The sequence below is a fragment of the Gordonibacter sp. RACS_AR49 genome, assembly GCF_030418435.1.
GTDB classification, from domain to species: domain Bacteria; phylum Actinomycetota; class Coriobacteriia; order Coriobacteriales; family Eggerthellaceae; genus Gordonibacter; species Gordonibacter urolithinfaciens.
Genome location: NZ_JAIUDM010000001.1, coordinates 516,757 through 978,129, shown reverse-complemented (window position 1 = coordinate 978,129; position 461,373 = coordinate 516,757). Strand labels below are relative to the sequence as shown.

Genomic DNA, 461,373 nt, shown 5'->3' with positions numbered 1-461,373 from the left:
CACGCCGCTCACTTCGTAGCCCATGCGCTCCTCCTAGAAGCCTCGATGATTGATTTTTCGTGTCTTGGTCGACGCCGATGGAATTGGCTCGAAAATTGGCTCGGCAACCTTCTCGGCGCGGCGGAGGCATGGTATCACCCGTTTTTTCGAAAACTTGTGAAATATGGCCGTTTTCCTGCATCATCGTTGCATCTGGGTTTGATTGCATGTATCATACTTAAATCGGCTTTTGCTTGTGGATGGCGTACTTGATGGCGCTACGAATCAGTACGTCGGGGGTTCGAATCCCTCACGGCGCACCATTTCAGCACTTTCATTCCGCAACGACTGGCAGCAGCACGTGCGGTTTTTTTATTGGTCGAGCGAAAGGGACTTTGTTGAAGGTTCGAAAATCGAAACCTCACAGTAAGTAGTCCTCCTTCGATTCCCTTACGTCGGCGGTCGAAGGACGACTGCCTGCGAGCAAACACGTAAGGGAATTCACATGCTCTATCTCTCTCAAATGATGGGAAAGCCCGTCGTCGATGCGACCGGCGAGAAGATCGGCACGATCTCCGACCTGGCCATCTCAACCGGCGAGGTGTTCCCCCGCATCACCAGCCTGGCCTTCCAGGGGCCGGGCAAGGTTCCGTTCATGATCTCGTGGCGCAAGTACGTCGAGGAGTTCGACGAGGACGGCATCAGGCTGTCCGTGCCGGCCCACGACATCCGCTTCAGCTATCTGCAGCCCGAGGAGATCCTGCTGGCGCGCGACCTTCTGAATCGCCAGATCGTGGACACGCAGGGCATGAAGGTCGTGCGCGTGAACGACCTGAAGCTCTCTATCTCGGGCACGCAGCTGCGCCTTTTGGGCGCCGAGGTGGGGGCACGCGGCATCCTGCGCGGCCTGGCGCCGTGGCTCGAGCGCGCCGTGGTGGCCGTGGCGAAGGTATTCGGCAAGCGTATCGACGAGCAGATCATCGCTTGGAACTACATGGACCTGCTCGACCGCGACCTGTCCGAGGTGCAGCTGTCCGTGACGCACAAGCGCCTGGACGAGCTGCATCCCGCCGACGTGGCCGACATCTTGGAGCAGCTTGACCCCCAGCAGCGCGCCAACGTGTTCCAGCACTTGGACGACGCCCAGGCCACCGAGGCCATCTCCGAGATGGAGGACGAGTACCAGGCCGACTTCATCGAGGACTTGGACGACGCCCGTGCCGCCGGCCTGCTGGGCAGCATGGACCCGGACGACGCGGCCGACATCGTGCGCGACCTGTCCTACGAGAAGGCGGAGACGCTGCTGCGTCTGATGGGCGTGGAGGACGCCACCGAGATCCGCCGCCTGCTTGGCTACAAGGACGGCACGGCCGGCGGCATGATGACCACGCAGTTCGTGTCCGTGCACGCCACCGACACCGTCGGCGAGGTCATCGAGGTGCTGCGCGAGCTTCCCGAGGACCACCCTACCGTTCACTACGTCTACGTGCTCGACGAGTACGACGAGTTCGAGGGCGTTCTCAGCCTGCGCACCCTCGTGCTCACCGACGACGCGAGGCCCGTGGGCGACGTCATGTACGAGGACGTGATCTCCGTGCCGCCCGACGAGACGGAAGAGGACGTGGCGGCCGACATCTTCAAGTACGAGCTTCCCGCCATGCCCGTGGTGGACGAGCACAACATGCTGCTGGGCATCGTCACCGTCGACGACGCCTGGGATGCCATCGAAGAGGACGTGAGCGGCGACAAGACGAAGGCCACGGCCCTCAAGGCGGTGGGTATCGTGCTGGCCTCCCTGCTGTTCCTGGGACTGTACACGCTGGTGCTGCTGCAGGTCATCGGCTACGCCGGGAGGTAGGCCATGATGGTGAGGAACCGGGAGGAGCGCGCGGGCCGGGCGCAGCGCGAATGGGGCAGCTTCAAGATGACGAAGGCTGGAGACGAGGGCAAGGCGTCTGCGCGCGCCGTGCCCGCCGATGCCGTGGAGGGGGGCGCCGATCCCGCCCAAATGCCCGCCGAGAAGAAGCCGAGCAAGCTGTGGCTGCTGCTGGCCGCGCTCGGTCCCGGCGTGGTCACGGCCATGGCCGGCAACGACGCAGGCGGCATTTCCACGTACTCCACCGTAGGTGCGAAGTTCGGCTACGCGACGCTCTGGGTCATACCCATCATGTGCGTGCTGCTCATCGTGGTGCAGATGACGGCTGCCCGCATGGGCGCCGTCACGGGCAAGGGCTTCGCAGCGCTCATCCGCGAGCGTTTCGGCATTCGCCTGACCGCGCTGGCCATGCTGGCGCTGCTCGTCGGCAACGTGGCCACCACGTTCTCGGAGTTCGCCGGCATCGCCAGCGGCATGGAGATGTTCGGCGTGTCGAAGTACCTGGCCGTTCCGGTGGCAGCCGTGGCCGTATGGCTCTTGGTGGTGGGCGGCAGCTACAAGCGGGTGGAGAAGGTGTTCCTCGTGCTGTCGCTCGTGTTCGTCACGTACATCGTGGCTGCGTTCATGGCACAGCCTGACTGGGACAATGCGCTGGTCAGCACCGTAGTGCCGCACGTGGTAAGCGACACGAGCTTCGTCTCGCTCGTCATCGCCATGATCGGCACCACCATCGCTCCGTGGATGATGTTCTTCGCCCAGAGCAACGTGGTCGAGAAGGGCGTGGGCGTGAAGGACTTCTTCTCGCAAAAGGTGGACGTGATCGCCGGCACTATCGCCGCGTGCCTCGTGGCGTGGTTCATCATCGTGACCACGGGCGCCGTGCTGTTCCCGCAGGGCATCGAGATAGAATCGGCCGCCGACGCCGCATCGGCCCTGGCGCCGTTCGCGGGACACTACGCCGAGGCGCTGTTCGCCATCGGACTCATAGCCGCATCGTTCTTGGCAGCGTGCGTGCTGCCGCTTACCACGTCGTTCGTGATCTGCGAGGCGTTCGGCTGGGAGGCAGGCGTGTCGTTCAAGTGGAGGGAGGCGCCGCTGTTCAAGAGCATCTTCACGTTCGTGATTGCGTTCTCGGCCATCGTGGTGCTCATCCCGGGAATCGACCTCATGGGGGTCATGCTCACGGCGCAGTTCGTGAACGGCCTCATCTTGCCGGTGCTGCTGGTATTCATGGCCATCATCTCGGCCGATAAGCGCGTGATGGGCGCATACCGCACGCGCCCGGTTTCCCGCGTGCTCATCTGGCTGACCTTGGGCATCGTCACCGTGCTTACGGCAGCGCTGCTGGTCATGCAGATGCTGGGCATCGGCTAGGAGCGCGAGGCCAGGATGGCAATCGGCACTGGGGCCGATGCAGCCTTCCGCAACGGCAAGCTGCACAGGGCGCCTAAGGAGCCCAGGGCAGCGGAATATCGCCGAGCACGCCGGCAGGCGGCATAGACGGCCGACTTACGGGGCGCGTCTTTCAGACGCTAGGCGTTCTCGGCGAGGCGCTTGCCCTCGTCCTCGAGGCGCTCGGCCAGGAAGAGGCGGCGGTTGTCGCCGTTCTTCACGCTTTCGAGCAGCATCTCGATGGTCAGGCTGTCCAGGTAGGCGTCGAAGCTCTCCTCGATAAGCTGGTAGGTCTGCTTCACGCCCTGCACCATGGCTCCGCCCTTGCGGGACGAGCGCTTGGCGCGGGTGGAGGCCTTCGCATCTTCCTCGAGCGCCTTCATGATCTGCAGCACGGTGATATCGGACGGCTCCTTAGCCAGCCGATAGCCGCCGTGCTTGCCCGGCCGCGCCTCGATGAGGCCCGCGTTGCGCAGCAACTGGGCCAGCTGGATGAGATAATCACGCGGTATGGACATGTCCTGCGCGATGTCTTTGGAGGAGCACGTGGTACCCTGTGCGGCCAGGTACAGGATGGCGCGCATGCCATAGTCCGTTGATGCCTTGAATTGCACGATGTCTCCTAACTCGCCGCTGCTTTCGGTAGGCTAAGGTGCCTGCTATAAGCGACTTTCATATATATACGCTAAATGCTCAAACATGTCCCGAATAACACAAAAGACGCCGTAAAACAGCGTCTTTCAAACATGTACGCTCCGAAGACCAGCAGGGCGTTCCGGGACGATTCGAGTGTACCGAATGCAGAACGATTATAGCAAGGTCATTGAGCCGATTGCATAGCAAATCGAATGGAAACGGTTACGTCTACGCAATCTTGACCTGCAGTTATCGACTATCGTTAACTATCTGGGCCATCGAATGCAGCCGTCCATTACCGGCGTTGCCGCGGTGTTATACTGGCGACATGGACGAGAAGAAAAACATGCGCGCAGACGTGCTCGGAAGGCGCGACGCACTGGATGCGCAAACGCGGGCGCACAAGTCCGCGACGATTTGCCGCGCGCTTGAACGATTGGTTGAGGAAGCCTGCGCGCCGGACACCGGCACCGGCAGAACATGCCCTCCCGCCGGTGATTCCGCGGGAGCGAACCAGCAGAGACCGGCACATGAAGTTCGGACATATCGGAACTTCGGCCGCCCGCCATGCATTGCCGTGTACGCCGCCATGCGCAGCGAGGTGGACCTGCAAGCGTTCGTTCACGCCGCCTTCGCGCGCGGGTGGGACGTGTGCTTCCCCTGCATGGTGCGCGCAGGGGCGGATGATCGGGAGCCAAGCCGCATGGCATTCTACCGCGTGCCCCGCGAGCGCCTCGATCAGGCGCGCACGGCATTCCTGGACAGCCCGCTGCGCTGTCTGCCCTGCGCCGCGCTGTCCGACGGAGGCTACGAGGAAGCGGAGCCCGCCGACCTCGATGCAGTGGCGGTGCCGCTCGTAGCTTTCGACGATGCGGGGAATCGGCTTGGCTACGGCGGCGGCAACTACGACCGCCTTCTCCCCCTTCTCCGGGACGACGCGCTGGTCGTGGGCGTGGCCTTCGACGAGCAACGGGTGCCAGCCGTGCCCTGCGAACCGCACGACCGCCCACTTGCCCGCATCGTCCACGCGTAGACGGCGGGGATGCACGAACGGCCGGAATGCCCCCCTCCTGGTTTTTCGTCATTTCGACCGAACCAGTCGGGGCTTCTGAAAAACAGGCCGTGCGCCTCTTCGCGGCGCACGGCCCGGCAAAACAAGCAACGGCAGAGGCGCGCTAGTCCTTCAAAGCCCCGTACCTGGACTTGTTCAGCACCAGCACGGCCGCCACCATGAGCACGGCGCCCACGGCAAGCGAGATCCAAGGATTGCCCGTGAACCCGGCAATGAGATAGCCCACCAGGCAGATCACGGCCACCACCGACGCGTACGGCAGCTGCGTGGCCACGTGGCGCAGGTGGTTGCACTGCGCGCCGGCCGACGACAGGATGGTGGTGTCCGAGATGGGCGACACGTGGTCGCCGTACACCGCGCCGCCCAGCGTGGCGCCGATGGCCACCAGGAACAGCGGGTTGTCGGCGGGGAAGACACCGATCACGATGGGCAGGATGAGCGCGATGGTGCCCCAGGACGTGCCCATGGCGAACCCGATGAACGCGGCCACCACGAAGATCACGGCCGGCAACAGAGCCAGCCCCACGCCGATGCTGTTCAGGAAACCGCTCACGAACTCGCCCGTGCCCAGCAGGTAGCGGCACGTGCCGCCGAGGCTCCACGCCAGCACGAGGATCATGATGGCGCCCACCATGGAGCGCACGCCCTCGGAGATGCCCTCCATGTACCCGGAAAGCGTCATGAGCTTGCGCGGCAGGAACATGATAGCGGCCACCACGAGCGAAACGCACACGCCGATGCACAGGCCGAACACCGGATTCTCGCCCACGGCGGTGGCGAAGTCGACGCCCTTGAAGAACCCTCCCGCGTACAGCATCCCCAAGATGGAGAAGATGATGAGCACCACGATGGGCACGATGAGGTCGAACACGCGGCCCTTCTCGGAGATGGCGATGCCCTTGAACTCCTCCACCGCCGTCTGCGCCGCCTCGTCCAGCTCGTCGCGCTCGGCCACCACCGTCTCCATGTTGAACGGCGGCAGCGTGTCGGCGGCCTCCCGGTCGGAAAGGCCGACGGTCGCCATGGCCTCGAGCGCGCTGTCCTTCGGGGGGATATCCTGCTTGGCGCCCTCGTCTTGGAACTCGGCCTCGGCCACGCGCATGGGGCCGAAGTCCTTCTTGGTGGCGCACATGAAGAACACGAACACGATGGTGAGCAGCGCGTAGAAGTTGTACGGGATGGACTGGACGAACGTGGTAAAGCCTCCCTCGCCCAGGTAGCCGCCCACGGCCACGGCCCACGAAGACACAGGCGCGATGATGCAGATGGGCGCGGCCGTGGAGTCGATGATCCACGCGAGCTTCTCGTGGCTGATCTTGAAGCGGTCGGTCACGGGGCGCATGACCGCGCCCACCGTGAGGCAGTTGAAGTAGTCGTCCACGAAGATGATGATGCCGAGAACCGCCGTGAGGATCTGCGCCATCTTCGCGTTCTTGATATGCGTGGCCACCCACTCGCCGTACGCGCGCGAACCACCCGCTCCGGCAATGACCACCACGAGCGCGCCCAACAACGCAAGGAACAAGAGCAGCGCCCCGTTGCCGGCTATCTGCTCGGCCATCATCTGCGGAACCATGGTGAACGAGTCCACCAGCTGCTCGAACCCGGCGCCGTTGAGGCTGAACTGGTAGATAACCATGCCGGTGAACACGCCGATGGCGAGCGAGGAGTACACCTCCTTCGTGATGAGCGCCAGGGCCAGCGCCAGGATGGGCGGGATGATGGACCACACGCCCGTGCTGATAAGGTCGAAGCCTTCCATATGCGTCCCCTTCAGTCGCATCGGATCCGTCAGCGCCGACGAGTGCGGCGCTCGAGTCATGCGCCCTAGTATACGATATGGAAGCGTCGCGAGCAGCGCGAATACCGCTTTTGCGCCGGCACGGACAGCGGTTGATCGCGGCGCTTGCGGCTTGCGGCCAGGAGGGTGGCCGCAGCTGGGATGCTTAGAGCTGGAGCAGCGCGACGGCGGCGAAGGGAAGCCAGAGCACGAAGATCGCCACGAACGGCCAGCGATGGGCGTTGCTGACGGCCACGAACTCGCGGATGAATGCGGTGGGCCAGAAGTAGCGCGCGGTCTTGCTGCCCACGCCGTCGGCGGCGAGCCCGATCTTGTGCGCGTACTCGGCGGTGCGGAACACGTGGTAATCGCTGGTCACCACGGCTGCGCGGTACGCGCCCGCGCCCGATCGCGCGTCCATGATGGCCTTGGAGTTGCGCAGGTTCTCCATCGTGGTGGTCGAACGGTCCTCCTCGATGATGGCGTCGGCAGGCACGCCGCGCTCCTCGACGAGGTACGTGCGCATGGCCTCCGCTTCCGACACGGCCTCGTCGGCGCCTTGACCGCCCGACCCGATGATGACCGCGCGGCGCCCGTCGGCCTCCCAGAGCTCGACGGCCTTGTCGAGGCGCGCGGCCAGCAGCGGCGTGGGCTTCGTTCCCGACAGGCCCGCGCCGTGCACGACGATGTAGTCGTAGTCGCGGCGCTTCGGCAGTCGACGGTACAGCCATGAATAGAGCAGCAGCGCCGCAAACGTGAACGCCACGTACGAGCCTTCCATCAGCACGAGCAGATACAGCGCCAAAAGCAACGGGGACGCCTGTACAAGCAGGAGAACCGGCCCGCCAACGCAAGCCGTCACGATCCCGAGCGCCAGGAGCCCCGGCAGCAAATGCGACAAGCTGAGCCCCTCGCGCCTCACCACCACGAACGTGTTCGCCGTTAGAAACACGACAAGCGCTACCGTGCCGAAGGGGATAGCGGCGAACCCGATGAGCACGAGCCACGGCAGCTCGAACTGGATGGACAAGCCATAGAGCGCGAACAGGCACAACAGCAGGAAGTACAAGGCGTTGCGGAACTGGCGCGGCTCCTTGCGGTAGTTTTTTATGAACAGGAACCCGAACACCAGCGCGGGAAAGTATATGAGGATCAGCGTGAAGAGCATAGGTGGGCTTCCGACGGGGTACGGGAGGATGAGTGCGGTCATCAGATAGTATAGCGTTCGACGCCCCGCCGTCACCGAATTGTTCCTTTTGGAGCGGCCGGACGCGTGATTCATGCGAGACACGCGTTAACGCGGAGAGCTAAGCAAATGGCGGGCAAATGAGATTCGGGGCGGATTTGGAGCGGAAACGGCCGCAGCGCTCGCGGTCAGAAGCGCTGCGGAAGGCGAATCAACCTCGGAGCGCTCGGCGCAAGGCATCGAGCGCTTCCAGAAAAGCAAATGGCGAGCAAATGAAAAAACGCCGACCACTGCCCGCGACGTCCGCGGGCGCTTCCGCTCCGTGCCCGCCGAACGGATGGTTCTCATGAAGCATCCGTTCGTGCGACAGGCGAATGAGACGGCGCGACCGCGCTCCCAGCCCGAGCATGCCCGCGCTGGGAGCGCGTCTGCCGCCCCTCGCGCGGGGCGGCCGCTCAGCCCTATTCCGCTTCCAGCTCCTGCTCGTACTCGCGGTCGATGGCACCCTCCACGCGCGGCGGGTCCACCTCGAAGTCCACGCGCTTCGTGAACAGGCTCACCACCGGAACGATGACCAGCGACAGCACCATGGCGATGGCGCCGCAATTGATGGGGCTGGCGATGAACGCCGTGCCCACGAACCCGGCGATCATGTTCCCTGTGGTCAGGCCCACACCCACGATGAAGCTGGCCCACACGGCCGGCCGCGAGATGCGCTTGGAGAACAGCCCCCAGAAAAACGGGCCCAAGAACGAACCGGCCAGCGCGCCCCAGCTGATGGACATGAGCTGCGCGATGAACGTGATGGACGAGTTGTACTGCACGAGCGCCAACACCGCCGAGATCACGATGAACACCACCAGCAGCACGCGCATGTACGACAGCTGCTTCTTCTCGCTCATGTTCTTAACGAGGTTGTCCTTGATGAGGTCGAGCGTGAGCGTGGACGACGACGTGAGCACGAGCGACGACAGCGTGGACATGGACGCGCTCAGCACCAGCACGATCACGATACCGATGAGCAGGTCGGGCAGCGTGGACAGCATGGTGGGGATGATGGAGTCGTACACCGGCGTTCCGGCGGCCGTCATCTCCACCTGCCCGCCGTACAGGCGGCCGAACCCGCCCAAGAAGTAGCTGCCGCCGGCCACGATCATGGCGAACACCGTGGAGATGATGGCGCCCTGCTTGATGGCGGGGCCGCTCTTGATGGCGTAGAACTTCTGCACCATCTGCGGCAGGCCCCACGTGCCCAGGCTGGTGAGAATGATGACGCCGATGAGGTCGGGCAGGTTCGGCCCGAAGAAGCTCACGAACGGGCCGGCCATCTCGGACCCCTCGGCTGGAATGAGCGAGAGCGTGGTGATGGCCTCGGTGAAGCCGCCGTTATTCACCAGCACGGCCACGATGACCGCCACGATGCCTAGCAGCATGACGATGCCCTGGATGAAGTCGTTCATGACGGTGGCCATGTAGCCGCCCAGCACCACGTAGATGCAGGTGATAACGGCCATGCCGATGACGCACCACTCGTAGGGCAGCCCGAACGCCATGCCGAATAGACGCGACAGGCCGTTGTAGACGCTCGCCGTGTACGGGATGAGGAACACGAAGATGATGGCCGCGGCCGCGATGCGCAAGCCCTTCGACTGGAAGCGCGCGCCGAAGAACTCGGGCATCGTGGACGCGCCCAGGCGGTGCGTCATCTCGCGTGTGCGCGGGCCGAGCACCCACCAGGCCAGCAAGCTGCCGAGGATGGCGTTGCCGATGCCGATCCACGTGGCGGCGATGCCGTACTTCCAGCCGAACTGACCGGCGTATCCCACGAAGATGACGGCGGAGAAGTAGCTCGTGCCGAACGCGAACGCGGAGAGCCACGGCCCCACGTTGCGGCCGCCCAGAATGAAGCCGTCGACGGTGCCGGTGTGGCGTCGGCAGTAGATGCCCACACCCACCGCCACGCCCACGAAAATGAGCACCATGCATATCTTTTCGATCATTGGTAGTTCCCTATCGTCTCATGCGGGTCGCCCCGCCACGTTCGCTTTACGTTGAGTCCGGGCCGTTGCTCCAGCTTGTTTCACGTGAAACCCTTGCCGCACCATCTTACAATGCGTACAAATGTTTCACGTGTAACTGTGCAGTGGAGAGAAGCCCGCGCAGTGGCGCACATGGCCTTGCCGACAGCGGGCACGTCATGTCGGATTCCGACACGTCGCAGCACCACGGGCAAACCCATGTGCTAGAGGTATCGATAGGAATAATAAGGAAGGGCGCGGTAGGTTCCGTCATCCTGCTGCGCGACCGTGCGCTGCAAGGCAGACGGTGAGAGGCATTCGGAAGCACGCGGAGCGAAGGCGCGGCACACGGCCGCGACGGCCAGCTCGAAACGCCAGCGCTCGTCAACGACTATATGTCCCTTCGCGGAATGCATGCGCATACTTTATCACAGTGGAGCGCTTCAGCGAGCGAAAAAATGAGCAGACCGCCTCGTTTCTCCCGCTAGCGAACGAATGTTTCACGTGAAACATTCGGGGCGCACAGGTTGATCGGGCGGAAGCGCAGCGATCCGCCCATGCGGCCGGAGGCCGCATAACGGGCTCGCAGGTTGAGCAGGGCGCTCGCCAGAGCGCCCTTTCGCGCCGGCAGGCGCGAAAACCACGGGAGAGCCGCCGCCGGCCGCCCGCAGGGCGGCCTTCGCGCCGCAGGCGCGAAAACGGCCGCGCAGGTTGGTTGGCCGGGGCGCAGCGCCCCGGCCATGCGGCCGGAGGCCGCATAACGGCCGCGCAGGTTGGCGTAGTAAGTCAGCGAGGGCGGCTGAGGTGCCCGAGATTCGTGGGATCGCGGAGGCGACGCGTACTTTGGTACGCGAGCTTCTGCGATCCCACGAAGACCGGGTGCCTCAGCCGCCCGCAGCATCGGCTGATTCCGTTTGCCGTAGGCAAACGGAACTAGTACCGGCTGTCGAAGATGCGCTTGGTCTTCTTCTCCGAACGGGGCAGCTCGCCCATGGGGACGCCCTTCGCGTCGGGGGTGCAGCCGCACTTCGCCTTGAAGATAAGCGCCAGCTCCTCCTCGGCGCGGGTCTTCGCCTCGCCGTCGAGCGGGGTCTCGAACAGCACGGTGAGCACGTCCTTGCCGCTGATGTTCTCGATCATCACCTGGTACTCCGAGCTCGTGCCGTCGGTGGCGGCGATAACCTCCTCCACCTGCGCAGGGAAGATGTTGCAGCCCTTCACCTTGAACATGTCGTCGGTGCGGCCGGTGAGCGTATCGATGCGCGGGTGGCGATGTCCGAAGCCGCACGTGCAGTCGCCGGGGATGATGCGCGTGAGGTCGTGCGTGCGGTAGCGGATGAGCGGCGCGCCCTGCTTGCGCAGCGTGGTCAGCACCAGCTCGCCCACCTCGCCGTCGGGCACGGGCAAGCCCGTCGCAGGGTCGACGATCTCCACGTACACGTAATCGTCCCACACGTGCATGCCATGGTGCGCGTCGCACGAGATGCCGATGCCGGGGCCGTACACCTCGGTGAGGCCATAGATGTCGTAGATCTCCACGCCCAGCTCGCCGGCGATGCGGGCGCGCATCTTGTCGCCCCAGCGCTCGGAGCCGATGACGCCCTTGCGCAGGCAGAGCTTGTCGCGGATGCCGCGCTCGGCGATTTCCTCGGCCAGCAGGAGCGCGTAGGAGCTGGTGGCGCAGAGCACGGTGGACTTCAAGTCCTGCATCATGCGCAGCTGTTTCTCGGTGTTGCCGGGGCCCATGGGAATGGCCATGGCGCCCAGGTGCTCGGCGCCCAGCTGGAAGCCGATGCCGGCCGTCCACAGGCCGTAGCCGGGGGTGATCTGGATGCGGTCGGTGTTCGTGATGCCCGCCGTCTCGTAGCAGCGCGCGAACTGGATGGCCCAGTCCGTCACGTCCTGCTGCGTGTAAGGCACGATGACCGGCGTGCCCGTGGTGCCGGACGACGAGTGGATGCGCACGACCTCCTCATCGGGCACGGCCTGCAGGCCCAGCGGGTACACGCGGCGCAGGTCATCTTTCTCGGAGAACGGCAGCTTCTCGAAATCTTCCTGGGATTGCACGTCGGCGAGGTCGATGCCCTCGAACTTCATGGCGTAGAACGGCGAGCGTGCTTTCAGAGTCTTGAACTGCTCCTTGACGAGCGCGAACTGGTCGGTGGTCAGATGCATGGGAGATCCTCGTTTCGTTGGATGGCTGGCGGGGTTGCAGGGGTCGCTTCAAGCTCGCCCACGGCGAGTCTTGAAGCTAGAGCCATCGACCAGCCGAAACCACGGCTGGGAGGAAGACGATGTCGTTCGCGATTACCATGCTTGGTATTCTAGGCGAACGGCCGCGGAAAGCAAAGCCGTTTTTTCGCATGAGGACGAGGCGTCCCTCGCAGCGGTTTGCAAGCACCAGACGAGGCGCATGGAACGCAGCGCCTTCACAGCGCCGCCGCGCTTCGCCCCAGAGCAATCACCGCTACTCTGCCCTACCAGCTGAAGCGCCCCTTGCCGTTTCGCTTGCTGGCGTAGAGCGCCTTGTCGGCGGCGTGGTACAGGTCGTGGAACGACTGGCCGCGCGCGACGGACGCCAGGCCGATGGAGCAGCCCAGCTTCACGCGCCCGTCCGACCGCTCCGTCCAGCGCTCGATGAGCGTGCGCGCCTTCGCCTCGGCCTGCGCGGCCGTGAGCGGGCACTCGGTGAACGCGGCGAACTCGTCACCGCCCATGCGCCCCACGTACGCATCCCGTGCGAACACGTCGGAGAGCACGTCGGCGAACTCCACGATGACGCGATCTCCCTCGGGGTGCCCGAGCGTGTCGTTCACCAACTTGAAGTCGTCCAGGTCGATCATGAAGAACGTGCTGTCCGCGCTGCCGCGCGCCAGGGCCTCGCTCACGTAACCTTCGAAGGCAACGTGGTTGAACAGGCCGGTCATTGAATCCATCTCTGCGCGGCGCTCGAGCGTCTTGGAATATGCGAGCGCGGCGTTCGCCTGCTCCGTCACGGTCTTGGGGTAGTACTCGTCGCGGCGCTGGTCGACGTTGGGTGTCGAATGGTGCAGGTGGGCAAGGAGCCAACGGTCGCCTTCGCGGCGGAACACCATGCTGAAGCGCGTGTCCATCTCCACGAGCAGCGGCTTGGGCTTGCTGGGTTTCTCGCGCACCCACAGCGTGCCGAACACGATGCAGCAACGCTCGTCGAGCGGACGAGCCTCGTAGTAGTCATCGAGTATCTCGAAGGTTATGTCCTGGGCCTCTTCCTGGTCGCGCTCGAGGCCGGCCATGAACGCCGGGAGGCTGGGGTACATCTCGTGCTTGCCCGTGCCGATGAGCGAGAAATCGCTTTGGAAGAGCGAGTCGAAGATGAAATGGACGCCCTCCTCGGTGGGCTCCAAGAGGTAGGCGTGCCAGAGTGCCTTGGTCAGCTCGACGGCCTCGTCAAGCCATGCACGCTCCATCGTCTCGTCCATGTCGTCCCTCGTTCCGGTTCGGATTCGGCATGCCGCCCCTGCTTCACCGTTCAGTATAACAGGGTATCCGCCACCCCCCTGCTCATTTGCATGGGAGGTGGCCGGAAAGTCGCAAGACGAAGGCGCGGCCGAAGGACCTACGCGCCCGCCACCGCGTCGATGGCGGCCAGGTTGAGGTCGACGAAGCGCGGCTTCACGCAGGCGGCAATGGCGCGGCGCAGGTCGTCCAGGTCGAGCGGCAGGCAGCCCGTCTTCAGCGCGCTGGCCAGGAGCAGCGTGTTCAGCACCTTGCGGCTTCCCGCCTGCGCGCACAGCGCCGCGTCGTCCACGGCCACGAGCATGGCGGCACCGGCCAGCTGCTCCTGCAGGCGCGCGACCACGGCAGCCGCGCGGTACGGGGTCTTCGACAGCGCCGCCGTGACGGGCTGGAGCGCCGTCGTGGCCGTGACCAGCGTGCCGCCAGGCGCCAGGAACGGCACCACGCGCGCGGCCTCCGCCGGCTCGAAGGCCACCACGAGGTCGGCCGTGCCGCGTGCCAGCAGCGGCGCCAGCACCTCTTCCCCGCCATCGCCCATGCGCACGTGCGACACCACGTTGCCGCCGCGCTGCGCCATGCCGATGGTCTCGGCCGTGCGCACCTGCCAGCCCTTCTCCTGCGCGGCCTGGGCCAGCACCTTCGCAGCCAGCACCGTGCCCTGGCCGCCCACGCCCGCCAACAGCACGTTACGCATGGGTGCCTCCTTCCGCCGCCGATTCGTCCGAAGCTCCAGGTCCGCCAACGTCAGCGAGGGTTTCCGCAGTGCCCGAGATCGACGGGCTGGCGGAGGCGTGGCGCACCTCGGTACGCGAGCCTTCGTCAGCGCGGCGAGGTCGGGTGCTGCGGGAAGCCGCAGCGTCGACCGCATCCGTCGGCTGGCAAGCCGACGGAACACGAAGCGCGTCGAAGGGGCACACCTGCACGCACAGGCCGCAGCCGTTGCACAGGCTCGCGTCCACGAACGCCTGGCCGCGCTCGCCGCTCTTCGGGCCGCGCGCGTCGCCGTCGAAGCCGATGCCGGGGCAGCCTATCTCGGTGATGCACTTCTTGCAGCCGGTGCATGCATCCGCGTCCACCGCCGCGGGCGCGCCCGGCCTCACCAGCTGAACGCACGGCGATTCGAACAGGATGGCGCTGGGACCCTCGAACGCCAGCGCCTCGGTTGCGGCGGCAACGGAGGCGTCCAGGTCGAGCGGATCGGCATGCACGATGCACTCGAAGCCCACGGCCTGGAGCACGCGCTCGATGGAGACAGGCGCGCGCCTCGGCCCCATGAGCGTGACGCCCGTGCCGGGGTGCGGCTGCGAGCCGGTCATGGCGGTGGTGGCGTTGTCCAGCACGCACACGGTCACGTCGTGGCCGTTGTAGACGGCGTTCACGATGCCCGGCAGGCCGCTGGCGAAGAACGTGGAATCGCCCACGAACGCCACGTGCTTCTTGCCCGGCTCGGCCACGGCGAAGCCCTGCGCCATGGTGATGCCCGCGCCCATGCACAGGCACGTGTCCACGGCGTCGAGCGGCTTGGCGTTGCCCAGTGTGTAGCAGCCGATGTCGCCGCACAGCACGGCCGGGGCCTTCCCCAGCGCGCGCTTCACGGCGTAGAAGCTGCCGCGATGCGGGCAGCCGGCGCACAGCACCGGCGGGCGCACGGGCAGCGGCTCGTCGCAAGCCGCCGCTGCCGAGGCGTCGGGGACGGCGCCCGGCACGCCGAGGAAGCTTGCGATGCGCGCGGCGATGTCATCCACGTCGTTCTCGCCGCGATCGCGCGCGTCTCCGGTCAAGCGTCCGCGCACCTCGAGCGCCGCGTGCGTGCGCCCGGCGAAGCGAAGCAGCTCGTCCTCCAGCACATGGTCGAGCTCCTCCAGAACGAGCACCTGGTCGAGGCCTTCCACGAACCGCGCCGCGGTCTCCTCCGGGAACGGGTACGGCGTGCCCACCTGCCAGAAGCGGTAGGCCGGCAGCTCGACGCCGCGCTCCTCCAGCATGCGCAGCGCCTCGCGCGCATAGGCCGCCGACACCCCGCCCGCCACGATTCCGAGGCGCGGCGCGCCTGTTTCACGTGAAGCATTCGTTTGCGCTATCGGGTTGAACGCGGCCAGCGCGGGCTCGGCATGGAAGTCGTGCGCGATGGCGCGCAGCCGCTCGTTGATCTCGCCGTGCGCCTCGTAGGCGCGTCGAGGGAAGATGATCCACTTGGGATCGCGCTCGAAGCCCTCGGGCGGCACGGGGCGCGCGTCGGTGGCATCGGCCACGTCGAAGAACGTGGACGCGTGGTTGATGCGCGTGGTGGGCCGCACGATGACGGGCGTGCGGTAGCGCTCGGAAAGCTCGAACGCCTCCTTCATCATGGCGAAGCCCTCGTCGGGCGTGGACGGGTCGAGCACGGGTATCTTGGCGAAGGCGGCGAAGCGGCGCGTGTCCTGCTCGGTCTGCGACGAGATGGGGCCCGGGTCGTCGGCCACGAACAGCACGAGGCCGCCCTTCACGCCCACGTAGTTCAGGCTCATGAGCGGGTCGGACGCTACGTTGAGCCCCACCTGCTTGCAGGTGAACAGACAGCGCGCGCCGGCGTAGGAGGCGCCGGCCAGCAGTTCGAGCGCCGACTTCTCGTTGGTGGACCACTCCACATGCACGCCCCGCGCGGCGCCGGACGCGTGGAGCTTCGCCACCGTCTCGATGAGCTCGGAAGAGGGCGTGCCGGGGTAGCCCGCCGCCACGCGCACGCCCGCCTCGAGCGCCGCATGCGCGAACGCCTCGTTTCCCATCAGAAGTTTCTTCGTCATATGCGTCTCGCCTGCTTCGGTACTCGTTGGCCGTTGCCAGGACAGCAACGGAAAGAATGCGCCGCCAACTATCCGTACAAATGTTTCACGTGAAACACTCGTCGTCTCATGCCCGGACTCTCGTGGACCCCATGATAGCAAAACCGGCAGCCTCCATGCGCGCGCGTCCGGGCGAGGCGCGGTCGGCGCAGCCTACGCCTCGGCCATACCTCGCTTGAAGTCGATGATCTTCTGGCGGGCGGTATCGCAGCCGGTGCCGAGGATCTGCACGGCCAGAATGGCCGCATTCTTCGCGCCGTTGATAGCCACGCAGGCCACCGGCACGCCGGAGGGCATCTGCACCATGGACAGCAGCGAGTCGAGGCCGCCCAGATCGCTCGTCTTCATGGGCACGGTGATGACCGGGTTCGGGGTGTACGCCGCCACGACGCCGCCCAAGTGAGCGGCCTTGCCCGCGGCCGCCACGATTACGCGGATGCCGCGCTCGTGCGCCGTCGAGGCCCACTCATGCACCTCGGCCGGCTTGCGGTGCGCGCTGGCCACCTTCACCTCGTAGGTGATGCCGAACTCGTCGAGCTGCTTCATGCACGGCTCCATGGCAGGCATGTCGCTCTCGGATCCCATGATGATGCCGACGACCGGATTGTTGTTCTCGCAGGGCATGTGGCCTCCTTCGCTCGGCGCCGCCTGACGCGGCGGCGCGCGTATTGTTCGATCCTGTTATTGTAGGGGTTTCGGAAAGCGCGCGCCCGCTCATGCGCTGCTTTTCCATCGACCGGCCGCGTCCTGCACGCAGACCGCGGAAGGCAGGCGCGGCGCCCTACCCGACGATCCGCCTGACGACGGCCTCCACTTCGGCCGCCTCGGGGAGCGACGCATCGGGATCGGCCGTGGCGCGGGCCAGCGCGAACTTCGCCGCCTCAAGCGCCTCGGCCACCACGAGACCCGCCTCCTCGGAAGGCGCCAGCTCGTCCGGGCAGGTGCGCCTCTCGGGATGCTGCTCCAGGTAGGTGGTCAAAATGCCGCGGAACTCGGACACGAAGCCGAACGTGCCGTCTAGGAACAGCTTCATAAGCGCCGGCGTCTGGGCCACCAGCCGCGCCCGCATGGCGGCGATCTCGCTCGTCCAGTCCAGATCGCGCACCACCTTGAGGAACAGCGCGAGCGTGGCGTGGTACGGCGTGCCCTCTATGCGGTCGTAGGCAGCATGGACGGCTTCGGCATCGAGGTCGGCGAGCCCCAGCCCCACGATGGCGGCGTCCTTCGTGGGGAAGTAGTTGAAGAACGTGCCTTGCGATACCACAGCCCGCTCGCTGATCATGGCCACGGTCACGTTGTCGTAGCCCAGCTCGTCCACCAGCGAGATAGCCGCGCGCTCGATAGCCGCGCGCGTCTCGCGGCGTTTGCGCTCGCGCAAGCCCTCGGCGCCCGCCTCAACCGCAACGGCGTCCGCAACCGTCGGGCTATCCTCCGGCTCGGCGGGTGATCCAACGGCGTCTGGACTCCCTTCGCCCGGCGCCTTCCGCTTCTCGCCCCTCGGCGCTCTCTTCCGCTCGCCCGACTTCTCCATGCCTGCTCCTCCCCCCCACCGTCCTGCCCGTTAAACTTCTTGCATTATACGGAAGTTTCGCGAGTCATTTCTTTATTTGCCATAATTTTATAGTCGCTATAAAGTTAGGGCTGCTATACTACCCAAGGCATCGGAAAACCGGACCGCGAAAGGGGCGGACAATGAAAATATTCGGCATGGGACTGCCCGAGCTGATCCTGATCCTCGCGGTCGTGCTCGTCATCTTCGGCCCCAAGAACCTGCCCAAGCTGGGCGGCATGCTGGGCCGCACCGTCAAGAAGATCCGCGGCCGGGTGGAAGACGATACCCAGACGGCATAACCTCCCGCCTGGGCGGCGCAGCAAGGGCAAGAAGCCGGCCCGTCTCCCTAACCTGTTCGCAGCCGCTCACCCCGACATACCCCGCACACCTCCATTCCAGCGGTCCCTACCAACTTGATTGCGATTGAGGTTAAGGTACGCGTTTCGGCCTATAACCCCTCGATGGGGCACCGCAGTCGCTTGGAACGACCCGCATGCAAGCGATCCTTGGAGAAGCGATTGGGATTAGGGCCAGGGTACACGTTTTGTCCTATAACCCTATAAACCAGAGCGTGCCCTGCTCGGCACACAAAAAGCGCCCCGAATCTCAGGATTCGGGGCGCTGTCGTTGCAGTGGTGGTCGGAGGGGGACTTGAACCCTCGGCACGCGGATTTTCAGTCCGCTGCTCTACCAACTGAGCTACCCGACCACAGGTACGCGTCCGTGAGGACGTGGAACGATATTGTACCGGTCGCGCGTGCCCGGGTCAAGCGCCCATGAGGCATTTCCTCTCGGATTTTCGCAAGCGGGCTTCCGAGCCGCAACCTAGAGCTGAACCCTTCTTGCCAGTTGTCGTTCTCGTGCGTTAGAACACCCCGTTGGGGTTACAATGACAGCACTTGCAGAAAGAGGGTTAATGGTCGTGGGAATATCCCGAATAGCGCGCTTCTCCGTTGTGGCGAGGATCGTCCTTGCCGCATTGCTCGCCTGCACCCTCATGTCCATCATACCGGCCACCAACGACGGCGCAGCGGGCAAGGCATTCGCGGATACGGCGTCGACGCCGGGCACCCAATCAACCGGTTTCGAGCAACGCGTGGTCAGGGTGGGGTACATGGATATCCCAGGCATGCTCTGCCGCAATGCCGACGGTACGCTCGAAGGCTACACCTACGATTACCTGCAGCGTATCGCACAGTTCACCGGATGGACGTACGAGTTCGTGGAAGCCGAGGGTGAAACCACCAACGACCAGGCAGTCGACCTGATGAACATGCTCGATGACGGCCGAATCGACCTCGAGTGCGGTATGACGTACAGCCCGGCACTCGACGACATGTACGAGTATCCCCGGAACAGCTACGGCACGGCGCACACCTCGCTGTTCGTCCCCAACGAGAACGCCAAAATAACGTCGACCAACCTCTTCACCGAGGGGCCGTTGAGCATTGCTCTTTTGAGCTCCGCGAAGCAGCGGCGCGAAGAGCTCGTCTATTTCTGCGAGAAAAACAACCTTGAGTACACCACCGTAGAATGCTCCGCCAACAACGAGCTGACAGAGAGGACGATATCGGGAGAGGCCGACGCCTTCCTTGGCATCGATATCAGTCCCGTCGAGGGATTCCACGTGGTTGCCACGTTCGCCGGGCGACCGTTCTTCTTCGCAGCGCCGAAGGGCGACCGCACGATCATCGACGAGATCGACCAGACCATCGAGCGCATCAACGAGAGCAATCCCCAGTTGCAGGACTCCCTTTACAAGAAGCACTTCGCCAACAACGGCGCAGGCTACGCGCTGTCGAGCGACGAGGCGGAGTTTGCGCGCAACCACGATACGCTGCGCGTAGGAATCATCGCCGAACGGGCGCCCCTCCAGTCCTTCGACCGTCTGACCGGCGAGCTCGAGGGCGTGTCGCGGGGCATGCTCGACTGCCTGTCGCAAAAGACGGGCCTCTCGTTCGAGGTCGTGCGCATCGAGCGCAGCGACGACATGGCATCTGCCATCCGCGAGGCCGGCGTTGACTTGGTAGCCGGAATAGACGGCAACGACACCGTGGCCTCGACTTTGGGCCTGTCGCTCTCTGCACCGTACATGACCACGAACCTGCTGCTCGTATACAACCGGTTCGTCGATCCCGACGATCTGTCCAATCGGAAGCTGGCCCTTTCCTGGGAACTGGAAAGCGCCCTGCCCGCTAACGACTCCACAACCATATACGGGTCGATGGAGGAATGCTTCAAGGCCGTGAACGACGGCCGGGCTGACTATACGTACGGCACCTCGTACACCACCCCGTACTACACGAACGTGGACGGGCTGAGCAACCTGCTGACCCTGCCCACCTCCACCGAGGCCATCGAAGTGTGCTTCGGCCTTGTGCATCCGGTGGAGCCCGACCTGCTGTCTATCATCAACAAGTCCATTCGCGGCCTCTCCACCGAGGAGCTGGACTCCATCGTATACGAGAACGTGCTCGTCGATTCCGAAGAGCAGGTCGGCGCATTCCTTGCGAGCCACCTGCTGGAGTTCGCCATCGCAGCTATCGCCATACTCGTGGTGGTGATCGTGCTGCTGGTGCTCTACCTGCGTTCGCGCGTGCTTGCCAACCGCCGCGTGCGCGAGGAGAACCTGCGTTTCCAGAAGCTGTACAGCCTGACGAACGAGCTTTTGTTCGAGTACTCGCTTGCCGCGGACACGCTGATCATGTCGAACCCCAAGGGCTCCCGCTCGCGCGTGATCGCCTCCGTGGGCGAGGAGTCGGACGACGGATCGTACCGCATCATCTCCCACGCTCACGCCCTTATCGCCGCCAATGCCGACCCCGAGATGCTCGACGCGCTCACGTCTCCTACCAACTCTTCCGTAGATCTGCCGTACGAGCCCAGACCGGGCGAAAAGCACTGGATTCGCATCGCGTCGCATCTGGTGACGAACGACGAGGGACGGCCTATCTCGGTCATCGGTAAGATCACGAGCGTGGACAACGAGGTGCGCGAGAAGATGGACCTTTCGGATCGCGCGCGACACGACGGCCTCACGGGTTTGCTGAACTGGGCGACGTTCTGCGAGCAGGCCGAGAAGCTGCTGGAATCGGGCACGTGCGGAGCCATGCTGGTCATCGACACAGACGACTTCAAAAGCGTCAACGACACGTACGGGCACCTCACCGGCGATGTTGCGCTTCGCGAAACTGCCGAAGAGCTGCGCGGCGCCTTCCGCCCCCACGACCTTATCGGACGCTTGGGCGGAGACGAGTTCGCCGTATGCATCGACGGCCCTATCGACTACGACCAGCTGGCCGAACGCTGCGCACGTCTCGTAGGCCACGGCGTGACGTTCGACGACCAACACGGCGTCGAGCGCACCATTACGCTGAGCATCGGCGGCGTGGAACTGGCCGGCATCACCATGCCGTACCGCGACGCCTACCAGCAAGCCGACAGCGCCCTCTATCGCGCCAAGGCCGACGGCAAGGACCGCTTCGTGTTGGAGAGACTGAGGGAAAACTAAAAGCGGCCGCCTTGCGACGACCGCTTAGAGATAGCTACGATGCGCTCTTGTCAACCAAGCCGCTCAAATTGGTGGCGCCTTTCGTCGTCTCGTAATAGGTGACGTCGAGCGTGGCGCTCACGCTCTCGATGCTGCCGTCGGCGAGCATCTTGCCGGTCAAGGAGAAGTCGGTGACGTCGCAGCGGTACGTGCCGTTTTGGAGCGACTGCACGATACCGAGCGCCTCGTTGTATCCCGCCACGGTGTACGTGATGGTGACAGGACGCCGCACCAGCTCGCCGTCGAGCTCGGGCTGGCTGAACTTCACATCGTAGGTGCCCACGCCGGACAGAAGCGTGTTCAGCTCGTCGAGCTCGTTGCGGATGTTGTCGTAGGCGGCCACCACGGGCAGCTTCCCCACGTCTCCCAACTCGGCGAGCTCGTTCTCCATGCGCGTGCGCGCCATGGCAAGGGCCGTCTGCGTGTCGACCTGCATCTGGATCTCCTGCAGCTGCAGGTCGTTCTCGGCCTTGGTGTCGGCCACGTTCTTGACGACCAGAAAGTAGTAGCATGCCACCAGGAGCAACGCCACCAATACCAGGATAAGCACTTTCTCGCGCGTGGAGAAGGATCGGTTCAATATGCTACGCCGCGCCATTGCCGGCCCCCTCTCCCGTCTCGGCCCCATCGTCGAGCGCGCCCTTGAGCGTGACCTCGATGGTTGCCGACGTTGCCGCGTTGTCCTTTCCCTGGGCCGTGGACACGGTAACGTGCGAGACGCGGCTATCCGCCTCAAGGCGCTCCACCAGGCGCGAGACCTCGGTCAGATCGGCTCCGAGACACGTCGCCGTCACGGTGTTGCCCACCACCTTGACCGAGGACAGATAGCCCACGGACATGAGGTTCGAACGGATGAGGTCGAGCACGGCGTTGCGGTTCGCCAGGTTCGCCTCCTCCTCCGTGAGGCCGGTCACTACGTAGCGCGCGTACTTCTCGTTGAGGGCCGCGTAGTTCTCGTTTGCGGCCTGGAGCTCGTCGAGCTGCGCTTGGGCGGCAGCCACCTCGGCCGAGCTTTCCATGCCGCTTGCCAACGGATCGATGACCGCGAACTTCGCGAACACGCCGATGAGAACGAGCGTGATGGCGAACAGGCCCACTTGCGTTGCGATGCTGCCGTGGGTTGCCTCTTGCTTGACAAGGTTGATGGTGGTTTTCGTGGGGTACACGACCTTGGCACGGCCGCCGCGCGAAGCGCGGCGGCCGGAGCCAGGGGCGCCCCCTGGCTCCGGCGACTCGGCGCCGTCCTTCTTGTGCCCGAACGGACCGAACGATATTTCCTTGTTGAGATCGACCACGACTCTCACCTGGCCTTCATGGTCGCGCCCACGGCGCCGGGGCATTGGGCGCGCAAATCGTTGTCGCCGCTCGCTTCGGGCATGATGTCGGATATCGACCGCAGGTCTATATCGATATGGCTTGCCACGGCGTTCACCAGCGGCTGCAGCGACGAGCCTCCGCCGCAGCAGTACGCCATCTCCACGTTGGTGTCCGGGTTGTTGAAGCCGTAGAAGTTGAGGGCGCGCCCTATCTCCACGGCGATGGACTCGTAGACGTCGAAGGCCGCCGCGCCCTGTTGCACGCCGTCGTAGTCGGAGAGCTTGTACCCGTTCGCCACATGGACGTCCACACCGCGCTCGGCGGCGATGGCTCGGTCGATGTCGGCCCCGCCGATGTCGATGACGCGCGTGACGTCGTAGGCTCCGTCGGCGAAGAAGTGCAGCTTGGTACCGCTGTGCGCGAAGTCGATGACGCAGCAGTTCGCCAACGCGCGCGGATTCCCGCCCACCAGGTTCTGGAAAGCCGCGGCCGCCGGCGTGGCTATGCGCAGGCGCATGCCGGCGCGACGGAACATCTCCAGGTAGTCGTCCACGGTCTGCTTCGTGGTGGCGGCGGCCAGCAGGTCCATGCCCTCCGGCACGCCCTCGGGATCGAGGTGCGTGGCGAGCACCGCGTAATCGTAGTAGTAGCGATCCTTGCCCTGGGCGATGTAATCACGGAACTCGTAGGGCAGGTTCAGCTCCAGCTCCTTTTCCGTCATGGCCGGAACGGACAGCCGCCGCACAAGGCAATCCGTCGAGGAGAGCACGAGGGCCGCATCCTTCGCAATACCGCCTGTGCGCTTGACGAGCCCCTTGATGAAGTCGGCCATAGCGTCGAAGCTGATGAGCCTGCCTTCGGCCATGAGCCCTTCCGGCAGCGCCTCCACCACGATGTTCTTGATGACGTCGTCATCGCACACCGCGAGCTTCACGCTCGCATTGCCGATATCGACGCCCGTGTAGGTTTTACCCATGCGGAGAAGTCCTTTCGATCCCGCATTTCCCTTTCAAGGACAGTTTATACCATCCCCCCTGCCATTCCCGCGCCATTGCCGGAACAGGCCGCGCGGCCAGCCCTAAAACAGCCCGACGTACCAGGTGAGGACGAGCGGGCCTCCCAGCAGCGTGAGCATGGTGGCCGCCGCGATGGCCGGTCCGAAGGGGATGGCCTTGTCCACCGGCGGCGGGGTGCTCTCCGGGGAGGCGCCCCCGCCTTCGCCCGCGGCGTCCTTGACGGCCTTGCCGCACGGAGCCGAGGGAGCCCCGCGCAAGCGGAAAGCCGCGAACACGAGGCCCAGCACGCAAGCGACAAGCAGGTTCAACAGGGACAGGGCCGCGCCGAGGAACAGCCCCACGGCGAACAGCAGCTTCACGTCGCCGCCGCCGAGCGACGTCTTGCCCGTCACCGCGTCGAACACGAGCGAGAACAGCAGGATGCCGCCACCCACGAGAAGGCCGCCCGCCAGGCCGTCTAGCAGGCCGGCCAGCCAGCCAGCCCCGACCAGCGGGGCGAACAGGCTGCCCACGCCGAAAACCGAGGAGACGGCCTCGGGAGCAGCACCGGCAAGGAGCGAGTCGGCAGCCACCAACGCAGCGGGCTCACGCATTGCTGCGGGAACGAGCGGAAAGCCGATTGCACACGCGAACGACGCCACCATCATGAGCAACCACACGGCCGCTGCCGCGATCACGAAGCCGTTGGGAATGGTGTACGTGTCGAGGTCGACGAGCGAGGCACCCATGAGGATGCATGCGAGCGCTGCGTAGGCGAACCATGGCGCGCCTATGCCGTACACGACGAGAAGCGCGACGAACAGGGCGGCCATCAGCAGCTCCACCATCACGTAGCGCGGGCTCACCCGCTCGCCGCAATGCCGGCAGCGCCCGCGCAGCGCGAGCCACGATATGACTGGGATGAGATCGAGCACTCCGAGTGAATGCCCGCAGCTCGTGCAATGGCTGCGCCCGGCAAGGACGCTCTCGCCGTGAACGAGGCGCCACGCAAGGCAGTTCACGAAGCTGCCAAACACCGCACCGAGCAAAGCGGCGACCCCGATGAGGATCGCCGCTTGCATAGGAGTGAAGATGTTGAGCGGGAGGGACAAGGGCTATTTCTTGCCGCTGTCGTTATTGGGCAAATCAGAAGACACAATATATGCGGTAACTTTGTAACCACCGTTATTGTCCGTCACGGCTGAATCTTTTGGATCCGCAGTAGTGTCTGCAGTTAGAGTCACTTGGCCAACATTGCCTTCTGCGTCTACCGTAGCTTCTGCTTTCCATTGTTTCGCACTCGTAATCGTCGTGTCTTTGCTAGATAGAATCTGCGTAGCAGCAACTGATTTGACTGAACGAATATCAGCATTTTTCACGGCATTATTCGCATTATTTAGCGCACCAGTAAACACAGGCACAGCAATCGCAACCAACACCAGTACGATCGCTACGACGATCAGCAGCTCGGCGAGCGTGAAGCCGCCCTTCTCTTCCCTTACCCTCTTAATCATTTCCTTCACCGTTGTTTCCTTTCTCTCTCCCGGCAGCCTCTCGCCGCCAAGAACAAGCCCCGTTCATGATCGAACGATCATACCACCATTTAGCACACCCCCGGTGGCATAACAGCCTACATGTTCGCGTACATGGTGAAAAGCGGCAGGTACAGCGCGATGACGACGAACCCGGCGAACACGGCCATGAGCACGAGCAGCGTCGGCTCCATGAGCGAGAGCGCGCGGTCGGTCACGCGCTGCGTCTCGTTGTCGTAGAACTCGCCCATCGTCTCCAGCGTCGCCTCCAGCTCGCCGGTCTGCTCGCCTACCGAGCACATCTCTATGAGCGTGCGCGGGAAATACCGGCACTGCTCCATGCACTCTCCCAGCGTGCGGCCTTCCTCAAGCCCCGCCTCCATGCGTCCCACCTCGCGCGACAGCACGTAGTTGCCCAGCACGCGGCCCGTCACGGCCACGGCGCGCGTCATGGGCAAGCCCGCCGCAATGAGCGTGGACATAGTGTTCGCGAACTGCGAGGCGCCGGAGAACTCGCCCACCACGCCCAGCACCGGCATCCTTAGCTTCGCTTTCGCCAGCAGGGTCTTGCCCGCCTCGGTCGTGCTGAACAGCTTCGCCCCCACCGCCGCCAGCACTATCACTATAAGCATGATCAGCCAGTTAGCCGACACCCAGTTCGAGGCATCAATCAAAAATTGAGTGATGGCCGGCATATCGGTGCCCAGCGACGATACCATGCCCGCGATGGCGGGAATCACCATCACCATCATCACGGCCACCACGACCACGGCGATGATGAGCACGAATATCGGGTACGTGAGCGCGCTGGCCACCTTCGCTCCCACCTTCGCGCGCTTGTCGTAGTACTTGTGCAGCCGCTCGAAGCTTTCCGGCAAATGGCCGCTCTCCTCGCCGGCGCGCACGGTCTCCACGAACACGCGCGGCAGCTCGGGCCCCTTGTTCTCGAAGCTGTCGGCCAGACCGTGGCCGCTCGCCACGTCGGTGGCCACCTCGGCCAGCACGCGGTGCAGGTACTTGTCGGTGGTCTGGTCGGCCACCAGGGACACGGCACGGGCGATGGAGAGCCCCGCCTGCAGGATGATGGCGAACTGCGAGCACATGATGGCCAGCTGCTTCGGCTTCGCGCGCGGCTTCGTTATGTCCATGGTCAGGATGTTCTTGCCCTCGCGCACCTGTTTCACGCTCTGCACGATGCGGCACAGGTCGCGCGCCTGCTCCATAGCCTCAATCTCGTCGTAGGCCTCCACGACGCCGCTGACTTTGTCGCCGGTGACGGAAAGGCCGGTGTAGGTGAAGGTGGGCATCAGCGGACGTTCTTTCTCACGTAATCGACATCGTGGGCGGCTTCGAGCGCCGTCTGGGCGTCTATGGCGCGGGCCCGGTACAGGTTCAGCAGCGCGTTGTCCATGGTGACGCTGCCCGCGGCGGCCGAGGTGGCCAGCGAGCTCTGGATCTGCGGCGTCTTCCCCTCGCGGATAAGGTTGCGGATGGCGGGCGTCACCATCATCAGCTCGCACGCCAGCGCACGGCCGCTCCCGTCGCGGCTCGGCAGCAGCTGCTGGGACAGCACCGCCACGAGCGTGGTGGATATCTGCATGCGTATCTGGCGCTGCAAACCCTCGGGGAACACGTCCACCATGCGGTCGATGGAGTCGGCCGCCGACTTCGTGTGCAACGTGGCCAGCACGAAGTGGCCCGTCTCGGCGGCGGTGAGCGCCGTCTGGATGGTGTCCAGGTCGCGCATCTCGCCGATGAGGATGATATCGGGGTCCTCGCGCAGCACGGCGCGCAGGGCGTCGTGGTAGCTGGCCGTGTCCTGTCCTATCTCGCGCTGGGAGATGATGGAGCGGTCGGGCGTGTAGATATACTCGATAGGGTCTTCCATGGTGATGATATTCTCGGCGCGCGTGTGGTTGATGGCGTCGATGAGCGCCGCGAGCGTCGTGGATTTGCCGCTGCCCGTCTCGCCCGTCACCACCACAATGCCGCGCTGGATCTTCGGGAAGTCCATGACCGCCGGGGGCAGGCCCAGCGTCTCGAGCGGCGGGATGACGTCTGACAACAGGCGCAGGGCGGCGCTCACGTGCCCCTGCTGGCGGAACAGGTTCACGCGCACGCGCACGCCGGCGATGGTGTCGGCCCGGTCGAGCTCGCCCGCACGTTCTATGCAGGCGTAATCCTGCCCGGCTAGCTCGCGCGCCAAGCGCTCGCACGCCTCGTGCGTGAGCGGCGCGTCGCCGTCCACGCCCGCATCCACCAAGTGGCCGTTCACGCGGAACTTCACCGGCAGGCCGCACACCAGATGCACGTCGGAAGCGTTCGCCTCGTGCGCATGGTTGATGAGTTGTTCGATGTTCATGGTCGCGCCTTTCTATTCCAGCGCCGTGATGGTCTTACGGGCCTCTTCCACCGTGGTCACGCCGTTCAGCACGAGCTCGCGGCAGCTGTCGGCCATGGTGCGGTACGAACCCGACTGCTCGATGGCGGTCTGCAGCTCCTCGCGCGTGGCGCCGCCCGTGATGCGGGCGCGCAGCGCGCGGTCGAGCACGAGTATCTCGAACACCCCGGTGCGCCCGCGGTATCCGGTGCCGAAGCACATGGGGCAGCCTGTGCCGCGGAAGAACTTCACCGCAGGGTCGTAGCGCATGCCCAGCGCGTCCAGCTCCTCCGGGTCCGGCGCATACTCCTCGCGGCAGTGCGGACACACCAGGCGCACGAGGCGCTGGGAGATGATGCCGCGCACGCCGCTGGCTATGAGGTACGGCTCCACGCCGATGTCGACGAGGCGGTCGATGGTGGACGCCGCGTCGAACGTGTGCACGGTGGAGAGCACCAGGTGGCCGGTGATGGCGGCGCGCATGGCAATCTCGGCCGTCTCGCCGTCGCGGATCTCGCCCACCGCCACGATGTCAGGGTCTTGGCGCAAGATGGCGCGCAGGCCGCTGGCGAACGTCATGCCCGTCTTCTCGTTGATCTGCACCTGGTTCGCGCCATCGATGTTGTACTCCACCGGATCTTCCAGCGTCACCAGGTTCACCGAGTCGTCGTTCAGCTCGCGGATCATGGTGTACATGGTGGAGCTCTTGCCCGAGCCGGTGGGACCCACGATGAGCACCATGCCGTTGTTAGCATGGATGAGGCGGTTGTACTTCTCCAGGTTCGAGCCCGCCAGGCCGATGCCCTTGGGGTCGAAGAGCGACTCGTTCTTGTCCAGCAGGCGGATGACCACCGTTTCGCCGTGGATGGTGGGCAGCGTGTTGATGCGCAGGTCGATGTCCTGCTTCTTCAGGCGGATGTTCGCGCGGCCGTCCTGGGGGACGCGGCGCTCGGACGTGTTCATGCCGCCCATGATCTTCAAACGCGAGATTACGGAAGCCTGCAGCTCCTTCGGCACGGTGAGGATGGTGCGCAGCACGCCGTCAATGCGCATGCGCACATGCAGGTCGGCCTCGCGCGGCTCCAGGTGGATGTCGGACGCGCGCTCGGTAGCGGCTCGCTCGATGATGCTGTTCACCAGGCGCACCGTGGGGGCGGACTGCGCGTCGGCGTCGTCGCCCAGCGTGGAGGTTTGGAAGCTGCCCCCGTCGTCGGTGCCGGCGGCGCGGGCGTCGCGCTTCATCTCCTCGATGGCGCGGGCGGCGCCCTCGTTGCCGTACAGCGTCATGATGGCGCGCATGACCGAGTCGTTCGTGGCCACCATGGGCACAACGCGCTTGCGGGTGGCATTCTTCACCGCCTCGATGGCCATGAAGTTCAGCGGATCGCTCATGGCCAGGTACACGTCCTCGGGCGTGGTGCGCACAGGCACCACGTTGTACTGCCGGGCGACGTTCTTCGACACCACGCGGCTCATCTCGGGATCGAGGTCGATGGCGGAAAGGTCCACGAACTCGATGCCCAGCTGCATCTGCAGCGCCTCGATGAGCTCCGCCTCCGTGATGACGCCCTCGGCGATGAGCTCGTCGCCCAGGCGCCGCTTCGACTCCTTCTGCTGCGCGAGCGCATGCCCCAGCTGCTCATCGGTGATGAGCCCCGCATCGGTCAACACGTCTCCCAAGCGCTTGTATGCCATTGCTACGATCCTATTCTTTTCACGGTCATGGTGGTTTCCGCGTACACGGTGGTTTCGGTTGCGTTTTCTGGAACTATCTGAATGCGAAAAGTCCAGGTCCCCGCAGAGATGTTGTCTTTCGCTTTCCGATAGTATACCAATTCGGAAATCACCGCTTTGAGGCCGTGCTGCGTGGGAGCCAAATTCGAGTAGCCGCTGTTGGCAGCAAGCTCGATGCCGCGCCCAAATTCACTATTGATAAGAGCACACGGTTCATGAAGCGTCGCACTGACAAAGTAGATCTCGTTTCCCCCACTTTGTCGTTCGATATCGTTGTTTCCCTCCACCGACAAAGCATAGGAGAATTCGTCGCTCACCCGTGCCACAGCTTGGAAGAGCATCTGGTCAGCCTGGGTTTGACGCGTGATGTTTGCATAAACGCTCATGGCCGCACCGATGCCGGCGGCAACGATGATGCCCAGCAGCCCGATGAAGATAACGCTGACTAACTGTTCGGCCAGCATAAACCCGCGTGTGTCGCGCAATCTGGCACGCAAGCGAAGGGGGAATCGCCGGTATGAAGACTGATATGTTGCACCGTTGCTCATCTTTAAAGCTTCTATTTTGGCTTCTCTGATTTGGCATATCGAGCGAATTCGATACCGTTCGGCCCGTTCACTTGGTAGAGGCCAATGTAGATAGCGCCGGTTGAGAGGGCGCCTGTATCATTCTGCGCCGGTATGCTGACCGACACGGTAGAACCGCTCGGCGTAGCAGTGGCTAGATTGCTTTCTGCCTGATAGACAGCCGAAAGGGCCCTTTCGTTTCTGGATGCGATGTTGGTCGCCGACATCACCATAGTGGCCAAAAGCGCAGAACCTAGAGCCGCGATAAGGATCGCCGTTAAAGCTTCCACCAACGTATCGCCCGAACGCTCAGTAAGCTTTCGCCATAAGGCTTTTCGCGCTCTCATCGCTTGGCCCCCTCGGCTTTTGTGATAACCGGAGATTCGTATTCGACCGCTTTGAGCTCTCCCTTGATATCGAACGTCGGAATGCTTTGGATATAAACGTGCATATTATAGGGAGAAGATGCCGACATGTCCTCTTCCAAAGAAAGGTCTATTTCAAAATCCAAGTTTCCCGTAACGACTATGCGCCCAAAGACCGTGCCTACCTCGGATTGCTGCACCTTGAGGCTTTCGACTTCAAAGTAAGCGTGGTTCCGATAGGTTTCAGCGATCTTTTCGCCATATGCCTGCCAGAAAACGTAAAAGAAAGGCGCATCGTTCGTTTCGCCTGAAACCGGTGCAAGGCGGAGGAGGTTATCGCTGTCATCATAAACCGCAGTGAGCGGATACTTCAGCTGCGAGCCGATAAAACCTGCAGCCGACCCTACCGTAAACTCTGCCTGTTGCATTTCCCTATGCGTCTGCACAGCCTTCGCCTGCACCGAAGCCGCCGTGAGCACCACCGACCCGATGACGGCGCAGATGAGGAAGAACACCAGCGCAATGACGATGGAGGCGCCGGTTTCGTCTTCTAAGTGCGAATGTACACTCGTGCCGCGGCTCATTTCGGCGTCACCTTTTCCCCGATCGCCGTTTGGATTAGCAGCCCGCTAGGGTTGGTTTTCGAGTACAAATACGCATCAGAAAAACTATTGGAGCTAGCCACGCTGCCGCCATCCTTGAACCCGACGACTCCTCCAACAGCATAGCTTTTCTGGCTCTTCGCAACAAAGCGAACGCTCGTCGCTTTGCATCCGCTCATCTGCTTCTCGGTCTCGCCACTTGAAGAAAAAGAGCCTACCATCCCTCCGGCCAATAAAAAGCTTGAAGATTGGGTGGGTGTGAGACCCTCCATAATCACCTTGTTTACCTCGCAATTGGACAACGACGAATTGGAACACTGACCGACGAGTCCTCCCATGGAATAATTCTTATTACCCCAAGTATCCTCTCGACTTTCAAGCGACAAGGAGAGCCCTGCCACGCTGCAATCGGAGAGAGTTGTATCGCTTGCCAACCCTACAAGCGATCCCATGGCCGAGGACGAGCTTGTCCCCACGTTCGTTACCGAAATGCTCAGATATCTGTCCCCGATCGAATCGTTAACAATCGAGCATTTGCTAATAATACAGTTTCGGGCCTCACCTACCAAGCACCCAAACATTGCATTGACATTTTGCCCATCCCAAACGTCAGTATGCTTAGCAGCAGACGCACCGTGAAGAATGATGTTTTTCAATATGGCTTTTTCTGCATAAGGAAATAATCCCTGCCGATGATTCTGCTCGCTCATCAAGCGATACCAATAGTTTTCTATGCTGCACCCAGCTTCGCCTCCCCCATCGTAAACGCCGGAGAAGGTACTGATAAACTTTCTTTCATATGCATCGGCAGGCGCATCCGCCATATCTATGCTGTGGGTTTGTTTGAAATGACCGCTCGTGTAAACTGCCTGTATCCCACCGTTTGCTTTAATTGCTCCTGGAAATTGCGTTGCGTGGCGCACCTTCCACGGATCGTTTTCGCTTCCAAGAGCGTTAGCGTCGTCGTTCGTTACAGCTATGGCACAAGCGAAGTTTGCATTGAACCAGAAATCGTACTTGTCTTCCTCATCCGCTCCTGTAGCGAACATCTCCACTCGCTGGGTGCTCGATTTGCCGCTACTTGTAATGAGATAGGCATCGTACGCAACTTCGCCAATTGCAACTTCTTGAGCAGTTTTCGACACCGTAATCGCATTGCCGTTGACTTCTAGCTGTTGGTTATCTCCAAGAGTGCCTTGCTCCACGACAGCATAGTATCCCCAAGACGTGAACGTGTTGTCGGTTGGCAGCGGATCCGTCCAAGCGCCTTTTTCACCAAGATACCCGTAGCATGCGGTTACCTTCCCCTCTTTATTAATTTCGAGGTAGGCAAGTCCGAACTTGGGAACAATGCGATACTTGGCAACAAGTTTTGCCCCAGTGTAGCTAAGCGTTTTATCATAGCTCGACAAAAGCGAACCACTCGATAAGATTTCGATTTTACCGGTGCTCGTATCTTCGGTCTGCCATCCTAAAAACTCCCAGTCAACCTTATCGATTGTTTTGTCGTATCCTTGAGCCACCTTCGTTCCTTGATCACCATAGGGCACATATTGGGAGGGTATGTTCAGCTTGGTCTCTATTTCCAGATCGCCATTCTTCGTTTTTTCGTAATAGGAAACCGCGCGGTAGAAACGATAGTCTTCCGTTGTCTTAAGCTCATAATCGGTCGCGTTGGTGGTACTCGTAAAAGTATACGATCCCGGTATGCTTTTATACGGTTGGGCGGTTGCCTGCTTCGTCAGTCCGCCGTGTTCGTTTTTCAGATACATGAACAACGAGGCATTTGTTATCTGCGTGCTTCTCAAATTGAAAGGATCGGCGTTATTCTGTATGTTCTTGAACCCCAAACCCGGAGATATCGAATAATATACGCGAACAGCACCGCGGTCATTGGAAAACACGTTCCCGTTATTGAATCCTGTATCGTTGTCACGTGCAATGGACCATGCAACGTCCGCCGACGAGGCGCCGAATTCCCTCTCGAAATTCTGGCTAACAGACGTGTTTACGGTCTTGTTCACTCCGCGCGCGCTGATCTTGTTGTATTCCTGCCCTTCGCCGACTGTCAAATCCGAAATCAGCGTACCGTTTTCCGCCTTCTTGTCGAAGTATTCGCTCACCTCTGAAGTTCTTGGAGCCGTCCGAAGATAGAGGGACACGCTTCCCTCAGGATCCCTCAAGCTAAGCTTATCCGGCACGTCCCCCCAGTTATTCGCCGATATCTGCATCTTGACAATACGACTGACGTCAATAGCAGGATCGGTTATGCTGTCGAAGGTTGTTCCATCTTCATAACCCCACGAAATGGCATCGTCAAGCGACGAGCAGTTCGAATTGTTAACATTCGCCCACTCCCAATCGCCATTGCGCACGTATCCGACACGCACATACTCTTTGTCGGCATTTTGAGCCCATAGCTCCCAAGGCTGATAGTAGTGGGTTTTGCGACTTCCCGTCATACTAGTGAACGATCCAACCGATCCTTCAAGGACAAAAGTCTGATCGGCTGCTGCTGCGTCATACGCCACATTCATGCCGAGGTACGACTGCCAGCCATTTTGTTTATTAATGCCCTTGAGCGTGACATTGGATTTCGAGTTGGGTAATGAGAAATCCTCTTGGGTGGGAACGCCTTCGATGGTGAGGGACGATCCACCTTCGATCGTCGTCGCTTTCATCTCAGGTTGATTGTAATTCGACTCAGAGAGGTAAGAGGGATTGTTCTCGCCTTCTCCGGTTTCGCCCGCAAGCACCGTCGACCAAGGGGTGCTAATGTACAGCGACAACTTACCGACTTGTTGGGGCCATTCGATATTTGCCGTTGCGGTGGCAGCTACGCATGGGAGATTCGCCGCTTCCACCTTTGCTTCGGCGCGCACAGAATCATGCACTTTAAAATTATCTAGTATCGTGATCAGCTTTTTACCATCTGGAAGAGGGTCGGCCTTCACTGCTCGGACAAGCGCATTCAGGTCAAGCGCGTATGCTTTTCCTTGACTCCCGTCGCGATCCAACCGCTGTAGAACAGGCTGTCCGGAGGCTTCAGAAGTATAGGAACCGGTGACCGTTTTGCCATTTGCATTAGCCGTGACCGTTATTAGCGAGTTTTTTCCAGCATCGTCGTCCATGCCCGCTATCGTAAATGACACTTCGCTGCCATCGTCCAAAGTTTTCGAGAGCGATAGCTCGGTTACCGTCTTCCATGACGTATGATCGACAATATTTTGATCGAGTACGAACAACAGCCCTTGGGCTTTGCCTTCGCTTCCCACCCAGATCACCGGGTTCTGCAAGGCTACGGCGTCAGTGGCGCCGGCGGGGGTGCCCTGGTAGTAACCGATCATGGGGTCGTTTTTCATGCGGGCGGCTTGGTCGGTGGAGCCATGGCTGGCGTAGTAGGTTTGGGCGGCATTCGTGCGGGCGGGGGAACTGCCGAAGAAGCCGGATTTTCCGTCGGTGTAGTAGACAGCCTCCACGCTGGCAGTCGAAGCCTTGAACACAATGACGTAGTCGCCGTTGCGGACGGCATCGTCGATGGAGAGGCTCGGAACGATGCCGTTGCCTCGCGCACCCTGAAGGCTGTCAAGATCGTCTGCCACCATATAGTAGGTGTCGGAATCGGCTGATCCCGTTGCGGCAGGGTACTTCACCTTGCCGTCGGGGCCGTCGATCAGCGCCAACCACGTTCCGGCAGCCTTCTTGGCGGTCATCTGGGTTTGGGCGGCGTTGGCGATGGACTCGGCGGCGTTGTTCAACTCCGCCATGCGCATGTTGTTCTGCGCGTTGACAATAGAGGGAATGGCAATGGCGGCGAGCACCAGAATAATGGCGATGGAGAGCAGGAGCTCTGCGAGCGTGAAGCCCTCGCTATGCTTCTTGCTACCGGTCATCTTTCAGCTCCCTCGTTCTCGCCGCTTGGCATGCCGGGCATAGACGTACTGAAAATACATCTTAACATTTTGCACACGGGGGGTTAACTAAACCGTAGTTTGAAGACTGAATTACACGCCGGTGCCTGGACCGCCTCGCTACCCGAAAATCAGCTCCCTCTCCTCGCCCACCAAGGCGGCTCGCGCTTGGTCGCGGAGGTTGTTCACGCCGATGAAGAACTGGCGCATCATGACCACCATGAGGTAGCGGCCCTTCGGGGTGAGGGTGAGCTCGTCGGACGTGTCGCGGTCGAAGGCTCCGGATGCTTTCATGAAGGCCATCTCCACGGGCAGGCCGGCCTCCACGGTGCAGCCGAAGTCCTTTCGGAACTGGCGCTTGTCCAGGCGCAGGCCGAACAGCTGCATCATGAAGCGGTAGCGCATGCGGTCATGCTTGCTGAAGGTGGTCTTGCCCATGAGCGACATACGGCCCTGCGCGATGGCGGCGTTGTAGTCGTTCACGGAGAACGTGTTCACGAACAGGTTGTCGCCCAGGTACGTGATGCCGCCGCTTCCGATGGCGGGGTACTCCTCGTAGTCCACCACGTACTCGTCGATCATGGCGTCCTCGCCGGCCACGCCGGTTCCGCGCTTGTTGAACGTCCAGGCGCTGCCGTGCTCGAACAGCGGGTCGGGGCCGCCGGCCAAGAGTTCGCTGATGATCTCGTAGTACGTGCGCTCGCGGGCGTAGTCCACGCGCCCCACGGTGCGGGCGAGCTGGCGTGCGACGCTGGGGCTGGCCATAAGCGGGTAGAACGTCGTCTGGCTCGTGCCGCTTTCCACCACGCGCTCGATGTCGTTGATGAGGATGTCCTCGGTCTGCGCGGGAAAGTTGAAGATCATATCCACGTTGAGCGAGGTGAAGTACGGGCTGGCCTCGCCGATTCGCGCGAGAATCTCGGCGCCGCTGCCGTACTTGTCGTAGCGGTCCATCTGCTTGAGCAGGCCGTCGTCGAAGCTCTGCACGCCCACGCTCAAGCGCTGCACGCGGCCCTGCAGCTTGTCCAGGTACGCCGGTATCAGGTGGTTCGGGTTCGTCTCGCTGGAAACCTCCTTGATAGAGAACGTCTCCTTCGCCAGATCGATGGTGTCGCACAGCTCGTCGATCATGATGGTGGGCGTGCCGCCGCCCACGTACAGGCTCTCGAAATCGTAGCCCAGCTCTTTCAGCATCATCATCTCTTTGCGCATGCTGGCGAAGTACGGCCGCGCGCGATCCTCCGCGAACGGAAAGCGGTTGAACGAGCAGTACGGGCACAGCCGCTCGCAGAACGGCACGTGCATGTACAGCATGTACTTCTGCCCCGGCTTCGGCGCGGGAACCCGCACGTCATCGGTGGGCCGGAGCTTCAGGTAGCTTTTCGTGCACTGGCGGACCACCGCCGTGAGCATGCGTTCAGATAGCAATGCGAAGACCTCTTCTCGTTTACTGCGAAAACGCGCGGGCATGCCCCGAAACGCGCCCCTGCGGGACGCCTCGGGGCATGCCCGGAGTGGTTAGTTCCAAGCCTCGCGACCGGCGGCGGCCTTCTTGCCGATGTCGGTACGGTACTGCTTGCCCTCGAAGTTGATGAGACTGCAGGCCTCGTAGGCCTTCTCCCGGGCGTCGTCGAACGAGTCGCCCAGCGCCACCACGTTGAGCACGCGGCCCCCGGCCGTGACCAGCTCGCCGTCGGCGTTGCGGGCCGTGCCGGCATGGAACACCGTCACGCCCTCTATCTCCTCGGCCTCCTCGATGCCGAGGATGACCTTGCCCTTCTCGTAGGCACCGGGATAGCCTTCGCTGGCCAGCACCACGCACACGGCCCACTGTTCGCTCCAGCGCAGCTCGATGTCATCGGGCCGGCCCTCGGCCACGGCCAGCACGATGTCCACGAGGTCGGCCTCCAGGCGCGGCAGCACAACCTGCGTCTCGGGGTCGCCGAAGCGCGCGTTGAACTCCAGCACCTTCGGGCCCTCGGGCGTGAGCATGAAGCCGCCGTACAGCACGCCGCGGTAGTCGCAGGCGAAGTCGGTGGCCGTGGCGGCGGCGGACTTCTCCATGATCTCGTGCATGGCGGCCAGCTCGTCGGCCGTCACGATGGGCACGGGCGAGTACACGCCCATGCCGCCCGTGTTCGGGCCGCGGTCGCCGTCGAAGGCGCGCTTGTGGTCCTGGGCCGTGGCCATGCAATGGGCCTTGCCGCCCGACACAAACGCGAGCAGCGAGCATTCGGGGCCGGTGAGGCACTCCTCGATGACCACGGTAGAGCCGGCCTGGCCGAACGCGCCGTCGAAGCAGGAGCGCACGGCCTCTTCCGCCGTCTCCTTGTCCTCGGCCACGATGACGCCCTTGCCCGCCGCCAGGCCGTCGGCCTTCACCACAACCGGGGCTTCCAGCGCGGACAGGTAGCCCAGCGCTTCCTCGAGATCGTCGAAGCTGCCGTAACGCGCGGTGGGTATACCGTGGGCGTCCATGAAGCGCTTGCTGAACGTCTTACTGCCCTCGAGCTGGGCGCCCTGGGCGTCGGGGCCGAACACGGCGATGCCGGCCTCGCGCAGCTCGTCGGCCACGCCCGCAACGAGCGGCGCCTCGGGGCCGATGACCACGAGCTCCACGTCGTGCTCCTCCACGAACGCGAGCACCGCGCGGCCGTCCTCGACGGCCAGGTCGCCCACGTTGCGGGCGATATCGGCCGTGCCGCCGTTGCCGGGGGCCACGTAGAGCTTGTCCGTGCGCGGGGACTTCGCTAGCGACCACGCGATGGCATGCTCGCGGCCGCCGCCGCCCAACACCAAGATGTTCATTAGCGATCCCACCCTCTCATGATCGTCTGGTCGCGATCGGGGCCCACGGCAATGATGCTGACGGGCACGCCGGTGATCTTCTCCAGGTACTCCACGTAGCGCTGCGCGTTCTCGGGCAGCTCCTCGAAGGTACGGCATTCGGTGATGTCGACGCCCTTCCAACCGGGCAGCTCCTCGTACACGGGCTTCGCGTGGAACAGCACGCTTTGCTGCATGGGGAAGTAGTCGTACACCTTGCCCTCGCACTCGTAGGCCGTGCACACTTTGATGGTGTCGAAGGCCGACAGCACGTCCAGCTTCGTGAGCGCAACGTCGGTGAGGCCGTTGACCTCGGCCGCGTAGCGCGCGATGACCGCATCGAACCAGCCGCAGCGGCGCTTGCGCCCCGTGGTCACCCCGAACTCGTGGCCCACCGCGCACAGCATCTCGCCGACCTCGGCCTCCTCGCCCTCTCCGCCGTCCTCGGGGAAGCGCTGCTCCGTGGGGAACGGGCCCTCGCCCACGCGCGTGATGTAGGCCTTCTGGATGCCCAGCACGCGCTCGATGGCCGTGGGCCCCACGCCCGAGCCCGTAGCGGCGCCGCCGGCGCAGCACGACGAGCTGGTGACGTAGGGGTACGTGCCGTGGTCGATGTCCAAGAGCGTGCCCTGCGCGCCCTCGAAGAGTATCGACTTGCCTTCGCGCAGGCCCTCGTTCAGCAGCTGGGCCGTCTCGGCCATGTAGGGTTTGAGGATGCGCGCGTAGGGCAGGTACTCCTCACAGATCTCGTCGACCGTGTAGGTGTGCAGGCCGTATATCTTCTGCAGCACGGGGTTCTTCTGCGCCAGCGCCGTCTCCAGCTTCAGGCGGAATATCTTCTCGTCCAGCAGGTCCTGGATGCGGATGCCCTTGCGGGCGGCCTTGTCCTGGTAGCACGGGCCGATGCCGCGCTTGGTGGTGCCGATCTTGTTCTCGCCCAGGCGCTTCTCGTCCGCGCCGTCGAAGTCCTTGTGGTAGGGCATGATGACGTGCGCATCGCAGCTGATCTTGAGGTTTTTGCAGGAGATTCCCTCGGCCTCAAGCATGGCCATCTCCTTGATAAGCACGCCGGGATCCACCACCACGCCGTTGCCGATGACCGGCACCGCATGGTCGTACATGACGCCGGAGGGCATGAGGTGCAGCGCGAGCTTCTTGTCGCCGTGGATGACCGTGTGGCCGGCGTTGTTGCCGCCTTGGTAGCGCACGACGAAATCGTATTCGCGTGCGATCAGGTCGGTTATCTTGCCTTTGCCTTCGTCTCCCCACTGGGCGCCGACGAGTACCGTGCTGGGCATATGGTTCGCATCCTTTCGCGCCCGCGCCTGCGCGCCGGGCCGTCAACCTATCCGCAGATTCATGATTATATTACAGTTCCACAACGTTCAGCGCCGGATCGACCGACCGCATGGACTCTACTATTTCTTCATGGCAGGTGAACAGGATCACCTGGCGCGTGCGGGACAGTTCCGCAAGCGCACGGGCGGCACCGATGCGGCGGCGAGCATCGAAGTTCACCAAGATGTCATCGGCCAAGATGGGCACGGAGCGGCCCACGTTGTCGGCCGTCATGAGCAGCGCGATGCGCAGTGCCAGGTAGAGCTGCTGGCACGTGCCCAGCGACAGGTGAACGGGCTCGCGCTCCGTCTTCACCGCATCCATCACCTGCAGCCGGCCCTCGGGCGTCATGACCACCTTGACCCAGCGCCCGTCGGTCATGAGCGAGAGAAGGCGGCTGGCCTGGCGGTACACCTCGGGCTGGCTCTTGGATTCCCATGCGGCGATGGCGGCCTCCAGCATGCGCTTCGCCAAGAGCAGGCGCGCGTAGTCCTGGGCGCTCTCGTCTTGGCGCGTGCGCACCTGCTGGTAGCGCAGTTTCAGCTCGTCGAATCGGTGCGCGTGCTTGGCCTGGGAGAGCTCCTGTTTCAGCTCGCCGTAGCGACGGTTCAGGCTCTCGCTGGTCTCCAATAGGCCGACGCGCTGCCTGGTGCGCTGTTCGATGGCGGCATCCACGTCCTCTACAGAGGCGCCGTCGCGCAAGCCTGCGCGCTCGACGGCCCGGGCGCGTTGGCGCTCGACATCGGCGAGGTTGTCCTCCACGGAGGACAGGCGCGAGGCCAGCGCCTGCTGGCGCTGTTGGAACAGGCCCGTCTCGGCGCGGGCGTCCTTCGCCTCGGCCAGAAGCGAGCGGGCGCTGCGAAGAGAACCCTGCGCAGCCGAGAGGCCGACAGCATCCAGCTGGGACCAGATGCGTGCTGCCAGCTGCTCTTGCGCCGACAGGCATGCCTCGAGCTTCTTCTTGTCCTGCAGCATGACCCACTGGGCATCCTGCTTGCGGGCCTCCAGCGCCTCGGCGGCCTTGTCGGGTCGGAACAGCATGACCAGCGCAGCGGCGGCCAGCATGAGGGCAAACACCACCAGGCCTATGCCGAGCGCGGTGAACGACAGGCTGGTGATCTCGCGGCCGTGCATGAACAGCGGCACGCCGGCCGCCACGAACACAAGGGGCAGCGCGATGGACAGTCCCACCTGCACGCTGCGCTGGCGCCGGCGCCCCTCATGCACCTGATGCACGTCCTCGGTTTCGAGCAGCGCCTCGTAGGCGGCGGTGGACGTTGCGCAGTTCTCCTTGGCCAGGTCCACGCTGTGCGCGCATTTCGCCTGCTCCTCGGCCAGCGCGTCGATGCGGTCGCGCAGGGCGCGCTCGTCGGCGGCGCCCAGGGCCACGAGCGCCGGGTCCGAGGTCTGCTCGCGCACACGGTGCTCGGCGGCCAAGGCGGCCTCGTCCTCGCGCAGGCTGTCGCGCTGACGGCGCAGCTGGTCGCGCTGGGCGTCCAGCTTCTCCAGGCTGGCGCGCTGCGCGGCAAGCTCCTCGATGGATGCGTTGAGCGCGTCCAGGCGCGCCAACAGCTGCGCACGCTGCGGCGCCAGCTCGTGGAACTCCTTGTCCTGGGCCTTGTAGCGCTCCGTTTCGTCCGCGGCGGCGGCCATCTGGGCGCGCAGGTCGTCCTGCTCGGCGGTCAGGCGCGCGATGGAATGCTCGATGCCGGCGGCCTTCGAGGTGTATTCGGCCAGGCGGTCCTGCACCTCGGCGAGCGCGTGGGCGGGGCTCGCGCCCGTGCCGGATCCCGCCGTGAGCAGCTTCGCGGTCATATCGGTGGTGTTGCGCAGGCTGCGCAGCTCGTCGGCCGTGAGCGAGAACATGGTCTGGAACGTCTCGCGGTCGATGTCGTCCACCAGCTCGACCGGACCTTGCAGGCCGTCGGCGTTGCGCACGCGCGAGAGCACGAGCTCGTTTTCGGACTCGGAGACAGACCCGGATGCGAGCACCCCGGGTTCGGATGCCGAGGCGGCCGCGGAGGCGTCAGCATTCTCGCCCTGAAGAGAGTCCCCCTCTTCCGGGCGCGGGGCGAAGAACAGCGAGCCGGCGCGGTCGGCGTTGCGCGGCTTATAGGTATTGCGGACGCCGCGGGCCTCCTCCCACCCGAACAGCACGCCGCCTGCGAACGAGGCCAGCGTGGACTTGCCGGCCTCGTTCTCGCCGAACACCACGTTGAGGTGCGGGGTGAACGGGCCCACCACCTTGTTGGCGAAGGCGCCGAAGCTCGTGATCTTCATGCGCTTGAGGTACGGCGCGCCACCGTGCTCGGCCGTCATTCGTCACCCCGGCTCAGCAGGTCGAGCACCAGGTCCTCGGCGTCGGCCGCCAAATCGTCGATGCGGCGCGTGTAGGCGCTGGGCAGCTGGATGTTCTTGAGCAGGAACTCTTCCTGGATATAGGCTATCTCGTCCTCGCGGTCGGCGCGCAGGGCGTCGGCCACCTGCAGGAACACGGCTGGGAACAGGCCTTCCCGGCGCAGCGCCTCCTTGTCGTACGGACGTAGCGTGGCATCGACGAGCGCGTCGCAGAAAAACGACGGGTAGCCGTCGTTGATGTGCTTGCGCAGGTCTTCCAGCACTCCGGGGCGCGCGAACACCGCGTGCAGCGGCGTGGTGCCCGTGAGCGTGATGCGCACGCACATCTCCTCGCAATGGGCCTTGCCGTTCACGCGGAACAGCTCCCGCATGATCTTGTCGGTGACCTCGGCCACGTTCGCGCAATCGGCCACGTCCACATCCATGCGCTGCCATACCACGCTGGCCGTGGGAACGAACTCGAGCGCGGGGCTCGCGCCTTCCTCCAACGTCACGGCAAAGCAGCCGCGCTCACCCGTCTCCTTGATATCACGGCCCTGGATGCAGCCCGAGAACACGAGGCGCGGGTCGTCGAACGAGGGATGGGCGTATTTCATATGTATATGGCCGAGCGCCCAGTAGTCCATGCCCGACCGCAGGAGGGCGGCGGGGCTCGTGGGCGCCTTCACCGGATCGAGGTCCAATCCCGTGTGCAGCACGCCCACGGCGAAGGGCGCGTGCGCGACGTCGGGCACGGCATCGGCCAGCGCCTGCTCGGCCGCTGCACGCGTCAAGCCGGCAGCGATATCCTCGTCGGACGGCCACGTTTGGTTGTAGTAGCCGCGCCCGCCGATAAGGGCCAGCGTCTCGCCGTCGCGCCGATAGGCCGCGAAACCGGGCTTGTCGGCCGGCAGCATGAGGGTGTTCGGCGGGAACGCGAAGAAGTCGCGGCTCCATGAAGTAAAGGGGTCATGGTTGCCGGTACACAGGTACACGGGGATGCCGGCCTTGTCCAGACGGCGCAGACCCTCGAAGAAGTGCAGGTAATCGCCGTAAGACGCGCGTGCGCTGTCGAAGATATCGCCTGCGATGACCACGAAGTCGACCTTGCGGGCCAGCGCGGCGTCCACCACGCGATCGTATGCTTCGGGGATAGCCGTGAGCAGGCGGTTCGCCCACGTTTCCGAGAGCGCTCTCAGGCCGCGGAACGGCGCGCCGAGATGCAGGTCGGCCGCATGGATGAATGTGATTCGCTTTCGCATGGGCACCAGTGTAGCGCGTACGCGGCTCGCGCGGGCCGGCTAGAAGCCGCCTGCGCGCGAATCGTCGATGAAATCCATGAAGCGCGTGTACTCCGGGTTGAACGCCAGGTCGATATCGCGGGTGGGACCGTTTCGGTGCTTCGCCACGATGAGCTGCGCCGTGCCCAGATCAGGGCGGTCCTCGCTTTCCGCCTCCGTCTCGTCCATGCTTCGGTCGATGAACATGACGATGTCGGCGTCCTGCTCGATGGAGCCGGACTCGCGCAGGTCGGAGAGCATCGGGCGCTTCTTTCCGCGCATCTCCACGGCACGGGACAGCTGCGACAGCGCAATCACGGGCATGTCCATCTCCTTCGCGAGCACCTTCAGGCCTCGCGATATCTCGCCCACCTCCACGGCGCGGTTGCCGTCGCGGCGCGTGGAGGGCGGCTGCATGAGCTGCAGGTAGTCCACGATGATGAGGCCCTTGCCTTCGGTGCGGCGCAACTCGCGGCGCGCCTTGGCGCGCGCTTCGAGGATGGACAGGCCCGGCGAGTCGTCGATGTACAGCTCCAGCTTCGAAAGCGTGTTCGACGCATCGGCGATGGCCCCCCAGTCGCCCTCCGATATGAAGCCCGCGCGGATCTTCGACAAGCTGACGCGCGCCTCGGCGCAGAGGATACGCTGGACCAGCTGGCCCGCGCTCATCTCCAGCGAGAAGAAGGCAACGGCCGCGCCCGACTTGGCGGCGTTCACGGCCAGGTTCAGGGCGAACGACGTCTTGCCCACGCCGGGGCGGGCGGCCAAGATGACCAGGTCGCCGCCGCGGAAGCCGTGGAACAGGTCGTCGGCGTCCTTGAAGCCGGTGGGCACGCCAGCCATATGGTTCTGCTGCTCGGCCAGCTTGGTGATTTCCTCGAACGCCTCGGTGAGCAGGGAATCCATCTTGGAGAACGTGGACGACACGCGCTTCTCGGTCACACCGAACAGCGTCTTCTCAGCGTCCTCCACCACCTCGTCCAGGTTGTCGGGCGCGTCGTAGGCCAGCGCGTTGATGGAGGCGGCGGCGTAGATGAGCTCGCGGAGGATGGCCGTGCGCTTCACGATCTCGGCGTGGTTCTGCCAGTTCGTGAGCGCGAACGTGTTGTCGGCCAAATCGACCAGATAAGGCTTGCCACCCACGGCCTCCAGCTGGCCCGTTGCGTTCAGGTTGTCGGCGAGCGATATCTGGTCGATGGGAATGCGGCGCGTGTTCAACTCGCAGATGGACTCGAAGATAATGCGGTGCGCCGGGCGGTAGAACGACTCGGGCTTGAGCTTCAGAATGAGCTCCTCCACCGCCTCGGCGTTCAGCATGCAGGCCGCCAAGACGGACTTCTCGGCCTCGATGTTCTGCGGCATCGGCTTGTTCTTCGGTGCCGATCCGTCGTTGAAGTCGTTGCTCCTTGTGCTGGCCTGGTACGCTTCCGGCATAGTGGCTCTTCTCGCTCCTTCAGGTGTCCGCTACCTTGTTCCCCGCTATAGTACCGCATACATTACCGCAGATCATATGTATTTTTCTTCTCGAAAAACCATGAGATGCGTTATCCACATGCAACGGAAAACCCCCTTCGCCCGTCAGCGGGGCAAAGGGGGTTTTCCCCCGTTTCCACAAGTTGGGTCCTGTGGAAAAGTATTTATTCCTCGGTAGCCGTCTCGGCAGCCTCGGCGGGAGCCTCGGCCTCCTCGACAACCTCCACGGTCTCCTCGACCTCGACGACCTCGGCCTCGGCCGGCTCATCGACGTTGCCCACCAGCAGCTTCACGGACACCTTGATGTCGCGGTAGATGCCGTAGACCACTTCGTGCTCGCCAGCCGTCTTGATGGCATGGCCGAGCTCGAGGCGGCGCTTGTCCACATCGAGGTCGGTGGCGGCCTTGATGGCGTCGGCGACCATGACGGCGGTGACGGAGCCGAACAGCTGGCCCTCCTCGCCGACCTTCGCCTCGACCTTGACGGTGGCACCCTCGAGGGCGGCCTTCATCTTCTCGGCGTCGGCAATGCGGTTCTCCTCGCGCTTCGCAATGTTGTGCTTGCGCTGCTCGAGCTGCTTGAGGTTCCCCTTCGTCGCCAGGATGGCGAGCTTCTGGGGAAGCAGGTAGTTGTTGGCAAAGCCGGGGGCCACGTCGACGACGTCGCCTTCACCGCCCTTGCCCTTCAATTCTTGAAGCAGGATGACTTTCATGGAACCCTCCTTGCGCCTAGCGGCTGCGACGATCGCCGCGACCGCTGACGGCGGGCACCGCGTACGGCATCAAAGCCATCTCGCGGGCACGCTTGACGGCGTTCGCGATGTCGCGCTGGTGCTGGGTGCAGGCACCCGTCACCCGGCGCGGCTTGATCTTTCCGCGATCGGTAACGTATTTGCGCAGCATTTGCGTGTCTTTGTAGTCGACGTAGTTCGCCTCGTCCTTGCAGAACTGGCAGAACTTGCGACGCGGCTGCTTCGCGTAATCGGACATTTCACAAACCTCTTTCGTTTCGCTTAAAACGGGATGTCTTCATCGTAGACCGAAGAAGAGGCATCGACCACCGGCGCAGCCATGGGGGCTGCGGCCGGAGCCGGGGAATAGCCGCCCGCGTTGCCGCCATACGACTGGTTTCCGCCGTATGAGGACGAATCGCTGTTGCGGCTCGACATGAACTCGAGCTCGTCGACGATCACCTCGATCTTGCTGCGCTTCTGGCCGTCGCGCTCCCACTGGCTCCAGCGGAGCTTGCCCTCGATGGACACCTTCGTGCCCTTGTTGAGGTAGCGCGAGAGGCTCTCGGCACGGGCGCCGAACATGGTGCAGTCGATGAAGTTGGGATAGTCCTCCCACTCGCCCGTCTGCTGGTTCTTGCGGCGGTCGTTCACGGCAACGCCGAAGCCGAGTACCGGCAAACCGCTCGCCGTGGAGCGCAGCTCGGGATCGCGCGTCAGGTTTCCGCTGATGATAACTCGGTTGATGCTCATGATACCTACCTCTTCTTCTCATGCTGGGGCGCCGCGGGCGCCCAATGCCACGTGCTCTTAATCGCGATCGGTACGCTTGACGATCATATGGCGCACAACGGCGTCATTGATGCGAAGAACGCGATCGAGTTCAGCAACGTTAGCGGGATCGGCATGGAAATCGATGAGAGTGTAGTCACCGTCGGTCAGACCGTCGATCTCGTAAGCGAGTTTGCGCTTGCCCCAGTTGTCGACGTTGTCAACCGTACCCTCGCCCTCGGCGATCGTGGTCTCAATACGCTTCATAACAGCGGCACGGGATTCTTCGTCGATAGACGGAGCGACAAAAAACAGCAATTCATAAGCCTTCATCAGCTCACCTCCTTTGGTCTTTAGCGGCTCCGGGGCTGGTGAAGGCAGTTAACCCGGAGCAGGATTAGCTTGCCTATTCTAGCAAAGGGCCTCATGGGCTACAAGGAAAACTTTCTTCCTTACCAGCGCGCACATGCTTTCACCATCATTGCGCGGCGTGCCTCCCGCTTGTCCGCTGAACTTCTCTGCGAGCAGTATAGCAACGCGACCTTGCCGGGCGACCGTAATTCAACCGTCGTGGAGCCGCGTGGAACTGACGCGGATCCGACGCGGATGACGTGCGGACCTTGCGCATCAGCCGCGCGTTCCTTGCGCGGGTAAGGCGCGCATCTGACACGACCGCTTCCGTAATTCGAAAACCCTGGCCATGAGCGTGAGCGGAAGGGTCTTGCGTACACGGGTAACCGCTTCTTTCTTGAAAGGATCCTCAATATTGGAACATGGCCGAATTGAAAACAGAGAGCCGGCTGTGTTCCATGTGGGACACAGCCGGCTCGATTATCCGCCTCTTCGCGGCGCTTCTTTAGCTGCCGCAGATGATCAGCGCCTGCGTAGTTACTCGGTCTCTCCCTCGAGGTCCTCTTCGTCGTCGAGGTACTTCTCGTCGATCTCGTCCTCGTCGTACTGGTCGGCCTCCTTGAGGCCGCTCATGAAGTTCGGCGCCTCGCCGATGTAGGCCGGCTCCTCCTCGAACGCAGGCTCCCCGTCTTCGCTCATCGTGTAAAGGAATCCAACGGCCACGCCCTCGTCCTCGCCGGGAATGCCGCCCTCGGCGATGAGCGCATCCTTCGTCTCGTCATCGACTTCCACGTAGCCGTCATAGCACAGAGCGTACGCCTCGGCGCCGCGGGCGTTCTCCACCGTGTGGCGCGCGAAGGCGAAGCATTCGTCCGCCGACTCGCCCGGATGGTTCTCCAAGAACAGGTTCTCCTTCACCACGAGCGCGGTGAACGGCACCACGTCGGCACCTTGCTTCATCTTCTCCTTCGCCTCTTCCAGCGAGAAGAGCAGTACCTTTTCCAGGATCTCGGGGATCTCGGGTACTTCTACGTCCGAGCTCTCCACTACGCGATCGGCCATAGCCTCGTCCTTTCAACTGGCCGCCGCTGCCTGTCCGCTCTTTTAGGCGGCCCGCATGCGGCCCTCGTTTTTCCGTTGCGGACCAGTGTAGGGCTTCCCAGCGAGCCCTCGCTCGCGGACGGCTAGTTATTCGGCGTATCTTCAGATATTGATACGCGGCCGTTATTCAGGGCGTTTTCCCGCCCCTTGATGTTTCACGTGAAACATCAAGGGCATTCGGCGGTTTCGAACGGTTGGGAAGGCGGCTACTGCAGGATACCGTCGAGCATGAGGTTCACCTTGAGGACGTTCACACGGGCATCGCCGAGAACACCGAACTGGGGCTGCTCGGTGCACTGCTCGATGATGGCGCGGATCTCGGAAGGTGTCTTGCCGGTGTTCTTCGCCAACCGCTCCACCTGGTACTCGGCGGCAGCCGGGGAGATATGGGGGTCGAAGCCGCTGCCGGAGTTCGTGACGAGGTCGCTGGGGATGGGCTCGTCGCCCTTCTCGGGGTGGGCTGCATGGATCTCGTCGATACGGGCCTGCACCGTAGCGGCAAAATCGTCGCTCGCGGGACTCAGGTTCGACGGGCCGTACCACATGACGGGATTGCCCTCGTCGTCGGCAAACGCAGAGACGTTTGCGTTCGTGAGCCGGCCCCACATATGATCCTGATCGTGGAACTCCTGGCCGACAAGCTCGCTGCCGTACTTTGTCCCATCGACTTCGATGATAGAGCCGTTTGCCTGATAAGGGAAGAAGATTTGCGCGACACCTGTGCAAACAGCCGTGTAGACAACACCGCACAGCACTGTTGTGACGAGGAAGAGGAGCGCTGCGCTTCCCCATATTTTCACTTGCTTCATGAGGTGATCCTTTCCAATTCGGTCCGCAGGTCAGTTATTGCTTTTGACCTGCGGAGTATTGAATGCAGAGCTTTTGCCAAACCAAACTGCAGGACGAGAGCTATCCTCACGCCACACCCAAAGCCGTCAACATCATGTCGAGCAGCTTGATGACAACGAACGGCAGGACGATGCCGCCCAGACCGTATACCAACAGGTTGCGGGACAGCAGGCTCTGCGACGACGCCTCGCGGTACTTCACACCGCGCAGCGCCAACGGAATGAGCGCCACGATGATGAGAGCGTTGTAGATGATGGCCGCCATGATAGCCGTGTAGGGGTTCGTGAGGTGCATGATGTTCAGCGCCTCGAGCTGAGGATACAGCGGCACGAACAACGCGGGCACGATGGCGAAGTACTTCGCCAGGTCGTTCGCTATGGAGAACGTGGTCAGGCTGCCGCGTGTCATGAGCAGCTGCTTGCCGATGCGCACGACGTCGATGAGCTTCGTGGGCGAAGAGTCCAGGTCCACCATGTTGCCGGCTTCCTTGGCAGCCTGGGTGCCGCTGTTCATAGCCACGGCCACGTCGGCCTGCGCAAGCGCGGGTGCGTCGTTCGTGCCGTCGCCCGTCATGGCCACCATGTGGCCCTCGGCCTGGTACTGGCGGATGGCGGCCAGCTTCGTCTCGGGCGTGGCCTCGGCGATGAAGTCGTCCACGCCGGCCTCGGCTGCGATGGCGGCGGCCGTCATGGGGTTGTCGCCCGTTATCATGACGGTCTTGATGCCCATGGTGCGCAGATCAGCGAAGTTCTCCTTGATGCCCTGCTTCACGATGTCCTTCAGATGGATAACGCCCAGAATACGATGATCGCGAGCAACGAGCAGCGGAGTGCCGCCTGCACGCGAGACATCCGCAACGACTGCGGCGCACTCGCCGCTGTACGCGCCGCCGCGCGACTCCACATAATCCTTGACGGCATCGGCCGCCCCCTTCCGAATCTCGTGGCCCTCGAAGTCCACGCCGCTCATGCGCGTCTGCGCGGTGAACGGGATGCTGACCATGCCCGAGCCTTCCAGCTCGCGGGCGCGGATGCCGAAGCGCTCCTTCGCCAGCACCACGATGCTGCGGCCCTCGGGCGTCTCGTCGGTGAGGCTGGCCAGCTGCGCCGCGTCGGCCACGTCGTGCTCGGTGGCGCCGTCCACCGGTATGAACTCGGCGGCCTGCCGGTTGCCCAGCGTGATGGTGCCCGTCTTGTCCAGCAAAAGCACGTCCACATCCCCCGCGGCCTCCACGGCGCGGCCGCTCATGGCCAATACGTTCGCCCGGTTCAGGCGGCTCATTCCGGCAATGCCGATAGCCGACAGAAGCGCACCGATGGTGGTGGGCGCCAGGCACACGAACAGCGCCACGAGCGAGGTGATGGTGGTGGGATTCGCGATACCCTCCTGGTTCGCGCTGAAGCCGCTGAACGCGAACAGCGACACCGACACGATCAGGAACACGATGGTCAGCGCCACGAGCAGTATCTCGAGCGCGATCTCGTTCGGGGTCTTCTTGCGGGTAGCCGACTCCACCATGGCGATCATCTGGTCGAGGAAGCTGTGGCCCGCATCGGCCGTCACGCGCACGACCAGCCAGTCGGAAAGCACGGTGGTGCCACCCGTCACGGCGGAGCGGTCGCCGCCGGACTCGCGGATAACCGGAGCCGACTCGCCGGTGATGGCGCTCTCGTCCACCGATGCGGCGCCGATGACGATCTCGCCATCAGCCGGGATCTGCTCGCCAGCCGCCACGTAGAAGAGATCCTTCTTCTTCAGAACCGCCGAGCTCACCTCGTCGGCCTGCAGGCGGAAGAACTCCGCCGGGTCGTCCACGTGATGGCCCTTCGCCACCAGGCCCTCGTTGAGCTTGTGCGCGGGCACGTCGCGCTTGGCGGCGCGCAGCGAGTCGGCCTGGGCCTTGCCGCGGCCCTCGGCGAGCGCCTCCGCGAAGTTCGCGAACAGCACCGTGAGCCACAGCACCGCCGAGATGGCGATGATGAAGCCGGGCTGGGAGTCCGTGATGCCGAACAGCGACAGCACGAACAGGACGAGCGTCAGGATGGCCGATAGGTACACCATGAGCATAACGGGATTCTTCGCCTGCTCGCGAGGGGCAAGCTTCACGAAGGAGTCGCGCACGGCGCGCTTCGCCAAATGGGTCATTTCATTGTTCCTCATAGTTGCCGTTGACATTTCTTTTTTCGCCCGCCTTCCCTAGAGCACCATATGAAGCTGCTCGGCTATCGGGCCCAGCGCCAGCGCCGGGAACATCGACAGAGCGCCAACCAGCAGCACGACAAGGATCAGCAGGAACACGAACATGGCATTGCTCGTGGAGAGCGTGCCTGCACTCACCGCCACCTTCGGCCGCGCGCACAAGCTGCCAGCCAGCACGAGCGTGGCCGCAAGCGGGATGAAGCGGTTCGCCAGCATTTCGAAACCCAACACGACGTTGATCATCGGGGTGTTAGCGTTGAAGCCCGCGAAAGCCGATCCGTTGTTGCCGCCCGCCGATGTGGCGGCATAAAGAACTTCAGAGAATCCATGGGCACCCGCGTTGTTCAGACTATCCACCGTCGCCGGATCGAGGCACATGACCGCAGCGCCTATAAGAAGAACCATAGGCGTGGTGATGCACAGGATCGTTGCCATGCGCATTTCCTTGGGTCCGATCTTCTTACCCAAGTACTCGGGCGTGCGACCCACCATCAACCCCGCGATGAACACGGTAAGGATGACGAAGCCTATCATGCCGTACAAGCCGCAGCCGATACCGCCGCCGATGATCTCGCCCAATCCCATGAGAATGATGGGTACCATGCCGCCGATGGGCGTGTAGCTGTCATGCATGGAGTTGACCGCGCCGTTCGATGCGGCTGTGGTGAATGCGGCCCAGAGAGAGGAGTCGGTCACGCCGAAACGTGCCTCCTTGCCCTCCATGTTACCGCCGGACTGGTCGTACGTGCCCATGTACACCGAGCCGTCGGCCGCAAGCTGCGGCGTACCGGCCTGTTCGAAGAAGGCTATCACTGCCAAGCTCGCCACCAGCACCACGAACATGGCCGCGAAGATAGCCCGACCCTGTCGCCGATCGGCCACGAAGCGACCGAAGCTGAACACGAGCGCGAACGGGATGAGCAGCAGCGAGATACACTGCACCAGGTTCGTGAGCGGCGTGGGGTTTTCCAGGGCGCTCGCCGAGTTCACGCCATTATAGCCTCCGCCGTTCGTTCCGAGCTGCTTGATGGCAACCTGGCTGGCCTGCGGCCCCATGGGCACCACGCCCTCATCGATCACCTGCACGGCTGCCGGATCGTCGGCTTCTACCACATTGCCCTCTGCATCGATACCAACCGGTTCCAGCAGCTGAACTTCCTGATACTCGGATACGTTCTGCGGCGAGCCCTGCCACACGTCCACCACGGTCACGACGAGCGCGAGCGGGATGAGCACGAAAAGCACGGAGCGCGTCACGTCGACGAAGAAGTTGCCCAGGCCAGGGGCGCCTTCGCTCACCAACCCGCGGAACAGCGCGAACAGCACGGCCATGCCCACGGCCGGTGTGACGAAGTTCTGCACGGTCAGGCCGATGGCCTGGGAGAAGTAGCTGAGCGCGCTCTCGCCGCTATAGGCCTGCCAGTTCGTGTTCGTCACGAAGCTGACCGCCGTGTTGAACGCGAGGTCCCACGTGAGGCCGGGGAGCCCCTCGGGATTGCCCGGCAGCACGCCCTGCAACATGAGGATGGCGAACAACCCTGCCAGCGAGAGCGCCGAGAACGCCAGCGCGCTTATCAGGTAGCGTTTCCAGCCCATGACGTCGGCACGGTCGACGCGGATGCACCGGTACACCACGTTCTCCACCGGCACGAGCACACGCGAGAGCACGGCCACCCTCTCGCCGGCCATGACCTTGTTGATATAGCCCGACAGCGGGATGGCGAGCGCCACGAGCAGGGCAAGGTAGATGCCGTATTCCAGCAACTCGTCCATCACCGCTCGTCACCCCCTCGAAGCAGAACGTAGAACAGGTAGAACGCCACGATGACGCTCAACCCTCCAACGACGGCGGTTACGTAGTCCATCGTCTTCCTTCCTTGTTTCCAGGCCGCCGCAGCGGCACCTTTGCAAACTAGGAAAACGATAAGGTTGCGCGGATTAGCGCGCCGTTAAGGAGCGAGGGCGGGTGTTAAGAAGGCGTTAAGGCAGGGCGCGCAGATGGGATGAAAAAAGCGCCCGGAGGCGCTTCATCTGGAAAACTGGCGGAGGAGGAGGGATTCGAACCCTCGTTACCCGGGTTACGGGTAAAACGGTTTTCGAGACCGCCGCATTCAACCACTCTGCCACCCCTCCGCGTGGGGTGCGGGGCTAGGCCCCATATGGAACGCGCCTCGCAGGCGCGGGTGTAAGCTGGCGGAGAGATAGGGATTCGAACCCTAGGTACTCTTTTGGAGCACACACGATTTCCAATCGTGCACCTTCGGCCTCTCGGTCATCTCTCCGCTCGTCCGAAACGTGCATGCTCGCGCTGGGCGCGGACGTGCAGCAGCTACGTAGTATACAACAGCTAATAGGCGCTCACAAGCGAGAAATAAGCATCCTCTTCGGCATTTTTCGCGACAGAGGGAACCGCCGTGCGCTTCACGCGCAGGGGGACGCCGAACAGCGCGCTCATAGTGTCGTCTGAGAGCAGCCGCTCCTTCGGGCCGTCGGCGAACACGGCACCGTCCTTCACGAGGACGAGGCGGACGATCTCGGGGATGACGTCCTCGGGATAGTGCGTCACCAGCACGATGGACTTCCCCGCCTGGGCCAGCGCGCGCATGCTGCGGCGCACGTAGAACATGCCCTCGGGATCGAGGCCGGTGCAGGGCTCGTCGAACACGAGGGCCTCGGGATCGTGCACGAGCGCACGGGCGATGAGAGCGCGGCGCGCCTGGCCGGTAGAGAGCGTCATGGCGTCGCGGGCGGCGAGGTCGGCGACGCCGAGCAGCCCCATGGTGGCGAGCGCCCGGTCGCGGGCGCCATCGGCATCGGCGGCGGCAACGGCCTGCGGGATGCCGAGGGCGCCGAACAGGCCGCCGGCCACGATGTCCACGACCGGCAGGTGCACCGTCATCTGCTCCTGCATGGTAGACGACACCACGCCCAGGCTGCGCTTGACTTCGGCGAGCGTTGCGCGATCACGGCCCTTGAAGAGCACGGGGGGCTCGTCGCGGTGCAGCGGCAGCATCTCGCGCGTGACGAGCTTCACGAACGTCGACTTGCCCGAACCGTTCGGCCCGAGCAGGGCGATGTTCTCGCCGCACGCAAGCTCGAACGCGTCGACCGTCAGGATGGCGCGTCCGGCTCGGCGCACCACAGCGTTGCGCAGCTGGAGGAAGGGAGGCGGGTTGAGGCTCATGTTCGTTTAATCGCTCCTGTTCAGTGGAAGTGTTTCACGTGAAACACTTCCGAAGTGGCCGGGCGCGGTTGTGCGGCAACGCAATCGGAGGGGCGCTTGAAGCGGAAAGGCCGCGGATACCCCAAGAGGAAGACAAAAGCAGGAAAGAGAAACGGCGGACACCCCGCAGGATGCCCGCCGTTCGTAATCGTCTGCGCATCTGCACCGTGCGGTCGTACCGCTAAGCCGCCTCGGCAGGCTGCTGGTTCGCGCTGTCGCCGCCTTCTGCAGGCTGGTCGCCGGCCGCGTTGTCGGCAGAGCCGTCGGCGCTACCCGTCGCATCGCCCCCATCTGCAGCATCGGCCGCGCCGCCGTTGTCGGCGGAGCCGTCCGCCGTGCCCTCGGCACTGCCGTCGGCATTCTCGCCGGCAGCGTTCTGCTCGGCGCCCGTCGACCCCTCGGCCGGCGTGTACTTCGACATGTCGACGGCGTAGGGCAGGCCCTCCGGCATCGGGTTGATCTGGATGTCGGCGTTCTCCTTGTACTCGTTGAACCACTCCTGAACCGCCGTGCTCTGGTTCTGCTGCTTGAGGGATTCCTTCACGCTGTCCAAGAACTCGACGGGAATCTGGTCGAGGCTCGTGAGCTCGACGGTCTCGGTGCCATCCTCGCCGACTACCTTCGGCGCGTTGAACACGTCAGTGCACTTGATGATATGGATGCCGTACTGGCTCGTGACCAAGCCGCTGACCTGATCCTTCTCAAGGCCGCCCAGCGCATCGGTGTACTCGGTCACGAAGCTGTTCAGCTTGTCCCAGCCCACGTCGCCGCCCTTCGCCGCGCTGCCGCCGGTACCTTCCGCGTTGTCCTTGGAGTACTGCTTGGCAGCCTCGGCGAAGTCCAGCTGGCCGCTGTTGATCTGGTCGAGCACGCTTTGGGCCGTGGCCTCGTCGCCGCTGTCGAACAGGATGTGCGAGGAGCGCTTCGCTCCGTCGTAGGCGGAGGCGTACATCTGCGCATACTTCAGCAGGTCCTCCTGGCTGGGCTCCTCGTCGGAGGCGAACGACTCGGTCAGCTTCTTCTGCAAGAGCTGGCTCTCAACGTTCTCGCGGTACTTCTCCTCGGTGAAGCCGGCCTGCTCGAGGGCGGCCTTCCACTTCTCGTCGTCCTCGTAGTTCGACTTCGTCTTGCTCACGATGTCGTCGATCTCGGAGCTCTCGACGCTGATGTTCTTCTCCTTAGCGCCCTGCTTGATGAGTTCCTGCTGAGCGAATGAATCGATCATCTCCTCGCGGACGGACTCGGGCGTCATGGCGTTGTCAGCAAGCCACTGGCCCCAGGTGTCGGTATCGGTCATGCTCATTTGGGAGCGGATGCTCTCGACCATGCCCGTGACTTCGTCCTCGGGAATCTCCGTGCCGTTGACCGTGGCCGCCACGCCGCCGGTATAGGTCTTCGCGCCGGAAGCGGAGGCACCGCCCGCACAGGCCGCCAGGCTCCATACGCACGTGGCTGCCAACCCGGCAACGCACACGGCCTTCATGATGTTAGCAGTCTTCATAGAACCCTTCCCTTGAACATGCCGGCTGCCGCAGCTGCCGTGCATGATGTAAGTTACTGATCAGTATTTTCGCACACGCGGCAATTGCCCCCTTAGCGATGCACAATATGCCCACTTTCGCTTCACGAAGCGTGGACGGGGCCTTATGCGAAGAGGCACCCCCTACGCTGACGTGGAGGTGCCTCTTGTCGAAGCGCATGCGAACCTGCGGAAACCTGCTAGTTCTTGTTGGCCTTCTTGCGCTCGATGGAGTTTAGGATGCGCTTGCGCAGGCGGATACTCTGGGGCGTGACCTCCACCAGCTCGTCATCCTCGATGTACTCCAGCGCCTCTTCCAGCGTGAACGTCTGCGGCGGCGTGAGCTGGATGGCCTTGTCGGCGCCGCTCGAGCGCTGGTTGCCCAGCTGCTTGGACTTCGCGATGTTGACGACCATGTCGCCTTCCTTCGCGCTCTCGCCCACGATCATGCCCTCGTAGCAATCCTCGCCCGGACCGACGAACAGCTTGCCGCGCTCCTGCAGCGTGTCCAGCGCGTAGGCGACCGATTTCTCGGTGGACATGCTGATCATGGAGCCGTTCTTGCGGCCGTTGAAGTCTCCGCGGTAGGCGCCGTACTCGCTGAAGTGGTGGAACATGGTGGCCTCGCCGCGAGTGACGTTCAGCAGGCGCGTGCGCAGGCCCATGGTGCCGCGCGTGGGGATCTTGAACACGAGGTGCGTCTGGTCGCCGCGCTGGAACATGTCGGCCATCTCGCCGCCGGCGCTGCCGAACACCTCGATGGCCTTGCCCGCGTACTCGCTGGGCACGTCGACCGTGGCCTCCTCGATGGGCTCCAGCTTGCGGCCCTGCTCGTCCTTCTTGATGAGCACGCGCGGGCGGCCCACCTGAAACTCGAAGCCCTCGCGGCGCATGGTCTCCATGAGCACGGACAAGTGCAGCACGCCGCGGCCGGCCACTTCTACGCCGGACTTGTCCTCCAGTTCCTCGATGCGCATGGAGATGTTGCTCTCCGCCTCGCGCATGAGGCGCTCCTTCAACTGGCGCGCGCCCACGATGTCGCCCTCGCGGCCGATGAGCGGGCTGGTGGACGCCTCGAACACAACGGCCATCGTGGGCTCCTCCACCTCGATGGGGTCGAGGCGCACCGGGTTCTCGCGGCTCGTGACCATGTCGCCGATGTCGGCGTCCTCCACGCCCACCACGGCCACGATGTCGCCCGCATACACTTCCTGCTGCTTCTTCTTGCCCAGCTCCTCGAACGTGAACACGTCTTTGATGACGGTGTTGTAGCGCGTGTTGTCGTTCTTGATGACCAGCGCCTGCTCGTTCTTGTGGATGGTGCCGCTGAACAGGCGGCCCACGCCGATGCGGCCGACGAAGCTGGAGTGGTCGACCGTGCAGATCTGCAGCGCCACCGGGCCGTTCGGCTCGCAGTCGGGTGCGGGGATCTCCTTGAGGATGGTGTCGAGCAGCGGCAGCATGTCCATGTTGTCGTCGTCAGGGGCGTAACGCGCATAGCCGTTCACGGCGCTGGCGTAGATGATGGGGAAATCCAGCTGCTCGTCGGATGCCTCGAGCTCAACCATGAGGTCGAACACCTCGTCCACCACTTCCTCGGGACGGGCGCCGGGACGGTCGATCTTGTTCACCACGAGCACGATGCGCAGGCCGAGCGACAGCGCATGCTTCAGCACGAAGCGCGTCTGGGGCATGGGACCCTCGAACGCGTCCACGATGAGCAAGGCGCCGTCGGCCATGTTGAGCACGCGCTCCACCTCGCCGCCGAAGTCGGCGTGGCCCGGCGTGTCGATGACGTTGATCTTCACGCCGTTGTAGGTGACGGAGATGTTCTTCGACAGGATGGTGATGCCGCGCTCGCGCTCCTGGTCGTTGCTGTCGAGCACGCGCTCGTCCACCTGCTGGTTCTCGCGGAACACGCCGCTCGTGTACAGCAGCCGGTCCACGAGCGTGGTCTTGCCGTGGTCGACGTGGGCGATGATGGCGATGTTGCGGAGGTTCTCTTGTTTCACGCTGTTCCTTCTTCTCTCGGTATCGGTTGCGCGGCGCGGGGCCGCGGTGGTTCCCTTGCAGGTGCGCCGGGTGCCGGCGCGAGGTAGAAAGGCGGCGGGGCTACTCCAAGTCCTCCAGCTCGCTTTCCAGGCGGCGCTGCTCGGCCTTGAGCTCGTCGATATGCTCGTTGAGCGTGCCGATGGTGCGCTGGGCGCCGACAGCCTGGATGATGCCCCACACCACGGCCGTCACACCTGCCGTGGCCAGGATGAGCAGCGGCCCCGGCTTGCGGAACAGGATGGCCACCACTGCGCCGACACCCGCCATGACCAGCCCGTTGCGGCGCTCGTCGTACACGACGTCGCGCTGGTGCACCAGCTGCGTGCGCGCCGCGGCAATGCCGGCGAGGCGCGCCTCGGCCCGGCCTCCCGGCCCATAGGCGCGCGTTGCGGAAGCGGTGCGGCCGGCCTTCGTGCGCGAACCTTTTCCGCTGGTCAGGTATTCGTATGCCTCTTGGAGGTTCTTGAACTGCTCGGTGGCGCGGTCTTGGAGCTTCTTGTTCGTGGCGAAGCGGTCGGGATGCAGGATCTGCGCCGTTTCCTTGTAAGCCGTCTTGATGTCGGCGAGGGTGGCATCCTCGTCGAGTCCCAAGATGCGCAGTGCTTCCGTCCGGTTCATAACTCCCCGCAGGATCGTGGTGGCGCGCTGCTCGCGCGTTTGTTTGCCGAAGAAGTATAGTACCACGTCGGCATGGGGAGCCGCGGCGCGGCAAGGGGCGTCACAGAATGCACGCGGGACGAAGGCCGCAGCAGGATCAAGCCAGCCGGTCGGCTCGTGCCAAGCCGCGGAGCGCGGCGACGGCAAGAGGAACGAATAGCGCGATCGTTCCCAGCAGAACGGCCAGGTCGGCGGGGCTGCCCGTCACATAGGTTTCCACCAGCTGCCCGCTCGTCGCGAACGACGGCAGCTCTGACAGGGCATTGAACGCCGCATGCGCGCCTGAGACCAACCACAGGTTCCCCGACTGCGCGTACACGCCCGCCATGATGACGCCGAACAAGGCCGCCTGCACCGGTTTGCCCGCAAGCTGGACGAGGAAGACGGCATCGGCCGGCGGAGCAGCGGTTCCCGAAACATGTAGGATGCCGAAAATCGCAGCCGAAGCCGCTGCTGCGACGAGCAGCGGGCGGCAGGTTCCCGCCCTTTCCAGCGACTCCGCAAAGCTGCGGAACAGGACCCCGCGGAACAGCGCCTCCTCGAACACGCCGGTAAGAAGGCAAAGGATCAGGAACAGGGCGATATCCTCAGAACCGGGAGGCTTTATCCCGGCCGCCGCCCCTGCGAGGCCGGCCGTCGCAAGCCCCGCCGCAAGGGCGATGGCCAGCACACCGGCGCACATGAGGAAGGCGCCGCATGCGCTTCTCGGTATGGGACGCCTGATTTTCAGGACCGCCGGATCGAACAGCGCGAGCACCGCGAGGACAGCGGCTCCGGCTGCGGCCGTCTGCGCGGCAACAGCGCCCGGCGAGCTGCCGGGCACGACGTTCAGGCACACGACGGCCAACGTACAGGAGGCGACGACGTACGCAAGGAGGTGGCGGCGGCGTAAGGCAGGAAGGCTCATGGGATGCAGTATAATCGATGCCTTGCACCGTCAGGTGCACGAAACAGCCGCGGAGACGGAGGCAAGCCGATGGCAGGCAGCGAACGAGGGGCAGCATGTGCCGGAACCGGCGGGCTGTCGTCGTTCGCGCTCAAGGCGGTGGCCATCGTCGGCATGACCGCGAACCACGCGGGCTACCTCTTCGCAGACCAGCTTCCGCTCTGGGCGTCATGCGTGCTCATCGGATTGGGCGGCCTCACGTTTCCCACCATGGCCTTCCTGCTGGTCGAGGGATACCGCCGCACGTCCAACGTCAAGCGGTACGCGTTCCGGCTCGGGGTGTTCGCGCTGGTATCCCAGCTTCCCTATGGCCTGTTCCTCGCCGATAACGGCAACGTGCTGTTCACGCTGCTCATAGGCCTGGGCGTGCTGTACGCCGACGAGCATATGCGCAACCGCGGTGCGTTCTGGGCAATAGCCGCAGCGGGGGCGCTGGTCAGCCTGACATGCGACTGGGGCTTTATCGGCGTGGTCGTGATCGTGCTGTTCAAGAAGCTGGGCGCCGGCCCGTGTCCAAAAGGCGGGGCACGACCAGCGGAGGCGCCCACATCGAAGGACTCTCCTGCAAGCGCTGCGACGGACAATGGCGAGAAGGTGTCCGCCGCCGTCTCGGCTGCCGCACCCGACACCCCGCTTGTCGCCGCACCCGACGCGAGTGCAAGCTCCTCCCCTTTCGTCCACGGCGCCGACGACGCCGTGCCCGCCCTGCTGCGCACGCCGCTCGGCGCCGTGGCCGCCCCGGTCCTGTTGGTTGCCATCGCCGACGGCCTTCCCCTACTCGGAGAGCTCGCGAGCTTCGTTATCAGGAGCGGAGACTGGTCACTGCTCCCCTTCGTCCTCTACCCGCTCGTAGGCTGCCCCGCAACCATCCCGCTGCTCTACGCTTATCGCGGCCGCCGCGGGCTTCCCATGAAATGGTTCTTCTACGCCTACTACCCGGCCCATATTGCTGTGCTGGGCGTAGTGCACCTGCTGCTGTTCGGTTGAGGAAAAAAGAAACGGCCTCGCGGCCGTTGGATGATATGGTGGAGCATAGGGGGATCGAACCCCTGACCTACGGCTTGCAAAGCCGTCGCTCTCCCAGCTGAGCTAATGCCCCGTTCTGTTTCGTCTCGCGCCTGCCGCCTCGGAACGAGCCTCGGCAAAGGGAAACGGCACTTTCTTCGGAAAATAATAAACGCTCCACCGGCTAACTCGGCTCACGGTGGAGCGTTTATCGCAAAAAATGGTGGGCCCGAATGGATTTGAACCAGCGACCTCACGCTTATCAGGCGTGCGCTCTAACCAACTGAGCTACGGGCCCGTAAAAAAGTGCCTGGATACTGTAACCCAGAATCAACGGTTTGGTCAAGCGATTTTCAAAAGGAATTTCAAAAGGTTTCCCTGACGACGCTTTCGAGCATCCTTCCCGCAAAGCCGAGAGGAGCGACGGTCGCGCCGTCCGCCCTGCACTGACTATCGAAACATCGCGATCGACACGGAGACCGACGAAGACTCGCGGACAGTTTGCCACAGGCCCGTCACACGAGGAAAACGCCTTCCTCGCGAACCGTCCCGGCCTCAAGGGAGCGGTATAATCGGGATTAAGCGACGTACCGGCGAACCCGAGGCAACGAGGAGCTGCGATGAAACCCGTCAACGTGCAAACCCTGATCGTGTCGGCCGCGCCGGCGCCCTCCATTCTCGTACTGCAGCCGATAGAGGAACCGTCGCAGCCCGGAAAGTACCGCATCGTGCCCATCTGGGTTGGCATGAACGAGGCCACTCAACTGGGGATAGCCCTTGAGAAGGCCCGTTTGACGCGGCCCATGACGCATGACTTGTTCCTCGATGCGCTCACGAACCTCGATGCGCGCGTCGACCACGTGGTCATCAACGACGTGAAGGGCGCCATGTTCTTCGCACGCCTCACGCTCAAACAGCACGACCGCCTGATCGACCTGGATGCGCGCCCGTCCGATGCCATCGCCCTCGCGCTGCGCCAGCAGGCTCCCATCTTCATCGAGGAGGACGTGCTCGAGCGGGCGTCGTTCCCCTATGTGTTCAAGAACGCGCCGGATGCGGAAGACGAGCTCGCCGATTTCCGCACATTCCTGGAAGAGCTGGCCCCGGAGGACTTCGAAGGATAAACCCAGCACCGGCCTGCCGACTGCTGCCCTGAAGGGGCGGGCGGGGGCAGTTCGGCGGCGGGCGGCGGGGCCCGAGAAAGCCCCGCTTACCAGAACGACGAGGCGATGTCGTCGAGAACGGACGCCGTGTTGCTGCCGTCGAACGCTGTGGTCACCACGAACGAGGGGGCGTTCACCCCCACGATCTCGCCCTGCTTCACCCGTGTCGGCGCAAAAGGGCCGAACGTCGGCTCGGTAGGCGGCAGTTCAGGCTTCTCCAGGGCCGCAGACGCACGTGAGCCGCCCTCATCGATGCCGGTCGACGCCGGATGTCGCCGGCGCGAGCCTGCATGTTCCCTTTCGCCCCCTTGGGCAGAGCCGGGCACCCGTCGCTTCCAGCCCCCACGCGCGAACGTGGCGATGAGGAAGCCGGCGCGCAGCCATTCGTCGATGCACATCGCTATCCACATGCCCACGAGGCCCCAGCCCCAGCCGATACCCAACAGCCAGCCGCCGCCCACTGCGAACACCCACGAGAACGCCACGTTCACCGTTACCGGCGTGCGCACGTCGCCGAGCGCGATGAGAGCGCGCACCATCACGATGTTCAGGCTGCGGCCTATTCCCAAGAACACCTCCACCAGCATGATCTGCCGGCCCAGCTCGTGCACGACCGGGTCGGCGGTGAGCAGACCCACCACGGCGTCGAAGTTCCACCACAGCGTGAGCGACACGGCCGTGGTGAGCACGGCCGCGATGAGGTCGGCCATCCATACGCGCCGGCGCACGATGTCGAACTTGCCGGCGCCGAACAGGTAGCCTAGCACGATCTGCGTCGCCTGCGAAAGCGCGATGGAATACAGATAGGCAATGCTCGCCAGCATGGAGCAGTACACTTTCACCGTGACCACCGTCGTACCCAGCACGTTGATGAACGACAGGATGACGATCTGCGCCAGGTCGTAGTTCATCTGCTCGCCCGACGAGGGAATGCCCACGCCCAGCATGTTCTTGAGCGTCTTTTTCGGGAACGGACGCAGCAGCCGCGGCGACGGGCGCACGTCGGTGTGGCGCAGCAACAGGAACACCGCCAACCCCAGGCCCACGACGCGTGCCGCCACGTTGGCGGCTGCGGTGCCCTCCACGCCGAGCGCCAGCACGCCGCCCAGACCGTTCACCAGCACGAGGCCCACGCCAACGTTCACCGCGTTCATGGCCAGGCTGGCACCCATGACGTCGCCCACGCGCGCGAAGCTGCGCAGAAGAGCCGTGATGGCGAAGAACGCACCTTGCAAGATGGTGGTGGAGCCCACGATAAGCAGGAACGAGGAGCCCATGCCCCACAGCGTGGTATCGATGTGCAGCCACCCGAAGAACTGCGGCCAGAACGTGAACAGCACCGCCGTCATGAGCGCGCCCAGGGCCATGTTCACCACGAGCGCGACGGTGGCGATCTCCGATATCGTGCGCTTGGACGAGGCGTTCCCCAGCACGCGCGTGACCAGCACGGTGGACGCCGTTCCCATGGCTGACAACGCGATGGTGATGATGTTGAGTATCTGCAGCGCGTTGCCCACGGCGGCGGCCGGGTCGGTGCCGTGCGGGGCCAGCATCATCTGGTTCACGTTGCCTACCATGATCTGCATGAACAGCTCGATGAACAGCGGGACGGACAGCACGAACACGTCGGCCGACGAGGTCTTCTCGGCCGGCGCCCGGCCGGCGCGGGCCCTCCGCGCCTCTCCGGCGCGCCGCCGTGCGCCCTGCGCGTGCCCCCAGGCTCCCTGTGCGCACCCGCGCGCCCCTTGGGCCAATGCGGTTATGGACATGGGCTTCTCCGCCCCCTTTCATCACGTTGCGCCGCCCCTTCGGCGGACGCGCTTACGATCACAAGGCGTGCAGTATACGGCACGTCAACATCCGTGTTACGGACGGGCATCCCATCCACGAAGTCCGCATTCATGAGTACGAACGTTCGCTAAAAATAAGCGCGTAATGAATTTTTAATTCATGATTTTTTGAGTCATCAAATGTTTCACGTGAAACATTTTGCGTGAAACACCGCAAAAATTGAAATTATTGCAAACATTGAAAGAGTGAACGAGAGTAAATAACGGGGAATAGAAAATCGGATCATCAAAAAAAATTATTTTCCTTATTAGGAGAATGTACTAATAAGGAGAAATACACTTCTCCTTATTTTTCTCCTTCGCCTTTACTTAGCCTTTACCCACCGTTTCCCTTCGGCTCCCCTCGCAACTGCCATTCCAAATCGCCATCCCAAACAACAACGGGCCCTTTCGGGCCCGCTGTCGATGATTCTTATATTTCCCGTTCGGCTTTAAGCCTCGTCGATTTCGTTCTTGGCGAGGTCGCCTTCCTCGGACTCCTCTTCCAGAAGGTCGATCTGCGACTCGTCCTCGGCTCCGGGCTTCTCGCCGGCGGGGCGCTTCTTCTTGGCACGGCTTGAGATGGCCACAGCCGTCACGCGGTCGCCGTCACCCACCTTCATCACGCAGACGCCCTGCGTGGAGCGGCCGAGCTCGGAGATACCGGACACCGGGGTGCGCACGACCACGCCCTCCTCGGACATGATCATGATCTCCTCGTCGGGCGCCACGATCTTCATGGCAGCCAAGAGGCCCTTCTTCTCCGTCATCGTGATGGTGAACACGCCCTGGCCGCCGCGGTGGTGGTCGGGGTAGTCGCTCACCGGGGTGCGCTTGCCGAAGCCCTTCTCGGTGATGACGAACAGCTCGGTACCGGGCTTGGCTATCTCCATGCCCAGCACGCGGGCGATGGGCGGCACGTTCATGCCGCGGACGCCCATGGTGTCGCGACCCATGCCGCGCACCTCGCCCTCGTCCCACTTGATGGCCTTGCCGGCGCTCGACACCATGATGACCTTCTCGCCGGGAGCGACGCGCTTCACCGAGATAAGCTCGTCATTATCCTTCAGGTTGATGGCGATGAGGCCGTCGCGGCGCGTGCGGTCGTACAGCTCCATGGACGTCTTCTTCACCATGCCATGAGACGTGGCGAACATGAGGAACTCGTCGGATGGGAAGTCCTTCGTGGCAATGACGGCGGAGATGGTCTCCCCCTTCGCCAGCGGCAGCAGGTTCACGATGGCCGTGCCGCGCGCATGGCGCGATGCCTCGGGAAGCTCGTACACCTTCAGGCGGTACACCTTGCCGGCCGTGGAGAAGAACAGCATGTAGGCGTGGGTCGACGCCACGAACAGGTGCTCCACGTAGTCGTTGTCCTTCAGGTTCACGCCCTGCATGCCCTTGCCGCCGCGCTTCTGCTGGCGGTACGTGGCCACGGGCAGGCGCTTCACGTAGCCGGCCTTCGTCACCGTCACCACCATGTTCTCGTCGGCGATGAGGTCCTCCACGTCGATGTCCTTGGCGTCGGCCGAGAGCAGCGTCTTGCGCGGCGTGCCGAACTTCTTCTTGATCTCCTGCAGCTCGTCCTTGATGATCTGGCGCACGAGCGTCATGTCGCCCAGGACGCGCCGGTAGTAGTCTATCTTCTCGCGCAGGGCGGCCAGCTCGTCCTCGATCTTGCCGCGCTCCAAGCCGGTCAGGCGGCGCAGCTTCATCTCCAGGATGGCGTCGGTCTGCTTCTTCGACAGGCCAAAGCGCTCGGTGAGGCGGGAGGCCGCCTCGGCGTCGGTCTGCGAGGAGCGGATGATGCTGATGACCTCGTCGATGTTGTCAAGGGCGACCACCAAGCCCTCGAGGATATGCGCGCGCTCCTCGGCCTTCGCCAGCTCGTAGCGCGTCCGGCGCACAATGACGTCTTCCTGGTGCGCGATGTAGTAGTGCAGCATCTCCTTGAGCGAGAGCACGCGCGGCACGCCGTCCACGAGCGACAGCATGATGGCGCCGAAGCCCACCTGCAGCTGCGTGTGCTTGTACAGCTTGTTGAGCACCACCTGTGGAATGGCGTTCTGCTTGAGGTCGATGATGATGTCGATGCCGTGGCGGTCGGCGCCGTCGTGGATGTTCGAGATTTCGGGCAGCTTCTTGTCGCGCACGAGCTCGCCCAGCTTCTCCAGCAGGCGCTGGCGGTTCACCATGTAGGGGATTTCCTTCACGATGATGGAGCTGCGGCCGTTCTTCTTCTCCTCAACCTCGCAGCGGGCGCGCACGGTGAGCGAGCCGCGGCCCGTCTCGTAGGCGTCGATGATGCCCTTCTTGCCCATGATGATGCCGCCCGTGGGGAAGTCGGGGCCCGGCAGGGCCTTCATGAGCTCCTCGGTGGTGACGTCGGGGTTGTCGAGCATGAGGCACGTGGCGTCGATGGTCTCGCGCAGGTTGTGCGGCGGGATGTTCGTGGCCATGCCAACGGCGATGCCCTGCGAGCCGTTCACCAGCAGGTTCGGGAAGCGGGCCGGCAGCACGACGGGCTCTTCCAAGCTCTCGTCGTAGTTCGGCTGGAAATCGACCGTCTCCTTGTCGAGGTCGGAGAGCAACTCCATGGCCGCCTTGTCGAGGCGCGCCTCGGTATAGCGCATGGCGGCCGCGCCGTCGCCGTCGATGGATCCGAAGTTGCCGTGGCCGTCGATCAGGGGCACGCGCATGGAAAACGGCTGCGCGAGGCGCACCATGGTGTCGTACACCGCCAAGTCGCCGTGCGGGTGGTACTTGCCGATGACGTCGCCCACGGTACGGGCCGACTTCATGTGCGGGCGCGAGGGCGTGTAGCCGCTCTCGTTCATGGCATAGAGGATGCGGCGATGGACCGGCTTCAGGCCGTCGCGCACGTCCGGCAGGGCGCGGGCGACGATGACGCTCATGGAGTATTCCAGGAACGACGTCTGCATCTCCTTGCCCAGGTACGCCGTGCGCACGATGGTGCCGTTGCCTCCGTTGGCGCCCTCCACGATCTCGCCATGGGCGCTCGGCAGGTCGTCCTTGATGAGCGCCTTCGCGCGCATCTCGTCGGAGATCACCGAGCCTGGGCCGCGCGGGGCGTCGTCGTCCTCCTCAGCATCCTCGGCATCGGCGAGGGCGCCTTCCAGGTCGTCCTCTTCCCCGTCGCCGTTCGCCGCGTCGAAGTCCTCCTCCGCGCGGTTCAGGAACTCGTCGAAAGAATCGTTGTTGTCTGCCACTTAGATTCTCCTTAAATGTCCAGGAAACGGACGTCGCGGGCGTGCTTCTGGATGAACTCCTTGCGGGGCTCCACCTGGTCGCCCATGAGCTCGCTCACCACGCGCTCGGCCTCGGCGGCGTCGTCGATGTTCACCTGCAGAAGCGTGCGCGTCTCGGGCTCCATGGTGGTCTCCCACAGCTGGTCGGGGTCCATCTCGCCAAGGCCTTTGTAGCGCTGGACGTCGAACTTGTCCGGGTTGTCGTACTCCGCGAGCACCGAGCCGAGCGCGCTCTCGTCGTAGATGTAGCGCTCGATCTTGGGGCTGCGCGAGTTCTTCTTCTTCAGGCCGAAGATGGGCGGCTGCGCGATGTAGATGTAGCCGCGGTTGATGAGCTCCGGCATGTAGCGGTAGAAGAATGTGAGCAGCAGGCAGCGGATGTGCGCGCCGTCCACATCGGCGTCGGTCATGATGATGATGCGGTGGTAGCGCGCCTGGTCGGCGTCGAAGTCGTCGCCGATGTTCGTGCCGATGGCCGTGATGAGCGAGCTGATGGTGTCGCTGGAAAGCGAACGGTGAAGGCCCGCGCGCTCCACGTTGAGGATCTTGCCGCGCAGGGGCAGGATGGCCTGCGTCTTGCGGTCGCGGGCCTGCTTGGCCGAGCCGCCTGCGGAGTCGCCCTCTACGATGAATATCTCGGAGTCGGCCGGGGTCTTGGACGAGCAGTCGGCCAGCTTGCCCGGCAGCGCGAACGAGTCGAGCACGCCCTTGCGGCGCGTCATCTCGCGTGCCTTGCGGGCGGCCTCGCGCGCCTTCAGGGCCTGCGTGGCCTTGTCGATGATGCGCTTGGCCGGCTTCGGGTTCTCCTCCAAATATTCGGCGAGGCCCTGCGTCACGGCGTTCTGCACGAGCGGGCGGATCTCGGTGTTGCCGAGCTTCGTCTTCGTCTGGCCCTCGAACTGCGGATCGTGCAGCTTCACCGAGATGATGGCCGCGCAGCCCTCGCGCGTGTCGTCGCCGGAGAGGTTGGAGTCCTTCTCCTTGAGGATGCCCTTCGCACGGGCGTACTCGTTGATGGTGCGCGTGACGGCCTGCTTGAAGCCGTCGAGATGCGTGCCGCCCTCGTGCGTGTTGATGTTGTTCGCGAAGGCCATGACGGAGTTCGTGGAATAGGACGACGACCACTGCATGGCCACCTCCACCGTGCCGTCATCGTTCTCGGCCTCGAAGTAGATGGGCTTGTTCAGCGTCTCCTTGCCCTCGTTCAGGAACTTCACGAAGTCCACGATGCCGCCGGCATACTGGAACACCTCGGTGCGCGGCTCGGGCGCGAGGTCGGACAGCGTGCTGCCGGGGTTCGCGCGCTCGTCGTGCAGGATGATCTTCAGCCCCTTGTTCAGGAACGCCATCTCGCGGAAACGGCTGGCCAGCGTGTCGTAATCGTACACCGTGGTATCGGTGAAGATGGTGGGGTCGGGCCAGAACGTCACCGTCGTGCCGTTGCCGCGCTTGACCTTGCCCACTTCGCGCAGCTTCTCGGCCGTCTTGCCGTGGTCGAAGGAGATATCGTACTGCACCCCCTCCTTGAACACGCTCACCTCCACGCGCGAGGACAGCGCATTCACCACGGACACGCCCACGCCGTGCAGGCCGCCGGACACCTTGTAGCCCTCGCCGCCGAACTTGCCGCCGGCATGAAGGATGGTGAGGACGACCTCCACCGTGGGGATCTTCTCCTTGGGGTGCTTGTCCACGGGGATGCCGCGGCCGTTGTCGTCGACCGTGATGGAGTTGTCGGGGTGGATCCACACCTCGATGGTGTCGCAGTAGCCGGCGAGCGCCTCGTCGACTGCGTTGTCCACGACCTCGTACACCAGGTGGTGCAGGCCGCGCGGGCCCGTCGAGCCGATGTACATGCCCGGACGCTTGCGGACCGCCTCCAGGCCCTCGAGGACCTGGATGTCGGAACCGTCGTAATGGTCAGGTTTGTTTGCCACTGACATGCTCCTTTTTCAGTGCGTTTTTCGTGAGGACGCGCCGCAGTCCCGCGCGCGACGGGCGCGGACGGCGCAGCCGTCGCGGGGCCGTTTCGACCGAGTCCGCATTGCGGCGGTCGGATGGCGGGACGGCAACTGGAAAATTGTACCATAACCACGGTACGGCACCAACAATTTCAACGCCTTTTAAAGGCTTTGAGAAGCCGTATGAGGGGAGATTGGACGAATGTGTAGTAATTTTGTCGAAACGGTCGTTCAGAACCTTGTAGGAGCAGGCTTCGCATCCCCTGGGACGGGATTGGCCGCAAAAGGCCTCTAACGGCGCGGCGCGGAGGGACGCCCTCCCTTGGCGCTCCCACCGGACGCCCCCGGGCCCCCGCCCACCGTCGGCGACCCCGGGGCGGATGCGGCGGCGTCCGCCGCATCCGCATCGCTGCGCGCGGCGCTCGCCAGCAGGGCGCGGTAGAGGGCACGGCGCACGGTTGGGTCCTCCACTTGGTCGGCGCTCTGATGCACGGCGGCCAGCTGGCCCTCCGTCAGCGCGCGGGCCGTGCGCGCCGGGCGCACGAAGGAGCGGGCGGGCGCGCCGGGGCGGGCGGCCTCCTCGCGGAAGGGATGGCGGTTCTTCATGTCTCGGGTAGAGGGCAGTATCCGCAGCGCCTCCACGTCCTCGCCCTGCTCCTTGAACTTCATCTTCAGCAGCTCCTGGCGGTTGTCCAGCTCGGAGCGCACCATGCTGTCGTCGCAGTACACGGCCAGCACCTTGCCCGCAACGGACCCTTGGGTCTCGCTGCGCGGACGGTCGAAGCGCCGCAAGTTGCCCCCTTGCTCGCCCGACATCACGTACACGCTGTTCGTATGGTCGAGCACGAGATCCGCCGAATCACCGCCGAAAACGGCTCCGACGGCATTCCTCCACAGATCGTTCACCTCCGCGAAGCGCAGCGCCTCGGCGCCGCTGGGGTTCTTCTCCTCCAACGTGGCTTTCAACCGGTCAAGGTCCGCCTTGAGCTTCCTCATCGCCCACCCTCCCCCGTTGACGGGCCGGCCGCCGCAGGGCCGCACCCAGCGTGTCGCCGATCCGCGCCGCGCTCGTCCGCAGCGTCCGCACCAGCCGCGCCCGATGCGCGCGCCTCACCCGGCTCCGCCGCGCCTTCCAGCGGCAGTTCCACCACGCGGGCACGGGAGAGCAGGTCCTCGTCGAAGTAGGCGAGGTTCGCGGTGGTGATGAACGTCTGGATGTCTCCCTCGATGAACGACACGAGCGCGTTGCGACGGCCCTCGTCGAGCTCGCTCATGACGTCGTCCAGCAGCAGCACCGGCTTCTGGCCCAGCATCTCCTGGATAAGCGCGGCTTCGGCCAGCTTGAATGCCAGCACGACGGAGCGCTGCTGGCCCTGGCTACCGTAGAGCGCCACGTTGCGCCCTGCGATGAAGAACTCCACGTGGTCCGCATGCGGGCCCACGAGCGCGCGCCGGCGCGCACGTTCCTCGTCGCGTCGGCGGGTGATCTCGGCCTGAAGCCGCTTGCGCGCCTCGTCGCGCCCGAAGGCGAACGTGGCCGGGAGGTCCGGATCGTGGGGCTCCCACGACGGCACGTAGCCCATCATCAGCGCCTCGCGCCCGCCGGCGATGGCGGCGTAGTAGTCGGCCACGCGAGGCGCCAGCTTCTCCACGAGCGCGGAGCGGTAGCATGCCAGTTGCGCTCCGCACGTCACGAGCGTCTCGTCGATGCTCGTGACGAGCTCGGAGGGTGCGTCGTCTTTCAACAGGCGGTTCTTGTAGCGCACCACCTTCTCGTAGTCCTTCTTTATGACGTAGTGGTTCGCCGAGAGCTGCGAGCCCAGCGCGTCGAGCGCAGCGCGCTTGACCGCAGGCGCCCCCTTCGCCAGCTCCAGATCGTCGGGTGCGAACGTCACGGAGGGCACAAGCCCCTTGAGATCGGCTGTTCGCTTGCCCTTGCCGTTCAGGAGATAGCGCTTCTTCCCCTCGCTCACTTGGAGCGACAGCGCGAGCTCGCGGCTGCCGTCGGTCACGTCCGCGTCAAGACGCGCGAAATCGGCGCCCTGGCGCACTATCTGCTCGAGGGAGGGGCGGCGAAACGACTGCAGCGCCGTGAGGAGCTGGATACCCTCCACCACATTCGTCTTTCCCACGGCATTCGGGCCCACGAGCACCGTCAGCGGCCCCAAGGCTGACAATTCGAAGGTCTCGTAGTTCCTGAAGTTGCGAAACGCTATGCGTTCGATACGCAGGTCCATGGGATGCAGAGGATGCGGATGCGCCTAGGCGATGCGTACCGGCATGACGAGGTACAGGAAGTTCTCCGGCTCGGCTGCCTTGAAGATGCCCGGCTTCAGCGACGACTGTACCTCCAGGAACACCTCGTCGGTTCCCACGGCGGCAAGGCCGTCGAGCAGGTACGCGTAGTTGAAGGCTATCTCCACGTCCTCGCCCTCCCCGGAGCACGCAATGGTCTCCTGCGCCGAGCCCACGTCCTGGGCCACGGACGACAGCTGCGTGGTCTGCGAGGCGATGTTGATGTCGAAGCGCACGGGCGAGGAGGACTGGCCGAGCAGCGACGCGCGTTTCACGCCTGCCACGAGGTGTTCCACGGGCATGCTCACGCGGGTAGTGTGGGAATCGGGCAGCAGCTGGCGGTAGTTCGGGAAGTTTCCCTCTATGCGGCGGTTCACGAACACCGTGTCCTGGTAGGTCACGACGATCTGGTTCTCGGCCAGCGCAAACGAAACGGGCCCGTCGGTCTTCGGCAGCGCGGCGATATCCTGCAGGAATGTGCCTGCGATGACGGCCTGAAACTCCTCGCCCGCGTACTCGGGCAGCTCGGCCTCGGTGATGGCCAGGCGGTACGAGTCGGTGGCCACCATCTTCAGGCGCCCGTCTTCGATGGTGATAAGCACACCGGTGAGGATGGCCCGGCTCTCGTCCTTGGAAACCACCCGGGCCACGCGGCGAACCATGGACGAGAACTGGGCGAACGGGATATCCACGCGCTGGGTCACGTCGACATGCGGAAATCCGGGGAAGTCGTCGGGATTGAGCGCCTTGATGGAGAAAGAGGCCGTGTCGCAGGTGATGACGGCGTTCTCCTCGTCGGCCTCCACGTGCACGGCCGCATCGGGAAGGTTCTTCACGATGTCGGCGAACAGCTTGCCGGGCACGACGGCGCGGCCGGGCTGCTCCACGAGGGCGGCAACCGTGTACTGCACGGACAGCTCGAGGTCCGTGGTTTGCAGCGTGAGGGAGTCGTTGTCCGCCTCGAGGAACACGCCGGAGAGGATGGGAAGCGTCGATCGCGTGGCCACGCCCTTGAGCACCACGCTCAAGGCGTTCTGAAGTTCCGATTGGTTGATGCTGAATTTCAAGGCGTTCCCTTTCTCTCACCTATGCGCGTGCGCAGTTCCACCCAGTATGGCAAACATCACGTCATGTTACGCTGCCATTATAAATTCTCCCGGTTATTTTGCCTCACGGTTTTGTCCGGCTGCGGCGGGTGCGCCGCGATTCTTTTCTCTAAAGGTCTTCCATAATTTATCTGAGTTTTTAATAATGATAACAATAAGGACGGTGGATTTGTGGATAACTTGCATCGTCCCTCTTCAACGTCCCTTTTTATTGCTGTTTCCGACGTGGAGGGCACGTACCCTCCCTCAACATCTTTTATTGCTTTCATTATCTTTCCCAAGCGAACCGGTGGTTTTCACCAAGTTGCCAGTCATCTTTCAGTCATGTTTCCGCCGAACGATCGTTCGCTCTATGCCAGTTCGCGGATCTTGCGGTGCTCGGAAAAACTTCCAATAGCGAAGGCTTCACATGCAACGTCAGTTTTAAGCCTGGATGCCTTCCTGACGAGTTCCCTGTGTTTCACGTGAAACAGCACAGCGGTACCGTCGAACGGAAATGCACGTTCGGTCGAATCGAGCGTGTTTCACGTGAAACACAGGAGGTGCGATCAGGCCCGCCACGGCCCGCCCAATAGGATGTTTCACGTGAAACATCCGGCGGGGTTTACTTCTCTCCTTGTTTTCCCGTCATCTGCTGAAGCTTATATTTCCCGGATGAGCTGCTTCAGGGTTTCCAATTCCTCGCGCAGCTCGCGGCTTTCCTTCATCTTCTCCTCCACGTTCGTCACCGAGTACATGACGGTGGAGTGGTCGCGGTTGAACTTCTTACCGATGTCGTTGAACGGCAGGTCGAGCATCTGCCGCGATAGATAGATGGCGATCTGCCGCGCGTAGATGATGTTGCGCGTGCGCTTCTTTCCCACCAGGTCGGCGTGGCTCACCTTGTAGAACGTCTCCACTTCCTTCTGGATGTCGGCGATGGTCAGCCGCTTCGACGGTCCGCCTGAGAAGTGGTTCTCCAACAGGCTGCGCACATCGTCCAGGCTCAGGTCGGGCTGGTTGAAGAACGTCATCTGGTAGATAACCTTCGTCACGGCGCTCTTCAACTCGCGGATGTTCGAGCTGGAGCTCTCCGCGATATACATCTGTATATCGTCGGGGATGGAGAAGCTGGCTTTTCCCTCGGTGGCTCGGTACTCGTCCGCAAAACTCTTCACGATGCCGAGCTTCGTCTCTATCTCCGGCGGTTGAATATCGAACGTGCCGCCGGAGTTGAAGCGGCTCTTGTAGCGCTCATCGATGTCGATGTTCTTCGGCGCGCGGTCGGCCGAGAGCACCACCTGGCGTCCTTGGCCGGTGAGCTTGTTGAATATCTGGAACACGATATCGAGCGTCTGCTTCTTGCCCTGCAGGTACTGCACGTCGTCGATGAGCAGCACGTCGGCTTCCTCGTAGCGCGTCTTGAAGTTCTTGTAGCTGGATTTCTCCTTGTCGTGCGCGGCACTGGCTTCCATGTAATCAGAGAGCAGCTCGGCAGAGTCCACGTAGATGGTAGAGAGGTTGGGCATGGTCTCATGCACATAGTTCTGGATGGCGCGCAACAAGTGGGTCTTTCCGAGGCCCGACTTGCCATAGATGAACAAGGGGTTCAGGTGCGCCTTGCCCGGCATCTCGGCCACGGCCACGGCCATGGAGTAAGCCATGCGGTTGGAGTCGCCGATGACAAAGTTCTCGAATGTGAGCGTGGACGTGGGCCTATCGGGTCCGCCCGGCTCATCTTCGTCTTGGTAGACGTCGCCCAGGGCATCGTCGCCGCCCGGCTCGTAAGCGTCGGCGATCTGGGAGGCGATGGGCGGTTGTTCGGCCGCCGTCTGCTGGGAGGGGGGTTGGGAGGCCGTAGGCGCCCCTGCCGTGTAGCCGCCGACGCCTGCAGGTGCTCCTTCTGCAGCAGCGGCCGGTGCCCCTGCCGGCGCCATCGTCGCCGACGAAGGCGCGGCCGGCGCCGAGGCAACCATGCCCTGGGCCGCTCCTGCCGCCTCCGCTGCGATATCCACCTCGATGAGCACGGTGAACGCCGTGCGGTACAAATCCATGAGCGCCTGCTTGATGAAGTCGACGTAGTGCCGCTCGATCCATGTCTTGATAAAGTCGTTGTCGGCTGTGAGCATGAGGAAATCCTCGCTCATCGCCTGGGGCTGCAGCCGCGAGAAGAAGGCATTGATCTGCGAAGGGTCTATGTTGTTGTAGCTTTTGACCTGATCGCAAACTGCGCGCCAGACCTGCTCGAGCTTTTCGCTTTCCATGGTTATTCCCCTCTTGAGGAGGTTTTACTTACGGTAGAACGGATGCCGCCCTGTTGCGTCCTGTTACGGCGGATGCCCGTCCCTTCGTGGCGATTATAGCGAATTCGCCACGTGGAAGCCCAGATCGGTCAGAATGCGCTTCTGCCCGGCGGTCTTCTCTATAAGGCCGGCCTCTTCCAGCTTCGAGAGGGTTACGTACGTGCTCGACTGGGGCACTCCGGTGAGCCGGGCTAGGTCGGTGACGCCCAGCGCACCTTCGCTCAAGAAGATGGGCAGGAAGTCGCGCTCGCGCTGTGATAGCGGCGGAAGCGGCGGCATTGCCGGCTGCGGAGCGTATCCCCTCCCGCTAGTGGCAGGTCTTCGCTGTTCATAGGGTGATTCCGGTACGTAGGCCGCCGATTCCTCATTGCTTTTCAGGCTGATGGTGACCACCGCGCCAGTACCGAGGTTATCTTCGATCGAGATGGTGCCGTGCGAGAAGTCCAAGTACTCCTTCACGATGGGAAGGCCCGATCCGACACCGCGGATATAGTGCTTCATCGGCTCGATGGCCGATGTGAAGCCGGGCAGCTGCGCCTTGTCTTTCATCATGATCCCCGGACCCTGGTCGGCGAACCTGATGGTGTTCCCCTCGTCAAGGATGGAGACGATGATCTCGGCGAACCGTGCATGGATGAAGTTTTCCGATACCTCGCGGATGACGGTATAGGGAATCGTGCCGCCCGCCATCTTCGCCTGTTCGTAGATTTTCGAGGCAAGGTGCTCGATGAAGTCCGCCGTGGGTGCCGGCTGGATCTCGGTGATACGCGGCGCGCTGCGGAGATCATCGTACTGAGCTATGCGCGCAACGGTCTGCACATAGGTATAGTCGAACGCACCGGCGTTGCCATCAGCGGGTTCATTGCCTTGGTTTGAATGTTCAATCTGGTCGTTCAATGGTATTCCGTTTTTCAGATTCGATATTCAACATTTTTCAAAGACATTCAACGGCATTGTACCTTTTTTTCATGCGTGAATCTATTCACCTGCGGAATTCATGGATTGAATTTGCTTTCATTCATTATCGAATGAAAATGAAAGCAGTAACGAAGAGGGTTTTTCAGAGTTTTCAACATTTTATTCAGAAAAAGTGGAAAACCATGAACAAGACTGAATGGAGAATTCTGGAAAACGTTGAAAAGCGCCTGAATTGTTGAAATTTTCATTGACTTGCAAGAGGAAAAGGTTTCCCCAGATAGGATTCATCTACCCATGCAAATGGTGTCGATTCGGTGTAAGGAACATTGCGATACGGCAACCTCTGAAAATAATTTGTATGGTGGATCGGTGAGAAATACCAGATCAAAAGCGTGTTCATTAAGAGTGGAATCCAAAATGGCTGATAGGGCCTTTGTAAATTCCTTTTAAACACACCCTTGACAAACGGCTGTCGTTAGAGATTTCCACAAAGGCCGCCGAATGAAATCGCGGTTTTCCCCATTTTCCACAATTTCTCGCTCACTTCGAGCATTAAACCTCATTGGTTTTGTTGGAGAAAAGCAGTGGCAGGTGCTCCACCTTAGGTTTTCCCCTTCGAAGAGTTGTGAAAATGGCATGGAGGTGAACAGGTGTTCTTTCCTTAAGTGGAAAACCTGTTTGGCGGATCTCCGCGCTCCTTGTCTTCAAACGATTCATCCTTCGATTTATTGCCGCTGCTTCGTGGAAATACGCTTGACGTCCCGATAACATGATATATACTTTGGAAGTTGCTCTTGAAAGTATCGAAAGGGAAATGACCATGAAGCGCACGTATCAACCTAACACGCGCAAGCGCGCCAAGTGCCACGGCTTCCGTGCCCGCATGTCGACGAAGGGTGGCCGCGCCGTCCTGTCTGCTCGTCGCGCCAAGGGACGCAAGCGCCTCTGCGTGTAACCAGGGGTTCTGGGTTGGAGACCATAAAATCCAACGCGGAGATATCGTCCCTGTTTACCCACGGCAAGCGTTTGCACACGCCCTACCTCACGTTCATCGTGGTACGCAACGAAAAGCAGCACGACCCATCCGGTCGTGCTGCTTTTATTGCTGGGAAGAAACTGGGCAACGCGGTGTGGAGGAACAGCGCTAAACGACGCATGAGGGCGATATGTCGCGAACTTGGCGGCCCTTGGAGGGGCTACGATGTGATTTTCCTCGCAAAGTCGAACATCGTGCGGGCGTCTTATAGTAAAGTGCTAGCAGCATGTGACGATACGTTGAAGCGAGCCGGGGTGCGATGAGGTTCACGCGATGGGGACGATCTCCGATTTCATAAAACACCTGCCCTGCAAGACCGCGGTGTTTATGATCACGTTCTACCGCGCAGCCATCTCTCCGCTTTTTCCCTCGTGCTGCCGTTTCACGCCAACTTGTTCTGAATACGGGATCATCGCGTTTAGACGCTACGGGTTCTGGAAGGGGCTGAAGCTGACGGTGAAGCGGATTCTACGATGCCGTCCAGGAGGCCCTCACGGATACGATCCCGTCCCTTGATCGAGGGGATCGTGCGGCCTCTTTGGTATATAGGAAGGAAAAAGCTACATGTGGGACGCATTTAAGGATTTGATATTCCAGATCATCCAGTTCTTCTATGATTTCTGCGGGGACTGGGGCATGGCGATTATCATCGTAACGGTCATCTTCCGCGTGCTGATCTCGCCGCTCATGCACAAGCAGACGAAGTCTTCTTTCCAGATGCAGAAGGTCCAGCCTCTGATGAAAGAAATCCAGACGAAGTATGCCGACGACCCGCAGCGGCAGCAGGAGGAGATGCAGAAGCTCTATGCCGAGGTGAAGTTCAATCCCCTGGCGGGCTGCCTGCCCATGCTCCTGCAGATGCCTATCTTCATGGCCCTGTTCCAAGTGCTTTCCGAGATGGGGGCCCGTACCGAAGGCTCTACGTACGAGTTCTATAACTTGGTGCCTAGCCTTGTCGAGCGGCCTTCCGAGGCGTTTGCACAGGGTTTTGGAACATTTGTTCCTTATTTGATCCTTATGGTGGTGTTTGCTGGAGCCACGTTCCTTCCGATGGTTCTGCAGCAGATGAACAACAAGGACAACGCACAGCGCAAGCAGATGGTGATCATGTCCGCGGTCATGAGCGTGTTCATGCTGTGGATCAGCTGGGGCTCTCCGGCTGGTGTTCTGCTGTTCTGGGGTGCTTCCTCGCTCATCGGCCTCGGCCAGCAGCAGATCTCCATGCGCATCATGAAGAAGCGCGACGCGGAGGCTGCCGAGACCATCGAGGTGAAGCCGATCGAGGTCGACGTCACGCGCAAGGTTAAGAAGCCTCGTCCGACGAAGAAGCGCTAGGCTTCGCACCGATTGTTTCACGTGAAACAATGGGGCTCGGAAGATCGGTTTCTCCCCGCCTCATTTGGATTGCCTATTGAAGGAGTCTGCCATGGCTGATGAAATTGTCGAAGAGAAGCAGAGCGCTGGGGAAACTGTGGAGGAGCCGGTTGATCTGACCGACGAGGAGCTCGATCGCATTGCCGACACGGCTATTGCGGCGCTGCAGGATATCCTCAAGTACTTCAACGTCGGCGAAGTGACGATCGACGAGTACGAGGGCGATGAGGGTGAGCTTATTCTCGATATCACAGGTGACGATCTTGCGGTGCTTATCGGTCGCCATGGAAAAACGCTCGACGCCCTGCAATTCCTGGTATCTGCCATCACGGTGCGCACGATAGGGTATCGTTATCCGGTCGTCGTCGATATCGAGGGTTATAAGGGGCGTCAGCGTGAGAAGCTGGAATCCATTGCCCGTTCTTCTGCCAACCGTGCAGCCAGCCAAAACCGTAGCATCAAGCTCCGTCCAATGACGCCTTACGAGCGACGTATCGTTCATATCACTCTTCGAGATGATGACCGCGTGGAAACCGCGTCAGAAGGTGAAGGAAGCGCCCGACACGTTGTGATCCTCCCTCGTTAATTGAAAGCCTCCCATTGGGAGGCTTTTTTATAGGCGATGTTTCACGTGAAACATTCTGCGTGATGGTACACTTGTGGTGAAAACTCGCCTCGTATCGAAGGATTGCCCATGCAGCACGAAGCACTCATCGATCTCTATTTGGAGAAGATCCTTGAAGCGAATGAAAAAACGAATCTCACGCGCATCTCATCGCTCGAAGAAGCGCGCAAACTTCATATAGAAGACTCGCTAGCCGGACTGGAGGAGTTGATGAAGGCTCCTGAAGGCTTGTACGGCGATCTTGGGAGCGGTGGCGGATTTCCCGGTGTTCCTTTGGCACTTGAATCAGGGAGGAAGACCGTTCTCGTAGATTCCGTTCAAAAGAAAATGGCTATTGTCGGTACAGTTCTTTCAGAGCTTGGGATAGCCGAGCAGGTGTCGACCTATGGTGGCCGTATCGAAGACCTGGCTCTCGAGCGCCCTCGCGCGTTCGCAGCGTTGACTGCACGCGCTCTTTCGAAGCTGTCGGTTCTCATGGAATTGGCAAGCCCGTTGCTTATAAGCGGCGGGCTGCTGATCTGTTATAAAGCAAACGTGCAAGACGAAGAATGGGAGCATGCTCTGTCGTTGCAAGAGAAACTTGGTATGCGCCTGTATTCTGACAGAACGCTCATGTTAAGCGATGGCGAAACTTCTCGAAGGATCATAACCTTCAAGAAATCAGGCCGCTCTAAGTTAAAGCTCCCCCGTCATGTCGGTTTTGCCCAAAAGAAGCCTCTTTAACCAAAGGATGTTTCACGTGAAACATTCGAGTGTTCGAGCGACAACAAGCGATGATGTTTCACGTGAAACATCATCGCTTGTTTCGAACTTCTGAAAGAGGGATAGACGAAAGGTCATTCCTTCGGAGTTCGACTTCTCGGTGAATAGTCTCGCACACTCCTTCGAAATGGTCCCAAATATAAGAGTTTTGGAAACGTAATTCCTTGATTCCTTCCATTTCCAAGTAAGTAGTTCGTATCTCGTCGTATTTTCGGTGGACCTCCTCGTAATGTTGGGATCCATCGAGCTCTATGCTTAACCTTACTTTTCTGCAATAGAAATCGACGATGTAAGGACCGACGATAATTTGGTTCGAGAATCGAATGGGATATTCACGGAGGAAGCGAAACCAAAATATCTTTTCCGCTTCGGTCATATTCTTTCTCATGTATCTGGCCCGTTCAGCTAGGCGGGTACGCGCAGCACGGTTCATTGGCACCTTCTTAGGTTGATCGACGTTATCATTCAGATCATAACGCCGCAACCTTGCCGGAGAACCGTATTTCAACCGGCTCCCAGTTGCTTGGACCTTGCAGGAATACAACATGGCAGCCGGCTGAATCTTGCACCTATCAGACAGGGTTCTTGCATGGATCTTGCAAGAACCCTGTCAATCCACCGCTATAGTGTTTCACGTGAAACACAAACAAGGTATACTAGCTTCAATGCTCTTGAAAGGGGGCCTTTTGTGGGACTGTTCGATAGTCTGAAACGTGATAGAAAAGCAGCTGAGACTGTCAAATCAAATGAAGAACCCATCGTTATCGAGAATACGACGTACGAGGACGATATCGTCATAGAGGATATCGAAGTAGTCGAACGTGAAGTTGTTCCCGAGGTGGAAAAGGATATACCCCTTAAGCCTATCAAGTCTTTCAAGGACAAAGCGCCGGTAAAGCATGTGGTGGGCCAGACGAAGGTCATGGCGATCATCAACCAGAAAGGCGGCGTCGGGAAATCAACGACCGCGATTAACTTATCTGCTGCGCTCGGTGAAATGGGCAAGCAGGTGCTCTTGGTAGATCTCGACCCCCAGGGCAACTCTTCGAGCGGACTCGGTATCGAGAAAAGCCGTGTCGAGCATTGCGTTTACGATGTGCTTTTGAATGATGTAGCGGTAGAGGACGTTATCATTCCCGACGTATGCGAAGGTTTGGACGTTATTCCCGCCACTATCAACCTGGCCGGCGCGGAAGTCGAGCTGGTTGCCGAGATGGCTCGTGAGAACCGCCTGCGCGACTCGGTTGGCTCGTTGCGTGGTAAATACGATTATGTTTTCATTGACTGTCCCCCCTCGCTTGGCTTGCTTACCGTAAATGCCCTCGTGGCCGCTGACAAGCTTCTCATACCTATCCAATGCGAGTTCTATGCACTGGAAGGTGTGACAAAACTCCTCGATTCGATGAAACGTGTCAAAACACGCCTTAATCCGTCATTGGATATCTTCGGTGTGTTGTTGACGATGTACGACGGCAGAACCACGCTTTCAAAGCAGGTTGTCGAAGAAGTGCGCAATTATTTCGGCAAAATTGTTTTCGATACGCTCATTCCGCGTACCGTTAAGCTTTCCGAGGCTCCAAGCTTCGGGCAACCGATAACACAGTACGATCCGTCTGGTAAAGGCGCCCAATCGTACGTTGATCTTGCAAAGGAAGTGATAAACCGTGGCTAAATCGACGAAAAGCGGATTGGGACGCGGTCTGAACTCGTTGTTGGGTGGCTCTTACGAGGAAGCTGTTCCTCCGGAGCCGGCAAAACCGGCACCTCGGGTTGTTATCGAGGCAGAGGAGCTTGACGAGCCGATAAAGCGCGCGTTTTCGGCACCGGTATCTGCCGAGGCGCCGGCTCCCCCACTTGTGCCGCAGGACAAAGGCGTATCTGCAGATAATTTCATCAAGGACGAGGACCATGTGACCATTAAGAGTGTGGTGCAGCGCCGAACCGACGAAGTGCCGCTCGAATCAATATCGCCGAATCCCGATCAGCCGCGAACGAACTTCAAGCAAGAGGAAATCGAGGAGCTTGCGACCTCTATCCAAAAAGACGGTCTACTGCAACCTATTCTCGTAAGGCCGGTCGGTTCTCAAAAGTACCAGATCATCGCTGGAGAGCGTCGATGGCAGGCATGTCGTTCGATCGGCATGAAAACCGTTCCTATCCGCATCAAGGAAGCGGATGATGATAAGGCACTCGAGCTGGCTTTGGTGGAGAATATCCAGCGTTCGGATTTGAATCCCATCGAGGAAGCGTACGGTTACCGTCGAATGATGGAGCGACGCAACCTCACGCAGTCGGAAGTCGCCCAGGCAATGTCGAAAGGACGATCGACGGTCGCCAATGCGCTGCGTCTTCTGGAACTGCCAGAAGAGGCCCAGCAATTGCTGTTCGAGGAGAAGATCACGGCAGGTCATGCGCGTGCAATCTTGTCCATCCCTTCGAAGGAGGGAAGACTGAAGCTATCCCAGAAGCTGGTGGAAGAAAAGCTGTCGGTGAGGGAAACGGAGGCAATTGCACGCCTGCTTGCCGGCAAGAAGAGCCCAGAATCGGCCCAAACGCGCCAACCGACGCCGAAATCGTTTAAGACCGTGGCGAAAGCGCTTAGGGATGTCCTGCACACGAACGTCAGGGTGAAAACAGTGCAGGGCAAGAATAAGATCGAGATCGAGTTCAAGGACGAAGAGGAATTAGAGAAGTTGTTCGAGGAATTGATAGCATCGACTTCGTAATGTTTCACATGAAACATTACAGATTAGAAAAAAGAGCGCCCTTCCGAGGCGCTCTTTTTGTGCGATGAGATTGAAATGTTTCACGTGAAACACCTAGAGATGTTTCACAGCATTCTTCAGTTGGCCGCATGCGCCAGCGATGTCGCTTCCACGCGAATGCCGTATGGTCGTCTCTATGCCGCTCTTATTGAGGGACAGGTGCCAGTGGTTCATTGTTTGGATCTTGCTTGGGGAAAACTCTGACTCTTCGATTTCGTTCAAAGGAATAAGGTTGACATGGCAGAGCAATCCCTCGCAAAACTCTATGAGTGCTTTCAGGTCGTTTTCGTTGTCGTTAATGCTGTTCATCATGGCATACTCAAGGGTGATGCGCCTATTCGTACGCTCGATGTATTTGAGGAGCGCCGTTTTAAGCTTGCCTAGCTCATAGTTTGCAACGCCCGGCATGATCTTGTCACGCGTACGCTGAATTGCCGCATGAAGCGACACTGCAAGGGTAAACTGTTCGGGTTCGGTTCCGAGGCGGTCGATACCGGAAAGGATACCGCAGGTGGAAAGCGTGATGTGTCGCGCTCCGATATTGAGGAGTCTCGCGTCGTTGAGAATACGCAGGGCGCTTAGCGTCTGCTCGTAATTGAGGAAGGGCTCCCCTTGTCCCATAGCCACCACATTGGATACACGTTTTCCCATACGCGTCTGCACAATCAAAACCTGCTCGACTATTTCTCCAGCCGAGAGATTGCGGGTGAAGCCCTCTTTGCCCGTAGCGCAGAAGGCACATCCCATGGCACAACCAGCTTGCGTTGAACAGCACACGGTGAGCCTGCCATCGGATGAAGGTATGGCAACTGTCTCTACCCGTGCCCCGTCATGGTAAGAAATTACATACTTTGCTGTTCCATCTTGTGAGGTTTGAGAATCCACGACATTGGAAATGAAAAGGGGATAGTCGATGGAAAGTTGCTCACGCAAAGTTCGAGGAAGGTTCGTCATCTCGTCATAGCTGCTCGCATTATGTAAGTAAAGCCATTCGTAAAGCTGCTTTGCCCGAAAAACCGGTTGATCGAGTTCCTTCATCAGCTGTTGAAGTTCTTCGAGCGAATATGTTTTGATGGGTTTTATCATGGCCGCATTATATCTCATCATAGTTGTTTGAAATGTTTCACGTGAAACATTGCTATACTCAGCAAGCTATTGGTTCTTCAACGAAAGAAGGTTCGTTTCATGGTTGCATGCGTTGACCCCCAGCATTGCCATGTTGCGCTGCTCGTTGGCGGCATCAGCGGTGAACGTGAAGTATCGCTTGCGTCGGGCGAGGGAGCACACCAGGCTTTGACGGAGGCAGGTTTTCGAGTGACGGTACTTGATCCTGCTGACAAAGAGGACCTGAAGAAGCTCATCGATGGCGGATTCGATGTGGTATTCATCTGTCTGCACGGCAAATACGGGGAAGATGGAACGTTGCAGGGAATGCTCGAGATGATTGGACTTCCTTATATTGGTTCGGGCGTGTGGTCAAGTGCCCTTGCCATGGATAAGGTGAAATCAAAGGTCTTTTACCAAGCGGCCGGCATTCCAACACCCCCATCTGTCACATTGCGTTCTGCTAACCCTGCTGACATCGATATGATTGTAGACAGCTTGGGAGAGCACTGCGTGGTGAAACCTGCCACAGAGGGAAGCGCTTTAGGTGTTTTCATAGTCGATGAGCGAAAAGCACTTCAAGAGGCGATTGAGAAAGTTCGCGAGCTTGATAACGAGATCTTGATCGAGCGCTATATAAAAGGCAAAGAACTGACCGTGGCAGTAATCGGCAACGATGATCCGCGAGCTCTTCCGATTATCGAGATCGTTCCAGTAAACGACTTCTATGATTACGAGGCAAAATACAAGCCGGGCGCTTCGCAGCATCTTTGTCCGGCCCCTCTTTCGGAAGAAACGACGAAGCAGATTCAGGATATGGCCGTCAAAGCGCATAAGGCCCTTGATTGTGCTGGCGTATCTCGGTCGGACTTCATTCTGGATGACGAGGGAAAGTGGTGGATACTCGAGACGAATACCATCCCGGGTATGACGGGTACTTCGCTGCTCCCCGACGCGGCCCGCGCTGATGGGATATCGTTTCCCGAACTGTGTACGATGCTGATTGAATTTGCACTTGAGAAAAAATGATCAGTGCGGGTCGGCTGATATAAAGTCAATGTTTCACGTGAAACATTGACTTAGGGAAGAGTCAAAATAAAAATGATCGCCGATTGTTTCACGTGAAACAATCGGCGATTTCTCTAGCAAGCACCAAGGATGTTTCACGTGAAACATCTGGAGAGAGTTAAAATACTCCACATGTTTTCAGCCCGAACAGGGCAAGCGCAACTACAGCAAGTATGAATATCCAACTAACTATATAGCAGCCCTTGTTACCTTTGCGTCCTTGCTCGATAAGCCTCTCCGACATCTTGCGTCGGCCCTTCATGATCACCGTTCCCGGCTTCTTGGTTGGAAGAGGCACCGTTTTCGAAGGTGACCAAGTGCCGTTGCTATCAAGTATCTGTTTGATGCCCTGCTCGCCGAGGTCGACTTCGGGGCGGATTCCTTCCATCAAGCGCTGGGCGACGTTGCCTGCAAATGTCGTGAAAGCCTGCTCGTGCTCCGGTGAGAAGCAGAGAATGGCAACCTCGCCCCAATACTCGCCTGGTTCCGGGCTGTCCGTGAAGGCAACGAAAGAGAGCAGCGCCTTGATCATCCAATTGCGGGCGTGAAGTACGCGGAGCCGTCTCGTTGTATCCGCATCGAGGAAGGCGACGCGGTGTCCGAAACGGTTTACTATCCAGGCTACGGCCGTGCCATCTTCGGTGACGAATTCCACATCGAAAAGGTCGCCGACAAGATTGTCGGCTCCAAGCAGTACCGCAGCGTCCTTTTTGGATGGTGTATCGAAGCGTGCGTAAAATCCAGTGTAGGTGGTTTCCATGGTATCCCCTCGAGCGGTTCAGGTGCAGGATGAAGTGTACCATGAATGTTTCACGTGAAACATTTCTGATGTTGGATGGGCTTTTACCCGGGCAAGGGCGTTTTGGTTTGTACGAACAGTTGAGAGATGGTAGGCTGATCGTTATGGAAAAGCACAGCGAGCAGGCGCATGGTATCCTGCAAACTTTTATAAGCGATGGGACGTCTGCAGCTATCGAGGCGCGTTATGCTTCGCTGCCGGCAATTGCCGCTGAAAGCGATTATGGGGATCTTGATCGCAATATCGTGGTCCTCGACACCGAGACGACCGGTTTCTCGTTCAATCACGACGAGCTGACGCAGATCGCCGCCGCCCGCATGGATCAGGGGAGGATCGTCGACTGGTTCATCACGTTCGTGAACCCGGGGAAGCCTATTCCGGAGGATGTCGCCTATTTGACCGATATCCACGACGAGGATGTGGCGGATGCGCCACATCCATCCGATGCCTTGTCTGATCTGGTAAAATTCGTGGGAGATGCGAAAATAGTCGCGCATAATGCCGAGTTCGACCGCACGTTCACCACCCGCCATCCCAGTGGTTACCCGCTGTTGGAGAACACGTGGATCGATTCGCTCGACCTTGCGCGCATCGCGCTTCCTCGTTTGAAATCGCATCGCCTGCTCGACTTGGTGAAGGCCTTCGGCGCGCCGCTCTCGACGCATCGGGCCGATGCCGATGTCGAGGCCACCTGCTCCATCTTCCGCATCCTCTTGGCGGCTGTCGGGGCGATGCCCGTGCCGCTCGTGCGCGAGATAGCGCGCATGGCGACGCCCGAGCAATGGCCGACCCAGGTCGTGTTCGATTATTTCGCCGGCAAAAGAGGCGATGATGATATCATATGCGCAGGTCAAACGAATGAATTGGGAAAACCAGAATCCGAGGCAGCACGTCAGCGCTTCTCGCTGCGCGTCTTGCGCCGTGAGCGTGTGGCGAAGTTCGACCGCAAGCCGAAGACGGATGCCGATGCCATAGCAGCCGATCCCCTCCGCGATCTGGCATTCCCTTCTGACGAGGAGATCACCGCCGCCTTCGCCGCCGAAGGGTTGGTGGGAGGCCTCTATCGCAACTTCGAGCCGCGTGCCGAGCAACTGGCGATGGCCGAGGCCGTGCGCGCCGCTTTCGCCGCCTCCGAGAACCTCATGGTAGAGGCCGGTACGGGCGTGGGAAAGTCTATGGCCTATTTGGTTCCGGCAGCCTTGACGGCCCGCAAGAACAATATTGCCGTGGGTATTGCGACGAAGACCAATGCCCTGCTCGACCAGCTTGTCTACCATGAGCTGCCGGCGCTGGGCACTGCGCTTGCGGAGGCGGGTATCACCGGTGGAAATGCTCCGTGCGATAATGCTGATGCCCTTGGTGAAATCCCTGAAGGGCTCACCTATGCCGCGCTCAAGGGATTCTCCCATTACCCGTGCCTGCGGAAGATCGACCGCTTGACCGTCGAAGGGCCCGGCACGCGCCTCGTTGCCGGCAAGGAGCAGTCGCAGGCTCCCGCGCTCGCCGCGCTGCTCTCGTACATCGAGCAGACCGAGTACGACGACATGGACGGCCTGAAGATCGATTACCGCCTGCTTCCGCGTTTCGCCATCACCACGACGAGCCACGACTGCCTGCGACGCAAGTGTCCCTATTTCGGCACGTCGTGTTTCGTCCACGGCGCCCGCCGTCGTGCCGAGAGCGCGGATATCGTGGTAACGAACCATAGCCTTCTGTTCTGCGATCTGGCTGCCGACGGGGGATTGCTGCCCCCGATCCGCTACTGGGTGGTCGACGAGGCTCACGGTGCCGAGGCCGAGGCTCGCCGCGCCTTCTCGCTGGCACTTTCGGCCGAGGATATCTTGCGCCTGACCACGCGCTTATCTGCCGACGAGGCGTCGCGCAATGTGTTCCTGCGCGCCGAGCGCCGTGTGATCGCGCCGGAGAAAGGGGAGGGCGCTGTGCTGTTCTACGCCCTCACCAGCAAGGCGCGCGCCGCTGGCAAGGCCTACGGCGAAGCCGCCCGGGAGTTCACCACCCACTTGAAGGACCTGCTGTTCTTCGATGCGAACAAGCGCGGAAAGGCCTACGACTACGTGGAGCTTTGGCTCAACGACGACATCAGGAGCAGCGAGACGTTCTCTTACGTGGCGTCACTCGGCCGCGTGATGGCCGATGCGGCCGAGAAGCTCGTCACCCCGTGCCAGGAACTGGTGGGATACCTGGAGGACGTTGATGGCGCCGCCGACGTGCAGCGCGAGATAGCCTCCCTCGCTATGGAGTTGAAAGACCAGATCAGGGCTGTCGAGCTGATTCTCGTGCAAGCGCCCGATGGCTACGCCTACGCGGCGTCGCTCTGCCGCAAGAACGACAAGGCCACCGACAAGCTGGAGGCCCTGCTGCTCAATGTGGGCGAAGCGATGAACGAGACGCTGTACGCCCGCACCCATTCCGTGGTGTTCGCCAGTGCCACGCTGGCGGTGGACGAGAAATTTGACGCCTTCGAGGCGGCCTTGGGCTTGAACACCGGCGAACTGTCGCACTGCCGCGCTTGCAAGCTGGATTCGAGCTACGACTTCGATGCGCATATGACGGTGTACGTGGCCTCGGACATGCCCGAACCGAACGACCCTGCCTACCTGGAGCGTTTGCAGAGGTTGCTCGTGGACGTGCACCGCGCGCAGCAGGGGTCGATGCTCACGCTGTTCACGAACCGCCGCGAGATGGAACGTTGCTTCGACGTGGTGCAGCCGGCGATCAAGACCGACGACCTGCGCCTCGTGTGTCAGAAGTGGGGCGTGTCGGTCAAAGGCCTGCGGGACGATTTCCTCGCGGACGAGCACTTGTCGCTGTTCGCGCTCAAGAGCTTCTGGGAAGGATTCGACGCACCGGGCGCCACGCTCAAGGGCGTCGTCATTCCGAAGCTGCCGTTCGCGAAGCCCACGGACCCGCTCTCATGCGAGCGTGCTGCACGCGACGACCAGGCATGGAGGCGTTACGTGCTGCCTCAGGCCGTGCTGGAGACGAAGCAGGCGGCCGGCCGCCTCATCCGCAAGGCGGACGATCGCGGCGTGCTCATCCTGGCGGACAAGCGCCTGGTGACGAAGGGCTACGGCAAGGCGTTCCTGAACTCGTTGCCCAGCCGCACCATCAAAGTGTGCACGTGTGCCGAGATCGTGGCGGAGCTCGCAGCGGCCGCTGACGACGAGTCGCCCGCCTGACGGGCGGCGGTTCTCGCGGAGCCGATGCATGGGTAAGCGAAACGACAAACTGGGACGGGCCGCCCACATCAAGCGACATACCGTGGGCACGTCGAACGAGATATCGTTCAGCGTGCTCGACGCCGCTAAAAACGAGCTGGAGGGGGACGTCGGGAAGGACGCCGCCGCGCGCCCTTCCCGGTTCGGTCATGTATCTCTGTTCACCTTGCCGCTACGTCGGAAGAAGAGCATCGCCACCCCCACAAAAGAGCGCGGTCTGCTGCTCTCGAGCGGTGAATTCGCCTCGGCGGAGAACCCGACCCCTGCTTCTTCTTTGGGAACGGTAGACGTCGGCTCTCCCAAATCCGATGTTGGGGGTCCGACTACGGTGCCAACAGGAGCGCCGCGCAAGACGGCCGCTGCCGGCTCCGCGGCGCCGGCAGCAGGAGCCCCTGCCCCCGTCCCCTCGAAGCTAGTTCGTTCTCCCGAGGAAGAGATAGCCCTCCGCAAGGCCCGGCGTCGCCTTCATCGCATGTTGGCGGCTACCCTCGTGGTGGTGGTGGGTCTGTGCCTAGCGGGCGCGGGCGGTTGGTACCTTTACCAGGATCATCAACGGCATTTGCATCAGGTGGCCCAACTCGACGAGGCGCTCGATCTCATCAGGGAGGCTGACGAAACGGTGGTGGCACTGGACGGGATCGTGGCTAATCCGCTCGATGCCGGCTCCCTGGCCCAAGCCGACAGCGTGCTCGCAAAGCTCCCCGCTGCGCTCGCACAGCTTGAGGAGGCCGATGCCGCCGCGCGCCGCGTGTCGGTTGACCTGCGCGAGTCCGAGGACAAGGAGGCGGCGAACCAGACCGTTGCGGCCACAGGTGCGCGTACCGCGCTGATCGAGAGCGGCCGGCAGATCGTCGAGCAGGCGCAGCGGGCGGACGAGGCCGCGCGCGCCGTGAGGGAGGCATGGCAGCGGGTCGTCGAGGCCGATGCCCTCGCCCGCGATGCCGCCGCCTTGGTGGCCGATACTACCGCAGAGCATGTGACGGCCTCCAAGGATAAGACCAATGCGGCCGTCGGAGCCTTCGCAGATGCCCAGACGGCGCTCGAAGCGCTTGACTCCGCGTATGCAGACGTCGATCTGGCGAGCCCGCTCGACTACGTGGCAAAGCGAATCGAGGCCATGGGCTACGCGCTGGCGTCCGATGACGCGTTCCTGGCGAAAAACAAGGAGGAGGCCGTCGCCCAGAACGATGCCTACAACCGTGCGGACGCCGAGGCTGCGACGCTGGCCGCAGGCCTTCCCGACGATGTGGCGCAGCTGGTTTTCGATGCCTACGATCAGGCAACCGGCACGCTTTTCGAGACGTATTCAACGGCTCGTTCACAAGCTGGAGCAGCGGATGCGTTTCTTCGTGATTATTTGGGAACCACCAGCAAATAGCGTATACTAACGGCATATATGCCTAGCAGGATGTCACAAGTTCGTGAGCGAAAGGCAAAGGGTATGCCGGAAATTCTAGACCACGTTGCATATTTGTCGCAGCAAATAGGCCCGCGTCCTGCCGGAACGGAAGAAGAGCAGCAGGCTGCGCTGTACATAACCGAGCAGATGCAGAAGGAAGCTGGCCTGTCGGCCGTCATCGAGGATTTCAGCGGTGCCGGAAGCGCCGATGCCCCCCGCGCGATCTGCTGTGGGGCCACTTTGGTCGTGGCCGTGCTGGCACTGCTCCTTTCCGTCATGGTTATCCCTGCTCTTATCGTGTCCCTGATTGCCTTGTTGCTGTTGGTTGCCGAGGTGCTCGACCGACCGGTGTTGTCAAAAGCATTCGCGCGGGGGGTCAGCCAGAATGTCGTTGCGAAATACGAGCCCGGCTACACGGCCGAGGCAGGCGGCTCGCGGCGCCGCAAGATCATTCTCGTGGCCCGTTATGACAGCGGCAAGGTGCGCTCCGAGTTGAAGCAGCCCTTCCTTTCGGCGCTGCCCGTGCTCCGTTGGGTGAACCTCGGTGCCATGGCGGCCGTCCCGTTGCTGCTTGTTTTGCGCGCGACGCTCTTCATCCATGCTGCCGGCACCACCGAGATAGTGCTCAACGTGCTCATGGCCATCGTGCTCGTATTCGTGGCGCTGCCGGTTCTTGAAGCGCTTGCACACAAGTTTGCGGCCTATAACGAGGCGGCGAACTGCAACGCCTCGGGCGTCTCCGTGCTGCTTGACGTGGCGCGTCGGGTGGGCCGCGGGCGGGTGAGCGAGGCCGAGCTGGCCGCGCGCGCCGAAGGGGCTGCCATCCATGGCGAGGAGGCTGCTCGTGCAGCCGGTCTCGTGCCCGAGGGAGTGGAGATCGTCTATGCGGCCTCCAACGTGAAACCTCCCGAGCTTGCTCCCCAAAGCGAGGCCGCCCGCCTGGCGGCCGCTAAGGCCGCCGTTGCCGCGCTCACGGGCAAGCCGGTAAGCGGTCGCCTGTCCACCGACTTGGCCGAGAATCTTGTCCAGGTGAAGGAGCCCCCGCTGCCGAGTCCGACCGACGTGGACTTCCAGACGCAGCGCGGCGAGACCCGCGAGGCGTTCACCACCATTCCTGCCGAGACGGTGCAGGCGGCGCTTGCGAACGCAGAGGCTGCTGCTTTGAACGGGGCCGAAGCCGCCGCAGCAGCTGCCGCGGGTATCCCGACATCCTTCCCGCCTGCTCCCGCACCGGCTGCCGAGCCCGTTTCCAGCGACGGGGTGCCTGATTGGTTCAAGAAAGCTCAGGAGAAGGCTAAGAAACCCGTCGACAACAAGCAGGTGCACCGCTCACGCTATGCCGATGCCCTTGATGCTGCTCTCGGCGACAACGCGGAAGGTGCCGCCGAGGAGCCTCCGACGCCGCCGTCCGACATGGAGGTGCGCCTTCAGAGTATGCGCGAAGGCATCATGGAGGTCAAAGCACCGCAAGCGAACCGCTCGGATGAATCTCCGGCGGGCGGGCAAACGGAAACCTTCGCGAACACCGTCGCCGTCGCGATGAACGGCGCCGCTCCCGAAACGGTTCCTGCGCAGGCTTCGGCGACCATGCCGGAGGTGCGCTTCGAATCTCATGACGGTACGGATGCCCCTGATACGGGTGCTACGTGCGCTATGCCGCCTATCGATGTGAGCGAGCTGCGCCTTGGCGACGTGCCGCCCATGGGAGATGTGCCCATGCCCTCGTTCCTCGATCCGGCGAAGGCCCAGGCCGAGAAGCTCGAGGAGCGCGGCGAGGTGAACCGCACCGCGAATCGCGTCGACGTGACCGCCGCGCCAATCGGCGACAGCGGCCGCATCGAGCTCCAGTCGGCGCAGGGCGCCCCTTCGGTGCAGCCCGCCGGTGCACCCGTACCTGTGTCCCCTGAAGGCGGCGAAGCTGCTCCTGCTTCGCAACGTCGTCCCATCGTTCTGCCCGACATCGGCGTAGCGGCTGCCAACTTGACGCCCATCACCGAGCTGCCCAAGCAGCGTGCCCCGCTCGCCGAGGCCGAGACCTCCGGCAAGAGCGCGGCTAAGAGCCTCCTCACCATGCTGCCGTCCATCGAGCCCGTATCGGATACCGCCACCTCTGCAGTTGGCGATGCTCCTGCGGTGCCGGCTCCCCAGCGTCCCGACCTGCGCGCAGCGCTTCCCTCGTTGTCCGGTGCCATCGCGCGTCCCGACGAGGCTGCCGTCAGCACAGCCGGTGCATTCGTCCCGGCCGGCGCCACCGGGGCGTTCGCCCCGGTGGGCGATGAGTTGCTCGAGAACGTCGATCCCGACGACATCTACGTGGATGATGCCGACGATTCCGCCTATGAGGGCGAGTACACCGAAACGGGTGCCTTCGCAGGTACCGGTTACGTGGAAATGCCGAAGTCGCGCGCGCATCGCTTCCTCGACAAGCTGCGTTTCCGCAAGCGCAAGGAAGAAGATGAGCCCACGCCTCAAGAATGGCTCGAAGTGGACGAAACGTTCGATGCCCGTACCGCCGGTGCAGCGCGCGGCGGTTGGGAGAGTTTCCGCGAAGAGCAAAGTGCCGCCCCGGACTACTACGAGGAAACGTACGAGGACGATGCCTACGTCGACGACGGGGAAGAGGACTCTTACCTGGCTCCCTTGGTGGGAAAGAGCCCCGAGGACACGTTTGCGGGCGTCACGAGCGCCTCTCCTGCCGCTGGTTTTGCCGATGACGATTTCTCGCTCGACGATGTGGACGAGTACGAGGATGACGCGTTCCGCTCCGATGCCGGTCGACGCTGGAACGGCGGTGGATTCTCGCGCCTGCGCATGGGCCGTGCCAACGACGTGACGCCCGAGGAGCTGAACCCCGAGGACGACCTGCTGGCCGCCCATCCGGACGACCCGGCGACGCCTCCCGAACTTAAGGAGATATACCAGTTCCGCAACCCCGACATCAATACCGAGGTGTGGTTCGTCGCGTTGGGCTCCGAGCTGGCGCAGCACGGCGGCATGCATGCGTTCCTCGCCGAGCACAACCAGGATCTGCGCGGCTCCATCATCATCGATGTCGACGCGTTGGGCGCGGGCGAGCTCTGCATGATCGAGCGCGAAGGAATGTATCGCAAGGCCAAGGCCTCCTCCCGCATGAAACGCTACACGAAGAAGGCATCGCAGGCCACCGGTCTGTCAATTGGCGCCGCGTCTATCATGTGGGAGGACAGTGCGGCTTCGATTGCAATCAAGCAGGGCTTCCAAGCTATGCACCTCGTCGGCATGGACGGTGCGAAACCGGCGTTCTTCGCGCAAGGGGACGATGTTCTCGAGAACATCGACGAGGAGACGTTGAACAACAATGCGGAATTCGTTATGGAGTTGTTGAAGAATATATAAAGGCGCGCCGGCATCCCCGGTGCGCCTGCATCGCGGTACCGTATAATGGCGGCCGTGTGTTGCTCGTAAGATTTCTTGAATCTCGCGCGTTCTCACGCGGGCGTTGCGCCCGATTCAACAAAGAACAGAAAGGTGTTTGGAAGCCATGGCTATTGAAGCGTATTGCGTGAAGTGCAAGGCCAAGAAGATCATGCAGGACCCCGTCGAGAGCACGACGAAGAACGGCAAGCCCATCACGAAGGGCAAATGCCCCGACTGCGGCACCACCATCTGCCGTATCGGCGCCGCGAAGAAGTAGCTCCGGCTCATCCAAATCCTTGGACGTACCACGGCCCCCGCGCTTCTGTTCGGGGGCCGTGGTGTATTCTGACCGGCTCGCGTCCATGGATGTTTCACGTGAAACATTTTCCGTCTGCGTGCTGCTAGTATTTGCGCTATAATCTGTCATCATGCGGGTGTCGCCAAGTGGTAAGGCCCAAGCTTCCCAATGTTTTGGCTGGCACGTTCCGCTCACTTCCCTTGCAAACCATTTTTTAAGTAATCCCACTTCAAAGGGCATTTTTACGCTCCCATTCCTTCAGTGGGAACGGCTTGCGAAACGGAAGAAACACTGGAAAATCCAGTCATCCTCCCGCGCTTTCCAACCGCGTATTCCGCATGGGGACGACCGTTCCCGAAGGAGATACGCGAACGCGCGGACGGTCGGCTGAAGGCCGCAGGGCGACAAGGCCCCGCCCCGACTGCGATTCCGAAACCTCCTGACCTCCCGAGACGCGGCAGCGCCGCAGATGGGAGGAAGAAAGATGACATGCAGGACGATAGCCGTCGCCAACCAGAAGGGAGGGACGGCCAAGACCGCCACGGCGCTGAGCCTAGGGGTCGCGCTCGCCAGGACGGGGAGCCGGGTGCTTCTCGTCGACGCCGATCCCCAGGGAGACCTGACGAAGTCCCTCGGATGGAGGGACCCGGACTCGCTTGAGACGACCCTCGCTACCCACCTTTCCGCCGCGATAGCGGGCTCGGACGACGACCCCGCGGCGGGGATGCTCCGCCACCGCGAGGGCGTCGACCTCATGCCCTCCAACATCGAGCTCGCCGCCATGGAGATGGCGGTGTTCATGGCGATGTCCCGCGAGCGGATGATGGGCGCCTGGCTCGCGCCCATCAAGGCGGACTACGACTACGTCATCGTCGACTGCGCGCCCACCCTGGGGATAATCCCCATCAACGCACTGGCCGCCGCGGACAGCGTCCTCATCCCGGTCTCCGCCGAATACCTCCCGGCGTCCGGCATGACCGGCCTCCTGAAGACCGTGGCGCGGGTCAGGAGGCAGATAAACCCCGGCCTCTCCGTCGAGGGCATCCTCGTCACGCTCTACGACTCCCGCAACAACCTCGCAAGGGAGGTCGAGCGCGCCGTCAGAGGGCAGTACGGGAAGGCGTACCGCGTCTTCGAGACCGTGGTGCCCCGCGCCGTCTCCGCCGCGGAGTCGGCCGCTGCAGGGGAAAGCGTATTCGCGTACGACCCCGATGGCAAGGTTGCCGCGTCGTTCGCCCGCCTCGCGGAGGAGGTGGAGCGCCGTGGCTAGGAGGAGGGCGGCGGTGCCGCTGCCGAGCATCGAGGACCTTTTCACGTCCCAGGAGGCGCGCGACTCCGCCGCCGCGGGCTCCGTGGAGCGCATCCCGCTCGGCCTCATCGACCCGTTCCCGGACCACCCGTTCCGCGTCGCCGACGACGAGGAGATGGAGGCCCTCGCGGAGAGCGTCGCCGCGTGCGGCGTTCTCGTCCCCCTGACCGTGGTGCCCGGCGACGGCGGCAGGTACACGCTCGTGAGCGGCCACCGCCGCAAGCGCGCCGCCGAGCTCGCGGGCCTCGAGGAGGCGCCGTGCATCGTGAGGGAGATGACGGAGGACGAGGCCGTCATCGCCATGGTCGACTCGAACCTGCAGCGCGAGAACGTCCTGCCGAGCGAGCGGGCCTTCGCCTACTCCATGAGGCTCGAGGCGATGAAGCGCCAGGGCGAGCGCACCGACCTGACTTGTGCGCAATCTGCGCACAAGTTCAACGGCCGGAAGTCCCGCGACGTGCTCGCCGAGGAGCTGGGAGTGAGCAAGGACAAGGTGCGGCGCTACATCAGGCTCACGCACCTCGTCCCGGGCCTCCTCGACCTCGTCGACGAGGGCAGGATGCGCATGCTGCCGGCCGTCGAGGCCAGCTACCTGTCCGAGGAGGAGCAGGGCTGGCTGCTCGACTCCATCTCCGAGTACGCCTGCACCCCGTCGCACGCCCAGGCGATCAAGCTGAAGCGCTTCTCGCAGGAGGGCTGCCTCACGCACGCCCTCGTGCGCTCGATCATGGAGGAGGAGAAGCCCAACCAGGTCGAGTCGTTCAGGATCCCCAAGAGAAGCATAGCCCGGTTCTTCCGGCCGTCCGCCACCCGCGAAGAGGTGGAGGCCCGCGTCGTGCGCGCCCTCGAGCTGCTCGAGCAGGCGGAGCGCAGGCGCGCCGCACAGGAGAAGGGAGGGGAGCCGTGGGAAATGTGATTCACAGGGGCAAGGGCTCGTTCACCCATGTCGAGAACACGGTGTTCTTCGACCGGAGCCTCTCCCTCAAGGCCAAGGGGATCTACTGCCAGATCCGCTCGCTCGAGGGCAACCCCGAATGGGTGTTCACCATCCGCGGGTTCGCCTCGCTCGTGAAGGACGGCGTCGACTCAGTGTCGGCCGGCATCAAGGAGCTCGAGTCGGCAGGCTACGTCGTCCGAGCCCGTAGGCGCGGGGAAGCGGGAAGATTCCTCAAGGCCGAGGAGGCCACCTGGATTACGCTCGACGACCCCGCGATGCACGACGACGTCGCCGAGGAGCTGCGTTCCGAGGGGTTCGCGATTCTCTCGGAGTTCACCCGCAAGGAGCGCGCGTCGAAAGGGCGCGGCAGCGCCGAGGAAGGCGGCGTAGCCGAAAAAGCCCAGGTTGTCCCCAGAACGGGAAAATCCGTATCTGGTCCGGCCACATCCGGGAAAGCAACATCCGGAAAACCCAGATCTGGAGAACCCGGCGCTATTAATTACTCATGGGATAAAACCCCTGAATCCAATCAACTACCCCTCTCCTCCTCCCCGCGGGAACCCGGGGACGGAGGGGAAGGCGGCGGCTTCGAGCCCTACAGGAGAGGCGAGTTTCCTAAGGAGTTCGAGAGGCTCTGCGCGATGTCGATAAAGCCCGTCGCCTCCCTCGGGTTCAAGAGGTCCTGCCTCGCAGTTTGGGAGAAGAGGGTCGCCGAGGGATACTTGCCGGGCCAGATCGCGGACGCCTACGCCGCATACGCCGAGAGCTACCGCGGCCGCAACGGCGACGACGGCAGGCTTGCGAAGAACCTGGCGAGGTGGCTCGAGGGCGACGACGGCCTGCCCGTGTGGTCGGACGACCCCATACCCCCCGACGCCCTGGGATGCGACGGGGAGCCCCTCGACATGGAGGGCCTCGCGAAGGCGGACCCGGGGTTCGCGAGGCTCTGGCGCAAGGTCGCCGCGCGGCGCAGCGTAATCCTGTCGCTGCTCTACGACCGCGACCCCGGGGCGTCAAGAGAGGAGTTCGAAGCGGAATGCGAGGCGGACGAGATGCTCGCGAGGCACATGGCGGCGTGCGAGGAGCGCTACGGGCGCTACCTCGCCCTGTGCGGCTCGATGGAGGGCGGCGTGTCCACAGGAGGGAGGGCTGCGTCGTGAGGATCGTCGTGCGCTTCGCCCGATGGCTCTTCAGGGCCGTCTTCAGGTTCATGTAGGAGCCCCGCCGGCCGCTTCCCGTCTGCAGCCCCGGACAGCGCCCGCCTCGCGGATTTTCCGTAGGGACGGGAGGGCTGCGCTTATAATGAGACGGTCACCCTAATTGAATATTCGTACGCCAAATACCGGACAGAGGGGCATCTGCCGTTTTGGGTATTTGGCGTACATTTCCCAACAGGGTGACAACTGAGGTGGATGCCTCTCTCTTCATGCCCCTGAGGCCTTCTTCCCTCGGTGACGAGCGCCTAGGAAAGGACGCCCTATGAAAGGCACCCCATTGAACACCCTACCCAAAGAATCCATCGACGCAATCGTGCGCTCGACTGAGCGCATCGAAGGCGCGGTTTCAATCCTCGCGATGCTCGAGGAGAAGGCGGACGAAGGGCGCGTGACCCCGTCGGAGATAGCCGCCGTGAGGTGCGTGCTCGAGAGCTGCGCGGCGGAGCTGGATGGAGCATGGGCAAGGCATTAGGCCATCGTCCTTGCCGTAAGGCTGCCATCAGAAGCTCTTCTGCAGAACCTAGCCGCCTTTCAACTTGGCAAAAGCTGCGTGTCCTAGATATCGGCAAGATATTCGAGGCTCTGGGATATGGCGCCGAAATAGATTCGTTGGAAGTGCTCCTTGGCCTCAGCCTTGCCAATCTCCGATCCGAGCCTTTTGGCCCAAGCTGCGAGGGCCTTCCTGTCCTCGCTCTCGAGCGAGGCGAGGCGTGATCCCATGAGGTCGTCCGGAGAAAGGACCCTATGCACAAGCTGAATGTCTTTGGGAGGCATCTCCTCCATCGCCCTCACGAAGAGGGAAGCGTCGAGGAAGATGAGCGACAGGATAGGTTCCGACCGATCGTCTGATTTCGAGAAAGTCAGATAGAGCTTCTCCGCGAATTGGTCGGGGGCGTTTCTCAAGACATTGTCGAGAGACTTCGACTCCCGTTCGTGCAGCGTCGTCAAGGCGAGCTCCCTCAGTCTGTCGACCTCCTCCAAAGCCGGAATCTCGTACGCTCCGCTCGGGTCGAAAGGAACCTCCTGCCATTCGACTCGATTCTTTCCGATCGATCTAACTGCAGACTCGGGGTCAAGCTCGATGGAGGACTCCATCGCCTTGACGAGCAGTGCGATTCCCTCGGGAAGGGCGTCAGCAAATTCCCCCGCAATGCCTTTGACGGCACGCAGGGCGTCGGGATAGACGTCGAACGACAAGCCGCGGCCCCCGTCCCCGGGGACGATCCCGGCGACTATAGTCTCCACCATGCCAGGGACATCGGCGTCGCGGAAAGCTGCGTATCTGATGCTGTCGATGCATTCGAGAGCTTTCCGCGCGGCCGGCCCGTCGGGATAAAAGGTCGCAAGGTAGTCTTCCAGGCAGGAACGGACATGCTCGGAATCGACCCCCTCGCACCTCTCGAAAAAGCGGGGAATGAAGTCCAGGGCGGCGTATTTGAGCCGGCGCGACTCGAAGATGCCTCCCCTAAGGACGGAGTCCTCCCGGCTCGACGGCGGCTCAATGCGCTTCCCCTTCGCCGCCCCTGCTGCAAAACCGCAAACCTCCCTGAAGACCGCCCTGGCAGACTCTGGGTCGGCTGGTTCGGCGAAGAACCCGGATTCCTTCATCCCGACCAGCACAGGGCGCATTTTGCTGAGGGACCGGAAGTTCGGCGATCCGCTTCCCCTTATCGCCGAGGCGGCGTCCTCGAACGCGCTCGGGTACATGCCGTCCAGAACATCCCCTAGGACGCGCTTCACGACCGAGTCGACCGAAGGCCTGAACCGGCACTTCCGCCAGACGGTCTTCTCGATGAGGTCGTCGTACTCCCCGGCCGTCCCCTTCGCGCCCTGGCCCTTCTCGTCCTTCGGCTCCACCCTCTTCCTCCACTCGTCCTCGTTGCAGACGAGGACGACCTTCTTCCCGCAGGCGACGACGAGGTGGTCGACCGCCCCGAGCAGCTCCCTGAGGCCCATGCCGCACCTCTCCACGTCGTCTATGACGAGGAGGGCCTCGGGTCCGATGATGAGGTTCACGGCGTTCAGCGGCGCCATCTTGAGGTCGACGCCCGCCCTCTTCTCCAACTCCCTGATCTTCTTCCCGAGGAACGACACGCCCGTGTCCTTGGCGAACTCGACGAGCGAATCCCTCCTGCTCCTCTCCCCGCCGGCCGTGCGCCCTATGGCGTATTTCGAGATGAAGCCAGCCTCGATCGCCCCGCATAGCTCCGCTAAGTCCTTGGCGCCGTAGGCGGACGCCACTACAACGGGATGCCGGTTTTTACCTGCCTCCAGCTTCTCGGTCAGTGCGTGCTCGACGAAGTAGGTTTTCCCGCATCCCCATTCCCCGGTAAGCATGAGGGCGTACGAGTTCTCCTTGTCTTCGAGGTACTCCCTCACGACGCCGATGATGTCGTTCTCGTCCACCTTGGTCGCTCCTTATCCGCCGTCTGCTTTCTTTCTTACCCTTCCGATAGCTGCGCAGGGACCCACTCCAGAACTTCCGGATTCCATTCGAGCCCTTCGACTTGCCGCTTTATTGCCGGATCGACGCACGTCTTGACGACCTCTTCGGCATCCGCGACCCCGAGCCACCGGTCGGAAATCTTAGCCTCGGCCGCCGCCTTCCTGTACGCCCTCTCTCGGGGCCCGCGCCAGGAATCCGGCACCCCGAAGGCGTCGAGCGGGCCGATTCCCCTCACCCCCGCCTCCCTTTCGATGGCCCTCGAGAGGTCGGAGCCCGCCATGCCGTAGCGGGTCACGTGGAGCACGAGGTCGACGAGGTCCTTCACCCGGCTCGATTCCCTTCCGCCGTAGGCCTGCATGGTGGCGCACACCTTGTCCGCCACGGTTCTCTCCACGGGATAGACCAGGTAGTCGAACACGGCAAGGCCCTTCATGTCGAGCCTGTTGGCGGGCGTCACCAGGTCGGCCTTCCCGAGCTCGACGGGGTCGGCGACGAGGTCGACGGCTATCTCCGACTTGCGCCTGGTCCCGTCGAGGACGACCTCGAACCTCGCCCGGCAGCCGTCCCGGTACTCCTGGGTCGCGGCTATCTTGTTCGCCGAGATGAACCTGAACTCCATGCGGTCGCCGAGGTCCTTGGAGGCGAGGCGCTTGAGCTCCCCGAGGGCCTCCTCCAGGTCGTCGCCCCTGTAGAGGAAGTCCGTGTCGGTCGTGTAGCGGGCGTCGACGGTCCTGGCGAGGATCCCCCTGCCGCCCTTGAGCACGAAGGGCTTCCTCTCCTCGCTGAACACCCTCTCCAGCAGCCTGCCGGCGTAGAACCCCTCCACGGCGCGCCCGACGTCTTGCCCGGACTTTCTCGCCGCCGCCTTGACCGCCTGCTCCAGCGCAAGCGCGCTTCGGTACCCCTCGGCCATCATGCCTCCTCACCCATGGAGTCGCTGCCCTCTTCCTGCGCGTCGAAGGGCCCCGCCGCTTTCGCCAGCGCCGAGGCGATACCTTCGGTGGCAGGCTTCGCAAGTGCCGCGGTTGCCGCCGCGAAATCCTTGGCAAACGCCTCCGCTCCGGGAAGGCTCGCGCCCTTGACGACATCGGGGCGCAGGCTCCCGATCGAGTCGAGGAGCGTCCTCTGCATCGTCTCGAGGCTGGACGCGAGCCCGGCGTCTCTCAGGGCATCGAGGAGAAGGGCGCTCGCGTTTCCCGCTGCGGACCGGAACGCCTCGCTCCCGCATATGTCGACGATCGCGCTTCGCAGGGCATCGTTCGCCCTGTCGACCAGCACGTCGGACACGTTGCGCAGGACGAGGTCGGCTGCGAGGGCCGCGCCCCCTTCGGGGAAGCCGTGCCGTGACGCTATCGGGCCGAGGAGCTCCGAGAGCCTCTCGAAGTCGAAGGCGTGGGCGCGGTTCCTGGCGGCGTCGCGCATGAACCCGTCGACGAGGGAGGGGTCCTCGTCGATCCGAAGGAGGTCGAACACGGTCCTTTCGAAGCTCGTCGTCGGCAGCCCGTCGACCATCACGACGTCGGCCTCGTCGAGCGAGCACCCTAGGAATCTCATGTCCTTGCGCGTCGTCTGTTTCCTGGTCGCCGTGATGAAGGTGTAGGGCGACAGATGGAAGTCGCCGGTGCCCAGGGCGGCGGCCGCCGTCTCCGCCGCGACGACGGCGTCGAAGGGCTTTTTGGCGAGGCGCTCGGCCGCCGTCTCCTTGGGGAAGGCCGAGAGCCACGCCGCCTTGAGATCGGCGTGCGCGGGCTCGCTCCCCGCAACGAACCGGTAGACCCCGTAGCACATGGGCTCGGCGCGCATGGAATCGACCATGCGCGAGATCTGGTTGCGCCTGAACCCGAGCGCCTGCGCCTGGGCGGTGGTGAACATCCCCCATTGGGAGGCGGCGAGCTGTTCCAGCTCCGATATGTCAGATTGCTTTACCATGCTCCGATAGTTTACATCAATGTAAACGAACTTAGCATTATGATATCCGACCTAGGGATGGTTTCCGCCGCGGCATCGGGAGCGCGCCGTCTCACCTCTCCGAGGTGGGCGATGCCGCCCCCCCCCCGAAGTCCGCACCCTGCTTCGCCCCGCCGGCCCCCATAGTCCTATTCTGAGCGTCTTCCATCTTGTTAGGATGGCGCAGAATCTTGGGAACTCTCCAATGGGCCAAGGGCTTCAATCATCCTCTCGAGGCGGCGGAGAAGGTCGGGATAGGTGATGATGTCGGCAACATGCGAGTACTGGCGCCGAATGAGATCGAAATCGCGTTGCTCGGTTTCATCGAACTCGCAATTACCCATGAGTAAAATTCCCCGCGGGTTAACGAACCGTATCGCAAGGCCATCGGGAAGAAGGTCAGAATGGTTGCGAGTGAGAGCCGCTTCTCCTTCCCGTCCCCAATTGAGAAGGAGATGGATGTACTTCTCGATCTGCATTATCCCCCCGCTCAGCTCCCGCGCCGGGACCTTGTTGTCTCGGTACGGGGCCCGCATGAGAAGGTTGCGTTTGTCGAAAGCCTTCTTTATCTCGAGCACATCCGCGTTGCCAGAAGCGTCCACGAGTAGAAAATCCACTTCCCGCTTCTTGCCTGTAAGCGTGTCCTTTATTTTTGCTTTTGGGATTACGGCAACGTATTGAGGGAACAGAACGGGCAGTACGCATAGGATCCCTCTCTGCCAGCTTTCCTCAGGAACGGCCTTCCCCTGATTCAAAAGGCTGTGTAGCTGGGTGGCCGCTTCGCGCAATGCCGTAATCCTGCTCGCGTCTATTGTCGGGCTTCCAAGTTTGAAGCACGCTTTCGTTCGCCTACGCTCTAGAGATCGCCTGTATTGTGCCCCGTAGTCTTTTTTCAGGGACAGATAGTCTTGGATATAGCTTTCTATCTGAGCGTCGCCGTAGCGCTTTAGGGTCGCTGTAGTTGGAAAGCCATCCAGCAGCTCCTTGAAGGTCTCCTCCGGAATTGCCCTTTCATCATCACCGCCGATGGCGATGAAAGCCTCCGAGTCGTCGAGCATTGAGGCAATGCGCTCGATGACCGATGTGCGGCGCTCGTATCCAACGCAGAACAGTCTCCAATCAAGCCGAAGATTGGTAGCGAGCAGGATATCTCGTTCGCAATCGAATACGCGCCCGTTGACCCTGAAATAGCCCGGATTCGCTTCGTCGAGTACCGCAAACTTGAATACTAGGGTCTCGGTCAGGCCCTCGCACATCTCATCGACCAAGTCATCTTGAAGAAACGTGAAAACCCTCTTTATAGGTACTCTGGCGTCGTCTTGCGTGGGCGGGCGCTTCTGCTTGAGCTCGTCGGGCAGTGCTCCCGGGGTATATCGTCTGATGACGCCCGAGTCATCGAAGCTGATGCATAGCTTTGCGCAGATGACATCAAAGGAATACTCAGGTTCATAGCGGAAGAGAATCCTCTTATCATCCTTGTCGAACCTGATGGTCATGCACTGCTCCTTTCCGAGCGAGGCTCATTCGATTGAACCGAATGCGTTCTCGGCATTGTCTCGATGCTACCACGCTCGCTCCTCCCGATACGCCTGCGGATTTTGTTTCGCGCGACTTTCGACACCTGCGATATTCACCACGCGCAGGCGCAGCAGAACCCGATTTCGATGACCTGAATTTGGGCAGCGGCGAGTTCCCACCGCGTAACGACAATCCGCCCCGATCCTGACGCGTCGAATCGCTTCGCCATGCTTCGTTAGCTCGCACCAGTGTAAACAGACTTGGTATCGCGATGGTCAATCGAGAGCCAATTTGTGCCGCCATATCGGACACGCCGGCCTTCTCCTTTGGGATGGATGATGCCGTTTCCCGGAATCCGCACCTTCGTCCCGCCCCGCCCCGCACAGCCCCGTCGGACGCCATGCGACCGCAAGGCCCCTGCGGGCGCAAGGGCCGCGGAAAACCTTCCGCCTGCGTCGGAAGCTCGAGCCTCCGGTTTCCCCTTCCCCCCTTGCACCCGGAAGCGCCTTGCGGGCTGAGGCCGCCAACGGGGCTCGGCACAGGGCGGAGCCAGGGAAGCGAAGGAGGTCCCGGATGGGAAACAGGGCGATCATCACCACGCAAGAAAGGAAGGTCGGACTCTACCTGCATTGGAACGGCGGCCGCGACACCGTCGAGCCGCTGCTTCGGTACTGCGAGCTCCAGGGCTACCGCCCGCCCAGCTCCGACAATTACGGGTGGGCCCGCATCTGCCAGGTCGTCGGCAACTTCTTCGGCGGCACGCTGTCGGTCGGCATCGGTCCCTACACCGACGACGCGAGCATGGACCCCGGGGACAACGGCATCTACGTCATCGAGGGCTGGAGGATCGTCGAGCGCCTCACGACGGAGTACGACGAGGGCTGGAAGCCCGCCGGCGTCCGAGACGTGGAGCCGTGCGAGGAGCAGCGCTCCTACGATTTCGACGAGATGCTGCGCTCCTTCGACGAGTCCATGCCGGAGGGCCTGCGCCTCGGTGAGTTCCTCGACTCCGTCGAGGTGCCGGTGGGCGAGCTCGAGATCGGCGACGAGGTGTGGCTGCGCGAGCACGAGAACGGCTGGAGGGCCTACCCCGTGGTCGGCTTCGGGCAGCCTGCCGGCAACGCGATCGCCGTCCGGGTGGAGACGCCCGACGGACGGGTCAGCATCACGTATCCCGACCTGCCCTACGTCGCCCGCTACGACCACGGTGGCGACTTCTCCTGGAACTCCAACAACTACGTACACGGGGAGACCGCCTGCATCAGGCCCCGTCGCGAAACGGCCTAGCGAAGCCCGGCCCGTCGGCTCCTGCCGGCGGGCCTTCCGGACGCATCGGCTCTCTTGCCCGCCTCGAGCATTCGCTTCCGCCCTCTTCCCCGCCGCAGCCCCTCCCCGCCTCGACCCTCCATCCTCGCCGCCGGCCCCCGCGGACGCAAGGGCCGCGAAAACTTTTCGCGCCAAGGTGCGATCGGACCATGCGCGAAAACTCGAGGCCCCTCCGGGGTTTCGCTTGTCTCCCTTGCGCCCGCAGGGGCAGTCGGCGGGAAACGGGTCACGAGGCGGGGCGAAAGGGGCTCCGCCGAACGACGAAGGAGGTCGAAATGAAGGATCTGAAGGAACGCGCAATCAAGGCAACGAAGCTCTTCCTCGAGCGCCGCGGCTACGAGGTCGTCGAAACGGGCTGGAAGTGCCCGGCGGGCGCGATCGACGTGGTGGCGACGGACGACGAGACCCTCGTGCTCGTTGAAGTGTCGGCGAGAACCGCTGCCGAGGGAGGCTTCCCGGAGAGCAGTGGCCCCAAAGACCGCGGGCGCCGCGAGACTGCCGCCATCGCGTACCTGGCGGAGCATGAGGGCGTCGACCGCCCTGTCCGCTTCGACAACGTGAGCCTGGTGGTCCTCAGCGAGGGCAAAGCCTTCCTCCGCCACCACATCAACGCCCTCTCCGACGCGATTCCGGACGTTGCCGGTAACGCGCTTCCCTCAGGGGTCGTCTAAGACCTCCTGGCTCCTCTCGAGAGAGCCTCGGCCGTCAGGCTGGGGCTCTCCATCGTCTCGAGCGTTACCTTATCGCTTTGCGGGTTGGCGTCCTCGAAATCGCTTCACGATGCACGAACGAACGTCTAGTCCGATCACCATGGAATATAATTTCGCTATATACGATTTGCGGCATGGGCGATTGGAGGAGCATTTGGCGATAGCCGATCCATCTGCACCAATCAATAGAGACAATATCCGGGATCTTCCTCGACCGAGCTATATTAAGTGGCTTCTGCGCGAGAAGAAACATGTTCCCGGGATTCCAACCGACTGCTATTTTCTTGATTGGACTATTGACGAAGCCGAACTTGAGGCTTGGGCCCTTCACGTAAGAAGGCATTACGTTCGTGACGACGAACTGCTCGAAGACAGCTCATTTAACGAGATGAGCGTAGAAGACTATCTCTCAACATTATGCATTCCGATGCGCTACGAGCGAGACAAGCGCGGACCGGCGGTCCGAGCTGGCGATTTCGCCGAAATTGTCGTTAGCGACTTGCTGCAGTTCATCGAGGGGTTAAGCGTTCCCCGATACAAACAAATCGAGAGAACCAATCCGAACATATCCGATCCAGGATCGGACGTAGTCGCATACAAAGTCGATGATCCCGGCAACCCGCAAAGAGACGACCTTCTGCTTGTTGTTGAAGTCAAAGCGAAGCTGACGGGTTCGGTGAAACTAGAGGAAGTTATTAAAAACGCCGGCGAGCATTCAAAGAAGGATGAGCCCGGTGAGGATTTTAGGGTCCCGTTTTCATTGAAGGCTATCGGAAAGCGAAGTAGGGCGGCGGGCGATGACCTCACTGCTTTGGAATGCAGGAGGCTTATGAACCTCACGGAGTATCCCCTTACTTTCAAAAGGGGCTCTGCGGTTATGGTTTCGCTGGAAGACGTCACCGCCCTCGAGGGCTATTCCCTTGAGTCCTTAGGGCTTTCGAAAGACGAGAGGCTGATTGTGGTCCACGGAAGCAAACTGATGGAACTAGTGCATAGCGTTTACGACAGGTGCGTGAAATGATATTCGGTAGAAGATCGGAACGAGGGTTGAAATACGCTCGAACCAGGGCAAAGATCGATGAGTTCATGGTGGACTCCGACGAAATGCCGGAATTCGCATTCGACTCTGACACCCTTTGCTTCGAAAGCGTTCTAGCAATTTCCGACGCTTTGGATCTTCTTTCGGAAAAAGGCGAGCTGGATGACGGACCCAAAAGAGATCTGTCCTATACGGCCTCTTTCCTCAATGCCGCCGCAAATGAAAATAGGCACGCTAAAAAAGCCGACAGCTACTGGGCTTTGGCCTGCACGGCATACTTCCTTCTCGGAAACTACGGAAGCTCAAAATTTGCTCTGAGTAGAATAAGCTCGAAGGACGTGTTGGGGCACAACGCACGTCTCTTTTTAAGCATAATAGACTACCTGTTCAACTGCGCAAAAGACGAATCGTTTCCGCTTTCCCTTTTTGTCTCATATATGGAAGGGCGCTTTGAAGACAAGCGGGAAGTGGCTGAAGAGGTGAGACAGAATCTGACCGAGGACAACGCAGCAGATAGCTTTTTTGCCGACGTCGTCAGCACTTGCACAGCCCTCTCCATGGAGTATGCTGCGGCAACTCTTCTTCCTCGTTATTCGGGGATACCCCTAAGTTCCTGGGAGCCGTCTCTAAAATCGAACAAGTTCGGAAAGCTCTTATGGCAAGCGCAACAGCGGATCGGGGAAAAGGGTGCTTTTGCGGGCAAGGATCTCTTCATTCAGCTTCCGACGGGATCCGGGAAAACCAAGAGCATCGAGCTGATTATTCGATCGAGGATTCTTGCGGGAGGCTGCGACACTTCGATTGTCGTTGCTCCGCTAAGGGCCCTTTGCTCCGAAATCTCCAAAGATTTGGAAGACAGCCTGGGTGACGTGGCGTGCGTTCGTCATGCGAGCGACATCTTCGAACTGGACGGTTGGCTTAATCTGGGTGATTCCAAGCCGGAAGTGCTTGTCTTCACCCCGGAAAAGCTGTCATTTGTGCTCCATCATTCCGAATTGAGGGCAACGGATATTGACCTATTCGTATTCGACGAATCGCATCTGATTGACAATGCGTCGCGAGGGCCCTCGTATGAACTGCTATTGGCAGAAATAATAGCGGCAAAGGAAAATGCCCAACTCGTCTTAATTTCCGCAGTGACATCGAATCCGGACAGGTTATCCGAATGGGCGTTCTCCGACCCCTCAAGATGTACCACTGGAGATGGGATCGAGTCCACGGAAAAGACGATAGGGTTTCTCTCCCGTAATACGGGCAGCATAGACTTCTTTCAATACGGAGGTTCTGCAGATCTGAATTATTTCCTCCCTTATCATATATCGGCTCTCACTCTTCCTTCGCCATCGCACGACGGAACGACAACGCAATTCCCCGACTTGAAGGCATCTGCCAAAAGACGGAAATCGGGCGACCTGGCTTTGTTCTACTCAATACGGTTGGCCCACGGGGGGCCGGCCGCCATCTTCATACCTCAACGCAGCAACGTCTGGGCTTTTCATGAACGTATAGCAGAATTAGCCTCCTTCGGCCTTGATTTCTCCCGGATTACCTCGCTTAGCGATCCCGAGGAGTTGGAGAGAATTGCGCGGTTGTTCGCATTGCACTACGGAGAGCATTGCGCCTTCTCGAAAAGCGCATCATCGGGAATACTCCCGCATTTCGGCACTCTCCAAGGCGCGCTCAAGCAGGCCATTGAACACGCTATGAGAACCGGGGCCGTGAGATGCGTCTCATGCACTTCCACGCTGGCGCAGGGCGTCAACCTTCCTATTCGATATCTGCTGGTTACGGACAGGTCAAACGGTTTCGAAAACACCACCGTAAGGGACTTCCAGAATCTTATCGGGAGGACTGCACGCGCCGGAAAATACAGCGAAGGAAGCATCATTGTCTGCGATGTCGATTTGGAGAACCAGCGTGCAAGAAGAGCTTACCGAAGGCTGTTCGAGGCTTCTGCAGTAGAAAAATGCGAGAGCGCGATACTCAGTTTGTTCGAAGATGTGACGTTGTGGGACAGGAAAGTGAAACGAAGGGTGAAAGGCTCGGATATAGCCAACTTCATTTTGGAGCATTTCGACGACGGCGACCTCGAATCGAAGCTCGTCGACGCTCTGGCATCAGCCTTCAGATGCGCGCCTGAGAAAATTAGCAGGAACGTTTCTGAGAAAATCACCTCGCTTGAAGCAGTGGAAAACTACGTTGCCAACATGGCGGATGCAAAAGGCGAGCAAATGTCGGACACTAAAACGATTTGCTCGAACACGTATGCCTATTTCTGCATGGACGATGACAAGCAAGAGCTTCTGATTAAACTCTTTGAAGCAATCTACGACCACTTCGAAGAGCAGAATGGCGAGCAGAGGATTGCGATGGTGGCGAAAACCCAAGCGGGAATTCGTAAGTCGACCGCGCTGCGAAATTGGATAGTTACGGAAGAATGCTCCTCTTTCCTGAAAGGCGGCTGCAGCAACCTTGCGCTGCTCATCGATGCGTTTTTCGATATTGAGCATCCGAATCATCAAAAATGGTTGACTGCTCAAGGGCTTGCCGCTATTGCCCGCATGTGGATAGAGGGCGCGAACATTGAGTCAATCCTCGCACAGGTTGAAAACGATTGCGCCTCGTCGAAGCGAAGCCGTCCGAGCTTAGAATCGATCAGCAAGGTCACCGCAGAAACCGTAAGCTATGATTTGTCCCATTTCGTCTCGCAGGTTAGTGACGCCTCGTCGATTGTTCTCGGAACCAAAGAGCACGAAGAAAACCTTCTTGCACTCCAAAAGCGTTTAAAATACGGCGTGAGCGGGATGGTAGAAGCCCAGCTTTGCGAAGAGCTCTTTGACGACAGACTGGTTGTCAAAGAGATCGCCGCTGTTTTAGGGCCGTCTGCAACGAATAGAAGCGCGGCCTTAAAACTGAATGCCTTGATAAAACGAGCGCAGATCGAACATGTATTGGAGCCCTATCCCAGCTTACTGATGAATCGTTTCCGAACCTGGCTAGCGTAATCTTTCGTTCTTAAGTCTCTTGGATTAAACAAAGCAAAGCAAGAGGCCTATTCCGTGTACACAGTCCCCGGAATAGCTCTTGGCCGCCCCGCCCGGCGCCGGTCCCGAAGCCCTCGGAGGAGGGCCGGGACGCGTCCCCTCCTTCGGAACGGAACGTCCCGAACCGGGGCGACGGGAGCGCAGCCCGCCTGCGGCTCGGCTACGCTCCATGCGGGGGATACCCCGCGCCCCTCGGGCGTCGGCCCGCCCCCGATTCCGAGGTTCGAGGAGGCGAGCCGGAAGATGGAAAGGCACCCGAAGCAGCTTCACGTGCGCATGTCCGACCGGGAGATGGAGTCCGCTAAAGGTCTCGCCCGCGAACTCGGCATGACGGTCTCCGACCTCGTCCGAGTCCTCCTGCAGCTGCCTGCGGAGGAGGTGCGAGGCGGGGCGAGGCTCGTCGTGGTCGACCGCACGACGGCGGCTCGGCTCTCCCGCGAGATGACGCGTTGGGGGCACCACTACAACCAGGCGGTCCACGCGCTCAACGCCATCGCGTACTATCTGAGGGCGAACGACATGGAGACCTCGGAGGTGGTCGAGGAGCTCTCCCGGGCGGAGCGCAAGCTCGCCGAAATGCAGCCCGGAGTCGAGTTGCTGAGGCGGACGGTTGTGGAGCTCTCCGGAAGCGTCCTCGCCGGGCTGGGGAGGTGAGGGGCGTGCCCATGCTCAAGGCGATATCGGGGCACACCTCGACCAGGGGGATCAGGCGGTACCTGACGAAGGAGGGCCGCGCGCTCGCCGAGGACTACATCAACCTCGAACCTTCTGTGCCGGGGAGGCCGTTCGACTGGGCCGAGGCGATGGACAGGACCCGGCGCCTGTACGGCAACAACTCCGCTTGGCGAGGGCGGCGCGCCCGCACCTACAAGCACTACGTCGTCTCCCCGGATCCCAAGGATCGCGTCTCGCTCGACGGGCTGCGCGCCCTCGCGACCGGATGGGCAAGGGAGTGCTTCCCGGACCACGAGGTCGCCATCGTCTACCACGACGACAACGCAGGAGGCATCCCGCACGCCCACGTCGTCGTCAACAACACGAACCTCGAGACGGGCCGCAGGCTCCAGGACCCGGACCCGAAGGCGCTCGCAAGATCCTTGCAGGGGGCGGCCGAGAGCCTAGGCATGTCGCCGCTGGAGGCGGTCCCGCGCTCGGGCGTCGCCGCTCGGGCGGAGCGCCGGCATCCGAGGCCTGCCGCCAGAACGCGCCGCGAAGAATATGTCGGACGCGCCGAAAAGGAGCTCTCCGACCGCGGGGAGTACTCGTGGGTCGCCGACATACGGGCCAGGGTGAGGGTGGCGCGCTCGGTGGCGAGGAGCGAGACGGAGTTCAGGAGCCTCCTCGGATCATTGGGCGTCACGGTGTCGGAGAACTCCCCCCACGCGCCGAGGCGAGACTGGGTGTACGCGTTCGCCGACCGGCCGTCACGCAGGGTGGGCGGAGAGCGGCTGGGGCTGTCCTACAGCCGGGAGAGGCTGGAGCCCGTCCTACGGGCAGGAGGAATCCGCAGGATAGCGGACGCCGGGGAGAGAGCGATAGCCGCAGCCGCCCGAAGCGCCGTAGAGCTGGGGAACCTCGAGGAGCTCAAGACCCTATCCGAGGCCGTGGCGCTCGTCGAATCGTCGAGGGCGATATGCGCCGCCGACCTCGACCGCCTGGCGGAGGACGGCCGAAACGCCGAGCTCGCGGCTTACGCGCGGCGCATCAGGATCCTCCCCGAGAAGCGCCCCGAGCCCCGGCTCGGCGCCGGACCTTCGAAGCCCGGGCGCAGAAGGGCGGCGGGGGGCCGTGAATCTGGCGGGGACGATTCCGTGGCAGCGGCGCGAAGCGCAGAAAGGCAGGAGAGAGGCGAGCAGAGATGATCCTGAAGGCGTACTACTCGGGAGGCCGCATCGACGTCTTCGACACCGACCACCATGTCGATGCCGCGCCGCAGAGGGGAAACCTCCTCGCCAACTACACGCTCGACCTGTCGGACGTCGCAGGAGACGGGCTCTGGCTGCGCTCCTACTATCACGAGGCGGCGGAGGCCTACCGCGAGGAGCCGGGGCCGACGGGCCTTCCCGTTGCCCGAAGGCGCGACGGGTGGAGCTTCCTCATCGCCGACGCCGACGACTTGGATCGCCTCAACCGTCTGACAGTTGATGGGGAGACTATCCTAGCGCGAATCGCCGGCGAACTCGTAGACATCGCCGCCCTTGCATGGGCGTACGACGTCTCGGAGGAATATCCCTCCTTGATTCTCTCCGCCCTTCGGTCCCCCAATCTCGTCTCGCCCGAAGGGGGCAAGGACATGTCAGAGGAGATAGGCGTCCCTCGTTCCGTTATCGAAGCGGCTTCGCGCGAATTCACATCAACAGACTCGAGCCTGACCCCGCACGAATGCCGATTCTAGGCCAATCATTGAGCTCTCCTTGCGCTCCAGCATCGCAAATCCACTATGATTCGAGATGTTCGACCACACGAAACGCTATCTTACGAAAGCAGGCGGCGCATTGGAGGCAATTAGACACATCACTCTGCCGGAACGTCTCAAGGAGCATTTCGGGGAAAACTCGATGTGGGCAGTCCGAAAAGGCATCCCTTTCAAGGTGAAATCCTTCTCCGAGCTCATCAGGGTGACGGCCGAGATTTCTTGCCACAACCCAAGCATCATGACGCTATACCGAGGCCAGCGGAACGATTGGGAGAACGACAAGGGCACCACGCTGTTTCCGTCGCTTTACAGATGGAACGGCGAGAAAGGGCCGGGGCGGGCCGAGATGAACGCCAGGCTGAACAGATTGAATAAAATGACAGTCGCGCTGTTGGAGACAGTCGAACAAGCCATAAAATGCGGCGAGATCGACGAGGCCTCCGTGAACTACCGGCAGCTATTGAGAAGGCCTGGGCTAGCATGGGCGGTACTTCAGCATTACGGCTACTGCCCGACGCCGTACCTCGATGTTACCCAATCGCTCAGGATGGCGTGCATGTTTGCTTTGGACGGCGCCCGGAAGCAGGACAGGCCGTGCGTCTACGTGCTCGGTTTCCCGTTCGTATACGACAAGTTCTTCAGGGACTCGAACGCCGAGCTTTCAGTAACCCGGCTTCTGAGCGCTATGCCCCCTGTTGCTAAAAGGGCGTATTACCAGGAAGGCTACCTAGTGGGGTCCGAGCTCGGCCTAACACGATACACTCCGAAACATGACGTTTCGCAGAGGCTGCTGGCGAAATTCGAGCTCACGGGAAACAGAGCTGAATGGCTTAGGGAGCTAAGCACATTCGCTCGCCAAGACGTCTACTCGGAGGACTTCTTCTCGCAGATAAGATCTCAGGTCGTCAGCAAGGTAGACAAAAGTAACGAGCAGCTCAGCGTTGACCTTCCTGCGCAACCCGAAAGGTTTCCCTCCCTCGGGTAATACGTTGAGACGGCAAAAAGATGGGGCCGTGCAGGGCGGCCCCATCTTGGCTCATTGCCTCCCTTTCTGCCTATCCCTTCTCGTCTCGCTCGCTTTCAGCCCCTACCTTGATGCAGGCGTAGGCGACGAGCGTGCACAGCCCCATGCCCATTCCAACCAGGTGCAGCAGGAAGGCCATCCTATTCGCCTTCCTCTTCGCTTTCGTGCGGCTTCTCGGGGGCGGGCCCGTCCGGACGGCGCGCCATGAGCGCGGCGCCGCCCGCCGTCAGGGCGGCGCCCACGAGGCAGGCAAGGGGGACAAGCGGCAGGGAGTCGCCTGTCTTGGGCAGCTTGCCGGCGGGAGTCGAGGGCTCGTTCGGCGTTTCGCCGGAAGGCTCTTCCGGCGTCTCGGAGGGCGGTTCGACCAGGTTCACGCTCTGGCCTCCGTCGTTGGGGTCCTTGTGCTCCGCGACGACCTCGCCGTCGAGCGTCAGCTCCTCGAACGCCACGACGGTACGCCCCTCGAGGCCCGTCCCATCGAAGCGGAAGACGACCTCGACCGACCCGTCGGCCTCCTCGGGCGTGAAGCGAACCTCGACCGTGAGGGGCGCGCCGTCCTCCTCCACGGGCTTCGCCGCGTCGCGGTCAACCAGCGTGCCTGTCAAGACGTACTCGACCCCGGGCTCGAGGTTCTCGTAGCGCACCTCGTCGACGATGGTCACGTCGTCGTCGGCTTGGGCCTCGTGGTCACCGTCGTCGCCGTCGGTCGCGGTTGTCCCGATTTCGGGAGAAGGCCCCGTGAAGCTCACGGTCTGCCCCTCGTCCTCGAGGTCCTCGTGGGAGGCGACCAAGGTGCCTTCGGAGTCGTAGAGCTTCTCGAAGACGACGGTGCTCCTGCCTTCGAGGGAGCTGGCGTCGAGCTCGAAGGAGACCACGGCGAACCCGCTTTCCCCCTCGGCGACGAAATCCGTCTTCGCCACGATCGCCCCGTCGCCGGTGTCCAGGGGCTCGCCCGTCTCCGGGTTCATGAGGACGCCCTCGACCCTGTAGGCCTTCCCTTTCTCGAGCCCGCTGTAGAAGACCTGGTCGTCGATGCGCGCGGTCCCGTCGGCGGACGCCATGTGGTCCCCGTCGGCGGCGTCGGTCGCCACCGTCCCGATCTCGGGCGCCGCCTCGACGGCCACCGTCTGGTCGGCGTCCAGGATGTCTGCGTGCTCGGCGATGACCTCGCCGTCGAGCAGGACCTCCTCGAACACCACTATGTCGATCCCGGCAAGCCCGGACGCGTCGAACTCGAATTCCACCTTCACCGTGCCCGAGGGGGAGATGGGCGCGAACGTCTTCTCGGCGACGACCTGCTCGCCGTCGACGACGAGGGGCTCTCCCGTTGCCTTGTCGACCAGTCCGCCGCGCGCCGTGAGCTCCTCGAGGGGCATGTTGGCGTACGAAACCTCGTCGACGATGACGGCGTCTCCTGAGGGCGCGATGGAGTGGTCGCCGTCGGCCTTGTCGAGCGCCACCGTGTCGATTCTCGGCTCGGGGACGTCGTCCACTGTCCCCAGGTCTATGTCCATCGGGGTTTCGGTGGTGTCCCGGTTCACGTTGAACGCGTCGGACCAGAGGGCGTACCCCTCGTTCGCCTCGCAGCGCATCTCCTCGATCGTGTACTCGCCGTAGGGAAGCGCGCCGAGGGAGTCGTCGGGCGCGGCCTGCGAGCCGTGCTCGCCCGTTCCGAACCACATGCCGGAGCCTTCGACGATGTCCTCCGAGTCGATGTAGTCCTCGTAAATGAGGGCGTCGTTCGCGTTCACCGACTCCTCGCGGCTGCGCCATTCCGAAGACGTGGACAGCATGCCGTTCCTGTCGGTGACGGCGACGTGGGCCTCGCCGGTGGTGACGTTGGTGATGAGGAACGGGACGAGCCCGAGCTTCTCTCCGTGGACGGTCCCCTTCTTCTGGAGATGCATGTCGTGGCGCACCACCTGGTCGCTCCACAACAGCGCTCCGCCGTCCACGTCCGAGGTCACCACGATGCCGTCGCCGCGGACCTCGAACGTGCGGGGCCCGCCGTCGGTGAGCAGGTAGCTCTCGTTGGTCGCCGTCTCGGCGACGGTGTAGGTGCCGTAGGGCAGCGCGTCGGACGCGGTCTGCGCGGTGTAGGCCTGGGCCTCGGGATTCCACGCCGTCTCGATGACGGCGACGACGCTGCCCGTGGGATAGTAGGTCCCGCCGACCATGACGCCGTGCTCGGACACGTTGGTGATGGTGAACCCGATCCCCTCGAGGGAGGCTCCGAGATACCCGTCGTCGGCCAGGCTCGAGTGGTCGGCTCCGCCTAGGGCCTCGCTCTCCCCGAGCTCGAGGTCGTTCTTCTGCACCTGGACGCCGCCGCGGACGACCTCGTTGAGGATGCCGTCGGCCTCCACGAGCTGGTCGAACTGCCCGTCCTCGCGGATCTCGACCACGTGGCTCACGATCCCCTCGCCCGTGTAGCCCTCGGGCGCTTTCGTCTCGACGACCTCGTAGGTGCCGTAGGGCAGCGCGCGCACGCCGGTGCTGGCGGTCCAGGCGTCGAGGGAGGCGTTGTACTCGGTCGAGAGAACCGCGACGACCCCGTCGGGGTCGACCATCTCGCCGTCCTGCAGCTCTCCGTCCCCGTTCCCGTCGTACCAGACGGCGGCGTCGGAGCGGTTGTAAAGCGTGAACTCGGCGCCTTCGAACGTGGCGTCGCCCTGGGCGTAGTTCCAGAACGTGCCGTCCTCGTGCTCGTAGCGCTCGGCGTCGCCCTTGCCGATGATGAGGCCGCCGCGCTGCACGAGCTCGCCGAACTCGCCTTCGGGCGACACCTCGATGACCGCGTAGCCCGCCTGCGCCATCTCGGCGGTCACCTCGATGCGGTGGACCTCCCGGTCGAGCAGGTATCCGTCGGAGGGGGACACCTCCCTGATCTCCACCTCCCCGAGGGGCAGGCCGTCGAACACGATGGAGCCGCCGGCAGTCGTTCCCTCGACGGTCTCCGTCTCGCCGCCCCGATCGAAAGAGGCCTGGTAGACCGCCCCGTCGAGAGTGGCGTCGCCCTGGGCTGCGGGCGCGCCGGTCTCGGCGTCGACCTTCTTCAGCACTATGCGCGCGGTGATGGGCGGCTCTTCCGACGAGAAGGTGTAGTCGTTGTCGGGGGAGACCTCGTGCACCTCAGAGTCGAGGGCGTATCCGGGGGAGGGGCTCACCTCCTTGGCGTAGAACGTCCCCCTCGTCGCGCCCAGGCTCCCCGACTCGCCGGAGCCGTCGGCGCCGGTCGTGATCGTAGCCACGCGGTTCGCGCCCGCTTCCGCGTCGGCGGCGCTGCGGTAGATGCCGTAGACCGCGCCGGCGAGCGAGTAGTCGGGGTCCTGCTGCGCCCACGACTCCGAGGCCGCCTTGGCGACTTTGACCGTCGTGCTGTACGTGAACGAGAGGATCACCTGCGTCGACGCGCCCGTGTAGAGCATGAAGGGCTCGAAGGACGAGGGCACCTCGCCCGTCCGGGAGGCGATGAGCCTGCCCGTCGCGTCCTCGTTGGAGACGGCGCCGGAGTCGTCGAAGCCCAGGACGTTCCAGGCGACCCAGTCCCGGAACGCCTCGGAGCAGCCGTACATCGCGTAGTTGCCGTCGCTCGAATAGGTGTCCGCCATGAGGATGTGCGCGAGCGCCGTGTACCGGTCGGGGGTCATGGCGCTCCCGTCGACCCAGCTGCCGGGCCAGAGGGACGCGTCGAACCCGGGTGATCCGTACGAGAACCACATGTCGGCGGCGAGCTCGGCGGTGCGTCCGCTCGCAGCGGAGAGGGCCTGCTTGGGATACGATCCCGCCCCCGGGGTCGCCATCGAGGGGTTGCCGCACCATGCGGCCTGCCCGTCGACCTCGAACCAGTTGGTGAAATACGAGTCGTAGCTGATGGTCCTGCCCACGGTCAGGTTCCCCGACTCCGCCGCGTACGCGCGCTGCGCGCCCGCGGCGGGCGCCGTCATGCCGATCACGAGGAGGAGGGCGAGGAGGATCCTCGCCGCCGTGCCCGCCCTCGCCGCTTTGGTTGCTTGTCCCATCTTCTCCTCCTATCTCGCGTCACGGGCGAAAGGGCGCGCGCCGCCCCGCTCCATGCTCTCGGAGGCTCCCTTCGCCTCCGCGGCCCGCTCTGCCAGGCCCCTTCCGTCGCGTGCGTTCTCCTCCGCGTAGCGCTTCCTCGCCTCCGAGAGCGCGTCCTTTATCTGGGAGGGCGTGACCGTCACGGTCTCCTTCTGCCGCCGGCCGTCCTCTCCGAGGATCGGCCTGCCTTCGGCGTCGAGCACCGATCTGCTCAGGCGCACCTCCCGGTCCGCGAGGAGCGGCACGTCCCTCCAGTGCTCCCCGCGGAACCTCGAGGGGTTCACGTAGAGCGGGCTGAACTCGTAGCCGCCGACGTCCCTGCCGTCGATGACGGTGTCGGGGGGCAGGCGGACGACGTTGAACGACCTCTGCTCGCCCGTCCTCCTGTCCGTGTACTGGATTCCCTCGCGGACGAACGCCTCGTGGAGCGAGACGTAGACGTTTTTCTTCTCTGCCATTTCTTCTCCTTTCCGATGCTGTCTTTCGCGGCCGGCGCCTTCCGCCGGCCGCCCTCAGGGCGAGCGGGACGGGGGCTTCACCCCGATCACCCGCCCAGGATGTCGCGCGCCCATGCGCCGCTCTTCACGAGCGAGAGGATCAGGAGCACGCACATCGCCAGGTACTGGAGCGCGTAGGACAGGCCGCCGACGATGGAGTCGACCACCGGAGCGCCGACGCTCGCGGCGTTGAGCCCGCCCAGGACGATGGGGAACGAGACGAGGAGCACGAGGATGATGATCCCGGCGAGGCAGACGGCGGCGAAGTTCTTCAGGTACCCGACGCCCATCTGCCTCGTCTCGTCGAGCGAGACGAGGGCGAGCGGGATGGGGCTGAACGCGGCCATCACGTAGATCTGGATGGCGCGCGCCCAGCTCACGACGAGCGCAACCACGTAGGCGACGATGACCACCAGCCAGCTCACGAGGGCGACGACGAGCATGGCGACCAGCGCCGCGACGTCGTCGTCCGTCGTCGTGATCGACACGGCCTCGAGGTCGAGCTCGGATCCGGTCCCGAAAAGGCCCGTCACGCGGTCTATCGCGAGCTGGACCACCTGGTAGACCGCCTGCATGAGGTCGAAGCTGTTCTGGATCAGGAACAGGAACACGGCGAAGAAGACGAGCATGAACACGACCTCCTTGACCCCGGGCATGCTCGCGTTGCCGTCCATCCGCTGCGACACCTTGATGAGCTGGACGGTGAACACGAACGAGAGCATGCCGCAGCCGATGGGCAGGATCGCCGCCTCCCACACGCCGCGCACGAGGTCGTACATCGTCACGTCGCCCGCGCTCCCGAGCATCTGCGCGAAGTCCGCCGCGAGCACCCCGTCCGTGCCGATCGACCTGAGCATGTCGGTCTGCCCGGCGAATATCCAGTTGCAGGTGTCCCGCAGCACCCCGCACAGCCATGCGTTGATGTCCTCCGCGATCCCCGCGAACGCAGGCGCCGGGAGGGCGAGGGATACGGCGCACGCGAGGACGGTGAGGGAGAACGCGATCGAGAACCCGCGGCTCCCGACGGCCTTCGCGATCGTCTCTCTCATCGTCGCCCCCTAACCTAGGACGGTGAACTCGCCGGACCGGTAGACCGCGGCGACGATCGTCGAGGCGTCGTCGTCCAGATGGAACGTGGCGCTGACGCGCCCGCCGGCTATGTCGACGAAAACCTCCCCGTCGAAGGTGGCGCTCGCGGCGGTGGGCGCGTGCCCGGCGGCCCATTCGGAGATCGCCGCCGCTAGCTCGTCGGTCCTGCCGTCCACCAATGACGGGTAGGGCTCGGCGAGCCCCGTCACCTCGACCGCCCCGCCGGGCGTCGCCGCCAGGACGTACCTCCCGGAAAGGGAGAACCCGTCGCACGCGACCGAGGGGGTCCCGCCGTCCTCGTCCAGGACGATCGTGGCCGACCTGCCCGCGGCGTCCCCGTCCTTCAGCAGCAGGACGTCGAGCCAGCGCTGGGCGCCCGAAGACCCCGACCCCTCCACCTCGAACGCGGTCATCGAGACGGAGGCCCCGTCGGATTCGACGAAGGACCCCTCGCGGAAGGCGAGCGTCTTGCCCGAGCCGTCGGCCGCTGTCCACGCGCTGCCCCGCAGTTCCTCCAGGACGGCGGCAGCCTCGTCGGGCCCCTTCTCGGCTTCGGTCCCCATCTCCGGGCCCTCCTGCTCGGCGGGCTGTTCGACCGAGGCCGCGGGAGGGTCGGCGTCGGCCTGGCCCGCGGTATGCGCGATGGAGCAGCGCACCGCCGTCGTCGCGACGACTATCGCGACCATGCCGATGGCCGCGGCGAGCATCGCCTTGTTCTTCCTCTGCATGGGAGTCCTCCTGTCTCTTGGCTATCTGTAGCGGACGGCGCAGGTGAAGTAGGCGATCCCTGTCGCCCGCCTGCACACGTCCCCCGGCCTGGGCTCGTGGATGTACTCGTCTCCGCCCACGTAGATGGCGACGTGGCCGGGGCGCCAGAGGATGTCCCCCGGCTCCGCCTCCGAGAGGGGGACGCGCTTTCCCGACGCGGCCTGGTCCTCGGAGTATCGGGGTATGTCGATGCCCGCCTGCGCGTAGCACCATTGGGTGAGCCCCGAGCAGTCGAGTCCGACCCCGGGGATCGACCCTCCCCACACGTAAGGCACCCCCAGCTGGCTTTCCGCCGCGGCGACGATCGCGTCGCCGTCGGCGGCGCCCGCCCTGAAGTCCTCCAGGCTCATCCCGTCGAAGCGCCTGAGGCCGTATTCGTCCATCGCCGCCTTGAGCGCCTCGACGTAGCTCGACGAGGTCGCGTACCCCGCGTCCTTCAGCCCCTCGGCCATCCTGTCCGAGTCGCACGAGGCCATGGCCTCCCGGATGAGGGCGTTGCCGACGTAGGGGGGACCGGACAGGAGGACGCGCGAGCGGAACACGATGCAGTCGCGATGGCTCTTGAACGTCGTGAAGTCGGCCATAACGCCCACGACCTGGCCTCCGACCTCCTCGCTCGTCTCCCACGAGCTCTTGCCCGCGACTTCGGGGCACCCGAGGAACGAGGGGGACCACTTGATGCCGAAGAGGTTCTTGTCGCGCTCGGCGAGGGCCGAGAGGCCGTCGCCCTGCCCGCTTTCGCAGATGATCTGCGCGAGGGTGCAGCCCGCCGGGTGCCCGTACTCCTCCTGGCACTCGAGCGCGGCCTCCACCATCTCCACCGTCATGTACGGAGGCAGCCCCTCGAGCGAAGCCTTCGAAGCCGCGTCGCTCCAGAACCCGAAGACCGCGCTCGCTATCTGGGAGACGGCCAGCGCTGCGAGGACGAAGCACAGCACGCCGGACAGGATCCCCGCAAGGGGGCCGGCCGCGGCCGCGGCCGCCGCGGCGGCCTTGCCCCCTCCCCCCTTCGCCGCGGCGCGGGCGGCGAAGGCCCTGCGGGGCTCCCTCCCGACCGCCTGGAGCGCCGCCCTCGGCCTTCCGGGCCGCCGGCGCGCCGCCTTCTCCGCGGCCCGGCCGCGACGCAGGGCTCGCCCTTCCCCGGCCAGGCTCCCTCTCGCCCCTTCTCCGCTTCGGACGGCGCCGGTCTCGCGGGAGGGGGCCGCCGCGCGCGCCTTGCCGGCCACCCTCCACGCGCCCTTCCCGGCACGGACGGCGTCCGGCGCCCCTTCGAGCTCGTCGGATTCCTCCGCCTCCCTTTCGGCGGCTGCGGCGATCGCTTTCTTCAGGTACGCGGTCGCCGTCGGGGCGGGGGCGCGGCGCTGCCTCCCTTCCTCGCGGTCGTCCGCCGGCAGCCCGTTTTCGACCGGCGCCCGCTCGGGCCGCCGCTTCCGCCTTGCGGCCGAAGGCGACGCGGGCCGGCGGGACCTTCCGAGGCCCGTACTGGCCGCCTTGCCCCCGTGCGCCGGGACGGCGAACCTCTCCTCGCCTGACACCAGGCCTGCGCTCACCGCGTCGGTCCTGCCGGACGATGCGACTCCTTCGGCGCCGGCCCCTTCGGCCCTGACGGGAGGGTCCGGCGGGGCGCCGCCCGACGCCGCGGGCTCGAAGCTGCGGGTTTCCCTGGTCACGTCGCGCTCACCCCGCCGTCTTTCCTCCGCCTGCTCTCGGCGCGCCTTCTGAACCCCTCCTCGCGCTTGCGCGCCGCCACCTCGTCGGGCTTCGTGTTGAACAGGTCGTAGAGGGACCCCTTGGGGAAGCTGTCCTTCAGGGGGACGCGCGCGCCGCCCGCGATGAGCAGCCCCTCGCCCGCCCTGACCGACTCGTCTATGTAGGACGCCTCCTGGGCGCTCATGTCGAGCAGATCGGTCCAGGCGCGCCTGTCGAGGGGCGACTGCTTGTGGAGGAGGATGAAGTCGGAGTTGAGGACCATGTTCCGGGCCTCCTCGTGGTCGAGCATGTAGACGCTGTTCTGGGTGATGCCCGTGGCGATGAGGTTGAACTTGCGACCTTCGGCCCAGAAGCGGCTGAAGTACGCGATGATCGAGGGGTGGCCGAACAGGCTCTGCACCTCGTCGATGTAGAGCCAGGTGGTGACGCCGCGATCGAAGTTGCGGTACATCCGGTTGCGCACGCACTCGAGGACCGTGATGATCCCGAAGGCGCGCATGTTCTCGGAGAGGTCCCTGAAGTCGACGTTGGTGATGCGCCGGTCGAACGTCACGTTCGAAGGGCGGTTGAAGAAGGAGAGCGCGCCCTCCACGTAGCGCTCGTAGCGCAGGGCTATGTCCCGGGCCTCCGGCTCGGGCTGCGCCTTCAGGATGCGGTGGAAGTCCCCGAGAAGGGGGATGCGCCCCTCCTCGTCCGCGTCGCGGTATGCCCGCTCGACGCAGCGGCTGATGATGGACTTGTCGGCCTCCGGGAGCCCTTGGTCCCCCTCGGCCATGGTCGCGCTGGACAGCGCCAGGAAGGCGTCTATCTTGAAGGCCATCTGGGCGGAGCGCGACTGATGGGCGACGTCGGAGAGGTCGAACGGGTTGAGATGCGTGTCCGCGTCGGGGGCGAACCGCATGCACTCCCCGCCGTTCGCCTCGACCACGGGAGAGTACTCCCCGGCGGGGTCGAGGACGATGATCTCGTCCTCGGGGTACGCGAGGATGGTGTTCTCTATCTCGCGCTTGACGGAGAACGACTTCCCCGATCCGGGCTTGCCGGCGACGAAGCCCATGGGGCTCGCGAGCCTCTTCCGGTTGCACAGGACGAGGTTCGAAGACTGCTTGTTCTGCCCGTAGTAGCCTCCTCCCTCGTGCGAGAGCTCCTGCGTCGCGAAGGGCATCTGTATGGCCACCTGCGCGGTGGTCATCATCCGGGAAACCTCGACGTGGTTGTGCCCGAGGGGAAGGATGGAGTTCAGGCCCTCGCGCTGGCGGTAGTCGAGGGCGTCCGCCTCGATCGAGTTGCGCCGCGCCGTCGACACGATCTGCATCACCTGCTCGTCGAGCCCCTCCCTCGTCGGCGCGTACGTGTACACGAGCCCCGTGTAGGCGTAGAGCCTCTGGTTCTTGTTCTGGAGATGGTCGAGCAGGTCCTCCGCCTCCTCCTTCGAGTATTTGAGCTCGGAGGGCAGTATCTGGAAGTCGTACCCCTTCTTGACCGCCCCCATCTGCTCGTCGATGATCTCCTTGTCCATCCATGCGATCCGCTTCTTCACGAAGGCGACCGCCTTCGACTTGTCCATGGCCTGGACGTGGAGGGTGATCGCGAGGGGGACCGGCAGGTCGATGATGTCGGCGAGGCAGCGGTCCGACAGCTCGCTGCCGAACCTGCCGAGCACGAGGACCTGGCACCACGTGTCGCCGGATTTGAAGCAGGAGGCGCTGCCTTCGGGCTTGAAGTCGAGGGAGGAGGGGCACACGAAGTCCTTCGTCGTGAGCCCTCCTCTCGCGCCGACCGCGTCCCAGGAGAACAGGTTCGGCTTCCCGGGGCGCAGCAGCCCGTTCAGGACGCCGATGCGCTCGGCTCCCGAGAGGGTTCGGGAGGAGCTTCTCATCTTGGCGAGGGTCTGCTCCGCGTCCCCGCGCATCCGGGCGAGCCTCGGGACCGCCGCGTCGACGGAGGGCGCGCCCACGGCGAAGGTGAGGTAGCGCTCCCTGACCAGGTTGGACACGCCTTCCCGCATCTTGTCGTTGAGTATCCGGTTGTACTCCTCCGCGTACGCCGCAGTCTGCGGGTCGTCGGTCGGGAAGAACCTCTTCGTCCCGATCTCCTCGGCGGGAATGGGGCGGTTGACCACGGTGAGCTGCACGCAGCTGTCGGCGCCGAAGTAGTCGAACAGCTGGCACCATCCGGAGAAGATGGCGCGCTGGCTCTCCTCGCGGGCGGACTGGTAGCTGATGTCCTCGAACGCCATCGTCTGGCTGAAAAGCCCTTCCTCGACCTGCGCGATCCCGTCGGGGTACATCAGGTCGTAGCCTATGGCGGAGTAGACGTCCCGGGCCGCGCGGCGCATCCTCCTCTTCTCCGACATCCGCCCCGTGAGCTCGCGCTCCTGCTCGGCGATGCGGCGCTCGAGGGATTTCCCCCTGGCGGCGCCTTTCCGCCCCCTACTCTTTCCGGCCACGCTTCTCGGCCCCCTTCCTCCTGCTCCTCCTGCGCGCCCTGCGGTCCACCCGCCGGCACGCGATTCCCCCGGCCGCCTCCCAGGGCCTGCTTCCCGTCGAGTACACGAGCACGCCGTCGGACAGCGCATGGCGCGCGAGCATCGCCAGGTACCTCTCCGCCGTGAGGCCCTTCGGGCGCCAGAAGCCCATGAGCCAGAAAGGCATCGATGCCGCCATGACGGGCAGCGTCGCCGCGTCCACCGGCACCCCCAGCGCCAGGTTGAGCGCCGCCGCCGTCGCCACGGAGGACGCGAGCCCCCCGGCGGTGCACGCGAGCGTTCTCGCCGAGAGCTTGCCGACGACCTTCTCCGTGTACTCCCCGATGTCCTTGTGGACCGCCACGCTCAGCATCGGGTCGCCCCTACGCGGGAAGCCAGCTCGTGTCGAGCATGCCGAAGTAGACGGCGGCGGCGATGATGATCGCGCCGCCGGCGATGGTCGATATTGCGCTCGCTATGGATGCGCCGCCCTGCTGCTCGCGGATGGCGAGGCCGAGCGAGACGGCGCCCCATACGATGAGGAAGCCCCCCAGGAAGGTCACGCATCCCGAGACCAGGTTGATGATGTTCGCCAGCATCAGGCATCTCTCCTTTCCATGTATTCCGAGTAGTCGAAGGGCAGGCGGTGCGACGCCCCGGGATGCCCCGGGTACACTTCGCGCCACCTCCGGTGGTCCTCGATGTCGAACTTGCGATCCCTCAGCGGGTTCGCCCCCGCGATGAGGACGATCGCCTCGTCGCGGGGCAGCCTCGCCACCTCGGAGGGCTGCACGAGGTCTCGCTCGAGGGTGCTCCAGTTCCGGGTCGACGAGGCGGACTGGCCGCGGCTCTCGTTCCACGTGACGGTCGACACGGTCTCCTTTCCCACCGACTCGGAGATCTCCTTCGCCGTCTCGTTCGACTTCCCGCCGAGGAACAGCAGGGTGTCGCAGCAGTCGACGATCGTCGCCGCGTTGTCCTTGTAGGCGGCTTTGAGCTGGGAGAGAGACTGGAGCCCGAATGCCATCGAGATGTTGCGGCTGCGCACGACCGCCACCATCCGCTCGACGTCGGGCAGCCGCCCGATGTTGGCGAACTCGTCCATGAGCAGCGTCACCGGCACGGGAAGCGAGCCCCCGTATTCGACGAGGGCGCGCTTACAGAGGATGCTCATCGTCTGCCAGAGCATGATCGAGAACAGGAACGAGTAGAGGGAGGAGGTGTCGGACATGACGGCGAACACCGCCCGTCTCCCTTCGGCGTCGCCGAGCCGGTCGAGCTCCATCTCGTCGCGGCTGACGAGCTCGCGCACCTGGGGTATGGCGAAAGGCTCCATGCGCGTGTTGCAGGAGACCAGGATCGACTTCAGGGTCTTTCCCGCGGCGTCCTTGAACATCTTGTAGTGGAGGAGGGCGAAGTCCGAGTCGACGGGGACGGGCTCGGCGACCTTGACCCACCGGCAGGAGCCTGCCGGGTCGTAGGAGGCCCTCCTCGTCGGGTCGAAGCCCTGGCCGTCGCCGCCGAACGCCGCGACGCAGCGCATCCCGGTCTCCACCTCCTCGAAAAGCAGGTCGAGCGGGCTGCGGTACGATTCGTCCGACTCCTTCGCCTTCGCGAGGGAGAGCAGGGTGACCACCCCCGACAGCGAGCAGTCCTCGGGCGGGCAGCGGTACACCAGGTACCCGATGAGCGCCACGTAGAGGAGCCTCTCGGCGTTCTCCCAGAAGGGGTCTCCTGCGTGCTCGCGGTCTCCGGTCGTGTTCTCTATGAGGCAGGACACGAACTCGAGGATGTCCGCCTCGTCGCGGATGTACGCCAGGGGGTTGTAGTGGAGGGACTTGGAGAAGTCGACCGTGTTGAACGCCAGTATCTTGTATCCCGCGGCTTCGAGCATGTGCCCCATCCGGGGCAGCGTCTCGCCCTTCGGGTCGGTCACGAGGTAGTTCGAGTTCAGCTGCATGATGTTGGGCTCGAAGAACCCCCTCGTCTTCCCGGAGCCGGAGCCGCCCACCACGAGCACGTTCCGGTTGCGCTCGAAGCGTCGGTCGTGGTCGGGCCGGTCCATCGCCATCCCGAAGTGCTTCGTGAGGACGATGTTTCTGTCGGGGTCCTCGAGGTTCATGAATCGTCTGCCCTCGCGGACGGTGCCCCAGCGGGCGCTGCCGTGCTCCTCGCCCTGCCGCTCCGGGTTCCCGTGCGTGAGCGACCACGCCCAGGCGCACCACACGGCGCAGGCGGCCACGAGCCCCGTCGCGAGCGCGGCAGCCTCGAGCGAGAGGGGGCCGTGTCCTAGCAGAAAGGAAGGAAGGCGCTTGGCCGCTTCCGTGAGGTTGGACGCGGGGCTGCCCGGAAGCGAGAGCAGGCATGCGGCGTACGAGTTCCCGAGGAGGAAGGCGGCGATGGAGGCGAGGGCTGCCGCCATGATTCGTGCAGTCGTCATCTCGCCCGCACCTCCTGCATGCGGGGTCCTCGCGTTGCAGCGCGCGTGGTGGCGCCCTCTGCCTCGAGGGCCGACGCCGCCGCGCGGGCCTGCCCAGCGCGCGCCTCGAGCGGACGCTCGTCCCGTGCCCCGGCGGCCTCGCGGGCTTCCCGCTTGGCGAGTTCCGCAGCCGCGCGCTCGCACGCCGCGTCGGTCTCGCGCGAGAGCTCGTCGAACGAGAGCCACACTTCCCTGGCGTCCGCGACGCGGAACAGAAGGTGCTCCCTACCCGTGGCGGGCTCGACGAACCACGCCGAGTCGACGGCGTGCGCCCTGAGCTTCGCCTCGATGATCCCCTTGATGCCGGCATAGTCCTCGATCTCCTGAAACTCGGCCATGTCGAGCTTCGCCCATTCGGCGGGCTTCTCGCGGGCATCGCCTTCCCCCGCGGCTCCGCGCGTCGCGGCCGTGGCGTTCTCGAACGCGCTCCGCATCCGCCTCGCACGGTCGTACATCGCCCTCTCGCCCATGCGCTCCCCGAAGCGCGCGAAGTCCTCTATCATCTTCTCTCCGGCGTCGTCGCCGTAATCGCTCGCCATTCTCGGCCCCTTCCGCATCGGCGGAAGGTCGCGCCTCCCGCTTCCTCAAACAGATTGCTCGCCATGCCTCGGGCATGGCGAAGGCGGTGGGAAGGCCGATGGCGCGAAAATGCAGGGCAGGGCTATGAGTGCCGAGAGGGCGGCGGTCTGGGCGGTATGCCTGGCAGCGCGGTCCATGCGGCACCTCCTCGCTAGAATCGGAAAGGGCCCGCATGGCTCGCCGGCCCGTAGTCCTCCGCCATCCTCCTGCGTGTTTCGGCCAGGTCGCTCGCCTGCTCCTTCGTGAGGAAGCAGGCGAGGCTCATGTCCATGACCGCGCAGAGGCGGACGAACTCGTCGACGTGCATAGAGCGCTGCCCGTTGAGGACGTACCAGAGGCGCTTTCTGTCCACATTGATTCGGCGGGCGAGTTCGGCCACGCTGATGCCGCGGTCCTGTCGCGCCCGCTCTATCCTTGCGACTATGAGATTGGCCTGGTTCAACCGCTTCCCCGCTCTGAAAATTTCTTTCGTGTCTCGGAAAACTCGGATTGCCAATTCTTCCGAATTTCTGTGAACCTTATCAATTGACCTATGCATCGCGGAGAAAAAGGCCTGTTTCGAGGCCTTTTGTCTCCATTCTGGGAATATATCCTGCTCATTTAGGGTTATTCGCGCTGAAAGATTTTGACTAGCTTGGTGTCCTTTATTTCGTAAATAATGTCTGCGACGTTCTCGACCAGCCTCTTATCGTGGGAGACGAACACTATCGTTCCGGCATAGGCGCTCATCATCTGCTCGAGGGCTTCGGCGCTCTTGATGTCCAGGTAATTTCCAGGCTCGTCCATGAGCAAGATGTTGTATCTGCCCAGCAGCATCTTCGCGAGCAGCAGCTTGATGACTTCGCCTCCCGAGAGAACGCCAACGTCCTTTGCCAGGTCACGCGGTCCGATTCCCATAGAGGCGAGGATGCTTCGGATTTCGGTCATGCTGTACTCGCAACCATCCTGCATGAACGAGATCGCAGACTGACGGGCGTCGAACTTGTAGCCTGTTTGCTCGAAGTAACCGATCTCTGCCTTGGGAGAGATGTTGATACCGTCGGCGCGTCGAGCGATTGCCTTCAGCAGGCTGGTCTTTCCTGTACCGTTGCCACCGGTGATGGCCACTTTGGCACCGAGCGGTATCTCGAATTTCGCGTGGTCATAGAGCATGCAGTTGCCGAAGCTCAAGCTGAAATCGTCTGCCGAGATGGGAAATTTACTATGCAGTTCCAGGGCCTTGCTCTGGCGGAACCGCACGGTGCGAATGCTGTCAGGGGCCTCAATCCCTTCGAGCGCTTCGAGGCGCTTCTCCATGTTCTTAGCCGCCTGGTACATCCTCTTCTGTTTGGTGCCGGTTGCTTTCTGATGTCCCAATCGACCTGCATTCTCGTTGCTTTTCTTTGCGCCCTTCTGCTTGGCGTCGACCTGCCGTGCTTTTTTCCGTTGTTTTTCGATGGCGGCTTCAAGGCGCTCGCGCTCGCGCATCGCCTCTTCGTATCGAGCCGCCTGAACTTTGCGTTCTTCTTCTTTCTGTCGCAGATAGTCGGAGTAGTCACCCCAGAATTCGGAAATACCGCCGTCTTTGAGCTCCCAGATCTTGTCCACTACCTGATCGAGAAAATAACGGTCATGGCTCACAATGAGCAGGGCTCCATCAAATGCCTTGAGTTGTCCGACGAGAAGGCTGATGCCGTCTTGGTCGAGGTGGCTCGTAGGCTCATCAGCAAAGATCGCGCTTGCATGCTGGGAGAGCGCAGAGGCAATCTTGGCGCGTGTCTCCTCTCCGCCGCTCATCGTCTCCTGCGCCACTCCGGCGACGTTGAGACGGGAGAGCATCTCACCACTGCCCTGAGCCGCATCAAGGTCGAGTTCATCGAGTTGGCCGATGAGGGCAATGCTGCCGAAACGCCTGACGTCGGCGTCCGCAATGGTAAGATTGCCGCTCAGAATTTTAAGCAGGCTGGTTTTGCCTGCGCCATTGTCTCCCACCAAGCCGATGCGATCGTAGGAGTAGATTTCCAACTCTTCGATATCTAGGATATCGCGGCCGGCATATTCCAAAAAGATGTCTTTAGCTTTGACTATGAGTTCCATAGGTTGAACCGCCTTTTGTGTATTAGCGTTTTACTGGAAACGCAGCCATGCCAAAAAAGATTGCTCACGTCGATTTTTCGCCTTTGCCCAATTGCCGGCGCGAGCGTTTTGACCTTGCGCAAGCCGGCAAATCCGAAAATGATAGTTGGCGACGAATAAGGAGCGCGATGTGGGATGTCAGTGCAATACCTCGTCGTCGCAAGGGCTTGAAGGCTGACGCTTGAACCGATGGCTGCTGCCTCTTTTTTTTCGAATACTTGGGCTATTGAATCTGCCCGGTATCTCTTTTCCCCGCGCTTCGGACGCTCGGAGCAAGCAGCATAGCCATCGCAAGCAGTACCATGGTCGCTCCAGAGCCGACGAACCATAACGGAGCTCCAAGCAGATCCGCAAAAACGGAGGGAGCTGCGAGGCCCATGGGCATGGCCCAAGCCATGATGGTTCCGTAGAGGCCGAAAACGCGGCCTAGGTACTCAGGAGGTATCTGCTCCTGCATAAGGGCAGTCTGGGTTCCCGCGTACAACGGGGAGCATGCGCCCATAAGAAAGCTCACCGGCAGGAAAGCAGCGAACAATGACGGGCCGAGCGATCCGGATACGATTGCGGCAATGCCGAAGCCGGCAATCGCGGCGACCATGGTGAACGACCTATTGCGGAACCCTCCCGTAACCGCCAAGATACCGGACCCAGCCAGCATGCCTGCAGAAAAAAGGATTTCCACCAAAGCGGCATCCCCCGTGCTACCGCCAAAATGCCCCAAGGTCATTATTGGGAACAATGCCGCGAGCGGAGAGAACGCGAAAGCGAAGACGAACCCGCACCAAAGAAGGGCGAACAGCCCCCTGTACCCCCTAATCAGCTTGTAGCCGTCCGAAATCTCAGAGAAGAGCTCTCGAACCTTATTGGAAAAGGACAAGCTGCGGTCGGCTTCGTCGAGGCCCCCTGCGTCTATCTGTGCGGCGAGGACGGCTAAAGAAGCGAAAAGCGCTCCCAGCACGTCGAGGACAATCATAGCGGTAATGCCCGCCACGGGATAAATCACTGCTGCAAGCGCGGCGCCAAGAATGTATCCGCCGGACTGAATCGCCTGAGTCACCCCCGATAGGCGAACGAGATGCTCCGGTGGGGCGAGATGGGGCGTGAGAGATTGGGAGGCTGGCGTGTAGAACGAAGTACCAACTGCACGGAGAAACAAGGCGATGAGAATTAGCCATGCAGGTAAGCTGCCGGCCAACGAGGCAATCGCCAAGGCGGCACCCACCGCGGCAATGAAGAGGTCGGCGCCGATGAGGACACGTTTCAAAGGCAGTCTGTCGACAACGGCGCCCGCAAGGATTCCGAACAAAGCAATCGGCAGAAAGCCTGCCAGCGATGCTAAGGAGAGGAGAGAAGACGACCCTGTCGTGAGGGCGAGATGCCAAATAAGACCCATCTGGAGAATCGAACTCGTCAATGTCGAAACGAGCTCCCCGCCCCATACGAAACAAAGCTTGAATTGCCATGAATGGCACAGCAGAGCAGACCTGCCCCGAGAGGTTTCAAATATCATGGTTATGTCCAATCGTGAAATGGCGTGCAGAAAAACAGCGCGACGCCACAACAGCGCCGCTTTCTAGGCGCTCATCCACGTGCGGAAAAGACCAACCACGACACCCCTCCTTTGTTAATTCGGTCTGGCAAACCATGTAATATTAACGAGGCTTGAGTTTGCCTGTCAAGAATCGACCATCGGTAAGCGCAGTCCTCTCTGGCCATTCGATTCCTTTTGTATCTATGGCTGCATTTACGTTATGTGGTTATTTATTTCGTTAGAATTCCCAAGCAAAACGCTTTTATGCACCATGTCTGTGCAAGCGAGAAAAGCCATTTCTAAACTTCGGTCTACGAAAATGTCGACTTGGCTTTTCATTGAGCCGATACTTCCAACACCGCTGAAAACGAACCAAACGCGTAGCTCTTGCATGTCCGCAACTCGCACCATCAAAGTATGCAAGCATCCTGATGAGCAGGATAGCCTCTGATCGTCTGTATCTCAATTCGGAACAAAAATCCTGAGAAAAGGGGTCTGCGGCGCCGAACGCGAACAATGTGTGTACGCTGTCGAGAAATGAGGCGCGCGCCGAGAAACCGGTGGTCCATACTCCACGCCGCACCCTGGCGCAACGGTGCAGATGGGCCGCCTGCAGGGTTGCGCCATGCTGGAAACGGGTCATCATCCCGATTGGGACCGAAACGAGAGAAGGAGAGCGAAATGAACGACATCCACGGCGAGGTCGGCATAGACGTGGAGCGACTGCGCGCCGCCGACCCGGACGGGCTCTACCTCTTCATGCTGGAGGACTACCCGTACATGATGACCTCCGCCCAGGTCGCGGAGTTCACCTGCGCCACCAGCCAGGAGGTGCGCCGCCTCCTCGCCCGCGGTGAGCTCAAGGGCTGCCGCGTCGGCAAGAAGTGGCTCGTGCCGAAGCTCGCCCTGCTGAACTACCTGTGTAAGGACGAGGGCCGCGAGGGCCTGCAGTCCGCTTGACGAACGACAACCCATGCAGCTGCTTCACTGCGACAAACCATACAACCTCGACGAGGCGGCCGCGAGGCGCGGCACGCCGCGGTGAAAGCGCAAGGATTCGCGCACCACCGCCTACGAGCTCACCATCCGCATCCCCGAGGAGCACCGTCGTCATTTCGGCGGGAAGAAGAAACTCACCCGCGTGGTGTTCGCCCTCAACAAGAAGATCGACCTCAAAGGGCAGGTCCGCGCGTTCGAGGAGGAGAAGAACGCGGTCCTCGACCTCGCGCTCGAGGCACGGGGCGGGGGCTCGCTCGACGCCGCCGCCTGGGCAGCGATGCCCTTCGGGGAGTACGCGGAGCGGTATGTCGAGCGCCGAGTCGGGGTGATCTCCCCCGCGTCGACCGCCAACGAAAGGCGTTACCTGAAGTACGCCAAGGCGACGATAGGGTCGATTCCCCTGAAGGAGCTCGTCGCCGAGGACGTCGAGCGGTGCGTGCTCGCGGTGCCCCGCCTGTCCGAGGAGTGGGCGCTCGAGAAGAGGAGACGCGAGGAGGAGAACAGGGAGAGGCTGCGGCAGGAGGGGAGGCTCAAGAGGAGGGCCCCCTTCTCGCCCGTACGCGTCGCCGGGCCGGCGATGCAGTCCAAGGTGCTCAAGTTCGTGCGCGAGGTCCTCAACGATGCCGTCGATCGCGAGCACGTCGGGCGCAACGTCGCCAAGAAGCGCTTCCTCTCCAAGGGCTTCAGGAAGGGCAGACCTCTCATCGACCCGCTGATGGAGGACGAGGCAGAGGCGTTCCTCGAGGAGGCGTCGTCCCTCCCCCTCGACATGACCAAGGTGGCCGTGCTCATCCTGTTCTCCACGGGCATGCGCCCCGAGGAGATGCTCGCCCAGCGCGTCGGGACCTTCGTCCCCGCAGAGGAGGGGGAAGACGCGCAGATGCGGATCGTGGCGGCCCTGCGCGCGGGAAGGATAGAGAACTACACCAAGTCGGACAGCTCGATGCGCACGGTCCCGCTCGACAGGTACACGGCGTCGGTCGTGGAGGCGTGGATCGAGGAGAAGAGGCGCGCGCTCGACGAGATGGGGCTCGTCCTTAGGAGCTCGACGCCGCTTCTGGGCGAGACAGGCAACCCCTGGAGCTACAACTCGTTCAAGAAGAGATGGAACGCGTTCGTCCGGAAAGCGGGGTTCGCCGGCACGCGGCCCTACGCCCTCCGACACACGTTCGCGACCATCAACCTCGCCCGGGGCGAGAACATCAAGACGGTGTCGGCGCTTCTCGGGCACGCCGACGCGTCCTACACGCTCGACCTGTACGTCGGGTTCATCCCAGCCACCACGAGGGGGCTCGCGGACCGGTACGTCGGCAGGCTCGTCCCGGGACTCGTGAACGGCAGGGAAAAGCATGGACTTGAGGAGGATTTCCGGTGACAAAGCTGCGCGATACGCTATACTGTCATTCGCTTGATTGCGGGCGTGGTTCAATGGTAGAACTTGAGCTTCCCAAGCTGTTGACATGGTGAAGCCCCGCGAAACACGCGAAACGCGTGATCGAGAAACCCCCAGTTCAGAACGTTGTTTTTTGAAACTCGGGAAACTCTTCTCCTCTCTTGGTTCTCCGTGAAACCCCGAATTTTCCAGTACGTTTCCAGTACTTTTCCGAAACGTGCGGCCTGCGCGCGGCAGCGCGGGCCCGTCTGGCCTCCGAATGCGGATTTTCCGCGGAAACGGAGGCAGGCCATGCCATGCAGGATCATCGCGGTGGCCAACCAGAAGGGCGGCACGGGCAAGACGTCCACGACCCTGAGCCTGGGCGTCGCGCTCGCGCGGAGGCAGAAGCGCGTGCTGCTGGTCGACGCCGACCCGCAGGGCGATCTCACCAAGTCGCTCGGGTGGGCGGACCCCGATTCTCTCGACGTCACGCTCGCGAACCACATCCAAGCCGCCATCGACGGGAATGACCCCGATCCCTGGGCGGGGATCCTCCGGCATGCGGAGGGCGTCGACCTCATGCCCGCCAACATCGACCTCGCCGGGATGGAGATGGCGATGTTCATGGCGATGTCGCGCGAGCGGCTGCTGGGGACGTGGGCGTCGTCGTTGAAGGAGGGCTACGACTACCTCTTCGTCGACTGCCCGGCCTCGCTCGGGATCATTCCCGTCAACGCCTTCGCGGCCGCAGACGGCGTGCTCATACCGGTGTCCGCCGAGTTCCTCCCCGCCTCCGCCATGACGGACCTGCTGAAGTCGGTCGAGCGGGTCAGGCGGCAGATCAACCCCTCGCTCGAGGTCGAGGGCATCCTCGTCACGCTCTTCGACGGCCGCAACAACCTCGCGCGCGAGGTCGAGCGCACCGTGCGCGGGCAGTTCGGGGGCACCTACCGGGTGTTCGACACGGTGGTCCCCCGCGCGGTCTCGGCGGCGGAGTCGCCCGCGTCCGGCACGAGCATCTTCTCCTACGACGCGGACGGCAAGGCGGCCGAGGCCTTCGCGCGCCTCGCCGAGGAGGTGCTGCGCCATGGCTAGGAAGAAGATAGCGGCGATAGAGCTGCCCTCGGTGGACAGCCTCTTCACGTCGCAGGAGGAGCGCGAGGCCGAGCGCTCGGAGCGTGTGATCCTCGTCCCCGTGGGCGCGGTGGAGCCCTTCCCGGGCCATCCGTTCCGGGTTTCCGACGACGAGGAGATGGCCCGGCTCGCGGAGAGCGTGGCGGCAAACGGCATCCTCGTGCCCCTCACGGTGAGGCCCCTCGGAGCCGGCTGCTATGGGCTGGTGAGCGGGCACAGGCGCAAGCGGGCGGCGGAGCTCGCCGGGCTCGCCGAGGTGCCGTGCGTGGTGCGCGACCTGGGCGACGACGAGGCGACCATCGCCATGGTCGATTCCAACATGCAGAGGGAGACCGTCCTGCCGAGCGAGCGGGCGTTCGCTTATTCGATGCGACTTGAGGCGATGAAGCGCCAAGGACAGCGCACCGACCTAGCTTGTGCGCAACTTGCGCACAAGTTGGACGGCAGGAGGTCGAGGGACATTCTGGCCGAAGAGCTCGGCGTGAGCAAGGACAAGGTGCAGCGCTTCGTACGCCTCACCTTCCTCGTCCCCGAACTGCTCCGGTTGGTCGACGAGGGGCGCATGAAGATGCTCCCCGCCGTCGAGATCAGCTACCTCTCGCACGGCGAGCAGGAGCAGCTCGTCGACGCCATGGAGGCGCAGGCCTGCACGCCCTCGCACGCCCAGGCGCTCAAGATGAAGCGTTACTCCAAGGAGGGCGCGCTCACACCCGCGCTCGTGCGCTCCGTCATGGAGGAGGAGAAGCCCAACCAGGTCGAGCAGTTCAAGATCCCCAAGAGGAGCATCGCCCGGTTCTTCCGCCCGGCCGCGACCAAGGACGAGATCGAGTCCCGCATCGTCCGTGCGTTGGAGCTCCTGGAGCAGGCCGAGCGCCGTCGCGACGGGACGGGCGGTGCATGATGGGCAACGTCACTCACCGGGGCAAGGGCTCGTTCACCCACGTGGAGAACACGGTGTTCTTCGACCATGCACTGAGCCTCAAGGCCAAGGGAATATACTGCCAGATCCGCTCACTGGAGAACAATCCGGAGTGGGTGTTCACCATCCGGGGGTTTACCACGCTCGTGCGCGACGGCGTGGACGCGGTGACCGCCGGCATCAAGGAGCTCGAGGCGGCCGGCTACATCATCCGGGCGCGCAAGCGCAGCGGCAACGGGCGGTTCGTGACGGCCGAGGAGGCCACGTGGGTGACCCTCGACGACCCCGCGATGCGCGCGGAGGTGGCGGCCGAGCTGAAGGCCGATGGCTTCGCCGTGCTCTCCGAGTTCTCTCGCGAGCCTCCGGCCAACGTGGAGAGCGAGCCGGAGGCCCCGGAGGAAGGCGAGTGCGCCGACGGCCCCGAGAAAGCCCAGATCGTCGCCAGAACGGGAAAATCCGTATCTGGAAAAGCCACATCTGGGAAACCGGCCCCTATAAATTACTCATCGGATAAAGGGCCCCATGACGATAAAAAGCCCCCCTCTTGTCCCCCCGAGGGTGGCGCGCCGGACGGGGGTGCCGGGTTCGTTCCCTACCGCAAAGGCGAGTTCCCCGAGGCGTTCGAGCGCCTGTGCGCCATGTCCATCAAGCCGGTGGCGTCGCTTCGGTTCAAGCGCGACTGCCTCGCCGCCTGGGAGCGCCGGGTGGCCGAGGGCTTCTCGCCCGGGCAGATCGTCGACGCCTACGCCGCCTACGCCAAGAGCTACTGGCTGCGCAACGGCGACGATCCGGCGCTCGCGAAGAACCTCGCCCGCTGGATCGAGGGGGAGGGAGGGCTGAGCGCCTACTCCGACGAGCCCATACCGCCGGATCTGCTCGATGTCGACGGCGGCCCGCTCGACATGGTGGGGCTGGCACAGGCCGACCCCGAGTTCGCGAAGCTCTGGCGGCGGGTGGAGACGAGGCGCGCGGTCGTGCGCTCCCAACTCTACGCCGTCGACCGCGGCACCCCGGAAACGGAGGTCATGAAGGCGTGCGAGAAGGACGCGCACTACGCACGCTACCTCCAAGCCTGCCAGGAGCGCTACGATCGCTACCTCAAGGTGCTCAACCTGTTCCGAGGCCCGAGCGCCGGCTTCGAGGAGACGCGCGAGGCCGTCGTCGCGAAGGGACCGAACCCCTATGGAAGGAGGGTGATGGCATGAGAACGGCATGGAGGTTCGTGAAGTGGCTCTTCCGGGCCGTGTTCCGATTCATGTGAGGAAGGCGGACGGCCGGAGGTGCACTACCCGCCCCCCCCCCTCGTCGCGCCGCCGACCCTGGCCGTCTGGGGAAGGTGTGCATTCCCGCCGCCGGGCCGGACGATGCGTATAATGAACTGGTCACCCTAACTGAATACCTACGCCAAATACCGAGCAGAGGGGCATCTGCCGTTTGGGTATTTGGCGTACATTTCCCACAGGGTGACAACTGAGGTGGATGCCTCTCTTTTCCTTCACAAGGGGCCGTCGCTTCCTCAGTGGAAAGCCCGACGAAAGGAAGCCCCATGGCCGGCATCACGCAGACCACTCTACCCGAAGAAGCCGTGGCCGCAATCGTGCGGTCCTCCGAGAAGCTGGAGGGCGCCGCATCCATCCTCGCCATGCTCGAGGACAAGGCCGACGTCCGCCAGGTGACCGCCTCCGAGCTCTCCGCCGTCCGCTGCATAGTGGAAGCCTGCGCCGCCGACCTGGAGGGCGCGTGGGAAGGGGCCTAGATGACAGAGGTACCGACAATAGACAGCAAGGCAAATAAAGCAACGCCGATTACGCAAAGCAATAGCCCGTTGTTGAACCACCTGTATTTCTTCTGGCAGATTATGGAGCAGATGTATATCTGCGAAATGATCTCTTCCCTCAAGCCCTTCTCACTGCACTCCTTGAGTTTGGAGGAGTACTTTTTAACCGATGAGTTCTTGGCTATAGAGCCGAAATACAACAGGGAATCCGTTATTAGACCTCGGCTTTCGTATTCCTCCGGTTTGAGCCTTGCTCGCAATACGGAGATCAAACAGAACAATCCGGCAACTATCGAAGCACCCGATACCGAAAGCAATGCGAGATACAGAATCGACCAAAGGCCGTTGCTTTGGCTCATGAAGGCTATTGTCCCCACTATGAAGTTCACGTAGTCAAATGCCAAGCCGATCCCAGCTAGCGCAGCAACGCCACCGATCATTATCGAAGCCTTGGTATCGCACGAAACGATCCACTGCGAATTCCGTTCAAGAATCGCGTACAGGTCTTCTTTTTCCAGGCTTCCTTCTCCCTTTTCATACATTATTCCCACTTGCCCATCTTCTTGAGAACGGCAGCTGCCTCCCCAAAGGAATCGTCATCGTCGATCCGACTTTTTACGATATCGCGCAAAGCAATCCAGTGCCCCGACTTTTCAATCATACCCTGCACGAAGTAATAGCTAATCCACGAATCACACCTTGCGTGATGGCAATACATGTCGTAGGCATCTTCGTACTTTTCGAAAAGATAATAAGTCCTGCTCATGTACATCGCAAAATAGTCAGTCACGCTTTCTTCGGAGATGCCGCATTCTGAGGCACACTTGTATGCCCTATCCAGCATCTCCTGCCAAAATCTAAGCCCAGAAGCTTTTATCGCATCGTTTTTGCACCACATCGACGAGAAAAACTTCTTGATCACCTCGTATTCGTTTCGATATTTCTCAGCACGAACGCTCCGCCTTTCCCTCTCGTCGGATTCCTTTGCGCTTGCGGCAGCTTGCTGCTCCTGCTCCGTTGCGGCTTTTGCGGTAGCAAGCTCCGATGACTTGGCAGCGATGTCGTCCACCAGCGTCATCGCCTCGCTCCGCAGTTCTTTCATAATATCCTGGGCAAATGATTCTTTATGCACCTCAATTTCGGCTTTGCACGGAACCAATGCAAAGCCTTCGGGAAGCTCACAGTACGCATTTCTCCAAGCATAGCCACGGAACAATTTGCCGCCCTTCGTACGAGCCGTTTCCTCCCAGTCGCTTTTCTCGGAAAGAACCGAAAGGGTCTCCGCATCGATAAATATCTCACCGGATTGGGCGAGGCTGCAGTACTTGCTGGCGTAGTTCGTCACGCTGCCAGCCCATACGACGCCCATCTCGTTTTCAACGGCGTCATCCGCTTCTCGACCGCGCATCCCTACCTTGGTTATCATGACCTCGCCTGTGCTAACGCCTATGCCGCATCCTATGCGAATGCCGTCAAAGCTGCCGTCCAATGCAGGATTGAGACAATAGTCGATCAGGGTGACCATCTGCCTAGCGGCCGATACGGCCTTTTCCTGCGAGCTCGGCATCACCTCGCCCTCGTCGCCTTCTGCAAAGACGCCCATGATACCGTCACCGGCAAATTGCCTTGTAAAGCCGCCGCTGTATCGTACGCATTGCAAAACGAGTCTCATGAACGCCCGATACACCTTAACCATTGTTTTCGGGTCGGTGTTGTCAGCCAGATCCGTTGATTTCCTTATGTCTACGAACAAAATCGACAGCCTGCCCTTGAAAACCCTATTTGAATCTGAGCAGTCGGCGATTGTCGGAATGGAGTTATCGAACAAAAGCTCCTCGACCGGTTGCTCTACGATTCTCTTTATCGCTTCTTGTGCAGAAGTGATCTCGTCACCGTCGATTGTCTCTTTCAAGCCCATCGCCATCCTAGATAGCATTGTGTTTCGTATTTCATCATTATATATTCGTGTAGGCATCGCTGTCGTGCCATCCAGGTGATCTAAGGGTGCAAAAAGGATGTCGGTCATCAGAGCCTTGAGGAAGCCACCCGCTCGAAAACGAATCAAAGAAGATCACCGCCTTCTATGACGAGTCATTGCCGAGCGTTATAATGCGACAAACTAACGCAGAAAGGAACGTGGTCCCATGAACCTCGGCCACGAGACGGAGCAGGTCGAGTTCAAGAAATCGACCTCAGAGCTCAAGGAGGGCGCGGTGTCCGTCGCCGCCATCCTGAACAAGCACGGGCGGGGCGAGCTGTACTTCGGCGTGAAGCCGAACGGCGACGCGTGCGGCCAAGATGTCGCAGAATCGACGCTCAGGCAGATCAGCCAGACCTTGGGCAATTCGATCGAGCCGCGCATCTACCCCGTCGTGGAGGAGTTCGACGATGGAGAAGGCCATTCTTGCATCCGAGTTTCGTTCGAGGGGGATGACCGGCCCTACGCGTGCAAAGGAGCGTACTGCATCCGCGTGGCCGACGAGGACGTGGCCATGACGGCCGCCCAGATCGAGTCGATGATGACGGAGCGCATCAACCGGAAGTTCCCCTGGGACGAGCGGAGCTCGGGCAGGACGGCGGCTGACGTGAAGGAGGACGTGCTGCGCGCCTACGTCGAGCGCGGCCGCAAGCGCGGACGGATACCGTTCGACTACGCCGACGCGCATGACGCGCTCTCCCGCCTGGGTCTTCTCTGCGACGACGGCACGCTCACCAACGCGGCCGACGCCCTGTTCTGCAAATCGCGCTACGTCCGGTTGAAGATGGGCATCCTGGCCACGCACGCCCGCACCGAGATACTCGATCTGCACCAGGAGAGCGGAACGGTGTTCGAGCTGGTCGACAAGGCGCGCGCCTACATCCTGAACAACACGCGCCGCCGCTTCGTCATCAACGAGAGCGGCCCGCGCGACGAGATACCCGAGCTGCCCACCCTGGCGGTGAAGGAGGCGCTCATGAACGCCTACGCGCACTGCGACTGGACGCTCGGAGGATGCGTGCAGATAGACATATTCAACGACGCCGTGGAGATACTGAGCCTCGGTTGGTTCGTCGAGGGGCAGGATCCCGAGGAGCACCTGTCGGGCGAGAGCGTGTCGTCGCAAGGACGCAACAAGCTCATCGCGCAGGCGATGTACCGCTCAGGCGACATCGAGGCGTACGGCACCGGCATCCCCCGCATGCGCGACCTGTGCGACGAGGCCGGCGTGCGCATCGAGTACGTGAGGGTTCCCGAGGGCACCAAGCTCGTGTTCCACCGCAGCGACGCCTTCGCGGACAGCATGGCCGATAACTGGCCGATAATGGCCGATAACTGGCCGATAATGGCCGATTCCGACAAGCTGCGTCCTTCATTTTCTGCAACGGAAATGAAGGTTTGCGAATATCTTTCCAAGAGAGAATCTGCACGAACAACGGAGATTGCAACCGAGACGGGAATATCGGACAGAACGGTCAGGAGGGTTTTGAAGAGGTTGTCGGAGAGAGGTATCATCATATCCGAGGGAGCGAACAAGAACCGAACCTACCGCCTTCTCGATGATGTGAGGTAGCGTTGCTCGTATCGCTTACTTTGCCGCTGGAACACCGGAGGGGCAAAGAGCCAAAGTTAAGAGCTGTTAAGAGCTGTTAAGAGCACTTTGCAGCTCTTTGTGTCACAACAGCTTTCCATATTTGGGACCCGTCCATACCTTCGCCACGTTGGGGATGCCTCTCCCCGATGCGGACAAGCGCGAACGCCTTCATCATCGCCTTGTGCGCGAGTCGAAGGAGAAGAGGAGAGTCCAATTTAAGGGCAGTTAAGAGCTGCTCTTAACTTCGCAATGGTCGACTGTTGCATATGCTAGGAACCTTTCTGCCGCGCTCTTGATGCTGACGCTTTTGCATGGCCGGATAACATGGGCTTCTTCGACATGCCAAAAGTAAGACGTATTCGCACTATCTTTGGCTTGCACCACAGCATGCCGAGAGCGTTTCTCGGCAGGTTCCGACGTCACGAATATTGCATCATTTTCGTGACATGAGCGTGAGCCTGAGGTAGTCCCCCTCGGGTGCGGAGATCTCGTCGTAGCGGACGTTGGGCTCGCCCATCGCCGCGTAGATGCCCTCCACCCCCACGCCGAGCTCTCGCATCCAGCCCAGCTCCGTGAGCGCCCGGGTAAGCACCGGGTTCCTCGAATAACGCGACCCGCGCATGTTCTCGAGCGTCATCATGCAAGGCAGCCTTCCCGCGCTGGTCACCTCGATCCTTCCTTCCAAGACGCTCAGGCTCGTCGGGTCGCCCCGCATCCCGTAGTCCCGGTGGGCGACCGCGTTCACGAGCCCTTCGAGCCACGCATAGCAGGGATAGCCTCTTCCTCGCTCGCTCCCAGCATCCCACCCCGGCCCGAGCAACTCGGCGACGTACGACCTGACGGCCGGCAGCGCAAGCACGAGGGGCATATCGAACACGCGGTCGAGCCGCTTCCCCTCGCAATGACGACGCCCTCCTCCGGCTCCGAAGCGCGCCTCCACCACGATCTCGCTCCGCGCGATATGCCGACCCGGCTCCGACGCGAGCAGCAGGACGCCGGCGTTCGTGAGCCGGCCCCTCGCGAGGAAGCCGCGCTCGGCCAGAAGCCCTATGCTCGGCTCGGAGCCGACGGTCCGCGCGTAGGCTTCCAGCGCCGAGCCGTCCACGTCCTCGATCGTGGCCGTGCTGTTCATCCTCATGTCGAACGACTCTCCCGACACGTAGACGGCGCTCGCCTTCCTCATGACAGCCCTCGCTTCCCTCGATTGCACCGACCCGACTCTAGCCCTCGGAGCGGTTCCGGGGCAAGCGTGCGACGCGCCTGCGAACGGGCGCCTCTCCGTCGCCTCCCCGACCTCCTTCTCGCCCCGCCCCCGGCGTCCTTGGAGCCCGCATGCTCGGCCGGGAACCGGGAGGCGCGCAAGGGCCGCGAAAACTTTCCGAGAGACGCCGCCCCCTCCCAAGCCCTCCCGGAAACTCTCCGCCCTGGCGGGTTTCGCTTCCTCCCTTGGCGCGCCTCCCGAACCCCGGCCGGAGCACGGGCCGCAAGGCCCGCCCAGAGGGGGCGGGACCGAACCGAGAAGGAGGTCATGAACATGGAGACGACGAAGATCCCGCTCTCCCAGTGCATCGAGAGCAAGCACCAGAACCGCAAGGACCTGGGCGACGTCTCGGGGCTCGCCCGCAGCATCGAGGTGAACGGGCAGATCACGCCGCTCATCGTAGTGGCCGACGGCGAGACTTACCAGCTCGTCGCGGGGCACCGCCGCACGGCGGCCATGAGGAAGCTCGGGCTCGCGGAGGCCGACGCCTACGTGATGGACGGCTGGGACGACGCGCGCATCGCGCAGGTGCTCAACGCCGAGAACAACCATCGCAAGGAGCTCACCGAGGCCGAGCGCGGCCAGGGAGTCCAGACGATGCTCGCGCTGGGGGTGCCGGTGGCCGACGCGGCCGTGAGCGCCGACATCGACGAGGACAAGGCAGAGGCGTACGTGCGAGGCTCCAAGCTCGTCCCGGTGGACGCCGTGAACCTCGACTTCGACGCGGTGGCGCTCATCGGCGAGTACGACGACGTGCTGACCGAAGACGACGTGGTGGCGGTGTTCTCCAAGAAGAGCTACTGGGAGCGCATGGAGGTCTGCCGCAAGGCGCGCGGCCGCGCGAGCGTGGAGGAGCTCTCGGAGAAGCTCGCCACCGAGGGGGTCAAGGTGGTGGAGCGCCGCGACGTCGAGGGCATGCACTGGTGCGACGGCGAATGCGGACATGCGGGGATGGTCGCGGTGGTGAGAGCCAGCTATTACGGCGAGGCAAGTGCCAGCTATTACTGCGACGACGCGGAGCACGTGCACGAGCCGAGCGCCGAGGAAGTCGCGGCCGAGGAAGCCTACATGAAGCGCGCGGCGGTGCTCGATGCCTATCAGGGCCATGTCCTGGAGTTCGTGCAGGCTGCCTTCCCCAAGTTCCCCGGCAAGGGCCATGCGGGCCTGCGGCAGTGGGCGCACGAGATGTTCGAGGCGCGCTACGAGTGCGAGCCGGACGACGCCTGGGCCGGCTTCAAGGAGCCGAGGGGCAAGGCGCTCGATCAGTTCGTGCTGATGCGCACCGTGCCGGAATGCGTGCCGTGCCTTTCGAGCCACATCCTGAAGGAGGGCTACCAGCCATGGGCTTACGACGTGGACGATATCCTCTCGTTCACGTCCTTCCACGACGACGTCCTGGCCGTGGCCGGCTTCGAGGACACGCCCGACGAGCGGGAGCTCATGGAGCGTCTGCGCGAGCTCTTCGCCGATGACGAGGCGGACGAGGACGACGCCGAGGAGGTCTGGCCCGAAGGCATCGGTGACGATGAGCCGCCGTTCGACGCCGACGAGGTGATCGAGCCCGTGGCGATGGCGGCCTAACCGCTCCCGACTGGGGGCCGTCTGACTCGCGGGCGGCCCCCGTCCTCCTCCGCACTCCTCTCGACCCGGCCCCTCCTTCTCCCGGACACCACCTTGGTCGCATGCTGCCCGAGGCCGTGCCGGAGCGCAAGGGACGCGAAAAACCTTCCGCTGGAAAACCACTAAGGCGACCGGAAGCTCAGGCCTGCGGTTTTCGCTTGCCCCCTTGCGCTCCGGCACGGCCCCGGGCGGACGCAGGACCCAAGGAGGCGCCCCGGAAAAGGAGGGGCGCCGCGACGCAACAGGAGGCTGTCATGGGAAACAGTGCCATCATCACCACGCGCGAGCGCAAGTTCGGGCTCTACCTGCACTGGAACGGGGGGCGCGACACCGTGGGCCCGCTGCTCAGGTACTGCGAGCTGCAAGGCTACCGCCCGCCGAGCGAGGACGACTACGGCTGGGCGCGCCTGTGCCAGGTGATGGGCAACTTCTTCGGGGGATCGCTCTCGCTCGGCCTGGGCGGGTACACCACCGACAGGCGCATGGACCCCGGCGACAACGGCATCTACGTCATCGAAGGCTGGAGGATCGTCGACCGCATCCACACGTGCGGCGGCTGCGAGGAGCAGCTCGTGTACGACTTCGACGAGATGCTGCGGGCCTTCGACGAGGCCATGCCGGAACGGTTGCGGCTCGGGGGGTTCCTGGACTCGGTGGAGGTGCCCGCGAGCGAGCTGAAGCTCGGCGACGAGGTGTGGCTGCGCGACGGCGAGGGCGAGAAGTGGGAGGCTTTCCCTGTCGTGGGCTTCGGCCAGCCTGACGGGGCCGGCATCGCCGTGTGGGTCGACATGCCGGACGGCCGGAAGGACGTCACCTACCCGGACATGCCCTACGCGGCCCGGTACGACCACGACGGCGACTTCAGCTGGAACCCCAACAACTACGTGCGCGGCGACGTCGCCCGCATCAAGCCGCGGGAGTGACGTTCTCCCGGCACGCGAACGAGCCCGTCGGCCCCTGCGACCGGCGGGCTCTCTCTTCGCCTTTCTTCTCCTCATGTTCGAGCGACGTTGCAACACGCTTCTGAGTACTTGGCGCAGCCTCCCCGACTCTCGTCGCCCTTCCGTTCCTCAGCCGCCCCTCCCGCCTCCGATCCCGCATCCTCGTCGAGAACCGCACGGGCGCGCAAGGGCCGCGAAAACTTTTCAGGGCCGTCCACCACAAAGCCTGAAAACTCGAAGCCCTCCGGGTTTCGCTTCCTCCCTTGCGCGCCCGTGCGGTTCCCGACGGCATCCGGGACACGAGGCGGGTCGAAGGGACCGGCCGAAACGAACAGGAGGTCTACCATGAAAGAGCTCAAGGTGAGCGCAACGCAAGCAGCAAGCCGCTTCCTTTCCCGCCGGGGTTACGACATCCTAGCGACGAGTTGGAAGAGCAAGGCGGGAACGGCCGATATTGTGGCCAAGGACGGCGAGGCGCTCGTGTTCGTGAAGGTGCGCGCCCGCTCAGGAGCCGAGTCGGGATTCCCCTCCGAGCGCCGAGACGCTGCCGAGCGAACCGAGCGGGAGCTGGTCGCCTTGGCCTACCTGGCCGAGTACGACGTGGTGGACGTACCGGTCCGCTTCGACGACATCGGGATGGTGGCCATCGCGCCAGACCGGGCGATGATCCGCCACCACATCAACTCAATGTGCGAGGAGCTTTCCGACCGAGCCCTCCCGGAGGCCGCCTAGACCTCCTGGCCCCGCGAGGGGCGAGCCCTCCGGCCATGCGGACGGAGGGCTTTGCAATCAAGCGACCACCACCATAGAGAAGGAACTTGCGACTATGAAGAACTCACGGAAGGTTAAACATGCGGGCGCACGCAACAAGGATGCTTTTACACGAGTCGTTGACGATGCGGTCAACGTCCTCTGTTGCGCGTCAAGCGCACTCGACGCGGTCTTGATAATGCTCCAAGGCAAAGACGGCGAGGATGCCGACCGCTGCCGGAGCATCGTTCACCTAGTGGTCGACGCGCTGGGCGAATGCTCGAACGACCTTGAAGACGCCCTAGAATCTTTGCGATAGGGCGCATCGGCCCGTCAGGGCACCATCGCTTTCAAGTGGTTGTGCCCATAGCTGAAGAACCACTCCAAGTTTCCCGCAGCCAAGCAAGAGGCCTGTTCCGTGTACACAACACACGGAACAGCTCTTGGCGGCCGCTCGGGGAGGCCCCCGGCGGGCGGCCCGGGCGAGCCGGGCCGTCGTCATCGCGACGGGGACGGACGTCCCCGTCGCGGCCCTGGGCCCGCACGCCTCGCCTTGCGCTCGGCTATGCTTCTGCGGGGGATCCCCCGCGCCCCTGTGCGTCGGAAGAGCCTCGAAACGCAAACCTCCGAGAGGCGGGCAGCCCGTTGGAAAGGCATCCGAAGCAGCTCCACATCCGCATGTCCGAGGATGAGATGGTCCGCGCCAGGCGCCTGGCCGCTGCGCGCGGGCTGACCCTGTCGGACCTCGTGCGCGCGCTCCTGCAGCTCCCCTCCGATCGCATCGAGGGCGGTGAGCGCCTCGTCGTGGTGGATCGCGCGACCGTCGCGAAGCTCTCCCGCGAGATGACGCGATGGGGCCACCACTACAACCAGGCCGTGCACGCGCTCAATGCCATCGCCTACTACCTGCGCGCCAACGACATGGACGCCGCCGACGTCCTCGAGGAGCTCGAGCGCGCGCGGCTCAAGCTGGAGGCCATGCAGCCGGGCGTGGCGGCGCTGCGCGAAGAGGCGGCGGCGCTTTCGGAATCGGCGCTCGCCTACCTCGGGCGGTGAGCCGCCGTGCCCATGCTCAAGACCATCTCCGGCCACACCTCCGCGCGCGGCATCTTCCGCTACCTCACCAAGAAGAATCGCGCGCTCGCGAGCGACTTCCTCAACATCGACGCCCCTGTCCCCGGTGACGGGGAGCGCCCCTTCGACTGGGCGAGGGCCATGGACTCCACGCGCCGCGCGTTCGGCAACGACCTGCCCTGGCGCGGGAAGCGCGTGCGCACCTACAAGCACTACGTGGTGTCGCCCGACCCGAAGGACGGGATCGCGCTCGAGGCCCTGCGCGACCTGGCAACCGCATGGGCGCGCAAGCACTTCGCCGATTACGAGGCGGCCATCGTCTACCACGACGACAACGAGCACGGCATCCCGCACGCCCACGTGGTGGTGAACAACACGAACCTGGAGACGGGGCGGCGCCTGCAGGACCCCGACCCGAAGGCGCTCGCCTCGTCGCTCCAGAGGATGGCGGAAGAGAGGGGGCTTAGCGCGCTCAAGCCTCCCGAGCCAAAGGGCGTCGTTGCCCGCGCGGAAAGGCACAGCCCGCGCGCCCGGCCCGCGACGCACCGTAGCGAATACGTTCGACGGGCGGAGAGGGAGATCCTCGACCGGGGCGACTACTCCTGGACGGCCGACATCCGCGCCCGCGTGCGCGTCGCCCGCGCCGCAGCGCGCAGCGAGGGAGAGTTCCGGGGCATCCTCGCCGCCCTTGGCGTCACCGTCTCCGACAACTCGCCGAAAACGCCGCGACGCGACTGGATCTACGCGCTCGCGGAGCACCCGACGCGCCGCGTGAGCGGGGAGCGACTCGGGTTGTCCTACGGCCGCGAACGGCTCGAGCCGTTGCTGCGCGAAGGAGGCATGGGCAGGCTTGCCGACGAGGGCGGGCGCAGGGTGGCCGACATTGCGCGGCGCGCGGTCGGGGTGGGGAACCTGGATGAGCTGGGCCTGCTGTCGGAGGCGGTCGCCCTCATCGAGGTCTCGAGGGCGACGACCCTTGCCGACCTCGACGCGTTCGCCGAGCGGAACCCGTCGGCGGGCTCGCATGACGCCGCCGCGATCGCCGGCTACGCGAGGGCGGCGGGCATCCTCCCGGAGCGGAGGCCCGAAGTGCGCCTTCGCAAGCCCGCGAGCGCGAGAGGCGTTCGGGACGGCGCGGCAGGCGTCCGGGGCATCGGAAGGAGCGTGGAGGGCGGCCGGGACGCCCGCTCCGGCCTGCCGCCGGCCCCCAAGCGATCGCAAGGCAGGACGGAGGAGAAGGGCAGATGATCCTCAAGGCGTACTACGAAGGCGGCCGTATCGACGTGTTCGACACCGACCACCTGGTAGACGGCGTCCCCCAGTCCGGGAACCTGCTGACAAACTACACGCTCGACCTCGCCGACGTGAACGGCGAGAGCCTGTGGCTGCGGTCCTACTACTACGAGGCGTCCGCGGCGTACAAAGAGGAGTCCGGCCCGACGGGGTTTCCCGTCGCCCGCAGGCGCGACGGGTGGAGCTTCCTGATCGCCGACGAAAACGACATTCCGAAGCTTAACCGACTGACCGTGGATGGGGAAACGGTGCTCGTACAAATCGCCGGCGAGCTCGTCGACGTGACGGCCCTCTCCAATGTTTACAACATCTTCGAAGAGTACGGTCCCATGTCTTTGGTCGCCTACAGACACATGATAGCAGTAGGAGAGAATTGCGGTTTCGGAGGAGAGCAGAACGCATTCGAGACGATGGGAATGGCTCCGAGCACTTTCGAATTTCTTCAAAAGTCCGAATGTCAAGCTAGTCCAAACGCTCGCGACTGAGAAGAGCGCTGATTCACCGCGCAAGGGGAATAGCCAGCTCGAGCAGAGCGCCTCCTCCGGGGTTGTCGAGCGCGCGAAGGGTCCCTCCATGTGCTTCCGCGATCTCCCGCGCTATCGACAGCCCGAGCCCATGGTGGGCCCGCTCGGTGCGCGACGGATCGGCTTGGAAGAAGCGCTCGAAGATGCGCTCCTTATGCTCGTCGAGGATTCCGGGCCCCTTATCCGAGACGGCGAACACCGCCTGTCCGGAGCGGTCCGCGAGGCTGAACCCCACGGCGGTTCCCCTCGGGGCGAAGTCGAGCGCGTTTTCCAAGACGGCTCGCAGCGCCTGGACGAGCTTCGCCTTGTCGGCATCGACGGCGAGCGCGCGACCGTCTTCGGGAAGCGAGGGCTCGACGGACGTTCCTGAAGATGCGGCTTTGCCCTCGATCTGCTCGAACGCCTCGATGAAGACGTCAGAGGCGTCGCAGCGCGCTCGGCTGAGTGTCCAGCCCGCCGCATCTCCGGAGGCGAGCGCGAGAAGGTCCTCCACGAGGCTCGCCGTGCGACCGCACTCGGCCATGCCCTCGCCTGCGAGCCGCGCAACGCGTTCCGCGTCCTCGGACGCTGCCGCCATGGCCCCCAGATCGAGCGCGATCACGGACAAGGGCGACTTCAACTCGTGCGAGGCGGCGGCCACGAAATCCCGCTGTTGCGCCAGGGCCTCGGACACGGGCCCCGTCGCGCTGCGGACGAGCGGCCCGCGCGTCGCGAGGGCGAAAGCCGCGGCAAGCACCGCGGTGACGGCGAACAGCGCGCCGTCCTCCGGCGAAACGGGCAGCGGCCGGTGGTAGGAGGCCTCGACCGAAAACGGCGTCCCATCGGACGACGTGCCCTGCAGCTGCACCGCGATGTCCCACGGCGCGCGATCCCCTACGCTGGCGAGCGTCGTGCCGTCGCCCTTCGCGATGCGCACCGAGCCGTCGGACAGGGCCTCGTCCTCCATGAACGCGACGACCTCGCCGGCGCCCCGGGAGGACATCTCGTCCAGCGCGACCCGGGCGATGTTCTCGCACGCCGACTCCGCCTCTCCCGTAGCACGGACGTACTGCAGAGCCAGAAACGAGCAGGACACTATGAGGAACACGGCCGCGCAGGCGGCAAGGTAGAACCGCCCGATGCGCCGCTCCAGTTGGCGAACCGCGCCCCCGCCCGAACTCACGACGCCTCCACGAGACGGTATCCGAGCCCCCTGATCGATTCCAGGCGGACCGAGCTTTCCGCTCCCTTGAGCTTGCGCCGCAGGAAGTAGGCGTAGTTGTCGACGTTCGCCGCCTCGACGGGACGGTCGACGCCCCAGACCTTCGCGAGGAGGCGGTCGCGGGAAAGAGGGCTCCCGCCTGCGGCGATCAAGGCCTCCAGCATCGCGGACTCCCGCCCGCTCAAATCGATGGCCCGCTTTCCGGCAACGGCGAGCGTCCTGTTCTCGGGGTCGAGGCAGAGGTCGCCGAACGCGAGGGTCGCCGGGGCGAGGTCGCGCGGTCTCCTTAGCAGCGCACGGGCGCGGGCGAGCAGCTCCTCGACCGCGAACGGCTTGGCCATGTAGTCGTCCGCGCCCACATCCAGCCCTTCGATTCGGTTCTCGACCGACCCGAGGGCCGTGAGCATGATCACGGGAGTGTCCACGCCTTTCTCACGCATGCCTCGAACGATGGCCATGCCGTCGATGACGGGAAGCATCCGATCCACGATGGCCAGATCGTACGCTTGGCCGGCATCAAGAGCGAGCATGAGGCCCACCTCGCCCGAAAGGGCCGTATCGACGGTCCATCCGGCCGCCTGAAAGCCTTCCTTGACGAGCCTCGACACGCTTTCGTTGTCTTCGATGACGAGCGCTTTCATGAAACCTCCTCCGCAGCCGTACCCGTGATCTTTGATACCACCGTACGTATCGAAAAAGCATCGAAATGCGGGGCGTGTTTCAGGGCCGCTTCGATGATCGCTCGACGCCCCGCGCCGTACGCTTGCACGGTCCGCTCGAACGAGAGAAAGGATAGCAGACATGTTGATGAAGGAAACGATGCGCGCGCGCCGATTCGCTGCCGCGGCGTTTGCGGCGATGGCCTTGTCGCTCGCCGGCTGCTCGACACCGTCGGAAGCGCCGGATCCGCCGGCGGATGCTTTTGGGAACGTGAGCGAAGCTCCCCGAGGTTCCGCCATGCTCACGCAGGCCGATGCGGTTGGGCTCGTGGTCGACGTCGACGGGAGCGGCTTCACGCTTCGCCCTGACCAGGGCGATGCCGAGACCGCGATCATAGCCCTGGAGGAAACCGGAGAGGAGCGCTATCTCGAGTATGCCGCCGGGTGTGCGTTCGTCATCGCGCAAGGGGACGTCGCGACCGGCGAGGTGACCGAAGTGCCCGCCACCGCCGAGGTCGTGAAGAAGGATGCGAGCGCTTACGTTTTTCTCGACACTGACGGCCTTGTCAGCAAAGTGGCCATCTTCAGGACCGAGTAGGTGAGGGCATGGGTGCACTGAAGCGAGCGGCGCGCTACTTGGCGCGCAAGCCGGGCAAAGCGGCTCTGCTCGTCGTAGTGGTGTTTGCGACGAGCCTCGCGGTCATGGCGTCGGTAGGGATCATCGAAGGAGCGAGGGACCTTTCCCACGCGATCAAGGAAGGATCGAGGCCGAGCGTCGCGGTGTACCGCGAGGACGGCGAGCTTTTGCCCTTCGTGGTGGCTGGGGATCTGTCGAACAGGGACGACGTTGCTTCGGCGAACAGGACGGGGCAGGTGGACGCGTTCCCTGCCAGCTTCTCGTCAATTGAGGCAGCCGTTCCCGACCCCGGCTGGGACGACGCCGTTCGCATCCATGCGCTCGACGACCTGTCGCAGGGAAGTCCCTTCGAAGACCAGCTTCTCCGCTTGGCGGAGGGCCGGCTCGTCGGGCCCGGGGATGAGGGCTGCGTCCTGCTCCATTCCGATCTGGCCGAAGCAAACGGCATCCGCGTCGGCGACACGGTCCGCTTCCGGACCGCCTTGGGCGCGGAAGCCGAGGCTGAGGTAGTCGGGCTATTCGTCGCCGCTGGCGGCAACGAGGGCGACCAGAGCCTCGCCACCGCGAGGACTCAGTCATTCAATCAGGTGTACGCCGACTGCGCGACGGCGATCTCTTTAGGGATGGAGGGCTTCGACGAGGTGAGGCTTGCCCCTGCAGACCCTGACGGCGCAGGGGCACTTGCGGACGCCGTCGAGGCGGATAGGAACGCGGGCCTCGCGGCGGACGTGCTGTCCTCGGCTTACGAGAAGGTGGCGCCCGCGCTCGACTCGACCGTCGGATCGGCGCTCGCGGTTCTCGCGTTGACGGCTTCGGTGTCGGTGGCGGCCGTGTCGTCCATCCTCGCGCTCTGGGGGCGCAGTAGGGTGCACGAGCGTGCGGTGCTCCTCTCGCTGGGCGCGAGCAGAAAGGACGTGCTCGCCCAAGCGGGCCTCGAAGCCTTCTTCGTCGCCGCGCTCGCCAACGCCGCGTCGTCAGTTGTCGCGGCGTTGGCGTTGCCCCCGCTGCTCGCTGCGGTCCTGCCGCAGCAGGCGGCCCAGCCCGAGGTGCCGCTCGCTGCCGTAGTCGCCGCAGGATGCGGGGCCGTCCTCGCGACAGTTGCGGCATCCGTCGCGGTTGCGGCCGCGACGACCGCCCGCAACCCCGTCGAGCTTTTCACCGAGAGGAGCTGATCGCATGAAGAAGAGCAAGCCGATCGGAACAGCCGGGCGCGCGCTCCGATCGGCGGCGAGGCATCCTGCGCGAAGCGTCCTGCTTGCCGTCATCTCCGCCCTGTCGGCCTGCCTGCTCGTCTCGTCGCTCTCGACGCTCGGCGCGAGCGTCGAAACGCAGGACGCAGGAGCCCAGGCCTCTTCGGGCAACTACCGCATCGAGCTTGACGTGGGCAACCTGCGCAAGCGCTTGAACGAGCTGCCCCCGGAGTTCAACCATGTCGACGAGAGCGGCGGCTACTATACGGAGGTCCCCGACAACGCTTTCCAGAGCGTCCTCCTAGCTGATGTGGAGAAGCTCGCGAAAACAGACGGCGTGACGGGATGGAACGTCGCGGCGGTGCCGACGCCGGCCCTCATACCGGGCCTCGAGCGCATCGAAGACCCGGATCGCGACCAAACGCGCGATTACGGCGGCGTGAACGTCGTCGGAACGAGGGATCAGAGCCGCGAGCAGAACGTCGCTGCGGGCAACATCGAGCTCGTGGACGGCTCCTGGGTGGGGCCCGATGACGCGGAGGCCGTGGCGATCTCGGAGGAACTCGCCGCGCTCAACGGCCTTTCCGTTGGAGATGAGATGACGTTCGTCGACGCGAAGGACCCCGAGGGACGCGAGCCGGCAACGGCGCGCGTGCGCGGCATCTTCCGCATAGTGCGCGACATTCCCAGCACCATGACGGGAGACACGTTCCGTTCGGAGAACACGGTGTTTTCCGACTTGGCGTTCTCCCAGGAAATTGCAGGCCGCGCAGACGACCCGCTGTACGCCTACGCGACGTTCGAAGTGGACGATCCCGCGCGATACGCTGAAGTCGGCGAGCGCCTCAAATCCGCCGACATCGATTGGGATCGCTACCAGCTGGTGGACGACGCGGGAGCAACCGAGCGCATGTCGGGCAACTTCGACGGGCTGGAGCAGACAACCTGGCTGTTCATGGGCGTCGTCGCGGGATGCGGCATCGTTCTCGTGTCTCTGTCGATGGCCTTCTGGGCGAAGACGCGCCGGCGTGAGACGGGAGTGCTCCTCGCCTTGGGCAATTCGCGCGCGAAGGTGGTAGGCCAGGTCGTCATGGAGGCGGTCGCCCTATCGCTCGTCGGCTGCATCGTGGGATGTGCCCTGGCCTGGCCGGTGTCTGAAGTTGTCGCCGGTGCCATCGCCGAGCGGCAGGTGCAGCAGGAGGCGAAGTCTGCACGCGCAAGCGCCGACCAGGTGGCGGGCGGCGCGGACTCGACGGAGGGGAACATGGTTGGGACGTCCGCCTCGCCCGACGCACGGCAGGCGCTCGCGGCATCGGCGGCATGCGTCGCGGTGGTGGCCCTGTCGTCCGCAGCCGCCGTCGCCCCGGCAGTCGCGCGCGGGCCGAAGCGCGCGCTCGAAGAATCGGAATAAGGAGGCATCGACATGACCGAACAACTGCTCCGCCTCGACAACGTGGGCTACGCGTACCGCGGAAAACGCTCGCGCGACGTCCTGGTCGGCATCAACATGGGTTTTCGCGCGGGCACGATGTACGCCGTGACGGGCCCGAGCGGATCGGGGAAGACGACACTGCTCTCGCTGCTCGCGGGCTTGGACGATCCCACGGCCGGCCGCGTCCTCCACCGGGGCCGCGACATCCGCGAAACCGGCCTGCTTGCGTACCGTAGGGACACGATGTCGCTCGTGTTCCAAAGCTACAACCTGATCGATTATCTGACGGTGCGCGAGAACGTGCTTTTGGGAGGGCCGGGCGACCCCGACGAGCTTCTCGAGCGCGTGGGCATCGGCGCGGAGCTTCGGGGGCGCAGCGTGCTCAAGCTCTCAGGTGGCCAGCAGCAGCGCGTGGCCATAGCGCGCGCCCTGGCGGGAACGTCCGAGGTGATCCTCGCCGACGAGCCCACGGGCAACCTCGACGAGGAGACGGAGGCCTCTATTATCGAGGTCCTCAAGCGCTGCGCCCATGAAGACGGCACGTGCGTGATCGTCGTGACGCACAGCAGCAGGGTGTGCGCCGCCGCGGACGAGGTGGTCGATTTGCCGAAGTTCAACCAGGTTGCGAACTGACGACGAAAGTCCAATTACACCGGGAGCATTGGAGCTCCGTGACGGCGCGAATAGCAGCAAGCGTACGTTCGTAATTCTGGATGAGGTACGTCTTGAGCGTGGCATGAGCGTCGCCGAGCTTGCAAGGCGTGTCGGCTTAGACCGCAAGCGTCTGTGGTATGTACTCAATGGCCAGAGGGAGATGAGGGTTGATGAGTTCTTGAAGCTATGTATAGCGCTCAGGATAGACCCCCGCAGCTTCATAACGAAGGACATGGTCGAGGAGATCTCGGCTGCCACGAAGAGCAAGAGAAGATAGTAGCGCCCTCGCGAAATGCAAGGGCGCTACCGGCAGAAGGCGGGCGTTTGATGGCGCGCCGCTAGCCCAATGCTCGTTCGGCATCCGCCCCGACCTTCACGCAGGCGTAGCCGGTGAGGGCGCACGCACCCATGGCGAACCCCGCGGCGAACAGGATGAGGCCCATGCTATCCCTCCTCTCCCTCTTCGACGGGGGCCTCGTCCCTCTCGCCCTTGCGCTGCTTGCGGCAACCCAGCGTGCCGACCGCGACGGCGCAGACGGCCGCTCCGGCAAGGCATGCGAGCGGGATCCACGTCGCCGCGTCGCCGGTCTGGGGCATGCCGGGGCGCGGCGGGTTCCCGGCGGGAGGTTCCTCGCGGGGCGTCTCGACGAGGCGCACGCTCTGGCCGGCATCGTCGATGTTGGCATGGACCGCTACCTCCTCGTCTTCGAGCGCCAGGCTCTCGAAGGCCACGACCGTGTGGCTCGCCAGCAGGGAACCGTCGAAGGAGAATTTCACCTCGACAGAGCCGTTCGGCTCCTCGGGAGTGAACCTCACGACCGTCGTGAGGGGTTGGCCGTCCTTCTCCAAGGGCTTGGCTTCGATCTTGTCGATGAGCGTTCCCGTGAGCACGTACTCGCGGCCCGGCTCTAGGTTCTCGTAGCGCACCTCGTCGACGATAGTCACCTCCTCGTCTGCCACGGCCTCGTGGTCACCGTCGTCGGCGTCGGTCGCCGTGGTGCCTATCTCGGGCTCGGGTGCCCCCAAGCGCACCGTCTGGCCCTTGTCCGCTATGTCGGCGTGCTCGCACACCTTCTTGCCGTTGAAGTACAAAGCCTCGAACGCAACCACGTCGTGCCCTCGCAGTGCGCTGCCGTCGAACTCGAAGGCGACCGTGACGTGCCCGGAGGGCACTTGCGGCGTGAACCCCGCCTCGCCTTCGACGGGCTTTCCGTCTGCCATGACGGGCTCGCCCGTCGCGGCGTCCATGAGAACGCCCTTGACGGTGTAGCTCTCGCCGGGGACGAGGCCGCGGTATACCACCTGGTCCTCGATGCGCACGGTCGAGTCGGCCGAGGCCTCGTGGTCTCCGTCTGTGGCATCCGTGGCGACGGTTCCGATCTCGGGAGCTTCCTCCACCCTCACGGTCTGCCCCTCGTCGTAGGTGTCGGCGTGTGCGGCGACCTCGACGCCCTCGAGCTCGAGGCTCTCGAACACCACGATCTCGCGCCCTGCCAGCGCCGACGCGTCGAAGGCGAACTCCACCTCCACCGTGCCGGAAGGCGCGATGGGCGCCAACTCCCTCTCGGACGTCACGGGCTCGCCGCCCAACTCCAAGGGCTTGCCCGTCGCCTTGTCCATGAGCATGCCGCGCACGGTGTAAGCTTTGCCGGGCACGAGGTTGGCGTAAGACACCTCATCGACGACGGTGGCGGCGCCCTCGGGTGCGAGCGCATGGTCGCCGTCGGCCTTGTCGGTGGCCTCGGTCGCCAGCTTCGGCAGAGGCTGGTCGTCCACGGTGCCCAGGTCGATGTCGAGGCCCGTGGCGGTCGTGTCGCGGCTCACGTTGAAGGTATCGGACCAGAGCGCGTAGCCCTCGTTGGCCTCGCAGCGCAGTTCGTCGATCGTGTACTCCCCGTAAGGAAGCGCGCCCAGGCGGTCGTCGGGCTTTGCCATGGAGGCGTCCTCGCCCAGCCCGAACCAGATTCCCGACTCCTCCACGACGTCCGCCGTGTCGATGCGGTCCTCATGCAGGAGCGCGTCGTTGGCGTTCACGCCGTCCTCGCGGCTGCGCCATTCGGATGAGGTGGAGAGCATGCCGTTGCGGTCGGTCACGGCCACATGCGCCTCGCCGGTGGTGACGTTGGTGATGAGGAAGGGAACGTAGGCGAGCTTGCCGCCGCCGATCGACGCCTTCTTCTGCAAGTGCATGTCGTTGCGCACTGCCTGGTCCCTCCAAAGAAGAGCCTCGCCCTCGCGGTCGGCCTTGACCACCCTGCCGTCCTCGCGCACCTCGAAGGTGCGGGGCTCGCCGTCGGTGAGCAGGTAGCTGTCGTTGGCAGACGTCTCGGCGATGGTGTACGTGCCGTAGGGCAGCGTGTCGGAGGCCGTCTGGGCGGTGTATGCCCGCGCCTCCGGGTTCCAGGCGGTCTCGATCTCGGCGACGACGCTTCCCTTGGGGAAGTACGTGCCGCCCACCATGACGCCGTGCTCGGACGCGTTCACGATGGTGAACCCGATGCCCGCAAGCGAGCTGCCAAAGTAGCCCTCGTCGCCGATGCTCGAATGGCCGTTCCCGCCCAGTGCCTCGCTCGCGCCGAGCTCGCGGTCGTCCTTCTGCACCTGCACGCCGCCGCGAACCACCTCGTTGAGCATCCCATCGCCGTAGACGAGCTGGTCGAACTGCCCGTCTTCGCGAATCTCCACCACATGGCTCACGACGCCCGCGTTCGTGTGGCCCGCGGGCGGGCGGCTTTCAACGACCTCGTAGGTGCCAAAGGGAAGCGCCCGCATGCCGGTCGTCGCCGTCCAGGCGTCGAGGGCGGCGTCGTACTCGGTCGCCACGGTCATGACGGCCTCGCCGGGAGCGAACTCCTCGGCCTCCTGGAACGCGCCGTCGCCGTTTGCGTCGTGCCAGACGGGTGCGGCGGAGCGGTTGTACACGGTGAACTCGGCGCCCTCGAAGGTGGCGTCGCCCTGGGCGTAGTTCCAGAACGTGCCGTCCTCGTGGTCGTAGCGCTCCATATCGCCCTTGCCCACCATGAAGCCGCCGCGCTGCACGTCCTCGCCGAACTCGCCCGCGGGCGCGATCTCGATGACGGGGTCATTGCCGTTCGCCATGTCGGCAGTCACGTGCAGGCGATGCGGTTCACGGTCGAGCAGGTAGCCGCCCGACGGGTCGAGCTCGCGCACCTCGACGTCGCCCAGGGGGATTCCCTCGAACACGACGGTCGTGCCCTGCGTGCGCCCTTGCACGGTTTCCGTGATGCCGCCTCGTTGGTAGCTCGCCTGGTACAGCGCGCCGTCGAGCGTGGCGTCGCCCTGTGCCTGCCCCTTGCCCGTCTCCTCGTCGAACTTCACAAGGACGAGCCTCGCTGTGACGGGCGGCTCAGATGAGGAGAAGGCGTAGCCGTTGGCCGGCGACACCTCGTAGACGTTCGGATCGAGCGTGTACCCCGGGGAAGGCCGCACCTCCTTCGCGTAGAAAGTTTCGCGCGTGGCCCCGAGGCTGCCCGACTCGCCTGCGCCGGTCGCGTCGATGGCGATCTCGGCCATCCGGCCTCGGTCTGCTTCCGCGTCGGCCCGGGTGGAGTAGACCCCGTACACTGCTCCTGCGTACGAATAGTCTAGATCGCCGGCCGCCCAGCTCTCGGAGGCCGCCTTCGCCACCTTGACCGTGGTGCGGTAGGTGAAAGAGAGGATCACCTGGGTGGACGAGCCCGTGTGGAGCATGAAAGGCTCGAACGTGGCGGGGACCTCGCTCGCCCGCGCGACGATTTTGCGCCCGGTCGCGCCGTCGTTCACCAGGCTCCCGTCGCTGCCGAAGCCGATCACGTTTTCGCGCACCCACTCTCTGAAACCCTCCGAACAGCCGAAGAGCGCGTAGTTGCCGTCGCTTGCGTAGGTGTCGGCCATGAGGATGTGCGCGAGCGCCATGTAGCGGTCCGCATTCATGGAGCCGCCGTCGTACCACGAGCTCGGCCACAGCGACGCGTCGAAGCCGGGCGAGCCATAGGAGAACCAGATGTCGGCAGCGAGCTCCGCCGTGCGCCCGCTCGGGGCGGACAGGGGCTGCTTCGCGTAGGAGCCGGCCTCGGGCGTGTACTTCGAGGGGTTGGCGCACCAGGCGGTCTGACCGTCAACCTCGAACCAGGTGGTGTGGTACGAATCGTAGGGGATGTCCGCTCCGACCGAGAGCGCCGCGCCCTGCGCGGCGTCCGCCTTGCCGGGAAGCCCGAGCGCGGGCAGCATCGCCCCCAGGGCGAGCGCTGCTGCGAGAAGGACGCGCACGGCCTTGCCCGCGTTGCTTTTTCCGATAATCGTCGACATTGCGGCCACCTCACCGATTCTCACGTTCTAAAGGGCGATCGCCGCCGTCCTTCTCGATGCTGTCCGCGGCTTCCTTGGCTCCCTCCGCGCGCTCGGTCAGGCTCCGGTTGTCTTTGGCCTGCTCCTCCGCGTAGCGCTTGCGTGCCTCGGAGAGCGCCTCCTTGAGCTGCTCGGGCTTGATGGGAAGCGTTTCCTTCTGGCGCTTGCCGTCCTCTCCAAGGACGGGCTTGCCCTCCGCGTCGAGCACCGACTTCTGCAGGCGCACCTCGCGATCTGCCAGAAGCGGTATGTCGCGCCAATGCTCGCCCCGAAACCGCGATGGGTTCACGAACAGGGGGCTGAACTCGTAGCCGCCCACGTCCTTGCCGTCGACGAGCGTGCCCGAGGGGATGCGGGCGACGTTGAACGACTTCTCCTCCCCGGTTTTCCTGTCGGTGTACTTGATTCCTTCCTTCACGAACGCCTCGTGCAGCGAGATGTAGACGTTCTTCTTCTCCTTCTGTTCCTCGGCCATGAGCCTCCTCCTTCGCATCGTCTTCTATCCTGCGGCCTCGAAGTGGAAGCGGCCGCGCCTTCCCTATGCGGGCGTCAAGGGCCTCGCGCGCTGCAGGCCATACGCATCACCCGCCCATGACGTCGCGCGCCCACGACCCGCTCTTCACGAGCGAGAGGATGAGGAGCACGCACATGGCGAGGTACTGCAGCGCGTAGGAGAGCCCTCCTACGATGGAGTCCACCACCGGCACGCCCGCGCTCGCGGCGTCGAGGCCGCCGAGCACGATGGGAAACGACACCAAGAGCACCAGAATGACGACGCCAGCAAGGCACACGGCTGCGAAGTTCTTCAGGTAGCCGACCCCCATCTGCCGCGTCTCGTCGAGCGACATGAGCGCGAAGGGTATAGGACTGAACGCCGCCATGACGTAGATCTGGATGGCGCGCGCCCAGCTCACAACGAGCGCCACCACGTAGGCGACGATCACCACGAGCCAGCTCGCGAGCGCTACCACCAGCATGGCGAGCAGCGCCGCCACGTCGTCGTCGGTCGTGGTGATGGACACCTCCGCGAGGTCTATCGCGGCCCCGTTTCCGAGCAGGCCCGCCACGCGGTCGATGGCGAGCTTGACCACTTCGTAGACGGCCTGCATGAGGTCGAAGCTGTTCTGTATGAGGAACAGGAACACGGCGAAGAACACGAGCATGAACACGACCTCCTTCACGCCGGGCATGCTCGCGTTGCCGTCCATCTTCTGCGACACTTTGATGAGCTGCACGGTGAACACGAACGAGAGCATCCCGCATCCGATGGGTAGGATCGCCGCCCGCCAAGCTCCGCGCACCAGGTCGTACATCGTGACGGTGCCCGCGCTGCCGAGCATCTGCTCGAAGCCGGCGGACAGCACGCCGTCCGCGCCGATTGAGCGCAGCATGTCCGTCTGGCCCGCGAAGATCCAGTTGCACGTGTCGCGCAGGATGCCGCAGAGCCAGGCGTTGATGTCGCTGGCGATGTCGGCAAACGCGGGGGCGGGCGCGGCGAACAGGAGCGCGCACAGGAGCACCGTCGTTGAGAAGGCGATCGCGAATCCCTCTTCGGCAAGGGCCTTGCGGAAGTTGGTCGACATGCCGACCCCTAGCCCTGGACGCTGAACGCGCCGCCCTCGTAGACCGCCGTGACGATCGTTCGCGCGGCGTCGTCGAGGTGGAAGGTGGCGCTCACGCGTCCCGCGCCGACGTCGAGGTACACCTCGCCGTCGAAGTCGGCTCGCGTCGCCGAGGGGGCGTGCGCGGCGCACCATGCGGAAATTGTGGAGGCCAGTCCTTCGGTCTTCCCGTCGATGAGGCCCTCGTAGGGGCCGAGAGCGCCTGTTACGGCCACGGGTTCTCCGGCCGTCTTGCCTTGGACGTAGCGCTTCTCGACGGCGAAGCCGTCGGAGGCGACCTGAAGGGCTCCGTCATAGCCTTCCAATATGATGGTCGTCGCCAGAGCGGCGGGGCTGCCGTCGCGCACGATCTCCACATCGAGGTAGCGCTGCCCGTCCGCCTCGCCCGCGCCGACTACGTCGAACGCGGCGAGCGCCGCCGACGAGCCGTCTGCTTCGACGAAAGAGCCGGCGCGGAACGCCACGGTCTTCTGCGGATCTCCCGGCGCCTGCCAGACGTTGCCCCGAAGCGCGGCGAGGATGTGCGCCTCGAGATCGGCCGCGCCTTCCCGCCCCTCCTCGCCGGAGGGGGCTTCGGAGCCGCCGGGCTCGGCGGGCTGCTCGGCAGGGGCTTCGCGCGCTTGCTCCCGTTCGGCATCCTCCGCCGCCGTGCGGGCGACCGAGCAGCGCACCGCCGTGCTCGCCACCACGATGGCGAGCATCCCCATCGCCGCGGCGAGCATAACCTTGTTCTTCTTCTGCATGGCCTCTCCTTCTCTCATCGGTAGCGGACGGCGCACGTGAAGTACGTGATTCCGCTTGCGCGCCTGCACACGTCCCCGGTCTGGGGCTCGTGGATGTACTCGTCGCCGCCTGCATAGATGGCGACGTGCCCGGGCCTCCAGAGGATGTCGCCCGGCTCGGCCTCCGACAGCGGCACGCGCCGCCCCGCGCTCGCCTGGTCCTCGGAGTAGCGGGGGATGGATATGCCCGCCTGCGCGTAGCAGTACTGGGTGAGGCCGGAGCAGTCCAGACCCACCCCGGGCGTGCTGCCGCCCCAGACGTAGGGCACGCCGAGCTGACTCACCGCGGCCGCCACGATGGCGTCTCCGTGGACTGCGCCGCTCTTGAAGTCGTCGAGGCTCATGCCGTCGAAGCTTCGCAGGCCGTAGGCGTCCATGGCGGCCTTCAGGGAGTCGACGTATGTGGACGAGGTGGCGTATCCCGCGTCCTTGAGCCCCTCGGCCATCTTGTCCGAGTCGCAGGCGGCGATCGCCTCGCGAACGAGGGCGTTCTCCGCGTAGCGGGGACTCGCGAGCAGCACGCGGCTGCGGAACACGACGCATTCGCGATGCCCCTTGAACACGGTGAAGTCGGCCATGACGCCCACCGTCTCGCCGCCGTACTCCTCGCTCGTCGCCCACGAGTTCTTGCCCGCCACCTCGGGGCAGCCGAAGAACGACGGCGCCCATTTGATGCCGAAGAGGTTCTTGTCGCGCTCCGCGAGGGCCGAGAGACGTTCGCCTTGGCCGCTCTCGCAGATTATTTGGGCGAGCGTGCATCCGGCCGGATGACCGTATTCCTCCTGGCACTCGAGCGCGGCCTCCACCATCTCGTAAGTGATGTAGGGCGGCAGGCCCTCGAGCGACGCCTTCGACGCCTCGTCCGACCAGAACCCGAAGATCGCGCTCGCGATCTGCGCCGCCGCGAGCACGGCGAGCACGAAGCAGAGGACGCCCGCGAGGACGCCGGCCAGCGGACCCGCCGCCGTTGCAGCCGCCGAAGCGAGCGCATTCGCCGCGCCCTTCCGGGCCGCCTCGGCGGCCCCCCGCGTTCCGGACCCTGCCGCGCGCTCCCGCACCGCCCTGGCCTTGAGCCACGTGCGCCTCGACTGGATGCGCCTCGCGTCCGCGCTCTCGCCGGCCTTCTTGCGCGCCTCGCGCCCGGATAGACCGGCCGCCCCGCGAGGAGGCGGTCCGGCGGGCGCCGTCGGGGGCGCTTCGCACTCGGCTCCCCACGCGGCTCGCGGCTCACGGACGGCTCTGCCCTCGGCCTTCCCGGAGGTCCTCGCGACTCGCACCGCCTGGGCCGCGCCCCGCCCCGCGCGGTAAAGGCCCTCCGTCCCCTCGAGCTCGTCGCTCTCGTCGGCCTCCCGAGCGGCCGCGCCTGCGACGGCGGCCCGCATGTTCAGGCGGCCCTGGGCGGCCGTCCTCCCCTCGGCGGCGGGCGGCTCCGCGGCTTCGCCGGCTCCGGCGACCGTCGGCCTCCCTGCCCTTTGCCGGACGCTTCCCGCCTTCGCGTCGGCCTTCTCGGGCGCCGGGCCCGCGCAAGCCCGGCGCCCGCCGCTGCGCACGAGCCCGGCGCCCGCCGCGTCCGTCCGCCCGACGCGGGCGACGTCGGCGGCATCGGCCGCGCCCGTCCTCGCGGCGGTATCCTCCGCGCTCCTGGCAACCGCGGCGCTCTTCTCGCCGGGTTCCGTCATGACTTGCCGCCTCCGCGCCGCCTCGCCTTGGCGGCGAACGCGCTCTCGCGCTTCTTCGCGGCTATCTCCTCCGGCTTGGTGTTGAACAGGTCGTAGAGCGCGCCCTTGGGGAAGTCGTCCTTCAGCGGCACGCGCGCGCCGCCCGCCACGAGCAGGCCCTCGCCGGCGCGCACGGACTCGTCTATGTAGGAGGCCTCCTGCGCGCTCATGTCCAGAAGGTCGGCCCATGCCTTGCGGTCGAGAGGCGACTGCTTGTGCAGCAGGATGAAGTCGGAGTTGAGCACCATGTTGCGCGCCTCGTCGTGCTCCAGCATGTAGACGCTGTTCTGCGTGATGCCGGTGCACACGAGGTTGAACTTGCGGCCCTCCGCCCAGAACTTGGAGAAGTACGCGATGATGGAGGGGTGTCCGAACAGCGACTGCACCTCGTCGATGTAGAGCCAGGTGGTCACGCCCCGCTCGAAGTTGTAGTACATGCGGTTGCGCACGCACTCGAGCACCGCGATGATGCCGAACGCGCGCATGTTCTCCGAGAGGTCCTTGAAGTCGATGCTGGTGACGCGCCTCTCGAAGGAGACGTTCGAGGGGTGGTTGAAGAACGACAGCGCGCCTTTGACGTAGCGCTCGTAGCGAAGCGCTATGTCGCGCGCCTCCGGCTCGGGCTGGCTCGCCAGGATGCGGTGGAAGTCCCCGAGCAGCGGCAGGCGGTCCTCGCCCGCGCACTCGTCGTAGGCGAGCTCCACGCAGCGGCTGATGATGGACTTGTCTGCCTCGGGAAGCCCTTGGGATCCTTCTGCCATGGCTGCCGACGACAGCGCGAGGAAGGCGTCTATTTTGAACGCCGTCTGGCTCGCCGAGGACTGGTGCGCCACGTCGGAGAGGTCGAAGGGATTCAGATGCGTTTCCGAGTCGGGCGCGAAGCGGATGGACTCGCCCCCGTTGGCCTCCACCACCGGCGAGTACTCGCCGGCCGGGTCGAGGATGACGATCTCGTCCTCGGGGTAGGCGAGTATCGTGTTCTCTATCTCGCGTTTCACGGAGAACGACTTGCCGGACCCGGGCTTGCCGGCAACGAACCCCATGGGGCTTGCGAGGCGCTTGCGGTTGCAGAGCACGAGATTGGAGGACTGCTTGTTCTGTCCGTAGTAGCCCCCTCCCTCGTGTGCGAGCTCTTGGGTCGCGAAGGGCATCTGGATGGCGACCTGCGCGGTCGTCATCATGCGGGAGACCTCCACGTGGTTGTGCCCGAGCGGCAGGATCGAGTTCAGGCCCTCGCGCTGGCGGTAGTCCAGCGCGTCCGCCTCGATGGAGTTGCGCCGCGCGGTCGAGACGATCTGCAGCACCTGGTCGTCGAGCTCGGCGCGCGTGGGGGCGTAGGTGTAGGCGAGCCCCGTGTAGACGTAGAGACGCTGGTTCTTGTTCTGCAGGTGGTCGAGTAGATCCTCCGCTTCCGCTTTGGAGTATTTGAGCTCGCTCGGGAGGATCTGGAAGTCGTAGCCCCTCTTCACGGCGCCCATCTGCTCGTCGATGATCTCCTTGTCCATCCAGGCGATGCGCTTCTTCACGAACGCCACGGCTTTTGACTTGTCCATGGCCTGCACGTGGATGGAGACGGCGAGCGGGATGGGCAGGTCGATGACGTCGGCGAGGCAGCGGTCGGTGAGCTCGCTGCCGAAGCGGTTGAGCGAGAGCACCTGGCACCATGCGTCCTCGGATTTGAAGCACGTCGCGCTGCCCTCGGGTTTGAAGTCGAGCGACGAGGGGCAGATGAGGTCCTTCGACGTGAGGCCGCTCCTCGCGCCCACCGCTTCCCAGTCGAACATGAAGGGCTTGCCCGGGCGCAGGAGGCCGTGGACGGCATCCAACCGCTCCTCGCCCGAGAGCACGTGCGACGCGCTCCTCATCTTCGCGAGCGTCTGCTCGGCGTCGCCCCTCATGCGCGCGAGCTTGGGAACGGCGGCGTCCACGCTCGGAGCGCCGACGGAGAACGTGAGGTAGCGCTCGCGCACGAGGTTCGACACGCCCTCGCGCATCTTGTCGTTGAGTATCCGGTTGTATTCCGCCGCGTAGGCCGCCGTGTCCGGGTCGCCCGTGGAGAAGAACTCCTTGCGGCCGATCTCGGATGCGGGGATGGGGCGGTTCACGACCGTGAGCTGCACGCAGCTCTCCGCGCCGAAGTAGTCGAAGAGCTGGCACCAGCCGGAGAAGACGGCCTGCTGGCTCTCCTCGCGCGCCGACTGGTAGCTGATGTCGTCGAAAGAAAGGGTCTGGCTGAAGAGCCCCTTCTCCACCTGGGCCGTGCCGTCCTCGTACATGAGGTCGTAGCCGATGGTCGAGTATACGTCCCGTGCGGCCCGCCGGCGACGGCGCTTCTCGGCCATCTGCCCGGTGAGCTCGCGTTCCTGCTCCGCCATGCGCCGCTCGAGGGATTTAGCCTTCGCCGGGCGGGCGGCGCCCCTGCCCTTCCCGCCCTCCTGCTTATTCGGGTTTCGGGCCACGCCGCTCAGCTCCCTTCCTCTTGGACGCCCGCCGTGCGCGCCTGCCGGCCTTCCGGCATGCGACGGAGCCCGCGACCGAGGCGGGCGCGGAGCCCGTCGCGTAGACGAGCTTGCCGTCCTCCAGCAGGTGATCCGCCAGAAGCGGCAGGAACTTCTCTGCGGGAAGGCCCTTGGGCCGCCAGAACCCCATGAGCCAGAACGGCATGGAGGCCGCCATGACGGGCAGCGTCGCCGCGTCCACGGGCACGCCGAAGGCGAGGTTGGACACGGCTGCCGCCGCGACCGACGAGGCGAGCCCGCCGGCGGTGCAGGCGAGCGTGCGGGCCGAGAGCTTGCCCACCACCTTCTCGGTGTACTCTCCTATGTCCTTGTGCACCGATACGCTTAGCATGGGCGCCTCCTTAGGCCGGGAGCCAGGACGTGTCGAGCATGCCGAAGTACACGGCGGCCGCGATGATGATCGCGCCGCCCGCGATGGTCGAGATGGCGCTCGCTATGGACGCGCCGCCCTGCTGCTCGCGGATGGCGAGGCCGAGCGAGACCGCGCCCCACACGACCAGGAAGCCGCCCAGAAAGGTCACGCATCCCGATACCAGGTTGATGATGTTGGCTAGCATTCTGCGGGCTCTCCTTCTTCTCGTGCGTTCTTGTCCTGCGCACGCATCCTCTTCGCGTACTCCTCGAAATCGAAGGGCCGCTCGTAGGCAGCTCCGGAGTGGCCGGGGTAGACGTCGCGCCACCTCGGATGCCGCGTCACGTCGTACTTCCGGTCGCGCAAAGGGTTCGCGCCCGCGATGAGGACGATCGCTTCGTCGCGGGGCAGCTTCGCCACCTCGGCGGGCTGGATGAGGTCGCGTTCGACGGTGTTCCAGTTGCGGGTCGAAGAGGACTGGGCGCCCCGGCTCTCGTTCCATGTGACGGTGGCCACCGTCTCCTTGCCCACCGACTCGGCTATCTCCTTCACGGTGTCGGTGGACTTGCCGCCGAGAAACAGCGTCGTGTCGCAGCAGTCGACGATGGTGGCCGCGTCGCCCTTGTAAGCGCTTTTGAGCTGGGAGAGGGATTGCAGGCCGAAGGCCATCGAGATGTTGCGGCTGCGCACCACGGCCACCATCTTCTCCACGTCGGGGAGCTTGCCGATGTTGGCGAACTCGTCCATGAGTAACATCACGGGGGTGGGCAGCGCGCCGCCGTAGCGTATGAGCGCCCGCTTGCACAGGATGTTCATGGCCTGCCACGTCATGATGGCGAAGAGGAACGAGTAGAGCGACGAGGTGTCGGACATGATCGCGAACACGGCGCGCTTCTCACCGGCGTCGCCCAGTCGGTCGAGCTCCATCTCGTCGAAGCGCACGAGCTCGCGCACCTGGGGTATCGCGAAGGGCTCCATGCGCGTGTTGCACGAGACGAGGATGGATTTCAAGGTCTTTCCGGCCGCGTCCTTGAACATCTTGTAGTGCAGCAGGCAGAAGTCGGAGTCGATCGCGATGGGATCGGCCACCTTGGCCCAGCGGCCTGCGCCGGGAGAGTACGACATGCGGCGTTCGGGGTCGAACGGCGAGTCGTTTTCCGCCGCCACGTAGCGCAGGCCCGTCTCGACTTCCTCGAACAGGAGGTCAAGCGGGCTTCTGTAGTCCTCGTCGGACTCCTTGGCCTTGGCAAGCGAGAGCAGGGTCACGAGCCCTGAAAGCGACCGATCGGCGGGCGGGCAGTGGCGCACCAGGTAGCCGATGAGGGCGACGTACAGCAGCCGCTCGGCGTTCTCCCAGAAGGGGTCGCCCGCGTGCTCTTTGTCGCCCGCAGTGTTGTCGATGAGGCAGGCGACGAACTCCAGGATGTCCGCCTCGTCCTGCACGTAGGCGAGCGGGTTGTAGTGAAGCGACTTCGAGAAGTCCACCGTGTTGAACGAGAGCACCTTGTAGCCGGCGGCTTCGAGCATGCGCCCGAGCCTCGGCAGCGACTCGCCCTTGGGGTCGGTCACCAGGTAGTTCGCCGACATCTGCATGACGTTGGGCTCGAAGAACCCGCGCGTCTTGCCTGCGCCCGAGCCGCCCACGACCAGCACGTTGCGGTTGCGCTCGTAGCGCCGGTCGTGGTCGGGGCGGCTCATCGCCATGCCGAAGTTCTCGGTGAGGACGATGTTGTTGCCGGGGTCTTTGAGGTCCATGAACCTGCGCCCCTCGCGCACGGTGCCCCAGCGGGCGCTGCCGTGCTCCTCCCCCTGGCGCTGGGCCCGCCCGTGGGTGAGCGACCAGGCCCAGGCGAGCCAGGGTGCGCAGGCGGCCACGAGCCCCGTCGCGAGCGCGGCAGCATCGAGCGAGAGGGGGCCGTGGCCTGCGAGATAGGCAGGAAGGTCGCGGAAGGCGGGCGCCAGGTTCAAGACGGGGCTGCCCGGAAGCGACAGGAGGCAGCCGACGTAGGCGTCCGCCATGACGAAGGCCAGCGCCGAGAGGATCGCCGTTGCGACGATGCGCGCCGGCTTCATTTCGATCGCACCTCTTGGAAGCGCGGTCCTCGTTCCGCGCTGTGCATGGCAGACCTCTCGGCTTCGAGGGCGGCCGATGCCGCGCGAGCGTGGGCGGCGCGCTCCTCGAGCGGGCGGTAGTCCCTCAGCACCGGCACGCCGTACTTCTGCCAGACGGTCTTCGCGTGCGCGGGGCGCGGCTTCGCAGAGGGCGCGCGTTCCGCCTCGGCCGGCTGGTGCGCTTCGATGCAGGAGCCTTCGCGGTCTTCTTCTCGCCCCTCCTTGCGCTGTCTGATCGCCTCGGCAGCCTTCTCCTTGGCCGAGTCGGTCTCCTTCGCCAGCTCGTCGAAGGACTGCCACACCTCGCGGGCGTCGGCGATGCGGAAGAGCAGGTACTCCTTGCCGGTCTGGGGGTCGGGGAACCACGTCGACTCGACGCCGTGGGCACCGAGCTTGTCCTCGATGATGGCCTTGATGCCGTCGTAGTCCTCGATCCCCTGGAACTCCGCCATGTCGAGCTTCGCCCATTCGGGAGACGCCTCCCGCGCAGGCAAGCTGCTGCCGCCGGCTTCGCGCGCCGAGCGCGTCGCGTTCTGGAACGCGCGCTGCATCCGGCTCGCCCGGTCGTACATTGCCCGCTCGCCCATGCGCTCGCCGAAACGGGTGAAGTTGTCCAGCATCTTCTCGCCGGCCTCGTCGCCGTAGTCGCTTGCCATGGCCGCTGCGTCCTTTCGTCGGGCGGGGCGCGCCCCGCCGGTTCCGATCGAGCTTTCCCCTCGTGCGCCGCTCAGCGCCGCGTGAGTCCTCGCGCCATCTCGGGCGGGACGAAGTTCCCCAGGCCGAGGTTGAGGACGACGCAGAGCCGCACGAACTCATCGGCCCTCATCTGGCGCTGGCCGTCGAGGATGTACCACAGCCGCTTGCGGTCGATGGAGGCCCGGCGCGCGAGCTCGGCCACGCTGATGCCGCGCAGCTCCCGCGCCTCCTCCATCCTCACGACCACGAGCTTCGCGTGTTCCATTCCTCTGCCGGCGCTGCCTGCGAGGGCGGCCGGCCCTCCTGTCCGCATAAAGGGTTTCGATTACCTCAAAGCTAACTTATTGGCGGAGGCCCGATGCCGTTTCGTATCAGATCAGGGACATTTGTCCCCGATATGGGAACAGGCGGGGGTGGCAGTCGATCCGCTCCGAACGGCCTCGCCTTCGCCTGGCCGCGCTGCGTTCCCGTTTTCGGGGACGTCTTGCCCTGAAACGATGCCATTTCGTCTGCAAGGCTCTCGAAGGTTTTAGGGTTGCCTCATCCGCGATGCGCACGCGTTGCCGAAACCGGCGAAACGAGCGTCGCGCGCACCTTGAAAACGGGAATGATCGTGCGAAAGCGGAAGCCCGCCGCCGTTTCAACCGTGCGTTTCGGAACACCGCATCGTTGAGCAGGCGGGCCTTGTACCCCATCATTGGCGGCGACGAAGCCATCGCCGCCATCAGCAACGAAAGGAGGCGGCGATGGATGACAAATGCGGCGACATGGAAGTTGACGAAGACCGGCTCGCGGCGGCCGACCCCGAAGGGCTCTACCTGTTCATGCTGGGGGGATACCCCTACATGATGACGCCCGACCAGGTGGCCGCGTTCACCGGCACGACGAGCCAGGAGATACGCAAGCTGCTCGCCCGCGACGAGATGAGGGGATGCCGTATCGGGGTTCGCTGGCTCGTACCGAAGCTGGCTCTTCTCAATTACCTCTACAAAGATCGCCGTGTGGAATGAGGAGGCGATTGTTTTGGGCAGGCTGGCATGCGACAAGCCCTACAACGTGGACGAGGCGCGGAAGAAGAAGGGGTTGCCGCGCCGCAGGCGCAAAGATCCCAGGGCTACCGCCTACGAGCTCACCATCAGAGTGCCGGCAGAGTACCGAGCCTACTTCGACGGCAAGAGGAAGCTCACGCGCACCGTGTTCGCCCTCAACAAGAAGGACGACCTCAAGGCGCAGGTCAAGGCGTTCGAGGACGAGAAGAACGTCGAGCTGGAAGGCAAGCTAGAGGAACGCGGGTGGGTGAGGCAGGAGGTCGAGCCGCGAGGGGGGAAGTTCTGCACGACGCCGCTCGGGGACTACATCGAACGCTACATCGCCATCCGCAGCAACGGCTCGGTCTCGGCGGAAACCATCAGGAACGAGAAGTCGTTCGCGAAGTACGTGAACGCCTCCATCGGAAGCATCCCGATCAACGAGGTTACCTCCGACGACATCGAGGACTGCCTTCTCAAGGTGCCCGAGCTGTCCGAGAAGTGGGCCCTTGAGCGCCAGAAGGCGTGGGAGGAGAACCGCAAGACCGCCGAGTGGGTCAAGAGGCACGGAACTCTCGCCAAGCCGTTCAAGCCCATCAAGGTGGCGGGTCCTGACAAGCAGGCGAAGATCCTCAAATTCCTACGCGAGGTCATGAACTACGCCCTGGAGAAAGAGGACATCGCGAAGAACGTGGCTAAGGCGAAGTTCCTCACACGGGTGTTCAAGAAGAGCAAGCCTCTCATTGATCCGCTCATGGCCGACGATGCCGCGCGCTTCCTCCACGAGGTGGAGCTGCTGGCGGTCGGCTTCTTGAAGTTGAGCCTGCTGCTCCTTCTTAACACCGGGATGCGGCCTGAGGAAATGCTCGCGGTGCGCACAGGCAACATCATCTTCGGCGAGGACGAGACCGTTATCAAGATCACGAGCGTGGTCAGCCGCGACGGTAAGGAGATCATCGACTACCCCAAGTCCGACGCCTCCCGGCGCTCGGTTCCCGTCGACGCCTACACGGCGGACGTCGCGAAGCTGTGGATAGAGCTGAAGTCCAAGCTGATGCGGGAAATGGGCCTCAGGCCGACCATGAACACGCCCCTCTGCTCTCCCGGCATCACGGTCTGGTCATATCAGAACTGGAAGAGGAATTGGGACGAGTTCACTGGGAAGACGGGCTTCGGAGGCGTGCGTCCCTACGCCTTGCGGCACACCTTCGCCACCTTGAACCTCGCCAACGGCGAAAACATCAAGACGGTGTCGGTGTTGATGGGCCATGCGAGCTCTGCCTACACGCTGGACCTCTACGCGGGCTACGTGCCGAACACGGGTCTTGGCATCGGCACGAGGTACATGAATTACCTGAGAAGAGCCGCCTAACATATATATAGATGAATTATTCGCTGAAATTCTTCCAAGAAAGGGCAAGGTAAGGTTATAATTCGTTTTCATGCGGGCGTCGTATAATGGTTATTACCCGAGCTTCCCAAGCTCGAGACGCGGGTTCGATTCCCGTCGCCCGCTCCATAGTTTTTGATCGAAAGTCGCCCGTTACGGCGGCTTTCGTGTTTGATTGGCGAAGAATTGGTCTATTTGAAAACGCCCCGAGTTTTCCAGTATTTCGTCCAGTATTTTTGGTAGAATGAAAATCGGTAAATGTAAGAAGCGAGGTCAGACGGGAAATTTGGCTAGCACTGAACCAAGTAGTGTAGAGGCTTCCCAAGCTTGTATTCGCGGGTTCGAGTCCCGTCACCCGCTCCATCGATACTATGATCCAAGCTTCGGCTTGGATTTTTCGTTTAAAGGCGAGAGGATGCGCTCATGATAGACGCAACGACGCACCGGTTCGACACCTTCGTGTTCGACCTCGACGGCACACTGCTCGACACGCTACCCGACCTCGTGGTCCTCACGAATGCCGTGCTGCGCGAGTGCGGCTTTCCCGAGCGCACGTCCGCCGAGATCCTTAGCTATGTGGGCAACGGCGTGAAGGCGCTCATGTACCAGGCCGTTCCCCAGGATGCCGATGAGGAGGCTGTCGAGGCAGCCATGAGCCGTTGGAAAGAACTCTACCCGCAGTACGGGTATCGCCTGACCAAGGCCTATGCGGGCATTCCCGAGACGGTTGCCGAGCTCAAGCGCCGAGGGGCGCGGCTCGGCGTGCTGTCGAACAAGTTTGACGCGGGCGTCCAGGATGTCGTCGGGGCCTACCTGCCCGGCCTGTTCGCCGTGGCGCGCGGCGAGAGCGCCGATACCCCTCGCAAACCTGATCCGACAGGACTTCTGCGCACCATCGAGGAGCTGGGGTCGACGCCCGAGCGCACCGCCTACGTGGGCGACTCGACGGGCGATATAGCCGTGTCTCGCAACGCTGGCACCTATGCTGTGGCCGTCACGTGGGGTTATCACGATGCTGAACGCCTTCGCGCGGCGTCGGCCGACCTGGTGATCGACGACCCACGAGCGCTGCTCGACCTTTTGGGATAGCCGCCCACTGCCTCGGACTGTTTGGGAGGACTGCCGCTATGGCTAGAAAATCGACGGCGTTTGTCGTGGCGAGCTGGGTGCTCGTGGTGCTCTGCGCCGGCTTCATCTTCTTCATGTCGTCTAATACGGATACCGGTCTGAACGACGATCTGGGATTGTTCTCGCTCGTCTTCCAGGATCTGAAAGCTCTGCAGGCGCAGCTGCTCGGACCCGGGGTGGACGTGGTCTCGTCGATTGCCCACTTCTGCGAGTATGCGGTTTTCGGGGCGTTGCTGGCGAATGCCCTGCGCTGCCATATGCCCCTGCGCCGTGCCTGCCTCGTGGCGGTGGCCTGCGCCAGCCTGTACGGCGTGTCCGACGAGTTTCATCAACTGTTCGTGCCGGGGCGCATGTGCGATCCGATGGATTGGCTCGTAGACACCGCCGGTGCTGCGCTGGGATCGGGGTTGGCCTACCTTCAGCTTAGGAGGAGGGGGCGGGAAGGTGAAAAACGCTTGGGCAAGGAGCCGTTGCCGAAGAGGTGATAGCCGGAGAGGGAATGGTTAGCCAAGGCGCGCGTGGCGTTTTGGCATACTCTGCGTTGGCGGTTCGCCCGGATTGGTGAGCAGCTCTTGCGGTGTGGTTTCCAGGGCATCGGCCAAGCGGAGGATGACGGACAGGCGCGGGTCGGCTGTGCCGTTCTCTATGCGGTTGAGGAAGGGGCGTCCCACGCCCACCATGAGAGCGAACTTCTGCTTTGTGATCTTTGCTTGCTTGCGAAGGCGCGTGACATTGCGCCCGAGGATGACGGAAGTCTCGCTTCTGTTGTCCAAGGCTGCATGCTGTGAGCTCGCGGTCTGTCCGACGTTGTTCGCCATGTGGGAAAGCCTAGCCGCTCTCGCGCCTGGTACCGTAACCGCTGGAATACGATTTGGGGAATTATTGGAAAAGCAGGCATGGCTTGATCCGCTGTGGATCGTTTGTCCCTATAGCATGCCATTTTTATGGCGTTTCGCCCATCGATGATAGAATGTAAAGGTATATTGTGCGGTTTGCGCATACGACCTCGAACGATAGGGTTGAATCGTGAAGGGGCCGGTGCCGGAGGGAAAGCGGTGCCGCGCATGCCCGCCGGCTCTGCGTTTCGCCAAGCGGTTGAGCCAAGGCTGTTGAGGAGAAGTACATGGCGTCACGAAACTCTCGCACCAACCGACCGGCTGCCCGCTCCTCGCGCGCACCGCAGTCAGCACGTGCTGTGCGCTCGGCGAAGGCGGCCCAGTCGGGTCGTATCGCCTCTCGTGGAACCGCCGAGCAGTTTTCTCGCAATCGCGGTGCGCAGCAAGCCAGCTCCTCTGCCTACCGTTCAGCCTACACGCCCGGAAGCCAGGGGCGCAGCGCCAACACCGCCTATTCTCGCCAGTCAGCCGCTAGCCAGTACTCTCGCAACAATCCCCAGTACTCCCGTAACGCGAACCGTCGCATGAGCCGCGGCAAGAAGGTGGCCATCGGCGTTTTGGCTGCCGTTCTCGTAGCTGTCGTGGGTTGCGGCACCGCATTCGCCCTGTACGTCAACTCCATCAACAGCGAGCTGGTCGGCGATATGACTTCCGAGGAGATGCAGGCCATCCAAGACGTGCTTGCTCCGAAGAAGAGCTTCGACGAACCGTTCTACATGATGCTCGTGGGCTCGGACGAGCGTACCGGAAGCGACGAGGCCGGCGCGCGTTCCGACACGAACATTGTCGTGTACGTCGATCCCACGAGAAACCAAGCCAGCATCGTGTCCATTCCGCGCGACACCATGATCGACATCGACAACGTGGGTATCTCGAAGTTCAATGCCGCCTACAACTACGGTGGCGTGTCGTCCACCATCCGCGAGGCCAGCCAGCTGCTCGGGGTGGATATCTCCCACTATGCTGAGGTGAACTTCGAGAACATGGTGCAATTGGTCGACGCGGTGGGTGGCGTTGACGTGGAGGTGACGGAGCGCATCGACGACACGGATGCCGACAACACCACGGACAACCCGTATGGCCAGCGCATCATCATCGAGGAGGGCCTGCAGCATCTCAACGGCGAGCAGGCACTCGTGTTCGCGCGCAGCCGCGCCTTCGTCGACGGGGACTTCACGCGGACGGCCAATCAGCGCAAGCTCATCATGGCTCTGGTGAACAAGGTGCTCGACATGCCCGTCACCGATCTTCCCGGCGTTATTCAGGGTGCGGCGAAGTGCGTGACTACGGACTTGTCCGTTACCGATATCATCTCGCTGGCCGAGCAGTTCAAGGGCAAGGGAGACCTGACGGTGTACTCGGCCATGGCACCCACCGTGTTCATGGACCAGCTGGTGGACGGCCAGTCGTTCGTGCTGAACGATCCCACTGCTACGAAGCAGATGATGGAGACGATAGAGGAGGGGGGCGACCCGAGCAACATCGTGGGCGTCAGCGGCTTGGGTCCCAGGGGCTATACCAGCGGATCAGGATCGTCGGGCTACTCCAGCGCCAGCTCGACAGGTACGGGCAGCTCGGGATATTACGATGAGGAGTCGTATGACGATTACGATCCGTCCTACTAGCCGTGCTGCAACTTGGCTTCCTCGCAAAGCGGGCCGGATGGCGAATAGGGTGACGGTGGCTATTCCGCTTCCCCTGTCGACGCGGGATACGCTGCGCGGCACGAACGCCGATATCGTGCAGCCAAACCTTTTGCAGCGCCCGTTTCCCCATAAGAGAAGCGGGCGCTTTCGTGTAACGGAACGCAAGCACTTGCGCGTCAACCTTGTTTTTTGCCCTGGCCGAGAACATACTATCGAATTCGGGAATGCCCTCGAACACGTGCGCTCGCGTGAAAGCAAGGAATTCTGACCTGATGGCCGAGCCAACCGAAACCAAGCACGAAAATCGGCCGCGCCGCTGGCGTCGGCTTGGGTCGCCGCGCACGTTCGCCGTCCTCGCCGCGTCCATCCTCATCGTGGGCGCTATCATCTACGGCGTGTTCATCGCATACTCGGTCTCGTTGGGCGAGGAGTTCAACAAGATGTCGGCCGAAGGTATGAACGATTTCACCACGGCGCAGAAAATCGAGTCCGAATCGTCCATCGACGAGATTCGCAATACCGTGCTCACTATTCGGACGTTGGCAGAATCACCCGATATCGACCCTGAAGGCGAGGTGTTCACCGATTTTCTGAACTCATGGAACGAACGCGCGTCTTTCGGTGTGACCTACGTATCCATCGCCTCGCTCGAAGAAGGCGTTGTCGAGTCGAATCGGAAGGAGAGCGACCTCGAGATCTTGAGAAGGCTCAAGGCCGGCGAGAGCGTCGTGTCGGACGTGCGCAAGTCTCATCGGCTTAACGGATTCTTTTACAGCATAGCCGAACCGGTGGTAAAGGAGGGCGTGGTCGTCGGCGTGCTTCGCAGTATCGTCGACGCTCATAGTCTCATCGATACGACCCAGATCAAATCGTCGGTTACGCTGCTGGGTTCCGTGCTCATGAAAGGCGATGGCACCATTATCGTCGACTCCGAGAAGTCGGAGCTCTACGACGGGTTGAACCTGTACGAGGTGTTGCGCAACCAAGGGTATGCGGACGCTATCGTGAACAAGATGCAGGAGAACGTGGAGAACGATAGCGATGTGGCCACCCTTGCTATTGGCAAGCGCGATGGCAAGACGACTTTCTTCACTTCCGTACGTCTCAATGAGAACGATTGGACTATCGTGAACTTTACCGAGGAGAATACGATAGCCGAGCATTCCCAGGTCATCCTGCACGACACGGTAGTGGCGGGAACGGTTCTCGTCATCATCAGCACCATAGCCTGTGTCGCGGTTGCCCTGGTCATAGGACGCTTCCGTCGTCGCGCGCTCCGCGGGGCCGAACGCTATGCCGTGCTTGCGGAGTTCTCGGATACGGTATTGTTCGAGTACTCGTATGGCGATGACGTTTTGGAATTGACCCCGAACGCGCGCAGCGTGTTCTCGCTCGACAGCCTACGACGCGAACACTATTTGGAGCGCGGAATCCCGCTGATCGATTTCCACGAAGAGGACGTTTCGCTGGTTGAGGAGATTCTCGAGCACCCCGCACCGTCGGGCGAGGCTCGGCGGGCTACCGTGCGCGCATGCACGCTGACCGGCGAGTACCGCTGGTTTTCCATCAAGTGCCGCTACCTGTACGAAGGGCAGGAGCCCTACGCCGCAGTGGGGAAGATGGTCGACATAACGCAGCAGCGCGCCTTGGAGGAGCAGTTGGTACGCCGATCGCAGATAGACGGTTTGACGAAGGCGCTCAACAAGGTAACGGCCGAAGAGAAGATAACCGCATCGCTTGCCGCGCATGATCGCGGCCTGCTGTTCATGATAGACGTCGACGACTTCAAACAGATCAACGATCGCAACGGGCACCGTGTGGGCGACCAGGTGCTTGCCGCCATCGCCCGCGCTCTGTTCGACGTGTTCCGTTGCGACGATCCGGTTGGGCGTATCGGCGGGGACGAGTTCGTGGCGTTCGTGCGCGATGTCGACGAAGCCGATGTGGTCGACGCCAAACGGCATGCGTTGCGCGATCATGCCGAAGCCATCACGAGGGACTTGGGTGTATCGGTTTCCCTGAGCATCGGGGTGGCGCGCTATCCGCACGACGGTACGAACTATCAGGAGTTGTTCGATGCTGCCGATCATGCGATGTACCGAGAGAAGCAGGAGCGCGACGATAAATAAGCAACAGCCCCCGGTTCGCCTTCGAACCGGGGGCTGTTGGCAATGCAGACGGTGCGAAGAGGGCCGAATTCGCTGTACCGACCAGGCTGCTAAGCTATAGGTGCGGCCGTGGAGTAGCCGTTCGGATTCTGCGACTGCCAGCGCCAGCTGTCGGCGCACATGCGATCGAGGTCGTACTCGGCGATCCAGCCCAGCTCGTCGCGGGCCTTGTCGCAGGCGGCGTAGTTCTCGGCGATGTCGCCTGCGCGCCGCGGCTTCACCTCGTAGGGCAGCTCCTTGCCGCAGGCGCGCTCGAACGCGTGCACGACGTCGAGCACGCTCGAGCCCGTGCCGGTACCCAGGTTGAAGATGCCCACGCCGCGCCGGGTTCCGTCGTCGGCCGGCTCGCCGGCGATGGTGCCGAGCGTGTTGGCCGCACCGGTGCCCACCTTGCCGCCCATCCAGTCGAGGGCCGCCACATGGCCGCGCGCGAGGTCGACCACGTGGATATAGTCGCGCACGCCCGTGCCGTCCGGGGTGGGATAATCGTCGCCGAACACGCCAACGCACGCCAACTTGCCCACGGCAACCTGCGCCACGTAGGGCAGCAAATTGTTCGGGATTCCCTTCGGATCCTCACCGATGAGCCCGCTTTCATGCGCTCCGATGGGGTTGAAGTAGCGCAGCAGCACGACGTTCCACTCGTTGTCTCCAACATACAGGTCGGTGAGCACCTGCTCCAGCATGCTCTTCGTCTGGCCGTAGGGGTTCGTGGCATCGTGTTTCGGGCAGTCCTCGGTGATGGGGATGAACTCGGGCTCGCCGTACACCGTGGCGCTCGACGAGAACACGAGGTTCTTGCATCCATGATCGCGCGCCGCCTCGCACAGCACGAGGGTGCCTGCCACGTTGTTCCAGTAGTATTCGAGCGGCTTCTGCACGCTCTCGCCCACAGCCTTGAAGCCGGCGAAGTGGATGATGGCGTCGATGTCGTTCTCGGTGAATACGCGGTCGAGCGCCTCACGGTCGAGGATGCTGGCCTCGTAGAACGCCAGCCGGTCGTCGTCGATGCCGGTGATGGTGCGGACGCGGTCGAGCGCAACCTCGCTCGAGTTGCTCAGGTCGTCCAAGACGACCACGCGGTACCCCCGGTTCAGCAGCTCGACACACGTATGGCTGCCGATGAATCCGGCACCTCCCGTGACCAGCACGCAGGTATCCGAGGGTCCCTTAGCAAGGCTTCTGTTCGCCATGGTCTTCTCGCTTTCGTTTCCGGCGGCCGCCGTGCCGCGCACGAACTTCTCTCTTACGGCTATTGTACCGGCGATGGCGTACCGCTGGATAATTTCGTCGAAAGCAACACGAGTGGCGAAGAGAAGCCCGGGGATGGCTCCCCGGCGATCGGTAATTTATACAAGGATAAAGATATTCTTGACAAAGTATAATAACGTGGGTAATATAGTTGGCGAGCAAGAGAAAAACTCCTCCACTCTTCTCTCTCCACTCGTCCAGATCGAGGCCGCTCCCCCCGCGGCCTCGATCTGCATTATCGTTCTTGCGCACGAGCAGACCCCCTCTTGGCTTGCGCGTTGTCCTTGGGCCATCATCCTGCCGGTGTTCTATCATTGGATTGCCCTTCAACCCACTTTGACCTGCTTAGCCCCTGATCGGGGCACATTCTCCGGGCGGTGTTTCACGTGAAACACCGCCCGGAGAAGCGGATTCGTGCTAATTATTTCGCTGCTCTGTCGGTGATGATCCTGCATCGTTTTCGCGAGCCTTGGCGATGAGCCTTATAATGAGTGGAAATACGGACGGGCGTGCGCCTGCCCGCAACCGAGGCTTCCCGTGTGGAAAGGACTACCTGTGGCAGACATACACTTCGGCACCGATGGATGGCGCGCCATCATCGGTGAAGATTTCACAGATGACAACCTGGTGCGCGTCGTGGATGCGGCAGCGCGCATCTTCAAGGAGGATGCCGTCTCCGCCGGGCGCCCGGCCGATGCTCCCGGCACCCTCATCGTGGGCCACGATTGCCGCCGGGACGCGCATGCGTATGCCCGCCTTGCGGCCGAGGTCGCGGCGGCGCACGGTTTCCGCACGCTGCTCACGCAGGACTACTGCCCCACGCCGACGCTCTGCTGGTCGGTGGCGCAGGATGCCGATGCCGTGGGCGGCATCATGCTCACCAGCAGCCACAACCCGGCCGAGTACCTGGGCGTGAAGTTGCGCATGGCCGACGGCGGCGCGGCGGGCAAGGAGTTCACCGACCGCGTGGAGGCCGTGCTGCCCGATGCCGCTACTGCGGAGCGCGGCGCCTGCGAAGAGGCCGACCTCATGACCGCCTACCTCGACGCCCTTAAGCAGCGCGTGGACGTAGAGGCCATACGCGACGCCCACCTGCGCGTGGTGGTGGACCCGCTCTACGGCGCCGGTCGCCACTACCTGGCCGACCTGCTGCGCGATCTGGGCGTGGAGGTGTGCGAGATCAACAACGCGGAGGATCCGACCTTCGACGGTCTGCATCCCGAGCCCATTCCGCCTTGGGTCGACCGCTGCATTGCGAAGGTGCCCGAGATGGGCTATGACGCCGGCTTCATCAACGACGGCGATGCCGACCGCATCGGCGCAGTGGACGAGCATGGCACCTTCGTCAACCCGCACCGCATTATCACGCTGCTCGTGTCGCACTTGGCCGAGGACAAGGGCCAGCACGGCCGGGTCGTGTCCACCATCACCGCGTCCGCCATGCTCGCCCGCCAGTGCAAGCGCCTGGGCCTGGAGCTCACCAGCACGCCGGTCGGCTTCAAGTGGATCTACGCCGAGATGGAGAAGGGCGACGTCATGCTGGGCGGCGAGGAGTCCGGCGGCATCGGCATCCCCACGCACGTCATGGAGCGCGATGGCCTGCTCATGGCCCTGCTGCTGGCAGAGACCATGGCGCAGCGCGGCATGAGCCTGGGCCAGCTGGTGGACGACATGTTCCAGAAAGTGGGTAAGCTGGAGTTCGAGCGCCGCGGCCTTTCCATCACCGAGGAGCAGATGGCGCGCTTCCGTGCGAGCGTCGTGCCGGATTACGCGCCCGACGAGGTGTGCGGGAAGAAGGTCGTGGACGTCGACCGTCGCGACGGCGTGAAGTTCTACCTCGAAGGCGACGCCTGGGTTATGATGCGCCCCTCCGGAACCGAGCCGCTCGTGCGCGTGTACGCCGAGGCCGAGACGGTGGACGAGGTGCGCGCGCTGCTCGATGCGGCGGAAGCCGTGGTGAGGGCGTAGCTAGCGCTCACCGTACCGCGGCAGCTTCTTGAGCAGAGCCCAGGCGGCCTGCTTGCTCTGCGCGTCGTCCAGCATATGCTCGAACGACTTGAACGACACGGCGTCTCGCCCGAACAGGCGGCAGGCGCCGTCGAGGGGAACTTCCTGACGATATGCGGCGCCGAGTGCCCGAGCGGCCTCGGCGTCCGCTGCCACAACGACCAGCGGATCTAATCCTTCCAGCAGCAGAAACAGCGCCTGGCCGTCGAGTTCTGCCTCTCCGGCAACCTCGTGATCGGCAGTTCTCTCCTTGTCAGTTCCGCTTTCTTCGGTGCCCGGGGCCTTCCCGGCTGCGCTTTCCGACCGCAGGGCGACGTACGTGCAGCACGCGCGCCCGTATCCGAGCGCCGCGGCCGAGTTCTCGAGCGCGCTCCGCGCTGCGTCGCCGAGCCGGGCCGCGCTCGCCACGCACACGACGCCCGTCCGCGCGCCATCGAGGTAGGGCGAGAACAGCTCCCACATCTCTTCGAGCGCTACCTCGTACATGTTACCATTTGCGGAATTTTTCACACTGTCCCTTGCGGTCGCCGGGCGTTCCACGTATAACGATCATGATAGCAAGAACCGACGGCAACGGCGAGGCGCCCTTCGGCGCGCGCCGCGAAACGATACAGGAGGCAGCCTTATGTGCACCAACGGAGTGAATACCGGACAGCTCGAGCAGATGATCGAGCAGGTCGACGACCACGTGAAGCTGGAGCGCCGCTGGGCGCACACGCTGGGGCATCTGGCGGGCGACGCCGGCTTCGCCACCGTGTCCGAGAAGATGCATGCTGCCCAGGCGTTGCTCGATGACGTGCGTGCGCTGCTCGGCGAGGCGAAGGACGCCCTCGAGGACGACGCCGCAGCAGCCAGCAACGTCACCGTCAACCTGGTCTAGGGCACGTCGATGAGCAACGATCTGATGCGGTTCTCGGTGGCTATGCCCGAGGACCTGCTCGTGCGCTTCGACCGGCTCGTTGCCCGCCGCGGACTGGCCAAGAACCGCAGCGAGGTCGTGCGCGACCTCGTGCGCGATGCGCTGGTGGAAGAGGAATGCTCCACGCCGGGCGCCGAGGTCATGGGCACGCTCACCATCGTGTTCGACCACCATGCCAGCGACCTGCAGGAGAAGCTGCATGCCATCCAGCACGAATACTTCGAGTCCATCGTGTCCTCGATGCACGTGCACCTCGACGAGCACAACTGCCTCGAGGTCATCGTGCTGCGCGGCGAAACGGGGCTCGTGCAGGATATCGCGAACCTCATCTTGGGTACGAAGGGCGTGAAGAACGGGCGCCTCGTAGTTACGACCACAGGACAGTATATATAGGTAGAAGGCCCGTCGGCTCGTTGGCGGTCGAAAGCAGGAGGGTTTCAAGCGCCGCGGAAACCTCCCTTTACGAGCCGGGTCGAAGATGTTTCACTTAAACCTTCGTTTGTATGGACGAATCGAGGCAAGGAGCGTTATGGATAGCACGGTGATGTTGGGACACGGAAGCGGCGGTACGATGATGAAACGCATCATCGACGACGTGTTCTTCGCTGCCTACGCGGGTGACGAGCTGCTGCGCGGCGACGATGCCGCCGTGCTGCCCGCGCCGGCGCCGGGCGAGCGGCTGGCATTCTCCACGGACAGCTTCGTGGTGACGCCTCATTTCTTTCCTGGCGGCGACATCGGTCGGCTCGCCGTGTGCGGCACGGTGAACGATGTGGCCACGAGCGGCGCGACACCCCGCTACCTGAGCGTGGGTTTCGTTCTGGAAGAGGGTTTCCCCATCGACGATCTCAGGCGCATCTGCAACTCCATGGCGGAGTGCGCCCGTGAGGCGGGCGTGGCGCTGGTGACGGGCGATACGAAGGTGGTCAACCGTGGCCATGGCGACGGCGTGTTCATCAACACGAGCGGCGTGGGAACGCTGGCGCCGGACGTGGAACTGGGCGGCGCTCGGTGTCGCCCGGGCGACAAGGTGCTGGTCACTGGAACGCTGGGCGACCACGGCATCACCATCATGAGCTGCCGCGAGTCTCTGTCGTTCTCGGCCGACCTTGAAAGCGATGCCGCCCCGCTCAACCATCTCATCGCCGACGTGCTGGCGGCCGCCCCCCATACGCGCTGCTTCCGCGACCCCACGCGCGGCGGCCTGGCCTCCACGCTGAACGAGCTTGCCGCGCAGTCGGACACCGACATCACCGTGGAGGAGGATGCCGTGCCGGTGAAACCGGCCGTGCTGGGCGCCTGCGAGATGCTGGGCTACGATCCGCTGCAGGTGGCGAACGAGGGCAAGATGGTATGCGTGGTGGCGCCCGACGAGGCCGACGCCGCGCTCGCCGCCATGCGCGCGAACCGCTACGGCGCGGATGCTGCGATCATCGGTGAGGTGGCTGCAGCGCAGCCCGAGCGCGGCCCCAAGGTGTTCCTGCGCACGGCGTTCGGAGGCACGCGCATCCTCGACATGCTCGTAGGCGAGCAGCTGCCCCGGATCTGCTAGAGTCGGCTGGCGGATCCGAGGTCCCGCGGAGAGTATTCTACGCATGCCGAGGGCTCCTGTGCGGAGGCTCCTCGGCATGTGGGCGCCGCTTCCGGGCGGAAGTCCCGCATCCTTCGCGTACCCTTCGTTGTCGCCTGCGCACGCGCAAGCGCGCCATCTTCACGCTGCCCGAGCGCACGCCAAGCATCCATGAAAGAATTCGTACCGTACCCTGAAAAATCGCCGATTTTTCTTGCATTTGCATAGAACCATGGTATCTTGCGGGCAGTAAGTTTTTGGGGAAGTTGCCCGTGTGCTCGCGGGTCTTTTGGACGAGAAGGAGAATGACATGTCTCACCCGGTTATCGATGCCGATGAGTGCATTGGCTGTGGCATCTGCGTCGACGCCTGCCCGCAGGAAGTGCTCGAGGTTGTTGGCGGCAAGGCCGACGTCGTGAACGAGGATGCTTGCATCGCGTGCGGCGACTGCGTCGAGGAGTGCCCCATGGGCGCTATCCCGGAGGTCGTCGAGGACTAACGCCTCGCAAGCGATCCCCGTACCGGATCAACCGGCCCCCGCATCTGTGGAAGCAGATGCGGGGGCTTTTGCTTTTTCGGGATAACCTGCAAAGGTGCTCGGTGGGTGCCCGAAAAACGAAACGAGAATTCCGTCTGCGGCGTGCGCCGCCCAATAAGGACGCGCGCAGTTGCTCGCATAATAGCGCACAAATGTTTCACGTGAAACATTGTCCGACGCTTACCCCTTCCCTGCGCCGCCGCCCTCTGTCTCTCCATTGACCGCACACATTCGATCCTATTGGGGCATCGTGCGGGAAACGAACGAATGCAGGGGCCGTAACGCTCTTGTCCCAGCCGTCTCGTTGCCTTCCGTATGAGTATAGTGTGCATTGTTACAAAACATCAACAGCAACTTATGATATAACTTGACAACGTAAGACTTAGATTATATAGTGCAAAACGTCGAAAGAAGATTGAGCGGCAAAGAGCACCCGTTCGCCGCCCGATGTTCGTACGGCGAATGGGTGCGCGGTTGCGCACCTCTTTGCATAGAAGGCGAACCTCAGAGCACGACCCGGCACGAACCAGCACGACCCAACAAGGTAACAACTCCAACAGAGAGGAACGATAATGGCTAAGATTCTCGGCATCGACCTGGGCACCACGAACTCCGCCATGGCGGTCATGGAGGGCTCGGAGCCCGAAATCCTCGTGAACGCGGAAGGCGACCGCACCACACCGTCCGTCGAGGGCTTCCGCAAGGACGGCGAGCGCGTCGTCGGCAAGGCCGCGAAGAACCAGGCGGTCACCAACCCGGAGAACACCGTGTCCTCCGTGAAGCGCTTCATCGGCCGCTCCTACGACGAGACTCCCGAAGAGCGCAAGACCGTGAGCTACAAGCTGCAGAAGGGCAAGGACGGCCGCGCGGTCGTCGACATCGACGGCAAGGACTACACCCCGGAGGAAATCTCCGCCATGGTGCTCCAGAAGCTTAAGAACGACGCCGAGAAGCAGCTGGGCGCGCCGGTCACGCAGGCCGTCATCACGGTGCCCGCGTACTTCAACGACGCGCAGCGCCAGGCCACGAAGGACGCCGGCAAGATCGCCGGTCTCGAGGTGCTCCGCATCATCAACGAGCCCACGGCCGCGGCGCTGGCCTACGGCTTGGACAAGACGAACAAGGACGAGAAGATCCTCGTGTTCGACCTGGGCGGCGGCACGTTCGACGTGTCCATCCTGGAGCTCGGCGACGGCGTGTTCGAGGTTGCGGCCACCGCAGGCGACAACCACCTGGGCGGCGACGACTGGGACCAGCGCATCATCGACTGGATGGCCGACAAGTTCAAGGCCGAGAACGGCATCGACCTGCGCCAGGACAAGATGGCCCTGCAGCGCCTGAAGGAAGCCGCCGAGAAGGCGAAGATGGAGCTGTCCTCCACCACCCAGGCCAACATCAACCTGCCCTTCATCACGGCCGACGCCTCCGGCCCGAAGCACCTGGACTACACGCTGACGCGCGCCGAGTTCGAGCGCATCACGAAGGACCTGCTCGACCGTGTGAAGAAGCCTGTTGAGCAGGCGCTCAAGGACGCGGGCCTCAAGGCCGGCGACATCGACGAGGTCATCCTCGTGGGCGGTTCCACCCGCATGCCCGCCGTGCAGGACATCGTGAAGAAGCTCACCGGCAAGGAGCCGAACATGTCCGTGAACCCGGACGAGGTCGTGGCCATGGGCGCGGCCGTCCAGGGCGGCGTGCTGGCCGGCGACGTGGAGGGCATCCTGCTGCTCGACGTGACCCCGCTGTCGCTGGGCGTGGAGACGATGGGCGGCGTCATGACGAAGATGATCGACCGCAACACCACCATCCCCACCCGCAAGACGGAGATCTACTCCACGGCGGCCGACAACCAGACGTCCGTCGAGGTGCATGTGCTGCAGGGCGAGCGTCAGATGGCCCACGACAACAAGACGCTCGGCAAGTTCCAGCTGTCCGGCATCCCGGCCGCGCGCCGCGGCGTGCCGCAGATCGAGGTCACGTTCGATATCGACGCCAACGGCATCGTGAACGTGTCGGCGAAGGACCTGGGCACCGGCAAGCAGCAGCAGATCACCATCTCCGGCTCCACCGCGTTGAACGACGACGAGGTCGAGCGCATGGTGAAGGACGCCGAGCTGCACGCCGAGGAGGACAAGAAGCGCAAGGAAGAGGTCGAGGTCCGCAACAACTGCGACGCGCTGGTGAACGCCACCGAGCAGACGCTCGCCGAGGTGGGCGACAAGGCACCGGCCGACGTGAAGTCCGCTGCCGAGGAGGCCATCAACGAGGCCAAGAGCGCGCTCGAGGGCTCCGACCTCGACGCCATCAAGGCCGCGACCGAGAAGATGCAGCAGGCGGGCTACAAGCTGGCCGAGGTCGTGTACTCCACGCAGGGCGCGGATGCCGGCGCGCAGGCTGTTGCGGCCGAGTCCACGCCGGCCGACGACACCATCGAGGCCGACTACGAGGTTGTCGACGAGAACGACGGCAAGGAAGGGAAGTAACCGCCATGGCCAAGCCGAGCACACCCCCGTCCGGGCGCCCGGCGCAGGGCGCTGGCAGGAACATCCCCATCGAGGACACGCGCGGGGCGGCCGGGGATTCCCAGCCCTCCGCGAACCAGGCCGACGCGGTCACCGGCTCTGCTGCCCCCTCCCCAGAGCCCGGTGCCACCGCCGCGTCGTCCGACCCGAAGGGATCGGCCGCCGGCAGCGATGCCGACCGTATCGTCGCAGAGGCCGAGGCGGCCCTGGAAGGCGAGCCTGCAGAGGCCGCGCCCACTGACAGCGAGCAGGTGGCTGCCGCGAAGGCCGAGGCCCAGGAGTGGCAGGACAAGTTCCTGCGGCTGCACGCCGAATGGGACACGTACCGCCGTCGTACGACGGAGCAGCGCGAGGTCGAGAAGGCCCGCGCGACCGAGAAGCTGGTGTCGAGCCTGCTTCCCGTGCTGGACGACTTCGAGCGCACCATCGATTACGCGACGAAGAACGGCGAGCAGGGGCTGCTGGACGGTGTGAGCGCCGTGCACACGAAGATGGTCGACGTGCTGAAGAAGGACGGCGTGGAGGTCATCGACCCGCAGGGCGAGGCATTCGACGCGCTCGAGGCTCAGGCCGTCGCCACGGTGGACGACGCGAACGTGCCCGACGAGACGGTGGCCGAGGTCTATCAGAAAGGTTACAAGATGGGATCGAAAGTCTTGCGACCAGCGATGGTGACCGTGACCAGCGGCGGCCCGAAACGCGAGAAAGCGCCTGACGAGGGCACAAAAGACAAGAAATAGCGGCAGGTGGAAGCGGGCGGATTCAAGGCCCGCTTCTGCTTGATACGAGATAGAACGAAAGGTGGTGGAGCATGGCAGCGACTCCCGACTACTATAAAACGCTCGGCGTTGCGCGCAACGCCACGGCTGACGAGATAAAGAAGGCGTTCCGCAAGCTCGCGCGCAAGCACCACCCCGACACGGGCGGCGACGAGGCGAAGTTCAAGGAGCTCAACGAAGCGTACGAGGTGCTGTCCGACGACAAGAAGCGCAAGTTGTACGACCAGTACGGGACCGCGAACGAGAACCAGATCCCGCATGGCTGGGGCGGTGGCGGCAACGTGAACGTCGAGGACATCTTCGGCGGAGCCGGAGCCGGCGCCGGCGGGTTCGGCAGCTGGGCCGACATCCTTGAGAGCATCCGCCACGGCGACGGCGCCTTCGGAAGCGATTGGGACTTCGGCGACCTGTCCGGCTTCGGCGGCGGCGCGCGCCAGCCACGGCCCCGCAAGGGCCAGGACATGAACGTGACGCTGAACGTGTCGTTCGACGAGGCGTTCAAGGGCGCAGAAAAGCTCGTGACCGTGCGCGTGCCCGGACGGGCCGACAAGGAAACCCTCACGGTGAAGATACCCGCCGGCGCCGTGGATGGCGGCCGCCTGCGCTTCAAGGGCAAGGGCGGTCCCGGCGAGAACGGCGGCGCGGCGGGCGACCTGCTGATCACGACGAAGATCGACGAGCACCCCTACTACTCTCGGAAGGGGGCCGACGTGGAGGTGAACGTGCCCGTGACCGTGGCCGAGGCGGCGCTGGGCGCCAGCGTCGTCGTGCCCGCACCCGACGGCACGAAGGTGCGCGTCCGCGTGCCCGCCGGCACACAGGATGAGACGGTGCTCCACATCAAGGGCAAGGGCGCCCCGCGCGTGAAGGGCGAGGGCACCGGTGACCTGAAGGTGAAGATAGACGTGCAGGTGCCGAAGGCCATGAACGACGGCCAGAAGAAGGCCATGGAGGACTTCCTTGCGGCAACCACGGACGACGTGAGGAGCTGGCAATGACCGACCGTACCGACCGCAACCGCCCGCTCTACATGATAAGCGTGGCCGCCCAGCTTGCCGGCGTGCATCCGCAGACGTTGCGCACCTACGAGCAGAAGGGCCTCGTCACGCCGCAGCGCACGAGCGGCAACACGCGCATGTACTCGCAGGCCGACATCGAGCGGCTGGAGCTCATCAACGAGCTCACCGGCGAGGGCATCAACCTGGCCGGCGTCATCCGCATCCTGGACTTGCAGGGGCGGCTGGACGAGCGCGACAACGAGCTGGACGACCTGCACAAACGCGTGCGCCGATTGGCCGATCGCGTGCACGAGCTGGAAACGCGCGAGAGCGTGAACTCGCTCGTGCGGGCATCCGACATGCCCACGGCGCTGCGGCGCCTTCCCTGACCTTGCATTCTCGGCTTTTGCCATTGGACGAAAGCGAAGGAGGAACGAACCTATGAACATGGGCAACCTGAACAAACTGGCCCTGACCGCCCAGGAGGCGTTGCAGCAGACCATCACCATCGCCTCCGAGAACGAAGCATCCCAAGCAGAGCCCATCCACATGTTGAAGGCCCTGCTCGAATCGAAGGAGAACAACCTTTCGGCCATCATCAAGCGCATCGGCGCCGAGCCGTTCCAGCTGCTGGCCAACGTGGACGACGAGATCCTGCGCATGCCGAAGGTGAGCGCGAGCGGTCCCATGATGATGAGCGGCGTGCCGGGCCCGGCGCTCATGGGGCTCATCGACAGCGCCGTGAAGATAGCCGAGAAGCTGGGCGACAGCTACGCCACGAGCGAACATCTGCTCATCGCGCTGGCCGAGGAAAAGGGCGCCGCCGGTAAGATACTCAACGCCGCCGGCATCACGCGCAAGACCATCGAGGCGGCCTACGAGGAGCTGCGCGGCGACACCCGCGTGACCGACCAGCAGAACAAGGTGCAGTTCGAGGCGCTGGAGCAGTATGGACAGAACCTCACCCAGCAGGCCCGCGAGGGCAAGCTGGACCCGGTCATCGGCCGCGCCGAGGAGATCCGCCGCACCATCCAGGTGCTGTCACGCCGCACGAAGAACAACCCCGTGCTCATCGGCGAGCCCGGCACCGGCAAGACGGCCATCGTGGAGGGCCTGGCCCAGCGCATCGTCGACGGCGACGTGCCCTCCTCGCTGAAGGACCGCGACATCATCGCCCTTGACCTGCCGGCGATGCTGGCCGGCGCTAAATACCGCGGCGAGTTCGAGGACCGCCTGAAGGCCGTGCTGCGCGAGGTGAAGCAGAGCGAGGGGCAGATCATCCTGTTCATCGATGAGCTGCACACCATCGTGGGCGCCGGTTCCACCGGCGACAGCTCCATGGACGCCGGCAACATGCTCAAGCCTGCGCTCGCCCGCGGCGAGCTGCACGCCATCGGCGCCACGACGCTCGACGAGTACCGCAAGTACATCGAGAAGGACGCCGCGCTGGAGCGCCGCTTCCAGCCGGTGTTGGTCACGGAGCCCACGGTGGAGGACACCATTGCCATCCTGCGCGGCCTGAAGGAGAAGTACGAGATTCACCACGGCGTGCGCATCACCGACAGCGCCATCGTGGCCGCGGCCGAGCTCTCGAACCGCTACATCTCCGATCGCTTCCTGCCCGACAAGGCCATCGACCTCATGGACGAGGCCGCCAGCCGTCTGCGCATCGAGATCGACTCCATGCCCGAGGAGGTTGACGCCGCCGACCGCAAGCTCACCCAGATGCAGATCGAGGAGCAGGCGCTCATGAAGGAGACCGACGAGGCCTCCAAGGAGCGCCTGGAGGTGCTGCGCCGCGACATCGCCGCCGCCCAGGAGGACCTCGACAAGCGCAAGGCCGAGTGGCAGAACGAGAAGGATGCCATCGTGAACGTGCAGGAGCTCAAGAGCGAGCTCGAGGGCGCCCAGCTCGAAGAGGAGCGCGCCACGCGCGAGGGCGACTTGGTGAAGGCGTCCGAGATCCGCTATGCCCGCATCCCCGACCTGCAGCGCCGCCTGCACGACGCCGAAGAGGCGTTGAATGTGAAGCAGCAGGACGGCGCCATCTTGAAGGAGGAGGTGTCCGACGACGAGATAGCCGAGGTCGTGTCCACGTGGACGGGCATCCCCGTGCAGAAGATGATGCAGGGCGAGATGGCGAAGCTCGTTGACCTGGAGGAGAAGCTGCACGAGCGCGTGGTGGGCCAGGACGAGGCCGTGTCCTCGGTGGCCGGCGCCATCCGCCGCAACCGCGCCGGGCTCTCCGACCCCGATCGCCCCATCGGCTCCTTCCTGTTCCTGGGACCCACCGGCGTGGGCAAGACGGAGCTGGCGAAGGCGCTGGCCGAGTACCTGTTCGACAGCGAGCGCGCCATGGTGCGCATCGATATGTCCGAGTACATGGAGAAGTTCAGCGTGCAGCGCCTCATCGGCGCGCCTCCGGGCTACGTGGGCTACGACGAGGGCGGCCAGCTGACCGAGGCCGTGCGCCGCAAGCCGTATTCCGTGGTGCTGTTGGACGAGATCGAGAAGGCGCACCCGGACGTGTTCAACATCCTGCTGCAGGTGCTCGACGACGGCCGCCTGACCGACGGCCAGGGCCGCGTGGTGAGCTTCAAGAACGCCATCATCATCATGACGTCGAACGTGGGCTCGCAGTTCATCCGCGAGTTCGCCGAGCACGGCGACGAGAAGGCCATGAAGCAGGCCATCGACGGGGCCCTGCGCGCCACGTTCCGCCCCGAGTTCATCAACCGCATCGACGACGTGGTGGTGTTCAACGCACTGAACATGACGAACATCGAGCCCATCGTGGACCTGCAGCTGGAAGAGGTGCGCGACCGCCTGGCCGACCGCCGCGTCACGCTCGACGTGACCCCTGCGGCCATGGAGCACCTGTCCATCGACGGCTACGACCCCATCTTCGGCGCGCGTCCCCTGAAGCGCCTCATCCAGCGTGAGATCGTGGACCGTATTGCCCAGAAGGTGGTGGAGGGCCAGCTGCGCGACCGCAGCCACGTGCTCATCGACATCGATGCCGACGGCAACTACGAGTGCACCGTCGAGGCCCCGCTGGAGCTCGATGCCACCGCTTTGGACGACCTGCTGTTGGAGAAGTAGCCGTTGTCCGCTTAGGAGCCTCGTGTCCCAGCGGTGAGCGAAAAAGACTTGAAACGACCCGTCCGCCAGCTGCGCGGCGGGTCGTTTTGCGTCTTGCGACGTTTGTGCGGTTTTTCGGGAGCGGTGCGGCCCGGCGCCATCCTTTACCTCGATTTGATCTTCGTGCTGCACGGTTCTGCTACCGTGGTCCCAACGTTTGCAACGATTCTCGCCGCGCCGAGGTGCGGGGCGACCTTCGAAAGGCGGCATTCATGGGCATGTTCTCGTTCAGCAGCAAGAAGAAGCGCAAGTACGGCCAGGGCGGCAGCACCCAGTACCAGCAGAAGGGCTTCCTGTCCGGTCTGGGCTTCGGCTCGTTCAGCAGCTCCGACCGTCGCAAGGCGGCTTACCGCCAACAGGGGTACGGCCAGCATCCGGCGCAGGTGCAGGCGCACCAGCAGCCCGGCCCGATGGGCGGCATGCCGACTGCTGTCGCGTCCATGGCCGCCCCCGCCGCCGGCACGGCTTGCGCGCAGTGCGGCACGGCCATCCCGGCCGGGTCCAAATTCTGCCTCCAGTGCGGTGCGAAGGTGGACCAGGGCGGTTTCTGTGCCTCGTGCGGATCGCAACTGCCGCCGGGCGCGAAGTTCTGCCCCTCCTGCGGTATGCCGCGGTAGCGCCGCGCGCCGGGAGGCCTCCCATGTCCCGCGTGGCCGAGCACCTCGTGGCGCTGCCGTACCGGCGTTTTTGCGGACGCTCGGTGCAGGGCTACCGCATAGGAAGGCTGACGGGCATCGGCGGCTCGGGCGCCGTGTTCGACGCCGTCGGTCCCGGCGGCGCCCCGGCGGCGCTGAAGCTCCTGCGTCCCCTTCGCCCTGCCTACGACCTCGCCTCCGTGTGGCGCGAGGTGGCGCCGCTCTCCCGCGTTGACCATCCAGCCGTGCCGGCGTGGCGCGGCATCGTGCGGGCAGGATGCGCCTACTTCATCGTGCTTGAGCGCATGCCGGGCGACTCGCTCGCCACCTGGCTGTTCGAACGACACCATGCGTTCGGAGCCGTAGAAGTCGCGGGCATGGGCGCGCAACTGGCCGACGCGCTCATCGCCCTCCACGAGGCCGGCGCGGCTCACGGCGACCTGCGCCCGGCAAACATCCTGTACGATGGAGAGCGGGTCTCGCTCGTCGACTTCGGTCTTAGCCGGCTCGTGGAGGAAGGCGCGGAGGCGTTCGCTGCCGCCTGCGCCGCGGACATCGCCGGTTTCGCCGATTTTGTGCTGTACCTGCGGTACTCGTCGTTCGACTCCTCGCGTCAGGGAGGCTCCTGGCGTGACGAGCTGCCGCTTGCTCCTGATCAGCGGTGCTTTCTCGAGGAGGCGTTCGCCGGTGCGGATGCACCGGGCACCGCCCTTTCCGCCTGCGAGGCCCGCGCCCGCTTTCTCGGCGCAATCGCGTCCCGGTGTTTCACGTGAAACACCGGGACGGCTTTCCCGAGTAGACGAACGAGAAGCGCCGCATCAACGTTTAGCGGTGTTGGCACGTGAGGCGTATCGCGCGCGGGGCTTTTGTACTAGAATACCGGCATGCGCACTTCGAAGCAGAGCATACGGCAGGCTATCACCACCCCGCTGATCGGGTTCGGCGTCGTGTTGCTGGCGCTCGCGTGCTTCCTGCTGCTGCTATGGACGCTCATCATCGTGGTGAGGGTTGTGCTGGGATGACGACGGACAACCAGGCTGCACCGTGCGCCGGCCTTCGGAGGGGATAGGCCATGTGGCAGCGGTTCTCCCTCTACGACATACGTGTCATCGGGCACTATCTGGGCGTGCTCGTCCTGTTCTCCACCATTGCGCTGCTCGTGCCGCTGGCCACGGCCATCGCGTGCGGCGAGTGGGAACCGGCCTCGCACTACCTGCTGACCATCGGCATCTCGCTAATCCTGGGCTCGGGCCTGCGCTTCCTGCGCATTGAGCCCGGTCGGCTCGGCCGCCAGCAGGCGCTGGCCGTGACCGGCTTCGCGTGGATCGTACTTGCGTTTGTGGCGAGCATACCGCTGTACCTCTCCGGCCATTTTGCCAGCTACCTCGACGCGTTGTTCGACGGCGTGTCGGGTATCACCACCACGGGCGCCAGCATCATCCTCGATCTCGACCATCTTTCGAATGCCGACAACATGTGGCGTTTCATGATGCACCTTTTAGGAGGATTCGGCCTGATCGTGGTGGCGCTGTCGTTCGGGTTGTTCGGCAAGCGCTCGGGTGCGAGCCTGTACTCGTCGGAGGGGCGCAGCGAGCACGTCGTGCCCAACGTGGTGCAAACGTCGCAGTTCATCGCCAAGATCGGCATGGGGTTCATCATTGTTGCCACGGCTATACTCTCCCTTATGTGCCTGTTCGTCGGTATGGAACCGCTGCGCGCCGTCCTGCAATCGCTCTGGCTGTCCATATCCGGCTTCACGACAAGCGGCTTCGCTCCTATGAGCCAGAGCATCATGTACTACCACTCGTTCCCCATCGAGGTGGTGCTCATGATGCTCATGCTGCTGGGCTCCGTCAACTTCGTGCTGCACTCCGAGATATGGAAAGGCCACGTGGCCGTGTTCTTCCGAGATCTGGAGATACGCACCATGGTACTGTGGCTTGCCGTGATGACGTGCGTGTTCGCGGCCTCGCTGTCCGCCAGCCTGAACTTCTCCGACCTACCGGCCATGCTGAGGCGCGGCGGGTTCATGGTCATCTCGGCATTCTCCACCACCGGCTTTCAGAACATCACCACGAACCAGCTCACCGGCGCGCTGTCGTCGGGCGCGTTCCTCGTGGTGGCCCTGCTCATGGCCGTGGGCGGCAGCGGAGGGTCCACGTCGGGCGGCGTGAAGTTCAGCCGCGTGGGCATCATAGCGAAATCCATCGTGGCCACCATCAAGGAGGCGCTCGCGCCTGACTCCGCGCGTGTGGTGGTGTCGTACAACCACGTGGGCCGTCGCATGGTGACGCCCGAGGTGGTGAAGGAGGCCATGACGGTGTTCACGCTGTACGTGCTCACCTACGTCATCGGCGCGCTCGTGGGCATCTCGCACGGGTACGAGGCCACGCAGGCCATTTTCGAGTCGGTGGCCATGGCATCGAACGGCGGCGTGTCTTCGGGGCTGGCCGCGCCTGGCATGCCGGCCACGCTGGAGGTGTTCTATATCGTGCAGATGTGGGCCGGCCGTCTGGAGTTCGTGACGCTGCTCGCGCTGATCGTGGAGATATTCGTGTCGTTCAAGCCGCGCCGGCGCGCGCCGCAGATACGGACAGGCGAGGTGCTGTGATGCGGGCGACCGACCAGGCAAGGGAGCGCGCCTGCGGGGCGCGGAGCGCCGAAGGCGAGGGGGCTTGCGGTTGCCGTGCGCCTCACGGCCGTGAGGCAGGTTTCTTCTACGGTGAAGCCCTTGGGTGGCTGCGCCGCGCCCTTGCCGCGCTCGTGCTGGCTGGGGCGCTGACGACGACGCTCGTGCCAGGCTCGGCGTTCGCGGACGACGACGAGAACCTGGTGAACCCCCAGCAGCGTCCCGACAGCTCGTTCATCTACGACACCTCCATCGCGGCGCTCGGCAACGCCGATGCATACTACGACAACCAGACCGTGCAGGTGGTGGGCGAGGCCATCGGGGACAGCATCCGCGAGGGCTTTGACAACCGCCACCGGTGGATCACGCTCGCCGCCAACGAGAAGGACTCCACCGCAACGGTGTCGGTGCTGATGACCGTCGAGCAGGCGGCGAAGATAGACACGTTTGGCAAGTACGGCACCACCGGCACGAAGCTGCAGGTGCGCGGTACGTTCCACCTGGTTTGCACCGAGCACGAGGGACTCACCGATCTGCACGCCGACATCGTGACCGTGGTGGATAAGGGCAAGCACCATGAAGACGAGTTCGACGTGAATGCGTTCGTTCCCGGCGCCATTGCCACAGCGTTGGGGCTCGCGCTCATGGGCGTGTTCTACTATCTGCGCGAACGGCAGCGCTAGGGCAAGGAGGGTACGTTTGCAGAAGGGCCAGGTTGTCAAGCTGGATCGCGGGTATCCGCTCGTGCGGACGGACGGGGGGCGGCTCGTGCGCTGCGAGCACGCCATGGCGCTTGTGAAGGGCGAGCAGGTGCGCGCCGTCATCGGCGACTGGGTGGAGGTGACGGTCCCCGCGGGCCACGACAAGGGCATCATCGAGGCCATCCTGCCTCGTACGCGCGCGTTCGTGCGCAAGGACCCCACGGAGCGGGCGCTGCCCCAGGTGCTGGCTGCGAACTTCGACCGCGTGTTCGTGGCGCAGCCGCTCTCCGATATGAATTTCAAGCGGCTCGAACGCGAGCTCGTGCTGGCCTACGAGACGGGCGCCGCCGTGACCGTGGTGCTCACAAAGGCCGACCTCGCCGAAAGCGAGGATGCCGTGCGCACCGTGCGCGACCACGTGCGCGAGCTGGCAGGGCCCGCTGCGGAGACGGTGGTGGTGTCGGCGGCGGAGCCGGCAAGCGTGGAGGCCGTGCGTGCCCTCGTGCCTTCCGGCACGACGGCCGTCTTCATCGGCAAGAGCGGCGTGGGGAAGTCGAGCCTGGTGAACCTGCTGGTTGGTCATGAGGTGCAGGAGACGGCCGAAGTGCGCGAGGGCGACGGCAAAGGCCGCCATACCACGGTGAGCCGCGAGATGATCCCCGTGCCGGGCGGCGGCTTCGTGGTGGACATGCCCGGCGTGAGGGGCTTGGGCCTCTGGGATGCCGATGCGGGCATCGAGGCCGCGTTCGCCGACGTCGAGCAGCTGGCCGAGCAGTGCCGCTTCCGCGACTGCCGCCATCAGGACGAGCCCGGCTGCGCCGTGCGCGCCGCCGTTGACTCGGGCGAGCTAAGCGAGGCCCGCTTCGCCTCCTACCAGGGCCTGCGCCAGGAGACGGCTCAGGTGAAGGAGCGCCGCGAGGAAGCCCGACGCCTGCGCGGCGAGAAAGCCTCCACCAGCGGCAAGCGCCGCCCACCCAAATCCCGCAAGGGAAAGAGGGGCTAGCGCCCGTTGCCGCCTCTGCGAAAGACCCTCCTATATTTTTCTCGGGGCAGCCTGTTCGTCAAAGAAGATCGTGCGGAATGCTCCGACCAGTTGGGAGCCCAGCTTAGATGAGTGCCCCTCTTTATCATCCAAAAACATCGAAGGTCGATGCGGCTTCGCCCGACCGCGTATGACCTGCGAAAACCCGCACAGCCACGCTTCGCACGCACCCGATCCTCTTTATCGTTCTCAATCATCCTGGATGTCGAAGAGCTTGCGTAACCATGGCAGCGGCTTCTTGATCAAGGTTTCTGCTATACTTCGCTGCGGCGGTTCGGCTGTGCGTTGCGCACGGCGGGGGCGCTCCGCGTTTGCATCGTTGGGCCCTGCACTCGCGGTTTACCCGTTGCCCAAAGCCCGCGGCCGATAGGTCGTGTGGAGACAAGGAGAAACCCATGAACAAGGGAAGATCGTCGTACGTCGCCCAGGCGGGCATGATCGCGGCCGTGTACGCCGCCGCCACGCTCGTCGCGTTGCTGCTTTTGCAGGGGTTGGCATGGGGGCCGGTCCAGTTCCGCATATCGGAGGCGGTGTGCGTGCTGGCCGTGCTCACGCCGGCGGCCGTGCCGGGGCTCACGGTGGGCTGCATCGTGGCGAACCTTATCGCGCTGGCCGTGAACGGAACGGGGGCGCTCGGCTTGCTGGACGTGGTGTTCGGCAGCCTGGCCACGTTCCTGGGCGCGCTGTGGTGTTGGAAGATGCGCGAGCGTCCGAAGCTCGCGCTGCTCGGGCCGGTGATCGCGAACGCGGTGATCGTGCCCGCATACCTGCCGCTCTTGCTGCAGGGCTTGGGCTTCTACACCATCCCGTTCACGAGCATCGCGTTGGACGGCGCCTACGTGCCCATGTACCTGTTCGGCTTGGTAGCCACCGGTATCGGCGAGGCGCTGGTCATGTACGTGCTGGGTTTGCCGCTGCTTTCGGCGCTCAAGCGCTTCCGTGTGGTGAAGCAGCCGGCGAAGGCGTCGTAGGCGTACCTCCCCCGATCGTGCCTCTCCGGGCCGCTTTCGCCCTCGGTGCCCGGATGGGCGTATCGGCGGCGCCGGCGGCCGCTCCACAGGCGGCGCGCCTTTCCGAGCATGCACTGGCCGGGATGGTGCGTTCGCGTCCCCCTTCGCAAATTCGGTGTAATCAAAAGGGTGCAGGGCCAAAGCGCGGGCCGCGCGGTACAATAGATCAGTTTTGAGGGCGGTCGAAGGGGACCGTCGGCTCGCCGATTTCAAAGGAAGCGCATGAACCCGGTTATCGTCATACCGACCTTCGTCTCTGCCCGTCGCCGCAAGGAAGGCGGCGGCGTTTTGACCACCTACGACCACGCCACGCCCATCTCGGCCCCGGGCGAGCTGCCGCGCCTGCTGCACTCGCTGCAAAAGGTGCGCGGCATCGGTCAGATCGTGGTGCTGGTGGTGAGCGAGCCGTCCATCGAGAACCAGGCGGCCGAGAAGGTGCAGACGCAGGTATCGCAGTACCCTTCTCTCAACGTGGCCGTGGTGGGAGCGCCCGAGCTCGCGCTCATCCAGCAGCGCATGGAGCAGCTGGGCCTGGGCAAGCTTCAGAAGGAGATCGGCCTGTCCGGCTACGGCGCCATCCGCAACCTGGGTCTCGTGGTGGCGAACACGCTCGGCTTCGACTCGGTGGTCTTCCTGGACGACGACGAGGTGGTGGACGACGCCGATTTCCTGCAGAAAGCCATGTACGGCCTGGGCAAGCTCACGAAGAAGGGCATCCCCATCCTGGCCAAGACGGGCTTCTACTTCAACTCCGAGGGCACGTACCTCTCGAAGAGCCAGGACAAGTGGTACAACCACTTCTGGCAGCAGGGCAAGGCGTTCAACAAGATGATGACGAAGGCCATGCGCGGCCCGCGCCTGTCGCGCTCGAACCACGTGTGCGGCGGCTGCCTGGCGCTGCACAAAGAGGCATTCAAGCGCCTGTCGTTCGACCCGTGGATCGCGCGCGGCGAGGATCTGGATTACATGCTGGACCTGCGCATGTACGGATCGGACATCTGGCTGGACAACCAGTGGAGCCTGCGCCACCTGCCGCCCGAGACCGAGAGCGAGGGCACGCGCTTCCGCCAGGATATCTTCCGCTGGCTCTACGAGTTCCGCAAGATGGAGTACAGCCGCACGCAGATCGACCTCTTGCAGGTGAAGCCCTCCTCGCTCGAGCCGTATCCGGGGCCGTTCCTGGAGCCGGGCATCACGCGACGCATCCGCCTGACGGCGTTTTTGCGCAGCCTGGCGCGTCCCGACAAGAAGGCCTATCGCCGCGCCGCGAAGGCTGCGACGGGAGAGGCCACCACGTACGCGCAGCGCAACTGCTCGAAGTACTTCGAGTTCCAGTTCGTCTGGCCCGAGCTCATGGCGCGCATGGAGAACGACCAGATCCTGCGCACGGCGCTCATCCAGTCGGCCGCGCAACGACAGCTGGGTGTGGACTCCCCGCGCCAAGCGGCGGCAGTGGCTGCTCAGGCGGCCGGCATCGACCCCGGCGTGACGAGCGAGATCCGCCTCAACATCGCCGAGTAGCGCTCGAGCTGCCGGAAGCGCGGCGGGTGCCGGACCATCGCCGGTCGGGCAACTGCCAGAGCGGCTTGCTGCAAGCCGAGCGCGTGCGGCGACCTGCCTGCGCGTAGGTTCAGCAAGCTGCCGCATCCTCCGGGGCCGCCCGTCGGCGACGCGGCGGCAACGCTGGGCAACGCAAGCCTGACGCTTGCGGAATTGACGCGCCTTTGACGTGCGTGCAGCGCCGTTTCCGTTAAACTGGGTCGCGGACATATCGTTGATCGGGGAAGGGACTGGCAGGCGCGCCCATGGACATCTTCACTTCGCTCGTGATACCCGCCCTTGTGGGCATCGGAATCGGTATTCTCTCGGGCATGCTGGGAATCGGCGGCGGCACGGTTCTCGTGCCGATATTCCGCCTGGCGTTCGGCATGAGCCCCATCATGTCCACGGCCACGTCGCTTTTCACCATCATCCCCACCTCCGTTTCGGGAGCCGTGTCGCACGTGCGGCATAAGACGTGCGTGCCGTCCCTCGGCCTGGCGGCCGGTCTGGGCGGTGCCTGCACCTCGCCCATCGGCGTGTGGCTTGCCACCATATCCCCGGCCTGGATGGTCATGCTGGCGGCCGCGCTCATCATCGGCTACTCGGCGGTGAACATGCTGCGTAAGGCGTGGAAGATGAAGCCCGCCCGCCCCGTGGCGCCCGCGCAGGCGGAGCCTGCGGGCGAGACCCCCGTGGAGGCCGCCGTGGAGCAGGCGGGCGACGCCGCGGCGAACGACGACGTGGAGCCGGATGTGTCGGCCGGCGCGTCGGAGATCGCTGCGGACACGGGCAAGTCGTTCCCCAAGCTCTCGCGCAAGCAGCTGGCCATCGGCGCCGCCATCGGCCTGGGCGCCGGCCTGGCGTCCGGGTACGTGGGCGTGGGAGGCGGGTTCATCATGGTGCCGCTCATGCTGTCGCTCGTGGGCATCTCCATGAAGCAGGCGTCGGGCACGTCGCTTATCGCCGTCATGCTGCTGGCCATTCCGGGCACCATCGAGCAGGGGCTGCTCGGCAATATCGACTATATGGCCGGCATCGCGGTGGCTGTGGGCTCCATCCCCGGCGCCGTGGTCGGCGCCCGCCTCGTGCGCCTCGTGCCCGAGCGCACGCTGCGCTTCATTTTCGGCGGCTTCCTCATCGTGGCCGCAGTCGTGCTCGTGCTGAACGAGGTGGGGGTGCTCTGACAAACGGGCGTGCATTGCACGCCGGATGCTGGTAGGATGGTGCCTTCAGACACGACGAGGAGGTTCGCCTTGCAGCAGGTGCAACAGGAAACGACGGAGAAGACCGCCCTGCCCCGTTTCTTCACGCTCGAGATGTTCATGTTCACCGTAGCGGTGCTGTCGGGCCTCGTGCTCATCTGGTCGTCCGTGTCGCCGTACCGCAGCATCGCCGTGCTCATCGTGGCAGGCATCGTGTTCACCCTCTCGCTCGTCATCGTCATCCGGCTGCTCATGGATCCCGATTCCGTGCGCGCGCGCCAGTCCGATGCCATGCTGCGCCTGGCCAGCCAGACGCTCGACTGTATGAAGGAGGGGATGACCAGCGAAGCTGCACAGCGCATCTGCCAGCTGCTGCTGCCCTCGACGGCGGCCATTGCCGTGGCAGTGACCGACAAGGACCATATCCTGGGCTACGCCGGCTACGAGGAGGCCGACAACCCCTCCGGCAGCGTTATCCGCACGCACGCAACCCATGCCACGCTCTCCGATGGGCGCGGTCGTATCTTGTTCACACCGGAGGAGATCGGCTTCCCGTCCGGCTCGTCCACCATCCAGGCCGCCATCATCGTCCCGTTGGTGGTGGGCCGCACGGTGGAGGGCACGCTGAAGTTCTATTACCGCCGAGCTCGTCATATCTCCGAGACGCAGAAGTCCATCGCCGAGGGTTTCGGCCAGCTTTTGTCCACCCAGATGGCGGCTTCGGCGTTGGAGGAGCAGACGAAGCTGGCCACCAGCATGGAGCTGAAGGCGCTGCAGAGCCAGATCAACCCGCATTTCCTGTTCAACACCATCAACACCATCGCCTCGCTCATCCGCACGAACCCCGAGAAGGCGCGCATCCTGTTGCGCGAGTTCGCCGTGTTCTACCGCCGCACGTTGGAAGACTCCACCGACCTCATCTTGTTCGCGCGCGAGATAGAGCAGACGAAACGCTACTTTACGTTCGAGATCGCGCGTTTCGGCGAGGACCGGGTAGCCATGGAAGTGGACATCGAGCCGGACGTCGACGACATGATGGTGCCGCCCTTCCTCATCCAGCCGCTCGTGGAGAACGCCGTGCGCCATGCCATGCCGTCGGAAGGCAAGCTCACCATCAGCGTGACGGGCCAGGTGAAAGGCGACGACGTTATCGTGTGCGTGGCGGACGACGGCGTGGGCATGACCGAGGAAGCGCGCCTGAACATCCTGCACCCCGAATCGTCCACCGGATGCGGCATCGCCGTGAAGAACGTCCATGACCGCATCTGCGGCTACTTCGGCTCCGACACCCACATGGAAGTGGAGAGCGAGCTGGGCGTGGGAACGAAGGTCACGCTCGTGCTGATAGGCGGCGCAAAGCGCGAGTACTGATGCGCGGCGGCGGACGGGCAGGGGCATCCCCCTTTCCCCTTTGGCGATCGCAAGCAAAGATGCGCACCGAAATCTCGTTTTCATGGCAGGATTCTCAACCTTCGTCGACGAGGGGCGGCCGCAAGATCCGCCCGGTTCTGCCATCGCAGTCCAAATTCCTTTCCAGCACCGTGCCATCCTGCTCCACCGTCGCAACGAACGGTTGGGGGGAGTGGGATCGTTCGTTGTTTGTCCCCTTGTCGGCATTTTTCTATAGTGAAAACGTCGAACGACGTTCCTCGCATCTACGCGAGGGGGAAAGGGGACTGCCATGTGCTTCAGACCACCTGATACGACCTCGGGACCGCTAATCTGCCCGGCCTGCGGGAAGAAGATCGTGTCGCCTAACTTCCGACCGGTGACCTGCCCGTTCTGTAAGGAGCCGCTGCCGCCGGCCGACGAGCCTGCGGCGCCTGCCATGCCGGGGCAGAAGATGCCTGCCATGCCGGGCGCGCCCACGGCGCCCAAGCCTTCGGGGCCGCCCTCCGCTCCCCAAACGTAACCGCACGTCGGATGCGCAGAAGCGGCTCTCCCGGCCAACGGGCGTTAACTTGACGCCGCTTCTCAGGAAATTGCCGGTGCGACGACCCTCGGGTAGACTGGGAAGGCTATCCGGGGCCGTCGCGTCTGAGCGCTGCACACATACGTTTCAGGGGAAGACGAGAAGGTGTGGTCGCAATGCATATCGAGTACCTGTACTATTTCAAGGATTTCTCGCGCACGCTATCGATCTCCAAGACGGCCGCCCACTACTTCATGACGCCGCAAGGGCTGAGCCGGGCCTTGCACCAGTTGGAGAAAGACTTCGGCGTCACGCTCATGACCTACCAGAACAACCTGATATCGCTCACGCCTGCCGGCGAGGAGCTCAGCCGCCGCATCGACGCCATCGTGGAGCTGTACGACGAGGCGAAGGGATCGCTCACCGAGTACAAGCTGGCCGACATGGCGCCGTCGAAGGGCCTCGTGCGCATCACGGTGACATCCTGCGTGTCCCAGTACCTCATCTCGCTGCTGAACCTGCAGCGGCCGGGCCAGTTCCCGTTCGAGGTGAAGCTCAACGAGTCGAACCTCTACCGCATTGTGCCGCATATCCTGTCGCGCGACCAGGAGGAGTCGTTCGGCATCATATCGCTGCCCATGACGGAGAAGTACCGCAGCTACGTGGACGAGCTCGTGGAGGACGGAGGCATGGTGTACGAGCCGCTGTTCACGTCGCCGCTCGTGGCGATGGTGTCGTCGTTCTCGCCGTTGGCCCGGCGCGACGCGGTACGACCGCGCGACGTGGACCCTTACCCGGTGGCACGCTACAAGGACACCGTGCTGGGCGATGCGCTCGACGACTACATCCTCGAGGACAACGTGAAGACGGTCACGAACGCAGGAGCCATCATCTTCGTGCAGATCATGGAGCATCAGGCCGTTGGCTTCGCACCGAAGCTGGTCGAGGGCCTGCGCACGCTGCCGGACCGCGTGGTGACCAAGCCCACCGAGGGCTTCTTCAGCACGGAGTTCGGGCTGCTCTCCACGCCGGAGAACCGTTCCCGGGAACACGTGGACGCCGTGATCCGCTACATAAGGAAGACGGTTGCCGAGAAGAACCTGCAGCCGCGTTACCTGGACACCTACGAGCTGGTGTAGCGCGGAAGGGTTGCGCCGAAAGCCCGAAACGCAGGTTCGCCATGGAGGCTGTCCCGTAGGGCAAGGGAAGAGCCTCTGCCCTTGCCACAGCCTGCTGGGCGACCTCTGTTGAGCGGCAAGGGCAGAGCTCCTGCCCTACGGATAGACTTTGCAGGAAATCCTGCCAGAGACCTCGTTTACCGAGGTCATAGCGTTTTATGCTCCGGTACAAGCACCCTGCCAATTCGTTTAACCGTTGCAACGAGCCATTGATCGACCGCCGCCGGGCCGCCGCGTATCTTGGGTGGCACAAGGTTTGACGCGGATTGAGCGGGGAAGGGGGAAGGCGCGCATCCGCTCCGATTCGGCCGCACCGCCAGCGCGGTGAGGCAAAGGGGAGATCCAATTCTTTAAGGAGGTTGATCGTATGGCAGATGCCGTCGCCGCCGGAGGGTCCGCACCGCCCGCGGCCAAGGGGAGCGAGCATGGCGGGCAGGACGGGCGCGTTTCGGTCGCCGATCGCATGAACCGCATTCCGACCTCGCCGCATACGGCGCTTATCATCTTCTTCGTGCTCATGGGCTGGTTCGCCGAGACCATCGACTTGGGCGGTACCAGCTTCCTGATGCCGACCATCCGCGAATACTTCGGCATGGACGCCACGACGGGCGGGTACTACTCGTCCATCTGCTTCCTGGGCATGTTCTTCGGCGCCATCGCCGCCGGCCGCATCGCCGACAAGGTGGGCCGCAAGAAGACCATCGTTGCCTCGATGCTCATCTGGGGCGTTGCTGGGTTCGCGCTCGTGTTCTCGCCCAATGTCTACTACCTGTTCGCCATGCGCTTCGTGCTGGGCCTGGGCTTGGGAGCGCAGTTCCCGGTGGCCTTGAGCTACCTGAGCGAGATCGTGTCGGGCAAGGACCGTCCTAAGTTCATGACGCTCTACCAGCTCATGACGCCGGTCGGGTTCGCCGTGGCGGGCGTGCTCACCGTGCTCATCCTGCCGCACTTCGACTGGCGCGGCGTGTACCTGGCCGAGGCGCTGCCGGCGTTCTTCGTCATCGGCATCATCAAGATCTGCCCCGAGTCGCCTCTGTGGCTGGAGGCGAAGGGACGCTATGAGGAGGCCGATGCCATCTGCGCGAAGTTCGAGCAGGAGGCCATCGCGCGGCACAAGGAGCTGCCGCCCGTCGAGGTCGTCGTGCGCTCCGATGCGAAAATGTCGTTCAAGGACCTGTTCAAGTCAAAGTACCTGAAGGTCACTGTGCTGTGCTTCTTCGTGTGGTTCATCTCCATGTTCAGCGACTACGGCCTGACCACGTGGCTCACCACCATCCTCATCGAGAAGGGCTTCGACGTGGTGCAATCCACCGGGTTCGTGACCATCGGCATATTGGGCGGGATCCCGGCATGGTTCTTCGCCAGCTGGTCGGCCAAGAAGTTCGGACGTAAGAAGACGTTCCTCATCGCAGGCTTGTGCACGTCAATCTTCGGCATCGCCTACGGCGCGTCCACCACGCTCGTCATGCTCATCGTCACGGGCATTCTCTACCAGTTCGGCAAGTACCTGAACGCCATGATGATGGCGCTCTACACGCCCGAGCTGTACGAGACGGCCATCCGCACCACGGGCAACGGCCTGGCAACCTCGTGGGGGCGCATGGGCTCCATCGTCGGTCCCATCGTGCTTGCCGGCGTCATGACCAGCTTCGGGGTGTACGTGACCATGTACATCGCCGCCGCCATGGTCATCATTCCCGGCCTGCTCGTGTTCCTGTTCGGGCCCGAGACGAAGGACAAGAAGTTCTAGCTCGCTTGTCCGGGAAAGCGGACGAGCGTGAAGAGACAAGAGAAACGATACGGAGGTAATCATGGAGAAGAAAGTCAGGACCGTCTGTTTCGACTGCCATTCCAAGTGCGGCGTCATCCTCACGGTCAACGACAACGACGAGATCTTGCGCGTGGAGGGCGATAAGAACAATCCGGTGAACGACGGCATCCTGTGCGTCAAGGCGTTCTCGGCCCAGGAGATCCACGCGCATCCCGACCGCCTCAAGTACCCCCTGAAGCGCGCCGGCAAGCGCGGCGAGGGCAAGTGGGAGCGCATCACGTGGGACGAGGCGCTCGACATCATCGAGAAGAAGATCCGCGAGACCATCGAGGAGTACGGCCCACAGTCGGTCATTATCTCGCAGGGCACGGGCCGCGGCTCGAACCACTTCCTGGACCGCCTGAACAACACGTGGAACGGCGGCGGCAAGGTGTGGCCCACGCACGTGTGCCTGCTGCCGAACCTGGCCCAGACGCACGTGACCTACGGGCGCATGTTCCATCCGCACGAGGCGTGCGACTACCGCAACGCCGGCTCCATCGTCATGTGGGGCACGAACCCCATCCGTTCGCGCCAGTACAGCGGCCTGCGCATCATGGACGCGAAGCGCAACGGCTCGCGCGTCGTGGTGGTGGACCCCGTGTTCCGCGACATCGCCGCGAAAGCCGACCTGTGGGTGCCCGTGCGACCCGGCACCGACGGTGCGCTGGCGCTGGGACTGACGAACCTCATGTTCCAGAGCGGCAAGTTCCTGGCCGCCGAGGAGATGCTCACCACGTGGACGAACGCCCCGTTCCTCGTGGACAACGAGGCCCGCATGATGATGCGCGAGGCCGACCTGGTGGAAGGCGGATCCGACGAGCACTACGTGGTGTGGGACAAGACCGCCGGCGCCCCGGCCATCTGGCGTCCCGAGACCGAGGACTTCGACCGCGCCGACGTGAAGCCCTCGCTCATGGGCGCCTTCGAGGTCACGCTCAAGGACGGCAGCACGAAGACCTGCAAGACCGGCCTCGAGACGTACAAGGACGAAGTGGCCGCTTGGACGCCCGAGAAGGTGTCGGCCGTCACGTGGGCACCGGTGGAGAAGATCTTGGAGATGTTCGACATCATCACGAATCCCACCGACGACAAGCCATCGCTGCTCACCGCCTACCTGGGCGCCTGCATGATGACGTCGAACGCTCTGCAGTCCGGCCGCGCCATCACCATCCTGCAGCTGCTGCTGAACCCGCCGCTGGACGACAAGGGCGGCATCTACTTCAACACGTTCTGGGAGTTCATGCTCGATCCTAAGATCACGGCCTACGACCGCGTGCCTCCGAAGCTGCGCCTGGGTTATGACAAGCATCCCATGTACACCCAAGTGTACGGCAACGCCAACATCCCGAACGACGTGTGGGACGCCATGCTCACCGGCGAGCCTTGGCCCGTGAAGGTCATGATCTCGGTGGCGAACGACCCGCTGGGCTGCTTCGAGAACGCCACGAAGATCCACGAGGCGCTCATGTCCGACGTGCTGGAGCTCAACGTGAACATGGACTACTTCATGACGCCGGGCGCCGAGCTGGCCGATATCGTGCTGCCGGCCGCGCACTGGTCCGAGCGCGTGGGCAACTTCGACGAGGAGCTGTATCCCGAGCCGTGCCCGTTCAATATCCCGCAGAAGGCCGTGAAGGCCCCCGGCGAGGCGTGGGACGACTGGGACTTCATGCGCAATCTGGGCAAGCGCTTCGACCCGGAGCTGTGGCCGTGGGAGAGCTCCGAGGAGATGCAGCTGTGGCGCCTGAACGAGTTCCACCTGATCCCCAACGGCAAGGAGCCTATCACCGACTACGAGGTGGCGGCGAAGCAGGGATACTTCATCGAGTACGGCGGCGAGAGCCGCACGACGCGGCAGCATGAGAAGGGCCTCGTGAAGTTCCAGACGCCCACGATGCGCATCGAGGTGTACTCCGAGCAGATGCCATCCTACGGCTACGACTCGCCGCTGCCCAGCTACCACGAGCCGTTCGAGAGCCCGTACTCCACGCCCGAGCTGTACAAAGAATACGACCTGTGCCTGACCACGGGCGCGCGCGACTACGCCTTCTACCACTCCGCGTGGACGAACATCGCCCACCAGCGCATCCTGGAGCCGTGGCCCTACATCGAGCTTAACGAGGAGGATGCCCGCGAGCGTCAGATCTCCGAGGGAGAATGGCTGTGGGTGGAGAGCCTGCGCGGCAAGATCAAGGCGAAGGCCCGCATCTCCAAGGGCGTCATCAAGGGTGCGGTGAGCATGTGTCGCCCGAACTACAAGCACGCCTGCAAGGAGCTGAACCTGCCCGGCTTCGACTGGGACCAGGCCAACCCGAACGTGCTGACCACGGCGGAAGGCTCCGACCCCGGTTTCGGCGCCGCCCCCATGCGCAGCAGCCTGTGCAAGGTCAGCAAGTTCAGCGAATAGCCTGACTTCATGAGAAAACCGACGATAACGAAGGGAAGAAACCATGGCTAAGAAAATCGGCGTGCTCGTCGAGCTCGACTACTGCGTGGGCTGCTCCGCTTGCCAGCTCGCGTGCCAGGACTACTACCAGCTGCCCGTGACGGAGACGTACATGCGCTGTTTCCTGGGCAAGCCCGACGTGGTGGACGGACGTCACGAGATGTTCATGTCGCCGTACGCCTACCGCTTGGACAAGTGCGCGAACTGCCTCGAGAAGGAAGAGGGCAACGCACCGTGCGCGGCCATCTGCATCTCGAAGGCGCTGCACGTGGGCGAGCTCGAGGAGATGAAGCAGCTGGCCGACCAGACCGACGGGCATTTGGCGCTGTACCGGTAGCGCCATGCTCTCGGCGGTGGCCGACCGCATCCCCCCGCGGGCGGCCACCGTTGCTTTCGTTGCCGGCACGGCGTTGCTGTCGTGCCGGCAACCGTTCGTTCTCGGAGGATGCCAAGGAGATGGTTGATTATGACGTTCGCGTGCACCGATTGCTCGCGTTGCGGCAAGTGCTACGACAAGCATGGCGTGTGCGCCGCATGCGGCGGTGCGATCAACCTGCTTGATGACGCGTGCCCGGCTTGTGGAGAGCCCATCACCGACGTCATGCGCGAGCGTGCCAAGCAGGCGTACCTGGACCAGAAGAAAGCGGAGCACGCGCGCATCTTGGAATTGGCGGCTGCCGCGAAGGCACGGCGGGAGGAGCGCCCCGCACCGGTGTACCCGTGGGACGAGCCGGCGCAGCCGTAGCGTGCGGCGCCCGACGAGGGGAGGGAGGCGGACATGCTGCACGCCGGCGTGGACATAGGCTCGAAGACCGTGAAGCTCGTCGTGCTCGATGACGACAGGGAGCTGCTCTACGACTCGTACGAGCGCCATCTGTCGAACGTGAGGGAGACGCTTGGCTACACGCTTGCGCGGGCGCGGATGCGCTTCCCGGACGAGCGGATGACGATAGGCGTCACGGGGTCGGCAGGCATGCAGTTCGCCGACCTGCTGGACCTGCCGTTCGCCCAGGAGGTCGTCGCCGCGCGCACGGCCGTCGAGCGGCGCATCCCTCAGGTGGATGTGGCTATCGAGATAGGCGGGGAGGACTCGAAGATCCTGTTCCTCACCGGCGGGGAGGAACTGCGCATGAACAGCACCTGCGCAGGAGGCACCGGCGGCTTCATCGACACCATCGCCGGCATGCTGGACATGAACGCGGAGGCGTTGAACTACTGCGCGCACGGCTGTCGCACCGTCCACGCCATCGCCTCGCGCTGCGCCGTGTTCGCGCAGATGGACGTTCGCCCCCTGCTGAACGAGGGTGTGCCGAAGGAGGACATCGCGGGATCCGTGTTCGATGCCGTGGCGGCCCAGTGCATCGCCGGCCTGGCTTGCGGGCGGCCCATTTCCGGAACCGTGGCCCTGCTGGGAGGGCCCCTGCACTTCCTTTCGGCTCTGCGCGAACGGTTCAGGCTGCGCCTGGGGCTGGACGACGCGCACCTGGAAGTGCCGCCCGACGGCCACCTCTTCGTGTCCGAGGGCGCTGCGTTCGAGGCGTGGGACAGCGTGCCGTATGGGCTCGGGGAGCTCATCGGGAGGCTGGAGTCCGTACCCTGGGACCGGGGCGCCACGCTGGAGCGCCTGCCCGCGCTGTTCGCCACGGATGCCGAGCACGATGCGTTCGCGCGGCGCCATGCCGCCCTCGCGGCGCCGCGGGCCGACTTGAGCAGCGCCGAGGGGCGCGTGTTCTTGGGGATAGACTCGGGTTCCGAGGCTATCAAGTACGTGCTGGTGGACGAGCAGGGCTGCGTGCTGCGAACGTACTACGAGCGCTCGGCCGGCAGCGTGGTGGAGGCGGCCCAGGCGATGCTCGTAGACCTGTGGAAGCACCTGCCGCTGCGCCACGACGGCACGCTGGCGGTGGAGGTGGCGCACGCATGCGTGACGGGCTACGGCGAGGAGCTGCTGAAGCGGGCGTTTGCCCTCGACTCGGGCGAGGTGGAGACGGTGGCGCACGTGCGCGCGGCGCGCGAGCTGGTGCCCGACGCCGACTTCATCCTGGATATCGGCGGGCAGGACATCAAGTGCGTGTGGCTGCGCGACGGCGCGGTGGACGACATCGTGCTGAACGAGGCCTGTTCGAGCGGATGCGGTGCGTTGCTCAGCGGCATGGCGTGGTCCATGAACGTGCGCCTCGACCGTTTCCTCGAGGTGGCGGTACATGCGCAGCGCCCCGTCGACCTGGGCACGCGCTGCACCGTGTTCATGACGTCACGGGTGAGGCATGCCCAGAAGGAGGGTGCCGAGCTGGGCGATATCGCGGCTGGGCTGGCGTATTCCGTCGTGCGCAACGCCGTGTACAAGGTTATCAGGGCGCGCGACGCCGCCTCGCTCGGCAGGCGCGTGGTCGTGCAGGGCGGCACGTTCATGAACGATGCCGTGCTGAGGGCGTTCGAGAGCCTGTACGGCGCCGAGGTGGCGCGGCCGGCCCTCGCCGCGCACATGGGCGCGTACGGCGCAGCGCTCATCGCACGCGACCGGGCCGCGTTAGGCGGGCGTTCCGGCCTGCTGTCGCGCGCGAAGGTGGAGCGCCTGGCAAGCAGCAAGCGCACGGAGGTGTGCGGCCGGTGCGGCAACGCCTGCCGCCTGACGGTGACGTCGTTCGACGACGGCGACGCGGTGCGCACGTTCACGGTGGGTAACCGCTGCGAGCGCGGGCTGGGGGACGGTGCCGAGGACAACGGGCTGCCAGACCTGTTCGCGTACCGGTACAAGCGGCTGTTCGCTTACCGGGCGCTGCCGGAGGACGCTGCGCCACGCGGCGTTATCGGGCTGCCGCGCGCGCTGGGCATGTACGACCTCTACCCGTTCTGGCACACGCTGCTCACGCGCCTTGGCTTCCGGGTGGTGCCGTCGCGCCTGCCGGCCGCGGCCCTGCGCGGCCGTGCGCTCGAGACTATCCCCTCCGAGTCGCTGTGCTACCCGGCGAAGCTCATGCACGCGCACCTCGTGGACCTGGCCGAGCGCGGCGTGCCGGCGGCGTTCCTGCCGTACGTGCGCGCCGAGGGGCCGGAAGGCCGGTCGTGCCCGGTGCTCGCCGGCTATCCCTTCGTGCTGGACGCGAACGTGGGCTTCGTGCACGAGCGGGGCATGCAGCTGGTGTTGCCGCAGGTGGAAGCCGTTCTCGGCGATGACGGCCCCGATGGCCGGCTCGCGGCGGCGCTGCAGGAGGCGCTGGAGCCGGTGGCGTGCGGCCTGGGCTTGGGAGAGGTGGAGCGCGCGGCCCGCGCGGCGGCGTGCGAGCAGGCGCGGTTCCGCGCCGATATGGTGTCCGCCGGAAGGGCGGCGCTTGCCCTCATGGCCGAGCGCGGCGTGCCGGGCGTCGTGTTGGCGGGGCGGCCGTACCACGGCGACCCGGCGGCGAACCATGCGATTCCGGGGTTGCTGCGCTCCTACGGGTTCGCCGTGCTGACCGAGGACGCGCTGCCGGCAGGGGCTTGCAGCGGAGGGGCAGGCAAGGGGGAAAGTGGCCCTGCGAAGGGCGGTCGGCAAGGCGAGGCGGTTGGCGGAGACGCGGCGCCCGTGAGGGCGGGCAGCGCGGATGACGGGGGCACGAGCCGCTGGGAGCACCCAGCGCGCATCTTGCGCGCTGCGCGGTTTGCCGCCGGGAGGGATGACCTGGAGTTCGTGGTGCTTTACTCGTTCGGGTGCGGTCTGGATGCCGTGACCGTCGACCAGGCGCGCGCCGTGCTGAAGAAGCGGGGGCGGTCGCTCACCGCGCTCAAGATAGACGAGATGGTGGACCTTGCCGCCACGCGCATCCGCGTGCGGTCGATGGTCGCGGCGCGCGAGGAACGGCTGGGAAGGGGAGATGCGCGATGATCGTCGTGCCGTTCTTCTCGGCGTGGCACGCGCCGTTGGTGGAGGCCGCCCTCTCGGCCGGCGGCGAGGAGTGCCGCGTGCTTGCGGCCGGCGGCGAGGAGGTGGTGCGCGCCGGTTTGAAAACGGTCAACAACGACGCCTGCTATGCGGCCCTCCTTGCCGCCGGCCGCACGGTTGGGTTCCTGCACGAGGGCGCCGCAGCCGGCGCAGCCCTTACGGGGTGTGGTGCCTGCCTGCCGAAACAACGCATGCAGGCACAGCCGGCGGCCGTGCGCCCAAGAGTTGATTTGACGCACGGCGAAGCTGCGCAGCCCATGGCCGAGAAGCCTCTCGACCCTCTTGCCGACCCGGTCGCCGGGCCGCTGCGCGTGGCGGTGCCGACGCCCTGCGTGCGCTGCCGCGGTGACGACGCGCCGTACCTTCTGGCGCAGGCGCTCGCAGCGTCCGGCCTCGAAGCGCGTGCGTCGGTGATCAGCGGCACCGACGCACTCGAGGCGCTTGCCGCCGATGCGCGTGCGGCCGCGCGCCTTGCCGATGCTCTGGCGTTCGGGGATGCTCTGCTCCAAGCGCGCTTGCGCGTGCGGCCGTACACGCGTCCTGCCGATGAGCCGGTTTTCGATGCCCTCCTTGCCGCGTCGAGTGCCCGCGCCTGCCGTGCGCTGGCCGCCAACGCGTTCGTCCTCGAAGGAAGCCTGAGCGCATTCGGGGCGGCGCTGGCAGGTTTCGGCTTATCCGAGCGCGACGGCCGGCCCATCGTGGGCGTCGTGGGTGCGGCCCCTGCCGTGTTCGACGAGCGCATGAACGCGGGGCTCGTCGCGTGCATCGAGCGCGAGGGGTGCGAGGCTGCGCTGCCGTACCTGCTGCCCCTGGCCGCCGCCGCGCTGCGCGAGAAGGGCGCCGCGGCACCGTTGCACGCCGCGCTCGACGAGCGGTGCCGCGTGCTGCAGCGCCATGCGGGCGCCTGCCTGCGCTGCCCAACCGTGCAGGATTTGGAACGCGCCGGCACAGAGGTCGTCCCGCGCTTCTTGGTGCAGGGCGCCGGCTGGACTATCGCGGGTTCCGCGCTGCTGTTCGTGCGCGCGGGCGTGCGCGACCTCGTGTACGCCCGCGCGTTCGGCTGCCTGGCAGGCCATGTGGTGGGACAGGGAGCGATAAAGCCCTTGCGCACGTGGTGCGCAGCCGACGGCGTGGACGCGAACATAGCCACGATCGAGGTTGACCCCGGCACGAGCGAGGTCAACCAGGTGAATAGAATCAAGCTGATGACGGCCGTCGCGAAGCGCGCGGCGGCGCGAAGGAGGAGCAACCTATGAACCACCGTATGCGCTATCTTGCCGCCGGCGTGCTGTCGCTGCTGTTTCTCGGCCTTATCTACTCGTGGTCGAACTTCTCCAGCGCGATAGGGCAGGAGTTCGGATGGGATCGCGAGAGCATGCGCCTCGTGTTCACGCTGTCCATCATCACGTTCTGCTTCGGCGGGTTCTTCGGAGCGAAGCTGAACGAGCGCCTGTCGTTCAGGGCCACGCTGCTGGTGGCGGCCGTTCTTCTGGCCGGGGGCTTCGCGGGCACGGCTGCGGCGGTCGATGCGGGCGGCCTCCCGGTGCTGTACGTGGGCTACGGCGTGCTGTGCGGCGCGGGCTGCGGCATCGCCTACAACACCGTTATCGCCACGGTGAACGCGTGGTTCCCCGACCGCGTGGGCTTCTCGTCGGGCGCCCTCATGATGGGCTTCGGAATAGGCGGCCTGGTGTTGGGTACGGCGGCGGCCGCCTGCATAGAGGTGGCGGGATGGAGGGCGGTGTTCGTCGGCCTGGCCGTGCTCATCGCGCTCGTGCTGGTTGCGACGACGCTCGTAGTCCGGCCGCGGCCCCAGGATCGGGGCGCAGCTGCCGCGGACGGGGTTCGCGGCGGGGAGACCGTGCCGGTTCGGCTTGCTTCCGACTTGGTTCCCGCGCCCGACGCGGGAGCACCTGCGCCTTCCCGCCGCGCCTCCGCCGCGGCTGCGCCGCGCAGCGAAGCGCCTTCCATGGCGCGTTCGCCGCTGTTCTGGGTGTACTGCCTATGGGCGACGTGCGCCATCTGCGCGGGGCTCATGATCATCGGCGACGCGAAGTCGTCCGCCCTGGCCGTGGGGCTGGAGGCGGGCTTCGCGACGCTGCTCGTGGGGTTGGTCTCAACGACGAACGGCGCGGCCCGCATCGTCATCGGCATGCTGTACGATAGGAAGGGCCTCGTGGCGGTCATGGCTGCGGCGTCTCTCGCCGCGCTGGCAGGTGCGACGGCCCTTGCCGGCTCGTTCGCTCCCGGGATGCGCGTGCCCGGCCTGTTCGTGGCGGGCGCGCTGCTCGTCGGCTTCTCATACGGTTGCGTGCCCGTCATCGCCTCGGCGTTCGCCCGCAGCCTGTTCGGCGAGCAGAAGTACGCCGGAAACCTGGCGCTCGCCAACTTCAACATGGCAAGCGCCGCCGTGCTGAGCTCGCTCGCCGCCGGCTTTGCCCGCGGAGCCGGCGGTGCCGAGAACGGCGACTTCGCCGTATACGCCGCTGTGGTGGCCATCGTGGTGCTGGCGCTGCTCGGTTTCGCGGCGTTCGTGCGGCTGTTGCACCGCCGGGCGCGGACCGACGGTCGGAGCTAGGGTAGGCGGCTATGGAAGGTGGAAGGGACGCAGGCGCGAAGCCGCGCATCGGGCAGGAAGGTCGCCGTGCGCTGGTGCAGGCCGCGTTCTGCTACGCCATCTGGGGCGTCGTTCCGGTTTACTGGAAGCTGTTCTCGGCGGTTCCGCCGCTTCAGGCGCTGGCCACGCGCATGGTGTGGTCGTGCGCGTTCTCGGTGGTGCTTTGCCTGGCGATGCGCGTGCGCTTCCTGCCGCTGCTGCACGACCGCCGTGCATGGGCGACGTTCGGCGCTTCGAGCGTGCTCATCGCCGCCAACTGGGGCGTCTACATCTGGGCGTCCACGAGCGGCCATCTGCTGGAGACGAGCCTCGGGTTCTTCCTCAGCCCTCTCACGAGCATCGTGCTGGGGGTCGTGTGCTTCCGCGAGCGCCTGACGCGTGTGCAGAAGGCTGCCACGATGCTGGCTGCCTGCGGGGCGTTGCTGTTCGCGGCAACGCACGGCGGATCGGTTTGGATAGCGCTCGTGCTTGCCGCGACGTTCAGCGCATACGGCGCCGTGAAGAAACGCGGCGGCTACGATGCGCTGCCCGGCATGGCCGTCGAATCACTGTTCGCGGCCGTCCTCGGCGCGGGCCTGTTCGCCGTCGGCTGGGCCGATCCCGGTTTCTGGGAGCTTGCGCATACGGCTCCCGATGCCCTGGCACTCACGTCGCCCGCGGGAATCGCCTTATTGGCGGTGGGAACCGGGGTGGTTACGGCGGGCCCGCTGGCGCTGTACTCGGCCGCCGCGAATCGGGCGCCGCTGTCGCTCTTGGGCCTGCTGCAATATCTCAGCCCCACGCTCGTCATGCTGCTTGCCGTGACGTGCTTCGGCGAGCTTCCCGACGCTTGGCAGCTTGCGAGCTTCCTCCTCATATGGGTTGGCTTGGCCGCTGTTGCCTGCGAGACCGTGCGCGGACGGGAGGCGCGCTCCCGTTCGCGCCGGCGGGGGCTCTAGCGCGGGGCGATCGAGGGCGCTCGTGCAGGGCACGTGCTTCGCGCGGCCTGCGGCGCATGGCCGCCAGGTTGCTGAAATAGGGCGCTGGCTCGTTGCCGATGGCTGTTGCTGCCGTGCGCCTTGCGAAAGCCGCCAGCTGGTTCGGTCCCTATCATTCGGCCGAGGGGCACCGTATAATGGGCGGCTGTGGAAAAACTAGACGGCATAGCGCATCGCATTCCGACAGGCGTTTACAAGCTCCTGTTGGTTGTGGCCACCGTCATCTGGGGTTTGAGCTTCGTGGTCATGAAAGATGCCGTGGATGTTCTGCAGCCGGCCTACCTCATAGGGTTTCGTTTCCTGGCCACGGGCGCGATCCTGGCCGTGCTGTTCTTCCGCCGTCTGCGCGCGGCACTCTCGGGCGAGAGAGCTCTCGACTACCTGGTTAAGGGGACGATTCTCGGCGTGGTGTGCTATCTGGCGTTCTGGGTGCAGACCATCGGGCTCGACCATACCACGCCGGGCAAGAACGCCTTCCTCACGGCCACGTACTGCGTCATCGTGCCGTTCGCCTGGTGGGCCATCGCCCGCAAGCGGCCGACGGCGTTCAACCTCGTGGCAGCCGTCATGGCCGTGGCCGGCATAGGGCTCGTGTCGCTCGCGGGCTCGCTTTCCGAGCTGACCATGGGCTTCGGCGACGCCATGACGCTCGTGTCGGCGCTGCTGTTCGCCGTGCATATCGTGTACGTGTCGAAGTTCTCCGAGAAGAGCGACGTGCTCGTGCTCACCCTGCTGCAGTTCGCGGTGGGCGGCGTGTGCGGCGTGGCATACGGGGCCTGCTTCGAGACGCTGCCCCCGGCCGAGTCCCTCACGCCGGCCTTCTGGATGAACATGGCCTACCTTGTGGTCTTCGCGTCCTGCGTGGCCTTCGTCATCCAGAACGTGGCTCTGGCGCACGTGCCGCCTGCGCAGGCCTCGCTGTTCCTGAGCCTGGAGAGCGTGTTCGGCGTGCTGTTCAGCGTGCTGCTGTATGGGGAAGAGATAGGGCTTCGCCTGGTGGGCGGCTTCGCCCTCATCTTCGTTGCTATAGTGGTGAGCGAAACGTTCCCGCTGAAAAGCAAGGCGGGCGACGACGCCCCCGCCTTGGCCCTGGAAACCCCCGGCGGCCCGGTGGTGTCGCCGGAGCCGTTGGGCGTGCTGGGCGCCCGAGACGCCGACGGCAGGGCAGCTGTCGAATCGACGCAAGAGGAGGCATCATGGAGCAAGAACGGAACAACATAGTGCTGATCGGCATGCCGAGTGCGGGCAAGTCGACGCTGGGCATCGTGCTGGCGAAGATACTGAACTACCAGTTCGTCGACGCTGACCTCGTCATCCAGAACCAGTGCGACAAAACGCTGCAGAAGCTCATCGACGCGTGCGGCCCGGAGGGCTTCATCCAGGTGGAGAACGAGATCCTGCGCGACATAGAGGCGGAGAACTCGATCATTGCCACGGGTGGATCGGCCGTGTACTCCGACGAGGCCATGAAGCACCTCGCCGAGATCGGCCGCGTGGTGTACCTGCAGATATCCTACGAGGAGCTGGTGAGCCGCCTGCACGATTTGCAGGAGCGCGGCGTGGTGCTGAAGGGCGGCATCGGCATGAGTCTGCGCGAGCTCTACGACGAGCGCAAGCCGCTCTACGAGCAGTACGCCGAGATCACCGTGAACATCGACGACCTGTCCATTACCGCGGCGGCCCGCAAAGTGGCCGACGCGCTGCGCTAGGACGCTGCCGTGGAGACCATCGAGACGGCACCGGTCAAGCCGTCCATCACGATCGACGACCTGGACAAGCTGGACATCCGCGTAGGGCGCATCGTGCGGGTGGACGACGTGGAGGGTTCCAAGAAGCTCATCAAGATGACGGTGAGCTTCGGTGGGTTCACGCGCACGATCCTCTCCGGTATGAAGGAGGAGCGCGCAGATTGCAAGGCCGAGCTGGAGGGCCGCCAAGCGTTGTTCGTGGTGAACATGGCGCCCCGCAAGATGGCCGGCGAGGTGTCCGAGGGAATGATCTACGACATCGGCTACGAGGACGGCATCCTTCCTGCCCTCGCCGTCCCCGAGTGCGAGGTCCCTGACGGCGCACGCCTGGGGTAAGGCAGAAACAGCTCCCCGCTGCCTTTTCGAGGAAAGACCCCGTGTTTCGCATGAAACACGGGGTCTTTCTGCGTGGGATCCCAAGACAAGACGCCCCTGCAAGGACCGCCGGCGCCACAGGTTGATGTGGGAAAAGAGCACAATGCATTAAAAACGATGTCATGCGCTCTGGGCCGTCTTATGGAGAAAATAATAAGTTAACTTATTATTTTCTTTCCTCGACACTGAATCGGGATAAACTGGAGGGGACGTACATCAGGTATCACGGAAGCGCGAAAGAGGCAGTGCATGGCGAACGAGGTTGAAGCGGTGGGCGGCGCCGGGGCGGCGAAAGGGACGGACCGGTTGGGGACGGAGCGGATCGGCAGGCTGTTGCTGGAGTTCTCCATCCCAGCCATTATCAGCATGGTGTTCAACTCGCTTTACAACGTGGTGGACACCGCCTTCCTCGGCCAGGCGTTCCCCGACGGCACGGGCGTGGCCGTTACCACGCTGGCGCTGCCGGTCATGACCATCCTCATGGGCTTCTCCATGGTCGCCGGCCAGGGCGGCAACGCGCTCGCGGCCATCCAGCTGGGCGAGGGCCGCAAGGCGCAGGTGGAGAAGACGCTGGGGAACTCGGCTGTGCTGTTGTTCGGGCTGGCCGTGCTGGTGGCGGTGGCAGCGGTCACGGCCATCGACCCCATCCTCGCGCTTATCGGCACGAGCAACGAGCTGTGGGAGCCTACCAAGACGTTCGTGCAGATCATCTGCGTGGGTTTCGCCTTCCAGTCGCTCGGCATGGGCCTGAACAACTTCCTGCGCACGGCAGGCAAGCCGAACCTGGCGCTGGGCACCATGGTGTTCGGCACCGTGATGTGCATCGTGCTGAACTACCTGTTCGTGCTCGTGCTCGGCTGGGGCGTTGCGGGCAGCGCCGGCGCCACCGTGCTAGGGCAGGCGTGCGGCATGGTGCCGGTGGTGTGGTACTTCACGATGTGCAAGGGCGCGCCGTTCCGCCTGCGCCTGTCGTGTTGCCGCCCCGATGCGCGTCTCATGGGGCGCATCCTCACGCTGGGTCTGGCGTCGTTCGTCATGCAGGTGGCCTCCACGGTGGTGAGCGTGGTGTTGAACCAGGTCATCGGCATTTACGGCGCGCAGGATCCCATCGGCGTGACGGGCGCGCTTGCGGCCATCGGCGTGGCGCAGAAGGCCACGTTGTTCGCCATCACGCCGCTCATCGGCCTGATCATGGGAGCGCAGCCCATCATCGGGTACAACTACGGGGCCCGCTCGTGGCAGCGCGTGCTCGACGCGCTCAAGTGGGCGTCGGTTGCGGGCGTGGCCATCGGGACGTTCTTCCTCGTGCTCTCGCACGCGATACCGGTGCAGATCGTGGCGCTGTTCGGCGTGACGGGCGACCTGGAGTCGTTCGCGGTCACGGCGCTGCAGATCTACACGCTGCTGTATCCGCTGGTCGGGTTCCAGATCGTGGGGTCGAGCTACTTCCAGTCCAGTGGCCAGCCGCTCAAGGCCGCCATCCTGGAGATGACGCGCCAGGTGATCTTCCTCATCCCGCTGTATCTGCTGTTGCCTCCGGTGCTGACGTCCGTGTTCGGGCTCACGGGGCTGCAGGGCGTGGTGGTGAGCGCGCCTGTTTCAGACGGCCTGGCCACGCTCATGACGACGGTGTTCGTGGTCCGCGAGGTGCGCAAGCTGCGCGGCCTGCGCGAAGCCTCGGGTGGCGCAGCGCGTCCCGCCGTTGCGGCGGGCGAGCTGGGCGAGGCTGCCGCGCAACAGGCGTAGCGGGCGCCGGGCGAAGGGAGGGGATGGGCCATGGAGCCTCTAAGCGACGACTCCATCATGCGCGAGATGGCGCATATGAGCCAGGTGATCGCGCGCCGATCGCGCCAGGCGGGCGGCGCGACAGGGGCCTCGTTCGTGCTGGCGGTGCTGGCGAGCCATGAGGAGGCGATGGCCGAGGGGTTCGCACCGCGTCCGCTGTCGCAGGTGGAGCTGGCGGACATCGTGGGCATCCGCCCGCAGTCGCTCGGGGCGCTGCTGGCCCGGCTGGAAGCCGACGGCTGCATCGAGCGCGCCGCCGGCGAGCAGGACCGCCGTGCCCGGCGGGTCGCGCTCACCGATCACGGCCGCGATCAGGCGCAGGAAGCTCGCGACCACCAGCGCGCGTTCGCGCGCGAGACGCTGGCGGTGCTTGACGATGCGGAAAAGCGGCAGCTGGCAGCCATCGTGCTGAAGCTCAACGCCGCACTCGGCTAACACCGCTCCTTCCGGGCTGCGCGCCGGGCGCCAAACGCCGCGCGCCGAGCGGGAAGGCTCGGCGCGCGAGGGAAAAGCTGCTGACGACGCCCCGGCGGCCTCTATGCCCGCGCGCCGGCCGTATCGGAGTCGGGGGCGTTCAGCGGGTCGATGGGCGGGATATCCCAGTTGTCGCCGGGGAGATGCGGCTCCATGGCGTCCTCGTCGCCGGCAGCCTTCAGGCGCTCGAAGTAATCCTTCGTCTCCTTAACCACCACGCCCGACAGCGCGATGAGCGCGATCATGTTCGGCAGCGCCATCAGGCCGTTGAAGATATCGGCGATGGTCCACACGGCGGCCACGGTCATGTAGGGGCCGATGAACACGCAGAAGATGTAAAGCCAGCGGTACACCTTCACGGCCTTCATGTTGCCGTTGCTGAAATACTCCAGGCAACGCTCGCCATAGTAGTCCCAACCGAGGATCGTGGTGAACCCGAACAGCACCAGGCATGCCATGAGCACGAACGACACCACCTCGGGCGGCAGGAACGGCAGGCCCGCCTGGAACGCGGCCGTGGTCACGGCGGCGCCCTCGAGGCCGGGGATCTGGTACGCGCCGGTCATGACCAGCGCCAGGCCGGTCATGGAGCACACCACGATGGTATCCAGGAACGTGCCGGTCATGGATACGAGGCCCTGGCGCACCGGCTCCTTCGTCTGCGCGGCCGCAGCGGCGATGGGCGCGGAACCAAGGCCCGCCTCGTTCGAGAAGATGCCGCGCGCAATGCCCTTCTGCATGGCCACGATGATGGCGCCCAGCATGCCACCGGCCGCAGCCTGCAGGCCGAACGCGCTCTGGAAGATGACGGCGAACGCACCGGGCACCTTGTCCAGGTTCGTGAAGATGAGCACGAGCGAGAAGCCCACGTACAGCACCACCATGGCGGGGATCACGCGCTCGGACACCTTGGCGATGCGCTTCAGGCCGCCGATGACCACGAGGCCTACCAGCAGGGCCAGCAGCAGCGAGCCGATGACGGTGAAGATGGAGTAGTCCATGCCCAGAATGCTCACGGTGGCGTTCTTCTCGGGGTCGAAGAAGCCGGTGATAGCGCTGGAAATAGAGTTGACCTGCGTGAACGTGCCGATGCCGAACAGGCCCACGCACATGCCGAAGAACGCGAACACCTTCGCCAGCCAGCGCCACCTCATGCCCATGCCGCGCTCGATGTAGTAGAACGGGCCGCCCAGAACGTGCCCCGTCTTCTTGTCGACGCGACGGTACTTCACGGCCAGCAGGCCCTCGGAGAACTTCGTGGCCATGCCGAACAAGGCGGCCAGCCACATCCAGAACAGCGCGCCCGGGCCTCCGGCGACGATGGCCGTGGCCACGCCGACTATGTTGCCCGTGCCGATGGTAGCCGACAGGGCCGTGCACAGCGCGCCGAAACTCGACACCTCGCCGGCGCCGCCCTTCTCGTTCTTCACCATGTAGCGCAGGGCGCGCGGCAGCTGCCGGAACTGCACGGCGCGCAACCGTACCGTCAGCAGGATGCCGCCGAACAGGATGAGCACCATGAGCGGCACCCCCCAGATGAAGTCGTCGATAGCGACGAGCCCATCGTTGATAACGCTGAAAAAGCCTTCCACCAGTTTCCTCCTCGATACAAGCATGTACGTGCAATTTCGGCGAACCCCGTCCATGGACGCGGCACTCTGGAGGATATATGCGGGAAAAAGGGAAGGCGCGTGCGCGCAACAAGCTGCAGCTTTGCTCTGTCCTTTTGCCTGAGAGTTTCGGCGATGCGGCCTTCGGCCATCCGCCTTGCCCCTTCGGCACCCGACGATCGGGATTCTCCAGAGGCCCCTCCTCGTCCAGTCTCGTGCGATCCAGGACGTATCAACGGGGTGATGCTATGAAATTGTGCCGGCATATTGTAGCAGGGAACGTATGCGCGGGCAACGGCCCTTTTTCCGAACGGCAACATGCGGAAAACTGCGTAGGTCCGTAAACGTAATTCAATGCCGCCAACGCCTAAGGTGTACCGGTGAAGCCCTATTCGTTTCGAGGAGGTCTCTGTGTCCGCACCGTTCCGTTTAACTGCCGCCCCTTCCTCCCGCCATCTTGCTCGTGCACGGCGACTTGCAGGAATCGTTGCCTTGTTCGCCTTTTTTCTCCTGGCGCTTCGCCTTCCGGCGTTCGCCGCCGAAGGAGACGAGGGCGGTGGAGCCGGCGTCGATGCAGATCCGGCGCCGCGTGCCTCCGACTTGTCGAACAATGTGTCGCTTGACAGCATAAAGCTGCAGCAGCGACTGGGCGACGGAACATGGCGCGACGTTCCCGCCGGCACGCATCTGACGAGCGGTTCCTACGTGCGCATCTATTTGAACTGGAGCATTGCCGACATGTCGAACGCCGAGGCGGGCAGCACGTTCACCATTACCGTTGATGGCGACGACCACTTGCTCGCCAGCGATTTCGGGCCCGCCGATCTGGTCGATCCGGGAACCGGCACCGTTATCGGCTCGTACGTGGTAAGCGGCAACCGCGATGCCGACGGAGCGCTCATACCCGGCCAGGATATCTCCATCATCACCACGCTGTCCGCCGAAGGAGCTCAGTTCCCCTCGCTGGGCAACGGGTTCTTTTCGCTCGAAGGGTACGTGAGAGGCACGGGCGACGATATCGTGTTCACTGTGAACGGCGAGGCGCTTCCGTCCATCAGCATCGATCCGCCCACCACGGGCCCGCTGCCTGGCACGCCCCTGCTGAAGTACGGCTCCCAAGTAGCCGGCCAGAACCAGATCGTGTGGAACATGGGCGTGAACCTGGATCGGGTTACGGATGCCTACGCCGACTATGCGGCCGGCGGGTCGGCGCCCTCTGCACAGCAGCGCAAACTGCTGCTGTCCGACGAGCTCCAAGGCGGTCAGGCCATCACGGTCGACGACGTCGTCGTGTACGTGCCGGTGTTTGCAACGACCGATTCAGGCGAAGCCCAGACCGAACAGTACGGTGCCTATCCTATAACCGATCTGTTCTCAAAAGTGGAAAGCTCGGCTGCAAGCGGTATGAGCCAGGACGACTTCGCCGCCAAAGTGCGCGATGCCGCCTTGCCCACTATCGGCGTTTGGGAGGGGAGCGCAGTGTATATCGGGTTCGGCAACGTGCCCTCTGGAAATGGCACGAGCAGGCTCAATATAGCCAATACGTTCAATGGCCAGGGCGAGGCCCTCTTGGAGCAACTGATTGACAGCAAGGGCGTATCGCCTGCCCAAAAAGCTATCATCATGAAATACTTCGGGGTTGGGGGTCCTAACCAGGGCGATTTCACCTCGTTTATCGTCGAGTTGCGAGCCGATGCGTCCGAGACGGGCCGCTACGAGAACTCCGCCACGCTCACGTACGGCGACTCGTCGTCCGAGACGTCGACGGGCAGCGCTCACTTCACCGAGATTTCAGGCGGCGTGGAGGTGCGCGACGGAAAGGCCGTTCTGACGAAGGTCGATGCGGGCAATGCCGGCATCGCGCTTTCGGGCGCTGTGTTCAAGCTGGAGAAGATGCAGCCCGACAACTCATGGACGGTGGTTGCGGGTGCCGAGCGCCTGACCACGAACGCCAGCGGCCAGATCACGGTAACCGGGCTGCTTTTAGGGCGGTACCGCTTCGTGGAGGTAGAGCCGCCCGCCGGCTATATCATGGAATCGCAGCCGATAGAGTTTGCCATCGCGTCATCCATGCCGGACCATACCGCAACGGTTACGGCCGAGAACACGAAGAGCCCCGTGCTTGGCAAGGTGGTGCTCGCCAAGGTAGATGCGGACGACGAATCGGTGAGACTGCCGGGTGCGGTGTTCAAGTTGGAGGAACGCGCGGCCGACGGCACGTGGTCCGGCCTGACCGGGCACGAGGCGCTCACGACCGATGCGAACGGGTTGATCACGGTTGAGGACCTGGTTGTGGGCTCCTACCGCTTCGTGGAGACGGCGGCCCCTGCCGGCTACGTGCTGGACGATACTCCCCGCGAGTTCGCCATCGATGCCTCGGCGCCCGCGCCCATCGTGGTGAATCTCACGGCCGAGAACGCGAAAGAGCCGCCGCTCGGCAAGGCCGTGCTGACCAAGGTCGACGCCGACGACGAGTCCGTAAGGCTTTCTGGTGCCGTGTTCAAGCTGGAAGCCCAGCAGCCCGATGGCTCCTGGGAGACCGTGGCGGGTTCTGCAAGCCTCACCTCGGATGAAAATGGCCTGATCGAGGCGGCCGATCTCCCGATGGGCTCCTACCGTTTCGTCGAGGTGTCGGCACCGGAGGGCTATGAGCTGGAAACCGAGCCGATCGAGTTCGCGCTTGACGAGACCGTGCCCGATTACACGGCGGCCGTGACGGCTGTGAACAAGAAGACCCCGGTGTTGGGCGGCGCCGTGCTCACGAAAGTCGACGCCGACGATGAGTCCAAGGTGCTCTCAGGCGCGTCGTTCAAGCTGGAGCAGTTTTTAGCTGACGGCACGTGGCCTGTGGTGGACGGCTACGGGGAGCTGGTCACCGACGGCCAGGGCATCATCGAGGTGCGCGACCTGCCGGTAGGCTCCTACCGTTTCGTGGAGACGGCTGCCCCCGACGGCTACGTGCTCGATGGGACGCCGGTGGAGTTCTCCGTGGCAGTGGGGCAGCCGGCGCAGGTCGAGCTCGCCATGAAGAACGCTCCCGTGCCGCCCGATCCCGAGGAGCCGGTCGTGCCGAATGAGCCCGAGAAACCCTGCAACCCGTCGGCGGGCGGCGCGAAGCCGGTTTCCCTCGCAGGCACGGGCGATGGCGCGTCGGTGGCGCTCGTCGCAGGTGCGGCCGTGGTATCGCTGGCGGCGGCGGTGGGCGGTGCCAGCATGCTGGCGCTTCGCCGTAGGCGGCGGTAGGGCAATCCTCCTCGATCGGCCGGCTTGTAGGCGGCGGGCGTCTCCGAAGGGGGCGCCCGCCGGTATGCTGGCGGTGGGGCGGTCTCTCATTCCCCGGAAATGGCCTCCGCATTCTGCCTAAGGGCGGCCAGCACGGCCACGAACGTGTCGATGTCCTGCTGGTCGATGCCCTCTATCAGCCGGTTCGCCGTGATGGCGGTAAGGGGCAGCACGGTGCGGATGAGCTCGTGGGCCTTGTCGGTGGTGCTCACCACATGCGAGCGACGGTCGGTCTTGTGCTTGTTGCGCACCACGAGCCCCTTGCGCTCGAGCGTGTCCAGGTACCGCGTGATGGTTGCCTGCTCTTTGTGCGTGATGGTGGCCAGCTCTTTCTGTGACAGCTCGCCCGCCTGATCGAGCTGGTTGATGAGGTTCCACTGGCCAGGGGTGATATCGTAGGGCTTAAGCGTGACCTCGAGCGATTTAGTGATGTGCTTCTGCGCGTCGTACACCAGATAACCTATGAGACGGTTGTGCTTGCTCTCCATGTTGAACCCTTCCGATATGCGCAGGGCGGCTTTTGCGTTGTCGCGTGCGGTGGGGCGCATCGCGCCGGGCGACGGGAAGGCGACCATGCAAGGGAAGTGGCAGGATCGTTCGGTCGCGGCGTTTCGCATTCTCTCGCCTACAAGAAACCATAAGCGGCTGGGCCCCGTCAAGAACGCGGAAGATTATCGGTCGAATCTCCTCTTTCATTGCCGTGCGAATCGGTTGCTCTACGCACGCTTGTAGCAGTTCAGGACTATTCTTTGCAAATACCTGTTGCGCTAATAGTTGTGGTTAATATAATTAGCATTGCAAGTAATTTGCCAAGGATGGGAGGGCGCGTGGGGACGCGCCGGGTGAACGAGGGACCGTGCGCATTGGAGTGGTGCACGCGCTCGATTCGCCAAGGGGAGCGGCCAGCGTTGTGCATGAACCGTCGCCAGTCCCAGCGGGATCTGCCCGCGGCCTTCCTCCTGAAGCAGATCTTGGCCACGAGAGGCAAAAGGAGGAGGAGAGATGTCACTTAAGATGAGCCGCCGCGGCTTCGTGAAGGCAACCGCCGCCGCGACCGCATCGACGCTGCTGCTGGGTTCGCAGGCTGCCACGGCCTTTGCGGACGATGCAGCGGGCGCCGCAGGGGCGACCGCATCCGACGACGTGAAGAAGATCCCCAGTGCGTGCCGCCAATGTTACGGCCGCTGCGCGCTGTTCGGTCACGTCAAGGACGGCCGCGTGGTGAAGATCGAGGGCAACCCCGATCTGTTCAGCGAGGGAACGCTGTGCTCGCGCGCGTTTGCCATTCCGCAGGAGCTGTACAACCCGCTGCGCGTGCGCTACCCGCAGAAGCGCGTGGGCGAGAAGGGCTCCGGCCAGTGGAAGCGCATCACGTGGGAGGAAGCCTACCAGGAGGCCGCCGACCGCTTCACCAAGATAGGCGAGGAGCACGGCTGGCACACCATCGCGCACCAGTACGGCACAGGTCGCGACATGCTGCAGTTCCAGGCCATCAACAAGCTATGGCTGGAGCTGGGCTCCACGGCCACGTTCGGCGTGGGCAACCTGTGCTGGGTGGGCTCGTACTTCACCAGCCAGCGCCTGTACGGCGACGAGACGCAGTACACCGGTTGGGACGGCAACAATACGAACTGCATCCTTATCTGGTGCCGCCAGGAGCGCAGCCGCGGCTACTACGACTGGCTCACCGTCAAGCGCGCCCAGGAGCGCGGCGCCAAGGTTATCTGCGTGGATCCGCGCTACACCTGCACGGCCAGCAAGGCAGACCTGTGGCTGCCCATCCGCCCCGGTTCCGACATGGCGCTGGTGTTGGCGTTCATCAACGAGATCATTCACTCGGACAAGTGCGCCGAAGACTTCGCGCGCTTCTACACCAACGCCCCGTTCTTCATCGACGAGGAGGGCACCGGGTACCAGCTGCGCGAGTCAATGATCAAAGAAGGCGGCAACGAGGAGCTGTACCCCGCTTGGGACGAGGCGCACGACCAGCTGATCTTCTGGTCCGGTGACTGGCAGAACAAGCAGGGCGTGGGCGGCCCGAAGGCCTTCCAGTGGCTCGACGCCGAGGGCAACATCGTGGCGGACGCGAAGCCGGCGCTTTCCGGTAGCCGCGAGATCAACGGCAAGACGTACCGCACTTCCTGGGATATCCTGGTCGAGCACGTCACGCCGTGGACCGTGGAGCGCGCTGCCGAGTTCTGCGAACTGCCCGAAGACAAGATTCGCGAGGCTATCGATATCTACATCGAGGCCAGTCCCTCGGCGTGCTTCTGCCGCGGCCAGAAGGTGGAGTTCTCCATCAACACATCGGGCATCTCGCAGGCGTTCACCATCATGATGGCGCTCGCCGGCAACTTCGACTCGAAGGGCGGCCAGAACATCGGCCGCGAGCCCGCCACCGGCTACGACTCGTTCATGTTCGACGTCGTGCCGAACAAGGAAGGCCGGATGGGCAAGCGCCGTTTGGAAACGGCGAAGAACATCAAGAAGCTCTCCGTGTGCCAGAACACCGGTTACCAGCAGATTCTCGTTGCCGACGATGCCACGGGCGAGCTGCGCGAAACCACGCAGAACTCTGGCGGTCAGGTCATTTACGGCCAGCAGGGCGGATTCGGCGCGGCCACCACGAAGGCCATGGCAAAGGGCGATCCGTTCCAGATCCACGGTTATTGGCAGCAGACGTCCGAGCCCATCCTCTCCATCGAGGGCGGCCACGAGATCGTGGAGGGCTTCAAGAACCTGGACTTCTTCGTGAACGTGGACATCTACATGACCCCCTCGGGCGAGCTCGCCGACATCATCCTGCCGGCCGCGCACCCCAACGAGGTGGACCGCGTGGAGTGGGCTCACTCGGGCCACGGCTATCCCACCAGCCACACCTACCTCATCCGCCAGCCGTTCCATGAGCCGCTGGGCGAGAGCAAAGACGACATGGACATCTGCTTCGAGTTCGCGAAGTACATGGACGTGGACATGTATTGGAAGGACAAGTACGAGTTCTTCGATTACATGGTGAAGGGCCCCGAAACGCTGCCTCCGCAGTTGAGCTGTGCAAGCTTCGAGGAATTCCGCGAGCGCATCAGCGTGACCGGCGTCGAGATGGCCACCGTAAAGGGCGCGCCGAAGTACGAGACGGGCTTCATGCGCAAGACGAGCGACTTCCGCCCCGGCTTCAACACCATGTACCGTGGCAACAAGATGGGGACGGTGTACCGCTTCCCCGGCACGAAGACGCCGGATGGCAAGGTAATTCCTGCGCACCCGCAGTCGGACAACGGCAAGATGGAAATGTGGTCCGAAGACCTGCTGCTGTACGGCAACGGCCCGCTGCCGCTGTACATTGAGCCGCCCATCACGCCGCTGGCCCGCCCCGACATGTTGGAAGACTTCCCGTACACGCTTATCACGGGAGGGCGCTCCCATGCGTTCTTCCACACCGAGTACCGCAACAGCCCGTGGATGCGCGAGGTGCACATGTTCCCAACCGTGGACATCAACCCCGCCACTGCTGCCGAGCACGGCATCAAACAGGACGACTGGGTGGTCATCGAGACGTACGTGGACAAGATTCGCCAGCGTGCGAACCTCACCGAGGCCATCAAGCCGGGCATGATCCACGTGGAGCACGACTGGTGGTTCCCCGAGCGCGAGGCCACGGACGACCTGCACGGCGCTTTCGACTCGAACTGCAACGTGCTGTTCGAGAACAACGGCCCCTACGACCCGGCGGTCGGCACCGACAACTACGGCGGCCTCTGCAGGATCTACAAGGCCGAGGAGGGCGCGCCGGCAAACATCTGCATGAACGAGGAAGACCTGAAGATATTCCTGCCCATGAGCGCCGAGGCCCTGGCTTCCGACAGCCAGGAGAACGGCGTGGCGCAGGTGACGGTGAAGGGAGGTGCGAAGTAGCATGACCCGCAACATTATCTCAATCGATCTGGACAGCTGCATAGGGTGCCATTCCTGCGCGGTGGTCTGCAAGCAAGAAAACGGCGTGGGCCTGGGCACCTATTACAACAAGGTGCTCACCGTAGGTCCCTCGGGAACCTACCCCGACCTGGAGATGTACTACCTGCCCGTGGCGTGCCAGCACTGCGACAACCCCGAGTGCGTGAGCGTGTGCCCCACCGGCGCCAGCTACAAGCGCGAGGACGGCGTGGTCCTGGTGGACCACAGCAAGTGCATCGGGTGCCAGTACTGCGTCATGGCCTGCCCTTACGGCGTGCGCGCCTACGACGAGGGCCGCGACAAGGGCGTTATCGAGAAGTGCACCATGTGCGCCCACCTCATCGACAAGGGCGAGCAGCCGGCGTGCGTGCGCCACTGCCCCGGCCAGGCGCGCCTGTTCGGCGACTTGGACGATCCCGAGTCCGCGCCTTCGAAGATGAGGGCGTCCAAGAAGACGCACAAGCTCACCGATGTGGGGAACCATCCGGGAGTGGACTACGGCTTGGACAAGTTCACTTGGAAAGGCGGTGAGTAGCCATGGCGATCCAGTGGCCTCTGCTGATCTTCAGCGTGCTCTTGGGCATTACCGGCGGCATCTTCGTGTTCTTGGGCGCAGGCGAGCTCAAGGGCAAGTTCAAGGAAGTCCGCTTCATAGGCGCGCTCATCGCGCTGGCGTGCCTGGCGGTGGGCGGCTGTGTGTCGGTGCTGCACATGGGGCACCCGGAGCGCGCGACGCACCTGCTGGGCAACTTCGGCTCCGGCTTGTCCAAGGAGCTGCTGGTGGTGGCGCTCATGGGCATCGTGTCTTTGGTGTACGTCGTCTTGGCGAAGAAGGACTACCCCGGCGCCAGCAAGGTGTTCGGCATCCTGGGCGCGGTTCTGGGTCTGGTGCTGCCGGTGGTGGCCGGCGCCTCGTACCTGATCGCAGCCCGTCCTGCCTGGGACAGCGCGGCGCTGCCGCTCATGTACCTGGGTGCCGGCCTGGCCATGGGCGCGCTTTTGATGTGCGGTCTGGTATTGCTTCGCGGTAACGCCAAGGAAGACGGCGGGTTTGCCCTGCGCATTGCGTTGGCGGCCGTTGTCATCATGGCAGTGACGTCGGTGGCCTACGTGGTATGGATCGCCATCGCGCCGTACCAGGCACCGTCGCGTTCCATCGAGCGTTTGTTGGCGGGCGACCTGGCGGTCATGTTCTGGCTGGGCGTGGTGCTGGTGGGGCTCGCGGCCCCTGTGGCGCTCACTGCTTTGGCCTGCGTAAAGTCCACGAAGGGCGATGCGGGCTCCGGCTTGGCTGACCCGAAGAAGCTGGCTGCCTTTATGTTCGCGGCGTTTGCCTGCTCGGTGGTGGGCGCGGTGTGCTTGCGCGTCATCATGTACGGTGTGGGCACGAGCGTGGAGTCGTTCATCTACTAGCGATGCCTCGAGGCGGGCGATGCCGGTACGTGGCATCGCCCGCTCCCGCAAAGGTGCGGGCAAACCATGCGGCGAGCGCACCGCCGGTCACAGAGCCGTGACGGACAAGGCGCGCTCGCCGCATGGCTTGCGCACGAGGGAAGGCGTCCGCAGCGAGCGGGCGTCTTCGCAAGACGGAGAAGAAGGGGAAGCACCATGGAGAATGCCTTGCCGACCGAGCTGATCGAGAACTTAACCGACTTTTGCGAAAACCGCGGGCGGGTGTATACGCTGCTTTCGCGCTGCTATGAGAAAGAGATAGATGCTGCGTTCGCTGCCGATTTCGCGGGACATGCAGCCCTCGAGTCTGACGACGCGGCGTTAGCAGACGGCTTTGCCGCCTTGCAGGCTTGCCTGGCCGATCTTGACGAGGCGGCGCTCGAGCAGTTGGCCGTGGTGTTCAACCGCGTGTTCTTCGGCATGGGGCCGCGCACCGCACAGAAGGCGTTTCCTTACGAGTCGGTGTACACCAGCCCGGACGGGCTCATGATGCAGGAAGCGTATGCCCAAGTAAGGACGCTCTATCATGCAGCGCGATTCGCGAAGGACCCCGCCTTCCCGGAGCCGGAAGACCATCTGGCGGTTGAGCTGGCATTCATGGCACGCTTGTGCGAACAGGCCGCCGGTGCACTGCGGGCGGGCGAGGGCCAGGCGGCGGAGGACTTGCTGGGCGGCCAGCTGGCATTTTTGCGCGATCACCTGTTGCGGTGGATAGAGCCGTTCGCGGCTGACGCCTGCGCATCGGCAGAAACCGGCTTCTATGCCCATCTGGCCACCTTCACCGAAACCTACCTTAAAGCCGACGAGAGCGCGCTGGACGAGGTTGTGGGGTAGCCTCGCGCGCAAGAGCGTTTTCTTAAGCGGGCTTCCGATGCTTCTTTGTCGGCGTTGGACAGGTGAGAGGGGTTGATGGGTGTGGATACTATTTCCCGGCGCGGGTTTCTCGCCGCCGGTGCGGTCGGGGCGATAACCATAGGGGCAGGGGGGTTCGGCGCGGCGACCAAGCAGGCCGACGCTGCCTTCGTGCGCCCGCCTGGCGTGGAGTCCAACGCGCGGTTGGCGGCGGCGTGCAACCGCTGCCAGCGCTGCCTGCAGGCATGCCCGTACGGCATCATCACGCCGGTGCCGCTCTCTGGCGGCTTCGTGGCCTACGGGACGCCAACGTTGGCGTTCGAGCAGGCACACTGCGACTTTTGCATGAAGTGCGTCGAGGCGTGCCCCACCGGCGCGCTGGCGTTCGGCGGTGCGCGCGAGCGCGACCTGGGTGTGGCGGTAGTGGTAAAGGATGCCTGCGTGGCCTGGGACTGGTCCGGCTGCACCGTGTGCAAGGACGAGTGCCCGGTGGAGGGCGCCATCTCGCTAGACGACCATGATCGGCCGGTAGTGCACGCCGATCTTTGCGACGGCTGCGGGAAGTGCGAGACGTCATGCCCGTCTTCGTCGCTGCGTGCCTACAACCCCAGCATCGCAAACAAGGGAATCGTGGTGGTCTCACGCGAGAGCGAGGCTGCGCACGCATCGGGCGCGGTGGCCGACGCGGAGCTTACCTCCTTGCGCACGACTGCCGCAGCCGAAGCATTGCCCCCGCATTCGCGAGGCATGCACCCCGATGGTCCGGACGGTTCCTTGAGGCCAGCTTCAGGAGAGGGGAAGGGGGCCACCCATGAAAACGCGTAGCAAGGCTCTCCGCATAGTCGTTGCCACTGCCTTGCTGGTTGCGGCGGTTGGAGCGGCGCATGTTGGCGGGGGCGCGGCAATCGGAACGCTGTGCGTGCTGTGTCCGGTAGGCTTCGTCCAGATAGCTGCCGCATCGGGCAGCATCCCGTGGCAGTTGCTGCCGGGTGTCCTTGCAGTGCTGCTCATCGTGTTTTTGGTGGGACGGGCGTTTTGCGCCTGGGCGTGCCCCTCCCAGCTGCTCAAGAACGTCTTCGGCGGCCATGTGCCGCGCGGTCTGCGCGGGCGCAGGGGCGAAGACCGCGCCCCGGCCCCCTCGCAAGCATCTGAAGAGGCCGGGAAGGCGGCTGGCTGCTCTGCATGCGCCGGGGCAGGGCCCGGCATCAAAACGCAAGGTGCGGTGTTGGCCGTTCTGCTGCTGGTGTCGTTTGTCGTCAAGTTCCCGGTTTTCTGCCTGCTGTGCCCTATCGGGCTTGTGTTCGGCACCTTGTGGGCCTTGAACCGCGTGTTCGTGCTGTTGCAGCCGGGTTGGGAGCTTGTCGTGTTCCCGCTCATGTTGCTGGCGGAGCTGTTCTTGTTCAAGCGCTGGTGCTCGGCCATCTGTCCTTTGGGCTTCTTCTTCGGCCTGGTGGGCAAGCTGCGCGCCAGGCTCGGTTTCGGCGTGCGGCCGCAGGCAAGCTGCGCCACCTGCGTTTCAAGCGAGGGATGCCGCACGTGCTCGACCGTGTGCCCGGAGAACATCGACGTGGCCCATTCCTCGACAGAGACGCTCGAGTCATGCACGTTCTGCCTCGACTGCGTGGAGAACTGCCCCACGAAGTCCATCTCCCTCGCGCTCGGCACGCGGAAGCCGGACGCTCCCGTTTCGAACCCTGTCCGAGCCGACGAGCCTGCTTCAGCCCACGAGCCTGCCTCCGTCGGCGAGATAACCTCCGTCGCTTCGGGCCCTCTCGAAGATTGCGACGACGACCTCGCCGTTCGCTAGCCTGACCGCGCCAAGGGAGTGTTTCACGTGAAACGCTCCCTTACTAATAAGGTCATGGACGAAAGAACAGGTTGTGGTAAATGTATGCCAAGGCTATCATTTATTGCCGCAAATGGAAATAATATTGATCTGGCACGATGTACTTCGCCTTTCAAGTTCCCGCGCCCAGTTCTTTGAAACGTCCGGCCAGATCGGCCATGGCCTCCAATCTCGTCCCAGCTTCCACCGTGCAGCGAAACCCGCTCTATGAAAACTGCCGCATCGCAGCGGTCTTGGGCTCTCCATCGCCCGAGCCCTTGTCGAGCGCGCGGGCGGTGGTGTTGCTGTCGAAGCTAACGAGCCGCAGGGAACGCGCGTTGCGGTAACGCTGCCGAAGCCGCGGAGGCGCTGTCATCGTCCGTTGCTGCCTCGACGCTTTCATTTGCGACTGCACGGGTATCGAAGAAAAAACGACGCCGCTCAAGGCGGCGTCGCGAGAAATCGATGGTGCCCCCGGCGCGATTCGAACGCGCGGCACCCGCTTTAGGAGAGCGGTGCTCTGTCCCCTGAGCTACGGAGGCGCGGCAGCTATTGTAGCATTCCCGACAGCGCTTATCCTAGAGAAATGGCCGAGCCCGCTGGCAGGCGTCGAGCCGTTCTCCTGTCGGCGGTGCTAGAAACGCAGGGCGCAGGTGAACTTCGACCAGGAGAGCGGGTCGGTATCGCGCACGAGCAGGCCCCGGTCGGGCGCATGGACGTAGTGGGTGCCACCGTAGCTGACGGCGATGCCCACGTGGCCGTAGCGCCAGAGCACGTCGCCGGGGCGGGCTTCGGAGACCGGAACGCGTTGACGGGCTGCGTTGTACTGAGACTCGCTCTGATGCGGAACGTACATGCCGATCTGGCGATACGCCCACGTCACCAGGCCGGAGCAGTCGAACGAGTTCGGACCCTCCGCGCCCCATTCGTAGGGGCAGCCGATACGGCTCATGGCGTAATCGACCACGGAACCCTGCGACGGGATGTCCACGCCGTTGCCGCCGCCTCCGCTCGGCGGGTTGCCGCCGCCGGTACCCCCGCCTCCGCCACCGCCCGTATTGCCGTTGTTCGCGGCCTCTCGCGCTGCCTCGACTTCCATCTCGGCCTGCTTCTGCGCGGCGGCCGCCTCGGCGGCGGCGCGTTGCTCTTCCTCGAGCAGGACGCGCGCCTCGGCATCGAGCGAGTTCATGAGCGCATCGGCCTGGGCGATCTTCGCCTCGACCTCTTCCTTGATGGCCTTCGCCTCGGCTGCTTTGTCGGCGGCAATCTTCTCCTGCTTGGCGTACTCGGCCTTCGAGGCCTCCACGCTCTCGCGCAGCTCCTTGGTCTCGGCGACCATCTGGGAGTCGTTCTCGTTCAAGCCGTTCAGGATATCCCAGTTCTGGGTGAACTCGGCGAACGAGGTGGCACCCATGAGGAAGTCCAGGAACGTGGCGGAGCCCGAGCGGTACATGCTGCGGGCGCGGGTGCCCAGGTGATCCTGCAGGTCGGCGATCTGGGCCGTGGCCTCGTCGATCTTGACCTGCTCGGCCTCCATGGCCGTGCGTGCGGCGTTCTGCTCGTCCAGCGCGCCGTAGTAGCGCTCGGCGGCGGCCTCCAGGTCGGCGTTCAGACCGACCAGCTGGTTGCGGACGGCGTCGGCCTCTGCCTGCTTCTCGGCGGCGGTCACGGCGAACGCGGCCTGGGGGAAGGCGAGGGACGCGGCGGCGAGGGCGGTTGCTCCGCCGACGAACGTGCGCCGCGAAAGGGCGGGTGAGGGCTCTTGCATGCGGTACCTCCTTGATGGGCCTGGAGCATGTCCGAGCGAATGTACCCTCTATCTTACCACGCAACCCATGCATGACGAAAATACCCGTCAATTATCCAGATACGAGGGAGGGTTTGCGGGAAGGCGAGGTAGCGAGGGGAAGGGCGGCGCGGTGCGAGCGGAGAGGCGAAAAGGGCGAGGTGTACCCGCTGTTCCCGGCCAGCTGCACGGCAGTCATGCGAGACGGGCGGGCTGGGCTCGGCGGCAGGTGCGGCTGGCTCCTTAACGGCGCCGCTCGTCGGTGCGATCGTCTATGGCGGCGTCGGCCATGGCGGAGGCCCAGAGCATCTGGGGGTTCATGACATGCGGAGAGGCGTCGGCGAGCGAGGGGAGGCTCCCGCGCGTCCAGTCGAGCGCGGCGCGCCGGGCGGCCGCTTCCGACTCGTAGCGCTGCGGTTCGGACAGCCCCAGTCGCTTGGCGAACAGGAGGGCGGGGAAGGAGCGCTGCGCGTTCGTGGCGATGGTGGCCACGTTGTTGTAGATCTGCTGCTCGTGGGCGAGGGCTTCCATGGCCGCATCGAGCTGCGCGCTGGCCTTGCGGCTGGCAGGGCTTGCCACGAAGTCTGGTTCGACTTCGGTCGCCGCGTAGACGCGCTCGATGGCCTGTACGAGCCGGTCGTCTGCTGCTGCGGCCGCATGCGGGTCCTCCGCAGAGGCGGAGGCGCGCGAGGCCGCGGCAACGTCGTCCAGGGCGCGGTGTACGACCGAGGGACTGCTGGCTACGCGCTGCGCGGCAGCCTCGTCCTGAGAGACGGCGGCGACGAACGCCGGCACCGCCTCCATGCCGCGGCGACGCAATCCGTCCAAGCGGTTCCAGGCAGCCTGCACGTCTCGCTGCTGCGCCTTCAAGTTGGCTACGACGAGCCCGCAGAGCGCGGCGACAAGGCCCACGAGGACGATGGCAATGAGGGAGAGGTTCATCCTGGCGGTCCTTTCACACGTGTGATCCGCCCATTGTAGGGCTAGCTCGCATGCAGGACGAGGAGGGGCCTTGCTCGTTGGCGGCTTGACGGCGAAGCGTTGTCGTCAAACAGGCGCGATACAGGCGCGAGACAGGGGAATGAGACGGAAAGAAAGGAGGACCGCCCGAGGCGATCCTCCTAGAGATCCGAGCGTGAAGCCCCGAACGTGCGCGCACGGCACGAAAAGTGGCGGCTAGTTCGTCGGGTTAGGCGTCGGCGTCGGGTCGGGCGTCGACTGCTTGGCGAACACCACGGTGACGGCGATGCTGTTCTTCACGTTGCTGACGGTGAAGCTGCCGCCGCTTGGCGACACGCTGTAGCTGTTGCCGTTCGTGTCGGTGACGGAGGACACCGTGTAGCCACTGTTAGGCGTTACCTGGAAGGTGATGCTACCGCCCTCGTCCACCTCCATGGACGATGGCGACACGTAGCCGCCCTCGCCCGAGACCGAGGCGGATACCGTGAACTTAGTGGGCTTCGCCTTGCCGTTGCTCACCACGATGTTCACCGTGCCGCCCTCTTTGCCCTTTTCGCCGGCGGAGGGGCTTTGGCTGATGACCAGGCCCTCGGCCACGGTGTCGCTGTTGGCGTAGTCGGTCGTCACGGAGAAGCCCGCATCGTTCAGCGTTGCGACCGCGGCGCCCTCGCGCTGGCCCACCACGTTGGGCACCTCAACGCCCTCGGAGCCGAGCGACACGATGTACTCCACGGTCGAGTTCTTCTCAACCTTGGTGCCGCTTTCAGGATTGGTGCTAATGACCAGGCCCTTTTCAACTGTGTCGGAATAGGCTGGCGTTCCCGCGCTCGGCACGAGCCCCTTGTCCTTGATCGCCTGCTTCGCCTTTTCCGCGTCGAGGCCCTTCACGTCGGGCACGGTGATCTGAGCCACGCCCTGCGATACGGTGACGTTGACCTTCGAGCCCTTCTCGCGCTTGTCGCCGGCCTTCGGGTCCTGGCCGACGATCTGCCCGGCCGGAACCTTGTCGTCGTACTTCTGGTCGGTGGTGCCCAGCTCGAAGCCGGCCTCCTTCAAGATGGCCGTGGCCTCCTCGACGGTCTTGCCCGTCACGTCGGGCACGGGGTCGCCCGTGGCGAAGCCGCCCATGAGGGCGAATGCCGCAAGGCCCACGATGGCCAGCGCGGCAACGATGCCCACCACGATGCCGATGGTCTTCTTGTTGTTCTTCTTCTTGCCGTCGTCGGAACGGTAGTTCTTCGTGCCGCCGGGGGTTCCCGCGGGCTTCGTGCCGCCCGCGCCCATGCCGGCGGGCATGACGGCGGTGCCGTCTGCCATGCCCATGGGAGGAACGACGCCGCCCATGACGGCCGTCTCGGCGCTGGTGAAGCCGCCGCCCACGTTCACAGGGCGCCCGGCCAGGTAGTCGTTCAGCGCGTAGCGCATGTCCTGCGCGGTGGCGAAGCGCTCGGCGGGGTTCTTCGCCATGGCGCGCATGATGATGGCCTCGAGCGCGGGGTCGATATCGGGGTTGATCTCCCGCGGCGGGGCCGGCAGGTCGTTCACCTGCTTCATGGCCACGCTCACGGCATCGGGGCCGTCGAAGGGCAGCTTGCCCGTGGCGGCCTCGTACAGCACGATGCCGAGCGAGTAGATGTCGCTGGCGGCGGTGAGCTCCTTGCCCTGCGCCTGTTCCGGCGAGATATAGTGCGCCGTGCCCAGCACGGACGACGTCTGCGTCATGACCGAGTTCTTGGCGCGCGCGATGCCGAAGTCCATGACCTTCACGTTGCCGTCCGGCTGCACCATGATGTTCTGCGGCTTGATGTCGCGGTGGATGATGTCCAGGTTGTGCGCCACCGACAGGGCCTGGCACACCTGCGAGCCGATCTCGGCCACCTTGCGCTGGTTAATGGCGCCGCGCTCGTTGATGGCCGTCTTCAGGTCGCTGCCGCGCACGAACTCCATGACGATGTAGTACGTGCCGTCGTCCTGGCCCCAGTCGTACACGTTCACGATGTAGGGGCTCTGCAGGTTGGCCGCAGCGGCGGCCTCCTGCTTGAAGCGCTTGGTGAAGTTGGGATCGGCGGCGTACTGGGGCAGCATGACCTTCACCGCAACCAGGCGTCCGAGCACGTTGTCCTGCGCGCGGTACACCTCGGCCATGCCGCCGATACCGATGCGCTCGGTTATCTGGTAGCGGTTGTTGAACACCCTGCCTGTCATGTTTCCGGTCACGTTTCTGCTCCTTTAGGTCACATGCTCAGTGGCGGTACTGCGTGTCGATGTTGATACGATTGCCACCAGCATACCTTATTTACAAAAGCCCTTGCACCTGCAGGGCCGTTCTCAACACATTCTGCGCCCGCTCGGTGCCCATGCCCTCGTCGGCAAGCTCAAGGTTGATGGCCACCACGACGCGCGGGTTGTCGGCGGGCGCCATTCCCACGAACCAGCTGTCGTTGCCGTTCTCCTTCTCGGCCGTGCCGGTCTTGCCGGCCACCTCCACGCCGGGGAGGGCGGCGGCCGTGCCCGTGCCGTCCGTGACGACGCCCTTGAGCACGTCCTTCACGCGGTTGGCCGTCTCCTTGCTCACGGCCTGCAGGAACTTGTTCGGCGTGGCGGTGAAGCTGCGCTCGCCGTTGGCGTTGTAGACGCCCTCTACCAGGTAGGGGTTCATGATGGCGCCGTCGTTGGCTATGGCGCAGCCCACGAGGGCCATCTCCAGAACGGTGGCCTGGGGCCCGGCGGGGCTGGGGTGGTTCTGGGGGTTCACCGGCTCGCCGGCGGCCGACCAAGCCAGCTCCCACTTCGTCATCTCGTCGGGCTCGGCCATGAGCGAGGTGGCGGTGTTCAGCGTGAAGTCGATCTTGCGGTTGAAGCCGAACTTGTCGGCGCCGTCCACGAGCTTCTCCGCGCCCATTTCCACGCCCAGCTGGCCGAACACGGTGTTGCTGGACAGTTCGGTGGCGCGGGCGAGCGTGATGTCGCCGTAGGAGTTCTTGTTGAAGTTCGTGACGGGCGCGTTGCCGATGTCCATGGTGCCCGGCGACGAGAACACGGTGTCCTCGCTGGCAACGCCGTCCTCGAGCGCCGTTGCGAGCGTGACGATCTTGAACGTGGAGCCGGGGGCGTAGAGCGTCTGTATCGCGCGGTTCAGCAGCGTGCTCTCGCCGTCGGGGTTGGCGTTGGCCTTCTCTATCTCGGCGGCGAAGTCGGCCGCGTCGTAGGTGGGCGACGACGCCATGCCCAGCACGGCTCCCGTCTCGGGGTCCATGACCACGCACGCGCCGGCGTAGCCCGAGAGCGCGTCTTGGGCCGCCTGCTGTATCTTCGAGTTCAGCGTGAGCGTGACGTCGTTGCCCACGCCGCCGATGCCGGCCAGCGAGTTCAGCACGTCGGTCCAGCTGGCGTAGTTCTGCTGGCCCTTCAGCGTGTCGTTCTCGGCGGCCTCGATGCCGGACGTGCCGAACTGGGTGGACGCGTAGCCCACCACGTGGGTGGCCAGGTTGCCGGCCGGGTAGACGCGCTCGTAGGTGCCGTCCTCCTGCTGCACGCTCTGCGCGAGGATCACGCCGTCGTAGGTGGAGATGGTGCCGCGCTCGGTGCGCGATTCCTTCGCCAGCGTGTGGTTGTTGCCGGGCATGTTCTGGTAGTAGTTCGCCTGCACCACCATGATGAGCGTGAGGTTGGCAACGAGAAGCGCGAAAAGGGTGGAAAGGATGATCATGGCGTGCGTGAGCCGCTTGCCCAGCGACACGCGCCCGAGCACGCTGTTCGCATGCAGCGAGCTGGTGGCGCTGGCCACCTCGGAGCCTACGCCCGTGCCCTCGTCGCCGCAGCGCATGAGGAAACCCACCGCTATGAAGCTGGCCAGGAGCGACGAGCCGCCTTGGCTGATGAAGGGGAGCGTGAGGCCCGTGAGCGGGATGAGCCGCGTCACGCCGCCCACGATGATGAACGCCTGGAGCACGATCATGGTGGTGAGGCCCACGGCCACGAAAGAGCTGACGTCGCTCTTCGCGCGCGCCGCCGTCACGAAGCCGCGGATGGCCAGGCACAGGAACAGCAGCAGCACGCCCGCCGCGCCCAAAAGCCCGATCTCCTCGGCGATGGCGGCGAAGATGTAGTCGCTCTCCACGACGGGGATCTGCTCGGCCAGGCCGCGCCCGACGCCCACGCCGAACAGGTCGCCATCGGCGATGGAGTAGATGCCCTGCACCAGCTGGTAGCCGGTGTTCTGGGCGTCCGCGAACGGGTCCAGCCAGTTGTCCACGCGCACCTGCACGTGACCGAAGGCCAGGTAGGCTCCCACGCCGCCGATGGCAATGAGGCCCAAGCCCACCACCAGGTAGAACTTCTTGCCCGTGGCCACGTACAACATGACCAGGAACAGGAAGAAGAACACGAGCGCGCTGCCCAGGTCCTTCTCGAACACGACGATGACCAACGCCACCAGCCACATGAGCAGCAGTGGCAGCAACGTACGGATGTCCGGCAGGTTAAAGGGACCCACGCGCCACGTGAACACGGAGAGCATCTCTCGGTTCTGCGCGAGGTAACCGGCCAGGAACAGCACGATGGCGATCTTCGCGATCTCGCCCGGCTGGAACGAGAACTTGCCGATGCCCAGCCAAATGCGGCTTCCGTAGATCTCCTGGCCGAGTCCCGGCACCAACGGCGAGAGCAGCAGCAGGAAGCCCACGATCATGAGCGTATACTTGTAGTTGGCCACCTTGTCGAGGTTGCGCACGAGCGCCATGACCAGCACCATGAACGCTACGCCCAGGAACAGCCACATGACCTGGTTCATTGCTAGGTTGGGTGCCAGGCGTTCCACGAAGCATATGCCGATGCCCGACAGCGCGAACACGATGGGCAGGATGGCCGGGTCGGCCTTGGGCGCGAACTTGCGCGTGGCCAGGTGCGCGATGATGAACGCCACGAAGATGCCGATAGGCACCCCCAGCGTGGTGGCGTTGAGGGCGAGCCCCTGGTTCACGGCCAGCATGGCGAACAGCAGCACCACGATGGGCGCCGCCACGCACAGCAGGACGAGCTCGATGTTGCGGCGCGTCATGCGGCACCGCCTTGCGAGTTGGCAGGCTCCGGCGGGTCCGCGTCGTGCGTGCCGCCGGTGCTGCCGGCTGCGTCGGTTGCGGGAGCGCCGGCATCCGCCGCATCGTCCCCGGTTGGCTTGCTCTTGGCGTCGATGTCCTCTTGGTACTCCTTGACCAGCGACTCGGCGGCCTCCACGCTGTCGACGCGCCAGCCTTCCTTCAGCCGTTCCTGGAACCCGGGCTGCAGATCGCTCACTGACACGTCGGTGGTCTTCACCAGCTCGGAGTAGCCGAGGCCGAACACGTTGCCCGGCACGCCGCGGTAGATGGCCACCTTGCCATTGTCGTTTGCGAGGTAGGCGGCGTTGTGCAGGTACTCGTTCGTGCCCCAGGCCGTGCCGCCCACGATGGCGGCGAACAGCACGAGCACGAGCGCGATGGAGAGCTTCGTCTTGCGCGCCATCTTCTTGCGGCGCACCTCGGCGAAGCCGGTGACGTCCGCCACGATGACGGTGACGTTGTCGTGGCCGCCGTTGGCGATAGCCTCGTTCACCAGCTGCGATGCGCAGCGCTGTGGGTCGCGCACACGGGCGAGCGTCGATTCTATGTCGTTGTCGCACACCATGCCCGACAGGCCGTCGGAGCAGATGAGCAGGCGGTCGCCCGTCTCCACGTTGATCTCGTACAGATCGGGCTGCGTATGCGGGTCGCTCCCCAGCGCCCGCGTGATGACGGAGCGGTTCGGGTGCGTGCGCGCCTCCTCGGGCGTGAGCTGCCCCGCCTCTATCATGTCGGCCATCAGGCTGTGGTCGCGCGTGAGCTGTTGGAGCTTGCCCTGGTGCAGCAGGTAGGCACGCGAGTCGCCCACCTGGGCGATGATGAGCCGTTCGCCCTCCAGCATGGCAGCGGTCATGGTGGTGCCCATGCCCTCGCGGCCCCGCCCCTCGTGGGCAGCGACGATGATGGCGCGGTTCGCCTCCTCCACGGCGCGTCCCAGCGCCTCGGGGTCGGGATGCGCGGGCGCGCGCTCGGCCAGCACGTTCACGGCGATTTCCGAAGCCACCTCGCCGGCTGCGTGCCCGCCCATGCCGTCGGCGACGGCGAACAGGGGGGGTGCCACCACGAGGCTGTCCTCGTTGTGGTCGCGCAGGCAGCCGATGTCCGTGCGGCTCCCGAACGTGGTGGTGGCGCCCTTGCGCGTGTGTGGCGTGGACTTGTACGGGCGCTCGGCGGCCATCAGGCAAACCTCACGCGGATGGCCACGTCGCCCACGTTGACCACGTCGCCGTTCTTGAGCGCTACCGGTTCGCCGATGACCTGGCCGTTCACGGCAGTGCCGTTCGTCGATCCCAGGTCTTCCACGAACAGGTTCTGCCCCATGAGGGAGAAGCGCGCGTGGCGGCCGGACACGTAACCCGCGCCCACCACGATGTCGGCGCCGGGGCTGCGGCCCACGATGACGGGCCCGCGCACGACGATGGACACGCCGCGCAGCTCCTTCGGCCCGCGCTCTACCGACAGGTTCCAGGTGCGCTCCTTTTTACGTTGGCCGCGCACGAGGCCTATCCCCGTCTTCATGAGGGCGAACAGGAACAGGTAGAGCAGCGCGACGAACAGCAGGCGTCCGATCAGCAGTACGACGTCGATCACGAGTACACCCCTCGCTCTGTGCGGTTAACAACTTTCACGCATGCGCCTTTCGCGTTATTGGGCCTGGGTGAACACATAGTTCGTCATGCCGATGGTGATACGGTCGCCCTCGCGCAGCGGGTGCGTGGCGATCTCCGCGCCGTTGACGAGCGTGCCGTTCGTGGAGCCCAGGTCGGTGATGGTCCAGACGCCCTGGGGTTCGAAGCGCAGCTCGGCATGGGTGCGGCTGGCGTTGATGTCGTGGACGACGATGTCGTTCTTCGACTCGCGGCCCATGAGCAGGCGCGCCGAAGCCAGCGAGTAGGTGCGGTTGTTCGTGGTGTCGATGAGGCTGGCGCGCACGGCTGCCTGGTTCGGCACGGGGCTCGCCTGCGCCGCGCCGCCTGCGAACACCACCGTGTCGGCGGCGACGGGAGCGCCGGCGGGTACGGCTGCGCCGGGCTGGGCAGCGTAGGAGGCGGCGGCGCCTGCCATGCCAGCTGCGGCGGCCCCCATGGCGGCGCCGGCCGCACCGGAGACGGGCGCACCCTGCGAGCGGCCGTTCTGGCGGTAGTCGTCGAAATCCTGGCTGTCGAACGTGTACTCGCCGTAGTCGATGGAGTAGTCGATCTCGTCCTCGGGCACATAGGGCAGCGGCGGCTTGCCGTTCGGGTCGAAGTCGCCGTAGGCATCTTGTGCGCCGAACTCATCGAAACCGGCGTCGAGGTCCTGGTAAGGCTGGGGCTGCGGGTGGGCGGGCGCCGCTGCAGCGTTGGGGTAGCCTGCGGCATTCGGGGCGGGATATTCCGGCGCCGGCTGTGCGGCCGGGGCATAGCCCTGCTCGACCGCCCCGGGAAAGCCGGGGTAGGCGGCATCATCGTAGGCGTCAACTGCATAGGCGGGCGCCGGGGCGCCGTAGCCGCCGGCGGGGGATGCGGGGGCGGGCTGGCCGTAGCCGTAGGGCTGTGCGGGCGCGGCGCCGTAGCCGGGCGCGGGCGCTGGGGCGCCGTATCCGGCCGGGGCCTGACCGCCGCCGATGCCGTAGCGCTGCATCTCCTCGGCGCGCAGCTGGGCGATGATGGGCGCCGCCACCGGTTCGGCGATGACGTCGAACTTGCCGTGCTTCAGCCCGTCGTCCACGATGAAACGCACGAGCGGCTGGCCGTCCATGACCAGGCCCTCGTCCGCGGCCTTCGCCGCCAGATACGTCTCCGTCTCGCCGGCCAACGTGGGGTAGTAGCCGAACAGGCGCTGGTCGTCGTCGGGGTTCACCAGCACCGTGTAGAGTGTGGGGGCGTACTGCTTGCCGGCGCCCACCATCTTCTCGCGGCGCATCTGCTTCTCGGCCTTCTTGGCAATCTGCACGGGCGAGATGGGCGCGTTGGCCATGCGGTCGGCCGCGCCCTCGAACGTGTCCTCCATCTTGCCCTCGAACCTCGAAAGAAAGCCCATTGCGTCTCCTTTATAGCACGCGCCCGGCCCGGGAGGGCTGCCTCGCGGGGGCGGCGCCGAGCGTCGCATCGTGCGCGGGGCGGGCATTGTGTGCGCATCAACGGTTCGCGCCTGCGCGACCCTGGTTGCCGTGTGTCCCTGCATATGACTATGCAATGCTCCATCTTGCCATAAACCCGTTGCCTTCTCGGCATCCTTTACGCAATCGTCATTATTCTGAAGAGCAGGAATCTCTCCCGAATCTCTTTCCGGAATCTTCGATGGAGCCTCTCCTTGAACCTCTCCTGTCCGGGTTTTCGCCAAACTGCTTTGGCAGTGGCTTCCGACCGCGCCGCTTCGCCTTCCAGATCTTGAGATGCTCGCCAGGACTCGGTGTGCTCGCGCCGGGAGTTTCCTGAAAATCGTGTGCCACGCTACGAAGGGAGGGGCATGTCAAGTGCAGCGTACTGCGCAGGATGAGCGGCCGTCGCTACGTGTGGCGGCCAGTGGGTGTGCGAGCATGACCCGACCGCGCGGTGATCCGGCCGGGCCAAGCGCTTTACTTGGCTGCGTCGTCCTCTTCCAGAATGAGGCTCACGGCTTTCTGGATGGTTTCGCGGTCGTAGGGAACTCCCATGAAGCAGGAGTTGATGATGGCGCCTTCCATGAAAGCGCAGAGGATCTTCGCGTGCTGCTCGTCCATGAATGGCGCGCACCTTCGCAAAAACGACTCGAAGGCGCTCCTCGTGATGTCTTCGACGTCCGGATCCTCGATGGCCGCAGCATAGAGGGCGGCGTCGGCGTGCACCCGCTGCTGGTCCGAGAGATACTCGTTGATGAAGTCGGCAAGCGCCGTCGCGTTCTGGATTCCCTGCTCGGTGACGCGGAACGCCTCGTCGTACTCGTGCTCGATCCTGCGGGCGACCTCGGCTAAGCCCTCGCGGCGCAGCTCGTCGATGCTCTTGAAATACTGGGTGGTCGAGCCCAAGGGCACGCTGGCCTCTTCCGCCACCCGCCTGTTGGTGATTTTGCTGCTTCCCTCACGTGCTATGAGGTTGGCAGCGGCGTCGATGATGGCCTGCCGTCGACCGGCAGGGTCTCGCGGCGCGCGCTTCTTCGGCTTCTTCCCGGACCTCTCTGTCTTCGTCGTGTCTTCTTCCACGGGCAACCTCCTGTGCCGTCCGCTGTCTTACTGCTGTCTCCGTGATCCTATTCTAGTCGAAATTTTTCTTAATGTACACTTGAACATTAACTTTCCAGCTGCTATGCTTTGTAGTGTACATAAGTACATTAACTAAGTTCCAAGGGTTTTCGAAGGGAGAAGAGGTCGATGAACATGAAGAGGATAGGCACCCTGGCAGCCGCTTTCGCCTTGACCGCGTTTGCCGCCTGCGCGCTCGCCGGCTGCGGAGCGAGTCTGGACCGCGAAGTGACCGTGCAGGACATAACGTTCAAGGTCCCGAAAACGTGGCTGGAAAGCCCGGGCGGCAACGGCTCGAGCGGAGCGGTCGTGTTCACGGAGGACAACGAGGACTTGGATGAGGACGAGACGGGCAACAGCCTGACTATCAGCTACGAGAAGCTTGGTGCGCCGACGGCCGCCGTTGTCGAGGAACAGGTCGGGGCCGCCGAGCAAGAGGGCGAGGTCATCGAGGAAGAGGGTGCCAAGCCGGCTGAGAAGGCCGAAAGCGCCAAGCCCGTTGCCCGCACGGCAGCCGAGGCCATCGCGGCCAAGCAGGCCGATCTGGAGAAGAAGTATGGAATTACCGCGTGGAGCATCGACAAGGAGAAGTCCAAGGTGATCGACGGTGCCCAGGTTACGGTGTACGAGTACAGCTTCGTCAAGGACATTGAGGGTCAGAAGCGTAAGTACGAGAGCAAGACGGCCTATGTCGTCACTACCGACACGCTCTACGAGATCGCGGTCGTGGGCGACAAGGCGGACATCAACGGCGTCGTGGACAGCATCGAGCTGTAAGCGTCGAGAAGGAGAGCAACGTATCTGAGAGAACACCGGTAGGAAGGTACACCCATTATGGATGATTCTATTGTTATCAAGCCGCAAACGCTCTCGAAGGGCCGTTTGTGGACAGCTCTCATCGCGATATTGTTGGGACAGTTCGTGGTCGCCATCGACCTCACCGTTCTCAACATCGCGCTGCCCGAGCTCACTCGGGACCTCAGTCCCTCGTCAGACCAGCTTCTCTGGGTGGTCGACGTCTACTCGCTCGTCTTGGCGGGCTTCCTCGTTGCCACCAGCTCGCTTTCGGATAGGTTCGGCAGGAAGAAGATGCTCCTCGCGGGCTTCCTGATATTCGGCATCGGCTCGGTGCTGGTCATATTCATAAACGACGCAAGCCAGCTCATTGCCATCCGGGCCTTCTTGGGTATCGGCGGTGCGATGATCATGCCCATCACCATATCCATGATCCGAAGCATCTTCACGGATTCGAAGGAGCGCGCGATAGCTGTGGCCGCCTGGTCGGCCATCAGCGCCATCGGCATGGCGGCCGGCCCGCTCATCGGCGGCTTTCTGCTGGAGCACTTCAATTGGCACTCGGCGTTCCTTGTGAACGTGCCCATCGTGGGCGTCGCCTTCCTGCTCGGCATGTTCGCCATGCCGGAAGTGAAGCTCAAGAACCCCGGGCGCTTCGACGTTCTGGGATCGGTGCTTGCCCTCGCCGGCATGGTAGCGCTTCTGTGGGGCATCAAGCACCTTGCGGCCGAACTCGCGTTCGACGTTCCCGGCACGGCGGCAACCCTCGGCGGCCTGGCGCTCATGGCTCTGTTCGTCTTCCGATGCCTGAAATCGCCGCATCCCATCGTCGATCTTTCCCTGTTCCGCAGCCGGACGTTCTCGGCCGGCGTCATCGCCACCATGGCGTGCACGTTCGCCCTGGCCGTGCTCTTGTACATGCTGGCCCAGTGGCTGCAGCTGGTCAACGGCGACGGCACGCTCGAATCAGGCATCCACCTCATTCCCCTGTCGGTGGCCACGCTGATCTCGAGCTTGGGCGCGGCCGCCCTTGCCATGCGCTATCAGGCGCGGCACGTGGTGGCGGCCGGCCTGGGGCTCGCTTCGGTGGCCATGCTCATGATGTTCTTCTTCCAAGATGACCTCTCCCTCACCGTCGTCATCGTGTCCACCTGCCTGGTGGGGCTGGGAACCGGCGCCCTGGCAATCGGCGCATCGCTCATCATGGCCGAGACGCCCGTCGAGAAGGCGTCGAGTGCGGGCAGCCTCCAGGAGATATCCTACGACCTGGGCAACGTGCTGGGTGTGGCCATCCTGGGAAGCCTCGCCTCCATCATCTACCGCTCGGAGCTCGGCACCGGTGCCCTGCGCGCCATGGGCCTGGACGGGCAGCTGATCAACGCCGCGAAGCAGTCGTTCGCGGCGACCACCGAGATCGGCAACATGCTCGGACTGCCCGAGCTGATCCAACGAGGTGCGGACGCGTTCAACCAGTCCCTGGTGGTGACGTGCCTTGCGGGTGGCGTTATCATCCTGGTGGCGGCTGTTCTCGTGTGGAGGCTCATCCCTAAGGGGTTGAAGATCACCGAGGAAAGCGATGAGGAAGTCCCATCGGACGATCGCTCGCTGCCCGCATCGGGCGAAGGCCCGTCGGTTGACGGCGGCGATGTCGGTGCCGCCCAGCCTGAGCCTGCCGGGAACGCATCCGCCGCGAACCTGGACGACGTGAAGATGCTGCCCGGGGCCTTCCCCGTGCCTGTCGCGACCCTGTCCCGCGAGGGAGGCGCCCTGGCGCAGTCTGCGGCGATTGCCAAGATCATTGAGGATGCGGGGATAGGCGTGGTGAACGTGCCTCTCGACATCGCCACCTTGGATCGGATGGGGGAGATGTGCAACGACCTGGGGATCGACGTGACCACGGCGTTCATCGTGCTCGCCAAGAAGGCGATGGAGGAAGGCCGGCTCCCGCTCGGCCTGCCCGCCGACGCGGGGTGCGGCGCCGAGGATCTGGCTCGCATCGAACGCAACGTGGAGGCCCTCGACGAGGGACGCGGGGTAATGCACGAGTCGGACGACCGGATGAGGACGTGGGCCCCCGAGGCATGGGCGGACTACCGCTCGTGGAAGAGCCAGGACGAGGATGTCCACCGCTTGGTCAAGACGCTCGTCACGAGCATCGAGTCCGACGGAGCGGGTGCGGGGATCGGCGATCCCCGGCCGCTGAAGGCAGGCGAGACGTCGCTCTGGACACGCCGCATAGCCGACGACCACCTGCTGGTGTACCGCATGGACGGCGACGACCTGCAGATCGTCGCGTGCAGAAGCCACGCCAACACCCCGGTGCAGCCGTCGTAGGAGCCTTCCCTCCCTCCTCTTCGGCTTGAGCAAGGCGGCCCTCCTATTCGGGAGGGCCGCCATTGCTTTGTAGGACACCCGGCTAATCGGACAGAGGGTTCGAATCGTCCGGTAAGAGCCGCTCGGTTGCCGGTGCAGCCTGCGCTTCGAGCTGCGTTTTGTCCGATTCCGCCTGTGACCCTACTTGCGCATTTGTCTTCGCGTCCGCCTTCCGCGCGGCACGCTGCGGCAGGTACTCGCTCACCACGATGCCGGCGAAGATGAGGGCGAAGCCGGCGAACAGCGGTGCCGAGAGCAGCTCGCCTAGGAACAGCACCGAGAACAGCACGCCGAACACCGACTCCGTGGCCAGGAACAGCGAGGCGGGCGCCGGGTCCACGTGGGCCACCGCCACGTTCTGCAGCAGCAGCGCGACGCAGGAGGCGAATACGGCCAGGTAGGCCAGACTCGTCCACGTGTCGGCGCCGAGCGCTGCGAAGTTCGGTATCGGCTCGAGCGCCAGTCCGGCCGCGAGGCCCAGCAGGCCCGCCACCAAGAACTGGATAACGGTAAGCAGCGTCATGTCGCACCCGGGCGCGAACTTCGCCGTGTACACCACATGGAAGCTCAAAAATAGGGCGGACAGCAGCGTGATCAGGTCGCCGAAACGCAACGAGAACCCGGCCGCGCCCGCGAACGACACGCATCCCACGCCCGCCACGCACACCACGGCGGCAGCGAGGTTGAAGCGCGTGGGCCGCGGCCCGTGCAGCGCCCAGCCGAGGAACGGGATGATCACGCAGTACAGCGACGTGAGGAACGAGCTGTTCGACGCCGTGGTGTCGGTGAGCCCGGTGGAGTTGCTCCAGTAGGCCAGGAACACCATCACGCCCAGCACGGAGCCCTTGCACAGGTGCTCGGCGTCGATGCGCTTCCTGAAGCGGGGCAGCATGACCACGCCCAGGATGATGCCCGCGGCCGTGAAGCGCACGCCCACGATCCAAGCGGGCGGGAACGCATCCACCGTCGACTTGATGACGACGGTTCCCAGCCCCCAGATGGCGGCAGCCACCAGCAAGAACGCCTTGTACGTCCAGAGCGGCAGCGAAGCGGGTGTTTTCAGGATGCGGGCCATGGTCGCTGCATCATACCACGGCTGTTCCGACAGGGCGGCGTCCAGGTTTCAGCTTGCTGTTGAAAGAGGGCATCAGAAGCCTTGCCCGAACGGCGCATGCTACGATGGGGCGGTTACCATGACGAGGAGGCGAAACATGCCCACGTTCCGCGAGGTGCTGCGTGCGGCCGAGATCACCATCAAAGACAACACGTCCGGTCGCCGCATGCATGAGATAGAGAAGATACTCCGCGCCCATCACGCGTTCTCCGGCCTGACGCCCGAGAAGGCCACGGCCATTCTCGAGGATCTGGGACCCACATTCGTGAAGATGGGGCAGATCGCTTCGAATCGCAGCGATGTCATTCCCAAAGCCTATGCCGATGCGTTCAAGCAGCTGCGCGCCAACGTGGCGCCCGTGCCGTTCGAGGTGATCGTGCAGACGATCGAGGAATCGCTCGGGCACCCATGGCGCGAGACGTTCGCCGACATCGAGGAGAAGCCCCTGGGCTCGGCCTCGGTAGCGCAGGTGCACCGTGCCCGGCTGGCGCAAGGGCTGGGCGACCCGGTGGCGGCGGGCGCACAAGAGGAGCGGCCCACGACGAACGCGGCAGGAGGCGGCGCCGCAACGGCGCAGGGGCCGGTGGTGGCCGTGAAGGTGCGCCGCCCGAACGTGGTGGAGCAGATGGCCGAGGACATCACGCTCATCCGGCACGCGCTGGCGCTGGCCGACCTCACGCACATGACCGACGGCATCATGCTCACGCTGGGCGATTTGGTGGACGAGCTGGCGCGCACGACGGCCGAGGAGCTGGATTTCACCGTGGAGCTGGGAAACCTGGAGCGCTTCGGCGCCGAGCTGGCGAGCCAACCCCATGTGGAGAGCCCCCGCCCGTACCCTGAGTTCAGCACCGATGAGGTGCTGGTCATGGAGTACGTGGAGGGCGCGCACATCAACGACCTGCCCGCGCTGCGCGCCCAGGGCGACGACCCGGCCGCACTCGGGCGCCGGCTGGCGGAGAGCTACGTGACGCAGGTCATCGATGACGGCTTCTTCCATGCCGACCCGCATCCGGGCAACATCCTCGTGCGCGGCGAGGACATCGTGTGGATCGACCTGGGCATGACGGGCACGCTCTCCGCTTCCGAGCGCGCCATCGTGGGCCGGCTGTTCGCTTCCGTGGCGAAGAACGACCCATACGCCCTGAAGGACGCGTTGTTGGCGTTGGCTAAGGCGCATGGCCCGGTGGACCACGGTCTGCTGCTCGGCCAGATAAGCGCGCTGCTGGATTCGTATGCGTCGATCGACCTGGCGGACATCAACGTGGGCACGGCGCTGCTCGACGTCATAGAGGTCATGCGCACGCAGAACCTCACGCTGCCGCCGTCGCTCACCATGCTCGCGCGCGGCATGGTGACCATCGAGGGCGTGCTGGTGGACATCGCGCCGGAAACGAGCGTGGTGGAGATCATCTCCGACCACGTGAAGCGGCAGGCGCTCAGCTTCGATGCCTTGGAATCGAAGGCGAAGAGCCTGCTCATGGCCTCGGCCGCTTCCGCCGAGGCGGCGACGCGGCTTCCTACGCAGGTGTCGCACACGCTGGACATGCTCGATCGCGGCCAGGTGAAGGTGGGCGCCGACCTGCACGTGCCGGCGGACTTCACGGCGGCGCTCTACGCGGTGAGCGGTACCGTGGCCATGGCGCTGATCTCGGCCGGCCTCTTCGTGGGCTCGAGCCTCATCGCCCAGACGGCCATGCAGCCCCAGCTGCTGGGCGTGCCCCTGCTGGGCATCCTCGGGTACCTGGGCGCGTTCGTGCTGGGCGTCTACGTCATCTGGCGCGTCCTGCTGACCCGCCACCAGCAGCGCAACGACGAGAAAGTGGAGTAGGGGGTTCCGCCGGCCTGACGGCCGTCGGAACCTGCCGACGCTGCGAGGGGCCGTGGTGCCCGAGATTCGCGGGATCCCAAAAGCTCACGTACCGAAGTACGCTTCGCTTTCGCGATCCCGCGAATCTCGGGCACCACGGCCCTTCTCGCTGACTTACTGCGCCAACCTGTGCGTTTTTACGCGAACACGACGATGGCGGCGGGGTCCTTCACGCGCAGGGCGGCCGTCTCCATGATGCGGAACGTGTGGTTGAAGTCGGCGAGCTCCAGGTAGCCAACCGAGAGGTCCAGGCCCACGGCCAGGTCCATATACTCGGGCTCGGCGCACACGAGCGCGGCCTTGCCGGGGGCGAGGGCGCTCGTCATGAACACGTTGTCGCCGATGAGCTTCTGGATGCGGTCGATCTCCAGCATGCCGGTGCTCGGCTGCAGGCGCTGCAGGTCCAGGAACAAATCGGGTGCAACCACCAGCGCATAGCGGCCCAGGTAGCCGGTCTTGGCTAGCTGCGAAACGGCGGCGGCCACGTCGGAGAAGCCGTTCTCGCCGGCCTTCCAGTCGCCCTTCTTCACTTTCGCCGAACCCTTCACGGTGAGCAGGCCGTCGGCACCGAGGGCCTTGCTACCGTTCAGGACGAGGTCGTCCTCGCGGCGCGCGGCCTTCTTGGCGGCGGCGACGGCGGCAGACAGGTCGATGGGCAGGCCGGTTTGCGCGGCGAGCTCCAAGTCGCGTCCGAGCAGGGTGAAATCCTCGTAGAACAGCGGCAGCTCCAGCTGCGTGCGTCCGACGATGCGGCCGATGCCGTCTTCCAAGATCTCTTCCTTGCCCACGCCGTCAACCGCGACGGTGGTGGCGCCGGGGCCCAGCGGCCCGAACACCTTCAGGAAGCGGCGGCAGGCAAGCTGCTTGCGCGCCGTGCCGATGACGGTGTCGTCGATGCGGTTCCAGAGCTCTGCCGATAGGTCGGCTGATTCTCGTGCCAAGTAGTCCATAATGCGGTCCTTTCGCTCATGGGAAAACGATACGCGGAGCAGATGGCTTGCGCCGGGCGGTCGAGCAGCTTGCCGTGCGGCCGCCTCGTAGCAAACAAATGTTTCACGTGAAACACTTGTTTGCCGTCAGGCGGGCGGTCGTCGGGAAAAGGTGCCGAAGCGAGCGTCCGGTGGGAGGGCGCGCCCCCAGGTTCGAACGAGTGTTTCATGCGAAACGCTCGTTCGAGGCAGGCGTTCGCTACTCGGAGAGGTCGCCTACGGTGGGAGCGGCTGCGGGCGTCTCGGGCGCCGGGGCAATCTCGCCGTCCGTCACGATGCCGAGCTCCGCCAGCTGCTCCTGCACCTCTCCCTCGCCCTCCAGGAAGAACTCCGTTTCCTTGGGGTCCAGATGGCGCATGAGCGTGATGAGCTCGCCCATGTGGGCCTTCTCCTCGTCGCGGATGTCGGCCAGCACGGCCTTGGCCGCCGGGTCATCCGTGGCCAGGTAGTGCGCCTCGTACAGGAAGATGGCCTCGACCTCGCCTGCGATGTCGATGCGCAGGGCCTGCATGAGCTCCGCGTTCGTCATCTTGCGGTCGACGTTGCCGGAGAACGGGTTCGGGAAGTTGGGCATGATGGTCCCTCTCTTTCGCTGTGCCGCGGCGGTGCGGCCGACCGTCCGAAGCGCGAAGCACTCGGACGAGCAGGCGATCCGCCGAGCGGCGGTTGTCTCTCTTACCTTGGGGGATATGGTACTGCGGATGTCAGCAAAAGTCCCGAAAAATAATCTTCCTTATTGAGAACTTCTCTCAATAAGCACAATTCGGCAGCTCGAAGAAAGCCGGCACGCGTGCTGTGCGGCTATTTCTGCTCCGTGGCCTGCCGGGCGGCCAGACGGCGGTAGGCCACCACGCCCGCCGCCACGAGCGCGAGGGTGAGTGCGACGGTGACGGCGGCCACGGTGTAGTTGCCGTCGCCCAGCGCGCCGGCGGCTAGCGTTGACGAGACGATGGAGGGAATGCGGCCCACGGTGGTGAGGGCCACGATGCGCCAGACGGGGCTCGTTCCAAGCCCGGCCACGTAGGTGAGCAGGTCCTTCGGCGTGCCGGGGATCAGGAATACCATGAACAGCAGCAGCTCGAAGCGGCGCGCGTCGCGTAGCCACCGCACCGACGCTATCTTCTCGGGCGGGAAGAACAGCCCCACGAGGCGCATGCCGAAGGCGCGCACCAGCACCATGACCAGGACAGTTCCCAGCGCGCTGGCCACGAGGCACCACAGCGTGCCCTCCCAGAAGCCGAATGCGTAGCCCGCGCCCAGCTCAAGCGGCTCGCCCGGAAGGAACGCGAGCACCACCTGCGCCATGTTGGCTGTCACGAACAGGAAGCGTCCCATAGCGCCAGCCTCATCGACCCACGCGCGGAACCGCGGGGCGTCGCCCACGAACGCCAGCAGCTCCGGTCCGAAGCGCACGCAGAGCGCCGCGAGGGCGGCGGTGAGGCACAGCAGGCCGGCGACGACGGCGATACGCTTCCGTACGATCGCCCGGTGCCGGGCGGCATCGCCGGGCACCGTCGCCGGGCGCGGAGCGGCGGGGGCCAAGGGGGTCGCGGTGTCTTCCATGGATGCTCCGTTTCTCGGGTGCGTTCGGTACGCTTCCGATGCTACGGGGCAAATATCTACTGGTTGTCAACGGCTGGAAAATTCAAGGCAAAGCGCGCCGTCGTGCGCGCGCCGCCCCCGGCGCGGTTTCCCAGCGCCAAGCTGCCGCCATGCTTGTCGCACAGCAGCGCAGCTATGTTGAGACCCAGGCCGAAGTGGTCCTTCGACGGCGTCTCGCTGAAGAACGGCGCGCATCCCTGCTCCAGCGCCGCGGGCGAGAAGCCGGGCCCGTCGTCCTCCACCGTGAGCACGAGGAACCCGTCGCGCACGTCCATCCGCGCATCGACGTGCGCGACGGCGAAGCGGGCGGCGTTGCCCACGAGGTTCTCGGCCACCTCCTCTACCAGGGAGCGGTCGACGGCGAGCTCGGGGCGCTCGGCATCGCATCGTGCGCTGACGGAGAGCGCGAACGTCCGGTTCGGAGCGCAGAGCGACCGGCCGATGTCATCCACGGCGCCCGCCACGGCATCGAAGGGCTGGGCAGCCGGCCGCACGGCGCGGTCCTCCAGTTTCTGCAGCCCGCTCATGGCCGCCACGTAACGCGCCAAGCGTTCCACCTGCGCAGCGAGCGAGGCCGCGGAGGACGCCAGCTGTTCCGGGGTGGCGTCGCCGGCCTGCAGGTGCGCCTCCAGCAACTCCACCTTGCCCTTCAAGATGGTGAGCGGCGTGCGCAAATCGTGCGCGAACGCGGCGTTCAGGCGCTTGCGCTCCTCGGCCGTGCGCCACAGCGCGCGCTGCGAGGCGGCCAGCGACGCGCGCATCGTCTCGAACGAAGCGGCCAGCCGACCCAGCTCGTCGGCCCGGTCGTACGCCACGGAGAAGTCGAGGTCCTGATCGGCGATCTTCGACGCCGCTGCGTCGAGCGTGGAGAGCCCCGGCGCCAGCCGCATGCGGTAGAACCGCCGTGCCGCCGCGAAGATGCATGCGCCGAACCACAACGGGAACATGAAAAACGTCAGCAGCCCGAACAGCGTAGACAGCGCGCTCGCTCCCTCCGAGGGAGCCGAGTGGACGTAGTAGCCGATCGGCGAGACGAGCAGGTCGCCGAAACGGGATGGGCCCGCCCCGCCGCCCGCCGCCCCGTCGTCGGCCCCTTCGTCGAAGAACGCACTGTACGGGTTGTCGGCGTTCTCGGCGGCCCATTCGTCGAACAGCTCGCGGGCACGAGCGTCGTAGGCGGGAACGTCCTGCACCGCTATGCCGTCCTCGCCCTCGTAGGAGGAAAGCTCGCTGCTGCCCGCGAAGTACTCCTCGAGAACGAGCTTGCCCTCCTCGCCGGTCTCTACCCGGTACGAATACGTGTAGGCCTGGATCCTCTCCACGTGCAGGCTCGCCGGTGGGTTGCTTATCGGTATCGTTTCCCGCTCATCGTCGGCGCGCTGCACGAACAGCTCGTTGCCCGCCTGGTCGATGGCGAGCGAGCGGGCGGGCACGAGCGCGTTCGCCTCGGCATCGACCAGGTAGAGCCCCGATATCTCGTAGGCGTCGGCGGTCACTTCGTTCTGCAGCGCGGCGAACACCGATGCGGTGACAGTGGACAAGCCGAGCGCTGCCACCAGGAACCCCAGCATGTACACCATGAACGACGTCTTGAGCGACGCGTTATGCCACCGTTCGCGCAGGCGCGCGATGCGCCCTGTGCGCGAGCTGCTCATGCGCGCCATCGGTAGCCCATGCCCCATACGGTTTCCACGGGGTCGTGCTCGACACCGGCCGCAGCCAGCTTCTTGCGTATGCGGCGTATGTGCTCCGTGACCACCTGCGAATCGCTCTCGTTTTCCCACCCGCCCACGCGCTCGTGGATGCGGTCGCGATCGAATACCTGCCCGGGATGCTTCGACAGAAACGCCACGATATCGAACTCGCGTCGGGTGAGCTCGACGGGAGCGCCCGCCACCGTTACCGTGCGGGTGCGGTAGTCCACGGCAAGGTCGCCGTCGAAGCGCACCTCGGCGCGCACCTTCTGGCGCTGGTCGCGCGCGAGGTGGGCGTCCACCCGCGCTCCCAGCACGGCCAGCGAGAACGGCTTCAGCACGTAGTCGTCGGCCCCGCAGGCGAAGCCCTCGAGCGCATCGACATCCTCCACACGTGCCGTGAGGAACAGGATGGGGCAGGTCAGGTGCTCGCGAAGGCGGCGGCACACCTCGAACCCGTCCAAGCGCGGCATGCCCACGTCCAGCAGCACAAGGTCGGGCCCGTGCACGGCCTGCTCGAGCGCCTCCTGGCCACTGCCGGCCGTGAGCACGCGGAAGCCTCGGCCGGCGAAATATTCCTCCAGCATCTCCACTATCTCGGGCTCGTCGTCGGCGACCAGCAGCGTTGCCCGGTGCTCGCACTCGGTCATGGCAGGTTCTCCTTCGGGATGTCGTTCGGCCGCTCACGTTGGAGCGCTCGAAGGCCGAGCATAGCACGAGAATGTCGACAAACCATCAACGGCCGTGCTTCCTCCATCGTCCCTTATCCCGCCTCATGCGACCCGGGCGAAGGCCCGCTACCGCTCCGTGCGCTGCTTCACGATGAGCACGGGCACGGCGGCCTCGCGCAGTACGTGGCTGCTCACGCTGCCCAGGATGCCGCGCAGGGCGCCAAGGCCGCGCGAGCCCATGACGATGAGGTCGCAGGAATGCTCGTCGGCGAAGGCCACGATCTGCTCGCCGGGCACCGTCTCGTCCAGGAGGTCGACGGTTATCTCGTTCATCAGGCCTTTCAGCAGGCCGCCGATCTGCCGGCGCAGCGCGGCATCCGCCTCGGCGAGCGCCTCGTCGTAGTGGGCGTGCAGCAGCACGGACGACAGCTCGTCGGTGGTGTTGCGGCCTTCCTTCTCCAGCTTCTCTATGACCAACTGCTCCGTGTCGACTATCTGCACGATGCGCAACGCGGCTCCCGGGTCCTCGCGGGCGTAGCGCACGGCCTCGGCCAGCGCGGCCTGCGCCGATTCCGATCCGTCGTAGGGAACCATGATATTGTCGTAGAGCATGGCCGCTCCTCTCGCCGGGCGCCCGTCGTGGGCGCGATCACGTTGGCTCCAGTATAGCAGCAGCGCCCGTCGCTGCGTGCTGGTTGGGACATGCCGATGACGAAGGAGGGCGCGGCGGTCGCGGTCTATATCGATCGCACCGATCGCGTGAACTGCGCCGTGCGGCCAAGGCAGGGCGGCGCCGCGCGCGTCAAGCGGGAGGGGCGCCCTCGAGGTCGCGCTTGTCGGCGTGTTCCGCTCGGTCGTGCGTAAGAGGGGAGGTGGGCTGGGGAGCCGGGTCCTCCAGCCGCCTTCGCAGCAGTTGCAGGCCCCCCACCACCAGGCCGCCCGCCGCGAAGAACAGCGGGCTGAACGTCGTCAGCTCCATGGCCGGCTGCGGCACTGCCAGCGTGAGAGGGCCCTGCGCGATGGAATACAGCGAGCCTGCCATCATGCCGAGGACGGCGTACACGGTCTGCGAGCGGAACCGCTCCAGGCAGCGCCGAATGAGCCGCACGAACACCAGCACGCCGGTTGCAACGCCCGCGGCGAACACCAGAAGTACGGGCAGGTACGCCATATCGAGGCCCATCACGGCGCGCACCGCCCCCATGACAGGAACGTACAGGCCGAATATCAGCAGCAGCGTGGAGCCGGAAATGCCCGGCAGCACCATGGCGGTGATGGCCACCATGGCCGCGAAGAATACGTAAGCGGCGAGTCCCAGGTCAAGATGCTCAACCCCCACGCTGATCCCGGTGCCCGCCGTGGGGTTCAGCAGCGTGACGGCCACGACGAACGCCGCGCCCAGCACCGCGAACGCAAGATTGCGCGCACGTCCCTTCAGCACGCGCTTCTCCTCCAGCGCCACGATGGGGATGGCGAACACGATGAATCCCATGAACAGCGAGCTGACCTCGTAGATGTGCGAGTCGAAGAAGCTGGTCAGGGCCGCCGCCGACAGGCCGAACCCGACGATCCAGCCGAACGCAAGCTTCACCAGGAAGGAGAGCGCCGCGACCCTTGCCGGCCCCTTGCCGTGGAACAGGTCGTCGAGCGAGCCGATGAAGCGGTCGTAGAATCCCAGCAGGAATGCGATGGTGCCGCCCGACACGCCGGGCACGCTGTCGGCCAGCGCCATGCAGAATCCGCGGATGAAGTTGATGAGGAGCTCTTTCGCCTTGCGCATGGGGGCCTTTCGCGCCGTGTCGTGGGCGCCGCGTCGTGGCGGCGCAACGCGATCGCTGCGTCTGGTGCAGGATAACGGGCGGAGGGCGAAAGACCGGGGGATTTTGCGAGAATCTTACAAAGGGAAGGGGGACGGGGCCGCCCTCGACACAAGCTGCCCATAACTTCGCCGGGCTGGCGCCTTCGGGCTTCGGGCGGGCTCGAGCCGATCGGGCACTTGGCGCGGGCTTGCGGCAACGGCGCAGTCCGGCGGAGCGAGATGCGGAGTGGCGGTTCGGGTTGGGCGGTCCGGCTTTTACGCCTGCCTGACGGGACAGGTGGTGCGCAGGCGCGGGCGGGCTTGCGGCTACGGCGCCACCAACTCGAAGCTCGTGCAGGCGTCGGGGCTGTCAAGGAGCGTGCGGCCGCCCTTCACGAAGCGGAAGCGCGCGGGCACGGCGGGGCTCTCACGGATCGGGCGCGCCATAGATCCTTGCGCGGGCGCCTGCAGACGGTGGCCGCCCGCCTCCGGCAGCTCCACCCGCAGCGTCATGTCGCCTTGTCGCACCTCGACGGCCGTGTCGCTCGCCTCGCGGATGCGCACCCCGCGGTACGTGGCGAAGCGGTGCTCCACGCCCGCTATCCACACCACGCCGATACAGCCGGTGAAGCGCAGGCCGGCGAGCGGGATCTCGGCCAGCGCGAGCATGACGGATGCCGCGCAGCCGAAGTCGGTGCTCTGTATCCAAGTGTAGCCGCGGGGAAAGCTGTGCCCGCGGTCGCCTTCCATGTAGCCCTTGGCGTTCTCGAAGCGCAGTGTGCGGCCGTTCAGCTCCACCTCGCCGTCCACGCGGTGGCGCATGCTGAACACCGTGTGCTTCGTCTCCAGGGGCAGGTAGGCGAACGGCCCCATGATGTCGGAGCGCAGCGGCGTGAGCTCGCGGTAGCGCAAGCGGCCGACCAACTCCAGGTCGGGCGCCTGCACGTCCAGCATCATGCCGATGGGCGAGAACAGGCTGCGGCCCACGCGCATGCTGCGGGTTCCCGTTTGGCGGAAGTCCTCAAGCGGGAAGGGGAGGTAATGGGCGCCGTCCGCCGTGACCACCTGGATGAACGCCTCGTCTTGGGCGCGGCCGGGGATGACGGCCAGGATGTCGCCGCCCTGCTGCTGCTTCATGTACCAGCCTTCGTAGTACGGTCTCATGCGCGCTCCTCGCATCGGCATCGGGGAGCGACGATGATAGCATCGCCTCCGCCGCAGTCGCGAAGCCGTCACGCCCCCGTTCGCGAAGCGATGATCGAATAGAATGCCGCGCTGGCGAGCTCTGGGACGAACAGGCCGAGGAGCGGTTCTTCACGATGCGCAAAAAACGCACGGGATGCTGGGGGGGGGGGGCGTGATCGGGGCTGCGACGGAAGAGGTGAAGCGCGGTCGCCCAGGCGGGGAGGCGTCGGACAGTGACAATAGTGAACAACGTTCACAAATACTTGCGCTTTTCGCTATCGCGTCTATAATGAACGTCGTTCAGAAATATGAACAGTGTTCATTTTGGAGAAACGGAGCGTGCCATGTCATTACAACTTATCTTGGCGACAACCACTATCAGCCTCGCCCTCGTGTTCTACACCATCGGTGTTTTCGACGAGCGCCGCCACTCGCTGACGAAGCGCAACCTCGTGCTGTTCTGGACGGGTTTCGTCTTCGACACCACCGGCACTACCATCATGACGCTCATGGCCCAAAGCGGCGGAAACGCCGCGTTGGGAATGCACGCCGCCTCCGGCGTGCTGGCCATCGTGCTCATGGCGGCCCATGCCACCTGGGCTACCTTCACCTATCTGCGCGGCAGTGAGCGCGCAAAGCAGCGGTTCCACACGTTCAGCATCGTGGTCTGGCTGTTCTGGCTCATGCCCTACACGCTGGGCATCCTTCAGGGAGTGCCCGCTCTTCATCTGGCGAACTTGCAGGCGGGCATCGGCTCCCTCGCAGTCGTGTCCGTTGCCGCCGCGGTCATTGCCGTGAGCACGCTGCGTTCCCGCAAGCACCATCACGATCGTCGGAGGTAGCGCAGCTTGCACGCAGTCAGGTTACGGAAGGGATGGCCCTCGCTGCGGGATACGCCGCGAGGAATGCCGGTGTGGTAAGGTGGGTCGCGGCGGCAGGTTCTGAGGTCGCCGCTTTCGACGAGCATGCTGTCGGCGGGTCAAAGCCGGCCGGCAGTCAATTTGTTCCCGACGTGAGGAAAGGCGTTCAACATGGAGAGCAAGCAACCGTCCCCGATCGACCTGCTGGTGGAAGCGCACGCCGGGCTGGAGAGGCAGGGCCCCGGCTGCGCTAAGGAGACAGGTAGGGCTCTCGCCTTCCTCGGCGATCTCGACCTTATTGCGAATGCGGCTGACTTGGGCTGCGGCACCGGGGCCCAGACGCTGCTGCTTGCGCAGCACCTGAAGGGATCGGTTGTCGGCCTGGACTTGTTTCCAGCCTTCGTCGACGTCCTGAACGGGCAGGCTCGCGAGCAAGGTGTCGCCGACCGGGTGCGGGGCGTCGTCGGCTCGATGGATGACCTGCCATTCCAGAGGGAGTCGCTTGACCTGATCTGGTCGGAAGGTGCTATCGACAACATAGGTTTCGAGAAGGGTCTGGCGTATTGGCGCGGCTTCCTCAAACAGGGAGGCTATGTTGCTGTCACCTGCCCCTCCTGGCTCACGGACGAGCGCCCCGCCGTCATCGAGCGGTTTTGGACCGACGCCGGGAGCAGGTTGGATTCGGTGGCCTACGACATCGAGGCGCTCCAGCGATGCGGCTACCAGTTCGTCGCCGCGTTCGCCCTGCCGGAGACGTGCTGGATGGACGAGTACTTCACCCCGCGCGAGGCGGCGCTCGAAGGCCTGCTGCGGAAATACCCCGGCAACGAGACCGTAGAGGCCTTCGTCGCCGACAACCGCCACGAGGTCGAGCTCTACCAGGAGTACCAGCAACACTACGGCTACGTGTTCTATCTCGGCAGAAAGAGGTAACGGGATAATGATCCGGCGGGCCATGCTCGCCGGATCGGCTACTTCGACTTAGCGCGTTCCTGCCATCTTTCCGGGTCTCTATAGCCCAAAGCGCCGGGCGACATATCGAGACCTCGGCAATGCGACACAGCAAGTCGAATCCCACGTTGACGCGTCCCGCCTCGATACCGCTCACAAGTACGACCGAGCTTTGCCGACTATGTCGGCAAAGCGTTCTTGGGTGATGTTCTCGGCTTCGCATTTTCTTATTCGCGACCCGAGAAGTTCTTTTCGAGATTGAGCATCCATATCCGTCCACGATATGAAGCAACTCGGTTTCCTTTATATGCGATCACTGATATCCACACCGATTGATCTAAAACGGACACGCTTCAGCCGGGAGTGTAAGAGTTGGTATTAGCTCAATCAAAATGCGCCGTATAGAGAATGATGCCTTTCATTGCAATTTGAGCATTGGCGGGAAGATAGCTTCTGCTAGTCATTTTTAGTAATGCCAGCTACGGGCGGCTTTCCGCCCTTCTACAGGTTGCGGGACGTGGCGAGAAACTCTCCGCCTACGGAAAGCTTAGAAAGCCGCCGTCGAAACGGCGTGCACCAACCTGATGCTCGGGGGGGGGCATGTCGCGCCTGAGGCTGTCCGGGCCACGTCGGGGCACCTCCCGCGTCGGCCGTTCCTTTGTTTTGCTCGGTGAACAGTGGAAATGAAAGAGAAAGCCGGGCGACTCTGAACAAGTTCCCGGCTTAATCTAAACAACGTGTTCGATTTGTCGCTGGGGCTGTACGACCCCGCTAACTCTGATCGATGGTTCAAGATGTTCTCAGTAGATCACGGCCCCGGAGAGCACGGAACCGTGATGAAAACCTTCACTGATTCGCTGGGCGTCGAACATCAGCGGGGCAAGGACTATCGGTGCCTCAAGCCCCACATGCCGAGGCGCGGCCAGGCAGCTATCCTATGCACGCAGGTGGTGGATGCGAAAACGACTCAAGGCAGTTAGGCCACTTGAACTTCGACACGACGATGAACATCTACACGCATTTTGAGAAGGAAAACGACCGCATTGCAAGCGAAGCGTTTCGGAACGCGCTATCGTAGAAATAGACGTAGCCAAGAAACGAAGAAAGCGCCGGAGGTAGGTGATAACTCACCGTTCGGGCGCTTTGCTAAGTACATATTACAGCGGAATCACCTAATGTCAATCACGGTTCCGCTACGGTTCACATAAATCAGACGCTTGATCGCTTTGACCTTCGCGCAGCCGTTCCTCAGCTCGCGTTCTATGATCCCATCGGAAGCACCCTTCATGCGCCGGGAATCGAAGATGATGTTCGCTGCTTGGTGGCTTGCCTTGCGAAGGTTGCGCTCAATCGCCTTTGGATTGATAGCTTTAGGAGCCTTGATCTCCCATGCTGCGCCGTCAATGATCACGTCAGCTGACGTAGTTCGGTACTCCTCGCTGCGGCGGATGAACTCTACGGTCATGCCTGCCATCGCGAGCGACTTGGCCGTCTCGTATTCGTGCGGCCAGACGTTGAGGTCTGGCGCAATGATGATCTTCCCCCTAGGTTGTTTCATAACGATCATTATACGGCTGCTAAGGTTGCCGGGGCTTGCAACTTGTGCGCCGTAGGCTTCTTACCTAGAAACCTATCAGGTCGCGAACTTCGACGTCGAGAGCCATGGCGATACGGTGAATCGCGCTGATGCTTATATGGGTCTTGCCAAGCTCGATGCGTGATATATACGCTTTTCCTTTTGAGCTGCCTATCATGAGAGCGAGTTTATCCTGCGCCATTTCCTGTTCCAAGCGGAATCGTCGTATTCGCATAACGAGCTTCTGCAGGAAAAGAAGGGTTCGTGGGAATACGCGACGAAGACGAAAAGTGGCCTCAATAGTGATGGACTCGGAGCGCTTCTTTCGGAAATGATAGCAAGGTAGTGATCGTATTATGACGATGGACAAAAATAATTTTCCCGCAGTTTTCTCCGCGAGTAGATTGAAAGACGGGAACAAAGAAACAGGCCAGCCAAGTTTCCTTGACTGACCTGCACTTTTTCTGGAGCCAACGAGCGGATTCGAACCGCTGACCTACGCATTACGAGTGCGTTGCTCTACCAGCTGAGCCACGTTGGCGTCACGGCTTCTTTGCGAAGCGCGAATACGCAGTATACCGAAAGGTGCTCCGACCTGCAATAGGCCGTTGCGAGCAATCCTCAAATTTATCTTGGAACGTCGTTTGCCCCCGTGCGCATCTGGACGCTGATACGGGGGCGCGGTTCGAGAGGGCGCGGTCGAGGCGTTCCGGCTCGCTGCCAGGCCGGTAACGACCTTCGCAAGCCGGCCGCACGACGCGGAGAAGCGCACGCATGCCGCGCTACGATCGGGCTGCGAACGGCAAAGAGGTTTTAACGAAGGCGGAAGGAGCGGTCCGATGGTGAAATCGAGCGCAGGGCCAGACATGCAGGCGATCGTGGTAAACGCGTTCGGCGGGCCAGATGTGTTGGTGGAGCAGCGCGTTCCCATGCCCGAGCCGCATGCAGGCGAGGTGCGCGTGCGCCTGTGCGCAGCCGGTGTCAACCCGGTGGAAACCTATCTGCGCGCGGGCCAGTACGCCCAGCTCCCCGAGCTGCCCTACGTTCCAGGCAACGACGGCGCCGGCATCGTCGACGCGTGCGGGGCGAACCTTCCCTCGGGCGCTCCGCACGTGGGGGAGCGCGTGTTCGTGGCGGCGGCGCGTGCCCGCCGCTGCACCGGCACCTATGCCGAGTTCGTCGTCTGCGACGCCTCCGCCGTGGCCCCGCTTCCCGACGCCGTTCCGTTCGAGCAGGGCGCGGGCCTCGGCACTCCCGGACTGGCGGCGGCCGACGCGTTGTTCGTGCGTGCGCGGGTGCGTCCCGGCGAAACGGTGCTCGTCCACGGTGCAAGCGGCGGGGTGGGAACCCTCGCGGTGCAGCTTGCGCATCGCATCGGGGCCGTCGTGTACGGCACGGCCGGCGACGCCCGAGGTCGGCAGCTCGTGGAGTGCCTCGGTGCCCGGCGCGCCTTCGACCACCACGCCGAGGGTTACTTGGATGAGATTCTTGCGGCCACCCAGGGTCGCGGCGTCGATGTCGTGATCGACATGGCTGCGCAAGCCAACCTCATGAAGGATGCGAAGGTGGCCGCCGTGCGCGGGTGCATCGTGATCGTCGGCAGCCGCGGCTCGCTCGACTTCGATCCCCGTGCGCTCATGAAGGCCGACCTCGACGTGCGCGGCATGGGCGTGAACAACCTGCATCCCGACGAGCTCGATTTGGTGATGCACGCGCTGTCTGCCGCGCTGCAGGGCGGGATGCGGGTGATCGTCGCGCGTTCGTTCCCCTTGGAGGAGGCTGCCGACGCCCATCGCGCCGTCGCCGAGCGCGGCAAGGACGGGAAGATCGTGCTCGTCATGCCTGGTGGTTGCGCATGATCTACGTCACGGGCGACACCCATGGCAGCTACCGGCACGTTCGCGCTTTCGCGCGCGAGCACAGCCTGGGCCCCGACGACGTGATCGTGTGCCTGGGCGACACCGGGTTCGACTACTTCGGCGACGAGCGCGACGACGCCGTGAAGGTTCGCGCCTCCCTGGCGGGCGTCACCTTCCTCTGCATCCGCGGCAACCACGACCGCAACCCGGCGGCGCTCTCCGGCTACCACCTGCAACCGTGGCACGGCGGCGAGGCGTACGTCAACGAGGCATATCCCCGAATCCTGTTCGCCCGTGACGGCAGCGTGTTCGACCTCGAGGGCCGCCTTGCCATCGCCATCGGCGGCGCCTACAGCGTGGACAAGCAGCACCGGCTGGCGAACAGCCATCTCTGGTTCCCCGACGAGCAGCTCACCGAAGCCGAGAAGCGGCACGTCGAACAGGCCCTCGACCGCCGACGCTGGCGCATCGACACCGTGCTCTCCCACACTTGCCCCGCCGCGTTCGTCCCGCAGGAGGCCCTGCTGCCATCCATCGACCAGTCCACGGTTGATATCTCCATGGAGGATTGGCTGCAGCGCATCGAGCAGCGCCTCGACTACCGCCGCTGGTACTGCGGCCACTTCCACATCGAGAAGCAGGTAGGCCGCCTCCGCTTCCTCCACAAGGACATCGTGCCGATCTAGGCGGCCCCCTCGCGCCCGCCCTACGCCGGCGGGAACCTCACCACCAGGTACAGCCCCGCAATAACCACGGTGAGCAGCATGATGGGGAAGCCGGACTTCAGGAACTGCACGAACGTGATCTCGTGGCCGTTCTTCTTGCTGATGTCGGACAGCACCACGTTGGCGCTGGCGCCGATGAGGGTGCCGTTGCCGCCGAGGCAGGCGCCCAGCGACACGGCCCACCATAGCGGCGTGACGTCCATGCCAGTGGACTCCATGGCCAGCAGGATGGGGATCATGGTGGCCACGAACGGGATGTTGTCCAGGAAGCTGGAGATGACGGCCGAGCCCACCAGCAGCACGAGCATGGTGACGAACACGTTGCCGCCCGTGGCGTCGATGAGCGCGTGCGCCAGCATCTCGATGACGCCCGTCTCGGCCATGGCGCCCACGATGACGAACAGGCCGGCGAAGAACGCGAGCGTGGTCCACTCCACGTTCGCGAGCGCCTCCTCGATGCTCTCGCCCGAGATGAGCATGATGATGCCGGCCGCGCCGAGCGCGATGACGCTCGACTCCAGCCCCAGCGCGCCGTGCGCCATGAAGCCCACCACCACGAGGCCTATCATGACGTAGCTCTGCTTCAGCAGACGCTTGTTCTTGATCATGGCGTGCTCGTCCAGCTCCATGATGCGTGCACGATGCTCCTCGTTCACGTGCATCTTCCGGCCGTACAGGAAATAGAACACCACCAGCACTGCAGCCAGGATGACCACGACGGCCGGCGCGTCGTACAGGATGAAATCGAAGAACGTGAATCCGGCGGCCGAGCCGATCATGATGTTGGGCGGGTCGCCGATGAGCGTGGCGGTGCCGCCGATGTTGGACGCGAGGATCTCGGTCATAAAGAAAGGTATGGGATTCACGTCGAGCAGCTTGCACACGGTGAGCGTCATGGGGCCGATGAGAAGCACGGTGGTCACGTTGTCCAAGAACGCCGATAGCACGGCGGTGAGCAGCACGAACAGCAGCATGACCTTCCACGGCTCGCCCTTGGCGAGCCTCGCGGCCTTGATGGCCAGGAACTCGAACATGCCGGAGAGCTTCACCACCGACACGAACAGCATCATGCCCAGGAGCACGCCGAGCGTGTTGAAGTCGATGTGCTCCATGGCCGCGTCGAACGGCAGCACGTGCAGCGCCAGCACCAGCATGGCGCCCACGATGGCGGCAAGCGAGCGGTGCAGCTTCTCCGTCATGATGGCCGCCATGACGATGACGAACACCGCGATCGATACGATTTGGCTTACGTCCATGCGAGCTCCCCCTGCGAACCGGGCTGTACGATGTCCACCCCGCCCCCCGCCTGCTCGAAGCAGTCAAGCGGCCAGATCACCTCACTATACCAATATCGGGGAGCAAGCGACAGGGCGAAATCGCCCTATGCGTGACGGCGTCCGCGACGTGCTGTCGGCGACACCCGGCTGGAGGTGCGGTGGGCGAGCTCTGTCCCTGCGGCTACGACAAGGGGTACTGGAGGAGCTCGTCGATGGTGATGAAGCGGTAGCCCTGGTCCTTCAGGCGGGGGAGCGCCTTCTTGAGCGCCTCGATGGTCTGCGAGCGATCGCCGCCGCCGTCGTGCATGAGGACGATGGCCCCCGGCCAAGCATCCTCGATCTGCTTGGCGATGGCGTCCGCTCCCGGTCTGCGCCAGTCGCTCGAATCGATGTTCCAGCCGATCTCCGCCTTGATGAGCGGGCCGATGTTCTTCACCACGTCGTCGCCGAAATTGCCCCCGGGGGTGCGGAAGATACGGCTCGCCTCGGCGCCGGTGACGGCCTCGATGGCGGCGCGCCCTTTCTCTACCTCAGCTTTCTGCTCCTCGGGCGACATGAAGCCCAGGTTCACGCCCTGGCCGCTGCCGGCGGCGTGGTCGTAGGAGTGCGTGCACACCTGATGGCCCTCGGAGACTGCGCGCTTCACGAACGCGTCGCCGTTGTCCTGTTCGATGCGGTTGCCCACGGTGAAGAACGTGGCCTTGGCGCCGTGTTCGGCCAGCACGTCGAGCACCTGGCCGGTCTGGTCGCCCCAGGGGCCGTCGTCGAACGTGAGCGCGATCACCTTGTCGTCGCCCACGTCGGGCGATACGTTGCGGCGCACGATGTTGCTGGGCTCCTGCTTGACCTGCTCGGCCGTGATGCCGGACGTCTTGCCGGTCTTCGTGGCCTTTACGCCGTCCTTGCCCTCGCCCTCCACCAGGTGGATGGCGCCGTTGCCTTCCTGTGCGACCGTCCAGGGAATGGCTGTTTCCACGGAGTCGGACGGCTCCTCGATCGGGCCGCCGTCGCCGATCTCCACTACGTCTCCCGACCCCAGCTTCGTGTCAAGCTCGGTGACCTTCTCGCCGTTCACCGTGGCGTGGAACGGCTCCCCTTTGCCTGCCTCCAGCACGCTGCCGTCCACGGCCAGCAGGTCGCCCGGCTGGGGCTTGACGCCGCTGGCGGACAGGGCGTCGCCGAGCGTCTTGCCGCCGTGCACTTCGACGCTCGCCCCGTTCAGCGTGATGTTGGCGGGCAGGCTCTGCACGAACAGCACCACGCCGATGATGACGGCGGCCACCAAGCCCACGCCGGCGAGCACGCTCGCAAGTCGCCGGCCGGGGCGCTCGGGCTTCTGCGCGATGCGCATATAGCGGTCGTGATCTTGGTAGGGGGCCGAGGCGGCGTCGACTTGCGCACCGCGCCCCTTGCCGTGGGAGGCGTCGCTCGCCCGACGCGGCCGCGCCCCTGCGCTTGCCGATGGGCTGTAGCGCTGACCGTTGCGGTTTTGCGGGGGAATGCGCCCTGAGTGGGAGGGACGTCCTCCCGCGCGCGACGAGGGATGGGATACGGGGCGTCCTGCAGCGCGTTGGCTCGGCGCGGCATCGTCGTCCCGCGCGGAAACGTGCGTGCGTGCAACGCCGGCGCGTGCTTGATGCGCTGGGGAGCCTTCGGGGATGTGGCGGTGGGCGGCATCGGTGCGCTCGCGGCCGTTCGGCCGCGGCATGCGCCTGCTATCCGCGTTGTGCGAGGGGTGTTCTCCGAATTCGTCGTACATCTCTGCCCCCATGGCGATCGAACGCCGTGCTTAGTCGTCGTTGTCGTCGTCCGCTTCATTCTACCCGAAACATGCGCTCGGCGAGCGCGCAAAGTACGGTTCGTCACCGACGAGCCGCCCGTATGATCCAATTTAACACCATAGCACGTTCAAGCCTTTGCCGCGGAAGGTCGGCAAGCCTTTCTACTGAAATTTGTATGGAGGGAACACGACGGCAGGCCGCGGTGCCTGCGGACTCGTCGGCGATAAGGGTTATACTGGGGCGCGTCTCGAACCGAAAGGATTGCCCATGGGCTTGCAGTTCGCCGCCGCGCGCGCCGTCAGCGCCGTGTCCACGTGGGGCTTGAAGCACGTGTTCCACCGTCCCGCCGCAAACTTCCCGGGAAAGGTTGCCCTCTACGTCGACCCGCGCGTCATCGCCGACCTCGCCCCGCGCCTGCAGAAGGGCTCAGTGTGCGTGGTGGGCACGAACGGCAAGACCACGGTGACGAACCTCCTGGCCGACGCGCTGGAAACCGCCGGTCAGCGCGTGGTGTGCAACCGCACGGGCGCGAACCTGGACTCCGGCGTGGCCACGGCGCTGCTGCATGCCCGCGAGGCCGACTGGGGCGTGTTCGAGTGCGACGAGCTGTGGCTGGCGAAGATCCTGCCGCACCTTCAGGCAGACTACGTGCTGCTGCTGAACCTGTTCCGCGACCAGCTGGATCGCGTGGGCGAGATCGACCGCATCCAGGAGAGCATCGCGGGCGCGCTCGCAGCGTCGCCGAAGTCCACGCTCGTGTTCAACGCCGACGACCCGCTGTGCGCCGCCATCGCCGAGCGCGTGGGCAACCCCACGGTCGCCTTCGGCGTTGACGAGGACCTGCACCTGCCGCAGAACACGGTGGCCGACGCGCAGATGTGCCAGCGCTGCTCCACCATGTTGGAATACGCGTACCGCCAGTATGGGCAGCTGGGGGCCTATCGCTGTCCCACCTGCGGGTTCGCGCGCCCCGCGCTGGACTGTGCCGCCCGGGACGTGCGCTTGGGCGCCGACGGTCTGTCGTTTGCCGCGCACGGGCCGCGGGGAGATGCCGCGCTCGAGGCACCGTTCAGCGGCGCGTACATGGTATACAACCTGCTTGCCACCTGGGCGGCAGCCGATCTCGTGAGCGTGCCGGCCGAGGCGCTGCAGCGTGCCATCGACGCGTTCGACCCGCGCAACGGCCGCCTGCAGGAGTTCTCGGTGGCGGGGCGGCGCACGCTGCTGAACCTGGCGAAGAACCCCACCGGGTTCAACCAGAACATCAAGATCATCCTGCAGGACGAGGGGCCGAAGGCGGTGGCCTTCTTCGTGAACGACAAGGAGGGCGACGGCCGCGACGTGTCGTGGCTGTGGGACATCGACTTCGAGGAGCTGGCAGGTCAGCCCGGCCTGCGCGTGTTCGCGGGCGGCATCCGCAAGAACGACGTGCAGGTACGCCTGAAGTACGCCGGCCTTGATGCCGCGCTCGTCGACGACGCGTCGGCGATGTTCGCTCAGATGGACGCCCTGCCGTCCGACGCCCGCGCCTACGTGATAGCGAACTACACCGCGCTCCCGCCCGTGCACGCAGAGTTGGGAAGGCTCGCAGGCGAAGCGCCCGATGCTGCGGGAGGGGCTCCTTCCTCCCCTAAGTCGCCCGGGGATCCTTCCGGGTCGGGAGCCGCCCAGGCGACGGATGGCGCCGCCGCCCCGATCCGCCTCGCCAGCCAGGCGACGGAGGGCGACCGCGCTCCGGTCGGCCCTTCCTCCCCGGCGCGAAACGAGAACGTCCCAACCGCCGGCGCCGATCCCGCCCCGCTCATGATCGCGCACCTCTTCCCCGACCTGCTCAACCTTTACGGCGACGGCGGGAACGTCAAGGTGCTCGAGCGCCGGGCGCGCGAGCGCGGCATTCCCGTGGAGGTGCTCCGCGTGAACCACGGCGAGCACGTGGACCTGGCGGACGTCGATCTGGTGTTCCTGGGCGGCGGCCCGGACCGCGAGCAGCGGCTGGCGTCCGAGGACCTCATGCGCATGCGCGACGACCTGCATGCCTACGTGGAGGACGACGGCGTGCTGCTGGCCATCTGCGGCGGCTTCCAGATACTCGGGCGCGAGTGGCTGCTGGGCGAGGAAGTGGTGCGCGGCCTGGGGTTGGTGGACATGACCACCGAGCGCGCACCCGGCGGCTCGGGCAACCGGCTCATCGGCAACATCGCACTGCGCTCGCCGTTGGCCGAACGGGTTGTGGTGGGTTACGAGAACCACGCGGGCCGCACGCGCCTCGGCGCCGGCGTGGAGGCTTTCGGCGACGTGGCGTCATCGACGGGCCACGGCAACAACGACAGCGACAAGCGCGACGGCGTGCGCTACAAGAACGTGGTGGGCACCTACCTGCACGGTCCGTTGCTGCCGAAGAACCCCCAGGTGGCCGACGCCCTGCTCGCCCGCGCGCTCGAACGCCGCGCACGACGGGCCGGCGTGCCCGTCCCGGAGCTCGCCCCGCTGGACGACGCCGTGGAGAACGCGGCGAACGAGTACGTGCGCAACCGCCTGAACGCGGGCTAGGGAAGGGCGGCACCGTGCTCCGGCCCTCTGCTCCCGTCGCCGTGCCGTGCCTTCCGCCGAGCCCTATGGCTTTTTCCTAGAGACGCTGGCCGGCCCTTGCCCTCGTGCGCTTCGCCCGTCAAAATAGTTCCTCATGAGCAGCAGAAGAAGCAATCAGCGCCGCCCCGCTCGCCGACCGTCCAACTCCACGGGATTCGACGGTCGCTCTGACAGGGCTTCCCGCGACGGTGCGTATACGCGCCGCGATTCGTTCGATCCGTCGGCGTACGGACGCTCTTCTGATTCCTCGCGCACCCCTTCCCCGCGCTCGACGCGCGACGACGACAATCCCTACACCCGTCGCGTTTCCCAAGCCGAGTACACCCAGCGCCGCAAGCGTGCCAAGCGCAAGCGCATCGCGCTCGTCGCGGTGGCCGTGGTGCTGGTGCTGTGCCTGGGTGGGGCCGGCGCGGCGTTCGCCTACTACCAGACGGTGTCGAACAACCTTCACCAGGGCATCGACGACGATCTGGCCCGCACGCTCGCAGCCGCCGAGGCGGCCCACCCCTACGAGGGCGGTCCCTTCTACATGCTGCTCATGGGAACGGACGGATCATCCGACCGCGAGGCGTCCGCAGAGTACGCGGGCGACCAGTTCCGCTCGGACAGCATGATGGTCACGCGCATCGACCCGCAGGGCAAGAAGGTGGCGCTCGTGTCGCTCCACCGCGACACGCTCGTGGACATGGGCGAGTACGGACAGCAGAAGCTCAACGCGGCGCACTCCATCGGCGGCGCATCGTACACGGTAGAGACGGTGTCGAAGCTGGCAGGCGTGCCCATCACCCACTATGCCGAGATCAACTTCGACGGTTTCAAGGACATCGTGGATGCGCTCGGCGGCGTGGAGGTGGACGTGCCCATGACCATCGACGACGAGGATGCCGGCGGCCATGTGGACGAGGGCCTGCAGACGCTCAACGGCGACCAGGCGCTCATCCTGTGCCGTGCACGGCACGCCTACGACGAGTTCGGCGACGGCGACCGCTACCGTGCGGCCAACCAGCGCCTCGTGCTGTCGGCCATCGCGAAGAAGATCCTCACATCCGATGCCGCCACCATGGTGGGCTCCGTGCAAGCGCTTTCCCAGTACGTGACCACCGACCTCGAGATCACCGACATCCTGTCCATTGCCCAGAGCATGCGCGGGTTGGATCCCGAGAAGGACATCTACACGGCCATGGAACCCACGACCTCGGCCTACATCAACGGGGGTTGGTACGAGTACCTTGATGCCAAGGCGTGGAAGACCATGATGTCGCGCGTCGACCAGGGCCTGCCTCCCACCGAGGAGGACGAGGTCGACGAGACGTCCGGCACCGTGCTCGCCACCACCGGCTCCGGCGAGGCGAACGAGGAGAAGAAGAGCGCGCCGCCCTCCTCGAACGACAAGAAGTCCAGCACCGTGGTAGTGAAGAACGGCAACGGCCTTGCAGGCGCGGGTGCCGAGGCCGCCGAGAAGCTGGAGGCCCGTGGCTACACCGTTGAGACGGGTAACGCCGACAGCTTCGACTACACGCAGACCATCGTCATCTACGAGCGCGGCGACCAGGCCACGGAGGCGCGCGAGATTGCCAACGCCATCGGTGTGGGCAAGGCCCAGCAGAACACCGGCGAGTACGTGTTCGACGGCGACTTCCTCGTGGTGCTCGGCGCGGACTGGTAAACCCCAAAATCAGCCTACGGGGACGAATCCCCGGGATCATTCGACCCTGGGGAAGGAAGCGTCTCCCAACACCCCTGCCTTAGAATAGCATCACGCGATGAGGGGACCGCCGCAGCGGCGCGGGTGGCCGAGCGGCGCTTACTTGAGGGGTGAATGCCATGTACGAGGAACTGTACGAGAAGCTTCCGGATGCGAATCGGTACTGGGAGAAGCTGGGCCTGTCCCGTCCCGAGGCACCGCTTGCCAAGGACGATCTGGATCGCATCATCTTCGCGCACCAGTGCCGCATTCCCTTCGAGAACCTTGACGTGTGCGATTTCCACCGTCCCATCAAGCTCGGCATCCCCGACCTGTTCGAGAAGATCATCGTCGGCAACCGCGGAGGCTACTGCTTCGAGCTCAACGCTCTGCTCGATGCGCTGCTGCAGGACGCGGGCATCGAGACCATGCCGTGCCTTGGCCGCAGCCTGAAGGATCGCGGTTACGTCTACCCTATACTGCACCGCGGCATCATCGTCACGCTGGGCGATGGGCGCTATATCGCCGAGGTGGGGTACGGCGGCCCGACGCCGGCGTGCGCCATTCCCTTGGTCGACGGTGCGGAGCTCGAGTCGCGCGGGCAGGTATTCCGCGTGGAGCTGCACGATGGGGGTTGGTGGCATGTCATCTACTGCGGGACCGCCGCAAAGCTCGCCGCTGCGCAAGAACGTGGCGAGACCGTGGCCCCTACGCCGGTGTTCGCCCTACTGGACGCCCCGGCGGCGCTGACCGACTGCATACCGCTCTCGTATTACTGCTCGACGCACCCCGACTCCGTGTTCACGCAATGGAGGATGGTGAACCGCCGCACGGAAGACGGGAACGTGTCCATTACGAAAGACCAGTTCGTGCGTGTGACTCCGGAGGGCAAGGAAACGAGGACGGTCGCGTCGGAGGATGAGTACCGTGCGCTGTTGGAGGAATTTTTCGGTATCGTGCTGCCCGCTTAGTCTCTGCGGCCGCCGGGGCCAATCCCCGACCCCCTTTGCGCAGGCAGCCGACATGCTGGGCGGGTCCTTCAAGCACGGTAAACGTTTGGCCGGGAGCTTCGCTTGCGAGGCCCCGGCCTTTATAGATACGCATTGTGCATGATCTTATTTTTTAAAATTATGCTGCGAGTTCACCAAGAACAGACTCTGCTCCATTATCCCATACCACAGGTGTCACTTCGTAATTCATGCAGGCATCAATAAGAGAGCTATCAATGGAGTTTTCTTTTGTATTGGACTTGTTAAGAAAGAGATATGAGTGAGCGTCGCCCCCTCTTGCGCTCTTTATATCATTCCATCCAAACAGTGCATTTTTTATACTCTGCTCTGAGGGAGTTGAAATGGTTTTAATGTATCTTTCGGGTGCAATGTTGCCAGATTTCGGAATCACAAACTCGAACTTCGACTCAAACCCCGAACGCCCCGAAACACGCACATCTGGCAAATAACGTATGCCCTTTGCATCGAGCCATGCGGCCACGTCCTCCAAAAAGAAGTTGCGAATATTTTCTCGTGCTGTAAAGAACAAATCATCGATTGAGGCCATTCCCTGCATCAGCATGTTCATGGATTGAAATAACTTGTTCTCATTTGTTTTTGAGTACAGTTCGCTGCCACTTCTCATAAGGCCAAATCCTTGTACAACTTGATCAAGTTTCTGACGTCGCGATTCGCTTGCGATAATGTCGCATCCCGACATGGACAAATCATTTATTACAGCACCTAAATCAGATAGAATAAAACCTCCGGCTAGCTTGTCCTCTACCAAATAAATACTCATATGATCATTATGCCGATCAAGCATAGGGCATACTATACGTACAGCCTCCCCTTCTTGGTATACGCTAAAACTTTTGCGCCACCAATCAACGTATCCGTCAATTATTTTTTCCGCTGACGCAATATTCATTTATACTCCCAATGACCAATCGACCCGAAGCGTGTCTTCTATATGGCAATATTCTCTAAAAGCTTCAAATATCTCAGGAACATTATCAAGTGATGCAAGCTGCGGAATAATATCTTGATCTTTCAATGGCCAAGCAAATTTATCGCCATATTCCGATGTTGCAATGTGGATATGCTCTCCTTTGATTAATTGTCCATCAGGATTAGTATGTATAGCTTTTGCATCGAGGTCAATTCTGATTAGCGGATTGGCGAAATGTCTTGTCTGAAGAGTTGTTTTTCTGTCAGTGTTAATTTTTAAAGTAATTACGCTGCTTCTAGATCCCTCGGCTATGCTAAGCGTAAATTTGAGAGAAGGGGAGTCGGGTGCCATCAATTTTACCTCCAGCTTCTCTCCGGGTCTTGGAGCTTTATAGGTCGATCGCGCCCCGTCGACGATTTTGAAAACGCTGATCAGGTAGTCAATGTCTGATTGGATGTGCATCGCTGTTCTCCACCTCGGGATGGGCATTTGCAAACGCCATAAGGCTCATGAGTAATAAAGCCATGTAACTTATAATAATAAAGCCATGTAACTTATAATAATAAAGCCTGAAGTAAATGTAACTATATGAGTCAAATTTAAACACTCTATTTTGGCAATTCAGAATAGAAGCAGGGGTGCGCATGAAGTTCACAGTGGTTGCGGTGGGGAAGCTGAAGGAGCGGTTCTGGACGGACGCGTGCGCCGAGTACCTCAAGCGCCTGCAGCCTTACGCGAAAACTGAGGTGCGCGAGATAGCCGACGTCGATCCCGGCCGTGCCGGGGGCGTGGACGCGGCGCGCGACCGCGAGGGTGCGGCCATCGTGGGGGCGCTTTCGCCGTCGTCGCACGTGGTGCTGTTGGCCATCGACGGAAAACAGCGTTCGAGCGAGGGCTTCTCGCGGCGCATCGACGCGCTCAAGCTGAACGGCGCGAGTGACATCGCGTTCGTCATCGGCGGTTCCGACGGCGTGAGCGAGGCTGTGCGAGCCCGCGCGGACGAGACGCTGTCCTTCGGGCTCGTCACGCTGCCGCACAACCTCGCGCGCGTCGTGCTGCTCGAACAGCTCTACCGCGCGCAGAAGATCTCGCGCGGCGAGCCGTACCACAAGTAAGGGACAGGCGGGGTTGCTTTCAGCGCGCTCGCATTGGGCGGAGCTTGCCCTGTCGGGAGCGCTATAATAGCGAAACCGAGAAATCGTAGGCGGGGGCGACATGCCGGAGCAGCGGAACGGGGAAATGTAACCGCAGAACGACCAAGTCGACCAACGAGGAAAGGCACCACCATGCGCTTCATCTCGTGGAACGTGAACGGCCTGCGTGCCGTGCAGAAAAAGGGTTTCGAGGACATCGTGTGCGAGCTCGATGCCGATATCGTGGCCTTGCAGGAAACGAAGCTGCAGGAGGGCCAGGCCACGCTCGATCTTCCTCAGTACCGTGAGTATTGGAGCTACGCCGAGAAGAAGGGCTACTCCGGCACCGCCGTGTTCACCAAGGAGCAGCCGCTGCAGGTGCTGCACGGCCTGGGCAGCGACTATCTGGATGCCGAGGGGCGCATCGTGGCGCTCGAGTTCCCGCAGTTCTGGTTCGTGGACGTGTACACGCCGAACGCCCAGAACGAGCTCGCGCGCATCGCGCACCGCATGGAGTGGGACGACGCGTTCCGCGACTTCTGCAAGGGGCTCGAGGAGGGCGTGCTGCCCGCTGGCGTGCCGGTGCAGCGCCCGGCGCCCGGCGAGGGCCACGTGTGCATCAGCGAGCTGCCGCGCACCGAGCCGGGCGAGACGACCTCGCCGAAGCCGGTGGTCATGTGCGGCGACTTCAACGTGGCTCACCAGGAGATCGACCTGAAGAACCCCGGCCCGAACCGCGGTAAAGCCGGCTTCTCCGACGAGGAGCGCGGCAAGTTCACCGACCTGCTGGAAGCCGGTTTCGCCGACACCTTCCGCCGCCTGCACCCCGACGTGACGGGCGCGTACTCGTGGTGGAGCTACCGCTTCAAAGCGCGGCAGAACAACGCTGGATGGCGCATCGACTACTTCCTGGTCAGCGAATCGCTGGCCCCGAAGGTGTCGAGCGCCTGCATCTACGACGAAGTCTACGGCAGCGACCACTGCCCCGTTGGTTTGGAGTTGGAGCTGTAAGCAGAACTCGCTTCCTCCGACAGATTGACGATCCGACAACAATCTTGCCGTAAAAGAGTTCTCGAGGGCGGTTTCCGAAAACGCGCGTTCGAGCGCGAGAGTGTACGCGGTTGATCCGGCCATGTTCTCGGCGTTCTCGCCCTCCCCGACGCGCGACGAAGGGTAAAAGCTTGAAACGGCGGTGTTCAACAAGCTTCGACGTCAGACGAACCCGGTTCGGCAGGGAGGCATCGCCCGCTTGTCGTTCGAGAAGGGCTCGTCCAGGCACGAGGCTGATTTCGTCGTCGGCGATGCGCTGCTGCAAGAGGCGTGGCAGCTCGTGCAGGTGTCGTGCAGCTTGGCGGATGCGAGAACGCGCCGTCGCGAAGTGCGCGCCCTGGAGGCCGCCATGCCGTTGTACGATGTGAACGAGTCGTAGATCATCACATTGGACGAAACCGAGACGATAGAGACCGCGGTGGGAACCATCCACGTTGTGCCGGCTTGGAGCTGGCTGCTTGATTGAGGCGCCAGAGCCGAAGGCTTTGCGATCAGGCGATCCAAGGACGATCGGGGCTGAAGGCAAAATACGATTCTCCATCCGATGCCGCAGCGGCGCGCGGGGAGTAGAGTTGCCCCGAACGTGAGAACGGAGGGAAAGGGGAGGGCCATGGGAATGATCGTCAAGCCGCTGTACACGCCGCGCTACGTGCCGACCGGCAACGAGGTGGCCGTGTTCGAGACAAGCAAGGGAACGATACGCGCGCGGCTGTTCGGGAAGGACGCCCCCGTCACGGTGGGCAACTTCGTGGAGCTGGCGCAGAAGGGCTTCTACGACCATCAGAACTTCCACGGCCGTGTGGAAGGCGACGTGGTGGTGGGTGGCTGCCCCGTCACGCGCCCGCTTCGTCCGCAGCAGGTGCGCATGGCCGTGCGCGAGCAGCTGCGCGGCGTGCACCCGGGCATCGGCGACGCTGGTTACGTCATTGCCGACGAGTGGGAGGCGAACCCGCGCAACCGCCACGTGGAGGGGTCGCTGTCGCTCGCGCACAAGAAGGACGCGAACACCGGCAGCTCCCAGTTCTTCTTCTCGCTGGCGGACCATCCGGAATACGACGACCGCTTCGCCGTGTTCGGTCAGGTGGAGGAAGGTCTCGACGTGATGCACCGCCTGCGCATCGGGGACGACATCGAGAGTGTGCGCGTGGAGGGCGCCGCCCCGCTTCCGAGCGACGAGGACCTGCCTGAAACCATCGTCGTCGACGGCGAGGATGGTCCGCAGGAGGTGCCGAACCCTGCCTACCAGGCCATGCAGGCGCTCGCGCACCTGCTGGAGCGCAAGGCCGTGGTGTAGCCCAAGCGCTCGGGCATGCGCATTCGTCGCATGTCCGATGTGTGCGAGCAGTGGAGCGGCTCGCACACATCGGGGGACGCGTCAGTTTTCCTCCCAGCTTTCCACGAAATCGATGAGGTCCTGCTGCTTGTGGATGTCGGTTTTCTGGTAGATCTTCTCTATATGGGTGCGCGCGGTGTTCTTCGCGATGTGCAGGTCGCGCGCCACGATGGACAGCGTGCGACCCCGGGCTAGGAACTGCAGCACTTCGCGCTCGCGCGGCGTCAGACCGCACGCCTCGGCCACACCTGCGCATTTCTGCTCCAGCGTGAGCTGTGAATCGGGACGCTCCTCCTGCTCGTCGGTCGGCTTCTCTGCGCGGCGACCGGCACCCTTGATGAGGGGGATCGAGGATACCACGCTTTCGGGCAGCACGAGGAACGCGATGATCACCAGGCAAAGCACGGCAACCAGCGCAACGGCGCTCAGCTGCAGCACGCCCTCGTGCACCAGGGGGATCATCACGGCGCTCGCCACGTATCCCGCAGCCATCCCCAGGAACATGTAGGCCACGCCTACGCCGAACACGTACGGCGCGGCGCCCGGGCCCATGCGCCGCGCGATCTCGCCGAACAACACCCAGGCCAGGATGTCGAAAAGCTCGTAGCCCGTGGCGATGAGCAGCACGGCCAGCGGGGCGCGCTCGCCGAACACGAGGGCGAGTGCTATCAGCCCTCCTATCATCACCGGTAGCGACAGGCGGTAGACGAGCGAGATGTTCATGCGGTCCTTGATGAAGAACACCAGCACGAGGAACACGGCTCCCACTACAACGAGGCTGAACGATCCGATCCCTCCCAACAGGTCGAAGGGGTCGTCGCCGGCGATGGGGAAGGCGTCCAGCATGCGGACGAGGAAAGAGAACACCATGATGGAAACCATGAGCTTCGTTGAGGGCGCGTCGAGGCGAAGGTATCCGTGCGATGCGCGGGCTCGCGAGAAGGAGGCTCCTCCGCCTTCTCGCTCGGTGGCGGCTTCGCTTTCCTCCGGATCGTCCTCCATCTGGCCTTCTGGCAGCCCCGTCTTCCACACGATGCCGCAACGGCGGCATTCCAAAGCCAACAGGACGATCGACGCGGCAGGCAACGCGATGAAGGCGATGAGATTTCCGTCGGAGGACATGGCCAGCACGAGACCCGTGACCACAGCGGCTGCCGGGGCGCAGGCGAGCGAGAAGTACAGGTCCTGCGCGGCGAAGCGCTCTCCCCACATGACCTGCAGAAGGCCTGCCGCCGCACCTCCCGTTATGAGTCCGAGCATGAGCAGCGACGCCGAGTCAAGGCAGGTTGCTGCGGGGATGCACAGTGCCGACGACGCCGCAAGGCCCAGCATGATGTCGGTGAGCCGCTCGTGCATGCGCGGCAAGCTGCCCACGAAGCGCGTCATGACCAAGGCTGCGAGCGCCGCGGCCACGGCGCCGGCCACGAGGAACACCCAATCGGCGCGCGCCTCGAAGCTCGAGACCGACGCCGAGAGACTGAACACGATCCAGGCCCGGCACAAGCCGAACCCCGCGATGACAATAAGGTAGTCGAGCGAGAACCGGACGGGCGACGCGCTTGGAGCGCGCTGCCCGTCCGGCGTCGCATCGGCTGCGGACGTCTTGCTTTTCATGGGCTTCCCCTCGCCATGCCGCGCACGACAGGGCCGTCGTGCCGCGCGCCTCCCCTTACCCCTGGCCCCATGCCGCTCTCGCAAAATCCCACTGCCGAGCACGCATCGAACGAGCGGCGCGTCTGTGGGATACGGGAACCGCTTTCCATCATACGGGCGAAGCCCTTCGGCATCAATCGGATCGATAATGTGAGAGGGGTACATCACGCCTGATCAAAAGTTGATAATTGGTTAAACATGACAATCACACCGATCATCTGGTGTGCTCGTGGGAAAACGCGCCTAGAATGCGCCTGTTGACGGACGGGCCGTCACCGAGGAGGGGGACGGTCGATGCGGGGAGCGTCGGTCACAGGAGCCCGTCCGGTTCGCAAGGAGGAACCATGAGCGAGATTTCACGTCGCAACTTCCTGAAGGGTGCCGCTGTTGCCGGTGCCGCCGTGGCCGGCTCCGCCGCGCTCGCGGGCTGCTCGTCGGGCGGATCGGCCGCCTCGGGCGACTGGATGCCGAAGTCGTGGGACTACGAGACGGACGTCGTCGTGGTGGGCTACGGCGGAGCGGGCATGTGGTCGTCGCTCGTCGCGGCCGACGAGGGCGGCTCCGAGGTCGTCATCCTGGAGAAGGCGCCGGTCGAGGGCGGCGGCAACAGCCGTATCAACAACGGCGAATGGACGGTCATCAAGGACGAGAAGCTGTTCCGCGACTACTGCGTGGCGTTCGGCCACGGCCTTATCGAAGAGGACATGATCGACGCCTACATCGGCGAGGCTACGAAGCACACCGACTACGCCGACAAGTACGGCATGACCTACGAGGTGGCCGAGAAGGCGCTCGCCGGCACCATCCCCGAGTACTGGTTCCTGGACGATGGAAAGTACGCGGGCTGCATCGGCGTGTCCAACGTCGAGGGCTTCGGCATGACCACGTTCCATGAGCTGGAGGCCAAGCGCGCCGAGCTGGGCCTGCCCATCGAGATCAAGTTCAAGTGCACCGAGGAGCACCTCGTCCAGAACCCCGACACCAAGGAGATCGTGGGCGTGCGCTTCCTCGAGGACGGCACCGAGAAGACCATCAAGGCCCGCAAGGGCGTCGTGCTGTGCACGGGCGGCTTCGAGTTCAACGAGGAGCTCAAGAACACCTACCTGAGCATATATCCCTTCAAGTTCGAGGGCTGGCAGTACAACACCGGCGACGGCATCCGCATGGTGGAGGAAGTGGGCGCCAAGCTCTGGCACATGAACATGGTCATCTCCACCACGGCCATGTGGACGCGCGATCCCGACTACGACTTCGCCATCTTCGCCAGCCCGCAGTCCGACGCGTTCTTCACGGTGAACCGCCTGGGCAAGCGCTACCAGAACGAGGCCAAGACGGGCGGCACGGCGCATAACGGCTGGCACACCCTCATGTCGTTCAGCGACAAGATCGACGACTACGACCGCATCCCGTCGTGGCAGATCTTCGACCAGAAGGGCATCGACGGCGGCCCCATGGGTACGCAGCAGGGCGGCTGGTTCGAGTGCGGCAACTACACCACCGACCTGCCCGACGAGATTCGCGCGTGGGACGGCTGGTCCGATGACAACCTGGTCGAGATCGAGCGCGGCTGGGTGCTCAAGGGCGATACGCTCGAGGAGCTGGGCCAGAAGATCAAGGACTTCGACCACTGGATGGACATCGACACGCTCAAGGAGACGTTCACCGAGTACCAGGCCTTCTGCGACGCCGGCAAGGACGCGCGCTTCGACCGCGAGCTCACGGCCGAGGAGAACAAGCTCTCCGAGAGCGGCCCGTACTACGCCATCTCCATCTACCCCGGGTCCTGCTCTACGCTGGGCGGCCCGAAGAAGAACGTGAACGCCGAGGTGCTCGACCCGGCCGGCAACGTGATTCCGCGCCTGTACGCCGCGGGCAGCTTCGGCAACTTCCAGGCCCACAGCTACGGCATTACCGGCGGCAACAACTCCGAGAACATGGTGTGGGGCCGCATCGCCGGCCGTCACTGCGCCGGTTTGGAGCCTTGGGACAAGAAGTAGTCCCGCAACCTGACGACGCCGCGCGCCGCGCCCTCCCTCCCTGCGGCGCGCGAGCGCACTTGCGACCGGGCCCGGTCGGCCGTTTGCGGCCGGCCGGGCCGCAACCATGATAGGAAAGCTGGCTATGACGAACGAAACGACGAATACCGCCCGCAAGGGCCTCATGGCCCTGGCCGTTGCCGTGGCCGTGGTGGCCTTGTCCATGGCGCTGGGCACGGCCGTGGGCTGCGCGCCAAAGCAGGCGGGCGAGGGCGAAGGCCCCGCTAAGGCTCCGAAGGAAGATCCCATGGCCACCCAGCAGGTAGACTGGACCATGGATATCGATTGCAAGACCTGCCATACGACCGAGACGGAGACCTTGGCCGACGCGCAGTGCCCGCAGGCGTCCGAGCATGGTGACCTGGCCTGCAACCAGTGCCACACCCTGGAGGCGCCGCTCAAGGAAGCGCACGAGGGTGTGACCTATGCCGACAAGCCCGCCTCGAAGGCCACGGTGGTCACGGTGGATGCGGCCACCTGCCAAGATCCGGCGTGCCACGGCACGATGGCCGACATGGCGGTGAAGACTGCCGACAACACGGAGTTCAAGGACGAGAAGGGCAAGGTCCAGAACCCGCACGAGTACGTGAGCAACGAGCAGCACGACGCGAACCCGCCCACCTGCACCGACTGCCATAAGATCCACAGCAAGAACCTGCAAAAGGACGCCATGATGTGGTGCGCCCAGTGCCATCACAAGGGCGTGTTCCAATGCGGGACCTGCCATGAGCTGCGCGAACGCGAAGTGGCCTAGCGCTTGAACCCTGTCTTCCCTCCCGGGCCGCGCCACTCTGCGGCTCCGGCGAAGCGGCCGCGCCCTCGGCGGCCTCGAGGCGGTTGCGACCCTGCGGCCGCCTCCGGCTGGCTGCCTTGCGGCAGCGAGCCTCCTTAGAAGACCCGGCAACCCTCCCTCCCCGCCGGGTCTTCTTCCTTTTCCGTGGCCCCCGCGGCGCCCGGGCGGGCGCCGGCGCGCATCCGTGCTATCATGCATTCGACCAACGACGAGGAAAGACGGTTATGGACGCTGCGAAAATCGAAGCAGGGGTGCGGCTCATCTTGGAAGGGGTGGGGGAGGATCCCGAGCGCGAGGGCCTGCGCGAGACGCCGGCACGCGTGGCACGCATGTACGAGGAGGTGTTCGCGGGCCTGGAGCAGGACCCGGCGGAGCACTTCGCTACCACGTTCGACGAGCACCACGAGGAAATGGTGCTGGTGCGCGACATCCCGTTCTACTCTATGTGCGAGCACCATCTGGTGCCGTTTTTCGGCAAGGCGCACGTGGCCTACATCCCGGCGGCCGACGGGCGCATCTGCGGGTTGTCGAAGCTCGCGCGCCTCGTGGACGTGTTCGCGAAGCGCCCGCAGGTGCAGGAACGCCTGACCTCGCAGATCGCCGACACGCTCATTGAGCAGCTGCACCCCCAGGGCGTCATCGTGGTGTTGGAGGCCGAGCATCTGTGCATGAGCATGCGCGGCGTGAAGAAGGCCGGCGCGAAGACCACCACAAGTGCCGTCCGCGGTGCTTTCGAGCGCAGCCAGGCCACCCGTGCGGAGGCCCTGTCGCTCATCTTCGCGCGACGGGACTAGAGGCGCTACCGCATTTGGCGGCGTGGCCGAGCGGCAAGGCAGCCGAACCGCCGAAATGTTTCACGTGAAACATACGTTCGTTACGAGGTGCGAGGCCGATTCGCGCCACGAGGAAAGGAACCAACCTATGAAATGCGTCATCTCCGTTCTGGGCAAGGATCGCAGCGGCATCGTGGCTGCCATTGCCACCGCGCTGGCCGACTGCGGCGCGAACATCGACGACATCAGCCAGACCATCCTGGACGACATCTTCTCCATGACGATGCTCACCACCCTCGACACGGAGAAGGCCGACTTCAACACCGTGCAGGAACGCCTCGCCAAGATCAGCGACGACCTGGGCATGCAGATCATCATCCAGCGCGAGGACGTTTTCCAGTACATGTACAAGATCTAGGGGAAACGTACTTTTGCATGAGATGGAGGGACTCTAGCGGCAATTCGTTGGTGATTTGCTACACCCCAGTTCAGCAGCTTTTCGTACCGTTTTAAACATGGACATTAGAAAGGCGCTCGGTTTGAGAATCAAGGAGTTGCGCGAAGAGCGCGACCTGCTTCAACGTGCTTTTGCCGAGGCTTCCGGTTTGGATCGCAGTTATCTGGCCGCTATCGAGAACGGCCAGGTAAACGTGGGGATCAAGACTGTCGAGCGCATTGCTGCCGGATTCGGCATTTCCGTGGAGCAGTTATTCAAAGGCATTTAGGAATACGCTTCTCGTGGGCATCTCTGCATGGCCAAGCATGCCTTTCGGACACATGGTTTCCCGATGAAACACATCCAAGTGTTCAAGGCGCATGTCTTGTTGGGCAGATTCTGTCCGTTGCTTTTCCGTAGCCAATACTATCGGCGGTCTTCCGTATACTGGAACCTATGACATCAGGGAACGACAAGGTGGAGCGCGACGAGTCGGGGCCGGCTTGCTTGAGCGGCGATCCGGCTTGCTCGCCTACGGAGCGCATCTTGGAGCCGGAGGTTCGGCACCATCATCGGCGCAGGCGCAAGCTCTTGGAGTTCACTCACTCGTCCACCCGGGCGACCATGCTCATGCTCGTGGCGGCCGTGGCGGCCCTTGTCATCGAGAACACGCCGGTGCTCCCGTACTTCGCCGCATTCTGGCACGATTTCGACCTGGGCTTCTCGCTGGGCAGCTTCGCGCCGCACCTGTCGCTTGAGCACTTCATCAACGACTTCCTCATGGCTATATTCTTCCTGCTGGTGGGTTTGGAGATAAAGTTCGAGCTCACGGCGGGTGAGCTGCGCAACCCGCGCAAGGCGCTGCTACCTATTCTGGGCGCGGCGGGCGGTGCGTTGGTGCCCGCGCTCGTGTATATGGGCGTGAACATGGGCAGCGGTTTCGAGCAGGGCTGGGGCGTTCCCATGGCGAACGATATTGCGTTTTGTCTGGGCATCTTGGCGCTGTTGGGTAGCCGGATCCCGGCGGGACTGCGCTCGTTCTTGTCTACGCTCACCATTGCCGATGACATGATCGCCATCCTGGTGATTGCGGTGTTCTACACGGCCGATCTCGATATCGCTTGGCTGGTGGGCGGTTTGGTGCTGTTTGCTGGCGCGCTTGCTATCAACCGGTTACACGTGTACGACCTGTGGCCGTATGTTCTCATCGGACTGGCCATGTGGGTGTGCTTCCTGCTCTCGGGTGTGCACGCCACCATCGCGGGCGTGTTGCTGGCGCTGGCCATTCCGGCGAAAAAATCGCAGGTGAAGCTCGACCGGGCGCCGGGTTGGTTCGAGGCCCGGGCGCGCAAGGCCGACGAGCGCTACGACCCCGGTGAGCCCGACATCGTGCAGAAGGAATACCTGGGCGAGCTCGACGAGATCGGCCGCGTGTCGCGCATGGCCATTCCGCCCATCACGCGCTTGGACTATCGCCTGCACATCCCCGTGTACTTTTTCATCCTGCCGCTGTTCGCGTTCTCGAACGCCAGCGTGGTGCTGACGGGTATGGACCCCCTCGCCGTCATTGCGAACCCCGTGACCATCGGCGTGTTCTGCGGCCTCTTGTTCGGCAAGCCGCTCGGCATCTTCCTGGCCACCTGGCTCACGGTGAAGCTGCGCTTAAGCGATCTCCCCGCTGGCGTGAGCTGGGGCCATATCGCAGGCGTGTCCGTGCTGGGCGGCGTGGGCTTCACCATGGCCATCTTCGTGACGAACCTGGCATTCGTCGATGCGAGCACCATCGCCATGGCGAAGGCGGCTATTCTGGCTGCTTCGCTCGTGGCCGGCATAGCCGGCTTCCTCGTGCTGCGCCGCGTGACCGACGAGGAAGAGGAAGAAGGGGCTGCCAAGCTAGAAGAGGAAGGCGCCGTCGAGCGGTCATAGGAGAAACAGGGAGCCCGACCGTTTGCGGTTGGGCTCCCTGTTGCGGAGCGTTCGTTTGTTGCGCGTTTACTTGGGGCTGGGCCCCTCTTACGCGATTGCGAGGCGATCGCACGTAGTTGCGAGGGCGTCTACCGCTCGTACACCACTTCGCCGCCCAGAATGGTCTTTGCCACCTTGGTAGTGCGGTAATCCTCCACGTTGCCGGCGATGAAGTCGTTGTCGAACAGGCACATATCGGCGAAGTTGCCCACCTCCACCGAGCCCATCTTGTCGTCGTCGTGGCTGAAGAACGCCGCGTTCTTCGTCCACATGATGAGGGCCTGGATGGGCGTGACCTTCGACTCGTCGCCCTTGGAGAGCGTCTTGCCCGTGGTCTCGTCCAGGCGCGTGACGGCATAGTACATGCCGAGCATCGGGCTGGGGGAGACGACGGGAGAGTCGGAGCTGCCTCCGGCCAGGATGCCGTTCTTGAACATGAGGCCCGGCGACTGGAAGCGCTCGACCTGCTCGGGCCAGAACAGCGGCTCCTCGCCCATCTGGGACACGAGGGTGGGCTGCAGGCACACGCCCACGCCCAGCTCCTTCATGATGGGCCACTGGTCCTCGTAGGGCAGCTGGTAGTGGATCAGGTAGTGGCGCAGCTCCTTCACCGGGCGGATCTTGTTCGCCTCCTGGAAGGCGTGCAGCGCGCGGTCCTCGCTCGCGTCGCCGATGGTGTGGATGCCGAACTGCCAGCCGAGCTCGGTCGCCTTGCACACCAGCGCGTCGATCTCCTCCTGCGTGTAGATGGTGTCGCCGTAGAAGCCGGGGCGCTGGCGGTACTCGCGGCGGCTCATGGCGGCCGTGAACGCGGCCGTGATGCCGTCGAGCGTGACCTTGCAGCCGTTGAGCTTCAGCATCTCGTCGCCGAAGCCCGTGACGCAGTCCATCTCCTCCAGGCGGCGCAGGTTGTCCTCGAAGGAGCCGAACTGCGGGTCCAGGTAGAACATGAGGTTGCCGCGGTAGGTGAGCCTGTTCTGCTTCCTTGCTTCGTTGTACGCGCGCATCTGCTTGTAGTTGAGGTTCGCGTCGATGGCGCTGGTGATGCCGAAGGAGTTCAGGCGCTGCCCTATGAGTTCGAGGCTCTGGAGGTGCTGCTCTTCAGTCAGCGGGGGCTTGGCCGCAAACATTGGCATGAGGGCCGCGTTCTCGTACAGCATGCCGTCGAGCTCGCCGTCGTCGTAGTGGCCGATCTCGGCGCCCTCGGGCTGCGGGGTGTCCTTCGTGTAGCCGCACGCCTCGAGCGCGAGAGAGTTCGCGGCGATGGTGTGCACGGACATGTGCAGCAGGAACACCGGGTTGTTCGGGGCGACCTCGTCGAGCTCGCGGCGCGTGATGACCTCCTGGCTGTCCTCCCAGATGAGCTCGTTCCAGCCGTCGCCCTCGATCCATTCGCCCGCAGGAGTGCTGGCGACCTTCTCCTTCAGGGCGTCGAGGATGGCCTGGCGGCTGGTCACGCCGTTGAAGTCGAGGTTGAGCATCTGCTCGCCGGTCCACTTGCAGTGCATGTGGCACTCGACGAAGCCGGGGGTGAGGATCTTGCCGGAGGCGTCGATGACCTCGGTGTGCTCGCCGATGAACTGCTGGACGTCGGCAGCCGTCCCCACGGCGATGACCTTGCCGTCCTTGGCGGCCACGCCGCCGTCCTCGATGATGGGGAAGTCGGTCTTGCCTTCCTTCACCTCGTCGCACGTGATGGCTACGGTGTAGATCTTCGGATGCTGGATGACCAGGTCGGCCTCGGGATACCAGGTGCTCATGCTTCCTCCTTAAGAAGGTGCCCGCCCCGCAAGGCGGGTGCCTTGGTGTCCGGTAAAAAACGAGCACCCCAGCCAAAGGCCGAGGCGCTCGCGATGCGGTGCTGAACGAACCGGTTCGTGAACGATCGGCGCTAGGCCTCGTAAACCACCTTGCCGCCGAGGACGGTCGTCGTGACCTGGGCGTCGCGGATGTCCGTAGGATCGCTCGAAGCGAAGCAGTCGCGGTCGAGGATGGCGAAGTCGGCGAAGTTGCCCACCTCCACCGAGCCCATCTTGTCGTCGTCGTGGCTGAAGAACGCCGCGTTCTTCGTCCACATGATGAGGGCCTGGATGGGCGTGACCTTCGACTCGTCGCCCTTGGAGAGCGTCTTGCCCGTGGTCTCGTCCAGGCGCGTGACGGCATAGTACATGCCGAGCATCGGGCTGGGGGAGACGACGGGAGAGTCGGAGCTGCCTCCGGCCAGGATGCCGTTCTTGAACATGAGGCCCGGCGACTGGAAGCGCTCGACCTGCTCGGGCCAGAACAGCGGCTCCTCGCCCATCTGGGACACGAGGGTGGGCTGCAGGCACACGCCCACGCCCAGCTCCTTCATGATGGGCCACTGGTCCTCGTAGGGCAGCTGGTAGTGGATCAGGTAGTGGCGCAGCTCCTTCACCGGGCGGATCTTGTTCGCCTCCTGGAAGGCGTGCAGCGCGCGGTCCTCGCTCGCGTCGCCGATGGTGTGGATGCCGAACTGCCAGCCGAGCTCGGTCGCCTTGCACACCAGCGCGTCGATCTCCTCCTGCGTGTAGATGGTGTCGCCGTAGAAGCCGGGGCGCTGGCGGTACTCGCGGCGGCTCATGGCGGCCGTGAACGCGGCCGTGATGCCGTCGAGCGTGACCTTGCAGCCGTTGAGCTTCAGCATCTCGTCGCCGAAGCCCGTGACGCAGTCCATCTCCTCCAGGCGGCGCAGGTTGTCCTCGAAGGAGCCGAACTGCGGGTCCAGGTAGAACATGAGGTTGCCGCGGTAGGTGAGCCTGTTCTGCTTCCTTGCTTCGTTGTACGCGCGCATCTGCTTGTAGTTGAGGTTCGCGTCGATGGCGCTGGTGATGCCGAAGGAGTTCAGGCGCTGCCCTATGAGTTCGAGGCTCTGGAGGTGCTGCTCTTCAGTCAGCGGGGGCTTGGCCGCAAACATTGGCATGAGGGCCGCGTTCTCGTACAGCATGCCGTCGAGCTCGCCGTCGTCGTAGTGGCCGATCTCGGCGCCCTCGGGCTGCGGGGTGTCCTTCGTGTAGCCGCACGCCTCGAGCGCGAGAGAGTTCGCGGCGATGGTGTGCACGGACATGTGCAGCAGGAACACCGGGTTGTTCGGGGCGACCTCGTCGAGCTCGCGGCGCGTGATGACCTCCTGGCTGTCCTCCCAGATGAGCTCGTTCCAGCCGTCGCCCTCGATCCATTCGCCCGCAGGAGTGCTGGCGACCTTCTCCTTCAGGGCGTCGAGGATGGCCTGGCGGCTGGTCACGCCGTTGAAGTCGAGGTTGAGCATCTGCTCGCCGGTCCACTTGCAGTGCATGTGGCACTCGACGAAGCCGGGGGTGAGGATCTTGCCGGAGGCGTCGATGACCTCGGTGTGCTCGCCGATGAACTGCTGGACGTCGGCAGCCGTCCCCACGGCGATGACCTTGCCGTCCTTGGCGGCCACGCCGCCGTCCTCGATGATGGGGAAGTCGGTCTTGCCTTCCTTCACCTCGTCGCACGTGATGGCGACGGTGTAGATCTTCGGATGCTGGATGACCAGGTCTGCCTCGGGATACCAGGTGCTCATAACAGGTTCTCCTTTTCCTTCGATACTATCGCGGAAAAACGGAAGAGCGCCTTACCGGCTCGCGGCAGTTCGGCCGCACCGGTCGGCGTTATCGTGAAACCATGAATCATCCCCGCTGCACAGCATAGAGTAAAACTCGTCCTTCCTGCCACCGGCCGTAAGGACGATATCGCGGGGATGATCGTACTTTCGGCCGATTCCCTTCCGGCGGGGGCGTGGGGTAGGATGGGCCGCAACGTAATCCTTCCTCGGAAAAATCCATAACGTGCTGCAAAGGGCGACAAGGGCGGCCATCTGCCTGCTCGCCAGGGGTTTTGTGGCAATACCAATCGGAAACGAGAGAAGGTGTCATCGTGGAGAACACGATCATCGACGACGATGCGACCATCGTCGCAGACGCACCCGCATCATCGAAAGCACCCGCGACGGCCGTGTCCCGCAAGGAGATACTGCCGGCGTTCTGCATCACCGTCGTAGCTGCCATCGCGCTGTACGCGCTCATGAGCTACGTGCAGCCCCTGCTCATGAACAACAACTTCATCTACGACTTCGGCACCATGATGACCGGCTGCATCGAGGGTTCGCCCCTCTACCGCGTGGCCTGGTTCTTCGCCGACCTGACCGAGGGCTCGTTCATCGCGGCGCTCCCGGCCTCCATCGGCATGATCATCATGGGCTTCGTGGCCGCCGCGCTCGAGCGCAAGAAGTCGGCCCACGCCGGCACCGGCGTGGCGGGCAACGGCCACATCTTCACCACCATGTTCGTGACGACCTGCCTGTCGCTCATCCTGGGCCAGCTGCTCTACGGCGGCCTGTTCGCCAGCGGCTGGATTCCCACGTTCGCCACCGTGCTCACCGTGCAGGTGTTCGTGATCTTCTACGGGTCCGACCTGAAGAAGGTGGCAACGTCGCTCATCCTGGGCACTATCGTCACCTGCCCGGTGTGCTACGCCCTGCTGTACGGCATCGTGTCCCCGCTGGGGCTGCCGCTGTTCATCGCCGTGTCCGCCGGCGTGGCCATCGTGGTGCCGGTGTGCTCGCTCATCTTCCGCCTCATGCCGTGGATGACCATCCCGGCGCCGGCCGAGGGCGCGAACCCCACGGACCAGAACAAGAGCAAGTTTTTCGTGCACCAGATCTTTGGCGACATCGGCCAGCTGACCATCTGGGGCAGCTCGTGGGCCACGATCGGCATGTACGTGGGCGGCATCATCTCGTGGGTCATGAACCCGCTGCATCCTGCGTACGGCTCCGGCAACTTCCCGCTGCTCATCATGGTGCAGGTGGTCACAGGTGCCCTGGCCATCCTTATCTGGTACCCCAAGTGGAAGAAGACGGGCATGGCCTTCACGTTCGCGGGCATCGTGTTCGCGTCCGCCGTCGTGAGCACCTACCCGCCCAGCTGGGCCATCGTCATCCCCACCATCCTCATCGGCGCCGTGGTGTTCGCGCCGCTGGTCGAGTGGGTGCTGAAGGTGTTCCGCTTCAAGGGAACCTACCATCCCATCTGTCTGATCCAGGTTGCTATCTTCACGGTATGCACCGCATGGTCGTTCGCCGTCATGTACCTGATCATGCCGATGCTGGCTTAACTACCCGGTCGCAGCGCGCACCGACAGGCGCGCTCGACATCTTATTCCTCGAGCCCCTCGCCGCATTCAGTCCCCGCGGCGGGGGGCTTTTGCGCTGAGCGGTTAAGGCGCGGCGGGGGAGGACGTCCGAAGATACACCTTCTGCGAAAAGGCTTTAGCTAGGGTGCTTCGGCTGCCGAGGAGCGCTCTTCGGCCCTTCGTTCCTTTGGAGGGGGTGGCTGACTTCTTGACGAGGACCTTCGACTCCGCGCCTTCTGCGTTCTGCTTGGTGCGGCGCTGAACAGAGGCTAGCGTGCCGCGTCGTGCAGTAGGGCGACGAGCGCCGTGCGGTTGGGCACGTGGGCTTTGGCGAAGATGTTCTGGATGTGGGATTTGACGGTGGAGAGGCTAATGCAAAGCCGGAGAGCGATCTGGTCGTTCGTGAAGCCCTCGGCTATGAGCATTGCAACGTCGCGCTCGCGCGACGTGAGGGCGGAGAGCAGCGCGTGCTGCGAAAAGGCAGGTTGGCTCACGTTGGACTCCCCGTGGCTTTGCAGCGGGGTGACGCGGACGGTGAATGCGCAGGCGTCGAAGGGGTCGTCCTCGACCTGCATGCGGAAGCAGAGTCCTTGGGCGTTCGTGAAATCCAGGTAGCGTTCGGAGCCTTGGGCGGGTGTTCGGGCGGTCATGGCGAACAACGCCTCCCTTCATTTTGACGCTCCCCTTCCGGGAGCGACCCGGAAGGGGAGCAGGGGGTGATACTTGGTTTCCGCTTTCTCGCGAAACTTCAGTAGTTTGTCGCGCTCGTGCCCGTCCCCCTGTTTCACCTCCTTGCGGTATTCCTTCCTCGGAAATGCCGGGCAAGGCGCACGTGCTGGATAAAATAATGAGGTTTTGGCTTGACCGGCGCCATCCTCCGCCAGAGGTGGTTTACGCTTCCCGAGCATCTCACCCCATAAGTATTAGATGCTTTTCCAGCGGGTTTAGGTATACTCGCCGGTAACGAGAGCGGGGGCTATGCGGCCGGTTTGACGTGGGGCTGCGCGTTCGCTCGCGAAGTCGATGGGTATCGGGGGGAACCATATGGAGGCTGAGGGCGCCCGCTTCGGCGGCATGCGCAAAGTTGTCCACGACGTACGGGAGCAGCCGACTCTTTTTGTGGGTTTCACCGCTTACAAGACGTTCGCCGTTCTGCTGTTCCTGGACGGCTTCTTCTTTCCCGGTACGTTCCAGGTGGCCGGCTTCGAGCTCTCCACCATCGTGCCGTTTCTGTTCATCTGCGCGGGCGTATGCCTGTTTTTCGCTTTCCGTTTCAGGAAGATCAAGGTCTTCGACAAAGATGCGTACCTCTGGTTCCTCGTGGGAAGCATGGTGCTGGGCGTGTTCTTCCTCTTCATGGAGACGCATGCGGGCATCGCGGACGACGCGTTCCGCTTCGCGACGCTGACGCTGGGCATGGCGCTGCTGGCCGTGGGAACCATGGGCATCCATATTGAGCTGGGGCGCATCTTCGGCATGCTGGGAATGACGCCCACGCTGACGTTCGGCATTGCCTCGGCACTTGCCACGGGAGTGCTGTCGCTGGGCATCACGCTGCTCGACCCGCTTTTGCGGTGGATCGTGGCCTTTGTGCTGCCGGTCTTCATCGTGCTGCTGTTCTACTGCGCGAAGGGCAGGGCGTTCCCCGATCAGAAGGTGCTCTACCGCGAGTCTGCGAACGATCTGTTCATTCCGTACCGCTTCATGGCCACGTCCGTCACGCAGGGATTGGCGCTGGGCATACCGCTGGGCTTCTTGAGCTTCTCGGGCTTTCTCTCGCAGATGCTCGACTCTGTCGGGTACTTCTTCGCGGCGTCGCTCGCCTTGCTGGCGGTGCTGGTGCTGCAGATGGACTTCAACCGTTCCATCTACCAGATAGGGTTTCCGCTTGCGGGGGCGGGTTTGCTGGCGGTGGGCGTGCTGGGGCCGACGTCGGTTATGGCAGGCGTGCTGCAGGTGACGGGCTTCCTGTACCTCGACCTGGTGCTATGGGGTTTGGGATCGTATCTCATCAAAAATTGCGACCAGCCGGCCACCTGGGTTGCCTCTTGTCCCAGCACGGCGCTCATGACGGGGCGCGCGCTGGGCATCGTGGTGGGCAGCGTGGCCCTGCAGGTGCTGGCGGGCTCCGAGCAAGTCGTGGTGTTCTTCTGCGCTCTGGCCTTCTTGGTGCTGATGATGGCGTTGCTGCTGACGAACAATGCGAACATGCGCACAGGTTGGGGGTTCGTGCGTCCCGGCGATCCCGACGAGCCCACGGACAGCTATCGCACCTGCGAGGTGGTCGCGCAGGACTTCGGGCTGACGCAGCGCGAATTGGAGATCATGTACAGCCTGATAGAGGGAAAGTCGCGCAAGGAGATAGCCGAGGATCTGTACATCACCTCGAACACCATCAAGACGCACCTGCACAACCTGTACGGCAAGCTCGACATCCACTCCGAGAGCGATTTGAAGGCGTTTGTGGCGAAACGCGAGCGAATGTTCTCCACCGAAGAGGATGCCGTGCCCCTGCCGCCCGAGCAGGTATGAGGGCGGGTGCGGCAACGCTCGACAGGTGAGCGTCCTACGCCTTGGCAGAGAGGCCGGCGGGCTCGGGCAGCTCGGCCGTGCAGTGGGGGCAGCGCGTGGCGCCCTCGGCCACCTCCTCGAGGCAGTACGGGCAGTGCGGGGCCCTCTCCTCCTCGGCTTGCTTGCCGTGCTTCGCCAGCGAGCGGGCTTTGTTCAGGGCCTTCACCATAAGGAACACCACGAACGCGATGATGACGAACTGAATGACGGCGTTGATGAAGCTTCCATAGGCGATGGCTGAGTCGCCCGCTCCCAGCGGCAGGTACAGCTTCAAGTTCGAGAAGTTCACGCCGCCGGTGAACGCGCCCACGATCGGCATGATGAGGTCGCTCACGGCCGAGTTGACGATGGCGGTGAACGCCGCGCCGATGACCACGGCCACGGCCAGGTCCATCACGTTGCCCTGATTGATGAAATCCTTGAATTCTTGGAGAAACTTCTTCATAGAGGCCCTTTCGCCGAGGATCATGACGGTTCGTCACAGTATAGAGCCCGCCTGGCGCGCACGCAGGACGTTCACGGAATCGTTGACGGGCGTACATCGCCTACCCCTTGCGACTGCGTGCGGGAACCCGGCGCGCGGACGGGTATACTATGGGGCTGTGCGATCTTGCGCGTGTTGCTGCTCCTAGACGATCGGAGGACCTCGTGAACATAATGAAGACCACGGCGTTGAAGACGGCGCTCGGCTGCGAGCCGGCGCGGTAAGGAGCGTCATGACCAAGATCCACTCGCATACCCTTCCGATCGAGGCTGATATCGTCGATGCGTTCTGCCTGATGCAGAAAGGGTTCACCGACCAGTTCGTGTACTACGACAAGCAGCGGGCGTGCCGTTATATGGGGCTCGGGCGCTGCATTGCGCTGCCGACGCTCGACGAGGCCGAGAGCGAGCTGGAGGGGCCGGTGGAACAGCCGCCCGTGTACTTCTCGTTCAACCGCTTCGATGCGGAGAATCCGGCTCCTGCCGACGAGCTGTTCGAGGCGTTCCCGCGGCTGAAGTTCATGCTGCCGGAGATCGTGCTTATTGAGAACGAGCGGGGCACGCTTCTGCAGGTGAACTCGCTGGGACCGGTGTACGCGGGGCGCATCGAGCGGTTCGCGCGCCAGGCGCTGGCCGCGCCGCCGCGCCGTCGCATGACGGTGCCGTACCGGCTGGAGCCCGACTCACGCGAGGCGTGGCGCGCGGCCGTGGGCGCCGGTTTGGCGGCCATCGAGGCGGGGCGCGTGGACAAGGTGGTGCTGTCGAGGCGGCAGCGCCTGGTGGCCGAGCGGCCGTTCTCGTCGAAGGACCTGCTGGTGAACCTGATAGACGGGCCGGCGCGCGGCACGGTGCTCCTGTACCGCTACGCCGACGTGTTCTTCTGCGGGTGCACGCCCGAGCTGCTGGTGCGCAAGCGCGGCGCCGAGCTGGAGAGCATGTGCCTGGCGGGCACCTGCCCGGCCGGCGGCTCCGAGGATGAGCGCGCACGGCTGGCCGCCGAGCTCATGGACGACCCGAAGAACCGCGCCGAGCACGACTACGTGGTGCGGTTCATCCGCGAGGTGTTCCGGCGCACGTGCTACGGCGTTGACGTGCCTGCCGAGCCGGGCATCCTGCCGCTCACGCACGTACAGCACCTGTGCACGCCGGCGCGGGCGCGCCTTTTGGAGGGCGTGGACCTGTGGTCGATGATGGAGGACCTGCATCCCACGCCGGCCGTGGCCGGCACGCCGGTGGGCGAGGCGAAGATGCTGCTGCGCGAGGTGGAGACGTACAACCGCGGCTTCTTCGCGGGCGCGTGCGGCTACGTGGACGGCGCCGGCGACGGCGAGTTCTCGGTGGCGCTGCGCACCGGCGTGTTCGACGGCGAGATCGGCTGGGTGTACGCGGGCTGCGGCATCGTGGAGGGCAGCGTGGCCGACGACGAGTACGACGAGATAGGCATGAAGCTGAAGACGGTGCTCTCGGCGTTCGACGGGGGCGAGGCGCGATGACGGCCGACCCGCGTGCGACGGCGCTGTTCCTGGGCGCGTTCTTCGACGAGCTGGCTCGCTGGGGCGTGCGTGACGTGGTGGTGAGCCCCGGGTCGCGCTCCACGCCGCTGTCCATGACGGCGTTCGAGTTGTCGCGGCGCGCGCCGGAGCGGATGCGCCTGTTCGTGGACGTGGACGAGCGCGGCGCGGCCTTCTTCGCGCTCGGGCTGGCGAAGGCGAGCGGGCGTCCGGCGGCGCTCGTGTGCACGTCGGGCTCGGCGGTGGCGAACTACTATCCGGCGGTCATGGAGGCGGAGTCGTCGCGCGTGCCGCTCGTGGTGCTCACGGGCGACCGGCCGCCGAGGCTGCAGGGCCTCGGCGCGCCGCAGACATGCGACCAGCTGAACGCCTATGGCAACCACGTGCGGGCGTTCCGGCAGATGCCGCTTCCCTCGGGCGACGATGCGGCGCTCGCGTTCGCCCGCCAGGCCGCGCGCGAGGCGGTCATCGCGGCGGGCGAGGGGTGCTTCGGCGGGCCCGTGCACTTGAACTTCCCGTTCGACGAGCCGCTCAAGCCCGATTTCGGCGTGGAGGGGCTGTTCGAATCGGCGCAGCGCGCGAATGTTTCACGTGAAACATCTGTTCCTGTTGCGAGACAGCTCGCGCTCGGCGACGCCGAGCATCTGGCCGCGCTGTTCGCGGGAAAACGTGCGCTCGTGTACGCGGGCGAGGGTACCTGCACAGGCGAGCTCGAAGCCGGCAAGGTGCTCAGCTGGGCGCGAGCTTTCCGCTTGCCATTGCTCGCGGATCCGTTGTCCGGTCTGCGGTCTTCGGACGACCCCCTAGTCATCGACAACTACGACTCCGTGCTCGGCCCGGGCGGTACGGTTCCCGATGGCCTTGCGCCCGAGGTGGTCGTGCGGTTCGGGCGCTATCCGGTGTCGAAGAAGGCGACGCAGCTGGTTGCCGCGGCGCGTCCGGTGCAGATCGTGGTCGACCCGCTGGAGACGCGCGACTGCAACGCGGCCACCGACGTGTTCGTGCGCTGCAGGCCATCGGAGCTGGCGGGGTCGCTCGGGTTCGCGTACGACGTGCAGACGATCGATTGCGATCCCGACGACGCGCAGCGGGCCTTCGCGCGCGCGTGGATCGACGCGAACGACGCCGCGCGCAAGCGCATCGCTTCGGTGGACGATGCGGAGGCCGGCTTCGAGGGCGCGTTCGTCCGGCGGGTCGTGGAGCTTGCGCCGGAGGGATCGTGCCTGTTCGCAGCCAACTCCATGAGCGTGCGGGCGCTCGACACGTTCTACCTGAAAAGTGCCAAGCGCCTCGCCATCCTGTGCAACCGGGGCCTCAACGGCATTGACGGCACGGTGTCCACGGCGCTGGGCGCGGCGCAGCACTTCGCCCAGACCACGCTGGTCACGGGCGATCTCACCCTGCTGCACGACCTGAACGCCCTTGCGCTGCAGCGCGAGCTGCGCTTGCAGCGGGAGGCAGCGGCGTGCGTCTCCGCCTCGCTCGACGCGGCGTCCAGCGAGGCGGCCAGCGCCGTAACGCCCGGCCATGCGACCGATGCGGCATTCGACAACGTCGCGCCCGGCGCGGTTCCGAGCATCGTCATCGTGCTGCTGAACAACAACGGCGGCGGCATCTTCGATATGCTGCCCCAGAAATCGGAGGACCCGTATTTCGAGCGGCTGTTCCTCACCCCGCAGGACGTGGATTTCCGGGCGGCTGCGCAGGCGTTCGGCGTGCCGTACCGCCGCGCCGACACCGTGCCGGCGTTCGACGAAGCCTACCGCGCGCTGCTCGGCACCCCCGGCATCTCGCTCGTCGAGGTTCGCGTGCCGCTTTCGGGGTTGAAGGATCGCTATGCCCCGTACTGGTAGAAGGCACGGCGACGCTTTCCAAGTGAGTGGCGCTATAAATAACCAAAAGAGTCATGGACAAAATGCAAGGCTATGGCAAGGGTCGTTTGGACAGCGCGAGCGAGGCCGAAGAAAGCAAGCATCTGACCTTGCGTATTGCTTGGCTGCCAAGTCTCCAACGTCGAGGTCTCGCTTGTGCGGCCCGATTTTCGACCATAGCCTTGAATTCTGTCCACTATCTTCTGTCCGTATCGGCACCGCAGGGAAAGAGGCCGCACCATGGCGAAACGAGAGGGGTTCTTCCAGCATGATGGCGCGCGCTACCGCTTCGCCGTCTGGGAAAGCGAGGCTGCCGAAGCCGCGCCTGTCGTGCTGCTGCATGGCTTTGCCCAGAGCGCCGCAAGCTGGGATGGCATAGCCGAGCTCTTGGGCCGCACGCGCTCCGTCGTGGCGCTCGATCTCGTTGGCCACGGCGGCAGCGACCGGCCAGAGGGTGCTGATGCCTATGCGCTCGGGGCGCAGGGCGAGATGCTGCTGGCGTACCTCGCATCTCCGGTTGGCGTTGCTGCCCTCGCCGCGCCAGGAAGGTCAAACGGAGGTTCCGCATCGGCTGCGCAGGGCTCTCGGAAACCCTTGGTGGTGGGCTACTCGATGGGAGGGCGTGTCGCGCTTGCCGCCGCCAGCAGTCAGCCGGAAACGTTCGCCCGTTTTGCTGGGGGCCTCGTGCTGGAAAGCGCCGGGCTGGGCCCGGTTGACGAGCGCGAGCGCGAAGACGCTGCCGAGCGCGATGCGCGCAACGCCGCAGCCCTGCGCCGCGACGGGCTCTCGGCGTTCATGGATGCCTGGGAGCGCCTGGACCTGTTCGCCACCCAGCGCGACCTGCCTGCCTCGGCCCGCGAACGCATGCGTGCCAGTCGTCTGGCGAACGATGCCGAAGCCCTCGCCCGCACGTTCGAGCATGCTGGCCAGCACGCCATGCCCGCGCGCGTGGACGTCCTTGCTGCGCTCGCCTCGCTGCGCGCCAGCGGCGCGCCGGTGCGGTATATCGCTGGAGCGCTCGACGTGAAGTACCGCACGCTTGCCGAGGGCTTGGAGGATGAAGGGCTGTGCGAGGTGCGCATCGTGGCCGGAGCGGGCCACAACGTCCACCTCGAGGCGCCTGCGGCCTACCTGCGTGCCCTCGAGGGATTCCCCGGATAGCGCCGCGCCCCTTAGCCCGCGCGCCCGGCGAAGGGGCGCGGGTACGAACGGCGGCGGGAGTGGGATGGCGCAAGGGCCTCTGCGCACCGTGCCATTCCGCTCCCGGGACCCACGGTGTTCCTCAAGCGCGGGGCGTCGTCAGCTTCAACAGGCTCTCGGCCTGCGCCTTGACCTCTCCTACTTCTAGATCGGGGTGCTGGAAGAGCCAGAGCCTGACGATGCCCACCCAGCCCGAGGTAACGTAGTGGAACAGGAATTCCACCGCCTGCTCGGACATGTCGGGGTTCGCCTGCTCCCAGCTTTCGTGATAGGTGGCATGCAGGTGGGCGAGCACGCGATCGATGAGGTTTCCCTCGCCACGGTTCTCGAACACCGCCTTCGCCACCACGCGATGCTCGGCCACGAAGTCGATAATATCCGAAGAGATGGCGTACACGTCGGGCGGTAGCTTAGCCAAGCGCTGCCCCAAGCCGGCGAACAGATCGTCCTGCATGGCCAGCAACAACGCGAACGGATCCGAGTAGTACTTGTAGAACGTCTTGCGCGAAATGCCCGCGTCGCCGCAGACCTCGCTTACCGTGATGTCCGACACGGCCTTGCTCTGCAGCGCCCGCTCGAACGACGCGAACAGGCGCTCTTTGGTACAGCGTTGTCGGGAATCCTTCGGTTCGACGTACATCGGACCTCCTCGCTCGGGCTTTCGGCGGGTGCGGGCACCATTATAGTACGACCGGACCGGGCTTTTTTCGCCTCCGCCTGCCGCTGCGAGATTCGCCGTCCTCCCGTACGTTGGCTGGTGCGGTCCTGCAAAGACGTGCCGGGGGAAGGAGCGCCTGCTCCGTCTTCAGGTTTTCGTTGACGGCCACCGTTCTTTTTCGGAATTATTCTGCGTTCGGCTGTTTCAGGCTTCGGGGCGCGTTAGTATATGCTCATCTTACCGAACATTTTTCCCTAACAGACGTGCTCGGACGATCGGGGCGCGCAACGAAAGGACGGCCATGGGCGATACCGCGTGGCAGGCGGGCAAGGCATACCGCGAGATCATCTACGAAACCTGCGATGGCATCGCCAAGATCACCATCAACCGGCCCGAGCGCCGCAACGCCTTCACGCCGCTCACGGTGAACGAGCTCTACGACGCGTTTACCGTGGCGCGCGACGACGCGGCCATCGGCGTGATCATCCTCACCGGCGCCAACCACGAGGGGCGCTCCGAGGACCAGGCGTTCTGCTCCGGCGGCGACCAGAAGATCCGCGGCAACGGCGGCTATGTGGGCGAGGACAACATCCCGCGCCTCAACGTGCTGGACCTCCAGCGCCTCATCCGCGTGGTGCCCAAGCCCGTCATCGCCATGGTGAACGGCTACGCCATCGGCGGCGGCCATGTGCTGCACATCCTGTGCGACTTGTCGCTCGCGGCCGACACGGCCAAGTTCGGCCAGACCGGCCCCAAAGTGGGCAGCTTCGACGCGGGCTACGGCGCGGGCTATCTGGCCAACATCGTGGGCCAGAAGAAGGCGCGCGAGATCTGGTACCTCTGCCGCCAGTACACGGCCGCGGAGGCGCTGGAGATGGGCCTGGTGAACAAGGTGGTGCCGTTCGACCAGCTGGAGGCGGAGTGCGTGAGCTGGGCGCGCGAGATGCTGGCCCTGTCGCCCACGGCGCTGCGCTTCATGAAGGCGTCGTTCAACGCGGCCACCGACGGCCTGGCCGGTATCCAGCAGCTCGCCGGCGACGCGACGCTTCTGTACTACACCACCGACGAGGCGAAGGAGGGTCGCGACGCGTTCAAGGAGAAGCGCGCGCCCGACTTCACGCAGTTCCCGAAATTTCCGTAGGGTCGGGCAGAGTCGTCAGGGAAGCGTCGTGCAGCTCGGCGGGGCGGCTTCCCGGGAGCAAGACAGGATGCGAGGCAGGAATCAGGAACGGGTAGGCGATGATCAGCGCATTCGAGAGCATGGTTCGCCGATACCCGCAGCGGACGTGCTTCACGTACGTCGACGAGGCGGGTCAGGAGGCGCCGTATTCGTACCGCGAGGTGCGCATGCTCGCGGCTGCCCTCGCCCGCTACCTGCAGTCGAAGGGCGTGCAGCGCGGCGGTTGCATCGCGGTCGACCTGCCGAACTGCCCCCTGTACGTGATGCTGGTCCTGGCAGCCGCCTACGGCAGCTTCACCATCGTGACCGTGAACAACCGGCTGGCCCCGGGCGAGAAGCTGGCCCGCCTGTTGGAGCTGGAGCGCTGCCTGGGTGAACGCGTGGCGTTCCGCGTGGACGAAGAGAACGCGGCGGGCCTGTTCGACCACGCAGCCGCCCTGCTCGCGGGCGAGGAGCGCTCCGATCCAGCCGCCGTCCGCCCTGCGCGTCCGAGCTTCACGGCGCGGACCTCGGCCGCCACGGCGGCGCCGCGCTCCACGCGCGGCCTGGGCCGGGCGACTTCCAACCGTGCGGCGCGCCGGCGGCGCGACGAGACGCAGCGGCAGGACGCGCTCGAGGAGATCATCCACTTCGCCGAGCGCTCTGCCCACGTGTTCGACGCGAAGGCGCGGGCGCTCATCATGTTCACCTCGGGCACGACCGGCAAGCCGAAGGCCGTGCCGCTGGCCTGGTGCCAGGTGTGCCGCGCCGCCGAGGCTTCGAACGCCGCCCTCAACAGCCCCGGCGTGGGCATGTGGCAGGCGGCGCTGCCGCTGTACCACATCGGCGGCTTCCAAGTGGTCGTGCGCAGCCTGCTGGGGCAGGTGCCCTTCATCCTCTACCGCCGCTTCGACGCCAAGCGTCTGCTGGCCGATGCGGCGCGCTCCCACGTCACCCACGTGTCGGTGGTGGACAAGATGCTGCAGGACCTGCTGAACGAGGACGAGGCGGACACGCTGAAGGGCTACCGGTGCATTCTGCTGGGCGGCGCTGCGTCGAACCCGCATACGCTTGGTCGCGCCACCGCGGCCGGTGCTCGCGTATACGCGAGCTATGGCATGACGGAAACGTCCAGCCAGATTGCCCATGCGCAGGTCACGCCTTCGTTCGACGGGGGGTTGCGGCTGCTGCCGGGCTACGAGGCGCGCATCGTCGACCCCGACGCGCAGGGCTTCGGCCGCCTGGCGGTCAAGGGCCCCGGCGTGTTCGAGGGCTACCTCAACGCGCGGGCGGCGCACACGGTGGACGGGTTCTTCCTCACGGGTGACACGGCGGCGCTGGCGGCCGGACGGCTGTACGTGAAGGAGCGCACCACCGATATGTTCGTGTCGGGCGGCGAGAACGTCTACCCGGCCGAGATCCGCGACAAGCTCGTGCGCGTGCCCGGCGTCGCCGAAGCCTACGTGTTCGGCGCGCCCGACGCCGTCTGGGGCCGCCGTCCCATCGCGTTCGTGGAGCGCGAGCGTCCCGCCGCCCCGCAGCGCACGGAGCCGGTTGCGCCGCAGCAGTTCGCCGCCACCGTGCGGGCCAGCCTGAGCACGCGTCTGTCGAAGCTCTACCAGCCGCGCTGCCTCTTCGTGCTCGACGAGTTCCCCCGCACCGGCATCGGCAAGATCGACCGTGCGGCGCTCCAGGCACGCTACGAGCAGCGCATCGAGGTGGTGCGCGTGACGCTGCACCGCATTCGCCTGCCGTTCCTGCAGCCGTTTAAGACGGCGAAGGGCGTTCTGCGCGACCGCGAGTCCGTCATAGTGGAGGTGGAGGATCATGCCGGGCGCACGGGCCTGGGAGAATGCGTGGCGTTCCCCACGGACTGGTACCTGCCCGAGACGCTCGACCAGGACGTGCGCGTGCTCAAGGAGGTGCTGGCCCCCCTGGTGCTGAACGAGGCGTACCTGCATCCCTCCGAGGCCAGCGCGTCGTTCGCCGCCTGCGCGGAGGCGGCCGCGTTCCCGCTGGCGCAAGGTGCGCTCGAGCCGGCGCTGTGGGATCTGTACGGCAAGATCGTCGGCAAGCCGCTGTGGCAGCTGATCGGCGGCGCAGTGCCCCACGGGGGAGCTGCGGCGGGCCAGGCGTCTGTGCCGGCGGGCGCCGTGGTGGGCATGGGGGCGGCTGCCGACACGGTGGCTGCGGTGCGCCGTTGCGTCGAGGCGGGCTATCGCCGGGTGAAGCTGAAGGTTGCCCCCGGGGGCTCGCTGTCGTCCGTGCAGGCGGTGCGCGAAGCGTATCCCCGGCTCATGATCACGCTGGATGCGAACCAGAGCTTCGCGGAGCACGACCTGGAGGAGCTGCGCGCCCTCGACGCGTGCGGCCCTGCCTGGATCGAGGAGCCGCTCGACCCGCACCGCCTTCCCGGCGTCGGGCCGACCGACCTGTTCGACCGGCTGGCGCGCCTGCAGCGCAGCCTGCATACGCCCATCTGCCTGGACGAGTCCATCGCCCGCCCGGCCGATCTGGCGCGGGCGTTGCAGCATCCTGAACTGGGATGCTATGCGCTCAAGATTGCCAAGATGGGCGGCGTGCAGCCCGCGCTCGACTTCCTGCGGCTGGCGCAGGTGCGCGGCCTTGGCGTGTGGATGGGCGGCATGTACGACACCGGCGTGTCCAAGCGCTTGCACGCCGCGTTCGAAACGCTGCCCGGCATCGACGCGCCCGGTGACGTCGGCGCCACTGCACGCTACTTTGCCGTGGATGTCACCGATCCGCCGTACACGGCCGAGCGCGGCCGGGTGACGCTCAACCGCACCGGCCATCCGAACGGCCTGGGCTGCGACCTCAACCGCTCCTCCTTGGCCGACGTTCTCGTGGACCGCACGGTCATCGAGCGGCAGCGCCGTCCCCTTCGTTAACGGCATTCAAAATAATGCATAACGCTCTGACGTAATGCAGGGCGGTGGAGTATCATGATGCGGTCAACCCGACGAGGAACGGTGGTCCCATGAGCGCTTCCGCATCGCACCAATCCGCATCGACGATCGAGGCCGCCTCGGCGGTCGTGCCAGCTGCATCTGCCGACATCCCCCGCCCGCAGGGAGGCCTCGGCATCTTCCGGCTCGTCACCACCGTCATCACGCTCATCTTGGGCGGCGGTGTGTTCTCGCTGGCGGGCGACCAGGCGGCTAACGGCGCCAGCGGCGCGGCAATCCTCACGGCGTGGGGCATCTCGGCGGTGGGCGTACTGTGCCTCGTGCTGACGTTCTTCGCGCTCTCGCGCATCAAGCCGCAGCTCAAGGGCGGCATTTACAGCTACGCAAGCGCCGGTTTCGGCGATTTCCTCGGTTTCAACAGCGCGTGGGGCTATTGGATCAGCGCGCTTCTCTGCACGGTGAGCTTCTCGGCGCTCTTGTTCGGCGCGCTGTCGTACTTCTTCCCCATTTTCGGGGAGGGCAACAACCTGGCGTCCATCGTCGGCGCGAGTTGCCTCATCTGGTTCTACGTGTTCCTCGTGTCGCGCGGCATCAAGGAAGTCACCGGCGTGAACGCCGTCATCACCATTTCCAAGGTCGTGCCCATCTTCGTGGCCATCACGGCCATCATCTTCCTGCAGAAGTTCGACCTGGGCATCTTCATGGCGAACCTTGCGACGGGAGCCGATCCCAGCCTGCCGTTCTGGGAGCAGGTGAGCGGCACCATGATGGTGACCATCTGGGTGTTCGTGGGCATCGAGGGTGCGGTGGCCATCTCCGGGCGCGCGAAGAAGGAGCGCGACGTGGGCAAGGCCACCATCATCGCGTTCGTGTGCGTGCTGACCATCTACCTGCTGGTAAGCGTTTTGAGCATGGGGGTCATGCCGTTGTCCGACCTGGCGTTGCTGGAGAACCCGGCGCTCGCGGGCGTCATGGAGGTGGCCGTGGGGCAGTGGGGCGCCGTCCTCATCAACTGCGGCGTGGTGCTGTCGCTCGTGGGCGCCATGCTGGGTTACACCGTGCTCTCGAGCGAATCGCCCTACGAGGCGGCCGAGCAGGGCGTGTTCATCAAGGCGTTCGCCAAGACGAACAAGAAGGGCGCCCCTATCGTCACGCTCGTGGTCACGAACATCATCATCGAGGCGTTCCTCGTGATCATGCTGTTCTCGGACAGCACGTACCAGTTCTTCTACACCATATCCGCCGGCATGATCCTGCTGCCGTACCTGCTGTCGGCAGCGTACTTCGCCAAGCTCACGTTCACGGAGCCGCAGGCATTCAAGGGCAAGGTGGGCGGCAGCCTGGTGTTCTGGCGCATCTTCGGCATCGTGGGCGTTATCTACAGCTTCTTCCTGGCGTTCGCGAGCGGCGCGGTAGGGCTCACCATCATGTCGCTTCTGTACGCGCCGGGCATCCTCATGTACATCAAGGGGAAGAAGGAGCGGGGCGAGCCGTACCTGCGCAGCACGCTGGACAAGGTGGTGGTGTTCATCATCCTGGCCGCCGCTGTGGCATCCATCGTCCTGGTAGTCACCGGCCAAGTCGTGCTGTAGGGCCGGAACGAGCGCGGTGCGCGGCTTTGCAGCCTACCGGTTGAAACTTTGCCGTTCGCATCGTACCAGCTGCTTGCCGCGCCCGCACTCCGTCCGCTTCCGTATCGCTTTCCGGCTGCTCGGGCAAATGACCCGTTCCCAACTGCGGGCGTGTCCTTTACACTGTCCAGCAGAGGTTTCGCCCGTGCGCGCGGGGGTGCGCACGGCGGCTCGGGAGACGGAGAAAGCGGACGACGGAGGCGGCACGTGGAGCAGTTGGAGGAGCGCATCAGGCGCGACGGGGTGGTGAAGTCGGAGGGCGTCCTGAAGGTGGACAGCTTCCTGAACCACCAGTTGGACATCGAGCTGTTCGACGCCATGGGGGCCGAGTTCAAGCGCCTGTTCGCCGATGCGCCCGTCACGAAGATCCTCACGATAGAGGCGTCGGGCATCGGCATTGCCTGCGTGGCAGCGCGGCACTTCGGCGTGCCCGTGGTGTTCGCGAAGAAGGCGCAGTCCATCAACCTGGACGGCGACATGCACACCACGCGCATCCAGTCGTTCACGCACGGGCGCGTCTACGACGTCATCGTGTCGAAGAAGTTCCTGGGGCCGGACGACCACGTGCTCATCATCGACGACTTCCTGGCGAACGGCTGCGCGCTCAACGGGCTCATCGAGCTGGTGGACGAGGCGGGCGCCACGGTGGAGGGCATCGGCATCGCCATCGAGAAGGGCTTCCAGCCCGGCGGCGACGGCCTGCGCGAGCGCGGCTACCGCTTGGAGTCGCTCGCCATCGTGGACGCCATGGACCCGGCGACCGGTGAGATCGAGTTCCGCCGATGAAGCCGTTCGCAACCGAGGAGCTGTTCAAGCTCGACGGCGACATCCCGCTTTTGCGCGCCGTGCCCTACGGCGTGCAGCACATCCTGGCCATGTTCGTGGCCAACCTCGCGCCCATCGTCATCGTGGCGGGCGCAGCAGGCCTCGGCACCGACCAGACGGGTTCGCTCATCCAGAGCGCCATGCTCATCGCCGGCATCGGCACGCTCATCCAGCTGTTCCCTCTGGGGCGCATCGGCTCGGGGCTGCCCATCGTCATGGGCATCAGCTTCACGTTCGTTACCGTGCTCTGCGGCATCGTGGCCACGTACGGTTACAGCACGGCCATCGGTGCCATCATGGTGGGCGGTATCATCGAGGGCGTGCTGGGCCTGTTTGCGAAGTATTGGCGGCGCATCATCTCGCCCATCGTGGCGGCCGTGGTGGTAACGTCCATCGGGTTCTCGCTGCTGGGCGTGGGTGCCACGTCGTTCGGCGGTGGCAGCGGCGTGCCGGACTTCGGGTCGCCGCAGAACCTGGCGTTGGGCACCGTCTCCCTCGTGTCGTGCCTGGTGTTCCAAGTGCTGGCGAAGGGGAAGGCCAAGCAGCTATCCGTGCTGTTCGGCCTGGTGATAGGGTATGTGGTGGCGCTGTTCATGGGGGCGGTGGACTTCAGCGGGTTCGCGGGCATGCAGTTGTTCGCGCTGCCCCAGCTCATGCCGTTCACCCCGGAGTTCAACCTGGGCGCCATCGTGTCGGTCACGCTCATCTTCCTCGTGTCGGCCACCGAGACCATCGGCGACACATCGGCCTTGACGATGGTGGGCCTGAACCGCGAGGTGAAGGAGAAGGAGCTTACCGGCTCCATCGCGTGCGACGGCTTCGTGAGCTCGCTGTCGGCGTGTTTCGGCTGCCTGCCCATCACGTCATTCTCGCAGAACGTGGGCCTGGTGGCCATGACGAAGGTGGTGAACCGGCGCGCCATCGCCACCGGCGCCGTCATCATGGTGCTGGCCGCGTTCCTGCCGGTGATCAGCGTGGTGTTCTCGTCTCTGCCCGAGGCGGTGCTGGGCGGCTGCACCATCATGATGTTCGGCAACATCATCGTGAGCGGCTTCCAGATGATCGCGCGTGCCGGCTTCACGCAGCGCAACATCACCATCGCCGCGTTGTCGCTGGCCGTGGGGATCGGCTTCACGCAAGCGTCGGCGCTGTTCGCGGTGTTCCCCGAGATCGTGCAGAGCGTGTTCGCGCAGAACTGCGTGGCCGTGGTGTTTCTGGTGGCCGTGGTGGCGAACCTCGTGCTGCCGCGGGACGCGCAGGCGGCGGATGAGGCGGATGCGATGGATGTCGCGGCGGGCGAGCGCGGTGATGCGGCGGAGGGCTCTCCAGTTGTGGCGGCTGCTCCAGCGGGCGGGCCGACAGGTGCGCTCACGCCCTCGGCCGCACCGGCAACGGCTCCCGACCGGGTTCCAACCCCTTCTTCCGCGCCTGATACAGAGGAGGGCGACTTGGCGCCCGCGTAACCTGCGTTCAGGGCGGCTGCCTGCGCCGAGTCGTCCGCTAACCCATGGCCGCCCGCCTAGCGGATCTTCTCCAGCCGGGGCGTCTGCAGCGCCACGTAGACGAACAGGCCTCCCATAGCGGCCAGCGTTGCCAAAGTGACGAGGACTCTCTTCATGCCATGCTCCTTCTCGTAAGGGCCATCTTCGCCTCCCACGATACCGGCCCCACCTTGCGGCAACCTTGCACATGCCTGTGCTTTCGCTTACGTTCTCGTCATGTTGGCGGACGGGCCGTCCGTGAGAACGTTGCAGGACAGTGTCAACTTCTGTATAGAGTGTAGTTTTTCCCTGCGACGGGCGTGGGGGATGGTACAAATTACGAGGACAGTCAAAAATCTGCTGTTCGAGCATGCGGTTAGGCAAGCCGCACCCAGCAGACATTGAAAACCGAACTAAGGAGACCTGCTTTAATGCCTGTTGCGTTAAGCCTTTTTCTTGTCCTTTTCTTCCTGCTCATGAACGCTTTCTTCGTCGCCGCCGAGTTCTCGCTCGTGCGCGTGCGCAAATCCCAAGTGGAAATCCTCGTCGACGAGGGCCGCTCCGGCGCCAAGTACACCAAGCTCGTGGCCGACAACGTAAACGCGTACCTTTCCGCTTGCCAGCTAGGAATCACGCTGGCCTCGCTCGCCCTTGGCTGGCTGGGCGAGCCTGCCGTCTCCCAGCTTATCGAGGGCCCGCTGCTGGCGATCGGCCTGCCCGAGGCGGCCATCCACGGCATCGCCATCGCCGTCGGCTTCATCGTCATCACCGCGTTGCACATCGTAGTGGGCGAGCTGATACCGAAGTCTTTGGCCATCTTCTCCACCGAACGCTACGCCCTGTTCACGGCCACGCCGCTCGTGTGGTTCTACCGCATCACGTACCCTATCATGTGGCTGTTCAACAGCATCACGAACGGCGTCATGAAGCTGCTCGGCCATGACATTGCCAACGAGCACGAGGTGTACACCGACGAGGAGATCAAACTGCTCATCGACGAGAGCACCGAGAGCGGCCTCATCGACCCCGAGCAGAACGAGTACGTGGACAACATCTTCGACCTGGGCGACAAGGACGCCGAGGCTATCATGACGCCGCGTACCAACGTCATCTGCCTCGACCTCGAGGATTCGCTCGAGGAGAACCTGGCGCTCATCATGCAGTACAAGTACACGCGCTATCCCGTGTGCCGCGGCAACAAGGACCGCATCGTCGGCTTCGTGCACGTGAAGGACCTCTACACGCTGCCGCCCGACAGCACGATGGAAGACCTGCGCATCCGCACGATCCAGGCCGTTCCCGAGGGTATTCCCATCGCGAAGCTGCTGCAGATACTGCAGGCGAAGCACACGAAGATAGCCGTGGTCATCGACGAGCACGGCGGCACGTCGGGCATCGTCACCATGAGCGACATCATGGAGCAGATCGTCGGCCGCATCGACGACGAGTACGCGCACGGCGGCTCGGACGCCGCGGTGCGCCTCGACGACGGCAGCTACCTCGTGGACGGCGCCATGGCCATCGACGAGGTGGAGGAGCTCATTGGCTTCGAGCCCGAGGAGGCCTCCGAATGCGAGACGACAGGGGGCCTGCTGCTGTCGCTGTTCGACCGCATCCCCGAAGAGGGCGATTCCGTGACCATCGAGCATGACGGCCTCAAGGCCACGTTCACCGTGGTGGACATGGACCGTCACCGCATCGACAAGGTGCGCGTAGTGTTGGAGCAAAAGCCCGAGGTCGAAGGTTCGGAAAAGGACCGCTAAACCCTCACGCCCGTGAATCGCTCGGCGTTCTTCCAGAGCATTTTCTCCAAGTCTCCGTCGGAGAAGCCGAGCGACGTGAACGTGTCGTACTCGTGCGCCGGGTCCCACATGGGGAAGTCCGAGCCGAACATCACGCGGTCGGCGCCCCACAGGTTCACGAGCTCGCGGGTGCGCCGGTTGCCGAGGAAGGCCATAGAGCTGGACACGTCGATGAACACGTTCTCGTCGTGCAGCACGTCGTAGCCGATCTCGGGGACGGACCAGCCGCCGAAGTGGGCGGCGTCCACCACGAGGTCGGGGAACGTGTGCAGGATGTTCTTGAGCCGGCGCGGATGCGAGAAGTCCGTGCGGTAGTCGCCCGTGTGCACGATGAGCGGCAGGCGTCCTGCGATCATCTCGTAGATGCTCATGAGGCGCGGGTCGTCCATGTTCACCTTCTGGGTGTCGGGATGCAGCTTCATGCCGCGCAGGCCCAGGCCGACGGCGCGCTCTATCTCCACCTCGGGGTCCTCGAGGTCCTGGTGCATGGCCATGAAGCCGATGAGCTCGGGGTGGAGGCGGCACTGCTCGGCGATGAAGTCGTTGATGCTGGCCACGGCGCTGGGCTTGGTGGCCACCGAGTGCACGACGAAGTGCGTGAGGGGCGCCCGATCCTTTGCGGCCAGCAGGTGCGATGCCGTGCCCTGCCCGTACATGTCCACGAGATAGAACTCGCCCACGGCGCCGACCGCCCGCTCGGCGATCTTCTCGGGATAGATATGGGCGTGCACGTCGATGGCGGTCATGGCTGGGCTCCTTGCTCGCTTGGGTAGGCGGCTCGTCACGAACCGCGCGTATGGTTTCGCTGTCGATTGTACTGCATCCCCGCAGCGCCCGCGCCAATCAGTCTGGCCGAACCGCTGGGCTTCGCAATGAAATCCGCTTAGGGAAGCACTGATTAACGCAACGATACTCTTCTTGATTGCGCTAGGCTTACAGCGTCCGCACACGACCCTTTTAACATGACTGATTAAGTCATGGACGAAATCAGAGGCTATGGCATGCTCGAACGAGTTTTTGCCGGCACGAAACCGAGAAACCCCTGGTGGCGAAAAGCCGCCCCCGGAGTTCGCCGTTGAAATCATGCCACAGCCTCCGATTTCGTCCTGCCCCTTCTGCTGTCTCTTCTGCCGGACGCTTGGGAAGCGCAATTAATCAGCGTTTCCTTAGCTGAGTTCACTCCTTGATTTGCGTGTATTCTGTGGAGGTAAAGATAAGGCTTGCCCTCTGTATGAAACATGAGTAATATTCAATCTTGCCGCTTTTCCTGTTTGCAGTATACCGGACAGGAGGGGCAGGCGCCAACGTTGCGGGGTGGAGCAGTCTGGTAGCTCGCCGGGCTCATAACCCGGAGGTCGTAGGTTCAAATCCTGCCCCCGCGACCATGAAACTAGCAGGCCGGAAGCAACGCTTCCGGCCTTTTCTCTATTCAGGGGACAGACTCCATGGTTCTTCTCGAGTCTTGATTGCGACTGACAGCGCTTCTCGGTCTGCGAGGCATCGTTTCGAGTCCTGGTCTGCCTTCAACGCGTTTTCGAGAGCTTCGCGAATCATGGACTTTGCCCTCTCCAGTTCTTCGTTCGTCCGAATGACTACTTGGGGAATACTCGCTTTTTGAAGGATGCGGCTTTTTGTTTTGTCCCGACGGATCTGTTCTTCCCTATCGTGGTGTGAACCGTTGACTTCGATTTCCAATACGAAACTCTTGTCTATGGTGCGATAGAAGATAAAGTCGGCATGGGCGACGGTGCTCATAAAGCGAAGTTCCTCGACATTGAAAGGCTCGAGGTTCGTGAATATCTGTTTGAGCGGGTAGTTGCGGAGGTAGCCTATCTGCGATGTGGCGTCCATGCTCTCGAGCGCGTCGTCGATAAACTCGCTGGTTCGCACTTCCGAATACTCGTCGTGTTCGTCGGATCCGTGCTCGAGCAAGTAGGCTCTGCGCTCTTCTTCCATGCAGGGGTACACCAAATCGAACGCAGAGCATACGGCGGACTGCCGAATTTCTCCACCGCGATATTCGATGTAGCGCTTGAGATCAGCAATATTGCCGACAGCTTCGACAACTTTGGGTGCTGCTATGAGGCAGAAGAAGTCTTTCGCGCGCGATACGGCCACATTGACCAAATTCGGGTTGTCCATGAATCGATTAGGCGCATTGGATCGAGTGACGAAAACGATAGCGGGTTTTTCGCGTCCTTGGAACTTATGGGCGGTGGCAACGGTGACGCCATCGGGCCTCTCTTTCTGTCCCTGTTTCATCCCTTCGACTTGGTTGCGGTAAGGGCTCACAACCCCTATCTCATGCGTTTCGAACTGCTTCTTCAAAACGGGGAGCACTTCCTGCTCGAACGCTCCTGCCTGCACGCGATTGAAGTCGGCCCGGCGGTCGTAGTTCAAGTCTTTGCTGATGTTGCATGAAAGTGCGCTTGCGACTCCTCGTCCTCTGCTGTCTGACATGATGATGAGCTCGCCGTTGTAGAACTGTTGGTTGCAGAAACCGATAATGTCTGGGTGACAACGGTAGTGCTCCCGGAGGAGCGTGCGGGGAGCATGAAGCTCCGCTTGGTCTATACATGCGTTGAGGCAATCAAGAAGGTTGTTGTCGACGAAGTTATATCGTTGAGGCAAGCCGGTCGGAGCGAAAAGGGGCCGCGCTTTGCGCTTGTCGGCAGTGTCTAGGACGCAAGGCAGCTGCTTCGTGTCTCCGACGACCACGGCGTTCTCCGCTGTGGCGAGAGCGAGGAAGCCCGTGACGAGACTCGCCTGAGAACTTTCGTCGATGATGATGTAATCGAAAAGCTTTCCCTGCTTCCCTCTTTGGTTTCTTGCAGCATTCGTGGTGCTGGTGATGACGGGATATTCCGCGCGAAACCCGGAAGGCTCGCTCCAGGGATCGTCGAATAGGCGCCTACCCTTCCGAAGCTTGTCAGCGTAGTGTTCGTGAAGTTTTGCTTCGAGAAGACGCCTTGACTTCTTCTCGATGTCTTCGAGGCAACCTTCGCCTCGGTGCATTTTGAGATATACTTCGTGGCTTTTGATGGCGTTCTTGCACTCCTGGATCTGAGCTTCGAATACCATGCGATTGAGACTGATTTCCCTATCGACCGTGATATGGTCGAAATCATGCCAGCTCCCAATTCCCCACATCCAGACAATTCTCGCCCTCTGGGCGAACGTCATCTTCCCTTCTTTAGAGGATAAGTACCCTACGAGGTCGCGGACGGCTCGGAGGCGCGCGGAATTTGGTCTCCTCCTTACCTTGAGCTCTTCGGTAGCGTTTCCCTCTCTGAACCGTTCGTATTCCAGTTCCAGGTCCTGGAGTCGCGCTTCTTGCTTGGCCATGTCTTGTTTTCGAAGGTAGATGTCTCGGGCGATAACGATGTTCTTGCGAATCGAGCCAGAGAGTGCTTCCTGCTTCTTTTTTGAGAGCGACCATGTTTCGAGCGCAGGTGGGTACGCTGACTTCTGGTTGTCGACGAATGCCGTGACGTTGTCTCGGCGGCCGAGAAAAGCAGCGATGAACCCGAAACCTTCTTCGTCCAGTTTATCAACTACGTTCTTCGTCGCCTCGTTGTTAGGGGAGGTTACGAGAACGGTTTTGTCCTGCATAAGCAGGTTAGCGATAATATTGAGGATGGTCTGGGTCTTTCCGGTTCCCGGTGGGCCTTCGATAAGGCTTAGTTGATTAGACAAGGCGTTCTCGACGGCCTCCATCTGACTAAGGTTGGATCCAAACGGATAGATGATTGTTTCGGGTGGAACGCGGAGGGGGGCAGCCTTTTCCGGGTGTGCCATGCGGTCTGCGGGCGTTCCTTCGAGTATTTGGAGCCGCTTGAACTGCCGAGGAAGGTATTCGCGCTTGTCAACGTCCTCAACATCGGGCTTTATGGCCTCGGCCACCGACTGGAGGTAGCGGAACAAGCTGCTAGACGATGCCAGTTCTTTTTGTTCGATTTCCGAGGGACAGTACAGTTTGGCGTAGATTCTCCCGCTGCTAGCCTTCGAGATGATTTCGAAGCGGGTGCCGAATGCCGGGTTTTGCGAGCTAAGTCGATTGAGCTTGATTGCGTAGTATTGGCGCACCCCTTTTGCGAAGAGGGCAGTACCCTCGAAGGGAACGTTCTCGCTCGATACGATTGCGACGTTTTCCGGATTGTAATAGAGGGGTTCGCTGTATGGGCCAAACGAAATGATATATTTGCCGCGATGGTCGCATCCCCCGATATGCGCGTCGTTTGTTCGATCCCTGAAATCCTTGCCCTTATTGCGGATGAACAACCGATCGGCCATACCGGATCCTTTCGGACGGCTCTTCTGCTATTGACGATTGCGAAGATTATATACCGGTAACGCCAGACTGCTGCGGGGGGATCGCCAGAATGGCTCCCCTATGGCCGGTGCTACAATCTGATACCGTATTGCGTTGCTCTGCGAGAACGAAGCGAAAGGCGATGACCGACCATGAAGATTGCGAACGTGCGCGCTATCCCCGTCGACCTGCCCCTGCCCCATCCGATGGAGTGGGCCACCGGTCGCATGACCAGCCAGGCGCATGTGCTGATGCGCATCATGACGGACGAGGGCGTCGAAGGCATCGCTGAGGCCATCCCGCGCGAGAACATCTACGGCGAGACGCAGGTGGGCATGGTGCACGTGATCAACGACCTGCTGGCGCCGCTGGTTGCGGGCCTCGACCCGTTCGATGTGGAGAAGGTGCACGAGGCCATGGCCTTCATTAAGGGGAACCTGGCCGCAAAGGGCGGCATCGACGTGGCGCTCTGGGACATCATGGGCAAGTCGTGCGGCCTGCCCTGCCACAAGCTGCTGGGAGGCTACCGCGATAGCATCGAGCCGAGCCGGATACTCTGGCTCACGAGCGACGAGGTCATGGTGGACCAGGCGCGCGAGCTGAACGCGAAGGGCTACCGGGCTTTCAAGGTGAAGGGCGGGCTGGACCCCGATGCCGACATCCGCCGCGTGCATGCGTTGCGCCGCGCGGTCACGTCCGACACGAGGCTCTACATCGACGGCAACCAGAGCTACACGTACTTCGGCGCGAAGAAGGTGCACGATGCGTTGCGCGGCGAGCTGGACTACTTCGAGGAGCCCATCGCCGCCACGAACGAGAAGGACCGCGTGCGCCTGGCCCACGCCATCGACATCCCCATCGCCGGCGACGAGAGCAACTTCACGCTGCACGACATAGCTCACCAGATAGACATCGACGCGCTGTCCATCATGATGATCAAGATCCCCCGCAGCGGCTTCACCTACGGCCGCAAGATCGCGGCGCTGTGCGAGGCGTACCACCGGCCCATGATGATCGGCAGCCAATCCGAGAGCAGCCTGGGGATGGCCACCCTCGTCCACATAGGCTGTGCGCTGAAAACCATCAGCTACCCCTGCGAATTCATGGACTTCGACGACCCCGCCGCTCCGAGCCTGGTCAACGAGCGCATCCGCATGGAGAACGGCCGCGTCTACCCGCCCGAGGGCCCCGGCCTGGGCCTCACGCTCGACGAGGACGCGGTGGAGCGCTACACGGTGCGGGGGTGAGGGCGGCCGCGCGCCCTCACGCCTTCGCGCCCTCGTTGTGGCCGTATCGTCAGGATAACCCCTCGGTTCTCACCTTGACCATCGTCGACAGGGCGTCCCTTATCTGGTTGTGCAGGTCCTCCAGCTCGAATGCCTGGAGGACCGCCTTGTCGAACGCCTCCCGGTCGGCTTCGTAAAGCTCTTCTTGAAGGGGCTTCACGGCCCTTCTCTTCAGGGGCTCGAAAGCGTCGAGGATCGCCTGCCTCGATTCGACAGCTACCAGGGAGGGGTCGAGCATCGAGAGGCCGGCCAGGCTCTCCTTCCGGTTGTCCAGGGCTCCGTCCCCCATAGGCCCTCCGGAAGACTCCAGCATCAGCAGGCCTGTACATGAGTTGAGCAGGGCGTGGGCGAGCGGAAGGTCGACATGGTCGGAGAGGGCCCGAAGGCAGATGAGCCGCTGGTTCGCGAAGCAGGTGTCTCCCCCCGCCTGCGCGAAGAACAGGCGGTCGCCCGGGTTCATCATGGTTGCGAAATGGAAGCTCTTGCCCGCCGGCAGAGAGTACCAATAGGGGGCATTCGACTTCGCCGATTTCGTTACGCCCGCTTCGTGCCTTCTTATATGCCCGAGGGTCTTGAGATAGCCCTCCCTCGCAAGCTCGTCTTTCGACTTGTCGCAGATGAGCACGTACTGGTTCGGCTCGAGGGTGTACGAATGCGTGCCGCGCAGGTTCTTGACCAGCGGAAAGCAGAAGGGAGGGTCGACGAAGCAGGGGTCGTCCGAATAGAGGGCGCCGTCGTACCCCGATTTGACGCCGCGGAAAACCTCGAACAAAGAGCCGATGGGGACAAGCTTCCCGGTGAGCGGGGACAGGGACGATACCCCGAAGCAGAGCGCGTACAGCGTTATCCCCCATGCGTGGAAGCGCCGGATGTCCTCTAGGGAGTAGCGATGCTGCGCTACGAGGGCGCTGCGGTCGCCGCCTGAAAGGATGCTCGCCACGATCGCGGATCGTTTCGCCGGGTCGTCGAGGTCGCCAATGCTCGCGTGGACAACCCCCATACGCACGTTGCCGGTGACGTCGCCCGGCTTCTTCTTCCTGAGCACCAGCAGCGCGTTCATGACTTTCGTCTTGTGGAACCAGCGCGCCTGCCCGTTAACGAATATCCCTTCGATCTGGTACTTCAGTGCAAGCATCTCGAAGAAGCTGACTCCCGCTTGCGAGAAGAGCCACGTGTTCGAGGTAAGCAGGCATGCCACGCCTCCGTCGTTGAGCAAGCGCTCAAGGTAGAGGCAGAAATAGCAGTACAGGTCGTTGCGGTCATGAAGCTTGATGCCCGCAGCCTGAGCTTCCTGTTTGAGCTCGTTCCTGATCTGGGAATACCGTCTGATCTCCTGGGTGTTGAAGTCGACGTAGGGGAGGTTGCTCGCAATGGTGTCGAAGCGGGGCACGGCTTTGCCGACCTCTTCCCCCGTGGAAGGGTCGATGAAATCGACCATGGTCCCCGGCTCGACTTCGAACGCGTTTTTCTGGAAGACCAGAAGAGGGGAATCGACATGCTCGCGCGGGGAAAGGGCGAGCGTGGCCACCTGAAGGGGAAAATCGTGGATGTCCGACAACCAGGTTGTGCGGTAAGCCCGGTCGGCTGCATCGTCCATCACCGGCTCGGTCAGCTTCATCTTCCTTTCCCAGAGGGCCTTGCCGATCGTTCCCGTTCCGCAGCAGCAGTCCCACGCGTGGCCGGTGGCGTTTCTCACGCCAAGCTCGGCCATGAGCTTGGCGAGGGGCTCGGGGGTGGGGTACTGGCCGGAGATCTGCCGCTTGGCCGAGGAGATGCTCTCTTCGAGCAGCCGGTGCCGATAACGGCTGTCAAGCTGCTCAAGGTCGCACATCTGAAGCAGCCCGTTGAACTGCACGAGGTCGGACAGGGTGGCGTCGGGCAGCGAGTCGCAGTATGGGGGACTGCTGAAGATGTGGTAGAACCCGCAGCGGCTTGCAATGAGGGCGAAGCATCGCGCGGCATCTTCAACCGTGCATCCCTCCGTGATGCTTTCGACCTCGCGTGCGTCCTGGTAGTAGATCTTGATGAGGTTCGCGAAGAGGAATTTGTTCAGCCAGCCGATCAGGAGCATTTTCGCATAGGCGCGATAGGCGTCCACCTCGTCGAGGGTGTACTCCTTCGCCACGGTGCGCCACCAAGATCCGATGTCGATGTCTACCAAGGCATCGACCGCGGCCCTTCTCTTGAGTGCGGTGGCCACGGCATCTTTGTTTTCGTTGATGATCTTGGGCATGATGGAGTCGGTGATGACCTCGCCCAGTTCACGCTGCTTGATTTTTCCCGACGCTATGAAGAGCTCTATCTTGTCGACGAGGGAGTGGAGGAACGCCATCCATTCGCCTTGGAACGCGTTGATCGACGCCCTGTCGGTAATGTGCTCCGAGATGGTCCACGATTCGAGAATCTCGAAGGAGCTCCCTTTCGTCTTCGCATGAAGCTCGGCGTGCTGGAAGTTCCACAGGATGCATGAATTGCATCCCAGCAGGTCCGCCTTGCGGTGGGCGTCGGCGACGAACTCCTCGTCGTCTATCTTGACGTCGGGGCACTTTATCTCCCAGCCCTGGAGGATGGTCGAGCGTTGCCGATCTGAGAAGAGCAGGACGTCGGGGAACTTGACGCGGCCGTGCTCGTTGATGGTCGACTCCCCGCCGGCCCGCTTGATGTGCATGTCCTTGCCGTGGAGGTGGTCGTTGATGGCGCTGATAAGCTCGATGGCGTATGACCGTTCGTTGTCATGGACGCTCTGGGCGCTCATAGGCTCAACCTCGTCCCTCGTTGCTCACGACGATGCCGGGTAGGCGATCGCGTTTTCCTCGTCCATGCGGGACCGTGCTTCTTCGAGGCGCCGACGGCAGACTTCGATATAGTCGATGGGCTCGTTTTTGAAGCGGGCGACGCCCTCGTTTTTCTCTATGCCGATATAGCGACGCCCCTCAAGGCAGGCGGCAACGCAGAAAGAGCCGCTTCCGCAGGCGTTGTCCAGCACGACGTCCCCCGGGTCGGTATAGGTGCGAATGAGGTACCTTCCCAGCTCAACCGGTTTCTGCGTGGGGTGGTACACGGGGCCTTCCGATTCGGCGGTCTTGAAGTAGACGATGTCGGTTGGGTAGCGGCTGCCGTCGCTCTGCACATGCTTGGGGTCGAAGTCGCCGTAGCTTCCGGTCAGCTGGTTCTTGCGCACCCCTTTGTCGTACGATTCGCCTTGGGACATCTGGGGATGGTAGGTCGGCTGCGATTGGTAGAAGATGCAGATATCCTCGTACTTCCTTAGAGGCTGCTTCTTCGCGTTGAGGAAATTGGTCGCCTTCGACTTGATCCAGACCAACTTGTACTTGTACAGGTCGGCTGCATGGAGCATGAGCTTGGCGGTGAAAAGGCCGCTGCTCGTCAGGGCTATCACGCCGCGCGGCTTTATCACCCTGCGGTATTCGGTGAAGAGGACATCGAGGTTGATGATGGAGTCCCATTTGTTCTGGGTGGTCCCGTAGGGCAGATCGCAGAGCACCATGTCTATCGATTCGTCGGGGATGGCCTTGATCTTCTCAAGGCAGTCGCCTTCGATGATGGTGTTGAGAAGCGGCTCAATTGAGCGGGTGTCTTCTGCTTGAACGATCCGCATGCAGTCCTCCATTCGTAGACTCACGATTATATCTCCCGTGGCTGATGTTGTGCTCCTAATCGGAGGGAAACATCAGAGGTGCAAGCTCCTGCCAGTGCGGGGTGCTGCGGCTTCACGGCGCCCCGCAGCGCTGCAGCACTCCGCAGCGCCCCGCAGCTCGGCAGCCGCACCGCGGCGGCCTCGCAGTGCAGCGGCGTCCTCGCGGCCCCGCAACCAAGGGGCATCCTGCCCTGGCAATGCCCTCGCTGGTTGAAAAGCGTGGGCAGGTGCGAAGGGGCGGGGGTATAATGCTGCGGATCGATCGAGGGCAAGGAGCGTGTTTTGTGGCTACGGCAGGTTTGGACGAAGGCGTAGGAGAAGGCGCGAACGGGGACGGTCGGCGGACCGACCGCACGGGGTTCCTCCAGGGTCTCGGATGCTACCTTCTGTGGGGCGTCATGCCCGTGTACTGGAAGCTGCTGTCGGCGGTTCCCGCGTTCGAGGTACTGGCGTGGCGCATGGTGTGGTCGTGCGCGGCGGTGGTGGCGCTGTGCGTGCTGGTCAAGCGGACGCGCTTTCTCTACCTGTTCCGCGACCCGCGCGCGGTGCGCACGTTTCTGGCTTCGGGGCTCATCGTCTCGTGCAACTGGGGCGTATACATCTGGGCCGCCAACAGCGGGCATCTGCTGCAGACGAGCATTGGGTACTACCTGTGCCCGCTGTTCACTATCGTGCTGGGGATGGTGTTCTTCAAGGAGCGGCTGACGCCCATGCAGACGGTGGCCACGGTGCTGGCGGCGCTCGGCGTGGGGTACTTCATCGTGGCGAACGGCGGCGACATCTGGATTGCCTTCGCGCTGGCGCTCACGTTCAGCGTGTACGGCGCGGTGAAGAAGAAGGGCGGCTACCCGGCGCTGCCCGGCATGGCGTTCGAGTCGCTGCTCACGGGGCTTATCGGCGCGGTGGCCCTGATCGTGGGCGCGGCCGCTCCGTGGATCTGGCAGCTCGTGCCCGCCACGCCCGACCCGATGGCCGTCACCGGCCCGGTGGCCGACATGGCGCTGCTCGCCGGCTGCGGCGTGCTCACGGCCATCCCGCTGCTGTTGTTCTCGGCGGCGGCCAACCGCATCTCGCTCACGGTGATCGGTTTCATCCAGTACGTCAGCCCCACCATCGCGCTCGTGCTGGCGGTGGCCTTCTTCGGCGAGCAGTTCACCATGGCGCACGGCATCTGCTTCGCGCTCATCTGGGCGGGTATCGCCGCTATCGGCGTTGAGGCCGCATGGGCGGGCAGGCGGAAGCGGGCGGCAGAGGCCGCAGGGGCCGACGTACGGCCCGCCGAAAGGGTTCCGGTCGAGCGGTAGCACCCGATGCGGCCAGCGGAAAATCATACCCTGTCGACACCCGAAAAGAGCAAAGCCCGTATCAATTTGATATAACTGATCGTATCCGCGAAACGCTCGCTGCCTTTGCCTTTCGCAAAGAACACCCTGATCATCGGCTTATGTGCGTCTGTTGGCGCACTCTGCACCCTCGCGCGGTATGAACCGCAACAGAGTATGAATCCACTGCGCATGCGTTGTTTCTGGTTTCGGACGCCGGCGTTTGCGACCATATCCTTGCGGGATCGGACAGGCAGCGTGTGAGGATACGGAGCGTGGGGGGGGGGGACGGATCTTCCGATATGCCATTCGCACCTATTTCCTGCGATCGTGAACGGGGAATGCGCCGAGGGGGAAGGAGAGGCCAATGGCGTCTTCTGTTGCAAGGTACGGGGTCCAAGGGCGGCAACTGAACGCGAAAGAACGGTGGATGTGCTTTGCCGCGCTGTTCTTTCTGGGGTTCACCGCTACGTTCAACCAGTTCAAGGCTGCGCCGGCAATCCAGTTCATCGGATCTGACCTTGGCATGTCGATGGACATGCTCAGCCAGATCATGGGGGTTTATTCCATCGCGGGCATGTTGCTCGCGTTCCCCGGCATGCTGGTCATGCAGCGACTAGGCGTGAAATTCTCTATCGTGATCACATCCGTTCTTCAGCTGGTGGGGTCGCTCGTGTGCGTTTTCGCCACGGACACGACGTTGTTTCTGCTGGGCCGAACGCTTGAGGGCATTTCCTACGGGCTTATCTGCGTCATCGGGCCGAACATCATGCCGCGCCTGTTCCCGCTGAAGAACCAAGGGCTTTGCATGGGCATCTGGTCGCAGTGGACGCCGGTGGGCGTGGTGATAGCCTTCTTCACGGCGCCGATGATCTTCGAGGCGGCGGGCGGTGCGGCGGTGGCGTTCTCCTGGCATCCCATATGGTACGTTTCCATCGTCATGGAGGTCGTGTCCATTGCGTGGCTGCTGGCAAGTTGCAAGATGCCGGCTGTGCCGGAGAACGAGCTTTTGGACGGCGATCCGACCAAGCGCAAGCGCCCAGGCAAGAACTTCATGGCGGCAGGCGTGGTGGTGTGCGCGTTTTTCTTCGTATGGGTGTTCGACTACGTGGCGAACATCAACACGCTGTACCCCACGTTCCTGCAGAACGTTAAGGGCCTCGGCGTGTTCGACTCGGCCATGCTCCCCAACTGGACGGCGCTCATCTCCATCCCGCTCGGCATCGGGTTCGGCGTGGCAGCCGACAAGCTTAATTTCCGAAAATGGATGATCGTCGTGGGGTACGTCCTTGTTGCCGTGTGCATGGCCTTCTTCTACTTCACGCCGGGCTCTGATATGTCCGGCCCGTGGACGGCCAGCATCGTCATGGGGCTGTGCGGTGCGCTCGTTCCCACCGGCACCCGCGCCCTCACTCCCATGCTCGTGCCCGAGCCAAAGAAGACGGACCTGGCGTTGGCCACTATGGCGTTCGCCACGGGCGTGGCGCAGGTGGTGGGTGGGTACGTGGTGTCCCCAACGATCTCGGCCATCGGGTGGCAGGCGAACGGTCAGTTCGTCCTTGCACCGCTGGCTATTGTCGCCGCCGCTGCCGTCGTCGTTTTCGTGAAGTCGGATCGCAAGGTCTACGAAGTGCGTCGCAGGGAGCGCGCCGAGCAGAATGCAGAGGAAACGCCGCGGGTCCGCCCTGTCGGCGCCGCCGAGACGAAGTGAAAGGGTAGCAGCATGAAAATTGCGGATACGACCGTCGTACACAACTTAGGTTTGGAGGCCTGCGGAGGTGGCGCCAACATGGTGGCCGCCGACGTGAAGGACGGAAAGCTCGTGCGCATCAGGCCGGTGCACTACGACGAGCACTACACGAAGGAAGAATTGAACTACTGGACGCTGACCGGGCGCAACGGCACGACGTTCGAGCCGGGAATGAAGTCGTGCACGCCGTCCTTCCCGCTGGTGTACAAGCGGCGCACGTACTCGAAGAACCGCATTACCCATCCCATGAAGCGCGTGGACTGGGACCCGCAGGGCGAGCGGCACCCCGAGACGCGCGGCACGAGCAAGTACGTGCGCATCTCGTGGGACGAGGCCACCGAGCTCATCGCGGCCGAGATCAAGCGCATCCACGACGAGTACGGCCCGTACTCCATCCTCTGTCAGGCTGACGGCCACGGCGAGAGCAAGGCGGTGCACGCCCCGCACGGCTGCATGACGCGGCTGCTGGAACTGTGCGGGGGCTACACCGTGCAGGCCCGCAACCCCGACAGCTGGGAGGGCTGGTACTGGGGCGCCAAGCACGCGTGGGGCATGGACCCGGTCGGGCAGAACACCCATTCCACGAACACGGCACAGGATATCGCGCAGAACTGCGACGCTATGCTGTACTGGGGCTGCGACCTGGAGACCACGACATCGGCGTGGGGCGGGCAGCTCGCCTCGAAGCTGGCGTACTGGTTCGATGACTGCGGCATCAAGCACATCGCCATCGCGCCCGACTGCAACTACACGGCCGCCGTGCATGCAGATAAGTGGTTTCCCGTGCTGCCCAACACCGACGCGGCCCTGCAGCTGGCCATCGCCTACGTGTGGATGGTCGAGGGCACCTACGAGAAGGAGTACGTGGAGACGCACGCTATCGGTTACGACTGGCTGGAATACTATGTGCTGGGCCAAGAGGATGGCGTGCCGAAGACGCCCGAGTGGGCCGAGCCGATCTGCGGCATCCCCGCTTACCGCATCAAGGCGCTCGCCCGCTACTGGGCGCGCCATAACGTGTCCATTGCTCACTGCAACGGCGGGTCGTTCATCCGCGCAGCGTTCGCGCACGAGCCGGCACGGCTCGAGGTGTACCTGCTGGGCATGCAGGGAGTGGGCATGCCGGGGCGCATTGCCATCAAGTTCATCGAATGGACGCTGTTCGGCATGACGTCGTGCAGCCCTATACCGCCTTCGAAGCTCGCGCCGAGCACGGCTGCCGCCTACAACGGCTGGATCATCGGCAGCAACGCCGATCACATGATAGCCAAGTGCCATGTGCACAAGGCACTGCGCGGCGAGTCGTTCAGCTGGTACGGCCACGGTACCGCGGCCAACGACCGGCCCGACCAATTCGTGAAGCTGGAGTTTCCCACCGACGGCAACGCTGGCATCAAAATGCTGTGGTCGGACAACCCCGCGTTCTCCACGAGCCTGAACGGCGGCTACGAGTACCAGGACGCCCTCAAGAGCGACAACCTCGAGTTCTACCTGGTGCAGGCCCCCTGGTTCGAGGACGACGCGCGCTTCGCCGACATCGTGCTGCCCATCTGCACGAAGTTCGAGACGAGCGATTTCGGCACCGATTGCGACAGCGGCCAGTGGAACGCCGTCATCTACGAGCAGGCCGCCATCGAGCCCGTGGGCGAGGCGCGCTCGGACTGGGAGGCCGTGCAGGCGGTGGCCGAGAAGCTCGAGCGCTACGGCGGCGCCTATAAGGATGTGAAACACCGCATGACCGGCGGTAAGACCGTCGAGCAGCAGATCCGCGAAGGCTACGAGGCCTGCGGCATCCCGGCCGAAGAGCAGGACTTCGAGGCGTTCAAGCGGAACCGCTACCAGCTCATCCCCACGGTGGAAGGCTGGGAGGACCAGATGGTGGGTCTGAGCGGCTTCGCGGAGAACCCGGCGTTGTTTCCGCTGGAGACGCCGTCCGGGAAGATCGAGTACTATTCGCCCACGCTTGCCGAGAACTTCCCGGACGATCACATCCGCGGGCCGGTTGCCCACTGGATCGAGTCCGGCGACGGCCACGACGACCGCCGTACGAGCGGGCGCGCGCAGAAGTACCCGTTCCTCGTGGAGTCGAACCACCCGCGCTGGCGCGTCCATGCGGAGTTCGACGACGTGGAATGGTTCCGGGAGATCGAGACGTGCAAGGTGATCGGCCCCGACGGGTACGCCTACGAGCCTGTGTGGCTCAATCCGTCCGATGCGGCGAAGCTGGGCATCCGGAGCGGCGACGTGGTGAGCGTTTTCAACGAGCGCGGCGCCGTGCTGGGCGGGGCGCGCGTGACCGAGCGCGTGCGCGACGGCGTGGTGTACATGGACCACGGCGCGAACAGCGACGTCATCGTCTCCGGCATAGGCGGGCTGGATCGCGGCGGCGACATCAACCTCATCTGCCCCACGCACACCTCGTCCAAGAACGCGAGCGGCGAGGTGACGTCCGGCTACCTGGCCGGGGTGGAGAAGGCCGACGTGTTCGCGCTTGCGGAGAAGTATCCCGAGGAGTTCGGGCGGGCGCACTACACGCCGGAGTACGGCGCAGACGTTCGCGATTACCTGATAGGGGAGGAGTAGGGATGAAGGCCCTCGTAGTTGATTTGAATAGGTGCAACGGCTGCTTCAATTGCCAGCTTGCCTGCAAGGACGAGCACTGTGACAACGACTGGAGCCCGTATGCGCTGCCGCAGCCGACCACCGGCCAGTTCTGGTGTCGCGTGGATCAGCGCGAGCGCGGGCGCGTACCGGTGGTGCGCGTTGCCTATACGCCCACGTTCTGCGGTATGTGCGATGATGCAGCCTGCATGAGCGTTGCCCAGAACGGCGCGGTGTACCGGCGTGATGACGGCCTTGTGGTCATCGATCCCGAGAAGGCAAAGGGCCAGCGAGCCATTGCCGAGGCGTGCCCGCTGGGCTTGGTCTACTGGAACGAGGCGCTGGAAGTTCCCCAAAAATGCACCGGGTGCGCTCACCTGCTGGACAACGGCTGGAACGAGCCGCGTTGCGTGGACGTTTGCGCCACAGGCGCTCTGCGCTACGGCGAGCTCGAGGACTTTGCGGGCGAGTTGGATGCTGCCTCGGTGGCCGACGAGCTGGCGGGCAAGGGGTCGCACGTGTACTACCTCAACCGCCCGAAGCGCTGGATAGCCGGCACGGTGGCAAACCGTGGTGAGAACGAGGTGGTCATCGGCGCGCGCGTGAGCATTCTCGACGGTGCGGGCGCCTGCATCGCTCATCTGGAGACTGACGAGTTCGGCGACTTCAAGTACGACGAGTGCGGCAAGGAGCGGTACGCGGTTCGCATCGAGGCGGACGGCTTCGCGCCGATCGAGTTCGAGGCGGATTGCGCGGATGCGGATGTGGTGCTCGACGACGTGCTCGTTGACCTCATGTGCGAGGAGGTTGGACATGAGTAAGCGATCTCCGCTGCTTCGATTCGTCATTATCCTGGCCGGCATCGCGGCTCTGGCAGCCGTGGGATTTGCTCCGAGCCCTGAGGGGCTGACGTTCGGTGGGAAGATGTCGTTGGTCATCTTCGTGGTGGCCATCGTGTTCTGGGTGACCGAGGTCATGCCTATCGCCGTCACCGGCTGGGCGATGGTCGGGTTAGTTCCCCTGCTGGGCATCATGGATGCAGCCAGCGCATGGACGGCATCTATAAACAATGCCATCATCTTCTACTTATGCTGCTTCGCGTTCGCCTGCTTTATTGCGCGCTCGACGCTGGCGGTGCGTTTGACGGGTAAGATCTTGTCGTGGGCGGGTACGAGCTCGTCGCGCGTGCTGCTGGGCTTCATGGTGGGCACGGCGCTCATCTCCACGCTCATGGACAACCTGCCGCTGTGCGCCGTCATGCTTCCCATCGCGTATTCGGTTCTCGATGCCAACGATACGCCCACGGGCCGCAAATCGGCTTTCGCGAAGTGCATCGCCATTGGTATTCCATGGGCGGCCGCTATCGGCGGTGCTATGACGCCGTCTGGCTGTATCATCAACGTATTGGCCATGACGCTCATCGAGCAGAACTTCGGCGTATCCATCAGCTTCGTGCAGTGGTTCGCCATGGGTTTTCCCATGGCCCTCATCACCATCCCGGCCGGCTGGTTCGCGCTCATCAAGATATTCAAACCAGAGCCGCTGGCCCAGCAGGCCGTGGACGCTGGCATCGATCGCGCCCGGTCGCTCGGCAAGATCCCACGCCACGAGATAGCGGGCCTGGCGGTCATGCTTGTTACGATGCTCGTGTGGGTGCTCAGTTCGTGGGTGTCGGCCATCGACATTACCGTGGGCAGCCTTATCGCCCTCGGGTTCATGTTCTTCCCTGGCATCGACGCCATCCAGTTCAACGACTTTCTGGAGGACAGCCCTTGGGGCATGATGCTGCTTATGATGGCGGTGAACGTGTTGGTGGCTGCGCTCATGGGAACGGGCGCTACACAGTGGCTCGTCGACGTGGTCATGTCGCCGATGACCGCCTGGCCGCTTATCGCCACCATGACAGCGCTCTCCGTCATCGCATGTCTGCTGCACAACGTCATTCCCGCAGGTCCTGCGTGCGCCGGGCTCATAGCCGTGCCGTTCGCCACCATTATTGCGTCCATGGGCGGCAGCATCGCAGCCACGTGCGTCATGGTGGCGTGGTGGTCGGCCATCGCGCTCATACTGCCGCTGGATGGCGTGCCGCTGCTGTCATATTCGAGCAATCGGAAGTATTTCTCGTTCGGCGACATGGCGAAGGTAGGCTGGGCTCCCAGCGTGGTTATGGTGGTGATATCCGTGACCATCACGCCACTCATCGCAGGAGCTCTCGGCTTGGCTTAGCGCGTTGGGAGCGGTCTTAGGGACGCCGTACCGAAGCGTGCTATGATGGGCCGACGAGATGGGCGAGAGGGGTGCGGCAATGCAGACGAGCTATCTGAAGTACTTTGTCGATGTGGCGAAACTCGGCTCGATTGCCGCGGCATCGAACGAGGACTTCATCACTCCCCAAGGCATGAGCCGCTCGCTTGCCGCGCTCGAGTCGAACCTTGGGTGTCAGCTGTTCAAACGCACCCAGGGCAAAGTGGCTCTCAGCACATATGGCGAGGCCCTACTCGATGACGCAAAGGAGCTGCTGTCCATCCAGCAGCGCATGATCGACCGGGTGGCGGACATACGCTCCAGCGAGTCCGGCATCTCCGAGAAAACCGTGCTGGTGTATCTGAACAACGTCGCGTTTGACGTGGCGCTGTTCAATCCGCTGATCGACAGCTTCGACCAGCTGTTCGCGAACGCGCGCTACTTCCAGTGCGACAACGCGGAGGTTGTCGACAGCCTTCTGGAGCAGGCCGAAGGGGACGATTGCGTCGCCCTCGGCCTGCTCTGCCTGTTCAGCCCCGACGACGAGCGGAACGCCGCGCTGGTGGACAGGCTGCAATCCTGCGGGTTTGAGTATCAACCTTACCTCATTTCCTACGACCAGGTGCTCGTATCCAAGAAGTCCGAGTTGGCGACGAAGCGGGCGCTCAGCCACGCTGACATCCTCTCGCGCCCCATCGTGTCGTCGGGTGGCGATATCAGGCGCGTTGCCGAGAAACTGTTCGGCAAGAACGCCATCTACATGGTAACGAGCGACAGCGCTTTCCGGTTCCGCGTTGTGGCTAACGACGAGGCCATCACCTTCGTGCCGGCATTTCACAAGCTCATGGAGCCGGGTGACGATGCCACGGTGGCCGTGCAGATGAAGGAGCCGTACTATCTGGAAGTGGGCTTCGCGGCCAAGAAGGAGGTTCTTGACAGCCCATACATCAAGAGTCTCATCGCGAAACTGAACGCCTACTACTCGAAACTCGCGGCGTCTCCCTACTTGTCGCTCGTGCCAAGCGACATAACGTCGTTCAAGCCATCGGACGAGGAGATCGCAGCTTTCGAGGAAAAGGGCCTGGTGGACGTCGGGACCCGCTACGGCATATCGTCACGCGAACGCGAGGTGCTGGGCCACCTTCTGAGCGGCCTGACTGCCCGAGCCATTGCGGAGCGCATGTTCGTTTCCGTACCCACGGTGAAGAGCCATATCTACCGCATTTACAAGAAGATGGGCGTCCACTCTCAGGAAGAGCTGCTTACCCTCATGGAGGAGGAGCTGGGAGAAACAGGAGCTCGGGATAGCTCCAGAGAGTAGGGTGTGACTGCGGCTACGCGTCTTTCTCGAAGACCAGGTCGATTTTGCGTATACGGGCGTTGCTGTCGACTTCGGTGATGATGGAGCCGACGTAGCGGTAGCCGCGCGCCGCGTAATCATCGATGATCTCGCGGTGTTCCGAGATGCCGAATCCAACCATGATTACTTCACGCTTCTTGTAGTCGACGCTCACGTACTCGTACTCCCTCACGGCGCACCCCTTTCGGTCGACTCGCCTCGGGGCATATCTTAGAGCCTGCTGCGCTAAGCCGCAAGGACGCGCAAAAGACAGGCAACGTGCGCGCTCCGCCGACCTGTTTGCTGTACAATTGCAACGTTTTGCCGTGGGGGCAATATCGTACAAGACTTTTTCGGAGGGGTGTGGCATGGCCGAGGCCAACCAACCAAACAGAGGCGGAGCGACGAGCGGGGCCGTGCGGGGGAGTAGAGCGGCCGAGCTCGGATCAGACGTCGCCAAGCGCGAGCGGTTCGGCTCGCGTCTGGGCTTCATCCTGATATCCGCGGGATGCGCCATCGGCCTGGGCAACGTATGGCGCTTTCCCTATATCACGGGCGAGTACGGCGGCGCGGCGTTCGTGCTCATGTACCTCGTGTTCCTCGTCATCCTGGGCCTTCCCGTCATGGTCATGGAGTTCGCCGTGGGCCGTGCCAGCCAGAAGAGCTCGGCGGTGGCGTTCGACACGCTGCAGCCTTCGCGGAAGTGGCACTGGTTCTCATGGTGGGGCTACATCGGGTGCATGGTGCTCATGATGTTCTACACCACGGTGGGCGGCTGGATGCTGTCGTTCGTGGTGAAGATGGGCACGGGCGCGTTCAACGGCCTGGACAGCGCGGGCGTCGGCGCCGTGTTCAACGACATGCTGGCGAACCCCACCGAGCTGGTCGGCTGGATGCTCGTGGTCATCGTGCTGGGCTTCCTCGTGTGCAGCCTGGGCTTGCAGAAGGGCGTCGAGCGCATCACGAAGGTGATGATGATCTGCCTCTTGGGCATCATGGCGGTGCTCGTGGTGCGTGCGGTCACGCTGCCGGGCGGTCTCGAGGGCCTCAAGTTCTACCTTATCCCCGACTTCGGCAAGCTGTTCGCCGGCACCACGACCGCCGAACAATGGGCAACGTTCGGCGACGCGGTGTACGCGGCTATGGGCCAAGCGTTCTTCACGCTGTCGCTGGGCATCTCGGCCATGGAGATCTTCGGCAGCTACATCGGCAAGGAGCGCTCGCTCACCGGCGAGGCGCTGCGCATCTGCGGCCTCGACACTGCCGTGGCACTCGTGGCGGGCCTCATCATCTTCCCCGCGTGCTTCGCGTTCGCCGTGCAGCCCGACAGCGGCCCGGGGCTCGTGTTCGTCACGCTGCCCAGTGTGTTCAACCAGATGCCGATGGGGCAGCTGTGGGGCGCGCTGTTCTTCGTGTTCATGAGCTTTGCCGCGCTGTCCACTATCATCGCGGTGTTCGAGAATCTCATCAGCTGGTCGATGGACAAGTGGGGTTGGACGCGCAAGAAGGCCGTCGCGCGCACGGCCGTCATCGTGTGTGTGCTCAGCCTGCCGTGCGCCCTCGGGTTCAACGTGCTGGCGGGCGTGCAGATTCCGGCCATCGGCGACATCCAGTCCATCGAGGACTTCATCGTGTCAAACAACCTGCTGCCCATCGGCAGTCTGCTGTACGTGCTGTTCTGCGTGACGAAGGGCGGCTGGGGCTGGGACAACTTCCTGGCCGAAGCCGACACCGGCAAGGGCGTCCGCTTCCCGCGCTGGTCGAAGCTGTGGCTGAAGTTCGGCATACCCGCGCTCATCTTGATGATCTTCGTGATGGGCTACGTGCCGAAGATCACCGTGTGGCTGGGGATGGCGTAGGTCGAGACGACGGTTTTTGCACAGTAATCACCGGATTATTGCATCGGGGCCTTTCGGAGCGCTCTTTTTTCGGAAGCAGAGCAACAGCGACATGGGGAAATGTTCGCAAGTCTTCACGGGCGGGATGCGAAGAGCGAATTGCCAGTGTCGAAGATGCAATAATCGGTGAAAAGCGTGCAGATTGGCGTGCGCGTCGGGCTCAAGGCAGCATCGTCGCCGCAATCTCGGTGGGCACGGTCGGCGCAACCGGGCCTATCGGTTGCTCGCGGCTTGGCCGGCCAAGGTTTCCAGGAGCTGCTGCATCTTCGCGATGACGGGCAGGTCGCCCAGGCCATAGCGGGCGGCAAGCTCCTTCATCTGGGGGAACGCGATCTGCGTGCGGCCCGCCTCGTCTTCCCAGATGGAGATGCGCAGGGGAAGCTCGATCGCTATGCGCTGGTCGGCTTGCATGAGCGCGGTGCCAACTTGGGGCGAGCCGAACACCACGACCGTGGTGGGTCGCAGGTCGAGGCCCGCTCCTTCGGCGTTCTGCGCGTGGTCGAACGTGGCGAACACGGGGATGGACCGCGCCGCCAGCTCGTCTGTGAGGCGGCGGACCGTCTCGTCTACGGGCAGGCTCCCTACGGTCAGGTGCAGGTTGCGAGATTCCGGTTGGCCCATGGAAACTCCTTCGATGGCTGCGGTTGGAGGCGCGGTTGCGGCGGCGGCAGTTGCGTCGGTCGCAGCTGCCTCGGCGATCGCGCGGCGGTGCAGCTCCACCATAGCGCGCTCCTGCGCGCTTGCGCCCGGTTAGCGCAGTTTGTCCGGAAACGGTTGCCTGGGCACCGTGGGCGCCGGGCTCGAGAGCCTTATAATGCGTGATGGTTGTTGGACGGGCGCTCAGCGCCCGAGGACGAGGGAGTTCGAGATCATGGCCGAGGCGATGGCGGGAAAGCGACGGTTCTCCATTCTGGGCGATTCCATCAGCACGTTCGAGGGATGCAGCCCGACGGGCTTCCGCGTGTTCTACGAGGGCGAGCGCTGCGCTGCCACGGGCGTGCGCGAGGCGCGCGACACGTGGTGGGCGCAGGTGGTCGACGCGCTGGGCGGCGAGCTTCTGGCGAACGGGTCGTTCTCGGGCAGCATGGTGGAGGGCGCGGGCTTCCCGGCCGGCGACAGCGCGGAGCGCGTCGCGGCCCTCGCGCGCGACGGGCAGGCCCCCGATGCGGTCCTCGTGTTCATGGGCATCAACGACTACGGCTGGGGCGGCGCCGACGCGCAGGCGGCCGGACGGGGCAACGCGCTGCCGGCCTGCCTGGACGTCGACGCGCTCGGCGAGCAGCGCGAGCCCGGTCTGGCCGCCTCCGATGCGGTCGAGCGGTTCGGAGCTGCGTACGGGTCGATGCTCGCGCGCCTGCGCACGGCCTACCCGCAGGCCGAGGTGTGGTGCTGCACGCTCTGCCCCGGTCGCGTGGTCGGCCGCGACGGCTCCACGTTCGCCTACCGCCTGCGCGGCGTGCCCTTCGACGCATACAACGACGCCATCCGCGCCGCGGCCCGCGCACACGGCTGCCGCGTGGCCGATGTGCGCGCACTCGGTCGCGACTACGAGGCCTTGGACGGCACGCATCCCACGGCACGGGGCATGCGCCAATTCGCAGGGTTGATGTTGCGCGCGATGGAGGCTGCGGACAACGCCGCGGGCTCGGCGCTGGGCGGCAGCTCGGCGTTGGGCGTCGTCGCGCTCCCCGGCGTCGCCGCGCTGCGCGCCGCCGCCCACGACGCCCCGCCCTCGGCCGAGCGCTGCTCGGAGCCTTCCTGCATAGGCTGCCCCCATGCCGCCTCCACCGGCGGCAAGTGGCTGCTTGTCTGCGAACGGGGGATATGAGGGCGCTTGCCCTGCGGAGCGCTTCACAGGGCGGATCAGCAGTCTCTCGGCGGTATTCCTCTGCCGCTTAGGCGTTGTTTGGAATTGCCGCCCACCCTCCTTGACATCGCCCCGCGTCGTACTAAAATCTCGTTTTAGCACTCGAAGGCTTGGACTGCTAGCACACAGGGCAGTCCGACCGCTTGACGAAGGAACGTACCCGAAAGGAAGCGACGCCGCCATGCGCAAGTTCAAAACAGAGAGCAAGAAGCTGCTCGACCTCATGATCAACTCCATCTACACGAACCGCGAGATATTCCTGCGCGAGCTCGTCTCGAACGCGTCGGACGCGGTGGACAAGCTCTACTTCAAGAGCCTCACCGACAAGTCCATCGAGCTCTCCAAGGACGAGCTTGCCATCCAGGTGAGCTTCGACAAGGACGCCCGCACCGTCACCGTGAGCGACAGCGGCATCGGCATGACGAAGGACGAGCTCGACCGCAACCTGGGCACCATCGCGCACTCGGACTCCATGGCGTTCAAGATGGAGAACGACGAGGTGCAGGGCGACGACGTGGACATCATCGGCCAGTTCGGCGTGGGCTTCTACTCCTCGTTCATGGTGGGCAAGAGCGTGCGCGTGGTGTCGAAGGCCTACGGCAGCGACGAGGCCTGGGCCTGGGAGAGCGACGGCGTGGAGGGCTACACCATCGAGCCGGCCGAGCGCGCCGAGCACGGCACCGACGTCATCATCACGCTCAAGGACAACACCGACGAGGACTCCTACGACGGCTACCTGTCCGAGTACGGCCTAAAAGACCTGGTCAAGCGCTACAGCAACTACGTGCGCTACCCCATCCGCATGGAGGTGACGAAGTCGCGCGAGCTGCCCAAGCCCGAAGATGCCGGCGACGACTACGTGCCGCAGTTCGAGAACTACCAGGAGCTCGACACGGTGAACTCCATGATCCCCATCTGGAAGCGCCGCAAGTCCGAGGTCGACCAGGAGGAGTACAACGAGTTCTACAAGGCCGACTTCCACGACTTCGCCGACCCGGCCCGCACCATCTCCGTGCACGCGGAGGGCGCGCTGTCCTACGACGCGCTGCTGTTCGTGCCGAGCCGCGCGCCGTTCGACCTGTACAGCCGCGACTACCAGAAGGGCCTCGCGCTCTACAGCTCCAACGTGCTTATCATGGAGAAGTGCGAGGAGCTGCTGCCCGACTACTACAACTTCGTGCACGGCGTGGTGGACAGCCAGGACCTGCAGCTGAACATCAGCCGCGAGACGCTGCAGCACAACAGCCAGCTGCGCGCCATCGCCAAGAAGATCGAGAAGAAGATCACGTCGGACCTCGAGGACATGCGCGACAACGACCGCGAAGGCTACGAGGCGTTCTTCGAGAACTTCGGCCGCGGTCTGAAGTACGGCATCTACGCCAGCTACGGCTCGCAGAAGGACACGCTGGCCGACTTGCTGCTGTACTACTCCGCGAAGCAGGACAAGCTGGTCACGCTGGCCGAGTACTTCGAGGCCATGCCCGAGGACCAGCCGGCCATCTACTACGCCGCCGGCGATTCGGTAGAGCGCCTGAACAAGATGCCCATCGTGAAGACGGTGCTGGGCAAGGGGTACGACGTGCTGCTGTGCACGCAGGACGTGGACGAGTTCTGCTTCACCGCCATGCGCGACTACGGTGCGAACGAGGACGGCGAGGGCGCGAAGGAGCTCAAGAACGTGGCGTCCGGCGACCTCGACTTCGCCACCGAGGATGAGAAGAAGGAAGCCGAAGAGGCCACGAAGGAGAACGAGGACCTGTTCAAGGCGCTGAAGGACGCGCTCGGCAACGAGGTGACGAAGGTGGCCGTGTCCGCGCGCCTCACCGACGCGCCTGCGTGCGTGACCACCGAGGGCCCCGTGTCGCTGGAGATGGAGCGCGTGCTGTCGAAGGGCCCCGAGGGCCCCGACGGCGTGAAGTCGCAGCGCGTGCTGGAGCTGAATGCCAAGCACCCGGTGTTCGACACGCTGAAGGCCGCCCACGAGGCCGGTGACGCCGACAAGGTGCGCCTCTACGCCGACCTGCTGTACAACCAGGCGCTGCTGGTTGAGGGCATGCCCATCGACGATCCGGTCGCTTTCGCCCAGAACGTCGCGAAGCTGATGTAATCAGGTTCCGACGGCCTGCCGGCCGCCGGAACGACTCGACGCTGCGAAGCCCCCTGGCACCCGATCTTGCCGCGATCCCGGAGGTTCGCGTACCGAAGTACGCTTCACCTCCGCGATCCCGCCAATCTCGGGCACCAGGGGGCTTCTCGCTGACTTACTACGCCAACCTGCACGGCCATTTTCGCGCCTCCGGCGCGAAGGGGCGCCCTGCGGGCGCCCCGGCTGCGGACGCTCCGGCTCCTACCTGCGAGCTCCTTCTCGCGCTGGCGCATGAGCGTGTGGCCGCTGCGCGCCCGCACGGGCAACCTGCGCGGCAGTTATGCGCCCTCCGGGCGCATGGGCGGGCAGCTGCGCTTCCCGCCCATGCCACCTGCACGGTTGTTCTCGCGCTGGCGCGCGAGGGGCGCGGCTCCTGCGGAGCGCACCCGTATTCGCGCTCCGCGCGAACGGATGTTTCACGTGAAACATCCGAGGGAAGGCGCGCCTCGCCCTCCTTTGTTATCGACTTGTTTCCCGTTCTCGCACGTGCCGCGCGCTACTGTGCGGAAAGCGCTATCATCGGCGCATGACGAAGCCGAGCGCTAGGAGGACCCATGGCAGATGTGATTTTCAAACGGGCGAGCGTGCGAAGGTTCACGGACGATCCGATGACCGATGACGAGGTGCGCGCCCTGCTGCGTGCGGGCATGGCAGCACCTTCGGGTGGCAACCAGCAGCCGTGGGAGTTCTACGTGGCCCGCGACCGGGCCACGTTGCAGCTGTTGTCCGAGGCCAGCCCCTATGCGAAACCGGCGGCCGGCGCTGCTTGCGCCATCGTGCCGTGCATGCGCACAGAGGGCCTGCGCTTTCCCGAGATCGCCGTGCAGGACATGAGCGCCTGCGTGGAGAACATCCTGCTGGAGGCCGTCGACCTTGGCTTCGGCGCCGTGTGGATGGGCATCGCGCCTGAGCCGGAGCGCATGGCCGCCGTGTCCGAGATCGTGGGCGCGCCGGCGGGGCTGGAGCCGTTTGCCGTCATCGCGTTGGGCTATCCGGAGTCCGAGCCACGCGCCAAGGGCAAGGACCGCTATGCCGAGGACCGTGTGCACTGGTTGAGCTAAACGAGGCGGCGTAGGCAGGCGAAGGCATGTGCCGTGCGCGCCGTGGATGCCATGTCCTGCGGAGGCGGCATCGATGATGAAACTTTGCAAATTTCGAAAATTTTCTTTCAGAATTTGCGAAATCCACTATCCCGCCCGCACGGCTCCTTGGTCGCAGCGGTTGCCCCAGGAGTCGATGAGCTGCTCGTCGCGGTAGACGCAGATGATCTCGCAGTGGTTCGCGCACTTGGCGCACTCGATCTCGCGCGTCTTGAACGCGAAGTCTCCTACGGCCTGGAAGTCGAACGCCTCGCAGTCGGCGGTGCGCGAGGATGCGCCCGCGCCCGTCGACCCCGTGCCGGCCTCCGCCGCACTCGCCTCGGCGGCCAGCAGTGCCACGCCGAACGCGCCCATCAGGTGGCCGTCGGGGTCCACGAGCACGCTCATCCCCAACATGTCCTCGAACGCGCGCACCACGCCCACGTTCTTGCTCACGCCGCCCTGGAACACCACGGGTGCGACGATCTTCTTGCCCTTGCCCACGTTGTTCAGGTAGTTCGACGCTACCGCGCGGCAGAGCCCCGCGATAATGTCCTCGCGCGCGTAGCCCACCTGTATCTTGTGCACCAGGTCGCTCTCGGCGAACACGGTGCAGCGCGCCGCGATGTTGGCCGGCCGCTTCGATGCCAGCGCGATCTCCCCGAACTCCTCCACCTCCACGCCAAGCCGCGCCGCCTGGCTCGACAGGAACGCGCCCGTGCCGGCCGCGCACAGCGTGTTCATGGCGTAGTCCACGGCTATGCCGTTCTCCACGCAGATGATCTTCGAGTCCTGCCCGCCTATCTCCAGGATGGTGCGCACGTCCGGATGCAGGTACGTCGTGCCCACGGCGTGCGCGGTGATCTCGTTCTTCACCACGGCCGCGCCCAGCATGGCCCCCACGAGGCGCCGTGCGCTTCCGGTGGTGCCCACGGCGCGCACGCGCATGGTCGCATGGTCGATCTGCGCGCCCAGGTCGGCCACCACCCGCCGCGCCGCATCCGTCGGGTTGCCCTCCGTCCACAGGTACGACCGCGCCACGATGGCGCGGTCGGCGTCCACGATGACGCCCTTCGTGGAGATGGACCCGATGTCTATTCCCAGGAAGCATTCCGCTCGCCCTGGCGAGACGAGCGGAATGCCCGACGCTGCGGTGCCCTCCGGCGCCGAACCTTGCCGCTCCAAGCCCTCCTCACGTGCAGAAACACGCTTCGTCTGCTTTTCACGGCAATCTTCGGCGCCGGAGGGCACCTCGCCGACGTCGGTGGTCAGGCCAGTTTCTTCCTGCTCCGTCATATCGTCTTCTCCTTCTTCATGGCCAGCATGTCGTAGAACGCCTCGAGCCGGGTGTCCAGCCCGGTGTCGCTGGTCTGCGAGTCGTAGCTCAGGTACAGGATGGGCAGGCCCGTGTCGCGGCTGACCTGCTGCAGCACGGGGATGCAGTCCACCTCCGGCGTGCAACCCGACGACTTCAAGTGCACCACGCCGTCGAAGCCCTCCTGCGCGTACCTCAGCGCGGCGGCGATGGTCATGCTGGACGTGGGTCCCATGTCGTAGCGCACGTAGTCGGAAATGCCCGTGCGCAGGTTCCTCTCGTTGTAGCGCAGGTTGCGGTTCGTCATGTTCAGCTGCCGGTGCACCTCCACGCCCAGGTCGAGCAGCTTGCGCTCCAGTCCCAGGTTGGAATGCGGGTCGGCCGCGGTGAAGTACTCGCCCACCACGCCCACGCGCACGGGGCGCGCCGGGCGGCACACCGGCAGCCCGCGCAGCGACTCCAGCCCGCGGCGCTGCGCCTCGGCGATATCGCGCTCGTTTGCCGTGGCGCGCATCTCGGCGTGGTAGGCGGCCAGCGCCCGGTCGAACGACCCGTGCTCGACCTCGAACCCGGCATGCGCCAGGTAGAAGTCCTGCGCCTCGTCCAGGAACTCGATCATCTTGAACGCGGCCAGCATCCCGCGAACGCCGTGCGGCACCGACAGGTTCGGGTTCACCTTCTTCTTGCACGCTTCGATGTAGTCCGTGAGCGGCTTGCCCGTGACGGTGGCGAAGTTCAGCATCTCGAACTCGTAGCCCATGTCGCGTAGGATGGACTCCTGCAGCTCGCCGTAGTAGCCCAGCCGGCAGGGGCCGGCGAACTGCACGAGCACGTCCGCGCCCAGCTCCAAGGCCTCGATGTAGTCGCCCAGGATGTGCTTGAAGGGGGCGCATACCGAATCGCCGGAGTTGCGGCTGCCCAGCTCCACCGTGCGCTTGGTGGGCTCGGGCAGGGGCAGGTAGTCGGCGTCAAGCACGTGCTCCACGAAGAACTTGAACACGATGTCGTAGTAGCTGTAGCGTAGGAAGGCCACGCGCGTTCGGGCGTGGCGGTCGCGCTTCGGGCGGCGGCGCGGATGAGGCAGCACAAGTCGCGGCGGGCGCTTGCGCTCGAAGAACACGGCGGTGCGGGCGCGCAGCGTGTCGTCCGAGCCGTCCGCCCGGCCGATCTCCAGGGCGCTTCCGGCCTCCGCATCCGGGATTCCCGCAATGCCTGCCGTGCCGTCGCGAAACCTCGCGTCGTCCTCGGTCCCTGCGATTTCCCCGGCCCCTGTCGTGCCGCTGTTCGACCTGCCGCGGTCCCGGGCGCTTCCCTCGAGGTTAGCCATGCACGTAGCCCCCCTTCTTCTGGTAGCGCAGGATGTCCATGAAGCTCTCGATGCGGGTCTCGAGGCCGGCGGTGCCGCTCTGAGCGTCGATGGTGAGATTCAGGATGGGCTTGCCCTGGATGCAGCGCATGATGGCGTCGTCGGTCATGGAGTCGGGCCCGCAGGGGAATGCGCTCACCAGCACGATGCCGTCGATGCGCTCGTGCAGCAGCAGGATAGCGCCGACAAGCTCGCGGTTCACCACCCAGGGCATGGTGTCCGAGAAGTCGAAGCTGGCCTTGAGCGCGCGCCCGTGGTCGGCCTCGTCGGCGTAGAGCACCGTGGCGCCCAGGCGTTCGAGCGCATCCGTCACGCTGCCGCCCAGGTAGGGGTCGTGCGCCAGGTAGGGGTGTGCCACCAGCAGGATGGCCAACGGCCGCCCCGCGCCCTGCGTGGCCTCCAGCGAGGCCAGCAGCCGCTCCTGCGCGCCCGCCGCCGTGCGATCGGCGCGCTCCTGGGCGTGCGATGCCGCCCTCCAGGCCCGCTTCGCTTCGCGCGGGCTGGCGCCGAAGCGCCCGCCCAGCTCGAGGAACGCGTCGCGCAGCGACGAGCGCCCCTCCACTGCGTCTGCCAGGCATGAAGCCACGCGCACGCCGCGGTCGCGGAAGGTGTTCGCCACCAGGTCGGGCAGCGCCTGGAACTTCGTGCAGAACCCTTGGCGCCGCCCCAGGTTGCCCATGCTCGGCACGAAGAGCGCGTCGCAGGAGCCCAGTAGGCTCTCGGCGTGTCCCAGGTAGGCCTTCGACGCCAGGCAGCACTCGTCCACGGACAATGCCTCGCCCGCCTCCATGAGCGCGCGGTCCGTCGGGCGGCTCAGCACCACCTCGCGCCCCAGCTCGCCGAAAAACGTCTCCCACAGCGTGCCGTAGCGGTAGTACAGCAGCGCCCGCGGGACGCCCACGCGCTGCACGTCGGCGCAGTCGCCCTGTTTGAGGATGCCCATGCGGCCCTTTCGCTCGCCCCGATGATGGCTCCATGGTATCGCTTCGCAGCCAGGGGGGTCCGCCGACCCAGGCGTTCGCCACAAACCTTCCAAGCAGCGGGATGCGTCGCGGGCCGGGCAATGCGCAGGGGGCTGCATGCAGCCCCTCTTCGGGCTGGCGGCCGCTATCTGGTGCAGTCGGGCTGCTGTCCCGCGCCACAGCTCTGCAACCGTAAGGTTTCAAAAGAAGTTGAATGAGCTTGGCTGCATGAAAAGGTGACATTTGTCGCTGTAAAGTTCAAGGGATAGGGTAACGAGGAGCGTTTGGGGGCAAAGTCGTTGAATATCAAGCAGATCCGCTACTTTGCCGCGGTCGTCGAGCACGGCAGTCTGTCCGCGGCGGCAAAGGGTCAGTACGTAACCGTGCAGGCGGTGTCGAAGGCCATCGCCGACCTCGAGCGCGAGCTGGGCCAGCGCCTGTTCGTGCGCGAGAGCCGCGGCGTGCATCCCACGCCGTTCGGCAAGGCGTTCTATCAAAAGGCCTTGCCGGTTCTGGATGATTTCGGCGAGCTGGAGGCCTTCGCCAAGCTCTATCACGAGAGCGTCCTTCCCGATGCGCTTCGCCTCGCGCTGTGCTCGCCGGCGTTTTACGGTTACGAGCAGGCTTGCGCGAGCATAGCCTTGTTCGCGAACCGGGGCCTCGGCCTCGATTCGACCGTGATGCTGGAGACCGGCACGCAAGGATTGTTCTCGTTGCGGGCAGGCGACTATGATGCGCTCATCACCATCGGCACGCTTTCGACTCCCGATACCGACTGCATGCCGGTTGGGACGGTCGCACCAGGGGTGGTTATGTCCAAGTCGCATCCCCTGGCCGGTCAGGACGAGGTGAGCTTGGCCGATCTTTCGGACTATCCCATTGCAGTGTCGCAGGAATTCGACAGCTTCAACGAGTCCATCGTCGCGGTGTACCGCAGGCGCAAGGTGGACGCGATGTTCGTGCCGATCATACCGGAGAAGTTCGACGAGCATCTCGAGGTCCATCATGGCGTGTGCCTCATGGTGCATATCCCGGCATTGGGCGAGATGTACCCTGGTACGGTCATCAAGCCTCTGGCCTCCGGCGACGCGGTTGCCATTCCCCTCTGCCTGGTAAGCATGAAAGACCGCAAGTCGCCGGCTTACCTTGCCTTCGAGCGTTGGCTTGCGAGCGAGCTGATCGTGGTCGGAGGGGGAGGGATCGCCTCGTCCCCTCGATGAGGAAGCGTGCGATACGGTGTTCGTATCTCTGCCATGGCAAATCGTAGGGCGACTTGAAAAAATATTTGAAGGGCTTTTCTGATCGGTGGGCGGCAGGGAGGGCCGGGTACAATGGCACGCTGTTACGCTCGTTCTCGGTACGATAGGGTGCGTCGTTGAACATAAAGCAAATCACATACTTGACCGCGGTCGTCGAGCACGGCAGTCTGACCGCGGCGGCGAAAGACCTGTACGTAACCGTGCAGGCGGTGTCGAAGGCCATCGCCGACCTCGAGCGCGAGCTGGGCCAGCGCCTGTTCGTGCGCGAGAGCCGCGGCATGCGTCCCACGCCGTTCTGCCAGGAGTTCGGCAAGAAGGCGCTTGATGTTATCGCCGGGTTCGACAGCTTGGAGGCGTTCGCCCGGTCTTACGGCGAGCGCGGCGGCCCGCCCGATCGACTTCGGCTTGCGCTGAACACGCCGGCCTTTCCCGGCAACGAGATGGTGCGCGAGAACACGGCCTCGTTCACGCGGGCACGTCTCGGTATCGAGGTGACGTACGAGCTTGCCACGGGAGAGGCAGGATTCGAAGGGCTTGCGGACGGCACGTACGATGCCATCGTCACCGTAGGGGCGTTCCGCCATGGCGATGTGGAGTGCTTCCCCGTGGGCACCGTTCCGGCAGGCGTCATGATGGGCTCGCGGCATCCGCTCGCCCAGAAGGACGTCGTCAGCCTGGAAGACCTCGCGCGGTATCCCATGGGCCTTTCAAGCTGGTTCGACGACGCGAACGACACCATCGTCGAGCACTACCGCGAACAGGATGCGCACTTGAATTTCGTCGAGCTGGCGCTTGCGGATGTCGTGCGGTTCCTTAGCGAGGGAGGCATCATCTTCACGACGGGCATTCCCGCGCTCGGCCGCGTTGACCCTTCCCTGACGGTGCGCGTGCTGGCGCCGGAAGACGCCGTGCCCGTGCCCATCTGCCTTGTCTGCCTTAAGGGACGCGGTGCCATGATGCGATCCGTGGTGGAGAAGCTGCGCTTGGGCGACGGCGGGCTTCCGTTCCTGAAGTAGCGCATCCGAAGGCTCCCTTTAACGACGGGCTGCATCTAAACTCCCAGAACGCAAGCCCGGCCTGGGGACCGCCTCGCAGGACAAGGGCTCTGCCCTACGAGGCGGTCTCGCCGTAAGGCAAGGGCAGAGCCCTTGCCTTACGCTCGACCCGGGACAGACGACGAGGCGAAACTTTCATACCGCACCTTCTCGCTACTTGCGCTTTTTAAGCCCCATCCAGATGAGCGCGGCCAGCGCGGCGCCTGCGAGCGGGGCCGCGATGAATACCCACACCTGCGAAAGCGCGCCGGCATCGCCGGAGACGGCCATCATAAGGGCCGGGCCGAAGCTGCGTGCCGGGTTCACGGACGTGCCCGTAAGCGGAATGCCCATGATGTGCACGAACGCCAGCGTGAGGCCGATGATGATGCCGGCGTAGGGCGCCGTGCGCTCGTCGGCTGTCGAGCCCAGCACGCTGAGCACGAAGATGCAGGTGAGGATCACCTCGACGATAAGGGCTCCCACCAGGGATATTCCCACGGCGGACGCGGCTCCGTAGCCGTCGCAGCCAAGGCCCGTGGCAGCCACGCCTCCCAGGTCGCACATGCTTATGACGAGCGCGAGCACGGCCGCGGCCACGATGCCGCCGACGAACTGCGCGACCCAGTAGCCCACGAGGTCCTTGCCCGACAGGCGCTTGTCCAGGAACAGGCCGAACGATACGGCCGGGTTGATATGGCACCCCGACACGTTGCCGATGACGAACGCCATCGCCACGATGGAAAGGCCGAACGCCATGGCTATGCCGAGCGTGCCTAGCGTCGCGCCTGCCACGGCGGCGCTGCCGCAGCCGAACAGCGTGAGCACGAACGTGCCGAACGCCTCTGCGGCGTACTTTTTCATCGATGATGCTTCCATATTGAGGCTCCCCTTGCTTTCGATAAGCGAATGCTTGCGCGGGCTCATGCGCTGCACGGGCCCGATGCGTTCTTGCCTGTGCGCGCCCGCGATGCGCGGTTGCTTGCGGGCGCGCCGATTCCTCTGCCGGCCGTTACTTGGTTTTGCCGATGCGGCAGATCGTGCTGCCGCACACGGGGCACGTGCCCTTCGTGATGGGCTTGCCGTTCTTCGTGGTACTGGCCACGGGGTCAGCCATGACCTTCTTCTCCTTGCACTTCATGCAGTACGCCTCGACCGCCATGGGTGGTCTCCTCTCCTTTGAAAATAGTTGGCGCTGTTATCGTCGTTTGACCGTAACCCCATGTCAATACGGTTAAAATGTAGTTGAAAGGGTTGACAGCGCACGTTGGCCGACCGTTCTTTGACACGCGGTTGCCAGCGGGCGTATGATCAAGGCATGCCGTTCGTCGAAAAACAGTTCAGCCCGAAGGTGGTGCTGGTCGCCATGCTGGTGGGCACCTTCGTGGCCTCAGTCAGCCAGAGCATGCTCACGAGCGCCCTTCCTGCTGTTATGCGCGAGTTCGGCGTGGATGCCACGCTGGGGCAGCTGCTTACCACGTCGTATATGTACACGTTGGGCATCGTGGCCGCGTTCTCGGCGTTCCTCATCACCCGCTGCAACGTGCGCTGGCTGTTCCTGGGCGCGCTCGCCCTCTTCGCGGCTGGCTGCGCGCTCGCGTACAACGCCACGGCCTACCCGCTGCTGCTGGCTGCACGGCTCATGCAGGCGTGCGGCACGGGCGTGCTCATGCCCCTCATCCAGGTGGTGGCGCTGGAGATCTACCCGAAGGACCAGTACGGCCAGGCCCTGGGCCTGGTGGGGCTGGTGTTCGGGTTCGCGCCGGTCGTGGGTCCCACGCTGTCGGGCATCATCACGGATGCGCTCGGATGGCGCACCATCTTCCTGCTGCTGGGTTTCGTGGCCGTGGCGTCGCTTCTGGCCTCGTCGCTTGTGGTGCGCGACGTGGGCAGGCACGAGCGCATCGCGCTCGACGTGCCGTCCGTGCTGCTGTACACGTTCGGGTTGGTCGTGTTCATGGTGGGAGTGACGGGCCTCGAGCAGTTCGGGTTCCTCGATGCGCGCGCCTTCGGGCCCACGCTCGCGGGCGTGGCGCTGGTGGCGGTGTTCGCCGTGCGGCAGATGCGCCTGCGCAAGCCGTATTTGAAGCTTAGGCTGTTCGGCAACCGCGTGTTCCGCACGGGGGTGCTGCTGCTGGTGGTGGCGCAGATGGCCATGATGGCGTCGGCTCTGCAGGTTCCGCTCTACCTGCAGGAGATCCACGGGTTCTCGGCCACGCAGTCGGGGCTCACGCTGCTGCCGGGTGCGCTGTGCATGCCGCTGCTGAACCCGGTGACGGGGCGCCTGTTCGACCGCTTCGGCGGCAAGCTCGTGGGCATCGCGGGCTTCTCGCTTCTCATAGCGGGCACGGCCTCGTTCATGTTCTTCTCGGATTCAACGCCCGTGGTGCTGGTGGCGGCCCTGTACCTGGTGCGCATGGTGGGCGTGGCGTTCATTCTCATGCCCATGACGGCGTACTGCATGACGGACCTGGGCGGGGACGACCTTCCCCAGGGCACGGCCATCGTGAACTCGCTGCGGCAGATCTGCGGGTCCCTGGGCTCGTCGGTCATGGTGGCCGTGGTGGCGCACGCGTCGGCGGGCGCGGCGGTGGTTGCCGGGGCGGGTGTGAGCATGCACGGGTTCAGCGTGTCGTTCGGCCTGCAGGCAGCGTTGCTGGGCGTGTCGCTCGTGGGGACCATCGTGTTCGTGCATGGCAAGCGTCACGGCAAGGATGCGAAGGGCGCGGCTGCGGCCTGACGGGCGGCGCCGCGGACTCGGGCGGCGCACCTGCGGCGCGCGGCCTGGCGCTCCCTCGGCGGGGCACACCGGCCTGGGCGGGTTGCCGCAGGTTCCGCGCGCTCGAGTCCGCGGCGCGGGAGCCGTCTACCAGGCTACCGTCACGCCGGCCCAGTCGAGGATGCCCTTGTCCATGTTGTACACGTTGGTGAAGCCGTTGTTGATGAGCTGCGCGCAGGTTTTCCGGGCGCGGTTGCCGGTGCGGCAGTAGGCGAGCACCGGGGCATCGCGGTCGAGCCCTTCGAGCTCCGGAGGAAGCTGGTCGAAGCTGTCGTAGCGCATGTTCAGCGAATCGCGCAGATGCCCGTCGCCGTACTCCTGCGGCGAGCGCACGTCCAGGATGGTCACGCCGCCCCGGTCGACCAGGTCCTCGGCGGCCTCGCTTGAGATCAGGTGGTAGGCGCCCGAGTCGAGCGCCCGTTGCTCCTCGGCCGTGATGATGACTTTGACCGAGCCTTCCCCGTCTGCCATGCTGTCCTCCCGCCTGCCCTTCCCGACACGGCGAGCGGGGGAAGGACGTAAATGTATCTAAGATAATTACAGTTTATGACGGTAACAGTAATTCTCTTCGCGGGGCCTGTCAAGCGGAAGTTCCCCTGCGCGGTGAAAAAACCGGGCAGCCGCTTGCGCGGGGGCGCACGCGTCCCTGCGCAAGCGGCTGCCATCGGCGAGGGTGCAGGGCCGCACGGGATCTGCACCCGCACCGCCACGGGCGCAGGGCCGCGTGCTACCCTACTTGCGCGAACAGGTCGTTGAACGCCTCGCTCATGGTGGGATGCGTGTACACGGCGTCGCGCAGCACCTGGTAGGGAAGCCCGGCATCCATGGCCAGCTTTATTGTGTTTATCATCTCGTAAGACTCCTCGCAGAACAGATGGGCGCCCAGGATGCGGCCGGTGCCGGCATCGACAACGGCTTTCAACAGCCCCGTGGGCTTCTGCAGCAGCTGCGCCTTCGGGATGGCCGCGGCGGGCAGCTTCGCCACCTTCACGTCGAAGCCGGCGGCACGCGCCTCCTGCTCGGTCATGCCCGCGCGCGAGAGCGGCGGGTCCAGGAACACGCTGTAAGGCACGGTGCCGCGGTTCGCCGTGGTTCGCGCGCCGTCGCCCAGCACGTCCGCCTTCACGATGCGGGAGTCGTCGAGCGAGATGTAGGTGAACTGCAAGCCGCCCGCCACGTCGCCCAGCGCCCAGATGTTCGGCGCGGTGGTGCGCAGGTGCTCGTCGGTGCGCACGGCGCCGCGTTCGGTGAGCTCCACGCCGGCCGCCTCGAGGTTGAGGCCGTCCACGTTGGGGCGGCGGCCGGTGGCCACGAGCACGGCGTCGGCGGGCAGGCGTTCCTCGGCGCCGGAGATCTCCACCGTCACGACGGCCTGGTCGGCTTCGTCGTCGATGCGCCGCACGCCCGCTCCGCGGATCACCCGGATACCGCGCCCTTCCACGCTGTCCAGCACGGCCGCGGCTATCTCGGCGTCTTCGCGGGGCAGGAACGCGTCCTCGTTCTGCACGACCGTGACCTGCGAGCCGAAGTTGGCGTACATCGAGGCGAACTCCATGCCGATGTAGCCGCCGCCGATGATGACCAGGCGCTCGGGCAGCGTGCGCACGTCGAGCAGCGTCTCGCTCACGTGCACGCGCGGTCCGTCGACGCCGGGGATGGGCGGCACGAACGGGCGGGCCCCCGTGTTGATGAACGCCTGCGCGGCCTCGATGGTTTCCCGGGTGCCGTCCGGCTTGGCCACGGTCAGGTGCGTCGCGTCGGCGAACGAGGCCGTGCCGTCCACCACCTCCACGTTTGGCAGGTCGGCCAGCTTGCGGTAGTTCTTGCTGCGCAACAGGCCGGTCACGCGATCCTTCTCGTCGACGGCGGTCGCGTAGCGCGCGGCACGCTCGCTGAACGTGCCGCCTTGCGCTGCCGACAGCGCGGCGGAATGCACGAGCGACTTCGTGGGGATGCAGGCCACGTTGATGCAGGTGCCGCCGTACATTTTCGGAGACTTCTCAACCAGTGCCACCGTCTTGCCCGCTGCGGCGAGCGCGCCTGCCAGCGTCTTGCCGCCCTTGCCGAATCCTATGACGGCTGCGTCGACTCGTCTCATGATGTTTCCTTTCAGGGAAGGGGGATGGTTCGCTGCTCGTAGTGCTCGTAGGGCCGGGGGCGTCGGGGAGCGTGCCGACGTGGCGCGACTCGTCGAGGTTGCGTTTGCCCACACAACTACGAGTTCGGTCGTGGCGGCACGCTCCCCGACGCCCCCGGTTCTGCGGTCGGCGTGCCGTGCAAGCCGGGAGAGCGGGGGGCGGAATGCGGGAGGAGGGGCTTGCGCCGCAACTAGGCGCCGTCCGGCGTGGAGCCGGCCACGGTGCCGTAAGGCCAGTCGACGATACCGCCCATGTCGTTCACCTCGGTGAAGCCCAGGGCAACCAGCTTGTCGGAGGCCTGCTTGCTGCGCACGCCGGTGCGGCAGTACACGATGAGCTTGTCGTCGGTGCTGCTCAGCTGCGAGGGCTGCGTCGACCCGATATCCTCGTTCGGGATGTTGAGGGCACCGGGCACGTGCCCGTCGGCGTATTCCTTGGGCGTGCGCACGTCAACCACGGTAACGCCTCCCTCGTCGATGAGGGCCTTGGCCTCCTCCGCCGTGATCTTATGGTAGGCGCTCGCGCCCCTGCCGGCATCCACGCCCGAGCCCGTGCCGGCATCTGCACCCGATCGGGTACCCTCGCCCGTGTTCGGGCTGCCCGTCATTCCGCCGGTCTGCGCGCTGCAGGCCGCCAAAGCGAGCGTCGCCGTCAAGGCGAGCGCTCCTGCGACCATGATGAGCGACCTGCTCCTGGTCCTGTTTTTTCTCATATTCGCTCCCTCCTACGCCTTCCCATTTATTGTATCCGTTTCAGATACAGTTATTGACTGTAACAATAAAGCATACAGTTCTAAAAGTCAACACGGTCAGTAGGATTTCTCCCGCGAGCGACGCAAGCGAAAACAAAGGGGGATTTTGCTAGATTCTCGTTAGTTCCCCGCAAGGTTTGGCGGAATGCTGCGTCGGAACCGCACAAGGTTCTCGCGGTTTTGCACGGGCCTTCCTGACGGTCGCGGTGCAAGGTTGCGGCGGTAGGATACATGCCACGAAGCGCGGAGGTGGCGCGGTTCCACACCCCTTTCCACTCCTATCCCCGAGTGTTGGGCGAAACGGAAGGGTGGTGGAGACCATGACCGATTTGGTGCTTATGGCGGTGGCAATCTCGAGCTGGCTGCCAGTACGGTGCAGTTAGTGGCTGTAATACTGGAGCGGCTCCCAATCCGCAAGGACGGGGAGCCCTCAAAGTAAGACCAAACCGCCGAAGCGATTCGAGAGCCGTGGGGAGTTAGCAGCTCCCTGCGGCTCGCCCGCATGATAGCACGGCCTCGCGTCGTCCGCCACTTATACCGGCAGGGGCTTCGGCAAAATCCTCTTCCGACCGCGGCGCAGCCTGCTTGGCTGGCCGGCAACGCCGACGGTCTGCACGATGGTCGGCAACGGCGCCATCCTGCATCAAGCTCCGCCGCCCGTGCTTGCCTCTTGCGCCTACCCCGCCACCTTCGCGAACAGGTTGTTCAGCTCCTCCGTGACGGTGGGGTGGGTGAACACGGCGTCGCGGATGTCGGCGGCGGTGCAGCCGTCGTCCAGAAAGCGCTTCGCCAGGTTCACGATCTCGGGCGCGCCCGAGCAGTACAGGTGGATGCCCAGCACGCGCCCCGTGGCGTTGTCCACGACGCCCTTCATGAGCAGCGCCTCCTTGCCCAAGAGCGGCACCTTCGGCAGGTCGTCGGCCGTCATGACGGCGCAGGCCACGTCGAACCCCTGGTCGCGCGCCTCCTGCTCGGTCAGGCCGACGTGGGCGAGCGGCGGGTCGGCGAAGATGCAGGACGGCACGGCGCCGCGGGTGCCCTTCGTCTTCGTGCCGTCGCCCAGCACGTCGGAGGCCACGATGCGGTAGTCGTCGTACGACACGTAGGTGAACTGCTGCGGCTCCGTCACGTCTCCCATGGCCCAGATGTTCGGCGCGGTGGTGCGCAGGTGCTCGTCGGTGACGATGGCGCCGCGCCCGTCCACCTGCACGCCGGCGGCCTCGAGGTTCAGGCCGTCCGTGGCGGGGCGCCGCCCCGTGGCCACGAGCGCGAAATCGCCGGGCAGGCGCACTTCCTTGCCATCTACGTCGGCTATGACCAGCACCTGCGCCACATCGTCTTCCAGGCTCTTCACCTGCGCGCCCAGCATGAGCTTGATGCCCCGCTGCTCGAAGTTCTCGCGTACGGCGCGCGCCATGTCGGCGTCCTCGCGCGGCAGGAAATCCTCCCCGCCCTGCAGCACCGTCACGTCAACGCCGAAGTCGGCGAACAGCGAGGCGAACTCCAGCCCTACGTAGCCAGCGCCCACGATTACCGTGCGCTCGGGAAGTATCTTCACGTCCAGCAGCGACTCGCTCGTGTACACGCGCTTGCCGTCCGCACCGGGAATGTCGGGCAGCGCGGGCACGGAGCCGGTGTCGATGAACGTGCGCGCCGCCTCCAGCTGGCGCTCGCCGTCGGCCGTGCGCACGGACAGGTGGGTGGCGTCCACGAACGTGGCCTCGCCGTCGATGACCTCGATGCGCGGGTTGTCGGCGAGCGTGCGGTAGCTCCGCTCGCGAAGGCGGGCCGTGGCCTCGTTCTTCTCGTCGATCACGGCCTCGTAGCGCTCGGCACGCGCCGGGAACTCGCCGCCTTCGAACGCGCTCACGGCCGCCGCATGCACGAGCATCTTCGAGGGGAGGCAGGCGGTGTTGACGCAGGCCCCGCCGTACATGCGGCTCGAGCGCTCGATCACGGCGACGGTGAGACCCGCGCTCGCCAAGTCGAGCGCCAAGGGCTTGCTGGCTGCTCCGAATCCTATGATCGCCGCATCTACCTGGTCCATGGCTCTTCCTTTCCTCGGGGTCCGCGCGGCCGGGTGCCGTCGCGTGCACGCGCCTACGGCGCAACGGGTTGATTCTGGTGGGTGCGCGCTTTGCGCGCGTTGTGCTCATCGTACGTCTTGCTCGCGCGCGTAACCTGTCGCGCGGGCTCCCTTGCGCCGTGCGATAACCGAGCTGTTGGCAAATCGCGATGCAGCCCGCCGCGCGCCGCCCAGGCAACCGCCTCCGAACAACGGCGCACGCAGCCTGCCAAAACCTTTATACTGTCAGTGAAGGAAGCTCGCCGGCGACAAGCGCGTTCGAAGCGGACGTGCGCGAAAGGAGCGCGACATGAAGATCAACAAGGTATTGGTGGCTGTGGACGAGTCCGAGGGCGCTCGGCGCGCGCTCGAGCTGGCGGAGGCCCTGGCTGCGCCCGATCCCGACATGCACCTCGATCTGGTGTACGTGGTTCCCATCCCACTGCTTGACGAATCGCAGACGGCCAGCTTCAAGGATATCCTCGACATGATGATATCCGACGGCGAGGACGTGCTGGCCAAGATGGAGGAAAGCCTGGGCGAAGACGTGGCCGCGCGCACCGAGACCCTGCTCATGACGGGTGTGAACCCTGCGACGGAGATAATCAAGCTCACCGAGCAGCGCGATTACGATATGGTGGTCATCGGCAACCGCGGTCTCGTCGGCCTCAAGGAGTACATGGGCAGCGTGAGCCATAAGGTGCTGAACGGCACGAGCCTCCCGGTGCTTATCGCCCGGTAGCGTTTCGCCGATAGCAGCTGCACGCAAGCGCACCGCTGGGGGGCGGTGCGCGGCGGCCTCGCGCTCCTGCAGGGCCGCCGCAAAGAGCAAGGAGGAGAAATTTGAGGGAACGCAAGAACTCGTTGGTCCTGTTCAGCAAACCGCCGGCGCCGGGATTGGTGAAAACTCGCCTGACAACGCTCAAGGACGGCGTGTTCACGCCCGAGGTGGCCTCGGCGCTGTACCACTGCATGCTGTTCGATGTGACGGAGGTCTGCTGTGCGGCGCTCGCCGACCTCGAGGCGCGTTCGGCCGAGCGGGCCGAAGCCGAGGGCGTGCGCGACGTGTACGAGCTGGTCATCTCCACAACGCCGGCGTCGAACGTCGGGGTCATGCGCGACCTGTACTACAAGGCGGGCACGTGGCCGCGCCCGATCACGTTCATCGCCGACGAGGGCTCGAGCTTTGACGAGCACTACAACCATGCGTTCGCGCAGGCGTTCGAGCGCGGTGCCGACGCGGTGCTGTCCATGGGCGCCGACATGCCGGCGCTCACGAAAGCCGACGTCATTGCCGGGTTCGACGCGCTGCACCGCTTGGACGACGTGGAGGGCGGCGGTATCGTGCTGGCGCCGGACCAGGAGATGGGCGTGTCGGTGATCGGGTGGACGCGCGAGACGGACTTCGACCACACGGGCGTGTTCTACAATCCCGACGGCCTTACCGTGCTGCCCGCCTATATCGCGAAGGCGCGCAAGCAGGGGCTTCCGGCGCTGTACCTGCCACCCATCCCCGACGTGGACACCATGGCCGACCTCATGCACGCCATCACCGTGGTGGAGGCGCTGTGCTACTGTGCGAAGTTCGACGACGTCACGCCGCCGTGGCGCACTGCCGACGCCCTTAAGCAGATGGGCTGGGACGAGGTGCGCGTACCGCCGAACGACCTTCACGACCCCCGCGAGGGGATCGACTGAGGAAAAGCCGCCACGAGGGGGATGCTGCGCGGAGGAGCGTGCGATGCTCCTCCGCGCAGCGCACGTTCTCCTAGGATGCTTTCCCGCCCTTTGTCCCCCGTCGTGTTCTGCTGTCCTCGAAATGCTGGCAGCGCGATTTCCGACGCCGTATGCACTGCATCATCTCCTTCCTGCGTCTGCTCCTGCGTCATCCTGCGAACCTCACGCTCGGTGTGACAAGTGGTCTCGCCCTGCCAGGATCGCGAAATGTTCTGGCGGGGCACTCGCCTATCGTTCTCAAGCTTGAAATTGCACCGTTTTGACCGCTGTGAAGCGATTTCCAAGGCTTGGAGGCACCTTCGCGCGGCGTGGCTGAGAAGATGGGAGCGTTTTCCCAGCTCGCCGACCGCGTATCCTTCTCGTGCGAATTCGATGGGCTTCACAGCGGTCAAAACGGTGACTCGGGAGGGCCGATATTGCGAAGAACCCATGCTAGACCGCGCCAGATCCTCCGCGAACGGACGTGTGGCGCATTGCTGACGGGTTGGTGTCCGCTGCGTGCGAAGGTCGGCGCGCGACCGCGCGGAATTGCATACTTGAGGTTCGAGATTCGGCGGACGCGAAGGAGCGGCGATGGAAGGCGTGGATCGAACAGGCGGCACGGCGGCCGACGAGGCGCGGGTGCGCGAAGCGGCAGAGACGCAGCGAACGACCAAGGCGGCGGAGGCGAGCGGCTCCGCGCGCCCTTCGACGGTCCCTTCGCCCGCTTCGGCCACCACCGAAGGAGTGCCTGCTGTCGCCGTGCGCGACGCGCAGGAAGCCGCCGCGGCCGAGCGCGCCCGAGAGCTGGCCGCCGCCTCCGCCAGGCAGGGCGACGTGCCTGCCGCCGAGCTCAAGCCCGAGCGCAAGCGCGGCGTGGCGGCCGTGTTCGCGGGCCTGCTTTTGGCCATGTTCGTGTCCACGCTGTCCGAGACGGTCACGGCCACGGCGCTGCCCACCATCGTGGGCGACCTCGGCGGTGTCGACCACATGCAGTGGGTGACCACGGCCTACATCCTGGCCTCCACCATCATGATGCCCATTTACGGCAAGCTGGGCGACCTGTTCGGCCGCAAGTACCTGTTCATCGTGGCGCTTTCGGCGTTCATCGTGGGCTCGGCCACCTGCGGGCTCGCGCCCAGCATGGACGGCCTCATCGCGGGTCGCGCCGTTGAAGGGCTCGGGGGCGGCGGCCTCATCATCTTGGCGCAGGCCACCATCGCCGACATCATCCCGCCCCGGCAGCGCGGCAAGTACATGGGCGTCATGGGCTCGGTGTTCGCCGTGTCCACCGTGGTGGGGCCGCTTCTGGGCGGCTGGTTCGTGCAGGTGACGGGCTGGCGCTGGCTGTTCGCTTTCAACATCCCGCTGGCGCTCTTGGCTATCGCGGCCGTGGCGTTCTTCCTCACGAACCCCGAGCGTCGCGACGACCGCCCGCCGGTGGACGTGGGCGGCATGATGGCCATGGCCGTTTCGGTGTCGTCGCTCGTGCTGGCCACCGCATGGGGCGGCACGTTGTATCCCTGGCTGTCATGGCAGATCATCGGCTTGTTCGCGCTGTTCGTGGTTGCGGCCGTGGCGTTCGTGCTGGTGGAGCGGCGGGCGAAGGAGCCCATCATCCCGATGCTCCTGTTCAAGAACCGCAACTTCGTGGTGTGCACCGTCACGGGCATGTTCATCATGCTGGGCATGATGGGCACGGTGTCGTATCTGCCCACGTACTTCCAGATCGTGGACGGCCTCGCGCCCGAGCAGGCCGGGCTCATGACGTTCCCCATGATGGCGGGCGTGCTGCTCACGGCGGTGGGCACGGGCTTTTTGGCCACGAAGACCGGGCGCTACAAGTGGATGCCCATCGCGTCGTGCGCCGTGGCGGCGGTGGGCTTCGTGCTGCTGTCGCGCCTCACGCCGGATACATCGCTGCTGGTGACGGGCGTGTTCCTGTTCGTGCTGGGCTTCGGCATAGGCCTCGGGCAGCAGATCCTCGTGCTCATCGTGCAGAACGAGTTCCCGCACGCCATCGTGGGCACGGCCACCGCGGCCAACAACTTCTTCCGGCAGATCGGCTCCACGCTGGGCGCGTCGCTCGTGGGCGCGCTGTTCACGTCGCGCCTCGCCGCCGACCTGGCCGCGCAGCTGCCGAAGACGGACAACATCAGCATGAACCGCATCACGCCCCAGTTCATCGATCACCTCGGCGGCCCCGCGCGCGACATCATAACCACCGCGTACTCCGACGCGCTCGTGCCCATCTTCCTGTACGTGGTGCCCCTGCTGGTGGTGGGCTTCCTCCTCATGCTCACCCTCAAGGAGAACCCCCTGGCAAAGAGCGTGAACCACACCGGCCACCCAGGGGACGATGCGCTGTAGGGGCATGAGGGCTTTTCCGGCTTCACGACGTCGAATCAGGCCCCTCATGCCTAAAACGAGCCGTTTTGGCAATCCATAGTATATAACTATGAATATGTTCGAAGAACGCCACCTGGTGAAACGCCCTCGCTGCTCGCTGTATGAGCGTCGGAAATCCCTCCGAAGCCGTGTCGCGATTGCCAAACCGGCTCGTTTTTGGCAGAAGCGGGAAAAAACGGCGTCACTACCGGCGCAGCTCCCAGAAGGCCACGGCGCTGGCGGCGGCCACGTTCAGGGAGTCCACTCCGTGCTGCATCGGGATGCGCACCGTGTAGTCGCAGGCGGCGATGGTGGTGGGCGCCAGGCCGTCGCCCTCGGTGCCGAACACCAGCGCGAGCTTCGGCTCGGCGGCCAGGTCGGCGTCGTCCAGCGGCACCGAGTCGTCCGACAACGCCATCGCGGCCGTGGCGAATCCCAGATCGCGCAGCAGCGGGAGGCCGTCCTCCGCCCAAGCTCCCTTGCCCGCGCGCGGGTCCGCCTCCTCGCCGATGCGCGTCCACGGCACCTGGAACACGGTTCCCATCGACACGCGCACCGCACGGCGGTACAACGGGTCGTAGCACTCGGGTGTCACGAGCACGGCATCCACGCCCAGCGCCGCGGCCGAACGGAAGATGGCGCCCACGTTCGTGTGGTTCGTGATGTTCTCCAGCACGGCCACGAGCTGCGCATTGCGCACGATGTCGGCCACTCTCGGTGGCGCGGGGCGTTTGAATGCCGCAAGCGCACCGCGCGTCAGCTCGAACCCCGTGAGCTTTGCCAGCTCCTCGCGCAGTGCCACGAACACGGGCACCTCAGGGTGCTCGGCCTCGATTCGCGCGACGACTGGCTGCAGGGCGTCGAGCCACTTAGCTTCCATAAGCAGCGACAATGGTTGCATTCCCGCCTCGAGCGCCCGCTCTATCACGTTGCTCGACTCCGCGATGAACACCCCGCGCTCCGGTTCCAGCCGGCTGCGCAGCTGCACGTCGGTCAGCCGCGCATACGCATCGAGCCGCGGGTCGTCGAGCGTCGAGATCTCCACTAGGGGCATGGCGGGCACCTTCCTCGTTCCGTGTCGTTCGCAAGGACTATACCAAAAGTCGGTGCCTGGATGCCGAAGGGGTTGCGCGCGACCCTCTCTTGGCAAATCGCCCAGCCCCGGTTTCCGTGCAAAAGTCCCTAGCGCCTGTTGCAGGCAGCGCGGACTTCGGCTGCCACGTCGCGCACGTTCGCCAGGCCTTGCGTGCAGAACTCGTCGCAGGTGAGCATCTGCGCGCCGATGTGAGCCATGTCCTCGATGTTCGTCGCCTGCACGGCCGGGGTGCGCGACGAGGTGCAATCCTCGATGACGGCCACGTTGTAGTCGAGCGAGAGCGCGTCGTAGCAGGTGGTGCGAATGCAGTTCGGCGTGGTGGTGCCGATGAGCACCACCGTCCCCACGCCCAGGCGACGCAGCACGTTGTCCAGATTCGTGTTGAAGAACGCGGAGAAGCGCGGCTTCACCACCACGCGGTCGCCGGGTTGCGGCGCGAGCGGCGCCGGCTCGTCGAGCGAGTGCGGATTCGCGCACGCCCGCGACACGGGCTTGCCGCCGCCATCCCAGGCAGCGTGGCGCACCGCCTCTACGTCCGAGCCGTCCTCGGCGTACTCGCGCACGACGTGGAACACGGGCATGCCCAGCTCGCGCGCGTGGTCGAGCGCGCGCGAGCACGCGGGCACCGTGGCCGCCGCCCCTTCCACGCACAGGGCCGATGCCGGGTCGATGAACCCGTTCTGCATGTCGATGATGATGAGGGCCGCCTTGTGCGGATCGATCATAGCGCGCTCCCTTCTCCGAGCTCGAACACGTTCTTGCGGTAGTCTATGATACCCTCTTCCCTCATCCGCGACAGCTCGGCGCACATGGCGCTGCGGTCCACGGACAGGTAGTCGGCCAGTTCCTGGCGGTCGAACGGCACGGTGAAGCGGCTCGTTCCCGCTGCACGGGCCTGGTCGGAAAGGTACGACAGCAGCTTGGCGCGCGTCGTGCGCTGCGACGTGTGCTCTATCTTGCGCGTGAGCGCGTGCGCGCGGCGCGCCACGATGCCCAGCAGGTTGCGGACGAGACGCGCGTGGAACGCACACGACGCAGGGCACAGGCTGGTGACGCGCCGCACGTCCATGAGCAGGACAAGCGCGTCCTCGGCCGCCACCACGTTGAGGTCGAGGGGAAGGCCGGGTTCGCAGGCGTACACCTCGGCGAACGATTGGCCGGGGCCGAACGACGCCAGGATCGTGCGGTTGCCCCAGTAGTCCTCCTTCTCCAGCCGCACCGCCCCCTCCAGCACCAGCCCCATGCACGTGGTCACGTCGCCCACGCGCAGCACGGCCGACCCTCGTGGGTAGCGGCGCGCGCGTGCGCCCAGGCAGTGCAGCAGCGCCTCGAGGTCGTTGTGGTCGATGCCGTCGAACAGCGACGAGCGGCTGATGACGGGAAGATGGCGGTCCATAGTCTTCCTTTGTTGCATATACAACAGAAACGGGTTCATTATCATCGAGCGGGGCCTGCAAGGCAAGTGAAAGCGGGGAAGGGCGAGGAGCCGGGCGAGGCGAATGCGCCATCCCCATGCAGGCGTCGGCCATCTGGTGCGGCGAGGGGGCGCGGCCTGCGCACGTCCTCGCCCCTTTGGCCTGCAAGGCCTGCCGTACGTTCTGCGGCTATGCCTCTGCGAGCACGCGCAGCTCGGCGAGCGCTCGCCGGTAGAACGGGGTGCCGGCAATGCGCAGGGCCTCGTCGACGTAGCGAGGAGCCCAGTGCAGGTGCTCCAGCCTGAACGCGTCCGCCAGGTTGGTGGCGCGTGCGGCCGCCCCATCGTCGCCCGCCTCACGGGCATCGGCCTCCTCCTCGTGCAAAAATGCCAGGAACCCCAGCAGCGTGGGAAGGAAGTCCTCCGGCTCGTTCGACGCTCCCTTGGGCGGCAGGAAACCCTCCCGCTCGTAAAGTTCCGCCAGCCCCACGCAGCCCGGGCCCTTCAGCAGGCGCTCGCCTCCCCGGTAGATGGACTCGTACGGCAGCGGGCTGTCCGCATTCGTTCCACAGCATAGCGCCGTGTAGTCAACGCGTATGTCTCGGAGGGCAGGCTCGCTGAAGGCGTTCTCCAGGTGTCCGGTCGTGCAACCGCTGCCCGCGAAATCGCCCGAGTGGTCGGCCTTCGCATTGCCGTCTGTGCCACTGTTCGCGCAATTGATTCCCACTTTGCCACCTTGGCGCTCGTCCGCTTCCGCCCATGCGGCCCTGCAGCGCTCGACGACCTCGGCCGTGGGTGCATCCGCAAACGCCTCGGCCATAAGCAGGCACCGGGCGGCCTCGTAGCGGCTACGCGCGGCGGCATCCATCGCACCCACCCGCTTCGCCGCATTCCGCCCCGTTGCGCCAGGCAGGGCTGTAGAGCCCCTCCATGCCCCGCCACTCCTTGCTGTGCAGCAGGTAGTGCACGCCGGGGTCGTTGCCCGCCTCGGGCTTGAGCCGGTGCGCGTAGCCCTCCCACGAGGCCAGGATGCCCGACACCAAGCTGTCCGGGTCGTCGAAGTCGCCGAAGAACCACGATCCGGTCAAGCACTCGCCCACGCATGCCGGCTCCAGGCCCGCATCCACGCGCTCGGCGCACAGGTCGCACTTCGCGATACGCCCGGTCAGCGGGTCGAGGTCGATGGCGCTGTAGGGGCACGCCCGCACGCAGGGTTTCCCCTCGCACGAGGCGCACGCGCCCGTGTCGCCCACGGCCACGATGCCGTCCGCGCGCTTCTCCAGCACGCCGTGCGCGCACGCCGGCACGCAGGACGGCCGGCCGCAGTGCTGGCACAGCAACGGTACGAAGTACGTGTTCGGGTGGGGGAAGCCCTCGTCCAGCGCCGTGCGCACGTCCACCGGGTGCGACCCTATGAACGTGCCGTGCTCGCGCTTGCATGCCGCCATGCAGCTGCGCAGGTCGTTGCAGGTTTCCAGGTTCACGATGATTCCCAGCCTAGTCATGGCAGGCCTCCTTGTCGGTCGGGGAGTCGGTCGGGGATGCGGTGCCTTCCGCGGGCATGAGCGCCTCCATCTGGGCGCGCGTGATCTCCGGGCGGTAGCGCTCGAGGTCCTCGGTGCTGCACGGGTAGATGCGGCAGAGCTGCGAGCGCAGACCGGGCGTGCCGGTCTCGGGCGTCTCGTCGTTGGTTTGCAGCAGGCAGCCGGCGTTCCATTCGAAGGCGCCGTGCAGGTCTTCGCAAGCCCCTTTCTCCGGCCGCCACCAGGCATGCTGCGAGTACGACACCACGCCGGGCGCCGTCATGAGCCTGAAGCTCGCCTTCCCCATGATGCGGTTCAGGGGCGCGCGGCCGCCGGTCGCGGGCGCTTCAACCCAGATCCAGTCGCCGTGCCCGACGCCGTTCGCACGCGCCGTCTCGGGGTTCACGAACACCTCCGGCACCGGGTTGATCTCGCGTATCCACGGAAGCTGGCGGAACTCGGAGTGGAAGAAGCCCGCCTGGCGTTTGCCCGTGGTCAGCACCAGCGGGTAGTCCCGTGCCAGGTCCGGCCGGCTGGCCGGCGACTCCATGGGCTCTTCGTACACAGGCAACGCAGGATAGCCCGCCCGGTGGTGCAGCGTAGAGAACAGGTTCACCTTCCCGGTGTCGGTGGGGAACTTGCCGGCTATGAGATGGCGGTTTCCCTCCGGCGACGCCTGGTAGCCCGGCGCGTACACCACGCGCTCGTCCAGGCATTCCTCGAAGCTCTTGCCCAGGAACTTCCGCGTCCAGATGTCGCGTTCCTCGTCCAGGGTGTCGGCCATCCAGAACCGGCCGTACTCGCCCGCCCAGAACATCGAGGTCTCCGGGTTCAGCAGGCCATGGCCGTATTTCGGGTCCAGCTTCTCCAGTTCGCGGGACAGCAGCGCGCCGAACTCGTAGTCGTGCCGCGCCTCGCACACGGGCTCGATGGCCTTGCGGTAGAACTTCTTGAAGGCGTTCACGGTGCCCAGGTTGATCTCCAGGTAGTTGCGCTCGAGGTAGGTGAGGGCGGGCAGCACGTAGTCGGCCATCTCGGCCGTGGGCGTCATGACGATGTCGGATACCACGTGCAGCGCTATCTTGCTCTCGTCCTCCAGCAGGCGCATCCATCGCGCGGTGGCGGGGTCGTGCGTGAGCCAGTTCGAGCTGATGGCGATGATGCCGTGCACAGGATAGGGCTTGCCCGTCTCGGCGGCCTCCAGCACGCAGCCGATGTCCGGGAAGCACAGCATGCCGTCGGCGTTCTGCGGGCGCACGGGGTGCCACTTCGACCACTCCTCGTAGGCGTAACCGCAGCCTATGCGGTGCTCGTAGTAGCCCAGGCGCTTGCGTTTCTGCTCGAGCGGCAGGCCGTCGGCGAAGCTGATGTCGAACTCGCCGGGAAAGTACACCGGGGTCACCGGATAGAACTGCGACATGATGGTGCCGCCTGGGCGCGGGTCGTCCACCTGGCCCTTCAGTGTTTTCAAGATGGCGATGGCGTTGATGTACTGCGACAGGTTCGTGGACATGTACTGCGTGCCCTGGAAGAACTCAACCGGGTCGGCGGCGCCTATCATCTCCGCCGTGCGCTCTATCTGCGCGGCGTCGACCCCGGTGACGGCGGCGGTGTGCTCGGGCGTCCAGGCCTCCACGTTGTCTGCGAGCACTTGGAAGGCTGGCTTGCAGGCCACGTCCATGCCGCAGCGGCCCACCTTCGCGTGGTACGTGCCGAACAGGGCAGGGCGCACGCCCTCGGGCAGGATGGCGGGGGAGGGGTCCGTGCGCACCTCGCGCGCGAAGAACGCCTCCTCCAACTCCTCGTAGTGCTCCCGACCGCTAACGCCGCCCTCCCACTGCACCTCGCCGGCATCCCAGAACCTCAGCGAATCGCTCGCCTCGTCCCAGAACAGGTAGCGGTCGGCCTTGCCGCCGCGCTTCACGTCGCTCTCGCGCAGCAAGCCGCCCGTGTCCTCGCGTACCAGAAACGGTGCGTTCGTCCAGGCGCGCACGAAGTCGTCGCGGTACTGGCCGGTTCTCAGCAAGTGGCGGATGACGCACAGGCAGTACGCCAGGTCGGTGCCGGGGCGGATGGGCAGCCACTCGTCGGCCTTGAGCGCGTGCGGGCCCGCCACCGGGTCGAGCGCGATGTGCTTCATGCCGGCCGTTTTCGCCGCCGAGCCGGCGCCGGCCAGCACGGGCCAGCAGTAGTTCGTCTCGATGCCGAAGGTGACGAACAGCTCGGAGGGTGCCGTGCCCACGTTCTGCGCCAGGTAGCTGCCGAACGTGATCTGCTCGTGGAACTGGGGCAGGAAGCATACCTGGATAGCGCCGTAGTAGTTGTTCGGCGTGCCGATGGTGCGCGCGATACGGTGCGCGATCCATCCCATGTCGTGCCGACCGGTGCGGCCGGGCAGCACGAACGTCTCGGGACCGTGCTCGTTCGACAGGTCGTACACCTTGCGCGCGATTTCGGCCACGGCCTGGTCCCACGACACGCGCTCCCACTTGCCCTCGCCGCGCTTACCGGCACGCTTCAGCGGATAGCGCACGCGCGTGGGGCTGTATGCCAGCTGCGGCCCGGCGATGGCCCGCGCGCACACCTTGCCGGTGCCGCCCTCCTCCGGCGGGACGGCGTCGATGCGCTCCAGCCGGCCGTTCCTGACCGTTGCGTAGGTGGCGCAGTTCAAATGGCAGGCTCGGCAATGGTTGTAGGTCCTCTTCGCCTCTTCCATCTTCGTCTCCTTGCTCTCGGGTTCGCGCGTCCGCCTGCGTGCCCGCGGCGGGCGCTGTCCTCAAAGTACGGGAACGGCCGGGGCTTGGAATCGAGGGAAACGGCGTATTTGCGCCGCCAGGGCGCGCTGGTGCTGGCCGGAATCAGGCCGTTTCTCGGGAAGAAGGGTTTATGGTGAAAAGTATGAGAGCGTGCGACCTGCGAAAACGTTCGTAAGGAATCACAGGGGCGAAGCGATGTCTCATTCCCCTCGCTTCGCGGCCTCGAGGCGTGCCTCGAACAGGTCGGCGAGCTCGCTGCGGCTGCTGATGTCGAACTTCTGGTAGATGTGGTAGATGTGCGTCTTGGTGGTGTGGGCGGAGATGCACAGGATGCCGCTGATGCGCTCCGTGGTGTTCGCCTTCAACAGCAGTGCGAGGATCTCGGCCTCGCGCGGCGTGAGCGACGCCTCGTCGGCCATGGCGCGGCAGCAGCCCATCCACACGCCCGTCCGGCGTGCGGGCCGCTCGTCCGCGACGGCGTCCGGGTCGCCTGCTCTATCGCCCTCCGCGATGGCGGCGGCACTCGCCCTGCCGGCTCCCGCGACCGCCGCATCGATCGCTGTCTCCTGCGCCGTGCGGTCGGGCTCCTCGCGCACCAGCACGATCAGGAAGCACAGCACCACCACCAGTGCCAGGCTCAAGCCTGCAACCAGCTCCGCCGCCGGGTCCGCCGCCAACGCGACCATGGCGGCAACGCTACCGGTTATGAGCCCCTTCACGAACGAGCGGAACCCGATGACCAGCGGGTACAGCGGCGGCACGGCATACTTCTTCGACAGGAAGTGGTGCGTGTCGAACACGAACGCCATGAAAAGGGCGCAGGCGGCGAACGACCATACGAACGCCAGCGGCGCGAACGCCTCGCCCAAAGCGCCCCACGGCAGCAGGCCCATCACCAAAAACGGGAACGCGAAGCGCTGCGCCTTGCCGAACAGCATGTTGCCCGGGTTCCTCACCAGCAAAAACAGCGACACTGCGGCGCCTGCTACGAATCCCAAGGCCCCGGCCAGCTGCGCGAGCGCCTCCCAGCGCGGCGCGGCCACCACGAGTTCGATGCTCTTCAAGCCCACGACGATGCCGTAGAACAGCAGGAACCAACCGGTCTGCGAGTTCAGCGACATCTTGGCGAACGCCTGCGCCGTGAGCATCTTCTCGGGATTGTCGATGTCCAGCAGCCGTCGCGAGTACGCGAACGCAGCCGCGGTGCCCGCGACGGCAAGCACGGCGAAGACGGCCAGGCCGCAAAGGGGGCCGAATTCGGAGCACAGGCAGTACCCGATGATGCCCAGCACCAGGGAGGCGCACAGGCACACCACGAACGCCCCGCGCTCGAAGCCGATGGCGAAGTCCAGCGCCAGCAGCCCGGCCACGCCCACGGCATAGCCCAGCACGAGGCCGGCCGCCGCAGCGGCGTACGGGGCGGCCGCGCCGCCCGCAAGAAGGGCCCCGCCCAACGCCAGCGAGCCGGCAAGCAGCACGGCCAGGTCTGCCGCCAGCACGCGGCTTCGTTTTTGGTAGTCGTGGAATATGGGCACGCGTAGCAGGGTGGCGTAGGCTCCCAGGATGCCTGCGAGCGCGGCGACGAGCGGCAAGCCGTCGACGGGCGCCCACCCGGCCTCGGGCAAGGCGCCGGCCACGCCGAACAGCAGATAGGCGATGCCGTACCACACGAACGTCAGGTGCGTCGTGGCGTACACGGCCAGCAGCAGGTCGGCGTTGCTCTCGGCGCGGGTTTCCGCGCCCAGCTCGGCAATACGGTTGGAATCGGCTCTGTCGTCCATGGAGGCCCCCTTCCCCACGATGCCGAAGGCCGCGATCCCCTTCAAGGATGGCTCCGACACAGCCCCGTTCGGCTATCGGCGAACCGATTCTATCACAGCGCTCGGGCCGCGCACGGGGCGACGGGAGGATTCCCGCGGCGCGCAGATCTGTGGCATAAAAAACGTTTTACCAGTTCAAACGCCATCAATCAGCGACCTCATACTTTTCTTCGTACCAAAGATACCACGTTTCGCCACAGGGGAAACCGCCGCGCGCCGCCCCTATACGCCCTTTCCTGCGATTCGCCGTGCGGGCCCGCCCCGTATAGTGCGGGCGGAAGGCGGGCCCCAGGAAGGAGGAGCGGCCCGTACGGTACTATGAGACTATGGGAAAGGGGAAAGGAATGAAAGAGATAACCAAGGCGCGCGCGGCCGCATCGGCCACCGGATGCGCGCTCATCCTCACCACGGGCACGGGCCTCACCACCGTGCTCAACGCCATGATCCCGGATCTGATGAGCGGCATGGGCAATCCGCCGCTCACGCTGTTCATGCTGGGTCCCAGCCTGGCCACTATCTTCGCGTTCATCGGCAGCCTCGTGGCCACGCAGCTTCTGGAGAAGCTCACGCCGAAGTGGTCGCTTCTGCTGGGCACCCTGGTGGTCACGCTCATGCTGGTCATCTTCGCCATGACGAGCAGCGTGTATTGGTGGATATTCGCCAACGCCCTCAATGGCGTGGTGCTGTCGTTCGGCGCGCATGCCGCCGCCTCGGCGGTCACGGCCAAGTTCTGGGGAGGCCGCACGCAGTCGGTGTACGGCGTCATCTCGGGCGCGTACTCGCTGCTGGTGGCCGCCGAGGTGTTCCTCGTGGCGTTCCTCATGAGCGTGACCGACTACCGTACCGTGCTGTGGATATTCGCCGGCCTGAGCCTGGGCATCGGCGTGTTCTCCAACCTCGTGCTCATCGGCCGCGTGCCGAAGCATGCCCCCGACGAGGGCGAGGCGGCGCGCCAGGCGCAGAAGGCCGCAGTCGACGAGGTGGGCGTGTCCCTGAAGGAGGCCCTGCGCGGGCCCACGTTCTACCTGTTCGCCATCGTCATGTTCATCGGCGCCTGGGCCATGAGCGCGGTGAGCACGTTCTCCACGGTGTTCTTCACCACCTACGGCGTGCAGGAAGCCGTGGCCGCCTCGTACTTCGGCATCCACACGCTGGTGGGCGCCGTGCTCATGCTGTTCGCGGGCTTCATCACGCGCAAGTTCGGCACGCGCGTGTCGGGCGTGCTGGTGTTCGGGTTCTTCATCGTGGGCATCCTGTCGCTGTTCGTTTGGGCCAGCGTGGGCGGGTTCCCGCTCGTGTTCGCGGGCATGGCGCTCACCTCGGCCATCCTCATCGTGGCCATCCTGCCGTCGCTGTTCATCCCGGAGCTGTTCGGCATGAAGCACTACGCCAGCATCAACGCGGCGTGCATGGCCATGTACTTCCTGGGTCACTCCGTGGTCATGATCGCGCTGTCCGGGCTTACCGAGGCACTGGGCATCAACAATGCGTTTTTGTTCACGGCCGGGCTGGGCGCCGTGGCCATCGTGTGCGTGGTGTTCGCCTACGTCACGCGTCCCATGAAGAAGCTGGCGAAGGCCTCCTCCGCTCCGTCCGCCTCTGCACCGGCCGAGGCCTAGACGCCGTTCGCCCCGGCACGCGGCCGCCACGTCGCAATGCCGCGCGCCGGCTGGCGAAGGAGAGAGGAGGGGAAAACGATGGAGCAGGTTAGCAGGGGAAGGGCGATCGCCGCCGCCATCGGCTGCGCCCTCATCCTCACTACGGGCACGGGTACCACCACGGTGCTCAACGCCATGATCCCCGATCTGCTGGAGGGAACGAACGCCACGCTCAGCATGTTCATGATCGGTCCGACGCTGGCCACCATCGGCGCGTTTCTGGGCAGCCTCGTGGCCACGAAGGCCATCAACCGGATCACGCCGAAGTGGTCGCTGCTGCTGGGCAGCGTCACCGTTTCGGCGGTGCTGGCCATGATCGCGCTGGCCACCAACGTGTACCTTTGGATCGTGGCGAACGTGCTCAACGGCGTGGTGCTGTCGTTCGGCGCGCACGCGGCGGCATCTGGCGTGGTCGCAAGGTTCTACGGGCGGCGCACGCAGGCGGCCTACGGATTCGTGGCTGGCGGGTACTACGTGCTCACGGCGCTCGAGGTGTTCCTGGTGGCATTTTTGCTGAGCGTGGCGGACTACCGCACGGTGCTGTGGACGTTCTCCGGGCTCAGCCTGGCGGTGGGCCTGTTCTCGAACCTCGTGCTCATCGGCCGAGTGCCCGCGGGGTCGGACCCGGGGCCCGAGGCGACGTGCGACGACAAGGTCCACCGCGGCATCACGCTGCGCCAGGCGCTGCGCACGCCGTCGTTCTACCTGCTGTGCGCCGTCATCTTCCTGGGAGCGTGGGCGCTTGACGGGACGAGCGCGTTCTCCACGGTGTTCTTCACCGCGCATGGCGTGTCGAACGCCGATGCGGCCGCGTTTTTGGGCGTGCACACGATGATGGGCGCTGTGCTCATGATCGCCGCCGGCGTCATCACGAACCGGTTCGGCTGCCGCACCACGGCGCTTGTCGTGTTCGTGTGCTACGCGCTGGGCATCGGCATGCTGCTGGCCTGGGCGCAGACGGGCGCGGTGCCGCTCGCGTACACGGGCATGGCGTTCGCGTCGACCATCCTCATGGTGTCCATCCTGTCGTCGCTGTTCATCCCCGACCTGTTCGGCATGAAGGACTACGTGAGCATCAACGCCGCCGTCATGTCCGCCTACTTCCTGGGCAACGCGTCCGCCATGGCGGGCCTCGCGCGGGTGACCGACCTGCTGGGCGTGGACCGTGCGTTCATGCTGATCGTGCTGCTGGTGATGGTGGCCATGGCGTGCATGCTCCTGTCCTACGTGCTGCGCCCCATGAAGAAGATCCAAGCCGACTGCGAGGCGGCCGCGTGCAAAGCCGGCGATGCGCCCGCCGTCGAGTCCGGCGGCGGAGACGGTGCCGGCCGCGTCGCGTGAGAAACCGCATTCCCGTACAACCGATTAACCGACGAACCTGCAAGGAGAAGACCATGGCCGTGAAGACAACCCGCACGGTGTGCGTGACCTGTCACGCCCGCTGCGGCGCAATCGTCCATTCCGAGGACGGCAAGATCGTGAAGGTGGAGGGCGACCCGAAGAACCCGCGCAGCAAAGGCGTCTTCTGCGGGTCGGGGCTTTCCCAACGCGAGATACACAACAACACCGAGGGGCGCATCCTGTACCCCATGAAGCGCTCCGACTGGGACCCTAAAGGCGAGCGGCACCCCGAGAACCGCGGCAAGAGCGCGTTCGAGCGCATCAGCTGGGACGAGGCGCTGGACATCATCGCCGACGAATGCTTCCGCATCAAGGAGGCGTACGGCCCCGAGGCCATCATCACCGGCCAGGGCACGGGCCGTACCTGGAACCACTGGCACTGCCGCATCAACTCGTCGCTCGGCCTGGAGGGCTGGAGCCTGGCGCCCACGCACGTGTGCCTCATGCCGCTCATGCTGCCGAACGCCTTCACGCTGGGTATCTTCAGCGACTGCGACGGCGACCTGGCCAACGCCAGCACCATCGTGCACTGGGGGTGCAGCCCGGCCACGCAGCGCTCGCGCACGAAGATGATCTTGGATCGCATAGAGGCGGGCCTGACGAAGTACGTGGTTATCGACGTGCGCTACACCGACCTCGCGAAGAACGCGGAGTTCTTCCTGCAGCCGCGCCCCGGCACCGACTCTGCGTTGGCGCTGGGCTTCATGAACGTGATCATACGGGAGAATCTCTACGACGAGGAATGGGTGTCGTGCTGGACGTACGGCTTCGACGAGCTGGCCGAGCGCGTGGCGCAGTTCCCACCCGAGCGCGTGGAGGCCATCACCGGCGTGGCCGCGGACGATATCGCCGGCTGCGCACGCCTGCTGGCCACGAACGGGCCGGTGGCGTTCCAGGCGGTGCTGGGCCCCGGATGCATGCACACGAACGCCATCCAGTCGGGCCGTGCCGTGGCGTGCTTGCAAGGGCTGCTCGGGCATCTGGACGTTCCCGGCGGCGTGCCCATCAACGTGGCGTTCAGTGCCATGCTCGACGACCGCATCACGCTGTGGGACCCTGCCAAGGACCCCGGCCGCGCCGACCTGTTCACGTTCGGCGGCGAAGATTACCCTCTCTACAAGGTGTTCGGCCGCTCGAACGCCCCCGCCTCCGTGTTCGAGGCCGCCATCACCGGCGAGCCGCGCCCCGTCAAGATGATGGTGTTCGTAGCCAACGACCCGCTGCTGTGCTACGAGAACGCCACCCGCGTGCACGAGGCCATCACCTCGCCGCTCGTGGACACCATCGTGTCGAAGGACTTCTACTTCTCGCCCACCACGAAGCTCGCCGACCTCGTGCTGCCCACGGCCGACTGGTCGGAGCGCGACACGGTGGACGAGGAGCTGTTCGGCAACCTGGTCATCTCCACGGAGCGCGCCGTGGAGCCGCCGGGCGAGTGCTGGGACGACTGGAAGTTCTTCCTCGAGTGGGGCAAGCGCATCAAGCCCGAGGACTGGCCGTGGGCCGACGAGCGCGAGATGGTGCTCTGGCGGCTGAAGGAGTTTTACGGCATGGACCTCACCTGGGACGAGTATGTGCAGGGAGCGTACTTTCCGCTCGACGACGGCAGCGGTTCGGACGGGCCGGTGTACAAGAAGTACGAGAAGGGCATGATCCGTCCCGACGGGCAGCCTGGCTTCAACACGCCCACGGGCCGCATCGAGTTCTGGTGCGACGCGCTCGCGCGGTTCGGCTACGATCCGCTGCCCGACTACACCGAGCCTGCCGAGACTCCCGTGTCCCAGCCCGAGCTGGCAAAGGAGTACCCGCTCATCCTGGTGACGGGGCATCGGTTGTATGCGTTCTTCCACTCGGCGTGGACGAACATTCCCGCGCAGCGCGAGCTGTACCCTCACCCGTTCGTGCTCATCCATCCCGACGACGCGGCGGTGCAGGGCATCATCGAGGGCGATTGGGTGACGGTGGAGTCGCCGCGCGGGCATATCGTGTCGAAGGCGCACGTCACGCATGAGATATTGAAAGGGGTGCTGGCAGCTCCGCGGCACGGCTGGCGCGACGAATGCCCCGAGCTGGGGCTTCCCGGCTACGGCTGGGACAAGGCCAACCCCAACGTGCTGGTTCCGTCCCGCCCTGCCGAGCCGCGCTGGGGGGCCACGGCCATGCGTTCGACGCTGTGCCGCGTGAAGAAGGGAGCTGATATCAATGGCTAGCATCGGCATGCTGCTCAACACCGACCGCTGCACCGGCTGCTACAGCTGCCAGACCGCCTGCCGCGAGGCGAACCGGTTCGGCTACGATGAGAAGTGGATGGAGGTGGTCCGTCGCGACCCGCGTCCCGTGGACGGTAGGCTGCGCTTGTACCACCTGGTGGCGCCGAACCTCGACAAGTGCGGCGCGTGCTACGGGCGCGACCCGCGCCCCCTGTGCACGAAGGTATGCACGACCGGCGCCTTGCAGGTGGGTCCGGTGGAGGGCCTGCTGAAGCTGCGCGCGAAGAGCAACGTGGTGCTGTACGCCCCGAAGGGGGAGTAACGGGGAAGGGGGCGGGTGCCCCCTTCCGTTCCCTAGATGTCCACGCCCAGGAACTGCTTCACCAGGATGCCGATGACGAACGACAGCGCGGCCACGCCCAGGCTGATGCCGGCCATCTGGCCGAAGCGCTTCTTGAACGGCAGGTCCTGCGCCACGGAGATGTAGTAGTTGAACACCACCAGGATCAGCAGCACGATCACGATCATGGTGCCCATGGCCCACAGGTAGTGCGCCTCGTCGAACAGCAGGTACGGCAGGATGAGCAGCGCCACCGTCACCAGGTAGGCGATGCCCGTGTACGTGGCCGACTTGAACGCGTCCGGCCGGCCCTCGCTTTTGGACGAAAGGTACTCGCTCGACGCCATGGAAAGCGTTGCCGCTATGCCGGTGATCAGGCCCGAAAGTGCGATGAGGCGCGTGTTCTGCATGGCCAGCGTCAGGCCCGCCAGCGTGCCCGTCATCTCCACCATGGCGTCGTTCATGCCCAGCACCATGCTGCCCACGTACGACAGGCGCTCCTCGTCCAGCATGTCCAAGAGCGCTGCCTCGTGCGCCTCCTCGTCGGCGCGGATGTCCAGCGCCTCGGGGGCCTCGCGCGCCAGCTCCTCGTAGGAGATCTGCGCCTTGGCCTCGCCCTTCTCCATGAGCTTGACGGCGAACGTGAAGCCGAACACGAGCGCGATCAGCGCGTAGCGGTGCACCTTGCCGGCCTGCGGGCGCATCTCCTCGCCGGTGTAGCGCTGCCAGATGGTCGCGTGCTTGGCCTCCTCGTCGGCGATGCGCAGAAGGGTGTCGCGGTTGCCTGCGTCCTTCGTTCGCTGGGCGATGCGGCGGTACACCTCGGCCTCCGTGGCCTCGTTCTGCTGGAACGCGCGGATCTGCGCGAGCGCCGCCGGGGAAAGGCGGGCTCCCTGGGGCTGGTCGTTGTCGGTCATGATGCTCCTTGTCGAAAAACGCTCGGGTGTGACAAGCACCATAGTATAGCGCCGATCTTGAGCGCCGGACGAGGCGATTTGCGATTACCGCAGCCTTGCGTGCCGGTCGGCCAGCGCCAGCCAGGCGAACGCCGCGGCCATGAGCACGAGGCCGGCAGCATCGAAGGCGATGAATCGGACGATGGAGGCCGCGAGCGCCGCGTGGCCGGCGGGCAGCGACAGGAGAATCCACGATTCGCCGGCAAGACCCACGGCCTGCTGTGCGAGCACGACCGCATAAAGCGCTCGGAAGCGTCGCGGGTTCGCGATGACGGCGGGATAGGTGGCGTTCCACATGAGGAAGGCCACGCCCAGTCCGCGCACCGCGGCGGCACCCGGCACGCCCTCCAGCTCGAAGCCGCCCGCGTGCGCCCCAGGCCACAGCACGAACGACACGGCGCACTGCACGTTCAGCGCGAACACGAGTGCTACGGCAACGCGCGCTGCAAGGCCCGCGGCCCTCCGTGCGCTCGTCGGTTCCTGGTTGCCCATGCCCTGACCTCTTCCGCTCTTGCCCGCCGTGCGACGGCCTGCTCGCGACCGCGCTCTCCGCCAGCGCCGCACCCCGCCGCCGTGCGGCGCTGGGGTGCCCGCACCGTGGAGTGTAGCGCATTCGTCGCCGCGTGCGCTAACGAGCGGTATACTGCTTGCAGACCATCGGCTGAAAGGAAGCGCCCATGACCACCGAACCTGCGCATGCGCGCATCGTGCCCACCGACCATCCGTGCTTCGACGACTTCGTGGCCACCATCGCCGCGCTGCGCGCTCCGGACGGGTGCCCGTGGGATCGCGCGCAAACCCACCAGAGCATCGCGCACAACATGATAGAGGAGGCCTACGAGGCCGTGGATGCCATCGAGTCCGGCGACACGGCGCACCTGCGCGAGGAGCTGGGCGACGTGCTGCTGCAGGTGGTGCTGCAAAGCCAGATAGCGGCCGATGCGGGCGCGTTCGATATCGACGATGTGTGCGCGGACGTGAACGCGAAGATGATTCGCCGCCACCCGCACGTGTTCGGAGAGGCGCGCGCCGACAACGCCTCAGAGGTTCTGGACCTGTGGGACCAGGTGAAGCTGGCCGAGCGCTCCTCCCAGAGTGCGGCGGATCCCACCGTACCGGGCGCTACGGCTCCCCGCACCGAGACCGGAAACGCTTCGGCGCCGGCTGCTGCGACGGGCACCGGGGCCTCGGGCTCCGGTGCGACGGCGGGTGCCGCAGCTTCAGTCGCCGGCGCAGCCGACCAGGCCGCGCGACGCGAGGGCCTGCTCGACGGCGTGCCCACGAGCTTCCCCGCGCTCATGCAGGCGCAGAAGGTGTCGCGCAAGGCCGCGTCCGCCGGCTTCGAGTGGGACACGCTCGACGACGTGTGGGAGAAGGTACGCGAGGAGGTCGACGAGCTGCGCGCCGCCTACGCTGTCGCACCGAAGGCCGCGAACGGCAAGGTCGATGCCGGTGTGGCCGAAGGAGACGCGGCTGCGGCCGAGCAGGCGGCGGCCAGCGTGGAGGACGAGTTCGGCGACGTGCTGTTCTCGCTGGTGCAGGTGGGCCGCCATATGGGCGTGGATGCGGAGAACGCGCTGCGCGCCTCGTGCGGCAAGTTTCGACGCCGCTGGTCGTTCATGGAGGGTGCGGCTTGGGCTCGGGGCACGACGGTCGACGCGCTCGCGCCCGACGAGCGCGAGGCCCTGTGGCAGCAGGCCAAGGCCCGCGAGCGCGCATAGCCTCGCTTTGCGCGGTGAGCCCCAGCTGCATCCACCACGCGCCATCTCTCTGCGCGCCCACCCGACCGCCTAAACGAATCTTTGCAGGTCGTGCGATGGCGTCCGGCTCCCGCAAGCGCTAAACTATACGTCCGACATCATATTTCGCTTGAGAAGGCGAGGAGGGCGATGCGACCTGCATGGGAACTTGGAATCGCAAAAGGCTCGTCGGCGCAAGAAGAAGACGCGGGGGGGGGGGCTCATCCCCGGTTTCTGACCACGACGCACTTTCGGGGCTGCTGAGCAGGAGCGGGTTCAACGAGTGCGTGCGAACGCTCGTGGACGGCCACCCCAACGAGTCGTACCTGCTCGTGTACGGCGACATCGACCGCTTCAAGGTCTATAACGACCTGTTCGGGACGCCTGCAGGCGACCGCCTTCTTGCGGACATCGGCGCTATGATCCGCGACCTCATGCCTGCGGGCGCGGTGGCCGCTCGTCTGCGCGCCGACCATTTCGTGTGCTGCTGCCCACGTTCCTCGTTCGATCCCGACCGCATGCTCGCCGGCCTCGACTCGTGGTTCTCCTCCTACCGCGAGGACTTCACGTTCTTCGTGCGCCTGGGCATCTTCCCTATCGACGATCCCTCCCTCGACGTCAGCCTCATGTGCGACCGCGCGCTGCTGGCGCTGCGCTCCGCGAAGAGCGGCTACGCGGGAAGCAAGTACGTGTTTTACGACGAGAAGCTGCGCTCATCGGTGCTCAAGGAGCAGGAGCTTGCCGGCGAGATGATCGCGGCGCTCGAGGGCGGCCAGTTCGTGCCGTATTTCCAACCGCAGTACCGCTACGCCACGGGGCGCATGATAGGCGCCGAGGTGCTGGCGCGCTGGAACCATCCGACCAAAGGGCTGCTGGGCCCGTTGGAGTTCATCCCCGTGTTCGAGCGCAACGGCCTCATAGCCACGTTCGATTACTATATTTGGGATCAGGCGTGCCGCAGCCTGCGCGCGTGGATCGACGAGCGCGGCATCCAGAGCGCGCCCCGCTTGTCGGTAAACCTGTCGCGCGCCGACATCTACCGGTCCGACCTATGCACGTACCTGGAGGGTCTCGTCGAGCGCTACGCCGTTCCCGCGGACCTGCTGCACCTGGAGATCACGGAGAGCGCGTACATGGAGGCGCCCGAGCAGCTCATAGGCGTCGTCATGAGGCTGCGCGACGCCGGCTTCATCGTGGAGATGGACGACTTCGGCAGCGGATACTCGTCGCTCAACACGCTGAAAGACGTGCCGGTGGACGTGTTGAAGCTGGATATGGGCTTTCTCGGCGCGAGCGCCAGCTCGCGGGGCGGAATCATTCTCGCGTCGGTCGTGCGTATGGCACGCTGGCTCGACCTGCCCATCATCGCCGAGGGTGTGGAAACGAAGCAACAGGCTGCCTACCTGGCCAGCGTCGGCTGCGACTACATGCAAGGCTACCTGTTCTCGAAACCGGTCGACCGGGATACGTTCGAGAAGCTGCTCGAGGGCACGGCTGTCGAGGGCCTTGCACACCCGTTTGCGGAAAGCCTGCAGGACGGGGCCGCGGAGTTCTGGGATGCGGACTCTCGGCTAACCCTCATCTTCAACGGCTATACCGGGCCGGCGGCCATTGCCGAGTACGATGGGGAGGTGTGCGAGCTCATCCGCATCAACGGTGAGTTTGCCTGCATGCTCGACATCGTCGATGACGAGGTGTCGGCGGAGCTTGTGCGCAAGAACTTCCTGGGCGTGCTGCAGCAGGAGGACCGCGCTTCGCTGGAAGAGGCCCTGCAGGCGGCGGGCGAGGGCGACGCGGTGTGCGAGCTGCGTTACCGCAGCGCTGCCGGCAAGGGCCGCTGGCTTCGGCTTCACTTGCGCCCGCTCTCGCGCACGGGCAGCGTGATCAGCCTGTACGTGCTGGCCGAGGAAACGACCGAGGAGCAGGCTCTGCGTGACCGCATGGCGGCCACGCGCGATTCCATTCCCGGTGGCCTGCTGTTGTACGAGGTCACCGACGACGGCGCCCGCCTGATCGATTTCAGCGATGCGTGGGCCGAGTTGTGCGGGTGCGAGCGTGACGAGTGTCTCCGCCGGGTGCGGGACGACGCGATCGCCGTGGTGTGCGACGACGATCGATGGATCGTTGAAGAAGCCTTTCGGAAACTGCAGTCGGGGTCGCGGCTTGCGTCGTGTACGATGCGGGTGAACAAGGGTGACGGCGGCTTTTTCTGGGCGCACGTGTCCATGTCGACGGCTTATCGCGCCGATGACTGCCTGTATGTGGTGGCGGTGGTTATCGATGTGACGAAAGAGCGGGAGAACGAGCAGCGGTTACGCCGCCAAAACGAGGCCCAGCAGCAGCTGTACGACGCCATACCCTGCGGAATTGTGCGCTATACCGTGGACGACGGCCAGCATATCGTCTCGATAAACAAGAAGGGCTGCGAGCTGCTGGGCTACCGCAACATGGGAGAGTTTATCGCCTCTTCGGGCGACAACGCGCTCATGCCCATCCATGCGGACGACGTGCCGCGTCATTGCGCTGCCATCGAGCGCCTGAGGAACGGCTCGAAGCCCCTCGACTTCGCGTACCGCTACTATCGCAGCGACGGTACCGTTGGCTGGCTAGAGGGGACGTCGGCGTACGAGCTGGGTCCGGAGGGCGAACCGATGATCCAGAGCGCCTTCCTCGACGTGTCCGGTCGACGCCAGAAAAGCTACGAGCTCGATCTGCAGCGTTTCACGAAGGTGCTGTGCTCGGTATACGACGAGATATTCGAGTTCGAAAGTCTGGACGGCCGGTTCCGCGTGCTGTATTCCGCGATGAACCCCGAATCGATCGGCATCGTGCTCCCGCTTGACGAGGCGCTTGAGCGGTGGATGGCGCGCATTCCCGATGGCGTGGAGCGCGCCGGCCTGCGCAAAACCTTTGAAGAATGCCGTGCCAGCGCCAGCGGCGAGCCGACTGCTTGCACGTACAAGATCTCGAAAGGCGACAACGCCGTCTGGTGCCAGAGTACGTTCATTCGCGTGTCCGACTCCAGCATGCTGTGTTGCAACAAAGATGTCACGGAGGGCCTGGCCGCCGAGGATCGCAGGCGGGCGTGGCAAGACGAGCGTTACCGGCTGCTCACCGAGATGACGAACAAGATGAGCTTCGACTACGATTCCGACACCGACACGGTCCTGCTGTATATCGATCGTACGGGCGACGGCGTCGAAGCGCAGGTCATACCGCATTACTTGGAAAAGCTCGCCAGCACGCGCAGCGGCGTGGTGCATCCCGACGATATGGACGACGTGCGCAGGATGTTCGAAGATGCCCGGGCCGGTGCTGCCGAGGTAAGCACGGAATATCGGGCAAACTATTACGGTCACGGCTACGCGTGGTATCGCGCGAACCTGTTCGTCGCGCACGACAACGCGGGCGCTTGGCACCTCGTGGGGCTCATCGAGAACATCGAGGACGAGCGCGACCTGCGCTACCGTGCCGAGAACGATGCCACAACGGGTCTGAGCAACCATGCGGCCACGCAAGACCTGGTAGCGGCGGCGCTCGCGAACCTCGCCGTCCGCGAGCACAGCGTGTGCGTGGTGCTGGACATCGATGACTTCAAGGCGGTAAACGACAACTCCGGCCACATGGAAGGCGATGCGCTGCTGCGCAAAGTGGGCCTGGTGCTGCGCTCGAGCTTCCGCGAGAGCGACGTCATCGGCCGCGTAGGCGGCGACGAGTTCGTGCTGCTGCTGAAAGAGGTGGACATGGATGTGGTGCTGCGCAAGCTGAACCAGGTGCGGGCTCGGATATCTGCCACGACGGTGCCCGGACTGGGCCACGCCCCCACCCTAAGCGTGGGCGTGTATGCTACCTGTTCCGACGACCTCACGTACCGCGACGTGTTCACCCGTGCCGATGAAGCCCTCTACCAGGCGAAACGTGCTGGAAAGAACCAGATCCAAGTCTACGGCTCTTAGCGTCCATCTGCTCCCTGCCGGCAGTGCGCCCGTCGGCCCTCGCGTCCGCACCCTCCCGGCAGCATGCCGGTCTGACCCTGCCATCCTGCGCATTCGCGGCGGTCGTGCCCGTGCCGGCCCTCCCGTCCCCGCTCGTTTTTCCGCCGAAACCCCTTGACCTTCGACTTGGTTCAGGCCGTAAGGTGAGGTCAGCTTTTCAAACTGCAAGGGGAAAGGGAGGCTCATCATGGAGAAGCAGGACAACGGGGAGATCCGGGCGAACGAGGCCGGGCAGGAGGCCGACGAGGCCGTGCGCGCCGCCGGCGCGCCGAGGCGCGGCATGGACCGCCGCAACTTCCTGAAGGGTGCGGCGCTGTCCGCCCTGGGCGTGGCGTCGGCGGGCGCGCTGGCGGCCTGCGCGCCGCAGCAGAACGGCGGCAAGGCGGCGGATGCGTCCGACGGCGCGAAGGCCGGCGAGGACGAGCCGTTCAAGGCCGAGGAGACGGTGGACGCCGACGTGGTGGTGGTCGGCTGCGGCGCAGCCGGCTTCATGGCGGCGCTGCGCGCGTCGAAGGGCGGCGCGCACGTGGTGGTGCTGGAGAAGGGCGACAGCATGGCGGCCCCGAACGGCATCTACGTGTCCGGCCCGTTCGCCGTGGGCACCGACGTGCTGCAGAACAAGCCCGGCGGCACCACGCTCACCGTGGACGACGCGTTCTACCATGTCATGGAGTACTCGCACTGGACGCCGAACCCCGCGCTCATGCGCCGCTGCCTGGAGACGTCGGCCAGCGCCGTGGCCCAGCTCGAGGAGATCGGCTACACGTTCGAGGAGAAGAACTTCCGCTTCGAGACGCCGTTCATGGGCGAGAAGGGCGGATTCCACGCCATCACGAACGCCTCCGACGAGCGCGCGAAGCTGTGGGAGCAGGCGCTGGCCGACCACAACGTGGACGTGCGGTTCTCCACGGCCCTCGTGTCGCTGGCCACCGCCGACGACGGCTCCGTGACCGGGGTGAACGCCGTCGAGAAGGACAAGAAGAACATCACGTTCAACGCCAAGGCGACCATCTTGGCGGCGGGCGGCTACCTGGGCAACCGCGATTTGCAGGAGCGCTTCCTGCACACGCGCAAGCTCAACGTGGCGCGCGGCGGCGACTCCATCTGCACGGGCGACACCATCCTCGCGGCCGAGAAGGCCGGCGCCGCGCTGGAGAAGACGTACGGCTACTGCCCCTGCGAGTACGGCGGCACGCACGCTGACGCGTCGCGCCCGGCCAAGCAGGACAAGTTCGACCAGAATACCGCGTTCAAGTTCGGCCTGTACGGCTGCCTCTTGGTGGACGCCGAGGGCAAGCGCTTCATCAACGAGGGCCTGCTGTGCGACTATCCCATGAGCTACGGCTCCGAACAGATCCTCAAGAACTCGCCGTGGTACGCCGTGGTCGACCAGGCCTACGTGGACGCCATGAGCACGCAGGGCCTCTACAACTACACCACGGCGAAGGGCGCTACCGAGGACACGTGGTTCATCGGCAACTACTTCAAGGACCGCATCCTCGAGAACCTGCCCGCCGACATCGAGGAGGGCATCAAGGAAGGCTGGTGCTTCAAGGCCGACTCGCTGGAGGAGCTTGCCGAGCACTTCGGGCTTGACGAGCTGCCCCAGACGGTGGCGCGGTACAACGAGTTCTGCGATGCCGGCGCCGACGCCGAGTTCGGCGCGAACCCGTGGTACCTCTCGAAGGTGGCCACGCCGCCGTTCTACGTGACCGAGAACGAGCCGAGCGCCTGGAGCACGTTCGGCGGCGTGCGCATCGACGACTGCTGCCGCGTGCTGTCCGCCGAGACGAACGACCCCATCCCCGGGCTCTTCGCCGCCGGCACCGACGCGGGCAGTCTGTACTACTCGCCCTACTACGACATCCCCGGCTACTGCTACGGCCTGTGCATCGACTCCGGCTACATCGCCGCCGAGGAAGCCGTGGCCGCGCTCAAGGCGTAGGGTTTCACCAACTCCGAACGGCCCCGGCGGCGCACCCCCCCCCTGAGCCGCCGGGAACCTCTCCGACCGCCCCGCCGCTTTTCCTCCCTCCAACGGCGGGGCAATCTTATTTCACCGGGGCGAACAGGGTCTCGATGTCGCTGCCGTTCCCGTCAAGGTTCAGAAACGACGGGAACAGGATAACGTCACCCCGCAGCTCGTAGCCGTGGTCGTCCAGGTAGACGAACAGATCTTCGAACGTCTCCTTGCGCACGCTCTCCGCCCGTGTCACGCGGCGCCGGAACCGCACGCATTTCCCCAGGCACAGGCGGTTCACGTGCGTGCGGTCGACCCCCTCCAGCCGGTGCTCTTCGCTCTCGGGCATGGCGATGACGTAGTTGGGGTCCACTGCGTCGCCCGGCGCGTCGAAGTCGCGCTTGGCGATGATGCGCGCGCAGCTGGTGATGCTGAGCAGGTTGTAGAACAGCGCGATCTCCCGCTCGTTTTCAACCGAAACGCCGAAGTCGCGTCCCACCGACGCGCTCACGTACAGCTGGTCGGGCGCGTCCACGAGCGTGAAGGCCGCCCGGCCGCCCCCGTCGACCAGCGCGAGCGCGCTTTCGATCTTCGCCAGCCGGTAGCGCAGCAGGTCGGCCTCGCGGCGCAGCTTCGCCTGCTGGTCCTCCAGAGAGCGCTTGAACTCCTCGGTGCCCTGCTCGGCATCCAGCATGGCCACGGCCTGCTCCACGGTGAACCCGTACTGCAGCAGCACGCGGAACGCGTTTGCGCGGAAGGCGTCCTCGGGCGAGAACACCCGGTAGCCGTTCTCCTCGCGGCGCGTGGCCAGCAGGCCGTGCTTCTCGTAGAACCTGATCTTCGACGGCGGCAGACCCGTCATTGCCGCAAACTCCTTGATGCGGTACATGCGAACCCCTCCCTCGCGCCAGCGTGCCGGCGGTCGTTCCCTGCGTGCAGCATACCATCCGCCCCTCCTTCAGGCATCTGGTGATTTGCGCGAGATTGCGCGCGCAAACGCCGCCGCGCGAACCCTTCGCGCTATCATGGGCGCCGAGGAGAGCAACCTTTCGCCAAGGAGCAACAACATGCCAGACGCATCGCAGCAGCGGTCGGACCAGCGGCTCGCCGTGGGGGAGAAGAAGGAACAGCCGCAGGAGCGCCCCCCGTTCAGCGTGACCGACGACCTGCGCGAGCCCATCGACGAGCTGACCCGCCTCAAGGACATGGAGGCGAAGACGCGCGAGATCATCCAGAAGTACCAGGCCGCCATGCGCGAGATGGAGGTGCGCTTCGAGATCCTCGACCAGGACCTCAACCTCAAGAAGCACCGCAACCCCATCCACCACGTGGAATCGCGCATCAAGAAGCCGGCGAGCATCTTCGAGAAGCTGGGCCGCTACGGCAAGGAGCCCACGCTCGAGAACATGGAGCGCTACATCATGGACATCGCGGGCGTGCGCGTGATCTGCTCGTACATCCACGACGTGTACAACCTGCTGGAGCTTTTGCGCAAGCAGGACGACCTCACCATCGTCACCGTGAAAGACTACATCGCCGACCCCAAGCCCAACGGCTACCGCAGCCTGCACGTCATCGTGCGCATCCCCGTGTACTTCCTGGACAACAAGGAGCTCATCCCCGTGGAGGTGCAGCTGCGCACCATTGCCATGGACTTCTGGGCCAGCCTCGAGCACGACCTGAAGTACAAGGCCGTGAGCGAGGTGGAGGGCATCGACTCCTACGACGAGCTGAAGGACTGCAGCCGCATCATCGAGGACGTGGAGGCCCGCATGCAGATTCTCGCCGGCGCCCTCGAGGTGGACGACTAGCAGGCGCCGCAGCCGCCCGCGCTCGCACGTTCGAGCGCACCCTTCCGAACGTGCGCGCTCGCTTTCCCCCAGAACGCTTTCGCGCGCCCCCCCATAACGCGAACAGACCCCGCATCGCAGGGCCTGTTCGCGAAAGAAAAGGGGAGGCTAGTTGTCGAAGTTCTCCGAGAAGCGCGCGATCTGGGCGTTCTCCTTGAGCACGGCCACGCTCTGCGGCTGCTCGATGCGGCGGAAGAAGAAGCGCAGGTAGTGCGCCAGCACGTAGGCCACCATGATCGTGGCCAGCGCAACCTCCACGTAGAACACCACGTCGAAGGCGAAGGGAAGCGCTACGCCGTTCGCTCGGAAAAATGCCGTGCCCTGGCCGAGCGCCGTGGCCGTTATGACGAAGGGGAACGTCATGGCCGCGTAGCTGGGGTAGAACTTCAGGCGCAACAGGTGCGGCAGGCGGGAGAGCACCACCAGGAACAGCACCTGGGCCAGCACCATCATCACGCTCACGAGCAGGGCGTTCGGCGCGTCCGTCACGGCCAGGTAGCCTACGATGGACAGGCTCATGGGGGCGGTGTAGATGCAGAACAGCGGGCGCGCGCCCTCGGGCACCTCGTGCTTGGCGTAGCGGTACGTCACCAGCACCAGCAGCGCCGCGTAGCACGCGAAGCCGAACCAGAAGATAGCCTGGCCCAAGGCCTGCATCCCGAACACGGGCGACGTGACCGAGGCCACCACGATGCCCACATAGCAGATGAAGTAGGTGGGGAACACCTCGTGCAGCTTGAACGGGCGGAAGAAGCGCACCGTGAACCACACGATGAGAGCCAGGTGCGCCATCGTGGCCGCCACCCAGAGCGCGAACGCGGGGCCGAAGGCCAGCGGCGCCAGGTAGTTGGAGAACTGCATAAGCGTCATGAACACGGTGCCGCTGACGCTGGCCATGATGGAGTTATGCAGATCGTCGCGGATAAGCTGGGGAAACATGACCGCCTTCGCCGCCAACAGCACGATGAGGAACAGCGCGACGGCGCCGCAGAGGATATGGATGCCCTCGTAGGCCGGCTGCAGCAGGTTGCCCAGCGCCGTGAGGGCAAGGGCGACGCCCGCCGTGGGAATGGGTACTTTCTCTATGATGTCGCGCATGGTCACGTGCCTTTCAATGCCGTCCTTAGATTTGCTTAGACGCATTCTGGCATGCTCCTATCAAAAAGAAAAATTATATATCGTTATGCGTTGATAACTATATATAATAGATTGTCGATCGCTTGGCACTTCTGCGCAGTAAAAGGGCAGGTGATGTGCGCCGTTATGACGCCGACGATACCGCGCCCGTCGTGCGAGCACAAGCAACGAAAGGATTACCATGCAAGATTTCCGCATGAGCACGTTCTTGAGCGTGTGCCGAACGTTGAACTACACCCGGTCGGCGGCGGAGCTCAATATCACGCAACCCGCCGTGTCGCAGCACATCGCTTATCTGGAGAAGGCGTACGGCGCGAAGCTGCTCTCCTACCGCGGCAAGAAGCTCGCGCTCACGCCGGCGGGCGAGCTGCTGCGCGACGCCGCGGCCACCATGGCGCACGACGAGGCCACGCTGCGCGACGCCATCGCCGCGTTGGCTGGGCCGCGCCGCCGCCTGCGGCTGGGCATGACGCTCACCGCCGGCGAGTACGTGCTGGCGGAGCCGCTGGCGCACTACCTGGTGGATCATCCCGAGGTGCAGGTGCGCATCGCCTCGTCCGACACCGAGCGCTTGCTGGCGCAGCTGCATGCCGGCGAGATCGACTGCGCGCTCGTAGAGGGGTTCTTCGACAAGAGCGCCTACGACTGGCGCGTGTTCGCCACCGAGCACCTCATGGCGGTCTGCGCTCCCGACGCGCCGCTTGCCGGCGTGAAGGAGCCCCAGCGCTTCGAGGACCTGCTCGACCAGCACATCCTGGTGCGGGAGCGCGGCTCCGGCACGCGCGCCGTGCTCGAGCACGCCCTGGCCGCCCGGAACCTTTCGGTGGACAGCTTCGCGCGGGCGACGGAAGTGGAGAGCGTCAACATCATAAAGCAGTTCGCTGCCAGCGGCTACGGCATCGCCTTCCTCTACGGCGCCGCCGTGGTCTGCGAGCTCGAAGCTGGCACGCTCGCGCGCATCCCGTTGGCAGGCCACCTCATCGAGCACGACATCACGTTCATCCGCCCCAAGGGCAGCGTGTTCGGAGACGAGTACGCCCGCCTGTTCGACGACCTGCGCTCGGTGTGAGGCCGCGAGCATCCTGTGCGAAATTTCCGCTTGACTTCGAGTGCGCTCCAAGTTCTATGATGGTCGGGCAATCCTGACGAGAGGAGACCCCCATGAGGCCCGATTTGGAATCCACGCCGAAGCTCGGCTTCGGCTGCATGCGCTTGCCGCTGCTCGATCCCGCCGACCAGCAGAGCATCGACCTTGCGCAGCTCGAGCAGATGGTGGATGCGTTCCTGGAAGGCGGCGGCACGTACTTCGACACGGCGTTCGTCTACCACGAGGGCGCCTCGGAGAAGGCGCTTGGCCAAGCGCTCGTGGCGCGGCATCCGCGCGAGTCGTTCACCATCGCGACGAAGTGCCTGGCGTGGGCCATCGGCAGCGCCGAGGAGGCGAAGTCCAACCTGGGCACGTCGCTTGAGCGCCTGGGCACCGACTACATCGACTTCTACCTGCTGCACAACGTGGGCGGCCCGCGCACGGCCAAGTTCGACGAGTACGGCATGTGGGACTTCGTGCGCGAGCAGAAGGCGGCCGGCCGCATCCGCAACTGGGGCTTCTCCATGCACGACGGCCCCGAGGCGCTCGACGCGCTGCTCGAGGCGCACCCCGACGCCGACTTCGTGCAGCTGCAGGTGAACTATCTGGATTGGGAGAACCCGGTCACGCGGTCGCGCGCCTGCATGGAGGTGGCCGCCAAGCACGGCGTGCCCGTGGTGGTCATGGAGCCCGCGCGCGGCGGGCGGCTGGCCGAGCTGCCCGAGCAGGTGGCCGCGCCGCTTTTGGCGTGCCGTCCCGACCTGAGCATGGCTTCATGGGCGTACCGCTTCTGCTACAACCTGCCGAACGTGCTCACGGTGCTCTCGGGCATGTCCACGATCGAGCAAACGCGCCAGAACGTGGCCGAGTTCCGGGCGAGCGCGCCGTTCTCGCCCGAGGAGGAGCGCGCGCTGGCCGAAGCGCGCGAGATGCTTGAGAAGCTGGCCGCCGTGCCCTGCACGAACTGCCGCTACTGTGTGAAGGACTGCCCGCAGGGCGTGGCCATCCCCGAGATCATGAGCCTGCTGAACCTCGAGCTCATGACCGGCAACCGCGCCTTCGCGAAGGGCCTCTACTCGTGGCAGGCCGTGAAGCCGGCCTCGGAGTGCATCGCCTGCGGTGCCTGCGAGTCCATGTGCCCCCAGAGCATCGACATCGTCCGTCAGCTGGAAACGGCAGCCGAGCACTTCGAGTAGGGCCGGCGATCCAGGGGCTTGACCGACCGAGAGCCCTTGCCTGGTCGGGGAGGGGCGCGCCTGCATTTTCTTCCCGCTTTGAAACCTGCCTGCGCCGCCCCGGTCTCGGAGGCCGGGGCTCGCCTGCGCCCTCCCGCTCGTCCCAAGCCTGTTTGCGCCGCTTCGGTCTTTCCGTTGACGCTCGAAACACCCCTAGCTGTCAAAAACGGTCTGGTTTGGCAATCATCATCGCCATGAAAAGGGTGCTGTGCGAAGGCGTGCGCGCATTTTCCCTGGTCGCGTGAGTGCACGGCGAAGGGCATCTGATATCAGGATTGCCAAACCGGTCGTTATTTGGCATAGGCGGCCGAAAAAGTGTCATCCCCCCGTGGAGCGCCCCCCCATCGGCCGGATTGGGCGCGTGGAACGCTGCGCTGTTCCGCGCGAAGTCGCCCCCCTCGTGGAGTTCTTCGCGCACGGCTACCCTATGACCCGCGGCAGCAGCAAATGGCGAGGCGGCGGCGGGAGGAGCGCTTTATGATCCCTTTGCCTGTCCTTGATCCCGTCTTTGCCTGATCTTGGGAGCATCTTTACGTGCGCCTGAACCCGCTTTTACCTGCCTTTCGTAGCATGGTCTGCAACGCGCCGAGCAATCGGCGGCGCGGCAACGAGACAACACTCCGGCGCTAAGGCCGGGAATGCGAAAGGATGGGTCGAATGGCAGACGGGTACCTGAGCAGGCGGCAGTTCGTGGCCGGCGGAGCGGCTGTGGCATTGGCGGGCATGTTCGGCGTGATGACGGGCTGCACGGCCGGGGGGTCGGGCGCGGCGGCGGGCGCGGCCGACCCGCAGTCCGGCAACGGCGGCGGCGCGGGCGACGGCTCGTCCGAGCCGATCACGTTCGTGTGGCTGCCGGACAACTCCTCGTCGGACATGACGTCGTCGCGCGAGGCCATCGGCGCAGCCATCCTGGCGGCCTGCGGGCGCAAGGCCGAGCTTCTGACCACCACCGACTACAACGTGGCCATCGAGGCCATCGCCTCGGGCAAGGCGCAGATGGCGCTCCTCGGCCCCGAGGGCTACGTGCAGGCCAACAAGAAGAACTCCGCCGTGCAGGCGGCGTTCACGAACAGCGACGAGGACGGCGGCCTGGACGGGGCGTGCTACTACAGCCGCATCTGCGTGCGCACCGAGGACGCCGACGCGTACAAGAGCGGCAGCGGCTACTCCATCGAGGGCATCAAGGGCGGGTCGTTCTCGTTCGTGTCCGCCACCTCCGCGTCGGGTTTCAAGGTGCCTTCGAGCGGCATCGTGGAGGAGTTCGACCTGGACAGTTCCGACGTGCTCTTGGAGGCGGGCGGCTTCTTCAGCGAGGTGTTGTTCGGCAACTCGCACGTGGGCTCGGTGGTGAACCTGCTCTCGGGCGACGCCGACGCTGCCGCGTTCGACGACGTCGACGTGGACATGTACCTGGACCTCGTGTCCGGCGAGCCCAACAGCGTGGGCGCGGTGTACCAGGCCAAGGCCGACGCCGAGGCGCCCATGGACACCGTGCGCGGCAAGCAGTTCACCATCATCGCCGTCACGCCGGTGCTGAACTCGCCTTTCTGCTTCAACGAGGACGCCATTTCCGAGGAGGACCGCACGAAGATCGTCGACCACTTCTGCTCGGACGCGGTGGCCAACGACCCGGCCATCTTCGTCGATCCCGAGGATGAGAACGCGAAGGGCCTGTTCGAAAAGGATTCCGACAAGACGTGCTTCGTGAAGACCGACGACGCGTGGTACGAGCCCATCCGCAAGCTGGGCGGGGCCGCGTGATGGCCGAGCCTCTGCTGGCGGTGCGGGGCCTGACGAAGAGCTACGACGGCTGGTCGAAGGCGCTTGACGGCGTGTCGATGGAGGTGGCGCGCGGCGAGTTCGTGTCCATCATCGGCTCGTCGGGCGCGGGCAAGTCCACGCTGCTGCGCTGTGCGAACCGCCTCGTCGATCCCACCCAGGGTACGGTGGCGTTCGACGGCTGCGACGTCACGCGCGTGAAGGGCCGCGAGCTGCGCCAGGTGCGCCGCCGCATCAGCATGATCTTCCAGCACTACAACCTGGTGTACCGCGCCACGTCCATCGAGAACGTGCTGCAGGGCCGCCTGGGCTACAAGTCCACGGCGGCCGGCGCGCTCGGGCTGTTCTCGGAGGACGAGAAGCGCCGTGCGTTCGAGGCGCTCGACCAGGTGGGCCTGGCCGACTTCGCCTACACGCGCACCGACCAGCTGTCCGGCGGGCAGAAGCAGCGCGTGGGCATCGCCCGGGCGCTCGTGCAGGACCCGTTGCTCATGCTGGCCGACGAGCCCATCGCCAGCCTCGACCCGAAGTCGTCGCGCACGGTCATGGAGCACCTGCGCTGGGCGGCCGACGAGCTGGGCATCGCGTGCCTCGTGAACCTGCACCAGGTGGATTTCGCGTTGGAGTTCTCCGATCGCATCGTGGCGCTCAAGAGGGGCCGGCTCGTGTTCGACGGATCGCCGTCCCAGCTCGACGAGGCCGCCATCGCCGCTATCTACGAGACGGATGAGGGCGATGGCGAAGGGGTTGGCGGCGACGCGGGCGGTGCAGGTGGTGCGGGGGCTGCGGGCGCACCGGCATCGGGCGGTCCCGGCGATATCACTGGCGCCGCGCCCGTGGCGGGAGAGGCCGCATGATGGAGCGCACATTGCGGCCGTCGGGCCTGATCGCTGGCTTGCGCGGTGGAAAGGCTCAGCGGCGCGGCCAATACGACGCGTCCTTCTTCGTCCGCCGCACCGCGTCCCTCGTAGTTGCGGCGCTCGTGTTCGTGGCGCTCGGCGCGCTGTCGGGCACGTACGTCGGATTCGATTTCGTGCAGGCAATCCTCGACGTCCCGGGCGGGTTCGCGTGGATGGCCGCCCAATTCGCCCCCTCCCTCCCTTCCCTTGGCAAATTGGGCACCATCCTTCCCGCCTTGGGTTCGACGATCCTCGCCTCCATCGCTTCCAGCTGCACGGCGGCGGTGTTGGCCTATATAGTCGCAGTGCTCGGTTCGCGTACGGTGGGGGTGGGGGGACCCGTTCCCCTCATCGTGCGCGGCATCGCGTCGCTCTTCCGCAATATCCCGGTGGTGGCCTGGGCTTTCATTTTGCTGTTCTCGTTCAAGCAGAGCGAGTTCACCGGGTTCTTCGCCCTGTTCCTCACCAGCTTCGGCTACCTGACGCGCTGCTTCCTGGAAAGCATCGACGAGATGGGCTCCGGGCCGGTGGAGGCGCTGCGGGCGGCGGGCGCCACGTACGGCCAGATCGTGGTGCAGGCCGTCATTCCGATGAGCATCACGTCGGTGGTCAGCTGGGTGCTCTACATGATTGAGACGAACATCCGCGACGCCACCCTCATCGGCCTGCTCACCGGCACGGGTATCGGTTTCGTGTTCGACGTGTACTACAAGAGCTTCCGCCACGACGTGGCCGGCTTGGTGATACTCGTCATCATCCTGGCCGTGGTGGCGTGCGAGCTCGCCTCGAACTTCGTGAGGAGGAAGATCCTGTGACGGGCTGTGCAGACAAGATCGCGGCCGAAGCCGCCGCGGCCTCCCTGGCGGAGGAGGTGGGCGCGACGCGCAGTATGCCGGCCGACGAGCGCGGCGTCGGCGCTGGCGCGGGTGTCGCGCCGATGCGGGCGAACGGTGCGCGTCTGACCCGGTCGGGCAAGATCAAGGTGCGGGTGCCCAACCCGTCGAACGTGGCGCTGTTCGCCGTGCTGGCCGCTTTGGCGCTGGTGACGGCGTTCGCGCTGGCCACGATGGACTACGGGAAGGTGGCGTTCCCCGCGGCGATGGCGGCCGCGGTGGACGATTTCCTCACCATGATGCTGCAGCCGGGCCTCGGCGGGCACTTCACGCTGCCCGACGTGGTGGAGGGCCTGTTCGTCTCGCTGGCGCTGGCGCTGCTCACCACGTTCATCGGGGCGGCGATCGCCTTCGTGCTGGGGCTTCTGGCCGCGTCCAACCTGTCGAACCGCGCCGCGAGCAACGCCATCAAGGTGCTCATGAGCGTGGCGCGCGCCGTGCCCACCATCCTGTGGGTGCTCGTGTTCAGCGTGGCCATCGGGCTGGGGCCGGAGGCGGCCGTCATCGGCCTGCTGTTCCACAGCGTGGCGTACCTGGTGAAGGCGTACTCGGAGAGCTTCGAGGAAGTCGACGCCGGCGTGATCGAGGCACTGCGCGCCAGCGGCGCGTCGTGGTGGCAGGTGGTGTTCCAGGGCGTGGTGCCCGAGAAGGTGAACGAGATGCTGTCGTGGACGTTCATCCGCTTCGAGATCAACTTCGTGAACGCCGTGGCCGTGGGCGCCGTGGCGGGCGCGGGCGGCATCGGCTACCAGCTGTTCCTGGCGGGGAGCTTCTACTACAACATCCACGAGGTGGGGCTGATCGTGTACTTGTGCCTTGCGGTGGCCGTGGTGCTGGAAGTGGCGGCGACGAAGCTGCGGAAACGGTACTTGGTGCAGCGGTAGGTTCCACCTGCAGCGGGGCCTCGGGCAGCGCCCAGTCGCTCGGCAGTCCTGGCTCGCACGAAACGTCCACTGGACGTTTCGGCTCGTGCGGAACTCGCTTGGTGGGCGCTGCCCGAGGCCCTTCGAGTCGATGGCCTACTGCTCACGCGGGCGTTTCCGCAGATTAGCGGCTGCACGTTATGAGGGGACTGTGGATGACAGGGGGACGTGACAGGGGGAGACCGTGACAGGGGGACGGTTCTCTTGTCGTTGGGGAAAGAGAAGTCGGTTTTGAGACGGACGGAAAGGATTGTTGTGAGTTTGAAGCGATACGAGAGAACGCGGGCGTTGGTGGACGGGGATCCGTCGCTGGCGCGGGAGATTGTGCGGGAGGTGGAAGGCGAGCTGGGCGCGGAGGCGCTCGAGGAGCTCGATGCGCCGCGCGAGGAGCTGGTGATGGTGCAGGTGCGCGAGACGGCGCAGGGCGGCCTGTTCTACCTGGGCGAGGCGCTCATGACGTCGTGCCGGGTGCGCGTGGGCCCGTCCGTGGGACTGGGGCTCGTGCTGGGCAGCGATCGCTGCCGCGCCTACGAGCTGGCCGTGGTGGACGCGGCGTTCGCGGGCGAGGCAGGTGCGCCGCGCGCGGAGCGCTGGGACGGGCGGCTGCGGCAGGAGCTCGCGCGCATCGAGGCCCGCGAGGCGGCCGAGGCGCGCCGCGTCGCCACGACGAAGGTGGACTTTTCGACTATGAAGGTGGAAGCATGATGATAAGGGAAGATGCCGAGCTGCACCGGGCGCAGCGGGCGTTCCGAAGCGTGCTCGACGCGTTCGCACGGCCCGGCACCGTGCAGAGCATCGAGCTGGCGCCCGGCAACCCGGCGCGTCCGGCCGCGCTCGACGCCGCGCTCGAGGCGGCCACGCGGCTGTTCGTGGATCAGGCGGTGACGTTCTGCGTTGCCGATTCCGAGACGGACGCGACGACCGCCTACCTGACGAGCGAGACGCATGCGCGCCGCGCGCCCCTGCGCGATGCCGACTTCGTGGTGGTTCCCGCCCGTGCCGACGCGCAGACGGCACGCGAGGCGGTGGCCGAAGCGTGCCGCGGCACGCTGACCTCGCCCGAGAAGGGCGCGACCGTGCTCATGGGCTGCGCCCGTCTGGCCGAGGTGCCCGAGGACGGCCAGGTGGCCGAGCCGGCCGTCCATGTGGTGGCGCTGCGCGGCCCGGGCGTGGAGCGCGAGAACCGCTTCGCCGTCGACCGCGCCGACTGGCTGCGTGCCCGCGACGCGCGGGGCGACGAGTTCCCCTGCGGCATCGAGATCGTGCTGGTGGATCCGGACGGCCGCGTGGTCGCCGTGCCGCGCAGCTCCCGCGCGACGTTGCTTGACGTGAAACAATCGGCACAAGGTGGTGCGACAAGGGAACAAATGTTTCACGTGAAACATTCCGAGGCTGCGCCCGGCGAGGCCGTGGAGACCGGCGCTTCGGTCGCAGGCGGCGCGTCCTCCGCTTCCGCCGAGGACCGCGCTTTCTCCGTATCCGCCGCGTCTGCCGTGGGCTGCGCGTCCGCCGCGAAGGAGGTGCGCTAGATGGGCTACGTAGCCGTCCGCGGTGGCGGGAAGGCCATCGAGGAGAGCCTCAAGCTGCTGGAGTACGAGCGCGTGAGCGCGTCGTCCGCCTGGGGAACCGACGAGATCGAGGGCACGTTCCCCGAGCTGGTGGACCAGGTGATGGGCGAGGCATCGCTGTACGCCCCGCGCCTGGCGGCGCTCGCGCTCAAGCAGGCGCAGGGCTCGCCCGACGAGGCCGTGTTCCTGCTGCGCGCGTTCCGCTCCACGCTGGAGCGCCCCTATGTCTCGCGTCCGGTGGACACCGGAGCCATGCGCGTCGCTCGCCGCGTGTCGGCCGCCTTCAAGGACGTGCCCGGCGGCCAGGTGCTCGGCGCCACGCGCGACTACAGCCACCGTTTGCTCGCGTTCGATCTGGAAACGGAAGGTGCCGAGGAGCTGGCCGGGAAGCGCGCCGCGCTGGCCCGCCACTTCGAGGAAGCCGTCGGCGACGCCCCCGAGTCCCCCGCAACCCTTCCTCGCGTGCTCGACTACCTGCGCACCGAGGGGCTCGTTGCGCGCGTGCCTGCCGACGAGGCCCCGCCCGTGGATGCCACCATGGTGCCGCTCGCTTTTCCCGCGCCGCGCTCCGTGCGCTTGCAGACGCTCGCGCGCGGCATGACGCAAGCGGTGGAGGCGCTGGGCTATGCCGCCATTCGCGGGTTCGGCCCGGCGCATCCCACGGTGGGCGAGCTGCGGCAGGGCCACGTGGCGGTGGCCGTGGACGATCCGCTCGAGGCGGGCGGGCCGGACGACGCCTACTACCTGGGCTCGCTCCCCGTGACCGAGGTGGAGAGCGTGTTCGAGGGCGAAGGCGAGGACGGCCTCGCGCTCGACATCGGCTACGGGTGCGTGATCGGCCGCGCCGAGACGAAGGCCATTGCCATGAGCGTGCTCGACCACTGCCTCGAGCATGGCGACGCGCGCTACCCAACGGAAGACGAGGAGTTCGTGCTCTACCACGTGGACGGCGTGGAGGCCACGGGCTTCATCTCGCACCTCAAGCTGCCGCACTACGTGACGTTCCAGTCGAAGCTGTCCAGCGTGCGCGGCACGCGCGGCGACGCGGCTCCCGACGACGACCAAGCCGCCGACCAGGCCGCCATCGCGGCACTGGAAGCGAAGGAGGCGACCGATGCAGCAGCGCTATAACTACGCGTTCTTCGACGAGGCGTCGAAGCGCGAGATCCGCCGCGCTCTCATCAAGGGCGTGTCCATCCCCGGCTATCAGGTGCCCTTCGCCTCGCGCGAGATGCCCATCGGCCGCGGCTGGGGCACGGGCGGCCTGCAGATCACGCTGGCCATCATCGGTCCCGATGACACGCTCAAGGTGATCGACCAAGGCTCCGACGACAGCGTGAACGCCGTTAACATCAAGAAGCTCGTCGTTGACACCACCGACGTGGAGGTGACTGACGACACGGAATCGGCCACGCTCATCCAGTCGCGCCACCGTATTCCCGAGCATCCGCTCGACGAGGGCCAGATCCTCGTGCTGCAAGTGCCCACGCCCGAGCCGCTGCGCAGCTTCGAGCCCAGCGAGGCCGCCACCAAGCGCCTCCATGCCGAAGCCGACTACACCGGCGCATGGCTCGAGCTGTTCGACCAGATCGTGCGGTACGACGCTACCACGACCGGCGCCGACCATCCCGTGCAGGTGTTCGGCCGCTACGTGATGGCCCCGTCGCCCATCCCGCGCTTCGATAACCTGAAGCTTAACCAGGCGCGGCACCTCACGCTGTTAGGAGCCGGCCGCGAGAAGAAGATCTACGCCGTGCCGCCCTTCACCGACGTCGTCCCCCTCGACTTCGAGGACTACCCCTTCGCGGTGGAGCGCTTCGACGGGAAGCGCTGCCGCCGTTGCGGCGCGACGGGCGTCTACCTCGACGAGCTCGTCGACGAAGCCACCGGCGAAACGTACTACCAATGCAACGACACCTCATGGTGCGCGCGTGTCCCACATGGGGACAGTCCCCATGTGGGACATCGCGCGCAGCGACGCGAGGAAGGAGCTCCCCATGCTTGATGCGCAACGATTCGGCGTCGACGAGGAGCCGTGCCTGTCGGTGCGGCACCTGTCGAAGCGCTTCGGGGTGGGATGCCCGCACTGCCTCGGCGCGGTCGCGCAGCTCGAGCGCAACGTGTGCCCGCGGTGCGGCACGGTGCACGCCGTGCGCGATGTGAGCCTCGACGTGTTCCCGGGCGAGATCGTCGGCATCGTCGGCGAGTCGGGCAGCGGGAAGTCGTCGCTCATGAAGTGCCTGTTCTTCGACGAGGAGGCCACGGAAGGAGACGTGCGCGCCCGCCCGTTCGACGGCGGCGCGGCGAACCTGCTGGAACGGTCGTCCCAGCATCAGCGCGCCATCCGAAACACGGTGTTCGGCATGGTGTACCAGAACCCCTACCTGGGGCTGCGCATGGATTTCTCCAGCCTGTCGAACATCGCGGAGCAGATGATCGCCGCCGGCAACCGCCACGTGGGCGCCATGCGCGATCGCGGCAAGGAGCTGCTCGAGCGCGTGAACATCCCGCTCTCGCGCGCCGCCGAGCCGCCGCGCAACTTCTCCGGCGGCATGCAGCAGCGCGTGCAGATCGCCAAGGCGCTGTCGAACAACCCGCCCATCCTCCTGCTCGACGAGGTGACCACGGGGCTCGACCTGTCCGTGCAGGCCGCCGTGCTCGACCTCATCCAGCAGATCCGTCGCGACTTCAACGTCAGCATGCTCGTGGTTAGCCACGATTTGGGCGTCATCCGCATGCTGGCCGACCGCACGCTCGTCATGCTGGACGGGCGCGTCATCGAAAGCGGCCTGACCGACCAGATCTTGGAAGACCCGCAGCACGCCTACACCCAGCAGCTCGTCTATTCGCTTCTGTAGCCCCGAAAGGACTCATCCCATGAACGACAACTCCTGCATCATCCGCGGCGGCACGGTGGTGTGCGCCGACCGGGTGCTTCCCGACCACGACGTCGTGGTCATCGACGGGCACATCGCGGCCATCGAGCCGGCCGGCGCGTCCGACTTCGACGCGCAGCCCGACGCCACTGTGGGTGTGCTGCCCATCGTGGACGCGCGCGGCGCGTTCGTGGCCCCCGGCCTCATCGACATCCACTCGGACTACGTGGAGAACGTGGCCTCACCGCGCCCGAGCGTGGTCATGGACCTGAACACGTCGCTGTACAAGGCCGACCGCGAGCTCGTGTCGCACGGCATCACCACCATCTTCCACTCCCTGTCGGTGTACGGCGCGCACATCTTCGACCACAAGCCCATCCGCGACTTCGGCAACGTGAGTGCGCTCATCGACCGCGTGGCCGGCCTGCGCGCAGGCGAGGAGCGCGACCACCTCATCCGCCACCGCCTGCACATGCGCGTGGAGCTGGACTCGGTGGACCTCTACGACGACATCGAAGAGTTCCTGCGCTCCGGCAAGGTGGACCTCGTGTCGTTCATGGACCACACCCCCGGCCAGGGCCAGTACCGCGACCTCCTGCTGTTCGGCGACACGCTCAAGGGCTACCGCGACGTCACCGACGACGAGGTGCGCGACATCATCCGCCAGCAGCAGGAGAGCAGCAAGATGACGTACGCGCAGATCGCGGCCCTGGCGTCCATCGCGTGCGAGCGCGGCATCTCCATCGCGTCGCACGACGACGACAGCGCGGAGAAGCTCGCGTTCATGGACGGCCTGGAGGCCTCCATCTCCGAGTTCCCCATCTCGCTCGACGTGGCCCGCGAGGCGCGCGCCCGCGGCCTGCACACGGTGGCTGGCGCGCCGAACGTGATGCTGGGCCGCAGTCATTCCGGCAACCTGAGCGCCCGCGAGGCTGTTGCGGCCGGCGCCATCGACGTGCTGTGCAGCGACTACTACCCGGCGGCGCTGCTCGACGCCGTGTTCGCGCTGCGCGACGAGTGCGGGCTCGACATCGCGCGGGCCTTCGCGCTCGTGTCCGCGAACCCGGCGAAGGCCGCCGGCATCGCCGACGAGGTGGGATCGCTCGCGGTGGGCAAGCGCGCCGACGTGCTGCTCGTGCGCGAGATCGCCTGCGGCGAGGCCGGCACGCGCACGATGCCCGTGGTCACGCGCGCGTTCGTGGGAGGCCGCTCCGTGTTCCGCTCGCATTACCCCGACCAGCCCCTCGGCTACGCCCGCGACCTGGGCGAGCACGTGCAGGTCGGGTGCGTCGAGGCTGCCCGCGCCCTCGCCTCCGAGGCGGTGTAGCATGAGCGCTCTCTGCCACTCGGTCCAAACCGCCGAAGCCGCCCCTTCTCATCATCCCGAACGGGAGGGCGAAGCCGTGGAGTCGAAGGAGCCCCTGCGGCGTCAGCCCAACGTGCCCCTCCTGCGTATCGACGATCTCTCCAAGTCCTTCCTGCTGCATCGCGTGGACCGGCGCATCAAAGGGTGCCAGCACGTGAGCTTCGCCCTATCGCCGGGGCAGTTCGTGGGCATCACCGGGCGCAGCGGCAGCGGCAAGTCCACCATCCTGCGCTGCATCTGGCGCACGAACCTGCCTGAGCAGGGGCGCATCCTGTACGATTCCGCCCGCTTCGGCCTCGTCGACCTCGCGCAGGCCACCCAGCGCCAGATGCTCTACCTGCGCGCCTTCGAGCTGGGCTATGTCTCCCAGTTCCTGAACGCGCTGCCGCGCCAAACGGCCCGCGACATCGTGCTGAAGAGCGCGCTCGAAGCCTACGGCGCCGACGAGCGCGCCCGCGCCCAGGCCGAGACCGAGCGCATGCTGCGCCACTTCGACCTGGACGAGAGCCTGTGGGAGCTCTACCCGCGCACCTTCTCCGGCGGCGAGAAGCTGCGCCTCAACATCGCCGCCGCCATGATCAAGCGCCCGCGCCTGCTGCTCCTGGACGAGCCCACCGCCTCGCTCGACAACGCGTCGAAGCTCAAGGTGCGCACCCTCATCGAACAGCTGAAAGCCGAGGGCACCACCATGCTCGGCATCTTCCACGACCTCGAATTCATGGACGGCTTGTGCGATCATGAGTTCAACATGCAGGAAGGGATGATGGCGTGAGGAACGGGCGGAAGCAAGGAAGAATCGCGACGGCGGCCGCGCGCGGCCCGGCCCTCCGCGCGGCGCGCAGGCGAACCCCGGTTTCGTGGCGGTTTTTGACGCTAGTTGATCATTCGGAAGCGCCGTATCGGGCCAAGGTGTCGGCCGAGAATGCGCGCGCCTGCATTTCACCTGGTCATAAACATGAAGGAAATCACTATGAACGAGCCGGCTTCGAGGCGATGATCAACTATCGTCATTTTCTGCCACGACCGATGGTTTCTCGTGCGCGCGGGCTCGGCAGGGAAGGGGCGGCGGCATGACGAATCGGGAAAAGCACACGGACGTTTCGCATGAGACATCTGGCGGCGAGGCGGGGTCGCACAAGGTCGGCCTCGCCGACCTCCACGTGCACACCACCATGTCGGACGGCTCGGACACCTTCGAGGAGGTGCTCGAACAGGCGCGCGAGCGCGGCATCGCGCGCATCGCGTTCACGAACCACGACACCACGCGCGGTCTGGACGGGGCTGCGGCCCTCGGCGCGCGCTACGGCGTCCAGGTGACGGGCGGCATCGAGGTGAGCGCCTACGACTTCCAGCGGAACCGCAAGGTGCACGTGCTGGGCCTCGGCCTGCGCGAGGATGCCCCCGCGCTCGCTGCCCTCTGCGGTCCGCTGCTCGAGCGCCGTAACGCGAACTCCCTCTGGCAGCTCGACCGCATGGTGAAAGCCGGCCTCCCCGTGGACGTCGAGCGCGCCCTCGCCCTCGGTCGCGCCTCCACCTGCCTGTACAAGCAGCACCTCATGGCCGCGCTCACCAGCGAGCCGTACCCGAGCGCCGCCTACCGTACACTCTATCGCAGCCTGTTCAAGAACGGCGGAATCTGCGACCGCGACATCGCCTATGTGGACGTCCGCGACGCCGTGCGCGCCATCGCGGAGGACGGCGGCCTGCCCGTGCTTGCGCATCCCGGCCAGCAGGACAGCTACGACCTCGTCCCCGAGCTCGTCCCCCTCGGCCTCGCCGGCATCGAGCAGCACCACCCCGACCACACGCCCGCCGACCACGCTCGCTGCGCCCAGCTGGCCGAACGCTACGCCCTCGCCTGCACCGGCGGCTCCGACTACCACGGTCGCTTCGGCTCCATCCCGCACGTGGGCTTCCGCGTTCCCCAAGCCTGACCGCGAATCCCCCTGCCGTCAACGTGCCCCGATGTTGGCGGCCGCTGCCGTCGGGCTTTGCCGGTGTGAGCCCACCTCCCTCTGCCGTTCCGGCATGCCGATGACGCGTTCTTGGCGGTGCGGATGCGGAGCAGGCTGAACGGCTAGATGTTCACGCCGATGGAGCGGGGGTCGTTATCTGGTGCCGGCTTATCGGAAAAGTTGTCTTTCGGCGAAAAGTTGAATCGCCGTCCGCGGCCCATGCCAGCTGTTCGCGCTACACTTACCAGCTATGGAAAAGCAAACCTCGCATATCGCGCAGCGCACCCGGATCGATGGACCTGTCGGCTGCCTCCCCGACGATCCCATCGTCCTCGGCGTGGACGTGGGCGGCACGCATACGAAGGTCGCGGCGTTCGACCTCGGCGGCGAGTTGCTGGGCACCTGCGCGCACGACCTGTTCGCGTGCGGCGAGGGTTCCGGCACAGGAGAGCGCCTGACATGACGAACGACCGGTGCGTCCGCGCTTCCATGCGCCCGCTTGCCTCACGAATCGTCCGGTTCGCGCGCGAGCGCACGGTGCTTGTCGTGTCGGCCCTAGCCGCCTTGGCAACCGTGCCCTTCGTCCCGCCCGACGAAGCGTATCTCGGCTATTTCGACGTGAAGACGCTCGCCTGCTTGTTCGGCATCCTCGCCGTAGTGGGTGCGCTGCGCGGCATCGGCCTGTTCGAGCATGCGGCGCGCCTCATCGTAGCGCGCTTCGTCACCTGCAGGTCGGCCGTGGCAGCGCTCGTGGGGTCCACGCTCGTGCTTTCGATGTTCGCCACGAACGACCTGGCGCTCATCATGATGCTGCCCCTCTCGGCCGCCACGCTGCTCAAAGCCGGATGGGAGCGCTCCCTGCCCTTCGCGCTCATCATGCAGAACCTGGCGGCGAACCTCGGCGGCATGATCCTGCCGTTCGGCAATCCGCAGAACCTCTACCTGTACGAGCGCTTCTCCATCCCGCTGGGTGATTTCCTCTCCGTCATGGCGCTGCCCTTCGCGGTCTCGGTCGTGCTCATCGCCCTCTGCTGCGTCTTGTTCGCCAAGCCAGAGCCCCCAAAAGCAACGAAAAAACGAGCATCGGAAAAAGAGGCGGCAGAAAAAGGCGTGACGAAAAAACGAGCGGAAGAAAAGCGCGTTGGGAAGAATCGGTCAGCGGAGGAACGAGCAACGGAAAGCTCGCTTGCAGATGAGGGCCGGCAGCGGGCGGCATCCTCCGCATCCGGCGAGCCCCTCGAACGAACGGATGTTTCACGTGAAACATCCGCATCCGAACAGGGGAAAGATGCCGATGCCGCCACTCCGCGCATCGTCTCGGCGCGCCGGCCGCGAGCGCTCGCCTATGCGGCACTGATGGCGCTGGTCATCGCGTCGGTGTTCCGGATCGTGCCCTATCCGGTTGCGGTGGGCGCCGTCGTGGTCGCGCTCGGCGCGCTCGACCGGCGGGCGCTGAGGACGGTGGATTGGGGGCTGCTGCTCACGTTCGCCTGCTTCTTCGTGTTCGCCGGCAACATGGCGCGCATCCCGGCCGTGGAGGGCTTCTTCTCGTTCTGGATGCACGAGAACGCGCTGCTCGTGGCTGCCGGCGCCAGCCAGGTGATCAGCAACGTTCCTGCCGCCGTGCTGCTGTCGCACTTCGCCGACGGCTACACGGCGCTGCTCGTGGGCGTGAACATCGGTGGCGCCGGCACGCTCGTGGCATCGCTTGCCAGCCTCATCACGTTCAACGAGTACCGCATCGTCCGCCGCGGCTTCCCCGGCCGCCCTGCGCTCTCCCGCGTCACGCCCGGAGCCTACCTCGCCCGCTTCACCGCGTACAACGCGGCCTTTCTCGCCGTGCTCCTGTTCGTGTGCGCGCCCTTCGTGTAAGGGCGTGCCGGACGGGTTTCCACTCCACCGCTTTAGTGTGCTAAACCGTACACATGCCAAAACGCCCCGTTCGCGGGGGCCCATTCATCGAAAACGTCGTTCGGCGACGGATAACTGTTTGAAAAGAGGGGGCTGGCGCTTTATAGTAGTGCGACTGCATCATACTTCATGACGTGAAAGCGGGATGCAGAGGAAAGGGGAGAGACCAATGAACATCAAGAAAATGGTTGCGCTCGTTGCAACCGGCGCCCTCGCGGCGTCGCTCGCGCTGTTCGGCTGCTCGTCGGGCGGCGGGCAGGACTCTGGTGCGAAGGACGACAAGGCGGCCGGCAACGAGTCCGGCTACACGCTGGTGAACGATGGCAAGCTGACGGTGGCGGCTTCGCTCGACTTCCCGCCGTTCGAGAACTTGAACGGCGACACGCCCGAGGGCTTCGAGGTGGAGCTCATGGGCCTGCTGGCCGAGGAGATGGGTCTGGAGATCAACTATCTGCCGTCCACGAAGTTCGATACCATCGTTCCGCTCATCCAGACCGGCGGCAAGGCCGATGTGGGTGTTTCGGGGATCACCATCACCGACGAGCGCCTGGACCAGGTCGACTTCACCGACGCCGTGTGCGACGTGAACCAGAGCATCACCGTGCTCAAGGACTCGGGCGTCACCGATGTGGCGCAGCTCGAGGGCAAGAAGGTGGGCGCCCAGACCGGCACCACGGGCTACGAGTGGGCTGCCGAGAACATCAAGGACGTGGAGATGGTGGGCTTCGACGAGATGACCGCCGTGTTCCTGGCGCTGCAGTCCGGCCAGATCGACGCCATCGCGGTGGACCTGCCGGTGGCGAACTACTACGTGAAGACGGCCTACACCGACTGCCAGGTCATCAAGGAGATCCCTACGGGCGAGCAGTACGCCATCGCGGTGAGCAAGGACAGCCCCGAGCTGACCAAGGCGCTCAACACGGCGCTCAAGGCCGTGCGCGAGAACGGGAAGTACGACGAGCTTGCCGCCAAGTGGTTGCAGTAACGCACAGATAGGGTGAGCATGCAGATCGCATTCGCATTTGCGCGGAAACACCTCGCAGGCGCCGCGGCGGTTCTCTTCGCCGCGGCGCTGGCGGTCTCGTTCGTCTTGCCGGTCCAAGCGCACGCGCTCGACGTGGAGCGCTGGACCGCCAAGCCGAACAAGGACGGCGACAACACCACGGTCCTGGGAGCCACGGCGACGCGCGTCACGTGGCAGGGCCAGACGGCGGAGGACGAGTCCCTCGTATCCGTGACCATCGGAATGCCCGAGGGCACGACCGTCGAGGCCGAGAACGTGAAGACCACCGTGCTCGTGGGCCTCGACCGCCTGGATGCGGCATCCGAGGCCGTTGTGGACGGCAACGACGTCACGGTGACGCTCGCCGACCCTGCGCCGGCCGGCGCGCTCGTCATGGTGGAGTGCAACCGCACGCTCCTGCCGGGCGGTGGCGGGTCGTTCGGCCTGGCGGGCAGCTACACCACGGCCGACGGGCAGCGCCACGACATGCCGGCCACGGACCAGGTCATCAACGTGACGGGCACCTCGCCCGCCGAGCAGCTGTCCAGCTGGCTCAACCAGCAGGACTGGGTGAAGGCGTGGAACTCCAACAAGTTCCTGCACCTGTTCTTCGACCCGGCCATCATCGTCACGTCCGTGCCGGCGCTGCTAGCCGGCTGGCTCGTGTCGATCGGCGTGGTGGTGGTGAGCTTCCCGCTGGCCATCCCGTTGGGCCTTCTGCTGTCGTTTTTGCGCATGGCTAAGCACCGCCTTCCGCGCGCCATCGGCGCCACGTACATCAACATCGTGCGCGGCACGCCGCTGTTCCTGCAGCTCTACATCGCGTTCTTCGGCCTGCCGCTCATGGGCGTGCAGATGGACAACTTCACCATGGGTGCCATCGTCCTGGTCATGAACTCCAGCGCGTACCTGGCCGAGATATTCCGCGCGGGCATCCAGTCCATCAGCCAAGGGCAGTTCGAGGCGGCGCGGTCGCTGGGCATGAACGGCGCGCAGACCATGTTCTTCGTCATCATCCCGCAGACGGTGCGGCGCGTCATTCCCACCATGACCAGCGAGTTCATCCTCATGTACAAGGACACGTCGCTGCTGGCCGCCGTGGGCGTGACCGAGCTCATGATGTACGCGAAGACCATCACGGCCGCCACGGGCAACGTGACGCCCTACATCGTGGCCGCCGGATTCTACCTCATCGTCACCATTCCGCTCACCAAGCTCATCAACACCATGGAAGCGCGCATGTCCAACGGGCGCCGCAAGCATAAGAAGGGCCCCGCCGACCGCAGCATCACCTCGGCTGCCTCGGTGGTGCCCGATTCCGACGCCGGCGTGGCGCGCAGCATCCGCCTGTCCGAGACGTTCGCCGGGCCCGCCTCGCAGACCGACGCGGCAACGCGCATCTACGAGGATGCGAAGCGCAACGGCAACCATATCAGCCATTAAGGAGGTGCGGATCATGAGCGAGCAAGCAAACGAAGCAGCCGTCGGCAGGACGGATACCGGCAAGACGGGCGCTGCGGACGAGACCGTCATCCGCATCGAGGACCTGCGCAAGACGTTCGGCGACAACGAGGTGCTGCGCGGCATCGACCTGGACGTCCGCCGCGGCGAGGTGGTGGTGATCCTGGGCCCTTCCGGCTCGGGCAAGTCCACGCTTCTGCGCTGCGTGAACCTGCTGGAGAAGCCCACGGGCGGCCGCATCTTCTTCGAGGACACCGAGATCACCGCGAAGAAGACCGACATCAACAAGGTGCGCGCCAAAGTGGGCATGGTGTTCCAGAACTTCAACCTGTTCCCGCACCTCACGGCCAAGCGAAACGTCATGCTGGCGCAGCAGAAGGTGCTGCACCGCAACAAGGAGGAGGCCGCGCGCATCGCCGAGGAGCAGCTGGAGAAGGTGGGGTTGGGCGAGCGCATAGACTACCGGCCCTCCGAGCTGTCCGGCGGCCAGCAGCAGCGCGTGGCCATCGCCCGTGCCCTGGCCATGGACCCGCACGTCATGCTGTTCGACGAGGCCACGAGCGCGCTCGACCCCGAGCTCGTGCGCGATGTGCTGAGCGTCATGAAGGAGCTCGCCCGCGGCGGCATGACCATGATCGTGGTGACGCACGAGATGGGCTTCGCCCGCGATGTGGCCGACCGCGTCATCTTCATGGACGGCGGCTATATCGTGGAGCAGGGCACCCCCGAAGAGGTGTTCGACCACCCGCAGTCCGATCGCACGAAGGACTTCCTGGGCCATATCTCGTAGCCCCTGCTTCGGCCGGCCACCAGGCGTGCGTGTTGGGCGAGCCCCGGCACATGAGGAGGCTTCCAAGGCTGACCGCATGCGCCGGGGCTCGCCTCATCTGCACGAGCGATCCCGGCCAGCCGAGGGGAAGGGGCGGACGGTCGCTTGCAGAGGGTCGATGATCGGCGAGATATGTTTTCTTCCCGCCCCCTTGAATACGATGGCTCTGCGCGCCCGCGCGTTTTGTGCAAACCCCGGCTGTTTTTCCTACGGCAGTCGCGGATATTCCCTCTGCATGAGGTTACGGTTTGATTCCTTTTTATGCAGAAGTATGGAAACAAAGAAGAAGAATATCCAATATGGTCATGATCTTGTTTCGCACAAAGCGCCACCAAACCGTAATATTTTTGTGCATATGAACAAGATCATTGATTTTTTGTCAAAAATCATTCGAAAATTTGTGTTGCAGGTGAACAAAAAAGATGGTATAACTTCTTCAACGGCAAATCTGGTAAGCATGCGACGGTAGGAAAACCGGGAGCGTCATGAACCACCAGTCTCCCAGCACTCTGAGGTTGCAGCGCAAGGCCAGCAAGCTGCAGTAGTATGTAGTGTGCCACCCAACGGTAGCGAAGAACGCTGCCAAAGAAAGGAGACTGTCATGGCGAAGATAGTCAATTCTTGGAACGACTGGGATCCGCTGAAGCGCGTTATCGTCGGTCGTTGCGACAACTCGATGATTCCCCCCGAGGAGCCCGCAACGTCTGAGAAGGTCCCCGTCGATTCCGAGATGCGCGGCATGTGGGGCCTGCGCCCCCTCGCCACCGTCGAGCGTGGCAACGAGTGCCTTGAGAACCTCGTGAAGATCCTCGAGGACCGCGGCGTCGTCGTCGACCGTCCCACCCCGCTGCAGTGGAACCAGGCCATCGGCACGCCGGACTTCCGCAACGACTCCATGATGACCTGCATGCCCCCGCGTGACATCCTGCTCACCGTCGGCAACGAGATCATGGCCTCCGCGAACTCCTTCCGCTGCCGCTACTTCGAGTACCTGGCCTACTGGCCCCTCATGAAGCAGTACTTCGACGAGGATCCCGACTTCCTGTGGACCCAGGCCCCCCGTCCCCGTCTGACGGACGCCTCCTACAAGCACAACTACTACGACGAGAAGATCACGCTGGAAGAGCGCCTCGTCCGCACGGCCAACAAGGACTTCGTGACCACCGAAGTCGAGCCGATGTGGGACGCCGCCGACCTCATGCGCATGGGCAAGGACATCTTCATCCAGCATGGCCTGACCACGAACCGCACGGCCATGGATTGGTTCCAGCGCTACTATCCCGAGTACCGCATCCACGCCGTGAACTTCCCCGGCGACCCGTACCCGATCCACATCGACGCCACCTTCGTGCCGCTGCGTCCGGGCCTGATCATCAACAACCCGCACCGCAAGCTCCCCGAAGAGCAGCGCGCCATCTTCGAGGCCAACGATTGGCAGATCGTCGAAGCCGCCCAGCCGGCCCACGACGAGCCGCCGGCGCTGTGCTACAGCTCCGTCTGGCTGTCCATGAACTGCCTCGTGCTCGACCCGAAGACGGTCATCGTGGAGGCCTCCGAGGTCTACCAGCAGGAGCAGATGGACAAGCTCGGCATGAACGTCATCCCCTGCGACCTGCGCGACGCCTATCCGTTCGGCGGCGGCCTGCACTGCTCCACGGCTGACGTCTACCGCGAGGGCGACTGCCTCGACTACTTCCCGAACCGCGTCAAGGATCCCACCCTGGTGCGCCCGGAGATGTGGAACGACTAGTCGCGCAGCATGACTTCGTACTGACCGATAGCACGAGTCTACTCCGTTAAAAAAGAAAGGGGATCTGGTTGAGCTTAGAAGCCAGGTCCCCTTTTTGATTCCATCCTATAAGCCATCTATGCACGCAGTTCGGCCATGCGAGGCCGAATAGGTGCCTTATTGCCTTTGTTCCGCCTCGCATGGCCCGGGCTGCACGGAGATGGCGTAGAGGGGATCGTTTCTTTTTGCTACTGGTTTAAGGAGGACCAATGGCAGACAACAATGACAAGAAGCCGGGTCTCGGCAATGGAAAGGACGGGTCCGGCGGCTACGAGATGAAGCTGGGCTTCGGCACCATCGCCATGTTGATCTCGGCCACGGGCATGGGCCTCGTGCCCCTGTTCAGCCGCTGGGCAACGCGTACCGACATGTTCAACGGCGCAGCGGGCTTCAATGCGGGCGACAGCATCGGCGCCCTCATGGCCGTGGGCCGGATGGGCATGGGCGTGCTGTTCTTCCTCATCTTGCTCGTGGCCACGCACAAGGTGCACGTGTTCAAGAAGCTCAAGCTCACCCCGGCCATCGCGCTGGGCGGCCTCATGATCGGCATGTCGCTGGCGTGCTACGTCACGTCCACGCTGCTGACCACCGTGTCGAACGCAGTGCTGTTCATCTACATAGGCCCCGTTATCTGCGTGCTGCTGGCCCGCATATTCCGCAAGGAGCCCATGTCCATCCTGCAGTGGGTGTGCTTGGGCGCCGTGTTCGTCGGCATGCTGTTCGGCGAGGGCCTGTTGGGCTTCGGCGTGGGCGGCCAGGCGTTCGGCTTCGACTTCAACCTGGTGCCCTCGACGCCTGAATTCCCCATGAAGGGTATCGGCGACGCGTTCGGCATCGCCTCCGGCTTCTTCTACGGCGCTTCGATGTTCTTCAACGGCTACCGCAAAGACGCCGACACCACGGCCCGCGGCGTGTGGAACTTCATCTTCGCCGTCATCGGCGCGGGCGCCATCACCATCGTCCTGAACTCGCTCGGCGCCAACCCGGGCATGGAGAACTGGGCGCTCAACGTGCACTTCACCACGTTCAACTGGATCGGCGCGGTGCTGCTGTGGATCATCTGCGGCCCCATCGCCCTGGGCTTCCTGCTGGTTGCCGGCCGCAACCTGCCGGCTGCCGACTACGGCACCATCGCGTACTGGGAAGTCCCCGTGGCGCTGTTCTGCGGCCTCGTGGTGTTCGGTGAGCCGTTCACCATCAACACGGCCTTGGGCGCCATCCTGATCATCGGCGGCGGCGCGATCCCGTCCATCAAGGGCATGGTTGCCGGCCGCAAGCAGAAGCAGCGTGACGAGATCAGCGAGAACCTGACGGCGCGTCTGGACCAGGAGCCCCAGCAGACCGGCGTGAGCGCCGAACTGGCGGCCGCCCCGGCTCCGAGCGTGGCGCTGGCGGATGCCGAGCCCCTGAAGATCACTGAGAGCCTGACCCACATCGCCACCAAGATGGAGTTCGAGCCCGCGAAGAGCGAGGACGAGCTGCAGGCGGTGTTCGTGGAGCAGGGCCTGCAGGGCTTCCCGGCGAAGCTCGACATCGTGGAGCGCACCGAGGACCACGTGCAGATGATGAGCCTCCAGGAGTTGCTGCGGTTCGCGAAGGCATCGAACGTGGGCGCGGTCACGTACGACGTGACGTATTTCCCGCATGCGGACAACGCAGAGGTTGAGTACCAGCTGCACCAGCTGGCACGCGACCTGGGCATCAGCGCCGAGGTCATACGCGACCTGTGCGCCAACGAGATTCGCGAGTACCTGGAGCTCGACGCCAAGCGCGATGCGAGCGCGCCGGTGCACAGCATCGTCGAGGCGTACATCGGAGGCACGGCCTTCGCCTGGTACGGCATGAACGACTATCCGCGCCTGAAGCGGGTCATCCTCCGCAAGCTGGCGGAGGGCGGCCAGCAGGCCAAGAGCAACTTCATCATGCGCGCGAGCAAGGCGCAGGTGGACCTGCTGGAGGACTACTGATAGCAGGCCGGGCGCGACAGCTTGGGCTCTGAGCGCGTGGCGGCCCGTTTCGACCGGCCGCCACGCCTCAGGCTTCGCAGCGTCGGGGTTCTCGCTGCGATCCCCCCGGTCGCGCCGTGTGCATACAGACTGGTTTCCGCGCGCTCCGCGCCTTCTTCCAGATCCCGGTCGCGGAGCGTTGCCTGCCGGGCGAACGTTACATCTTGGTGGTAAGCCGAGTTTTGGCGTTATCATAACGGTTGCTGGAAGCGTATCTCCCCATTTTTGTCAGGAGGGCTCCACATGAAGCGAAGGCTTGCCAAGCGGTTTTGTCCCCGGCTCCACAAAGCCGCGCATTTCTTAGGGGACTATCATGAATGTTGAAAGCTCTACTGCCAACGCCGCTCCTTCCCGGTCGTTTTCGGAAGAAGAGCAGCATAAAACCCTGAAAAAGGTCACGTTCTCGTCGTTCCTTGGCAATTTCATCGAATGGTTCGACTACGCGAGTTATTCCTATCTGGCCACGGTCATCGCGCTCGTCTTCTTCCCGGGCGAAGATCGCTTCGTGGCGGTAATGAGCACGTTCGCCGTGTTCGCGCTCTCGTTCCTCGTGCGCCCCATCGGCGCTATCTTCTGGGGGAACATGGGCGACAAGAAGGGCCGCAAGTGGGCCCTGTCCATCTCCATCCTCATGATGAGCGGGGCGACGTTCCTCATCGGGTGCCTGCCCGGCTACGCCATCCTCGGCGTGGGTGCGCCGCTGCTGCTGTTGTTGCTGCGCATCGTGCAGAGCTTCTCGGCCGCCGGCGAGTACGCGGGCGCGGCCACGTTCATCGCGGAGTACGCGCCGAAGAACCACCGCGGCTTCTACTGCTCCATGGTGCCGGCATCCACGGCCACGGGCCTGCTCGTGGGCTCGCTGTTCGCCACGTTCATGTTCAACACCTGGGGCGCCACGTCGGACTTCGTCGTGGACTGGGGCTGGCGCATCCCGTTCTTGCTTGCGCTGCCGCTGGGCTACATCACGCACTATATCCGAACGCATCTTGAGGATTCTCCGGTGTACGAGGAGATGCAGGAGCATCTGAAGCAGCAGGGTTCCAGCGTGAAGCATCCTATCCGCACGCTGTTCAAGAAGCACCTGCGCGTGCTCATCATCTCGTTCGGTGCCTGCGTGCTGAACGCCGTGGGCTTCTATGCGGTGCTCACGTACCTGCCGAACTACCTTGAGACCACGCTGAACTACGACCCGAGCGCGGCATCCATCATCACCACTATCGTGCTGGTGGCCTACATCGGGTTCATCTTCATCTCCGGGCGCATCTCCGACCGCTTCGGGCGCAAGAAGATGCTCATCATCGCCTGCGTCGGGTTCATCGTGCTCACCATCCCGGCGTTCATTTTGCTGGGGACGAAGAACTTCTGGGTTATCCTGCTGGTGGAGCTGGTCATGTGCCTCATACTCACCATCAACGACGGCACGCTGTCCAGCTACCTGACCGAGACGTTCCCCACCGATGTGCGCTACTCCGGGTTCGCGTTGAGCTTCAACCTGGCCAACGCCATCTTCGGCGGCTCGGCGTCGTTCATCTCGTTCTGGTTGATCGATGTGTCGGGCAGCGCCATCGCACCCGGTTTCTACATGGTGTTCATCGCCGTGCTGGCGCTGGTGGCGATGATCCTGTCGCACGAGCATACGGGCAAGGATTTGTCAGAGGTGTAAGCGGGGCGCGTATACCGAGCGCTGCGAGGCCTGCCGGGAGCCGCTCCGTTGGGGTGGCTCCTTCTTTCGGCGGCCTTCCGGGCTGCGGCAGCGGGCCGTTTCGGCACCGACGCGCATTTCATCGTATAATGGGGCGGTTGCAACAGCGGCAGGGAGCAGGTTGGAGGGGCCTATGAGCGAATCGTCAACGCCGAAGTCTTTGAAAGCTCAGATCACGCGCACGTCGCTCGTGCTCGCTGCCGCCGCGCTCCTGCGCGAGGAGGGCCCCAAGGCCGTCACGTACCGCAAGGTGGCGAAGTGGGCCGGGGCGGCGTCCTCGTCGGTGGGCTACTACTTCGATTCCGTCACCGAGCTGCTGCACGAGGCCGGCATGTACAATATCCAGCTATGGGCACAGCGCGCCGAGCGAGTGGCGGATCTTTGCGAGAAGCTGGAGCCTGAGGAATGCCGCGCGCGCATTACCGAGCTTCTGACGCGCGCGTGCCTCCCGGACGACTCAATCGTGCCGAAGGCCCATTACGCGCAGCTCATAGGCGCGGCCGACTCGAACGTGGTCACGGAGGCCTATCGCAAGGGCCGCGTTCTGCTGGATGCTGCTATCGAGCGCATCCTCGAGCGGGCGGGCGTTCCCATGACGCCGCGCATCGTGGTGGCCATCGTCGACGGTGCCGCCGTTGCCTCTATCTCCGAGGGCCTGGACGTGCGCGAGACCACCGGCAAGCTGCTCGACGAGGCCATCGAGGCCTACACGAAGGCCGCCGGCTGCTAGAGGCTTTCCCGCCGGCTCTGAAAGCCCCTAGCTCGACTTCGCCGTCGTCCGTCTGCGCATCCCGCATCCAGGGGCACCGCTGTGTCCGCACCTGCGTCCGGCGCCGTCGTCGCGTCCTTGCCCGGCACCGCGCCTGCATGCGCCTGCAGACGAGCCTCCTGCACCTCCTTTCATATCCCGAACCTCACGCTTGAGCGACGGGAGGGTGAACCTTCTTCCCTCCATCGCTCTCCCTTTCCTGCGTCTGGTAGAACGGACGGACGCAAGTAAATGCGACGGCATCCATCTACCTTTTGGGATGGCGGCGTCGCCCGTCTAGGAAAGGAGTTGGAGCATGAGCGAAACCCGTCAGCAGGCGGTCGCGCCTTCGGCCGATCCCGGCCCCGTGGGCAAGGTGAGCCGCCCGTCTTTCAAACGGTCTCTGACGTTCTTCGGGTTCTTCGCCATCACCGCGTCCATGGTGATGACGGTGTACGAGTACCCTTCGTTCGCCTCTTCTGGGTTCCAGCTGGTGTTCTTCTTGATCATCGGCGGTATCCTGTGGTTTTTGCCCGTTGCCATGTGCGCGGCGGAAATGGCCACGGTGAAGGGATGGGAGTCCGGCGGCATCTTCTCGTGGGTTGGCAACACGCTGGGGAGGCGCTGGGGTTTCGCCGCGCTGTTCTTCCAGTGGTTCCAGATAACCGTGGGCTTCGTGACCATGGCGTTCTTCATATTGGCGGCGTTCGCCTACGTGGTGAAGTGGGACGCGCTGTACAACAACCCGCTGGTCATGTTCTTCGGCGTGGCCGCTATCGTGTGGATCCTCACGCTCACGCAGCTGGGCGGCACGAAGTACACGGCGCGCATCTCGAAGGTGGGCTTCGTGGGTGGCATCATCCTGCCGGTCATCGTGCTTCTGGTGGGCCTGGTGTACTACTTCGCCACGGGCGGCGTGTCGCAGATCAACATGACGCCGGCCACGTTCGTGCCCGACTTCGGCAAGGTGGACACGCTCGTGATCTTCGCATCGTTTATCCTGGCGTATATGGGCGTGGAGGCGTCCGCCTCGCACGTGAACGAGCTGAAGAACCCGAACCGCAACTATCCCCTGGCCATGATCATCCTGGCAGTGCTCACCATCGCGCTCGATGCGCTGGGCGGCTTGGCCGTGGCCACGACGCTGCCGGCGTCGGTACTGGACGGCAACCTGTCGTTCGGCGTGATCGAGGCGTTCCGCGCCATCTTCGTGCAGCACATCGGCCCCGGCCTCAGCTGGATCGTGTTCGCGGTGGCACTGCTTTTGGCGTTGGGCGTGCTGGCCGAGATCTCGGCCTGGATTGTGGGCCCGTCGCGCGCGCTGCTCGACACGGCGCACGACGGCATCCTGCCCCCCTCCTTCAAGAAGGTCAACAAGCACGGCGTGTCCGTGAAGACCGTGGTCATCCAGGCCTGTATCGTCACGGTGTGGGATGCGGTGCTCTGCGGCTCCATCGCGCTGTCCGGCGGGTCCAGCTCGTCGGTGGGCTACCTCACGGCCATTGGCCTGACGGTGGTCATCTACCTGGTGGGTTACGTGCTGTTCTTTCTCGGGTACTTCTACCTGATCTTCAAGAAAAAGGACCTGCCGCGTTCGTTCCAGCTGCCGGGCGGCACGCCGTTCAAGGCCATTGTGGCGGGCGCCGGCCTGTTCATGACCGTGGCGACGCTCATCATCTCGTTTTTCCCGTCGTCGAACCTCGACGCGCAGTCGAACATGGTGTACCAGGCCACGCTCGGCATCGCGTTCGTGATATCGGTGGCCATCCCGTTCGTCATCTACGCGCTGCGGCATAGGTGGGCGCCGCAGGGCCCGACCGACCGTGCGGCGGTCGGTGCGACAGCAGGCACGGGCGTTGGTGCGGCAGCTGGGACGCATGCTGCCGGCGCGCATGTCGGCAAGGGCGCACCGATGGGCACGGCGGCGCGCGCGGTGCCCCTGGGCCCGAACGCGCGCAAGACGGCCCATCCGTCCGATCCGGCGACGGCCGATCCTAAGAAGGGCGCGGCCCCGATGACGAAGTCGAGCACGCTCGGCAACAGCGGGCCCATCAACAAGCGCACCCGGGCGTCGGAGAACCTGCGCGGCGGCAAGCCGAGCGGGGCGGGAGCGGCCGGCATGTCGGCCGGCGGCGGGCCCGGTTCCGATTTCGGCGCCACGGTCGCGCGCGGCATCTCCGCCGCGGTGGTCAGCGTGACCAGTCGTCCCTCCGGCCCCATGGCGGTCGATTCCGGCCCCACGGTCACCACGGACGACGTGCCGGCCGAGCCTCAGCCCGTCATGCGCGACGAGGTGGCGGTGCGCGAGATCGATCTCGACTCGGGCGTGGGCGCCCACGATGCGCCGCCCTCGTGCAGGGTAGCGGCGCATGCGCGCAAGAGCGACGTCAAGGATGCCGGCGAGGTGCGCGACGACTTGCTGAAGCGTGAGGCCGAGGGCGACCCGTCGCTGCGTGCGAGCGTCACCGAGGCCGTGGTGGGCGAGCGCGTCCCCCGTGCCGATCCCGACTCGCCCGACCCGCGACGCGAGACCGGCATCGATACGAACGGTCCCGACTCGAACGACCCGGCTTCGCGCTAGGTCTCCTCGGCAACGGGTAGACGGCCGGCGCGGCAATCCGCGCCGGCACGCCCCGCCTGCGCCGCCGGGCGCGGTGCAGGCGGGGCACCCGTTCGCCCTCTGATTCTGGTTCCAACCCTACTTACCAGGAGGTTTTCATGAAGGAACAAACGTCAACCAGCAAGATCCTCGACACGATGGACGAGGGCACCAAGTACTCCACGCCCATCTTCGGCTCCGAGGCGTCCGACGTGGCCATGCCGCGCACGGAGATGAACGATCAGCCGGTCGAGCCGCGCATCGCCTACGAGATGATCAAGGAGTACCTGTCCATCGAGGGCAACGCCACGCAGAACCTCACCACGTTCTGCCAGACGTACATGGAGCCCATGGCCACGAAGATCATGGCCGAGACGATGGAGAAGAACGCCATCGACAAGGACGAGTACCCGATGACGGCCGACCTCGAGAACCGCTGCGTCGCCATGATCGGCAATCTGTGGCACGCGAACCCCGACGAGGAGCCCATGGGCACGTCTACCGTCGGCTCGTCCGAGGCCTGCATGCTCGGCGGCCTCGGCATGCTGTTCCGCTGGAAGAAGCTGGCGAAGGACGCGGGCATCGACATATACACCTCGCAGCGCCCGAACCTGGTGATTTCCTCCGGCTACCAGGTGTGCTGGGAGAAGTTCTGCCGCTACTGGGACATCGAGATGCGCCTCGTGCCGCTTGAGAAGGACCATCTGTCCCTGAACATGGACACGGTCATGGACTACGTGGACGACCACACCATCGGCATCGCGGCCATCCTCGGCATCACGTACACTGGCAAGTTCGACGACGTGCAGAAGCTCGACGAGCTGGTGGAGGCGTACAACCAGGAGCATCCGAAGCTGCCGATCCGCATCCACGTGGACGGCGCGTCGGGCGGCATGTTCGCCCCGTTCGTGGAGCCCGACCTGGTGTGGGACTTCCAGTTGAAGAACGTCTGGTCCATCAACTGCTCCGGCCACAAGTACGGCCTCGTGTACCCCGGCATCGGCTGGGTGGTGTGGCGCAGCAAGGAAGCGCTGCCCGAGGACCTGATCTTCTGGGTGAGCTACCTGGGCGGCGAGGAGGCCACGATGGCCATCAACTTCTCGCGCAGCGCGTCGCAGATCGTGGGCCAGTACTACGTCCTGATGCGCAACGGCTTCGAGGGCTTCCGCGAGATCCAGGAGCGCACGCTCGACGTGGCCCGCTACCTGGCCGCCGAGCTCAAGGAAATGGGCATCTTCGAGATCTACGAGGACGCGTCGCACATCCCCATCGTGTGCTGGGGCCTGAAGGACGACGCCGACGTGGAGTGGTCGCTGTACGACCTGTCCGACCGCCTGCGCATGAGCGGCTGGCTGGTGCCGGCGTACCCGATGCCCGCCGACATGCAGGACACCACCGTCCAGCGCGTCGTGGCGCGCGCCGACTTCTCCATGCAGCTGTGCATCCGCCTCGTGGAGGACATGAAGAAGGAGATCGAGACGCTCAAGCAGGCCAAGTTCGTCACCGGCAACACCCAGGGCGTCATCCGCACCGGCTTCAACCACGGCGGCCGCGCCGCAGTGGACAACGGCGACAAGGTGCAGACGAAGGCCAAGACTACGCAGAAGTAACCGTCTTTCAGCGAAGCGCGAGCGCCCCGACCGCACAGGCCGGGGCGCTTTTGCGCGTCAGCCCACCATCCCCGTTCTGTACATCAGGTAGCCGACTACGAAGCCGACGATGGCGGCGGAAAGCGCGGTGACGGCCACCTTGAGCACGCGGTGTTGGCGGGCTTGCCGGCTTTTGGGGTTGTCGCGGTCGACGGGCTCGCCCTTCGAGAAGGCGACGATCTCGCGGTAGGTGACCAGGTCGTGCTTCTTCTGGATAGCTCCGTGCATGATCACCGTGACGAAGTAGGCGGCCAGCAGCATGAGCCCTATGATGACGCTCGGAACCAGCCCCCACTCCCAATACGAGATGCCGCCCACCACGGCCACCGCCGCCAGAGAGGCGCAGGCGATTCCCGCGATCGCGAGCAGCCCCATCTTCTTCGCGTCGTCCACAACGAGGTCCTTCATGGCTTCCACGTCTCCTTTGATCAACTCGTCCACGGTCGTGTCGAAGAGGACGCTGAGGAGCAGCAGGCTTTCCACATCGGGGTAGGTGCGGTCGGTCTCCCAGTTCGAAACCGTCTGGCGGGTCGCGAATCAAAGGTTGCCATGACGCGGCTCATCGTACCACCAAAAGGCTTTTGCACGGGGCCCCGCGAGCGCTTCAAGCGCGCCAAAAGTATTTGACAGGCTTGTTGAACTGGAAATATGGCGGGAGCGGGGCGAGCGCTAACCGAAGAACTGGTAGCCGAGGTAGCCCAGCACGGCGCCGACTGCGGCAGCTGCCAAGGTGCCGATCACGGCCTTGAGCACGGGGTGGCGCCGTGCGCGATGGCTCGTGGGATTCTCGCGGTCGATGGGCTCGCCCTTCGAGAACGCCACGAGCTCGCGGTACGTCACCACGTCGTGCTGCTTCTTCAGATGCTCGACTACCGTGAGCATGCCCAAGCCGATACCCCACACCAGCAGCCCGATGATGGCGGACGGCACGAGCCCCCAATCCCAGTAGGTGAACCCTCCGATGAAGAGCGCGCATCCGACGATCACGACTGCGGTCCCTCCCCACGCCAGGTAGATCATCTTCCGGTAGTCGTTCTCGATTGCTTCCTTCATGGCTTCCATATCTCCTTTGATCAGCTCGTCGACCGTTACGTCGAAGAGGACGCTCAGGAGCAGCAGGCTTTCTACGTCGGGGTAGGTCTTGTCGTTCTCCCAGCTCGAGATGGTCTGCCGCGATACGTAGATCTTCGTGGCGAGGTCGTCCTGCGAGAGCCCGTGTTCCGTCCGATGACGCCTGATCTGACTGCCGATCTCCATGCGTTTCCCTTCGCTGATCGTAGGTTGCCATGTTGCGCTAAAGCTTACCATCAAAGGGCCTTGACACGCCTTGCCCCCGCGGCGCTTTTCCGCGTCAAATGTGCTTTACAAAACGTGCGATCAGGCATAATCGATAACAGCGAACGAATGATTCGCGTGAAGCATCGGGAAGCGAGAAGGGGATGCGCCGTCGACATCGCTTCACGGAAGCTCGGGGGGGGGAGGTACCGGGTGCGGTTCGGTAGGCGCAGGGCATGCACGGCTGGCGTAAGAATTCGGGCGCGCCTTTGCGTCCGTTTCCGCTTCTCTCCTCTACGCCGAGGCACCCCTCTCTTCGGTGCCGGATGGCGATGACCGGTACCGAAGAGAGGGGTGCCTCGAGGGGAAAGGGGCGTAGGAGGAGATTGCCGCAATGCTGAACCCGGTTCTCGTTCGCCAGTGGGACCGGGTTCAGCATTGCGGCAACAGGGGGGAAGGAGGGCGCGCGCTCGGAGCCAAGCTGCGTGCGCGCGCCCGAGGGGGGTGGAGGAGCCGGTGCGCCGCCCACGCGGCACACCGGGGGAAAGCGAGAGTGGTTAGTCCTCGCGCTCGATGGGCATGCTCATGCAGCGCGGGCCGCCACGGCCGCGGGACAGCTCGGCGGAGGGTACGATGATGAGGTCGAGGCCCTTGTCGCGCAGCACCTTGTTCGTGACGTCGTTGCGCTCGTACACCACGATCTTGCCGGGGGCGATGCACAGCGTGTTGCTGCCGTCGTTCCACTGCTCGCGCTCGGCCGCGATGCGGTCGCCGCCGCCGCAGGGGATGAGTTCCACGGGATGGCCGACGTAGGTCTCCAGGATGCTCTCCAGGGTGCCGTTCACTTCCTTGACCTTGATGCCGTCGCCTTCGGCGGTGATCTCGAACACCGTCAGCGGGCCCATGATGCCGGGGTGGATGGTGAACTTGTCCGTGTCGATCTGCGTGAACACGGTGTCCAGGTGCATGAACGCGCGGGAGTTCGGGATGTTGAAGGCAAGGATGGTCTCGATGGGGCTCGTCGGATCGTTGAAGATGTTCTTCGCGATGGCGTCGATGGCATCGGGCTCGGTGCGCTGGGAGATGCCGATGGCCAGCACCTTGTCGTTGATGTTGAGGATGTCGCCGCCCTCGATGTGGAACGTGTTGTAGCGGCTGTAGTACTCGGGGGTGCCCTTGAGCATCGGGTGGTACTTGAAGATGTACTCGCCGTAGATGGTCTCGCGGTTGCGGGTCTCGGAGTACATGCGGTTGATGGACACGCCGTTGCCGATCATCGCGAACGGGTCGCGGGTGAAGTACAGGTTCGGCATCGGCTTGACGACCATCTTGGAGGCCTCGGACACCAGGTCTACCAGCGAGTTGGACTTGTCGGTGTGGAGCTCGGTGAGGTTGATGCCCTCCATCGTCTTCAGCACGAGGTCCTTGGCGTCGGGGTAGTTCTCCTGCAGGTAGTCGAAGATGATCTTCTGGTAGCGATCCGTGCGGATGCCGGCCTCTTCGATCCACTGCTTGAGGAACTGCTCGCGCAGCTCGGGGTTGGCCTCGAGAACCTCGGCCATGAGGTCTTCCAGGTAAAACACTTCGACGCCGTTGTCGCGCAGAGCCTGCGCAAACGCGTCATGCTCCTCCTGGGCGACCTTCAAGAACGGGATGTCGTCGAACAGCAGCTCTTCGAGCGTGTTCGGCGTCAGGTTCAGAAGCTCTTTGCCCGGGCGGTGCAGCAGGACTTTCTTCAAGGGCTTGATCTCGCTCTTGACGTTCACTCCTGACATGTGCAACCCTCCTTCGGTTTGTCGGCCTGCGCGTTCCTTTAAGCGCGCCGGCCTTTCTTCGCCAAGTGCGTCCGCGGCGCGATGCCGTGACGCGTTGGTCTCACCATGCGCCCTCCGCTGCGTGAAGGAAAGATGTAAAGCGGGTTTACCGGCGCATCGAGCGGGGTGTACTCGGCCGGGAAAGTCGCTAAACCTCAAATAAACCGCAGGTGGGAGCAGCGCGCATCCTGCAACCATACACCGCGCTCGCGCTCGTCCGGTTCGGATGCCGCAGACTTTTCCGAAACGATGCCGATTCGTGTATCATAGGTCATGTTGCAGGCAGCTGTGCGCAAGCGAGGAAAGAGGTGCTCCTTCGTGGGATTCGTGCTCTTCCACTACACGCTCTTCGTGCTGTTGGGTTCCATCATGGCGTCGGCTGCATGCCTTTCCGCATACCTGGTATCGCGAAAGCGCGCCATGCGATACGCCTTCGCCGGCTTCCTGTTCTACTTCTTCGACGTGGCGTGGGTGTTCCAGGACGACTTCTTCACCGGGGCCGATGCAGGGCTGGGCGCGGCGTATGCGGTGGTCATGTCGCTGGTGCTCGTGGTGACGGGCGGCGGGTTCCTCACGTCGTTCTGGCTTCTGGTGTGCGATTACCTGGGCGAGGAGCGCCGTGTGCTCAAGGTGGCGCCGGCCGTGGTGTTCGTGGCGGCGAGCGTGGCCGTGCTGGCGCTGCTGCCCGAGGGCGATTTGCGCAGCTTTCTGTTCTACTTTCCGCGCGAGCTGTACCTGTTCTGGATGCTGCTGTTCGCCGGGTTCCGCTTCCTCGTGACGAAGGACGAGTCCGGGCGCAACCGCCTGCGCCGCCATCGTTGGCTCTACGTGCTGCTGTGGGCGTTGGGCCTGCTGATCGTTGCGGAGGACGCCTGCGTGTTCCTGCTGCCCGACCCCGTTCTGCTCGGGCCGCGCGCCTACGCTCCCGAGCGCAACTTCGCCGAGAACGCGCTCATGCTGTGCTGTGCGTTCTTCGCCTGCCGCGATGCCTTCCGCGTGCTGTCGCTGCGCTTCGAGCGGCCTCCCATGCATGAGGGCGGCCGGCAGGAGGAGCTCATCGACGACAACCTGCTTCTGTACGGCAAGCGCTACCGCCTGTCCGAGCGCGAGTGCGAGGTGCTGCGCTACGTGCTGGTGGGCAAGGACAACCAGAACATCGCTTCCGCCATGCACCTGGCGCTGAGCACCGTGAAGGTGCACGTGCACAACATCCTGCAGAAAACGGGCCAGCCGAACCGCCAGGCCCTCGTGCAGGACTTCTGGAAGACGTCGTAGGGGGGGCGGCGAGACAAGGGGACGCCTGCCTCACTCTGCCAGTTTGAGGGCGTGCTCCAGGACGGAGACGTCGAGCACGCTCATGTAGCTGTCGGCCACGTCCACCATGAGCTCCACGGGTTCGCGGCGGCCCTCCGCCAGCCACCTCCTTAGCATGCTCACGATACCGCTGACCAAGAAGTCGAACTGGTAGTTGCACAGCGCCTCGCCCAGGGCGAGGTTCGTGCGCGCGCCCCGCTCGACCTTGTCGAGCGGGGATACGGCCGCCAGGCAGCGGTCGCGCACCACGTCGACGACCTCGCTGAAGAACGCGCCGTCGGCGTTCTCGCCGAAGATGGTGGCGAAGGCGTCCTCGTTCGCGGCGAAGTAGCGGAAGATGTCCTCGAGGAACGGGCGGTTCTCGTTGCGCGCCAGCTCGTGGGCGTGGGCGTCCACCAAGTCGCGGCATATGTCGCAGAACTCAAGCTTCACCTGGTCGAACATGTCGAACACATCTTTGAAGTGCACGTAGAACGTTGCGCGGTTCACGTCCGCCCGCTCCGTGAGCTCGGTGACGGTGACGCTTTTGAGCGGCTTCTCCTTCAGCAGCGCCATGAGCGCGGCCGTGAGCACGTTGCGCGTGCGGCGCGAGCGGCGGTCCATTTTCACGTTGCGACGCCAGCCGGGCGTCAGGATGTCTTCCTGCACGGCATACCTTCTTCGACAGCGGGGTTGCGTTTCGTCGGTTAGTCGACGTCGAGGGTCCTGATTGCGCATTGCCCTCGAGGGGAGCATAGCGCATACTCCATAAATATTCAACATGTGACGTATAACCATACAAGTGGCAATCGAGTGTTTCAGGTGAAGCACTCGATCGGTTTGAGAGGAGGGCGGAGCGAGGTGATCAGGTTCTGCGAGGCGTTCCTAAGGCATCGCAAGATGGTGGCGATCGTGTTCGCGCTGGCGGCGGTGGCGTGCTTGCTGTGCATCCCGTCGGTGAAGGTGAACTACAGTATGACCGACTACCTGCCGGCCGACGCGCCGTCCGTGCAGGCGCTCGACGAGATGGAGGCGGCCTTCGACGGCGGCATCCCCAACGCGCGCCTGTTCGCCGAGGGCGTCGACCAGGCGAAGGCCGGGCAGCTGGCGGGCGACCTGGCGGGCATCGACGGGATCGATGAGGTCATGTGGCTGGGAACGGTCGCGGACACGAAGAAGCCGCTTGCCGTGCAGGACGAGGGCACGGTGTCCACGTGGACGACGGACGACGGCTACGTGTTCCAGCTGGTGGTGGACCCCGGCAAGGCCGTGGCGGCGCTTGACGAGGCGCGCGCGACGGCGGAGGGCACGGGCGCATCGCAGGTGTCGCTCGCGGGCGACGCCGTGAACACGGCGAGCGCGCAGAGCTCCACGGCCACCGAGATCGTCTTCATCATGCTCGTGGCCGTGCTCATCGTCATCGTGATCCTGGGCCTCACCTCGCATTCGTGGTTCGAGCCGGTCATCTTCCTCATGGTCATCGGCGTGGCTATCGTCATGAACATGGGTACGAACCTGGTGATGGGCGAGATATCGTTCATCAGCCAGATCTGCGGGGCCATCCTGCAGCTGGCCGTGTCCATGGACTACGCCATCGTGCTACTGCACACGTTCCGGCGTTGCCAGCGCGAGTTCCCCGACCCCTACGAGGCCATGGCGCACGCCATGAAGCGCGGCTTCTCGGTGGTGCTGTCCAGCGCGGCCGTGACGTTCTTCGGTTTCCTGTCGCTCACGGTCATGCGCTTCGGCATCGGCGTGAACATGGGCATCGTGCTGGCGAAGGGCATCGTGTTCAGCTTCCTCACGGTCATGTTCCTCATGCCCTGCCTGATACTTTTGTGGCTGCGCGCGCTCGACCGTTTCGAGCATCGTTACCTCATGCCGTCGTTCGACGGATTCGCGCGCGTCTGCCAGCGCGCCATGGTGCCGCTGGCCGTATTGGTGATCTTGGTGGCGGTGCCGGCGTTTCTGGCCGAGAGCCGCACGGACTTCAAGTACGGCGCGTCGGATTTCGCGCCTCCGGGCAGCCAGACGGCGCTGGAGAAGGAGCATATCAGTGATGCGTTCGGGGCGTCGTCCACATGGGTGGTCATGGTGCCGGAGGGAGACCCGGCGCGCGAGAAGGCGCTCGCGGACGACTTGGAGTCGCTCGATCACGTGACGGGCGTGACGTCGTACGTGACGAAGGCCGGGCAGGCGCTGCCGGTGGAGGTGGCGCCCGAATCCACGGTGCAGCAGGTGATCGCGGGCGGCTGGTCGCGCCTCGTGGTGACGCTCGATGTGGAGGGCGAGGGCGAGACGGCGTTCTCCCTGGTGAAGCAGGTGCGCGCGACGGTGTCCGATCACTATGGCGACGAGGGCCGGCTGGCGGGCGCCGAGGTGTCGGTGTACGACCTGCGCGACACGGTGCAGGAGGACTCGGGGCGCGTGAAGCTGTTCTCCATGCTGTCCATCGGGCTGGTGCTGGCGCTGATGTTCCGCAGCCTGTCCATCCCGTTCGTGGTGCTCATGGCCATCGAGGTGGCCATCTGGATCAACCTGGCCGTGCCGTATTTCCTGGGCGAGAGCCTGAACTATATCGGCTACCTGGTGATCGATGCCGTGCAGCTGGGCGCGGCGGTGGACTACGCCATCATCTACACGCGCGAGTACTTCGAACGGCGCGGCCAATACCCGCCGCGCGAGGCGGCGCGCTCGGCGGTGAAGCACTCGGCCATCACCATCCTCACATCGGCTTCGATCCTTATCTGCGCCGGGCTGGCGGTGTGGCAGATCGCGTCGAACGGCGTGATCTCGGAGCTGGGCGCGCTCATTGCGCGCGGGGCGTTCGTGTCCATGCTCATGATGTTCGTGTTCCTGCCGTGGCTGTTCAAAACGTTCGACTGGGTCATTCGGCACACGTCGATGGGGCTGCGCTTTCGCGAGGGCGAGCCCGATACGATCGAGGAAGAAGGAGTTGCTCATGCATAAGCAAGACGGGGCGCGCGTCGTGCGCGCGGCGGTGGCGATGGGTTTGGCGGGCACGCTGGCGATGCCGGGCGCCGCCTGGGCGGCGGACGGCTCGGCCGGCGCTTTATCTGCGGAGAAGGACGAGGTCGTGTACGTGAAGGCGGGCGCGGACGGCGCGACGCAGGGCGTGTACGTGGTGAACGTGTTCGACACGGCCACGGCGGTCACGGTGGACGATCCGGGCCGCTACACGCGCGTGAAGAACCTCACAACCGAAGACGAGCTGGTGCAGCGCGACGGCGCGGTGCAGGTGAAGACGCTTTCCGGCGAGCCGTTCTACTACCAGGGCGATCTGGACGCTGCGACCGTGCTGCCGTGGGACATCGCGCTGTCGTACTACCTGGACGGCAGGGAGGTCGGCCCGGACGAGTTGGCCGGGGCGACGGGGAAGGTGCGCGTGGTGCTGGACGTGAAGGCGCGCACCGACGCGTCCGCCAACGGCGTTTCCGATTTCGCCCAGAGCTGCCTTTTGCAGGCGCAGGGCACGTTCTCCGAGGAGTCGTTCGGCATCGAGGACGCGGGCGATGCGACCGTGGCGCACGCCGGCAGCAACGCCCTGGTCACGTGCCTGGTACTGCCGGGTGAGAGCGCCATGTTCGAGATCACGGGACAGGCGCGCGGGTTCGAGTACGCGGGCTGGCAGATCAGCGCGCTGCCGCTGTCGATGGCCATCGATCTGGCATTGCAGGACACCTCCGAGCTCACCGGCAAGACCGATCAGCTGGAGGAGGCCACGTCGCAGCTCTCGGAGGGGGCCGGCGCGCTAGCAGACGGCCTGGGCTCGCTGAACGCGGGCGCGCAGTCGCTCTCGAGCGGCATGGGCGAGGTGGCCGTGGGGGCCGATTCGCTCGCGAATGGGGCGGGCTCGCTGGCGGCGGGTGCCGCTGACCTGGCAGCGGGCACGAACTCTCTCAACGATGGGGCGAACCGCGCCGCTGCGGGCGCGGCGTCCGTGAACGACGGCGCGCAGAAGCTCGCGGTGAGCGCCGGGAAGCTGCAGGAGGGTGCGGGTGCGCTGATGGAGGGTCTCGCGCAGACGAGCGCGTCGAGCAGTGCGCTCTTGGGCGGCTGGGACCAGCTACGCGGCAGCGCAGGCTCGCTCAACGACGGTGCGCAGGCGCTTGCAGCGGGGAGCGGTCAGTTCGCGGCCGGGTTGGCTGCCTCGAAAGCGAGCGCAGCCTCCGCGGCTGCGTCGTACGATGAGGCGACTGCCGCCTTTGCGGCGGCAGCGCAGGCTGCCAAGGACAATCCGTCGGCCGACACCGTTGCGGCTATGAACAGCGCCGCCTTGGCGTTGGCGGCGGTGAGCCAGGCGTCTGGAGCGTATGGCGCGCTGTCGGGTGTGGAGTCGAGCTACGCCCAGGTGGCGGGCGGCATCTCGTCGGTGGCGTCCGGGACGGCTGCGATGGGTGCGGGAGCGGGCGAGTTCGACGAGAGCCTTCGCGCGTACACTGGGGCCGTCGAAAGCATTGCGACCCAGTCGACCGAGCTTGGCAACGGCGTCGACCAGGCGGTTGCGGGCATCGGCAGCCTGGCGGCCGGAGCGGGCGAGGCGGCCGAAGGGGCGGCCGAGGTATCCTCCGGTGCCGCGGGTGCCGCCCGCGGCGCGCAGAGCGCGGCGGCGGGTGCCGCGTCGCTGGCGGCGGGCTCGAGCGATCTCGCCTTGGGCGCGCACGAGGCCGCGTCAGGTTCCGCCCAGGTAGCGTCGGGCGCCGGCACGGTCGCCGGCGGGGCCGGGACGCTGGCCAACGGCGCCGCGGAGCTGGCGGTGGCGACGAAAGGCATGGGCCAGGAGGTGCTCGACGAGCTGCAAAAGGCCATCGACGAGAAGCTGGGCGCCGATTTCGTCGCGCACTCCTTCGTCGATCCCGCGAACGAAGCTGTGGACGACGTGCAGTTCGTCTACGTGGTGGAGGGGGTGGAGGCTGTGGATGACGAGCCTGACGGCGAAGGTGGTCCGGCCGCTTCCGAAGACGGTTCCACGAAGGCCACCTTCATCGACCGTCTGCTGGCCTTGTTCCGTCCCGAGCCGTAGGCGGCAGCGGAAGCAGGAGAAAGCCTCTCACGGAAAGAAGCCTTCCCCCGCACGTTGCGTTCGGCACGGTGTCGCTGCCAACCGGCGACACCGTGCCGTTCTTCCATATACGCGTGTCCTTCGTTCTGCTAAAGTAGACGAATCTGCGGGGCGAACCGCGTCGCAGGTTTCGCTGACGCGTTTCGCAACCAAGGCGAAACGTGCAAGGGGGATCATGGGAGCAGGCATTTCTGCCTCTTATGGTCGAGAAGGGAAAGGAGAGGGCATGAGCAGCTCATTGGCTCAAAAGTTCAAGAACGTCGGACCCGGCGCGCTCGTGGCGGCCGGCTTCATCGGGCCCGGCACCGTCACCACGTGCACGGTTTCCGGCGCAAGCTACGGCTACACCATGCTGTGGGCGCTGCTGTTCGCGACCGTGGCCACCATCATCTTCCAGGAGATGGCGTCGCGCGTGGGCATCGTTTCGGGCAAGGGATTGGGTGAAAACATCCGCGATCGTATTCCCAACAAGGCGCTGATGTGGATTGCGATCGTGATTGTTATCATCGCCATCTTCGTGGGCAACATCGCCTACGAGACGGGCAACATCACGGGCGGCATCCTGGGCATCCAGGCGGTGCTGCCGGACGTGCCGATGATCCCCATTGTCATCGCGTTGGGCTTGCTGGCGTTCATCGCCATGTGGATCGGCTCGTACAAGGTGGTCGAGGTCATCCTCACGGCCATCGTCGTGTTCATGGGCGTGGTGTTCTTCGTCACGGCCATCGCGTCGTCGCCCGACTGGGGTGCCATTGCCACGGGCCTGTTCGTGCCGACGTTGCCCGAAGAAGGTTCGAAGGGCATCCTCACGGCCGTGGGCCTCATCGGCACCACCATCGTGCCGTACAACCTGTTCCTGCACGCTTCCGGAGCCTCAGAGCGCTTCAAGGACCCCGAGCAGGTGTCCGACGCGCGCTTCGACACCATCTTGAGCATCGGCTTGGGCGGTATCATCTCCATGGCCATCCTCATCTGCGCTGCCGCCAACATCTACGGCACCGACACCGTGGTGACCAACGGCAAGGACATGGCGCTGGCGCTGCAGCCGCTGCTGGGCTCATGGGCCACGTGGATGATCGGCCTGGGCCTGCTGTGCGCCGGTTTCTCGAGCGCCATCACGGCTTCGTTCTCCGCTGCGTACGCCGTGAACGGCGTGCTGGGCTGGAAGAAGACGACGAAGGACCTGCGCTTCAAGCTCATCTGGATCATCGTGCTCCTGGCCGGCTGCATCATGGCAGTCGCGCTGGGCAAGAGCCCGACCGAGCTCATCCTGGTGGCGCAGGCGGCCAACGCCATCCTGCTGCCCATCATGGCGTTCTTCGTGATCTACTGCGCGAACGGCAAGGACCTGGGCAAGTGGCGCAACCACATCTTCGCGAACTGCGCGGGCGTGGTGATCATCGTGATCACGCTGTTCATGTGCTACCGCAATATGTCCAGCTTCTTGGCATCGCTCCAGGCGCTCATCGGAGGATAGAGGAGACTGGCGCGCCGGGAAGCTAAGGTGAGCCGGCGCGGCTTTCCTGCTATGCGGGGATGCTTCCTCTCGAAACGCAAGATGCCCGCCGTTCCGGCGGGCATCTTGCGTTGGAGGGTGCGGCGGGGCCGTGGGCAGGCGGTGCGGCGAGCCCGGTGCGTCGCGAGCGAGCGGCGCGGCTGCTGCCTAGCGCGCCCCCACGGGCTTGATGGCGATGCCGTCCTCTTCCAGGGCCTCGCGGGTTCGGCGCACGAAGGCCAGCGCGGTGGGGGAATCGCCGTGCACGCAGATCGTGTCGGCGTGCAGGTCGATGAGCTTGCCGTTCACGGAGAGGATGGCTCCGTCGCGGATGGCGTTCTTCACCCGCTCGATGGCTTCCTCCTCGTTGCGGATGAGCGCGGCGGGGTCGTTGCGGCTCACCAGCTTGCCCTCATCCGTATAGTTGCGGTCGGTGAAGAACTCCTCGGCGGTGACCAGGCCGATCTTGCGTCCCTCGTCCACGAGCGCGCTGTTCGCCAGGCCCACGAGCACCAGTCGGTCGTCCACGTCGCGCACCGCCTGGGCGAGCGCGGCGGCAAGCTCCGGGTCGATGGCGGCGTGGTTGTACAGCTGGCCGTGCGGCTTTACGTGCCGCAGTGGGACGCCGGCGGCGGCGCAGAACGCCTGCAGCGCGCCTATCTGGTACAGCATGTACGAATAGGCCTCGTCGGGCGACAGGTGCATGTCGCGGCGGCCGAAGCCCTGCAGGTCAGGGTAGCCGGGGTGAGCGCCGATGGCGATGCCGGCGTCCGCTGCCATGCGCACGGTGTCGCGCATGACCATCGGGTCGCCTGCATGCTGCCCGCACGCCACGTTCGCGCTGGAGACGAGGGGGATGATCTGGTCGTCGAGCCCGAGCGTATAGCGCCCGAAGCTCTCGCCCAGGTCGCTGTTGAGGTCGATACGGTACATAAGCTGCCTTCTTTCGCGTCGTTGCCCCTATTGTAAAGCAATGGCCGGCATGTCGCGAAGCACGCTTTCCACTTGCTGTACCAGCTGTTCTTTAGCGGGCACGTGAGATACGTAGCGCGAGGCGAAAACGGTGTTCTGCAATCCGCCGAGCGCGTATTCAGCGGTGACGGCATCTTTGTCGGTGCATAAGATGATGCCGATGGGAGGGTTATCGAACTCGTCGTTCATTTCGCAAGCATAGTAGTTCAAGTACATGTTGATTTGCCCGACCGCTTCCGGCATCAGCTTGGAGGTTTTCAGCTCGATGAGCACGTATGCTCGGAGCAGCTTGTTGTAGAAGACCATATCGACATGGTAGTGAGTGTTGTTGAGCGTGATCCGCTGCTGCGTGCCCACGAACATGAAGCCCTGGCCCAGTTCGAGAAGAAATTTTTCCAGATGGGTGACGAGTGCGCGTTCAAGCTCGCTTTCCGGGAGGGGCGCATCGTCGGGAATTCCCAAGAATTCGAATACATATGGGTCTTTGATGATGTCGGCGGGTTTCAGAGCGCGGGTTTTGTCGTTGGAGGGGGCGAGCCCGCGCTGCGTGCTCCAAGCGCCGTCTGATGGGATCAGTCGTTCGTACAGCGATGTCGATATCTGTCGTTTGAGTTCGCGCACCGACCATCCGGCCTCGATGCATTCGCGTTCGTAGAAATGCCGCTTGTCAGGATCCGATATGATCAAAAGCTCGCAATAATGCGACCAGCTCAATTTGCCAGACAGTGTCTGGCAAATTGGATAATCCAGATAGAGCAGGCGCATGTTCTGCAAATTCGAGCGTGAGAAGCCCTTGCCGTACGTCTCGGTCAATTCTCGAGATAGTCTCTTGAGCGTTGCGGCGCCGTACTCCGCACGATCGGGGTTTGCCTGCTCGTGCTCCACGATGATGCGTCCGACATTCCAGTACGTAACCAGCATCTCATGGTTCACGTGCGCAACAGCGCGCCGACGTCCCTGTTCCAACACGTGCTTGATGTCGTTGAAAACGGACTCGTAGGATGCGATTTCTTCATAGGGCATGGCAAGCCTCCTCTTCAATTCCCAGGGATGAGAAGATCTTGCTGGATCTTGCAGACGTGGTACGGGCAGCGGGGTGAACGCGCTGCCATCAATGGGCCGTCCGTTCGGAAGCGGCGCCTGCACTGGTTCTTTGTAGCGCATAACCTAATACATCGAAGGTTTAATTGCAAGAGCAAAAATTCCTCGCCTTCCAAAAAGAAGGGCGGAGTATTTTTGCTGCTTGGTGTCGGGGCTGATGCAGCCCCGACGATTTTCCCTCGCAGAGCAGTTGTTTCGGGGCTTTATTCCTTCAGGTCGATGTTCTTCGTGTCGGTGATGAGCATGCATCCCGGGGCGTGCGTGATGGCGAAGGGGGGCTTGCTGTTCATGACGATGGACTGGGGCGTGACGCCGCACGCCCAGAACACGGGCACCTCGCCGACGCGGATGTCCACAGGGTCGCCGAACTCGGGGTGGGCCAGGTCGCGCACGCCGATAGCCGCAGGGTCGCCGATGTGGAGGGGTGCGCCGTGCACCTTGGGGATGGCGCCGGAGATCTGCACCGCCTTCACCACCTGGTCCGCGGGGATGGGGCGCATCGACATGACCATGTTGCCGGACATGCTGCCGGCGGGTGTGCACGGCACGCCGGTGAGGTACATGGGCACGTTGCAGCCCATGGTGTTGTGGCGGATCTCGATGCCGGCCTCGATGAGCTCGCTCTCGAACGAGAACGAGCAGCCGATGACGAACGACACGAGGTCGTCGCGCCAGTAGTCCTCGACGTTCTCCACCTCGGCCACCAGCCGGCCGTGCTCGTAGATGCGATAGCGCGGGAAGTCGGTGGCGATGTCGCAGTCGGTGGCGCAGATGGTGGCCTCGCGCGCGCCGGTCTCCGTGACCTCGAGCAAAGGGCAGGGCTTGGGGTTGCGCTGTGCGAACAGCAGGAAGTCGTAGGCCTGCTCGCGGGGCAGCACGATGAGGTTCGCCTGCGCGTAGCCGGGGCACAGGCCGCTCGTCGGCGCCGTGAAGTCTCCCGAGCGGATCAGCCGACGCGCCTCCACCGGCGACGCGGCAAGCATCTGGGCCCAAACCTCGTCGGCAACGCCCTCGGGCTTGGCAGGTTCCGGAGCATTCAGCATGGCAGAACTCCCTTCTCGATAACTGCCCCCATTATCGCACGCCGCGCAGGCGATGAGGAGTGCTGGACGAAATCGGAGGCTATGGCAAGATCTGCTGCATCTGAAGCAACAAAAATACCGCTCCGAACATCATAACCCCAGATCGCGCTCTGCTGCGCTCCTTCGCATCATGCCATAGCGCTAGATCTCGTCCATGACATGACAAGTCATATATAAAAGTCGGTGCCGTACGGGCCCCGGCAGCCCCGTACCCTACACCTCGCCCTTCATGAAGCGGTCGATGAAGCTGGTGTCCGCCGCGCCGGCGGCGAACGTCTCGTTCTCCATGATGGCGTACTGGAAGTCCAGGTTCGTCTTCACGCCCACCACCACCATCTCCTCCAGGGCGGTGCGCATCTTGGCGATGGCCTCGGTACGGTCGCGGCCGTGAACAATGATCTTCGATATCATGGAATCGTAGTAGGGCGATATCTCGTAGCCGTCGAAGGCGGCCGTGTCCACGCGCACCCCGTTGCCGCCGGGCAGGTGCATCTGCGAGATGGTACCGGGCGACGGCAGGAAGCCGCGCTCGGGCTGCTCGGCGTTCACGCGGCACTCGATGGCGTGGCCGCGATACGTGATGTCGTCCTGCGTGAACGTGAGCGGATCGCCCGCCGCCACGCGTATCATCTCCTGCACGATGTCGGTGCCCGTGACCATCTCGGTCACGGAATGCTCCACCTGCACACGCGTGTTCATCTCCATGAAGTAGTAGTTCATCTGGTCGTCCAGCAGGAACTCTATCGTGCCGGCCGACGTGTAGCCCACGGCCTGCGCCGCGCGCACGGCGGCGTCCAGCATCTCGGTGCGCACCTTCGCGGACAGCGCAGGGGAGGGGCTCTCCTCGATCATCTTCTGGTGGTTGCGCTGCACGGAGCAATCTCGCTCGCCCAGTGCCACCACGGTGCCGTACGTGTCGGCGATGACCTGTACCTCCACGTGGCGCGGGTTAAGCACGCAGCGCTCCAGGTACATGGTGTTGTCGCCGAACGCGCCCACGCTCTCGCGCTGCGCAATGGAGAACTGCTCGCAGAAGTCGCCCTCGGACAGGCTCACGCGCATGCCCTTGCCGCCGCCGCCCGACGATGCTTTGATCATGATGGGCCAGCCCACGTCGCGCGCCTTCGCAAGCGCCTCCTCTGGCGCGTGCACCGGCTCCTTCGTGCCGGGCACTACGGGCACGCCGGCCTCCATCATGGTCTTGCGGGCCTGGCTCTTGTTGCCCATGCGGTCGATGACCTCGGGCGCGGGGCCTATGAACACGATGTCGTTCTCACGGCACAGCTTCGCGAACGTGGAGTTCTCGGACAGGAAGCCGTAACCCGGATGGATAGCCTGCGCGCCGGTGCCCTTCGCGGCGGACAGGATGGCGGCGATGTTCAGGTACGAGTCGCGCGCCGCGGGCGGCCCTATGCATACGCTCTCGTCGGCCAGGTACACGTGCAGCGCATGCTTGTCGGCCGTGGAGTACACGGCCACCGTCTTTATGTTCATGGCGCGGCATGCGCGGATGATGCGCACGGCTATCTCGCCGCGGTTCGCTATGAGGATCTTCTCGAACATGGCAGCCCTCGCGCCCTAGCGCGCTTCGGCGGTGGCGATGCGGAACAGCGGCTGGTCGTACTCCACCTGCGTCCCGTTGGCGGCCAGCACTTCCACCACCACGCCGGGGGCGGGCGCCGTTATCTCGTTCATCATCTTCATGGCCTCCACAATGGCCATGGTCTGGCCGGAGAGCACCTCTTGGCCCACCTTGACGAACGGGTCCTCGTCGGGGCTGGGCGACAGGTAGAACATGCCCACCATGGGACTGCGCACCAGCAGCGAGTCCTTGTCCACGTCCTCGAGCGCCGCGGCCTCGTGGCTCTCGGTCTTGCCGGCCAGAAGCGCGCTCACGCGGTCGGCCATGAGCGGCAGGGCCGACGACGGCAGCGGTCCGTGGCTGCGCTCCAGCTCGATTTTCGTCTCGCCGTCGTCCACGCGCAGGGCCGTGAGCTCGGCCTTGTCCATGATGGCGATGAGTTCTTCGATGGCTTTCGTGTCCATGGTGGCTCTCCTTGCACTTCTCTAGGCGGTGCGGCCGTTGCCGCGGCTCGCGGTCTGCGGGGCGTTGTCGGCGCCCGCCTTCTCGTCGGGGGTCTTCTCGTATTGCAGCGCGTTGCGGCTCCCCACCCGCTCGGCGCGGTTCGCGCGGTCGATCCACAGCGTGTCGGCCTGCGTCTTCGCTGCTTGGCGCTCCAAGATGGGCGTGAGGCGGCGGGCCGTGCGGCGGGGCGATATGCCGTCGGCGCTGGGACGGCGCACCTTCAGCGCCAGCATCTCGAACTGGCGGGCCTCCTGGCGCAGCAGCTCTTGGGCCTGCTGGACCGTCACGGGTTCGAAGCGCACGCGGCTTCCCGGCGGGCGCTGCACGAGCTTCGGTATGTCCACGGTGGCGATGGTGCCGATCTTCGCGTACCCGCCGGTGGTCTGGCGGTCGGCCAGCATGACGATGGGCCGCCCGTGCGAGGGCACCTGCACGGCGCCGAACGCGATGCCGTCCGAAATGATGTCAGACCCGTTCCTCGTCTCGATCTCCGGGCCGTCCAGGCGGTATCCCATGCGGTCGCACTTCGCGGTGGTGGTGTAGGTTTGGCTGTAGAATGCCTCGATGCCCTCTTCGGTGAACAGATCCTCCTGCGGCCCGGGCACCACGCGCACGAGCACCTCGTCATTTGCGAAGCCGTAGAAGGCGTCATCGTTGCCCGCATCGAGGCGGTGCGAGCCTAAATTCGGCAGGAAGTCCACGCCCTTGGTGACGAACGGGAGGTAGTCGCCCGTCATGAGCGTGCGCCCCTTCCAGCCGCCGAACTCGCACTTCAGGTTCGTGGAGCGGCTGCCCATGATCTCGGGTATGCGCACGCTGCCGCCCGCGATGGCCAGGTAGCCGTAGCAGCCCGTCTTCGCGGCGCCGAAGCGCAGGATGGAGCCTCGCTTCACCATGAGGGCCGTGTAGCGCGGGGCGGGCTCCCCGTCGATGGTGGCGCCGAAGTCGGCGCCCGTGATGGCGATGATCGTCTTGGTGGTGAAGCGCAAAAGGGGGCCGGCCAGCGCGAACTCCAGCACAGGGGCGTTCGGGTCGTTCTCTACCAGCAAGTTGGCAATGACGTAGGCGCGGCGGTCCATAACGCCGTTCGTGGAAAAGCCGCTGCCTTGGTAGCCGAAGCGGCCGTTGTCTTGGATCGACGTGTACACGCCGGGTTTTCTGACGACGAGGCCCATGCTATTCGTCCTCCACGAAGATCTGGTACTCGTAGGTGTTGGCGGCGAGCTGCTGTTCTATGGCGGCGTACTCGTCGGCTGTGATGGGCACGAAACGCAGGTACTCGCCGGCCGCGTACAGAATGGGCTCGGTGCGGTCCGGGTCGTAAGGGCGCAGCGGCGTGCGGCCGATGATCTGCCAGCCGCCAGGCGAGGCCAGCGGGTAGATGCCCGTCTGCGCGCCCCCGATGCCCACGCTGCCGGGCTCGATGCGCGTGCGCGGCGTGGCGAGACGCGGCGTGTGCAGGCGCTCGTCGAGGCCGCCCAGGTACGCGAACCCGGGCAGGAATCCCAGCATGTCTATGAGGTAATCGTGCGCGGTGTGGATGTTCACGACCTCCTGCGGGGTGAGCCCGGCATGCGCGGCCACGTTGGCCAGGTCGGGACCGTACTCGCCGCCGTAGCACACGGGTATCTGCACGATCTTGCGCACGGAGAGGTCGGCCTCGCCCACGTCGCGCAGCTTCCCGCGCAGGTGCGCGGACAGCTCGTCGAACGTGACCACCAGGGGGTTGTAGTACACCATGAGCGAGCAGAACGTGGGCACGAGCTCGGTGATGCCCTCGATGGGGTCGGCAGTGAGGTTCTCCGCGGCCAGGCGGATCATCGCGCTCGTCTCCGGGGAGATCGCGTGTGCGAACTCCAGGTTGAGCGCCGAATCGCCGGCGATGGTGATGCTGAATCCCGCCATGTGGTTCCGTTTCTCGTCCGTTGGACCGCTGCTGCGCGATTGCAGGGGTTCGGCCGCATCGCCGCACGACCGCAGGGGCCCGGTACCGGCATCGCCCACCGGTACGCATCGATGGCTCTGCCCATCAATGCTACACTTATCTATCGGTTATCTCGATAGGATTGTAGCATATATGGAAAAAGCACTGTTTCTTGCGGCGTTCTTCTTTGCCTACACCGTGCAGGCGGTCACGGGTTTTGCCGGCAACATATTCGCCATGCCCGTGGGCACCACGCTCTTGGGGTTGAGCCCCACGGTGTCTATCTTGAACGCGATGGGCTTCTTCGCATGCGGCCTCTTGGCCGTGCTGAACATCAAGCACGTGAACTGGCGCGAGTTCGGCAAGATCATCGCCGTCATGATCGTGTTCATGGTGGTGGGCATCTGGCTGGATACGCTCATGCCGCTGCATGTGCTGCTGAAGATATACGGCGCCGTGATCGTGTTCATCGGCGCGAAGAACCTCATCTTCACCCGCCAGAAGTTCCTGCCGGAGTGGGCGCTATGGATCATCCTGGCGCTGGCGGGCCTCATCCAAGGCATGTTCGTGTCGGGCGGCGCGCTGCTGGTTATCTACGCCGTGCAGAAGCTGCGCGACCAGCAGGAGTTCCGCATCACGCTCTCTCTCATCTGGACGGTGCTGAACTTCATCTACGCGTGCATCGCGTTCCAGCAAGGGCACTTCACGGGCGACGTCGTGCAGATCATCGTCATGTGCATCCCATTGGCCATCGTGGCCACCGTGCTGGGCAACAAGCTGCAGAAGAAGATCAGCCGCGAGAAGTTCCTGAAGCTCACGTACGTGCTGCTGCTGTTCATCGGCGTGGTGCTGCTGGTGACGTCATAGGCCCGCCACGGTTCTGGCCGACGGGTGCCCTTTCGGGCGGACGGGGGCTCGGTTTCGTTTTTCTTGGAACATGAAACATCTTTAGCTATATTATTCATGAATAATATAGCTATGCGTATTCATCTCGGATAACTATTGTTCTTTGAACATTATATGAATAATAGATCGCATGCGGGGAACAAGACTATAGTGTCAACGTCAACCACAGAGAGAGACGATGAACCGAAAGAAGGAACCCCTCATGACCGAAGCAACCAAGACCCTGGCGCAGCTGAAGAAGGCCAGCAAGCTCACGCGCCTCGCGTTCCACAAGAACGGCCCGAAAAGCTACAAGCGCGGCCAGGGCGCCCTGCTGAACGCCCTGCTGGCGAACGACGGCACCACGCAGCGCGAGTTGGTGAAGACCATGGGTATGGACCGCGGCGACCTCAAGGGCATCGTGAAGAAAGCCGAGCGCAACGGCTACGTGACCATCGAGGACTGCGACGCGAAGCACACCTATGCCGTGAAGCTGACCGACGAGGGCCGCAAGGTGGCCGAGAAGCGCGTGGCCGCCAACGACAAGACGGCCGAGGATATCCTCGACTGCCTGTCCGCCGACGAGGTGGCCCAGCTGAACGCCCTTACCGAGAAGCTCATCCTGTCTTGCAAAGACAAGGGCATCAACGGCAAGAAGAAGGGCCGTAAGGTCCACAGCTGCCACTGCTGCTAGCACGGAAACGAGCGCGTTCGAGTGGAAGGGCCCGGTGCGTGGAGCATCGGGCCCTTCCTGTGCTGCATGCCGTCCCGTGCATCGCGATCGTCTGTTGCTGCCGCATGCGCCCTACTTGCAGTACGCGCCGCGGGATCCAGACGGCAGCTGGGCTTCCGGGCAGGGCCGATGCGTTGGTTCGGCATCTCCTCCTGCTCGCATTCCGCTGCTGCGACTGCAACCGCGCGCTTGTCGATTCCGTTGCCGAAACGGCGTGCGCTAGGGGTTCACGGACGGGGATCGGAACCGGTACAATAGGGGCAAGGCGAGGCAAGGAGCATCCATGGCGCAGTACCAACGCATCTTCGCAGCACTCGACGGCGCATCCACGCAGAAGGCGGTGGCCCAGCGGGCTGCGGCGCTCGCGGCCGACAACGGGGCGCGGCTCCTGTTCGGCCACGTGGTAGACTCGGTTCCCAACGAGGCGAACGGGGCCGACTATGAAGCCCTGTGCGCGGAAGGCGTCGTGCGCATCGAGGACGAGCTCGCCGACGAGCTTCGCGCGGTGCGCGAGAACCCCGCCATCCCGTCCGTCGACGTGCAGGTGCGCGCGGGGCGCGTGGCTGAAACGCTGGCCGAGCAGCTTATCGAGCCCTTCGCGCCCGATTTGGTAGTGTGCGGCGAGCGCGGGCTCTCCAACATCAAGTACGTGTTCGTGGGCAGCGTGTCCACCTACCTCATCCGCAACCTGCGCTGCGACGTGCTGGTGGTGAAGCAGCAGGCCTGAGCCTTATCCGATGCGGATCGGCCCCGGCTCTCCACCTTGTTTTCCATCTTTGCTTTAATAGTTGTACTTGCTGGTTTCGCTCGGTGAAAAGGCGTAAAATGGCACGTTGATTTAGCGGTGCCCGCGGATGTGGCGTCGGAGCGTTCGATGGGCGGAGGCAGAGAGAAGCTCGTGATGACGCACGTTCCCGATCGCCCGGCCCCTACGTCGCTCGTGAGCGAGGGCGACAGCGTTCTTGTGGACACGCTTCGCCTGAGCGTGAGCAAACACAAGGTTGACGAGCACTTCACGCTTGTGTGGGCCAACCGCTACTACTACGACTTCATCGGCTATCCCAAAGACGAGTACGAGGCGTTGTTCCACAATCGGCCCGATCTCTACTTCGCGGACAATCCCGAGGACTTTGCCGTTATTGCCGAGCATGTGACGGAGGCCCTCGAGAAGAACACGGGCGGATACGAGTGCATCGCCGGGCTGAACGTGAAGGGCGGCCATAAATGGGTGAAGTTCGCCTCGACGTTCCTCGACGAGTACGTGGACGGTTACCAGCTGTCTTACACCACCATGACCGACGTGACCGACTTGGTGGAGGCGCGGCAACATCTGGAGGAAGCGAACGAGGAGCTGGAACGGCTCGCGTTCGTTGACCCCGTGACGGAGGGCTTCAACCAAACGCGATTCGACCTGACCGCCCGCCACGCCATCGACCGGGCCGAGCCGGGGACCTACGCCCTGGTGGCGCTGGACCTGAAGAAGTTCAAGCTGCTCAACGAGATACAGGGCACGGAAAGCGGCGACATGGTGCTGCGTTACGTGTACGATTGCCTGCGCACGCATCTCGACGGGGACGAATGCGTGGGCCGCATCAACGCCGACGCCTTCAACGTGCTCATGCGCAACGAGGGCACGCAGGCCATGTACGAGCGCATCGACGGCATGGTCCAAGATGTCAACCGCTTCAACGTGGATGCGGAGCGGCCGTACTTCCTCTCGTTCACGGTGGGCGTGTACCCCATCGACGACACGAGCCTGCCCATGACGCTTGTGCGCGACCGGGCGAACGTCGCACGCGGCTCTAGCAAGGAAGCGTCGAATGCACGCCATTTCACCTGCGTGTTCTACAGCGACGTCGACCGCCAGAATTTGCTGTCCGAGCAGGATATGGAGAACCGCATGCACGGTGCGCTCGAGCGGGGCGAGTTCGTGGCATACTTCCAGCCCAAGCAGCGCTTGGCCGACGGCTCCATCGGGGGCGCCGAGGCGCTCGTGAGGTGGATCGACCCGGTGCGCGGTCTCGTGCCGCCCGACGACTTCGTGCCGTACTTCGAGCGCAACGGCTTTATCATCAACGTTGACCTGTGCGTGTTCGAGCAGGTGTGCGCCCTGCTGGCCTCGTGGATCGAGCAGGGACGCGAGCCGGTGCCCATCTCGGTGAATATGTCGCGCGCACACCTGCGCGAGCAAGATTTTCTCACCCCCTACGAGCAGATCCGCGCACGCTACGGCGTGCCGGCATCGCTCATCGAGTTCGAGTTGACCGAGACGCTGGTGTTCGGCGATCCCGAGACGTTCATGGGCGTGATCGACCTGCTGCACGCGCGCAGCTACCGCTGCTCGCTGGACGATTTCGGCAGCGGCTACTCGTCGCTCAATGTGCTGAAGGACGTGGACATAGACACGATGAAGCTCGACCGCGCGTTCTTCTCGGCCGGCGACGATGCCGGCCAGCGCGAATGGGATGTGGTGGAGTCGGTGGTGGACTTGGCGAAGAAGCTGGATTTGGGCACGGTGGCCGAAGGCGTCGAGGAGCCTGGCCAGGCGGCCCGCCTGCGCGCCATCAACTGCGACATGCTGCAGGGCTACGTGTTCTCACGTCCCGTACCGGTGGCCGAGTTCGAGCAGATGCTGTTCGGCGCGTAAGCGGGTGTGCAGCGCCCGACGCGCCGGCATGCTGTTCGTCGGGCAGCATGCCGCCCGATCCCCCGCTGTGCGCGGCCGGTGGACGCGTGCTAAGCGCGCGCGACGGCCGCCTTGCGGTCGACGACGCGCTTGAACATGATCACGAGCAGCACCAGCCCTACGCCCACCATGATATGGCCGATACCCGCAATCCCGGACAGTGCCGCGTCGGGCAGCGGCAGGACCGTGCCTGTCACCTGCGCCACCCCGCGTACGAGCATCATGCCAGCCGTGATGACAACCCCAATGTTGTACACGAGGTAGAACGGCTTGAACAGCCGGTCGCCGGTGAAGTCGCTGGCGAGGGCGAACAGCGTGGCGATAAGGAATACGAGGAAGCCGAGCGCCAGCAGGTGCGGATGCATGAACCCGAGTGCGGTCTGCCCGGCGAAGCCGGAGAGCTTCGTGAACTCGCGGAAGAACACGCCGGCGGCCGCACCGGCAATGAGGTAGACGAGGGCCGTGTTGATGAGGCGCTTCATATGTTTCCTTTCGAATAACAATATATGAACGCTGTTCATTATGAGAGTTCGTCCAGGGGGATGCAAGGCTTTCGGGCAAACTGTTCCGAAGTTGCGATTCGGCAACCGGGTAGCCCGCCGACCGTGCGACCGTGCAACCAGGCGAAAGTGCGACCAGACGCCGGGCGCATTGCACGACCGGGTATTCAGGGCGAGGGCCCGGCCGGGCAGGCACGCCCCCGGCCGGGCGGTGCACGCGCCGCTGGTCTTGCGCGCCGTTCGTTGTGCTACCCTGTTCATCATCTAAAAAAAGCGGCAAGACGAGGACGTGGTGCACATGGTGAACGAGAGGATGTACGGGCTGGGAGCGGAGCCGAGCGCGATTCGCGAGCTGTTCGCGTACGGCATGGCGCGCAAGGCGGAGATAGGCGCCGACAACGTGTTCGACTTCAGCATCGGGAACCCGAGCGTGCCCGCACCCGACGCTGTGAAGCAGGCCGTGCTGGAGCTCATGGAGGAGGAGCCGAGCGCGCTGCACGGCTACTCGCCAGCGGCTGGCGACCCGCGCGTGCGGGCCGCGGTGGCCGACCATATCCGCCGCCGCTTCGACGTGCCGGCCTCGCCCGACCAGGTGTACCTGACGGCGGGTGCCGCGGCGGGCCTGGCCATCTCCATCTGCGCCGTCACGGAGCCGGGCGACGAGGTGGTCGTCATCGCGCCGTTCTTCCCCGAGTACCAGGTGTGGATAGAGACCGCCGGCTGCACGCGCGTGGAGGTGCCGGCGCACGTGCCCGACTTCCAGCTTGACATCGATGCGCTGGACGCGGCCATCGGGCCCGCGACGGCCGCCGTCATCATCAACTCGCCGAACAACCCGGTGGGCGCCGTGTACACACGCGAGAACCTGGAGGCCCTCGCCGCACTGCTGGCGCGCAAGGAGGCCGAGCTGGGACGCAAGATCTACGTCATCAGCGACGAGCCGTACCGCGAGATCACCTACGGCGCCGAGGTTCCCTACGTGCCGTGCGTGTGGCCGCGCACCATCGTATGCTACTCGTACTCGAAGTCGTTCTCGTTGCCGGGCGAGCGTATCGGCTATATCTACGTGTCCGACCTCATGGACGATGCGGCCGAGGTGTCCACGGCCGTGGCAGGCGCGGGACGCGCGCTCGGGTTCGTCTGCGCGCCGGTGCTGTTCCAGCGCGTGATTGCCGCCTGTATCGACGAGCCGAGCGACGTGGCGTCCTACGCCGAGAACCGCCGCCTGCTTACCGAGGGCCTGGGCGCGCTGGGCTACGAGTTCGTGGAGCCCGACGGCGCGTTCTACCTGTGGGTGCGCGCGCTTGAGGACGACGCCCAGGCGTTCAGCGATCGCGCGAAGGCCCATGAGCTTCTGCTGGTGCCCTCCGACAGCTTCGGCGTTCCCGGCTGGGTGCGCGTGAGCTACTGCGTTTCGCGCGCCACCATCGAGCGCTCGATGCCCGCGTTCAAGGCGCTCATGGAGGAGTACCGGGGGTAGGGGCTCCCGACTTCGCTTCGTTGCGGGGTATGCCGCCACGGCATAGAGCGTTCGGCAAAACCGCATTTCCCCTATGCGCTGGTCAGAACCTACACTGCGAGCAACGTCAAGTAGGCGGCGATCGACAGGAGGAGAACATGCTGACGGTATCGGAGCACGTGTACGACGAGGCGACGGGCATCGACCACTACGTATTCGAGCCTGGGGCCATGAAGGCGCAGGTAAAGGTGACTGAAACGAACGGCGAGCCCCAGGTGCTCCTCGGTGTGGAGGGCATGGCCGTCCAGCAAAGCGTTTCGGAGCTCACGTGGACGGTTTGCATGAACAAGGAGATTGTCGAGCGGGCGCTTGCCGATTACCGCGAACGCCGGATGTGAGAATCTGGCTGTTGGTTCTTTAGAGCAAGGGGCGCGCCGTTATCGCAACGACGCGCCCCTTGTCATAGTGCTCGGCTTTCGCCTTTCGCGCGGAGCGCTTCTTGGGCCGTGTAATAGTCGAATGCTCCCTGTGGCTTGCCGATAGCCCCGCGCCTCATGTTGTGCAAATAGGGTTCATGGCACGAAGGGCACGCGGCTGCGCCTGGCTTGACGGGTTCGCCGCATGAGGAGCAGGAGAGCTCAAGTTTGAGGGAAAATATCCCGCATTTGTTGCAGTGGTTGCACGGGTAGCAGGGCATGGCGATTCCTAACAGTGTTCGCGCTCGGCAAGGTCGGCTTCCATGAAGTCGATGAAGCGATCGAGCGCCGGGTTGAGGTTCCCTATGTGGTACAGGGCCGAAAGGGGAAACGAGGTCGCCTCGCCGGTGAGCTCGATCACGCGGCACGACGAGGGGAGCCCCGCCTCGATGCGCTTCACGAAGTTGACCCCGGCGATGAGCACGTCGTTGCCGATGGTCGACGAGAGCGTGAGAAGATCGGTCAGGCGCATGGAGTACCTTCGCCGTGTTTTCGGTGCGAACCCGTTGAGCAGGCAGGCCCGTTCGATAAACCGCCATGCCTCGCTGACGTGCGCGCCCTCTATCCTGACCAGCGTCTCGTGGCGGAGATCCTCGATGTCGATGGATGCGCGGCCCGCGAAGGGATGGCCGGCATCGACGATGGCGGCCCAGGGGCAACGGCCCACGATCACGGCCCCCACGGTGTCGTCGTCGAGCTCGCTGGGCTCGAAGTAATCGAAGGCGACGTCGATGGAGCCGGCCTTGACGAAGTCGATGGGCCGTTTATGGTGGCAGCTTCGAACCTGGATGAAGCCGGTGCCGTACTCGCTTTCCGCAGACGTGATGAAGCGACCGAGCAGGGCCATCACGGCCGTCTCGTCGGTGAGTCCCGTCACGGAAAGGCGTGCCGGCGCCTCGCTTTTTATGCGGCGCGCCTCCTCGTAGAACATGCTCTGCGCATCGAGGATCTTGTACGCAAAGGGAAGCAGCGCATTGCCGGCCTCGGTGAGGCGCATGGCAGATCCCGTCCGCTCGAACAGCGACAAGCGCAGTTCCTTCTCGAACGAGATGATGTGCTTGCTCAGCGTTGGCTGGGACATGTTGAGCATGCGGGCTGTTTCCGTGATGTTCAGCCTCTTGGCCAGCTCGACGAACTCGTTGAAGGCGCTGATATCCAAAGCCGACTCGCCCCCTGTTATAACCACCGAGGTCAACGATGTGTTTTTCGATCTATGAGATTCCCTTTTCCACCTCTCGCTCGAACCAACATACCACATTCGCCCGGCATGGTTCGAATTCCCGGGCGGCATGGGCGGCAGGCATAAAAAGAATCCATCGCGGAGCTTTTTATCATTATTTCTATGCGGCATGCCCTTCCTATAATGCGCCCCATCCGATTCCGGACCGAACGGGGAAGCGGGCCGAATTCGGCAGAACAGCCGAGAGGAAGGGGAATTCTATGAGTTCCGCACAGGTTAAAGAGGGGTTCAACAAGGCGATCATTCCCATCATGGCGATCTTCGCACTCGGCGCCTCCCAAGGAGGCGTCAACGCCGGCCTGGCCACCATGGGGGCGGCGTTCCCGGAGGCGGGGCCGAACATCGGCTACGTGATCAGCATGGTGGCGCTCGGCATGATTCCGTCGGGCATCATCTCGGGCGCGGTCACGGGCCGGTTCATCAAGTACCGCACCTCCATCATAGCCGCCATCGTCCTGTACATCGTTTCAGGATGCTGGCCGTTCTTCATGGGGAGCGGCGAGTCGTTCGGCATGCTGCTGGCCTCGCGCTTCGTGTTCGGCTTCGCGGTAGGGTGGTCGTACCCGCTCGCCCAGGCGCTCACGTTCAAGACGTTCGACAATGAGAACAAGCGAGCGAGCATCCTCGGCGCGGGCATGGCGTTCTTCAATCTTGGCAGCCTGATCATGGAGCTTGCCGGCGGGTACCTTGCGCTTGTGAGCTGGCAGGCGTGCTTCCTGGTCTACCTGATCGGCATCATCCCGCTCGTCATCGTCATCTTCATGCTGAAAGAGCCCGAGCGTGATTCCGAGCAGGCGGCCGAGCTCGCTGCCGAGACGGGCGGCGAGGTGAAGACGAAGATACCGCCCATCGCCTTTTTGTACATGCTCATGCTCACGCTTATCGTTGCGTTCGCCATGCCCACGATCCTGTACTGCTCGTTCGTGCTGCCCGACTCGGCCATCTCCGGTTGGGTTCTCTCGGCCATGACGCTTGTGGGCGCCGTCACGGGCTTCACGCTGGGTCCGGTGTACAAGAAGCTCAAGAAGTGGACGCTGCCGGTAGCGGGGCTGTTCCTGGGCGTGCTGTACGTCGTCTGCGCCCTCAACGCGCAGCCGGGCAGCTTCAACCTCGTGGTGTACATCGCGACGTTCCTCGTGGGGCATTGGGGCTTCGCCATCGTGATCCCCGCCACGGGCAACATGATCACGAACCTGGTGCCCATCGGTGCAGCCACGCGCGCCATGGGGTTCAACACGGCGTTCCATCAGGCCGGCTGCTTCCTTGCGACCCCGGTGGCAACGCTGGTCATGGGATTGCTGGGCGCGCAGGCGGTCACCGACCTGCTGCTTCCCTGCAGCATCGTCATCGTGGTGCTGGGCGTGCTCCAGTTCGTGCTGGCGGGCTTCACCGATATGGCCAAATACGATGACGGCTACGGCAAGGTCGAGCTGCATCACGACGCCTAGGAGAGACGGTGCGCCAAGCGCACGGCATTCCAGGAGGATTGCCTGCTTCCCCCGTTCGGTTCGCACATCGAAGCAACAAAGAGAGGAGACATCCATGTCGAACGATTACTACGAAAGCCATCGAGGCGAATGGCAGTGGCAGGACGGCGAGTACACCGTCACGCGCACGACCGCCTGGTCGGGGCCCGGCTGTCATGATGGCTGCGGCGTGCTGTACTACACGAAGGACGGCAAGCTGGAGAAGGTGGAGGGCGACCCCGACAACCCGTTCAACCAAGGCGCGCTGTGCATGCGCTGCCTGGAGATGCCCGAGTTCGTGAACAACCCCACGCGCCTCGGCCATCCCATGAAGCGCGTCGGCGAGCGCGGCGAGAACAAGTGGGAGCGCGTGTCCTGGGAGGAGGCGCTCGACATCATCGAGGAGAAGGTACGCGCCATCTGGAAGGACTACGGCCCCGAGTCCATCGTCTGCCATATCGGCACCGGGCGCAACAACTGCGACCAGATACCGTACCTGTGCTACGCGGCGTTCGGCTCGCCGAACTTCTCCATGGGCTACTTGGCCGGCGACTCCTGCTTCTGCCCGCGCTCCGCGTCGATGGCGTCGCAGAACGGCGACTTCATGATCGCCGACTGCTCGCAGCAGTTCGAGAAGCGCTATGACGAGAGCACGGGCTGGCGCTGCCCCGAAGTCATCGTGAACTGGGGCTGCAACGCGGTCGTCTCGAACTCCGACAATTTCTTCGGCGGCTGGATCGTGGACTGCATGCAGCGCGGCTCCAAGATGATCACCATCGACCCGTCGCTCACTTGGCTGGCCTCCCGTTCGGCGTACTGGCTGCGCGTGCGCCCGGGTACCGACGCGGCTTTGGCCATGGCCATGCTCAACGTCATCATCTCCGAGGACCTCTACGACCATGATTTCGTGGCCAAGTGGTGCTATGGCTTCGACGAGCTTGCCGAGCGCGTGAGCGACTGGACGCCCGAGCGGGCTGCGGAGGTTTGCTGGGTCGAAGCCGAGGATATCGTGGGTGCCGCCCGCCTGTACGCCGAGGCCGATCCTGCCGCTATCCAGTGGGGGCTCAAGCTCGATCAGACCACCAATGCCACCGCCACCGCGTGCGCCGTCAACTCGCTGTGGGCCATCACAGGCAACGTGGACAATCCTGGCGGCAACATCATCATCCGCAACGCCTTCGACCAGAACCTCTCGTACGGCTACGGGTACCACCTGCTGCCGCCCGAGGTGCAGGCGAAGCGCCTGGGGGCCGAGTTCCCGCTGATGAGCCGTGCGGGCTACAGTTCCTCCGCCCACGCGGACTCCGTGCTGAAGGCCATCGAGACCGGCGAGCCGTATCCCATCCGCATGGTGTGGATGACGTCCACGAACCCCATCGCCAACATGGGCGCCGACGCGCCGCGCCTGTTTCGCGCCTTGAAGGGCGTCGATTTCGTGGTGGTGAACGACCTGTTCATGACGCCTACCGCCATTGCCTTCGCCGATCTGGTGCTGCCGGCCGCCATGTCTCCCGAACGCAACTCGCAGCGCTGCTGGTGGGTTCCGAACCGCACGCTCACCAAGGTCACCCAGTACGAGGAGTGCGTCTCGGACGACGACCTGGTCACTATGGTGGGCAAGCGCCTGCACCCCGAGAACTTCCCCTGGGACGACAACGTGGGCTGGATCAACCACATCTTCGAGCACGAGACGAACGACGAGCTGCCCTACAAGTCATTCGAGGAGGCGCAGAAGGTCGTGTGGTCCTACCCGGCGTTCACCTACCTCAAGCACGAGAAGGGCCTGCTGCGCCCCGATGGGCAGCCCGGGTTCAACACGCCGTCCGGCCGCATCGAGCTGTACAACACGAACCTCATGCTGTGGGGCTACGATCCGCTGCCCGACTTCAAGGAGCCCAGCTGCTCTCCGGTGAGCAGCCCCGAGCTCGCCGAGAAGTACCCGCTCGTCCTGACCACCGGCGCGCGGTCCTTCGAGTTCTTCCATTCCGAACATCGCCAGGAGGGGACGACGTCGCGCGAGCTGCACCCCGACCCGCTGTTCGAGATGAGCCCTGCCGCCGCCGAGGCCGCGGGCATCTCCGAGGGCGATTGGGCCTGGATCGAGAACCAGCGCGGCCGCTGCCGCCAGAAGCTGCACGTGAACCCCTCGCTCGACGACCGCGTGGTGCGCGCCGAGCACGGCTGGTGGTTTCCCGAGACCGAGGGGGCGGAGCCGAACCTGTACGGCGTGTTCGACTCCAACATCAACAACCTCACCCCGCAGTGCGAGAACGGCGACACCGGCTTCGGCGCCCCGTACGCGAACCAGCTGTGCCGCGTGTACCCGTGCACCGAGGAGAACAGCCGTGTCCTGCCGGGCGAGCAGGTCACCAGGCGCGGGGGCTATTCCAAGGTAATCGACGAGTCCAACGGCGACGTGAAGGTGGGTGCTATCTATGGCTAACGCACTGATGATCGACTACGAGTTCTGCACGGGCTGCCACGCCTGCGAGGTGGCCTGCAAGAAGCATCTGGGCCTGCCCGCGGGCCAGCACGGCATCCGCGTGCTCCAGGACGGCCCCCGCGAGCTGGAGAACGGCAGGTGGGAGTACAACTTCCTGCCCATGCCCACGTCGCTGTGCGACCTGTGCGCCTCCCGCCTGGCCGAGGGCAAGGACGCCGCCTGCGTCCACCACTGCCCGGCACACTGCATGGCGCTCGCGCCGGCCGAGGAGCTGGCGGCACGGTTCGACGGGAAGGTCGACCGCGCACTGTTCGTTCCCGCGCAGTAACGACGGTTCGCGCCGGGCGCCCTGCCGCCCGGCGCGGTTATGGAAGGAGAAGCAATGGATCAGGCCAATAGCTACTACGAGGCCCATAAGGGCGAGGTGGAGTGGCGCGACGGCGACTACACGGTGACGCGCACGACAGTGTGGTCGGGGCCCGGCTGCCACGACGGCTGCGGCGTGCTGTACTACACGAAGGACGGCAAGCTGGAGAAGGTGGAGGGCGACCCCGACTGCCCCTTCAACCAGGGCACGCTGTGCATGCGCTGCCTGGAGATGCCCGAAGCCGTGAACCATCCCGACCGGCCGACCGGTCCGCTCAAGCGGGCGGGCGAGCGCGGCGAGAACAAATGGGAGCCCGTCACCTGGGACGAGGCCTACGACATCATCGAGGAGAAAGTGCGCGCCATCTGGAAGGACTACGGCGCCGAGTCCATCGCGTGCATGATCGGCACCGGCCGCAACAACTGCTGGCAGATCCCGTACCTGTGCTATGCGGCGTTCGGCTCGCCGAACTTCTGCCTGGGATTCCTCTCGGGCGAGTCGTGCTTCCAGCCGCGCTCGGCGGCCATGGCCTCCATGAACGGCGACTTCCTCATCGCCGACATGTCGCAGCAGTTCGAGAGCCGCTACGACACCGAGAACACCGAGTGGGTTCCTCCCGAGATGATCGTGGTCTGGGGATGCAACCCCATCGCCTCGAACTCCGACAACTTCTACGGCGGCTGGGTCGTCGACTGCATGCAGCGCGGCAGCCGGTTGATCACCGTCGATCCGTCGCTCACCTGGTTGGCGGCCCGCTCCGACTACTGGCTGCGCCTGCGCCCCGGCACCGACGGCGCGCTCGCCCTGGCCATGCTCAACGTCATCATCTCCGAGGACCTCTACGACCGCGAGTTCGTCGAGAAGTGGTGCTACGGGTTCGACGAGCTTGCCGAGCGCGTCAAGGAATGGACGCCGGAGCGGGCAGAGGCGGTGTGCTGGGTTCCGAAGGACACCATAATCGGGGCGGCGCGCGCCTACGCGAAGGCCAAGCCCGCCACCATACACTGGGGCCTGCCCATCGACCAGGCGGTTGTCGGTATCCCCACGGCGCAGGCCATCAACGCGCTGTGGGCCGTCACCGGCAACACGGACGTGCCGGGCGGCAACATCATTGTCCGCAACGCGTTCGAGCAGAACGTGTCGTACAACTACGGCTACCAGACCCTTCCCGCCGAGGTGCAGGCCAAGCGCATCGGCGCGGAGTACCCGCTCATGTCCAAGGCCGGGTTCAGCTCAACGGCCCATTCGGACTCCATCCTGCAGGCTATCGAGACCGGCAAGCCGTATCCCATCCGCATGCTCTGGCTTTCCTCCACGAACCCTATTGCCAACATGGCGTCCGACGCGCCGCGCGTCTACCGGGCGGTGCGCACCCTCGACTTCGTCGTGGTGTCCGACCCGTTCCTCACCCCCACGGCTGTGGCGTTCGCTGACGTGTTCTTGCCGGCGTCCATGAGCTGCGAGCGCAATACGCAGCGCGTGTGGTGGGTTCCGCTGCGCGGCATGAAGAAGGTGACGCAGTTCGCCGACGTGCGTTCCGACGACACCATCGTCACGGACCTCGGACGCCGCCTGCATCCCGAGAACTTCCCCTGGACCGACGACATCGGCTGGACGAACGACATCCTCGTCAACGACACGCCAGGCTACGACGGCGACTTCGAGCAGCTGTGCAAGGACGTGTACGTCTATCCCGCGTTCGAGTACCGCAAGCACGAGAAGGGCCTGCTGCGCCCCGACGGGCAGCCCGGCTTCAACACGCCGTCCGGCCGCATCGAGCTCTACAACAGCATCTTCGCGCTGTGGGGCTACGACCCGCTGCCGCAGTGGGAGGAGCCATCCTGCTCGCCGTACGCCTCGCCGGAGCTGTACGAGCAGTACCCCTTCGTGCTGACGACGGGCGCGCGCTCGGTGGAGTTCTTCCATTCCGAGCATCGCCAGCTGGACACGAGCCGCGAGTTTCACCCCGACCCGCTGTTCGAGATGAGCCCGAAGGCCGCCGAGGCCGCAGGGCTGTCCGAGGGGGATTGGTGCTGGCTGGAGAACCATCGCGGCCGGTGCCGCCAGAAGCTGCACGTGAACCCCTCGCTCGACGACCGCGTGGTGCGCGCCGAGCACGGTTGGTGGTTCCCGGAGCAGGAGGCGGCGGAGCCTGTCCTGTTCGGCGTGTTCGACTCCAACATCAACAACCTGCTGCCGCAGTGCGAGAACGGGCCGACCGGTTACGGCGCCCCGTACAAGAACCAGCTGTGCCGTGTGTACGCCTGCACGGAGGAGAACAGCGCCGAGCTGCCCACGGCATGCGTGACGAGGAAGGACGGGTACTCGAAATGAGCGCTAACGCACTGATGATCGACTACGAGTTCTGCACGGGCTGCCACGCCTGCGAGGTGGCCTGCAAGAAGCATCTGGGCCTGCCCGCGGGCCAGCACGGCATCCGCGTGCTCCAGGACGGCCCCCGCGAGCTGGAGAACGGCAGGTGGGAGTACAACTTCCTGCCCATGCCCACGTCGCTCTGCGACCTGTGCGCCTCCCGCCTGGCCGAGGGCAAGGACGCCGCCTGCGTCCACCACTGCCCGGCCCACTGCATGGCGCTCGGGCCGGCCGAGGAGCTGGCGGCAAAAGCCGCCGAGAAGATGCGATGCGTGGTCTTCTCCTAGGCTCCCGGATAGAGGCGGCCGGCACCCAGCGATGCATGGTGCCGGCCGAGGACAACGCAAACGTTTCGACAGACAAGGAGAATCCTATGTGCTTCAGACCAGCCACGGTCGCCCCCGACAAGACCTGCCCCGCGTGCGGCGCAACCTGTGCCGGGGACGCCACGACGTGTACCGCGTGCGGCGCCGACCTGCCCCAGGCCGCAATGCCCCCCATGCCGGGCGCTCCCGGCGCGCCCGGTGCTCCGGGAGCGCCGAAGCCGCCGGCGGTGCCGGGAATGCCCGGGGCACCCGCGAAGCCGGGGGCCTCGCAGCCTCCCGGTTCGGCCAGCTAGCGCGAGGCGGGCGTCCATGAGGCGCGAAGGCGGCGCGCGCCGGCACTATGCGCGGGTGGCGTTGCCGCTCATGCTGGTCGCGCTGTCCGTGACGGTTATCCAGTACCAGATACCCACCATCATGGAGCGCGTCATGGACGAGTTCTCGATGGATGCCGGCAGCGCTTCGTGGCTCATGTCGGTGTTCACGCTCGTCGGGATTGTCGCCGCCCTGCCCGTCGGAGGCCTTGCCGGACGGGTCGGGGCGAAAAGGCTCATGGTGGGTGCGGCGTTCCTGGCCAGCCTTGCCACCTTGGCCTCGGCGTTCGCCAACGCGGCGCCCATGCTGCTCGCCCTGCGCGCCCTCGAGGGCCTGGGCTTGGTCGCCATCGTCGCGAGCGGGCCGTTGGTCATGCAGCGCTGCGTCGATCCTCGCTGCATCGGATCGGCCACGGGCATCTGGATGCTCGGGGGCATGCTCGGCGCGACGCTGGCGGGCATCTCGACGCCCGTGCTGTACGAGGCGGTGGGTTTTCGCGGGCTTTGCCTCGCCTATGCGGGCCTGGCGGCGCTCTCGGGGGTGGTTTTGCAGGTGGCGGTGAAGGTGCCGCAGGACGATGCGGCGGGCGGTCTTGCTAACGAGCGCGTTCCTTCTGGGACGATCCCGCGCAGACTGGTATTGGCCGAAGGGAGGCTGCGTGTGTTCCTCGCGCGCGACACGTGGTGCTTCCTAGTGCCGTTTGCGCTGTTCCAGATGCTTTTGCTGAGCGTGCTGTCGTTCGCGCCGACGGCGATGCAGCAGCGGGGCGCGGGGGCGGTGGAATCGGGGTTCGCCAGCACGCTTCCCATGCTGCTGGCCATCGTGTCGTCGTTGGCGTTCGGCCGGCTCTCCGATCGTTTCGGGCGAAACAAGCCGCTCTACCTTACGGGGATGCTCGCCATGGCGCCATGCGCGTTGCTGCTCTTGACGACAACGGGTCCGGTTATGTGGGCGGCGGCCGTGGCCATGGGATTGTTCGCGATGGGCGCACCGACCGTGGTCGTAGCCGCGTACCCGCGCGTGCTCGGCAAGCCGGAGCTTCTTGGCGTCGGGATGGGCGTGCTGCTGCTCGTGCAGTCGCTTGGCCAGTTTCTCGGGTCGTTCGTTCCGTCGCTTCTGCTCGGGCCCGACCTGACGCTGTGGGCGCTCTGCGGTGCGGTGCTGTGTGCGGCGGGTTTGGCGGGGGCGGCCCTGGTCGTCGCGTGCAGGTTCGATTGAGGGGAGGTGCGGCGAGAAGGATAACGGAAAGCTTGGCGCGTGCAAGGGGAAAACAAAGACGAGGAGGAAGCTATGGACGAGACAATGGTAAACCGGAGAAGCTTCGTGAAGGGGCTCGGCCTGATGGGCGGCGTGGCGGCCGTGGGGATGATCGCCGGTTGCTCGTCGGAGCCGGCGACGGCGAACGATGCCGACCCGAAGGAGCAGCCGCAAGCGGAGGCCCAGCCGTCGGTTTTGGCGGAGGGTGCCAGCTGGGAGCTGGTGGCGCATGTGGAGGATGGCGGCCTGATCGAAGGCCTCAACTTCTCGCAAGATGGGACATTGTGGTTCATCGACGTGGTCAAGGGCCGCATCCACAAGGTGGTGGACGGCGAGGCCGTGACCGTTCACGACAACGAGGGGAAATCGATGCCGAACGGTGCCAAGTTCATCGACGGCACCACCATGCTTATCACCGACCGTTCCCAGGGGCTCTGCCGGTACGACACCGAGACGGGAGAGTATTCCGTTTGGGTTCCCAACTTCAACGGCACCCCGTTCAACGGCTTGAACGACCTCGTGCTCGACGGCCAGGGCGGCGCCTACTTCACCGACCCCGGGCAGTCGGACTATTTCAAGAGGATCGGTTGCGTCTACTACGTGAAGTACGACGAGGACGAGCCTGCGCTGCAGCTCATCCAGGATGGCATTGCCTACCCGAACGGAATCACGCTCTCGCCCGATGGGCAGTTCATCTACGTTGCCGAGTTCAACACGAACTCGCTCGTGTGCATACCGTCGGCGGCATACACGTTGGGCCGTGCCACGCCCTACGTGTTCGCACGCATGGACGGCGGCCATGGTCCCGACGGCATCACCGTCGACGCTGACGGCAACCTCTACGTGGCGCACCTCGAGGCGAAGGAAGTGCTGGTGCTCGACAAGGACGGCTTCCAGATAGAGCGCATACCCGCCCCGGAGGACGCCGATATCTTCGTCGACAACCTCTGCATTCACGACGGGTACCTCTATATCTGCGAGTTCGGAAGCAGCAACATCTACCGTATAGCCGTGACGGCTGAAACGGGGGAGAAGTAAAGGGACATAAATTTGACGGGGAGGGGGTTCGGCATGCGTCCCCCTCCGTTCGTATTCGCAAACTGCCTGCTGGCATGCCGTGCGGGGCTCAGGCGTTTGATCGGCGCTCGGGGAGGACGCGGCGTTTGGGTACGAGGATCTCCTGGGGGTCGAGGGCGAAAAGCTCGCCTACGGTGAGGGTCTCCTCGCAGGTGAGGGCGCCGTAGCGGCAGGTGGCCTCGCAGACGCCGCAGTCGCGGCAGCTGGCGGGGTCGAATTCGAGCAGGGTGCGGCCGCCGGGCGCTCGGCCGATTCTTCGCAGGGCCTCGGTGGGGCAGAACAGGGCGCACTGGGCGCATCCCGAGCATCGCTCCACGTCGATGCTCACGCGCGGGGCGAGCATGCGGGGGACGACCGCGGTGTCATCAGCGAGTCCTGCGGCGTGCAGGTCGTCGAGCAGCTGCCAGCGGCGGGTGTCGGGTTTGACCGGGGCATCGTCGCCCACAGGGGCGTCCGCGAGCGATTGCAGCTGGCGGGCGGTCTCTGTCCGCGCAGTGTCGAGCAGCGAGGCTCCTGCTTGGGCGAACAGGCTGCGACGGGAAAGCTCGCCGGTGGCATCGGCCTCGGGCGCAGCTTCGAGGCCGCGCAGGCTGGCGCCGTCGGCCGTCTCGAAGGTGGCGTCGATTCCCGCCACGGCGCAGATGCGTCGGGCGCCGTCGGCGGCGGCGCGCACGAGCTCCGCGGCATCGGCCAGTTCGCACGACGGGCAGGCATCAAGCGGAACGGCGATGCGCTCGGCGCCGTTGCAGGCCAGGTGGACGAGCAGCGCCACGTCGACCCACGCGAGGCATGGCAGCACGACGATGCGGTTGCCGTCGAGGCGCAGGGTCTGCGCCAGCCGCTCGCAGGCGAAGCCGGCGGTTGGCGGCTCGATGGGCGTTGCGGCTTCTTCCCCGGCGCTGTTCGATGCGCCCGCGGCCGCCCGCTCGCGCGCCGCAGTGCCAGCGGCGTCCACCTGCGCGATCAGCCCTCCATCGTCGAGCGGCGACAGCGTTAGCAGCGCGTTCGTGGGGCAGGCGACCACGCAGGCGCCGCAGCGCACGCATGCCTCGTCGTCGATGCGCGGGCCGGCGTCCCTCACCGCGTCCACCGAGCCGTAGGGCGCGGCCCCCTCCACGGCCGCCGCGCGCACGACGATAGCTCCGACGGGGCACGCCTCGGCGCAGGCGGCGCACGAGGACTCGCGGTCGCGCACGCGCAGGCAGCGCCCGCCGTCGAGCGCTGCCATCGGCGGGCGCTCGGCCAGGCGCTCGGCTATCGCGATCAGATCGGGCACGGCAGTCCCCTTCTTCCCTTACAGCAGCGCCAGCAGCTCGTCGACGGCCTCGGGCTGCGTGGCCCAGCTGGTCGCGAAGCGCACGACGGTGCGGCCGTCGGGCGTGAGCTCCCAGAAACCGAACGACGCGTGCTCGGCCAGGCGCGCCTTGGAGGCGTCGTCCAGCACGACGAACTGCTGGTTGGTGGGCGAGTCGATATGCAGGTCGTAGCCCTTCGCGCGGAACCCCTCGGCCAAGCGCTGCGCGAGCGCCACGGCGTGGCGGCCGGCGTTCACGTAGCGCAGCCCGCCGTCCTCCTCCTCGAACAGCACGTCGAACTGCAGCCCCAGGAAACGCCCCTTCGCCAGCAGCGCCCCGCGCTTCTTCATGAGCGTGAAGAAGTGGTCGTCGAGCTCCGGCTTGGTGAACACCACGGCCTCGCCGCACAGTGCGCCCACCTTCGTGCCGCCGATGTAGAACGCGTCGCACAAACGCGCGATGTCGGGCAGCGTGACGTCGGCACCCACGGCGGCAAGGCCGTAGCCCAGGCGCGCGCCGTCCATGAACAGCCGCATGCCGAAGTCGCGGCACACCTGCGAAAGCGCCTCGAGCTCGGCCAGCGAGTAGACGGTGCCGTACTCGGTGGGATGCGAGATATACACGGCCCCGGGCGCCACGATGTGCTCGCGGTTCTCGTCGGCCCAGTACGCCTCGCAGAGCGCCCGCACCTCGGCGGCGTCCAGCTTCCCGTCGTGCTGCGGCAGCGGCAGCGTCTTGCGTCCACACGCCTCCACCGCGCCCGCCTCATGGGCGGTGATATGCCCGGTTGTGGCGGAGATGATGCCCTCCCACGGTCGCAGGATCTGGTCGGCCACCGCGGCGTTCGCCTGCGTGCCGCCCACGAGGAAGTACACGGCGGCCTCGGGGCATGCGCACGCCTCACGGATGCGGCCGCGGGCGCGCTCGCACACCTCGTCGGTGCCGTAGCCGCTCGTCTGGTCGAGGTTCGTTGCAGCCAGCCGCTCGATGATGGCCGGATGCGCACCCTCCATATAGTCCGAATCGAAATGAAGCACCGGTTGCCCCTCCCCGTTCTACGATGTGTACTGCTGCATATAGTCTAGGATTTCCTGGCGCGAGTGCAAGCCGGTCTTCGCATAGATGCGCTTGATATGCGCATGGGCGGTGCCCGGCGTGATGTAGAGCTCCTCGGCCACGCGCTTCTGGGTGTAGCCGAGCGCGTAGAGCGCGAGCACCTCCATCTCGCGGTCGGACAGCAGGAACTGCCGCCCCATCTCCTCGGCGTTGTGCTTCATGGACGCCTGGCGCACGTCGGCCAGGCTCTCGTGCTCGTCCAGTCCCATGATCTTCACGAGGACGCTCTCCTGCCGGGCGTTCTGCTGCTCCTGTTCCTGAACGTCGCGGCGTGCGATGTTCAGGAACTGCACAAAAATGACCTGGGCCGATACGACGATGCATGATCCCATGAGCGCATTCATGAGCGTCTCGTTCGGCACGAGGTCAAACGACCCCAGCAGTGCCACGCGTGCGATAGCGCGGCATCCCAGCCACACGAGCCAGCCGGCAATGGCGTAGTAGTACGGGTCGCGCCAACCGTAGCTCATGAACGCGATGACGACGTACCAGGTGAAAGCCACCATGAGCGCGTTGAGCGTGGTGGTGAACACGGCGCCTATGTCCAGCATGTCGGGGAAGGCGGCATAGGCAACGAGCGCGAGGCAGGCCAGAAGCTCCATGACGATGAAGATGCCCACGGTGAGCACCCGCTGGCGGCCGTGCAGGACCAGCGCTATGATAGCACCGCTAATACCGACGGTGAGCAGGCCGTACGCTGCGCGTGTCACCGGTGTGAACGCGATGGCCTCGCCGCTGGGATAGCCGCGCAGCAAGCCGATCACGACAGAGAGGACGCCTATGCCGATGGCCGTGGCCGCGAGGAACTGCTTGCTCTGGATCATGGTCTTCGTGAAGCCGAAATAGTCGTTGGACTGCGATGCTCCTGCTGCGATGTCGTGCGGCTGCGTGCGTTTTCTGGCCCAGAGCATGCACGGGTACTGCACCAGCACGAGCACGGTGGCAACCAGGTTCCCCACGGCGACGGGCAGCAGCGTGCACAGATAGATTTCAACTTCGCTCAAGATGAGAGCCGAGAACACGAACAGGGCCGCAGCGATGGTGCCGGTGCCGCGGGCTCGGCGCAGCCAGTAGTAGATGGTGGCCGACGACACGAGCGTGCAGAGTGCGCTCAAGGCGAACCGTACGGCTTGGTTGTTGATTTCGGCCAGCTCAGGCGTTGCTAAGGCCACGAGCGCGAAGGCCTCCAACGCGATGCAGATGCGCATGGCGGCGTTCGTGACACGCTTGCCGAGGGAGACTTTGCCCACCGAGATGACGACGAAGAACACGGCCAGTACGCTCAAGGCCACGAGCATGGCGCCATCGGTGAAGATGCCCTCGTCCGTGCTGGTGTAGCTGCCATAGCTGGCCACGATAAGCCCTGCCCGTCCGAACGCAAGGCCCACCACGAGCGGCCAGAGCTGTGCGCAGGTGCGCAAGAAGTCGCTCGGTGTCTGCCGGGCGCCGTGCTCGTCTTCTGGTTGCTTTGCGATGGTGCCAGCATGACCGTCTGCGGTCGGCTCCAGGCGGCCGGATGCCCGCTCGGCTGTGCGGGCCGCTGCCTCATGGGGCGCTTGATATGCCAAAACCGATCCTCCCCGTTCGTATAATGGCAACATGGTAACGCTTCGGCCGCCGTGCGTAATCGGCGTCGGCTTTTTGTAAACAAATTGGGTCAACTATTCCTGCGTTCCCGTTCTCGCGCGGCGTGGAAATCAGGATAGCAGGACTTTCCCCCGCGAAACCGAATTTTATCCCTAAAGAGGGTAGGCCGGCGTGGGGGCAACGTGCATTATTGAACCATTCGGTGAAGCTTTCCGCTGCCGTCCGCTCGCGCTTCGTCGTTCGGCGGACGGTCTGACGACGAGAAGGAGCAGGGCGATGGGAGAGTCGAGGAACGTGTACGTTGAGCCGGACGAGCGCGCCGTCATCCGCACGGCCGACGTGTACCAGACGGAGGTCGAGGCGGGTACGGGCGGCTACTCGGACACGCTTTTGGCCGTGGTGGCGAACTTCAAAAACAGCGGCGCCCCCGAGGGCTTCAACGCGCAGAGCATGGTGGGCAAGTCGAAGCGCGGCGAGGTGGCCCTGCGTCTGTTCGCCGTCATCGATCCGGAGGCGGAGACGTTCGTGCGCATGGGCTTCAAGTCGCGCGGCTGCCTGGCCATGACGGCGTGCGCGAGCACGATCTGCTCGATGGTAGAGGGCAAGACGTTCGCGGAAGCGCTGGCCATCAGGCCCGAAGATGTGAAGGCTGCCCTTGACGGCGTGCCGTCGGACAAGCTGCACACGACGTACTTCGCCACGGAAGGAGTGCACGCCCTCGTGGGCGACTTCCTCATCCGTCGCGGTGCGTCCATCGAGGAGTTGGACCGTGCGGTGCCGTGCGACGAGCTGTCCATCCCCTGTGCCATGTGCGAGCACTGCTCGCTGCGCGACGCGCGGGTGGAGCTGCTGTTCGGCGGCGAGGACGACGGGGCGGAAGAGGTGCGCGCATGAGCGAAGAGGCGATGGGGCCGGCGTGCGCGGACGGTTCCGGCGAGGCTGCGTCCGAGGATGTCGCCGCGCGTGAGCTCGCCGAGCACAACGCGCTGGCGGACGTGTTCGACGACGTGCGCGCGCAGTCGGCGCAGAGCGCGCTGGTGGAACCCACGCGCTGGCCGGAGATCGGCCTGGTGCCCGAGCATCTGGATGCCGAGGAGTTCGAGATGCTCGTGTACGAGTATCTGGAGGACGAGCGCGCGGCCCAGGCCGAGGACGAGGCGGACGCCGCGCCCGTGTACCGCACGGCCACGCGGGCGGTGGGCGTGCCGCGGGCGTTCGGGGGCTCTGAGCCTGCCGAGGCGGCGGCGGACGGCGTGTTCGCGAATGCCGAGCCGGAGGATGCCGAGGAGGCAAGCGCTGGGGCGGCAGATGCCGAGGCTACGGCTTGCAACGAGGTGTCGTTCGATCCGGCAGCTGCCGATGCTTCGGACGAAGCCGTAGAGGGCGCGCCGTCGGCCTCGGAGACGGCTGCTGCCCGTGAGACGGTGAAGGCGTCGCCGGCTGCGGCGCCGCCCGAGGGCGATGACGGCGGCGACCCTTTTGCGGGCTTGGAGCTTCCCCCTGGCTACCGCTTGGTGGAGATGGAGGGCGAATTCGTGCTCGTGCCCGACGAGGAGGCCGAGCCCGTGGAGCGTGCCATCGACTGCTCGGGTATCGTGGCGCTGGTGGGCGCGCACAGCTACTACCTGTACGACCGCACCGTCATGACCGATGCCTATGCGCACTGGGCGTTCCTGGCGGCTGAGGACGACAACGTGGTGACGTTCGTGGACTGCGTGCGCGAGGACTCTCGCATATACCCGCGCCCGCTCGCCGCGTCCAGCCTGGGCAACCCGCCGTTCAACCTGGCAGAGGATGCGGTCGCCCAGACATGGGATATCGTGCGCGAGTCGGGCGCCTATCCCGACATCCAACAGACGACAGCCTCGAACGGGGACGTCTACTACTTCTCGACGGAGCACCTGAGCCCGGCATACGCCGCCTCGCTGGCCGAATGGGACGCGGTGGAGCGCAAGATGCATTTGTAGGGTGACGGGGATGAGGCATCATCCCCGTCCCTGTGTCTCGCGCAGAAGGGTTGGGTGGCAGAGAGGCGGGGCGATGTCTCGCATGCCTCCCTGCCACGAGATTCGGTTTATTTGTGCTCAGGAGCGGCTTTGCCGGGAGCCTTTTCAACGAAGCCCTCGGCGTAGGCGCTCGGCACTACGAGGGAGCCACCCGATTCCCGCAGGCTTTGGTTCACGAGATGCATCTGGCGCAGCTTGAAAGCAAGCTCGTCTTCCTTGTAGATGTCGGTGGCATCGTGCAGCATGGCGGCCACGTCTTTCTCTACTTCCGCCAGCACGATGCGCGCGTCCTTCTCGCGCTCCGCTTTTGCTGCTGCGGCCATGGTGTCTTGGAGGTCCTTGGGGATGACGATGTCGCGGATTTCCACCGACATGATGGATACGCCCCACGAGTTCGTCTTCTCTTCGATTTTTTCACGCAATTCCTGGTCCAGTTTGTCGCGATGAACCGTTACGTCGGAGAGGCTGTTTCGTCCGATTGCATCGCGCAAGGCGGTTTGTGCCGCCATGGATACGGCGTCGTAGTAGTTCTCCACCTCCATGCATGCCTTTTCGGCATCCCAGATCATCCAGAATATGGCGGCATCTACGTTAACAGGCACGAGGTCGGAGGTCAGGATCTCTTCTGCACTGAAGCCCGTCAGCATGGTGCGCAAGTCGGCCTTCAGAGCAACGTGCTCGATGAACGGGATGGTGAGGTATAGACCGGGGCCTGCCATGCGGTTGTATGCGCCGAATCGCAGGATGACGTCGCGTTCCCACTGCGAGGCAATATGTACCGTGAAGATGGCGATAGTTGCAAAAACGAGACTCGAGCATAGCACCCAGATGCTCATTTCCCCTGTTGACAGATATCCGATAGAAGCGACGACCGCGAATACGGCGACAAAGACGAAGGCCGAGAAAACATTCGAGGCATTGTCGTCAACGTGCCTGGTGCTCGGTGAATTGAGGAATTCGATTTCGCCGGATCGAGCATTCGCGCTGCCCGAGGCGCCGGCTTTCGCTCTGTTATTGAACAATCCCATATTCGCTCTTCTCCTCTTCCGCTTTTCGGGCCTTGCGTTCCAGTTCGTCGATAATAGAAAGCATGCGCTCGCGTGCTTCGCGGTACGTCATGCCTTTCGACCGGTATTGCCTGATACAGTTTTCAAGCAGCGCGTCGATGGCGTCTTCTTCGGATTCTTCCGACGAGATGTTCCTTTGAACGAACATGCCGCGTCCTCGTGCGGATACAGCCAGCCCTGAAAGTTCGAGATCGCGGTACGCTTTTGTCACGGTGTTGTAGTTGATCTTGGCTTCGGCGGCTATGCTGCGCACGCTTGGGAGCTGTTCGCCGGGTTTGAAGAATCCCGTGCGAATCAGATAGGCGAAGCGGTTTCGCAACTGAGCCCAGATGGGCAGGTCGGATGTCTCGTCCACGCGAAACAACGGGTTGTCGTCGTTACTTTGCAATCTGTCACCTTTTAGATCGAGCTGGATAAAATAGGTGGAGCCCATGTATCAGGCGCGCCGCCTCAGTCAATGGACTCCGCATGTAATGAGGCAATAACGCAAGCATAATCCGCCAAGCAAGCAAATGAAGTCCGAGACAGGTATGGCACGGCATTCCTTTCGGGTAATCGAGTAGGTTTCGAGCGTAATGGGCAGCGCGATTCCCATGCCAATCACGCCTACGCCCGCAATGGCCAGCATCTCGGGTTCCATCAAGAGGTTGAGGGATGCGTCTGCCAGAGGGTTTCTAAAAGCCGCGTTGACGAACAGGGTCAAGAATACCACCTCTGCAGCAAGGCAGGCCACATGGCATATCTGGAGCGGCTTGGTCGCGCGCAACAAAAGGGACTGACCTTGCGTGAACCAGTCGATTAACAGCACGACGGATACTCCCGATGAAAGAGAGGAAAACACGAACAGGACGATGATCGACCAATGATTCCAAAAGGGGATGCTGCCCTGGAAAAGGAATATCCCCGTATAGGCCATCGTCGCCAGAGCCCCGATGCAGCAAAGGGCTTCGACGATATCCAGCCAACGCCCGCGAAGAGCAAGGGGGCTGTTCGGCAGCGATGCCGCCAGCAGAAGCGCCGCCAAAAGGGCTTCGATGGCGAGCGTATAGGCACCGAAGGTGATGACAGTGGGATGGGGAAGAAAGAACACCATCAAAGCGCGCCCGGGGTTCCCTAAGTCTCCGAGCAGGCAAATCATAGCGAAAGCGAGCAACAGAAAACCCACGGTGTATGTTCGTCTGCGCAACGACTCGAATGCTGTGAGCAGGCGGGCAGGGTTCTCGGAGCGGCGAAAAGCGAAACTCCACGCAGACATGACGAAAAGTGCGCCTGCAGCTGCGCCGCCCAAGAACAAATACACTATGACCAACGATCCGTACAAAGCACCCCGCATTCATTCCGATCGAGTCTTCCGGCATTATCCCACGAAATGATTCTCTAGGGAAATACTTATTGACTGAAACAGTGAATCGCAATACTATGTCACCAGTGAATGAATACGGCATCGTCCGTCGGCCGCGGAGGGGATGGCGTGTTTCCATTCAGTGGGCGAACCGTAACAAAGGGTGGGTCGCCCACATCCTGTTAGGTGTCTGTCCGAAGAAGGATGGCGCGTCGCGCGAGCACCTGCCCATCTTCGGCACCGAAGCTGATAGCGAGGTGTTGCAATGATTTCTGAATTCCCATTGTTCCTGTTCACGACTTTGGCCGGCCTGGCCGCCGGTGCCTATGCGGCGAGCGCCGTGTTTCCGGTGGGCAAGGATGCCAAGAAGGCGTGGCTGTTCCCGTTGGTATGCGGTATCCTTTTGGCCGTTGGCTTGGTGGGCCTGCCGCTGCATCTAGGTCGTCCCGAGCGCATGCTCATCGCGCTCACGCAGCCCGGTGCCATGATCGCGCAGGAGGCATACTGGTCGATGGGTCTGGGCGTCATCCTGATCATCGACTTGGTGGTTTCCAAGGTGAAGGGCTCCGCGCCCCGCGCGCTGCACATCGTGGGCGCCGTCGCGGCGCTCGGCCTCACGTTCGTGATGGCCAACGCCTACTTCATGTCGGTTGGCATCCCGGCCTGGGCATCGTGGCAGACGTTCCCGCTGTTCATTTTGGGCAACCTGGCCATGGGCGCGGCGCTCCTAGTGCTGTTCGAGGCGAAGCTGACCGAGGACGGCACGTACCTGACGGCGTCCGCCGCCCTGAGCGCGCTCGCCGTCGTCGCCATCGTGTTGGAGGCCGTGCATTTCGCGGGTGTCGGCGCGAACATGGTGCTGCTGGTTATCGGCGCCGCAGCTGTAGCCGCAGCCGCCGTGCTGCAGTTCATGGCGAAGTCGGGCAAGGTGCCTGCCGCCACCGCCGCGAAGGCAGCGCTCGCCTGCGCATTCGTCGGCATCGCTTTGGCCCGTTACGGCTTCTACGCCGCATACGCTCTGTAAGGTAAGGGGGAGAAAATGACCGACATTACTTCCAGCAAATCCAGCGGCTTCACCCGCCGCTCGTTCATCGCGGGCGCCGCGGCCCTCACTGCTGCCGGCGCTCTGTCCGGTTGCTCGGCTACTGCCAAGGGACTCGCCCCACATGCGGCCGACTCGTCGAAAGCCGGCGTTGAGGAGATCTTCTCAGGTGCGTGCCGCTCTCAGTGCATTCAGGGCTGTTATCTGAACGTGCACGTGCGTGACGGTCAGATTGTGCGCACTACGGCTGGTCGCATCGAGGAAGAGCCGTTCTACGAACATATCTGCCCGAAGGGTTTAAGCCACCCTGCTCGCGTTTACAGCGCCGGGCGCCTGCAATACCCTATGCGCCGTGTGGGCGAGCGTGGTGCTGGTGAATTCGAGCGCATTTCCTGGGATGAGGCCATCAGGGAGATCGCTGACAAATGGAAGGGTTATCGCGAGGAGTTCGGTCCGGAATCCATCGCCTTCTTCATGGGCAGTGGCAACACGGCCGTGCTAGGCGGTGGCACAGCCGACGGGTCGGTCATGCAGCACCTGCAGACCGTCATGGGCGCTTGCAGCGTGCTTCCCGATCGCGACATCGCGTTCCAGTCGGCCATGTCGAAGATGTTCGGTCCTGGCGCTGCGTTCGTGTCCCCCAAAGAATGGAGCGGCGCCAATCATATCGTCATCTGGGGCTGCAACCCCGCCGTTTCCTGCAAGCGCATGATGCACCTCTACCTTGATGCGAAGGAGGCGGGCGCGCAGCTTACCACCATCGATATCCAGTACAACACCAATGTAGCGAAGTCCGATTGGTACGTCCCTGTCCATCCTGCAACCGACGGTGCGCTTGTGTTCGGCATCTTGAGCGAAGTTATTGCCCAGGGCTGGCAGGACTCCGAATTTTTGCGGGCCCATACCGAGGCTCCTTTCCTGGTGAAAGAAGACAACACGTTCTTGCGCATGAGCGATTTGGGTGTTCCGGCTACGGAGGGCCCGGTGAACGCTATGACGGGCAAACCTACCGTCATTGATCCTGAAGTGGTGTGGGACGAGGCGACACAGTCCGTCAAGCCTTATTCGGAAGCCGAAATGCCTGCGCTCGAGGGTATCCCCGAAGAGATAGAAGGTTTTAGTATCCGTCCCGTGTGGAGCATGATTCTCGAAGCTATTTCCGCTTGGACACCCGAGCGCGCCTCTGAGACCTGTGGCGTGCCCGTCGAAGACATCAAGCGCCTTGCGCGCATGTATGGCCAGGAGGGCCCCGTGCTCACCGGCATGAACCAGGGCTTGAACCATTACTTCAATGCCATCTACACTTATGACGCCATCTTTACCCTCATGCTTATCACGGGCAACATAGGCAAGCCTTCCGCAGGCGTCATTTCCGGCGGTGGCAGCTTCGGCATCAGCAACTCAAAGGGCTGCATAAACCAGCCTAGCTCCAAAGGCGAAAAGCCTGCGGGTCCCGGTCGCGATATCAACTGGACTGCGCTGTACGGCATCGTCCACGACCAGGAATTCCTGGGCAAACCGTTCCCGCTGAAGAGCCTATACTGCTCGTGCACCAACATCGTGTCGAACCAGACCGAGCAGAACGAGACCATCAAATCGCTGCAGGAGATAGAGTTTTTGGTTGTCCAGGAAATGACCATGAGCGACACGGCCCTGTATGCCGATATCCTGCTGCCAGCTTGCCATTGGTTCGAGTGCGAAGATGTGCGCGTTCGTTCGTACAACATGCCGTACCTTCTGTACAACGACAGGGCGATTGAGCCCCTGTACGAAAGCAAGCCCGACTTCGACATTTACAAGATGATTGGAACGGCCATGGGCTTCGGTGATTTCTTCGACTTCACCGAAAAAGACTATATTTCCCTGTGGCTCGACAGTCCCGTGGCAAAGAAGGAGGGTGTCACATACGAATCACTGCGCGAGACGAAGATTGCCCGCAATCACCAACTCAAGGACAATCCGCTTCTAGGTGGTAAATTCTTCTACCAGAACGGCCGTGCCAAGCTTTGGACGGAAAAGGTCGTTCCCGAGTATAACCTGGGCCAAGAAGTCGATGAGAGCAAGGAGCACCTGCTTCTGTACTGGGAGCCGGCGCGTGAGGCAAACCTGGAAGCGCCCATTCGCGAGAAGTATCCGTACTCCGTGCTTGGCGAGCATATGCGCACACGCAACCACACGCAGTGGTGGGATGTGGACTACATGAAGGAATACGAGAGGCAGCCAGTTGCGCGTTTCAATCCTCATGACGCCAAGGAGCTGGGGATTGCCGAGGGCGATACCGTGCGCCTCTACAATGACAGGGGCTCGGTAACGCTGTTGGCCACCATTAACGCCGGCCAAGCGCCCAAGACCATCAACTGCCCGCGCAGTTTCCTTACGCGCGAGCACATCGATGGAGATTTCGCAACCATCTCGTTTAACGACTACAACCAGGTGACGCGCAATCAGTGCTACTTCGACCAGGCCGTTGCCGTCGAGAAGCTGTAGGAGGACTGATACTATGACTCGATATGGTATGGCTATCGACCTCGAGCGATGCGTTGGCTGCCAAGCATGCGCCACGGCATGCAAGATCGCCAACAATCTGCCCAAGGATATAACCTACAACACGGTGTATACAAGGACGAGCGCCAACCCGGACGATTTCGGCACAGCGGTCGTGCATGGCGCTACTGCCAACGATAATGCGTTCGGCGAGTTTCCAAACTGCATGCTGGAATTCCTGCCAGTGCAATGCCAGCACTGCGACAATCCCCCGTGCCTGAGCGTATGCCCGACAGGTGCAACGAAGAAACGCGCTGACGGCATCGTATATGTCGACAACTCGCTGTGTATCGGTTGCCGCGCGTGCATGATGGCATGCCCGTACGATCACGTGCGATCGATAAACGAAGGTGCGCCCGAGTATTATCTCGATGTTGTGGTGGGCGAGGCCGATGCACCGACGCACGAGGCTGGCACGGTGGAAAAGTGCACGTTCTGCCATAATCTGGTCGACCGTGGCGAAGTGCCGGCGTGTATGCAACTGTGCATGGGTCGCGCCCGGTTCTGGGGCGATTTGGACGACCCAGAGTCCGATGTGTCGAAAGCCATCGAAGGGCGCAGCTACTACAAGTTGCGCGAATCGGCGGGAACCAGCCCCAATGTGTTCTATCTCACAAAGTAGCCGTTTGAGCCGTCGCGTCCTGCTGTGCGCGACGGCTCCCCGATAGTTGGAGTGTTCATATGGGTGAAGGCATCGAATGGAAGCTTCATCGGGCTGTAGGTTTGTCCGACCTCGCATCACTTCTGGCGACTGGTTTCTCCTTTCCGGACGGTAAGCTCGCCCAAGCTCTTTCCGACGGGACATTTCTCGATGATTGGCGTGCGAGCATCGTCGATGCGTGTGGCAGGGAATCGGCGGGCGATGCGCGCTTGTCAAGTCGCTGTGCTGCGGCTTTCGCTGAAACCGACGAAGGGCTGTTGCGACGCGAGTACAGCCGCCTTTTCCTGGCACCTGGTGTCGACGTGCCGATTTGGCCCTACGAGAGTCCTTTTTTACATCGTATGGTGGGCGCCGAAGGAGCTCCGTCGCTGTTCCGAACCCGCATTTCGATGGACGTCGAGCGCTGCATGGCAGCAGCGGGCGTGGTCACGGTCGACCTGTGCCGAGAACCTGTCGACAGCGTATTCCACGAATTCGAGTTTCTGGCGCATCTACACGCTTGTATCGGCGAGGCGCTTCGAGTTGGAGACGGTGACGCCGAGAGGGAATGGCGCGACCGTCTGTGCTTGTTTGCCAACAATCATGCTTTGAAGTGGCTTCCTGCCTTCATGCAGAAAGTGGCGGATTTCAGCCGCTTGGGAGAATATCGTGCATTTGCCCGTTTGGGTGTGCGCTATTTGGGCGAACTGGCAACCGAAACGGGAGCCGATATTGGAATTGTGAGCTCTGCGCTCTGCAAGGGGTGATCGCATGACGTTTCTGATTGTTCTTGCATGCACGGCAGCGGTGGTGTTTCTGCTGAAACCGGCCATCAAGAAGGCACCGGCGGCGTGGTACGTGTCGGCGGGCATCCTGATGGTGCTCTACGTTGCGGGGCTGCAGGGCTGGCTGCCGTTGCCGGCTCCGGTTCGCAGCGCGCTGTTCCTGCTGCTGCAAAAGGGCACCCTTGCGGTTGCGCTGTTCGCGGTGGTGATGTTCATCGGCGCGCTCCCGCGCGATTCGGGGCCGCGCAAGCATCTCATGCCCATCCGTGCCGAGCTTTCCGTCATCGCATGCATCCTGGTATGCGGGCATATTGTCGCGTACTGCCTGTCGTACGTGCCGCGCGTGATGGGGGCGGGTAGCGTCAATCCCTTCGTCGCCGTCGGGTTGGCGGTGGCAGCGGCTATCACCGTGCTGCTGGTCGTGCTGGGCGTCACGTCGTTCAATTCCGTGAAGGCGCGTATGAGCAAGCAGATATGGGTCAAGGTGCAGAAGTGGGCCTACGTGTTCTTCGGCTTGACGTACGTGCACGTGCTGGCCATGCTCCTGCCGAGCGCTCTCGGCGGTGGCGCTGCAGCCGTGCAGAGCGTAGCGGTCTACACGGTCGTGTTCTGCGCGTATGCCGTGTTGCGCGTGGCTCGCGCCAAGCGGGAATCAGAGGGCTGTATCAAAGACCCCAGATCGCAAGCCCGACAGGGGACCGCCTCGTAGGGCAAGTGCTCTGCTCTTGCCCTACGCTCGCCCCGGGAGAGACGACGAGGCGAGGCTTTTGATACAGCCCCCGCGCCTCCATGCAGAAGGCCCCGACATCGTCGGGGCCTTCTGCATGTATAAGGGTGCAGACGCCGGGAAAGGGGAAGGAGGGGGAGGCCGGCACCTGCTCGGGATTGTCAGTTTACGGCAGCAGGTTGAGCGACTGCAGCTCTTCCTTCACGTCGGTCATGCCGTACGCGTCGAGGCAGGCGGCCGTGGGGCAGCCCAGCTTCTCGTCCCAACCGAACTTGCCGTACACCATGCCGAGCGCCGTCTGGAAGTCGTCGCGGTCCATCTTGTCGGTGCCTTCCGTGAACGGCTTCTTGTCCGGATCCTTGTCGAAGGCCCAGGCGGTGATCACGTCGTGGTCGGCGCGCAGGTCGTTGTTGCCGAGCGTACCGTCGGCCTTCGTCATGCCGCGCACCGTGTTCGCGCGCTGCAGCGTCATGATCTTGGCGCCGGCCTGGTACAGGTCGTCGGTGGTCAGGTCCTCGCCGGTCACAGCCTTGAAGAACTTGGCCTCCAGGTCCAGGTCGCCGCGGTAGTTGCGAGCTTTCGTAGGGCTCATGGTCATGGGCCACACCCAGTTGCACAGCGTGAGCGAGTCGTGCAGCACGTCGGTCACGAGGCTCCACCAGGCGAAGTTCGCCTTGTGGTCGTTCATGGGCGTGTAGTTCTTGTCCTGGTCGATGGCGTCGGCGCCGCCCCAGACCTCCTCGGCGATCTGCTGCTTCAGCTCGAAGGGCAGGCCACAGCCCTGGAAGTTCACGGCGGAGTGGATCATGTCGTCGCGGTTGAACATCATGTTGTACACGGCGCCCACCTGGCCGAAGCACTCGATGGCGTGGTGCACGGGCCAGCCGCGGTAGTTGATGAGCGTGGACTTCGCGTTGTCGAACCACGCCTGCTCGTTCCAACGCTCGCACCACACGTACGGGCCGTGGGCCAGATACGAGATCTCGGAGTCGTTCTGCGCGATCTTCGTGAGGATCTCGATCATGACCGTGGGGTCGCGGCGATCGGCGTCGAACTTGCCCCAGTCGATGGAGGCGTACTCGTCGGCCGGCAGCACGCGCTTGAACACGCCGTTGGCGTGGCAGTAGGCGATGTCGCGGTAGAGCTGGGCGTAGTTGCACCACAGGCCCAGGTTGTCCATCGTGTTGGACGTGGTGGTGTCCCACAGGATGGAAAGGTCGCCGTCGTCCTTCAGGCCCATCTTCAGGAAGGGCTCCATGTACACGCTCACGGGGAAGTTCGCCGCGCAGGTGTTGCCCGTGGTCTCGTAGCCCGTGGTCTCCTTCGTGCCCTCCACGCGCAGGTCGGAATAGCAGTGGATGGGGCAGCTGTGGCAGCCGTTCATCTTGATGGTGTACTTCGAGGCGGCCTCGCCCAGGTCCTTCGTGGACTTCATGCAGCGGTAGCCCACGGTGTTGATCTCGCCGGGTTTCGGCTCGCCCGTCTCGATGGGCTCGCCCTCGGCGGCCTCCCAGAACAGGCCCTTGCGCGCCGTCCAGCGGGAGCCCTTGTCGTAGTACTCGGCCCACTCCTGCTGGGTGGAAGGCACCACGTGGTTGTTGTTCGAGCCGATGATCTCGCGCAGCATGTAGTCGGACAGGTTGGCCACGGTTTGCGGGTCCTTCACGTTCACGGAGCCGTCGCCTTCCACGACGAGGGCCTTGAGCATCTTCGAGCCCATGACCGCACCCGTGCCGGCGCCGGCGGAGTGGTTGCGCGAGTTGATGATGCACGAGTACGGCGTGAGGTTCTCGCCCGAGGGGCCGATGGCGGCCACGCAGGCCTGCACGCTCTCCTTGCGGCAGAGCGCCTCGGTGGCGGCGCGGGTGCCCAGGCCCCACACGCCGGAGGCGTCCTTGATGGTCACCTGGTCGTTTTTGATGTTCAGGTACACGGGCTTGCTGGAGGCGCCCTCCACCACGATGGCGTCGTAGCCGGCCAGCTTGATCTTCGCGCCCAGCATGCCGCCGCAGTGGGCATCGACGATGAGGTGGTCCTTCGAGAACGTGGACAGCGAGCAGATGGTGGTGCGGCCGGCCAGGGGCACGCCGGAGGCCGTGAGGGGGCCTACGGCAAAGACGATCTTGTTCTCGGGGGAGAAGGGATCGGTGCCGGCGGGAACCTCGTCGAACATGATCTTGTTCGCCAGGCCCATTCCTCCGATATATTCTTTGTAGGGGTCGGTCGGTTGCGTCGTGACCGAGCCGGTGCTCAGATTGACGCGGAGGATCTTACCGGCCCATCCGTACGATGTTTCGTCAGCCATGTTGCATCTCCAAATCTTGGATAGACTACTGAGGTTCGTGTTGTGCGGGAACCGTCGGCCGCGATGCGAGCGCTGACAACAATCGTCGTGCCGCCAGTATGCCGACCCGCGCGCCCAGGGTATACCCTCTTTGGGGGTAATTCCGTAAAATCGCCGTTCAGGAAGCAGAATTCCCTCAAAGAGGGGAGGGCATCCATCCGGTGCACGGCATACTTCCAAGTGTTGTGTGGTACCGCGAATCGGAAGCGAGCCGAGCGCAGCCACCCCGAGGGCGCACGCCCGCCGCGCGAAGGCGACGGCGGTGAGACGAGCGAGCACGAGCGCGCCGGCGGGGGAGGCATACGGAAACGACACTCACGGAACTTAAGTGAGGGAGGGAGCACCAGGCTATGTCAGATTCCAATCTGCACCAGAACACCTCCGAGGACCAGGGCGTCCCGAGCGGCGCGCCTGCGACGAACGGAACCGCGCCCGCGCCCGAGAACGTGGCAGGCGAGGGGGATCATAAAAGCAAAACCTTCACGCGGCGCAGCGTGCTGGCCATGGCGGGCTGCGGCGTTGCCGGCCTCGTGGTCGGCGGCGTGCTGGCCTCGTGGGGCGTGACGTCGAAGTCCATCGCCTCCGGGCGCATCGAGATCCGCACGACGCCCACGAAGATGATCGTGACCGACCGCGCCCGCTGCTCGGGCTGCCAGCGCTGCGAGATGGCGTGCACGCTGAAGAACGACGGCCGCGTCTGCCAGCACATCGCGCGCGTTCGCGTGTGGCCCAACTACAACTTCGGCACGAACGTGGGCAGCACCGACGGTGCCTACGGCAACTGCGAGTTCACCGTGGAGCACTGCAAGCAGTGCGAGGATCCCGCGTGCATGAACTACTGCCCCGTGCATGCCATCTACGCCGACGAGAAGTCCGGTGCGCGCAAGGTGGACGCCGACCGCTGCATCGGCTGCGGCATGTGCAGCCAGGCGTGCCCGTGGAACATGCCGGTGGTGGATTCCGAGACGGGCGTGTCCACGAAGTGCATCTCGTGCGGCCGCTGCGCCGAGCAGTGCCCGAACGGCGCCATCAAGTTCATCGACTGGGAGGATATCGCGCAGAAGGTCATCGACCAGGGCGTCGTGAGGACGACGACCCTCGTGCAGGCGTGATGACGCCCGGTGCAGCCCCCGCTTTCCGTGCCATTGGCTCGGAAAGCAGCGAAAACGGAAAGGAGGATGAGCGATGATGGAAGACGAGGCCGTGTTCTCGGTGCTTGCCCAGTGCTTCGGCCCCGTGGACGAGGGCTCTTGGAGCCAGCTGGTGGGTAGCTCGCTGTGGTCGGACTTCCTCGACGGTGCCCGCCGCGTCATGCAGGCAGACGAGCTGGGCGTGCAGGCAGCCCCCCTCGCACGGGCGCGCAAGCGCTGCCCGCTGCAGGAGTTCCTGTCGTCGGGCGAGGTGAACGCGCTGTTCGCGCCGCCGACGTACGACGAGAAGCAGGCCTTCGCCGCCCGCCACTTCACGGGAGGGCTCCCCGAGTCCGCCGTGCCGGTGGAGTCGCTCTACCGCACGTGGTCTGCAGGGGCCGCGCCCGCTCCGTTCTCGCAGCAACAGGGGCTGTACCTGGGAGATTCGGCGCACTACCTGCGCGAGCTGGTCGAGCGGCTGGGCATGGAGGTGCCGCCGGCGTTCTCGGCGTGCCCCGACCACCTGGCGCTCGAGCTCGATCTCGTGGCCGTGATGTTGCGGTCCGGCATGCGGGAGGAGGCCCGGCAGTTCCTCGCGGAGCGCTTCGCCTGGCTCACCGCGTACCGCATGCGGCTCTTGGCCCTGGAGGACGACGCCCGCTTCTACATCGGGCTCGTCGACGTGATCCTGGCCATTCGCGCGCAGCAGACGACCGCCGATGCGGTGGTCGCATGAGCGCCGACGATAAGAGAACTCACGTGCATGCATACAGAGAGGAAACAGCTATGTCAGAAAACGCTATAACCAGGCGAAGCTTCCTGGCTGGCAGCGCTGGGGCGGTTGCGCTCACGGCGGCAGCCGGCTATATGGGCTTCGACGCTTGGGAGCAGGCGCATGCTGATGACGCATCGGGAGGCGGCGAGACCAAGACCGTCCACACGCTGTGCAACGCCTGCTCGAGCAAATGCGGCTACACGGCCTACGTGGTCAACGGCCGCTTGACGAAGCTCATCGGCGATGCCGACCACCCCTACTCCAAGGGCAAGCTCTGCGCCCGCGGCTACGGCTACTCGCAGATCGCCTATTCGGAGGATCGCCTCACCGACCCGCTGAAGAAGAACGAGCAGGGCAAGTTCGAGGCCATCTCGTGGGACCAGGCGTACAGCGAGATTGCCGAGAAGGTGCGCGCCATTATCGACGCCGACGGCCCGCAGGCACTGGCCATGGTGCAGGACCCGCGCCCCAGCGGCAAGTACTACACGAAGCGCTTCATGAACGCGCTGGGGTCGGCGAACGTGTACACGCACGGCGCCGCCTGCAACCTGTCCAAGGAAAGCGGCATGACTCAGGCCATCGGCACGGGCAGCTACTCGTCCGACGTGGCGAACTCCAAGATGACCATGTTCATCGGCCGCAGCTACGCCGACGCCATCCGCCCCAGCTCCGTGGTCGCGCTGCAGAAGGCGCACGAGAAGGGCGCGCACATAGTGCTGGTGGACCCGCGCTGCAACAACAGCCGCGTGTTCGCCGACGAATGGGTGCCCATCAACCCGGGCACCGACCTCGCGCTCGTGCTGGCCATGAGCAACGTGCTGGTGACGCGCGGCTGCTACGACAAGGAGTTCGTGGCCGCGAACACCGTCGGCTTCGACGAGTGGGCCAAGGAGCTCGCGGAGTACCCGCCCGAGTGGGCCGAGGGCGTCACGGGCATCCCGGCCGACACCATCGCGCGCCTGGCCATGGAGTTCGCCGAGGCGGCCCCCGCGGCCTCCATCGAGCCCAGCTGGCGCGGTGCGTTCGGCTGCTCGTACGAGAACTCGGGCGAGACGGCGCGCGCCATCTGCCTGTTCAACACGCTCTTGGGTTGCTGGAACGAGAAGGGCGGCGCCCTGTTCACGCCCAGCGTGTCGGCCGGCAAGCTGGCCGACGAGCGCTTCGCCGACCCGAAGAAGCCCGAGGGCAAGCAGGTGGGCGCGGCCGAGTACCCGCTCGCGCTGTCGAGCATGGGCACGAACCTCGCCGCCGCCCAGGCCGCCGAGAACGGTACCGTGAAGGGCATGTTCTTCTACAACTCGAACATGGCCGCCGGCTACTCGAACACGGCGAAGCTCGCCGAGCTCTTGGGCAAGCTGGACCTCATGGTGGTCGTGGACGTGCAGATGTCCGAGACGGCGATGCTCGCCGACTACGTGCTGCCCGACACGAGCTACCTGGAGCGCCTGGAGCTGCCCGAGTTCATCGGCGGCAAGGTGCCGGCCGTGGCGCTGCGCGACCAGGTGATCGACGTGGTGCATCCGAACACGAAGCCGGTCGACCGGATATTCTCCGAGCTGGCCGAGGCGTGCGGCGTGGGCGAGTACTTCCGCTTCGGCGTGGACGAGCTGGCCGACGCGCAGCTCCAGACGGTGGGCCTTTCGCTCGATGCGCTCAAGCAGACGGGCACGGCGCACTTCCCCGAGAAGGAATTCGCCTACGGCACGGCGCCGAAGTTCAAGACGCCTACCGAGAAGGTGCAGTTCACCAGCGAAGCGTGTGAGAAGGCGGGGTTGTCGGCCGCACCCGTGTGGGTGGAGCCGGCCGTCATGCCCATGGGCGACGAGCTGCGGCTCATCGGCGGCAAGCAGGCCATCCACAGCCACACGCAGACCGCGAACATCGAAGACCTCATGCAGATCACGAAGGATTACGACCTGACCCGCGTCTGGATAAACGCCGACGTGGCCAAGCGCCTGGGCATCGAGGACGGCGACGAGGTGGAGGTGTCGAACCCCCAGCACACGGGCCGCGTCCGCGCGAAGGTGACGCAGCGCATGAACCCCACGGCGCTGTACATGCCCAGCCACTACGGCTGCTCGTCGCCCGACCAGCACACCGCCTACGAGGTGGGCCTGCGCCAGATGGACTTCGTGCCGTTCCATTTGGAGCCGGCTTACGGGGGCGCGTGCACGCAGGAGGCGGTCGTGACCGTTAAGAAGGTAGGTGCGTAATGGCCCGTTACGGAATGCTCATCAACACCAAGAAATGCATTGGCTGCTACGCGTGCCGCGTGGCCTGCCAGCGCCAGAACGACCTGCTGTCCACGCAGGACTTCATCCGCTACGAGGAGCACGAGACGGGCACGTATCCCAACGTGGCCATCGAGACGGTGCCGCTGCAGTGCATGCACTGCGAGGACGCTCCCTGCGTGGCCGTGTGCCCCACGGGCGCGGCCTTCATCGGTGCCGACGGCATCGTGGGAGTGGACGAGGGGCGCTGCATCGGCTGCAAGTACTGCATGGCCGCCTGCCCCTACCAGGTTCGCGTGCACAACGAGAAGACGGGCACGGTTGACAAGTGCCGCTTCTGCACGGTGTCGGCCGAGACGAGCGGCACGAAGATGTGCTCGTGCGTGGAGGCGTGCCTGACGAACGCCCGCATCTTCGGCGACCTGGACGATCCCGAAAGCGATATCTCGAAGGAGATCGCCGCGACGAACGCCCAGCCCATAGCGGGCGACCTGACCAAATCCAAAGTATTCTACGTGAGGTGATGAGCGATGTCTTTTGAACCTATCTGGGGCGCCATCATCGCATGGTACCTGTTCCTCGCCGGTCTGGGCGGCGGCGCGTTCATCACCTCCGCCTTCCTGGGTTGGCGCCATCCCGAGGCCGTGTCGATGCGCAAGGTGGGGCACCTCATCGCCCCCATCGCGGTCATCATCGGCCTGGTGCTGCTCATGTTCGATGCCGAGGGAGGCCTGCACAACCCGCTGCGCTTCGCGCTGCTGCTGACGAACTTCGGCTCCGTGATGACGTGGGGCGTCGTGTTCCTGGGCGGCTTCACCGTGGTGGCCCTGGTCGTGGTGGTGCTGGACTTCCTTAAGAAGTCGGTGCCGGTGTGGCTGGACATCGTGGGCGTGGTGTTCGCGGTGTGCGTGGCCGTGTACACCGGCGCGCTCTTGGGCGTGTGCAAGACGTTCCCGCTGTGGAACAACGCGCTGCTGCCCATCCTGTTTTTGGTGTCGGCCGTCTCGGCCGGCGCTGCCAGCGTGCTGCTGGTGGCCGTTATCCGCCATGCGGACGAGTTCAACCGCGTGGGCGTGCTGAAGAAGTTCCACTTCTGCCTGCCCATCATCGAGCTGGTGCTGGTGGCCTCGCTCATGTTCATTACCAGCTTCAACTCCGTTGCGGGTTGGAACTCGGTCATGAGCCTGCTGGTGGGCCAGTACGCGCCGCTGTTTTGGATCGGCCTGGTGCTTATCGGCCTCGTGCTGCCCACGGCACTGGAGACATGGCTTTTGTTCTTCAGCCCGAAGGAGTTCGAGGAGAG

General features: G+C 64.3%; 379 protein-coding genes, 9 tRNA genes and 1 riboswitch (2 of these 389 cut by a window edge). Of the genes, 215 read left to right on the top strand and 173 right to left on the bottom strand.

Features of this window, described 5'->3' with window-relative positions:
* Positions 1-24 carry the 5' portion of a phage integrase SAM-like domain-containing protein gene (locus tag LB310_RS04145; protein ID WP_301154578.1) on the bottom strand. Its footprint begins 513 nt before the window's first position, so the window shows 24 of its 537 coding nt (coding positions 1-24); it begins with the start codon at positions 22-24; its stop codon lies beyond the left edge, outside the window.
* A gap of 460 nt (positions 25-484) precedes the next feature.
* Between LB310_RS04145 and LB310_RS04140 the strand changes: the two genes are divergently transcribed.
* A complete protein-coding gene (locus LB310_RS04140; RefSeq protein WP_087191196.1) occupies positions 485-1,837 on the top strand; it encodes a magnesium transporter in 1,353 nt (450 codons plus the stop codon).
* Between the two features lie 3 nt (positions 1,838-1,840).
* On the top strand, positions 1,841-3,229 hold the full coding sequence (locus tag LB310_RS04135) for an Nramp family divalent metal transporter (RefSeq protein WP_278806860.1): 1,389 nt from the start codon (positions 1,841-1,843) through the stop codon (positions 3,227-3,229).
* A 158-nt stretch (positions 3,230-3,387) separates the two neighbouring features.
* On the opposite strand, the gene LB310_RS04130 is transcribed toward LB310_RS04135, so the two are convergent.
* Positions 3,388-3,861 carry an Rrf2 family transcriptional regulator gene (locus LB310_RS04130; protein WP_041239157.1) on the bottom strand — a complete coding sequence of 158 codons (474 nt, stop codon included), beginning with the start codon at positions 3,859-3,861 and terminating at the stop codon, positions 3,388-3,390.
* 350 nt (positions 3,862-4,211) lie between these two features.
* Here LB310_RS04130 and LB310_RS04125 point away from each other — a divergent pair, with 350 nt between their 5' ends.
* On the top strand, positions 4,212-4,916 hold the full coding sequence (locus tag LB310_RS04125) for a 5-formyltetrahydrofolate cyclo-ligase (RefSeq protein WP_341461061.1): 705 nt from the start codon (positions 4,212-4,214) through the stop codon (positions 4,914-4,916).
* A 142-nt stretch (positions 4,917-5,058) separates the two neighbouring features.
* Here LB310_RS04125 and LB310_RS04120 read toward each other — a convergent pair whose 3' ends face one another.
* The 9 genes from LB310_RS04120 to LB310_RS04080 all read right to left on the bottom strand — a co-directional run bounded on the left by LB310_RS04120 (position 5,059) and on the right by LB310_RS04080 (position 17,790).
* Positions 5,059-6,717, bottom strand: coding sequence for a Na+/H+ antiporter NhaC family protein (locus tag LB310_RS04120; protein WP_278806859.1), 1,659 nt, complete (start codon positions 6,715-6,717; stop codon positions 5,059-5,061).
* Positions 6,718-6,901: 184 nt separating this feature from the next.
* Positions 6,902-7,903, bottom strand: coding sequence for a YdcF family protein (locus LB310_RS04115; RefSeq protein ID WP_278806858.1), 1,002 nt, complete (start codon positions 7,901-7,903; stop codon positions 6,902-6,904).
* A 479-nt stretch (positions 7,904-8,382) separates the two neighbouring features.
* On the bottom strand, positions 8,383-9,921 hold the full coding sequence (locus LB310_RS04110) for a sodium:solute symporter (protein WP_278806856.1): 1,539 nt from the start codon (positions 9,919-9,921) through the stop codon (positions 8,383-8,385).
* A 951-nt stretch (positions 9,922-10,872) separates the two neighbouring features.
* Positions 10,873-12,114 carry a phenylacetate--CoA ligase family protein gene (locus LB310_RS04105; RefSeq protein ID WP_087191191.1) on the bottom strand — a complete coding sequence of 414 codons (1,242 nt, stop codon included), beginning with the start codon at positions 12,112-12,114 and terminating at the stop codon, positions 10,873-10,875.
* A gap of 302 nt (positions 12,115-12,416) precedes the next feature.
* On the bottom strand, positions 12,417-13,400 hold the full coding sequence (locus LB310_RS04100) for a diguanylate cyclase (RefSeq protein ID WP_087191190.1): 984 nt from the start codon (positions 13,398-13,400) through the stop codon (positions 12,417-12,419).
* A gap of 137 nt (positions 13,401-13,537) precedes the next feature.
* Positions 13,538-14,131, bottom strand: a complete 594-nt coding sequence (locus tag LB310_RS04095) for an indolepyruvate oxidoreductase subunit beta (protein WP_278806854.1) — start codon at positions 14,129-14,131, stop codon at positions 13,538-13,540.
* Positions 14,124-16,220 (bottom strand): thiamine pyrophosphate-dependent enzyme, encoded by a 2,097-nt coding sequence (locus tag LB310_RS04090; RefSeq protein WP_278806852.1) that lies wholly within the window; start codon positions 16,218-16,220, stop codon positions 14,124-14,126. Before LB310_RS04090 ends, LB310_RS04095 begins: the two co-directional genes overlap by 8 nt.
* A 192-nt stretch (positions 16,221-16,412) precedes the next feature.
* Positions 16,413-16,883 carry a 5-(carboxyamino)imidazole ribonucleotide mutase gene (gene purE, locus LB310_RS04085; protein ID WP_123672896.1) on the bottom strand — a complete coding sequence of 157 codons (471 nt, stop codon included), beginning with the start codon at positions 16,881-16,883 and terminating at the stop codon, positions 16,413-16,415.
* Positions 16,884-17,040: 157 nt separating this feature from the next.
* The gene (locus LB310_RS04080; protein WP_278806851.1) at positions 17,041-17,790 is read right to left on the bottom strand and encodes a TetR/AcrR family transcriptional regulator; all 750 of its coding nucleotides are present in this window, start codon (positions 17,788-17,790) and stop codon (positions 17,041-17,043) included.
* Between the two features lie 161 nt (positions 17,791-17,951).
* Here LB310_RS04080 and LB310_RS04075 point away from each other — a divergent pair, with 161 nt between their 5' ends.
* Positions 17,952-18,110, top strand: coding sequence for a twin-arginine translocase TatA/TatE family subunit (locus LB310_RS04075; protein ID WP_087191187.1), 159 nt, complete (start codon positions 17,952-17,954; stop codon positions 18,108-18,110).
* 334 nt (positions 18,111-18,444) lie between these two features.
* Here LB310_RS04075 and LB310_RS04070 read toward each other — a convergent pair.
* Positions 18,445-18,520, bottom strand: a tRNA-Phe gene (locus LB310_RS04070).
* A 207-nt stretch (positions 18,521-18,727) separates the two neighbouring features.
* On the opposite strand from LB310_RS04070, the gene LB310_RS04065 reads away from it, so the two are divergent.
* Positions 18,728-21,322, top strand: coding sequence for a diguanylate cyclase (locus tag LB310_RS04065; protein WP_301154577.1), 2,595 nt, complete (start codon positions 18,728-18,730; stop codon positions 21,320-21,322).
* Positions 21,323-21,356: 34 nt separating this feature from the next.
* Here LB310_RS04065 and LB310_RS04060 read toward each other — a convergent pair whose 3' ends face one another.
* The 33 genes from LB310_RS04060 to LB310_RS03900 all read right to left on the bottom strand — a co-directional run bounded on the left by LB310_RS04060 (position 21,357) and on the right by LB310_RS03900 (position 58,227).
* Complete coding sequence (locus LB310_RS04060; protein WP_154270081.1) at positions 21,357-21,959, bottom strand: hypothetical protein; 603 nt, start codon at positions 21,957-21,959, stop codon at positions 21,357-21,359.
* The gene (locus LB310_RS04055) at positions 21,946-22,656 is read right to left on the bottom strand and encodes a hypothetical protein (RefSeq protein WP_241675382.1); all 711 of its coding nucleotides are present in this window, start codon (positions 22,654-22,656) and stop codon (positions 21,946-21,948) included. The genes LB310_RS04060 and LB310_RS04055 overlap by 14 nt, the downstream gene beginning before the upstream one ends.
* Positions 22,657-22,661: 5 nt before the next feature.
* Complete coding sequence (gene pilM, locus LB310_RS04050) at positions 22,662-23,654, bottom strand: pilus assembly protein PilM (protein ID WP_154270082.1); 993 nt, start codon at positions 23,652-23,654, stop codon at positions 22,662-22,664.
* Between the two features lie 102 nt (positions 23,655-23,756).
* Complete coding sequence (locus LB310_RS04045; protein ID WP_154270083.1) at positions 23,757-24,785, bottom strand: A24 family peptidase; 1,029 nt, start codon at positions 24,783-24,785, stop codon at positions 23,757-23,759.
* Positions 24,786-24,788: 3 nt separating this feature from the next.
* On the bottom strand, positions 24,789-25,187 hold the full coding sequence (locus LB310_RS04040; RefSeq protein WP_154270092.1) for a prepilin-type N-terminal cleavage/methylation domain-containing protein: 399 nt from the start codon (positions 25,185-25,187) through the stop codon (positions 24,789-24,791).
* A 116-nt stretch (positions 25,188-25,303) separates the two neighbouring features.
* Positions 25,304-26,512 (bottom strand): type II secretion system F family protein, encoded by a 1,209-nt coding sequence (locus tag LB310_RS04035; RefSeq protein ID WP_123672906.1) that lies wholly within the window; start codon positions 26,510-26,512, stop codon positions 25,304-25,306.
* The gene (locus tag LB310_RS04030) at positions 26,512-27,567 is read right to left on the bottom strand and encodes a type IV pilus twitching motility protein PilT (protein WP_087191181.1); all 1,056 of its coding nucleotides are present in this window, start codon (positions 27,565-27,567) and stop codon (positions 26,512-26,514) included. The genes LB310_RS04035 and LB310_RS04030 overlap by 1 nt, the downstream gene beginning before the upstream one ends.
* Positions 27,568-27,579: 12 nt before the next feature.
* Complete coding sequence (locus tag LB310_RS04025) at positions 27,580-29,280, bottom strand: GspE/PulE family protein (RefSeq protein WP_278806840.1); 1,701 nt, start codon at positions 29,278-29,280, stop codon at positions 27,580-27,582.
* Positions 29,281-29,282: 2 nt separating this feature from the next.
* Positions 29,283-29,867, bottom strand: a complete 585-nt coding sequence (locus LB310_RS04020; protein ID WP_123672913.1) for a hypothetical protein — start codon at positions 29,865-29,867, stop codon at positions 29,283-29,285.
* A gap of 11 nt (positions 29,868-29,878) precedes the next feature.
* Complete coding sequence (locus tag LB310_RS04015; RefSeq protein WP_123672915.1) at positions 29,879-30,232, bottom strand: hypothetical protein; 354 nt, start codon at positions 30,230-30,232, stop codon at positions 29,879-29,881.
* A complete protein-coding gene (locus tag LB310_RS04010; RefSeq protein ID WP_123672917.1) occupies positions 30,229-30,834 on the bottom strand; it encodes a hypothetical protein in 606 nt (201 codons plus the stop codon). Before LB310_RS04010 ends, LB310_RS04015 begins: the two co-directional genes overlap by 4 nt.
* Positions 30,831-34,745 (bottom strand): type II secretion system protein, encoded by a 3,915-nt coding sequence (locus tag LB310_RS04005; protein ID WP_278806837.1) that lies wholly within the window; start codon positions 34,743-34,745, stop codon positions 30,831-30,833. The genes LB310_RS04010 and LB310_RS04005 overlap by 4 nt, the downstream gene beginning before the upstream one ends.
* 138 nt (positions 34,746-34,883) lie before the next feature.
* Positions 34,884-36,191, bottom strand: coding sequence for a coproporphyrinogen III oxidase family protein (locus LB310_RS04000; protein WP_278806836.1), 1,308 nt, complete (start codon positions 36,189-36,191; stop codon positions 34,884-34,886).
* 90 nt (positions 36,192-36,281) lie between these two features.
* Positions 36,282-37,571 (bottom strand): phosphoribosylamine--glycine ligase, encoded by a 1,290-nt coding sequence (gene purD / locus LB310_RS03995; protein ID WP_087191175.1) that lies wholly within the window; start codon positions 37,569-37,571, stop codon positions 36,282-36,284.
* The gene (locus LB310_RS03990) at positions 37,571-38,887 is read right to left on the bottom strand and encodes an adenylosuccinate synthase (RefSeq protein ID WP_123672921.1); all 1,317 of its coding nucleotides are present in this window, start codon (positions 38,885-38,887) and stop codon (positions 37,571-37,573) included. The genes purD and LB310_RS03990 overlap by 1 nt, the downstream gene beginning before the upstream one ends.
* A 70-nt stretch (positions 38,888-38,957) precedes the next feature.
* Positions 38,958-41,246 (bottom strand): AAA family ATPase, encoded by a 2,289-nt coding sequence (locus tag LB310_RS03985; RefSeq protein WP_278806835.1) that lies wholly within the window; start codon positions 41,244-41,246, stop codon positions 38,958-38,960.
* Positions 41,243-42,526 (bottom strand): DNA repair exonuclease, encoded by a 1,284-nt coding sequence (locus LB310_RS03980; RefSeq protein WP_123672925.1) that lies wholly within the window; start codon positions 42,524-42,526, stop codon positions 41,243-41,245. Before LB310_RS03980 ends, LB310_RS03985 begins: the two co-directional genes overlap by 4 nt.
* 39 nt (positions 42,527-42,565) lie before the next feature.
* Positions 42,566-43,978, bottom strand: a complete 1,413-nt coding sequence (dnaB, locus tag LB310_RS03975) for a replicative DNA helicase (RefSeq protein ID WP_087191172.1) — start codon at positions 43,976-43,978, stop codon at positions 42,566-42,568.
* Between the two features lie 203 nt (positions 43,979-44,181).
* On the bottom strand, positions 44,182-44,730 hold the full coding sequence (rplI, locus tag LB310_RS03970) for a 50S ribosomal protein L9 (RefSeq protein ID WP_123672927.1): 549 nt from the start codon (positions 44,728-44,730) through the stop codon (positions 44,182-44,184).
* A gap of 16 nt (positions 44,731-44,746) precedes the next feature.
* Entirely contained in the window at positions 44,747-45,007 is a 261-nt protein-coding gene (rpsR, locus tag LB310_RS03965) for a 30S ribosomal protein S18 (protein WP_015539262.1), read from the bottom strand.
* 23 nt (positions 45,008-45,030) lie between these two features.
* Complete coding sequence (locus tag LB310_RS03960; protein WP_087191170.1) at positions 45,031-45,501, bottom strand: single-stranded DNA-binding protein; 471 nt, start codon at positions 45,499-45,501, stop codon at positions 45,031-45,033.
* A 57-nt stretch (positions 45,502-45,558) separates the two neighbouring features.
* Complete coding sequence (rpsF, locus tag LB310_RS03955; protein WP_015539264.1) at positions 45,559-45,852, bottom strand: 30S ribosomal protein S6; 294 nt, start codon at positions 45,850-45,852, stop codon at positions 45,559-45,561.
* 555 nt (positions 45,853-46,407) lie between these two features.
* Positions 46,408-46,932: a hypothetical protein gene (locus tag LB310_RS03950; RefSeq protein WP_123672929.1), complete on the bottom strand. Its 525-nt coding sequence runs from the start codon at positions 46,930-46,932 to the stop codon at positions 46,408-46,410.
* Positions 46,933-47,177: 245 nt separating this feature from the next.
* A complete protein-coding gene (gene kdpC, locus LB310_RS03945) occupies positions 47,178-47,780 on the bottom strand; it encodes a potassium-transporting ATPase subunit KdpC (protein ID WP_278806832.1) in 603 nt (200 codons plus the stop codon).
* A 106-nt stretch (positions 47,781-47,886) separates the two neighbouring features.
* On the bottom strand, positions 47,887-49,965 hold the full coding sequence (gene kdpB, locus LB310_RS03940; protein ID WP_301154576.1) for a potassium-transporting ATPase subunit KdpB: 2,079 nt from the start codon (positions 49,963-49,965) through the stop codon (positions 47,887-47,889).
* Positions 49,966-50,016: 51 nt separating this feature from the next.
* Entirely contained in the window at positions 50,017-51,792 is a 1,776-nt protein-coding gene (gene kdpA / locus LB310_RS03935; protein WP_278806893.1) for a potassium-transporting ATPase subunit KdpA, read from the bottom strand.
* A gap of 267 nt (positions 51,793-52,059) precedes the next feature.
* Positions 52,060-52,152 (bottom strand) — tRNA-Ser (locus LB310_RS03930).
* 58 nt (positions 52,153-52,210) lie between these two features.
* Positions 52,211-52,301 (bottom strand) — tRNA-Ser (locus LB310_RS03925).
* Positions 52,302-52,366: 65 nt separating this feature from the next.
* Entirely contained in the window at positions 52,367-53,203 is an 837-nt protein-coding gene (locus LB310_RS03920; RefSeq protein WP_154270088.1) for an ABC transporter ATP-binding protein, read from the bottom strand.
* 220 nt (positions 53,204-53,423) lie between these two features.
* Complete coding sequence (locus LB310_RS03915; RefSeq protein WP_278806892.1) at positions 53,424-54,743, bottom strand: peptidylprolyl isomerase; 1,320 nt, start codon at positions 54,741-54,743, stop codon at positions 53,424-53,426.
* Positions 54,744-54,961: 218 nt separating this feature from the next.
* Entirely contained in the window at positions 54,962-56,773 is a 1,812-nt protein-coding gene (typA, locus tag LB310_RS03910; protein WP_162457307.1) for a translational GTPase TypA, read from the bottom strand.
* A 100-nt stretch (positions 56,774-56,873) separates the two neighbouring features.
* On the bottom strand, positions 56,874-57,431 hold the full coding sequence (locus tag LB310_RS03905) for a J domain-containing protein (RefSeq protein ID WP_087191162.1): 558 nt from the start codon (positions 57,429-57,431) through the stop codon (positions 56,874-56,876).
* Between the two features lie 136 nt (positions 57,432-57,567).
* Positions 57,568-58,227, bottom strand: coding sequence for a CPBP family intramembrane glutamic endopeptidase (locus LB310_RS03900; protein WP_162611530.1), 660 nt, complete (start codon positions 58,225-58,227; stop codon positions 57,568-57,570).
* A 219-nt stretch (positions 58,228-58,446) separates the two neighbouring features.
* Here LB310_RS03900 and LB310_RS03895 point away from each other — a divergent pair, with 219 nt between their 5' ends.
* Entirely contained in the window at positions 58,447-59,403 is a 957-nt protein-coding gene (locus LB310_RS03895) for a TraX family protein (protein WP_301154575.1), read from the top strand.
* A 36-nt stretch (positions 59,404-59,439) separates the two neighbouring features.
* Here LB310_RS03895 and LB310_RS03890 read toward each other — a convergent pair.
* Positions 59,440-59,515, bottom strand: a tRNA-Ala gene (locus tag LB310_RS03890).
* A gap of 127 nt (positions 59,516-59,642) precedes the next feature.
* Positions 59,643-59,719 (bottom strand) — tRNA-Ile (locus LB310_RS03885).
* A 322-nt stretch (positions 59,720-60,041) separates the two neighbouring features.
* Here LB310_RS03885 and LB310_RS03880 point away from each other — a divergent pair.
* Positions 60,042-60,545, top strand: coding sequence for a bifunctional nuclease family protein (locus LB310_RS03880; protein ID WP_087191160.1), 504 nt, complete (start codon positions 60,042-60,044; stop codon positions 60,543-60,545).
* A gap of 86 nt (positions 60,546-60,631) precedes the next feature.
* Here the strand turns inward: LB310_RS03880 and LB310_RS03875 are convergent, their stop codons facing one another.
* The 8 genes from LB310_RS03875 to LB310_RS03840 form a co-directional block, all read right to left on the bottom strand.
* Entirely contained in the window at positions 60,632-62,353 is a 1,722-nt protein-coding gene (locus tag LB310_RS03875) for an MATE family efflux transporter (RefSeq protein WP_157005125.1), read from the bottom strand.
* A gap of 512 nt (positions 62,354-62,865) precedes the next feature.
* Positions 62,866-65,643 (bottom strand): DNA gyrase subunit A, encoded by a 2,778-nt coding sequence (gene gyrA, locus LB310_RS03870; RefSeq protein ID WP_162457308.1) that lies wholly within the window; start codon positions 65,641-65,643, stop codon positions 62,866-62,868.
* Between the two features lie 11 nt (positions 65,644-65,654).
* On the bottom strand, positions 65,655-67,625 hold the full coding sequence (gene gyrB, locus LB310_RS03865) for a DNA topoisomerase (ATP-hydrolyzing) subunit B (protein ID WP_204244325.1): 1,971 nt from the start codon (positions 67,623-67,625) through the stop codon (positions 65,655-65,657).
* A gap of 309 nt (positions 67,626-67,934) precedes the next feature.
* Entirely contained in the window at positions 67,935-68,639 is a 705-nt protein-coding gene (locus LB310_RS03860; RefSeq protein WP_157009625.1) for a phosphoadenosine phosphosulfate sulfotransferase, read from the bottom strand.
* On the bottom strand, positions 68,636-69,880 hold the full coding sequence (locus LB310_RS03855) for a DNA replication/repair protein RecF (protein ID WP_087191155.1): 1,245 nt from the start codon (positions 69,878-69,880) through the stop codon (positions 68,636-68,638). The genes LB310_RS03860 and LB310_RS03855 overlap by 4 nt, the downstream gene beginning before the upstream one ends.
* Before the next feature lie 24 nt (positions 69,881-69,904).
* The gene (dnaN, locus tag LB310_RS03850; protein WP_096227512.1) at positions 69,905-71,005 is read right to left on the bottom strand and encodes a DNA polymerase III subunit beta; all 1,101 of its coding nucleotides are present in this window, start codon (positions 71,003-71,005) and stop codon (positions 69,905-69,907) included.
* Positions 71,006-71,685: 680 nt separating this feature from the next.
* On the bottom strand, positions 71,686-73,287 hold the full coding sequence (dnaA, locus tag LB310_RS03845; RefSeq protein WP_301154574.1) for a chromosomal replication initiator protein DnaA: 1,602 nt from the start codon (positions 73,285-73,287) through the stop codon (positions 71,686-71,688).
* Between the two features lie 93 nt (positions 73,288-73,380).
* The gene (locus tag LB310_RS03840) at positions 73,381-74,223 is read right to left on the bottom strand and encodes an ATP-binding protein (RefSeq protein ID WP_166521698.1); all 843 of its coding nucleotides are present in this window, start codon (positions 74,221-74,223) and stop codon (positions 73,381-73,383) included.
* 841 nt (positions 74,224-75,064) lie between these two features.
* Here LB310_RS03840 and rpmH point away from each other — a divergent pair.
* The 6 genes from rpmH (at position 75,065) to rsmG (ending at position 78,002) form a co-directional block, all read left to right on the top strand.
* Positions 75,065-75,199, top strand: coding sequence for a 50S ribosomal protein L34 (gene rpmH / locus LB310_RS03835; protein ID WP_041239173.1), 135 nt, complete (start codon positions 75,065-75,067; stop codon positions 75,197-75,199).
* A 14-nt stretch (positions 75,200-75,213) separates the two neighbouring features.
* A complete protein-coding gene (gene rnpA / locus LB310_RS03830; protein WP_301154573.1) occupies positions 75,214-75,543 on the top strand; it encodes a ribonuclease P protein component in 330 nt (109 codons plus the stop codon).
* Positions 75,544-75,562: 19 nt separating this feature from the next.
* Positions 75,563-75,796, top strand: a complete 234-nt coding sequence (gene yidD / locus LB310_RS03825) for a membrane protein insertion efficiency factor YidD (protein WP_096228620.1) — start codon at positions 75,563-75,565, stop codon at positions 75,794-75,796.
* 48 nt (positions 75,797-75,844) lie between these two features.
* Entirely contained in the window at positions 75,845-76,615 is a 771-nt protein-coding gene (locus LB310_RS03820) for a YidC/Oxa1 family membrane protein insertase (RefSeq protein ID WP_087191151.1), read from the top strand.
* Between the two features lie 91 nt (positions 76,616-76,706).
* Positions 76,707-77,240, top strand: a complete 534-nt coding sequence (locus LB310_RS03815; protein ID WP_087191150.1) for a R3H domain-containing nucleic acid-binding protein — start codon at positions 76,707-76,709, stop codon at positions 77,238-77,240.
* Positions 77,241-77,348: 108 nt separating this feature from the next.
* The gene (gene rsmG / locus LB310_RS03810; RefSeq protein ID WP_301154572.1) at positions 77,349-78,002 is read left to right on the top strand and encodes a 16S rRNA (guanine(527)-N(7))-methyltransferase RsmG; all 654 of its coding nucleotides are present in this window, start codon (positions 77,349-77,351) and stop codon (positions 78,000-78,002) included.
* 70 nt (positions 78,003-78,072) lie between these two features.
* Here the strand turns inward: rsmG and LB310_RS03805 are convergent, their stop codons facing one another.
* Positions 78,073-78,474 (bottom strand): endonuclease domain-containing protein, encoded by a 402-nt coding sequence (locus tag LB310_RS03805; RefSeq protein ID WP_301154571.1) that lies wholly within the window; start codon positions 78,472-78,474, stop codon positions 78,073-78,075.
* 357 nt (positions 78,475-78,831) lie between these two features.
* Between LB310_RS03805 and LB310_RS03800 the strand changes: the two genes are divergently transcribed.
* Positions 78,832-79,713, top strand: a complete 882-nt coding sequence (locus tag LB310_RS03800) for a ParA family protein (RefSeq protein WP_087191201.1) — start codon at positions 78,832-78,834, stop codon at positions 79,711-79,713.
* A complete protein-coding gene (locus LB310_RS03795) occupies positions 79,706-80,767 on the top strand; it encodes a ParB/RepB/Spo0J family partition protein (protein WP_301154570.1) in 1,062 nt (353 codons plus the stop codon). Before LB310_RS03800 ends, LB310_RS03795 begins: the two co-directional genes overlap by 8 nt.
* A gap of 93 nt (positions 80,768-80,860) precedes the next feature.
* Here LB310_RS03795 and rlmN read toward each other — a convergent pair whose 3' ends face one another.
* The gene (gene rlmN / locus LB310_RS03790; RefSeq protein ID WP_301154569.1) at positions 80,861-81,892 is read right to left on the bottom strand and encodes a 23S rRNA (adenine(2503)-C(2))-methyltransferase RlmN; all 1,032 of its coding nucleotides are present in this window, start codon (positions 81,890-81,892) and stop codon (positions 80,861-80,863) included.
* Between the two features lie 99 nt (positions 81,893-81,991).
* Here rlmN and LB310_RS03785 point away from each other — a divergent pair, with 99 nt between their 5' ends.
* Positions 81,992-82,939 (top strand): D-alanine--D-alanine ligase, encoded by a 948-nt coding sequence (locus LB310_RS03785; RefSeq protein ID WP_301154568.1) that lies wholly within the window; start codon positions 81,992-81,994, stop codon positions 82,937-82,939.
* Between the two features lie 157 nt (positions 82,940-83,096).
* On the opposite strand, the gene LB310_RS03780 is transcribed toward LB310_RS03785, so the two are convergent.
* A complete protein-coding gene (locus LB310_RS03780; RefSeq protein WP_087191145.1) occupies positions 83,097-83,738 on the bottom strand; it encodes a hypothetical protein in 642 nt (213 codons plus the stop codon).
* Positions 83,739-83,881: 143 nt separating this feature from the next.
* Here LB310_RS03780 and LB310_RS03775 point away from each other — a divergent pair, with 143 nt between their 5' ends.
* From LB310_RS03775 to LB310_RS03740, 8 genes are all read left to right on the top strand, one after another.
* A complete protein-coding gene (locus LB310_RS03775) occupies positions 83,882-86,977 on the top strand; it encodes a helicase C-terminal domain-containing protein (protein WP_301154567.1) in 3,096 nt (1,031 codons plus the stop codon).
* Positions 86,978-87,059: 82 nt separating this feature from the next.
* Positions 87,060-88,394 carry a hypothetical protein gene (locus tag LB310_RS03770; RefSeq protein ID WP_301154566.1) on the top strand — a complete coding sequence of 445 codons (1,335 nt, stop codon included), beginning with the start codon at positions 87,060-87,062 and terminating at the stop codon, positions 88,392-88,394.
* 63 nt (positions 88,395-88,457) lie between these two features.
* On the top strand, positions 88,458-91,790 hold the full coding sequence (locus LB310_RS03765; RefSeq protein WP_301154565.1) for an aminopeptidase: 3,333 nt from the start codon (positions 88,458-88,460) through the stop codon (positions 91,788-91,790).
* Between the two features lie 145 nt (positions 91,791-91,935).
* On the top strand, positions 91,936-92,088 hold the full coding sequence (locus LB310_RS03760; protein WP_166521699.1) for a DUF5679 domain-containing protein: 153 nt from the start codon (positions 91,936-91,938) through the stop codon (positions 92,086-92,088).
* A 505-nt stretch (positions 92,089-92,593) separates the two neighbouring features.
* A complete protein-coding gene (locus LB310_RS03755) occupies positions 92,594-93,379 on the top strand; it encodes a ParA family protein (RefSeq protein WP_301154564.1) in 786 nt (261 codons plus the stop codon).
* Entirely contained in the window at positions 93,372-94,334 is a 963-nt protein-coding gene (locus LB310_RS03750; RefSeq protein ID WP_301154563.1) for a ParB/RepB/Spo0J family partition protein, read from the top strand. The genes LB310_RS03755 and LB310_RS03750 overlap by 8 nt, the downstream gene beginning before the upstream one ends.
* 41 nt (positions 94,335-94,375) lie before the next feature.
* Positions 94,376-95,515, top strand: a complete 1,140-nt coding sequence (locus LB310_RS03745; protein ID WP_301154562.1) for a helix-turn-helix domain-containing protein — start codon at positions 94,376-94,378, stop codon at positions 95,513-95,515.
* Between the two features lie 319 nt (positions 95,516-95,834).
* Positions 95,835-96,044: a hypothetical protein gene (locus LB310_RS03740; RefSeq protein WP_287747546.1), complete on the top strand. Its 210-nt coding sequence runs from the start codon at positions 95,835-95,837 to the stop codon at positions 96,042-96,044.
* Positions 96,045-96,127: 83 nt separating this feature from the next.
* Here LB310_RS03740 and LB310_RS03735 read toward each other — a convergent pair whose 3' ends face one another.
* From LB310_RS03735 to LB310_RS03725, 3 genes are read right to left on the bottom strand one after another with little or no spacing between them, the layout of a single operon-like run.
* A complete protein-coding gene (locus LB310_RS03735) occupies positions 96,128-97,978 on the bottom strand; it encodes a P-loop NTPase fold protein (RefSeq protein WP_301154561.1) in 1,851 nt (616 codons plus the stop codon).
* Positions 97,979-98,013: 35 nt separating this feature from the next.
* Entirely contained in the window at positions 98,014-98,931 is a 918-nt protein-coding gene (locus LB310_RS03730) for a nucleotidyl transferase AbiEii/AbiGii toxin family protein (RefSeq protein ID WP_301154560.1), read from the bottom strand.
* The gene (locus LB310_RS03725) at positions 98,931-99,890 is read right to left on the bottom strand and encodes a hypothetical protein (RefSeq protein ID WP_367316802.1); all 960 of its coding nucleotides are present in this window, start codon (positions 99,888-99,890) and stop codon (positions 98,931-98,933) included. The genes LB310_RS03730 and LB310_RS03725 overlap by 1 nt, the downstream gene beginning before the upstream one ends.
* Between LB310_RS03725 and LB310_RS03720 the strand changes: the two genes are divergently transcribed.
* On the top strand, positions 99,832-99,957 hold the full coding sequence (locus tag LB310_RS03720) for a hypothetical protein (RefSeq protein ID WP_255375167.1): 126 nt from the start codon (positions 99,832-99,834) through the stop codon (positions 99,955-99,957). The two genes, LB310_RS03725 and LB310_RS03720, sit on opposite strands and share 59 nt — an antisense overlap.
* A 181-nt stretch (positions 99,958-100,138) precedes the next feature.
* On the opposite strand, the gene LB310_RS03715 is transcribed toward LB310_RS03720, so the two are convergent.
* Positions 100,139-101,461: a Shedu immune nuclease family protein gene (locus LB310_RS03715; protein WP_301154558.1), complete on the bottom strand. Its 1,323-nt coding sequence runs from the start codon at positions 101,459-101,461 to the stop codon at positions 100,139-100,141.
* Between the two features lie 595 nt (positions 101,462-102,056).
* Between LB310_RS03715 and LB310_RS03710 the strand changes: the two genes are divergently transcribed.
* From LB310_RS03710 to LB310_RS03675, 8 genes are all read left to right on the top strand, one after another.
* Positions 102,057-102,770: a hypothetical protein gene (locus LB310_RS03710; protein ID WP_301154557.1), complete on the top strand. Its 714-nt coding sequence runs from the start codon at positions 102,057-102,059 to the stop codon at positions 102,768-102,770.
* A gap of 314 nt (positions 102,771-103,084) precedes the next feature.
* Positions 103,085-103,480 carry a YraN family protein gene (locus LB310_RS03705; RefSeq protein ID WP_301154556.1) on the top strand — a complete coding sequence of 132 codons (396 nt, stop codon included), beginning with the start codon at positions 103,085-103,087 and terminating at the stop codon, positions 103,478-103,480.
* A 193-nt stretch (positions 103,481-103,673) separates the two neighbouring features.
* Complete coding sequence (locus LB310_RS03700) at positions 103,674-104,540, top strand: hypothetical protein (RefSeq protein ID WP_087431280.1); 867 nt, start codon at positions 103,674-103,676, stop codon at positions 104,538-104,540.
* Between the two features lie 65 nt (positions 104,541-104,605).
* Complete coding sequence (locus LB310_RS03695) at positions 104,606-107,563, top strand: DEAD/DEAH box helicase (protein ID WP_301154555.1); 2,958 nt, start codon at positions 104,606-104,608, stop codon at positions 107,561-107,563.
* A 315-nt stretch (positions 107,564-107,878) separates the two neighbouring features.
* Complete coding sequence (locus LB310_RS03690; RefSeq protein WP_301154554.1) at positions 107,879-108,256, top strand: hypothetical protein; 378 nt, start codon at positions 107,879-107,881, stop codon at positions 108,254-108,256.
* 11 nt (positions 108,257-108,267) lie between these two features.
* Complete coding sequence (locus LB310_RS03685; RefSeq protein WP_176878430.1) at positions 108,268-109,464, top strand: relaxase/mobilization nuclease domain-containing protein; 1,197 nt, start codon at positions 108,268-108,270, stop codon at positions 109,462-109,464.
* Positions 109,461-109,997, top strand: a complete 537-nt coding sequence (locus tag LB310_RS03680) for a hypothetical protein (RefSeq protein WP_301154553.1) — start codon at positions 109,461-109,463, stop codon at positions 109,995-109,997. Before LB310_RS03685 ends, LB310_RS03680 begins: the two co-directional genes overlap by 4 nt.
* Before the next feature lie 55 nt (positions 109,998-110,052).
* A complete protein-coding gene (locus tag LB310_RS03675; protein WP_301154552.1) occupies positions 110,053-111,003 on the top strand; it encodes an FRG domain-containing protein in 951 nt (316 codons plus the stop codon).
* Positions 111,004-111,182: 179 nt separating this feature from the next.
* Here the strand turns inward: LB310_RS03675 and LB310_RS03670 are convergent, their stop codons facing one another.
* The 13 genes from LB310_RS03670 to LB310_RS03610 form a co-directional block, all read right to left on the bottom strand.
* Positions 111,183-115,064, bottom strand: coding sequence for a VaFE repeat-containing surface-anchored protein (locus LB310_RS03670; protein ID WP_301154551.1), 3,882 nt, complete (start codon positions 115,062-115,064; stop codon positions 111,183-111,185).
* 9 nt (positions 115,065-115,073) lie between these two features.
* The gene (locus LB310_RS03665) at positions 115,074-115,562 is read right to left on the bottom strand and encodes a DNA gyrase (RefSeq protein ID WP_301154550.1); all 489 of its coding nucleotides are present in this window, start codon (positions 115,560-115,562) and stop codon (positions 115,074-115,076) included.
* Between the two features lie 86 nt (positions 115,563-115,648).
* The gene (locus LB310_RS03660; RefSeq protein ID WP_301154549.1) at positions 115,649-116,650 is read right to left on the bottom strand and encodes a type IV secretion system protein; all 1,002 of its coding nucleotides are present in this window, start codon (positions 116,648-116,650) and stop codon (positions 115,649-115,651) included.
* A gap of 9 nt (positions 116,651-116,659) precedes the next feature.
* On the bottom strand, positions 116,660-117,418 hold the full coding sequence (locus tag LB310_RS03655; RefSeq protein WP_301154548.1) for a hypothetical protein: 759 nt from the start codon (positions 117,416-117,418) through the stop codon (positions 116,660-116,662).
* A 21-nt stretch (positions 117,419-117,439) separates the two neighbouring features.
* Positions 117,440-119,128 carry an NlpC/P60 family protein gene (locus LB310_RS03650; protein WP_301154547.1) on the bottom strand — a complete coding sequence of 563 codons (1,689 nt, stop codon included), beginning with the start codon at positions 119,126-119,128 and terminating at the stop codon, positions 117,440-117,442.
* A complete protein-coding gene (locus LB310_RS03645) occupies positions 119,125-121,524 on the bottom strand; it encodes a VirB4-like conjugal transfer ATPase, CD1110 family (RefSeq protein ID WP_301154640.1) in 2,400 nt (799 codons plus the stop codon). The genes LB310_RS03650 and LB310_RS03645 overlap by 4 nt, the downstream gene beginning before the upstream one ends.
* Before the next feature lie 76 nt (positions 121,525-121,600).
* Positions 121,601-122,008, bottom strand: a complete 408-nt coding sequence (locus LB310_RS03640) for a PrgI family protein (protein WP_216529561.1) — start codon at positions 122,006-122,008, stop codon at positions 121,601-121,603.
* Positions 122,009-122,018: 10 nt separating this feature from the next.
* Positions 122,019-122,234: a hypothetical protein gene (locus LB310_RS03635; protein WP_176878043.1), complete on the bottom strand. Its 216-nt coding sequence runs from the start codon at positions 122,232-122,234 to the stop codon at positions 122,019-122,021.
* Positions 122,234-124,075 (bottom strand): VirD4-like conjugal transfer protein, CD1115 family, encoded by a 1,842-nt coding sequence (locus tag LB310_RS03630; protein ID WP_216529560.1) that lies wholly within the window; start codon positions 124,073-124,075, stop codon positions 122,234-122,236. Before LB310_RS03630 ends, LB310_RS03635 begins: the two co-directional genes overlap by 1 nt.
* Positions 124,072-124,653 (bottom strand): hypothetical protein, encoded by a 582-nt coding sequence (locus LB310_RS03625; protein ID WP_176878045.1) that lies wholly within the window; start codon positions 124,651-124,653, stop codon positions 124,072-124,074. The genes LB310_RS03630 and LB310_RS03625 overlap by 4 nt, the downstream gene beginning before the upstream one ends.
* Before the next feature lie 191 nt (positions 124,654-124,844).
* The gene (locus LB310_RS03620) at positions 124,845-125,135 is read right to left on the bottom strand and encodes a helix-turn-helix domain-containing protein (RefSeq protein ID WP_176878046.1); all 291 of its coding nucleotides are present in this window, start codon (positions 125,133-125,135) and stop codon (positions 124,845-124,847) included.
* Between the two features lie 164 nt (positions 125,136-125,299).
* On the bottom strand, positions 125,300-126,769 hold the full coding sequence (gene abc-f, locus LB310_RS03615; RefSeq protein WP_176878047.1) for a ribosomal protection-like ABC-F family protein: 1,470 nt from the start codon (positions 126,767-126,769) through the stop codon (positions 125,300-125,302).
* Positions 126,770-127,031: 262 nt separating this feature from the next.
* On the bottom strand, positions 127,032-128,318 hold the full coding sequence (locus tag LB310_RS03610; RefSeq protein WP_123209656.1) for an MFS transporter: 1,287 nt from the start codon (positions 128,316-128,318) through the stop codon (positions 127,032-127,034).
* A 702-nt stretch (positions 128,319-129,020) separates the two neighbouring features.
* Between LB310_RS03610 and LB310_RS03605 the strand changes: the two genes are divergently transcribed.
* The 6 genes from LB310_RS03605 (at position 129,021) to LB310_RS03580 (ending at position 134,522) form a co-directional block, all read left to right on the top strand.
* On the top strand, positions 129,021-129,299 hold the full coding sequence (locus LB310_RS03605) for a helix-turn-helix domain-containing protein (protein WP_301154546.1): 279 nt from the start codon (positions 129,021-129,023) through the stop codon (positions 129,297-129,299).
* 181 nt (positions 129,300-129,480) lie between these two features.
* Positions 129,481-130,713, top strand: coding sequence for a site-specific integrase (locus tag LB310_RS03600; protein WP_301154545.1), 1,233 nt, complete (start codon positions 129,481-129,483; stop codon positions 130,711-130,713).
* 309 nt (positions 130,714-131,022) lie between these two features.
* Positions 131,023-131,808: a ParA family protein gene (locus LB310_RS03595; RefSeq protein ID WP_301154544.1), complete on the top strand. Its 786-nt coding sequence runs from the start codon at positions 131,023-131,025 to the stop codon at positions 131,806-131,808.
* On the top strand, positions 131,801-132,748 hold the full coding sequence (locus tag LB310_RS03590) for a ParB/RepB/Spo0J family partition protein (RefSeq protein ID WP_301154543.1): 948 nt from the start codon (positions 131,801-131,803) through the stop codon (positions 132,746-132,748). The genes LB310_RS03595 and LB310_RS03590 overlap by 8 nt, the downstream gene beginning before the upstream one ends.
* On the top strand, positions 132,745-133,971 hold the full coding sequence (locus tag LB310_RS03585) for a hypothetical protein (protein ID WP_301154542.1): 1,227 nt from the start codon (positions 132,745-132,747) through the stop codon (positions 133,969-133,971). The genes LB310_RS03590 and LB310_RS03585 overlap by 4 nt, the downstream gene beginning before the upstream one ends.
* Before the next feature lie 341 nt (positions 133,972-134,312).
* On the top strand, positions 134,313-134,522 hold the full coding sequence (locus tag LB310_RS03580) for a hypothetical protein (RefSeq protein ID WP_301154541.1): 210 nt from the start codon (positions 134,313-134,315) through the stop codon (positions 134,520-134,522).
* Here the strand turns inward: LB310_RS03580 and LB310_RS03575 are convergent.
* On the bottom strand, positions 134,519-135,085 hold the full coding sequence (locus tag LB310_RS03575; RefSeq protein ID WP_301154639.1) for a Pycsar system effector family protein: 567 nt from the start codon (positions 135,083-135,085) through the stop codon (positions 134,519-134,521). The two genes, LB310_RS03580 and LB310_RS03575, sit on opposite strands and share 4 nt — an antisense overlap.
* A complete protein-coding gene (locus tag LB310_RS03570) occupies positions 135,085-136,461 on the bottom strand; it encodes an adenylate/guanylate cyclase domain-containing protein (RefSeq protein ID WP_301154540.1) in 1,377 nt (458 codons plus the stop codon). Before LB310_RS03570 ends, LB310_RS03575 begins: the two co-directional genes overlap by 1 nt.
* Positions 136,462-136,687: 226 nt before the next feature.
* Here LB310_RS03570 and LB310_RS03565 point away from each other — a divergent pair, with 226 nt between their 5' ends.
* Positions 136,688-138,094, top strand: a complete 1,407-nt coding sequence (locus LB310_RS03565) for an RNA-binding domain-containing protein (protein ID WP_301154539.1) — start codon at positions 136,688-136,690, stop codon at positions 138,092-138,094.
* 454 nt (positions 138,095-138,548) lie between these two features.
* Here LB310_RS03565 and LB310_RS03560 read toward each other — a convergent pair whose 3' ends face one another.
* Complete coding sequence (locus LB310_RS03560) at positions 138,549-139,298, bottom strand: ATP-binding protein (RefSeq protein WP_301154538.1); 750 nt, start codon at positions 139,296-139,298, stop codon at positions 138,549-138,551.
* A gap of 351 nt (positions 139,299-139,649) precedes the next feature.
* Here LB310_RS03560 and LB310_RS03555 point away from each other — a divergent pair, with 351 nt between their 5' ends.
* The 7 genes from LB310_RS03555 to LB310_RS03525 all read left to right on the top strand — a co-directional run bounded on the left by LB310_RS03555 (position 139,650) and on the right by LB310_RS03525 (position 145,539).
* Complete coding sequence (locus LB310_RS03555; protein WP_301154537.1) at positions 139,650-140,957, top strand: ParB/RepB/Spo0J family partition protein; 1,308 nt, start codon at positions 139,650-139,652, stop codon at positions 140,955-140,957.
* A 293-nt stretch (positions 140,958-141,250) separates the two neighbouring features.
* Positions 141,251-141,919 (top strand): hypothetical protein, encoded by a 669-nt coding sequence (locus tag LB310_RS03550; RefSeq protein ID WP_301154536.1) that lies wholly within the window; start codon positions 141,251-141,253, stop codon positions 141,917-141,919.
* A 363-nt stretch (positions 141,920-142,282) separates the two neighbouring features.
* The gene (locus LB310_RS03545; protein ID WP_301154535.1) at positions 142,283-142,669 is read left to right on the top strand and encodes a YraN family protein; all 387 of its coding nucleotides are present in this window, start codon (positions 142,283-142,285) and stop codon (positions 142,667-142,669) included.
* A 94-nt stretch (positions 142,670-142,763) separates the two neighbouring features.
* Positions 142,764-143,006 (top strand): hypothetical protein, encoded by a 243-nt coding sequence (locus tag LB310_RS03540; RefSeq protein ID WP_301154534.1) that lies wholly within the window; start codon positions 142,764-142,766, stop codon positions 143,004-143,006.
* Positions 143,007-143,365: 359 nt separating this feature from the next.
* Positions 143,366-143,743 carry a hypothetical protein gene (locus tag LB310_RS03535; protein ID WP_301154533.1) on the top strand — a complete coding sequence of 126 codons (378 nt, stop codon included), beginning with the start codon at positions 143,366-143,368 and terminating at the stop codon, positions 143,741-143,743.
* Between the two features lie 12 nt (positions 143,744-143,755).
* Positions 143,756-145,009, top strand: a complete 1,254-nt coding sequence (locus LB310_RS03530) for a relaxase/mobilization nuclease domain-containing protein (protein WP_301154638.1) — start codon at positions 143,756-143,758, stop codon at positions 145,007-145,009.
* Positions 145,006-145,539 carry a hypothetical protein gene (locus LB310_RS03525; protein WP_301154532.1) on the top strand — a complete coding sequence of 178 codons (534 nt, stop codon included), beginning with the start codon at positions 145,006-145,008 and terminating at the stop codon, positions 145,537-145,539. Before LB310_RS03530 ends, LB310_RS03525 begins: the two co-directional genes overlap by 4 nt.
* Positions 145,540-145,552: 13 nt before the next feature.
* Here LB310_RS03525 and LB310_RS03520 read toward each other — a convergent pair whose 3' ends face one another.
* Entirely contained in the window at positions 145,553-146,740 is a 1,188-nt protein-coding gene (locus LB310_RS03520) for a sensor histidine kinase KdpD (protein WP_301154531.1), read from the bottom strand.
* On the bottom strand, positions 146,737-147,420 hold the full coding sequence (locus LB310_RS03515; protein ID WP_301154530.1) for a response regulator transcription factor: 684 nt from the start codon (positions 147,418-147,420) through the stop codon (positions 146,737-146,739). Before LB310_RS03515 ends, LB310_RS03520 begins: the two co-directional genes overlap by 4 nt.
* Before the next feature lie 160 nt (positions 147,421-147,580).
* On the opposite strand from LB310_RS03515, the gene LB310_RS03510 reads away from it, so the two are divergent.
* Genes LB310_RS03510 through LB310_RS03490 form a run of 5 tightly spaced genes read left to right on the top strand, consistent with a single transcriptional unit; the run spans position 147,581 to position 151,628 of the window.
* Positions 147,581-148,036 (top strand): hypothetical protein, encoded by a 456-nt coding sequence (locus tag LB310_RS03510; protein ID WP_301154529.1) that lies wholly within the window; start codon positions 147,581-147,583, stop codon positions 148,034-148,036.
* 8 nt (positions 148,037-148,044) lie between these two features.
* Entirely contained in the window at positions 148,045-149,247 is a 1,203-nt protein-coding gene (locus LB310_RS03505; protein ID WP_301154528.1) for an FtsX-like permease family protein, read from the top strand.
* 4 nt (positions 149,248-149,251) lie between these two features.
* Positions 149,252-150,676: an ABC transporter permease gene (locus tag LB310_RS03500; RefSeq protein WP_301154527.1), complete on the top strand. Its 1,425-nt coding sequence runs from the start codon at positions 149,252-149,254 to the stop codon at positions 150,674-150,676.
* Between the two features lie 12 nt (positions 150,677-150,688).
* The gene (locus LB310_RS03495; protein ID WP_301154526.1) at positions 150,689-151,330 is read left to right on the top strand and encodes an ABC transporter ATP-binding protein; all 642 of its coding nucleotides are present in this window, start codon (positions 150,689-150,691) and stop codon (positions 151,328-151,330) included.
* A complete protein-coding gene (locus LB310_RS03490) occupies positions 151,320-151,628 on the top strand; it encodes a helix-turn-helix domain-containing protein (RefSeq protein ID WP_367316798.1) in 309 nt (102 codons plus the stop codon). Before LB310_RS03495 ends, LB310_RS03490 begins: the two co-directional genes overlap by 11 nt.
* Before the next feature lie 167 nt (positions 151,629-151,795).
* Here LB310_RS03490 and LB310_RS03485 read toward each other — a convergent pair whose 3' ends face one another.
* The 11 genes from LB310_RS03485 to LB310_RS03435 all read right to left on the bottom strand — a co-directional run bounded on the left by LB310_RS03485 (position 151,796) and on the right by LB310_RS03435 (position 165,764).
* A complete protein-coding gene (locus LB310_RS03485) occupies positions 151,796-155,659 on the bottom strand; it encodes a VaFE repeat-containing surface-anchored protein (RefSeq protein WP_301154524.1) in 3,864 nt (1,287 codons plus the stop codon).
* Positions 155,660-155,669: 10 nt separating this feature from the next.
* Positions 155,670-156,173, bottom strand: a complete 504-nt coding sequence (locus tag LB310_RS03480) for a DNA gyrase (RefSeq protein WP_301154523.1) — start codon at positions 156,171-156,173, stop codon at positions 155,670-155,672.
* Positions 156,174-156,279: 106 nt separating this feature from the next.
* On the bottom strand, positions 156,280-157,281 hold the full coding sequence (locus tag LB310_RS03475; RefSeq protein WP_301154522.1) for a VirB6/TrbL-like conjugal transfer protein, CD1112 family: 1,002 nt from the start codon (positions 157,279-157,281) through the stop codon (positions 156,280-156,282).
* An 8-nt stretch (positions 157,282-157,289) separates the two neighbouring features.
* A complete protein-coding gene (locus tag LB310_RS03470) occupies positions 157,290-158,063 on the bottom strand; it encodes a hypothetical protein (protein WP_301154521.1) in 774 nt (257 codons plus the stop codon).
* A gap of 14 nt (positions 158,064-158,077) precedes the next feature.
* On the bottom strand, positions 158,078-159,781 hold the full coding sequence (locus LB310_RS03465; protein WP_301154520.1) for an NlpC/P60 family protein: 1,704 nt from the start codon (positions 159,779-159,781) through the stop codon (positions 158,078-158,080).
* The gene (locus LB310_RS03460) at positions 159,778-162,195 is read right to left on the bottom strand and encodes a VirB4-like conjugal transfer ATPase, CD1110 family (protein ID WP_301154637.1); all 2,418 of its coding nucleotides are present in this window, start codon (positions 162,193-162,195) and stop codon (positions 159,778-159,780) included. Before LB310_RS03460 ends, LB310_RS03465 begins: the two co-directional genes overlap by 4 nt.
* A 64-nt stretch (positions 162,196-162,259) precedes the next feature.
* Positions 162,260-162,670 carry a PrgI family protein gene (locus tag LB310_RS03455; protein WP_301154519.1) on the bottom strand — a complete coding sequence of 137 codons (411 nt, stop codon included), beginning with the start codon at positions 162,668-162,670 and terminating at the stop codon, positions 162,260-162,262.
* 10 nt (positions 162,671-162,680) lie between these two features.
* On the bottom strand, positions 162,681-162,896 hold the full coding sequence (locus tag LB310_RS03450; RefSeq protein ID WP_015539328.1) for a hypothetical protein: 216 nt from the start codon (positions 162,894-162,896) through the stop codon (positions 162,681-162,683).
* Positions 162,890-164,764: a VirD4-like conjugal transfer protein, CD1115 family gene (locus tag LB310_RS03445; protein WP_301154518.1), complete on the bottom strand. Its 1,875-nt coding sequence runs from the start codon at positions 164,762-164,764 to the stop codon at positions 162,890-162,892. Before LB310_RS03445 ends, LB310_RS03450 begins: the two co-directional genes overlap by 7 nt.
* The gene (locus tag LB310_RS03440; protein WP_301154517.1) at positions 164,761-165,459 is read right to left on the bottom strand and encodes a hypothetical protein; all 699 of its coding nucleotides are present in this window, start codon (positions 165,457-165,459) and stop codon (positions 164,761-164,763) included. Before LB310_RS03440 ends, LB310_RS03445 begins: the two co-directional genes overlap by 4 nt.
* A 71-nt stretch (positions 165,460-165,530) precedes the next feature.
* The gene (locus tag LB310_RS03435) at positions 165,531-165,764 is read right to left on the bottom strand and encodes a helix-turn-helix transcriptional regulator (protein WP_301154515.1); all 234 of its coding nucleotides are present in this window, start codon (positions 165,762-165,764) and stop codon (positions 165,531-165,533) included.
* Positions 165,765-166,245: 481 nt separating this feature from the next.
* Here LB310_RS03435 and LB310_RS03430 point away from each other — a divergent pair, with 481 nt between their 5' ends.
* From LB310_RS03430 to LB310_RS03410, 5 genes are all read left to right on the top strand, one after another.
* Complete coding sequence (locus tag LB310_RS03430) at positions 166,246-166,509, top strand: helix-turn-helix domain-containing protein (protein WP_301154513.1); 264 nt, start codon at positions 166,246-166,248, stop codon at positions 166,507-166,509.
* Between the two features lie 13 nt (positions 166,510-166,522).
* Positions 166,523-167,899, top strand: coding sequence for a site-specific integrase (locus LB310_RS03425; RefSeq protein WP_301154511.1), 1,377 nt, complete (start codon positions 166,523-166,525; stop codon positions 167,897-167,899).
* Between the two features lie 72 nt (positions 167,900-167,971).
* A tRNA-Gly gene (locus LB310_RS03420) sits at positions 167,972-168,046 on the top strand.
* 294 nt (positions 168,047-168,340) lie between these two features.
* A complete protein-coding gene (locus LB310_RS03415; RefSeq protein WP_087190697.1) occupies positions 168,341-169,006 on the top strand; it encodes an HAD family hydrolase in 666 nt (221 codons plus the stop codon).
* 38 nt (positions 169,007-169,044) lie between these two features.
* A complete protein-coding gene (locus LB310_RS03410; protein ID WP_301154508.1) occupies positions 169,045-169,530 on the top strand; it encodes a VanZ family protein in 486 nt (161 codons plus the stop codon).
* A gap of 18 nt (positions 169,531-169,548) precedes the next feature.
* Here the strand turns inward: LB310_RS03410 and LB310_RS03405 are convergent, their stop codons facing one another.
* A complete protein-coding gene (locus LB310_RS03405) occupies positions 169,549-169,863 on the bottom strand; it encodes a helix-turn-helix domain-containing protein (RefSeq protein ID WP_154269947.1) in 315 nt (104 codons plus the stop codon).
* 602 nt (positions 169,864-170,465) lie between these two features.
* On the opposite strand from LB310_RS03405, the gene LB310_RS03400 reads away from it, so the two are divergent.
* The 3 genes from LB310_RS03400 to LB310_RS03390 are packed head-to-tail and all read left to right on the top strand — an operon-like array spanning position 170,466 to position 173,716.
* A complete protein-coding gene (locus LB310_RS03400; RefSeq protein ID WP_123672976.1) occupies positions 170,466-171,566 on the top strand; it encodes an LCP family protein in 1,101 nt (366 codons plus the stop codon).
* Complete coding sequence (locus LB310_RS03395) at positions 171,541-171,855, top strand: hypothetical protein (protein WP_301154504.1); 315 nt, start codon at positions 171,541-171,543, stop codon at positions 171,853-171,855. Before LB310_RS03400 ends, LB310_RS03395 begins: the two co-directional genes overlap by 26 nt.
* A gap of 4 nt (positions 171,856-171,859) precedes the next feature.
* Entirely contained in the window at positions 171,860-173,716 is a 1,857-nt protein-coding gene (locus LB310_RS03390) for a GGDEF domain-containing protein (protein WP_301154502.1), read from the top strand.
* An 89-nt stretch (positions 173,717-173,805) separates the two neighbouring features.
* Here the strand turns inward: LB310_RS03390 and galE are convergent, their stop codons facing one another.
* Positions 173,806-174,948: a UDP-glucose 4-epimerase GalE gene (gene galE / locus LB310_RS03385; protein WP_301154500.1), complete on the bottom strand. Its 1,143-nt coding sequence runs from the start codon at positions 174,946-174,948 to the stop codon at positions 173,806-173,808.
* A 613-nt stretch (positions 174,949-175,561) separates the two neighbouring features.
* On the opposite strand from galE, the gene LB310_RS03380 reads away from it, so the two are divergent.
* Positions 175,562-176,974 carry a phosphoglucosamine mutase gene (locus LB310_RS03380; RefSeq protein ID WP_301154498.1) on the top strand — a complete coding sequence of 471 codons (1,413 nt, stop codon included), beginning with the start codon at positions 175,562-175,564 and terminating at the stop codon, positions 176,972-176,974.
* On the opposite strand, the gene LB310_RS03375 is transcribed toward LB310_RS03380, so the two are convergent.
* Entirely contained in the window at positions 176,975-177,523 is a 549-nt protein-coding gene (locus LB310_RS03375; RefSeq protein ID WP_096227529.1) for a hypothetical protein, read from the bottom strand. It abuts the gene before it with no gap.
* 115 nt (positions 177,524-177,638) lie between these two features.
* Here LB310_RS03375 and LB310_RS03370 point away from each other — a divergent pair, with 115 nt between their 5' ends.
* From LB310_RS03370 to LB310_RS03210, 33 genes are all read left to right on the top strand, one after another.
* Positions 177,639-177,893 (top strand): hypothetical protein, encoded by a 255-nt coding sequence (locus LB310_RS03370; protein ID WP_015539352.1) that lies wholly within the window; start codon positions 177,639-177,641, stop codon positions 177,891-177,893.
* 9 nt (positions 177,894-177,902) lie between these two features.
* Positions 177,903-178,325 (top strand): nickel-responsive transcriptional regulator NikR, encoded by a 423-nt coding sequence (nikR, locus tag LB310_RS03365; protein ID WP_096227530.1) that lies wholly within the window; start codon positions 177,903-177,905, stop codon positions 178,323-178,325.
* Positions 178,326-178,461: 136 nt separating this feature from the next.
* Positions 178,462-179,484 carry a hydrogenase expression/formation protein HypE gene (hypE, locus tag LB310_RS03360; RefSeq protein WP_301154496.1) on the top strand — a complete coding sequence of 341 codons (1,023 nt, stop codon included), beginning with the start codon at positions 178,462-178,464 and terminating at the stop codon, positions 179,482-179,484.
* A gap of 328 nt (positions 179,485-179,812) precedes the next feature.
* Positions 179,813-180,001, top strand: coding sequence for an ATP-binding protein (locus LB310_RS03355; RefSeq protein WP_087190704.1), 189 nt, complete (start codon positions 179,813-179,815; stop codon positions 179,999-180,001).
* Between the two features lie 611 nt (positions 180,002-180,612).
* Positions 180,613-182,523 carry a molecular chaperone DnaK gene (dnaK, locus tag LB310_RS03350; RefSeq protein ID WP_096227532.1) on the top strand — a complete coding sequence of 637 codons (1,911 nt, stop codon included), beginning with the start codon at positions 180,613-180,615 and terminating at the stop codon, positions 182,521-182,523.
* A gap of 5 nt (positions 182,524-182,528) precedes the next feature.
* A complete protein-coding gene (locus LB310_RS03345) occupies positions 182,529-183,302 on the top strand; it encodes a nucleotide exchange factor GrpE (RefSeq protein ID WP_096227533.1) in 774 nt (257 codons plus the stop codon).
* Positions 183,303-183,373: 71 nt separating this feature from the next.
* Positions 183,374-184,339 carry a DnaJ C-terminal domain-containing protein gene (locus tag LB310_RS03340; RefSeq protein ID WP_123672991.1) on the top strand — a complete coding sequence of 322 codons (966 nt, stop codon included), beginning with the start codon at positions 183,374-183,376 and terminating at the stop codon, positions 184,337-184,339.
* Positions 184,336-184,728, top strand: coding sequence for a helix-turn-helix transcriptional regulator (locus tag LB310_RS03335; RefSeq protein ID WP_015539357.1), 393 nt, complete (start codon positions 184,336-184,338; stop codon positions 184,726-184,728). The genes LB310_RS03340 and LB310_RS03335 overlap by 4 nt, the downstream gene beginning before the upstream one ends.
* 52 nt (positions 184,729-184,780) lie before the next feature.
* Complete coding sequence (gene clpB / locus LB310_RS03330) at positions 184,781-187,441, top strand: ATP-dependent chaperone ClpB (protein WP_096227534.1); 2,661 nt, start codon at positions 184,781-184,783, stop codon at positions 187,439-187,441.
* 251 nt (positions 187,442-187,692) lie between these two features.
* Positions 187,693-188,097: a zinc ribbon domain-containing protein gene (locus tag LB310_RS03325; protein WP_191412198.1), complete on the top strand. Its 405-nt coding sequence runs from the start codon at positions 187,693-187,695 to the stop codon at positions 188,095-188,097.
* A 23-nt stretch (positions 188,098-188,120) separates the two neighbouring features.
* Complete coding sequence (locus LB310_RS03320; RefSeq protein ID WP_301154492.1) at positions 188,121-188,888, top strand: protein kinase; 768 nt, start codon at positions 188,121-188,123, stop codon at positions 188,886-188,888.
* A gap of 111 nt (positions 188,889-188,999) precedes the next feature.
* Positions 189,000-189,137 carry a hypothetical protein gene (locus LB310_RS03315; RefSeq protein WP_167380492.1) on the top strand — a complete coding sequence of 46 codons (138 nt, stop codon included), beginning with the start codon at positions 189,000-189,002 and terminating at the stop codon, positions 189,135-189,137.
* A 50-nt stretch (positions 189,138-189,187) separates the two neighbouring features.
* Positions 189,188-190,726: a TrkH family potassium uptake protein gene (locus LB310_RS03310; protein ID WP_301154490.1), complete on the top strand. Its 1,539-nt coding sequence runs from the start codon at positions 189,188-189,190 to the stop codon at positions 190,724-190,726.
* Positions 190,726-191,427, top strand: coding sequence for a hydrolase (locus LB310_RS03305; protein ID WP_301154489.1), 702 nt, complete (start codon positions 190,726-190,728; stop codon positions 191,425-191,427). Before LB310_RS03310 ends, LB310_RS03305 begins: the two co-directional genes overlap by 1 nt.
* Positions 191,428-191,443: 16 nt before the next feature.
* Positions 191,444-192,448: a ribosome small subunit-dependent GTPase A gene (rsgA, locus tag LB310_RS03300; protein WP_301154488.1), complete on the top strand. Its 1,005-nt coding sequence runs from the start codon at positions 191,444-191,446 to the stop codon at positions 192,446-192,448.
* A gap of 434 nt (positions 192,449-192,882) precedes the next feature.
* The gene (locus LB310_RS03295; protein WP_087190714.1) at positions 192,883-193,458 is read left to right on the top strand and encodes a QueT transporter family protein; all 576 of its coding nucleotides are present in this window, start codon (positions 192,883-192,885) and stop codon (positions 193,456-193,458) included.
* A gap of 261 nt (positions 193,459-193,719) precedes the next feature.
* Entirely contained in the window at positions 193,720-195,018 is a 1,299-nt protein-coding gene (locus LB310_RS03290; protein ID WP_087190715.1) for a glycosyltransferase family 2 protein, read from the top strand.
* Positions 195,019-195,302: 284 nt separating this feature from the next.
* Complete coding sequence (locus LB310_RS03285; RefSeq protein WP_301154486.1) at positions 195,303-196,223, top strand: sulfite exporter TauE/SafE family protein; 921 nt, start codon at positions 195,303-195,305, stop codon at positions 196,221-196,223.
* 78 nt (positions 196,224-196,301) lie between these two features.
* The gene (locus tag LB310_RS03280; RefSeq protein ID WP_096228624.1) at positions 196,302-197,612 is read left to right on the top strand and encodes a histidine kinase; all 1,311 of its coding nucleotides are present in this window, start codon (positions 196,302-196,304) and stop codon (positions 197,610-197,612) included.
* A gap of 717 nt (positions 197,613-198,329) precedes the next feature.
* The gene (locus tag LB310_RS03275) at positions 198,330-199,292 is read left to right on the top strand and encodes a LysR family transcriptional regulator (RefSeq protein WP_087190717.1); all 963 of its coding nucleotides are present in this window, start codon (positions 198,330-198,332) and stop codon (positions 199,290-199,292) included.
* 406 nt (positions 199,293-199,698) lie between these two features.
* Positions 199,699-201,081, top strand: coding sequence for an MFS transporter (locus LB310_RS03270; protein WP_157005788.1), 1,383 nt, complete (start codon positions 199,699-199,701; stop codon positions 201,079-201,081).
* Between the two features lie 61 nt (positions 201,082-201,142).
* Positions 201,143-203,551 (top strand): molybdopterin-dependent oxidoreductase, encoded by a 2,409-nt coding sequence (locus LB310_RS03265; protein ID WP_301154485.1) that lies wholly within the window; start codon positions 201,143-201,145, stop codon positions 203,549-203,551.
* A gap of 43 nt (positions 203,552-203,594) precedes the next feature.
* Positions 203,595-203,927 carry a hypothetical protein gene (locus LB310_RS03260; RefSeq protein ID WP_087190720.1) on the top strand — a complete coding sequence of 111 codons (333 nt, stop codon included), beginning with the start codon at positions 203,595-203,597 and terminating at the stop codon, positions 203,925-203,927.
* A 129-nt stretch (positions 203,928-204,056) separates the two neighbouring features.
* On the top strand, positions 204,057-204,335 hold the full coding sequence (locus tag LB310_RS03255; RefSeq protein ID WP_301154483.1) for a hypothetical protein: 279 nt from the start codon (positions 204,057-204,059) through the stop codon (positions 204,333-204,335).
* Between the two features lie 33 nt (positions 204,336-204,368).
* Positions 204,369-207,455, top strand: coding sequence for a BadF/BadG/BcrA/BcrD ATPase family protein (locus LB310_RS03250; protein ID WP_301154482.1), 3,087 nt, complete (start codon positions 204,369-204,371; stop codon positions 207,453-207,455).
* On the top strand, positions 207,452-208,768 hold the full coding sequence (locus tag LB310_RS03245; RefSeq protein WP_301154479.1) for a hypothetical protein: 1,317 nt from the start codon (positions 207,452-207,454) through the stop codon (positions 208,766-208,768). Before LB310_RS03250 ends, LB310_RS03245 begins: the two co-directional genes overlap by 4 nt.
* Positions 208,765-210,090 (top strand): MFS transporter, encoded by a 1,326-nt coding sequence (locus LB310_RS03240; RefSeq protein WP_301154475.1) that lies wholly within the window; start codon positions 208,765-208,767, stop codon positions 210,088-210,090. The genes LB310_RS03245 and LB310_RS03240 overlap by 4 nt, the downstream gene beginning before the upstream one ends.
* Before the next feature lie 11 nt (positions 210,091-210,101).
* Positions 210,102-211,067 (top strand): EamA family transporter RarD, encoded by a 966-nt coding sequence (gene rarD, locus LB310_RS03235; RefSeq protein WP_123673002.1) that lies wholly within the window; start codon positions 210,102-210,104, stop codon positions 211,065-211,067.
* Positions 211,068-211,253: 186 nt separating this feature from the next.
* Positions 211,254-212,327, top strand: a complete 1,074-nt coding sequence (locus LB310_RS03230) for a DMT family transporter (protein ID WP_301154472.1) — start codon at positions 211,254-211,256, stop codon at positions 212,325-212,327.
* On the top strand, positions 212,303-212,815 hold the full coding sequence (locus LB310_RS03225) for a shikimate kinase (RefSeq protein ID WP_015539373.1): 513 nt from the start codon (positions 212,303-212,305) through the stop codon (positions 212,813-212,815). Before LB310_RS03230 ends, LB310_RS03225 begins: the two co-directional genes overlap by 25 nt.
* Before the next feature lie 9 nt (positions 212,816-212,824).
* On the top strand, positions 212,825-213,190 hold the full coding sequence (locus LB310_RS03220; RefSeq protein WP_278804827.1) for a tRNA-binding protein: 366 nt from the start codon (positions 212,825-212,827) through the stop codon (positions 213,188-213,190).
* A 288-nt stretch (positions 213,191-213,478) separates the two neighbouring features.
* On the top strand, positions 213,479-214,975 hold the full coding sequence (locus tag LB310_RS03215) for an MATE family efflux transporter (RefSeq protein WP_278804828.1): 1,497 nt from the start codon (positions 213,479-213,481) through the stop codon (positions 214,973-214,975).
* Between the two features lie 30 nt (positions 214,976-215,005).
* Positions 215,006-215,449: a MarR family transcriptional regulator gene (locus tag LB310_RS03210; RefSeq protein WP_123673008.1), complete on the top strand. Its 444-nt coding sequence runs from the start codon at positions 215,006-215,008 to the stop codon at positions 215,447-215,449.
* Between the two features lie 101 nt (positions 215,450-215,550).
* Here the strand turns inward: LB310_RS03210 and LB310_RS03205 are convergent, their stop codons facing one another.
* Positions 215,551-217,104 carry a sodium:alanine symporter family protein gene (locus LB310_RS03205; protein ID WP_173011732.1) on the bottom strand — a complete coding sequence of 518 codons (1,554 nt, stop codon included), beginning with the start codon at positions 217,102-217,104 and terminating at the stop codon, positions 215,551-215,553.
* 92 nt (positions 217,105-217,196) lie between these two features.
* Positions 217,197-217,301: riboswitch (glycine riboswitch) on the bottom strand.
* 289 nt (positions 217,302-217,590) lie between these two features.
* On the opposite strand from LB310_RS03205, the gene LB310_RS03200 reads away from it, so the two are divergent.
* Positions 217,591-220,341 (top strand): collagen binding domain-containing protein, encoded by a 2,751-nt coding sequence (locus LB310_RS03200; RefSeq protein ID WP_278804830.1) that lies wholly within the window; start codon positions 217,591-217,593, stop codon positions 220,339-220,341.
* An 86-nt stretch (positions 220,342-220,427) separates the two neighbouring features.
* Here LB310_RS03200 and LB310_RS03195 read toward each other — a convergent pair whose 3' ends face one another.
* Entirely contained in the window at positions 220,428-220,868 is a 441-nt protein-coding gene (locus LB310_RS03195) for a MarR family winged helix-turn-helix transcriptional regulator (RefSeq protein ID WP_087190769.1), read from the bottom strand.
* Between the two features lie 514 nt (positions 220,869-221,382).
* On the opposite strand from LB310_RS03195, the gene LB310_RS03190 reads away from it, so the two are divergent.
* The 7 genes from LB310_RS03190 (at position 221,383) to LB310_RS15305 (ending at position 228,968) form a co-directional block, all read left to right on the top strand.
* Positions 221,383-224,292 carry a molybdopterin-dependent oxidoreductase gene (locus LB310_RS03190; protein WP_278804832.1) on the top strand — a complete coding sequence of 970 codons (2,910 nt, stop codon included), beginning with the start codon at positions 221,383-221,385 and terminating at the stop codon, positions 224,290-224,292.
* A 1-nt stretch (position 224,293) separates the two neighbouring features.
* A complete protein-coding gene (locus LB310_RS03185; protein WP_087190730.1) occupies positions 224,294-224,866 on the top strand; it encodes a 4Fe-4S dicluster domain-containing protein in 573 nt (190 codons plus the stop codon).
* A 2-nt stretch (positions 224,867-224,868) separates the two neighbouring features.
* Positions 224,869-225,744: a DmsC/YnfH family molybdoenzyme membrane anchor subunit gene (locus tag LB310_RS03180; protein WP_087190731.1), complete on the top strand. Its 876-nt coding sequence runs from the start codon at positions 224,869-224,871 to the stop codon at positions 225,742-225,744.
* A 195-nt stretch (positions 225,745-225,939) separates the two neighbouring features.
* Positions 225,940-226,617 (top strand): molecular chaperone, encoded by a 678-nt coding sequence (locus tag LB310_RS03175; protein ID WP_301154465.1) that lies wholly within the window; start codon positions 225,940-225,942, stop codon positions 226,615-226,617.
* A gap of 75 nt (positions 226,618-226,692) precedes the next feature.
* Complete coding sequence (locus LB310_RS03170) at positions 226,693-227,460, top strand: 4Fe-4S dicluster domain-containing protein (protein ID WP_087190733.1); 768 nt, start codon at positions 226,693-226,695, stop codon at positions 227,458-227,460.
* A complete protein-coding gene (locus tag LB310_RS03165) occupies positions 227,447-228,442 on the top strand; it encodes a 4Fe-4S binding protein (protein ID WP_301154463.1) in 996 nt (331 codons plus the stop codon). The genes LB310_RS03170 and LB310_RS03165 overlap by 14 nt, the downstream gene beginning before the upstream one ends.
* A gap of 253 nt (positions 228,443-228,695) precedes the next feature.
* On the top strand, positions 228,696-228,968 hold the full coding sequence (locus LB310_RS15305; protein WP_143412710.1) for an ATP-binding protein: 273 nt from the start codon (positions 228,696-228,698) through the stop codon (positions 228,966-228,968).
* Here LB310_RS15305 and LB310_RS03160 read toward each other — a convergent pair.
* The 9 genes from LB310_RS03160 to LB310_RS03120 all read right to left on the bottom strand — a co-directional run bounded on the left by LB310_RS03160 (position 228,927) and on the right by LB310_RS03120 (position 240,467).
* Positions 228,927-229,002: transfer RNA gene (locus tag LB310_RS03160), tRNA-Arg, on the bottom strand. The genes LB310_RS15305 and LB310_RS03160 overlap by 42 nt on opposite strands.
* 92 nt (positions 229,003-229,094) lie before the next feature.
* Positions 229,095-230,228 (bottom strand): C40 family peptidase, encoded by a 1,134-nt coding sequence (locus tag LB310_RS03155; RefSeq protein ID WP_301154461.1) that lies wholly within the window; start codon positions 230,226-230,228, stop codon positions 229,095-229,097.
* Positions 230,229-230,489: 261 nt separating this feature from the next.
* Positions 230,490-231,188, bottom strand: coding sequence for a LemA family protein (locus tag LB310_RS03150; protein ID WP_087190736.1), 699 nt, complete (start codon positions 231,186-231,188; stop codon positions 230,490-230,492).
* 234 nt (positions 231,189-231,422) lie between these two features.
* On the bottom strand, positions 231,423-233,411 hold the full coding sequence (pknB, locus tag LB310_RS03145) for a Stk1 family PASTA domain-containing Ser/Thr kinase (protein ID WP_087190770.1): 1,989 nt from the start codon (positions 233,409-233,411) through the stop codon (positions 231,423-231,425).
* Between the two features lie 91 nt (positions 233,412-233,502).
* The gene (locus tag LB310_RS03140) at positions 233,503-236,265 is read right to left on the bottom strand and encodes an FtsW/RodA/SpoVE family cell cycle protein (RefSeq protein ID WP_157005770.1); all 2,763 of its coding nucleotides are present in this window, start codon (positions 236,263-236,265) and stop codon (positions 233,503-233,505) included.
* Positions 236,262-237,482, bottom strand: a complete 1,221-nt coding sequence (locus LB310_RS03135) for a Stp1/IreP family PP2C-type Ser/Thr phosphatase (protein WP_096227564.1) — start codon at positions 237,480-237,482, stop codon at positions 236,262-236,264. Before LB310_RS03135 ends, LB310_RS03140 begins: the two co-directional genes overlap by 4 nt.
* Positions 237,482-237,895 (bottom strand): FHA domain-containing protein, encoded by a 414-nt coding sequence (locus tag LB310_RS03130; RefSeq protein WP_041239204.1) that lies wholly within the window; start codon positions 237,893-237,895, stop codon positions 237,482-237,484. Before LB310_RS03130 ends, LB310_RS03135 begins: the two co-directional genes overlap by 1 nt.
* A gap of 54 nt (positions 237,896-237,949) precedes the next feature.
* Positions 237,950-239,326 carry a DUF3662 and FHA domain-containing protein gene (locus tag LB310_RS03125; RefSeq protein WP_096227565.1) on the bottom strand — a complete coding sequence of 459 codons (1,377 nt, stop codon included), beginning with the start codon at positions 239,324-239,326 and terminating at the stop codon, positions 237,950-237,952.
* Between the two features lie 538 nt (positions 239,327-239,864).
* The gene (locus tag LB310_RS03120) at positions 239,865-240,467 is read right to left on the bottom strand and encodes a TetR/AcrR family transcriptional regulator (protein ID WP_301154450.1); all 603 of its coding nucleotides are present in this window, start codon (positions 240,465-240,467) and stop codon (positions 239,865-239,867) included.
* A gap of 168 nt (positions 240,468-240,635) precedes the next feature.
* Between LB310_RS03120 and LB310_RS03115 the strand changes: the two genes are divergently transcribed.
* A complete protein-coding gene (locus LB310_RS03115) occupies positions 240,636-241,283 on the top strand; it encodes a hypothetical protein (protein WP_087190741.1) in 648 nt (215 codons plus the stop codon).
* A 57-nt stretch (positions 241,284-241,340) separates the two neighbouring features.
* Positions 241,341-243,635 (top strand): MFS transporter, encoded by a 2,295-nt coding sequence (locus tag LB310_RS03110; RefSeq protein WP_301154443.1) that lies wholly within the window; start codon positions 241,341-241,343, stop codon positions 243,633-243,635.
* Between the two features lie 82 nt (positions 243,636-243,717).
* Here LB310_RS03110 and LB310_RS03105 read toward each other — a convergent pair whose 3' ends face one another.
* On the bottom strand, positions 243,718-244,749 hold the full coding sequence (locus LB310_RS03105) for a DMT family transporter (protein ID WP_301154438.1): 1,032 nt from the start codon (positions 244,747-244,749) through the stop codon (positions 243,718-243,720).
* Between the two features lie 136 nt (positions 244,750-244,885).
* Here LB310_RS03105 and LB310_RS03100 point away from each other — a divergent pair, with 136 nt between their 5' ends.
* Positions 244,886-246,619 (top strand): AarF/UbiB family protein, encoded by a 1,734-nt coding sequence (locus LB310_RS03100; protein WP_301154435.1) that lies wholly within the window; start codon positions 244,886-244,888, stop codon positions 246,617-246,619.
* 176 nt (positions 246,620-246,795) lie between these two features.
* Here LB310_RS03100 and LB310_RS03095 read toward each other — a convergent pair whose 3' ends face one another.
* The 8 genes from LB310_RS03095 to LB310_RS03060 all read right to left on the bottom strand — a co-directional run bounded on the left by LB310_RS03095 (position 246,796) and on the right by LB310_RS03060 (position 254,576).
* The gene (locus tag LB310_RS03095) at positions 246,796-247,608 is read right to left on the bottom strand and encodes a family 1 encapsulin nanocompartment shell protein (protein ID WP_278807133.1); all 813 of its coding nucleotides are present in this window, start codon (positions 247,606-247,608) and stop codon (positions 246,796-246,798) included.
* Between the two features lie 238 nt (positions 247,609-247,846).
* Positions 247,847-248,221 (bottom strand): demethoxyubiquinone hydroxylase family protein, encoded by a 375-nt coding sequence (locus tag LB310_RS03090; RefSeq protein ID WP_301154426.1) that lies wholly within the window; start codon positions 248,219-248,221, stop codon positions 247,847-247,849.
* A gap of 227 nt (positions 248,222-248,448) precedes the next feature.
* A complete protein-coding gene (locus LB310_RS03085) occupies positions 248,449-249,210 on the bottom strand; it encodes a TVP38/TMEM64 family protein (RefSeq protein WP_278807132.1) in 762 nt (253 codons plus the stop codon).
* Positions 249,211-249,266: 56 nt separating this feature from the next.
* Positions 249,267-250,913: a HAMP domain-containing sensor histidine kinase gene (locus tag LB310_RS03080; protein WP_301154424.1), complete on the bottom strand. Its 1,647-nt coding sequence runs from the start codon at positions 250,911-250,913 to the stop codon at positions 249,267-249,269.
* On the bottom strand, positions 250,901-251,593 hold the full coding sequence (locus LB310_RS03075) for a response regulator transcription factor (RefSeq protein ID WP_301154422.1): 693 nt from the start codon (positions 251,591-251,593) through the stop codon (positions 250,901-250,903). The genes LB310_RS03080 and LB310_RS03075 overlap by 13 nt, the downstream gene beginning before the upstream one ends.
* 147 nt (positions 251,594-251,740) lie before the next feature.
* Positions 251,741-252,226, bottom strand: coding sequence for a universal stress protein (locus LB310_RS03070; RefSeq protein WP_278807129.1), 486 nt, complete (start codon positions 252,224-252,226; stop codon positions 251,741-251,743).
* A 190-nt stretch (positions 252,227-252,416) separates the two neighbouring features.
* Positions 252,417-253,394, bottom strand: coding sequence for a DUF368 domain-containing protein (locus LB310_RS03065; RefSeq protein WP_278807128.1), 978 nt, complete (start codon positions 253,392-253,394; stop codon positions 252,417-252,419).
* A 345-nt stretch (positions 253,395-253,739) separates the two neighbouring features.
* Positions 253,740-254,576, bottom strand: coding sequence for a tocopherol cyclase family protein (locus LB310_RS03060; protein WP_301154418.1), 837 nt, complete (start codon positions 254,574-254,576; stop codon positions 253,740-253,742).
* Positions 254,577-254,941: 365 nt separating this feature from the next.
* Here LB310_RS03060 and LB310_RS03055 point away from each other — a divergent pair, with 365 nt between their 5' ends.
* Together LB310_RS03055 and LB310_RS03050 are read left to right on the top strand one after the other, a co-directional pair.
* Positions 254,942-255,439 (top strand): HsmA family protein, encoded by a 498-nt coding sequence (locus LB310_RS03055; RefSeq protein WP_278807124.1) that lies wholly within the window; start codon positions 254,942-254,944, stop codon positions 255,437-255,439.
* A 189-nt stretch (positions 255,440-255,628) separates the two neighbouring features.
* Positions 255,629-256,390: a class I SAM-dependent methyltransferase gene (locus LB310_RS03050; RefSeq protein ID WP_301154411.1), complete on the top strand. Its 762-nt coding sequence runs from the start codon at positions 255,629-255,631 to the stop codon at positions 256,388-256,390.
* Positions 256,391-257,576: 1,186 nt separating this feature from the next.
* Here the strand turns inward: LB310_RS03050 and LB310_RS03045 are convergent.
* The 3 genes from LB310_RS03045 to LB310_RS03035 form a co-directional block, all read right to left on the bottom strand.
* The gene (locus LB310_RS03045; RefSeq protein WP_096227575.1) at positions 257,577-257,975 is read right to left on the bottom strand and encodes a hypothetical protein; all 399 of its coding nucleotides are present in this window, start codon (positions 257,973-257,975) and stop codon (positions 257,577-257,579) included.
* Positions 257,976-258,030: 55 nt separating this feature from the next.
* Positions 258,031-258,219 carry a helix-turn-helix domain-containing protein gene (locus LB310_RS03040; RefSeq protein ID WP_278807122.1) on the bottom strand — a complete coding sequence of 63 codons (189 nt, stop codon included), beginning with the start codon at positions 258,217-258,219 and terminating at the stop codon, positions 258,031-258,033.
* A gap of 230 nt (positions 258,220-258,449) precedes the next feature.
* Positions 258,450-258,525: transfer RNA gene (locus tag LB310_RS03035), tRNA-Thr, on the bottom strand.
* Between the two features lie 298 nt (positions 258,526-258,823).
* On the opposite strand from LB310_RS03035, the gene LB310_RS03030 reads away from it, so the two are divergent.
* Both LB310_RS03030 and LB310_RS03025 read left to right on the top strand, forming a co-directional pair.
* Positions 258,824-259,843: an NADPH:quinone reductase gene (locus LB310_RS03030; protein ID WP_278807121.1), complete on the top strand. Its 1,020-nt coding sequence runs from the start codon at positions 258,824-258,826 to the stop codon at positions 259,841-259,843.
* Positions 259,840-260,529 carry a metallophosphoesterase family protein gene (locus LB310_RS03025; RefSeq protein ID WP_301154410.1) on the top strand — a complete coding sequence of 230 codons (690 nt, stop codon included), beginning with the start codon at positions 259,840-259,842 and terminating at the stop codon, positions 260,527-260,529. Before LB310_RS03030 ends, LB310_RS03025 begins: the two co-directional genes overlap by 4 nt.
* Positions 260,530-260,549: 20 nt before the next feature.
* Here LB310_RS03025 and LB310_RS03020 read toward each other — a convergent pair whose 3' ends face one another.
* Positions 260,550-261,824 carry an ArsB/NhaD family transporter gene (locus LB310_RS03020; RefSeq protein WP_278807118.1) on the bottom strand — a complete coding sequence of 425 codons (1,275 nt, stop codon included), beginning with the start codon at positions 261,822-261,824 and terminating at the stop codon, positions 260,550-260,552.
* 202 nt (positions 261,825-262,026) lie between these two features.
* Positions 262,027-263,196 (bottom strand): polysaccharide deacetylase family protein, encoded by a 1,170-nt coding sequence (locus tag LB310_RS03015; protein ID WP_123673053.1) that lies wholly within the window; start codon positions 263,194-263,196, stop codon positions 262,027-262,029.
* Positions 263,197-263,893: 697 nt separating this feature from the next.
* Here LB310_RS03015 and LB310_RS03010 point away from each other — a divergent pair.
* From LB310_RS03010 to LB310_RS03000, 3 genes are all read left to right on the top strand, one after another.
* Positions 263,894-266,176, top strand: coding sequence for a MurT ligase domain-containing protein (locus LB310_RS03010; RefSeq protein ID WP_278807116.1), 2,283 nt, complete (start codon positions 263,894-263,896; stop codon positions 266,174-266,176).
* 133 nt (positions 266,177-266,309) lie between these two features.
* On the top strand, positions 266,310-267,881 hold the full coding sequence (locus LB310_RS03005) for an LCP family protein (protein WP_278807114.1): 1,572 nt from the start codon (positions 266,310-266,312) through the stop codon (positions 267,879-267,881).
* Between the two features lie 158 nt (positions 267,882-268,039).
* The gene (locus LB310_RS03000; RefSeq protein WP_301154409.1) at positions 268,040-268,870 is read left to right on the top strand and encodes an arylamine N-acetyltransferase; all 831 of its coding nucleotides are present in this window, start codon (positions 268,040-268,042) and stop codon (positions 268,868-268,870) included.
* 157 nt (positions 268,871-269,027) lie between these two features.
* Here the strand turns inward: LB310_RS03000 and LB310_RS02995 are convergent, their stop codons facing one another.
* Together LB310_RS02995 and LB310_RS02990 are read right to left on the bottom strand one after the other, a co-directional pair.
* Positions 269,028-269,819: a DUF1829 domain-containing protein gene (locus tag LB310_RS02995; protein ID WP_157006410.1), complete on the bottom strand. Its 792-nt coding sequence runs from the start codon at positions 269,817-269,819 to the stop codon at positions 269,028-269,030.
* Positions 269,820-270,302 carry a hypothetical protein gene (locus LB310_RS02990; protein ID WP_143412793.1) on the bottom strand — a complete coding sequence of 161 codons (483 nt, stop codon included), beginning with the start codon at positions 270,300-270,302 and terminating at the stop codon, positions 269,820-269,822.
* Between the two features lie 182 nt (positions 270,303-270,484).
* Between LB310_RS02990 and rlmH the strand changes: the two genes are divergently transcribed.
* From rlmH to LB310_RS02970, 4 genes are all read left to right on the top strand, one after another.
* Positions 270,485-270,955 carry a 23S rRNA (pseudouridine(1915)-N(3))-methyltransferase RlmH gene (gene rlmH, locus LB310_RS02985; RefSeq protein WP_087192192.1) on the top strand — a complete coding sequence of 157 codons (471 nt, stop codon included), beginning with the start codon at positions 270,485-270,487 and terminating at the stop codon, positions 270,953-270,955.
* A 171-nt stretch (positions 270,956-271,126) separates the two neighbouring features.
* Positions 271,127-271,984 (top strand): exodeoxyribonuclease III, encoded by an 858-nt coding sequence (locus LB310_RS02980; protein ID WP_087192191.1) that lies wholly within the window; start codon positions 271,127-271,129, stop codon positions 271,982-271,984.
* A 238-nt stretch (positions 271,985-272,222) separates the two neighbouring features.
* Positions 272,223-272,402 (top strand): hypothetical protein, encoded by a 180-nt coding sequence (locus tag LB310_RS02975; RefSeq protein WP_147611931.1) that lies wholly within the window; start codon positions 272,223-272,225, stop codon positions 272,400-272,402.
* A gap of 231 nt (positions 272,403-272,633) precedes the next feature.
* Entirely contained in the window at positions 272,634-273,317 is a 684-nt protein-coding gene (locus tag LB310_RS02970) for a peptidylprolyl isomerase (protein ID WP_087192189.1), read from the top strand.
* 81 nt (positions 273,318-273,398) lie between these two features.
* Here the strand turns inward: LB310_RS02970 and LB310_RS02965 are convergent, their stop codons facing one another.
* Complete coding sequence (locus LB310_RS02965) at positions 273,399-274,970, bottom strand: helix-turn-helix transcriptional regulator (RefSeq protein ID WP_278806344.1); 1,572 nt, start codon at positions 274,968-274,970, stop codon at positions 273,399-273,401.
* Between the two features lie 383 nt (positions 274,971-275,353).
* On the opposite strand from LB310_RS02965, the gene LB310_RS02960 reads away from it, so the two are divergent.
* The 6 genes from LB310_RS02960 to nhaA all read left to right on the top strand — a co-directional run bounded on the left by LB310_RS02960 (position 275,354) and on the right by nhaA (position 280,973).
* Entirely contained in the window at positions 275,354-277,006 is a 1,653-nt protein-coding gene (locus LB310_RS02960) for an FAD-binding protein (RefSeq protein WP_301154404.1), read from the top strand.
* 124 nt (positions 277,007-277,130) lie between these two features.
* Positions 277,131-277,799, top strand: coding sequence for a cytochrome c3 family protein (locus LB310_RS02955; RefSeq protein ID WP_224767888.1), 669 nt, complete (start codon positions 277,131-277,133; stop codon positions 277,797-277,799).
* Between the two features lie 263 nt (positions 277,800-278,062).
* A complete protein-coding gene (gene folE, locus LB310_RS02950) occupies positions 278,063-278,632 on the top strand; it encodes a GTP cyclohydrolase I FolE (RefSeq protein ID WP_015540119.1) in 570 nt (189 codons plus the stop codon).
* Positions 278,633-278,759: 127 nt separating this feature from the next.
* A complete protein-coding gene (locus LB310_RS02945; RefSeq protein ID WP_087192184.1) occupies positions 278,760-279,029 on the top strand; it encodes an ACT domain-containing protein in 270 nt (89 codons plus the stop codon).
* 121 nt (positions 279,030-279,150) lie between these two features.
* Positions 279,151-279,336: a helix-turn-helix domain-containing protein gene (locus tag LB310_RS02940; protein ID WP_238386165.1), complete on the top strand. Its 186-nt coding sequence runs from the start codon at positions 279,151-279,153 to the stop codon at positions 279,334-279,336.
* A 167-nt stretch (positions 279,337-279,503) separates the two neighbouring features.
* Complete coding sequence (gene nhaA / locus LB310_RS02935; protein ID WP_301154401.1) at positions 279,504-280,973, top strand: Na+/H+ antiporter NhaA; 1,470 nt, start codon at positions 279,504-279,506, stop codon at positions 280,971-280,973.
* A 128-nt stretch (positions 280,974-281,101) separates the two neighbouring features.
* Here nhaA and LB310_RS02930 read toward each other — a convergent pair whose 3' ends face one another.
* Both LB310_RS02930 and LB310_RS02925 read right to left on the bottom strand, forming a co-directional pair.
* On the bottom strand, positions 281,102-282,772 hold the full coding sequence (locus LB310_RS02930; protein WP_301154398.1) for an amidohydrolase: 1,671 nt from the start codon (positions 282,770-282,772) through the stop codon (positions 281,102-281,104).
* Between the two features lie 131 nt (positions 282,773-282,903).
* Positions 282,904-284,577 carry an amidohydrolase gene (locus LB310_RS02925; protein ID WP_301154397.1) on the bottom strand — a complete coding sequence of 558 codons (1,674 nt, stop codon included), beginning with the start codon at positions 284,575-284,577 and terminating at the stop codon, positions 282,904-282,906.
* Positions 284,578-284,930: 353 nt separating this feature from the next.
* On the opposite strand from LB310_RS02925, the gene LB310_RS02920 reads away from it, so the two are divergent.
* Positions 284,931-286,169 (top strand): hypothetical protein, encoded by a 1,239-nt coding sequence (locus LB310_RS02920; protein WP_041239612.1) that lies wholly within the window; start codon positions 284,931-284,933, stop codon positions 286,167-286,169.
* 287 nt (positions 286,170-286,456) lie between these two features.
* Here the strand turns inward: LB310_RS02920 and LB310_RS02915 are convergent, their stop codons facing one another.
* Positions 286,457-286,837 carry a helix-turn-helix transcriptional regulator gene (locus LB310_RS02915; protein ID WP_278716918.1) on the bottom strand — a complete coding sequence of 127 codons (381 nt, stop codon included), beginning with the start codon at positions 286,835-286,837 and terminating at the stop codon, positions 286,457-286,459.
* A gap of 469 nt (positions 286,838-287,306) precedes the next feature.
* Between LB310_RS02915 and LB310_RS02910 the strand changes: the two genes are divergently transcribed.
* Positions 287,307-288,719, top strand: a complete 1,413-nt coding sequence (locus LB310_RS02910; protein WP_301154394.1) for a helix-turn-helix transcriptional regulator — start codon at positions 287,307-287,309, stop codon at positions 288,717-288,719.
* A gap of 34 nt (positions 288,720-288,753) precedes the next feature.
* On the opposite strand, the gene mscL is transcribed toward LB310_RS02910, so the two are convergent.
* On the bottom strand, positions 288,754-289,203 hold the full coding sequence (gene mscL, locus LB310_RS02905; protein ID WP_278716915.1) for a large conductance mechanosensitive channel protein MscL: 450 nt from the start codon (positions 289,201-289,203) through the stop codon (positions 288,754-288,756).
* Between the two features lie 271 nt (positions 289,204-289,474).
* Here mscL and LB310_RS02900 point away from each other — a divergent pair, with 271 nt between their 5' ends.
* From LB310_RS02900 to LB310_RS02890, 3 genes are all read left to right on the top strand, one after another.
* The gene (locus LB310_RS02900) at positions 289,475-290,734 is read left to right on the top strand and encodes an isochorismate synthase MenF (RefSeq protein ID WP_157005414.1); all 1,260 of its coding nucleotides are present in this window, start codon (positions 289,475-289,477) and stop codon (positions 290,732-290,734) included.
* Complete coding sequence (gene menD / locus LB310_RS02895) at positions 290,731-292,605, top strand: 2-succinyl-5-enolpyruvyl-6-hydroxy-3-cyclohexene-1-carboxylic-acid synthase (RefSeq protein ID WP_301154387.1); 1,875 nt, start codon at positions 290,731-290,733, stop codon at positions 292,603-292,605. Before LB310_RS02900 ends, menD begins: the two co-directional genes overlap by 4 nt.
* Before the next feature lie 258 nt (positions 292,606-292,863).
* Positions 292,864-293,784, top strand: coding sequence for an alpha/beta fold hydrolase (locus LB310_RS02890; protein ID WP_096227607.1), 921 nt, complete (start codon positions 292,864-292,866; stop codon positions 293,782-293,784).
* A 121-nt stretch (positions 293,785-293,905) separates the two neighbouring features.
* Here LB310_RS02890 and LB310_RS02885 read toward each other — a convergent pair whose 3' ends face one another.
* Positions 293,906-294,463, bottom strand: a complete 558-nt coding sequence (locus LB310_RS02885; protein ID WP_096227608.1) for a TetR/AcrR family transcriptional regulator — start codon at positions 294,461-294,463, stop codon at positions 293,906-293,908.
* Between the two features lie 319 nt (positions 294,464-294,782).
* Here LB310_RS02885 and menB point away from each other — a divergent pair, with 319 nt between their 5' ends.
* The 6 genes from menB (at position 294,783) to LB310_RS02855 (ending at position 304,267) form a co-directional block, all read left to right on the top strand.
* Entirely contained in the window at positions 294,783-295,622 is an 840-nt protein-coding gene (menB, locus tag LB310_RS02880) for a 1,4-dihydroxy-2-naphthoyl-CoA synthase (RefSeq protein WP_096227609.1), read from the top strand.
* Positions 295,623-295,720: 98 nt separating this feature from the next.
* Positions 295,721-298,549 carry an o-succinylbenzoate synthase gene (menC, locus tag LB310_RS02875; RefSeq protein WP_096227610.1) on the top strand — a complete coding sequence of 943 codons (2,829 nt, stop codon included), beginning with the start codon at positions 295,721-295,723 and terminating at the stop codon, positions 298,547-298,549.
* Between the two features lie 89 nt (positions 298,550-298,638).
* Positions 298,639-300,159 (top strand): basic amino acid/polyamine antiporter, encoded by a 1,521-nt coding sequence (locus LB310_RS02870; RefSeq protein WP_096227611.1) that lies wholly within the window; start codon positions 298,639-298,641, stop codon positions 300,157-300,159.
* A gap of 246 nt (positions 300,160-300,405) precedes the next feature.
* Positions 300,406-300,984 carry a xanthine phosphoribosyltransferase gene (locus LB310_RS02865; protein ID WP_096227612.1) on the top strand — a complete coding sequence of 193 codons (579 nt, stop codon included), beginning with the start codon at positions 300,406-300,408 and terminating at the stop codon, positions 300,982-300,984.
* On the top strand, positions 300,981-302,486 hold the full coding sequence (locus LB310_RS02860; RefSeq protein WP_096227613.1) for a uracil-xanthine permease family protein: 1,506 nt from the start codon (positions 300,981-300,983) through the stop codon (positions 302,484-302,486). Before LB310_RS02865 ends, LB310_RS02860 begins: the two co-directional genes overlap by 4 nt.
* 449 nt (positions 302,487-302,935) lie before the next feature.
* Positions 302,936-304,267, top strand: a complete 1,332-nt coding sequence (locus tag LB310_RS02855; protein ID WP_087192213.1) for a hemolysin family protein — start codon at positions 302,936-302,938, stop codon at positions 304,265-304,267.
* On the opposite strand, the gene LB310_RS02850 is transcribed toward LB310_RS02855, so the two are convergent.
* Positions 304,264-305,052: an amidohydrolase family protein gene (locus tag LB310_RS02850; protein ID WP_096227614.1), complete on the bottom strand. Its 789-nt coding sequence runs from the start codon at positions 305,050-305,052 to the stop codon at positions 304,264-304,266. The two genes, LB310_RS02855 and LB310_RS02850, sit on opposite strands and share 4 nt — an antisense overlap.
* Positions 305,053-305,614: 562 nt before the next feature.
* On the opposite strand from LB310_RS02850, the gene LB310_RS02845 reads away from it, so the two are divergent.
* A tRNA-Met gene (locus LB310_RS02845) sits at positions 305,615-305,691 on the top strand.
* 40 nt (positions 305,692-305,731) lie between these two features.
* Here the strand turns inward: LB310_RS02845 and LB310_RS02840 are convergent.
* Positions 305,732-308,599: an AAA domain-containing protein gene (locus LB310_RS02840; RefSeq protein ID WP_301154383.1), complete on the bottom strand. Its 2,868-nt coding sequence runs from the start codon at positions 308,597-308,599 to the stop codon at positions 305,732-305,734.
* Positions 308,600-308,770: 171 nt separating this feature from the next.
* Here LB310_RS02840 and LB310_RS02835 point away from each other — a divergent pair, with 171 nt between their 5' ends.
* Positions 308,771-309,865 (top strand): mandelate racemase/muconate lactonizing enzyme family protein, encoded by a 1,095-nt coding sequence (locus LB310_RS02835; protein ID WP_096227616.1) that lies wholly within the window; start codon positions 308,771-308,773, stop codon positions 309,863-309,865.
* 49 nt (positions 309,866-309,914) lie between these two features.
* On the opposite strand, the gene LB310_RS02830 is transcribed toward LB310_RS02835, so the two are convergent.
* On the bottom strand, positions 309,915-312,659 hold the full coding sequence (locus LB310_RS02830; RefSeq protein WP_301154381.1) for an N-6 DNA methylase: 2,745 nt from the start codon (positions 312,657-312,659) through the stop codon (positions 309,915-309,917).
* Positions 312,660-312,683: 24 nt separating this feature from the next.
* On the bottom strand, positions 312,684-313,523 hold the full coding sequence (locus tag LB310_RS02825) for a site-specific DNA-methyltransferase (RefSeq protein WP_301154380.1): 840 nt from the start codon (positions 313,521-313,523) through the stop codon (positions 312,684-312,686).
* Positions 313,524-313,846: 323 nt separating this feature from the next.
* On the opposite strand from LB310_RS02825, the gene rarD (LB310_RS02820) reads away from it, so the two are divergent.
* The 6 genes from rarD (LB310_RS02820) (at position 313,847) to LB310_RS02795 (ending at position 322,800) form a co-directional block, all read left to right on the top strand.
* Positions 313,847-314,866: an EamA family transporter RarD gene (gene rarD / locus LB310_RS02820; RefSeq protein ID WP_301154376.1), complete on the top strand. Its 1,020-nt coding sequence runs from the start codon at positions 313,847-313,849 to the stop codon at positions 314,864-314,866.
* A gap of 448 nt (positions 314,867-315,314) precedes the next feature.
* Positions 315,315-316,595 carry an MFS transporter gene (locus LB310_RS02815; protein ID WP_301154374.1) on the top strand — a complete coding sequence of 427 codons (1,281 nt, stop codon included), beginning with the start codon at positions 315,315-315,317 and terminating at the stop codon, positions 316,593-316,595.
* Between the two features lie 12 nt (positions 316,596-316,607).
* Positions 316,608-319,217 (top strand): molybdopterin-dependent oxidoreductase, encoded by a 2,610-nt coding sequence (locus LB310_RS02810; protein WP_301154373.1) that lies wholly within the window; start codon positions 316,608-316,610, stop codon positions 319,215-319,217.
* 2 nt (positions 319,218-319,219) lie between these two features.
* Complete coding sequence (locus tag LB310_RS02805) at positions 319,220-320,056, top strand: 4Fe-4S dicluster domain-containing protein (RefSeq protein ID WP_301154370.1); 837 nt, start codon at positions 319,220-319,222, stop codon at positions 320,054-320,056.
* A complete protein-coding gene (locus tag LB310_RS02800; RefSeq protein WP_301154369.1) occupies positions 320,049-321,461 on the top strand; it encodes an SLC13 family permease in 1,413 nt (470 codons plus the stop codon). The genes LB310_RS02805 and LB310_RS02800 overlap by 8 nt, the downstream gene beginning before the upstream one ends.
* Before the next feature lie 79 nt (positions 321,462-321,540).
* A complete protein-coding gene (locus LB310_RS02795; protein ID WP_301154367.1) occupies positions 321,541-322,800 on the top strand; it encodes a LuxR C-terminal-related transcriptional regulator in 1,260 nt (419 codons plus the stop codon).
* Positions 322,801-322,813: 13 nt separating this feature from the next.
* Here LB310_RS02795 and LB310_RS02790 read toward each other — a convergent pair whose 3' ends face one another.
* On the bottom strand, positions 322,814-323,011 hold the full coding sequence (locus LB310_RS02790) for a DUF4177 domain-containing protein (RefSeq protein WP_087191774.1): 198 nt from the start codon (positions 323,009-323,011) through the stop codon (positions 322,814-322,816).
* A gap of 175 nt (positions 323,012-323,186) precedes the next feature.
* On the opposite strand from LB310_RS02790, the gene LB310_RS02785 reads away from it, so the two are divergent.
* Entirely contained in the window at positions 323,187-324,677 is a 1,491-nt protein-coding gene (locus LB310_RS02785) for a sodium-dependent transporter (RefSeq protein ID WP_301154366.1), read from the top strand.
* A 252-nt stretch (positions 324,678-324,929) separates the two neighbouring features.
* On the opposite strand, the gene LB310_RS02780 is transcribed toward LB310_RS02785, so the two are convergent.
* Positions 324,930-325,337, bottom strand: a complete 408-nt coding sequence (locus LB310_RS02780) for a DUF302 domain-containing protein (RefSeq protein WP_197702179.1) — start codon at positions 325,335-325,337, stop codon at positions 324,930-324,932.
* Between the two features lie 250 nt (positions 325,338-325,587).
* On the opposite strand from LB310_RS02780, the gene LB310_RS02775 reads away from it, so the two are divergent.
* The 3 genes from LB310_RS02775 (at position 325,588) to LB310_RS02765 (ending at position 329,790) form a co-directional block, all read left to right on the top strand.
* Entirely contained in the window at positions 325,588-326,544 is a 957-nt protein-coding gene (locus LB310_RS02775; protein WP_278804841.1) for an SGNH/GDSL hydrolase family protein, read from the top strand.
* Between the two features lie 220 nt (positions 326,545-326,764).
* Positions 326,765-328,690: a molecular chaperone HtpG gene (gene htpG / locus LB310_RS02770; RefSeq protein WP_096227622.1), complete on the top strand. Its 1,926-nt coding sequence runs from the start codon at positions 326,765-326,767 to the stop codon at positions 328,688-328,690.
* A 593-nt stretch (positions 328,691-329,283) separates the two neighbouring features.
* Positions 329,284-329,790 carry a nitroreductase family protein gene (locus LB310_RS02765; protein ID WP_096227623.1) on the top strand — a complete coding sequence of 169 codons (507 nt, stop codon included), beginning with the start codon at positions 329,284-329,286 and terminating at the stop codon, positions 329,788-329,790.
* A 126-nt stretch (positions 329,791-329,916) separates the two neighbouring features.
* On the opposite strand, the gene LB310_RS02760 is transcribed toward LB310_RS02765, so the two are convergent.
* From LB310_RS02760 to LB310_RS02750, 3 genes are read right to left on the bottom strand one after another with little or no spacing between them, the layout of a single operon-like run.
* The gene (locus tag LB310_RS02760; RefSeq protein WP_096227624.1) at positions 329,917-331,104 is read right to left on the bottom strand and encodes an acyl-CoA dehydratase activase; all 1,188 of its coding nucleotides are present in this window, start codon (positions 331,102-331,104) and stop codon (positions 329,917-329,919) included.
* The gene (locus tag LB310_RS02755; protein WP_227115321.1) at positions 331,101-332,450 is read right to left on the bottom strand and encodes a hypothetical protein; all 1,350 of its coding nucleotides are present in this window, start codon (positions 332,448-332,450) and stop codon (positions 331,101-331,103) included. Before LB310_RS02755 ends, LB310_RS02760 begins: the two co-directional genes overlap by 4 nt.
* Positions 332,443-333,432, bottom strand: a complete 990-nt coding sequence (locus LB310_RS02750; RefSeq protein WP_123673094.1) for an acyl-CoA dehydratase activase-related protein — start codon at positions 333,430-333,432, stop codon at positions 332,443-332,445. Before LB310_RS02750 ends, LB310_RS02755 begins: the two co-directional genes overlap by 8 nt.
* A 303-nt stretch (positions 333,433-333,735) precedes the next feature.
* Here LB310_RS02750 and LB310_RS02745 point away from each other — a divergent pair, with 303 nt between their 5' ends.
* Both LB310_RS02745 and LB310_RS02740 read left to right on the top strand, forming a co-directional pair.
* Positions 333,736-334,671, top strand: coding sequence for a LysR family transcriptional regulator (locus tag LB310_RS02745; RefSeq protein ID WP_123673097.1), 936 nt, complete (start codon positions 333,736-333,738; stop codon positions 334,669-334,671).
* Positions 334,672-334,826: 155 nt separating this feature from the next.
* Positions 334,827-335,726, top strand: a complete 900-nt coding sequence (locus LB310_RS02740) for a LysR family transcriptional regulator (RefSeq protein ID WP_278804851.1) — start codon at positions 334,827-334,829, stop codon at positions 335,724-335,726.
* Between the two features lie 192 nt (positions 335,727-335,918).
* Here LB310_RS02740 and LB310_RS02735 read toward each other — a convergent pair whose 3' ends face one another.
* Positions 335,919-336,623: an aquaporin gene (locus tag LB310_RS02735; protein WP_167380494.1), complete on the bottom strand. Its 705-nt coding sequence runs from the start codon at positions 336,621-336,623 to the stop codon at positions 335,919-335,921.
* Between the two features lie 133 nt (positions 336,624-336,756).
* On the bottom strand, positions 336,757-336,906 hold the full coding sequence (locus LB310_RS02730) for a DUF5679 domain-containing protein (protein ID WP_166521691.1): 150 nt from the start codon (positions 336,904-336,906) through the stop codon (positions 336,757-336,759).
* Between the two features lie 156 nt (positions 336,907-337,062).
* On the opposite strand from LB310_RS02730, the gene LB310_RS02725 reads away from it, so the two are divergent.
* Positions 337,063-338,484 (top strand): DHA2 family efflux MFS transporter permease subunit, encoded by a 1,422-nt coding sequence (locus tag LB310_RS02725; protein WP_096227628.1) that lies wholly within the window; start codon positions 337,063-337,065, stop codon positions 338,482-338,484.
* 126 nt (positions 338,485-338,610) lie between these two features.
* Here LB310_RS02725 and LB310_RS02720 read toward each other — a convergent pair whose 3' ends face one another.
* The 4 genes from LB310_RS02720 to LB310_RS02705 form a co-directional block, all read right to left on the bottom strand.
* Positions 338,611-338,994 carry a rhodanese-like domain-containing protein gene (locus LB310_RS02720; protein WP_096227629.1) on the bottom strand — a complete coding sequence of 128 codons (384 nt, stop codon included), beginning with the start codon at positions 338,992-338,994 and terminating at the stop codon, positions 338,611-338,613.
* Between the two features lie 256 nt (positions 338,995-339,250).
* Positions 339,251-340,621, bottom strand: a complete 1,371-nt coding sequence (locus LB310_RS02715) for an FAD-dependent oxidoreductase (RefSeq protein WP_278804853.1) — start codon at positions 340,619-340,621, stop codon at positions 339,251-339,253.
* 230 nt (positions 340,622-340,851) lie between these two features.
* On the bottom strand, positions 340,852-341,373 hold the full coding sequence (locus LB310_RS02710) for a rhodanese-like domain-containing protein (RefSeq protein ID WP_224768054.1): 522 nt from the start codon (positions 341,371-341,373) through the stop codon (positions 340,852-340,854).
* Positions 341,374-342,088: 715 nt separating this feature from the next.
* Positions 342,089-343,459, bottom strand: coding sequence for an NAD(P)/FAD-dependent oxidoreductase (locus tag LB310_RS02705; protein ID WP_278804854.1), 1,371 nt, complete (start codon positions 343,457-343,459; stop codon positions 342,089-342,091).
* Between the two features lie 328 nt (positions 343,460-343,787).
* Between LB310_RS02705 and LB310_RS02700 the strand changes: the two genes are divergently transcribed.
* The 3 genes from LB310_RS02700 to LB310_RS02690 all read left to right on the top strand — a co-directional run bounded on the left by LB310_RS02700 (position 343,788) and on the right by LB310_RS02690 (position 347,563).
* On the top strand, positions 343,788-344,219 hold the full coding sequence (locus LB310_RS02700; RefSeq protein WP_087191789.1) for a universal stress protein: 432 nt from the start codon (positions 343,788-343,790) through the stop codon (positions 344,217-344,219).
* Between the two features lie 101 nt (positions 344,220-344,320).
* Complete coding sequence (locus tag LB310_RS02695) at positions 344,321-345,175, top strand: DUF2064 domain-containing protein (protein WP_087191790.1); 855 nt, start codon at positions 344,321-344,323, stop codon at positions 345,173-345,175.
* A 612-nt stretch (positions 345,176-345,787) separates the two neighbouring features.
* Positions 345,788-347,563 carry an MDR family MFS transporter gene (locus tag LB310_RS02690; RefSeq protein WP_278804855.1) on the top strand — a complete coding sequence of 592 codons (1,776 nt, stop codon included), beginning with the start codon at positions 345,788-345,790 and terminating at the stop codon, positions 347,561-347,563.
* A 223-nt stretch (positions 347,564-347,786) separates the two neighbouring features.
* Here LB310_RS02690 and LB310_RS02685 read toward each other — a convergent pair whose 3' ends face one another.
* The 7 genes from LB310_RS02685 to LB310_RS02655 all read right to left on the bottom strand — a co-directional run bounded on the left by LB310_RS02685 (position 347,787) and on the right by LB310_RS02655 (position 356,151).
* Positions 347,787-348,635, bottom strand: coding sequence for an RNA methyltransferase (locus LB310_RS02685; RefSeq protein ID WP_278804856.1), 849 nt, complete (start codon positions 348,633-348,635; stop codon positions 347,787-347,789).
* Positions 348,636-348,763: 128 nt separating this feature from the next.
* Complete coding sequence (locus LB310_RS02680) at positions 348,764-349,402, bottom strand: cysteine hydrolase family protein (RefSeq protein WP_278804857.1); 639 nt, start codon at positions 349,400-349,402, stop codon at positions 348,764-348,766.
* Positions 349,399-350,073, bottom strand: coding sequence for a Crp/Fnr family transcriptional regulator (locus LB310_RS02675; protein ID WP_278804858.1), 675 nt, complete (start codon positions 350,071-350,073; stop codon positions 349,399-349,401). The genes LB310_RS02680 and LB310_RS02675 overlap by 4 nt, the downstream gene beginning before the upstream one ends.
* A 208-nt stretch (positions 350,074-350,281) precedes the next feature.
* On the bottom strand, positions 350,282-350,959 hold the full coding sequence (locus LB310_RS02670) for a molecular chaperone TorD family protein (RefSeq protein ID WP_278804859.1): 678 nt from the start codon (positions 350,957-350,959) through the stop codon (positions 350,282-350,284).
* Positions 350,940-351,596: a 4Fe-4S dicluster domain-containing protein gene (locus LB310_RS02665; protein ID WP_278804860.1), complete on the bottom strand. Its 657-nt coding sequence runs from the start codon at positions 351,594-351,596 to the stop codon at positions 350,940-350,942. Before LB310_RS02665 ends, LB310_RS02670 begins: the two co-directional genes overlap by 20 nt.
* Complete coding sequence (locus tag LB310_RS02660; RefSeq protein WP_278804861.1) at positions 351,589-354,330, bottom strand: molybdopterin-dependent oxidoreductase; 2,742 nt, start codon at positions 354,328-354,330, stop codon at positions 351,589-351,591. Before LB310_RS02660 ends, LB310_RS02665 begins: the two co-directional genes overlap by 8 nt.
* A gap of 240 nt (positions 354,331-354,570) precedes the next feature.
* Positions 354,571-356,151: a helix-turn-helix transcriptional regulator gene (locus LB310_RS02655; protein ID WP_278804862.1), complete on the bottom strand. Its 1,581-nt coding sequence runs from the start codon at positions 356,149-356,151 to the stop codon at positions 354,571-354,573.
* A 383-nt stretch (positions 356,152-356,534) separates the two neighbouring features.
* Between LB310_RS02655 and LB310_RS02650 the strand changes: the two genes are divergently transcribed.
* The 4 genes from LB310_RS02650 (at position 356,535) to LB310_RS02635 (ending at position 361,781) form a co-directional block, all read left to right on the top strand.
* A complete protein-coding gene (locus LB310_RS02650) occupies positions 356,535-357,809 on the top strand; it encodes an MFS transporter (RefSeq protein WP_278804864.1) in 1,275 nt (424 codons plus the stop codon).
* Positions 357,810-357,887: 78 nt separating this feature from the next.
* Positions 357,888-359,189, top strand: a complete 1,302-nt coding sequence (locus tag LB310_RS02645; protein ID WP_278804866.1) for a nitrate/nitrite transporter — start codon at positions 357,888-357,890, stop codon at positions 359,187-359,189.
* Between the two features lie 53 nt (positions 359,190-359,242).
* A complete protein-coding gene (locus LB310_RS02640; protein ID WP_278804867.1) occupies positions 359,243-361,459 on the top strand; it encodes a molybdopterin-dependent oxidoreductase in 2,217 nt (738 codons plus the stop codon).
* Complete coding sequence (locus LB310_RS02635) at positions 361,452-361,781, top strand: hypothetical protein (protein ID WP_278804868.1); 330 nt, start codon at positions 361,452-361,454, stop codon at positions 361,779-361,781. The genes LB310_RS02640 and LB310_RS02635 overlap by 8 nt, the downstream gene beginning before the upstream one ends.
* Before the next feature lie 32 nt (positions 361,782-361,813).
* Here the strand turns inward: LB310_RS02635 and LB310_RS02630 are convergent, their stop codons facing one another.
* Complete coding sequence (locus tag LB310_RS02630; RefSeq protein WP_278804869.1) at positions 361,814-362,716, bottom strand: VIT1/CCC1 transporter family protein; 903 nt, start codon at positions 362,714-362,716, stop codon at positions 361,814-361,816.
* Between the two features lie 84 nt (positions 362,717-362,800).
* A complete protein-coding gene (locus LB310_RS02625) occupies positions 362,801-363,247 on the bottom strand; it encodes a hypothetical protein (RefSeq protein WP_278804870.1) in 447 nt (148 codons plus the stop codon).
* 185 nt (positions 363,248-363,432) lie between these two features.
* Between LB310_RS02625 and mazG the strand changes: the two genes are divergently transcribed.
* The 3 genes from mazG (at position 363,433) to LB310_RS02610 (ending at position 370,434) form a co-directional block, all read left to right on the top strand.
* Positions 363,433-364,476, top strand: a complete 1,044-nt coding sequence (gene mazG / locus LB310_RS02620; protein ID WP_278804872.1) for a nucleoside triphosphate pyrophosphohydrolase — start codon at positions 363,433-363,435, stop codon at positions 364,474-364,476.
* Positions 364,477-364,781: 305 nt separating this feature from the next.
* Positions 364,782-368,450 (top strand): EAL domain-containing protein, encoded by a 3,669-nt coding sequence (locus LB310_RS02615; protein ID WP_301154353.1) that lies wholly within the window; start codon positions 364,782-364,784, stop codon positions 368,448-368,450.
* A gap of 226 nt (positions 368,451-368,676) precedes the next feature.
* Complete coding sequence (locus tag LB310_RS02610; RefSeq protein WP_278804876.1) at positions 368,677-370,434, top strand: FAD-binding protein; 1,758 nt, start codon at positions 368,677-368,679, stop codon at positions 370,432-370,434.
* Positions 370,435-370,540: 106 nt separating this feature from the next.
* Here LB310_RS02610 and LB310_RS02605 read toward each other — a convergent pair whose 3' ends face one another.
* Positions 370,541-371,338: a MerR family transcriptional regulator gene (locus LB310_RS02605; protein ID WP_278804877.1), complete on the bottom strand. Its 798-nt coding sequence runs from the start codon at positions 371,336-371,338 to the stop codon at positions 370,541-370,543.
* Positions 371,339-371,516: 178 nt separating this feature from the next.
* On the opposite strand from LB310_RS02605, the gene LB310_RS02600 reads away from it, so the two are divergent.
* Positions 371,517-372,260: a GTP pyrophosphokinase family protein gene (locus LB310_RS02600; protein ID WP_041239583.1), complete on the top strand. Its 744-nt coding sequence runs from the start codon at positions 371,517-371,519 to the stop codon at positions 372,258-372,260.
* A gap of 147 nt (positions 372,261-372,407) precedes the next feature.
* Here LB310_RS02600 and LB310_RS02595 read toward each other — a convergent pair whose 3' ends face one another.
* Complete coding sequence (locus LB310_RS02595; protein ID WP_041239582.1) at positions 372,408-373,397, bottom strand: TDT family transporter; 990 nt, start codon at positions 373,395-373,397, stop codon at positions 372,408-372,410.
* 220 nt (positions 373,398-373,617) lie between these two features.
* On the opposite strand from LB310_RS02595, the gene LB310_RS02590 reads away from it, so the two are divergent.
* The 26 genes from LB310_RS02590 (at position 373,618) to LB310_RS02465 (ending at position 403,675) form a co-directional block, all read left to right on the top strand.
* Positions 373,618-374,505, top strand: a complete 888-nt coding sequence (locus LB310_RS02590) for a LysR family transcriptional regulator (protein ID WP_015540056.1) — start codon at positions 373,618-373,620, stop codon at positions 374,503-374,505.
* A 92-nt stretch (positions 374,506-374,597) separates the two neighbouring features.
* Positions 374,598-375,719: an aldo/keto reductase gene (locus tag LB310_RS02585; protein WP_278804880.1), complete on the top strand. Its 1,122-nt coding sequence runs from the start codon at positions 374,598-374,600 to the stop codon at positions 375,717-375,719.
* Positions 375,720-376,415: 696 nt separating this feature from the next.
* Positions 376,416-377,519, top strand: a complete 1,104-nt coding sequence (locus LB310_RS02580; protein ID WP_278804881.1) for a phosphate/phosphite/phosphonate ABC transporter substrate-binding protein — start codon at positions 376,416-376,418, stop codon at positions 377,517-377,519.
* Entirely contained in the window at positions 377,519-378,394 is an 876-nt protein-coding gene (gene phnC, locus LB310_RS02575) for a phosphonate ABC transporter ATP-binding protein (protein ID WP_227115131.1), read from the top strand. The genes LB310_RS02580 and phnC overlap by 1 nt, the downstream gene beginning before the upstream one ends.
* The gene (locus tag LB310_RS02570; protein ID WP_096227648.1) at positions 378,391-379,251 is read left to right on the top strand and encodes a phosphate/phosphonate ABC transporter permease; all 861 of its coding nucleotides are present in this window, start codon (positions 378,391-378,393) and stop codon (positions 379,249-379,251) included. Before phnC ends, LB310_RS02570 begins: the two co-directional genes overlap by 4 nt.
* Entirely contained in the window at positions 379,248-380,213 is a 966-nt protein-coding gene (locus LB310_RS02565; protein ID WP_096227649.1) for an ABC transporter permease, read from the top strand. The genes LB310_RS02570 and LB310_RS02565 overlap by 4 nt, the downstream gene beginning before the upstream one ends.
* A 294-nt stretch (positions 380,214-380,507) precedes the next feature.
* Complete coding sequence (phnG, locus tag LB310_RS02560; protein WP_227115130.1) at positions 380,508-380,957, top strand: phosphonate C-P lyase system protein PhnG; 450 nt, start codon at positions 380,508-380,510, stop codon at positions 380,955-380,957.
* Entirely contained in the window at positions 380,954-381,781 is an 828-nt protein-coding gene (gene phnH, locus LB310_RS02555; RefSeq protein WP_096227651.1) for a phosphonate C-P lyase system protein PhnH, read from the top strand. The genes phnG and phnH overlap by 4 nt, the downstream gene beginning before the upstream one ends.
* A complete protein-coding gene (locus LB310_RS02550; RefSeq protein WP_301154346.1) occupies positions 381,782-382,951 on the top strand; it encodes a carbon-phosphorus lyase complex subunit PhnI in 1,170 nt (389 codons plus the stop codon).
* A complete protein-coding gene (locus LB310_RS02545; protein WP_278804886.1) occupies positions 382,935-383,825 on the top strand; it encodes an alpha-D-ribose 1-methylphosphonate 5-phosphate C-P-lyase PhnJ in 891 nt (296 codons plus the stop codon). Before LB310_RS02550 ends, LB310_RS02545 begins: the two co-directional genes overlap by 17 nt.
* On the top strand, positions 383,818-384,678 hold the full coding sequence (locus LB310_RS02540) for an ATP-binding cassette domain-containing protein (RefSeq protein ID WP_096227654.1): 861 nt from the start codon (positions 383,818-383,820) through the stop codon (positions 384,676-384,678). Before LB310_RS02545 ends, LB310_RS02540 begins: the two co-directional genes overlap by 8 nt.
* A 19-nt stretch (positions 384,679-384,697) precedes the next feature.
* Positions 384,698-386,023, top strand: a complete 1,326-nt coding sequence (locus tag LB310_RS02535; RefSeq protein ID WP_278804888.1) for an alpha-D-ribose 1-methylphosphonate 5-triphosphate diphosphatase — start codon at positions 384,698-384,700, stop codon at positions 386,021-386,023.
* 1 nt (position 386,024) lies between these two features.
* Positions 386,025-386,834, top strand: coding sequence for a phosphonate C-P lyase system protein PhnL (locus LB310_RS02530; RefSeq protein WP_278804890.1), 810 nt, complete (start codon positions 386,025-386,027; stop codon positions 386,832-386,834).
* 298 nt (positions 386,835-387,132) lie between these two features.
* Positions 387,133-387,996, top strand: a complete 864-nt coding sequence (gene phnPP / locus LB310_RS02525; protein ID WP_278804893.1) for a phosphoribosyl 1,2-cyclic phosphate 1,2-diphosphodiesterase — start codon at positions 387,133-387,135, stop codon at positions 387,994-387,996.
* Between the two features lie 271 nt (positions 387,997-388,267).
* On the top strand, positions 388,268-388,480 hold the full coding sequence (locus LB310_RS02520) for a hypothetical protein (protein ID WP_278804896.1): 213 nt from the start codon (positions 388,268-388,270) through the stop codon (positions 388,478-388,480).
* Positions 388,477-389,889, top strand: a complete 1,413-nt coding sequence (locus tag LB310_RS02515; protein WP_278804897.1) for an SLC13 family permease — start codon at positions 388,477-388,479, stop codon at positions 389,887-389,889. The genes LB310_RS02520 and LB310_RS02515 overlap by 4 nt, the downstream gene beginning before the upstream one ends.
* Positions 389,890-390,097: 208 nt before the next feature.
* A complete protein-coding gene (locus LB310_RS02510) occupies positions 390,098-390,913 on the top strand; it encodes an ABC transporter substrate-binding protein (RefSeq protein WP_087191722.1) in 816 nt (271 codons plus the stop codon).
* 18 nt (positions 390,914-390,931) lie between these two features.
* On the top strand, positions 390,932-392,374 hold the full coding sequence (locus tag LB310_RS02505; RefSeq protein ID WP_087191756.1) for an amino acid ABC transporter permease: 1,443 nt from the start codon (positions 390,932-390,934) through the stop codon (positions 392,372-392,374).
* A gap of 13 nt (positions 392,375-392,387) precedes the next feature.
* Complete coding sequence (locus LB310_RS02500) at positions 392,388-393,182, top strand: amino acid ABC transporter ATP-binding protein (protein ID WP_278804899.1); 795 nt, start codon at positions 392,388-392,390, stop codon at positions 393,180-393,182.
* Positions 393,183-393,339: 157 nt separating this feature from the next.
* Positions 393,340-393,690 carry a hypothetical protein gene (locus LB310_RS02495; protein WP_278804901.1) on the top strand — a complete coding sequence of 117 codons (351 nt, stop codon included), beginning with the start codon at positions 393,340-393,342 and terminating at the stop codon, positions 393,688-393,690.
* A gap of 132 nt (positions 393,691-393,822) precedes the next feature.
* The gene (locus LB310_RS02490; RefSeq protein WP_278804903.1) at positions 393,823-394,971 is read left to right on the top strand and encodes a serine/threonine protein kinase; all 1,149 of its coding nucleotides are present in this window, start codon (positions 393,823-393,825) and stop codon (positions 394,969-394,971) included.
* Positions 394,972-395,219: 248 nt separating this feature from the next.
* A complete protein-coding gene (locus tag LB310_RS02485; protein WP_278804905.1) occupies positions 395,220-396,977 on the top strand; it encodes a DMT family transporter in 1,758 nt (585 codons plus the stop codon).
* 352 nt (positions 396,978-397,329) lie between these two features.
* Positions 397,330-398,679 (top strand): MFS transporter, encoded by a 1,350-nt coding sequence (locus LB310_RS02480; protein WP_278804907.1) that lies wholly within the window; start codon positions 397,330-397,332, stop codon positions 398,677-398,679.
* 172 nt (positions 398,680-398,851) lie between these two features.
* Positions 398,852-399,448 carry a TetR/AcrR family transcriptional regulator gene (locus LB310_RS02475; RefSeq protein WP_087191725.1) on the top strand — a complete coding sequence of 199 codons (597 nt, stop codon included), beginning with the start codon at positions 398,852-398,854 and terminating at the stop codon, positions 399,446-399,448.
* A 334-nt stretch (positions 399,449-399,782) separates the two neighbouring features.
* Positions 399,783-402,047 (top strand): amino acid permease, encoded by a 2,265-nt coding sequence (locus LB310_RS02470; protein ID WP_278804909.1) that lies wholly within the window; start codon positions 399,783-399,785, stop codon positions 402,045-402,047.
* Positions 402,048-402,184: 137 nt separating this feature from the next.
* Positions 402,185-403,675: a glutamate decarboxylase gene (locus LB310_RS02465; RefSeq protein ID WP_278804912.1), complete on the top strand. Its 1,491-nt coding sequence runs from the start codon at positions 402,185-402,187 to the stop codon at positions 403,673-403,675.
* 57 nt (positions 403,676-403,732) lie between these two features.
* Here the strand turns inward: LB310_RS02465 and LB310_RS02460 are convergent, their stop codons facing one another.
* The 3 genes from LB310_RS02460 to arcA form a co-directional block, all read right to left on the bottom strand.
* The gene (locus LB310_RS02460) at positions 403,733-404,122 is read right to left on the bottom strand and encodes a transcriptional regulator (protein WP_278804914.1); all 390 of its coding nucleotides are present in this window, start codon (positions 404,120-404,122) and stop codon (positions 403,733-403,735) included.
* Positions 404,123-404,383: 261 nt separating this feature from the next.
* Positions 404,384-404,971: a helix-turn-helix transcriptional regulator gene (locus LB310_RS02455; RefSeq protein ID WP_278804915.1), complete on the bottom strand. Its 588-nt coding sequence runs from the start codon at positions 404,969-404,971 to the stop codon at positions 404,384-404,386.
* Between the two features lie 575 nt (positions 404,972-405,546).
* Positions 405,547-406,764 (bottom strand): arginine deiminase, encoded by a 1,218-nt coding sequence (arcA, locus tag LB310_RS02450; protein WP_301154329.1) that lies wholly within the window; start codon positions 406,762-406,764, stop codon positions 405,547-405,549.
* Positions 406,765-407,121: 357 nt separating this feature from the next.
* On the opposite strand from arcA, the gene LB310_RS02445 reads away from it, so the two are divergent.
* Positions 407,122-408,078 carry a helix-turn-helix transcriptional regulator gene (locus LB310_RS02445; RefSeq protein ID WP_278804917.1) on the top strand — a complete coding sequence of 319 codons (957 nt, stop codon included), beginning with the start codon at positions 407,122-407,124 and terminating at the stop codon, positions 408,076-408,078.
* 30 nt (positions 408,079-408,108) lie between these two features.
* On the opposite strand, the gene LB310_RS02440 is transcribed toward LB310_RS02445, so the two are convergent.
* Positions 408,109-408,765, bottom strand: a complete 657-nt coding sequence (locus LB310_RS02440; protein ID WP_278804919.1) for a TetR/AcrR family transcriptional regulator — start codon at positions 408,763-408,765, stop codon at positions 408,109-408,111.
* A 192-nt stretch (positions 408,766-408,957) separates the two neighbouring features.
* On the opposite strand from LB310_RS02440, the gene LB310_RS02435 reads away from it, so the two are divergent.
* The 3 genes from LB310_RS02435 to LB310_RS02425 all read left to right on the top strand — a co-directional run bounded on the left by LB310_RS02435 (position 408,958) and on the right by LB310_RS02425 (position 414,656).
* The gene (locus LB310_RS02435; RefSeq protein ID WP_278804922.1) at positions 408,958-411,066 is read left to right on the top strand and encodes an RND family transporter; all 2,109 of its coding nucleotides are present in this window, start codon (positions 408,958-408,960) and stop codon (positions 411,064-411,066) included.
* Positions 411,059-413,140, top strand: coding sequence for a hypothetical protein (locus LB310_RS02430; RefSeq protein WP_278804924.1), 2,082 nt, complete (start codon positions 411,059-411,061; stop codon positions 413,138-413,140). The genes LB310_RS02435 and LB310_RS02430 overlap by 8 nt, the downstream gene beginning before the upstream one ends.
* 265 nt (positions 413,141-413,405) lie before the next feature.
* Complete coding sequence (locus LB310_RS02425; RefSeq protein ID WP_278804926.1) at positions 413,406-414,656, top strand: Nramp family divalent metal transporter; 1,251 nt, start codon at positions 413,406-413,408, stop codon at positions 414,654-414,656.
* A 186-nt stretch (positions 414,657-414,842) separates the two neighbouring features.
* Here the strand turns inward: LB310_RS02425 and LB310_RS02420 are convergent, their stop codons facing one another.
* The 7 genes from LB310_RS02420 to pxpB form a co-directional block, all read right to left on the bottom strand.
* On the bottom strand, positions 414,843-415,607 hold the full coding sequence (locus tag LB310_RS02420) for a LamB/YcsF family protein (RefSeq protein ID WP_278804928.1): 765 nt from the start codon (positions 415,605-415,607) through the stop codon (positions 414,843-414,845).
* A gap of 27 nt (positions 415,608-415,634) precedes the next feature.
* The gene (locus tag LB310_RS02415; RefSeq protein ID WP_367316801.1) at positions 415,635-416,669 is read right to left on the bottom strand and encodes a YhcG family protein; all 1,035 of its coding nucleotides are present in this window, start codon (positions 416,667-416,669) and stop codon (positions 415,635-415,637) included.
* Positions 416,670-416,950: 281 nt separating this feature from the next.
* Positions 416,951-417,790 (bottom strand): putative hydro-lyase, encoded by an 840-nt coding sequence (locus tag LB310_RS02410; RefSeq protein ID WP_278804932.1) that lies wholly within the window; start codon positions 417,788-417,790, stop codon positions 416,951-416,953.
* 252 nt (positions 417,791-418,042) lie between these two features.
* Entirely contained in the window at positions 418,043-419,392 is a 1,350-nt protein-coding gene (accC, locus tag LB310_RS02405) for an acetyl-CoA carboxylase biotin carboxylase subunit (RefSeq protein WP_278804934.1), read from the bottom strand.
* 15 nt (positions 419,393-419,407) lie between these two features.
* Entirely contained in the window at positions 419,408-419,875 is a 468-nt protein-coding gene (gene accB, locus LB310_RS02400) for an acetyl-CoA carboxylase biotin carboxyl carrier protein (RefSeq protein WP_087191742.1), read from the bottom strand.
* Between the two features lie 21 nt (positions 419,876-419,896).
* Complete coding sequence (locus tag LB310_RS02395) at positions 419,897-421,090, bottom strand: biotin-dependent carboxyltransferase family protein (protein ID WP_157004866.1); 1,194 nt, start codon at positions 421,088-421,090, stop codon at positions 419,897-419,899.
* 1 nt (position 421,091) lies between these two features.
* Positions 421,092-421,820 (bottom strand): 5-oxoprolinase subunit PxpB, encoded by a 729-nt coding sequence (gene pxpB, locus LB310_RS02390; RefSeq protein ID WP_087191744.1) that lies wholly within the window; start codon positions 421,818-421,820, stop codon positions 421,092-421,094.
* A gap of 172 nt (positions 421,821-421,992) precedes the next feature.
* Between pxpB and LB310_RS02385 the strand changes: the two genes are divergently transcribed.
* The 4 genes from LB310_RS02385 (at position 421,993) to LB310_RS02370 (ending at position 426,104) form a co-directional block, all read left to right on the top strand.
* Positions 421,993-422,706 carry a sulfite exporter TauE/SafE family protein gene (locus LB310_RS02385; RefSeq protein ID WP_087191745.1) on the top strand — a complete coding sequence of 238 codons (714 nt, stop codon included), beginning with the start codon at positions 421,993-421,995 and terminating at the stop codon, positions 422,704-422,706.
* Between the two features lie 241 nt (positions 422,707-422,947).
* A complete protein-coding gene (locus LB310_RS02380; protein ID WP_087191746.1) occupies positions 422,948-423,418 on the top strand; it encodes a MarR family transcriptional regulator in 471 nt (156 codons plus the stop codon).
* A 322-nt stretch (positions 423,419-423,740) separates the two neighbouring features.
* On the top strand, positions 423,741-424,184 hold the full coding sequence (locus LB310_RS02375; RefSeq protein WP_278804940.1) for a universal stress protein: 444 nt from the start codon (positions 423,741-423,743) through the stop codon (positions 424,182-424,184).
* Positions 424,185-424,331: 147 nt separating this feature from the next.
* Complete coding sequence (locus tag LB310_RS02370) at positions 424,332-426,104, top strand: bifunctional diguanylate cyclase/phosphodiesterase (protein WP_278804942.1); 1,773 nt, start codon at positions 424,332-424,334, stop codon at positions 426,102-426,104.
* 89 nt (positions 426,105-426,193) lie between these two features.
* Here the strand turns inward: LB310_RS02370 and LB310_RS02365 are convergent, their stop codons facing one another.
* Positions 426,194-426,625 (bottom strand): DUF2871 domain-containing protein, encoded by a 432-nt coding sequence (locus LB310_RS02365; protein ID WP_157004867.1) that lies wholly within the window; start codon positions 426,623-426,625, stop codon positions 426,194-426,196.
* Positions 426,626-426,941: 316 nt separating this feature from the next.
* On the opposite strand from LB310_RS02365, the gene LB310_RS02360 reads away from it, so the two are divergent.
* Positions 426,942-428,123: a pyridoxal phosphate-dependent aminotransferase gene (locus LB310_RS02360; protein ID WP_301154313.1), complete on the top strand. Its 1,182-nt coding sequence runs from the start codon at positions 426,942-426,944 to the stop codon at positions 428,121-428,123.
* A gap of 137 nt (positions 428,124-428,260) precedes the next feature.
* Positions 428,261-428,500 carry a hypothetical protein gene (locus LB310_RS02355; RefSeq protein WP_301154312.1) on the top strand — a complete coding sequence of 80 codons (240 nt, stop codon included), beginning with the start codon at positions 428,261-428,263 and terminating at the stop codon, positions 428,498-428,500.
* 307 nt (positions 428,501-428,807) lie between these two features.
* Here LB310_RS02355 and LB310_RS02350 read toward each other — a convergent pair whose 3' ends face one another.
* Positions 428,808-429,737, bottom strand: a complete 930-nt coding sequence (locus LB310_RS02350) for a LysR family transcriptional regulator (protein WP_161959717.1) — start codon at positions 429,735-429,737, stop codon at positions 428,808-428,810.
* Between the two features lie 281 nt (positions 429,738-430,018).
* Here LB310_RS02350 and LB310_RS02345 point away from each other — a divergent pair, with 281 nt between their 5' ends.
* The 8 genes from LB310_RS02345 to LB310_RS02310 all read left to right on the top strand — a co-directional run bounded on the left by LB310_RS02345 (position 430,019) and on the right by LB310_RS02310 (position 439,400).
* The gene (locus LB310_RS02345) at positions 430,019-431,266 is read left to right on the top strand and encodes an MFS transporter (protein ID WP_278804948.1); all 1,248 of its coding nucleotides are present in this window, start codon (positions 430,019-430,021) and stop codon (positions 431,264-431,266) included.
* A 94-nt stretch (positions 431,267-431,360) separates the two neighbouring features.
* On the top strand, positions 431,361-433,727 hold the full coding sequence (locus LB310_RS02340) for a molybdopterin-dependent oxidoreductase (RefSeq protein WP_278804949.1): 2,367 nt from the start codon (positions 431,361-431,363) through the stop codon (positions 433,725-433,727).
* Entirely contained in the window at positions 433,720-434,055 is a 336-nt protein-coding gene (locus LB310_RS02335; protein WP_301154309.1) for a 4Fe-4S binding protein, read from the top strand. The genes LB310_RS02340 and LB310_RS02335 overlap by 8 nt, the downstream gene beginning before the upstream one ends.
* Before the next feature lie 54 nt (positions 434,056-434,109).
* Positions 434,110-436,428: a molybdopterin-dependent oxidoreductase gene (locus LB310_RS02330; protein ID WP_278806127.1), complete on the top strand. Its 2,319-nt coding sequence runs from the start codon at positions 434,110-434,112 to the stop codon at positions 436,426-436,428.
* Positions 436,425-436,754, top strand: coding sequence for a 4Fe-4S binding protein (locus tag LB310_RS02325; protein ID WP_157004871.1), 330 nt, complete (start codon positions 436,425-436,427; stop codon positions 436,752-436,754). Before LB310_RS02330 ends, LB310_RS02325 begins: the two co-directional genes overlap by 4 nt.
* An 86-nt stretch (positions 436,755-436,840) precedes the next feature.
* Entirely contained in the window at positions 436,841-437,086 is a 246-nt protein-coding gene (locus LB310_RS02320) for a hypothetical protein (protein ID WP_301154304.1), read from the top strand.
* A 16-nt stretch (positions 437,087-437,102) separates the two neighbouring features.
* The gene (locus LB310_RS02315) at positions 437,103-438,323 is read left to right on the top strand and encodes an MFS transporter (RefSeq protein WP_278805366.1); all 1,221 of its coding nucleotides are present in this window, start codon (positions 437,103-437,105) and stop codon (positions 438,321-438,323) included.
* A 72-nt stretch (positions 438,324-438,395) separates the two neighbouring features.
* Positions 438,396-439,400, top strand: a complete 1,005-nt coding sequence (locus LB310_RS02310) for an SMP-30/gluconolactonase/LRE family protein (RefSeq protein WP_278805365.1) — start codon at positions 438,396-438,398, stop codon at positions 439,398-439,400.
* Positions 439,401-439,488: 88 nt separating this feature from the next.
* Here the strand turns inward: LB310_RS02310 and LB310_RS02305 are convergent, their stop codons facing one another.
* Genes LB310_RS02305 through LB310_RS02295 form a run of 3 tightly spaced genes read right to left on the bottom strand, consistent with a single transcriptional unit; the run spans position 439,489 to position 443,418 of the window.
* Complete coding sequence (locus tag LB310_RS02305) at positions 439,489-440,715, bottom strand: 4Fe-4S binding protein (RefSeq protein ID WP_278805364.1); 1,227 nt, start codon at positions 440,713-440,715, stop codon at positions 439,489-439,491.
* An 18-nt stretch (positions 440,716-440,733) separates the two neighbouring features.
* A complete protein-coding gene (locus tag LB310_RS02300) occupies positions 440,734-441,771 on the bottom strand; it encodes a low specificity L-threonine aldolase (RefSeq protein WP_278805363.1) in 1,038 nt (345 codons plus the stop codon).
* 18 nt (positions 441,772-441,789) lie between these two features.
* Positions 441,790-443,418, bottom strand: coding sequence for a LuxR C-terminal-related transcriptional regulator (locus tag LB310_RS02295; RefSeq protein WP_278805362.1), 1,629 nt, complete (start codon positions 443,416-443,418; stop codon positions 441,790-441,792).
* A gap of 295 nt (positions 443,419-443,713) precedes the next feature.
* Between LB310_RS02295 and LB310_RS02290 the strand changes: the two genes are divergently transcribed.
* Positions 443,714-444,331, top strand: coding sequence for an iron-sulfur cluster assembly scaffold protein (locus LB310_RS02290; protein WP_278805361.1), 618 nt, complete (start codon positions 443,714-443,716; stop codon positions 444,329-444,331).
* Entirely contained in the window at positions 444,328-445,404 is a 1,077-nt protein-coding gene (locus LB310_RS02285) for a hypothetical protein (RefSeq protein ID WP_278805360.1), read from the top strand. Before LB310_RS02290 ends, LB310_RS02285 begins: the two co-directional genes overlap by 4 nt.
* Before the next feature lie 107 nt (positions 445,405-445,511).
* Here LB310_RS02285 and LB310_RS02280 read toward each other — a convergent pair whose 3' ends face one another.
* Genes LB310_RS02280 through nrfD (LB310_RS02270) form a run of 3 tightly spaced genes read right to left on the bottom strand, consistent with a single transcriptional unit; the run spans position 445,512 to position 447,843 of the window.
* Positions 445,512-446,471, bottom strand: coding sequence for a slipin family protein (locus LB310_RS02280; RefSeq protein WP_224767853.1), 960 nt, complete (start codon positions 446,469-446,471; stop codon positions 445,512-445,514).
* Positions 446,455-446,943, bottom strand: coding sequence for a GntR family transcriptional regulator (locus LB310_RS02275; protein WP_278805359.1), 489 nt, complete (start codon positions 446,941-446,943; stop codon positions 446,455-446,457). The genes LB310_RS02280 and LB310_RS02275 overlap by 17 nt, the downstream gene beginning before the upstream one ends.
* A 21-nt stretch (positions 446,944-446,964) precedes the next feature.
* The gene (nrfD, locus tag LB310_RS02270; protein WP_278805358.1) at positions 446,965-447,843 is read right to left on the bottom strand and encodes an NrfD/PsrC family molybdoenzyme membrane anchor subunit; all 879 of its coding nucleotides are present in this window, start codon (positions 447,841-447,843) and stop codon (positions 446,965-446,967) included.
* A gap of 274 nt (positions 447,844-448,117) precedes the next feature.
* Between nrfD (LB310_RS02270) and LB310_RS02265 the strand changes: the two genes are divergently transcribed.
* From LB310_RS02265 to LB310_RS02245, 5 genes are read left to right on the top strand one after another with little or no spacing between them, the layout of a single operon-like run.
* Positions 448,118-448,876, top strand: coding sequence for a DmsC/YnfH family molybdoenzyme membrane anchor subunit (locus LB310_RS02265; RefSeq protein WP_278805357.1), 759 nt, complete (start codon positions 448,118-448,120; stop codon positions 448,874-448,876).
* Positions 448,877-448,891: 15 nt separating this feature from the next.
* Positions 448,892-451,381, top strand: a complete 2,490-nt coding sequence (locus LB310_RS02260; protein WP_278805356.1) for a molybdopterin-dependent oxidoreductase — start codon at positions 448,892-448,894, stop codon at positions 451,379-451,381.
* A gap of 13 nt (positions 451,382-451,394) precedes the next feature.
* Positions 451,395-452,060, top strand: coding sequence for a 4Fe-4S dicluster domain-containing protein (locus LB310_RS02255; protein ID WP_087190050.1), 666 nt, complete (start codon positions 451,395-451,397; stop codon positions 452,058-452,060).
* Between the two features lie 59 nt (positions 452,061-452,119).
* Positions 452,120-452,845: a molecular chaperone gene (locus tag LB310_RS02250; RefSeq protein ID WP_157005642.1), complete on the top strand. Its 726-nt coding sequence runs from the start codon at positions 452,120-452,122 to the stop codon at positions 452,843-452,845.
* Positions 452,846-452,849: 4 nt separating this feature from the next.
* A complete protein-coding gene (locus tag LB310_RS02245) occupies positions 452,850-453,572 on the top strand; it encodes a ferric reductase-like transmembrane domain-containing protein (protein ID WP_278805355.1) in 723 nt (240 codons plus the stop codon).
* Between the two features lie 184 nt (positions 453,573-453,756).
* Here LB310_RS02245 and LB310_RS02240 read toward each other — a convergent pair whose 3' ends face one another.
* Positions 453,757-455,895 (bottom strand): aldehyde ferredoxin oxidoreductase, encoded by a 2,139-nt coding sequence (locus LB310_RS02240; protein WP_278805354.1) that lies wholly within the window; start codon positions 455,893-455,895, stop codon positions 453,757-453,759.
* Positions 455,896-456,284: 389 nt separating this feature from the next.
* Here LB310_RS02240 and LB310_RS02235 point away from each other — a divergent pair, with 389 nt between their 5' ends.
* The 5 genes from LB310_RS02235 to nrfD (LB310_RS02215) form a co-directional block, all read left to right on the top strand.
* Positions 456,285-457,046, top strand: coding sequence for a ferredoxin-like protein (locus LB310_RS02235; protein ID WP_157005636.1), 762 nt, complete (start codon positions 456,285-456,287; stop codon positions 457,044-457,046).
* A 73-nt stretch (positions 457,047-457,119) separates the two neighbouring features.
* Entirely contained in the window at positions 457,120-457,800 is a 681-nt protein-coding gene (locus tag LB310_RS02230) for a molecular chaperone TorD family protein (RefSeq protein ID WP_157005634.1), read from the top strand.
* 50 nt (positions 457,801-457,850) lie between these two features.
* A complete protein-coding gene (locus tag LB310_RS02225) occupies positions 457,851-460,052 on the top strand; it encodes a molybdopterin-dependent oxidoreductase (RefSeq protein WP_278805353.1) in 2,202 nt (733 codons plus the stop codon).
* Positions 460,052-460,594 carry a 4Fe-4S dicluster domain-containing protein gene (locus tag LB310_RS02220; RefSeq protein WP_087190043.1) on the top strand — a complete coding sequence of 181 codons (543 nt, stop codon included), beginning with the start codon at positions 460,052-460,054 and terminating at the stop codon, positions 460,592-460,594. The genes LB310_RS02225 and LB310_RS02220 overlap by 1 nt, the downstream gene beginning before the upstream one ends.
* A gap of 6 nt (positions 460,595-460,600) precedes the next feature.
* Positions 460,601-461,373: the 5' portion of an NrfD/PsrC family molybdoenzyme membrane anchor subunit gene (nrfD, locus tag LB310_RS02215; protein ID WP_087190083.1), read on the top strand. Its footprint extends 121 nt past the window's final position; the window shows 773 of its 894 coding nt (coding positions 1-773); the start codon lies at positions 460,601-460,603; its stop codon lies off the right edge, out of view.

Coding starts and splice junctions, on each gene's coding strand:
- LB310_RS03920 (WP_154270088.1), bottom strand. CDS start 53,203: ATGAGCCTCAACCCGCCTCCCTTCCTCCAGCTGCGCAACGCTGTGGTG.
- folE (WP_015540119.1), top strand. CDS start 278,063: ATGGACGCTGCGAAAATCGAAGCAGGGGTGCGGCTCATCTTGGAAGGG.
- LB310_RS03545 (WP_301154535.1), top strand. CDS start 142,283: ATGAAAGAGCTCAAGGTGAGCGCAACGCAAGCAGCAAGCCGCTTCCTT.
- LB310_RS02545 (WP_278804886.1), top strand. CDS start 382,935: ATGCAGCAGCGCTATAACTACGCGTTCTTCGACGAGGCGTCGAAGCGC.
- LB310_RS03540 (WP_301154534.1), top strand. CDS start 142,764: ATGAAGAACTCACGGAAGGTTAAACATGCGGGCGCACGCAACAAGGAT.
- LB310_RS02890 (WP_096227607.1), top strand. CDS start 292,864: ATGGCGAAACGAGAGGGGTTCTTCCAGCATGATGGCGCGCGCTACCGC.
- LB310_RS02520 (WP_278804896.1), top strand. CDS start 388,268: ATGGAAAAGCAAACCTCGCATATCGCGCAGCGCACCCGGATCGATGGA.
- LB310_RS02670 (WP_278804859.1), bottom strand. CDS start 350,959: ATGGATGCCGCCGCGCGTAGCCGCTACGAGGCCGCCCGGTGCCTGCTT.
- LB310_RS03245 (WP_301154479.1), top strand. CDS start 207,452: ATGATCGTCGTGCCGTTCTTCTCGGCGTGGCACGCGCCGTTGGTGGAG.
- LB310_RS03530 (WP_301154638.1), top strand. CDS start 143,756: ATGCTCAAGACCATCTCCGGCCACACCTCCGCGCGCGGCATCTTCCGC.
- LB310_RS03335 (WP_015539357.1), top strand. CDS start 184,336: ATGACCGACCGTACCGACCGCAACCGCCCGCTCTACATGATAAGCGTG.
- LB310_RS03370 (WP_015539352.1), top strand. CDS start 177,639: ATGTGCACCAACGGAGTGAATACCGGACAGCTCGAGCAGATGATCGAG.
- LB310_RS02625 (WP_278804870.1), bottom strand. CDS start 363,247: ATGGGCAACCAGGAACCGACGAGCGCACGGAGGGCCGCGGGCCTTGCA.
- LB310_RS02480 (WP_278804907.1), top strand. CDS start 397,330: ATGAATGTTGAAAGCTCTACTGCCAACGCCGCTCCTTCCCGGTCGTTT.
- LB310_RS03135 (WP_096227564.1), bottom strand. CDS start 237,482: ATGGCCGCCGAGCGCCCGTACAAGTCCACGCCACACACGCGCAAGGGC.
- LB310_RS02570 (WP_096227648.1), top strand. CDS start 378,391: ATGATGGAGCGCACATTGCGGCCGTCGGGCCTGATCGCTGGCTTGCGC.
- LB310_RS02810 (WP_301154373.1), top strand. CDS start 316,608: ATGAAAATTGCGGATACGACCGTCGTACACAACTTAGGTTTGGAGGCC.
- LB310_RS03175 (WP_301154465.1), top strand. CDS start 225,940: ATGGAGAATGCCTTGCCGACCGAGCTGATCGAGAACTTAACCGACTTT.
- galE (WP_301154500.1), bottom strand. CDS start 174,948: ATGGCGAACAGAAGCCTTGCTAAGGGACCCTCGGATACCTGCGTGCTG.
- LB310_RS02795 (WP_301154367.1), top strand. CDS start 321,541: ATGCAGACGAGCTATCTGAAGTACTTTGTCGATGTGGCGAAACTCGGC.
- LB310_RS02375 (WP_278804940.1), top strand. CDS start 423,741: ATGGCGCAGTACCAACGCATCTTCGCAGCACTCGACGGCGCATCCACG.
- LB310_RS02870 (WP_096227611.1), top strand. CDS start 298,639: ATGAGCGCTTCCGCATCGCACCAATCCGCATCGACGATCGAGGCCGCC.
- LB310_RS03720 (WP_255375167.1), top strand. CDS start 99,832: ATGCGCGAGATCTGGTTGCGCCTGAACCCGAGCGCCTGCGCCTGGGCG.
- LB310_RS02230 (WP_157005634.1), top strand. CDS start 457,120: ATGATGGAAGACGAGGCCGTGTTCTCGGTGCTTGCCCAGTGCTTCGGC.
- purD (WP_087191175.1), bottom strand. CDS start 37,571: ATGAACATCTTGGTGTTGGGCGGCGGCGGCCGCGAGCATGCCATCGCG.
- LB310_RS02465 (WP_278804912.1), top strand. CDS start 402,185: ATGAAGGAACAAACGTCAACCAGCAAGATCCTCGACACGATGGACGAG.
- LB310_RS04125 (WP_341461061.1), top strand. CDS start 4,212: ATGGACGAGAAGAAAAACATGCGCGCAGACGTGCTCGGAAGGCGCGAC.
- LB310_RS02990 (WP_143412793.1), bottom strand. CDS start 270,302: ATGCACATCCAATCAGACATTGACTACCTGATCAGCGTTTTCAAAATC.
- LB310_RS02855 (WP_087192213.1), top strand. CDS start 302,936: ATGCCTGTTGCGTTAAGCCTTTTTCTTGTCCTTTTCTTCCTGCTCATG.
- LB310_RS03055 (WP_278807124.1), top strand. CDS start 254,942: ATGTCATTACAACTTATCTTGGCGACAACCACTATCAGCCTCGCCCTC.
- LB310_RS03730 (WP_301154560.1), bottom strand. CDS start 98,931: ATGGCCGAGGGGTACCGAAGCGCGCTTGCGCTGGAGCAGGCGGTCAAG.
- LB310_RS03605 (WP_301154546.1), top strand. CDS start 129,021: ATGAACGACATCCACGGCGAGGTCGGCATAGACGTGGAGCGACTGCGC.
- LB310_RS02550 (WP_301154346.1), top strand. CDS start 381,782: ATGGGCTACGTAGCCGTCCGCGGTGGCGGGAAGGCCATCGAGGAGAGC.
- LB310_RS02765 (WP_096227623.1), top strand. CDS start 329,284: ATGGCAGATGTGATTTTCAAACGGGCGAGCGTGCGAAGGTTCACGGAC.
- LB310_RS03655 (WP_301154548.1), bottom strand. CDS start 117,418: ATGCAGAGGAAGAACAAGGCGATGCTCGCCGCGGCCATCGGCATGGTC.
- LB310_RS03065 (WP_278807128.1), bottom strand. CDS start 253,394: ATGCGCAAGGCGAAAGAGCTCCTCATCAACTTCATCCGCGGATTCTGC.
- LB310_RS02500 (WP_278804899.1), top strand. CDS start 392,388: ATGAGCGAGCAAGCAAACGAAGCAGCCGTCGGCAGGACGGATACCGGC.
- LB310_RS02735 (WP_167380494.1), bottom strand. CDS start 336,623: ATGGAAGCATCATCGATGAAAAAGTACGCCGCAGAGGCGTTCGGCACG.
- LB310_RS03440 (WP_301154517.1), bottom strand. CDS start 165,459: ATGGCAAGCGACTACGGCGACGAGGCCGGCGAGAAGATGCTGGACAAC.
- LB310_RS03405 (WP_154269947.1), bottom strand. CDS start 169,863: ATGGCGAACAACGTCGGACAGACCGCGAGCTCACAGCATGCAGCCTTG.
- LB310_RS03805 (WP_301154571.1), bottom strand. CDS start 78,474: ATGAACCGTGCTGCGCGTACCCGCCTAGCTGAACGGGCCAGATACATG.
- LB310_RS03485 (WP_301154524.1), bottom strand. CDS start 155,659: ATGTCGACGATTATCGGAAAAAGCAACGCGGGCAAGGCCGTGCGCGTC.
- LB310_RS04065 (WP_301154577.1), top strand. CDS start 18,728: ATGGTCGTGGGAATATCCCGAATAGCGCGCTTCTCCGTTGTGGCGAGG.
- LB310_RS03305 (WP_301154489.1), top strand. CDS start 190,726: ATGCGGGCGACCGACCAGGCAAGGGAGCGCGCCTGCGGGGCGCGGAGC.
- LB310_RS03205 (WP_173011732.1), bottom strand. CDS start 217,104: ATGCTTGTATCGAGGAGGAAACTGGTGGAAGGCTTTTTCAGCGTTATC.
- LB310_RS03025 (WP_301154410.1), top strand. CDS start 259,840: ATGATCTACGTCACGGGCGACACCCATGGCAGCTACCGGCACGTTCGC.
- LB310_RS03985 (WP_278806835.1), bottom strand. CDS start 41,246: ATGACGGCCGAGCACGGTGGCGCGCCGTACCTCAAGCGCATGAAGATC.
- LB310_RS02590 (WP_015540056.1), top strand. CDS start 373,618: ATGCAAGATTTCCGCATGAGCACGTTCTTGAGCGTGTGCCGAACGTTG.
- LB310_RS02640 (WP_278804867.1), top strand. CDS start 359,243: ATGGCCGTGAAGACAACCCGCACGGTGTGCGTGACCTGTCACGCCCGC.
- rplI (WP_123672927.1), bottom strand. CDS start 44,730: ATGAAAGTCATCCTGCTTCAAGAATTGAAGGGCAAGGGCGGTGAAGGC.
- LB310_RS02720 (WP_096227629.1), bottom strand. CDS start 338,994: ATGGCAGACGGGGAAGGCTCGGTCAAAGTCATCATCACGGCCGAGGAG.
- LB310_RS03775 (WP_301154567.1), top strand. CDS start 83,882: ATGGAAAAGCACAGCGAGCAGGCGCATGGTATCCTGCAAACTTTTATA.
- LB310_RS03895 (WP_301154575.1), top strand. CDS start 58,447: ATGGCAGGCAGCGAACGAGGGGCAGCATGTGCCGGAACCGGCGGGCTG.
- LB310_RS02395 (WP_157004866.1), bottom strand. CDS start 421,090: ATGGGCCTCGTCGTCAGAAAACCCGGCGTGTACACGTCGATCCAAGAC.
- LB310_RS03190 (WP_278804832.1), top strand. CDS start 221,383: ATGTCACTTAAGATGAGCCGCCGCGGCTTCGTGAAGGCAACCGCCGCC.
- LB310_RS02830 (WP_301154381.1), bottom strand. CDS start 312,659: ATGAGCGCCCAGAGCGTCCATGACAACGAACGGTCATACGCCATCGAG.
- LB310_RS02485 (WP_278804905.1), top strand. CDS start 395,220: ATGGCAGACAACAATGACAAGAAGCCGGGTCTCGGCAATGGAAAGGAC.
- clpB (WP_096227534.1), top strand. CDS start 184,781: ATGAACATGGGCAACCTGAACAAACTGGCCCTGACCGCCCAGGAGGCG.
- LB310_RS03105 (WP_301154438.1), bottom strand. CDS start 244,749: ATGGCCCGCATCCTGAAAACACCCGCTTCGCTGCCGCTCTGGACGTAC.
- LB310_RS03315 (WP_167380492.1), top strand. CDS start 189,000: ATGCGCACTTCGAAGCAGAGCATACGGCAGGCTATCACCACCCCGCTG.
- LB310_RS02365 (WP_157004867.1), bottom strand. CDS start 426,625: ATGAAGCGCCTCATCAACACGGCCCTCGTCTACCTCATTGCCGGTGCG.
- LB310_RS03710 (WP_301154557.1), top strand. CDS start 102,057: ATGGGAAACAGGGCGATCATCACCACGCAAGAAAGGAAGGTCGGACTC.
- LB310_RS03705 (WP_301154556.1), top strand. CDS start 103,085: ATGAAGGATCTGAAGGAACGCGCAATCAAGGCAACGAAGCTCTTCCTC.
- LB310_RS03765 (WP_301154565.1), top strand. CDS start 88,458: ATGCCGGAAATTCTAGACCACGTTGCATATTTGTCGCAGCAAATAGGC.
- LB310_RS03460 (WP_301154637.1), bottom strand. CDS start 162,195: ATGGCGGAGCAGGAACGCGAGCTCACCGGGCAGATGGCCGAGAAGCGC.
- LB310_RS02320 (WP_301154304.1), top strand. CDS start 436,841: ATGTGCTTCAGACCAGCCACGGTCGCCCCCGACAAGACCTGCCCCGCG.
- LB310_RS03950 (WP_123672929.1), bottom strand. CDS start 46,932: ATGGCCGATCGCGTAGTGGAGAGCTCGGACGTAGAAGTACCCGAGATC.
- LB310_RS03905 (WP_087191162.1), bottom strand. CDS start 57,431: ATGAACCGGACGGAAGCACTGCGCATCTTGGGACTCGACGAGGATGCC.
- LB310_RS03625 (WP_176878045.1), bottom strand. CDS start 124,653: ATGGCGAGCGATTACGGCGACGACGCCGGAGAGAAGATGATAGAGGAC.
- LB310_RS03000 (WP_301154409.1), top strand. CDS start 268,040: ATGTACGAGGAACTGTACGAGAAGCTTCCGGATGCGAATCGGTACTGG.
- LB310_RS04080 (WP_278806851.1), bottom strand. CDS start 17,790: ATGGAGAAGTCGGGCGAGCGGAAGAGAGCGCCGAGGGGCGAGAAGCGG.
- rsmG (WP_301154572.1), top strand. CDS start 77,349: ATGCAGCACGAAGCACTCATCGATCTCTATTTGGAGAAGATCCTTGAA.
- LB310_RS03785 (WP_301154568.1), top strand. CDS start 81,992: ATGGTTGCATGCGTTGACCCCCAGCATTGCCATGTTGCGCTGCTCGTT.
- LB310_RS03435 (WP_301154515.1), bottom strand. CDS start 165,764: ATGGAACACGCGAAGCTCGTGGTCGTGAGGATGGAGGAGGCGCGGGAG.
- abc-f (WP_176878047.1), bottom strand. CDS start 126,769: ATGGAACTCATAGTCAAAGCTAAAGACATCTTTTTGGAATATGCCGGC.
- LB310_RS04100 (WP_087191190.1), bottom strand. CDS start 13,400: ATGGACGAGACGATGGAGCGTGCATGGCTTGACGAGGCCGTCGAGCTG.
- menD (WP_301154387.1), top strand. CDS start 290,731: ATGACGGCCGACCCGCGTGCGACGGCGCTGTTCCTGGGCGCGTTCTTC.
- LB310_RS02650 (WP_278804864.1), top strand. CDS start 356,535: ATGAAAGAGATAACCAAGGCGCGCGCGGCCGCATCGGCCACCGGATGC.
- LB310_RS03070 (WP_278807129.1), bottom strand. CDS start 252,226: ATGCTCTACGACAATATCATGGTTCCCTACGACGGATCGGAATCGGCG.
- LB310_RS04025 (WP_278806840.1), bottom strand. CDS start 29,280: ATGGCATACAAGCGCTTGGGAGACGTGTTGACCGATGCGGGGCTCATC.
- LB310_RS02360 (WP_301154313.1), top strand. CDS start 426,942: ATGGTGAACGAGAGGATGTACGGGCTGGGAGCGGAGCCGAGCGCGATT.
- LB310_RS03880 (WP_087191160.1), top strand. CDS start 60,042: ATGAAACCCGTCAACGTGCAAACCCTGATCGTGTCGGCCGCGCCGGCG.
- LB310_RS03110 (WP_301154443.1), top strand. CDS start 241,341: ATGGATGATTCTATTGTTATCAAGCCGCAAACGCTCTCGAAGGGCCGT.
- phnH (WP_096227651.1), top strand. CDS start 380,954: ATGATGATAAGGGAAGATGCCGAGCTGCACCGGGCGCAGCGGGCGTTC.
- LB310_RS02690 (WP_278804855.1), top strand. CDS start 345,788: ATGGAAGGCGTGGATCGAACAGGCGGCACGGCGGCCGACGAGGCGCGG.
- LB310_RS03100 (WP_301154435.1), top strand. CDS start 244,886: ATGCCCACGTTCCGCGAGGTGCTGCGTGCGGCCGAGATCACCATCAAA.
- LB310_RS02715 (WP_278804853.1), bottom strand. CDS start 340,621: ATGAGACGAGTCGACGCAGCCGTCATAGGATTCGGCAAGGGCGGCAAG.
- LB310_RS02635 (WP_278804868.1), top strand. CDS start 361,452: ATGGCTAGCATCGGCATGCTGCTCAACACCGACCGCTGCACCGGCTGC.
- LB310_RS02800 (WP_301154369.1), top strand. CDS start 320,049: ATGAGTAAGCGATCTCCGCTGCTTCGATTCGTCATTATCCTGGCCGGC.
- LB310_RS02700 (WP_087191789.1), top strand. CDS start 343,788: ATGAAGATCAACAAGGTATTGGTGGCTGTGGACGAGTCCGAGGGCGCT.
- LB310_RS03680 (WP_301154553.1), top strand. CDS start 109,461: ATGATCCTGAAGGCGTACTACTCGGGAGGCCGCATCGACGTCTTCGAC.
- LB310_RS02490 (WP_278804903.1), top strand. CDS start 393,823: ATGGCGAAGATAGTCAATTCTTGGAACGACTGGGATCCGCTGAAGCGC.
- nrfD (WP_278805358.1), bottom strand. CDS start 447,843: ATGCGGGGTGCTTTGTACGGATCGTTGGTCATAGTGTATTTGTTCTTG.
- LB310_RS03005 (WP_278807114.1), top strand. CDS start 266,310: ATGAGCAGCAGAAGAAGCAATCAGCGCCGCCCCGCTCGCCGACCGTCC.
- LB310_RS02290 (WP_278805361.1), top strand. CDS start 443,714: ATGGGAGAGTCGAGGAACGTGTACGTTGAGCCGGACGAGCGCGCCGTC.
- LB310_RS02310 (WP_278805365.1), top strand. CDS start 438,396: ATGGACGAGACAATGGTAAACCGGAGAAGCTTCGTGAAGGGGCTCGGC.
- LB310_RS02825 (WP_301154380.1), bottom strand. CDS start 313,523: ATGCGGATCGTTCAAGCAGAAGACACCCGCTCAATTGAGCCGCTTCTC.
- LB310_RS03060 (WP_301154418.1), bottom strand. CDS start 254,576: ATGAGACCGTACTACGAAGGCTGGTACATGAAGCAGCAGCAGGGCGGC.
- LB310_RS03670 (WP_301154551.1), bottom strand. CDS start 115,064: ATGGGACAAGCAACCAAAGCGGCGAGGGCGGGCACGGCGGCGAGGATC.
- LB310_RS02970 (WP_087192189.1), top strand. CDS start 272,634: ATGGGAATGATCGTCAAGCCGCTGTACACGCCGCGCTACGTGCCGACC.
- LB310_RS02960 (WP_301154404.1), top strand. CDS start 275,354: ATGAGCGAGATTTCACGTCGCAACTTCCTGAAGGGTGCCGCTGTTGCC.
- LB310_RS03415 (WP_087190697.1), top strand. CDS start 168,341: ATGATAGACGCAACGACGCACCGGTTCGACACCTTCGTGTTCGACCTC.
- LB310_RS02685 (WP_278804856.1), bottom strand. CDS start 348,635: ATGCCCCTAGTGGAGATCTCGACGCTCGACGACCCGCGGCTCGATGCG.
- LB310_RS02840 (WP_301154383.1), bottom strand. CDS start 308,599: ATGGCCGATCGGTTGTTCATCCGCAATAAGGGCAAGGATTTCAGGGAT.
- LB310_RS03015 (WP_123673053.1), bottom strand. CDS start 263,196: ATGCGCATCGCGCAGAAGCCCGAGCGCCCCGGCCGGCGACTTGCGAGC.
- LB310_RS03690 (WP_301154554.1), top strand. CDS start 107,879: ATGTCCGACCGGGAGATGGAGTCCGCTAAAGGTCTCGCCCGCGAACTC.
- LB310_RS03240 (WP_301154475.1), top strand. CDS start 208,765: ATGAACCACCGTATGCGCTATCTTGCCGCCGGCGTGCTGTCGCTGCTG.
- LB310_RS03270 (WP_157005788.1), top strand. CDS start 199,699: ATGGCAGATGCCGTCGCCGCCGGAGGGTCCGCACCGCCCGCGGCCAAG.
- LB310_RS03260 (WP_087190720.1), top strand. CDS start 203,595: ATGGCTAAGAAAATCGGCGTGCTCGTCGAGCTCGACTACTGCGTGGGC.
- LB310_RS03515 (WP_301154530.1), bottom strand. CDS start 147,420: ATGAAAGCGCTCGTCATCGAAGACAACGAAAGCGTGTCGAGGCTCGTC.
- LB310_RS04010 (WP_123672917.1), bottom strand. CDS start 30,834: ATGAGCCGCGGCACGAGTGTACATTCGCACTTAGAAGACGAAACCGGC.
- LB310_RS02965 (WP_278806344.1), bottom strand. CDS start 274,970: ATGAAAAGCAAGACGTCCGCAGCCGATGCGACGCCGGACGGGCAGCGC.
- LB310_RS03755 (WP_301154564.1), top strand. CDS start 92,594: ATGACATGCAGGACGATAGCCGTCGCCAACCAGAAGGGAGGGACGGCC.
- LB310_RS03535 (WP_301154533.1), top strand. CDS start 143,366: ATGTCCGAGGATGAGATGGTCCGCGCCAGGCGCCTGGCCGCTGCGCGC.
- LB310_RS03085 (WP_278807132.1), bottom strand. CDS start 249,210: ATGGAAGACACCGCGACCCCCTTGGCCCCCGCCGCTCCGCGCCCGGCG.
- LB310_RS04110 (WP_278806856.1), bottom strand. CDS start 9,921: ATGATCGAAAAGATATGCATGGTGCTCATTTTCGTGGGCGTGGCGGTG.
- LB310_RS02725 (WP_096227628.1), top strand. CDS start 337,063: ATGCCGTTCGTCGAAAAACAGTTCAGCCCGAAGGTGGTGCTGGTCGCC.
- dnaA (WP_301154574.1), bottom strand. CDS start 73,287: ATGGAAAGCGAAAAGCTCGAGCAGGTCTGGCGCGCAGTTTGCGATCAG.
- menC (WP_096227610.1), top strand. CDS start 295,721: ATGATCAGCGCATTCGAGAGCATGGTTCGCCGATACCCGCAGCGGACG.
- LB310_RS03095 (WP_278807133.1), bottom strand. CDS start 247,608: ATGGACTACTTGGCACGAGAATCAGCCGACCTATCGGCAGAGCTCTGG.
- LB310_RS03570 (WP_301154540.1), bottom strand. CDS start 136,461: ATGGGCTTGAAAGAGACAATCGACGGTGACGAGATCACTTCTGCACAA.
- LB310_RS02355 (WP_301154312.1), top strand. CDS start 428,261: ATGCTGACGGTATCGGAGCACGTGTACGACGAGGCGACGGGCATCGAC.
- LB310_RS03630 (WP_216529560.1), bottom strand. CDS start 124,075: ATGACGACTGCACGAATCATGGCGGCAGCCCTCGCCTCCATCGCCGCC.
- nikR (WP_096227530.1), top strand. CDS start 177,903: ATGAGCAACGATCTGATGCGGTTCTCGGTGGCTATGCCCGAGGACCTG.
- LB310_RS02755 (WP_227115321.1), bottom strand. CDS start 332,450: ATGGCTAACCTCGAGGGAAGCGCCCGGGACCGCGGCAGGTCGAACAGC.
- LB310_RS02665 (WP_278804860.1), bottom strand. CDS start 351,596: ATGACTAGGCTGGGAATCATCGTGAACCTGGAAACCTGCAACGACCTG.
- LB310_RS02315 (WP_278805366.1), top strand. CDS start 437,103: ATGAGGCGCGAAGGCGGCGCGCGCCGGCACTATGCGCGGGTGGCGTTG.
- LB310_RS03560 (WP_301154538.1), bottom strand. CDS start 139,298: ATGAGGAAGGCGAGCGCCGTCTACGTGTCGGGAGAGTCGTTCGACATG.
- LB310_RS03390 (WP_301154502.1), top strand. CDS start 171,860: ATGGCCGAGCCAACCGAAACCAAGCACGAAAATCGGCCGCGCCGCTGG.
- nhaA (WP_301154401.1), top strand. CDS start 279,504: ATGACATCAGGGAACGACAAGGTGGAGCGCGACGAGTCGGGGCCGGCT.
- LB310_RS02265 (WP_278805357.1), top strand. CDS start 448,118: ATGATTTCTGAATTCCCATTGTTCCTGTTCACGACTTTGGCCGGCCTG.
- LB310_RS04140 (WP_087191196.1), top strand. CDS start 485: ATGCTCTATCTCTCTCAAATGATGGGAAAGCCCGTCGTCGATGCGACC.
- LB310_RS04015 (WP_123672915.1), bottom strand. CDS start 30,232: ATGAGAGCGCGAAAAGCCTTATGGCGAAAGCTTACTGAGCGTTCGGGC.
- LB310_RS02535 (WP_278804888.1), top strand. CDS start 384,698: ATGAACGACAACTCCTGCATCATCCGCGGCGGCACGGTGGTGTGCGCC.
- LB310_RS03740 (WP_287747546.1), top strand. CDS start 95,835: ATGAAAGGCACCCCATTGAACACCCTACCCAAAGAATCCATCGACGCA.
- LB310_RS03295 (WP_087190714.1), top strand. CDS start 192,883: ATGAACAAGGGAAGATCGTCGTACGTCGCCCAGGCGGGCATGATCGCG.
- LB310_RS03125 (WP_096227565.1), bottom strand. CDS start 239,326: ATGGGCTTTCTTTCGAGGTTCGAGGGCAAGATGGAGGACACGTTCGAG.
- LB310_RS03675 (WP_301154552.1), top strand. CDS start 110,053: ATGTTCGACCACACGAAACGCTATCTTACGAAAGCAGGCGGCGCATTG.
- LB310_RS03445 (WP_301154518.1), bottom strand. CDS start 164,764: ATGAAGCCGGCGCGCATCGTCGCAACGGCGATCCTCTCGGCGCTGGCC.
- LB310_RS03345 (WP_096227533.1), top strand. CDS start 182,529: ATGGCCAAGCCGAGCACACCCCCGTCCGGGCGCCCGGCGCAGGGCGCT.
- LB310_RS04095 (WP_278806854.1), bottom strand. CDS start 14,131: ATGCGTAACGTGCTGTTGGCGGGCGTGGGCGGCCAGGGCACGGTGCTG.
- LB310_RS03725 (WP_367316802.1), bottom strand. CDS start 99,890: ATGTTCACCACCGCCCAGGCGCAGGCGCTCGGGTTCAGGCGCAACCAG.
- LB310_RS02260 (WP_278805356.1), top strand. CDS start 448,892: ATGACCGACATTACTTCCAGCAAATCCAGCGGCTTCACCCGCCGCTCG.
- LB310_RS03660 (WP_301154549.1), bottom strand. CDS start 116,650: ATGAGAGAGACGATCGCGAAGGCCGTCGGGAGCCGCGGGTTCTCGATC.
- LB310_RS02235 (WP_157005636.1), top strand. CDS start 456,285: ATGTCAGATTCCAATCTGCACCAGAACACCTCCGAGGACCAGGGCGTC.
- LB310_RS03075 (WP_301154422.1), bottom strand. CDS start 251,593: ATGACCGAGTGCGAGCACCGGGCAACGCTGCTGGTCGCCGACGACGAG.
- LB310_RS02785 (WP_301154366.1), top strand. CDS start 323,187: ATGGCCGAGGCCAACCAACCAAACAGAGGCGGAGCGACGAGCGGGGCC.
- rpsR (WP_015539262.1), bottom strand. CDS start 45,007: ATGTCCGATTACGCGAAGCAGCCGCGTCGCAAGTTCTGCCAGTTCTGC.
- LB310_RS03875 (WP_157005125.1), bottom strand. CDS start 62,353: ATGTCCATAACCGCATTGGCCCAAGGGGCGCGCGGGTGCGCACAGGGA.
- LB310_RS03355 (WP_087190704.1), top strand. CDS start 179,813: ATGTCTCACCCGGTTATCGATGCCGATGAGTGCATTGGCTGTGGCATC.
- LB310_RS03590 (WP_301154543.1), top strand. CDS start 131,801: ATGGCTAGGAAGAAGATAGCGGCGATAGAGCTGCCCTCGGTGGACAGC.
- LB310_RS02580 (WP_278804881.1), top strand. CDS start 376,416: ATGGCAGACGGGTACCTGAGCAGGCGGCAGTTCGTGGCCGGCGGAGCG.
- LB310_RS02280 (WP_224767853.1), bottom strand. CDS start 446,471: ATGGGATTGTTCAATAACAGAGCGAAAGCCGGCGCCTCGGGCAGCGCG.
- LB310_RS03450 (WP_015539328.1), bottom strand. CDS start 162,896: ATGCTAGCCAACATCATCAACCTGGTATCGGGATGCGTGACCTTTCTG.
- kdpC (WP_278806832.1), bottom strand. CDS start 47,780: ATGAAGCAAGTGAAAATATGGGGAAGCGCAGCGCTCCTCTTCCTCGTC.
- LB310_RS03960 (WP_087191170.1), bottom strand. CDS start 45,501: ATGAGCATCAACCGAGTTATCATCAGCGGAAACCTGACGCGCGATCCC.
- LB310_RS03575 (WP_301154639.1), bottom strand. CDS start 135,085: ATGTATGAAAAGGGAGAAGGAAGCCTGGAAAAAGAAGACCTGTACGCG.
- LB310_RS04060 (WP_154270081.1), bottom strand. CDS start 21,959: ATGGCGCGGCGTAGCATATTGAACCGATCCTTCTCCACGCGCGAGAAA.
- LB310_RS02955 (WP_224767888.1), top strand. CDS start 277,131: ATGACGAACGAAACGACGAATACCGCCCGCAAGGGCCTCATGGCCCTG.
- LB310_RS02540 (WP_096227654.1), top strand. CDS start 383,818: ATGCTTGATGCGCAACGATTCGGCGTCGACGAGGAGCCGTGCCTGTCG.
- LB310_RS04040 (WP_154270092.1), bottom strand. CDS start 25,187: ATGATTAAGAGGGTAAGGGAAGAGAAGGGCGGCTTCACGCTCGCCGAG.
- LB310_RS03550 (WP_301154536.1), top strand. CDS start 141,251: ATGGGAAACAGTGCCATCATCACCACGCGCGAGCGCAAGTTCGGGCTC.
- rpsF (WP_015539264.1), bottom strand. CDS start 45,852: ATGAAGGCTTATGAATTGCTGTTTTTTGTCGCTCCGTCTATCGACGAA.
- LB310_RS03525 (WP_301154532.1), top strand. CDS start 145,006: ATGATCCTCAAGGCGTACTACGAAGGCGGCCGTATCGACGTGTTCGAC.
- LB310_RS03165 (WP_301154463.1), top strand. CDS start 227,447: ATGAAAACGCGTAGCAAGGCTCTCCGCATAGTCGTTGCCACTGCCTTG.
- pknB (WP_087190770.1), bottom strand. CDS start 233,411: ATGACAGGCAGGGTGTTCAACAACCGCTACCAGATAACCGAGCGCATC.
- LB310_RS02325 (WP_157004871.1), top strand. CDS start 436,425: ATGAGCGCTAACGCACTGATGATCGACTACGAGTTCTGCACGGGCTGC.
- LB310_RS02655 (WP_278804862.1), bottom strand. CDS start 356,151: ATGGACGACAGAGCCGATTCCAACCGTATTGCCGAGCTGGGCGCGGAA.
- LB310_RS03495 (WP_301154526.1), top strand. CDS start 150,689: ATGACCGAACAACTGCTCCGCCTCGACAACGTGGGCTACGCGTACCGC.
- phnC (WP_227115131.1), top strand. CDS start 377,519: ATGGCCGAGCCTCTGCTGGCGGTGCGGGGCCTGACGAAGAGCTACGAC.
- LB310_RS03310 (WP_301154490.1), top strand. CDS start 189,188: ATGTGGCAGCGGTTCTCCCTCTACGACATACGTGTCATCGGGCACTAT.
- LB310_RS02385 (WP_087191745.1), top strand. CDS start 421,993: ATGGAAAAAGCACTGTTTCTTGCGGCGTTCTTCTTTGCCTACACCGTG.
- LB310_RS03455 (WP_301154519.1), bottom strand. CDS start 162,670: ATGCTAAGCGTATCGGTGCACAAGGACATAGGAGAGTACACCGAGAAG.
- LB310_RS03325 (WP_191412198.1), top strand. CDS start 187,693: ATGGGCATGTTCTCGTTCAGCAGCAAGAAGAAGCGCAAGTACGGCCAG.
- LB310_RS03465 (WP_301154520.1), bottom strand. CDS start 159,781: ATGACGGAACCCGGCGAGAAGAGCGCCGCGGTTGCCAGGAGCGCGGAG.
- LB310_RS04030 (WP_087191181.1), bottom strand. CDS start 27,567: ATGAACATCGAACAACTCATCAACCATGCGCACGAGGCGAACGCTTCC.
- LB310_RS03635 (WP_176878043.1), bottom strand. CDS start 122,234: ATGCTGGCGAACATCATCAACCTGGTCTCGGGATGCGTGACCTTCCTG.
- LB310_RS03510 (WP_301154529.1), top strand. CDS start 147,581: ATGTTGATGAAGGAAACGATGCGCGCGCGCCGATTCGCTGCCGCGGCG.
- LB310_RS02380 (WP_087191746.1), top strand. CDS start 422,948: ATGACCGAAGCAACCAAGACCCTGGCGCAGCTGAAGAAGGCCAGCAAG.
- LB310_RS03505 (WP_301154528.1), top strand. CDS start 148,045: ATGGGTGCACTGAAGCGAGCGGCGCGCTACTTGGCGCGCAAGCCGGGC.
- LB310_RS03030 (WP_278807121.1), top strand. CDS start 258,824: ATGGTGAAATCGAGCGCAGGGCCAGACATGCAGGCGATCGTGGTAAAC.
- mscL (WP_278716915.1), bottom strand. CDS start 289,203: ATGAAGAAGTTTCTCCAAGAATTCAAGGATTTCATCAATCAGGGCAAC.
- LB310_RS02915 (WP_278716918.1), bottom strand. CDS start 286,837: ATGACCGCCCGAACACCCGCCCAAGGCTCCGAACGCTACCTGGATTTC.
- LB310_RS03470 (WP_301154521.1), bottom strand. CDS start 158,063: ATGCAGAAGAAGAACAAGGTTATGCTCGCCGCGGCGATGGGGATGCTC.
- LB310_RS03685 (WP_176878430.1), top strand. CDS start 108,268: ATGCTCAAGGCGATATCGGGGCACACCTCGACCAGGGGGATCAGGCGG.
- LB310_RS02835 (WP_096227616.1), top strand. CDS start 308,771: ATGAAGATTGCGAACGTGCGCGCTATCCCCGTCGACCTGCCCCTGCCC.
- LB310_RS02680 (WP_278804857.1), bottom strand. CDS start 349,402: ATGATCGATCCGCACAAGGCGGCCCTCATCATCATCGACATGCAGAAC.
- LB310_RS02885 (WP_096227608.1), bottom strand. CDS start 294,463: ATGTACGTCGAACCGAAGGATTCCCGACAACGCTGTACCAAAGAGCGC.
- LB310_RS02415 (WP_367316801.1), bottom strand. CDS start 416,669: ATGCCCTATGAAGAAATCGCATCCTACGAGTCCGTTTTCAACGACATC.
- LB310_RS04135 (WP_278806860.1), top strand. CDS start 1,841: ATGATGGTGAGGAACCGGGAGGAGCGCGCGGGCCGGGCGCAGCGCGAA.
- LB310_RS03180 (WP_087190731.1), top strand. CDS start 224,869: ATGGCGATCCAGTGGCCTCTGCTGATCTTCAGCGTGCTCTTGGGCATT.
- LB310_RS03400 (WP_123672976.1), top strand. CDS start 170,466: ATGAGCCGCGGCAAGAAGGTGGCCATCGGCGTTTTGGCTGCCGTTCTC.
- kdpA (WP_278806893.1), bottom strand. CDS start 51,792: ATGGACGAGTTGCTGGAATACGGCATCTACCTTGCCCTGCTCGTGGCG.
- LB310_RS03090 (WP_301154426.1), bottom strand. CDS start 248,221: ATGCCCAACTTCCCGAACCCGTTCTCCGGCAACGTCGACCGCAAGATG.
- LB310_RS02805 (WP_301154370.1), top strand. CDS start 319,220: ATGAAGGCCCTCGTAGTTGATTTGAATAGGTGCAACGGCTGCTTCAAT.
- LB310_RS03225 (WP_015539373.1), top strand. CDS start 212,303: ATGGAGCAAGAACGGAACAACATAGTGCTGATCGGCATGCCGAGTGCG.
- LB310_RS03820 (WP_087191151.1), top strand. CDS start 75,845: ATGTGGGACGCATTTAAGGATTTGATATTCCAGATCATCCAGTTCTTC.
- LB310_RS02330 (WP_278806127.1), top strand. CDS start 434,110: ATGGATCAGGCCAATAGCTACTACGAGGCCCATAAGGGCGAGGTGGAG.
- LB310_RS03760 (WP_166521699.1), top strand. CDS start 91,936: ATGGCTATTGAAGCGTATTGCGTGAAGTGCAAGGCCAAGAAGATCATG.
- accB (WP_087191742.1), bottom strand. CDS start 419,875: ATGGACACGAAAGCCATCGAAGAACTCATCGCCATCATGGACAAGGCC.
- LB310_RS03475 (WP_301154522.1), bottom strand. CDS start 157,281: ATGTCGACCAACTTCCGCAAGGCCCTTGCCGAAGAGGGATTCGCGATC.
- LB310_RS03990 (WP_123672921.1), bottom strand. CDS start 38,887: ATGCCCAGCACGGTACTCGTCGGCGCCCAGTGGGGAGACGAAGGCAAA.
- accC (WP_278804934.1), bottom strand. CDS start 419,392: ATGTTCGAGAAGATCCTCATAGCGAACCGCGGCGAGATAGCCGTGCGC.
- LB310_RS03565 (WP_301154539.1), top strand. CDS start 136,688: ATGAACCTCGGCCACGAGACGGAGCAGGTCGAGTTCAAGAAATCGACC.
- LB310_RS03115 (WP_087190741.1), top strand. CDS start 240,636: ATGAACATGAAGAGGATAGGCACCCTGGCAGCCGCTTTCGCCTTGACC.
- LB310_RS02410 (WP_278804932.1), bottom strand. CDS start 417,790: ATGCTGAATGCTCCGGAACCTGCCAAGCCCGAGGGCGTTGCCGACGAG.
- LB310_RS02900 (WP_157005414.1), top strand. CDS start 289,475: ATGACCAAGATCCACTCGCATACCCTTCCGATCGAGGCTGATATCGTC.
- LB310_RS02605 (WP_278804877.1), bottom strand. CDS start 371,338: ATGTACCGCATCAAGGAGTTTGCGGCAATGACGGGTCTGCCGCCGTCG.
- LB310_RS03640 (WP_216529561.1), bottom strand. CDS start 122,008: ATGCTGAGCGTGGCGGTCCACAAGGACATCGGGGAGTACACGGAGAAG.
- LB310_RS02995 (WP_157006410.1), bottom strand. CDS start 269,819: ATGAATATTGCGTCAGCGGAAAAAATAATTGACGGATACGTTGATTGG.
- LB310_RS03210 (WP_123673008.1), top strand. CDS start 215,006: ATGGAGCCTCTAAGCGACGACTCCATCATGCGCGAGATGGCGCATATG.
- rarD (WP_123673002.1), top strand. CDS start 210,102: ATGGAAGGTGGAAGGGACGCAGGCGCGAAGCCGCGCATCGGGCAGGAA.
- LB310_RS02945 (WP_087192184.1), top strand. CDS start 278,760: ATGAAATGCGTCATCTCCGTTCTGGGCAAGGATCGCAGCGGCATCGTG.
- LB310_RS02815 (WP_301154374.1), top strand. CDS start 315,315: ATGTGCTTTGCCGCGCTGTTCTTTCTGGGGTTCACCGCTACGTTCAAC.
- LB310_RS02710 (WP_224768054.1), bottom strand. CDS start 341,373: ATGAGAAAAAACAGGACCAGGAGCAGGTCGCTCATCATGGTCGCAGGA.
- LB310_RS03410 (WP_301154508.1), top strand. CDS start 169,045: ATGGCTAGAAAATCGACGGCGTTTGTCGTGGCGAGCTGGGTGCTCGTG.
- LB310_RS03915 (WP_278806892.1), bottom strand. CDS start 54,743: ATGAAGACTGCTAACATCATGAAGGCCGTGTGCGTTGCCGGGTTGGCA.
- LB310_RS03195 (WP_087190769.1), bottom strand. CDS start 220,868: ATGGAGAGCAAGCACAACCGTCTCATAGGTTATCTGGTGTACGACGCG.
- LB310_RS02630 (WP_278804869.1), bottom strand. CDS start 362,716: ATGACCGACAACGACCAGCCCCAGGGAGCCCGCCTTTCCCCGGCGGCG.
- LB310_RS03595 (WP_301154544.1), top strand. CDS start 131,023: ATGCCATGCAGGATCATCGCGGTGGCCAACCAGAAGGGCGGCACGGGC.
- LB310_RS04005 (WP_278806837.1), bottom strand. CDS start 34,745: ATGACCGGTAGCAAGAAGCATAGCGAGGGCTTCACGCTCGCAGAGCTC.
- LB310_RS02425 (WP_278804926.1), top strand. CDS start 413,406: ATGAGCAGCTCATTGGCTCAAAAGTTCAAGAACGTCGGACCCGGCGCG.
- LB310_RS02675 (WP_278804858.1), bottom strand. CDS start 350,073: ATGGACCGCCATCTTCCCGTCATCAGCCGCTCGTCGCTGTTCGACGGC.
- htpG (WP_096227622.1), top strand. CDS start 326,765: ATGCGCAAGTTCAAAACAGAGAGCAAGAAGCTGCTCGACCTCATGATC.
- LB310_RS02925 (WP_301154397.1), bottom strand. CDS start 284,577: ATGAGCACCTGGTATCCCGAGGCAGACCTGGTCATCCAGCATCCGAAG.
- LB310_RS03480 (WP_301154523.1), bottom strand. CDS start 156,173: ATGGCCGAGGAACAGAAGGAGAAGAAGAACGTCTACATCTCGCTGCAC.
- LB310_RS02530 (WP_278804890.1), top strand. CDS start 386,025: ATGAGCGCTCTCTGCCACTCGGTCCAAACCGCCGAAGCCGCCCCTTCT.
- LB310_RS03320 (WP_301154492.1), top strand. CDS start 188,121: ATGTCCCGCGTGGCCGAGCACCTCGTGGCGCTGCCGTACCGGCGTTTT.
- LB310_RS02220 (WP_087190043.1), top strand. CDS start 460,052: ATGGCCCGTTACGGAATGCTCATCAACACCAAGAAATGCATTGGCTGC.
- LB310_RS03275 (WP_087190717.1), top strand. CDS start 198,330: ATGCATATCGAGTACCTGTACTATTTCAAGGATTTCTCGCGCACGCTA.
- LB310_RS04075 (WP_087191187.1), top strand. CDS start 17,952: ATGAAAATATTCGGCATGGGACTGCCCGAGCTGATCCTGATCCTCGCG.
- rlmN (WP_301154569.1), bottom strand. CDS start 81,892: ATGATAAAACCCATCAAAACATATTCGCTCGAAGAACTTCAACAGCTG.
- LB310_RS02335 (WP_301154309.1), top strand. CDS start 433,720: ATGGCTAACGCACTGATGATCGACTACGAGTTCTGCACGGGCTGCCAC.
- LB310_RS03050 (WP_301154411.1), top strand. CDS start 255,629: ATGGAGAGCAAGCAACCGTCCCCGATCGACCTGCTGGTGGAAGCGCAC.
- LB310_RS04105 (WP_087191191.1), bottom strand. CDS start 12,114: ATGCATCTGACCACCGACCAGTTCGCGCTCGTCAAGGAGCAGTTCAAG.
- LB310_RS03215 (WP_278804828.1), top strand. CDS start 213,479: ATGGCGAACGAGGTTGAAGCGGTGGGCGGCGCCGGGGCGGCGAAAGGG.
- LB310_RS03045 (WP_096227575.1), bottom strand. CDS start 257,975: ATGATCGTTATGAAACAACCTAGGGGGAAGATCATCATTGCGCCAGAC.
- LB310_RS02225 (WP_278805353.1), top strand. CDS start 457,851: ATGTCAGAAAACGCTATAACCAGGCGAAGCTTCCTGGCTGGCAGCGCT.
- LB310_RS04120 (WP_278806859.1), bottom strand. CDS start 6,717: ATGGAAGGCTTCGACCTTATCAGCACGGGCGTGTGGTCCATCATCCCG.
- LB310_RS03665 (WP_301154550.1), bottom strand. CDS start 115,562: ATGGCAGAGAAGAAAAACGTCTACGTCTCGCTCCACGAGGCGTTCGTC.
- LB310_RS04020 (WP_123672913.1), bottom strand. CDS start 29,867: ATGAGCAACGGTGCAACATATCAGTCTTCATACCGGCGATTCCCCCTT.
- dnaB (WP_087191172.1), bottom strand. CDS start 43,978: ATGCCGGAAGCGTACCAGGCCAGCACAAGGAGCAACGACTTCAACGAC.
- rpmH (WP_041239173.1), top strand. CDS start 75,065: ATGAAGCGCACGTATCAACCTAACACGCGCAAGCGCGCCAAGTGCCAC.
- LB310_RS02275 (WP_278805359.1), bottom strand. CDS start 446,943: ATGGGCTCCACCTATTTTATCCAGCTCGATCTAAAAGGTGACAGATTG.
- LB310_RS03290 (WP_087190715.1), top strand. CDS start 193,720: ATGAACCCGGTTATCGTCATACCGACCTTCGTCTCTGCCCGTCGCCGC.
- LB310_RS03815 (WP_087191150.1), top strand. CDS start 76,707: ATGGCTGATGAAATTGTCGAAGAGAAGCAGAGCGCTGGGGAAACTGTG.
- dnaK (WP_096227532.1), top strand. CDS start 180,613: ATGGCTAAGATTCTCGGCATCGACCTGGGCACCACGAACTCCGCCATG.
- LB310_RS02240 (WP_278805354.1), bottom strand. CDS start 455,895: ATGGCTGACGAAACATCGTACGGATGGGCCGGTAAGATCCTCCGCGTC.
- gyrB (WP_204244325.1), bottom strand. CDS start 67,625: ATGTCAGTGGCAAACAAACCTGACCATTACGACGGTTCCGACATCCAG.
- LB310_RS03040 (WP_278807122.1), bottom strand. CDS start 258,219: ATGCGAATACGACGATTCCGCTTGGAACAGGAAATGGCGCAGGATAAA.
- LB310_RS02600 (WP_041239583.1), top strand. CDS start 371,517: ATGCCAGACGCATCGCAGCAGCGGTCGGACCAGCGGCTCGCCGTGGGG.
- LB310_RS02505 (WP_087191756.1), top strand. CDS start 390,932: ATGCAGATCGCATTCGCATTTGCGCGGAAACACCTCGCAGGCGCCGCG.
- LB310_RS03780 (WP_087191145.1), bottom strand. CDS start 83,738: ATGGAAACCACCTACACTGGATTTTACGCACGCTTCGATACACCATCC.
- LB310_RS03140 (WP_157005770.1), bottom strand. CDS start 236,265: ATGACGCGCCGCAACATCGAGCTCGTCCTGCTGTGCGTGGCGGCGCCC.
- LB310_RS03080 (WP_301154424.1), bottom strand. CDS start 250,913: ATGGCGCGCATGAGCAGCTCGCGCACAGGGCGCATCGCGCGCCTGCGC.
- LB310_RS03430 (WP_301154513.1), top strand. CDS start 166,246: ATGGATGACAAATGCGGCGACATGGAAGTTGACGAAGACCGGCTCGCG.
- LB310_RS02475 (WP_087191725.1), top strand. CDS start 398,852: ATGAGCGAATCGTCAACGCCGAAGTCTTTGAAAGCTCAGATCACGCGC.
- LB310_RS02780 (WP_197702179.1), bottom strand. CDS start 325,337: ATGGGCCAACCGGAATCTCGCAACCTGCACCTGACCGTAGGGAGCCTG.
- LB310_RS03500 (WP_301154527.1), top strand. CDS start 149,252: ATGAAGAAGAGCAAGCCGATCGGAACAGCCGGGCGCGCGCTCCGATCG.
- LB310_RS03250 (WP_301154482.1), top strand. CDS start 204,369: ATGCTGCACGCCGGCGTGGACATAGGCTCGAAGACCGTGAAGCTCGTC.
- LB310_RS02610 (WP_278804876.1), top strand. CDS start 368,677: ATGGAGAAGCAGGACAACGGGGAGATCCGGGCGAACGAGGCCGGGCAG.
- LB310_RS03645 (WP_301154640.1), bottom strand. CDS start 121,524: ATGTCGGAGAAGAGGAGGATGCGCCGCGCGGCCCGGGACGTCTACTCC.
- LB310_RS03340 (WP_123672991.1), top strand. CDS start 183,374: ATGGCAGCGACTCCCGACTACTATAAAACGCTCGGCGTTGCGCGCAAC.
- LB310_RS03715 (WP_301154558.1), bottom strand. CDS start 101,461: ATGACCATCAGGTTCGACAAGGATGATAAGAGGATTCTCTTCCGCTAT.
- LB310_RS03580 (WP_301154541.1), top strand. CDS start 134,313: ATGGCCGGCATCACGCAGACCACTCTACCCGAAGAAGCCGTGGCCGCA.
- LB310_RS03265 (WP_301154485.1), top strand. CDS start 201,143: ATGGAGAAGAAAGTCAGGACCGTCTGTTTCGACTGCCATTCCAAGTGC.
- LB310_RS03010 (WP_278807116.1), top strand. CDS start 263,894: ATGGGCTTGCAGTTCGCCGCCGCGCGCGCCGTCAGCGCCGTGTCCACG.
- LB310_RS02645 (WP_278804866.1), top strand. CDS start 357,888: ATGGAGCAGGTTAGCAGGGGAAGGGCGATCGCCGCCGCCATCGGCTGC.
- LB310_RS02850 (WP_096227614.1), bottom strand. CDS start 305,052: ATGACCGCCATCGACGTGCACGCCCATATCTATCCCGAGAAGATCGCC.
- LB310_RS02860 (WP_096227613.1), top strand. CDS start 300,981: ATGAAGCCGTTCGCAACCGAGGAGCTGTTCAAGCTCGACGGCGACATC.
- LB310_RS03695 (WP_301154555.1), top strand. CDS start 104,606: ATGGTGGACTCCGACGAAATGCCGGAATTCGCATTCGACTCTGACACC.
- LB310_RS02585 (WP_278804880.1), top strand. CDS start 374,598: ATGAGGCCCGATTTGGAATCCACGCCGAAGCTCGGCTTCGGCTGCATG.
- pxpB (WP_087191744.1), bottom strand. CDS start 421,820: ATGGCGGGATTCAGCATCACCATCGCCGGCGATTCGGCGCTCAACCTG.
- LB310_RS03185 (WP_087190730.1), top strand. CDS start 224,294: ATGACCCGCAACATTATCTCAATCGATCTGGACAGCTGCATAGGGTGC.
- mazG (WP_278804872.1), top strand. CDS start 363,433: ATGACCACCGAACCTGCGCATGCGCGCATCGTGCCCACCGACCATCCG.
- LB310_RS02245 (WP_278805355.1), top strand. CDS start 452,850: ATGACGTTTCTGATTGTTCTTGCATGCACGGCAGCGGTGGTGTTTCTG.
- LB310_RS02250 (WP_157005642.1), top strand. CDS start 452,120: ATGGGTGAAGGCATCGAATGGAAGCTTCATCGGGCTGTAGGTTTGTCC.
- LB310_RS02285 (WP_278805360.1), top strand. CDS start 444,328: ATGAGCGAAGAGGCGATGGGGCCGGCGTGCGCGGACGGTTCCGGCGAG.
- LB310_RS02775 (WP_278804841.1), top strand. CDS start 325,588: ATGGCCGAGGCGATGGCGGGAAAGCGACGGTTCTCCATTCTGGGCGAT.
- LB310_RS02595 (WP_041239582.1), bottom strand. CDS start 373,397: ATGCGCGACATCATAGAGAAAGTACCCATTCCCACGGCGGGCGTCGCC.
- LB310_RS03285 (WP_301154486.1), top strand. CDS start 195,303: ATGGACATCTTCACTTCGCTCGTGATACCCGCCCTTGTGGGCATCGGA.
- LB310_RS02495 (WP_278804901.1), top strand. CDS start 393,340: ATGATCGGCGAGATATGTTTTCTTCCCGCCCCCTTGAATACGATGGCT.
- LB310_RS02455 (WP_278804915.1), bottom strand. CDS start 404,971: ATGGAGATCGGCAGTCAGATCAGGCGTCATCGGACGGAACACGGGCTC.
- LB310_RS02510 (WP_087191722.1), top strand. CDS start 390,098: ATGAACATCAAGAAAATGGTTGCGCTCGTTGCAACCGGCGCCCTCGCG.
- purE (WP_123672896.1), bottom strand. CDS start 16,883: ATGCCCTGCGAGAACAACAATCCGGTCGTCGGCATCATCATGGGATCC.
- LB310_RS04115 (WP_278806858.1), bottom strand. CDS start 7,903: ATGCTCTTCACGCTGATCCTCATATACTTTCCCGCGCTGGTGTTCGGG.
- LB310_RS03170 (WP_087190733.1), top strand. CDS start 226,693: ATGGGTGTGGATACTATTTCCCGGCGCGGGTTTCTCGCCGCCGGTGCG.
- LB310_RS03395 (WP_301154504.1), top strand. CDS start 171,541: ATGACGATTACGATCCGTCCTACTAGCCGTGCTGCAACTTGGCTTCCT.
- LB310_RS03255 (WP_301154483.1), top strand. CDS start 204,057: ATGACGTTCGCGTGCACCGATTGCTCGCGTTGCGGCAAGTGCTACGAC.
- LB310_RS02980 (WP_087192191.1), top strand. CDS start 271,127: ATGCGCTTCATCTCGTGGAACGTGAACGGCCTGCGTGCCGTGCAGAAA.
- LB310_RS02730 (WP_166521691.1), bottom strand. CDS start 336,906: ATGGCGGTCGAGGCGTACTGCATGAAGTGCAAGGAGAAGAAGGTCATG.
- LB310_RS02760 (WP_096227624.1), bottom strand. CDS start 331,104: ATGACGGAGCAGGAAGAAACTGGCCTGACCACCGACGTCGGCGAGGTG.
- LB310_RS03855 (WP_087191155.1), bottom strand. CDS start 69,880: ATGGACCTGCGTATCGAACGCATAGCGTTTCGCAACTTCAGGAACTAC.
- rlmH (WP_087192192.1), top strand. CDS start 270,485: ATGAAGTTCACAGTGGTTGCGGTGGGGAAGCTGAAGGAGCGGTTCTGG.
- LB310_RS03980 (WP_123672925.1), bottom strand. CDS start 42,526: ATGCGAAAGCGAATCACATTCATCCATGCGGCCGACCTGCATCTCGGC.
- LB310_RS02340 (WP_278804949.1), top strand. CDS start 431,361: ATGTCGAACGATTACTACGAAAGCCATCGAGGCGAATGGCAGTGGCAG.
- pilM (WP_154270082.1), bottom strand. CDS start 23,654: ATGGGTAAAACCTACACGGGCGTCGATATCGGCAATGCGAGCGTGAAG.
- LB310_RS03150 (WP_087190736.1), bottom strand. CDS start 231,188: ATGAACCTCTCCCTCATTGCCATCGTCCTCGTGGGCCTTGTCGCCGCG.
- LB310_RS02750 (WP_123673094.1), bottom strand. CDS start 333,432: ATGGGCATCCTCAAACAGGGCGACTGCGCCGACGTGCAGCGCGTGGGC.
- LB310_RS03155 (WP_301154461.1), bottom strand. CDS start 230,228: ATGCAAGAGCCCTCACCCGCCCTTTCGCGGCGCACGTTCGTCGGCGGA.
- arcA (WP_301154329.1), bottom strand. CDS start 406,764: ATGTCAGGAGTGAACGTCAAGAGCGAGATCAAGCCCTTGAAGAAAGTC.
- kdpB (WP_301154576.1), bottom strand. CDS start 49,965: ATGACCCATTTGGCGAAGCGCGCCGTGCGCGACTCCTTCGTGAAGCTT.
- phnPP (WP_278804893.1), top strand. CDS start 387,133: ATGACGAATCGGGAAAAGCACACGGACGTTTCGCATGAGACATCTGGC.
- LB310_RS02370 (WP_278804942.1), top strand. CDS start 424,332: ATGGGCGGAGGCAGAGAGAAGCTCGTGATGACGCACGTTCCCGATCGC.
- LB310_RS03585 (WP_301154542.1), top strand. CDS start 132,745: ATGATGGGCAACGTCACTCACCGGGGCAAGGGCTCGTTCACCCACGTG.
- LB310_RS02470 (WP_278804909.1), top strand. CDS start 399,783: ATGAGCGAAACCCGTCAGCAGGCGGTCGCGCCTTCGGCCGATCCCGGC.
- hypE (WP_301154496.1), top strand. CDS start 178,462: ATGGATAGCACGGTGATGTTGGGACACGGAAGCGGCGGTACGATGATG.
- LB310_RS02930 (WP_301154398.1), bottom strand. CDS start 282,772: ATGAGCACCTGGTATCCCGAGGCCGACCTGGTCATCCAGCATCCGAAG.
- LB310_RS02460 (WP_278804914.1), bottom strand. CDS start 404,122: ATGAAGGACCTCGTTGTGGACGACGCGAAGAAGATGGGGCTGCTCGCG.
- LB310_RS02255 (WP_087190050.1), top strand. CDS start 451,395: ATGACTCGATATGGTATGGCTATCGACCTCGAGCGATGCGTTGGCTGC.
- LB310_RS03555 (WP_301154537.1), top strand. CDS start 139,650: ATGGAGACGACGAAGATCCCGCTCTCCCAGTGCATCGAGAGCAAGCAC.
- menB (WP_096227609.1), top strand. CDS start 294,783: ATGGGCGATACCGCGTGGCAGGCGGGCAAGGCATACCGCGAGATCATC.
- LB310_RS02345 (WP_278804948.1), top strand. CDS start 430,019: ATGAGTTCCGCACAGGTTAAAGAGGGGTTCAACAAGGCGATCATTCCC.
- LB310_RS02430 (WP_278804924.1), top strand. CDS start 411,059: ATGCATAAGCAAGACGGGGCGCGCGTCGTGCGCGCGGCGGTGGCGATG.
- LB310_RS02515 (WP_278804897.1), top strand. CDS start 388,477: ATGACGAACGACCGGTGCGTCCGCGCTTCCATGCGCCCGCTTGCCTCA.
- LB310_RS03860 (WP_157009625.1), bottom strand. CDS start 68,639: ATGAGGAAGCTCAAGGCGGACCTTGACCGGTTGAAAGCCACGTTGGAG.
- LB310_RS03020 (WP_278807118.1), bottom strand. CDS start 261,824: ATGGACGTAAGCCAAATCGTATCGATCGCGGTGTTCGTCATCGTCATG.
- LB310_RS02420 (WP_278804928.1), bottom strand. CDS start 415,607: ATGTACCGTATCGACCTCAACAGCGACCTGGGCGAGAGCTTCGGGCGC.
- LB310_RS02705 (WP_278804854.1), bottom strand. CDS start 343,459: ATGGACCAGGTAGATGCGGCGATCATAGGATTCGGAGCAGCCAGCAAG.
- LB310_RS03610 (WP_123209656.1), bottom strand. CDS start 128,318: ATGATATTTGAAACCTCTCGGGGCAGGTCTGCTCTGCTGTGCCATTCA.
- LB310_RS04090 (WP_278806852.1), bottom strand. CDS start 16,220: ATGACGAAGAAACTTCTGATGGGAAACGAGGCGTTCGCGCATGCGGCG.
- LB310_RS04035 (WP_123672906.1), bottom strand. CDS start 26,512: ATGCCCACCTTCACCTACACCGGCCTTTCCGTCACCGGCGACAAAGTC.
- LB310_RS02660 (WP_278804861.1), bottom strand. CDS start 354,330: ATGGAAGAGGCGAAGAGGACCTACAACCATTGCCGAGCCTGCCATTTG.